The sequence below is a fragment of the Burkholderia sp. BCC0506 genome, assembly GCF_902833145.1.
Taxonomy (GTDB): domain Bacteria; phylum Pseudomonadota; class Gammaproteobacteria; order Burkholderiales; family Burkholderiaceae; genus Burkholderia.
In genome coordinates this window covers 1-451,533 of sequence record NZ_CADFEN010000006.1, presented here as the reverse complement: position 1 = coordinate 451,533, position 451,533 = coordinate 1, and the positions used below count along the sequence as shown (strand labels likewise).

Sequence of the window (451,533 nt, the reverse complement as noted above, 5' to 3'; positions counted from 1 at the left end):
CGCCGACGGCGGCTGTCGGCGGGATAACGAGCGATCGCAGTTGGCCCGCTCCCGGTATGATGACGTCCAACTGTTGCGCGGCGGTCGCGCAACGTTTTCTGGACATTCGAAGATGGACGAAAACGCAGTCCGCGAATTGCTGGATCGCCTGCTGGCCCCGTGGGTCCGCTCGCTGGGTCTGGTCCCCGTGTCGATCGGCGACGACAGCGTCACGCTGCGCCTGCCGTTTTCCGGCGAGTTCCGCCACTCGGGCGGCATCATCTGCGGCCAGGTGTTCACGGCGGCCGCCGATACCGCGATGGTGGTGGCGATCTCGGTTGCGCTCGGCGAATTCCGGCCGATGACGACGGTGTCGCTGAACACGAACTTCATGCGTCCCGTGCGCAAGGGCGACGTGCTCGTCACCGCGCGCGTGCTGCGGATGGGCCGCAATCTCGTGTTCGGCGAAGTCGAGCTGTTCGACGAGGACGGCAAGATGGCCGTTCACGCGACGTCGACCTACGCGCTCGTCAGCTGAGCGGCGCGATGTTCGACCAGATCGTCTTCGCGGGCGGCGGCAATCGCTGCTGGTGGCAGGCCGGTTTCTGGGACGTCGCGCAGCCGGCCCTCGACCTGCGCCCGCGCGTGATCACCGGCATCTCGGCCGGCGCGGCCACCGCATGCATGCTGTATACGCGCGACGCCGCCTGGGTGATGCGCTATTACGAAGAGGCGCTGCGCCACAACCGGAAGAATGCGTACTGGGGCAACCTGTTCGGGCGCGAGCCCGTGTTTCCGCACTACCGGATCTACCGCCAGGCGCTGCTCGACATCTACGGCGAGCCGTTCGCGAAGCTGGCCACGGCGCCGGAGATCCGCATCGGCGTGTCGCACGTGCCGCGCTGGCTCGGCGCGCGCAGCGCGGTCGCGGCCGGCCTCGTCGCATACAACATCGAGAAGTACGTGCGCAAGACGCTGCACCCGACGCTCGGGCGCACGCTCGGTTTTCGGCCCGAATTCGTGCGCGCGCAGGCCTGCACGCAAGTCGACGAACTCGCCGACCTGATCCTGCAGTCGTCGTGCACGCCGCCGTTCACGCCGGTGCTGCGGCGCGGCGGCCGGCCGGTGCTCGACGGCGGGATGGTCGACAACGTGCCGGTCGATGCGCTCGATCCGTCGCCGGGCGACGTGCTGGTGCTGGTCACGCGGCTGTATCCGCGTCCGCAGATGTTTACGGTCGCGCACGGCGACCAGCGGCGGCTGTACGTGCAGCCGTCGAGCAAGGTGCCGATTTCGAGCTGGGATTACACGAGCCCGTCGCAGATGCGGCATGCGTACGATCTCGGGCGGCGCGACGGCGAGCACTTCCTCACGCGCGTCGGCGCGATGACGGGCGGCCGCGTGGCCGCCTGACGAATGGGAACGAAACGACGGGCCCGCGCGACGCGCGGCCCGTGTGCGATCAGCGCTTGCGGATCGGCGTCAGCGCTTCCGGGTTGGCGACGCTCGACATGTCGCCGTCGTCGAACGCGAGAATGTTGCGGAATGCGGCACTGAAATACAGCTCGTAGCTTTCGCGTTCGACGTAGCCGATGTGCGGCGTGCAGATCACGTTTTCCATCCGCAGCAGGCTGTAGCCCTGCAGGATCGGCTCGCTTTCGAACACATCGATCGCGACCATCCCCGGACGGTTGTGCGACAGCGCGTTGACGAGCGCGTTGTCCTCGAGCAGCTCGGCGCGGCTCGTATTGACGAGCAGCGACGTCGGCTTCATCCGCATCAGGTCTTCCTGCTTCACGATCCCGCGCGTGTCGTCGTGCAGGCGCAGGTGCAGCGACAGCACGTCGCTCTGCTCGAACAGCGCTTCGCGGCTCTCGGCGGCCGTGTAGCCGTCGGTGCGCGCGGCCTCGAGCGAATGCTCGCGGCCCCAGATCAGCACGTTCATTCCGAACGCCTTGCCGTAGCCGGCGACGAGCCGGCCGATCTTGCCGTAGCCCCAGATGCCGAGGGTCTGGCCGCGCAGCACCTGGCCGAGGCCGAAGTTCGGCGGCAGCGCGGACGTCTTCAGGCCCGACTGCTGCCAGGCGCCCTGCTTCAGGTTCGCGACGTACTGCGGAATGCGGCGCTGGGCGGCCATCACGAGCGCCCAGGTCAGCTCGGCCGGCGCGACCGGCGAACCGGTGCCTTCGAGCACCGCGATGCCGCGGTCGGTACACGCGTCGAGATCGATGTGGCTCGATACGCGGCCGGTCTGGCTGATCATGCGCAGGTTAGGCAGCTTGGACAGCAACTGGGAAGTAATCGGGGTTCGTTCACGAATCAGCACGAGCGCCTCGACTTCCGCCAGACGGCTGGCGAGCTGTCCCAGGCCGCGCACCGTATTGTTGAAGACCTTTACGTCGTGACCGGCGAGCATCTCGAAGCAGTTCAGCTTGCGGACGGCGTCCTGATAGTCGTCGAGGATGGCAATTTTCATGGTGAACGGGGTGTCGCGCGTTGAAAGCGGCTGGGGCGGCGGCGCACGGTGCGCACCCATCCCGCCCGGCCGGGGCCGACATGATGCAACGTCGGCTGCCTTCGTGGTGTCTTTTTAACAGGTTGTTACGCTCCGCCGCAATTGGCGGCAGCCGCACCCGGCGCCGCCTGCATGACACGCGCACGGGTGCGCTGTTGTGTCGCATCAAACACGTCCTTCCTGATTCGGCCGCTTACTCGACGAGGTTCACCCAATTGTTGCTTCAAGCAGAATAATTGGATCAACTATCCGCGGAAGGCGAGGATTTTTGACTATTTTTATCGTCAACCGGCCCCTTGTTGAGCAACTCTGCATCATTTCCGCTGTCGTAGGAGAATTACGCATTTGCTTCATCTTTTTGAAGTTGTAACAGCGGCAGGAGTCGTTTATGGATCACTTGCAGTCGATGCGCGTGTTCGTCAAGGTTGCAGATCTCGGCAGTTTCGCGCGGGCCGCGAGCGCAATGGATATTTCCAACGCGGTCGCGACGCGCCACGTCGCCGATCTGGAAGGCCGGCTCGGCACGCGTCTGCTTAACCGCACCACGCGCAGCCTCTCGCTGACGGAGTCCGGTCAGGTCTATCTGGAGCGTGCCCGCCAGATCCTCGACGAGCTCGAGGATGTCGAGCAGATGGTCGTCGCGCGCAATCACGAGCCGGTCGGCACGCTGCGCATCGTGGCGCCGGTCGTGTTCGGCCTGCACAACCTCGCGCCCGTGCTGCAGTCGTACACGGAGAATTTCCCGAAAGTGGTGCCGGATCTCACGCTGGTCGACCGGCAGGTCGATCTGGTCGAGGAAGGCTTCGACGTCGGCATCGTCGTCACGCGCCAGATGCGCAGCGCGAGCATCGTCACGCGGCGCCTGACCACCGGCTGCATGACCGTGTGCGCGACGCCGAGCTATCTGGAGAAGCACGGCGTGCCGACTCATCCGGAGCAGCTCGCCGAGCACCCGGCCCTGAGCTTGCCGACCGAATACTGGGGCGACGAGCGCGTGTTCACGGGGCCGGACGGCGAAGTGCGCGTGCGCCCGACCAACGTGATCGTCGCGAACAACACCGCGATGCTGCGCCAGTTCGCGTTGCTCGGGATGGGCGTCGCGATCCTGCCGAGCTACCTGATCGGCAGCGACATCGCGCGCGGCGCGCTCGTGCGGCTGCTGCCGGATTTCCGGCTGCCGCAGGTCGAGATCAACATCGCTTACCCGAGCCGGCGCCATCTGCCGGCGAAGGTGCGCACGTTCATCGACCATCTCGTCGAGCATTTCAGCCACTCGACCGACGTGATGATGGGCGAACAGTGGGCCGCACAGGGCGCGACGCTGCCGCCGATCGGCGTCGAGATGCGTGCCGAGCAGCCCGAATCGACCGATCCGAACCTGCAGCCGCGTGTCGCGCGCTCGCCGCGCACGCGCGTGGCGGCGCCGTCGCCGCTGTAACGGCTCGGCGGCCGGCCGCGCAACGGGCCGGCGCAAAGAAAAACGCGGATCGACCGATCCGCGTTTTTTTATGGCTGCGTGCGGAAGCCGGACGCGCCGCAAGCAGCGCCCGGCGTCCGGGCCGTCACGAACCCGTCTTGCGCGCGGTCGTCTTCCGAGCGGCGGTCTTGCGGGCCGGTGCCGGTTTCTCTTCGGCGCCTTCGGTCACGGTTTCGGCATCCTTCGTCGCCGATTTGGCCGTTTTCTTCGCGGCGGCGGCCTTCGGTTCCTTCTTCTCGAACTCGAAGCCGATCTTGCCGTCCGGCTGCTTCACGAGGAACGCCTTGAAGTTGCGGCCGGTACGCGACGACTTGAAGTTCGGCAGCAGATCCGTGCGGCCGTCGGCAAGCAGCTTGCCCATCTGCTCGCGCGTGATTTCCTGCTGCAGGATCACCTTGCCCGAGCGGAAGTCGCAGGTCTTCGGGTTCGCCACCGAGTGCTCGCACACGTAGCTCATCCCGTGCTCGAACACGCGGCCCTTGCACTTCGGGCACGCGCCGACCGGTTCCTGCGCGGAGAAGTCGGGCGCCTCGCCTTCCTCGCCGCCCTGGTCCTGGCCGAAATCGAACTCGAGCTTGTAGTTCTTCGTCTCGTCGTCGAACGACAGCTTGAGGATCGCCGAGAACGGGCGGCCCATCTTGCTGCGGAACCCGGACAGCGGCCCGATTTCCTTCTTCTGCAGCAGTTCCTCGACTTCCGGGATCTCGAACTGCCGGCTGCCCGGGATCTTCGAGATCGAGAAGTCGCACTTCGTGCACGCGAAGCGCCGGTAGTTTTCCTTCACCTGGCCGCCGCAGTTCGGGCACGGCGTCTCGAGCGTCGCGTAGTCGCCCGGGATCGTGTCGGAATCGTATTCCTTCGCGCGCTTGACGATCTGCTGCGTCATGCGGGCGATTTCCTGCATGAACGCGTCGCGCCCGAGGTTGCCGCGCTCCATCTGCGACAGCTTGTATTCCCACTCGCCGGTGAGCTCGGGGGCGGTCAGTTCCTTCACGCCGAGGCCGCGCAGCAGCGTCATCAGCTGGAACGCCTTCGCGGTCGGGATCAGTTCGCGGCCTTCGCGCAGCAGGTACTTCTCGCCGAGCAGGCCTTCGATGATCGCCGCGCGGGTCGCCGGCGTGCCGAGGCCCTTCGCGGCCATCGCCTCGCGCAGCTCGTCGTCCTCGACCAGCTTGCCCGCGCCTTCCATCGCGGACAGCAGCGTCGCTTCCGAGTAGCGTGCGGGCGGTTTGGTCACGAGCGCGACGGCGGCGATTTCGTCCGTCTTCACCTTCTCGTCCTTCTGCACCGGCACGAGGTTCGCATCCGCGCCTTCGGCGTCGCGGCCGTACACCTGCAGCCAGCCCGGCTCGACGAGCACCTTGCCTTCGGTCTTGAAGTGATGGCCGGCGACTTCGGTGATGCGCGTCGTCACGCGGAATTCGGCTGCCGGGAAGAACACCGCGAGGAAGCGCTTCACGACCATGTCGTACAGCTTCTGCTCCGGTTCGGACAGCGACTTCGGCGCCTGCAGCGTCGGGATGATGGCAAAGTGGTCGCTGATCTTCGAGTTGTCGAAGATCCGCTTGTTCGGCTTCACCCAGCCCTTGTCGAGCACCTGCTTCGCATGCGGCAGGTAGTTGTGGCTCTCCTTGAGCATCTCGAGCGTGGACTGGACCGTCGACAGGTAGTCTTCCGGCAGCGCGCGCGCATCGGTACGCGGGTAGGTCAGCACCTTGTGCTTTTCATACAGCGCCTGGGCGAGGCCAAGCGTGTTCTTCGCGGAGAAGCCGAAGCGGCTGTTCGCCTCGCGCTGCAGGCTCGTCAGGTCGAACAGCAGCGGCGACAGTTGCGTCGACGGCTTCGATTCCTCGGACACCGTGCCGACCTGGTCGCGGCAGGCCGCGACGATCGTTTCGGCAGCCGGCAGACTCCACAGACGGGAGTCGCGCTTTTCCGGATCGAATTCGTCGCGCTTGAATTTCGGGTCGAACCACTTGCCTTCGTAGAAGCCGGCCGCGCAGGCGAATTCCGCCTTGACTTCCCAATAGTCGCGCGGGACGAAGCGGCGGATTTTCTCTTCGCGTTCGACGACGATCGACAACGTCGGCGTCTGGACGCGGCCGACGGTGGTCAGGAAGAAGCCGCCGCCCTTGCTGTTGAACGCGGTCATCGCGCGGGTGCCGTTGATCCCGACGAGCCAGTCGGCTTCCGAGCGGCAGCGTGCGGCGTCGGCGAGCGGCTGCATGTCCGAGTCGCTGCGCAGGTTCGCGAAACCGTCGCGGATCGCCTGCGGCGTCATCGATTGCAGCCACAGACGCTGGACCGGCTGCTTCGCCTTCGCGTGCTGCGCGATCAGGCGGAAAATCAGCTCGCCTTCGCGCCCCGCGTCGCATGCGTTGATCAGGCGGTCGACGTCCTTGCGCTTCATCAGCTTCGTGAGCACCTTGAGGCGCGACTCGCTTTTTGCGATCGGATTCAGGTCGAAATGCGGGGGAATGACGGGCAGATGCGCGAAGCTCCATTTGCCGCGCTTGACCTCGTACTCCTCCGGGGCGGCGATTTCCAGCAGGTGGCCGACAGCGGACGAAAGGACGAAATCGTCGCTCTCGTAATACTCGTCATGCTTGGTAAAGCCGCCCAAAGCGCGTGCGATGTCGTTCGCGACAGAAGGCTTTTCCGCAATGATCAGTGCTTTGGACATGACAGGTGTGTGTTGGTAGACCGGGTTCGCCCGGTTGTGGGTCCCTTTTACGACCGCTTTATAGCACACGCCGCAGCGACGGCGGCTCAGCGTGTAAAAAGCGGCTCATCATAGAGGGGGGCCGCAATGGCGGCAAGCGCCCGGCGCGGCGGCGCGCGCAAACCGGCGCAAAACCGCCGCGCCGGCTCGCGAATTCAGGCTTCGACGTTCAGGACGTCGCGCAATTTCGGTGCGTGCGGCGTACCGGGTACCGCGCTCAGGTCGGACAGCATGCGCTCGACGATCGCCGCGTGCGGCAGCACCGTGCCGAAGAAGCGTGCGGTGTGGGCGTCCTCGATCAGGATGGTCGGGAAGTTCTCGACGTCGAGATCGTCGAGCCGGTCGGCATGGGTTTCGATGTCGATCCAGGCGAAGCAGGCGTCCGGATGCGCGTCGGCGAGCTGGTCGAAGGCGGCCCGGTAGTCGCGGCACGTGCCGCACCACTCGGCGCACAGGCAGGCGACCAGCAACGTGCCGGGATCGGCGAGGCGCTCGGCGATCCGATCCGCATCGGTGTCGAGATTCAGCGCGGGCATGGAATTCCTTGGGTAGCGTCGGCGGCCGGGCCGCCCTATGCCGGGGAATGTAGCACGCCCCGCGCAGAGGGGGTGGGCGCCGCGTCAAGCCGCGCGAACCGCCCGCCGGCGACGCTCGCGACGCGGCCGGCCAGTTCCAGCGCGAGCAGCGCGCCATGCAGCGCGTCGTCGGACAGGCCGCTGTGCTCGGCGAGCCATTCGTATGTCACGGGGCCGTATCCGAGGGCGGCGAGCACGGCCTGTTCCGCCGGGCTGCCCGGCGGCGGGGCTTCGATTCGGGGTGCCGCGACAGCCGCGACGGCGCGATCCGCTTGCGCCGCGCCGGCAGTGTCGGGCTCGCGCCTTTCGCCAGTGTCCGAGCCCCGGTTGCCGGCGCGCGGCGTGCCTCCTGTCGTGCACGCCGCCGGTTCGCCCAGCCCGTATTCCTCGAGCACGTCGAGCGGCGCCGCGGTGAGCTTCGCGCCGTCGCGGATCAGCGCGTGGCAGCCCTGCGCGAGCGGCGCGTGGATCGAACCGGGCATCGCGAACACATCGCGCCCCAATTCGTTCGCGAGCCGCGCGGTGATCAGCGAACCCGAGCGCGGGGCGGCCTCGACGACGAGCACGCCGATCGCGAGCGCGGCGATCAGCCGGTTGCGCTGTGGAAAATGCGCGGCGCGGGCCGGCGTGCCGAGCGGCCATTCCGAGACGATCGCGCCGTGCGCGGCGATCTCGTGGGCGAGCGCGCGGTGCCGCGCCGGATAGACGAGATCGGCGCCCGTCGCGATCACCGCGACGGTGCCGGACCGGCCGTCGAGCCCGCCACGGTGCGCGGCGCCATCGATCCCGAGCGCCAGGCCCGAGACGATCGTGAGGCCGGCGTCGGACAACGCGTGGGCGAAGTGCGTGGCGTCGGCGAGCCCCTGCGGCGTCGCATGGCGGCTGCCGACCACGGCGAGGCCTCGAGCGTGCAGCAGGTCGAGCCGCCCCTTTACATATAGCAGCGGCGGCGGATCGTGCAGGTCGCGCAGCCGCGGCGGGTAGGCCGGATCGCTCAGCGTGACGAGCATGTTGCCCGGCGCGTCGAGCCACGCGAGCACGGCGTCGGTGCGCGTCTCTAGATCGTCGCGCTCGCTCGCGCGCACGGCCTGCGCGGCGGCGGGGCTGGTCACGGCGGCGATCGTCTGGTCGGACGCGCGCAGCAACGCCGCCGGCGAGCCGAATGCCGCGAGCAGCACCTGCAGCACGGCGGGCGACAGACCGGGCGCATGCGCGAGCTGCAGCCATGCGCGCAGCACGGGAGGCGTCAGTGCTTGCGGCGACATGAGGCGGCCCTCGAATGCGGCGGCCAGCGGAGCGCGTGGCGCCATGATAAAATTTTCATCATCCGAAATACTCGACAAGGCCGTGCGCGCAGGCGCGCGGCCGATTGCAGGAGGCGCGATCCGCGGCATTGATATGCCACGCATCCGCCTCATCTTCATTGCATCCCGGCGGCGGCGCCAGCCGGCCGGATGGCCGATGCGGCACGCCGCTTCACCGAATACCGAACACCATGGCTTTGCTCAATATTCTTCACTACCCCGACAAGCGGCTGCACAAGGTCGCGAAGCCCGTCGACAAGGTCGACGACCGAATCCGCAAGCTCGTCGCCGACATGGCCGAGACCATGTACGCGGCGCCCGGCATCGGCCTGGCGGCCACGCAGGTCGACGTGCACGAGCGCGTGATCGTGATCGACGTCTCCGAGGAGAAGAACGAGCTGCGCGCGTTCATCAACCCGGAGATCGTGTGGTCGAGCGACGCGAAGCAGACCTACGAAGAAGGCTGCCTGTCGGTGCCCGGCATCTACGACGAAGTCGAACGCCCCGACCACGTGCGCGTGCGCGCGCTCAACGAGCAGGGCGAGACGTTCGAGCTCGACTGCGAAGGCCTGCTCGCCGTGTGCGTCCAGCACGAGATGGATCACCTGATGGGCCGCGTATTCGTCGAGTACCTGTCGCCGCTCAAGCAGACGCGCATCAAGACGAAGATGAAGAAACTCGAACGCGCGATGTGATGCGCGTGCGCCCAGCCCGACCCCGAACGCTGTCATGACCCATACGTTGCGCGTGATTTTTGCCGGCACGCCGGAATTCGCCGCGGCTGCCCTTGCCGCGATCCACGAGGCCGGTTTTCCGGTGCCGCTCGTGCTTACCCAGCCCGATCGCCCGGCCGGCCGCGGGATGAAACTCCAGGCAAGCGCCGTGAAGCGCTACGCGGTCGAGCACGGAATGACCGTCGCGCAGCCGCCGTCGCTGCGCCGCGCGGGCAAGTACCCGGCGGAGGCGGCCGACGCGATCGAGCTGCTGCGCACGACGCCGCACGACGTGATGGTGGTGGCCGCGTACGGGCTGCTGCTGCCGCAGGAAGTGCTCGACATTCCGCGCGCCGGCTGCATCAACATTCACGCGTCGCTGCTGCCGCGCTGGCGCGGCGCCGCACCGATCCATCGCGCGATCGAGGCCGGCGACGCCGAGACGGGCGTCACGCTGATGCAGATGGACGTCGGCCTCGACACCGGCGCGATGATCGAGGAGGCGCGCACCGCGATTGCGCCCGACGATACGACCGCGACGCTGCACGATCGCCTCGCCGCCGCCGGCGCGCGGCTGATCGTCGACGCGCTCGTGCGGCTCGAACGCGACGGCACGCTGCCGGCGACGCCGCAGCCGGCCGGCGGCGTGACCTACGCGGAAAAGATCGGCAAGCACGAAGCGGCGCTCGACTGGCGCAAGCCTGCCGACGTACTCGCGCGCCAGGTGCGTGCGTTCGATCCGTTCCCGGGCGGCGTCGCGACGCTCGACGGCGCGGCCATCAAGCTGTGGGCGGCCGAGCCCGTGGCGGCGCGCGGCGCGATTGCGACCGAGGCGCCCGGCACGATCGTCGAAGCCGCGCCGGAAGGCGTGGTGGTCGCATGCGGCAGCGGCGCGCTGCGGGTCACCCAGTTGCAGAAACCCGGCGGCAAGCGGCTGCCCGCGCGGGAATTCCTCGCCGGTTCGCCGCTCGCCGCGGGCCAGCGTTTCGCGCTGCCCGACGTCGGCTGACAGGACTTGAGCGCCATTCGACCCGGTCCGCCGGCCCGGCGCAACTGGCCGGACGGCCGAGTCGCGCGGGGCGGCACGCACGCGTAGAATTTCCCTGCGCTCTCCGGTTTCGAGGTTTCCATGTTCGGCATCACCCATTTCGGCTTCTTCGTGTTCGCGGTTTTTCTGCTGAACATCACGCCCGGCCCCGATACGGCGTACATCGTCGGCCGCAGCGTCGCGCAGGGGCGCGTCGCGGGGCTGATGTCGGCATTCGGCATTTCGGCCGGCTGCTGCGTCCACGCGCTCGCATGCGCATTCGGCCTCACCGCGCTGCTGGCGGCGTCGGCCACCGCATTCACGGTGATCAAGCTGGTCGGCGCGGCCTACCTGATCTACCTCGGCGTGCGGATGATCGTCGCGAAGCAGGTCGCCGCGCCGTCGGGCGCCGAAGCCGCGCGGGCCGCGGCCGCCCAGCCGCTGCGCCGGCTGTTCATGCAGGGTTTCTGGACCAACGTGCTGAATCCGAAGGTCGTGCTGTTCTTCGTGTCGTTCTTCCCGCAGTTCGTGTCGGCCGACAGTCCGCACAAGGCATGGGCGTTCCTCGCGCTCGGTGCGGTGTTCGTCGCGATGAGCACGGTCTGGACGAGCCTGGTCGCGTGGGTGGCGGGCAGCGTCACGCGGCGCTTTTCCGGCAAGCCGGGTGTCAAGAAGTGGCTCGACCGCACGGTCGGCAGCGCGTTCGTCGGTCTCGGCCTGCGTCTTGCAGCTTCGCAACGCTGAGATTGAATTTTTCCGGCAAGACCTTATCTAACAAATCGCTTACAATTTTCCGTCGCGCCCTGTGATGCGCGGCGGGTCCCCTGACGGATAAGGAGTGGGTATGTTCAATTGGGTCAAAACGGCGATGCTGATGGCCGCGATCACGGCCCTGTTCATCGTGATCGGCGGAATGATCGGCGGTTCGCGCGGCATGACGATCGCGCTGCTGTTCGCGCTCGGCATGAATTTCTTCTCGTACTGGTTCTCGGACAAGATGGTGCTGCGCATGTACAACGCGCAGGAAGTCGACGAGAGCACGGCGCCGCAGTTCTACCGGATGGTGCGCGAGCTGGCCACGCGCGCGAACCTGCCGATGCCGCGCGTCTACCTGATCAACGAGGATGCGCCGAATGCATTCGCGACGGGCCGCAACCCCGAGCACGCGGCGGTCGCCGCGACGACGGGCATCCTGCGCGTGCTGTCGGAGCGCGAGATGCGCGGCGTGATGGCGCACGAGCTCGCGCACGTGAAGCACCGCGACATCCTGATCTCGACGATCACCGCGACGATGGCGGGCGCGATCTCGGCACTCGCGAACTTTGCGATGTTCTTTGGCGGGCGCGACGAGAACGGCCGGCCGGCCAACCCGATCGCGGGCATCGCCGTCGCGCTGCTCGCCCCGATCGCAGGCGCCTTGATCCAGATGGCGATTTCGCGGGCCCGTGAGTTCGAAGCGGACCGCGGCGGCGCGCAGATCTCCGGCGATCCGCAGTCGCTCGCCACCGCGCTCGACAAGATCCATCGCTATGCGGCGGGCATCCCGTTCCAGGCGGCCGAGGCGCATCCGGCCACCGCGCAGATGATGATCATGAACCCGCTGCACGGCGGCGGCCTGCAGAACCTGTTTTCGACGCACCCGGCCACCGAGGAGCGCATCGCGCGCCTGATGGAGATGGCGCGCACCGGCCGCTTCGACTGAGCCCGGCGTACCGCGCGGCCGTTGCCGCGTGGTGTCGCCCCGCCACCCCGCATGCCCTGCGCTGCGGGGTGTTTCATTGGTGCGCCCCGTCGTGCGTGCGGTAAAGGGGCCAAAGGCGCAGCACGGCCGCACGCTACAATGCGCGGTTTGGGATCGCCGGGCCATCTGGCGGTGGCGATCCCGCCGTTTGCCGCATTCGTTTGCTGCCCCTGATTGCCGCGCCTGCTTGCCGATTCCGCACCGATGACACGACCCCGTTCTTCCGCTTCGACTTCTTCCGGCCGCCCGGCGCGCCTGGCGGCGCTGCATCTGGCGCCCGATTCGCTCGGCTTCGCGCTCGACGCGGCCGCGCAGGCGGTCGATGCGGTACGGCGCGGCACCGCGTTGCCGGCGGCGCTGTCGGCGGTGTTCGCGCAGATGTCGTCCGGTGCGCAGGCGCTCGCACGCGGTGCGACGCAGGACGTCGCCTACCGGACGATGCGGCGCTTGGGCAGCGCGGACTGGCTGATCGGCCGGTTCGTCAGCAAGGCGCCGCCCGCGCACGTGCACGCGGTGCTCGCCGGCGCGTTCGCGTTGCTGCTCGACCCGGCGGACGAGGCCGCGTACCCGGCGTTCACGGTGGTCGACCAGGCCGTCACCGTGATCGGTGCGCGGCGTGAGTTCGCGTTCGCGAAGGGGATGGTCAATGCGGTGCTGCGCCGCTTCCTGCGCGAGCGCGACGCGCTCGTCGCGGCGATGCGCGACGACCCGGTCGCGCACTGGAACTACCGCGCGTGGTGGGTCGATGCGGTGAAGCGGGCATGGCCCGACGCATGGCAGGCGATCCTCGCGGCCGGCGAGCGTCAGGGGCCGCTGACACTGCGCGTGAATGCGCGCCGCGCGAGCGTCGATGCGTATCTCGACACGTTGCGCGCGAGCGGAATCGAAGCGACCGCGATCGGCCGGCATGCGGTGCGGCTCGCGTCGGCGCTGCCGGTGGATCGCATTCCGGGCTTCGCTGACGGCGTGGTGTCGGTGCAGGACGCCGGCGCGCAGCTCGCGGCCGAATGGCTCGGCGCGCGCGACGGCATGCGCGTGCTCGACGCGTGCGCGGCGCCCGGCGGCAAGACGGGCCATATTCTCGAACTTGCCGAGGCGGACGTCGTCGCGCTCGAAAGCGACGCGACGCGCGCGGCGCGCATCGGCGAGAATCTCGAGCGCCTGTCGCTCGCCGCGAACGTGTGCGTCGGCGATGCAGGCGCGCCGGACGCGTGGTATGACGGGCGCCCGTTCGATCGCATCCTGGCCGACGTGCCGTGCTCGGCGTCCGGCATCGTGCGGCGGCATCCCGACATCCGCTGGCTGCGCCGCGAGGCCGACATCCCGGCGCTCGTCGCGGAGCAGCGTCGCATCCTGTCGGCGCTGTGGCCGCTCGTGAAGCCGGGCGGCGAACTGCTTTACGTGACCTGTTCGATCTTCCCCGAAGAAGGCGAATGGCAGGCCCGCTGGTTTGAAGCGGCCTGTGAAGATGCGGTACGATTGGACGCCCCCGGCCAACTGCTGCCGGGCGGCGTGCAGGGACGGGCGGCCGCCGGCGCACTCGACCAGAACACCGATCACGACGGATTTTTCTACGCGCGGTTTCAGAAACGGTGACGATCAAACACCTTTTTCCATTTCGGCTCGCGGCCGTCTTGCTGGTTGCGTTGACGCTGTGCGTGGCCATCGTCCGGCCGGCGCACGCCGAGTCGATCGCCGTGCAGCGCGCGTCGCTCCAGGCCGACGGAAGCGGCTGGAGCCTCGACGCGCGTTTCGACTTCGAACTGAATCCGAGCCTCGAGGATGCCGTGAACAAGGGCATCCCGCTTTACTTCACGACCGACTTCGAACTGAGCCGCGCACGCTGGTACTGGTTCGACGAGCAGCCGGTGGCGGTCACGCAGACGATCCGCCTGTCGTTCCAGCCGCTCACGCGCGAATACCGCGTGTCGACGGGCGGCCTGCAGCTCGGCTTCCCGTCGCTGAAGGATGCGCTCGCGGTGGTCCGCCACATCACGTCGTGGCACGTGATCGACCGCAACCAGGTGCGCGCGGGCGAAACCTACACGGCGTCGGTGCGGATGCAGCTCGACACGGCGCTGATGCCGAAGCCGTTCCAGGTCGATGCGGTGAACAACCGCGACTGGACGCTCGGGTCGGACTGGAAGCGCTTCAACTTCACGGTGACCGAACGTGCTAAATAAAGTGCGCCGCGCGGCCAGCGGGAAGAGCCTCCTCATCCGCGTGATCGTCTCGACCGTCGCGCTGACCGCCCTGCTGCTGCTCGTGCTGCTCGCGGCCGCGAGCGCGAACACCGAATTCTTCGACCGCTACTACTCGTGGCTGTACGCGACGAACATCGTCGTCGCGCTCGTGTTCCTGCTCGTGGTGCTCGGGCTGATCGGGATGATCGTCGTGCGCCTGAGGAAGGGCAAGTTCGGCACGCGGCTGCTCGCGAAGCTCGCGGTGTTCTTCGCGCTCGTCGGCGTGGTGCCGGGCGGGATCATCTACATCGTGTCGTACCAGTTCGTGTCGCGCAGCATCGAGTCGTGGTTCGACGTGAACGTCGAGACGGCGCTGACGGCCGGCCTGAACCTCGGCCGCGGGATGCTCGATGCGTCGCTGTCCGATCTGCAGACGAAGGCGCGGCTGATGTCCGACCAGCTCGCGAGCGTCGATGCGAACACGAACGGCACGACGCTCACGCTGCTGCGGCTGCGCGACCAGTTCGGCGTGCAGGACGCGACGATCGTCGAGCCGAGCCGCGGCGGCTCGGGCGCCGCACCCGACCTGCACATCGTCGCGCAGGCGTCGGGCAATTTCGCGGCGCTGATTCCGGACGACCTGCCGACGCCGCTGATGCTGAGCCAGGCGCGCGAACACGGCGCGTATGCGGCGATCGAGGGCGAAGTCGACGGCGACCCGCGCGCGCACGGCGCGAAGGGCGCGCTGCGGCTGCGCGTCGTGCGGCCGATTCCCGATGCGACGACGTCGCTGCTGCAGCCGGCGGAGCGGTTCCTGCAGCTCACGCAGCCGGTGCCGCCCACGCTCGCGCACAACGCGGATGCCGTGCAGCGCGCGTACCGCGAGTACCAGGAAAAGTCGCTCGGCCGCACGGGTCTGCGCAAGATGTACATCGGCACGCTGACGCTCGCGCTGTTCCTCGCGACCTTCATCGCGATGATGCTCGCGCTCGCGCTCGGCCAGCAGCTCGCGCGGCCGCTGTTCCTGCTCGCGCAGGGCACGAAGGAGATCACGGAAGGCGACTACACGCCCAAGCGCGAGATCAAGACGCGCGACGAGCTCGGCTTCCTCACGCAGTCGTTCAACGCGATGACGCGCCAGTTGTCCGAGGCGCGGCTCGCGGTCGAGAAGAACCGCATCGCGCTCGAGCATTCGAAGACGTATCTCGAGAGCATCCTCGCGAACCTGACGGCCGGCGTGTTCGTGCTCGACCGGCAGTTCCGGCTGACGACGGCCAATCGCGGCGCCGAGCGGATCTTCCGGCAGCCGTTCAACGCGCTGATCGGCACGACGCTCGACCGGATCGGCGTGGCCGCCGGGTTCGGCGCGATGGTGCGCAAGGCGTTCGCCGATCGCGAGGCGGCGTCCGACGGCGGCGGCGGCGATCGCGGCCACTGGCAGCAGCAGTTCGCGATCGAGGTGCCGGGCGAGACCGATCCGCTGACGCTGCTCGTGCGCGGCACGCGCCTCGTGTCGACGGTCGAGGGGCAGGCCGACGATCCGCAGACGTCCGGTTACGTCGTCGTGTTCGACGACATCTCCGACGTGATTTCCGCGCAGCGTTCGGTCGCGTGGGGCGAGGTCGCGCGGCGGCTCGCGCACGAGATCAAGAATCCGCTGACGCCGATCCAGCTGTCGGCCGAGCGGCTGCAGATGAAGCTGTCGGACAAGCTCGCGCCGCCCGACGCGGACGTGCTCAAGCGCGGCGCGACGATGATCGTGAACCAGGTGGCCGCGATGAAGCGGATGGTCGACGATTTCCGCGAATACGCGCGCACGCCGCCGGCGGTGCTCGCGAACCTGCAGTTGAACGATCTGGCGAGCGAGGTGCTCGGGCTGTACGGCGTCGGCGAAGGCAAGAGCCCGATCGTCGCCGAGCTCGCGCCGTCGCTGCCGGTGATTCGCGGCGACGCGACGCAATTGCGCCAGGTGATTCACAACCTGCTGCAGAATGCGCAGGATTCGGTCGCGGAGTCCGCGCATCCGCGTGTGTTGATCGAAACCAAGACAGTAGAATATGGCGACCCGGACGCGGAGGGCAAAACGCGCGTCGCGGTACGTCTTACCGTGTCCGACAACGGGCCCGGTTTTCCGGCACGCATCCTGACCCGCGCGTTCGAGCCTTACGTGACGACGAAGGCGAAGGGCACGGGGCTCGGGCTGGCCACGGTCAAGAAAATCGTTGACGAGCACGGCGCGCGGATCGATCTGCGCAATCGCATGCACGGCGAGACCGTCGAGGGTGCGCAGGTGTCGATCCTCTTCCTGCAGATGGCGAGCGATACGCCAGGCGCCGAACCGGGCGCACAGGACGGGGCGACGCCCGCCAAGACAAAAGCAAGTGAGCAGACAAAGGCAGCGTAAATGGCAACCATCCTGGTGGTAGATGATGAAATGGGCATCCGGGAATTGCTCTCGGAGATCCTCAGCGACGAAGGACATGTCGTCGAGGCGGCGGAGAACGCGCAGGCCGCGCGGGAATACCGGCTGAATCAGGCGCCCGATCTCGTGCTGCTCGATATCTGGATGCCCGATACCGACGGCGTCACGCTGCTCAAGGAATGGGCGGCGCAGGGGCTGCTGACGATGCCCGTGATCATGATGTCCGGGCACGCGACGATCGATACGGCCGTCGAGGCGACCAAGATCGGCGCGCTCGATTTCCTCGAGAAGCCGATCGCGCTGCAGAAGCTGCTGAAGGCGGTCGAGCACGGTCTCGCGCGCGGCGCGGCGCCGGTGTCCGCGAACGCGGCGGCGAAGGCGGGCGCCGGGCCGGCCGCGGGGCCGGCGGCGGTCGCATCCGCGGCGGCGCTGCCGACGCTCGGCGACGACATGGCGTCGGCGCTCGGCCTCGCGGGCCAGACGGCCGCGATCCCGTTCGACATCCCGCTGCGCGAAGCGCGCGATGCGTTCGAGCGCGCGTACTTCGAATATCACCTCGCGCGCGAGAACGGCAGCATGACGCGCGTCGCGGAGAAGACGGGCCTCGAGCGCACGCACCTGTATCGCAAGCTCAAGCAGCTCGGCGTCGAGCTCGGCAAGAAGCCGTCCGAAGGCGCGCTGTAAAATATTTTGCGAAAGCACTTGCTCAGGGACGAAGAGCTCGATATACTTTCATTCTTCGTTGGCCCGGTAGCTCAGTTGGTAGAGCAGCGGATTGAAAATCCGCGTGTCGATGGTTCGATTCCGTCCCAGGCCACCAGCATTTAAAACCCCAAGAATCGGAAGGTTCTTGGGGTTTTTCGTTTGTGGTGGGTATTGCGTGAGGTGGGCGGCGGGCCCGGCAGCATTCGCCGGGGCATGATAAAATCCGTGCCCGCTCAATGACTTAGCGCATCGCTTCATGCGCATGGCAGGCTGCCCGCGGCGCGCCTGCCGTGGCGCGCGGCAACGATGCCGCGCGATGAGCGGTATAAGCGCGCCGCCGCATTCGCGGCCGACCGCGCTGCCTATACTGGTCGAGCCGGCGCAGGCCGGCCGCGTCGGGCCGTCCGGCGGCCGCCGGCCTCGGGACGCAGCGCGACGCGAGCCTACACATTCACGGAGTATCACGGTGATTCGGACAGACGCTAAAGACGGCGCGCTCGTGTTGTTTTCCGGCGGGCAGGACTCGGCCACGTGCGTGGCGTGGGCCCTCGAACGCTACCAGACGGTCGAGACGCTCGGCTTCGATTACGGGCAGCGTCATCGCGTCGAACTCGAGTGTCGCGAAGGCGTGCGCGAAGCGCTGAAGCGCAAGTTTCCGGCGTGGTCGGACCGGCTCGGCGACGATCACATGATCGACCTGTCGGTGCTCGGCGCGATCAGCGATACCGCGATGACGCGCACGATCGAGATCGAGACGGCGGCGAACGGCCTGCCGAACACGTTCGTGCCGGGCCGCAACCTGATGTTCATGACGATCGCCGCGGCGATCGCCTATCGCCGCGGGCTGCGCGTGCTGGTCGGCGGGATGTGCGAGACCGATTTTTCCGGCTATCCCGACTGCCGCGACGACACGATGAAGGCGCTGCAGGTCGCGCTGAATCTCGGGATGGACACGCGCATGGTGCTCGAGACGCCGCTGATGTGGCTCGACAAGGCGCAGACCTGGCAGCTCGCCGAACAGCTCGGCGGCGAGGCGCTCGTCGAGCTGATCCGCGTCGAGACGCACACGTGCTACGTGGGCGAGCGCGCGGAATTGCACGACTGGGGCTTCGGCTGCGGCGAATGCCCGGCGTGCAAGCTGCGCAAGCGCGGCTACGAAGCCTACCTGAAGGGCGAGCGGGTGACCGAAGCGCCGCTGTGACGCGGCGGCGCGGGCAGCGCTTGATGGACAACGGATTCTGATCGACAACGAGCGGCGCGAGCCGGACGAAGCACGATGACTTACGCGGTCAAGGAAATTTTCTACACGTTGCAGGGCGAGGGCGCGAACGCGGGCCGGCCGGCCGTGTTCTGCCGGTTCGCCGGCTGCAACCTGTGGTCGGGCCGCGAGGAGGATCGTGCGGAGGCCGTGTGCCGCTTCTGCGATACGGACTTCGTCGGCACCGACGGCGAGAACGGCGGCAAGTTCAAGGACGCCGCGGCGCTCGTCGCGACGATCGCCGGCCTGTGGCCGGACGGCGAAGCGCACCGCTTCGTCGTCTGCACGGGCGGCGAGCCGATGCTGCAGCTCGACCAGCCGCTCGTCGACGCGCTGCATGCGGCGGGCTTCGAGATCGCGATCGAGACCAACGGTTCGCTGCCCGTGCTCGAATCGATCGACTGGATCTGCGTGAGCCCGAAGGCCGATGCGCCGCTCGTCGTCACGAAGGGCAACGAACTGAAGGTCGTCGTGCCGCAGGACAACCAGCGGCTCGCCGATTACGCGAAGCTCGACTTCGAATATTTCCTCGTCCAGCCGATGGACGGCCCGTCGCGCGACCTCAACACGAAGCTCGCGATCGACTGGTGCAAGCGTCATCCGCAGTGGCGGCTGTCGATGCAGACCCACAAATATCTGAACATTCCCTGAGCCACGGCTTTTGACATCGTGCTGATTACCCGAAAACTCGAATTCGACGCGGGCCACCGCATTCCCGATCACCGCAGCCAGTGCAGGAACCTGCACGGCCATCGCTACGTGCTCGAAATCACGCTGCGCGGCGATCTCGTCGATACCGAGGGGGCGCCCGACCGCGGCATGGTGATGGATTTCGCCGACGTGAAGGCGCTCGCGATGGAGCACCTCGTCAGCAAGTGGGACCACGCGTTCCTCGTCTACGCGCGCGACGAGGTCGTGCGCTCGTTCCTCGAGCAGATGGCCGACCACAAGACCGTCGTGATCGACCGGATCCCGACCGTCGAAAACCTCGCGGCGATCGCGTTCGACCTGCTCGCGAACGTGTACGACGCGCACTACGGCGTGAACCTGCGCCTCGAGCGCGTGCGTCTGTACGAAACGCCGAACTGCTGGGCCGACGTCGAGCGCCAGCCCGGCCGCTGATCCTGCCTTCCCCGGCAGCCCATGCCGTGCGGCGCGGGCTGCCCGTCGCCGCGCCTTGCGGCGTCGCCTTCCCTTGCGCCCCGCCGCCGCGTCTGCCTGCGCGTCGGCACGGCTTCCCTCCGTCGGTTCCCGCATTCCGCATGCCGCCGCGCTATGATCGTCGTGCGGCGCCGAACAACGCTCGCATGACCCATTGCGCGGCCCGCGCTGTCAGATCGGCCGTGCCGGGCCGACTCACGTTCTCCGGCGCGTAATCTGCCACCGCCGTGCTGCGGTTGCCCGGCGGCGTGCGTTCCGCTTCGCCTGTTGCTGGTCCCGTTCGATTGCCGTTCCGGAGGCCGTATCGATGAGCACGCTCACCAATTCCCTCAAACAACGCCTGCGCGACGGTGACGAGCCGCTGTACGGCCTGTGGCTGTCGCTCGGCAGCGAATCGGCCGCGGAAGCGCTCGCGCATGCCGGTTACGACTGGCTCTGCATCGACATGGAGCATGCGCCGAACGACAGTCGCGACGTGGCGTCGCAACTGCGCGCGATTGCCGCGGCGCACCTGCCGAGCGAGCCCGTCGTGCGCGTGCCGGCGCGCGAGCCGTGGCTCGTGAAGCGCGCGCTCGACGCCGGCGCGCGCACGCTGATGTTCCCGTGCATCGAGACGCCCGACGACGCCGCGCACGCGGTGCGGCTCACGCGCTTCCCGTCGCCCGACACGCCCGACGGGCTGCGCGGCGTCGCGGGCATGGTACGCGCGGCGGCGTTCGGCATGCGCCGCGACTACCTGCAGACGGCGAATGCGCAAGTCGCGGTGGTCGTGCAGATCGAATCGGCGCGCGGCGTCGACGAAGTCGAGCGGATCGCGGCGACGCCCGGCGTCGATTGCCTGTTCGTCGGCCCGGCCGATCTCGCGGCGAGCCTCGGCCATCTCGGCGATATCCGTCACCCGGACGTCGAAACCGCGGTGGCGCGGGTGCTCGCGGCCGGCAAGCAGGCGGGCGTCGCGGTCGGCATCTTCGCGGGCGATACGGCGGCCGCGCGCCAGTATCGCGAGGCCGGCTACCGGATGATCGCGGTGTCGGCCGACGTGAGCTGGCTGTTGCGCGCGACGCGGCAGGCGCTGCAGGAGGTACGGTCATGAACGGCGCAGACGGTGCGTGCCTCAGGCGCGCGCGAATCGGGGCGATGGTCGGCCTGTGGGCCGTATGGGCGGCGGCCGCCGCGCAGGGCGCGCCGCAAGCGAAGCCCGATCCGTCGCGCGAGACGCAATCGGCGGTCGCCGACTACAACGCCGGCGACTATCGCGCGGCGCTCGTGCAGTTCCACGATGCGGCCGAGCGCGGCGATCGCCTCGCGCAGTTCAATTACGCGATGATGCTGCTGACGGGCGAAGGCGTGACGGCGAACGTCGACGAAGGGCTGCGCTGGCTCAAGCGCGCGGCGGAAGCGAACATGTCGCATGCGCAGTACGTGTACGGCCGGATGTTCGACGATGGCGAGTTCGTCGCGCGCAATCCGGCTGAAGCGCATCGCTGGTTCCTGCGGGCCGCGAAGCAGGGGCACGTGCAGGCCGAACTGTCGCTCGCGAACCAGTTCCTCGACGGGCGCGGCACGCCGCGCGACAACCGGCAGGCGTTCGCGTGGTACAAGCAGGCCGCCGACGCGGGCGAGCCGACCGCACAGTACGTGACCGCGTCGTTCTACGAGCGCGGCGGCGACGGCGTCGCGCAGAACCTGAACATCGCGCGGGCGTATTACGCGGCGGCGGCCGCGCAGGGCGACGAGACCGCCGGGATGAAATTCAAGGAGCTGAGCGCGCGGCTGAAGGCGCCGGCATCGGGCGCCGGCGCGGAGCCGGGCAAGCCGCATGCGCCGCCGCAGTGAGCGGCCCCGCCCAATGAAAAACGGCGCCTCGGCGCCGTGTTCGTGTGTGGCGGTGCAGGCCGCGGTCAGCTCTTCATCAGCCGCCGCTGCCGGCCGACGCTCATGATCATCCCGATCGCGATGCCGAGCGTCGTGAGCGCGGTGCCGCCGTAGCTCATGAACGGCAGCGGCACGCCGACGACCGGCAGCACGCCGCTCACCATCCCGATGTTGACGAACGCGTAGACGAAGAACGCGAGCGTGAGCGAACCCGCGAGCAGCCGGCCGAACAGCGTCGCGCCCTGCGCGGCGATGTAGAGCCCGCGCGCGATCAGCGACATGTACAGCGTGAGCAGCACGAGCCCGCCGGCGAGCCCCCATTCCTCCGAGAACACCGCGAAGATGAAGTCGGTGTGCTTTTCCGGAATGAATTCGAGGTGCGCCTGCGTGCCTTTCAGGTAGCCCTTGCCGAGCACGCCGCCCGAGCCGATCGCGATCACGGCCTGGATCGTGTGGAAGCCCTTGCCGAGCGGGTCGGACGTCGGGTCGAGCAGCGTGCACACCCGGTGTTTCTGGTAGTCGTGCATCAGCGGCCACTGTACTTCGGGCTGGCAGATGCGTTCCTCGAACACGGCGATCGAGCCGACCGCGATCACGCCCGCGACGAGCACGGGCACGATCAGCTTGAACGACAGGCCGGCGAGGTAGATCACGAAGAAGCCGGCCGCGAACACGAGCAGGCCGGTGCCGAGGTCGGGCTGCTTCGCGATCAGCCCGACCGGCACCAGCAGGATCCCGAACGCGGCGACGAAGTCGTACCAGCGCAGCCCGCCCTCGCGGCGCTGGTAGTACCACGCGAGCATCAGCGGCGTCGCGATCTTGAGGATTTCCGACGGCTGGATCACGACGCCGACGTTCAGCCAGCGCTTCGCGCCCTTCTTGGTCATCCCGAACAGCGCGACGGCAATCAGCAGCGTGACCCCGAACGTGTAGAGCGGGACCGCGAAGCGCATCAGCGTGGTCGGCGGGATGTTGGCGATCACCCACATCAGCACGAACGTCAGCAGGATGTTGCGCAACTGGTCCTCGACGCGGCCCGGCATGTCGATCGACGCGCTGTACAGCGTGACGATGCCGACGCACAGCAGCAGGAACACGATGAGGGCGAGCGGGCGGTCGAAGCCCGCGAACATCTGCTTGATCTTGTCGAGCCAGGCGCGCTTGTCGAATTGCATGCCTTTCTCCGTTAATGAGCGGTGCCGGCGTCCACCGCTTTCGCGGGGGCCGTCGCACGATGGTTGTCGTCCCGCGGCGCGGCGGCGAGCGGCTGCGCGTCGCTGGCGGGCCGGCGCGGCCGGTGCGGGCGCCGGATCGGCGGCAGGCTCGCGGGCATCGGCGCCGCGGCGCTCGCGTCGGCCGGCGCCGTGGCGCTGGCGCCCGCCGCGCCCGAGGCACCCGACGCGGCCTCGGCCGCGCTGGCGGCCGACGGCACGACCGGCTGCGGCAGCGCGGTGAAGCCGGCCGCGATCGTGGCCGGCTTCGACGTGTCACCGACCACCGGCGCGCTCACCGGCTCGGTCGCCGACGCCGCGGCGGCCACGGCCGCGGCTTCGTTCTTCGGGTTCTGGCGCTCGACCAGGTAGTAGTCGAGCACGCGTCGCGCGATCGGGCCGGCGGCCTGGGCACCCCAGCCGCCGTTCTCGACGACCAGCGCGAGCGCGATCTGCGGGTGGTCGACCGGCGCATACGCGATGAACAGCGCGTGGTCGCGCAGGTGCTCGGCGAGCAGGTGGCCCTTGTAGTTCGAGCCTTGCAGCGAGAACACCTGCGCGGTACCGGTCTTGCCGGCGGCGAGGTACGGCGCGCCGCGGAACACCTTGTACGCGGTGCCGGACGGGTTCTCGATCACGTTCTCCATCCCGCGCTTCACGACGTCGATGTCGGCCGCCTTCAGCGGGATCACCTCGCTTTCCTTCGGCACGGTCAGATGGCGCGCGCGCGAGATCGGATCCTCGACTTCCTTCACGAGGTGAGGCTTCATCACGACGCCGTTGTTCGCGAGCGTTGCCGTGGCATGCGCGAGCTGCAGGATCGTGAACGAGTTGTAGCCCTGGCCGATCCCGAGGCTGATCGTCTCGCCGTCGAACCACTTCTGCTGCGCGGCCTTCTTGAACGCCTTCTTCTTCCAGTCGGTCGACGGCAGGATCCCGCGCGCCTCGCCCTGGATGTCGATGCCGGTGATCTGGCCGAAGCCGAACGGCTTCATGAAGTTCGCGATCGCGTTCACGCCGAGGTCGCGCGCGAGCATGTAGAAGTAGGTGTCGTTCGACACCATGATCGCCTTGTTCATGTCGACCCAGCCCTGGCCCGAGCGCACGTCGTTGCGGAACGTGTGGCCGCCGAACGTGAAGTAGCCCGGGTCCTGGAAGCCCCAGCCCGGCGTGCGCTTGCCGAGCGTCAGGCCCGCGAGCGCCATGAACGGCTTGTACGTCGAGCCGGGCGGGTAGGTGCCGTGCAGCGGGCGGTTCAGCAGCGGCTTGTCGGGCGAGTTGTTCAGCTCGTCCCAGGTCTGCTGGTCGATGCCGTCGACGAACGAGTTCGGGTCGAAGCTCGGCGACGACACGAACGCGAGCACGTCGCCCGTCTTCGGCTCGATCGCGACGAGCGCGCCGCGCTTGCCGGCGAACGCCTGCTCGGCGACCTGCTGCAGGCCGATGTCGAGCGACAGCACGAGGTTGTTGCCGGGCGTCGCCTGCGTGCGCGACAGCGTGCGCACCGGCCGGCCGCCGGCCGTCACCTCGACTTCCTCGAAGCCCGTCAGCCCGTGCAGTTCGGTCTCGTAGCTCTGCTCGACGCCGATCTTGCCGATGTAGTCGGTGCCCTTGTAGTTGTTCGCGTCGCGGCGCGGATCGTAGTGCTCCTGGTCGCTGTCGTTGTCGTCGCTCATCGCGTCGATGCGATCCTGGTCGCGCTTCGAGATCCGGCCGATATAGCCGATCACGTGCGCGGCCGTCATGCCGAGCGGGTACTGGCGGAACAGCCGCGCGCGCACGTCGACGCCGGGGAAGCGGAAACGCTGCGCGGTGAAGCGCGCGACTTCGGCGTCGGTGAGCCGCGTGCGGATCGGCAGGCTCTCGAAGTTCTTCGAGTCTTCCTGCAGCTTCTTGAAGCGGCGGCGGTCGCGTGCGTCGATCGGGACGATCTCGGACAGCTTGTCGATCGTGTTGTCGAGCGTGTCGTCGAGCTTCGACGGCGTGATCTCGAGCGTGTACGCCGAGTAGTTCTTCGCGAGGATCACGCCGTTGCGGTCGGTGATGATGCCGCGGTTCGGCACGATCGGTGCGACCGAGATGCGGTTTTCCTCGGCCTGCAGCGCGTATTTGCCGTGCTGCATCAGCTGCAGGTAGAAGAAGCGGCTCGCGAGCAGCCCGAAGCAGACGAACACGAACACGCCCGCCGCCGCGACGCGCAGGCGGAACTTCGAGAGCTGCTGTTGGGTGTCGTTGAATTCGGTCATTTAAGCGCAATCTGGCCCGCGCGCGGGCACGGGCGAGGGGCCGCCCCGGAGCGCGGCGCGCGGCGGGCGTGGGGGCGGCGGGTATTCAAGATCGGTCCGGCTCAGATCGGGCGCGTATCGTCCGGGTCGACCGGGCGGCGTTGCGGCATCAGCAGCAGGTGGCTCGCGATCGGCCACAGCGCGGCTTCGACGAAACCGTCGACGAGGTAGCGCCAGCCGGGGAACGCGGCGCCCATCAGCAGGCGGATCACGAACGGCACGAGCTGCGCGGCGACGAGCAGCGGCGTGACGTACAGCACCTGCACGCCGATCGGCATCCACAGCACGCGGCGGTGGATCGTGATCGCGCCGTACGACAGCAGCGTATAGGCGAGCGCGTGCTCGCCGAGCAGCCCCGCGTCGTGCACGTCCATCAGGATGCCGAGCGCGAACGCGACGCCCATCCCGACCTTGCGCGGCTGGTGGATGTTCCAGAACAGCAGCACGAGCGCGACGAAGTCGGGCACGCCGGGCAGGCGGCCCCACGGCATCAGGTTCAGCAGGAACGCGGCGGCGAGGCTGAAGACGATGAAGTACGGATTGACCGGCTGCAGGATGTATTGCGGGCGGTTCATCGCTGGGCTCCTGATTGCCCGGCGGCGGGCTTCGCGGGCGCGGCGGCCGGCTTGGCCGGTGCGGCAGCGGCCGGTGCCGGGTTCGCGCCGGCGGGCTGGGTCGCGGCGGCCGGTTTCGCGTTCGCGTCGGCCTTGTCGGTTTTCTCTGCCTTCTCGCCCTTCGCGGCGGCTTTCGCGCCCTTCTTGCCCTTCGCGTTCTTCTCGGCGGCGGGATCGGGCTCCGCCGGGCGCGGCGGGATGTCGTTGCGGTAATGCAGCACGAGCATCTGGCGCGCGCCGCGCACGGCCGCGACCGGCGCGCAGGTCACACGGGCGAACGCGGTATCGGCGAGCTTGTCGACGCGCACGACCTTCGCGACCGGCAGGCCCGGCGGATAGACGCCGTCGAGGCCGCTCGTGACGAGCTCGTCGCCGGCGACGAGATCCGCGCTCGTCGGCACGAAGCGCAGGTCGAGCGAATCGCCCTTCGGCGTGCCGTAGATCACGCTGCGCAGGCCGGTGCGCAGCACCTGCACGGGAATCGCGAGATCGCGGTCGGTGACCAGCGTGACTTCGGATTGCAGCGGGAACACGCGCGTGACCTGGCCGATCACGCCGTCTTCGCTGACCACGGGCGAACCGTCCTGGATGCCTTGCTGCGAGCCTTGCCCGATCACGATCTTCTGCGTGAACGGATCGCTCGTGTCGTACTGGATCTCGACCGGCGTCGATTGCGTCGCGATGTGCTGGCGCAGTTCGAGCACCGCGCGCAGGTGCGCGTTTTCCTGCGTGAGTACGGCGGCCTGGTTGGCCTGTGTGGACAGTTGCAGGTTGCGCTTGCGGAGAGCGTCGTTCTCGTGGCGCAGCGTCGCACCGGTGACGGCGAGGTCGGCCGCGCCCATGAACAGGTCGCGCGGCACGAGCGCCGCGCGTTGCAGCGGGTACAGCACGGTGCCGAGCACGCCGCGCACGATTTCGAGCGTGCTGAAGCGCGCGTCCGACACGAGGAGCGCGATGGCGAGGGCGACGAAGAAGATGAGCCGCGCGAGCGCGGGCGGACCTTGCTTGAAGAGGGGCGGCGGACTGTATTCCATGGTCGGCGCCGGGCGCGTGTGATCGGTTAAATAATGCTCAGACGCGCAAACGGCGCGGCGGTTCGTTCTGAACGAGCGATCCGGCCACGCCGCGGGTGCGTCATATCAAACGGGACTGCCTAGGCGATCACTCGGCGATCACTCGTACGAGAAGATGCTGCCCAGCTTGTCCATGCGCTCGAGCGCCATGCCCGAGCCGCGCACGACGCAGGTGAGCGGATCTTCGGCGACGAGCACCGGCAGGCCGGTTTCTTCCGCGAGCAGGCGATCGAGGTCGCGCAGCAGCGCGCCGCCGCCCGTCAGCATCATCCCGCGTTCGGCGATGTCGGCGCCGAGTTCCGGCGGCGTCTGTTCGAGCGCGATCTTCACCGACGACACGATCTGGTTCAGCGGATCGGTCAGCGCCTCGAGGATTTCGTTGCTGGAGATCGTGAAGCTGCGCGGAATGCCTTCCGACAGGTTGCGGCCCTTCACTTCCATTTCCTTGACTTCCGAGCCCGGGAACGCGGAGCCGATTTCCTTCTTGATCGCCTCGGCGGTCTGCTCGCCGATCAGCATCCCGTAGTTGCGGCGGATGTAGTTGACGATCGCCTCGTCGAACTTGTCGCCGCCGACGCGCACCGAGCCCTTGTACACGATGCCGCCGAGCGAGATCACGCCGACTTCGGTCGTGCCGCCGCCGATGTCGACGACCATCGAGCCGGTCGCTTCCGATACCGGCAGGCCCGCGCCGATCGCGGCCGCCATCGGCTCCTCGATCAGGTAGACCTGCGACGCGCCGGCGCCGTGCGCCGCTTCCTTGATCGCGCGGCGCTCGACCTGGGTCGACCCGCACGGCACGCAGATGATGATGCGCGGCGACGGCGAGAACATGCGCGACTCGTGGGCCGTCTTGATGAACTGCTTGATCATCTGCTCGGTGACGGTGAAGTCGGCGATCACGCCGTCCTTCATCGGGCGGATCGCCTCGATGTTGCCCGGCACCTTGCCGAGCATCTGCTTGGCTTCCTTGCCGACCGCCTGGATCGTCTTCTTGCCGTTGGGGCCGCCTTCCTGGCGGATCGACACGACGGACGGCTCATCGAGCACGATGCCCTTGCCGCGCATGTAGATCAGGGTGTTTGCGGTGCCGAGGTCGATCGCGAGATCGTTGGAGAAGTAGCTGCGCAAAAAACCGAACATTCAGAATCCTGTTTCGCTCTGGGCCGGCCCTGCATAGCGAGCGCTGAGGGCGGCAGCGGAAAAAATAACAGCCTCGGGAAGCGTGGCGGAAGCGGCCGCCGCGGCGCACGAAGCTGCGAGTGATGTCTACCGGGGATCGCACGAAGCACGCACGGCTTGCCGAAACAGGGCGAAACGGTGCGGGAAAAGGCTGCCGGGTTTGGGTCGAACGCGTAATGATACCTTATAATTTCACGGTATTTGAATCGAAACGGGCGGTATTTTTGCCGCTTCGGCCCCGATTTTTGAGGGTGGGATCGCACCCTCCAACCCCCCGCCGCAGCGCTGCTTTCGATGCGCTGCGCAGCCTTGTTTTTCCGGTGATCGCATGGCCCTGACCCTGACCGATGTGAAACGCATCGCGCACCTGGCGCGACTCGAAATGGCCGACGCCGACGCCGAGCACACGCTCGGCCAGCTCAACGAATTCTTCGGCCTCGTCGAGCAGATGCAGGCGGTCGACACCGCCGGCATCGCGCCGCTCGCCCACCCGATCGAACAGATCCAGGAAGTCGCGCAGCGCCTGCGCGACGACGCCGTGACGGAAGTCGTCGATCGCGACGACAACCAGCGTCCGGCGCCGGCCGTCCAGGACGGCCTCTATCTCGTGCCGAAGGTGATCGAGTAAGCATTCGATGACAAGCGCGCCGGCCGTCCAGCGCCGCGCGCCACCCAGAATTCCCAGGAAAACCACTCAATGCACGCAAAAAGCCTGACCGAACTGCGCGCCGCGCTCGCCGCCAAGGAATGCTCGGCCGTCGAGCTCGCGCAGCACTATCTGAAACGGATCGACGCCGCGCGCGACCTCAACGCGTTCGTCCACGTCGACGCCGACCTTACCCTCGCGCAGGCGAAAGCCGCCGATGCCGAGCTCGCCCGCGGCGCGGGCGGCGCGCTGACCGGCCTGCCGATCGCGCACAAGGACGTGTTCGTCACGCGCGGCTGGCGCTCGACCGCCGGCTCGAAGATGCTCGCGAATTACGAGAGCCCGTTCGACGCGACCGTCGTCGCCCGCCTGCAAGCGGCCGGCATGGTCACGCTCGGCAAGACCAACATGGACGAGTTCGCGATGGGCTCGTCGAACGAGAATTCCGCATTCGGCGCGGTGAAGAACCCGTGGGACACGAACGCGGTGCCGGGCGGCAGCTCGGGCGGCAGCTCGGCGGCCGTCGCCGCGCGCCTCGCGCCGGCCGCGACCGGCACCGACACCGGCGGCTCGATCCGCCAGCCCGCGTCGTTCGCGGGCGTGACGGGTATCAAGCCGACCTACGGGCGCGTGTCGCGCTACGGGATGATCGCGTTCGCGTCGTCGCTCGACCAGGGCGGCCCGATGGCGCAGAGCGCATCCGACTGCGCGCTGCTGCTGAACGCGATGGCGGGCTTCGACGAGCGCGACTCGACGAGCCTCGAGCGCGACGACGAAGACTTCACGCGCCACCTCGGCCAGCCGTGGGCGGCCGGCAACGATGCCGGCAAGCCGCTCGCGGGGGTGCGCATCGGTCTGCCGAACGAGTATTTCGGCGACGGCCTCGCCGACGACGTGCGTGCGGCGATCGACGCGGCGCTCAAGCAATACGAAGCGCTCGGCGCGACGCTCGTGCCGGTGTCGCTGCCGAAGACGGAACTGTCGATCCCCGTGTATTACGTGATCGCGCCGGCGGAAGCGTCGTCGAACCTGTCGCGTTTCGACGGCGTGCGCTTCGGCCACCGCGCCGCGCAGTACGGCGACCTGCTCGACATGTACAAGAAGTCGCGCGCCGAAGGCTTCGGGCCTGAAGTGAAGCGCCGGATCCTGGTCGGTACCTACGTGCTGTCGCACGGCTACTACGACGCGTACTACCTGCAGGCGCAGAAGATCCGCCGCATCATCGCGAACGATTTCCAGGAAGCGTTCAAGTCCTGCGACGTGATCATGGGCCCGGCGTCGCCGACGGTCGCATGGGATCTCGGCGCGAAGGGCGACGATCCGGTGCAGATGTATCTCGCGGATATCTACACGCTGTCGGTGAGCCTCGCGGGCCTGCCCGGCATGAGCGTGCCGTGCGGCTTCGGCGCGGGCGCGAACGCGAAGCGCCCGGTCGGCCTGCAGATCATCGGCAACTATTTCAACGAAGCCCGGATGCTGCAGGTCGCCGACGCGTTCCAGCGCGCGACCGACTGGCACAAGCAAGTTCCGGCAGGGGTGTAAGCACATGGCTACTCAGTGGGAAGTCGTTATCGGTCTCGAGACGCACGCGCAACTGTCGACCGTCTCGAAGATCTTCTCGGGCGCATCGACGCAGTTCGGCGCCGAGCCGAACACGCAGGCGTGCCCGGTCGACCTGGCGTTGCCGGGCGTGCTGCCGGTGCTGAACCGCGGCGCGGTCGAGCGGGCGATCCGCTTCGGCCTCGCGATCGGCTCGACCATCGCGCCGCGCAGCATCTTCGCGCGCAAGAATTATTTCTACCCCGATCTGCCGAAGGGCTATCAGATCAGCCAGTACGAGATTCCGGTCGTGCAGGGCGGCCGGATCACGATCCAGGTGCCGGCCAACGAGAAGGCCGGCAAGCCCGCGTACGAGAAGACCGTCAACCTGACCCGTGCGCACCTCGAGGAAGACGCGGGCAAGTCGCTGCATGAAGACTTCGCCGGAATGACCGGGATCGACCTGAACCGTGCGGGCACGCCGCTGCTCGAGATCGTCACCGAGCCGGAAATGCGCAGCGCGGCCGAGGCCGTCGCGTACGCGAAGGCGCTGCACGCGCTCGTCGTGTGGCTCGGCATCTGCGACGGCAACATGCAGGAAGGCTCGTTCCGCTGCGACGCGAACGTGTCGGTGCGCCCGGTCGGCCAGGAGAAGTTCGGCACGCGCGCGGAAATCAAGAACCTGAACTCGTTCCGGTTCCTCGAGGAAGCGATCAACTACGAAGTGCGTCGCCAGATCGAGCTGATCGAGGACGGCGGCGAAGTCGTGCAGGAAACGCGCCTCTACGATCCGGACAAGCGCGAGACGCGTTCGATGCGCAGCAAGGAAGACGCGCACGACTACCGCTACTTCCCCGATCCCGACCTGATGCCGCTCGTGATCGGCCAGGACTGGATCGAGCGCGTGCAGTCCGGCATGCCCGAGCTGCCGGCCGCGATGCAGCAGCGCTTCGTCGACGAGTACGGCGTGTCCGCGTACGACGCGGGCGTGCTGACGTCGAGCAAGGCGATGGCCGCGTACTTCGAGTCGGTGGTCGCGAAGGCCGGCGCGGCGAACGCGAAGATCGCCGCGAACTGGCTGATGGGCGACGTGTCGTCGCAGCTGAACCGCGACGGCATCGAGATCGACGCGATTCCGGTGTCGGCCGCGCAGCTCGCGCTGCTGCTGCAGCGCATCGCCGACGGCACGATCTCGAACAAGATCGCGAAGGAAATCTTCGCGACGATCTGGGACGAGAAGGCGACCGACGACGGCGCGGCCGACCGCATCATCGACGCGAAGGGCCTCAAGCAGATCTCCGACACCGGCGCGCTGGAAGCGATCATCGACGAAGTGCTCGCGGCGAACGCGAAATCGGTCGAGGAATTCCGCGCGGGCAAGGAAAAGGCGTTCAACGCGCTGATCGGCCAGGCGATGAAGGCGACCAAGGGCAAGGCCAATCCGCAGCAGGTCAACGAACTGCTGAAGAAGAAGCTCGGCTGAGCATGCGCGCGCGCCTGAACCGCGCCTGACGACGGGCCGCTCCGAATCAGTTCGGGGCGGCCCGTTGCGTTTGGTGGATGCGTTATCGTATGCATCGCACCGTCCAACGGAGGAACGAATGGCCAAACAACCGTCGCTCGACGATTTCCGCGTGCCTTACAGCACGCGCGAGAAGGAAGCCGCCGCATTCAGGCTCGACGCGTTCGACCCGGCCGCGAAGCCGTTTTCGTCCGGTTCGAAGGAGGCCGACCGCGAACGGCTGTCGGTCGTGTCGACCGAGCTCGACGTGCAGCAGGAGCGCCTGCACACGCAGCAGAAGAAGCGCGTGCTGCTCGTGCTGCAGGGGATGGATACCAGCGGCAAGGACGGCACCGTGCGCGCGGTGTTTCGCGAGGTCGACCCGCTCGGCCTGCGCATCGTGCCGTTCAAGGCGCCGACGCCGATCGAGGCCGCGCACGACTTCCTGTGGCGCGTGCACGCGCAGGTGCCGGCGGCCGGCGAACTGGCGATCTTCAACCGCAGCCACTACGAGGACGTCCTGGTGCCGCGCGTGCTCGGCGCGATCGGCGACAAGGAGTGCGAGCGCCGCTACCGGCAGATCCGCGATTTCGAGACGATGCTGTTCGAGAACGGCACGACCATCGTCAAGTGCTTCCTGCACATCTCGAAGGACGAGCAGCGCGCGCGGCTGCAGGCGCGTATCGACGATCCGACCAAGCACTGGAAGTTCGACATCTCCGATCTCGACGCGCGCAAGCACTGGGATGCCTATCAGTCCGCGTACCGCGACGCGCTCGCCGCGACGTCGGCCGAGCATGCGCCGTGGTACGTGATCCCGGCGAACTCGAAGACGCACCGCAACGTGATGATCGCCGAGCTGCTGCTGCGCACGATGACCGACATGAAGCTGGAATTCCCGCCGCCGAAGCCCGAGCTCGAAGGCGTGAAGATCCGTTAAGCTGCCACCCTGTAAAAACATCGAACTGAACGGAACCGACATGATGCGAGTGATCACCGCCAACCTGAACGGCATCCGCTCCGCCGCGAAGAAGGGCTTCTTCGACTGGCTCGGCGAACAGAACGCCGATTGCGTGTGCGTGCAGGAAATCAAGGTATCGGCCGACGACCTGCCGGCCGAATTCGTCGAGCCGCACGGCTTCAAGAGCTATTTCCACCACGCCGAGAAGAAAGGCTACAGCGGCGCGGGCGTCTACAGCCGCCGCGAGCCCGACGACGTGATCATCGGCTTCGGCAGCAGCGAGTTCGATCCCGAAGGGCGCTACGTCGAGGCGCGCTACGGCAAGCTGTCGGTCGTGTCGGTGTATGTGCCGTCCGGCTCGAGCGGCGAAGAGCGCCAGCAGGCGAAGTTCCGTTTCATGGCCGAATTCATGCCGCACCTCGCCGCGCTGAAGAAGAAGCGCGAGGTGATCCTGTGCGGCGACGTGAACATCGTCCACAAGGAAATCGACATCAAGAACTGGAAGAGCAACCAGAAGAACTCGGGCTGCCTGCCGGAAGAGCGCGAGTGGCTCACGAAGCTGTTCGACGACGTCGGCTACGTCGACGTGTTCCGCACGCTCGACCCGCGCCCCGAGCAGTACACGTGGTGGAGCAACCGCGGCCAGGCGTACGCGAAGAACGTCGGGTGGCGGATCGATTACCAGATCGCGACGCCGGGCGTGGCCGGTACCGCAAAAAGCACGTCGATCTTCAAGGACATCAAGTTCAGCGACCATGCGCCGCTGACGGTCGACTACGACTACACGAAGTGATGGCCGGCGCTGCACCGCGTGCGTAGCCGCCGGATGCGAAACGGGCCGCCTCTCGACAGGCGGCCCGTTTCGTTTGGGGCGGCGCTTACTGCTTGAGCGACGCCATGTCGATCACGAACCGGTACTTCACGTCGCTCTTCAGCATCCGCTCGTAAGCGGCGTTGATCTGCTGCATCGGAATCGTCTCGATATCGGACGTGATCCCGTGCTCCGCGCAGAAATCGAGCATTTCCTGCGTTTCCGCGATTCCGCCGATCAGCGAGCCCGCGAGGCGGCGGCGCTTGAAGATCAGGTTGAACACCTGCGGCGACGGATGGTCGTGCTCCGGCGCGCCGACGAGCGTCATCGTGCCGTCGCGCTTGAGCAGGTTGAGGAACGGGTTCAGGTCGTGCTGCGCGGCGACCGTGTTCAGGATGAAGTCGAAGCTGTTCAGGTGCGCGTTCATCTGCGCTTCATCCTTCGAGATCACGACTTCATGCGCGCCGAGCCGCTTGCCGTCCTCGATCTTCGACGGCGACGTCGTAAACAGCACGACGTGCGCGCCCATCGCGCGCGCCAGCTTCACGCCCATGTGGCCGAGGCCGCCGAGACCGACGATGCCGACCTTCTTGCCGGGGCCGACGTTCCACTGCCGCAGCGGCGAATAGGTCGTGATCCCCGCGCACAGGAGCGGCGCGGCGCCGGCCGGGTCGAGTGTGTCCGGCACGCGCAGCACGAACGCCTCGTCGACGACCAGCTGCGTCGAATAGCCGCCGTACGTGATGTCGCCCGTCACGCGATCCTGGCCGTTGTAGGTGCCGACGAAGCCGTTCTCGCAATACTGCTCGAGGCCCTCTTCACAGCTCGCGCAGGTGCGGCACGAATCGACGAGGCAGCCGACGCCGACCAGCTCGCCGACCTTGAAGCGCGAGACCTGCGGGCCGGTCGCGCTCACGCGGCCGACGATTTCGTGGCCCGGTACGACCGGGTAGATCGTGTTGCGCCATTCGTTGCGCGCCTGGTGCAGGTCGGAGTGGCAGACGCCGCAGTAGAGGACGTCGATCTGGACGTCGAGGTCGCGCAGCGCGCGACGCTGGAATTCGAACGGGGCGAGCGGCGATTGCGAATCGGTCGCCGCGTAGGCATAGGTCGTGCTCATGCAATGGCTCCTTGTCCGGAAAACATCCGGTGAAACAGACTGCCGCCGCACCATGTGGCGATGCGGCGAGACAGGACGTCATCGTAAGGAGCGCGGCGCCGCGGCGAAATACACGAAGGTCTCGAAGCTTTGCCTATTCCTCTCGAATTTGCCGCGAACGGCCGTCAAAACACGTTCAAGGTGCTACATTGCCAGCCAGATTCTCTTGCCGGACAGGACCACGCCAATGAGCTTCCAGCCCCTTTTGGCCGACGCGGGCGAGCGCCTGCAGCGCCGCATGATCGAGCTCCACACCCGGCTCGCGCCGAACGAGGGCGACACGCTCGCGGCGCTCGACGGCGTGCGCTTCATTCGTGTCACGCATTCCGTACCGCGCATGCCGGTGCTGTACGAGCCGAGCATCGTCGTCGTGTGCCAGGGGCGCAAGCTCGGCTATCTCGGCGACCGTTCGTTCGTATACGACGCGCAGCAATACCTGGTGCTGTCGGTGCCGCTGCCGTTTGAATGCGAGACGTTCGCGAGCAAGGACGAGCCATTTCTCGCGATCTCGATCCGCGTCGATCTCGCGGTGATCGCCGAGCTCGCGATCCTGCTCGACGAGACGCTCGGCGCGGCGCTCAGCGAGCCGCTCGGCGTCTATTCGACGCCGCTCGACGCGCCGCTGGCCGATGCGGTCGTGTGGCTGCTCGAAGCGCTCGCGTCGCCGCACGACACGCGCGTGCTGGGTCCGGCGATCATGCGCGAGATCGCGTATCGCGTGCTGACCGGCGAGCAGGGCGACGCGATGCGCGCGGCGCTCGTGCAGCAGCATCATTTCGGCCGCATCGCGAAGGCGTTGCGGCGCATCCATGCGGAACTCACGGCCGATCTCGACGTCGAGACGCTCGCCCGCGAAGCCGGGATGAGCCTCGCGGTGTTCCACGCGCAGTTCAAGCACGTGACGGCGACGTCGCCGATGCAGTACGTGAAGACCGCGCGGCTGCACCAGGCGCGGCTGATGATGGTGCGCGACGGGCTGGGCGCCGGCGCGGCGGCCGCGCGGGTCGGCTATGCGAGCGCGTCGCAGTTCAGTCGCGAGTTCAAGCGGTTGTTCGGCCGCAGCCCCGGCGATGACGTGCGCTGGATGCGTGACAGCGGGGTGCGCCCGGCCATGGCGGACGCGGATGCATAGCGTCCGGCGTCGCCGGCCGGCTCAGCGACGCACGATCTTGCGCCGCTGCGCGCTGATGCCCGCGTAGTCGGGCAGCGATTCGACGCGTTTGCCTGTCGCCTTCGCATACAGCGGCATCAGGTCCGGCAGCCGGTTCAGCAGATCCTGGCGGCGCGCGTTGCTGTACGGGTGCGTGTAGATGAAGCCGGACGCCTTGTTCGCGCGGGTGGCGGCCGCGAGCTTGTCCCACAGCGTGATCGCCGCGCGCGGATCGAAGCCCGCGCGTGCGGCGATGTCGCCGCCGATCACGTCGGCCTCGGTTTCGTCGGTCGGATCGTAGTGGAGCGACTGCAGGCGCTCGCCGAGGTTCAGCGCCTGCGGCAGCGGCTCGCCGACGCCGAACAGCGGCGGCAGCGCGGCCGCGCGCAACGATGTCTGCGAGGTCGCGCTGAAGTTGCTGCGCGCGTGTTCGCGCAGCGCATGCGCGATGCCGTGCGCGAGCAGTACGCCGAACTCGTCGTCGTTCAGGCGCACGCGCTCGAGCATGCCGCCGTACACGAGCACCTTGCCGCCCGGCAGGCAGCTCAGGCGGATGTCGCGCGAGCGGATCACGTTGACGTCCCACGCCCAGCTTTTCACGCGGTCGTTCCACTTCACCGAATACGGCGCGAGCTTCGCGACGATCGCGCGCAGCCGCTTCACGCGCGGCTGGTTCGCGCTCAGCAGGCGGTTGCTGTCGGCGGCCGCCTGGACGATCTGCGCGTATTCGCTCGCGGTGAGCTGTTCGAGCAGCGGCGACGGGATCAGCGTGCGGAACGCGATCGCGTTGCCGTAGCGGACCTGCTGCGGCGTCGGCGTATAGGCCTTCGCCGGCACCGCCGCGCCGGTCGGCTGCGCGCCTTCGGCGGCCGACGGCGGAACGGGTGCGGCAGACGTGGCCGGGGCGGGCGGCGTGGGCTGCGCCGCGGCCGGCGCGGAGCCCGCCGCGGCCGCGCCGGTGTCGGTCGCATGCGCGCCCGTCGCGGCCAGTGCCGCCGCGCCGACGCTCAACGCGGCCGCCGCGTGCGCGAGGCGCTGCCGGCGGTTACCGCGCACGGCTCGCCTCGCCGTTGCGTGCGGCACCGTTCCACGGCGCGATCCTGAACAGCAGCAGCATGCCGGGAATCGCGAGCGCGGTACACACGATGAAATAGTCGTACCAGCCGATCTTCGCGACGACGAAGCCGCTCGCGGCCGACGCGAGCGTGCGCGGCACCGACGCGAGGCTCGTGAACAGCGCGAACTGCGTGGCCGTATAGCGCGGGTCGGTCGTGCTCGCGATATACGCGACGAACGCGGCCATCGTCAGGCCGGTCGTGAAGGTTTCGAACCCGTAGACGATCGCGAGGGCGACCGTCATCGGGCTCAGCGTTGGCGTGATCTCGATACCGAACACCGACATGAACGACGCGAGCGCGTGGCTGGCGGCGACCGTGAAGTCGTAGAGCACCGCGAGCACCGGCGAGCCGGGGCCGAGCTGCGCGAGCCACGCGAAGCCGAGCGTCGATACCATCTGCAGCGCGCCGAAGATCCACAGCCCGCGGCCGATGCCGATCTTCACGAGCCAGACGCCGCCGATGATGCCGCCGGCGACGCTCGCGACGAGCGCGGTGGTCTTCGCGACGATGCCGATTTCGGTGCGGCTGAAGCCGATGTCGAGGAAGAACGACGTCGACAGCGTGGTGGCCATCGTGTCGCCGATCTTGAACAGGAAGATGAACGCGATGACGAGCAGCGCGCCGGCCCAGCCGTCGCGCTGGATGAATTCGCGAAACGGCAGCACGATCGCGTCGCGCAGGTTGCGCGGCGGCGCGCCGACCACTTCCGGCTCGCGCACGACGAGCGTCATCAGGATGCCCGGCAGCATGAACGCGCCGGTGATCGCGAACACGGCGTCCCACGGCAGGTGGTCGGACAGGATCAGCGCGAGCGAGCCGGGGATCAGCGCGGCGAGCTTGTACGCGTTCACGTGTACCGCGTTGCCGAGGCCCTGCTCGGTGTCGCGCAGCAGCTCGCGGCGGTACGCGTCGATCACGATGTCGGCACTCGCGCCGAAGAACGCGACGAGCGTCGTGAGCGCGGCGACCGTCCAGATCGAATCGCGCGGCGACACGAAGCCGAGCGCGGCGATCGCACCGGCGAGCAGCACCTGCGTGAGCAGCAGCCAGCCGCGCCGGCGGCCCGGCCGCCAGCCGGGCAGGCGCGGGATGTAGCGGTCCATCAGCGGCGCCCACAGGAATTTCCACGTATACGGGAACTGGATCAGCGCGAACAGGCCGATTTCCTTCAGGTTCACGCCCTCTGAGCGCAGCCATGCCTGCACGAGGTAGACGAGCGTGAAGAGGGGCAGGCCCGACGTGAAGCCCAGGAACACGCAGATCAGCATGTGCGTGTTCAGATAGGCGCGCCAGCCGGGGTGATCCTCGTGAGCGGTGAGTGCGGGCGCCTCGTGTGGCGTTTTCGACATGGACTGGAACTGGGTAGCGTTGACTGAAGGCGGCGGCAGCGCAGGCGGCGCGAGCGGCGCAGTGGGGGCGGCCGCTCGCGCGTGCGGACCGGATCTTCCGTCAACGGCCCCCGGTTCAGCTGCGCTTGACGCGGTAGACAGCAAGACTACCACGCCAGTTCGCTCCCCATCGAATCGGCTGGCCTTCGTGCAGCACGATGCGGTCCAGGATCGTGACGCCGACTTCCGGCGCGAGCGCCTCGAAATCCTTGATCGTCAGCACCCGCACGTTCGGCGTGTTGTGCCACTGGTAAGGCAGCGACTTCGACACCGGCATGCGGCCGCGCAGCACCGACAGCCGGTGCGCCCAGTAGCCGAAGTTCGGGAACGACACGATGCATTCGCGCCCGACCCGCGCGGTTTCGCGCAGGATTGCCGCGGTCTGGTGAATCGTCTGGAGCGTTTGCGACAGGATCGCGAAATCGAAGCTGTGATCCTCGAACAGGCGCAGGCCGTCCTCGAGGTTCTGCTGGATCACGTTGATGCCGTTCTTCGTGCTCGCGAGCACGCCGGCGTCGTTCAGCTCGATCCCGTAGCCGGTGACGTCGAGCTCTTCCATCAGCAGCGACAGCAGCGAGCCGTCGCCGCAGCCGAGGTCGAGCACGGTCGCGCGCGGCTCGACCCAGCGCGCGATCGCGCGGAAGTCCGCGCGCGCGGACAGGGAATTCAGTGCTTGCTGGTTCATGCGCCCACCTCGATGGCGATTCGTTCGTAATACGCGCGCAGCAGGTTGTGATAGCGCGCGTCGTCGAGCAGGAATGCATCGTGGCCGTGCGGCGCATCGATTTCCGCGTAGCTGACCGTGCGCTTGTTGTCGAGCAGCGCCTTCACGATCTCGCGCGAGCGCGCGGGCGCGAAGCGCCAGTCGGTCGAGAAGCTCGCGATCAGGTATTTCGCCTGCGTGTGCGCGAGCGCGGCCGTCAGGTTGCCGTCGAACGCCTTCGCCGGATCGAAGTAGTCGAGCGCGCGCGTGATCAGCAGGTACGTGTTCGCGTCGAAGTAGTCGGCGAACTTGTCGCCCTGATAGCGCAGGTACGACTCGACCTCGAACTCGACGTCGAAGCTGAAGTTGTACGCGTCGAGCGCGCCGTCCGCGCGGCGCAGCGCGCGGCCGAATTTCTCGGCCATGTCGTCGTCGGACAGGTACGTGATGTGGCCGATCATCCGCGCGACGCGCAGGCCGCGCTTCGGCTTCACGCCGTGCGCGTAGTAGTCGCCGCCGTGGAAATCGGGATCGGACAGGATCGCCGAGCGCGCGACCTCGTTGAACGCGATGTTCTGCGCGGACAGCTTCGGCGTCGATGCGATGTCGATGCAGTGCGCGACGCGCTCCGGATACATCAGGCTCCACGCGAGCGCCTGCATGCCGCCGAGGCTGCCGCCCATCACCGCGGCGAAGCGCTCGATGCCGAATGCGTCGGCGACGCGCGCCTGCGCATGCACCCAGTCCTCGACGGTCACCACCGGAAACTTCGCGCCGTACGGCTTGCCGGTCGACGGGTCGATGCTCATCGGGCCGGTCGAGCCGAAGCACGAGCCGAGGTTGTTCACGCCGATCACGAAGAAGCGGTTGGTGTCGAGCGGCTTGCCCGGGCCGACCATGTTGTCCCACCAGCCGGTGCTGCGCGGATCGTCCGCGTAGACGCCGGCGACGTGGTGCGACGCGTTGAGTGCGTGGCACACGAGCACCGCGTTCGAGCGCGCGGCGTTGAGCTCGCCGTAGGTCTCGACGACGAGCTGATAGTTGCCGATCACGCTGCCGCTTTGCAAGCGCAGCGGTTCGGCGAAGTGCATGGTCTGTGGAGCGACGATGCCGATCGATTCCATTCGTTCCGCCTTATGACTGGGCGGCTAAACGGTGTCGGCGGTGCGCGGAGGCGAAGGTGCGCGGCTGACGACCTCTTTAGCCGCATTTGTAGTGAACCGCCGGGACGAACGCACATTCACGCCCCGGCCGGTTCGCGCGCCCGCAATCGAGTCAGCAAATCGGCGCGCTTCCGACCTGCCGCCGAGGGGGCGGCAAGTCGGAGGAGTATAGCGGAAATTGCGGATAGCGCGGATGCGGTCGCCGGAGGCGGAGCCGGCTTCGGCCTGTCAGGTGGATGGCGCGGCCGCACCGGTCGGCTCGACCGACGCGTGCCGCGCAGGCAGTACGGGCCGCCGGCACGCGGCGGCCAACACGCTTCACCAGCGGTATTTGGCCGCCAACTCACCTTTGACGACGACATAGTTGGACAGGTTGGCTTCCACCCCGAGCCGGGCCGATACGGCGAAGCGCTTCGACAGCTGGCCCGTCGCGCCGAGACGGAACGCGGCGCGATCGCGCGGCACGCCGAACGAGAACGTATTGCCGTCGAGCGTCAGCGACCGCGATCCGGGGCCATGCCACCAGTTCGCCTCGATGAACGGCCGCAATTCCCCGCCGGACGGCATCGCGGTCACGCCGTGCACGCGCACGCCGAGGCGGGTCAGCACGTCGGTCGAGCCCTGGCCGTCGAGGTGGCCGGCGGGCGAGTCATGGGCGTTCGCGCGATAGTCGGACACGACAAGCTGTGCTTCCGGTTCGACATAGAAACGCGTGTCGCCGCGCTCGTAGAAGCGGAACGAATAGCCGGTCTCGATCGAGCCTGTCACCGTGCGCGACCGGTACGAGTCGGCCGCGAGGCTGCCGCCGACGCTGTTCGCATAAGCGCCATACATGAACCAGGCATCGACATAGGGGCCGGACAGGATGTCGCGGTTGCCGTACCAGGTGCCGTACAGGCCGACGTTGTAGCCGCCCACGCTGCCGCGCGCGGTGGCATCCATGACGCGTTGCTCGATCGCGTTCCACAGCGGGCGCGTCGACCAGCTCGTCTGGCTGCCGTACATGCCCATCGCGCCGGCCCGGACGCTGCCGCCGCGGCCGTCGTCGAAACGGAGCAGATCGGCGCCGGCGTGAATCAGGCGGCCGTTGCCCGACACGCTGCGGTTGCCGCCCGACATCGACGTGAACTGCCCCTCGGCGCGCAGCCAGACGGCGCCGTCGAGCGAGCCGGACGCTGGTTGGTCGGCGCGCAGCGATCGATCGTCCCGTTGATGCAGCGTATGGATCGCCATCATCGCGGCCGCATCGGCGTTGGCCAGGTACGCATCGGGTTCGGGGGCGGCGGCGCGCGGCGGGACAACTTCCGGCTCGATCGGCGGGTCGGGATCGACCGGGCCGGGCGAGGGCGGCACGGGTCTCGCGGCCGAGGTGAGGTACCAGCTTTCCTCGTGGCCGCCGTCGCCGCCGCGTTTGAGCATGTAGTCGTAGCCGCCGGCGGACAACGTGCCGAAGCCGTTCCGGTAGCCATCCGACGCCGCGTCGAGCGCGAACGCCGTTGCGTTGGTCGTGCCGCCGTTGCGGGTCTCGACGATCGGGATGCCGACCCGCGTTTGCGCACCGTCGCCGCCGGCGCGCTTCACGACGATCCCGGTGTTGCCGGACGCGTGCCCGCCGTCGATCACGAGCCTGTCGGTCGGCGACGTGTCGTCGCGCAGTACCGTATTGACGACCAGTCGACCGTCCCGCGCCGCATAGTCGCCCTCGACGACGAGCGTGCGGGGCGGGCGCGCGTCACCCGGCGCGAACGCGATGGTCGAGTCGTTCAGTGCGATGGAGCCGACCGTCGAATCGCCGGTGACGGCCCATCGGCTGCCGGTGTCGAGCGACAGTGCGCGCACCGCGTGCGTCGCGCCCGCCCACATCGCCGCGCCGGACAGCGCGACGTCGGTTACGGCGGGCGCTGGCGGGCTGCCTTTGTCGGCCGGCCGATTGACGATGTCGCCCGCCGCCTGCGCGCCGGTGCCGAGGGTCAGCCGGACGGGCGCGCCCGTCCGCGCATCGACGGACAGCAGCGTGCCGGTGCCGCTTGCAATGCGTGCGCTACCGTTCAGCGAGACGGCGCCGCCGGACGCATCGAGCGCGGCGTGCCGTTCGCTGAAGAGCGTGCCGCCGTCAATCGCCAGCGTGCCGCCGTCGACGCCCGCAGCCGCCGCACCGTCGCCGGCGGCGCGCACGTCCGTGCGCCGCGTCTCGATCGTGCCGCTTTGGCCGACGTACAGCGCGGTTGCGTCCTTGCCGGTCGTCGCGATGACGCCGTCGTCGATCGACGCGATCGAATCCGCGCCGCTCGACAGTATGCCGTAGGCTCGCTGGCCGCTGGTCGCGATGCTGCCGCCCTTCATCGCGATCCGGCCGCCGAGCCGCGCAACCGCGCCGATCGAACGCTCGCCGGTCGTGACCACGTCGGTATCGGTTGTCCGCACGATCGGCGTCGGGTCGTACTCCTTCGATGCGTACAACCCGTGCGCGCTCTGGCCGTGCGTGAAGACGCGCGTGCGGGCAAGTTCGACCCGACCCTGGCGTGTGTCCACGCCGAGCGCGGCGTAACCGTCGGTTTGCAGGCGTGCGTCGCCGAGCGTCGCCACCGACGCGCCGGGGATGAAAAGCGCCGACGCGTAGTCGCCGGTGGTCCCGACGTCGGTGCGCGCCAGCGTCGCACGGATGTCGTCGTAGCTGAGGAACATGCCGTACGCGGCCGTGCCGCTGGTGCGGACCAGTGTGTCGGCGACGTTGATGATCGCGCCGGGCGCGGAGTTCACCGCGATGCCGTGGGCTTCCCGACCGCGCGTCACGACCGCGCTGTCGACAATATCCACGCGGGTGCCGTTGACGTCGACATAGACGCCGTGCGCGTTCTTGCCGTCGGTATCGATGGAGATGTCTTCGGCATGTACGCTGCCGCCGAGACGGGCGTCGATGCCGGTCGCAAGAAAGCCGCGGGTGCGGATTTCGGTGTTGCGCAGCGCGATGCGCGAGCCGGCGCCGCTGACGGCGGCACCGGCCGAATTGGCGCCGGACGAGAGCACGCGGGTCTTGCCGGTGGTGGTCAGCACGCCGCCATTGACGGCGGAGAACACCGGTTCGCCGTAGCCGGCCGTCGAATATTGACCCGGCGCGACGTCGAGCACGACGCCGTTCGCGCGCTGTGCGCCGCCGTCGGTGATCTCGGCTGCCGAAGCACACGGCATTATCGTGCCCGCGAGCAGCGCGGCGCGTGCGAGTTGCGCGGCGCGCGGCGCGAATGATGGTGGGCCGTACGGCTCGTCAACGGCACGCCGCGCGTCGGCGGAGGCTCGAAAATGCAGGGATGCGCAATTCACTCGTTCACCTGTTTTTACCTGGACAGGTGGAAATTAACCCGGCCGAGTGGTGGGTGGAATTGGACGAGTTCGAATTTCGACGCCTGCAGAGACGGCGTTGCGACGGGCTGGCGCGACAGCGTGTGTGCGCGTCAGGCGCGCGTCAATGCAGGATCAGCTGCAGATGCGCATCGGCCTGCTCGCCCGGCGGCTTCTGGAATCCGCCCTTCGCGAACCGATGCCACCGGCCGATCACGTAGCTGACGAGCAGGCTCGCCCGCGCGCCGGGATCGTAGTCGGCCGGCAACACGAACGGCGTCGCGCCGTCCAGCGGCGCATTCGCCTCGGTGCGCGCGACCCGCAGGCATTGCTTGACGGTCGCCTCGATGCGGTCGAGCAACTGGTTCACGCGCTCGGTCAGCCGTTCGTCCTCGCCGACCAGCGCCTCGCCGGTCAGCACGCGCGTCATCCCCGGGTTCTTCGCGGCGAAATTGAGCATCGTCAGCGCGATCGTGCGCGCCTGCAGCACGCCGTTCGGCTCCTTCGCGACGATCTGGTTGACGAGCCCGAACAGCGCCTGCTCGATGAACTCGATCAACCCTTCGTACATCTTCGCCTTGCTGGTGAAATGCCGGTACAGCGCGGCTTCCGACACGTCGAGCCGGGCCGCGAGCGCGGCCGTCGTGATTTTCTCGGGTTTCGGGGCCTCGAGCATCGCCGCGAGCGTCTGCAGGATCATGACGCGGCGCTCGCCCGGCTTCGGGCGCGGGCGGGAGGGTGTGGCCTGGCTTTCCGTTACGGCGTGGTCCTGCGGGTAAGTCGGCTGCATTTCTGTCGCCCCGATCGTGTGCCCAGTCGCAGCGATTTTAACGAACGAATGCGCTGGTCGACATAATGAGGGCGTCCGGTCGCCGGCAGATGGCCGGGCAGGTGGCCGGTGATCCATATCGTGCCGATGCCCAGACGCTTGTAGCGCTTCAGGTGGCCGCGCGTATCCTCGACGAGGATCGCATCGGCGAGCCGTGCATGCGCGGCGCGCAGCGTCCGTCGCAGCATCGCATGGTCGGGCTTCGCGCGCCACGTGCGGCGGTCGCGCATGTGCTCGATCGCGATCACGCGCTCGAACAGCCGCTCGATGCCCAGCTCGCGCAGCACCGCGCGCGCATAGTTTTCCGGCGCGTTGGTCAGGATCAGCTTGCGGCCCGGCAGCGCGGCGACGATGCGCGCGAGGCCGCGCTCGGCGCGCACCATCGCGGGCAGGTCGGAAAACGTGTGGACCACGCGCAGGAAGTCGTGCGGGTCGATCGGATGATGGCGCGCGAGGCCGAGCAGCGCGGCGCCGTAGCGCTCGGTGTAGTCGTTGCGCAGGCGGTCGGCTTCGGCGCGCTCGACCTGCAGCGCGTCGACGATGTATTGCGTCATCGCACGGTTGATCTCGGGAAAGATCGCGTGCGACGCGTGGTGCAGCGTGTTGTCGAGATCGAACAGCCACACGGGCGCGCCGGCGCGCGGCCGGCTGCGCGAGATGCGCCGGCGCCGCAGCGGGGCCGGCAGGTCGGGGTTGGCGGGCGGGCGGCGCGCGCTCAATGCGAGCGGATCATCGTGCCGAACGGCTGCTCGGTCAGGATTTCCAGCAGCACCGAGTGCTCGATCCGGCCGTCGACGATGTGCACCGACTTCACGCCGCTCTTCGCCGCATCGAGCGCCGACGAGATCTTCGGCAGCATGCCGCCGGAGATCGTGCCGTCCTCGAACAGCGCGTCGATCTCGCGCGCGGACAGGTCGGTCAGCAGGTTGCCGTCCTTGTCCATCACGCCCGGGATGTTGGTCATCATCAGCAGCTTCTCGGCGTTCAGCACCGTGGCGAGCTTGCCCGCGACCAGATCCGCGTTGATGTTGTACGACAGGCCGTCCTCGCCGAAGCCGATCGGCGAGATCACCGGGATGAACGCGTCGTCCTGCAGCGCCTTCACGACCGCCGGGTTGATCGCCTCGACTTCGCCGACCTGGCCGATGTCGATGTACTGGCCCGGGTTGTCGCGGTCCGGCATCAGCAGCTTGCGCGCGTGGATCAGGCCGCCGTCCTTGCCCGTCAGGCCCACCGCGTGGCCGCCGAAGTGGTTGATCAGCATCACGATGTCCTGCTGCACTTCGCCGCCCAGCACCCATTCGACGACTTCCATCGTCTCTTCGTCGGTGACGCGCATGCCCTGGATGAAGGTGCCGGCCTTGCCGATCTTCTTCAGCGCGTGATCGATCTGCGGGCCGCCGCCGTGGACGATCACCGGGTTGATGCCGACCAGTTTCAGCAGGATCACGTCGCGCGCGAAGCCCTGCTTGAGCCGCTCTTCCGTCATCGCGTTGCCGCCGTATTTGATGACCACGGTCTTGCCGTGGTAACGACGGATGTACGGCAGCGCCTCCGCGAGGATTTCTGCTTTCAGCGTGGGGGCGATCTGCGAGAGGTCGATGGGCTCGGACATGGCGGCGGCTCTGGCTGGGAACGGTTGAAACAGGCCGAATTGTACAGGAGTGGCGCAGCGCAGCATCGGGTTTTTGGGCCGGCCGGACGGCGGATCGCGCCACGCGGGCGTCGCGCGCGGCGGCCCGCCTGTCAAGGCGCCGAACCCCGCGGCGGCGATCCGGGCGGGGGCCGCGCCCGGTGGGTCCGATAGCGTCGGCCGCACGCATCGGCCGGACGGCCGACGTGCAAAATCCGACGGCCGCGCTATGCTAGTCGCGTAGGGTGACGTTCGTGCCCGCTTCCGCGCTTTCACCATGACCGATTCCGCCGCCGACGCCCGTTCGACCCCGCGCCGCGCGCGTTGTCCGCATTGCGGCCGCGGTTTCGACTGCGGCGCGCACACGCAGCCGTTCGATTGCTGGTGCGCCGCGATGCCGTCGGCGCCGGGCGCCGCGCCGGCGCCCGGCGCGCGCTGCCGCTGCCCGGAATGCCTCGCCGACGAGATCGCGCAACGCATCGCGGGAGCGACCGGCTGACAGCGCGAGCGCGCATACCCGGACATGCCGCGTCGTCCGACCGCCCACGCGTCCTTCCCGATCCGGCCCCGCTGGAGGCGCCGCCCGCGAAACGGGTAAACTGCCCGGATGCAACGAATCACCACCACCGGGCGCGTCAACCTCAGTCACCTGTTCTGGCTCCGCAATCTCGCGATCATCGGCCAGCTCGTGACGATCGGCGTCGTGCAGACCTATTTCGGCGTGCATCTGCCGCTGCCGGCGATGCTGATGGTCATCGCGCTCGAAATCGTTTTCAACGCGCTGACGTGGGTGCGCGTGCTGCGCGCGCGGCCCGAGACCAATTTCGAGTTGCTCGGCCAGCTGTGGGTCGACCTCGGCGCGCTGTCCGCGCTGCTGTTCCTGTCGGGCGGCACGACCAACCCGTTCGTGTCGCTGTACCTGCCGTCGCTCGCGATCGCGGCGGCCGTGCTGCCGTGGCACCTGATGATCTGGCTCGCGGCGTTCGCGGTCGCCTGCTACGCGGCGCTCGGTTTCGATTCGGTGCCGCTCAACATGGACAACCCGGCGAACCTGTTCGATTACTACCGTACCGGCATGTGGGCGAACTTCATGGTGAGCGTCGGGCTGATCGCGTGGTTCGTCGCGCGCATGTCGAACGCGCTGCGCCAGCGCGACGCGGCGCTCGGCGAGGCGCAGCAGCACCTGCTGCGCGACGAGCGGGCCGTCGCGCTCGGCGTGCAGGCCGCCACCGTCGCGCATGAAATGGGCACGCCGCTGTCGACGATCGCGATGCTCGCCGAGGAGCTGCGCGACGCGGCGCGCGCCGATCCGGGGCTCGCGCGCTACGAGGCCGACCTGAAGGTGCTCGAGGAACAGATGACGCTCTGCACGTCGGCGCTCGCGCGCCTGCGCAGCCGCGCGAGCGCGCCGGCGAGCCGCCAGCCGGTGGACGACTGGCTCGACACGTTCGTCGAGCACTGGCGGCTGCGGCATCCGCACGTGCAATTCGAGCTGCTCGGCGCGCGCCCGGCCGGCGTCGCGCTCGACGACACGGTCGCGGCCGGCCAGATCCTGACGATCCTGCTCGACAACGCCGCGCGCGCGAGCCCGCAGCGCGTGACGCTCGCCGCGAAGGTCGCGCACGACCGCGCGGCCGACGAAATCGCATTCGAGGTATGCGACGACGGGCCCGGCATTCCGGCCGCGCTGCGCGAATCGCTCGGCGCGATGCCGGTCGACAGCACGCAGGGCGGGCACGGCGTCGGCCTGTATCTCGCGTTCAGTGCAGCCGCGCGGCTCGGCGGCGAGATCGAATTGTCCGATGTCACGCCGCGCGCGGCGGGCGGCAACGGGCGGGCCGGCGGTGCGGCAAATGGCCACGCGGCGGCCGGAGCGGAACAGCGCGCGGGACCGCATGCGCGTGCAGCCGACCGGCCAGCCGGCACGCCGGACAGCCGCCCGGCCGGCACGGCGGCCGGGCGCGGCACGCGCGCCGTGCTGCGCCTGCCGGTCGTGCGCGTCGCGATGCCCGCGGCCTCAACCAACACGTAGACGGAGAAACCCCATGAGCGAGAACAATTTCCTGGTGATCGACGACAACGAGGTGTTCGCGGGCACGCTCGCGCGCGGCCTCGAGCGCCGCGGTTACGCGGTCCAGCAGGCGCACGACAAGGAGGCGGCGCTGCGGCTCGCCGCGGGCGGCAAGTTCCAGTTCATCACCGTCGACCTGCATCTCGGCGAGGATTCGGGGCTGAGCCTGATCGCGCCGCTGTGCGACCTGCAGCCCGATGCGCGGATCCTGGTGCTGACCGGCTACGCGAGCATCGCGACCGCCGTGCAGGCCGTGAAGGAAGGCGCCGACAACTACCTCGCGAAGCCGGCGAACGTCGAGTCGATCCTGGCCGCGCTGCAGACCAACGCGACCGAGGTGCAGGCAGAAGAGGCGCTCGAGAATCCGGTCGTGCTGTCGGTGGACCGGCTCGAATGGGAGCACATCCAGCGCGTGCTGGCCGAGAACAACAACAACATCTCGGCCACCGCGCGTGCGCTGAACATGCACCGCCGCACGCTGCAGCGCAAGCTCGCGAAGAAGCCGGTGCGGCAGTAAGCGGCGCGCCAACGAAAACGGGCGGCCCCCGCAGGGGCCGCCCGTTTCTCGTCGAGCACCGCGCGCGTTACAGCACGTAGCGCGACAGATCCTCGTCCTGCGACACTTCGCCGAGTGCGCGGTCGACATACTGCGCGTCGATCGTCACGCGCTCGCCGGCGTGGTTGCCGGCCGAGAACGATACTTCCTCGAGCAGTTTCTCGATCACCGTGTACAGCCGGCGCGCGCCGATGTTCTCGGTTTTCTCGTTGACCGCGAACGCGATCTCGGCGAGGCGCCGGATGCCGTCCGCGGCGAATTCGAGCTGCACGTCTTCGGTCGCGAGCAGCGCCTGGTACTGCTTGACGAGGCTCGCGTCGGTCGCATCGAGGATCGCCTCGAAGTCTTCGACCGACAGCGAATCGAGCTCGACGCGGATCGGGAAGCGCCCCTGCAGCTCGGGAATCAGGTCGCTCGGCTTCGCGAGGTGGAACGCACCGCTCGCGATGAACAGGATGTGATCGGTCTTCACCATCCCGTATTTCGTGTTGACCGTCGTGCCTTCGACGAGCGGCAGCAGGTCGCGCTGCACGCCCTGGCGCGACACTTCGCCGCCGCTGCCTTCGTTGTTGCGCGACGTGATCTTGTCGATCTCGTCGAGGAACACGATGCCGTTCTGCTCGACGTTCTGCACGGCCTTCGTCTTCACTTCCTCTTCGTTGAGCATCTTCGCCGCTTCCTCGTCGGTCAGGAGCTTCAGCGCTTCCTTGATCTTGACCTTGCGGCGCTGCTTCTTGCCGCCGCCGAGGTTCGAGAACATCGAGCGGATCTGCTCGGTCATCTCTTCCATTCCGGGCGGCGCCATGATGTCCATGCCGACCGACGGCTGCTCGAGGTCGAGCTCGACTTCCTTGTCGTCGAGCTGGCCTTCGCGCAGGCGCTTGCGGAAGGTCTGGCGCGTCGCGTTGTTGTCGTCGTTCGCGTGCTCGGCATTGCCGCCGAAGCCGACCGCGCGCGGTTGCGGCAGCAGGATGTCGAGGATGCGGTCTTCCGCCTGGTCGGTCGCCTTGCTGCGCACCTTGCGCATTTCGGCTTCGCGCGTCTGCTTGACCGAGATCTCGATCAGGTCGCGCACGATGCTGTCGACGTCGCGGCCGACGTAGCCGACTTCGGTGAACTTGGTCGCTTCGATCTTGATGAACGGCGCATCGGCGAGCTTCGCGAGGCGGCGCGCGATTTCGGTCTTGCCGACGCCCGTCGGCCCGATCATCAGGATGTTCTTCGGCGTGATTTCCTGGCGCAGCGGCTCGGCGACCTGCTGACGGCGCCAGCGGTTGCGCAGCGCGACGGCGACGGCCTTCTTCGCCTTCGCCTGGCCGATGATGTGCTTGTCGAGTTCCGAGACGATCTCGGCAGGGGTCATGGTGCTCATGGTGCGGTCCTTACTCGATCGTTTCGATGATGCGGTTGTGGTTCGTGTAGATGCACATGTCGCCGGCGATCTCGAGCGATTTTTCGACGATCTCGCGCGGGGACAGCGCGGTGTTCTCCGCGAGCGCGCGGGCGGCTGCCTGCGCGTAGGCACCGCCCGAGCCGATCGCGCAGATGCCGCCTTCCGGGTCGAGCACGTCGCCGTTGCCGGTGATGACGAGCGTGGTGGTCGCATCGGCCGTGATCAGCATCGCTTCGAGGCGGCGCAGCATCCGGTCGGTGCGCCAGTCCTTCGCGAGCTCGACGGCCGCGCGGGTCAGGTTGCCCTGGTGCTTCTCGAGCTTCGCCTCGAAGCGGTCGAGCAGCGAGAACGCATCGGCGGTGCCGCCCGCGAATCCGACCAGAACCTGGTTGTTGTAGATCCGCCGCACTTTCCGCGCGCCACCCTTCATGACGATGTTGCCGAGGGTTACCTGGCCGTCGCCGCCGAGTGCGACCTTGTCGCCGCGCCGGACCGAAACGATGGTCGTGCCGTGAAATTGCTCCATCTGCGTTCCTTGAGAAAAACGGGGAAGAGTCGGGCGACGCGACGCGCCGCCGCGTGAATCCGCAGTGCGCCGGGGAGCGGCCCGGCGCGCGTCCGTTTCATTTTAGGGCGGGCGCCGGGATATCAAGAGGGGGCGGCAAATCGGCCGGCGGCCGGAAACCGGTGCCGGAAAAACAAAAAGCGCGCGGCAGGCCGCGCGCTTTCGGGAAGCAGCGTGTATTCGAGCGGAATGCCGCTCGATCAGTCGCCGAACAGCTTCTGGCGCAGCTCGCGGCGCTCCTGCGCCTCGAGCGACAGCGTGGCGGTCGGACGCGCGAGCAGGCGCGGAATGCCGATCGGCTCGCCGGTTTCCTCACACCAGCCGTAATCGCCGGAATCGATGCGGGCGAGCGACTGCTGAACCTTCTTGAGGAGCTTGCGTTCGCGATCGCGCGTACGCAGCTCGAGCGCGTGCTCTTCCTCGATCGTCGCGCGGTCGGCGGGATCGGGGACGATCACCGTCTCGCGCAGGTTCTCGGTCGTCTGGCCTGCATTCTTGAGGATGTCCGCCTGCAACTGTTCGAGCCGATTTTTGAAGAAGGCGAGCTGATCCTCATTCATGTAATCCTTGTCGCTCATCTTCAGGATTTCGGCTTCGGTCAAGAGTTTCTTCGTCATCTGCTTGCTTCTTCAATGTGCGGCAAATCAACAGATATTGCCTGCACTTTGGGATTACCCGCAACCGCGCTTGCAATCATTTGCGATTTGCCGCCGCGGGGCCGAAAGCCTCTGGAAAACCGGTTCTCAAATACCAGGATAGGCCTGGCGCGGATCTGCGCGCGCTGCGAACCGGTGTGCTGCGCGGCACATCGCATCGGCCGCGGCCGGGAGGCGGATTGGCGATCCGGCGCGGTTGCGATGCCCGGAAAACTGGTTCAGCAAGAACCGGGCCTGTTTGTTGCCGTACTCCAGCGGGCACGTATTGTAACTGAATCGCAAGCGGGCGCCGTATCGGGTCGATCCCCGCCGGCTGCGCCAATATCTAGAAAATATAACGCGCAAATCGCGAAAAAGCGATGACGGCGAAACCCTGCCCGGAAAAGGCGCCGCGCGGCCGCCGCAGCCGCCCGCGCAGGCGGCCGGGCAGCAAGGGCGGCCAGCCGCCCCGCGTGCGTCAGGCGAGGCAGGCGTCGAGGCCGTCGGTGATCAGGTCCTGCGGCAGGTCGACGCCGATGAACACCATCTTGTTGGTCTTCTTCTCGACCGGCAGCCACTTCGCCGCGAGGTCGCTGCCCATCATCTGGTGCACGCCCTGGAACACGACCTTGCGGTCGACGCCCTTCATGTACAGCACGCCCTTGTAGCGCAGCATCCGCTCGCCGTAGATCTGCAGGATGCCGCCGAGGAAGTCTTCCAGCTTGTTCGGGTCGAACGGGCGGTCGTTGCGGTACACGAACGACTTGATCTTGTCGTCGTGGTGCGCGTGGTGGTGATGGTGGTGGCCGTGGTCGTGATCGTGCGCGCATTGGCCGTGATCGTGGTCGCAATTCGCGTGATCGTGATCATGGTCGTGATCGTGGTGGTGATGCGCGTGATCGTCCTCGGCGAGGAAATCGGGGTCGATCTCGAGCTTCGCATTCAGGTTGAAGCCGCGCAGGTCGAAGATTTCCTTGATGTCCGCTTCGCCGAAATTCACGACCTTGATCGCGGCCTTCGGGTTCATGTGCATCAGGCGGTGCTTGAGGCCGGCGACGGTCTGGTCGTCGACGAGGTCCGACTTCGTGATGAACAGGCGGTCGGCGAAACCGACCTGGCGCTGCACCACTTCGTGTTCGTCGAGCTGCGCGTTCGCGTGCTTCGCGTCGACCAGCGTGATGACCGCGTCGAGCAGGAAATCGTCGGCGATCTCGCTGTCGATGAAGAACGTTTGTGCGACGGGGCCCGGGTTCGCGAGGCCGGTCGTCTCGATCACGATGCGGTCGAAATCGAGCTTGCCTTCGCGCTTCTTCGCGGCCAGATCGCCGAGCGCGCGGGCGAGGTCGCCGCGGATCGTGCAGCAGATGCAGCCGTTGCTCATCTGGATGATCTGCTCGTTCGTGTCCTGCACGAGGATCTCGTTGTCGATGTTCTCTTCGCCGAACTCGTTCTCGATCACGGCGATCTTCATGCCGTGCTGTTCGTTCAGGATGCGCTTGAGCAGCGTCGTCTTGCCGCTGCCGAGGAAGCCGGTGAGGATGGTGACGGGAGTGGCCATGTCGGTCGCCTGTGGTTCGTGAATCGGGGTCAAAACCAGGATGTGCGTCGCGCCCTCGCGCTGCGAGCCGGGGCGCACAACCATCCATTGAAACATACCTGTCAAGCCCCCGCCCGTCGTCCGGACGACAGGCGAAAGCGCGGGCCCGACAGGCGGGGCCGGCGGACAGGGGTGTCCGCCAAGATCGGGGCGATCAGACGATTTGCAACAGCAGGCCCTTCAGATATTCGCCTTCCGGGAACGCGGCGAGCAGCGGATGATCGACGCCCGCGCCGAGCCGCTTCAGGATGCGCGCGTCGACCTTCGCGTCGGCGGCCGCGCCCGCGACGATCTTCTGGAACAGGTCCATGTCGATCGCGCCCGAGCACGAGTACGTGAACAGCAGGCCGCCCGGACGCAGCAGCCTGAAGCCGCTCAGGTTGATGTCCTTGTACGCGCGCGCCGCGCGATCGACGCTGTCGCGGGTCGGCGCGAACTTCGGCGGATCGAGCACGATCAGGTCGAAACGCTCGCCGTCGTCGACGAGGCGGCGCAGCGTCTTGAACGCATCGGCGTCGAGCCAGGTCGCGCGCGCCGCGTCGAAGCCGTTGGCGACGACGTTCTGCTGCGCGAGCGCGAGCGCGTCGCCCGACGAGTCGATCGACACGACGCGTTTCGCGCCGCCCTTGAGCGCCGCGAGCGAGAAGCCGCCCGTATAGCAGAAGCAGTTCAGCACGTCGCGCTCGGCCGCGTACTGCGCGACGAGCGCGCGGTTGTCGCGCTGGTCGACGTAGAAGCCCGTCTTGTGGCCGTTCGGCACGTCGACGTGATAGCGCACGCCGTTTTCGTTCGCGATCAGCGTCGCGGGCGGCGCGTCGCCGGCCAGCACGCCGGTCGTCTGTTCGAGCCCTTCCTTGTCGCGGATCGACACGTCCGAGCGCTCGTACACGTTCGGGCAGCCGGTCGCGCCGGTGAGCGCCGCGACGATCGCGTCCTTCCACGCTTCGACGCCCGCGGCCATGAACTGGCAGACGAGCTGGCCGCGCGGCGCGGCGCCCGGTTCGGCCGTGTCGGCAATGTAGTAGTCGACGATCAGCCCCGGCAGCCCGTCGGCTTCGCCGAACACGAGCCGCACCGCGCCCGTGCCGGACACCATCGTCGTGCGGTGCGCGACCGCGCGCTGCACGCGGCGCTTGAAGAACGCGTGATCGATCGGCTCGTGCTCGTCGAAGCTCCATACCCGCACGCGGATCTGGGACTGCGGGCTGTACGCGCCGCGCGCGAGGAAACGGCCGTCGTGCGCGCGCACGATCACCGTCGCGCCGGGCGCGGGCTTGCCGTCGACGCGGTCGATCGCATTGGCGTAGATCCACGGATGGCGGCGCAGCAGCGATTTTTCCTTGGACGGCTTGAGGGTGACGGTTTGCATGATGAGATCGAAAGGGGCCGGGCGCGACGCCGGCCGGGGCCGGCCGCCGCGCGTGGCGGGTAACACGGGATGCGCGTCAGTCGCGCTTCTTCGCGCGCGGATGCGCGCTGTCGTAAATCTTCGCGAGATGCTGGAAGTCGAGCGACGTATAGACCTGCGTCGCGGCGACGCTCGCGTGGCCGAGCAGTTCCTGCACCGCGCGCAGGTCGCCGCTCGACTGCAGCACGTGCGTCGCGAACGAGTGGCGCAGCACGTGCGGGTGGACGTTGGCGGGGATGCCGGCGGCGAGCGCCGCGCGCTTCACGCGCTCGCGCACGACGCCCGGCGACATCCGGTTGCCGCGCACCGACACGAACAGCGGATGCGGATCGTGCTTCACGAATTCGGCGCGCACCGCGAGCCACGCGTTCAGCGCGTCGATCGCCTTGCGGCCGACCGGCACCTTGCGCTCCTTGTTGCCCTTGCCGCGCACGGTGACTTCGGCTTCGGCGAGATCGAGCCAGCCGGCCGAGCGGTAGCCGTCGGCCTGCGTGTACCGGACGTCGAGCCCGATCAGCTCCGCGAGGCGCAGCCCCGACGAATAGAACAGCTCGAGGATCGCGTGATCGCGGATGCCTTCGGTCGTGCCGGCGAGCGGCGCGTCCATCAATGCGGACGCGTCGTCGACCGACAGCGCCTTCGGCAGGGTTTTCGGGCGCTTCGGCGCGCGCACCGCGGCGACCGGGTTCGCGGGCATCTCGACGCGTTGCGCGAGCCAGCGGTAGAACGCGCGCCACGCGGAGAGCCGATGCGAGATCGAGCGCGCGGACAGTCCGCCCGCATGCGCGCGCGCGACCGCGCCGCGCATGTCGGCGGCGCTCAGCGTTTCGAGCGGGCGGCCGGCCGCGAGCTTCTTCAGTTCGTCGAGTTCGTGCGTGTACGCGCGCAGCGTGTGTTCCGACAACTGCCTGACGTGTTTCAGGTTCGACAGGTAGGCGGCGATCGGATCGTCGGTCATCGCGTGCGGCGGATCAGTGCGGCAACAGGCGCGTGAGCGCGGCGCTCGCGAGCGTCGCGATCTGCGCGAGGAAGTCGGTGGCCATCCCGTCGTGGAAGCGGCGCGGATCGGGCGAACCGAGCACCAGCAGGCCGAACGCGGGCGCATCGTTGCCGGCGAGCGGCGCGCGCAGCGCGAGCAGCGCGACCGATGCGGCCGCGCCGTCGCCGGCCGGCGCGGCCTCGGCGCCTTCCGCCGCGCTCGCGGCCGGGGCGGCGAGCGCGGGCGCGAGCCACTGGGCGGCCTCGAAGCCGGTGTTCGCGCCGCAGTACGGCGTCGACAGCCCGTTCGTGAACAGGCGCACTTCCTCGCCGACCTGGCGCGCGAAGTCGGCCTGCGCGTAGGTGTCGGCGACGTCCCACACGCGCAGCGCCGTCTGCGGCACGTCGAACACGTCGGCGATGCCGTCGGCGATCGTGCGCGGCAGCGCGTACGGATCGCGTTCCGCGATCACGCGTGCGGTCCAGCGGCTGAACTTCGCGGACAGGCTGTCGTTCTCGTGGCCGTAGCGCACGAGCTCCGCGAGCCGGCGTTCGAGATGCTTGTTCTTGTCGCGCAGCATCTCCATCTGCCGCTCCTGCAGCGAGATCGCGGCCTTGCCGTGCGGGTTCGCGAGACGGATCGTCGCGAGCAGCTCGGCGTGCTGCGCGAAGAATTCGGGATTGGCGAGCAGGTAGTCGGCGACTTCGCGATCGTTCATGTGGCTGGTGCGTTCAGTTATCGGGGACGTGGCAGGATCAGGCGTTCAGGTCGATCTCGCCTTCGAACACGGTCGCGGCGGGGCCGGCCATCATCAGCGCGGCGGCTTCGTCGCGCGCGCCGTCCCAGCCGATCGTCAGCGTGCCGCCGTGCGTGTGCACGGTCACGGGCGAATCGAGCAGGCCGCGCCGGATGCCGGCCGCGACCGCCGCGCACGCGCCGGTGCCGCACGCGAGCGTCTCGCCCGCGCCGCGTTCGTACACGCGCAGCTTCACTTCGCGGCGCGACACGATCTGCATGAAGCCGGCGTTCACGCGCTGCGGGAAGCGTGCATGGCGCTCGATCAGCGGGCCTTCTTCCAGCACCGGATACGCGTCGACGTCGTCGACGACCTGCACCGCGTGCGGATTGCCCATCGACACCGTCGAGATCCAGCGCGTCGCGCCGCCGACGTCGAGCGGCCACAGCGTGTCGTGGCCTTCGGTGCGGCCGTCGAGGCCCGCAGCATCGAACGGCACCTGCGCCGGCGCGAACACGGGCGCGCCCATGTCGACGACGACTTCGCCGTTGTCCTGCATCGTCAGCGTGATCAGGCCCTTCATCACCTGCACGCGCACGCTGCGCTTGTCGGTCAGGCCACGGTCGTTGACGAACTTCACGAAGCAGCGTGCGCCGTTGCCGCAGTGTTCGACCTCGCCGCCGTCGCAATTGAAGATCCGGTACTTGAAATCGGCGCCGTCGACGGTCGGTTTCTCGACCAGCAGCAGCTGGTCGGCGCCGATGCCGAAGTGGCGGTTGGCGAGCGCGCGCACCTGCGCTTCGGTGAGCGGCGGCAGCGCGCGCGAGTAGCCGTCGAGCACGACGAAGTCGTTGCCCGCGCCGTGCATCTTGGTGAACGAGAGTTTCACTGGGTCCGGAATTCCATGGCGAACAAGGCGGTCGGCACGATACGGACGGCCGGCGGCCATGCCGGGCGGTGTCGTTCGTCGTGCTGATCTCAACCGCAAATGATACATGCAGCCGACAGGGGCGTCCTGCGCGGGTGCGGAGTGGCGAGAGCGCAGGCGCGCACCTGACGGCGCGCCCGCGAACGTCGCGCGGCCGGGTCAGTACAGGCTCGGCTCGCCGGGCGGGCGCGTCTTGAAGCGCTTGTGCACCCAGTAGTACTGCTCGGGCATCAGCGGAATCTGCTCCTCGAGGAATTCGTTCATCCGCCGTGCGTCGAGATCGTCGTCGCCGGTCGGGTAGTGATCCCACGGCTTGAATACCTTCAGACGGTAGCCCTTGTAATTCGGCAGCACCTCGCCGATGAACGGCACGACCTGCGCGCGGCCCGTCTTCGCGAGCCGGCCGACGGCCGTCAGCGTGCAGGCCGGCACGCCGAAGAACGGCACGAACGTCGAGTTGCGCAGCCCGTAGTCCATGTCGGCGCCGAGCATCACCGGCTTGCGGTCGCGCAGCCAGCGCAGCACGACGCGCGCGCTGTCCGCGCGGCCGACCATCTCGGCGTCGAAGCGCCCGCGCGCCTTCTTCGCCTCTTCCTCGAGCACCGCGTTCGAGAACGGCTGGTAAAGCGAGCCGCAGCGGCGGTGCAGCGAACGGTTCAGCCAGATCGAACCGGCCTCGATGCCGACGAAGTGCAGGCCGAGGAACAGCGTCGGCGGCAGGTCCGGATCGTCGAGGTCGACCGCACTGTCGACCTGGATCAGCTTCGCGAGCTTTTTCTCCGAGCCGAACCACTGCACGCTGCGCTCGACGTAGCTGCGGATCGCATGACGGAAATGCCGGCCCGCCACTTCCTCGCGCCGCGCGTCGCTCCAGTCGGGGAAGCAGAGTTTCAGATTCGTATGTACGATGCGCTTTCGCCGGCTGGGGATCTGATACAGCAGCCAGCCGAGGCCATCGCCGAACCGTGCGGTCAGACCGTACGGCAGCAGGGCGAGCAGCTTCAGCAAGCCGATGGCGAGGTGCGTGCCGAGGCGGCCTAGCATGCGGAATCTCCGTGGGGCCGGCTGGCCGGCACGTTGCGAACAGGAAGGTGAGACAGCGGAAGATGCAGCACGGGCGGCGCTCTGTGACAATTCAGGAAAGCCGCTATAATACGGGCTTCGCCGAGTTAACTGACAACTTGCGGGGCGAAGCCGGTTGGCGCGACACGCGCTGCCCGGTCCTGGTAATCCGCTAAAGCGTCGCCGCTTCAGGCCCAACGAAGCTGGCTACGTGAAACCAACCGTAACCACACAGGAGCCTGAAAAAGTGGCAAACGATTATCTCTTCACGTCCGAATCCGTCTCCGAAGGCCATCCGGACAAGGTCGCGGACCAAATCTCGGACGCGATTCTCGACGCCATCCTCGAGCAGGACAAATACTCCCGCGTTGCGGCGGAAACGCTGTGCAACACGGGTCTCGTCGTGCTGGCCGGTGAAATCACCACGACGGCCAACATCGATTACATCCAGATCGCGCGCGACACGATCAAGCGCATCGGCTACGACAACACCGACTACGGCATCGACTACAAGGGTTGCGCGGTGCTCGTCGCGTACGACAAGCAGTCGCCGGACATCGCGCAGGGCGTCGATCGTGCACACGACGACAACCTCGATCAGGGCGCGGGCGACCAGGGCCTGATGTTCGGCTATGCGTGCGACGAAACGCCGGAACTGATGCCGCTGCCGATCTACCTGTCGCACCGCCTCGTCGAGCGCCAGGCCAGCCTGCGCCGCGACGGCCGCCTGCAATGGCTGCGTCCGGACGCGAAGTCGCAGGTCACCGTCCGCTACGTCGACGGCAAGCCCGACTCGATCGACACCGTCGTGCTGTCGACGCAGCACGCACCGGACATCGAGCTGCCCGCGCTGCGCGAAGCGGTGATCGAGGAAATCATCAAGCCGACGCTGCCGGCCGAGCTGATCAAGGGCGACATCAAGTTCCTCGTGAACCCGACCGGCCGGTTCGTGATCGGCGGCCCGCAGGGCGATTGCGGCCTGACCGGCCGCAAGATCATCGTCGATACGTACGGCGGCGCCGCACCGCACGGCGGCGGCGCGTTCTCGGGCAAGGATCCGTCGAAGGTCGACCGTTCGGCAGCGTATGCCGGCCGCTACGTCGCGAAGAACATCGTCGCCGCCGGCCTCGCGTCGCGCGCGCTGATCCAGGTGTCGTACGCGATCGGCGTGGCCGAGCCGACCTCGGTGATGGTCAACACGTTCGGTACGGGCCGCGTGTCGGATGCGGTGATCACGAAGCTCGTGCGCGAGCATTTCGACCTGCGTCCGAAGGGCATCATCAAGATGCTCGACCTGCTGCGCCCGATCTACGAGAAGACCGCGGCTTACGGCCACTTCGGCCGCGAAGAGCCGGAATTCTCGTGGGAAGCGACCGACAAGGCGCTCGCGCTGGCCGAAGCGGCCGGCGTGGAGCCGACGGCACGCGTCGCGTAAGCGTCGTTCGCCTGAAACGAAAAACCCCGGCCTGGCCGGGGTTTTTTATTGGATGTCGATCGCCGGCGCAACGACGGCGATCGGTGCGGGCCGTGCCCGCCGGGTAGCCGCTCAGCGTGCGCCGAACCCGAACCAGCCGTTGCTCGCCGCGAGGCGGCGCGGGCGGTTGACGCGGCGCTGCGGGCCGAGCGTGCGGCGCAGCGCGAGCGCGCGCAGCGACGACGGCTTCTGCAGCAGCGAGCGCAGGCCGGCGCGGCGGGTGAACGCCTGCGCGCTCATCATCGAGAAAAACGCGTGGAACCACGCACGGATGCCGTCCAGCCGGCTGTGCGCGGGCGTACGCTCGGCCAGCGCCTGCGTGCGGGCGCGGTGATGGCGCAGCGAGCGGGCAGGAGCGGACGGCATGACGCGCTTCGCAGCGCGGTTGAAACGGGAAGTCAGACGGAATGGCATGTGAACGATGCTTCGCTTGTATGAGTGGCGCCCTGAAGAGCGCACTGGTATGAACGGCCTCGGATGGCACAACGGATCTTACCGAAACCCGTTGCGCGCCGCGCCCGCCAGAATTGACAGGCCGCGTCAGGCTACAGGGGATTCATGACGGGCAAAAGTCGCGATAAACCCTTGTGCCGCAAGGCGCGTGCCGCATACCGCCTGTCGCTGAGGCAGGTGCCGCGCCGCACAGTTCCCTTGAGCTGGGTCAAATTCGCGATTGGCATGCCCCTGCGCGCGACAATGGCGCTGTTCGCGCTATCCGGCGCCGATTTACAATCGTCACATTCACACAATAAACGTCTGGCATCCCATGTCGTCTCCATTGCAGTCGGAATCGATCCGCGCGCAAGTCGCGGAATTGCGCGAGCGCGGCTTCGTCGTCGCGCGCGGCCTCGTCGACGAAGCGCAGTGCGCGGCGCTCAGGCAGATCGCGCAGCGCCAGCTGCAGGAGGCCGCCGAGCCGATCGAGTTCGAGGCCGACCTGCGTTACCCGGGCGCGCCCGAATCCAAGCATGCGCCGGGCGGGCATACGGTGCGGCGGCTGCTCGATGCGTATTCGCGCGATCCGGCGTTTGCCGAGCGTGCGATCGCGCCCGAGATCGGCGCGTGGATGCGCGCGTATTTCGGCGAGGAGCCCGTGCTGTCGCGTGCGCATCACAACTGCATGATGACGAAGCACCCGGCGTACGGCAGCCTGACCGGCTGGCATCGCGATTTCCGCTACTGGGCGTTCGAGCGTTCGGACATGGTGTCGGTGTGGCTCGCGCTCGGGCCGGAAACCGACGAGAACGGCGCGCTGTGGCTGGTACCGGGTTCGCATACGGCCGAATTCGGGCCGGAGGCGTTCGACGACGCGAAGTTCTTCCGCAGCGATCTGCCGGAAAACCGCAGGATGATCGATGCGGCGACCTGTCCGCCGCTGCAGACGGGCGACGTCGTGTTCTTCCACTGCAACACGTTGCATTCGGCCGGGCAGAACCGTTCCGACCAAGTGAAGTTCTCGCTCGTGTATACGTACCACGGCGCGAGCAACCGGCCGGTGCCCGGCACGCGTTCGGCGTCGAAGCCGGAAGTGCAGTTCTAGGCGCCGGTCGCGCGGCCGGCGAAGCCGCCGCGATCACGCGATGCCGCGCATCGCGAGCCGATGAAGCAACGGGCGGCCTGGCCGCCCGTTTCGTTTGGCATGGCCCGCGCGCGCGATGCGAGCCGCGCGATGCGGCGCGATCAGCGCTTGCTGCCCGGCATCGCGAGGCCGATCAGGCCGATGAACGACGCGACGGCGCCGCCGGCGATCAGCAGGATCGTCTTGGTCGCGGGCGAGCCGGTGAAGAAGCGCGACACGTTGTCGTTGATCGAATGGAACGACTGGCCGCCGAAATACAGCAGCACGACGCCGCCGACGAGCAGTGCAACCGAGATGACCCGGGACATACCAACCTCGCTGAAACGGTGATTCGAGACGCCGCAGTGTAGGCGAGCGCCGCGGTCGCGTCCATCGCCGCGCCGTCGTGCGCGATCCGGCCGCTTTCGCTACCATAGTCGTCGTATGACTCCTTCGCCGCCGTCGCGCCATCGGCGCGGCCGGCGCGCGTCCCTTCCCACGATGTCCTGACGGAACAGACTCATGGCCTACGAAGCAGCTTCCGAACGTTATGCCGGCATGCAATACCGCACCTGCGGCAAATCCGGGCTCAAACTGCCCGCCCTGTCGCTCGGCCTGTGGCACAACTTCGGCGATTCGACGCCGATCTCGACGCAGCGCGAGATCCTGCGCACCGCGTTCGACCTCGGCATCAACCACTTCGATCTCGCGAACAACTACGGGCCGCCGTACGGCAGCGCCGAAACCAACTTCGGCCGGCTGCTGAAGGAGGATTTCCGGCCGTATCGCGACGAGCTGCTGATCTCGACGAAGGCCGGCTGGGACATGTGGCCGGGCCCGTACGGCAGCGGCGGCGGCTCGCGCAAGTACGTGCTCGCGAGCCTCGACCAGAGCCTGCAGCGCATGGGGCTCGATTACGTCGACATCTTCTATTCGCACCGTTTCGATGCGCATACGCCGCTCGAGGAAACCGCCGGCGCGCTCGCATCGGCCGTGCAGCAGGGCAAGGCGCTGTACATCGGCATCTCGTCGTACTCGGCCGCGAAGACGCACGAGATGGCCGAACTGCTCGCGCAGTACAAGGTCCCGCTGCTGATTCATCAGCCGTCATACAACATGCTGAACCGCTGGATCGAAAATGAGCTGCTCGGCACGCTCGACGACGTCGGCGCGGGCAGCATCGCGTTCACGCCGCTCGCGCAGGGCTTGCTCACGTCGAAGTACCTGAACGGCGTGCCGGCCGACGCGCGCGTGAACAAGCCGGGCGGCGGCTCGCTGAAGCAGGAGCACCTGAGCGCGGACAACCTCGAGCATGTGCGCAAGCTCAACGCGATCGCCGAGCGGCGCGGGCAGAGCCTCGCGCAGATGGCGCTCGCGTGGGTGCTGCGCAACGGCCGCGTGACGTCCGCGCTGATCGGCGCGAGCCGCGCGGAGCAGGTGCGCGAGAACGTCGGCGCGCTGAAGAACCTCGAATTCTCGGCGGAGGAACTCGCGGAGATCGATCGTTACGCAACCGAAGGCGGCATCAACCTGTGGGAAAAGCCGTCCACCGATCAGGCGATCTGACCGGAAGTCGATATGGGATGCGAAACATCGCATCCCGTACCGCCGTGCGCAGGCAGTTCGTTGCATCGCTGCGGTGCAGCGATGCGCGTCACGCGCCGGTGGTGTGGCGCTAGATCAGCGCCGGCAGGCCTTCGACGAGCAATACCGCGACGCCGACGCCGAGAATGACGCCGAGGACGCGCAGCAGGTTGTGACGGAACTGGGTGGCGCACGGCACCGCGCCGAGAAATAGCGCTCCGGCCAGCGCCATCGGAATCAACAGGATGAAGTCGCCGATCGTGAAATAGGTCGTCATGCGTGTCTCCAGTGTCGGCCGAAGCGGGCGCTTCAACGCTTGCCTGGGGGCTCCGTCCCTGCGGGAGGTCGGCCGAAATCGGCACGCGTGCGCTCACCCCGGCCCCATGCCGGGTGTTTCTAGTTGGTCCGGCCCGATACGGGCAGGCCGGTCAATTCGAGTATAGGCAACCGGCGGCGTTTTTCGCTATCCGAACCATTAAAAATCAGCGGAAAGCCGCGGGAATCGCGCGTTTTTCGTGCAACCAAGACGAACGCCTTGCACGTATCTTTCCCGTTCCTTTCGATTGTCGCGGAATCGCCGTACGTGTCCGATGCAGGCCGCCGCACGAGTGGGCGCGGCGGCCTGCGCGCTCACGCGCGGTCGGGTTGCGGGCGTGCGGCCGGGGCACGGAACACGAGCGCGAGTCCGGCGACGATGGCGCCCATGCCGGCGAGCGCGAGCGGCTCGGGCCGGTTGCCGAGCCACACGGCATCCATCAGCGTGGTGACGACGGGCACGAGATAGAACAGGCTCGTCACGTTGACGAGATCGCCGCGCTGCATCAACCGGTAGAACAGCAATTGCGCGATCACCGAAATCACGATGCCGAGCCAGAGCAGCGGCACGACGAACGCCCAGCTCATGTCGAACGACACCGGCCGGAACGGCACGATCGCGATGCACAGCGCGAGGCCGATCGCATTCTGCAGCGGCAGCACGTCGCCGGGCGCCGCGCGTACGCGCTTTTGCAGCAGCGAGCCGACGGTCAGCGCGACGAGCGCCGTGAGCGCGCATGCGATGCCGGCGGCCGACAGGCCGCTCGTCCCACCGCTCACGCCGCGGCCCACGACGAGCGCGAGGCCGGTGAGCGACAGCGCGAGCCCCGCGATGCGCACCGGTTGCCAGCGACGCTCGACGATCGCGAGCGTGAGGATCGGCTGCACGCCGAGGATGGTCGCGAGCACGCCGGGCGCGATGCCGCGCTCGAGCGCGAGCAGGTAGAAGATCGAATAGCCGCCCATCATCAGCAATCCGGTCAGCGCGGCCATGCGCCGCTCGCCGCGCGGCGGCAGCCAGCGTTTGCGCATGAAGGCCAGCGCGAGCAGCACGAGCGATGCGAGCGCGAAACGGGCAGAGAGGAAAGCGAACGCGGAGGCGTGACGCAGACCGAGTTCAGCGAAGATCGCGCCGCTGCTCCACAGCAGCACGAAGAGCGACGTCGCGCCATGCGCGGCAAGCGCGCGTTTGAACGAAACCATGTGAATCCACCTGTCGAACGGATCGAAACGTTCCATCCGCGCGCGCGGCAACGCGCCGTGCGTCATGACGTGCGCACGTGCAGCCGGCGGGGCGAATGGAAGACGAAAACGGAAGCCGGCGAGTCAGCCGGCGCGTGCCGCCGGAGGGGGCGGCGCAGCGCGGCCGAGCGGCGGTGCGACAGGAGGAGGCAGGACCGACGGATGCGCGCACGCCTGCGGCCGCGAGTCGAACTGCGGCCGGGATGGGGCAAGGGCGAACGTGAGCGGGTGCATCGTGTCGGAATGCGGTTGAACGCGAATGAAAGCCTAAGGTACCGCAAGGCAGCCATCGAACGCAACCACCGTCGGCGGCTGCGCATCGCGGGCGATATGTTACGGCGACGCAGCGCGACGCCGCTGCGCGCGCAAGCATTCGACGAACGGCGAAAAGCGGTCGGCATGCGGCGCGTGCGATGTGACGCGAGCCTGCCGTCCGTGCGACGCCTTTCGATGATCCCCTGCTGACGAAGCGAAGCGCTACGCGCATTGCGTCGATCGCGCATGCGCGGCGGCGCCGGACGGTTTCGGTGGGCAGTCACATTCGACAGGGTATGATGGGGGTAACCGGGCGGGCAAGTGCGTGCCCGGCGCAGTGGTTGATTGGAGACATTCGACGAATTCGCGGCACTTCGCCCGCTTCTTCTTCTTTTCGCGCTTCGATAAACCGTGAACAATGGGGTCACGCGCAACGCTCCGCCGAGAGCGGCGCGGATCGTGCATTTGCCGGCTCGCCAGCGGGCCGGGTTTCAGGATTCAAGAGTGGGGAACCATCATGCATATCGGGTCGATCGTCTGCACTACCCATATCGCGGTGCCGAAGGGCGCGCGCGGCATCGTCCAGCGCATCCTGGGCGACATGGCCATGGTGACCTGGTACGCGGGCGTGCCGGGTGAGTCGAAAGAACTCAACACCGAGCCGTTCTTTCTCGAGGACCTGATCGACACCGGCGAATCGGTCCTGCCGGCCGGCGCGGCGCTTCATTAAGCGCGTCGCACCGGACGCTCGTCTTTCGGTCCGGCTGGCGGCACAATGCGGGGCATGACAGACGCCACTTCCGCTCCCGCTTCTCCCGCCAGCCCGCCGTTCGCCGGCCTCACGCCCGAGTGCGTGCTCGACGCGCTCGACAGCGTGCTGATGCCGGCCGGCCTGCGCACCGACGGGCGCCTGCTCGCCCTCAACAGCTACGAAAACCGCGTCTACCAGGTCGGCATCGAAGACGGCCCGCCGGTCGTCGCGAAGTTCTATCGCCCGGCGCGCTGGTCGGACGACGCGATTCTCGAAGAGCATGCGTTCGTCGCCGAACTCGCCGCGCGCGAGATTCCGGCGGTGCCCGCGCGCGCCTTCGACGGCCGCACGCTGCACGCGTTCGACGGCTTCCGCTTCTCGATCTTCGAGCGGCGCGGCGGCCGCGCACCCGATCTCGACCGCAGCGACACGCTCGAATGGCTCGGCCGCTTCATCGGCCGCATTCATGCGGTCGGCGCGACGCAGCCGTATGTCGCGCGTCCCGCGCTCGACATCACCACGTTCGGCTACGAGCCGCGCGATTACCTGCTCGCGCACGATTTCATTCCGGATGACGTAAGGCCGGCATACGAGACGGCAGTCGCGCTCGCGCTCGAAGGCGTCGAGGCCGCATTCGAGCGCGCCGGTGAGATTCGCCTGCTGCGCACGCACGGCGACTGTCATCCGAGCAACGTGCTGTGGACCGATGCCGGCCCGCATTTCGTCGACTTCGACGACAGCCGGATGGCGCCGGCCGTGCAGGATCTGTGGCTGCTGCTGCCGGGCGATCGCGAAGGCGCATCGCGCGCGCTGGCGGACCTGCTCGCCGGTTACGAGGATTTCTGCGAATTCGAACCGCGCGAGCTGCACCTGGTCGAAGCGCTGCGCACGCTGCGGCTGATCCACTACGCGGCGTGGCTCGCGCGGCGCTGGGACGACCCCGCGTTTCCGGCCGCCTTCCCGTGGTTCAACACGCATCGTTACTGGGAAGCGCGCGTGCTCGAATTGCGCGAGCAGATCGGCGCGATGCAGGAAGGGCCGCTCTGGCCCGTGTGACGATCGCGTGCGCGGGCTTCGTGCCGCGCGGCAAGTTGGCCGGGGCCGCGGCGCGGTGCGCGCGGCCCGTGCGGCTCAGAACTTCAGCATCAGCTTGATCAGCGCGGCGAAGCGCTTGCCGTACGGCGGCGCGAGCAGGTTGCGCCCGTTCAGCCGCGTCTGCGTGACGACCGGCTTCATCTTCGAGAACGTCACGAAGCCGTCGTAGCCGTGATACGCACCCATGCCGCTCGCGCCGACCCCGCCGAACGGCAAACTGCCGCAGGCGATATGCATCAGCGTTTCGTTGATCGTGACGCCGCCGGAGATCGTTTCGCGCATCACGCGGTCGATCGTGCCGCCATCCTCGTCGAACAGGTACAGCGCGAGCGGACGCGGGCGCGCATTGACGTAGGCGATCGCTTCGTCGAGCCGCTCGTACGGCACGAGCGGCAGCAGCGGCCCGAAGATTTCTTCCTGCATCAGTTGCGACGCGCCCGGCACCTGCGTGAGCGCGCACGGCACGAAGCGGCGCGACGCGGGATCGGATTGCGCGTCGGACAGCGGATGCAGCTGCGCGCCGGCCGCCTGCGCGTCGCTCGCGAGTTGCTGCAGGCGCGCGTAGTGACGCGGCGACACGATCGTCGTGTAGTCGCCGTTGGCCGACAGGTCGGGATACAGCTTCGCGAAGCGGGCTCGCGCGCGCTCGATGAACGCGCCTTCCATCCCGCGCGGCAGCAGCACGTAGTCGGGTGCGATGCAGGTCTGGCCGGCGTTCAGCGTCTTGCCGGCGACGATCGCGTCGACGGCCGCATCGAAGCGCGCATTCGGACCGATGATCGCCGGCGATTTGCCGCCGAGCTCGAGCGTGACGGGCGTGAGGTGGTCGGCGGCCGCGCGCATCACGTGGCGGCCGACCTGCGTGGAGCCGGTAAACAGCAGATGATCGAACGGCAGCGCGCTGAACGCGGCGCCGACCTCCGCATCGCCGTTCACGACCGCGACGTGGTCGCGCGCGAAGGTCTTGCCGACGAGCTGCTCGAACAGCGCCGACGTGCGCGGCGTCAGTTCGGACATCTTGACGATCGCGCGGTTGCCGGCGGCGAGCGCGCAGATCAGCGGGCCCGCCGCGAGCAGCACCGGGTAGTTCCACGGCACGACGATGCCGACCACGCCGAGCGGCTGCGGCATCACCTTCGCGCGCGCCGGGCGCAGCCACTTGTTCATCGGCTTGCGGATCGGCTTCATCCAGCGCTTGCCGTGCTTCAGCGCGTCGTCGATCTCTTCCTTCGCCATCCAGATTTCCGACAGCAGCACTTCCTGCTTCGCGCGATGGCCGAAATCGGCGCTGATCGCGTCGGCGAGCGCATCCGCGTGGTCGATCAGCATCGTGCGCAGCGCGCGCAGGTGCTGCGCACGCGTGTCCCATGCCGGGTACGGTGCACGCAGGTACGCCGCGCGCTGGTCGTGCAGCAGCGACGTCAGCGCATCGACCGACGGCCGTGCTTGCGGGGCCAGTTCGGGCAGGTCGTTCTTCATGTCGTCTCCTCCAGTTGGGCCAAGCCGATCGGCCGGCCGTCACGCCGCACGCGCGCGCTCGGCGAGCGCGGCGACGCGGATCGGGTGATGCGTGTCGCGCGGCGTGGGGCCGGATGCGACGGATGCTCGAAAACCGGTTGCGGCGCGCGGCAGGCGTCGTATCCGCGCGACGGTGTCCGCGTCCGAAAAACGTGCCGCACGGCCGGCGCGCACGACGCGATACGGTCACGCGCGGGCACGCGAGGCCGTCTTGCGCGCGCGCGCCGATGCACCGAAGCAGGGCTGCGCGACGCGTCCGCGACGGCGTGTCGCCGCGCATCGTGCGGCGGTGGCGACACACCGTCCAAACGGTCGGCGACGACACGTGCCGTTCGATTTCGACCGATTGCACGCATGGCGCCGTGCATCGTCGCGCGGGCCGCCGTTTGAAATGAAATGCGGGCCGCGCGCGCGACCTGCGGATCACCCGGTCGACACGCGGCCTGCAGAATCTGGCGCTGCATCGTCATTCCTCCCGTTTCGCGACGAAGCGGCTTCTCGTGGCCGGTGCATCGCGCGAAGCGACTCGATACATCTTAAATTTAGTTCACGCGGGCGTTTAGAGGAATCGCTCTTGAATCCGCGCGCCGCGCACGGGACGGCCATTCCTACAATGCCCGAACACAAGAGGAGACGCGGTCGCGCGGCGGTGCCGGGCGCCTTCCATGACACGACGGAGACGTGACATGCAATACGACTACATCATCGTCGGCGGCGGTTCGGGCGGCTCGAGCCTGGCCGGCCGTCTCGCCGATGCCTGCCCCGATGCGACGATCGCGCTGATCGAGGCCGGCTCGCATACGGCGCGCAACCTGCTCGTCAACATGCCGGTCGGCATCGCGGCGCTGGTGCCGTTCAAGCTCGGTACCAACTACGGCTACGAGACGGTGCCGCAGCCGGGGCTCGGCGGGCGGCGCGGTTACCAGCCGCGCGGGCGCGGGATGGGCGGCTCGAGCGCGATCAACGCGATGATCTACACGCGCGGCCATCCGGGCGACTACGACGAGTGGGCGCAGCTCGGCGCGACGGGCTGGGGCTGGCAGGACGTGCTGCCGTATTTCCGCCGCGCGGAAGGCAACGAGCGCGGCGCGAACGCGTGGCACGGCGCGGACGGCCCGTTGACCGTTTCGGATCTGCGCTTTCGCAATCCGTTCTCCGAACGATTCATCCAGGCCGCGCACGCGGCCGGCTATCCGCTGAACGACGACTTCAACGGCGCGACGCAGGAAGGCGTCGGCTTCTATCAGGTCACGCATCGCGACGGCTCGCGCTGCAGCGTGGCGCGCGCATACATCTATGGACGCGACCGGCCGAACCTGCATGTGATCCCCGATGCGACGGTGCTGCGTGTCGCGTTCGACGGCAAACGCGCGGTCGGCGTCGCGGTGTCGCGCAACGGCCGGGTCGAGACGCTCGACGCGCGCGCGGAAGTGATCCTGTCGGCGGGCGCGTTCAATTCGCCGCAACTGCTGATGTGTTCGGGGATCGGCCCGGCGGAACAACTGCGCCGCCACGGGATCGCGGTCGTGCACGATGCGCCGGACGTCGGCACGAACCTGATCGACCACATCGACTTCATCATCAACACGCGCGTGAATTCGTCGGAGCTGGTCGGCGTATGCCTGCGCGGCATCGCGAAGATGACGCCAGCGCTCGCGCGCTACTTCTCGAGCCGCACGGGGATGATGACGAGCAACGTCGCCGAGGCCGGCGGCTTCATCAAGAGCGATCCGTCGCTCGAGCGTCCGGACCTGCAACTGCACTTCTGCACGGCGCTCGTCGACGATCACAACCGCAAGATGCACTGGGGGTTCGGCTATTCGCTGCACGTGTGCGCATTGCGGCCGTTCAGCCGCGGCACGGTCGCGCTCGCGAGCGGCGATGCACGCGACGCGCCGCTGATCGATCCGCGTTTCTTCAGCGATTCGCGCGATCTCGACCTGCTGGTGCGCGGCGCGCAGGCGATGCGCCGGATCCTGTCGCAGGCGCCGCTCGCGTCGCAGGGCGGGCGCGAGCTGTACACGCGGCCGGACCAGAGCGAAGCGGAGCTGCGCGCGACGATCGTCGCGCATGCCGACACGATCTATCACCCGGTCGGCACCTGCCGGATGGGCTCGGATGCGCGCGCGGTCGTCGATCCGCAGTTGCGCGTGCGCGGCGTCGAAGGATTGCGCGTGGTCGATGCGTCGGTGATGCCGACGCTGGTGGGCGGCAACACGAATGCGCCGTCGGTGATGATCGGCGAACGCGCGGCGGATTTCATCGTCGCCGCGCGCAGGGGCGGCGTGCCGCGCGGCGAAGCGGCTGCCGCGGTGCACGGCCGCTGAACGCGGCGCGCACGGCGGCGCCCATGCTCAGGCAAACGTATCGACGAGGCCGGCGCGGCTCGCGGGCGCGGCGACCGGTGCGGATTGCGCGGCGTCGACGGGTGCATCGACGGCTGACGGTCCGCCGTTCCCGCGCCGCGGCGACTGGCCGTGGGCGAAGCTCTGCTGCGGGTTGGGCTGCTGTTGCTGCGAAGCGAGGCCGCCGTCGCTGACGGTCGCGCTGCCGAGCCCGAGCCCGCCGGCTTCCATCGCCTCGCGCAGCTTCGGCAGCGCGGCTTCGACCGCGTCGCGCACCTGCGCGTGCTGCGACACGAACAGCGCGTGCGCATGGTTGTCCGCGACGCGCAGCACGACCTGCAGCGGCCCGAGATCGGGCGGGTTGAGCGTCAGCTCGGCGCTCTGCTGGTGCGCATTCGACAGGAACACCACCTTCTGGCTCAGCGCATCCGTCCAGTCGGCCGTGCCGACGTGCGGTGCGAGCACGTGCGCGTTGGCGGCGGCGATCGCGCCGGCGGCCGGCGACAGCTGCAGGTTCGCCTGCGCGGCGGCCGCCGCCGTCGCGCCTGCCGCGAGCGTCGCGCTGGCGGCCGGGTCCGTCGCGTTGCCGGCCGCCGCGAGCGCGTGCTGGGCGCCGGATTGCGCGTTCGCGTCGGCCTGCAGCGTTTGCGGCGTGACCTGAGTCGGCGTCGGTTGCGTGGCGAGCGCGCCTTTCGCGTCGGCGAGCGTGCGGTCGAACGTCGGCGCTTTCGGCGTCAGCGGCGCGGCGGCGTTCGACGCGGTCGCTGCCGCGGGCGCCGTCGGCGTGGCGGCGGCGGTCGTGCCGCTCGCCGGCATCGCTATCGCGCCCGCGCCGCCCGTCAGCTTGGCGAGCGCCGCTTGCAGCGCGTCGCGGCTCGATGCCGGGGCGGTCGGTTGGGCGGCCGCGTCCTGCGGCGCAGGGTTGGTGAGCGCCGCCGTGGCGTCCGGCTGGCCGGACACGGCCGTCTTTTGCGTCGTGGCCGCAGCGACAGCCGCGGCGGCGCTCGCCGCGTCGGCCGGCGTCGCAGTGTCCGGGCGCGCCTGCAGTTGCGCCTGCACGGCCGCGGCGGCCGCGAGGGCGGCGGCATCGGGGTTGGTGGCGGCGTTCGCGGTCGTGTCGTCGGTCGCCTTGTCGTCGTCCGTGCCGGACGTTTTCGCACCGGCGGCCGGTATCGACGCAGCCTGTTTGGTCGACACGTCCGGCGTGCCGGCGTTGGCCGTATCGCCACGCGAGGCGACGCTTTGCTTGAGCGTCTGCGCGAACGGCACGGCGTTCGTGGCGGCCGACGCATCGTTGGCGGCGGTGGACGCACCCGAACCGCGGGCGGCCTTGAGTGCGGCACCGGCGGTGTCGAGCAGCGCGCCGAGCAGGGGCAGGGGAGGCATGACGGTTCTCTCGTTCGAATGCGGTGGTCGGTTACGACGAACGGGCCGCGTCGGCCCGCATGCGCAGGATCTTCGCGGCATGTTCGTCGGCGTCGCGCTGTTCGCGCTTCGCGGCGCGCTGCGCTTCCTGCGCGACGCCGCGCGCCTGCAGGATTTCATACGAGCCGACGGTACGTTTCTTCTGCTGCCAGTGCGGGCGCGCTTCGTCGATGCGCACTTCGGCCGCGGCGAGCACGGTGCGCTGCTGCGCGATCGCGGCATCGAGCGTGTCGATGAACGCCTGGAAATTGCGCCAGTTGCCGGCCGGCATCCCGTTCTGCGCGGATTGCGCGAAGCGCGCGTGATATTCGTCGCGATAGCGCAGCAGCGCGTCGAGCTGTTCGGCCGCCGCGGTGCGGTCGCGCTGCGCGGCGCCGAGCTGCTTCGCGGCCGAATCGAGATCTTCCTGCGCGCGGTCGAGCAGCAGCTGAAGGGGAAAGCCGTGGCCCATCGGGATCAGCCTCCGTAAGCGTCGAACAGCGCATCGAGCGCGGCGAGGCTCGATGCGAACGGCGCGCATTCGCGAAAGCCCTGCTGCAGGAACGCCTCGATGCGCGGGTAGAGCGCGATCGCGCGGTCGAGCTGCGCGTCGCGGCCCGGTGCGTAGGCGCCCACCGCGATCAGGTCGCGATTGCGCTGATAGCGCGACAGCATCTGCTTGAACTGCCGCACGTGGTCGAGATGCGTTTCGTCGATCAGTGCCGTCATCGCGCGGCTGATCGACGCCTCGATGTCGATCGCGGGATAGTGGCCGGCCTCGGCGAGCGCACGCGACAGCACGATGTGGCCGTCGAGGATCGCGCGCGCCGAATCGGCGATCGGGTCCTGCTGGTCGTCGCCTTCGGTCAGCACCGTGTAGAACGCGGTGATCGAGCCGCCGCCTTCGGGCCCGTTGCCGGTGCGCTCGACGAGCGCGGGCAGCTTCGCGAACACCGACGGCGGATAGCCTTTCGTCGCCGGCGGCTCGCCGATCGCCAGCGCGATCTCGCGCTGCGCCATCGCGTAGCGCGTGAGCGAATCCATCAGCAGCAGCACGTGCTTGCCCTGGTCGCGGAAATACTCGGCGAGCGACGTCGCGTACGCGGCGCCCTGCATCCGCAGCAGCGGCGACACGTCGGCCGGCGCCGCGACGACGACCGAGCGCGCGAGCCCGTCCTCGCCGAGGATCTGTTCGATGAATTCCTTCACTTCGCGGCCGCGCTCGCCGATCAGGCCGATCACGATCACTTCCGCGCTCGTGTAGCGCGCCATCGTGCCGAGCAGCACGGACTTGCCGACGCCGGAGCCGGCGAACAGGCCCATCCGCTGGCCGCGGCCGACGGTGAGCAGCGCGTTGATCGCGCGCACGCCGACGTCGAGCACGTGGTGGATCGGCTCGCGATCGAGCGGGTTGATCGACGGCGCCGACAGCGGCGCATCGACTTTCGACGCGAGCGGGCCGAGGCCGTCGAGCGGGCGGCCCGACGCGTCGACGACGCGCCCGAGCATCTCCCAGCCGACCGGCAGCCGCTTCGCGCCGGCGAGCGGATCGGCGACGGGCGCGCTTTCGCGCGGCCACACGCGTGCACCGGGCAGCACGCCCGCGACGTCGGTGGTCGGCATCAGGAACAGCCGGTCGCCGGCGAAGCCGACGACTTCGGCTTCCGCATGCGGCAGCGTGCTGCCGGGCGGCAGTTCGATCGTGCATTCGGCGCCGACCGACAGGCGCAGCCCGATCGCCTCGAGCACGAGGCCGGCCGCGCGCGTGAGGCGGCCGCACGGCCGCAGCGGCAGCGCGCGGTGGCTGCGTGCGGCGAGCCCGTTCAGGTGCGTGCGCCAGTGTGCGAGATGCGGATTGGGCGCCGCGCGCGGGGCGAGGCCGGTAGCGGAGGCCGCCGCATGCGGCGCGGCGTCGTCGGCGGGGTCGTGCGCGGCCGCCGGCCCGAATGACGCGAGCGCGAGCTCGCGTTCGAGCGGCGTCATGCCGTCGTGCGCGAGCGCGTCGGGCGAGCGCGTCACCACGTGCTCACCTTGCCGATCGCGGCGGCGACGCGCTGCCAGCGCGTGGGCAGCGTCGCGTCGACCTCGCCGGTCGCGGCGTGCGCGCGGCAGCCGCCGCGTTCGATCGACGCGTCGGTGCGCACGGTCCAGCCGAGCGTGTCGAGGTCGTCCTGCAGATACGCTTCGACGACGGGCAGGTCGGCCGGATTCACCGCGAGATGCGGCGCGCCGGACAGCGCGGGTTCGGCCGCGAGCACGTCGCGCACGGCGGCGACCAGCGCGGCCGGATCGTGCTTCACGTGCTGGCGCACGACCTGCTGCGCGATGTCGAGCGCGAGCTGCGCGAGCTCGGACGCGAGATCGTGCTCGACGCTCGAGACGGCTTCGCGAAACGACGCGGCGAGCGCCGCCAGTTGCGCGGCCTGTTCGCGCGCTTCGGCCTGGCCGGCCTCGAAACCCTGTTCGCGGCCCTGCTCGAAACCGGCCTGGTAGCCGCGCGCCTGGCCTTCGACGTGGCCGGCCGCATGGCCTTCGGCGTGCGCGGCGTCGCGCACGCGCTGCAGTTCCTCGGCGAGCGCGGCGGCGGCCGCCGCCGCGTCGTCGGCCGGCGGCGGCGGGGGCGGCGGGTCGAACGACGCCATTTCCCACCGCTGGTACGCGGTGAGGGTGCCCACGCGATCGCTCGCCGAATCAGACATACGCGTCTTCCGCCTTGCCGCCGATCGCGATCTGGCCGCTCTCGGCGAGGTTGCGCACGATCTGCAGGATGCGGCGCTGCTGCGTCTCGACTTCGGACACGCGCACCGGGCCGCGCGCGTCGAGATCCTCGGCGAGCAGTTCGGCCGCGCGCTGCGACATGTTCGCGAGGAACTTCTGGCGCAGCGCGGGCGGCGCGCCCTTCAACGCGACGATCAGCGTTTCCGACTCGACTTCCTTCAACACCATCTGGATCGCGCGATCCTCGAGGTCGAGCAGGTTCTCGAACACGAACATCTGGTCGACGATCTTCTGCGCGAGATCGGCGTCGTACTGGCGCACGCTTTCGAGCACGCCTTCCTCGTGCACGCTCGTCATGAAGTTCAGGATCTCGGCCGCGGTGCGGATGCCGCCCATCGGGCTGCGCTTCAGGTTGTCGCTGCCGGACAGCAGGCCCGTCAGCACGTCGTCGAGCTCGCGCAGCGCGGCCGGCTGGATGCCGTCGAGCGTCGCGATCCGCAGCATCACGTCGTTACGCAGCCGCTCGGTGAAGCACGACGCGATCTCCGACGCCTGGTCGCGGTCGAGGTGCACGAGGATCGTCGCGATGATCTGCGGATGCTCGTTCTTGATCAGTTCGGCCACCGCGCCCGAGTCCATCCATTTCAGGCCCTCGATGCCGCTCGTGTCGCTGCCCTGCAGGATGCGGTCGATCAGCACGCCGGCCTTGTCCTCGCCGAGCGCCTTGGTCAGCACCGAGCGGATGTACTCGCTCGAATCGAGCGACAGCGCGGTGTGCTGCTCGGCTTCCTTCGCGAACTCCTGCAGCACCTCCTCGACCTGCTCGCGCGTGACGTTCTTCAGCGCGGCCATCGCGGCGCCGATCTTCTGGACCTCGCGCGGCGCGAGGAACTTGAATACCTGCGCGGCCTCTTCCTCGCCGATCGACATCAGCAGCAGCGCGCTCTTGGTCAAGCCTTCAGCGTTCATCGGACACCCAGTTCTTCACGACGGTGGCGACGATCTTCGGATCCTGGCGGGCGATCGTGCGCGCGTAGTCGAGGTTGCGTTCGTAGCGGTTCTTCTCGTTCTCGAAGCCGAGCAGCAGCGTGTCGGGTTCCTCCGCCGCCTTGTCCGGCGCGGGCAGGCCGTCGAGCGCGACCGTGTCTTCCGGTGCCGCGAGCGCCGCGAGCGCCGGCGCGGCCGGCTCGGGCGGCGGGAACGCGCGGCGCATCGCCGGGCGCACGAACATGAAGTAGAGCGCCGCCGCGGCCGCCGCGATGCCGAGCCACTTCGCGGCTTCCTTCGCCATCGCGATCATGTCGGGCTGGCGCCACCACGGCAGGTCGGCGTACGGGTCGCTCGCGGTCGAGAACGCGCTGTTCACGACGTTGACCGAGTCGCCGCGCTTCGCGTCGTAGCCCATCGCGTCCTTCACGAGCTGCTCGACCTGCGCGAGCTTCGCGGGCGGCAGCGGCTGCATCGTCACGTGGCCCTTCGCGTCGGCGACCGGCTGGTAGTTGACGACGACCGCGACCGACAGCCGCTTCACGCTGCCCATCGGCTGTTCGGTATGACGGATCGTCTTGTCGAGCTCGTAGTTGGTCGTCTGGTCCTTGCGGTCGCTGACCGGCGTCGTCTGCGGCGCGTTCTGGCCGTTGCCGGCGACGATCGGCGCGGAGGCCGGCTGCGGCGGCGTGTTCGACAGCGCGCCCGGCACGCCCGACGCGCCGCCCTGCGCGAGTTCGGTCGCGCTGCTGGTTTGCTGGCTGCGGATCGCGGCCTGCTGCGGCGTGCCGTTCGGGCCGTAGCTTTCCGAGGTCTGCTCGATCTTCGAGAAATCGAGATCCGCGCTGACCTGCGAGCGTGCGTTGCCGGCGCCGAAGATCGGCGCGAGGATCGCGTCGATGCGCTTCTGCGTGTTGTGCTCGACCTGCTGCACGTACTTGAGCTGGCTCGCATCGAGGCCGGACGCGGACGCGGTCTGGGTCAGCAGGTTGCCGTCCTGGTCGACGATCGTCACGTTCCTGGCCGGCATGTCGGGCACGCCGGACGACACCATCCGCGTGATCGCCTGCACCTGGCCCTCGTCGAGCACGCGGCCGGGGTAGAGGTCGACGAACACCGATGCGCTCGGCGATTCCTTGTCGCGCACGAATACCGACGGCTTCGGGATCGCGAGATGCACGCGCGCGCCGCGCACGGCGTTGATCGATTCGATCGTGCGCTGCAGCTCGCCTTCGAGCGCGCGCTGGTAGTTGATCTGTTCGGCGAACTGGCTGATGCCGAATTTCTGGTTGTCCATCAGCTCGAAGCCGACCGAGCCGCCCTTTGGCAGCCCCATCGCGGCGAGCTTCAGGCGTGTTTCATGCACCTGGCTCGACGGCACGAGGATCGCGCCGCCGGCGTCGGCGAACTTGTAGGGAACGTTTGCCTGCTGGAGCGCGGCGATGATCGCGCCGCCGTCGCGGTCCGACAGGTTGCTGTACAGCACGCGGTAGTCGGGCGCCCGGCTCCACAGCACGAGCGCGGTGATCGCGGCGATCGCGAACGCGACGGCGATCACGAACGGCAGCTTCGGGTTGCCCTTCATCCGCGAGATGCCGGGAATGCGTTCCGCGAAGCCGCCCAGCCCGAAGTCGGCGCCTGCGCCGCCCGCGCCCGGCAACGCGGCGGCCGCGGCGGCGCCGGGCGCCGGGCTGAGGCCCGCGCGGGCGTCTGGGTTGATCAGCGAGTTGGCCTGCGAATCCATGCGTCGAGTTTCTCCGGAGCGGGACGACTGAGCTCGCTCGGACGAGCGGGCGGACAATGACACGATGCGATTATCGTGATCCGGGGCGCACTCCGATCGACCGAAAAGAGCGGGGTTTCCCCCGTACTTTCGCGGCTTTGACGCGCGCCGCGCTGCTATCCTTTTTCGCGATCCGGCATGGTGCGCGTGGTGCGGCGCCGGCGGGTCGCCCGGTGCGTCCGGGTCTCTTCTCTATGTCTGGGGACAGCATGACTGCGAACGTCAGCGGAATCGGTTCGGTGTTGCAACAGATGCAGTCGATGGCCGCGCAGGCCGCCGGCGGCGTCGCGAGCCCGACGGCGGCGCTGGCCGGCTCGGGCGCGGCGACGGCCGGCACGTTCGCGAGCGCGATGAAGGCATCGCTCGACAAGATCAGCGGCGACCAGCAGCGCGCGCTCGGCGAGGCGAAGGCGTTCGAGGTCGGCGCGCCGAACATCTCGCTGAACGACGTGATGGTCGACATGCAGAAAGCCAATATCGGCTTCCAGTTCGGGCTCCAGGTCCGCAACAAGTTGGTGAGCGCTTACAACGACATCATGCAGATGTCGGTGTGATGGCTGACCGGCGTCCGGCATCCGGGGGCGACCGTCCGGCGCCGGCGCGGGGCTTGCGCGATGAGGCCGGCGGGCCGGCATCGCGTGCCCGCCGGCAGCCGGCGCGCACCTAAAGCTTTACCGATCCCTTCCGATAACTCCGGTGAAGGCCGCGTCGTGGACCGCACGGCGGCGGCTCCCGTATAGCCAACGCAAATAACGAGGAGAAGCGCATGTTTTCCCCAGGACACGCTGGAGCCAGTGCGTACGCGCGTGTCGGCGTCGAGACCGGGGTGATGGGCGCCTCCCCGCACCGGCTGATCGCGATGCTGTACCAGGGCGCGCGGCAGGCGATCGCGCTGGCGCGCATGCATTTGCAGCAGGACAACGTGTCCGGCCGCGGCGAAGCGATCGGCAAGGCGATCCGGATCGTCGAGAGCGGCCTGCAGGCGTCGCTGAACCGCGACGCGGGCGGCGAGATCGCCGACCGGCTCGATGCGCTGTATGCGTATATCGGCCGGCGCCTGCTGGAAGCGAACGCGCAGGCGAGCGACGCGATGCTGGTCGAGGTCGACGGCCTGCTCGCGACGCTCGAGGAAGCATGGACGGGCATCGCCCCGGAAGTCGCGCGGATGGCCGCGCAACAGGTAGCGGAAGCATCACGATGAATCACAAGGCCGAATACTTCGCGCGTTACGAGGCGCTCGCCGCCGTGTCGGGCCGGATGCTGTGCGCCGCCCGCGACGCCGACTGGAGCGCGTTGCCGGGGTTGCAGGCCGAATTCATGCAGCTCGTCGACGCGTTGAAGGAGGCCGATCCGGGCGTCGCGCTCGACGAATCGGATCTCGGCCGCAAGCTCGACCTGATCCGCCGCATCCTGGCCGATGACGCCGCGATCCGCGATCTCGCGAGCCCGGACGTCGCGCGGCTGTCCGCGCTGTTCGAGGCGCGGCGCTCGACCCAGGTATTGACCGATCTCTATCGCGCGCGCGGCTAGGGCCGTGTTCCGGGTGACGGGCGCGAGGCGCCCGGGCCCGGCGCCGCCCGCGGCGCGCGCTCGGCCCGCGGGCGGCACGGCGTGCCGCGCCCCGGATTCGCAACGATGTGGCTGAGATAAGCAGGCTCCGATCATGACCGGTATCGACTCCGTTGCGGCCGCGCTGCTGGCGAGCCGCCTCGACAGCCTGCTGACCGGCACCGTATCGGCGCCCGCCGGCGGCGGCGCGACCTCGCAGGTCGGCACGCCGGGCGCCGGCGCGTCGTCCGCGCCGCCGGCCGGCAGCCCGCCCGCCGCACCGCCGGCTTCCACGCAGACCGCGCTGTCCGAGGTCGGGCGCGTGCTCGACGCGATCTCGCGCTCGGGCGGCGAGGCGACGCCCGCGATCGTCGGCCGGCTGCCGTTGCTGGCCGATCCCGCCGTGCTGCTCACCGATGCGCCGGTGCCCGCGCGGGCGCCGGCCGCGTCCGGTCCTGCCGCGTCTTCCGCGCCGGCGTCCGCTGAAACGTCGTCCGTCGCGGCGGCGCGCGACGCGGCCGCGCCGCCGCCGGTCGCGGCGCTGCGAGCGGCGCTCGCGCAGGCCGTGAGCGAGAGCGGCCTCTTCTACGAATCCCATCTCGCGCAGTGGCTGGCCGGCCAGCGTCCGCTCGCGGCGCTGATGCGCGAGCCGCAGGCGCGCCTCGCGACCGCGCTCGCGCCGGCCGACCCGGACGCCGTCCCGCACGAGTCGACCGACGTGCTCGACGAACTGCTCGCGCCGCGCCCGCCGCTGCCGGCCGACGCGCGGGCAAGCGCGCAGCCGCCGGCCCAGGGCGGCGCACCGGCACCGGCGCGCGACCCCGCGCAGGCCGCACCGGCAGCGGCCCGGCCGGGTGCGTCGTTTTCGCCCGACGCCGCCGATCCGCTGGCGGTGCACGCCGATCCGCGCTGGACGCCCGCGCGTGCCGAACTGGCCGCCGCATCGTCCGATCCGCAGTCGCAGCAGCCGCTCGCGACCGTGCACCCGGCCGCCGTGCCGCTCGTTCGGCAGCAGCTCGATGCGCTCGCGACCGACCAGTTTCGCTGGACCGGCGAAGCGTGGCCCGGCGCGCGGCTCGACTGGACGATCGAACCCGACGAGCCGGGCCACCGTGCGCCGCGCGGCGGCGGTGACGGCGACGCGGGCGACGGCATCGCATGGCGCACGCGCCTGACGCTGACGCTGCCGTCGCTCGGTACGGTCGATGCCGAGCTGGTGCTGAACGGCGCGCAGCTCGTCGCGCGGTTGCGCGCGAACCAGACGGGCGCCGACCGTCTCGCGCGCCACGAAGCCGCGCTGCGGCAGCGGCTCGAAGGCTCGGGGCTCAAGGTCGGCGGGCTGTCGATCCGCGCGATCGACGACGGGCCGGACGGCTTCGACCTGTTCGCCGCCCGGGCCGCCGCGGCCGCGTATGCGCGCGGCGCGGTCGGCGGCGCCGATGCGCGGGTGCCGGGCGACGAGGACGAGGCGCTGCGATGAGCATGACGTCCCGCAAGCGCGCGGCCGCGCTCGTCTACGATCCGAAAGGCGGCGATGCGGCGCCGCGCGTGGTCGCGAAGGGTTACGGCGTGCTCGCGGAGATGATCGTCGCACGCGCGCACGATGCGGGGCTGTACGTGCACACGGCGCCGGAGATGGTGTCGCTGCTGATGCAGGTCGATCTCGACGACCGGATTCCGCCGCAGCTCTATCAGGCGGTCGCGGACCTGCTCGCGTGGCTGTACGCGCTCGATCGCACCGAGCCCGCGCCGGACGCCGCCGCGCCGCGTTTTCCGCTGCCGCCGCTGCGCTGACGGGCCTGCCGCCACGCGGCTTCTTACGAACGGCTGTCTGCCGCTTGCGGGATCGTTCTGCCGGGATTTCCGGCCTATCGGTTGGTATCGCGCCGCAACCTGTGCCTTTCTTCCGCGTTCATGCGCACGCCCACCCTGCCGCGCCGTACGCGTACGGATTGAGCCGGGATTTGATTTATGTAATGATATCCATTCTCATTTTCATACTGCCCGGGCGGTGCGCATTTCTGCGCGCCGCCCGTTGTTTTGAACGAATGGATACTTTCGCGTGAACGCGCCCGAAACGATCGACCCGCCCAAGACGGGCATGCCGCGCGCCGGCGTCACCGTGCTGCACCCGGCGGGGCGCCCGCTGAACGACGACGAACGGGCCGCCCGCCGCCAGCGCTCGCGTCGCGCGACCTTCATCAAGTGGCTGCGCAAGGTGCACGGCTGGGTCGGGCTGTGGGGCGCGGTGCTCGGGCTGCTGTTCGGCGTGACGGGCGTGCTGCTGAACCACCGCGCACCGCCGCTGAAGATTTCGACCGGCGAGCCGCAGGTCGAGGAGATGCAGGTCGCGCTGCCGGATCCGGTACCGAAGACGCCCGCCGCGATGACGAAGTGGCTGCAGCAGGAGCTGCATTTCGACGGCAAGCCGGGCCGCATGCGCAAGGAGCCCGCGCAGGCCGTCGCATGGGGCGACAAACGCGTGATGCAGCCCGAACACTGGCAGTTCGGCGTGTTCGGGCCGCACCAGAACCTGCAGGCCGAGTACTGGGTCGGCAACGGCTACGTGTCGGTGAAGCGCACGGGTAACACGTTCCTGACGACGCTGAACAACCTGCATCGCGGCGTCGGGATGAACCTCGGCTGGGTGCTGCTGATGGACACCATCGCGGGATCGCTGATCCTGCTGTCGCTGACGGGCGTGCTGCTGTGGACCGAGCTGAACAAGCGGCGCACGGTCGGCGTCGTGCTGGTGGTCGGTTCGGTTGCCGCGGCGCTGGCGGCCGGCCTGGCCTGATCGGCGGTCGCGCCGGCCGGTGCCGGCGCCCGGTGCGAGCGGGGCTGCCCGCCGCCGTGGCTCAGAGGCCGCAGGCCGCGCCGCGGTTCGCCGCGATTTCGCGCGCGGCCTTCGCGCCTTCGACCTGCAGGATCGTCGGCAGCGACACGTTGTTCTTCGCGGCGGTGATCTCCGCGAGGATCGAGATCGCGATTTCCGGCGGCGTCCGGCTGCCGATGTAAATTCCGGCCGGCCCGTGCAGCCGGGCCAGTTCCGCTTCGCTCAGATCGAACTCGCGCAGCCGCTCGCGCCGCGCCGCGTTGTTGCGCCGCGAACCGAGCGCGCCCACGTAGAACGCGGGCGTCTTCAGCGCCTCCATCAGCGCGAGATCGTCGAGTTTCGGGTCGTGGGTGAGCGCGATCACGGCCGAACGCGCATCGAGCTTCATGTCGAGCACCGTATCGTCGGGCATCGTGTGGACGACGCGCGTGCCCGGCACGTCCCACGCATCGGTGTATTCCTCGCGCGGATCGCAGACCGTCACCTGATAGTCGAGCCCGACCGCGATCTGGCACAGATAGCGCGACAACTGGCCGGCGCCGATCACGAGCATCCGGTAGCGCGGCCCGTGGATCGTCACGAGCCGTTCGCCGTCGAACGCGAGCCCGTCGGTCGCTTGCGCCGGCGACAGCGACGCGCGGCCGGTCGCGAGCGTCATCGTGCGCGTGACGAGGCGGCCGGCCTCGACTTCCGCGCACAGCGCGGCGATCCCGCTGTCGCGCGTGAGCGGTTCGAGCACCAGCTGAATCGTGCCGCCGCAGGGCAGCCCGAAGCGGTGCGCTTCCTCGGCCGTCACGCCGTACTTGAGCGCTTCCGGGCGCGCATCGGCCGCGATGCCGCTTGCATGCACGCGGGCGATCAGGTCGTCCTCGATGCATCCGCCGGACACGGAGCCGACCACCAGGCCGTCCTCGCGCACGGCGAGCATCGCGCCTTCGGGGCGCGGCGACGAGCCCCACGTCTTCACGACCGTCACGAGCAGCACGCGACGCCCTTCTTCGAGCCAGCGCGCGCTGGATTTCAGTACATCGAGATCGACGCTTTCCATCGTTTCTTCCTGTTGCGGGACGGCCCGCCGCGCGGCGCCGTCGTTCGATGGCGGGATTATGAACCGCTCCGCGCGTGCGTGCAGGCGGCGCGCGGCGCGCGCGGGGCACATCCGGAGGATCGGGCAAGACATCGCGACGATCGGACAGTGATCGTGCGGTTTGCGGAGGATTGCCGGCAGAGGTGGGCGCGTGCGGAGCCGGTGCCGGCCCCGCATCGGATGCGTCATGGCGCGCCGCGCAGGCGCGCGATGACGGCGCTCAGTGCGCGTCGGGGTGGCCGTGCGCGAGCTTCGAGTGGTGGCGCGAATACAGGAAGTAGATCGCGAGGCCGATCACGAGCCAGATGCCGAACGCGGCCCACGTGACGGGCTGCAGGTTCAGCATCAGGAACAGGCACGACGCGACCGCGAGGATCGGCACCACCGGCACGCCCGGGCAGCGGAACGCGCGCGGCAGCTCGGGGTGCGTGCGGCGCAGCACGAGCACGGCGATCGACACCATCGAGAACGCCGCGAGCGTGCCGATGTTGATCAGCTCGGCGAGCACGTTGAGCGGCACGAGCGCGGCGATCAGCCCGAAGAACAGGCCGACCAGCCAGGTCGTCAGGAACGGCGTCGCATAACGCGGATGCACGCGCGACAGCGCGGCGGGCAGCAGCCCGTCGCGCGACATCGCGAAGATCACGCGCGTCTGGCCGTAGCTCATCACGAGGATCACGGTCAGCATGCCGAGCACCGCGCCGAGATCGATGAAGCCCGCGACCCACTTCTCGCCGGCGACCTGCAGCGCGTACGAGATCGGGTGCGAGATGTTCGCGTACCGGGCCGACGGCACGATGCCGGTCGCGACCGCGGCGACCGTCACGTACAGCACCGCGCACACCGCGAGCGACGCGATGATGCCGATCGGCAGGTCGCGCTTCGGGTTCTTCACTTCCTCGGCCGCCGACGACACCGCGTCGAAGCCGATGAACGCGAAGAACATCACGGCCGCCGCGCCGAACACGCCGTTCCAGCCGTGCGGCATGAACGGCTGCCAGTTCGCGGGCGTCACGTGGAACAGGCCGACCGCGATCACGAGCAGCACGACCGACACCTTGATGAACACCATGATGTTGTTGATGCGCGTCGATTCGCGGATACCGATCGACAGCAGCGTCGTGATCACGATCATCACGAGGAACGCGGGCAGGTTGAACCACGTGGTGACGCCCGGCACCGCGCCGGGCGCGGCCGTCAGCACGGTCGGCAGCGTGAGCCCGAAGCCCTGCAGCAGCGACTGCAGGTAGCCGGACCAGCCGACCGACACGGCCGACGACGCGAGGCCGTACTCGAGCATCAGGTCCCAGCCGATGATCCAGGCGACCAGCTCGCCGAGCGTCGCGTACGAATACGTGTAGATCGAGCCGGCGACGGGGATCGTCGACGCGAACTCGGCGTACGACAGCGCGGCCAAGCCGCACGCGATCGCGGCGATCACGAACGACAGCATCAGCGCGGGGCCGGCCTGGACGGCGCCGGTGCCGGTCAGCACGAAGATGCCGGTGCCGATGATCGCGCCGATGCCGAGGAAGGTGAGGTCGATCGCGCCGAGCGCTTTCTTGAGCCCGGCAGCTTGCGCGCCGGCGATCATGCGATCGACGTTTTTCTTGCGGAAGAGTGACATTGCGGATGAATCGCCAGCGCGCGCAGGCACGGCGCGTTGACTGAGTGAAAACCCGCAATTTTAGCCGATTTGGCGTGCAAGCCCCGCTGCGGTGCAGCGGAATCGTCCGGTAAAACAAGCGCTTGCACGCGAAATGGACGCGAAACCGGCGCGAAATAGGCGCGAAATAGGCGCGGTCGAGCACGGCGCGCCGCGCGCCGGATCGGGCGATTTCGCGCTGGCCGGGGGATCAGGCGCCGGCCGTGGGCGCCATGTCGACGAGCCGGTTGCTCATCACGTAGAACGTGAGTTCCGCGTTGTTCGACAGCCGCATCTTCTCGAGCAGCCGCGACCGGTACACGCTCACCGTCTTCACCGACAGCGACAGCGTGTTCGCGATATCGGTGAGCCGCTTGCCCGACGCGAGCATGCAGAGCGTCTGGTATTCGCGGTCGGACAGCTTCTCGTGCGGCAGCGGTTCGTTCTCGAACGACACGTATTCGGCGAGCGCCTCGGCCATCGCGGGGCTCACGTACTTGCGGCCGGCCGCGACCTGCTGGATCGCGCCGATCATCTGCGCGGCGTTCACCGTCTTCGACAGGTAGCCGGCCGCGCCGGCCTTCAGCGCGCGCACCGCGTACTGATCCTCGCGGTACATCGAGAACATCAGCACCGGCGTGCGCGGCAGCTTGCGCTTGAGGCGCTTGAGCACTTCGATGCCGTTCGTGTCGGGCAGCGAGATGTCGAGCAGGATCACGTCGAATTCCTGCTTGTCGACGGCCGCCATCGCGTCGCCGCCGTTCTCGGCCTCGGTCACGTCGCGCGCGACGCCGCGGTCGATCAGCAACTGGCGGATCCCTTGCCGGACGATCGCGTGATCGTCCACGAGCAGGATGTTCAGGCTCATCGCGACCTCACGAAAGCGACGTGCGGCGTGCCGCGACGGGCACCGCGAGCAGCGAATCCCACGCGAAGCGCGCGGTGACGCGCGTGCCGCGGCCGGTGGCCGGCGTGACCGTCTCGAAGCTGCCGCCGAACGCTTCGCAGCGCGCGCGCATGCCGGCGAGGCCGTAGCCGCCGCGGCGGCGCCGCGCGAAACCGGTCCCATCGTCGGTGACGTTCAGCGACAGGTACGAGCCGTCGGTGACGATCCGCACGTCGACCGACGTCGCGCGGGCGTGTTTCGCGACGTTCGACAGCGCTTCCTGCGCGACGCGGAACACCGCGAGCGCGCCCGCGCCGGCGATCCGCGTCAGGCGCGCGTCGGCCGCGCACACGAAGCTCGTGCGCAGGCCGGTGCGGGCCGCATGGGTGTCGATCCACGACGACAGCGCGCCGACCACGCCGGCGTCGAGCGCCGGCGTGCCGCGCGCGTCGATGAGCCGGCGATTCGCGTCGGTCGCGGCGTCGAGCGCCTGCTGCGCCAGCGCGAGCGCGCGCAGGCAGCCTTCCGGCGCGTCGGCCGGCAGCCAGGTTTGAACGTTTGCCAGTGCGAAGCGGGCGGCGGTCAGTTCGGCGCCGAGCCCGTCGTGCAGCTCGCCGGCCAGGTGGCGGCGGGCCGCTTCGTCGGCGGCGAGTAGCTGGGCGGACAGTGCCGCGATCCGGGCGGCGGCCGCGTCGCGTTTCGACGCGGCGTCGGCCATGGGCGGGGTCGCGGCGCAGCCAGGCATCTGCTGGCGCGACGGGAACGGGGCGTGGGCGCCTGCGGGCGCGTTAAGCGACGTATCCATGACTCTCCCTGCTGTCAGAAAGCGGTTCAGACACCGGCTGGCTGCGTGGGCTGGCTGCCGTTTCGATGACGGTCGCCGCCAGAGAATCGCTCCATGCCGAGGTAACAAAAGTTACATCTTGTAACGCTTGCATCCGACCCTTCCACGCTCATCCGAACGGCAACCACGCGCGCCGAATAATATCTCAAAAATTCTGAAAAGGTCATGTCCGGCGGACATTTAAGGGTAAATGTGAATAATCGGAATGAACCTGTTGTAGGAAAAACACTGACGCCCGAACACCGGACGATGACGTATCCAAATGTAACTATTTGAGATGGAATGGTCCCAGTTTGTTACGAATTCGCCAAGTCCGGACGAAAAAAAACCGGAGCTTTCGCTCCGGTTCTTGATGGCGCGCAAATAAGGGGATCGATCAGTCCACGAATGCGCGTTCGATCACGTAGTGGCCCGGCGCGCTGTTCTTGCCTTCGACGAGGCCGGCCTGCTTCAGCAGGTCGGTCGTGTCCTTCAGCATCGCGGTGCTGCCGCACAGCATCACGCGGTCGTTTTCCGGCGAGAACGCCGGCACGCCGAGATCCGTGAACAGCTTGCCCGTCGCGATCAGGTCGGTGATCCGGCCCTCGTTGTCGAACGCCTCGCGCGTGACCGTCGGGTAGTAGACGAGCTTTTCCTTGATGATGTCGCCCAGGTACTCGTGGCCCGGCAGGTCGTGCTTGATGTAGTCCATGTACGCGAGCTCGCCCTTCAGGCGGCACGTATGGGTCAGGATCACCTTGTCGAAGCGGTCGTAGATGTCCGGATCGCGGATGATCGACATGAACGGCGCGAGGCCCGTGCCCGTCGACAGCATCCACAGCGTCTTGCCCGGCAGCAGGTTGTCGGCCACCAGCGTGCCCGTCGGCTTCTTGCCGATCAGCACCGTGTCGCCCACCTTCAGGTGTTGCAGGCGCGACGTCAGCGGGCCGTTCTGCACCTTGATGCTGAAGAATTCAAGATGCTCTTCGTAGTTCGGGCTGACGATCGAGTAGGCGCGCGCGAGCGGCTTGCCGTCGACTTCGAGGCCGACCATCGTGAATTCGCCGTTGTTGAAGCGCAGGCTCGGCTCGCGGGTGCAGGTGAAGCTGAAAAGCGTGTCGGTCCAGTGATGGACGGATTGGACGGTGGCGGTGTCGTATTTGCTCATGGCTTTGAAAACGGACGCGCGTAGCGGACGCGTGTAACGGGCCCAAAAACGGGCAAAAAACCGAGTGCGTCGGCCCGATCGCGGATCGGCCGGCCGGCGCGTCGGACACGCGCCCTCTCGATGACAGACGTTTGAGTAACTCGTTATTTTACCCTGCTTGGGGCAGATGCGGGCTTGACCCGCGCGGCTGCGCGGATTTGGCGCAACGCATCCTTGCAACGGGCTTTCAGCGCTCGGCCGCGCGTTTCGCGCGCAGGCGATGCGTGTCGGCGGCGCCGTGGCCGGCGGCCCGACCGGCCGAAGGCGTTACCGCGGATCGAGGCGCAGGCGCGCGATGTACGGCAGGTGGTCCGACAGCCACGCAGCTTCGCCGGACGGCGCGCGCCATTCGAGCGGCGTCAGGCCGCGCACGAACATCTTGTCGAGCGCGAGCGCCGGCGAGAACGCGGGGAACGTGCGGCCCGATTCGCCGAGCAGCGTCGCGACCTCGGACAGCCCGATCTCGCCGAACAGCGCGACCGAGTCGTTGCGCCAGTCGTTGAAGTCGCCGGCGAGCACGAGCGGATCGTCGCCCGCATTGCGCACGATCCAGTGCGCGATCCAGTGCATCTGGCGCAGCCGCGCGGCGCGCGTGAGCGCGAGGTGCGCGCACAGCAGCGTGACCGGGCGTGCGCCGGCGAGCGTTGCGCGCGCGACCAGCAGCCCGCGCCGCTCGAAGCGGTGCGCGGAGATGTCCCAGCGGCCGCCGAGGTCGAGCGGATGCGGCGACAGGATCGCGTTGCCGTGCCGCCATGACGGCTTGAACACGTTCGGCCCGAGCGCGATCTGCCAGTCGAGCGCCTGCGCGATCTCGGTGGCCTGGCAATGCCACACGTCGTCGACCGCGTCGTCCATCGGCGCGCCGAAGCCCGGTGCGAGCATCGGGCGCGGCATGCGGCGCGCCATCGCTTCCTGCAGGAAATACACGTCGGCGTGCGTCGACTGCATCCAGTCGCGCATCGCGTTCCACGCGGTGAAGCCGAGCGGCGAGCGGCCCTTGTGCAGATTCCAGCTGACGGCGGTGATTTCGTCGGGCGCGGCGTGCGGTTCCGCGAACGGCAGGGAGAGGGCGTCGGCGGACATGGCGCTCAGTCCTTCGCGACGTGCGCGCGCACGCGGTACACGAGATGCGGATGCTGCTCGACGAGCGTCCAGTCGGTCCACGCGTCGCCGCCGACCGACAGGCCGGGATGGCTCGCGACGATTTGCCGTGGCGACGCGGGCACGCACGGATCGCTGCGCGTCGCGTTTTCGTCGTCGAGCGTTTCCTGCACGTCGAGCCCGAGCGACACGGTGTTCGCGGCGGCGTCGACGGCGAGCGGGGCGACCGTCACCGCGCGCGAGCGCTCGGTCGGCACGACGCGCGCGGCATTGCCGCAACCGACCGGCACGGCCGACGGATAGCGATGGGTATCGGTGCGGGACTGGCCCACGGTGGTGTTTTGCTGGAACGTGTCGATCGTCTGACCGTCGCGCACCACCTGGATTTCCCATGCGACGACGGCCGGCGCGGGGCTCTGCGCATGGGCGGCGAGCGCGACGCTCGCAAGCAGGACGGCCAGGCCGTGTTTCAGCATGAAACGTCTCCGGAAACGCGGGATAGCGGGGAACGGACGCACATCTTACGCCCGATCGATTTCGGTCGCGATGCGACCGGATGCACCGCGACAGGTTCGCAGCACGGTGCGGTCCTGCTCCACAGGTCGGGCCGCGTCATGCGTTTTCAAGCGAAAAAGCGCGCGAACTCGGCGACGCTCGCGCGCTCGGTGACGAGGCGGTTCTCGATCGCGTCCGGGTCCGCATGGCCGAGCGACATCCCGCAGACGAGCTGCTCGTTGGCGGGAATGTCGAGGTGTTCGGCGACGATCCGGTGAAACGGCACGAACGCGGCCTGCGGGCAGGTATCGAGGCCGCGGGCGCGCGCGGCCGTCATCACCCCCTGCAGGAACATCCCGCAGTCGAGCCACGCTCCGTGCGTCATGATGCGATCGAGCGTGAAGAACAGCGCGACCGGCGCATCGAAGAAACGGAAATTGCGCGCGTGCTGCGCGTGCATGCGCGCCTTCTCGTCGCGGCGGATGTTCAACAGGCCATACAGGTCCCAGCCGACCTTGCGGCGCCGGTCGAGATACGGCGACACCCATTCGCGCGGGTAGTAGTCGTATTCGGCGACGTATTTCTCGTCGCGCGCGGGATCGTCGTAGGCCGCGGTGAGCGCGGCGGCGAGCGCGTCGCGCGTCGCGCCGGTGGCGACGTACACGCGCCACGGCTGGATGTTGGTGCCCGACGGCGCGCGGCTCGCGGCCTCGAGGATCGCCTCGAGCGTGTCGCGCGGCACGGGTGTCGGCAGGAATGCGCGGATCGCGCGGCGCGACTTGAGCGCGGCGTCGACGGCACGGATCGCGTCGGGGTCGACGCGCGGGGAAGCAGCGGGGACGGACATCGGCAACCCTTCGGGCGAGGCGGTCAGGCGAGGCGCGCAGCAGCGCGTGCGCGACGTGCGGACATCTTCGGCGAGGCCGGCGCGAACGTCGCGAACTTTCGATGATACGCCGGGGCGCGCGGCCGTGCAGCGAGCGCGCGCTGTTAGCAGCAGGCTCGCGCGGCTGCTTGCTTGCGCTGCGATGCGGGATCGCTACACTGAAAATCGTAAGGGTCTGATGAGTGTGTGACCGCAAGTGCAGCGAGGGTGGTATGACGACGGCAATGGTGAAGCAGGAACTGGCGGTGGCGTCCTTCAGCACGGTGTACGACCTCGAGCAGGTCGAGACGGCGCTGGGCGACCTGAACGAGAGCGCAAGCGACGCGCTGCGCTCGACCTACGAGAAGATGCTCAAGACGGGGAATCTGCGCTTCTGCGTGAAGCCGAACCGGATGCCGTCGTTCGATGCGCTCGGCGAAGCGTTGCCGAATTTCGGCGAGCCGCTCGACGACGTGCGCAAGCAGGTCGCGCTGTGTCTCGAAACGGACGACCGGCTCGAACTGATGCCGATCCTGCTGCTCGGGCCGCCCGGGATCGGCAAGACGCATTTCGCGAAGGCGCTCGCGCAACTGCTCGGCACCGCGTACCACTACGTGCCGATGAGTTCGCTGACGGCCGGCTGGATCCTGTCGGGCGCGTCGTCGCAATGGAAGAACGCGAAGCCGGGCAAGGTGTTCGATGCGCTCGTGAACGGCAGCTACGCGAACCCGGTGATCGCGGTCGACGAGATCGACAAGGCCGGCAGCGATGCGCAATACGATCCGCTCGGCGCACTGTATGCGTTGCTCGAGCACGACACGGCCCGCGCGTTCGTCGACGAATTCGCGGAAGTGCCGATCAACGCGGGCAACGTGATCTGGATTGCGACCGCGAACGACGCGCACGCGATTCCGGAGCCGCTGCTCAACCGGATGAACGTGTACGAGATCGCGCCGCCCGATGCGGCCGGCGCCCGCCGGATCGCGCAGACGATCTACGACGAGATCCGCACGTCGCATGGGTGGGGGCGGCGCTTTCCCGAGACGCTCGGCGACGATGCGCTCGACGTGCTGGCCGCGACGCCGCCGCGCACGATGCGCCGCGCACTGCTGCACGCGTTCGGCGCCGCGCGGCTCGACGGCCGCGACGCGATCGGGCCGGCCGACATCCGGGCCGACGAAGGCGCGGCGAAACGGCGGCCGATCGGCTTCTGACGCCGCCGCGCGCACACGGCCGCGGCGTGCGCGCGTGGCGTTCCCGGCCGCGTCGTGGCCGCGCGATGCGGCGGGGTTCGGCAAGCGGGCGAACCGGGACGTACAATTGCCCTCTCTCCCTTCGACGCGCGAGCAGCGCGAAAAGTCATGGAGCAGACGGATTGTGTCGTGATCGGCGCGGGTGTCGTCGGTCTGGCGATCGCGCGCGAGCTGGCGGCGCGCGGGCGTGAAACCATCGTGCTCGAGGCGGCCGACGCGATCGGCACGGGCACGAGTTCGCGCAACAGCGAGGTGATTCACGCGGGGCTCTATTATCCGCGCGGGTCGCTGAAGGCGACGTCGTGCGTGCACGGGCGCGACCTGCTGTACGAATTCTGCGAGACGCATCACGTACCGCACCGGCGTACCGGCAAGCTGCTCGTCGCGACGAGCGCCGCGCAGGTGAAGCAGTTGAAGGCGATCGGCGCGCGCGCGGCCGAAAACGGCGTGCTCGACCTGCTGCCGCTCACGCGCGCCGAAGCGCAGACGCTCGAGCCCGCGCTCGAATGCGTGGAGGCGCTGTTCTCGCCGTCGACGGGCATCGTCGACAGCCACCAGCTGATGCTCGCGCTGCTCGGCGACGCGCAACGCGACGGCGCCGTGTGCGCGCTGCACGCTCCGGTCGAGTCGATCGACGTGCTGCGCGGCGGGCGCTTCGTCGTGCGCACCGGCGGCGCCGCGCCGACCGAACTCGACGCCACCTGCGTGATCAACAGCGCGGGGCTCGGCGCGCAGGCGCTCGCGCGCCGCACGCGCGGCCTCGATCCGCGCTGGGTGCCGCCGCTCTATCTCGCGCGCGGCAATTATTTCAGCCTGTCGGGCCGCGCGCCGTTCTCGCACCTGATCTACCCGATGCCCGACCGCGCCGGGCTCGGCGTGCACCTGACGTTCGATCTCGGCGGGCAGGCGCGCTTCGGCCCGGACGTCGAGTGGTGCGATTCGCTGCGCTACGAAGTCGATCCGGCGCGCGCGGGCGGGTTCTACACGTCGATCCGCGCGTTCTGGCCGGGCCTGCCCGACGAGGCGCTGCAGCCGGCGTATGCGGGCATCCGGCCGAAGCTCGCGGGGCCCGGCGAGCCGCCGGCCGACTTCATCGTGCAGGGCGCCGCACAACACGGCGTGCGCGGGCTCGTGAACCTGTTCGGCATCGAGTCGCCGGGGCTCACCGCGTCGCTCGCGCTCGCGCAGCGCGTCGGCGACATGGTGTCGCGGGCATGACGCACGGCCGGCCGCCGCGCGGGAGCGGCGGCGTGAAGCCCGTGTGAAATCCCTTATCTCGGGCATTTCGGCGCGCACATTTATTCGTTCGGGGGTTATTCTGTCGACCGGCCGTCGCCAGAACGGCTTTCAAACCGATAACGTTGGAGCGAGTCCCCCATGAAAACATCCCGTCGGAGTTTCCTGATTACGAGCATTGGTGCCGTGTCCGCGCTGGCGCTGTCGCGCGAAGCGCTGGCCGATGCGCCGATGCTGTCGGAAACCGATCCGACCGCGGTGGCGCTCGGCTACAAGGCCGATGCCACGAAGGTCGACAAGACGAAGTACCCGAAATACGCAGCGGGCCAGGATTGTGCGGCCTGCATGCTGTACCAGGGCAAGAAGGGCTCGGCGTCGGGCCCGTGCGGCGCGTTCCCCGGCAAGCAGGTGTCGGCGAAGGGCTGGTGCAGCGCATTCTCGAAGATGGGTTGAGGCCCGAGCGGCATCGTGCGATGCCGCATTGTGGCGAAAACCGCAACACGCTCGCCGTCGTTCGATGGCGAGCGTTTTTTATTGCTTGAAAACGGTTCCGTCGCTTTCTACACTCGCTGCACCCCCGCGCGCCGCGGCACCCCCGCGCGCCGAACCGCCCGACACGGCCAATTCACGAGGACGAGGCACGCATGGCGACGATTGCGAATTCAACGAAAGCGGCCCGGCCCGAGCGTGCGCTGAACCGGCGTGCAGTCGTGGCCGCCGTGATCGGCAATGCGCTCGAGTGGTACGACTTCACGGTGTTCGGCTTCATGACGGTCGTGATCGCCGAGCTGTTCTTCCCCACCTCCAGCGAATACTCGTCGCTGCTGCTCACCACCGCGACGTTCGGCGTCGCGTTCTTCATGCGCCCGATCGGCGGCATCGTGTTCGGGCTGTACGCGGACCGCGCAGGCCGCAAGGCCGCGCTGTCGCTCGTGATCCTGCTGATGACGGCCGGCATCTTCCTGCTCGCGATCGCGCCGCCCTATGCGGCGATCGGCATCGGCGGCCCGCTGCTGATCGTGCTCGGCCGCCTGCTGCAGGGCTTCTCCGCGGGCGGCGAATTCGGCAGCGCGACCGCGCTGCTGATCGAGGCCGCGCCGTTCTCGAAACGCGGGTTCTACGGCAGCTGGCAGATGGCGAGCCAGGCGGGCGCGCTGCTAATCGGCGCGCTGGTGGGCGCGGCCGTCACGCGTGGGCTGTCGCACGACGCGCTGCGCAGCTGGGGCTGGCGCGTGCCGTTCATCCTCGGGCTCGTGATCGGCCCGATCGGCTTCTATATCCGCCGCCATCTCGCGGATTCCGAAGCATTCCTGCATGCGCAGCAGAGCGCGCGCCGCGCGACGCTCGGCGAAGTATTCACGCGCCACCCGCGCGAGGTGCTGTGCGGGCTCGGCTCGGTGATCGCGCTCACCGTGACGATCTACGTGCTGATCAGTTATCTGCCGACCTTCGCGGTGAAGCAGCTGAAGCTGCCGTATGCGGAATCGTTCTACGCGGTGATCGTCGGCAACCTGCTGCTGATGGTGCTGTCGCCGGTCGCGGGCGCGTGGTCGGATCGTATCGGCCGTAAAGGGCTGTCGCTGTGGTCGCTCGTGCTGACGCTCGCGCTGATGTATCCGCTGTTCGCTTGGCTCGACGCCGCGCCGAGCATCGGGCGGCTGATCGCGGTGCAGGCGATCCTGTCGGTCACGCTCGCGGGCTACTACGGGCCGTTCGGCGCGATGATCGCCGAGCTGTTCCCGGCCAACGTGCGCTCGACCGGACTGTCGATCGCGTACAACGTCGCGGTGATGCTGTTCGGCGGCTTCGGCCAGTTCATCGTCACGTGGCTGATCAAGGTGACCGGCACGCCGCTCGCGCCGACCTACTACGTGATGGCGGGCATCGCGCTGTCGATCGTCGCGGTCGCGTTCGTGCCCGCGCGCAGCGCCGACCTCGACGCGCCGGCGTGACGACATGACGATTTGACGACGGTCGTCGAATCGTTTCGCAAAACGCAATGATGTGCTGCGCAACGCGGGGAAACGGTGCGTCGCCCCTTCGTGTTCGCGCCCGAATTGTTTAGTCGTCGAACGAAACATGCCGCGAAATGAGCGGAATTGTCGCTCGCGCGCGTTGTCGCATTTTTTACCCACACTAAAAATCGGCAAAAACCCGACGGGCATCTAGAAGAGTTTTTTCTCCAGCTTGTTGCCGCATCGTTAGCTCAAGTAATATCCGCGTACGCCGGACCCTGGCGGGACCGGTTCCGATCTGGAGACCTGGAGGAAACATGGAATACAACCGTCTGTTGCACACCCTGCGTGTTACCGCCATGGCAGGCGTGGCAGCGGCATCGCTCGGCGTCGCGGGCTCTGCATTCGCACAGATCCCGAACAAAACGCTCGTCTACTGCTCAGAAGGCAGCCCGGCGGGTTTCGATTCCGCGCAATTCACGACCGGCGTCGATTTCACCGCCGCCACATTCACCGTCTACAACCGTCTCGTCGAATTCGAGCGCGGCGGCACGAAGGTCGAGCCCGGCCTCGCCGAGAAGTGGGACGTGTCGTCCGACGGCAAGGTGTACACGTTCCACCTGCGCCATGGCGTGAAGTTCCACACGACCGACTTCTTCAAGCCGACGCGTGAATTCAACGCGGACGACGTCGTGTTCTCGTTCGAGCGCATGCTCGATCCGAACAATGCGTTCCGCAAGGCGTACCCGGTGTCGTTCCCTTACTTCACCGACATGGGCCTCGACAAGCTGATCACGAAGATCGAGAAGGTCGATCCGTACACCGTGAAGTTCACGCTGGCCGAGCCGAACGCGCCGTTCATCCAGAACATGGCGATGGAATTCGCGTCGATCCTGTCGGCGGAATACGGCGACCAGCTGATGAAGGCCGGCCGTGCCGCCGACATCAACCAGAAGCCGGTCGGCACGGGCCCGTTCATCTTCCGCAGCTACACGAAGGACGCGACGATCCGCTTCGATGGCAATCCTGATTACTGGAAGAAGGGCGAAGTGAAGCTGTCGAAGCTGATCTTCTCGATCACGCCGGATCCGGGCGTGCGCGTGCAGAAGATCAAGCGCAACGAATGCCAGGTGATGAGCTATCCGCGCCCGGCCGACATCGCGACGCTGAAGGCCGATTCGAACGTCGACATGCCGTCGCAGGCGGGCTTCAACCTCGGCTACCTCGCGTACAACGTCGAGCACAAGCCGGTCGACAAGCTCGAGGTGCGTCAGGCGCTCGACATGGCGATCAACAAGAAGGCGATCCTCGAGTCCGTCTACCAGGGCGCCGGCCAGGCCGCGAACGCGCCGATGCCGCCGACCCAATGGTCGTACGACAAGAACCTGAAGCTGCCGGCCTACGACACCGCGAAGGCGAAGGCGCTGCTCGCGAAGGCCGGCTTTCCGAACGGTTTCGAGATCACGCTGTGGGCGATGCCCGTGCAGCGTGCATACAACCCGAACGCCCGCCTGATGGCCGAGATGATCCAGGCCGACTGGGCGAAGATCGGCGTGAAGGCGAAGATCGTCACGTACGAGTGGGGCGAGTACATCAAGCGCGCGCACGGCGGCGAGCAGGACACGATGCTGATCGGCTGGACGGGCGACAACGGCGACCCCGACAACTGGCTCGGCACGCTGCTCGGCTGCGAGGCGATCAAGGGCAACAACTTCTCGCACTGGTGCTACAAGCCGTTCGACGAACTGGTGCAGAAGGGCCGCACGACGACGGGCCAGGACGCGCGCACGAAGCTCTACACGCAGGCGCAGCAGATCTTCGCGCAACAGCTGCCGTTCTCGCCGATCGCGAACTCGACGGTCTACCAGCCGGTGCGCAAGAACGTGGTCGACATGCGTATCGAGCCGCTCGGCTATGCGCGTTTCGACGGTGTCAGCGTGAAGTAACCGGGCTGGCGTAAGCTGTCGTCATTGAGAAAACCGGCTTGAAATCATCCGGCGGCGCGGGGCCAGAAGCCCCGCGTCGCCGGTCGCACATTTCCCACAAGAAAATACGAGACGCATCATGCTCAGATTCGTGTTGCGCCGCGTGGGGATGGTGATCCCGACTTTCATCGGCATCACCATCCTGGCGTTTGCGCTGATTCACCTGATACCGGGCGACCCCATCGAAGTGATGATGGGCGAGCGCGGTGTCGATCCCGCGATGCATGCGGAGGCGATGAAACGCCTCGGGCTCGACCAGCCGCTGCCGCTGCAGTACCTCCACTACATCGGCCGTGCGCTGCACGGCGACCTCGGCACGTCGATCATCACCAACACGAGCGTCGCGGGCGAATTCTTCGCGCGCTTCCCGGCGACCGTCGAGCTGTCGCTGTGCGCGCTCGTGTTCGCGCTCGCGGTCGGGCTGCCGGCCGGCGTGATCGCCGCGCTGCGGCGCGGCTCGGTGATCGACCACGGCGTGATGGGCACCGCGCTCACCGGCTACTCGATGCCGATCTTCTGGTGGGGGCTGATCCTCATCATGGTGTTTTCGTCCTACCTCGGCTGGACGCCGGTGTCGGGCCGCATCGCGGTCGAATACGATTTCCCGCACCCGACCGGCTTCATGCTGATCGACGCGCTGCTCGCGCCGGACGAAGGCTCGTTCAAGTCGGCGGTGAGCCATCTGATCCTGCCCGCGATCGTGCTCGGCACGATTCCGCTCGCGGTGATCGCGCGGATGACGCGCTCGTCGATGCTCGAAGTGCTGCGCGAGGACTACATCCGCACCGCGCGCGCGAAGGGGCTGTCGCCGGCGCGCGTGGTCGTCGTGCATGCGCTGCGCAACGCGCTGATCCCGGTCGTCACCGTGATCGGCCTGCAGATCGGCACGCTGCTGGCCGGCGCCGTGCTGACCGAGACGCTCTTTTCGTGGCCCGGCGTCGGCAAGTGGCTGATCGATGCGATCGGCCGTCGCGACTATCCGGTCGTCCAGGGCGGCATCCTGCTGATCGCGACGCTCGTGATCGTCGTGAACCTGGTCGTCGACCTGCTGTACGGCGTGCTGAATCCGCGCATCCGCCACACGAGGTAATTCCATGAGCAATCTGCAAAATACCCTGCCGACCGAATCTGCGCCGGCCGGCGGCCGTGCGCTCGCGCTGCGCGAGTTCTGGGCCAACTTTTCGCGCAACCGCGGCGCCGTCGGCGCGGGCATCGTCGTGATCGTGCTGATCGCAGTCGCATTGCTCGCGCCGCTGATCGCGCCGCACAGCCCGGTCGAACAGTACCGCGACTACGTGAAGATTCCGCCCGCGTGGCTCGCCGGCGGCAACTGGCAATTCATCCTCGGCACCGACGAAGCGGGCCGCGACATCCTTTCGCGGCTGATGTTCGGCGCGCGGATGTCGTTCTGGATCGGCTTCGTGTCGGTCGTGCTCGCACTGATCCCCGGCATCGTGCTCGGGCTGGTCGCCGCGTTCTTCCAGAAGTGGGCCGACACGCCGGTGATGCGCATCATGGACGTGCTGCTCGCGCTGCCGTCGCTGCTGCTCGCGGTCGCGGTCGTCGCGATCATCGGCCCGGGCCTGACCAACACGATGTTCGCGATCGCGATCGTCGCGCTGCCGGCCTACGTGCGCCTCACGCGTGCGTCGGCGCTCGGCGAGCTGCAGAAGGAGTACGTGACCGCGTCGCGCGTGGCCGGCGCCGGCACGCTGCGCCTGATGTTCTCGCAGGTGCTGCCGAACTGCACGGCGCCGCTGATCGTGCAGGCGACGCTCGGCTTCTCGTCGGCGATCCTCGATGCGGCCGCGCTCGGCTTCCTCGGCCTCGGCGTGCAGCCGCCGACCGCCGAGTGGGGCGCGATGCTCGCGTCCGCGCGCGACTACATCGACAACGCGTGGTGGATCGTGACGATGCCCGGCCTGTCGATCCTGATTTCGGTGCTCGCGATCAACCTGCTCGGCGACGGGCTGCGCGACGCGCTGGATCCCAAGCTGAAACGGATGGCATGACCATGACCCAGAACCTACTGACCATCCGCAATCTCGCGGTGAACTTCAACGGCCTGCCCGCGGTCGACCGGATCAACCTGTCGGTCGCGCCGGGCGAGGTGGTGGGCGTCGTCGGCGAATCGGGCTCGGGCAAGAGCGTGACGATGATGGCGCTGATGGGCCTGATCGACGCGCCGGGCAAGGTGACGGCCGACGAGGTCACGTTCGACGGCGTCGACCTGCTGAAGGCGTCGCCGAAGGCGCGCCGCAGGATCGTCGGCAAGGACATCGCGATGGTGTTCCAGGATGCGCTGACGAGCCTGAACCCGAGCTACACGGTCGGCTACCAGATCAAGGAAGTGCTGAAGCTGCACGAAGGGCTGCGCGGCGACGCGCTGCACCGGCGCGCGCTCGAACTGCTCGACCAGGTCGGTATTCCCGACGCGAAGAACCGCATCGCGTCGTTCCCGCACCAGATGTCGGGCGGGATGAACCAGCGCGTGATGATCGCGATGGCCGTCGCGTGCAACCCGAAGCTCCTGATCGCCGACGAGCCGACCACCGCGCTCGACGTGACGATCCAGGCGCAGATCATGGATCTGCTCGTGAAGCTGCAGAAGGAACGCGGGATGGCGCTCGTGCTGATTTCGCACGACCTGGCCGTGGTGTCGGAGGTCGCGCATCGCGTCGCGGTGATGTACGCGGGCGAGATCATCGAGACCAACCGCGTGCCCGACATCTTCCGTGCGCCGCATCATCCGTACACCGAAGCGCTGCTCGCGGCGATTCCCGAGCACAATAAGGGGGCGCGTCGCCTTGCCGCATTGCCGGGCATGGTGCCGGGCCGCGATGATCGCCCGTCCGGCTGCCTGTTCGCGCCGCGCTGCAAGTACGTCGTCGACGATTGCCGCAAGGCGCGGCCGGCGCTCGACACGCTGGTGCCGGCCAACGATGCGATGCGCGCGCGCTGCATCAAGCCGCTCAATCTTTCCAACCTCGACCTGACGGGAGGCGCACGATGAATGCAGTCAATGAAACGCCTCGCGCTTCGCACGACGAGGACGCGGTACTGGTGGCCGACGGCCTCGCGAAGCACTACACGGTGAAGCGCGGGATGTTCGGGCAGGGCACGGTGAAGGCGCTGAACGGCGTGTCGTTTTCGCTCAAGCGCGGCAAGACGCTCGCCGTCGTCGGCGAGTCGGGCTGCGGGAAATCGACGCTCGCGCGCCAGCTCACGATGATCGAGACGCCCACCGCGGGCAGCCTCGTGATCGACGGCAAGAACGTGGCCGGCGCGAGCCGCGACACGGTCGCCGACCTGCGCCGCCGCGTGCAGATGGTGTTCCAGAACCCGTTCGCGTCGCTCAACCCGCGCAAGACCGTCGAGCAGACACTGTCCGAGCCGCTCGAGATCAACGCGAACCTGACGCCCGCCGAGCGCGCGGCGCGCATCGCGCAGATCATGCGCACGGTCGGCCTGCGGCCCGAGCACGCGAAGCGCTATCCGCACATGTTCTCCGGCGGCCAGCGCCAGCGTGTCGCGATCGCGCGCGCGATGATCCTCGATCCGCGCATCGTCGTCGCCGACGAGCCGGTGTCCGCGCTCGACGTGTCGATCCAGGCGCAGATCCTGAATCTCTTCATGGATCTGCAGGAGCAGTTCAAGACGAGCTACGTGTTCATCTCGCACAACCTGTCGGTGGTCGAGCACGTCGCGGACGACGTGATGGTGATGTACTTCGGCAGCGTCGCCGAGCTCGGCGACAAGGCGACGATCTATGCGCGGCCGCGCCATCCGTACACGCGGGCGCTGATGTCGGCGACGCCGGCGATCTTCGAGGAAGACCGCCGCGTGCAGATCAAGCTGCAGGGCGAACTGCCGTCGCCGCTCAATCCGCCGTCGGGCTGCGCGTTCCACCAGCGCTGCCCGTACGCGGTCGAGCGCTGCCGCGTCGAGGAGCCGCAACTGCGCGACGTGGACGGCCGGCGCGTGGCCTGCCATCGCGCCGAGGAGGTAGGGGAGGCGAATGCCTGAAGCGTTGGCGGCGCGCGTGTCCGGCGTGCGCCGTGCGGGGGCAGGCAGCGCGCGCGTGATGCGCGCGTACCGCCACGCGCGGCGCTGGAGCGTGCGTACCGTCACGGGCGCCGCGCTGGCCGGCGCGTGCGTGGCGGCCAGCGTCGTGGTCCCCGTCGAACCGGCGCGCGCCGAAGGGCGTGCGCCGGCGACTTCGCCGATTCATCCGTCGCAGGTTCCGCCGCCCGGCATGAGCCTGCCGGGCTTTCACGCGCCGTCCGTATCGGACGGCACGGTGTCGCGCGGCACCGTGCGCCTGCAGCCGGCGCGCATGCCGTTCTACGTCGCGACCAAGGGCAAGGTCACGCTCTACGTGCTCGGCACGCTGCACACGGGCGATCCGTCCGATTACCCGAGCGCGCAGCCGTTCCGGCCGAGCATCCTCGCGGCGCTCGCCGCGTCGCCGACGCTCGCGCTCGAGCTGTCGCCCGACGATCTGCTCGAATCGCAGGACGACGTGTCGAAGTACGGCGTGTGCCGCTACCCGTGCCTGCAGCGCCTGCTGCCCGAGCCGCTGTGGCAGCGGCTCGCGGCGCGCCTGCGCGGCAACCCGGCCGCGCTCGCCGAGATCCGCAAGATGCGGCCGTGGCTCGCGGCGCTCGTGGTCGAGACCTACGATTCGCTGTCGGCCGGCCTGCAGACCGAATACGGCACCGAGGCGCAACTGCAGAACGTGTTCCTGAAGAGGAAGGGCGGGCGCGTGATCGGGCTGGAGACGCTCGCCGAACAGATGCGCGCGTTCACCGGGCTGACGCTCGCGGAACAGCGCGAGATGCTCGCGCAGGACATGGTGCAGACCCCTGCGCAGAACGCCGACGACATCAAGGCGCTGCACCGGCTGTGGCGAATTGGCGACGCCGATGCGATCTCCGCGTGGGCCGTCGCGAAGAGCGAACGGCTCGCCCGTTCGAAGGCATTGTCGGCGTCGCTCGACAACAAGATCGTGTACGAGCGCAACCGGCGCTTCGTTGCACGGATGACGGCAATCGCCGCGCCGAACCGGCCGCTGTTCGTCGCGATCGGCGCGCTGCATCTGGGTGGTCCGCGCGGCGTGCTCGAATTGTTGCGCCAGCAAGGATACCGGGTCGACGCGAACTGATCGCGCCCGGCAGCCCGCCCTGATCTTCCCCTGTTTGATCGACGTCGCGCTTACCGCACGAAGCGCCTGCGCGGTAGGGCCGGTCGATAAGGAAAACCCTTGAATGATCGGAAAATAGCGTTTAAAACGATTGACATCCCGTTCGGCCAATATCTATTCTTCACCCCACAAGTTGAAAAAATGAAAAGAATAGATAAGTTCTACGGGGTAGCAAAAATAAAGCGCGGGGTGAGCGTCGCCGGCACGTGAAGCACGTGCCGGCCGCGGAGAGGCGGCATGCACGGCGGGGCCAATCGTCGTCGCACAACACATGCATGCAAGCCGACTTGCACATAAGCGACGTTCCGTCGTCTGACCGGGGAAGGCAGTGATCGGGCGGCGGCGGACGTTTTTTAATCCGGAATATTTTTCCGGTCACCGTCGCAAGACGGTTTCGGGGGGTGAATCGACAGACGGCGAAGCCGCGGCGATTGCACCAACGGAGAAGCGCCGCGAGGGCGCTTTTTTCTTTTGGGCGACGAAAACGTGCGGCGCGCGGGCAATGCGCCGAACGTGGCGTCACGCGCCTTCGTCGGCCTGCAGCGCGCCGGGCGCCACGACGTCGACGCCGGCCGCCTCGAGCGCCGCGCGGATCCGCTTCGCGAACGCCAGCGCATGCGGCCCGTCGCCGTGCAGGCAGACGGTCTGCGCATTGAGCGGCACCCATTCGCCGCTCAGCGCGCGCACCTGCCGGTTGCGCACCATGTCGAGCGTGCGCGCGAGCACCGCGTCTTCATCGTCGATCAACGCGCCGGGCTGGCTGCGCGGCACCAGCGAGCCGTCGGCGCGGTAGCCGCGATCGGCGAACACTTCCTCCACCGCCGCGAGCCCCGCATGCCGCGCGGCCGCGATGAACACGCTGTTCGCCAGGCCGAACACCGCGAGCGACGGATCGAAGTCGTGGATCGCGGACACCACCGCGTCGGCGATCATCGGGTCGCGCGCGGCCTGGTTGTACAGCGCGCCGTGCGGTTTCACGTGCGCGATGCGCCCGCCCTCGGCCTGCGCGATCGCCGACAGCGCGCCGAGCTGGTACAGCACGCCCGCATAGATGTCGCCGGCCGGCAGCTGCATTTCCTTGCGGCCGAAGTTCTCCGGATCGTGAAAGCTCGGATGCGCGCCGATCGACACGCCTTTCCGCACGGCCCAGCGCACGCAGTCGCGCATCGCGTTCGCGCCGCCCGCATGCCATCCGCATGCGATGTTCGCCGACGTGACGAGGTCGAGCAGCGCCTCGTCCGATCCGCATCCTTCGCCGAGATCGGCATTCAGATCGATTTCCATGATGTCCTGGTCCACTGGTTGCGTGGCGCGTCCTTCGTTGCTGCTTCCGCCATTGTCACGCCGCGCGCGATGGGGCGCGGCGGCGCGCTTCCTCGCGCATCTCGATCGCGACGTCGATCTGCCGCAGGTACGCCCGTTCCGCGACGAGGGCGGCGCGCGCGGCGTCGGGCGTCGTGCGCACGAAGCGGATCGGCAGGTTGAGCCGCGCCTGCGCGAGCTTCCACAGATCGGCGCGGATCACCGTGCCGATCTTCGGGTAGCCGCCGGTCGTCTGCGCGTCGTGCATCAGCACGATCGGCTGGCCGTTCGGCGGCACCTGGATCGTGCCGGGCAGCACCGCGTGCGACAGCAGCTCGACCGGCCGCTCGCGCACGAGCTCGGCGCCGGCGAGCCGATAGCCCATCCGGTTGCTGTTCGCGGTGACGAGCCATTCCTCATCCCAGAACGCCTGCTGCGAATCGGCCGCGAACGACGCGTAGTCGGGGCCCGGCAGCACGCGCACGGGCATCGCCCACGGCGCATGCGCGGGGCGGTGACGGCGCGGCGGCTCGTCGACGCGCACGAACGCGCACCACGCCGGCGCCTTCACGCCGAACTCGGGCGCATCGGCCGCGAGGCAGCCCGCGCCGGCCGGCGGCACGCCGACCGGGAGCCGGTCGCCGTCGCGCAGCGCGCGGCCGCCGAGGCCGCCGAAGCGCGACGCGAGATCGGTGCTGCGCGAGCCGAGCATCGGCAGCACGTCGATGCCGCCCGCGATGCACAGGTAGCCGCGCATCCCGCGTTTCGCGGCCGGCAGCACGAGCGTCTGCCCGGCGTCGACCGGCAGGCTCCACCACGAATACACGGGCCTGCCGTCGAGCGTCGCGCCGAACTCGGTGCCGGTGATCGCGACGCGCGTGGCGCGCGGGAAGCGGAACGTGGCGGGGCCGATGGTGATCTCGACGGCCGCCGCGTCGGGGCGGTTGCCGACGAGCCGGTTGCCGACCTCGAGCGCGAGGCCGTCGAGCGCGCCGCCCTGCGCGACGCCGAGATGGCGCGTGCCGCGGCGGCCAAGATCCTGCACGGTCGACAGCGGGCCGGCCCGCACGACCTCGATGGTGCCCGGTGCGTGGTTCTGGGTCATCGCGCGTCGACTCCCGCAATGGTGAAGCGCACGCGGTCGCCGGGCAGCAGCAGTGTCGGCTGCGCCCGCGCCGGATCGAACAGCACCTGCGACGTGCGGCCGATCAGTTGCCAGCCGCCGGGCGACGTGGCCGGGTAGATGCCCGTCTGCGCGCCGCCGATGCCGACCGAGCCGGCCGGCACCTCGAGGCGCGGCGCCGCCCGGCGCGGCGTGTGCAGCGACGCATCGAGGCCGCCGAGATACGCGAAGCCCGGCTGGAAGCCGACGAAGAACACGACGTAGGCGCCCGCCGCATGGCGCGCGACGACCTCGTCGGCCGACAGGCCCGTGTGCGCGGCGACGGCCGCCAAGTCGGGGCCGGCGGCGCCGCCGTACTCGACCGGGATCTCGACCTCGCGGCCGTCCGCGTGCTCGACGTCGGCCGTCTCCCACGCATCGCGCAGCGCGGGCGTGAGCGAGTCGGCCGTCGCGGCGAGCGCGTCGAACACGATGGTGAGGTTGTTCATGCCGGGAACGACGTCGATCACGTCGGGCCACGCGCGCGCGGCCTCGGCCACGGCCCAGACGCGGCGCTGGCAATCGAGCGTGGCGGGCGGCGGCACCTCGCAGACGAGGGCGGCATCGCCGAGCGGATAAATGCGGGGTTGCGTCATCGGACTGGCACGGTTCGGACGGCAATGTTAGCGCACATTGTCAATAAAATATCGACAACTTCTCAATAAGCGTTTTCGCCTAGCTCGTCGGCCGGGGCTTCTGGCGTACACTCGGGCACATCCTGTCATCCGGCTTGCGCCGCCTTTCCATGAAGCGTCCTGCGACCAAGATCGTGTCATCCGAACACCTCGTTTCCGATTCGAGCGCGGAGCTGTCGGAGCTCGAATACGGGCTCATCATGGCCGGCAACGCGTTCAACCGCTGGATGGTGCGCTGCATGTCGGCGGCCGGCGCGAAGGACATGACGGCGGTCGAGGTGTCGCTGCTGCATCACGTCAGCCATCGCGAACGCAAGAAGAAGCTCGCCGACATCTGCTTCGTGCTCAATATCGAGGATACGCACGTCGCGACCTATGCGCTGAAAAAACTGATCGCGCGCGGTTACGTGAAGAGCGAGAAGACCGGCAAGGAAGTGTTCTTCTTCGCGACCGACGCGGGCCGCGACCTGTGCCTGAAGTACCGCGAGGTGCGCGAGCACTGCCTGATCGAGACGCTGAAGGACAGCGGCCTCACCAACGAGCAGATCGGCGACGCGGCGCAGTTGCTGCGCCACGCATCGGGCCTCTACGACACGGCCGCGCGCGCGGCGGCGTCGCTGTAAACGTTGACGGAAGCGGTCCGGCGCGGCGATGCGCTCGCGGGCACGCGGCGACGATCGCGGCGCCGCGCGCGGCATTATCCGGCGGCCGGGTAGAGCGCGGCGTCCGTGACGATCCAGCGCAGTGCGAGATCGTGCGCCTCGGCCGGCAGCGCATCGACGCGGCACGCCTCGTACGCGATGCCGACCGTCACGGGCAGCGCGTCGCCCGGCCACGCGGCGAGCGTGCGGTCGTAGTAGCCGCCGCCGTAGCCGAGCCGGTAGCGCTGCGGATCGAATCCCACACAGGGAATCAGCAATAGATCGGGCACGACGACGATGCCCGACGCCGGTTCCGGAATCCGGTGATGGCCTTCGCGCATCGGCGTGTGCGCGTCCCACGCGTGAAAGGCGAGCGGCGTGTGACGCTCGCCGATCACCGGCAGCGCGGCGCACCGGCCGGCACCGGCCGCGCACCATGCGAGCACCGCGTCGCGCGCATCGAATTCACCCGGCAGCGGCCAGTAGAACCCGACCGTGCGCGGCGCCAGACGGTCGAGCAGCGTGCGCAGCCGCGCGTCGAGCGCGGCGTTCGCGGCGGGTTGCGACGCGGCGTCGCGACGCGCGCCGGACAGCGTTTTGCGCAGCGCAACCTTCGGGTTCGGCACAGGGTTGCGTGCTATGCTTTCGCTCACTTCGTGCTCCATTCAAAACGATGTCGAACAGCCTTTTCCGAGTATATCGCGCGGTCGCACTGGCGCTTTCGGCCGCCGCGCTCGTCGCCGGCACGGCCGCGTGCGCCGCACCGAACGACGACACGCTCGCCGGGGATGACCAGATCTTCGTGCAGCTTCGCGAAGCCGCACGCCGCAACGACGCCGCGAAGGCCGCGCAGCTCGCGTCGATGATCCCGAACTATCCGGTTCCGTCCTACGTCGAGTATTTCCAGATCAAGCCGCAGCTGTTCGATTCGACCGGCCGCGCGCGCGTCGATGCGCCGGATGCGCCCGTGCAGTCGTTCCTGCAGCGCTACGACGGGCAGGCGATCGCCGACCGCCTGCGCAACGACTACCTGCTCGTGCTCGGCGCGCGTCACGACTGGCGCAACTTCGACGACCAGTACAAGCGCTTCGTGCTCGACGACGACACGCAGGTCAAGTGCTATGCGCTCGAGTCGCGCGCGGCGCGCAACGAGAACGTCGCCGACGCGGCGCGCGCGCTGCTCGTGGAGCCGAAGAACTATGGCGACGCGTGCGTCGACCTGATCACCGCGCTCGCGGTCAACCAGCAGTTCACGAGCGACGACGTGTGGCAGCAGGCGCGCCTCGCGTACGAGCAGAACTACACGACGCTCGGCGGCAAGATCGTCGACGCGCTCGGCCCGCGCCCAGCCGGTTTCGACCAGGCGACGAGCGCGCCGCCGCTGTACCTCGCGCGCGGCGTCGGGCCTGACGCCGCATCGCATCAGCTCGCGCTGATCGCGCTCGGCCGCATGGCGCGCAACGATCCGGATGCCGCCGCCGGGATGCTGACGACGATCGCGCCTTCGCTCACCAAGCAGGAACAGGCGATCGCGTGGGGCGCGATCGGCTACCAGGGCGCGATCAAGCGCTCGCCGATGGCATCGGTCTGGTATGCGAAATCGGCGAACGCGCCGCTGTCGAACCCGGGCTACGAATGGCGCACGCGCGCCGCGCTGCTCGCCGGCAACTGGCCGATGGTGCGCTGGTCGATCGAGCAGATGCCGCCGTCGCTGCGCAACGATCCGGCGTGGATCTACTGGCATGCGCGTGCGCTCAAGCAGAGCGGCGACACGCTGCAGGCGAACCAGGAATTCGAGCAGGTCGCCGGCCAGTTCAACTTCTACGGGCAACTGGCCGGCGAAGAGCTCGGCCAGCGCACGACGATCCCGCCGCGCACGAAGGTGAGCGACGCCGAGATCGACGCGATGGGCAAGATCCCGGGCTTCGCGCTCGCGCAGCGTTTTTACGCGCTGAACCTGCGCCTCGAAGGCAATCGCGAATGGAACTGGCCGCTGCGCGGGATGACCGATCGCCAGCTGCTCGCGGCCGCCGAATACGGCAAGCGCGTCGAGCTGCTCGACCGCACGGTCAACACGGCCGACCGCACGAAGGCCGAGCACGACTTCACGCTGCGCTATCCGTCGCCGTACCGCACGACCGTCGAGCGCTATGCGCAGTCGACGGGCCTCGACATCGAGTGGGCGTACGGGCTGATCCGCCAGGAATCGCGCTTCATCATCAGCGCGCGTTCGTCGGTCGGCGCGGGCGGCCTGATGCAGCTGATGCCGGCGACGGCTCAGATGGTCGCGAAGAAGCTCGGCATGGGCGCGATCTCGCGTGCGCAGATGCACGACATCGACACCAATATCCAGCTCGGCACCTGGTATCTCGCGGACATCTACAACAACTTCGACAGCTCGCCGGTGCTTGCCACCGCCGGCTACAACGCGGGCCCGGGCCGGCCGCGCCAGTGGCGCCAGGTGTTGACGCAGCCGGTCGAAGGCGCGATCTTCGCGGAGACGATTCCGTTCAACGAGACGCGCGACTACGTGAAGAACGTGTTGTCGAACACCGTCTACTACGCGGCGCTCTTCGAGGGCAAACCGCAGTCGCTGAAGAAACGTCTAGGCATGATCTCGCCCTGATACGCAATCAGCACACTGCCGCGCGAGACGCGGCAGTGTGCTTTTGAGGACCCGAACATGGACCGCCAGACCGTCGCGCTGCTGGGCGGCACCGGCTTCATCGGCAGCCGGCTCGTCAATGCGCTGATCGACGCCGGCAAGCACGTGCGGATCGGCACGCGGCGGCGCGACCACGCGCGCCATCTGCAGATGCTGCCGGTCGACATCGTCGAGCTCGACGCGCTCGATACGCGCACGCTCGCGCGCTTCGTCGCCGGCGCGCAGGCGGCGATCAACCTGATCGGCGTGCTGCACGGCGGGCGTGGCACGCCGTACGGGCCGGGCTTCGAGCGCGCGCACGTCGCGCTGCCGGCCGCGCTCGCGGCGGCGTGCACCGAGGTCGGCGTGCGGCGCCTGCTGCACATGAGCGCGCTCGGCGCCGATCCGCACGGCGCGAGCATGTACCAGCGCTCGAAGGGCGACGGCGAAGCCGCGCTGCATGCGGTCGCGGCGACCGATTCGCTCGCGCTGACGATCTTCCGTCCGTCGGTCGTGTTCGGCCCCGGCGACGCCTTCCTCAACACGTTCGCGAAGCTGCAGCGCACCGTGCCCGTGCTGCCGCTCGCGATGCCCGACGCGCGCTTCCAGCCGGTGTTCGTCGGCGACGTCGTACGCGCGTTCGTCAACACGCTCGATCTCGCGGCCGCGCACGGCAAGACCTACGAACTCGGCGGCCCGACCGTCTACACGCTCGAGCAACTGGTGCGCTACTGCGGCACGCTGGTCGGCCGGCAGGCACGCATCGTGCGGCTGCCCGACGCGCTTGCGCGGCTGCAGGCGAGCGTGTTCGAATGTCTGCCCGGCGAGCCGGTACTCACGCGCGACAATCTTGCGACGATGTCGGTGCCGAACGTGCTGTCGGGGCCGCTCGCGCCGGAACTCGGGATCTCGCCCGCGAGTCTCGAAAGCATCGCGCCCGTGTATCTCGGCGAAGCGACGCAGCGCTCGCGGTTCGACTGGTTCCGCTCGCGCCGGTAGCGCGGCGCGCCGCCGGTCGGGCGCCTTTCCTTTTCTTTTTCGCGTTTTCCGGAACCCTGTCATGAAGCTCGTCATTGGAGACAAGAACTACTCGTCGTGGTCGATGCGTCCGTGGCTGCTGCTCACGCATTTCGGCATCCCGTTCGACGAGATCGTGGTCGAGCTGCGCCGCGACGACACGGCCGCGCGCATCCGCGAATACTCGCCGACCGGCAAGGTGCCGTGCCTCGTCGACGATCACGGCCTGGCGATCTGGGATTCGCTCGCGATCGCCGAGACGCTCGCCGAGCGCTATCCGCAATTCCCGATGTGGCCGGCCGACCCGCTCGAACGGGCGCATGCGCGCTGCGTGTCCGCCGAGATGCACTCGGGCTTCGCGGCGCTGCGCACGCAGATGGGCATGAGCATCCGCGCGTCGATGCCGGGGCGCGGCGCGACGCCCGAGGCGCTCGCCGACGTCGCGCGCATCGACGCACTGTGGAGCGAATGCATCGCGGCATCGGGCGGGCCGTTCCTGTTCGGCGAATTCGGGATCGCCGATGCGATGTACGCGCCCGTCGTGATGCGCTTCAACACGTATGCGCCGGCGCTGTCGCCGGAGGCGGCCGGCTATGCGGCGCGCGTGACGGCGCTGCCGGCGGTGCAGCAGTGGATCGATGGCGCGCGCCGCGAAACCAACGTGATCGCCGAGTACGAGCCGCAACCATGAACATCTACGCAGTAGGCGGAGCGATCCGCGACGAATTGCTCGGCGTGCCGGTGCAGGACCGCGACTACGTGGTGGTCGGCGCGACGCCCGAGCAGATGACCGCGCAGGGCTTCCGGCCGGTCGGCAAGGATTTCCCCGTGTTCCTGCATCCGCAGACGCAGGAGGAATACGCGCTGGCGCGCACCGAGCGCAAGACGGCGGCCGGCTATCACGGCTTCCAGTTCCATTACGCGCCGGACGTGACGCTCGACGAGGATCTCGCGCGGCGCGACCTGACGATCAACGCGATGGCGCGCGAGGTGAGCCCGGAAGGCACGCTGGTCGGCCCCGTGATCGATCCGTACGGCGGGCAGGCCGACCTGCGCGCGCGCGTGTTCCGGCACGTGAGCGATGCATTCGTCGAGGATCCGGTGCGGATCCTGCGGATCGCGCGCTTCGCCGCGCGCTTCGCGGATTTCACGGTCGCGGACGACACGCAGGCATTGATGCGGCGGATGGTCGACGCGGGCGAGGTCGATGCGCTCGTGCCCGAACGCGTGTGGCAGGAAATCGCGCGCGGGCTGATGGAGGCGAAGCCGTCGCGGATGTTCGCGGTGCTGCGCGACTGCGGCGCGCTCGCGCGCATCCTGCCCGAGGTAGACGCGCTGTGGGGCGTGCCGCAGCGCGCCGATTACCACCCGGAAGTCGATACCGGCGTGCACGTGATGATGGTGGTCGACTACGCGGCGAAGCAGGGCTATTCGTTGGCCGTGCGCTTCGCGGCGCTCACGCACGATCTCGGCAAGGGCACGACGCCGGCCGACGTGCTGCCGCGCCACGTCGGCCACGAAAGCCGCAGCGTCGAGCTGCTCAAGCCGTTGTGCGAGCGGCTGCGCGTGCCGAACGAATGCCGCGATCTCGCGCTGGTGGTGGCGCGCGAGCACGGCAACCTGCATCGCGTGATGGAGATGGGCGCGGCCGCGCTGGTGCGGCTCTTCGAGCGCAGCGACGCGCTGCGCAAGCCGGCGCGCTTCGCCGAGCTGCTGCAGGCGTGCGAATCGGATGCGCGCGGCCGGCTCGGGCTCGACGCGCAGCCGTATCCGCAGGCCGAGCGGCTGCGCGTCGCGCTCGCGGCGGCGCGCGGCGTCGATGCCGGCGCGATCGCGCGCGGCATCGGCAGCGACACGGAGAAGATCAAGGAAGCCGTGCATCGCGCGCGGATCCAGGCCGTCGCGCAGGCGCTCGCGATCGGCGACTAGGCGCGCAACGGGGCGCGCGGCGTGCGTGCCCGTCGGTCGTTACGGCTTTTTCCTGCGTGCCGGGGTCGCGGCCGCCGGGCGTTTGCCGGTGGCCGCGCGCGGCTTCGCCGGCCCCTTCCTTTCGGCGGCGCCGGCCTTGGACGGCCGGGCGACGGCGGCGCGGTCAGGCTGTCCGGGCGCCCGCGCGCGGCGGCTCACGCGCGGCTCGCGAGAGGCGGGCCGCCCGATATCCGTCGGCGCGGACACGGTGTCCGCACGGCTGTCGTCGAACAGCGGCAGCGTGCTGACGGTGATCAGCTCGGCCGGCCCGTCGCCGATATTGGCCACGCGATGCCGCTTGCGCGCATCGAAGTGCAGCGAGTCGCCGGGCGTCAGCGGGTAATGCTTCTTGCCGACCGTGTAGCAGACGCGGCCGGCCAGCACGTACACGAATTCGTCGCCGCCGTGCGCGACCCATTCCGAACGGTAGCCCTCCATCATCTGCACCTTCAGCGCGTTGATCTGGCTGCCGTCGAACGTGGTGGACAGCCGCTCGTACCACTGCGACGCGGCGTCGAGCGCGTACGGCTTGCGGCTGCCCTCGTGCGAATCGGGCTGCGCCTGGCGCGGCTGCTCGATCAGCGTGCCGAGCGGCACGCCCAGCGCCTTCGCGACGTTCACGAGCGACGACAGCGAGATACCCGTCAGATGGCGCTCGACCTGCGACAGGAACCCGACCGACAGATTCGCTTCGGTCGCCACTTCCAGCAGCGTCTTCTTCGCTTCCCGGCGCAGGCGGCGAATGCGCTGGCCGATACGCATGAGGTCTGAATCCATGAATCTCTTTCGTGGCAACGAGTCGGGGCGCGTGCGAACGGCCGGTGCGGCCGCCGGGGAGGCGAGGCCGGCGCATTGTACCGCGCGGCGTCGCCGGGGCGAATTGGCGTTGTGCCGGAATCCGCGGGCCGCACGCCGATTTTAGTCCTACGAAAATCTTGGCTTGACCTCGATTTCGACCTGCTCTAGATTCTGTCGCGCATCAAACAAAGTTAAGTGAGACAAAAATTTTACCGAAGGCCTGCCGCCCGACCGGCGGCGCGGGTCGCGCGACGTGCCGTGCGCGACCCGCGCCGCGTCGACGTGTCGTGTCGGGCGCGCGCGATGCCGCGACACGCCGCCGGCCGCCGACAACAACGAATGACGGGCATCCGATGATCGATCGACTGAAATACAGCTTCTCCGGCCTTCCCCCGTACGACGCGTGCGTCGCCGATACGCAGGCCGGCCTGTCGCGCCTGCTCGATGCCGCGCGTCTCGACGCGGTGGTCGTCACGTCGCAGGACGAATACGTGACCGAATACCTGCCGCGCAGCAACAACCCGCGCTACGCGGTGTCCGGTTTCGACGGGTCGGCCGGCTGCGGGATCTTCCTGAGCGCGGCGACCGCGCAGGCGCTCGATCTGCCGCCGTTCGTGCTGTTCGTCGACGGCCGCTATCACTTCCAGGCCGACGAGCAGTGCGATCCGGCGCGCGTGCGCGTCGAGAAGCTCGGCATCGACGTGACGATCTGGCAGGCGATGGCCGACTGGCTGGTCGCGCACGCGAGCCGGCTCGCGCGGGTCGGCTACGACGCGCGGCGGATCAGCGTCGCGCAGCGCAACCGGCTGTTCGAGCACACGCAGGCCGCGTCGCTCGACTGGGTGGGCCTCGCCGATCGCGAGATCGACCGCGCGATCGCGCTGCCGGGCTGGAACGTCGAGCGGCCGATCGTCGAGATCCCGGCCGGGACGACCGGCCTGAGCGTCGCGCAGAACCTCGACGCGCTGAGCCGCCGGCTCGCCGCGCATACCGGCGCGGCCGACGGCAGGACGGCGTTCTTCACGTGCGCGTCGGACGATCTCGCGTATCTGCTGAACAGCCGCGGCTATCACATCCCGAACGTGTCGTCGCACCTCGGCTTCCTGTTCGCGATCGGCGCGCAGGTGGTGCTGTTCTTGCCGGAAGGCTGCGACCGCTGCGAGGTCGCGCTCGATTCGTATCCGGCGCTGCACGTGATCCGGCGCGACGTCGCGGCGCTCGAGCGCTTCCTCGCACGGTTCGCGGTCGAGCACGTGTGCTACGGCTTCGAATCGGTGAACTGCGCGCTCGTCGAATCGGTGAACCGCGTGTGGCCGCATGCGCGGCATGCCGATTTCAACCCGGTCGAGGCGATGCGGGCGAGCAAGACGCCGGCGGTGCTCGAGCGTTTTCGCGACGCGTTCGCGCGCAGCAGCGCGGCGATCGCCGAGACGATGCGCTGGGCGAAGACCGGCGAGCCGGGCGTGCGCCACACCGAGTACGACCTCGCGCGCAGGATCAACGACGCGTACGGCGCGCGCTCGGCGCTCGCGCTGACGTTTCCGTCGATCGCGGCGAACGGCGCGAACAGCGCGTTCGCGCATTACACGGCGGCGAGCGCCGACGTCGAGTTGACCGAAGGCGAGCTCGTGCTGCTCGACAGCGGCGCGTACTACGAAGCCGGCTTCGCGACGGACTGCACGCGCGTCGTGCTGCGCCGCACGCGGCCGGACACGGTCGCGCAGCCGTGGCAGCGCGAGATCTACACGGTCGCGCTGAAGGCCTGCATCAAGGGGCTCGTCGCGCGTTTTCCGGCCACCGCGACGGGCGGCGACGTCGATGCGCTGGTGCGGCAGGTGTGCCGCGACCATGGCTACGATTTCGGTCACGGCACCGGGCACGGCGTCGGGATTCACGTGCACGAGGGCGGCGTGCGGTTCGCGCCGGGCGCGACGTACGGGCTGGTGCCGAATGCGGTGATTTCGGTCGAGCCGGGCATCTACCTGCCGGGCAAGGGCGGCGTGCGGATCGAGAACATCGTGATCGTGCGGCCGGACGACGCGCAGCCGGGCACGGTGACGTTCGAGAACATCGTGACGGTCGGCTACGACTGGGACCTGATCGACCTCGATCTGCTGGACGACGCCGAGCGCGCGTACCTGCGCGACTACGAGCGGCTGTGCGTGGAACGCGGCACGCAGGTCACCGCGTGTCCGCTGTTGTAACGACGGGGAGGGTGGGGCGCGGCCGCCGGGCGGCCGCGCGGCGCCGGCAGGTCAGCGCGTGAGCGCCGACACGCGTCCGTCGGGGCCGTACACGCCGGCCGGCGCGGGCGCCGAGCGCAGCACCGCGAGCGCACGCTCGTTGTAGTCCATCCGGATCCGGATCAGCATCCCGTTGTTCGCGTTGGCCTGGCGCGCGCGTTCGGCGGCCTGTTGCAGCAGTTGCCAGCGGCTTGCGAGGCGCGCGTCGCGCTCGGCCGCCTGATCCATGCCTTTCTTGCCGGCGGGAAAGCCGAGCGCGCAAAGCTGCGTGTCGCGCGTGCGTTCGAGCTGCGCGAGCCGATCGATCAGCTCGCTTTTCTTCTCGACGATCCCGGGCAGCATCTCGAGCGGCTCGGCCGTCGTCAGCGCCTTTTCCTCGTAGACGAGCAGGGACGCGAACGCTTCGACCGTCGCGTGTTCGTCGTTGACCGTGGCCAGCAGCTCTTCTCTCATCGCATCATGCTCGTCGCGCCGGTGCGTGCGGGGCCGCGCGCGCCGGCAAACCGGGTGAACCGGCCACGAGGCCGGGATTAGCTGCCCTGCGGGCGCTGCTGTTGCAGCAGTTCGCGGGCGGTATTCAATACGCCGTCGGCAATCTTGTTCGCATCGATCGTCAGCGTGCCGTTGTTCAGCGCGTCCTTGATCGACTGGACCAGGCCCGTGTCGATATCGGCGTCGCCCGACGCGGATACCGAACGCAGCTGGCCGGACAGACCCGACAGGTTCACGGTCGTGTCGCCGCCGCTCGATCCTGCGTCGGCTGCCTGCGCGGACGACTGGGCCGTGCCGGACGGCGCACGGGCCGCGCCGTTGCCGGTCGGCGCGAGGGGGCTCGGTTTCGGAGTGGAATCGATCTTCACGATGGGTTTCCTGTACGGTTTGACCCAGATAACGGCCGGGTCGGCCCGAACTTTAGCACCGCGAGCCCGAAATGCTCCGAATAAACAATTCTTTACATTCTTGCGGCAGATCCGTCCCTACAGCGGAATTTCGACGGTGCCGGCGTCCTTGACGATCGCCGTGACGATCTGCCCGGCCGCCATCCGCACCCGCACCGACTGGCCGGGCGCCGCGTTCGCGAGCGCGCTGCCTTCGGCCGAGATCGTGAAACCGGGGCCGGCCGCGACGACCCGTACCGTCTGGCCGGCCGACACCGACGCCGCGCTCTTCAGCATGTCCTGCCGCAGCGGCAGCCCGGCCGAGATGCGCGCGAGCGCGGTCGCGCCGATCGCCTGCGCCGGATCGGTGATCACCGCGAGCGGCAGCACCGTCAGGTCGCCGTCGCGCGCGACCAGGTCGGCCGCGGAGAGCGGCTCGCCGGGCGCGATCTGGCGCGCGGCGACGTAATAGGTGGCCTGCACGGCGACCTTCGCCTGCAGGTAGACGGTCCACGGCCGCTCGCCCGCGCAGCGCACGCCGACGGTCGTGCGGCCCCACAGGCGCGCACCCGTCGGCAAAAACGGCTCGAGCGTCGTGCACGCGGCGAGCCCGCGCGGAAAGGCGGTCGCCACCGTCGCGGTGGTCTTGCCGGGCAAGCCGGCGATCTGCTGCTGCAGGAACGCCAGGGCCGCGCGCCGGATCGTTTCGGGGTCTTGCTGGCCGGGCGGCGTCGCGGGCTGGGCCGCGGCGGCGGCCGCAGCCGGGCTGGCGGAAGCCGTCGCCGTGCGCGGCGCCGCTGCGGCGCGGGCCGCGGCCAGACGGGCGGCGGCTGCCGGTTGCGGTGTCGGCCGCACGGGATTCGATACAGGCTCGGCCGTGCCGGCGGTCACCGTCGCGATGGCGGTGCGGTCCGACGCGCGCGGCGGCGCGCCGTAACCGGCGTTCGCGCGGGCGGCTGCGTAGACGGGAGCCGGTGCGGGAGCCGGTGCGGGAGCCGGCGGCGGGACGCTCGTCACGACCATCGGGGCGGCGGGTTGCGCCGCGTAGCCGGCGCCGGCCGCGCGCTCCGTCCTGAAAGCGTCGCCCGCATTGCCGCCGAACTGCGCGCCGCTCGCCGCATTGGCGTGCGCGAGCGCGGTTTCGGCCGTCTCGCCGCGCCCGGGAATCACGATCATCCCGTCGTCGGCATGCACGGCGGGCGCGGCGATCCACAGCGCCGCGGCGAGCGCGAACGCGCGCCGGACGTGCGTGAGCCGCCCGTTCCTGTCGCGAAGTGCGCCGCCCGTCATCGCCGTGTCCTCGATCCGTTGATCCGCTTCGCATTCTAGGGAGCGCGGGCGTCGCGCAAACGATGAATAGAGGGGGCCTTTGCCGCGTTATTCGTCCGATTGCCGGTTGCGGCCCACGCCTACCATCGCTGTCATGGAAAAAAGCCTCTCGGGTCGTCATCCGGCGCGAGGGGCGTGCAGCGCTTCATACGGAGAGACGCACACATGCTGGACAAACTCGATGCGGAATTCGCGTTCGGCCGACAGGCGCTCGACGTGCGCGCCTACCGGCAGGAACTGCTGTCGTCGAACATCGCGAACGCCGACACGCCCGGCTACCAGGCCCGCGACGTCGATTTCGCGTCGACGCTCGCGCGTTCGCTGAAGCAGGCGAGCGGCGGCCTCGCGCCGAGCAACGCCGCGCAATTGCCGATGGCGCAGCCGGCCGGCGTGACGAGCGGCATGTCGATGGTGTCGACGGCGCCGGGCCACATGGCCGGCACCGCGAAGCTGATCCCGACCGGCGGCCCGTCGGACGACTACGGCCGCGCGCAATACCGGATGCCGCTGCAGCCGTCGCTCGACGGCAACACGGTCGATCTCGACGTCGAGCGCGTGCAGTTCGCGAACAACGCGCTGCACTACGAAACCGGGATGACCGTGATGACCCAGCAGATCAAGGCGATGATCGCCGCGATCACGACGAACTCGTAAGCGGCGCTTCCGATCCCGCCCAGCACAAGGAGCCTCCATGCCTTCGTTGATGAACATCTTCGGCGTCGCCGGTTCGGCGCTGTCCGCGCAATCGCAGCGCCTGAACGTCACCGCGTCGAACCTCGCGAACGCCGACAGCGCGACCGGCCCCGACGGCAAGCCGTACAAGGCCAAGCAGGTCGTGTTCGCGACCGACCCGCTCGGCGGCGCGCGCACCGCGTCCGGCCAGGGCGTGGGCGGCGTGCGCGTGACCAAGGTGATGGACGACCCGTCGCCGATGAAATCGACCTACGACCCGGCGAACCCGGCCGCCGACGCGAACGGCTACGTGCAGATGCCGAACGTCGACCCGGTGCAGGAGATGGTGAACATGATCTCGGCGTCGCGCTCGTACCAGGCCAACGTCGAGACGCTGAACACCGCGAAGACGCTGATGCTCAAGACGCTGACGATCGGCTCGTAAGCCGCGCGCCGCCGACCCGACCCGATACCGACAGTTCCGACAGAAGGCCACCAGGATGACTTCCTCCAGCACGACGATCGGCAGCAACGGCACGAACGTGTCGACGTTGCCGACCGACACGATGAACACCAACAACGTGTCGTCGACCAACGGCACGTCGGCGAGCGACCTGCAGGCGACGTTCCTGAAGCTGCTCGTCACGCAGTTGCAGAACCAGGATCCGACGAGCCCCGTCGACAGCTCGCAGATGACGTCGCAGCTCGCGCAGATCAACACGGTGAGCGGCATCGCGCAACTGAACACCTCGCTCACGTCGCTGTCGACGCAGCTCGCGGCCGGCCAGCAGACGCAGGCCGCGCTGCTGATCGGCACCAACGTGCTCGCGCCGGGCAACAGCGTCGCGGTGAAGAGCGGCGCGGCGTCGTCGTTCGGCGTGTCGCTCGCGAGTTCGGTGTCGAACCTGACGATCACCGTGAAGAACGCGGCGGGCGCCGTCGTGAACACGATCAACGCGGGCGCGCAGTCGGCCGGCACCGTGCCGTTCAACTGGACGCCGACGGACGCGGCCGGCAACGCGCTGCCGGACGGCACGTATACGGTCAGCGCGTCGTACACCAACAGCGCCGGCACGCCGCAGGCGGCCACGACGCTCGCGGCCGCGCAGGTGCAGAGCGTGATCAAGCAGGCGGACGGCACCGCGGGGCTCGTGCTGTCGAACGGCACGACGGTGGGGCTCACCCAGGTTGCGTCGATCTTCCCGAACACGAAGTCGTCCTCGTCCGGCGACACCACCACCAACTGATCGAGCTGTCTCGTCACGGAGAACGAAATGGGTTATCAACAGGGTCTGAGCGGCCTCGCCGGCGCATCGAACGCGCTCGACGTGATCGGCAACAACATCGCGAACGCGAATACGGTCGGCTTCAAGTCGAGCACCGCGCAGTTCGCCGACATGTACGCGAACTCGGTCGCGACGTCGGTCAACACGCAGATCGGCATCGGCACGACGCTGAACGCGGTGCAGCAGAATTTCGGGCAGGGCACGATCAACACGACGAACTCGTCGCTCGACGTCGCGATCAACGGCAACGGCTTCTTCCAGATGTCGAACAACGGCGTGACGACGTACTCGCGCGACGGCACGTTCCAGCGCGACAAGAACGGCTACATCGTCGACGCGCAGGGCCGTAACCTGATGGGCTACGCGGCCAACGCGGGCGGCGTGATCAACACCGCGCAGACCGTGCCGCTGCAGGCGCCGACCACCAACATCGCGCCGACCGCGACGACCAAGATCGTCGGCCAGTTCAACCTGAACTCGCAGGACACGGTGCCGACCAAGACGCCGTTCGACCCGACCGACACCACGACGTACAACTATTCGACGTCGATCCAGGTGTACGACTCGCTCGGCGGCTCGCAGGCGGTCAACATGTACTTCGTGAAATCGGCGGCCGGCACGTGGGAAGCCTACGCGGGCCCGCAGGGCGGCACGACGACCGATCTCGGCAAGATCACGTTCAATTCGTCGGGCGCCATCCAGAGCACGACGTCGGCTTCGACCGGCCTGCCGACGACGAGCCTCGGCCAGTTCGCGTTCTCGATCCCGAACACGACGGGCGGCGCGAATCCGCAGAATCTCACGCTCGACCTGACCGGCACGACGCAGTACGGCGGCAAGGACGGCGTGAACAACCTCGCGCAGGACGGCTACGCGAGCGGCACGCTGACGACCTACACGATCGGCACCGACGGCAAGCTCACCGGCAACTACTCGAACGGCCAGACCGCCGTGCTCGGCCAGATCGCGCTCGCGAACTTCAACAACCCGAACGGGCTCGTGAACCTCGGCGGCAACCAGTATGCGGAATCCTCGGCGTCGGGCGTGCCGCAGATCTCCGCGCCGGGCAGCACGAACCACGGCACGCTGCAGGGCAGCGCGCTCGAGAACTCGAACGTCGACCTCACGTCGCAGCTCGTCAACCTGATCACCGCGCAGCGCAACTACCAGGCGAACGCGCAGACGATCAAGACGCAGCAGACCGTCGACCAGACGCTCATCAACCTGTAAGCGCGGATAACCGGCAGCCATGGACCGACTGATCTATACGGCGATGACGGGCGCGTCGCAGTCGCTCGACCAGCAGGCGGTGGTCGCGAACAACCTCGCGAACGCATCGACGACCGGCTTTCGCGCGCAACTCGCGACGTATCGCGCGGTGCCGATGAATTTCGGCGACGGCAGCAAGATCGACCCGACGACGACGCGTACCTACGTGCTCGCGTCGACGCCCGGCGCCGATTACGCGCCGGGTCCGATCACGCGGACCGGCAATCCGCTCGACGTCGCCGTGCAGGGGCCCGGCTGGCTGTCGGTGCAGACGGCCGACGGCGGCGAGGCGTACACGCGCGCCGGCAACCTGCACGTCGACGAGAACGGCCAGCTCGTCAACGCGAGCAACCTGCCGGTGATCGGCAACGGCGGCCCGATCTCGGTGCCGCCGAACGCGGAAGTGACGATCGGCAAGGACGGCACGGTGTCCGCATTGATGCCGGGCGACCCGCCCACCGCGGTCGCGATCGTCGACCAGATCAAGCTCGTCAATCCCGACCCGAGCACGCTCACGCGCGGCAATGACGGGTTGTTCCGCACCGCCGACGGCAACCCGGCCGACGCCGACCCGAACGTGGTCGTCACGCCGAATTCGCTCGAAGGCAGCAACGTGAACCCGGTGACCGCGATGGTCGCGATGATCGACAACGCACGGGCGTTCCAGCTGCAGTCGAAGCTGATCCAGACGGCCGACCAGAACGAGCAGACGGCGAACCAGCTGCTCAACTTCAGCTGAGCGCCCGCGCCAGCCCAAGCAGGAGAATCGACAAGTGAATCGTTCGCTCTACATCGCCGCGACCGGCATGAATGCGCAGCAGGCGCAGATGGACGTGATTTCGAACAACCTCGCGAACACCAGCACGAACGGCTTCAAGGCGTCACGCGCGGTGTTCGAGGATCTGCTGTACCAGACCATCCGCCAGCCCGGCGCGAACTCGACGCAGCAGACGGAACTGCCGTCGGGCCTGCAGCTCGGCACCGGCGTGCAGCAGGTCGCGACCGAGCGCCTGTACACGCAGGGCGGCCTCACGCAGACCGGCAATTCGAAGGACGTCGCGATCAACGGCGCGGGCTTCTTCCAGGTGCTGATGCCGGACGGCACCAACGCATACACGCGCGACGGCTCGTTCCAGACCAACGCGCAGGGCCAGCTCGTCACGTCGAGCGGCTACCAGGTGCTGCCGGCGATCACCGTGCCGCAGAACGCGCAGTCGCTGACGATCGGCAAGGACGGCGTCGTGTCGGTCACGCAGCCGGGCTCGAGCAACGCGGTGCAGATCGGCTCGCTGCAGATCGCGACCTTCATCAACCCGGCCGGCCTCGAGGCGAAGGGCGAGAACCTGTTCGCGGAAACGACGTCGTCGGGCGCGCCGAACGTGTCGCAGCCGGGGCTGAACGGCGCGGGCGTGCTCAACCAGGGCTACGTCGAGGCGTCCAACGTGAACGTCGTGCAGGAACTCGTCAACATGATCCAGACGCAGCGTGCCTACGAGATCAACAGCAAGGCCGTGACGACGTCCGACCAGATGCTGCAGACCGTCACGCAGATGAAGAGCTAACCGGAAGTCCCGTCGTCGCCATGAAGCAGGTTCGCCTCCCCCCGTCAGCCACCGTCCGCGCCGCGTGCGCGGTCGCGGTGGCGGCGCTCGCCGGTTGCGCGCAGATCCCGCGCGATCCGATCATCCAGCAGCCGATGACGGCGCAGCCGCCGGTGCCGATGTCGATGCAGGCGCCCGGCTCGATCTACAACCCCGGCTTCGCGGGGCGGCCGCTGTTCGAGGATCAGCGCCCGCGCAACGTCGGCGACATCCTGACGATCATGATCGCGGAGAACATCAACGCGACCAAGTCGTCGGGCGCGAACACGAACCGGCAGGGCAACACCGACTTCAACGTGCCGACGGCCGGCTTCCTCGGCGGGCTGTTCGCGAAGGCGAACCTGTCGGCGACCGGCGCGAACAAGTTCGCGGCCACCGGCGGCGCGAGCGCGGCGAACACGTTCAACGGCACGATCACGGTGACCGTCACCAGCGTGCTGCCGAACGGCAACCTCGTGGTCAGCGGCGAGAAGCAGATGCTGATCAACCAGGGCAACGAATTCGTGCGCTTCTCGGGGGTCGTCAACCCGAACACGATCTCGGGCGCGAACTCCGTCTATTCGACGCAGGTCGCCGACGCGAAGATCGAATACTCGTCGAAGGGCTACATCAACGAAGCCGAGACGATGGGCTGGCTGCAGCGCTTCTTCCTCAACATCGCGCCGTGGTGACGACGATGCAGACGACCCTGTCCAGCCGCCTGTCGGCCCGTGCGCGGGCCGCCGCGCGGCTCGTCGTCGCATTCGCGGCGGTGGCCGCCGCGTGCATGACGGGCGCCGCGCCCGCGCACGCCGAACGCCTGAAGGATCTCGCGCAGATCCAGGGCGTGCGCGACAACCCGCTGATCGGCTATGGCCTCGTCGTCGGCCTCGACGGCACGGGCGACCAGACGATGCAGACGCCGTTTACGACGCAGACGCTCGCGAACATGCTCGCGAACCTCGGCATCTCGATCAACAACGGGTCGGCCAACGGCGGCCCGTCGTCGCTGAACAACATGCAGTTGAAGAACGTCGCGGCCGTGATGGTGACGGCCACGCTGCCGCCGTTCGCGCGGCCCGGCGAGGCGCTCGACGTGACGGTATCGTCGCTCGGCAACGCGAAGAGCCTGCGCGGCGGCACGCTGCTGCTCACGCCGCTGAAGGGCGCGGACGGGCAGGTGTACGCGCTCGCGCAGGGCAACATGGCGGTCGGCGGCGCGGGCGCGAGCGCGAACGGCAGCCGCGTGCAGGTGAACCAGCTCGCGGCCGGGCGGATCGCCGGCGGCGCGATCGTCGAGCGTTCGGTGCCGAACGCGATCGCGCAGATGAACGGCGTGCTGCAACTGCAACTGAACGACATGGACTACGGCACCGCGCAGCGCATCGTGTCGGCGGTCAACTCGAGCTTCGGGCCGGGCACCGCGACGGCGCTCGACGGCCGCACGATCCAGCTCGCGGCGCCGGCCGATTCGGCGCAGCAGGTCGCGTTCATGGCGCGGCTGCAGAACCTCGACGTGAGCCCGGACAAGGCCGCGGCGAAGGTGATCCTGAACGCGCGCACCGGCTCGATCGTGATGAACCAGATGGTCACGCTGCAGAGCTGCGCGGTCGCGCACGGCAACCTGTCGGTGGTCGTCAACACGCAGCCGGTGGTGTCGCAGCCGGGGCCGTTCTCGAACGGGCAGACGGTGGTCGCGCAGCAGTCGCAGATCCAGCTGAAGCAGGACAACGGCGCGCTGAAGATGGTGACGGCCGGCGCGAACCTCGCCGACGTCGTGAAGGCGCTGAACACGCTCGGCGCGACGCCGGCGGACCTGATGTCGATCCTGCAGGCGATGAAGGCGGCCGGCGCGCTGCGCGCCGATCTGGAGATCATCTAAATGGCGGCGAACCTTCCCAACGCAAACGACCTCACGCAGCGCTTCGCGCTCGACGTGCAGGGTTTCGATGCGCTGCGCGCGCAGGCGAAGCAGTCGCCGCAGGCCGGCGCGAAGGCGGTCGCCGGCCAGTTCGACGCGATGTTCACGCAGATGATGCTCAAGAGCATGCGCGACGCGTCGCCCGACGGCGGGCTGTTCGATTCGCATACGTCGAAGATGTACACGTCGATGCTCGACCAGCAGCTCGCGCAGCAGATGTCGACGCGCGGGATCGGCGTCGCCGACGCGCTGATGAAGCAATTGCTGCGCAATGCGGGCGGCGACACGGCGGCCGACGTCGGGGCCGGTGGCATGGGCGGCATGGGCGCCGGCGGCCTCGGCACGGCCGGCAACGAAGGCAGCCTCGCCGCGATGAACGCGATGGCGAAGGCCTACGCGAACGCGGCGAACAACGGCGGGCTCGCCGGCGCGCGCGGCTATTCGGCCGGCAGCGCGCTGACGCCGCCGGTCAAGGGCGCGAGCGGCGTGCAGGACGCGGACGCGTTCGTCGACCGGCTCGCGGGGCCCGCGCAGGCGGCCAGCGCGACGACCGGCATCCCGGCGCGTTTCATCGTCGGCCAGGCCGCGCTCGAATCGGGCTGGGGCAAGCGCGAGATCCGCGCGGCGGACGGCTCGACCAGCTACAACGTGTTCGGCATCAAGGCGAACAAGGGCTGGACCGGCCGCACCGTGTCCGCGCTGACCACCGAATACGTGAACGGCACGCCGCGCCGCGTGGTCGCGAAGTTCCGTGCGTACGACTCGTACGAGCACGCGATGACCGATTACGCGAACCTGCTGAAGAACAACCCGCGCTATGCGGGCGTGCTGAGCGCGAGCCGCAGCGTCGAAGGCTTCGCGCACGGGATGCAGAAGGCCGGCTACGCCACCGACCCGAATTACGCGAAGAAGCTGATTTCGATCATGCAGCAGATCGGCTGACCGGCCCGCCCGTCATCGGTCCGCCCCCTTTTCTGGACCGCGCCCGGCGTCCCGCCGCGCGCGGTTTCAACGTTTGCGCGAAATAAATCGCCGTTTCGATCTAAACTTTCGGTCAGCACTGCCGCTAAGTGTGAGAGACCTGCGACCGGGCCCCCGTTCTGGCCCGGTTTTATCGCGCACCGGTTGCCCCGGGCGCCCATGACAAGAAAGACCGGCTAGCCATGAATATCGAAACGTCGACGGACCCCAGCCTGGATGCAGGCCACTCCGGGCCCGACTATGCCCGCCGCAATCCGCTGGAAATCGGCGTGCAGCTGCGCAACCTGGTGAATCGCGGCGATTTCCTGACCGTCCAGTACCCGGGCGGCCAGCTCGTCACGCGTCTGCTCGAGGTCGACGTCGGCGCGCGCACGTTCACGTTCGACTGGGGCGCGCTGTCCGAGCAGAACGCGGGCATCCTCGGCGCGTCGCACTGCACGTTCGCGGCCTCGCCGGAGGGCGTGCGCGTCGAATTCGCCACGGGTACGCCGCGCGAGACGCGCTACGAGGGGCTGCCCGCGTTCGTCGCCGATTTTCCCGACGTGCTCGTGTGCATCCAGCGCCGCGAATATTTCCGCGTCGATGCGCCGATCGTCGATCCGTTCCTGTGCCGCGGCAAGCTGCCGGACGGCGAAGGCTTCCTGTTCGAGGTGCACAACCTGTCGCTCGGTGGCGTGGGGCTGCGCACGGACGACGAGCGCGTCGAGGCGCTCGAGGTCGGCACGCTGCTGCCGGACGTCGAGCTCGAGCTGACGGGCCACGGCAAGCTGTCGCTCGACCTGCAGCTCGTGTCGCAGCGTTCGACGCAGATGCCGAACGGGTCGCGGCGCTACCAGCTCGGCTTTCGCTTCATGTCGCTGCCGGGCAGCGCGGAGAACACGCTGCAGCGGCTGATCACGCAGCTCGAAATGAAGCGCCGCTCGCTCGCGCGGGCCTGACGCGCCCCAGGGTGGCCGGCCCTCGCGGGGCCACCCCGCGCAGCGGCGCCGGCGCGCCCGCCGCCCGCTTCGGCCGGCGACGCACGCCCGTGCGCCGCGCGTGCATTTTTTCCTCAATTTTTTCGATCCGCGGCCGTTATACCGGGAGTCACGCAACCCGGCGGCCGCAGCGCGGCCGGCTCATCAGGATCGCGCATGTCCAACACACTCATGAACCTCGGCGTCAGCGGCCTGAATGCCGCGCTCTGGGGCCTCACGACGACCGGCCAGAACATCAGCAACGCCGCGACACCGGGCTATTCGGTCGAACGCCCCGTCTATGCCGAGGCAAGCGGGCAGTACACCAGCAGCGGCTACATGCCCCAGGGCGTGAACACCGTCACCGTGCAGCGGCAGTACAGCCAGTACCTGAGCGACCAGCTGAACGGCGCGCAGACGCAGGGCGGCGCGCTGTCGACGTGGTACTCGCTCGTCACGCAGCTGAACAACTACATCGGCAGCCCGACGGCCGGCATCTCGACCGCGATCACGAATTTCTTCACCGGCATGCAGAACGTCGCGAACAGCGCATCCGACTCGTCGGTGCGGCAGACCGCGATGAGCAACGCGCAGACGCTCGCGAACCAGATCACGGCGGCCGGCCAGCAGTACGACGCGCTGCGCCAGAGCGTGAACACGCAGCTCACGAGCACGGTCACGCAGATCAACGCGTACACCGCGCAGATCGCGCAGCTGAACCAGCAGATCGCGGCGGCGAGCAGCCAGGGCCAGCCGCCGAACCAGCTGATGGACCAGCGCGACCTCGCGGTGTCGAACCTGTCGAATCTCGCGGGCGTGCAGGTCGTGCGCAACAGCGACGGCTACAGCGTGTTCATGTCGGGCGGCACGCCGCTCGTCGTCGCGGACAAGAGCTACCAGCTCGCGACCGTCACGTCGCCGTCCGACCCGAGCGAGCTGACCGTCGTGTCGCAGGGCATCGCCGGCGCGAATCCGCAGGGGCCGAACCAGTTCCTGTCCGACGCGTCGCTGTCGGGCGGCACGCTCGGCGGCCTGCTCGCGTTCCGCAGCCAGACGCTCGACCCGGCCGAAGCGCAGCTCGGCGCGATCGCGACCAGCTTCGCCGCGCAGGTCAACGCGCAGAACGCGCTCGGCATCGACCTGTCGGGCAAGGTCGGCGGCAACCTGTTTTCGACCGGCGCGCCGATCACCTACGCGAACCAGGGCAATACCGGCAACGCGGTGCTGTCCGTGTCGTTCGCGAACGCGTCGCAGCCGACCACGAGTGACTACACGCTCGCGTACGACGGCACGAACTACACGCTGACCGATCGCGCGACCGGCACGGTGGTCGGCACGTCGACGTCGATGCCGGCATCGATCGGCGGGCTGAACTTCTCGTTCTCGTCCGGCACGATCAACCCCGGCGACCAGTTCACCGTGCAGCCGACGCGCGGCGCGCTGAACGGCTTCGGCCTCGCGACGTCGAACGGCGCCGCGATCGCGGCGGCCGCGCCGTACGTGCCGTCGGCCACGACGACGAATACGGGCAGCGGCACGATCGGCGGGCTGTCGGTCACGAGCGCGACGGCCGCGGCCAACCCGCACGACTACACGATCACGATGGGCGGCACCTCGGCCGCGCCGACCTACACGGTCACCGACAACACGGCCGTGCCGCCGACGACCAGCGCCGCGCAGCCGTACCAGTCCGGCTCGCCGATCACGCTGACGGCCGGCGTCACGGTCACGGTGTCGGGCACGCCGGCGGTGGGCGACACGTTCAAGGTCGCGCCGAACACGGGCGGCACCAACGACGGCAGCAACGCGCTCGCGCTGGCGAAGCTCGTCAACTCGAAGGCGTTCGGCAACGGCTCGACCACGCTGACGGGCGCGTACGCGAACTACGTGAACGGCATCGGCAACACGGCGAGCCAGCTGAAGTCGTCGAGCGCCGCGCAGACCGCGCTGGTCGGCCAGATCACGCAGGCGCAGCAGTCGGTGTCGGGCGTGAACCAGAACGAGGAAGCGGCCAACCTGATGCAGTACCAGCAGCTCTACCAGGCGAACGCGAAGGTGATCCAGACGGCGTCGACGCTGTTCCAGACCGTGCTCGGCCTGTTCAATTGATTTCGGGGATCGAAGCGATGCGGATTTCCACTGCGCAGTTCTACCAGATGAACGTCGCCCAGATGAGCGACCAGCAGGCGCAGCTCTCGCAGCTGTACCAGCAGATCTCGAGCGGCGTGAGCCTCGCGACGCCGGCCGACAACCCGCTCGGCGCGGCGCAGGCCGTGCAGCTGTCGATGACGTCGGCGACGCTGTCGCAGTACGCGTCGAACCAGAACGCCGCGCTGTCGTCGCTGCAGAAGGAGGACCAGACGCTCATCAGCGTCAACAACCTGCTCAACAGCATTCACACGGTCGTGATCCAGGCCGGCGACGGCTCGCTGTCGGACAGCGACCGCTCCGCGCTGTCGACGCAACTGCAGGGCTATCGCGACCAGTTGCTGACCCTCGCGAATTCGACCGACGGCTCGGGCAATTACCTGTTCGCGGGCTTTCAGTCGGCCACCGCGCCGTTCTCGAACGCGCCGGGCGGCGGTGTGACCTACAGCGGCGACACCGGATCGCGCCAGGTGCAGATCGCCGACACGCGCGCGATCGCGCAGGGCGACGACGGCGCGAGCGTGTTCCTGTCGGTGCCGATGCTCGGCAGCCAGCCGGTGCCGCTCGCGGGCGCCGGCAACACGGGCACGGGCACGATCGGCGCGGTGACGATCACGAGCCCGTCGGCCGCGACCAACGCGCACCAGTTCACGATCGCGTTCGGCGGCACGGCCGCCGCGCCGACCTACACGGTGACCGACAACACCGTCGTGCCGCCGACCACGACCGCCGCGCAGCCGTATTCGGCCGGCGCCGGGATCGCGCTCGGCAGCGGCCTGTCGGTGCCCGTGTCGGGCAAGCCGGCGCCGGGCGACACGTTCACGGTCACGCCCGCGCCGCAGGCCGGCACCGACGTGTTCGCCGCGCTCGACACGATGATCGCCGCGCTGAAGGTGCCGATCAGCAGCAACACGTCGGCCGCGACCGCGCTCGCGAACGCGATGACCACCGGCACGACGAAGCTGAACAACATGATGACGAACGTGCTCACCGTGCAGGCGTCGGTCGGCGGCCGCGAGCAGGAAATCAAGGCGATGCAGGCCGTGAACCAGACCAACACGCTGCAGGTCAGCAGCAACCTGGCCGACCTGACGAGCACCAACATGGTCGCGACGATCAGCCAGTTCCTGCAGATGCAGAACGCGCTGACCGGCTCGCAGAAGGCTTACGCGCAGTTGCAGAACCTGTCGCTGTTCCAGTACATCAATCCGTGATGCATGACGCGCCGGCCGCGATGTGAGCGCACGCTTGCTTCGCGCCCGGCACCGGGCGCCGCGCGTGCGTCATGCGCGGGCGACCCTTTCACCGGGCCGCGCGGTCGCGCACCGGTTTCCGCACGCGGCCGGCCACGCCCGCACCCCGGCTGTTCCGCCCTGGCGACGCCGCGTACCGCTTCGCTTGCCAGCCCCCATTCCGCTCCGTAAACTCGCGCCAGATTCCAGACCGGCGCATCCTTGGCAGCCGGCGACCGACGACCGACAGGAGCGCTTTCCCCATGTCCGATTCCTACTTCCCGCGCTGGCGGGTCCAGCCGACCGGCGCGAGCTCGCGCGTGGTCGGCCCCGACGAGCGCCTCGCGTGGCCGCAGATGGTCGCGATGGGCGTGCAGCACGTCGTCGCGATGTTCGGTTCGACCGTGCTCGCGCCGCTGCTGATGGGATTCGACCCGAACCTGTGCATCTTCATGTCGGGCATCGGCACGCTGCTGTTCTTCGTGCTGGTGGGCGGCCGCGTGCCGAGCTATCTCGGCTCGAGCTTCGCATTCATCGGCCTCGTGATCGCGGTGACGGGCTACGGCGGCAGCGGTCCGAACCCGAACATTCCGGTCGCGCTCGGCGGGATCGTCGCGTGCGGCGTCGTGTACGTCGCGCTCGGCGCGCTGGTGCAGGCGATCGGCACGCGCTGGATCGAAACGCTGATGCCGCCCGTCGTGACCGGCGCGGTGGTCGCGGTGATCGGGCTGAACCTCGCGCCGATCGCGGTCAAGGGCGTATCGGGCTCGACCTTCGACTCGGTGATGGCGCTCGTCACGGTGCTGTGCGTCGGCGGCGTCGCGGTGTTCGCGCGCGGGATGATGCAGCGCCTGCTGATCCTCGTCGGGCTCGTGATCGCGTACGCGATCTACGCGATCGCGACCAACGGGATGGGCCTCGGCAAGCCGATCGATTTCTCGATCGTCGCGCATGCCGCGTGGTTCGGCGTGCCGGGCTTCCGCGCGCCGGTGTTCGATCCGCACGCGATGCTGATGCTCGCGCCGATCGCGGTGATCCTGGTCGCGGAGAACCTCGGCCACATCAAGGCCGTCAGCGCGATGACGGGCACCAACCTCGACCGCTACGTCGGCCGGGCGTTCATCGGCGACGGGCTCGCGACGATCGTGTCGGGCAGCGTCGGCGGCACGGGCGTGACCACCTACGCGGAGAACATCGGCGTGATGGCCGTCACGCGGATCTATTCGACGCTGGTGTTCGCGATCGCCGCGCTGATCGCGATCGGCCTGGGCTTCTCGCCGAAGTTCGGCGCGGTGATCCAGACGATTCCGGGCCCCGTGCTCGGCGGCGTGTCGATCGTCGTGTTCGGGCTGATCGCGGTGACGGGCGCGCGGATCTGGGTCGTCAACAAGGTCGACTTCTCCGACAACCGCAACCTGATCGTCGCGGCCGTCACGCTCGTGCTCGGCGCCGGCGACTTCTCGCTGAAGATCGGCGGCTTCGGGCTCGGCGGGATCGGCACCGCGACGTTCGGCGCGATCATCCTGTACGCGATCCTGCGCAAGGAGAAGGAACCGGGGCCGGTGGTCTGATTCGAGCGCGGGCGGTGCCATGCCGCCCGTCGGCGCGCCTTCATGCCCCGGTATTCGACTGCCCCTGCAGCCACGCACAGAACTGCGCGACGAGCGGATCGTCGGCCGGCGCGCCCGGCGCGATCCACCAGTAGCTGCGCGTCGCGATGCGCGGGCCGGGCAGCGGCATCACGAGACGGCCGCTCGCCAGCTCGTCGTCGATCAGCGGCAGCGGGCCGAGCGCGACGCCGAGCCCGTCGACGGCCGCCTGCAGCGCCAGGTAGAAATGGTCGAACGACTGCCGCTTGCGCCCCTTCATCGTCACGCCGGCCGCCGCGAACCAGTCGCGCCAGCCTTCCGGCCGCGTATCCGAATGCAGCAGCACGTGCCGCGCGAGATCGTCCGCGCGCGCGATCGGCGCACGCTTGAGCAGCGCCGGGCTGCACACCGGGATCACGCTTTCGTCGAGGAAGTGGCCGCTCGTGCAGTTCGGCCAGTGGCCGGGGCCGCGGCGGATCGCGACGTCGAAGCCGTTCAGCGTGTCGAGCGGCGCGTTCGACGTCGACAGTTTCAGCTCGACGTTCGGCACGTCGCGCTGGAACCGCGACAGGCGCGGCAGCAGCCATTTCATCGCGAAGGTCGGCAGCGCGTTGATGCGCAGCACGCGCGCCGCGCCGGTATTGCGCAACTGCTCGGTCGCGTGCGCGATGCTGTCGAATGCCGCGCGCACGGTGTCCAGGTAGCGGCGGCCTTCGTCGGTGAGCTTCACGCGCTTGCCGTAGCGGTGGAACACCGGCTTGCCGAGCCAGGCCTCGAACCCGGCAATCTGCCGGCTGATGGCACCGTGAGTCACATGCAGTTCGTCGCCGGCGGCGCTGAAGCTTTCATGTCGTGCCGCGGCCTCAAAGGCCCGAAGCGCGGAAAAGGGTGGGAGATCGCGTGCCATGCTTGTGATTTTAGATCACAAGGGCGCGCCGATAAAATCGTTTTGCCGGCCGTTTGAACGGCGGTAACCTCGGGGGCATCGTTTGATGAGGAGCCCCATGCAATCCGTTTCTCCGCCGCCTGCCGCATCCCCGCGCCGGATCGGCCTCGCCGAGCTGTTCACCGGCTTCCTGTCGCTTGGCCTGATGTCGTTCGGCGGCGCATTGCCGTTCGCGCGGCGCACGATCGTCGACGAGCGCAAGTGGCTCTCCGCCGACGAATTCACCGATCTGCTCGGCCTCTGCCAGTTCCTGCCGGGCGGCAACGTGATCAACCTGTCGGTCGCCGTCGGCATGCGCTTTCGCGGCGTCGCGGGCGCGTTCGCCGGCATTCTCGGGCTGATCGCCGGCCCGACGCTCGTCGTCGTCGCGCTCGGCGTGCTGTACGCGAAGACGCAGAACGATCCGCGCGTGCAGCACCTGTTCGCGGGGCTCGCCGCGGCGGCGGCCGGCCTGCTCGTCGCGATGGCCGTGAAGGTCGCGAAGCCGCTGCTTCGGGCGCCGCGCACGGCCGCCGCGATCGCGGCGCTCGCGTTCGTCGCGATCGCGGTGGTGCGCATGCCGCTGCTGACCACGATGCTCGTGCTGACGCCCGTCAGCGTGTGGCTCGCGTCGCGCCGCCGCGACGCGGGCACGCCGCAGCCGGCGCCGGCGGCCGCGCGCAGTCCGCACGATTCGCACGGCTCGCGGCAGGAGCGCCGGCCATGAGCGACACGCTGATCGCCATCGCGACGATCTTCAGCCAGTTGTCGCTGCTCGCGTTCGGCGGCGGCAACACGATCCTGCCGGAGATGCAGCGGCAGGTCGTCGGCGTGCATCACTGGATGAGCGCGCACGAGTTCACCGCGCTGTTCGCGCTGGCCCAGGCGGCGCCGGGGCCGAACATGATGATCGTGTCGCTGGTGGGCTGGCACGTGGCCGGCTGGGCCGGGCTGCTGGTCGCGTCGCTCGCGAAGTTCGGGCCGTCGTCGATCGTCACCGTGCTCGCGCTGCATGCGTGGGAGCGCTTTCGCGACCGGCCGTGGCGCCGCTACGTGCAGCAGGGGATGATGCCGGTGACGGCCGGGCTCGTCGCGGCGAGCGCGGTGCTGATCGCCGAGGCGTCGAACCGCACCGCGATCCAGTGGGGCATCACGGCCGCATGCGCGGTGCTCGCGTGGCGCACGCGCATCCATCCGCTGTGGCTGCTCGCGGGCGGCGCGCTGATCGGGCTCACGGGCATCGGGCAGTGAGCGGCGGGTCGTGCCGCCCGCGGCTGGCCGCGGCGGCCGCGGGCTACGGCGATGCCGGCGGCTCGCCGTTCACGAAGCCGAGCAGCCGGCCGCGCTCGCTGCCGACGTCGTCCGCCGCGGCCGGCCAGTCGACCGCGAACCCCGCGTCGAGTGCGTCGCGCATGATCGTGCCGCCATCGGTCGTCGCGAGCCTGCCGCCGCGCAACGCGTCGGTCACCTCGCGCTTCAGCTTCGGCGTGAACGACGGATACGCGGCCACCAGCACCGCGGACTGGCGCGCATCGATCTCGCCCGATTCGCGGTCGAACGCCCGGACGGCCACCGGCACGATCGCGGCGGACGGGATGACCGTGTCGCGCAGGAAGCGCATCGCGAGTGTCATGCGACGGCCCGGTGAAGGCGAACGGGGCCGCGGCCGGCGTCGGTCGGCCCGGTATACTCGGCCGGTCTCGCGGCGGTGAAAATCGCGCGACCGCCACGTCCAGCCCGGCTGCGATGCGCGGCGCCCGCCCGTACCCCGACGGCGAACGTCATATTGACGCGCGGCAGGCGGCGAAGCCGGCCGCGCCGTGCCGGCGGCGCGCCACGCCTGCCTGCACGACCGACATTCGCACCGCCCGCCGCATGCGCCCGGGCGGCGCGCACCACGGAGGATCGATGGATCTCGACGGCGCCAGCCGCAATCTCACCGTCGCCGCATTGCTGACGCTGTCCGGCGGCTATCTCGACGCGTACACGTACGTCGGACACGGCCACGTGTTCGCGAACACGATGACCGGCAACGTCGCGCTGCTCGGCATCAACCTGTCGGCCGGCGAATGGGCCGCCGCGCTGCATCACGTGCCGCCGCTCGGCGGCTTCGTGCTCGCCGTGTTCGTCGCGCACCTGCTCGGCCTGGCCGCGCAGCGCGGCTGGATGCGGCATACGGCGTTCGTGAGCCTGATCGTCGAGATCGCGTTTCTCGGCGTCGCCGCGAGCGGCCTCGTCGGCGCGTCGAGTGCCTGGCTGATTCCGGGCATCTCGTTCGTCGCGACGCTGCAGACGCTGTCGTTCACCCATCTCGAGGAACTGTCGTACACGTCGGTGATGACGACCGGCAACCTGCGGCGCGCCGCGCAGAAGCTGTTCGTCGGGCTGATTCCGCGCTACGACGCGGGGGCGCTGCACGACTCGGCGCTGCTCGCGACGATCAGTTTCTGTTTCCTGGCGGGCGCGGTGGTCGGCGGCCTCGTGACGCGGCTCGTGCCGGACATCGCGCTGTGGGGTGCCGTGCTGCTGCTCGCCGGCGCGTTCGCGGAGATCGTGCGGCGGGCCTGGCGGCGCGCGGGAGACGGCGGTGCGGGCAACGCGGACGGTCACGGCGACGCGGGCAACGGAAGCGACGGGGCGACGCAATCGGCCTGACGACAACCGGCGACCGGCGACCGGCAATCCGCAACGCGCACCGATCACAGCGACCACGTCGCGACGCTCCGCGTGACCGCACCGCACCATCGCCGAACCTTACTGCGCCGCGCGTGTCCGCCGGCGCCGTCGCGCACCGTCCCGCCGCCGCGCGACGCCGGCCCGGCGCGGGAAACGTTGTTCGCGGACGACAATCGCGCGATTGCCGCACATTTCAATTTCTTTCAGCGTTCGTACTCATCTTATGATTCAGCCCACATCGCGCGCGCCATGAACGTGTGCGATCGCCACCCGGCTGCGCACGCGGCCGGCCATGAATGGAGACACCTACAAAAGGGAAAGCTCATGAAGCAGACCACCCGGCTCGCAGCCATCGCAGGGGGCGCCGCGCTGGCCTTCGCCAGCCAGTACGCCGCAGCACAAAGCTCGGTCACGCTGTGGGGCGTCGCCGACGCCAGCATTCGTTACCTGACCAACGCCAACGCGAAGAACGACGGCCTGCTGTCGATGACCAACGGCGCGATCACGAACAGCCGCTTCGGCATCTACGGCACGGAAGATCTCGGCGGCGGCCTGAAGGCGGTCTTCAACCTCGAAAGCGGCGTGAACCTGCAGAACGGCGCATTCGCCGACAGCGGCCGCCTGTTCAACCGCGCGGCGTACGTCGGCCTGCAGAGCCCGTACGGCACGGTGACCCTCGGCCGCCAGAAGACGCCGCTGTTCGACCTGCTGGCGGACACCTACGATCCCCTGACGGTCGGTAACTACCTCGAAAACGCATGGCTGCCGGTCGCACTCGGCGGCGGCCTGTATGCGGACAACCAGATCAAGTACACGGGCAAGTTCGAGGGGCTGACCGCGAAGGCGATGTACTCGACCGGCACCAACTACGAATCGACCGGCGCCGGCGGCTTCTCGGGCCAGATTCCGGGCTCGCTCGGCAAGGGCAATGCGTGGGGCGTGTCGCTGTCGTACGTGATGGGCCCGCTCAGCATCGCGGCCGGCGCGCAGCAGAACAGCGACAACTCGGCGCGCAAGCAGACGATCTACCACGCGAACGTCGTGTACGCGTTCAGCAAGGCGAAGATCTACGCGGGCTACCTGCGCTCGAAGGACGACACGGGCTTCGTCGACAGCCTGCTCGCGCAGCAGTCGATTCCGGTCGCGAAGGGCACGGGCCGCATCGACGACGGCCCGTTCGCGGGCGTGAGCTGGCAGGTCAGCGCGCCGCTGACGCTGACGGGCGCGTTCTACTACGACCACATGCGCAATGCGATGACCACGAACGGCACGCTCGCGAGCGGCAACCGCTACGCGATCGTCGGCATCGCCGAGTACGCGCTGAGCAAGCGCACCGAAATCTACGGCACCGTCGACTTCAACAAGACGAACGGCGCGGCGAACGTCGAGCTGCCCGGCCGCAGCAACCAGACGGGCATCGCGATCGGCCTGCGCAATATCTTCTGACGAACGTCGGAACGCCCGCGCCGGCTTCGTCCGGTGCGCATCGAAGAGGCTCCGCGAGGCGCCTCTTTTTTTCGTCGCGCGACCTTCATACGCGCGCACGACTATTCGGCAGGCGCTTCATTGCGAAAGTCCCGCGCCGTAAGCGATCCGTCGGCAATCCACAACATACTTTTACAGTCCGCGCCCGGGCTTTCCGCTACGCTGCGTGCATCGCGCGTTGCATGCCGTCCGGCGTGCGCGTGCGTCGTTCCGGTAGCGCTCGGCGCGCGCGGCCGGCCTGGTGCGTAACTTGTGTATCCGGCGATGACAAACGCGGTCCGCCGGTTTCTTTCGTGGGACGATGCGCTCACGATTTTCTTGAAAGGGGATGACGATGGGTATCCTGAACGTCGTGGGTGAAATCGCCGGCGCGGTCGCTGCCGTCGAAGGTGCGGAAAAGCTGGATCCGGATGCGGGCCTGCTGACCAAGGCGGCCGCGGCCGTCGCCGGTTTCAAGGGCGCCGAGGCGATCGAAGGCATGCTCGAGAAGAAGGACGAGCAACCGCAGCAGGCGGACGATACGCAGGCGACGGACGGCAGCGACACGTCGCAGGCATGAGCATGGCGGCCGGTCCGGCCGCGGGCGCGCCCTTCGCGCGCCCGGGTCGACCGGCGCCGCGCAGTCGGCAGGTCGGGCATGCGGTCGATCGGTGACGCATGACACAACCGCCAGCCGGTTTGACCGGCGAGAGGCCTCGTCTCTCGCCGTTTTTTGTTGGGCGCGCGGCACGCGCGATGTGCCGCACGAATGCCCGAATCTTGCTATCGTGCCCCCATCCGAACTGCGATGAGGGAATGCGATGGATTTCGACTACGACCTGTTCGTCATCGGCGCCGGCTCGGGCGGCGTGAGGCTCGCGCGCATGTCCGCGTCATACGGCGCGCGCGTCGGCATCGCGGAAGAAGAGCAGATCGGCGGCACCTGCGTGCTGCGCGGCTGCATCCCGAAGAAACTGCTCGTCTATGCATCGCACTATCCGCACGAAATCGAGGACGCGAAGGGCTTCGGCTGGACCTTCGGCGCCGGCACGCTCGACTGGCCCGCGCTGATCGCCGCGAAGGATCGCGAGATCAACCGGCTGAGCGACATCTACATCAACCTGCTGCGGCAATCGGGCGTCGACATGCACGCCGGCCGCGCGACGCTCGTCGATGCGCATACGGTCGCGATCGGCGCGCGCACGATCCGCGCACGCCACATCGCGATCGCGACCGGCTCGCGTCCGGTGCTGCCGCCGCGGCCCGGCATCGAGCACGCGATCACGTCGCGCGAGGCGCTGTCGCTCGCGGCGCTGCCCAGGCGCATCGCGGTGGTCGGCGGCGGCTATATCGCGGTCGAGTTCGCGGGCATCTTCAATGGCTTCGGCAGTCACGTCGACGTGTTCTATCGCGGCGAGAAAATCCTCCGTGGCTTCGACGACGACGTGCGCCAGTTCCTGACCGACGAGATGACGAAGCAGGGCGTCACGATTCATCCGCGCGCGGTGATCGAGTCGATCGAGCGCGCGAGCGACGGCACGCTGTCCGTGCGCGTCGGCGACGTGCGGCACGGGCCGTACGATCAGGTGCTCTATGCGACGGGCCGCGTGCCGAACGTCGACGGGATCGGGCTCGAGCAGGCGGGCATCCTGCTCGATGCGCGCGGCGCGATTGCCGTCGATGCGTATTCGGCGACGTCGGTGCCGTCGATCCACGCGATCGGCGACGTCACGTCGCGGCCGCAGCTCACGCCGGTCGCGACGCGCGACGCCGGCTTGCTCGCGCGCACGCTGTTCGGCGGGTCGCGCGTGGCGGTCGATCACGCGTACGTGCCGTCGGCCGTATTCAGCCAGCCCGAGGTCGCGACGGTCGGCCTGAGCGAAGCCGATGCGCGTCACGCGCACGGCGACGTCGATATCTACCGCACGTCGTTCAAGGCGCTGCGCCACACGCTGTCGGGCCGCGACGAGCGCACGCTGATGAAGCTCGTCGTCGCGCGCGACAGCCAGCGCGTGGTCGGCGCGCACATGGTCGGCCGCGACGCGGGCGAGATCATCCAGGGCATCGCGATCGCGATTCGCGCGGGCGCGACGAAGGCGCAGTTCGACGACACGATCGGCATTCACCCGACCGCGGCCGAGGAGTTCGTGACGATGCGGCAGAAGGTGGCCGACTAGGGCCTGTTCACGCTAATAACGGGCTTGCGAACGTGCCTTTCCGCCCGCAGGGCAAGGAGAGAGGAGGCGCAATAGCCGTAGCTATTGCAACGACGAACGACGCCGCCATGCGGGCGGAAAGGCACGTTCCCCTGTTTGGAGAAAATCGTTCGTGGGGCTGGCCGCCAGAAGGGCCGATCGCCGCGTCATGCTCCTCGCGAATACGTCGAGTATTCGCTTCGTCGCAATCCTTGCGCTCGGCCCTTCTGGCGGCCAGCGCAAGCCCGTTATTAGCGTGAACAGGCCCTAGCGGCAATCGCACGCGCGTTTGCACCGATGCACGCGCGCGTGCGGCTCGAATGCCGGGATGCGCGTCCGTCGATCGATGTCGCATTCACGGCAATGCCGACTTCCCGTATGCGGCTGCGCGCCGGCGCCAATCGCGTGTTTCGTACCTGTCGGAAATTCGTCAATTCTTTTCAAGAATCCCCGTCTCGATAAGCGGACTTGGTATGATCGCGAAAAATCACATACGGGGCCGTATCATGCGCGATCAACAGCGCAGCAATCAGAACAACGGGGTAACCGGCGCACGCGAGCCTGTCGCGTATTGCATTGCCCATCCGTTTCGTGTCGCAACGCGTACGTTGCGCGCACCCATCCTTCACATACCGCTATCGCCGGCCCGGCGATGAACGCGTGCGCGCGCATCGCACCGATGCGCGCGTGTCCGTTCGCGCCGCAGCCGTTTGACCGCCGGGTCGTTCGCGAGCCGGCGCGCCCGCTCGGGCATTCTTTTCACCAAGGAGACCAGCAGTGAACATTCAGACACGACGCACCGTCCTCGTGGCGGCAGCGGTCATCGCAGCGCTGTCCGGCTGCGCGACCGAATCGTCGCGCACGCTCGACGTGCCGGCCGTCAGCAGCGCGCAAAAGCCGTACGCGGGCAAGCCCGTCGCGATCGCCGTCGGCAAGTTCGACAACCGCTCCAGCTACATGCGCGGCATCTTCTCCGACGGCATCGACCGCCTCGGCGGACAGGCGAAGACGATCCTCGTCACGCGCCTGCAGCAGAGCCGCCGCTTCAACGTGCTCGATCGCGAGAACCTCGACGAGATCAAGCAGGAAGCGGGCTTCATGAAGAAGGCGCAGGCCGTGAAGGGCGCGAACTACGTGGTGACGGGCGACGTGACCGAGTTCGGCCGCAAGGACGTCGGCGATCATCAGCTGTTCGGCATTCTCGGCCGCGGCAAGACGCAGGTCGCGTACGCGAAGGTCAACCTGAACATCGTCGACACGACGACGTCGGAAGTCGTCGCATCGAGCCAGGGCGCGGGCGAGTTCAGCCTGTCGAACCGCGAGGTGATCGGCTTCGGCGGCACGGCCGGCTACGACTCGACGCTCAACGGCAAGGTGCTCGATCTCGCGATCCAGGAAGCCGTGAACCATCTCGCGGAGCAGGTCGACGCCGGCGCATTGAAGGTCGCGCAGTAAGCGTCGCGCAACCCGCCGCAGCGCGCGCCGGGGCCGGCGCCGCGCTCGAGCGATTCATCACGACATCACAAGAGAAAAGACCATGAAACGGGGTAACTGGCTGCCGGCGACGGCTGCCGCCTTGCTGCTCGCCGGCTGCGCGAGCTCCACGCCGCCGCTCTATCAGTGGACCGGCTATCAGCCGCAGGTGTACGAATACTTCAAGGGGCAGAAGTCGCCGCAGGAGCAGATCGACGCGCTCGAAAAAGCGCTGCAGGACATTCGCGGCAAGGGGCATACGCCGCCGCCGGGCTTCCATGCGCATCTCGGCATGCTGTACGCGAGCATCGGCAGCGAGCAGCAGGCCGAACAGGAACTGCAGGCCGAGAAACAGCTGTTTCCGGAATCCGCGACCTATATGGATTTCCTGCTGAAGAAGAAAACCGGCGCGCCGAAGGCGGCCGACCCGAAGGCAGCCGGCGGGAAGGCGGCTGACCAGACGGTCGCCGGCCAGAAGCACGCCGATCCGACCACCGCCAAACCGTGAGCGACACGCCAGCCATGTTCAAGACCCTCTCATTCAAGCTGCTGTCCGTGCTGTCGCTCGTCGCGTTGCTGAGCGCCTGCGCGCAGCCGGTGAAGCGGCCCGATTACGCGGCGTTCAAGAAGAGCCAGCCGCGCTCGATCCTCGTGCTGCCGCCCGTCAACGAAACCTCCGACGTCGGCGCGACCTACGGGATGCTGTCGCAGATGACGCTGCCGCTCGCCGAGTCGGGCTATTACGTCGTGCCGGTCGCGGTGATGGACGAGACGTTCAAGCAGAACGGTCTGACCAACGCGGCCGAGATCCAGGAGACGCCGCCCGCGAAACTGCGCGAGATCTTCGGTGCGGACGCCGCGCTGTATTCGAAGGTGTCGCAGTACGGCACCGTCTACCGGATTCTCGCGAGCGCGACGGTCGTGTCGGCCTCGGCGAAGCTCGTCGATCTGCGTACCGGCGACGTGCTGTGGCAGGGCCACGCGAGCGCGAGCAGCGACGAAGGCGGCAACAACGGCGGCGGCGGCCTGATCGGCATGCTCGTGGTGGCCGCGGTCAAGCAGATCGCGAATACGTTGATGGACCAGAGCCACGACGTCGCCGCGTTCACCAGCACACGCCTGCTGTCGGCCGGGCCGCCGGCCGGCTTGCTGTACGGCCCGCATTCGCCGAAGTACGGCACGGACTGACCGGCGCAGGCGAGGCGCGGCACGCGGGCATCGGCAGGTGTCCGCTGCGCCGGCGTGCCACGATCCGATCGAACGGCTGCGCGCGAGCGCGGCCGTTTTTCATGTGCACCGGCATCGCGGCGCGCGACGCGCTCAATGCACGCCGAATGCGTCCAGCAGCCGGTACCAGCTCATCGCGAGCACCAGCGCCGGCGTGCGCAGCGCCGCGCCGCCGGGGAAGTCGCGATGCCGGATCTTGTCGAACAGGTCGAAGCGGCTCGCCTGTCCGTCGATCGCCTCGGCGATCAGCTTGCCGGCGAGCGCGGTCGTGTTCACGCCGTGCCCCGAGAACCCCTGCGCGAAATACGTCGTCGGCGCGAGGCGGCCGAAATGCGGCGCGCGGTTCATCGTGATGTCGACGAAGCCGCCCCACGCATAGTCGATCTTCACGTCCGCGAGCTGCGGGAACGTCTTCAGCATGTCGGCGCGCATCGCCGCGGCGAGATCGCGCGGCTCGCGCGTCGAATAGCTGACCTTGCCGCCCCATACGAGCCGCGTGTCGGGCGCCGGGCGGAAATAGTCGAGCACGAAGCGGCTGTCGCAGATCGCCGCGCGCGCGGGCATCAGCGCGGCGGCGCGCGCGTCGCCGAGCGGCTCGGTCGCGATCACGTAGGTGCCGACCGGCATGATCTTCCTCGACAGCGCGGGCGCGAGCGTGCCGACGTAGGTGTTGCACGCGAGCACGACGAAGCGCGCCCGCACGTCGCCGCCGCTCGTCTCGACGACGTGGCCGCCGGACACGTCGCGCACGCGCGTCACGCAGCTGTCCTCGTGGATGCGCACCCCCGCTTCGATCGCCGCCCGCGCGAGGCCGAGCGTGTAGTTGAGCGGATGCAGGTGACCGCTGTCGGGGTCGTACAGGCCACCGCAATAGCGGGCCGACTGCACGTAGTCGCCGAGTTCGTCGGCTTCGACGAAGTGGAAGCGGTCGTAGCCGAAGCGCCGCGCGGCTTCGTCGCGCCAGCGTTTCAGCGCATCGGCGTCGCGTTCGGTGTTGGCCGCGGTCAGGTAGCCGGGCACCAGCGCGCAGTCGATGCCGTGCCGCGCGATGCGCGACTTCACGAGCGACAGCGTTTCGAGCCCCATGTCCCAGATGCGCTTCACGTCGCCTTCCGGCATGAACCGTGCGAACGTGTCGATGTCGCACGCGAAGCCGCCGATCAGCTGGCCGCCGTTGCGGCCGCTCGCCGCCCATCCGACCCGCGACGCTTCGAGCACGGTCACCGAGTGGCCGCGCTCGGCGAGATTGAGCGCGGCCGACAGGCCCGTGAGGCCCGCGCCGATCACGCACACGTCGGCGTCGGTCGTGCCGGCGAGCGGCGCGTGGCGGGTCGTGTCGTTGGCGGTCGCCGCGTAGTACGACGCGACGTGCGGTTGGTTGGCGAATGTCTGCATGATGAGGAAAGCGGAGTGAAAGGGCTCAGAACAGCTCGCGTACGCGGTGATACAGCATCCCGAGCTCGAGCGCGGGTTGCCGCCAGGCGTCGCCGCCGGGAAAGCGCCGGTGACGCACGCGTGCGAACAGGTCGAACGCGCGCGGGTCGCCCGCGATCGCGCCGGCGACCGCGCGCCCGGCGATGCCGGTGAGCGCGACGCCGTGCCCGCTGAAACCCTGGACGTAGAAGAAGTTCGGATCGAGCGCGCCGAAGTCCGGCGCGCGGTTGCGCGTGACGTCGACGAAGCCGCCCCACGCGTGGTCGACGCGCACGTCGCCGAGCTGAGGAAACACGCCGACCATGCGCTGCCGGATCGCTTCGGCAAGCGCGGCGGGCGACGCGCCGGCCGAATTCGCGCGGCCGCCGAACAGCATCCGGTGGTCGGCCGACAGCCGGAAGTAGTCGAGGAAGAAATTGTTGTCGCACACGGCTTCGCGCCGCGCGATCAGCGCGTCGGCGCGCGCGCGGCCGAGCGGTTCGGTCGCGATGATGTAGGACGCGACCGGCGCGATGCGTGCGGCGGTCGCGGCCGGCAGCACGCCGCCGGGGCCCGCGTTGCAGCACGACACGACGAAGCGGCAGCGCACTTCGCCCGACGGCGTGCGCACGACGGGCCGCGCACCGCGCACGACGTCGAGCGCGGGCGAGTGGGCGTACAGCGCGACGCCCTCGCGGCGCGCGGCATCGGCGAGGCCGAGGCAGTACTTGAGCGGATGCAGATGGCCCGACAGCGGATCGTGCACGCCGGCCAGATAGCGCGTCGATGCGATGCGCGCCTGGATCTCGCCGGTATCGAGCCACGCGAGCGACGGATGGCCCCAGCGCGACGTCGCGGCATTCATCCATGCGCGCAGGTCGTCGATGCGGCGCGGCTTCGTCGCGACCGTCAGGTAGCCGCGCGTGAAGTCGCAGTCGAGCCCGTAGCGCGCGATGCGCTCGGCGATCAGCGCGACGCCGTCGAGCGACAGCGACCACGCGGCGCGCGCGCCGTCGGCGCCGAGCTGCTTCTCGATCACCTCGTCCTTCGCGAAGCCCGTGATCGCCTGGCCGCCGTTGCGGCCCGATGCGCCCCAGCCGGGCCGGTGCGCATCGATCACCGCGACGGACAGCCCGCGCGCGCGGCAGTCGAGCGCCGTCGACAGGCCCGCGAAGCCGGCGCCGATCACGCACACATCGACGTCGATCGCGTCATCGAGCACGGGATCGTCGGCCAACGGTCGCGTGACGGTTGCTTCGTAGTACGAGTCGCGCGCGAGCGCGTCGGCGCGGCGAGTGAAAGACTGCGTCATGAAACCGGCTCCCTCGACAAGGCCGCACCGTGCGCGCAGCCACTCCAAAAACGACGCGGGACGCCGTGCGTGCGGCACGGCGCCCCGCGCATCCGGCATCAGAACGAATAGATGAACTGCGTCGCGAGCAGGTCGTTGGACTTGCCGTACGACCCGTCGTTGCGCAGGAACACCTTGTTGTTCGCCCAGTCGTGCCGGTATTCGACCTTCACGGTGATCTGCTGGGTCGGATAGAACAGCAGGTCGAGCGCGACGTCCTGTCGCACCGCGCCCTTGCACTCGAAGCCCAGGCCGCCGCCGGCCTTCGACTGCGCGAGGCAGTCCGCATCGACGCCGAAGCCGTTGCTCGGGTCCATCCCGTTGCCGTTCAGTGCGATGCCGCCGCCGCCGCCGCCGTTCTTCGAGTTCGCGAGCAGGTCGTAGCGCAGCGTCACGCCCATGCGGCCGACCACCGGCGCGTTGAACTTGCGGTGCGCGAGCAGCGACAGCCCGTACCACTGCGCGAGCCCGCCGTTGAACGCCGCATGCTGCTGCCGGCCGTAGTCGACTTCGGCGTTGTACTGAATGTCGGCGAGCGTGTAGGTCGCGTCGAGTTCGCCGAAGAAGAACGAGCCGTACGCGCTTGGCGCCGCGCCCCCCGGGCCGTAGCTGACGGCGCCAGTGGTTGGGTCGATCGCGCTCGCCAGCGTCTGCCGCCCGATGTTGAACGATCCACCGATATCCAGCGCGCTCGACCACGTGTAGTCCGCGCGTGCGGTGAAGGTCGGCACCTTGTTGCTGGTGGTGATCGGGTCGCCGAGCGCGTTGGTGCCCGTCTGCGTGACCGAACCGTACGTGCGGTACTGCTCGTTGCCGAGGAAGAACTTCCACGCCCAGGCGCCCTTCGTGTAGTTCGCGCCGATGCCGACGTAGCTGCCCGGATCGGAGAAATCGTACAGCAGGTTGTGCGTGAGCGTGAGCATCTGGTTCGACTGCTGCACCTCGTAGCCGCCGAAGCTCGGGATCAGGCCGGCCACCAGCGTCGTTTCCGCGGTGATCGGCACGTTGATGACCGCGGTGTTCAGCAGGTTGTCGGTGATCGAGCCGCGCGAGTTCTGCAGCAGCGTGATGCCGTTGCCGCGGTTCGGCATCAGCGTGATTTCGGCCGACGGCGCCATCGGGCCGACGCCGAACGTCTTCTTGATGTCGAGGTAGAGATCGCCGAACGTGCTGTTGAAGTAGTTGTACGCGTTCTCGTGGTTCGCGAACAGGAACGACGACGTGCCGGCCGCGCGATTGTAGATGTAGGTCGGATCGATGTAGCCGGTGACCGACAGGCCGGCGAGCGGGCCCGTGTTGGCCGCGTCGGTCAGCGAGTCGACCTTCAGCTGCTGGTTCGCGATCTGCTGCTTCATTTCGCTGACCTCGTCGTTGGTCAGCGTCGCCTGCGCCTTGCCGTAGTCCGGCGAGCCCGGATCGGCGGCCACCGCGACGACCTTGCCGCCGCCCGCTGCCCCGGCGCTCGCGCCGGACGTCGCGACCGCCGTGCCGCCCGGCTTCGCGGCGAGCTGCGCCTGCATCGCCTTCATCTGTTTCTGCAGCGCCGCGACCTGCGCCTGCAGCGCCTTGATCTCGGCGGAGGTGGAACCGGCCAGCGCGATGCCCGGCAACGCGCCGGCCACCAGCAGGCAGATCAGTTTCTTCTTCATTGCGGATTCTCCTAGTCGTGCGCCTGTCAAATCGGGATCGAATCGCGCGCCCCCCCTGGGGCAGCGCGTCATGCTTGTCTGCAGTACGGCTGATCTTTGAAGCGGGAGGCGGGCGTCACGCCGCGGCGAACGCCGCCTTCAGGTCGGCCATCCGGCGCCGCTCGCGCGCGATCATCATCCGGTTCACGACGATCACGCCGATCGTCACGGCCGTGATGAACAGCGTCGCCAGCGCATTCATCTCCGGGTTCAGCCCCAGCCGTACGCGCGAGAACACCACGAGCGGCAGCGTCGTCGAGCCGGGCCCGGACAGGAACGCCGACAGCACCAGGTCGTCGATCGACAGCGTGAACGACAGCAGCCAGCCCGACAGCAGCGCCTGCGAGATCAGCGGCAACGTCACCACGAAGAACACCTTCAGCGGCGTCGCACCGAGGTCGAGCGCGGCCTCCTCGAGCGACTTGTTCATCTCCTTCACGCGCGACTGCACGATGATCGCCACGTACGACACGCACAACATCACGTGACCGATCCAGATCGTCACCATCCCGCGCCCCTTCGGCCAGCCGAACATCTGCTCCAGCGCGACGAACAGCAGCAGCAGCGAGATCCCCTGGATCACTTCCGGAATCACCAGCGGCGCGTTGATCATCCCCGTGTACAGCGTGAAGCCCTTGAAGCGGCCGAAGCGGGCGAGCACGAAGCCCGCCCACGTGCCGATCACGACCGACGCGGTGGCCGTCAGCAGGCCGATCTTCAGCGACAGCCAGGCGGCGCCCAGCAGCTCGTCGTCGTCCAGCAGCGCCGCGTACCACTTCAGCGAGAAGCCCGACCACACCGTCACCAGCTTCGATTCGTTGAACGAGTACACGACGAGACTGATGATCGGGATGTACAGGAACAGGAAGCCGAAGGCGAGAACGCCCGTCGACAGCGGTTTGCTCGGCTTGATCATTTCGCGTCCTCCAGTTCCTTGACCTGGTAGTACTGGAACAACGCCATCGGCACCAGCAACAGCAGCACCATCGCGACCGTCACCGCGGACGCCATCGGCCAGTCCATGTTGTTGAAGAATTCATCCCACATCACGCGGCCGATCATCAGCGTGTCGGCGCCGCCGAGCAGCTCCGGGATCACGTACTCGCCCACCGCCGGGATGAACACCAGCAGGCTGCCGGCGATGATCCCGTTCTTCGACAGCGGCAGCGTGATGCGCGTGAACGCGACCCACGGCTTGGCTCCGAGGTCGTACGCGGCTTCGAGCAGCGTCAGGTCCATCTTCACGAGGTGCGCGTACAGCGGCATCACCATGAACGGCAGGTACGAATAGACCATGCCGATATAGACGCCCGCGTCGCTGTGATAGAGCCGCAGCGGCGTGTGAATGATGCCGAGCGCGATCAGCGTGTGGTTCAGCAGGCCGTCGTCCTTCAGGATGCCGATCCAGGCGTACACGCGGATCAGGAACGACGTCCAGAACGGCAGCATCACGGCCATCATCAGCACGTTGCGGCGGTTCGGCTCCGAGCGCGCGATGTAGTACGCCATCGGATAGCCGATCAGCAGGCACAGCACCGTCGACACGGCGGCCATCTTCAGCGAGCTGAGATAGGTCGCGATGTACAGGTCGTCCTGCAGCAGGAACGCGTAGTGCGACAGCTGCAGCGCGAAGTGCACGACGCCGTCCTTGATCTCGACGAGCGACGTGTACGGCGGAATGCCCATCACCTGGTCGGCGAAGCTGATCTTCAGCACCAGCACGAACGGCAGCGCGAAGAACACGGCGAGCCACAGGAACGGCACGCCGATCGCGACGCTGCGGCCCGACGGCAGGAAGCGCGACAGCGCGGCGAAGCGGCCCGGACGGGCGCGGCCCGCGCCGGTGCGCGCGGCGCCGGCCGGCACCGGCGCGGAAGGCGTGGAAGCGGAGGTTCTCATCGTGGCGTCCTCACTGCGTCAGCACGACGCCGCTCGCCGGCGACCACGACACGAACACGTCGTCGTTCCACGACGGTGCGCCGTCGCTCATCAGGTGCGAGCTCGACAGGTTCGACACCACCGTCTTGCCGCTCGGCAGGCGCACGTGGTACAGCGAGTAGCTGCCCATGTACGCGATGTCGGTGACGACGCCGCGCGCCCAGTTGTGCTTCGAGCCCGGCTTCTCGCGCGACACGTGGATGCGCTCCGGGCGCACCGAGATGCCGACCGGCATGCCGAGCGGGCCGGTCACGCCGTGGCTCACGTACATGCGGGCTTCGAGGTCGTCGCTCTCGACGAAGATGTGATCGGGCTCGTCCTCGACCACGCGGCCCTCGAACAGGTTGGTCGAGCCGATGAATTCGGCCGAGAAACGGCTGTTCGGGTATTCGTAGACTTCGCCGGGCGAGCCGATCTGCACGATCTTGCCTTCGCTCATCACCGCGAGGCGGCTCGCCATCGTCATCGCCTCTTCCTGGTCGTGCGTGACCATCACGCAGGTCACGTCGACCTTCTCGATGATGTTCACGAGTTCGAGCTGGGTCTTCTGCCGGATCTTCTTGTCGAGCGCGGACATCGGCTCGTCGAGCAGCAGCAGCTTCGGGCGCTTCACCAGCGAGCGGGCCAGCGCGACGCGCTGCTGCTGGCCGCCCGACAGCTGATGCGGCTTGCGCTTCGCGTACTTGCCCATCTGCACGAGCGCGAGCGCGTCGGCCACGCGTTCCCTGATCTCGTGCTTCGGCGTGCCTTCCTGCTTCAGGCCGAACGCGACGTTCGACTCGACCGTCATGTGCGGAAACAGCGCGTACGACTGGAACATCATGTTGACCGGGCGGCGGTACGGCGGCAGCGACGCGAGGTCCTCGCCGTCGACGAAGATCTTGCCGGAGGTGGCCGTCTCCAGCCCGGCGAGCATGCGCAGCAGCGTCGACTTGCCGCAGCCCGAGCTGCCGAGCAGCGCGAACAGCTCGTTCTTCGCGATCGTCAGGTTCACGTTGTCGACGGCCGTGCTGTCGCCGAATTTCTTCACGACGTTTTCGATGCGCACGAATGCGTCGTTCTGCGTACGGGGCGCCGTGGCCGGTTGGGTCTGTCGTGCAGCAGCGGAAGAGGGTATCGATTGCATGGGAGTCACCATTCGTTCTTCACGGATTGCAGGCGTGAGCGTCCCCGCGCGAGGCGTGCAACGCGACTCGCGGAAGGCGGCTCGTGCCGGATGGAACAGGCGCGCGGTGCGCGCGGGCGGACGGAGGTCCGCGAATCTCGGGCGGCGAGGCTTGCAGCGATGCCTGCGCCGCCGTGATGCATGATCGTCAGTGGCCCGTCTTCAACTGCGCCCACAGACGGTTCTCGAGGCGCAGGATGTCGGCCGGCATCGGCTTCATCAGCACCATCTTCTTCAGCACGTCTTCAGGCGGGTAGACGGTCGGGTCCTGCGCGACGGCCGGCGTGACGAACTGATGCGCGGCCTTGTTCGCGGTCGGGTAGAACACCGTGTTGGTGATCGCGGCGTTGACCTTCGGGTCCGACACGTAGTTGATCCACTTCAGCGCGGCCTCGGGGTGCGGCGCGTCTTTCGGGATCACCATCACGTCGAACCACAGCAGGCCGCCTTCCTTCGGGTTCGCGAACTTGATGTCGTACGAACGCTTCGCTTCCGACGAGCGGCGATGCGCGATGCCGACGTCGCCCGACCAGCCGAGCGCGACGCACACGTCGTTGTTCGCGAGATCGTTGATGTAGCCGGACGAATTGAACTGGGTGATGTACGGGCGGACTTTCTTCAGCACTTCGAACGCCGCCTGGTAATCGCCGGGGTTCTTGCTGTTCGGATCCTTGCCCATGTACTGCAGCGTGGCGGCGAACACGTCGACGGCCTGGTCGAGGAACGACACGCCGCAGCTCTTCAGCTTCTCCATGTTGGCCGGGTCGAACACCAGCGCCCAGCTGTCGACCGGCGCCTTGTCGCCGAGCGCCTTCTTCACCGCCTGCGCGTTGTAGCCGATGCCGTCCGTGCCGTACGCCCAGGGCACGCCGTACTGGTTGCCCGGATCGGCGTCGGCGATCATTTTCATCAAGAGCGGGTCGAGGTTCGCGAGGTTCGGAATCTTCGACTTGTCGAGCTTCTGGTATACGCCGGCCTGGATCTGCTTGGCCATGTAGTTCGACGTCGGCACGACGATGTCGTAGCCCGAACTGCCGGCCAGCAGCTTCGCCTGCAGCGTGTCGTCGCTGTCGTAGTTGTCGTACTTGACGTGAATACCCGTCTGCTTCTGGAAGTTCGGGATCGTGTCCGGCGCGATGTAGTCGGACCAGTTGTAGACGTTCAGGTCCTCGGCATGCGCCGACGGGCTGGCGACCGACGTGAACGCGGCCGCGGCGGCAAGGGCGGCAATGGAACAGGCTTGGCGAAGTAAGCAGGCACGCATGGTGGAATTCCCCTGGGTTATGGCGGCGTGCGGCGCCCGCCGCACGCCTGTAGGCAAACCGTTACGAAACGCCCAGTTGCTGGGCGGTAGCGTCGACGGCCTTCTTCGCCTTCGACACGAGTTCATCGATTTCCTGGCGCGAGATCACGAGCGGCGGCGACAGCAGCATCCGGTCGCCGGTCGCGCGCATGATCAGGTTGCCGTTGAAGCAGAAGTCGCGGCAGATCGTGCCGACGTCGCCGCCGTTCGCGAAGCGGCGGCGTTCGGCCGGCGCTTCGGCCAGCTGCAGGCTCGCGACCATCCCGTGGCCGTGCACTTCGCCGACGATCGGATGGCGCGCGAAGGTCTCGCGCATCAGCGCCTGGAAGTACGGGCCCGTATCGTGCTTCACGCGCTCGACGATCCCTTCGTCGCGCAGCAGCTTCAGGTTCGCGACCGCGACGGCCGCCGCCACCGGATGGCCCGAATACGTGAGGCCGTGATTGAATTCGCCGTTGTCGATGATCGGCCGCGCGACGCGCTCGTGAATGCCGACCGCGCCCATCGGCACGTAGCCCGACGTGAGGCCCTTGGCCATCGTGATCAGGTCGGGCTCGAAGCCGAAGTGCTGGTGCGCGAACCATTCGCCGGTGCGCCCGAACCCGCCGATCACCTCGTCGGCGACCAGCAGGATGTCGTACTTGCGGCAGATCCGCTGGATCTCCGGCCAGTACGTCGACGGCGGGAAGATCACGCCGCCCGCGCCCTGGAACGGCTCGCCGATGAACGCGGCGACGTTCTCCGCGCCGAGCTCGAGAATCTTCGCTTCGAGCTGCTGCGCACGCGCGAGGCCGAAAGCCTCCGGCGTCTCGCCCGGCTGCGCTTCACCGAAGAAATACGGCTGGTCGATGTGCACGATGTGCTCGACCTTCGACGGCATCTGCTCGTGCATGTAGCCCATCCCGCCGAGCGTGCCGCCCGCGATCGTGGAGCCGTGATAGCCGTTCTTGCGCGAGATCACATACTTCTTCTGCGGTTTGCCCTGCACGCGCCAATACTGATGCACGAGCCGCAGCACGGTGTCGTTGCCTTCCGAGCCGCTGTTGCAGTAGAAGAAATGGTTGAAGCCGGCGGGCGTCACTTCCGCGAGCATCGCGGACAGCTCGATCACCGGCGGGTGCGTGGTCTTGAAGAACGTGTTGTAGAACGGCAGTTCCTGGATCTGGCGATAGGCGGCGTCGGCGAGCTCCTTGCGGCCGTAGCCGACGTTCACGCACCAGAGGCCGGCCATCCCGTCGATCACCTTGTTGCCGTCGGAGTCCCACAGGTAGACGCCGTCGGCCTTCACGATCACGCGGCTGCCGGCGCGGTTGAGCGCGCCCATGTCCGAGAACGGGTGAATGTGGTGCGCGGCGTCGAGCGCGCGGTATTCGGCGGTCGAGCGTGCCTGCGTCGCGCGCGGCGCGGCGGCCGCGGCGCTCGGCGCGGCCGGCTGGACCCAGGCAGATTCGTTGCGGTAAGTCATGTTTCCTCCGTGATTCCGTATGCGGTTGGCACGCTTACACGTGCAGCAGCAGATGGCGGCGTTCCCACGAGCTGATCACGCGGAAGAACGCTTCGTATTCGGTTTCCTTCAGCGCGAAGTACGCTTTCAGGAACTTGGGCCCGAGGATCTCGCCGAGCGGCTCGCACGCGGCCATCAGCGTGAGCCCTTCCTCGAGGTTGCGCGGCAGCTGGTACGGCAGGCTGTAGCCGTCGCTGACGAGCGGCTCGGTCGGCTCCAGGCGCTGCGTCATGCCGAGATAGCCGGCCGCGAGCGTCGCGGCGAGCGCGAGGTACGGGTTGCAGTCGACGCCCGGAATGCGGTTCTCGATGCGGCGTGCCGCCGGGCCCGAATGCGGGATGCGGAAGCCCACCGTGCGGTTGTCGTAGCCCCACTGCACGTTGATCGGCGCGGCCATGAAGCGCGACAGGCGGCGGTACGAGTTGATGTACGGCGCGAAGATCGGCATCAGCGCGGGCGTGTACTTCTGCAGCCCGGCGAGATAGTTGTAGAACATCGACGTCGCGCCGCCGGTTTCGGGCGACGTGAACAGGTTCTGGCCCGTTTCCTCGTCGACGATGCTCTGGTGCACGTGCATCGCCGAACCCGGTTCGTCCTCCATCGGCTTGGCCATGAACGTCGCGTACATGTTGTGACGCAGCGCGGCCTCGCGCACCGTACGCTTGAACAGGAACACCTGGTCGGCCAGCGACAGCGCGTCGCCGTGCATGAAGTTGATCTCCATCTGCGCGGCGCCGACTTCGTGGATCAGCGTATCGATGTCGAGGTTCTGTGCTTCGCAGTATTCGTAGATGTCCTCGAACAGCGGGTCGAACTCGTTGACGGCCTCGATCGAATACGACTGGCGGCCGGTTTCGGGGCGGCCCGTGCGGCCGACCGGCGGGCGCAGCGGCAGGTCGGGGTCCTTGTTCATGTCGACCAGGTAGAACTCGAGTTCGGGCGCCACGACCGGCTTCCAGCCCTTCGCCTTGTACAGGTCGAGCACGCGGCGCAGCACGTAGCGCGGCGAGATTTCCACCGGCGAGCCGTCGAAATGCACGCAGTCGTGGATCACCTGCGCGGTCGGATCGACGGCCCACGGGATCAGGCGGATCGTCGACGTGTCGGGCACGCACACCATGTCGGGGTCGGTCACGCCGGTCAGCGAGCCGTCTTCCGGATAGTCGCCGGTGACGGTCTGCACCATCACGGCCTGCGGCAGGCGCATCGATTCGCCGGACGTGAACTTGTTGCGCGGCGTGATCTTGCCGCGCGCGATGCCGGCCATGTCGGGAATGATCGCTTCGATCTCGGTGATCCGGTGCTGCTTCAGAAAGTCTTCGATGTCTTGCATGTCTGTTCTCGTTGTCTGGTGGGGCGCGCTCAGGCGAGCGCGGCGGCGGCCATGGCGCGCGTGCGCGCAGCGCGGCGGGCGCGGCAGGCGTCGCCGAACGCGCGGAAGATCGCGCTCGACAGCGGGTCCTGCGCATGCCGCCATTCCGGATGCCACTGCACGGCCAGCGCGAAAGCCGGCGCGTCGACGACGCTCACGGCCTCGATCAGGCCATCCGGCGCGACGGCCTCGACCGCGAGGCCCGAGCCGAGCTGCGCGATACCCTGCTTGTGCAGCGAGTTCACGTGCACTTCGTCGCGGCCGCCGGCGAGCGCCTGCAGCTTGCCGCCGGGCGTCAGGTGCACGACGTGCGCGGGGCCGTATTGCGTGTCCATCGGCGCGTCGTCGTCCTCGCGGTGATCGGCGAGGCCGGGCACTTCGTGCACGCGCTGGTGCAGCGTGCCGCCGCAGACGACGTTCAGCTCCTGGAAGCCGCGGCACAGGGCCAGCACGGGCACGCCGGCGACGATTGCCGCGCGCAGCAGCGGCAGCGTCGTCGCGTCGCGTGCGGGGTCGTGCTTCGTGCCCGGTGCGCTCGGTTCGCCGCCGTAACGGTGCGGCTCGACGTTCGAGTAGCTGCCGGTAAACAGCAGCCCGTCGACCGCGTCGAGCACGTCGTCAGTCGACTGGCGCTCGCCGAGGGCCGGCAGCACCATCGCGAGCGCATGTGCGCCGTCGACGATCGCGGCGACGTACTTGTCGCCGACCGTATGCGACGGGTGGGCGCCGATCTGGGTGAGGTCGGCGGTGATGCCGACGAGAGGTTTCCTTTCCATGACGTCAATCAGTAATCCGTAGGGACGTGACGCACGCCGAGCCGGATGCGGCAAAACGCGGGCGCGACACGACCCCGCAGCCGGGCGCCGGGCGCACGGCCGCTGGTGAATGGGCGCAGCGGGATGGCGTGGCGATCCGCGCTGCGCGTGACGGTCAGGCCGTCGTTCGATTCATCGCGACACGCGACGCGGCAGCGAATGCGCGAACGCGTTCCGTCACCGCACGGACGATGCGGTTGGCGAATCGGCGGATGAAACGAACGACGTAAAGAAAGGAGAGGCGCTACGGCAGCAGCGACGCCACTTCGTCGGTATCGACGGCGACGAATGCGCGTGCGGAAACGGCGTTGTGGCGCCGAACGGAACGACGGGACAGGATGGTGTAGATCGACAGGTGAAGCAGGCGAGGACTATGCCAGCCGCAACTGCCGTCGGAAGCGGGAACGGCGCTGCGCAAACTTCGCACATCGCCTCGATCCCACCTCACCAGAGGGCCACGGACTCTCACGATTACACTCGACTGGTTTGTTGAAAGTATTGAACACCTGATCGTTTCGACGCGCGGGGCGTTTAAAATAATCGAGGCGCCGGTCCGGCGTCATTTACATTGACGGGCATCGATTGTTGCATTGCGATCACGCTTTTCGATGCCTGTGAAATGCTGATGACACTGACCTGAGAGCCAGCATATACGAGCCAATAACGGCGTCAAATGTTTTTTAATGGTCCTGCATCAGGGCTTTCCCGAGCAGTGCGAACAAAAGATTCGTAAAAGGAATGAACGGCGCGCCGTTCATTATTTCGAACGCCTTTCAGGGTTTTCCCCGCTGATGTGCGGCATAAAGTGATTAGAATATTCAACGGCTGTCCCATGCGTCGTTTCACTTTGTCATCGCACTTATCGTGTCCGAAACCGAATCGATGTCCACCGAAGTCGCCGAGCGCCTGCGTTTCGTGCGCAACAAGCATGGCCTGTCGCAGCGCGAACTCGCGAAACGCGCCGGCGTCACCAACGGCACGATCTCGCTGATCGAACAGGGTCGCGTGAGCCCGTCGGTCGGCTCGCTGAAGAAACTGCTCGAATGCATCCCGATGAGTCTCGCGGAGTTCTTCACGTTCGAGCTCGTCGAATCGCGCGCGGTCGTGTCGCGCCGCGACGAGATGCCGAACCTCGGCAACGCGTCGCTCGCGTTTCAGCTCGTCGGCGCGAACGTGAAGGATCGCAACATGTGCATCCTGCGCGAGACGTACCAGCCGCTGGCCGACACGGGGCCCGAGATGCTGGTGCACGCGGGGCACGAGGGCGGCGTCGTCGTGTCGGGCCGGCTCGAGCTGACCGTCGACGGTGCGACGTGGCTGCTCGACCCCGGAGACGGCTACTACTTCGAAAGCCGTTTGCCGCATCGTTTTCGCAATCCCAGCGCGGAACTGATCTGCGAGGTCGTGTCGGCCAATTCGCCGGCGACCTTCTGACCGCGCGTCACCGCATTCGCTGCAGGCCGGCTGCGTACCTCGCGCACGGCGTGCCGCCACGCGAATGCCACTACATTGAGGCATCCTGATGAACAAGTTGACTTTGGCTGACTGGCAACACAAGGCGGCGTCGCTCGAGATCGAAGGACGCGCATTCATCGACGGCGCGTCGCGCGACGCACACGGCGGCAGGACGTTCGACTGCGTGAGCCCGATCGACGGCCGCGTGCTGGCGAAGGTCGCCGACTGCGGCGAAGCGGACGTGAACGCGGCCGTCGCGGCGGCACGGCGCGCATTCGACGCCGGGGTATGGGCCGGCCTGAACCCGCGCGCGCGCAAGGCCGTGCTGCTGCGCTGGGCCGCGCTGATGCGCGAGCATCTCGACGAACTGTCGCTGCTCGAGACGCTCGACGCGGGCAAGCCGATCGGCGACACGACGACGGTCGACGTGCCGGGCGCCGCGTACTGCGTCGAATGGTTCGCCGAGGCGATCGACAAGGTCGGCGGCGAGGTCGCGCCGGCCGATCACCATCTCGTCGGCCTCGTCACGCGCGAGCCGGTCGGCGTGGTGGCCGCCGTCGTGCCGTGGAACTTCCCGATCCTGATGGCCGCATGGAAATTCGGCCCCGCGCTCGCGGCCGGCAACAGCGTCGTGCTCAAGCCGTCGGAGAAATCGCCGCTGACCGCGATTCGCGTCGCGCAGCTCGCGTTCGAAGCCGGCATCCCGGCCGGCGTATTCAACGTCGTGCCGGGCGCGGGCGAACCGGGCAAGCTGCTCGCGCTGCATCGCGACGTCGACTGCATCGCGTTCACGGGCTCGACGGCGGTCGGCAAGCTGATCATGCAGTACGCGGCGCAGTCGAACCTGAAGCGTGCGTGGCTCGAGCTCGGCGGCAAGTCGCCGAACATCGTACTGCCCGATTGCCCCGATCTCGACCGCGCGGCGCGGACGGCGGCAGGCGCGATCTTCTACAACATGGGCGAGATGTGCACGGCCGGCTCGCGGCTGCTCGTGCATCGCGACATCAAGGATGCGTTCATCGAGAAGCTCGTCGCGGCCGCCCGCGCGTACGTGCCGGGCAATCCGCTCGATCCGTCGGTATCGATGGGCGCGATCGTCGACGGCATCCAGCTCGAACGCGTGCTGGGTTACATCGAAGCGGGGCGCGGCGAAGGCCGGCTCGTCACGGGCGGTGCGCGCGTGAACGCGGAAACGGGCGGCTTCTATGTCGAGCCGACGGTGTTCGAGGTGAAGCCCGATGCGAAGATCGCGCGCGAGGAGATCTTCGGGCCCGTGCTGTCGGTGATCGTGTTCGACGACGTCGACGAGGCCGTGCGGATCGCGAACGACACCGAATACGGGCTCGCCGCGGCCGTGTGGACGTCGAACCTGACGACCGCGCACGACGTGTCGCGCCGGCTGCGTGCGGGCACCGTGTGGGTGAACTGCTATGACGAGGGCGGCGACATGAACTTCCCGTTCGGCGGCTACAAGCAGTCGGGCAACGGCCGCGACAAGTCGCTGCACGCGCTCGAGAAGTACACCGAACTGAAGTCGACGCTGATCCGGCTGCGCTGACGCGCCGCCGCGCGCGGGCGCGTCGCCGTCCGGCGCGGCGCCCGCCGCCTCCGGCGTGCGTTACGCGGTGCGCAGCGCGGGATGGAAGCCGGCGGCTTCGATGATCGCCTGCACGCGCTCGACGCCTTGCGCCGAGTCGACCTTGACGATCTTCGCCGCGACGTCGATGTCGAGCTTCGCGGCCGGGTCGGCGGCCGTCACCGCGCGCGTGATCGCGTTGGCGCAGCCGCCGCAGGTCATGTCCTGGACTTCGAATTCCATCGTGTTCTCCGGGGTGGATGGTTGACGAGTATGCTCAGCATGAAGCTTGCCATGGTGGGAAGGTCAAGCGCCGCATGCGGCGACGCGCATCGCATCAGCCATTTGTAATGCTGAGGTCTGACGAATGGACATTCGCGTGCGCGCGTCAGTCCGAATTTTTCCCGATTGACGGCCGCCCATTATCGGCGAAATCCGGCGCAGCCTTGCGGGGCAACGCGCGCACGCGATCGATGGTGCGCGATGTCCATGATCGAAGTAAGGATACTTTGCGATGAAAATGCGAATCGATCTTAGTATCGATTCCCTTCCCTATTTCAAACCATTACGCACATGACCCGTTTCGCTATCGGTTTCGCACTGGCCCTGCTGGGCGCCTCGGCAACGTCCGCCTTCGCGGCCGACGACGTCGTCAACCTGACGCTGAAGGACCACAAGTTTTCGCCCGATGGCGTGACGATCCCTGCCGGCAAGAAGGTGAAATTCGTCGTGAAGAACCTCGATGCGACGCCCGCCGAATTCGAGAGCGACGATTTCAAGGCGGAGAAGGTCGTGCCGGCCGGCAAGTCGGTCGAGATCCTGGTCGGGCCGCTGAAGGCCGGGACCTACGAGTTCCACGACGAGTATCACGAAGCGCAGTCGAAGACGCACCTGACCGTCAAGTAAGCCGATACCGACATGCTGTCTACTGCCCTGATCGTCTTTCGTGAAGTGCTCGAGGCCGCGCTGGTGGTCTCGATCGTGATGGCCGCCACGAAGGGCGTGCCGCGGCGCGGCTGGTGGGTGAGCGGCGGGCTGGTGGGCGGCGTGGTCGGCGCCGGCCTGATCGCGGCGTTCGCCGACGTGATCTCGCAATGGGCGTCCGGCATGGGGCAGGAAGTCTTCAACGCGGGCGTGATGTTCGTCGCGACGCTGATGCTCGCGTGGCACTGCATCTGGATGAGCCGGCACGGCCGCGAAATGGCGCTGCACATGGGCGAAGTCGGCCGGGCGGTCGCGGCCGGCAGCCGGCCGCTGACGGGGCTCGCGATCGTGGTCGGCGTCGCGGTGCTGCGCGAGGGTTCCGAGGCCGTGCTGTTCCTGTACGGGATCGCGGCGGGCGATCCGGGACAGACGCCGCAGATGATCGCCGGCGGGCTGCTCGGCGTGCTCGGCGGTGCGGGTCTCGGCTACGCGATGTATGCGGGCTTGCTGCAGATTCCGTTGAAGCGCCTGTTCTCCGTCACCAACGGGCTGATCGTGCTGCTCGCCGCGGGCATGGCGAGCCAGTGCGTCGGCTTCCTGCTGGCGGCCGGCCTCGTGCCGTCGTGGGGCGATGCGGTGTGGGATACGTCGTGGCTGCTCAAGGAAACGAGCATCGTCGGCAAGGCGCTGCATACGCTGATCGGCTATACCGCGCGTCCGGCGGGGATCCAGATCGCCGCGTACGTCGCGACGCTGGCGGCGATCCTCGTGCTGGCCCGCCTCGTCGGCCGGCCGCGGGAGACGGTGAGGCCGCCGCATGCCGCTGCGTGAGTGCGCGGGGTTCGAACGAAAGAAGGGGCGTCATGGACGCCCCTTCTTTCATTGGTGATGCATGCTGCCGGCTTCGATCAGCTGTGGTTGTCGATCCACGCACGCGCCCATTCGAGTCCGGCGTCGCGCGCTTCGTCTTCGGTATCGAACACGCCGAGCACGCCCGACGCCTCGACGAGCCGGTTGTTCTGCGTGATCGTGCCGCTCGCCGCGAAGCGCTCGGGCTGCATGATCTCGTCCTGCTGCAGGATCGCGTGGCCCCAGATCTGGTAGCCGTGGTAGGTCTGCGCTTCCATTATCGAGTCACCTCCGCGGCGCGGCCGTGCGTGCCGACCTGCAGCACGTTGCCGTCCGGCGTGTATTGACGCGGGATGTCGGAGAAGGAGAGCGCGTGCGTCGCGTCCGGTGCGGCGGGCTGCATCACCGTGAGACGCCCCGGCGTGGGCTGCGCAACGGGGCGCGGGGCAGCCGGGGTGGCGGTCGCGGCGGCGGCCGGGCGGTGCGAGTCGGCTTTCACGGCCTGCGCGACGCGGCGCTTGTGCGGTTTCGCGGCGGCTTTCGGTGTGGCGCTCGCGTGCTTCTCCGCGTTCTTGCCGGTGCGCGCGTCGGCGCCCGAGTGGGTGGTCGGCGTACGGGCATCCGGCGTACGCGTACCCGGCGTACGGGCCGCAGGTTGCCGCGCCTCGGGCGGGTTCCAGACCTCGACATAGTGCTCGGCGGCCCAGCCCGTCGACGCGAACGTCAGCGCCAGCAATCCGCATCCAAACAGTCTTACCATTGTCTCTCCGTCATATTCATTGCGGCGCGCGTCCGGCCGGGGCCGTGCATGTGCATTCGGGGATACCGGCTCAGGAGAACACCTCGAGCCCGTGTTTCTCGACGATCTGGAGCATGCGCGCCGCGATGCCGCTGGGCCGCTTGTCGCCCTGTTCCCATTGGCGGATCGTCGACGTCGTCGTGTTCAGGTAGAGCGCGAACACGCTCTGGCTGACGTTGACGGACTTGCGGATGCGGGCGATCGCTTCCGGATCGAATTGCGGGGCGGCCTCGATGCAGAGCTCGTCGTATTCCCGCATCGTCTTCTTGTCGATCAGGCTGGCGCGATAAAGCCCCGACGCGGCGCTGTGGATCGCCTCCGTTGCGTCGCTCTTGAACCGACCCTTAGCCATTGCAAATCTCCACAAGCTCTTTCAGTGCGACCAGCGTCGCGATGTCGCTGTCGGTGTGTCGGCCCACATCCGCGGCGAGCTTTCTGAAGGCGCGCAATTCGCGTGCGTCGATGTTGTCGCGGTCGCATTGCGCGAACAGGAACACGAACACCCACGTGTGCCCGACCTTGCCCAGTACGATCCCGCGCTGCCGATTCCCGTCCAGACGCTTCTTCCAGACATTGCCGCCGAGATCGACGCCCTGGCCGCGGGCCAGTTCCCGCACCGCGCGGCAGAGTTCGCCATCGGTGATCCCCGCTTTTCCGGCTGCCTTGTGAAACCACTTCGTCTTGAAGACGCGTCGTACGGAAGCGGACATGTCGAGCCGGTCGAGTTAGCACAGGATTATATACCACTACGTGGTACATATTTCGACCTGGCCGAATGGCCTGTCTCGCGTCCGTACGCGGTTGGGACGGTCCCCGCGGGGGCCGATCCCGTCGCCCGGTATTACTCCACCGTCACCGATTTCGCGAGGTTGCGCGGCTTGTCGACGTCGGTGCCGCGCGCGCATGCGGTGTGATACGCGAGCAGTTGCAGCGGCACGACGTGCAGGATCGGCGACAACTGGCCGTAGTGTTCCGGCATCCGGATCACGTGCAGGCCGTCGTCGTTGACGATCTGCGTGTCGGCATCGGCGAACACGTACAGTTCGCCGCCGCGCGCGCGCACTTCCTGCATGTTCGACTTCAGCTTCTCGAGCAGCGTGTCGTTCGGCGCGACCGTGACGACCGGCATCGCTTCCGTGACGAGCGCGAGCGGCCCGTGCTTCAGTTCGCCGGCCGGATAGGCCTCGGCGTGGATGTACGAGATTTCCTTCAGCTTCAGCGCGCCCTCGAGCGCGATCGGGTAGTGCAGCCCGCGGCCGAGGAACAGCGCGTTTTCCTTGCGCGCGAATTCCTCCGACCACGCGATGATCTGCGGCTCGAGCGCGAGCACGCTGTTCAGCGCGGCCGGCAGGTGGCGCAGCTCCTTCAGGAATTGTGCTTCCTGCGCGGCATCGACGTGCCCGCGCAGCTTGCCGAGCGTCGCGGCCAGCACGAACAGCGCGACGAGCTGCGTCGTGAACGCCTTCGTCGACGCGACGCCGATCTCGGTGCCCGCGTGCGTGAGGAACTGCATTTCGGTCAGGCGCACCATCGCGCTCGTCGCGACGTTGCACACCGCGAGCGTATGCGTGTGGCCGAGCGACTGCGCGTGCTTGAGCGCCGCGAGCGTGTCGGCCGTCTCGCCCGACTGCGAGATCACGAGCACGAGCTGGCGCGGGTTCGGCACCGACTCGCGGTAGCGGTATTCGCTCGCGATCTCGACCTGGGTCGGGATCTTCGCGATCGATTCGAGCCAGTATTTCGCGGTGAGGCCCGAGTAGTAGCTCGTGCCGCACGCGAGGATCAGCAGGCTGTCGATCTCCGCGAACGCAGCGGGCGCCGCGTCGCCGAACAGCGTCGCGTCGAAGGCTTCCGTCTGCGGCACGGTGTCGCCGATCGCGCGCGGCTGCTCGAAGATTTCCTTCTGCATGAAGTGGCGATAGGGCCCGAGCTCGACCGCGCCGCCGTATGCGCTGACCACGCGGATTTCACGCTGCACGGCGGCGCCGTGACGGTCGACGATCGTCACGCCGTCGAGCGACAGCTCGCACACGTCGCCTTCCTCGAGGAACGTGAAGCGGTCGGTGCTGCCGGCCAGCGCGAGCGCGTCGGACGCGAGGAAGTTCTCGCCGTCGCCGTGGCCGACGACGAGCGGCGAACCCTGGCGCGCGCCGACGACGGTGTGCGGCTGGTCCTTGTGGATCACGGCGATCGCGTATGCGCCGTGCAACTGGTGCACGGCTTCGCGCACCGCGTCGAACAGGTTGCCGCGGTACAGGCTGTGCACGAGGTGCGCGATCACTTCGGTGTCGGTCTGCGACACGAATTCGTAGCCCTTCGCGCGCAGCGCGTCGCGCAGCGGCTCGAAGTTCTCGATGATGCCGTTGTGCACGAGCGCGAGCGCGTCCGACGAGAAGATCGGGTGCGCGTTGTGCGTGACGGGCGCGCCGTGCGTGGCCCAGCGCGTGTGCGCGACGCCGGTCGTGCCTTCGAGGTGCGTCTCGCGCACCTGCGCATCGAGATCGGCGACGCGCGCGACGCTGCGCGCGCGCTTCGGCGCGCCGGGCTCGAGCACGGCGACGCCGCACGAGTCGTAGCCGCGGTATTCGAGGCGCCGCAATCCTTCGATCAGCACCGGGACGATATTACGTTGCGCAACTGCGCCGACAATGCCGCACATGAATGGTCAATCCTGTCAGTCGAAGCGGACGCCGCGCGGGCGCCCGCAAAAGGTTCAGCTCTTCTTCTTGACCGGGCGGACGTAGCCGCTCTTCGCGGTCTGCGTCTTCTCGTTCAACGCGAGGACGCCTTCGGCGACGTCCTTCCAGATCGTCGTGCCGGCGGCGATCGTCACGCCGCGGCCGACGCGCACGGGCGCGACGAGCTGCGTGTCGGAACCGACGAACACGTCGTCCTCGATCACGGTGCGGAACTTGTTCGCGCCGTCGTAGTTGCAGGTGATCGTGCCCGCGCCGATGTTCACGCGCGCGCCGATGTCGGCGTCGCCGATGTACGTGAGGTGGTTCGCCTTCGAGCCGTGGCCGATCACCGCGTTCTTTACCTCGACGAAGTTGCCGACGTGTGCTTCGTCCGCGAGCTGCGCGCCGGGGCGCAGCCGCGCGTACGGGCCGATCACGGTGTGCGCGCCGAGTTCGGCGCCGTCGATGTGCGTGAACGCGTCGATGCGCGTGCCGGCGCCGACCGACGCGTTGCGGATCACGCAGTTCGCGCCGATCGTCACGTCGTCGGCGAGCGTCACGTTGCCTTCGAACACGCAGTTCACGTCGATCGACACGTCGCGGCCGCAGCGCAGCGCGCCGCGCACGTCGAGGCGCGCCGGATCGGCGAGCGTGACGCCGTCGGCGAGCAGCGCGTCCGCCACGTTGCGCTGATGAATGCGTTCGAGCTCCGCGAGCTGCGCCTTGCTGTTCACGCCGAGCGTTTCCCATTCCTCGTCGGGCTGCGACGTGACGACCTCGAAGCCGGCCTCGATCGCGAGCTCGACGACGTCGGTCAGGTAGTACTCGCCCTGCGCGTTCTCGTTCTTCAGCGCGCCGAGCCACATCGACAGCTGGGCCGTGGGCGTGACGATGATGCCGGTGTTGATCTCGGCGATCTTCAGTTCCTCCGGCGACGCATCCTTCTGCTCGACGATGCGCGTGACGAAGCCGGCCGCGTCGCGCACGATGCGGCCGTAGCCGGTCGGGTCGTCGAGCGTGACGGTCAGGATCCCGTAGCGGCCCTCGCGCGCGGCATCGACGAGACGCCGCAGCGTCGACGCGCGCGTGAGCGGCACGTCGCCGTACAGCACGAGCGTCGGTTGCGCGGGATCGAGGAGCGGCAGCGCCTGGCGGACCGCATGGCCGGTGCCGAGCTGCTCGGCCTGCACCGCGAACTGGACATCGGGCGCGGCGACGGCGGCCTGGACCTGCTCGGCGCCGTGGCCGACGACGACCACGAGCCGGGACGGCTGCAGCGTGCGCGCGGTGTCGATGACGTGGGAGAGGAGCGGCCTGCCGGCCAGGGGGTGAAGCACTTTCGGCAGCGCGGAACGCATGCGCTTGCCGGTGCCTGCCGCCAAAATCACGATATTCATGGCGCGCGCTTGGTCAGGGAGTTCGAAGCCGTCCATTTTAGCATGCGGCCCCTGGCGTTCCTGGCCTGTCGCGGCGGGGCGACAGCGCGGGAACAGGGCCCGCGGGCCCCGTTCCGGCGGCGCTCGGGCCCTGCTTACAGGTCGTCGAACTGGACGATCGAGATCGGCTGGGCGGCGCCCGGCACGGCCGGGTCGTCGCCCGACGCGCACGGCTCCTCGTCGAACGCGATGTCGCCTTGCGGATCGGCCTCGCCCGTCGCGCGCAGCGACTGGAACGGGTACAGCGTCGTGTCCATCAGGTGCGACGGCACGACCTTCGCGAGCGCGTTGAACATGTTATCGACGCGGCCCGGGAAGCGCTTGTCCCATTCGCGGATCAGCGCCTTCATTTCCGCGCGCTTCAGGTTCGGCTGGCTGCCGCACAGGTTGCACGGGATGATCGGGAATTCGCGCAGCTCCGCGTATTTCTCGAGATCGGTTTCCTTCACGTACGCGAGCGGGCGGATCACGATGTTCTTGCCGTCGTCCGACTGCAGCTTCGGCGGCATTCCCTTCAGCTTGCCGCCGTAGAACATGTTCAGCAGCAGCGTCTGCACGATGTCGTCGCGGTGATGGCCGAGCGCGATCTTGGTCGCGCCGAGCTCGCCGGCCACGCGGTACAGGATCCCGCGGCGCAGCCGCGAGCACAGCGAGCAGGTCGTCTTGCCTTCCGGCACGAGCCGCTTGACGATGCTGTAGGTGTCCTGGTTCTCGATGTGGAACGGCACGCCGACCTGCTTCAGGTATTCGGGCAGCACGTGCTCGGGGAAGCCCGGCTGCTTCTGGTCGAGGTTCACCGCGACGATGTCGAAATCGATCGGCGCACGCTCGCGCAGGCGCAGCAGCACGTCGAGCATCGCGTAGCTATCCTTGCCGCCCGACAGGCACACCATCACCTTGTCGCCGTCCTCGATCATGTTGTAGTCGCCGATCGCCTGGCCGACCTGGCGCACGATCCGCTTGAACAGCTTGTTGTTCTCGTACGCTTCCTTCTGCTCGCGGCGCGTGAGCGCGGGGCGGCCGCCCGGGGCGGCGGTTTCATCCAGCGTGGCGGCGTCGGCCGCCGTGTCGTTCATGTGGGGGGCGTTCATGCGCGCTCCTCGTCCTTGATGCGAAAGACCTCGACGCCGACGGCGTCGCAGTCCGGATAGGCGTCCGGTTTCTCGGTACGGACACGTACCGCGCGCACGGCGTCGTGCGCCAGCAGGTGCGCGGCGATCGAATCGCACAGCGTTTCCTGCAGGTGGATGTGGCCGCGCGCCAGGCTCTGCGCGACGCTCTGCTTCATCAGATCGTAGTCGACGACTTCATGCAGCCGGTCGTCGACGGGAGTGGACTGCGCGAGCGGCACGAACAGGTCGACGTTGATGACGACGCGCTGCTCGCCGCGCTTCTCGTGTTCGAAGGCCCCGATGTTGATGTGCACCTCGTAGTCGCGCAGGTAGAGCCTGCGGCAATCCGCGAGGCGGGGGTGCAGGAGAGCGGAAAACATGGTCGTCCCAGTCAAATTGGCGTGCGCGCACGCAAAGCGGCGCGGGCGGCGGCGCTCAGGCCGCGCCCGCGCGGTTCATTCATTCGGGCCGGCGGCGGGCGGCACCAGGTGCTCGCCGCCGTCGACGGTCAGCGTCGCGCCCGTCACGCCGGGCGCGCTCGCGAGATAGCAGGCGGCCGCCGCGATGTCGTCCGCGTGCGGCGCGTGGCCGCGCACGAGCGCCGCGACCCGCACCTTCGGTGCGAGCGCCAGCGCGAGCGCCGACGTCGCGCGGTTCAGCGCGGCCTGCATCAGCGCGTGCGACAGCTGCGCCGGCGCCGGATGAAACAGGGCCTGATCCAGCACGTGGATCGCGCACGCGCGCAGCGCTTCGTTATCGCGCGCGGCGACGAGCGCAGCCGCATCGGCTTCGAGGGCCGGATCGGCGTCGAGCACGGCCGCGCGGCGGCCCAGCGCCGCGACTTCGGCGACGAGTGCATCGGCGGCCGCGCGCGGCGCGCCGTGACTGCGCTGCAGCGCGACGTCCCAGCCGCGGCGTGCGAAGCCCGTCGCGAGCGCGCGGCCGATCGACGCGGCGTCGGCCGCGCTGCCCAGGGCGCCCGTGACGAGCACCACGCGTGGGGTCGACGTATCGGCTGAAACGGTCATTTACAATGCCGGGATGAACCCGAAAGCTCACGAACCCGCTAGTTTACCTGCTCCCGGCCCTGACGCGCTCGCGCAGTCCGAAACCCTTGCCGCGCAACTGCGCGACGAGATCGCGGCGGCCGGCGGCTGGCTGCCGTTCGACCGCTTCATGGAGCGCGCGCTGTATGCGCCGGGGCTCGGCTATTACAGCGGCGGCGCGCGCAAGTTCGGGCGCCGGGCCGACGACGGCAGCGACTTCGTCACCGCGCCGGAGCTGTCGCCGCTGTTTGCGCAGACGCTCGCCCAACCGGTGGCCGACGCGCTCGCGGCGAGCGGCACGCGCCGCGTGATGGAATTCGGCGCCGGCACGGGCAAGCTCGCGGCCGGGCTGCTCGCGGCGCTCGATGCGCCGGGTGTCGAACTCGACGAATACCTGATCGTCGACCTGTCCGGCGAGCTGCGCGAACGGCAACGCGGCACGATCGAAGCCGCGGTGCCGGCGCTGGCCGCGAAGGTGCGCTGGCTCGACGCGTTGCCGGAGCGGTTCGAGGGTGTCGTGGTCGGCAACGAGGTGCTCGACGCGATGCCGGTGCGCCTCTTCGCGAAGACGGACGGCGCGTGGCGCGAGCGCGGCGTCGCGCTCGACGCGCGGCAGGCGTTCGTGTTCGACGACCGGCCGGTCGGCGCCGCCGGCCTGCCGACAGGGCTCGCGGGGCTCGACGTCGGCGACGGCTACGTGACCGAAACGCACGAGGCCGCGCTCGCGTTCACGCGCACCGTGTGCACGATGCTCGCGCGCGGCGCGGTGCTGCTGGTCGACTACGGTTTTCCCGCGCACGAGTACTACCACCCGCAGCGCGATCGCGGCACGCTGATGTGCCACTACCGCCACCACGCGCACGACGATCCGTTCGTGTACCCGGGCCTGCAGGACATCACCTCGCACGTCGAATTCACCGGCATCTACGAGGCCGCGATCGCCACCGGCGTCGACCTGCTCGGCTACACGTCGCAGGCGCGCTTCCTGTTGAACGCGGGCATCACCGACGCGCTCGCCGCGATCGATCCGTCCGACATCCATCAGTTCCTGCCGGCCGCGAACGCGGTGCAGAAGCTGATCTCGGAAGCCGAGATGGGCGAGCTGTTCAAGGTGATCGCGTTTTCGCGCGGCATCGACGGCACGCTCGACGCGTTCGCGCGCGGCGACCGCTCGCACGCGCTCTGACGGGAGCCGGGGATGCTGCGCTGGCTGATGGCGTCGTTCGTCGCGGTGATGATCCTGACGCGCTGCTGGCCGTGGCTCGGCAAGCTCGGCATCGGGCGGATGCCGGGCGACGTCACGCTGACGCTCGGCGGGCGACGCTACCCGTTCCCGTTCATGTCGACGCTGGTGCTGACGATGCTGGTATCGATGGTGGCGCGGCTGCTTTGAGCCGCGCCGAAAAAGGGGCGCGCATCACAGCTCGATTTCGCCGAGGATCCGGTGCGCAAGCGCCTTCGCTTCCTCGAACGCTTCTTCCTCGCTCGAACTCGTCGTGTGGACGTCGTAGCGCATGTTCTCCGTCTCGTCGCCGTCGTCCCGCGCGAGGATCACGTAGCCCTGAAACTCGCCGTTGTCCGCGCGGTGCGTATGCGCCTTGGCCGTGTAGATGCCTTTGGTGAACGTGTTCGTGTCCATCGTGCCTCTCCCGCAATAGGACACTTCATCGTAGCACTGCGGCGCAGCATGGTGAGTGCGGTTTATCGGTGACCGATCGGCGACCGGTCATCGTATCGGTCATCGTATCGGTCATCGTACCGGTCACCGCGCCCACGTCGTTCCTTCAACGTCCCTTCACCCCTCCAGCAGCGCGACGACCTCGTCGAGCGTCGGCGCGTGCGCGCCCGTGTGCCGGCACGCGGCGGCGCCGGCCGCGAGCGCGAACGCGAGATGGTCGCGCCACGAGCGCTGTGGCGCGGCCATCAGGCTGAACAGCAGGCCGCCGATCGACGCGTCGCCCGCGCCGACGGTGTCGACCACCTCGACGCGCGGCGGGCTGGCTTCGTGCACGTCGCCGTCCGCGTGGAGCGTCGCCGCCTGCGCGCCGCGCGTGACGAGCACGGCCGCGCGCGGGTTCAGCGCGCGCACCGCCGCGATCGCGTCGGGGCCGTCGCCGCCGAACAGGTGGCGCAAGTCCTCGTCGGACACCTTGATCAGGTCGGCGAGGGCGGCCATCTTCTCGAGCGTCGGCCGGTACGCGGCCGTCATCAGGTTCCGGCAGTTCGGGTCGAAGCTGATCTTCACGCCGCGCGCATGCAGATCGGCCGCGAGCGCGACGAGCGTGCCCGCGAGCGGTTCGCGCACGAGGCTGATGCAGCCGAAATGCGCCCACTTCACGTGATCGGTCCAGCCGGCCGGCAGCCGCGCGGGATCGAACGCGAGATCGGCGCTCGCCTCGCCGATGAAGAAGTACGCGGGCGGGCGCGTCTCGTGGACGATCGCGAGCAGCGGCGGCCGCGCGACGCGCTGCAGGAAGCGCAGGTCGAGCCCGGCCGCTTCGCTCGCGTGCCACAGCACGTCGGAAAAGCAGTCTTCGCCGATCGAACCGGCGAGCGCGCTCGGCACGCCGAGCCGCGCGACCGCGCGCGCGACGTTCCAGCCGGCGCCGCCCGGCACCGACGTCCACTGCGCGTCGCCCGCGCGCACCATGTCGGTCAGGATGTCGCCCGCCGACACGAAAGCCGGAAACGTGCGGCCGCTCATTGCGTCGGCTCGCTGCGTTGCATCCGCGCGAGGGTCGCGAGCACGTCGTAGCAGGCGCCCATCGTGTGATAGTCGGTCTTGCCGGCCGGGCTCTTCTCGTCGCTGTACTTGCGGTTGTCGCAGGTGAGGATCCGGTACCACGCGCCGTAGCGGTGATCGACGAAATGCGCCCAGCTGTAGCGCCAGATCTCGTCGTACCAGTCCCAGAAGCGCTCGCTGCCCGTGCGCGCGCCGAGCATCGCGGCCGCCGCGAAGGTTTCCGCCTGCACCCAGAAATACTTGTTGTGGTCGCAGATCGTGAAGTCGGGGCCGAAGCCGTAGCAGAGGCCGCCGTGATCGGCGTCCCACGCATGCGTGAGCGCCGCGTCGAACAGCTCGGCCGCGCGCGGCGCGAGCCAGTCGAGCGGGCGGTGCCGCTCGAGGATCAGCAGCAGCTTCGCCCATTCGGTCTGGTGCCCGGGCTGGAAGCCCCACGGACGGAAGATGTTCGAGCTGTCTTCCTTGTTGTAGTCCCAGTCGACCGACCAGTCCGCATGGTAGTGCTCCCACACGAGCCCGCCCGACAGCGCGGCCTGGCGCTGCGTGATGTGGGTCGCGAGCTTTTCCGCGCGATCGAGGTAGGTGAGGTGGCCGGTCGCCTCGTACGCGGCGAGCAGCGCCTCCGTCATGTGCATGTTCGCGTTCTGGCCGCGATACGTCGACACGTTCCAGTTCGGTGTCGCGTCGTCCGCATAGAGGCCTGCGGCCGCATCCCAGAAGCGGTGCTCGGCGAGCTCGTAGGTCGCGGCGATCAGCGGGCGCGCTTCGTCGATGCCGGCCATCGTCGCGTGCGCGGCCGCGAGCAGCACGAATGCGAGCCCGTAGCAGTGGCGCGTGCCGTCGAGCGTCGCGCGCTTCGCGCCGTCGCGCCAGTCGAGCTCCCAGTCGTAGCCCTGCAGCGCGTCGTCCCAGTGCGCGTCGCGCAGGAAGCGCAGCCCGTGGCGCGCGTATTCCAGGTGGCGCGGATCGCCGAAATGCCGGTACGCCATCGCGTAGTTGAAGACGAACCGGCAACTGCTGACGAGGTGGCGCGACGTGCGGTTGTAGATGCTGCCGTCGTCGCGGAAGTAGTGGTAGAAGCCGCCCGTCGGGTCGAATGCGTGGGTCGCGTAGAAGCGCAGCGTGTCTTCGATGTGCGACAGCAGGAATGACGGATCGCGGAAGCTCGCGACGAACGGCGCGGCGGGCGCATGGCCGGCCGGTGCGGCGGCGCGGGGGTGGACCGGGGGCATGTTCATGATTCGTGGACCGTGGCGGTATCGAGTGCCGGGGAGCCGGCGGGCTGGCTGCTGGCCCGCACGATCAGCTCGACGGGCAGGGAAATCTCGGTGCGCTCCGGCGCTTCGGCGAGCAGCAGCTCGACGCCGCGGCGGCCGAGCGCTTCCTTGTCGACCGCGAGCGTCGTGAGCGGCGGGCTCGCGTGCGCGGCGGCCGGGATGTCGTCGAAGCCGACGATCGCGATGTCGTCCGGAATCCGCACGCCGCGCGCGATGCACACGCGCTGCGCGGCCAGCGCGGCCGCGTCGTTGTACGCGAACACCGCGTCCGGGCGCGGGCCCGGCGCGTCGAGCAGTTGCGCCATCGCACGCGCGGCGCCGGTATCGGGGTCGAGCCCTGCGTCGATCGTCACTTCGTACGCGGGGTCGAACAGCCGCCCGGCTTCGAAGAACGCGCGCCGGTAGCCGATCGCGCGCTGCGCGATGCTGTAGTGCGCGGCCGAGCCGCCGATGAACGCGATCCGCGAGCGACCGGCGGCGAGCAGGTGGCGCATCGCGAGCGCCGCGCCCGTCGCGTTGTCGATGTTGACCGAGCGCAACCCGGGCGCCCACAGGTCGATCAGCACGAGCGGCCGGCCGGTGGCGGCGAGCGCCTCGATCGTCTCCGGCTCGATGAAGCCGGCCACGGCGATCGCGTCGGGCGCGTGCGGGCGCATCTGGCGCAGCACGTCGTCGTTCGGGCCGACCGTGAGCAGCGTCGGCACGATGCCGCGCTCGCGGCAGGCGTCCTCGACGCCGTGCAGCACGTGCGAGAAGAACGGGCTCGCGGGAAAGCGGTTGTGCTGGCGATGCAGCAGGAAGGTGAGCCGGCGGATGCGCGGCCGCAGCTGCGCGGGATCGTAGCCGAGCTGCTGCGCGATCCCGACGATGCGTGCACGCGTGGCTTCGGACAGGCCGGGCTGGTTTTTCAGCGCGCGCGAGACGGTGCCGATCGAAACCGCTGCCGCCCGCGCCACATCGCGAATGGTCGTACCCATCGTTCGGGGTCCGGTTTGTTTAGGGTGGAGGCGATTGTATAGTAAAACGTATCGCGGAATTCGGGCCGGATAACCGGGGAATACCCGCGAATAGCGGGTTTTTGAGCGCTAATCTGCGAAAACGCCGTTACTAAAAATACTAAACAAAACGCGAAAAAGGCAAGGTGAGGATGTGTCCGGTGGCGCGGACGGCGCGCAGGAAAGCGGCGGCAGCCGGCGCACGGCCGCGGGGCGGTGCGAGGGGCGGTGCCCCGTGGTGGCCGCGCGCGGCGACGGCGCGCCGCTCAGCCCACCGCCGCCGCGGTCGGCGGTTCGCCGCGATCGCGCAGCGCGGCGCGGCCGGCATCGAGATCGACGACCGCGAGCCCGTCGGGCTGCTGCTTCGCCCGCCGCTTCGCGAGCGCCGCGACCGACGCGATCTCGTCGCTGCCGTAGCGTTTCGCGCCGTGTGCGCCGGCCGGCACGCCGACCGCGCCGATCGCCATCGTCACGAAGCCGAAGAACGCCGGGTTGCCGTGGCGGTCCTCGCCGCGCAGGCCGCCCGCCTGCCGGTCGGCCTGCGTGTAGAAGAGTTGCGCGCCGTCGTTGAAGCGCGCGATCGCGTCGGCGGCGCGCTCGCGCCAGTCGTCGCGCTGGAACAGCACCAGGAAATCGTCGCCGCCGACGTGGCCGAGAAAGTCGCGCTGCGGGTCGCACACGCCGGCCAGCACCGTCGCCGCGAACTTCAGCACTTCGTCGCCCTGCCAGTAGCCGTACTGGTCGTTGAACGGCTTGAACTGGTTCAGGTCGACGTAGCACGCGTGAAAGCCGGCGTCGCGCTGGAGCAGGCGGTCGATGTGCGCGCTGATCGGGATGTTGCCGGGCAGGAAGGTGAGCGGATTCGCGTAGCGCGCGGCCTCGATGCGCATCTCGGTCACCGTGCGTACCAGGCTCTCGCCGGTGCCGAGCCCGACATAGCGGCCGTGCTCGGTGATCACGAAGCCGTCCGCGAGATAGCGCTGGTCGTGGCTCGCGAGCAGCATCGCGAGCTGCTCGAAGGTGGTCGCGTTGTCGATCATCAGCGGCGCATCGTTCGCGAACTGCAGGCACGGCTTCTTCCCGAACACCTCGCGGTGATACGGCAGCGCGAAACGGTCGATGAAGCCGCGGCGATTCACGAGCGCGACGGGCCGCCCGCGCTCGACGAGCGCGACCGCGTGCAGGTCGGGCATCCGGTTGAACAGCTCGAGCACGTCGTTGCTGGTCGCGTCGCGCGGCAGCGCCGGGGCGGGCACGAGCATCTTGGCGGCGATCGTGCCGGCCGGCCGCACCGTGCGCGTCACGCCGGGAAACACCGCGATATGCGGCGCGCGAATCGCGTCGCGCGCGGCCGGCGCGACCACGCGCGACGGCTGCGCGTTCGGCCGGCCGAGCAGGAAGCCCTGCACGCAGCAGATGCCCATGTCGCGCACGACGATCAGGTCGGATTCGTTCTCGATCCCTTCCGCGATCAGCTTCGCGCCGCTCGCCTGCGCGAAGTGCTGCATTGCCTTCACGGCCTCGAACTTGAGCGGGTCGCGCGCGATGTCGTGGATGAAGAAGCGGTCGATCTTCACGACGTCCGGGTGCAGGCGCAGCCACAGGTTCATGCTCGCGTTCGCGGTGCCGTAGTCGTCGAGCGCGAACTGGATGCCGGCGTCGCGCAGCGACGCGACCGCCGGCCCGATGTCCGCGATATCGGGAATCGCGTTCTGCTCGGTGAGCTCGATCACGATGCGCTCGGCGCCGACCCGCGCGCGGCCGAGGAACTGGCGTGCGCGCTCGCGTTCGGTCGCGAGCGTGAGGATGGTGCCCGCGCTGAAATTGAGGAACAGCTTGCCGTCGCAGCCGAGCGCCGCGAACGCGTCCAGGCAGGTGAGCGCGGCGGCCTGTTCGAGCGCGATGGTTTCGCCTTCGCGCGCGGCCTGCGCGAACAGCGCGGCGGGCGGCTCGAGGTCGGTGCCGCGCGGGCCGCGGATCAGCCCCTCGTAACCGACGACCGTTCCCGACCCGAGGTCGACGATCGGCTGGAAAACGGCGGCGAGCGCGCGCTCCGCGATCAGGCGCGTGGTGCGGGCGACAGCGGAATCGGTGTGGGGCGCGGGCATGGGCGAGGGCAGCCGAATCGACGGGACGTCCGGCTTAACGGCACCGCTCGCGGAGAATTGAATGAAGATTTCGTGACACGACGGGCGTGGCCGGCGCATCGCACCGCACGTGTCTCCGGGCGTGGCCGGAAGAGGCGGTGAACGAAAGGCTGAAAGCCGCCGGCGGCGGCCGTCGCCGGCCTGCGCGTCAGCGCTTGCCCGGGCTCAGCGCGCCGGATGCGGCTGCCGCGTCGCCCTCGTCGCGCTCGCCGCGGGTGTCGCGTGCGCCCCAGCGCTGCGCGAGCGCCGCGCACGCCATCAGCTGGATCTGGTGGAACAGCATCAGCGGCAGCACGATCGCGCCGACCGCGTTCGCCGAGAAAATCACCTTCGCCATCGGCACGCCGGCCGCGAGGCTCTTCTTCGACCCGCAGAAGATGATCGTGATCTGGTCGGCGCGATTGAAGCCGAGCCGCTTGCTGACGAACGCGGTCAGCAGCAGCGCGATCGCGAGCAGCACGAGGTTGACGACGAGCAGGCCGCCGAGCGCGCGCGGCGGGATCTGGTGCCACAGCCCCTCGTTGACGGCTTCGCTGAACGCGACGTAGACGACCAGCAGGATCGAGCCCTGGTCGACGAAGCGCAGCACGCCGCGATGGCGGTCGATCCACCCGCCGATCACGGGCCGCAGCAACTGGCCGGCGATGAACGGCACGAGCAGCTGCATCACGATGCTGCCGACGGTGCTCCACGGCGACGCGGCGGCGGCCGACTGCGACGTGATCATCAGCCCGACGAGCGCCGGCGTAACGAAGATGCCGAGCAGGCTCGACGCGGATGCCGCGCACACGGCGGCCGGCACGTTGCCCTTCGCGATCGACGTGAACGCGATCGACGACTGGACCGTCGACGGCAGCGTGCACAGGAACAGCACGCCCGCATACAGCGCCGGCGTGACGAGCGGCTGCAGCACGGGTTTCAGCGCGAGGCCGAGCAGCGGGAACAGCGCGAACGTGCTGAGCAGCACGACCGCGTGCAGCCGCCAGTGCGTCGCGCCCGCGACGACGGCTTCGCGCGACAGTTTGGCGCCGTGCAGGAAAAACAGCAGGCCGACCGCGATGTTGGTCGCCCAGTTGAACGCATGGGCGGCCGGGCCGCGGCAGGGTAGCAGGCTCGCGAGCACGACGGTGCCGACGAGCGCGAGCGTGAAGTTGTCGGGAAGAAAACGGGGACGGGCCATCGGGAACTCGGTTCGGAAACGGCAAAGGCGCGCGTCGCGCGCGCGGATGCCGTTATTGTCCCGGTTGGCGATTCACTACACAAATTCATTGTGTGAATCGATTGATGAATCGATTGCATGCGAAAGCGGCTGCCGCGCGCATCGCGACCGGGGGGCAAGACAGCAGAAGAATGTGCTGTCGCGATCGCGTCCCAAAGCGAAAAAACCTAGCAGTAACATGGTGTTACACCGATGCCGGCGACATAACACTTTTTGGCTCGACACACTTTCCGCCCGCTCATAAATTACTGCTGAAAGCCTTGGGTCGGCCGAAAGGAGCCGACGGCGGGCGTCGATGGGCACGGAACGATGACGGAACGGGTGAAACGGAAGATCGGACGATGGGTGGCAGGCGTGCTCGGCACGCTGCTGATGCCGCTCGCGCTCGCCCAGCCGCCCCATGGCGGTCACGGGTTCGGCGGCCACGGTTTCGGCGGCGGCGACATGCGCGCGTACGGTCAGCCGGCGGCCGGTGGCTCCGTCTGGCGCCGCGGCTCGCCGGCCGCCGGCGTGCGTCCCGGCGGCGTGAGCGGCGCCGCCCGCTGGGGGCTGCGCCCGACCCCGTCGTACGGTCATTACGCCGCGCAAAGCCCGTATCGGCCGATCAGCGCCGAAGTCCGCCAGATGCCGCGCCCGCCGGGCGGCGGCAACGTCCCGCTGCGCGCCGGCTCGATCCGCGCCGACGTCGCCCGCTACAACGAGGAGCGCGGTGGCCGGCCGATGCCGCCGCCACGCTCGCAGGAAGAGCCTGCGCACTCGCCGTTTTTCTCCCCGTTCTACCGAAACTGAGCGCCCCGGCGCCCGTCCCCCCGCCGGCTGATGCGAATTCGCCACAGTCGCGCGCAGATTTCCGCTGATTTTCCCGCCGCATTGCGCTATCTTTCGCGCCCGGCACGCGCATGCCGCGCCGCCGCCCGCCGTGCGACCGCGTTCGCGCCGGGCCGCCGCCGTGCATCCGGCCATGGATAGCCGCCGCGAAGTTAATGCTGGCGCTATACCCGCAATAAGTGTGCGCAATTTTGAACGGACGAATGATCCGTAAAGATGGCTGCGCCCCATACGACGCAAGCACTCGGCTCCATACAACAACGCTCGCGCCGCTTATCGACTTCGACAAACCCTGGAGATCCCATGAAAGCATTCGCCCGCCGTGCGTCGCGCACGTCCGTCAAGCTGATCGCCGCAGCCGCCTGCGTGGCGGCTGCCGCACCCGTCCACGCGCAGTCGAGCGTCTCGCTCTACGGGCAGGTTGACGAATGGGTCGGCGCCACCAAGTTCCCGGGCAGCGATCGTGCATGGAACGTGTCGGGCGGCGGCATGTCGACGTCCTACTGGGGCCTGCACGGCGCCGAGGATCTCGGCAGCGGCTACAAGGCGATCTTCACGTTGGAGAGCTTCTTCCGCGCGCAGAACGGCCAGTACGGCCGCTTCCAGGGCGACACGTTCTTCGCGCGCAACGCGTACGTCGGCATCAGCTCGCCGTACGGCACGGTGACGGCAGGCCGCCTGACGACGCACCTGTTCCTGTCGACGATCCTGTTCAACCCGTTCTACGACTCGTACACCTTCTCGCCGATGGTGTATCACGTGTTCCTCGGCCTCGGCACGTTCCCGACCTATCCGAGCGACCAGGGCGCGGTCGGCGATTCGGGCTGGAACAACGCGCTGTCGTACACGTCGCCTTCGTTCGGTGGCCTGAACTTCGGCGCGATGTACGCACTCGGCAACCAGGCCGGCGACAACCGTTCGAAGAAGTGGAGCGCGCAGTTCAACTATGCGAACGGCCCGTTCGCGGCGACCGCGATGTATCAGTACGTGAACTTCAACAACGGCCCGCAGGACCTGAGCGCGCTCGTGACCGGCATGAAGAGCCAGGGCATCGCGCTGGTCGGCGCCACCTACGACCTGAAGCTCGTCAAGCTGTTCGGCCAGTACATGTATACGAAGAACGACCAGGTCGCGGGCAGCTGGCACGTGAACACCGCGCAGGGCGGCGTGTCGGTGCCGATCGGCGTGGGCAACGCGATGGCGTCGTATGCGTATTCGCGCGACGCGGGCGGCCTCGACCAGACGCGCCAGACCTGGGCCGTCGGCTACGACTATCCGCTGTCCAAGCGCACCGACGTCTACGCGGCCTACATGAACGACCACATCAGCGGCCTGTCGAACGGCAACACGTTCGGCGCAGGCATCCGCGCGAAGTTCTGACGCGCACGCGCGATCGATGCGCCGGCCGCGCGCGTCAATCGCGCGTGCCGGCTGCATGTTTTCCCGTCCTAAACGGCGCCGCCACCCGCGGCGCCGTTTTGCCTTTCTTGACCTTTCTGTTTCCTCGCCTTTGTTACCCTATCCCGTAATTGGTCGATTCCCCGGGATTGCGAGCTAGTTCGATGGATACCCTCGTCAGCATGAATGTGTTTCGCTACGTCGTCGAAGTGGGTAGCTTCGTCGGCGCGGCGGAGCGCATGCAGATGTCGGCGGCGATGGCGAGCAAGCACGTGATGCACCTCGAGCAGCAGCTCGGCGCGCGGCTGCTGCATCGCACGACACGACGCGTCGCGCCGACCGAGGCGGGACGCGAATACTACGAGCGCCTCGTGCAGGCGCTGTCCGAACTCGACGAAGCCGGGCAGGCCGTCGGCGCCGCGAGCGTGGTGCCGCAGGGCCGGCTGCGCGTGACGTCGCTGTCCGCGTTCGGGCTGCGGCACGTGATGCAGGCCGTCACCGATTACGCGGGCCGGTTCCCGGACGTGACCGTCGACATGACGCTGTCCGATCGCGTGGTCGACCTGATCGAGGAAGGCTACGACGTCGCGGTGCGCGCGGCGCCGAACGGCTTGAAATCGTCGTCGCTGGTCGCGCGCCAGATCGCGACCGCGCACATCCTGCTGGTTGCGTCGCCCGCTTATCTCGAAAAGCACGGCACGCCGCAGACGATCGCCGATCTCGCGAACCACAACTACCTGCGGCGCGATTCGAATTCGACGATGCTCGATGCGCTGGTGATCGACGCGGCCGCCGCGTCGCGCGTGAACCTGAACGGCAACCTGATCGTGAACCATCTCGAAGGGCTGCGCGCGGCCGTGCTCGCCGGCGCGGGCATCGCGCTGCTCGGTACCGAAGTGGTCGGCGACGACATCGAATCGGGCCGGCTCGTGCCGGTGCTGCTCGATGCCGTGCCCCCGCACGAGGCGCCGATCTATGCGGTGTACGCGAGCCGTCGCCACGTCTCCGCGAAGGTGCGCTCGTTCGTCGACTTCCTGGCCGCGCGTTTCGACGGGCAGTCGCTGTGCCCGTCGATCGAATCGCGGCTGCGCGTGCTGCCGATTACGCGAATGAAGCGCGCGGTCTGAGCCGCATCGTCGGCCCGCCCGCGGCGGCGGGGCAATAAAAAAGCGCGAACCGCTGCGGTTCGCGCTTTTCGTTTGGTGTGACGAACTTGTCGCGACGGCGGCCGCGACGGCCGCCGCATCGCTCAGCGCGGGATGCCGAGCCGCGCCTTCGCGTCGTCGTACTCGCGCTTCAGTCGCTCGACGAGCGCACCGACGCTCGGCAGGTCGTCCATCAGGCCGACGCCCTGGCCGGCACCCCAGATGTCCTTCCACGCCTTCGTCTTGTCGCTGCCGAAATTCATCTTGGTCTTGTCGGATTCCGGCAGCGCGTCCGGATCGAGGCCGGCCTTCTCGATGCTCTCGCGGATGTAGTTGCCGTGCACGCCCGTGAAGAGGTTCGTGTAGACGATGTCCGACGATTTCGCGTTCAGGATCGCGCGCTTGTAGTCGTCGACCGCGTGCGCTTCCTGCGTCGCGATGAAGCGCGTGCCCATGTACGCGAAGTCGGCGCCCATCGCCTGCGCGGCGAGGATCGAGCCGCCGTTCGCGATCGAGCCGGACAGCACGATCGGGCCGTCGAAGATCTTGCGGACTTCGCCGACCAGCGCGAACGGCGACGTCGTGCCCGCGTGGCCGCCGGCGCCGGCCGCGACGAGGATCAGCCCGTCGACGCCGGCCTCGAGCGCCTTCTGCGCGTGGCGCAGGTTGATCACGTCGTGCAGCACGATGCCGCCGTAGCCGTGCACCGCATCGACGATCTCGCGCGCCGGCGCCCGCAGGCTCGTGATGAAGATCGGCACCTTGTGCTCGACGCACACGCGCACGTCGTGCTCGAGCCGCGCATTCGACTGGTGGACGATCTGGTTGACCGCGATCGGGCCGATCACCGCGTCGGGATTTTTTGCCTGGTGGCTGGCGAGTTCCGACTGGATCTGCGTGAGCCATTCGTCGAGCAGTTCGGCCGGGCGCGCGTTGAGCGCGGGGAACGAACCGACGATGCCCGCCTTGCATTGCGCGAGCACGAGTTCGGGGTAGCTGACGATGAACATCGGCGACGCGATGACGGGCAGCGTCAGGTTCTGCAGGACGGTGGGCAATGCCATGTGATGTCTCCAGTCTCCGGGGGCGTGGCGGTCGAACGTGATTCGAGTGTAGCGGCGCGATGCGCTCATTCATATTAATACGAACGATCGTGCGGTTCTATGCGAGCTTAACAAACCGTGCGGTGTGCCGGCAATCGAGTGAGTGTTCTCTTTCTACGGTTTCGGGTGACGACCCCGCTGTGAAGACACACGGACGCTCCTAAAATAGCCGCCATAACAAACCAACGAGAAACAAACCATGTCGTTTGAGGCGTTTGCACCGTTTCGCGTGACGGTGCAGGACACCGACATTTTCGGTGTCAAAGGAGGCGCGGGGCCGCCGCTGCTGTTGCTGCACGGCCATCCGCAGACCCACATGATCTGGCATCGCGTTGCCGCGACGCTCGCGAATCACTTCACCGTGATCGCCACCGACCTGCGCGGCTACGGCGCCTCGGGCCGGCCGCCGAGCGACGCACGGCACATGCCGTATTCGAAACGGGCGATGGCGGCGGACCAGGTCGCCGTGATGCGGCATTTCGGCTTCGGGCAATTCCATGTGTGCGCGCACGATCGCGGCGCGCGGGTCGCGCACCGGCTCGCGCTCGATCACGCGGATGCCGTCGAGCGGATGATGCTGCTCGACATTGCCCCCACGCTCGCGATGTACGAGAAAACCGATCGCGCGTTCGCGACCGCGTATTTCCACTGGTTCTTCCTGATCCAGCCCGAGCCGCTGCCCGAGACGCTGGTCGGCGCGCACACCGATGCATATATCGAGCGCGTGATGGGCAACCGCTCGGCCGGGCTGGCGCCGTTCGCGCCGGAGGCGCTCGACGCGTACCGGGCGGCGCTCGCGCAGCCGGGCGCCGTGCATGCGATGTGCGAGGACTACCGCGCATCGGCGACGATCGATCTCGAGCACGACCGTGCGGATCTCGAGCGCGGCAACAAGGTCGCGTGCCCGCTGCGCGTGCTGTGGGGCGAGCACGGGATCGTCGGCCGCTGCTTCGATCCGCTCGACGAATGGCGGCGCGTCGCGCGCGACGTCAGCGGCCGCGCGCTCGACTGCGGGCACTACATTCCGGAAGAGGCGCCGGCCGCGTTGATCGACGAACTGCTCGCGTTCTTCGAGGCACGCGACACGGCCGCGTGACGGGGCGTGCGGCGCGTGCCGCCCGCGGCTCTGCGGTATGCGCGGCCCGCCGCGGCTCAGCGATGCGCGTGGTCGTCCTCGACGAGCGGCGGCAGCCGGCGCGGCACGGGCGTCGATTTCACGATCGCGGTGCTCGTCTCCGCGCGCTCCGTCACCTTCGACAGGATGTCGTCGAGGTGCTCGATCGTGCGCAGGTAGAGCCGGCAGATGAAGCAGTCGTCGCCGGTGACCTTGTCGCACTCGACGAATTCGGGAATCCGCCGCAGCAACTCCTCGACCAGATGCAACTGGCCCGGCAACGGCTTCACGCGGACGATCGCCTGCAGCGTGTAGCCGAGCGCGCGCGGGTCGAGCTCGACGGTGAACGCGGCGATCACGCCTTGCGCCTCGAGCCGCCGCACGCGATCGGCGGTGGCGGGCGCCGACAGCCCGATCTGCCGGGCGAGTTCGCTGGTCGCGATGCGTGCATCGTCGGCCAGCGCGGCGACGATCGCGCGGTCGGTCGCGTCGAGCGACGCGACGGCGGGCGGGGAAAGGCGTTTCGGCATGATCGCTTTGCTTTCGAAGGTAAATCGGCGGATTCGCTTCAGTTTAGCCGTGGCTGACGCGAAAGCAAGTTTCTAGAATCGAAGTCGTCTTCTCTCTTCAACGGAATTCATGATGGCCACGAATGAAATTCGCCGCGGCGCCGCCGAGATGATCGTCGCGATGCTGATGTCCGGCACGATCGGCTGGCTCGTGATGTCGTCGCACCAGCCGCTGACCAACGTCGTGTTCTTTCGCTGCGTGTTCGGCACGGCGACGCTCGCGATCGTCTGCGCGGTGCTCGGCTTCCTGCGCCGCTCGCTGTTCTCGCCGCGGATGCTCGTGCTCGTGACGCTCGGCAGCCTCGCGATCGTCGCGAACTGGCTGCTGCTCTTCGCCGCTTATTCGCGCGCGTCGATCTCGATGGCGACCGCCGTCTACAACACGCAGCCGTTCATGCTCGTCGCGCTCGGCGCGATCGTGTTCCGCGAGCGGATCACCGCGTCGACGCTCGCGTGGCTCGTGCTCGCGTTCGCGGGGCTCGTGTTCGTGGTGCGCGTGGAGCCGGCCGTGCTCGCGGTGCCCGGCGAATATCTGGAAGGCGTCGCGCTGTCGCTCGGCGCGGCGTTCCTGTATGCGATCTCGTCGATCATCACGAAGCACCTGAAGGGCACGCCGCCGCATCTGCTCGCGCTGCTGCAGGTCGGCCTCGGCGTCCTGCTGCTCGCACCGTTCGCGCACTTCGACACCTTGCCGGCGACGGCCGGGCAATGGGCCGATCTGATCGTGCTGGGCATCGTCAACACGGGGCTGATGTACGTGCTGCTGTACGGCGCGGTCCAGAAGCTGCCGACCGCGATGACGGGCGCGCTGTCGTTCGTCTATCCGGTCGTCGCGATCGTCGTCGATCGCGTCGCGTTCGGGCAGACGCTCGCGTGGACGCAGGTGGTCGGCGCGCTGTTGATCCTGCTCGCGGCGGCCGGCGTGAACCTCGGCTGGCGCATCGTGCCGGCGCGTCGCACGGCGGTCGGCAACTGATACGGTCAGACGATTCGGCGTCGCGGCACGGTCGCGCCGCGGCCCGTCGAATGCGCGTGTCGGGAACGGAGGTTGCGTGCGGAACGACGTCGCGCGCGGCCGTGAAAAGCGCTGTAAGAAGTTGTAGGGAAACACCCGATGCGATGCGGCCGCGTCGCTCGTATGATGCGGGCTGTGACGTTGATCACGTTCACAGGATTCCGATCTCGATGCCGTTCGCCCGTGAGGCTGAACGGCTTTTTTTTATGTCTCGCTGCCCGCGATCAGGCGCCGCCGCGCGTCGAGCCGCGCGAGCAGCGCGCGCCTCGCGTCGTCGTCCGACTCACGCCATCCCTTGATCTCGCCGCGCGTGCGCAGGCAGCCCGCGCACCAGCCGGTGCGCGGGTCGATCCGGCAGACGTCGGTGCACGGCGACGCGACCGTGGCGACCGGCATCGTCACGTCGCTCATGCGGACTCCCGCAACGCGACGTCCGCGACCGGCGCGCCGGTCAGCGACACCAATTCGTGCGGCGACAGGTTGAACACCGCGTGCGGATGGCCGGCGGCGGCCCACAGGCTGTCGAGCGCGAGCAGGTCGGCGTCGATCAGCGTGACCGGTTCGACCAGATGGCCGATCGGGCAGACGCCGCCGATCGCATAGCCGGTGTTGTCGCGCACGAACTTCGCGTCCGCACGGCCGACCGGGCCGACTTGCGCGGCGACCTTCTGCTCGTCGACGCGGTTCACGCCGCTCGCGATCACCAGCACGGGCGCGCCGTCGGCCTGCCGGCGAAACAGGATCGATTTCGCGATCTGCGCGACCGAGCAGCCGAGCCCGGCCGCGGCCTCGGCCGAGGTCTTGCCGGTTTCGGCGAGCATCACGATGCCTTTCGCATGGCCGCGCTCGCGCAGCAGCAGCGCGACGCGTCGCGCGGAATCGGGGAGGGAGTCGAATGAAGCGGGTGTCGTCATGTCGAGAAATCCGTGGAACGAGGTGATCAGACGCAGTTCGCGGCGTCGGCCGCGCTCTGCGCCTTGGCGAGCAGTGCACGACCGGCGCGCGACACGTTCGCGCGGCCGATCGCGTTCGAGATGAAATCGCCGGCGGCGACGACCTGCGCGAGATCGATGCCGGTGTCGATGCCGAGGCCCTGCATCAGGTACAGCACGTCTTCGGTCGCGACGTTGCCGGTCGCGCCCTTCGCGTACGGGCAGCCGCCGAGGCCCGCGACCGACGCGTGAAAGATCTCGATCCCTTCGAACAGCGCCGCGTAGATGTTCGCGAGCGCCTGGCCGTAGGTATCGTGGAAGTGGCCCGACAGGCGTTCGCGCGGGAACACGCGCGTGACGGCCGCGAGGACTTCGCGCGTGCGCTTCGGCGTGCCGACGCCGATCGTGTCGGCGATGTCGATCTCGTCGCAACCGAGCGCGGCGAACCGTTCGACGACGTCGACGACCGACGCGACCGGCACCTCGCCCTGGTACGGGCAGCCGAGCGCGCACGACACGCTGCCGCGCAGCCGCAGGCCCGCATCCTTCGCGGCCTTCGCGACGGGCTCGAAGCGCGCGATGCTCTCGGCGATGCTGCAGTTGATGTTCCGCTGCGAGAACGCTTCGCTCGCCGCGCCGAAGATCACGACTTCGTCCGCGCGGGCGGCGAGCGCATTTTCGAAGCCCTTCAGGTTCGGCGTGAGCACCGAATACACGGTGCCCGCGCGGCGCGCGATGCCGGCCATCACGTCGGCGCCGTCGGCCATCTGCGGCACCCACTTCGGCGACACGAACGATGCGGCCTCGACATTGCGGAAGCCGGCGCGCGACAGACGATCGACGAGCGCGATCTTCACGTCGGTCGGTACGAAGGTCTTCTCGTTCTGCAGCCCGTCGCGCGGGCCGACTTCGACGATCTTGACGGCGGTGGGGAACGTCATGGTTGTCTCCTGGTTTCTCTTCGTAGCGGAATTCAGTAGCCGCGCGCGTAGTCGACGATGCCGGTGACGGGCGCGCCGCGCTCGAACGCGCGGATCTTGCCGGCGATCTGCTCGACGGCCTCCGCGCGCAGCGTCTCGGCCGAGCTGTGCGGCGTGATCGTGATGCGCGGCGCGTGCCAGAACGGATGGTCGACCGGCAGCGGCTCGTGCTGGAACACGTCGAGCGTGGCCGCGGCGACCTGGCCGCTCGCGAGCGCATCGAGCAGGTCGGCCTCGACGAGATGCGCGCCGCGCGCGACGTTCACCACGTACGCGCCGGGCGCGAGCCGCGCGAATGCGCGCGACGACAGGATGCCGTCGGTGTCGCGCGTGCTCGGCAGCAGGTTGACGAGCACCTTCGCGCCGTCGAGGCACGCGTCGAACGCGCCGTCGCCGGCGAAGGTCGTGACGCCGTCGAGCTGCTTCGCGCTGCGGCTGTAGCCGCGCACCGGCAGGCCGAGCGCGGCAAGCGCGCGGGCGACCGCGGCGCCGAGCACGCCGAGCCCGAGCACCGCGACGGTGAAGCTTGCGCGCGCATGCGGTTCGAGCGGCTGCCAGCGGCGTTCGCGCTGTTGCAGATCGTATTCGTCGAAGCGGCGCAGGTAGCGCAGCACCGCGTGCGTCACGTATTCGACCATCTGCTGCGCCATGCCCGAATCTTCGAGCCGAACGAGCGGCACGTGCGCGGGCAGCGTGCCCGGATGCGCGCGATCGAGCGCGAGCAGCGCATCGACGCCCGCGCCCAGGTTGAAGATCGCGCGCAGGCCGTCGCGCGGCGCGAAGAACTCGCGCGGCGCGCGCCACACGAGCGCGTAGTCGGCGGCGGCCGTATCGCCCGGCTGCCACGCGCGCAGTTCGGCTTCCGGCAGCGCACGCGCGATCTCGTCGCGCCATGCGCCGGCTTCCTGATGCGGCGAATAGAACAGGATCTTCATTGCATGAGGGTGCGCGCGCCGGCGAGGCGCGTCGCGGGGATGGCGAGCGGAGCCGGGTGCGGCGCACCGGCGGGCGTAGCGGACATCGGGCGTCTCCTGACGACCGGCCGGCGCGTCGGCGCCAGACCGGTTCCGTGTGAAGCTGACGGGAAGCCCACATTCTACGGTTTCGCGGCGCATCGCGCCGCCGCGCGGGGCGGGCGGCCGGCGCGGGGCGCCGTCACGCGGCTGCGGCGTCGCGGTCGCGCAAAAGCAAAGCACAAAATATTGGTTCGGCCGCCGCGTACCCGACGCCACAATCGAACCTCGTCTTCAAGCAAGCGAGGGCAATCATGCGCGCATGCAGCAAATCGGCGTGGCCGCCGCGGCTCGTCACCGTTCCGGGCCTGCACGGCAGCGAAGGCGCTCACTGGCAAACGTGGCTCGAGCGACAGTTCCCGCGCTCGTTGCGCGTCGAGCAGCACGACTGGGACGCGCCCGATCTCGCGGGCTGGGCGCAGTCGGTGCGCGCGCTGCTGGAGCGCGAGCGCGGCCCGTTCGTGCTCGCCGCGCACAGCTTCGGCTGCCTCGCGGCCGCGCATGCGCTCGCGCAGTGGCCGCACGTGGGCGATGTGGCGGGCGTGCTGTTCGTCGCGCCGGCCAGCCCGAAGAAGTTCACGTTCGCCGGGCCGTTCGACGCGCGCCGGCTCGCGGTGCCGTCGATCGTGATCGGCAGCGAGACCGATCCGTGGATGCCGCTCGCCGATGCGCGCACGCTCGCGCAGCGCCTCGGCAGCGCGTTCGTGAACCTCGGCGACGCCGGGCACATCAACACGGCGGCCGGCTTCGGGCCGTGGCCGCGCGCGAAATACTTCATCGACACGCTGGTGCATTGCGCGGCGCCGCTGCGCTTTCGCGACACGGACGACGGCTTCGAGGCCGCGCTCGTCGATCGCGCGCTCGCGCACGCGGTCTGACGGGCGGGCGGCGCGGCGCAGGCTGCGCGGCGACTGTCGCGGCTGGGTGTGCGTCGTCGCGCTTGCGGCGCGCGCGGATGGGGCCTGACGGCGCCCGGGGGGCGAATCGCTCGGCCGGCCATGCGCGACGTGACGCGACACGACACCGCGCCGTTCGCGCGGTCGCCGACCGTGTCGTCATGCCAGTAGCGGCTCGACGCGAACGCCCGCCGCTGTTTCCTGGCGGATCCGACTCACATCAGGTGGCAGCGGGATCAGCCCGGCGACGACGCGGCAACGCTCGATGCGGCTGCATTCGCGGCGGGTTTCGCATCGTCGTCGTCATCGGGCGGGTAGTGCACGACGGGCGGCGCGAGCGGCGCGGCATCGGACGCGGCGGTGTTCGCGCTCGCGTCGCTGTTGAACGCGCTGGCCGCGCCGCTCGATGCGCCGGCCGGCGGCGCGGCGTCGGTCGCGTTGGCGTCGTGCGGTGCGTCGTCGCTGCAGGCGGCGACGAACACGGCGGCACACAGAACGACGGCGACGGAAACGCGACGCATGACTTCTCTCCTGGCAGGCTGGGCGGGAAACGTTTTCGAGTATGCCGTTCCGATGCGACGTTTCGGTGAATCGTTTGCGATCGGTGCGTGATCGCGACATCTGTTCGGCAGGCCGACCGAATCCCTTCGCGGCGATCCGCCGGCGCGCATGGCGGAATTTTCCAGCAGACGCGGATGCTGCGCGCATTTACACGACGCGCAGCACCGCGACCCCGCCACGGCGCGGGCGGGCGCCATCCACGCCATGGCAGGTGCGCGCGGGAACTTGCGACCGATATGCGGCCGGTCACGCCCAAAAACCGGGCGTTATTGCCGCTTCGTCAGCGAACGGCCAGCCGCGCGCCAGCGTGGCGTCATGGAGGGGCGCTCCCGTTGCGACCCGATCCGTCCGCCGCTCGGTGCGCGCCGCGCGCGAGTGGCCGGTCCCTCACATGAGCGCTGCCTCGCGGTTTCGCGGCACCGGAATTGCTCTTGGCCGATGCGCGTGCCGACCGCGCCGCCATCCGGGCACGGGCGGCACATCTGCGTCCATCAACCATGGAGCGAGCAGAAGTCATGTCCAGCGATCGATCCGATTCTCTCTCTGCCGAACCGGCGCGCGATGCCGCCCCGTCGCCGCTCGGGCCCGGCCATTCGGCGCCGCCGCCGTCGCCGCACGATACGCCGTCCAGCGCGGCGCGACGCCGCTTCCTGCAATCCGCGGCGGCTGCCGCGACCGTCGGCGCCACGTCGCACGCTCATCCGCAGCCGCCGCGCGCGGCATCCGCACCGGCCGCGCCGCGCCGCGAGACGGCACCGGCGCGGCCCGTGCACCTCGACATCAACGGGCGCGCATACACGCTGCAGCTCGAACCGCGCGTCACGCTGCTCGACGCACTGCGCGAATATGCGGGCCTCACGGGCACGAAGAAGGGCTGCGACCGCGGGCAGTGCGGCGCGTGCACGGTGCTCGTCGACGGACGGCGCATCAACGCGTGCCTGACGCTCGCGGTGATGCACGAAGGCGAGCGGATCACGACCGTCGAAGGGCTGGCGCGCGGCGGCGAGCTGAGCCCGGTGCAGCGCGCGTTCGTCGAATGCGATGCGTTCCAGTGCGGCTACTGCACGTCCGGCCAGCTGTGCTCGGCGACCGCGCTGCTCGACGAGTTTTCGGCGGGGGCCGGGAGCGCCGCCACCGCCGACGTGCGGCGGCGCCCCGCGCAACTGTCCGACGACGAGATCCGCGAGCGCATGAGCGGCAACCTGTGCCGCTGCGGCGCGTACCCGAACATCGTCGCCGCCGTGCGCGCCGCGCATGCGGCGCGCGGCTAGCCGACGGAGGGCACCGCAATGGAAGCGATCTCCTACGAACGCGCGACCGACGTCGCCGGCGCCGTGCGCGCGGCGCAGCGGCCCGGCGCCGCGTTCATCGGCGGCGGCACGAACCTGCTCGACCTGATGAAGGGCGGCGTCGCGCGGCCCGTCGCGCTCATCGACATCACGCGCATCGCGGGCCTCGAGACGGTCGACGCGCTGCCCGGCGGCGGCGTGCGCATCGGCGCGCTCGTGCGCAACAGCGATGCGGCCGACCATCCGCGCCTTCGCGCCGACTATCCGCTGCTGTCGCAGGCGCTGCTCGCGGGCGCGTCCGCGCAATTGCGCAACATGGCGACCGTCGGCGGCAACCTGATGCAGCGCACGCGCTGCCCGTACTTCTACGATCCCGCGTTCGCGCAATGCAACAAGCGCGAGCCGGGCAGCGGCTGCGCGGCAATCGGCGGCCACAACCGGATGCACGCGATCCTCGGCGCGAGCGCGCAGTGCGTGGCGGTGAATCCGTCGGACATGAGCGTCGCGCTCGCCGCGCTCGATGCGATCGTGCAGGTGAGCGGCCCGCGCGGCGCGCGACAGATTCCGTTCGCGTCGTTTCACCGGCTGCCGGGCGACCGGCCCGATCTCGACACGACGCTCGAGCCCGGTGAACTGATCACCGCGGTCGATCTGCCGCCGCCGCGCTTCGCGGACCATGCGCATTACCTGAAGGTGCGCGACCGTGCGAGCTACGCGTTCGCGCTGGTATCGGTGGCCGCCGCATTGCGGATGGACGGCGCGCGTGTCGCCGATGCGCGGATCGCGCTCGGCGGGGTCGCGCACAAGCCGCTGCGCGCGACGGACGCGGAGCGGCATCTTGCCGGCCGCGCGTTGAGCGATGCCGCGCTGAATGAAGCGGCCGCGCTCGCGCTGCGCGATGCACGGCCGCTCGACGGCAACGGCTTCAAGGTCGCGCTTGCGCAGCGGGCGATCGTCCGTGCGGTCGAAACGGCAGCCGCCGGGACGGGAGGTGTCGCATGAACACGTCGACCGGACAGCCGCTCGACCGTGTCGACGGCGTACTCAAGGTGACGGGCGGCGCGCATTACGCGGCCGAGTTTCCCGATGCGCGGCTCGCGCACGCGGTACTCGTGACGAGCACGATCGCATCGGGGCGCATCGAGTCGATCGATGCGGCGCGCGCCCGCGCGATGCCGGGCGTGCTGATCGTGATCACGCACGAGAACGCGATGCGGCTGCCCAACGGCGGCCGGCCGCCGCTGTCGCCGCCCGCCGGGCGCCGGCTCACGTTGCTGCAGGACGATACGGTGCGCTACAGCAACGAACCCGTCGCGATCGTCGTCGCCGAAACCCTCGAGCAGGCGACCGACGCCGCGCATGCGGTGCAGGTGCGCTATCGCGCGAGCGATCCCGTGGTGGATTTCGCGCAGGCGAAGCGCGGCGCGCGCGTGCCGCCGAAGCAGCAGGGGCGCGCGATGGACACGCAGCGCGGCGACGTCGAGGCCGGCCTGCGCGAAGGCGCGGTGCGCATCGACGCCACCTACACGACGCCGATGCAGCACCACAACCCGATCGAACCGCACGCGACGATGGCGCGCTGGGACGGCCCGACGCTCACGCTGCACGACGCGACGCAGGGTGTGTCGGGCACGAGCGCGGCCGTGGCCGCCGTGTTCGGCATCGCGCCGGAACACGTGCGCGTGATGTCGCCGTTCCTCGGCGGCGGCTTCGGCTGCAAGGGTTCATCGTGGTCGCACGTGTCGTTGTGCGCGATGGCCGCGAAGCAGGTGGGGCGCCCGGTTCGCCTTGCGCTGACGCGGCCGCAGATGTTCGGCCCGGTCGGCGGGCGGCCGTTCACCGAACAGCGCGTCGTGCTGGCCGCCCGCCAGGACGGCACGCTGACCGCGATGCGCCACGACACGATCGCCACCACGTCGACGTTCGAGGACTGGATGGAGATGTGCGGGATGCCGTCGCGCATCATGTATGCGGTGCCGAACCACGCGACCACGCACCGGATCGTGTCGCTGAACGTCGGCACGCCGACGTTCATGCGCGCGCCGGGCGAGGCGTCGGGCTCGTTCGCGCTGGAATCGGCGATGGACGAGCTCGCATGGCGGCTCGGCATGGACCCGGTCGCGCTGCGGCTCGCGAATTACGCCGAGGTCGATCCGCAGGACGGCAAGCCGTGGTCGAGCAACAAGCTGCGCGAGTGCTACGAGGCCGGCGCGCGGCGCTTCGGCTGGTCGCGCCGCACCGGCGCGCCGCGCACGATGCGCGAGGGCGACACGCTGATCGGCCTCGGGATGGCGGCCGCCACGTACCCGGCGAACCGCAGCGAAGCGTCGGCGCGGGCGCGCATCCTGCCGGACGGCACGGCGGAGGTCGCGTCGGGCACGCAGGACATCGGCACCGGCACCTACACGGTGATGACGCAGGTCGCGGCCGATGCGCTCGGTTTCGCGCCGCGCAACGTGCGCTTCGCGCTCGGCGATTCCAGCCTGCCGCGCGCGCCGGTGTCGGGCGGCTCGCAGTCGGCGGCGAGCGTGGCGCCGGCCGTGCGCGAGGCCGCGCTGCAGGCGCGCGCGAAGCTGATCGCGCTGGCGATCGCCGACTCCGGATCGCCGCTGCACGGCACCGCGGCCGACGACGTGACGGTCGACGACGGCTGGGTCGTGCATCGCGGCGACCCATCGCGGCGCGATCCGGCCGCGGCGGTGATCGCGCGTGCGGGCGGCCAGCCGATCGACGCGCAGGCGACGGCGAAGCCCGGCGACGAGAAGGCGCGCTATGCGTCCCATTCGTTCGGCGCGGTGTTTGCCGAAGTGCACGTGGACGCCGAGCTCGGCACGATTCGCGTGCCGCGCATCGTCGGCGTCTACAGCGTCGGCCGCCTGCTCAACGCGAAGACGGCACGCAGCCAGCTGATCGGCGGGATGGTGTGGGGGCTCGGCACCGCGCTCGAGGAAGGCTCGCATCTCGACGTGCGGCACGGCCGCTTCACGAACGCGAACCTTGCCGAATATCACGTGCCCGTGAACGCGGACATCGGCGAGCTCGACGTGAGTTTCGTCGACGAAAGCGACACGCATTTCAACCCGCTCGGCATCCGCGGCATCGGCGAGATCGGCATCACCGGCGTGCCGGCCGCGATCGCCAATGCGGTCTATCACGCGACCGGCGTGCGCGTGCGCGACCTGCCGATCACGCTCGACAAGGTGGCGATGCCGGTGCGCGCGTGAGCGTCGGCGTCAGCGGCGCGGCGTCTTGCGCCGCACTTCGCTGCGCAGCCAGTCGAGCCACGTGCGGATCGCCGCTTCGCGCGGATGGCCGGGGCGCCACACGACGTAGTGCGCATATACGTCGGCGATGCGCACGCTCGACACGCGCACGAGCGTGCCGTCCGCGAGCTCGGGCTCGATCAGCGAGCGGCGCGCGAGCGCGACGCCGCGGCCTTGCCGCGCCGCGTCGATCAGCGCGTTCACGTCGGTGAAGCGCGGCGCGCGCGCGGATTCGGTGAGGTCGAGCCGCGCGGCCTGGAACCACGGTTCCCACGGCTGCGCGGGATGGCGCAGCAGCGTCGCGCGCACGAGATCGGCCGGCGTGCGCGGCGCGACGCCGTCGCGATTGCGGTACGCGGGGCTCGCAACCGGAAAGATCGTCTCGTTCATCAGCTTCTCGGCGACGACACCGGGCCACGTGCCCGGCCCGTAGCGCAGCGCGACGTCGATGCGGTCGCGCTTGCGCAGCGGCGCGAGCGCCACGTCCGGATGCAGTGCGATCGCGATGTGCGGATGCGCGGCCGAGAAGCGCGGCAGGCGCGGCGCGAGCCAGCGCTCGGCGACGCTCGGCAGCACGCTCACGTTCAGCGTCGCGTCGCAGGTGCGTGGGCGGCGGCGCACCGGCAGCGCCGGCTCGAACGCGCGTTCGAGCACGCTGAGGCCCTGGCGCACCTGCAGCGCGAGCGCATGCGCGGCGTGCGTCGGCGTCGCGCCGTTGCGTTCGCGCGTGAACAGCGGATAGCCGAGCTGCGCCTCGAGCGCGCGGATGTGCTGGCTGACCGCGCCTTGCGTGAGCGCGAGTTCGTCGGCCGCGCGCGTGAAGCTCTGCAGCCGCACGGCGGCCTCGAACGCGCGCAGCGTCTGGAGCGGGGGGAGGTGGATGCGTCGCATGCGGGTATTAGTAACACTAATGTCCGAGCACGACAATTCATCGTTTGTCGCGCATCGGTGTGCGTTCCTACACTCGGTTCCGTTTTCCACTACCCGTCGGGCCACACCGCCATGAACGCCTATCGTCTCTATCTTTCGCCGGGCGCCTGCTCGCTCGCCGCCCACATCGCGCTGGAGGAAACCGGCGCGCCGTTCGACGTCGAGATCGTGTCCGTGCGCGAGCGGCAGAACCTCGAAGCGCGCTATCTCGCGATCAATCCGAAAGCGCGCGTACCCGTGCTCGCGATTCCGGGCGAGCCGCGCGTGCTGACCGAAACGCCGGCGATCCTCACGTACCTCGCGCGCCGTTATCCGGATGCGCAATTGCTGCCGCTCGGCGATCCGCTGCGCGAGGCGCGGTGTCACGAATGGCTCGCCTGGCTGGTCGGCTGGGTGCACGGCGTCGGCTACGGCGCGCTGTGGCGGCCGGGCCGCTTCATCGGCGATCCGGCCCTGCACGGCGCGGTCAGCGCGCACGGGCGCAGCACGATCGACGCGGCGAACGCGTCGATCGAAACCGCGCTCGCCGACGGCCGCACGTGGGCCGAGCCCGGCGCGCATTCGATCGTCGATCCGTTCCTGCTCGTGCTGTATCGCTGGGGCGTCGCGATCGGGTTCGACATGACGCGGCACCCCGCCTGGACGGCTCATGCGCAGCGCGAGGCCGAGCGACCGGCCGCACGACGCGCGCTGGCGCGCGAGGCGGCCTGACGAGCGCGCGGGTGTCGGGGCCGGTGCCGTGACGCCCGCGTGGAACGGCGGCGGCTATTTCGCCGCGAACAGCGGATAGGTCGCGCCCGCGACCAGCGCCGCCGCGAGCCACACGACGCTCCACGAACTTGCCGCGAGCAGCGGCGCGATCGCGAGCGGCGTCGCGAACAGCCCGAGGTAGACGATCGTGTTTGCCATCCCGAGCGCGGTGCCCGCGTGGTCCGCGCCCGCGAGCGTCGCGAGCTCGGTGTACGCGACGCCGTGCCATGCCGACACGCAGATGCCGGCGAACACGAGAATCGCGACGATCGCGGCGACCGGCACAGGCGGGCTGCCGGCCGTCGCCGCCGCGAGCAGCGCGAACGACCCGGCCGCGACGATCACGGAACCGCGCAGGTACGCGCGCCGGTTGCCGTGCCGGTCGGTGTGGCGGCCGCTCCAGACGCGCATCACCATCGCGCCGAGCTGCAGTGCGACCATCGCCGCGCTGATGCCGGCAAGGCCCAGCCGGCCGAAGTCGTGCAGGAATACCGTCGCGAACGTGAGTACCGCGAACTGCGGCGCGCACAACAGGCCGATGCCGAGCACGATGCGCCACACGGGGCCGCGCGCGAGCGGGTTGCGCGCCTGGCCGGCGGCCGGCGGACGTCGCGTGGCCGGAGATGCGACACGAGGCGTCGCGACGTGCGCCGCGGCCGGCCCGGCGGGCGGCTCGTGCAGCCAGCGCCAGGTGAGCGCGGCCGATCCCGCGCACAGCAGCATCAGCGCCCCGAACACCGCGGCGAAACCGGCATGCGAGGCAAGCGACGGCAGCAGCGCCGCGCCGAGGCCGCCGCCAAGCGGCACGGCCGTCTGGCGGATGCTCATCGCGAGCCCGCGCTCGCGCTCGCCGAACCAGCGCATCACCGCGCGCCCGCTCGAGCCGTTCACGCTGCCGCCGAGCAGGCCGACGCAGCACATCGCCGCGACGACGCGCATCAGCGGCGGCACCGCGTGCGCGCTCGGGACGGTCGTGTACATCATCAGCGCGAGCATCGCGGCCGTCGCGACGAGCCCGGTCAGCAGCACGCGGCGGTCGCCGAAGCGGTCGGCGGCGATGCCCCACGGCAGTTCGGACAGCGCGACGCCGAAGCCGAGCGCGCCCACCACGAGGCCGAGCGCGCCGTTGTCGAGCTGATAGGCGGTGCGCATCCACACGGCCGTGGTCGGGATGCCGGCCGCGGCGGCCGAAAAGCTCATGTTTGCGGCGACGCCGGCGGCCAGCACGCGCCAGCGGTGGGCGGGCCCGCGCACGCCGCGGGCAGGCGAAGAGGGGGAAGCGATGCAGGAGGTATCCATGACGGCAGGCCTGGTTCGACGTTGACGTCCATAGTCTGGCGGCCTACATTCATCCTGAAAATCGGAAAGTTTTTAATGAATCGTTCGATAAAACAGGATGATTGAGATGCCCCGACAAGACATTCCGCGCGACGGCGGCGCGCCGCTCGCAGGGGCCGATGCCGCGCTGGCGCGGCCCAACTTCGATGTCGCGGCGTTGCGCAGCCTCGTCGCGGGCGTGGATCTCGGCAGTTTCGCGAAGGCGGCCGACCGCGTCGCGCGCTCGTCGTCGGCGGTGAGCGCGCAGATCCGCAAGCTCGAGGAGCAGGCCGGCACGCCGCTGTTCGTGAAGGTCGGGCGCGGGCTCGCGCTGACCGACGCCGGCGACGCGATGCTGCGCTACGCGCGGCGGATGATCGAGCTGAACGACGAGGCGGCCGCGGCCGTGCGCGGCGTGAATCTCGACGGCTGGGTACGCGTCGGGCTGCAGGAGGATTTCGGCGAGGCGATCCTGCCCGACGTGCTCGGGCGGTTCGCGCGCGCGCATCCGAAGGTGAAGATCGAGGCGCGCGTGGCGCGCAATGCCGACCTGCTCGACCGGCTCGATGCGAACCAGCTCGATCTGGCGCTCGTGTGGGGCGATCCGGCGTCGGCGGCGCTCGTGTCGCGGGCGGGGATCGACAGCGAAGCGATCGCGCAGGTGCCGATGCAATGGATCGGCGCGGTGGCGGGCGAGGGGGCCGGCGTGCCGGATCGGGGCGGGAATGCGGCAGTGGAGGGCGGGGTCGGTGACACCGGCGGTCGTACCGCGCGGGCGACGGGCGAGCCGTTGCCGCTCGTCGTGTTCGACCGGCCGTGCCGGTTCTTCGGCGCGGCGACCGATGCGCTCGACCGTGCCGGCGTGCCGTGGCGCGTCGCGTTCACGACGCCGAGCCTGGCCGGGCTATGGGCGGCGGCGGCAGCCGGCCTCGGGCTCACGGTGCGCTCGCATTACGGGCTGCCCGCGTCGGTGCGCGTGCTCGATGCCGCGTCGTTCGGGCTGCCCGCGCTGCCGAGCCTGCCGCTGATCCTGCTGCGGCGCACGTCGTCGGCGACGCCGACGGTCGAGCGGCTTGCACGGATCGTGACGCAGGCGGTGCGGGATGCGACGCAGGGGGCACTTGCGGCGTGATTCCCGGGGGCGCGAGCCCGCCAGTGTCCGGGCGGCTGGACGTTTGGCCTATTGGAGCAATGACGCGAATGTCGTAACAATGGTGGGTCAACCAATGGAGCCCATCATGCAAGTTGCCACGGTGCCCGAAGCCGCGCTCGATCTGCAGCGGCTTCTCGATGCCGCAATTGCCGGCGAACGTGTCGTGATTACACAGGCCGGCAAGCAGTCGGTCCGGCTCGTGCCGCTCAGGCCGATTCACCCATTCGGTGCCCTTGAGGGACAAATGTGGATCGCCCACGATTTCGATGCACCGCTTTCCGTCGAAGAACTGGCCGCATTCATGGGGAAGTAATGCGGCTGCTGTTCGATACGCACATCTTTCTCTGGGCGGTGGCGAACGATCCGAAGCTGAGCGCTCGCGCGCGCAGTCTGATTACCGCTGCCGATGAAGTGTTCGTTAGCAGCGCGAGCATCTGGGAAGTGGCGATCAAGGCCGGGAAGGGAAAGCTGGATGTCGATGTGGATCGTTTGGTCGACAAGATCAACCCGAGCGAGTACCGCGAACTGCCGGTTCGAATGGCGCACGGCGCGGCCGTGCGCCATCTCCCCCACTACCATCTCGATCCGTTCGACCGGCTGCTCGTCGCACAGGCATGGTACGAACCGCTGTTGCTTGTTACCGCGGACGGCCTTCTTTCGCAGTATGGTGCTTCCCGGATTTTGACGGTCTGAAACCGTTTTGGTGTGGAACCCTATGCCGCTGCTGTCGTTCGCGCGGACGCTTCGAGCGCCGCGCAAATCGCAGCTAACCGCTCTCGCAACCCGTCGCTCGCCGGCACGAACGGCAGCCGCAACCCGTCCTCGCACCATCCTTGCGCGGCCAGCACGGCCTTCACCGGCGCCGGGTTCGGTTCCGCGAACAGCGCCGCGACGAGCGGCTGCAGCGCGACCGACAGGCGCCGCGCGTCGGCGAGCCGCCCGTCGCGCAGCCACGCATGAATCCGCACATGCCACTCGGGCAGCACGTGCGCGCTGCTCGCGATCGCGCCGTGCGCGCCCGCGCACATCGCCGCGAAGTTCTGGTTGTCGTCGCCGGACAGGATCGCGAGCGGCGTGTCGTGCACGAGCCGGCTCATCCGCTCGAGCGTGCCGCCGCATTCCTTGATGCCGGCGACGCGCGCATCGCGCGCAAGCGCCTGCAGCGTCTCCAGTTCGACGTTCACGCCGGTGCGGTACGGGATGTTGTAGACGAGCACCGGCAGGTCGGCCGCGTCGACGATCGCCTCGACATGGCGGCGGATGCCGTCCTGCGTCGGCCGCACGTAGACGGGCGGCGTGACGAGCAGCCCGTCCGGGCGCAGCGCCGCGAGTTCGCGTGCACGCGCGGCCGCGAAGTGCGTCGCGCTCGCGGTCAGCCCGACGACGATCGGCAGCGCGGGCGCCGCGTCGCGCAGCGTCGCGAACACCGCATCCTGTTCGCGCGCGTCGAGCAGCACGCCTTCACCGGTCGTCGCGCCCGCGACGAAGCCCGCGATGCTCGCGGCCGCATAGTGGCGCGCGAGTCGCGCGAGCGCCGCATGGTCGACCTCGCCGTGGTGGAACGGCGTGATGATCGGCAGCCAGATACCTTCGAAACGTGTGTTCATGCAAAGCCTCATGGTGGAAACGGAGTGGGAAGGAACCGTTCCGCCGGCGGGGTGCCGGAGCGAGGCGTGCGTGCAAGGAGAAAGAAACGACCTGCGGGCATCCCGTCCGGCATTCGCCTGACGGGACGCGACGTCCCCGTCAGTCGAGGAGTCGTTTTTTCAGTTTCAGCCCGGCCGCGCGCGCACCTGCCGCGACGGCGGCGAGGATCGAGGGCGAGCGCGGGAGAGCGGACATGGATGAACCGTGAGTGGGCTGAGCGGCGATCTTAACACCGGGGCGGCGGCGCGTGCGAGCCCCGGCCGCCGCTTAGCAGAATTCGAGATTTGCTTTCCACCACTGATTGGAAGGCACGGCGCACCCGGCCGCTAGAATGCCCGCTTACGTTTCGATGACAGCGCGTACGCGCACGGTCACGCACATTCACCACCACTGGAAACGGGGCATATCACGATGGCAAGCATCAAGGGGATCGGCCGCTGGCTGCACACGGGCGCGGCGGCGGCGCTGGTCGTGGCGGCGACGGCCGCGCACGCGGACACGTCGATCCTGAACGTGTCGTACGACGTGACGCGCGAACTGTACAAGGACATCAACGCGAGCTTTGCCGCCGCCTACAAGCAGCAGACCGGCGAGACGGTCACGATCAAGCAGTCGCACGGCGCGTCGAGCGCGCAGGCGCTGTCGGTGCTGCAGGGGCTGCAGGCCGACGTCGTGACGATGAACCAGCCGAACGACATCGACCTGCTCGCCGAGCGCGGCCAGTTGCTGCCGAAGGACTGGCGCGCGCGCTTCCCGGACAACAGCTCGCCGTACTCGACGACGATGGTGTTCCTCGTGCGCAAGGGCAACCCGAAGGCGATCAAGGACTGGAGCGATCTCGCGAAGCCGGGCGTCCAGGTGATCATCGCGAACCCGAAGACGTCGGGCAACGGCCGTTATGCGTATCTGGCCGCCTGGGGCTTCCAGAAGCAGAAGGGCGCGACCGACCAGCAGGCGCTCGACTTCGAGAAGGCGATCTTCCGCAACGTGCCGGTGCTCGATTCGGGCGGCCGCGGCGCGACGACCACGTTCACGCAGCGCGGCATCGGCGACGTGCTCGTCACGTTCGAGAACGAAGTCGCGCTGATGGACACGGGCGCATCGGGCGCGCAGTTCGACGCCGTGTATCCGTCGGCGAGCATCCTCGCGGAGCCGCCCGTCGCCGTCGTCGACAAGGTGGTCGACAAGAAAGGCACGCGCAAGGTCGCGCAGGCGTATCTCGACTACCTGTACACGCCGCCAGCGCAGGAAATCATCGCGCAGCACCATCTGCGCCCGCGCGACGCGGCCGTGCTGAAGAAGCATGCGGCCGAGTTCAAGGCGCTGAAGACATTCAGCGTCGAGCAGGTTTTCGGCAGCTGGGCGAATGCGCAGAAGACCCATTTCGCCGATGGCGGCACGTTCGACCAGGTGATCGTCGACCGCAAGTGATCGCGGCGCGCGCCCCGCGCGGGCGCGCATGACGACGCAGCCGGCCGCTCGTGCGGCCGGTTTTTTTACGGGCTACGCGGCGGCTTTCCGTTCGAACCGGCCCGCATTCCCGGCCGCCGCCGCGCGTGCTACGCTCATCGCCTCCCCGCAACCGGCGCCTCGCGATGAACGTCGATTCGTCCTCCCCAGCCTCCCGCGGCCGTGGCCGCAAGATCTGGTCGGGCACGCGCCCGGTGATCGCGTACGGGATGCCGCCGCTCGGCTGGCGCGACTTCTATCACCGCGCGCTGACGGTGAGCTGGCCCGTGTTCTTCCTGTCGCTCGCGGTGCTGTTCCTGCTGCTCAACGGCGGCTTCGCGATGCTCTACCTGCTCGGCCATGCGCCGATCGCGAACCAGTCGCCGGCCGGCTTCGGCGGCGCGTTCTTCTTCAGCGTCGAGACGCTCGCGACCGTCGGCTACGGCGACATGCATCCGCAGACGGTCTACGCGCACCTCGTCGCGACGTTCGAGATCTTCGTCGGGATGTCCGGCATCGCGCTGGCCACGGGGCTCGTGTTCGCGCGGTTTTCGCGGCCGCAGGCGAAGATCCTGTTCGCGCGCTACGCGATCGTGCGGCCGCTGAACGGCCGGATGACGCTGATGGTGCGCGCCGCGAATGCGCGCCAGAACGTGATTGCCGAGGCGCAGGCGAAACTGCGGCTGCTGCGCGTCGAAGGCACGCACGAGGGCTACTCGCTGCGCAAGATTCACGACCTGCCGCTCGTGCGCAACGAGCATCCGATCTTTCTGCTCGGCTGGAACCTGATGCACGTGATCGACGAATCGAGCGCACTGTTCGGCGAGACGCCCGAATCGCTCGCCGCGCGCGACGCGCAATTGCTGATCACGATCGAGGGCTCGGACGAGACCACCGCGCAGGTCATGCAGGCGCGTTATGCGTGGGCGCATGACGAGATCCGCTGGCGCCACCGCTATGTCGACCTGATGCACGACGAGGACGGCATCACGCACATCGATTACACGCATTTTCATGAAGTCGTGCCGATCGACGTCGATACCGACGAGCGCGGTTCGCCGGGCGTGGTGATCGACGCGGGCGCGTCGGCGCCGGGGCCGGCCGCGCAGGCGTGATCAACGTCGGCGCGCCGTTGCGTTGCGCGTCACGCGTGCAGCAGACGCGCCGCTTCGCGCTGCTCGATCGCGACCGCGCGGCGGAACGCGTCGCGGTCCTCGGCACGCGCGACGTAGTCGCCGAGCACGCCTTCGTGCGGCAGCAGATGCGCGTCGAACGCGATCTTCAGCGTGCTCGCGAGCAGCAGGTCGGCCGCGGTGAAGCGCTCGCCGACCAGCCAGCGGCTGTGGGCGAGCGCCTGCGCGAGCGCGCGCTGCACGCGCGCGATGTTGCCCCAGCCGAACGCGACGGGGTTGCCCGATGCGCCGGTGAATTTCTCGGCCATCGCCGGTTCGAGGCAGGTCGGCGTGAAGAACATCCACTGGAGGAAGCGGCCGCGCAGCGGATCGTCGGGCGCGATGCCGAGCCCCGCGCCCGGGCAACGGTCGGCGAGATAGAGCAGCACGGCGCCCGATTCCGCGAACGGCGCGCTGCCGTCGTCGAGCGCGGGCAGCTTGGCCATCGGGTTGACCTGCACGAACGCATCGCTGCCCTGTTCGTGCGAGCGCAGGTCGATCGGCACGAGTTCGTACACCACGCCGGTTTCCTCGAGCATCCACAGCGCCCGGAATGCCCGGGTCTTCGGCCAGTAGTAGAGCTTCATCGCGCCTCCGCGTTTGGGTGCTGCCGTCGATCCAGTGGATGCTCAAGCGTACCCGAGCGCAGGAGGATCGGACAGAGGGACGCAGCCAGGGGCGCCCGGTTCCGCTGCGAGTATTGGATTCGGCGCGCGCAACAGCGGTGAATCGCGCCAAATGCCCGCGAAGCCTTGTGCGACGGGAATTCAATAAATAACTAGTTATATTTTTACTAGTTATGAAAATTTGGACAATCCTTGGCGCAAACCGGCATTGCTACACTGCGCCCGGCTCATCGCCCAGTACCCCGCATACGGCACCGCATTCGCTCGGCCGCGGTCGGGACGCATCACGCACCGCGCACTCACCGGAGACCATTCACGCATGGCAAACGACGATCGCACCACGATCATTCCGCGCAGAACGCCCGAATCGGCGGCCATGGTGGCCGAAGTCAAACGGGCGATGGCGATCACCGCGCGCCTGAACCGCCTGACATTCGACGACGCGGCGGACGTCCGCGCATTGTTCGGTGAACTGATCGGCACGCAAGTGGACGACGGCTTCGTGCTGATCCCGCCGTTTCATGCGACGGGCGGCACCGGCATGAAGCTCGGGCGCAACGTGTTCGTCAACCAGAACTGCACGTTCTACGATCTGGGCGGGCTCGAGATCGGCGACGACGTGATGATCGGCCCGAACGTCAGCCTGATTACCTCCGGTCATCCGGTCGAGCCTTCGCGGCGGCGCGACTGCGTGGTCGCGGAGCCGATCGTGATCGAGCGGAACGTGTGGATCGGCGCGGGCGCGACGATCGTCGGCGGCGTGACGATCGGCGAGAACGCGGTCGTCGCGGCCGCGGCCGTCGTCACGCGGGACGTTCCGCCGAACACGCTGGTCGGCGGCAATCCGGCCAGGATCATCCGGTCGATCGCCGAATGACGTCGCCCAGGCGGTGCGTCGGCGCGATGAAGCCGCGCCGGAGGGATGTGGACAACCCGTCGCCGCGACCACTCGGAACGCTGTGCATTTGAATGGTGAGTGTGCCGCCGAGGCCGGCCGGACAAGCCTTTCCTGCTTCCCCGGCTGTCGCGTGCCGAGGTGTCCGTCGATTGGCAGATGAAAATCCGGTCGCGCGTCCGGTTGTGGATATCCGTGCCTCGGAACGACTCGGCACCCTGTGGTTTTCACAGGTGAGGGTGACCGGATGCCGCGCGATACATGAAGCGGGTGTGGACAACTCGCGGCAAGACGAAGCGAAATGCTGTGCAATTCAACGGTGAGTGTCGCGCCCGATCCGGCCGCGCGCCTGCGCTGGCGTGGGTTTCCGGCCGTTGCCGCGGCTCGGCGCGACGCGACGCGCATTCTAGCCGACTGGCGCTGGCGCGGCTGCGTGACGATGGCATGTGGGCCCCGCGACGCTCCGGCCCCAATCGAAGGGCTGTGCATTCTAACGGTGAGCGCCGACGCGTGGTTCGTGACATGCGGATTTCGACGCGCCCGTCGGGCTTCTCCTGCGACTCGGCGCGCTGTGCAATTCAATGGTGAGCGTGAGCCCGCGATCGGCGCATAGCCTGTCCGTTCGATCGCCGATGCTATGCGAAAGAGAACTCCTGTCACGCGCGGGCGCAAGGTGGCGAGCAACGGCAGCGCGCTCGCCGTGTGGATATCGGTCCGTCGAAACGACTCGCGGCACTGTGTATTTCGACGGTGAGCGTCGGTGCCCGATCGGGTAATGAGCCGCTTCCGGTATGGATTGCCGCCTCCGACGTTCCCCTTAGCAACGTAACGCTGCTATCGATCGCGAGCGCTTGCCAGTGTGGATATCCGTCCATCGAAATGACTCGCGGCACTGTGTATTTCGATGGTGAGCGTCAGTGCCGGGTTGGGCGTGAGCCGCTTCCGGTATGGATTGCCCGCTCGCCATTCTCCTTCGAAACGGACCTTTGCTATCGATCGAGAGCGCTCCCTTCGTGTGGATATCGGTCCGTCGAAACGACTCGCGGCACTGTGTATTTCGACGGTGAGCATCGGTGCCTGATCGGGGGTGAGCCGCTTCCGGTATGGATTGTCTCCTCGCCGTTCCCCTTCGAAACGGACCTCTGCTATCGATCGAGAGCGCCCCCTTCGTGTGGATATCGATTCGTCGAAACGACTCGTGACACTGTGTATTTCGATGGTGAGCGTCCGCGCTCGATCGAGTGACGAGCCGCTTCCGGCCTCGATCGCCCCTCGCCGTTGCCCTTCGAAACGTGCGTCAGCTATCGATTGGAGAACGCGCGTGCATGTGGATATCCGGCCCGCCCAATCACTCGAAGCACTGTGCTTTTGAATGGTGAGGGTGCGCGCACGGCGGGAAGAGAATGCGAGTCCGGACGTGGACAACTACCCCAAGCAGCCAGTCGAAGCCCTGTGTATCCGAACGGTGCGCGCGAAAGGCGACCCGACGAAACGCGCGATTTCCGATGTGGATATTCGCCGTCGAAACCCACTCGCCGCGCTGTGAATTTCACCGGTGAGGGTCGCGATCCGAGCGCCCCGCATGCCGATTCCGGATGTGGACATCCCGGCCCCGGCGCCACTCGAAACGCTGTGCAATCGAACGGTGAGCCTGCGAGCCCGATCGGCCGAAGGGGGCCGCATCGTGGACATCCGGCGCCGCCGACCAATCGGAACCCTGTGCATTTCGACGGTGAGGGTGACGCCCCGATGCCGCCGAAACCCTTCCCGCACGGGGTTCAGGTGCCATTCGCCGGGCAGATCGCGAGCCTGGCCGCGCACACCGGCTTTTCCACCACGACCAGCCGACCGTCCCAACGCCGCCACCCATCGCACTCCCGCCGCCCGCGCGAAAACTCTCTCAAATCCCGACCAAAAGCTGCGCAGTTTTTCTCGCCATAGGCCTGTCCCAGCAAGATGAGAAAAAACATTCTCGGCCCCGCGCGAAAAAATAGAGCCATTCGCTGCCGGCACCGCGCGTCATCCGACGCCCCGCCGCGCAGGGCCCAGAACAGCACAATCCGGAGACATCCCCTCATGACCGCCCGCCTGCCCGTCGACGGCACGCCCACCCTGTCCGACTACCGCCTGACCGACAACCTGACCGCGACGCGCGGCCGGATCTTCCTGACCGGCACGCAGGCGCTGATCCGCCTGCTGCTGATGCAGCGCATGGTCGATACCGAACAGGGGCTCGACACGGCCGGCTTCGTCAGCGGCTATCGCGGCTCGCCGCTCGGCATGGTCGACCAGCAGCTGTGGAAGGCGAAGAAACTGCTCGACGCGAGTGGCGTGCGCTTCCTGCCCGCGATCAACGAGGAACTGGGCGGCACGGCCGTGCTCGGCACGCAGCGCGTCGAAGCCGACCCCGAGCGCACGGTCGAGGGTGTGTATGCGATGTGGTACGGCAAGGGCCCGGGCGTCGATCGCGCGGGCGACGCGCTGAAGCACGGCAATGCATACGGCTCGTCGCCGCACGGCGGCGTGCTGGTGGTAGCCGGCGACGACCACGGCTGCGTGTCGTCGTCGATGCCGCACCAGAGCGACTTCGCGATGATCGCGTGGCACATGCCGGTCGTGAACCCGTCGAACATCGCCGACATGCTCGAATTCGGCCTGTACGGCTGGGCGCTGTCGCGCTACTCGGGCGCGTGGGTCGGCTTCAAGGCGATCTCGGAAACGGTCGAGTCGGGCTCGACCGTCGACCTCGACGCATTGCAGACGCGCTGGCCCGCGCCGGCAGGCTTCACGCCGCCGGCGGGCGGCCTGCACAACCGCTGGCCCGACCTGCCGAGCCTCACGATCGAGGCGCGCCTCGCGGCGAAACTCGACGCGGTGCGCCATTTCGCGCGCACCAACAGCATCGACAAGTGGATCGCGCCGAGCACGCACGCGAACGTCGGCATCGTGACCTGCGGCAAGGCGCACCTCGACCTGATGGAAGCGCTGCGCCGCCTCGACCTGACGGTCGCCGACCTCGACGCGGCCGGCGTGCGGATCTACAAGGTCGGCCTGTCGTATCCGCTCGAAATGACGCGCATCGAAACCTTCGTCGACGGGCTCGCCGAAGTGCTGGTGATCGAGGAGAAGGGCCCCGTCATCGAGCAGCAGATCAAGGACTACCTGTACAACCGCACCGAAGGCGCGCGCCCGCGCGTGCTCGGCAAGCACGACGCGGCCGGCGCGTGCCTGCTGTCGGAGCTCGGCGAATTGCGTCCGTCGCGCATCCTGCCGGTGTTCGCCGACTGGCTCGCGCGCCACAAGCCGGCGCTCGACCGGCGCGAGCGCGTCGTCGATCTCGTCGCGCCGCAGATCCTGTCGAACGAAGCGGACGGCGTGAAGCGCACGCCGTATTTCTGCTCGGGCTGCCCGCACAACACGTCGACGAAGGTGCCGGAAGGCTCGATCGCGCAGGCCGGCATCGGTTGCCACTTCATGGCGTCGTGGATGGAGCGCGACACCACCGGGCTGATCCAGATGGGCGGCGAGGGCGTCGACTGGGCCGCGCACGCGATGTTCACGAACACGAAGCACGTGTTCCAGAACCTCGGCGACGGCACCTACTTCCACTCGGGCATCCTCGCGATCCGCCAGGCGGTCGCCGCGAAAGCGAACATCACGTACAAGATCCTCTACAACGACGCGGTCGCGATGACGGGCGGCCAGCCGGTCGACGGCAGCATCTCGGTGCCGCAGATCGCGCGGCAGGTCGAGGCGGAGGGCGTGTCGCGCTTCGTCGTCGTGTCCGACGAGCCGGAGAAGTACGACGGTCACCACGGCCAGTTCCCGACCGGCACGACGTTCCATCACCGCAGCGAACTCGACACGGTGCAGCGCGAATTGCGCGAGACGCCGGGCGTCACCGTGCTGATCTACGACCAGACCTGCGCGGCCGAGAAGCGCCGCCGCCGCAAGAAAGGCGAATTCCCCGACCCGGACAAGCGCCTGTTCATCAACGACGCGGTGTGCGAAGGCTGCGGCGACTGCGGCGTGCAGTCGAACTGCCTGTCGGTCGAGCCGCTCGAGACGCCGCTCGGCCGCAAGCGCCGCATCGATCAGTCGTCGTGCAACAAGGATTATTCGTGCGTGAACGGCTTCTGCCCGAGCTTCGTGACGGTCGAAGGCGCGGCGCTGAAGAAGGCGGCCGGCGCGGCATTCGACGAAGCGGCGCTCGCCGCGCGCGTCGACGCGCTGCCGGTGCCGGCGACGCACCTGGACGCGGCGCCGTTCGACCTGCTCGTGACGGGCGTCGGCGGCACCGGCGTCGTGACGGTCGGCGCGCTGATCAGCATGGCCGCGCACCTCGAAGGCAAGAGCGCGTCGGTGCTCGACTTCATGGGCTTCGCGCAGAAGGGCGGCTCCGTGCTGTCGTTCGTGCGGATCGCGTCGAGCGACCGCTGGCTGAACCAGGTGCGCATCGACACGCAGCAGGCCGACGTGCTGCTCGCGTGCGACATGGTCGTCGGGGCGAGCGCCGAAGCGCTGCAGACGGTGCGTCACGCGCGCACGCGGATCGTCGTCAACACGCACCGGATCCCGAACGCGTCGTTCGTGCAGAACCCCGACGCGAACCTGCATGCGGACGCATTGCTCGAGAAGATGCATCACGCGGCCGGCGACGGCTACCTGTCGAGCTGCGACGCGCAGGCGCTCGCCGCGAAGTTCCTCGGCGATTCGATCGGCGCGAACATCCTGATGCTCGGCTACGCGTGGCAGCTCGGCCTCGTGCCGGTGTCGCTCGCCGCGATGATGCGCGCGATCGAACTGAACAACGTCGCGGTGCCGATGAACAAGCTCGCGTTCTCGATCGGCCGGATGGCGGCCGGCGACGCGGCGGGCCTCGACGCGTTGTGGAACGCGCGTCATGCGGTGGCCGCGCACGCCGCGCCGGAGACGCTCGCCGAGCTGATCGCCGATCGCGAAGCGCGTCTCGACGCATACGGCGGCGCGCGCTACGTCGAGCGCTACCGGGCGCTGGTGAGTGCGGCGCGCGCGAAGGGCGACGATACGCTGACGCGCGCGGTCGCGACGACGTTCTACCGGCTGCTCGCGGTGAAGGACGAATACGAAGTCGCGCGGCTGTACACGGACGACGCGTTCCGCACCGCGCTCGAAGCGCAGTTCGAAGGCGTGCCGGGGCAGGCGTACCGCGTGAAGTTCAACCTGGCGCCGCCGACGGTCGCGAAGGCCGGCCGCGACGGCGGCACGCCGAAGAAGCGCGTGTTCGGCCAGTGGATGTGGCCGGTGCTCGGCATGCTGGCGCGCGTGCGCAGCCTGCGCGGCACGTGGCTCGATCCGTTCGGCCGCACGGTCGAGCGCAAGATGGAGCGTGCGCTCGCCGACGACTACGAGACCACGCTCACGCGCGCGTTCGCCGCGATGACGCCCGGCAATGCGGCGCAGGTCGTGCAACTGGCCGACCTGCACGCCCGCGTGCGCGGCTTCGGTCACGTGAAGGTGCGCAACCTGGCCGGCGTGAAGCGCGCGGAGCGCGAGCTCGCGCTGCAGCTCGGCATCGACGCGGCGACGAGCGCGGCCGTGCAGCACGCGCTCGACGAGATGAAGGGCGCGGGGATGCTGAAGGGGATTCCGGTCGTCGTCGCGAAGTAACGCCGCGGCGGGCGGACTGAAAACGGCGACGCTCGTGCGTCGCCGTTTTTTATGCTGCTCGGCGGCTGCGCGCGAGCCGCGGCCGGCCGGTCAGAGAATGCCCTTCTTGCGCGTCGACAGCGCGGTTTCCGACAGGTCGATCTCGCGAAGCAGCTTCGTCAGCGTTTCGTCGGAAATCTTGCTGTCGGTGCGCAGCCGGTACAGCGCCGAGCGTTCCGCGCGCACGGCCGCGATCCGCATCTGCAACTCCATCGTTTCGGCCTGCTTCGCTTCCGCGCGCGGCGTGGGGCCGTCGTCGGCCAGCGCGGCCAGCCGGCGGCGATACTGGTCCATCACGCGCGCGGAGATGTCCGCGCAGCGCGCGGCGCCCGATTCGTCGAGATCGGCCGAAATCGCGTCGTGCGACGAATCGATCGCGCGGATCGCGGCCTGCGCGGCGGCCGAGCGTGCGATGCGCTCCTCGTCGCCGAGCGGGTTGCGCGTCGAGCGCACGCCGCGCAGCAGCAGCGGCAGGCCGATCACCGCGACGATCAGCGAGCCGAGGATCACGGCCGACGCGATGAAGATCGCGGTGTCGCGCCCCGGCAGCGGCGCGCCGTCGGACAGCGCGACCGGGATCGACAGCACGCCGGCGAGCGTGACCGCGCCGCGCACGCCGCCGACCGTCATCACCGCGATCGTGCGCACGCCGGCCATCGTGCCGGCGAGGCCGTGGCGCGCCGCGCGGCGGCTCGCGAACCAGCGCAGCAGCCACACCCACAGGAAGCGGATCGCATAGAGCGCGAGCATCATCGCGCATACGTTGAAGATCATGCGGCCGACCAGCGCGTCGCTCGTATGGTGCGCGTCGACGAGCGCGCGGCCGATGATGTGCGGCAACTGCAGCCCGAGCATGATGAACACCATGCCGTTGAACACGAACTCGATCATCGCCCACGTGCTTTCGGCGCGCACGCGCGACGCGACGGTGCTTTTGCGCGAGAAGCTCGTGTAATTCATCATCATCCCGGCCGACACGGCCGCGAGCACGCCCGACAGGTCGAGGTGCTCGGCGAACAGATAGGCCGCGAACGGCACCAGCAGCGTCATCACGATGCCGGGCGCCGGGTCGCCTTCCTGTTCGGCGTTCAGGAAGCGTGTCGACAGCGCGCTGAACAGCCAGGACACGATCGCGCCCGTCGCGAGCCCGCCGGCCGCGACGATCACGAACGTGACGGACGCGGCGCGCAGCGAGAACACGCCCGTCAGCGCGGCCGCGATCGCGAACTTCAGCGCGACGAGGCCCGACGCGTCGTTCATCAGCGCCTCGCCTTCGAGGATGTGCATCAGTTGCGGCGGGATGCGACCCTTGCCGGCGATGCCCGACAGCGCGACCGCATCGGTCGGCGACAGCACGGCCGCGAGCGCGAACGCGATCGGCAGCGGCAACTCGGGAATCAGCCAGTGGGCGAAGTAGCCCACTGCGAGTACCGTCATGAACACGAGCCCGAACGCGAGCATCAGGATCGCGCGGCGCTGCAGGTAGAGCTCGCGCTTCGGAATCCGCCAGCCGTCCGCGAACAGCAGCGGCGGAATGAACAGCAGCATGAAGATCTCGGGATCGAACGTGACGTGCAGGTTCAGCTTCGGCCACGCGAGCATCGCGCCGAACGCGATCTGCATCAGCGGCAGCGGCAGTTGCAACGGCAGGAGGCGCGTGACCGCGCCGGACAGCGCGACGGTCAGCAGCAGAATGAGGACTGTGAAAACGATTTCCATCGATACGGGGAATGAAACGATCGTACGGAGTGTAGCGTGACGACGCGACGGATGCGCTCGAGCGGCCGGTGCGTGCGCACGGATATGGTGCGCCGGCGGCGCGCCACGGTGGTGCGGCTGCCCGGCGCGCCGCATGGCGCATGGGTGTTGCGCACCTTGCACGGAGCTTGCTTGATGGAGAGCAGCCGCCCGGCTCCGCGCCGGGCAACCGAGGGTCCAACCATGACATTGCGCGCGCCGTCCCGTTCGTCGTCCGTTTCGCCGGACGTCGCGTTCGACTGCATCACCAGGAGGAAGGCATGACGATCGTGCAACAGGAGCGTCCGGCCGCCGCGTCGCCGTACCGGTTCGAGCGGGAGATGAGCTCCGGCTTCGAACGGCTGGCGACGCAGCACCGCGACCTGACGCTCACGACCGTGTTCCAGCCGATATTCAGCCTGTCGCACCAGCGTGCGGTGGGCTACGAGGCGCTGCTGCGCGCGCACGATGCGCTCGACCGCCCCGTGTCGCCGCTCGACGTGTTCGGCGAAGCCGCGCGCCGGGACGAACTGCTGCAGCTCGACCGGCTCGCGCAGGCGCTGCATCTGGAGAACTTCGCGCTGCTCGGCGCCGAGCGCGAGTGGCTGTTTCTCAACGTCCATCCGGGCGTGCTCACCGACCCGTTCCAGGCGGCCGCGCTGCTCGCGAACCTGAAGCGGCTCGGCATGCCGCCGCGGCGCATCGTGCTCGAAGTGCTCGAACAGCGCGCGGAAGACGTCGAACGGCTCGCGGAGGCCGTCCGCGAATTCCGCACGCACGGCTTCCTGATCGCGCTCGACGATTTCGGCGCGGGCCACTCGAACCTCGAACGGATCTGGCAGCTCAATCCGGACATCGTGAAGCTCGACCGGATCATGCTGTCGCACGCGGCGCACCGCACCGGGCTCACCGCGATCCTGCACGGGCTCGTGACGCTGCTGCACGAGGCCGGCAAGCTCGTGCTCGTCGAAGGAATCGAGACCGAGCACGAGGCGCAGATCGCGCTGTCGTGCGAGGCCGATTTCGTGCAGGGCTACTACTTCGGCCGCCCGGCGCCGGGGCTGCCCGACAGCGCGACGGCGACCGGCTGCATCGGCGAGCTGACCGAGCGCTTTCGTCAGCAGACCGAAGCGCGCGAGCGGCGCGACACGCAGCGGCTCGCACCGTACCTGCGCGCGTTCGAGCGGGCGGCCGAGCGCCTCGCGGCCGGCGAGCCGCTCGACGAGGTGTGCTGGAATTTCCTCGCGCTCGATGCGGCCGCGCGCTGCTTCCTGCTCGATGCGCAGGGCCGGCAGTCGGGCCGCAACGTCGTGCTGCGCGCCGATCGCGCGCTCGCCGAGGCGCGTTTTTCGCCGCTGGCGGACGCGCAGGGCGCGAACTGGCTGCGCCGGCCGTATTTCCGCTCGGCGATCGCCGAACCGGGGCGCGTGCAGGTCACGCGGCCGTACCTGTCGATCAACGAGGCGCAGCCGTGCGTGACGCTGTCGGTGGCCGTGCGGGTCGGCGATGCGCAGCGCGTGCTGTGCGGCGATATCGACTGGACCGACGAGGACGCGCAAGCGGCGTAGCGGCACACGGCCCGGATGCGGCGAGCGGCGGCGCGGAGGCAGCCTTTGCGTTCGCCGCGCGCTTCCCCGACAATGCGCGAGCGCGGCCGTCGTGACCGCGCTCGCGCCGTCCGGGGGGCCACCATGGCGGCGAATAAAAAAGGAAAACACCATGAAACGACCGGTTTCGCTGACCATCCTCGCGTGGATCATCATCGTGACCAACGCGATCACCTGCGTCTATACGCCGTTCTCGATCGGCATGCCGACCACCCAGGCGCTGTTGTCGCATTACCTGCTGCCCGTCTGGGCCACGCTCGGCATCAGCGTGATCGTCGAAGCCGCGAACGTCGTGATCGGCTTCGCGATCCTCAAGGGGCGCGAGTGGTCGCGCAACGCGTACATCGCGACGTCCGCGTTCGGCTTCGCATTTTCGTTCGTCAACATGCCGAAGTCGCTGTTCGTGGCGCTGATCCCCGGTTTCCTGCTGTTCGCGCTGTTCATCTACCTGCTGTTCCGACGCCCCGCGACTGCGTATTTCCGGCAGGCGCTCGCGTGAGCGTCGTGCGCAACGTGCTGGCGATCGTGCTGGTCTCGGTCGCCGGCTTCTGCGTGGTCGCCGCGCAGATGGCCGCGTTCATGAAAGTCGGCCAGGCGGGCGCGACGGCCGCGTTCGGGATGATCGGCTGGGCGATGCTCGTGCTCATGCCGGCGATCGTCGACGTGATGCAGCAGCAGGGCGCGTACTCCAACGCGCGGATGTTCCGCTTCGTGCCCGAAGCAGGCGTCTGGCTCATGCGGCGCGGCTGACGTACTGGGCTGAAATACGCGGCCGCCGGCACGCTGGCGTCCGTCACGCGGCTCGGCTAGGATGCGCGAATTGTCCAGACGATTCGCGGGCCGCCCATGAACCGACACGCCGCTTCTTCCGTTCTCCTCGAAGTGATCGCCACGACCGTCGGCGATGCGAAGGTTGCCGCCCGCGCGGGCGCCGACCGCCTCGAACTCGTGACCGCGATCACCGAAGGCGGGCTGACGCCGAGCGTCGGCCTGATCGAGGCCGTCGTGGCCGCGGTGCCGATTCCCGTCAACGTGATCGTGCGTCCGCACAGCCGCTCGTTCGTCTATGACGCCGACGACCTGCGCGTGATCGAGCGCGACGTGCGCGCGGCCGTCGCGGCCGGCGCGAACGGCGTCGTGTTTGGTGCGCTCGATGCGCACGGCGACGTCGATCTCGGCGCGCTGGCCCGCATTGCTGCCGCTGCGGACGGGCGCGCGCTCACGTTCCACCGCGCATTCGACGTCGCGCGCGACCTGAACGCCGCGTTCGACGCCTTGCTGCGCGTGCCGGCCGTCACGTCCGTGCTGACGTCGGGCGGCCATCCGTCGGTGCTCGATGCGGTCGCGACGATCACGCGGCTCGTGCGGCAGTCGGCGGGCACGACCTGCACGGTGCTGGCAGGCTCCGGGCTCACGATCGACGCGGTCGGCGATTTCGTGCGCGCCACCGGCGTGCGCGCGGTGCATTTCGGCTCGGGCGTGCGGCCGCGCGGCGAGGTGCTGGCGCCCGTCGACGCGCAGCGCGTCGAACGCGTGCGCGCGGCGCTCGACGGCGCGGCGTCGCACGTGTGACGTACGTTCCGACACCGCACGACACAAACACGACACGACATCATCGGGGAGAGCGGGCCACATGACGGACGCCACGCACGACGGCGCGGACGACGATGCCGCGCCCGGCTGGGACGCGATCGACGCCGCGCTCGCGCGCCTTTATCCGGGCCAGGAGCCGAAGCACTACGGCACGTTGGTCAAGTGGCGGCTCGGCGGCCCCGATCCGCTCGACGGGATCAGCGTGTGGCGGCGCGCGGCACCCGTGCCGCACTGGCATTTCGTCACGTACGGGCTGAGCGAGCTGTATGCGAAGGAGTCGGACGATCCGGCCGTCAGCGGCTTCGGCTTCGAGCTGACGATGCGCGTCGCGTGCGTGGCTGGCGACGACGAGCCGCCGCGCTGGGTCTTCAGCTTCCTGCAGAATCTCGCGCGCTACGTGTTCCAGAGCGGCAACGCGTTCGACGACGGCCACTGGATGACGGCCAACGGCCCGATCGCGCTCGATACCGATACGGCGCTCTGCTCGATGGGCTTCGCGTTCGATCCGGAGTTGCCGGCGATCGACACGCCGCACGGCCGTCTCGCGTTCCTGCAGGTCGTCGGGCTGACGCTCGACGAGGAACGCGCCGCGAAGCGCTGGCGCACGCGGGCGCTGCTCGACACGCTGCTGCCGCACATGCCGCTGTGGGTGACCGATCTCGGCCGCGCGTCGCTGCTCGAACGCGCGGACGTGCGCGAGCAGGTCGACGCGGGCACGCAGCGCGACGGCTCGGCGAGCGGTTACCTGTTCACCGACGTGCTCGGCTGGGGCACCCGCAAGCGGCTGCTGCGCGCGCCGGTGATCGAGATCACCGTCGGCGCGCGGCAGGTCGACGAACTCGTCACGCTACTGCCGCTGCGGCTGCCGTTCGACCGGCCGTTTCGCCTCGTCGGTCACGACGGCGCGGTGCGGTTCGTGCGCGGCGACGCGAACGGCGTGAGCGACGAAGACGGCACGCTGACGCTGCGGCTCTCCGACGCGACGGTGCAGGCGCTGGCGCGCACGCTGAAGCCGCGCGCCGGCGAGTATGCGATCGACGGGCTCGACGGCGTGCGCTGGCGGGTCGAGCCGACGGTGATCCGCGACGCGCAGGGCCATCCGGTGCAGACGATCGGCTAGGGCCGGCGCCCGAGCCGCGGCGCGTCACGTGTTGCGCACGAACCAGGTCCGCTTCGCGGTGCCGAGCAGCGCGCGATAGACGAGCCACGACACGACGAAGGTGGCCGGCGCCGACAGCGACGCGGCGAACCCGGTCGCCTGGTTCAGCGCGAGCCCCGCGAACGCGCCCGCGAACCACGCGGTCAGGCCGCCCGGATTGAACACCGGCACGTGCGCGTCGCGGCATTCGACGTCGTCGCCGACGAGCTGCCCGTAGCGCGCCGACAGGATGTGCGCGAGCGCGACGCCGACCCACGCGACGACGAAGATGCCCTGGTACGCGAGCGCTTGCAGAATCCGCGAGAAGATGTCGGCCATCATCAGCGCATAGACGACCGCGCCGACCACGACCGCCCACACGAATTTCGGCGCGCGCAGCCCCGCGACCTTCTGGAAGAACGCCTGCATGTTGACGGTCGCGAGGTAGTAGTTCGCGGTATTGATGCGCGACTGCGTGACCCACACGAACAGCAGCCCCCACACGCCCATCAGCTTCAGCAGCGCGAGCACGACCGACACTTCCGACAGCGTGCCGAGCCCGGGAATCGTGCTGACGAGATAGATGCCGGCCGCGCCGTTGACGAGGAACGTGACGAGGTAGAACGGCATCCCGAAGTTGAAGCGGCCGTGATAGCGGGCGTCGGCCTTGCGGCCGAAGCGCGCGTAGTCGAACGTGAACATCATCAGCACCCATACGCCCATGTAGTAGACGAAGCACTGCCACCAGCCGCCGGCCGGGGCGCCGCCCGCCGGCCCCAAATCGAGCCACTCGGCGTGATAGCCGTACTCGGCCGTCGCGAGCCCGACCGCCGCGAGCAACCCGAACAGGTAGAACGGCAGCAGCACGCCGTTGAACTTGTCGAGCCAGTGCTGCACGCTGCCGAACACGAGCGGCACGCTGTAGCAGACGACGATCAGCGCGGCCCACTTGTAGTCGAGCGCCGGAAACTGGTGATGCGCGGCGACCGCGATCACCGAGCCCTCGAACACCGCGTAGTAGATCGCCGTCGCGAAGAAGATCAGCGTCGCGAGCGCCGCGCCCGCGCTGCCGAACAGCACGCGCGAGAACAGCGCGACCGACAGGCCGGTACGGATCGCGTAGCGGCTGATGATCGAATTGACGATGCCGTACGAGACGACCGACAGTGCCATCCCGATCAGCGCGTTGCGCGCGCCGTAGGTGAGTGCGAGCGTCGCGCCGACGACGATATAGAACACCGCGCTGCAGACGGCCCACCACGCCATCGTCAGCGAAAAGGGCGGCATGCGTGCGTGATCGGGAATGGCGAGCGTCGACAGGTCGAGATCCTCGTCGGTGCGGGCCTGAGCCAGGTTGGCCATGAGCGTGCTCCTCGATGAGCAAAACAGCGGACGACGTCTGGGCCGCGGCACATGCGATCCGCGGGGTTGCCCCGACGTCGGGGCGGGCAACCGGTCCGGCGAAAACGGCGCGCAAGCGTCCCCGCCGTGCCGCGCGCGGCCGCACGGACGGGAAACGGAAGCGAAGGATGAAAGCGGAGGGCGGCGCACGGCGCCCGGCGCGGCGGCCGGGCGCGTGGCGCTCAGTCCTTCAGTACGGCGCGCAGCAGCGCGAGGCGCCGCTGATACTCGCGGCGCGCGGCGAGCGCGTCGGCCATCGTCACGCGCACGAAGCGCGCGCGATGGTTCGGCTGCATCTGGCCGATCAGGTCCATGTCGGCGCTGATGACCGTGCCGATCGTCGCGTAGCCGCCGCCCGACACCGCATCGCGATGCAGGATGATCGGCTCGACCCCGGCCGGCACCTGGATCGATCCGATCGGATAGCACGCGTCGACGATGTTCGACGGATCGGCCCCGGCGCCGAACGGCTGCTCGCGCGGCCGGAACTGCAGCGGCCGGCCGTTCTTGTAGCGGTAGCCGATGCGGTCCGCCTCGGGCGCGACCGTCCATTCGTCATCGAAGAACGTGTGCGCCGACGCGTCGGTGAGCCGGTAGTGGTACAGCCCCGGCAGCACGCGCAGTTCGACTTGGCTGTCCAGCGGCCGGCTGACCGACGCCGGCAGTTCGCGCCCTTCGCGAAGCGTGCCGCGCGCCGCGCCGATCGGCAAACGGTCGCCTTTCTGCAGGCGCCGGCCCGCGTGGCCGCCGATCGCGCCGAGCGTGTAGGTCGAGCGGCTGCCGAGCACGACCGGCACGTCGATGCCACCCGCGACGGCCAGGTACGCGCGGGCGCCGCCCTTCACGTAGGCGAACGACAGCACGCTGCCCGCGCGAATCCACAGCGCGACGTTGCAGCGCTGCCCGACGCCGTCGATCTTCGGGGTCATCTCGGCGCCCGTGACGGCGACCAGCGCGTCCGCATGGAACAGCAGTTCCGGGCCGAGCAGCGTGCATTCGAGCACGGCCGCCTGTTCCGGATTGCCGACCAGCAGGTTCGCCGCGCGCGACGCGTACTGGTCGAGCGAGCCCGACGGCGGGATGCCGACGTGGTAGTAGCCTTGCCGGCCCGTATCCTGGACCGACGTCGCGAGGCCGGGTTTCACGACCTCGATCAGGTTGTGCGCGTCAGCGGGCATGCAGCACCTCGACGAGAGAACGGTTGACCGCATCGGGATCGCGCCGGAACGCGTCGAGCGAGAATTTCACGGGGCGCACGCGCAGCGAGAAGGTACCCGCTTCGACGGCCGCCACCGCGGCGTCATAGGCGTCGCGATCGATCGGCTGGAACTTCACGATGTCGCCGGGCCGGAAGAACACCATGAAATCGCGCAGGTAGTCGAGCCGCTGCGCGGGATCGAAGATCGGCGCCGGCGTCACGCCGAACATCTGGTAGCCGCCCGCGCCGCGCACCGAGTAGATGCAACCGAAGCAGCCGCCGTGGCCGACCGTCAGCTTCGGCGTGTCGGTGCGCGGCCGCAGGTATTTCGGTACTTCGAGCTGCCGTTCGCGCTCGACCATCTGGTACATGAACGGCAGGCCGGCGACGAAGCCGACCATCGACACGAACCACGGCGAGCCCGAGTGCGCGGCGATGAAGTCGTCGACGTCGCGCTTGCCGTTGATCCGCGCCGCATATTCGAGGTCGGTCGACGACGGGTCCTGGTGACGCTCGCGAAACCGCATCAGCGTCTCGTGCGTCCACGGGTCGTTGTACAGCACCGGCACCTCGACGATGCGGGTATCGAGTTCGAGCGGCGCGTCGCCGACCTTGGCCTCGATTGCCTTGAGCAGCGTGACGAGCGTGTCGGGCTCGATCACGTCCGGGTCGTAGCGCACCTGGTAGGACGCGTTCGCCGGACAGATCTCGGTGATGCCCGGCACCGCGCGCCGCTGCAGTTCGCGCGTGATCGCCGTGCCCTTGAAGAAGGCGTCGAGCGACATCGCCTCGCTGATCTCGACGAACACGAACTCGTCGCCGCCGAACGTATAACGGGTCGTCACAGGGCCTCCCCGACGCGCGCGGCGTCCGCGGTTTCGTGCTGCCGGGCGGCGGCCGTCGCGGCCTCGCGCCATGACGGCATCCACGCTTCGAGAAAATTCGTGTGATAGCGGCCCGCGCGCACGTCGTCGTCCGCGAGCAGCGCGACGTGCAGCGGCGCGGTGGTCTTCAGGCCGCCGACCTGCAGCTCGCCGAGCGCGCGAGACAGACGCCGCAATGCGGCCGCGCGGCTCTCGTCGTGCACGATCAGTTTCGCGAGCAGCGAATCGTAGAACGGCGGCACGACGTAGCCCGGGTAGAGCAGCGAATCGACGCGCACGCCGGGGCCGGTCGGCCACACCAGTGTGTCGATCCGGCCCGGATTCGGGCGGAAATCCTGCAGCGGATCTTCCGCGTTGATCCGGCATTCGAGCGCGGCGCCGCGCATCGCGATGTCGGCCTGCGCGAATCGCAGCGGCTCGCCGTCGGCGATGCGCAGCGTTTCGCGCACGAGATCGATGCCGGTGATCGCCTCGGTCACCGGATGCTCGACCTGGATGCGCGTGTTCATCTCGATGAAGTAGAACTCGCCGCGCGCATCGTCGAACAGGTATTCGAGCGTGCCCGCGCTGCGGTAGCCGACCTCGCGCGCGAGCCGCGTGGCCGACGCGCACAGCGCGTCGCGCTGCGCCGGCGTGAGCGACGGCGACGGCGCTTCCTCGAGGATCTTCTGGCGGCGCCGCTGCAGCGAGCATTCGCGCTCGAACAGGTGGACGACGTCGCGGCCGTCGCCGAGCACCTGCACCTCGATGTGCCGCGCCCGCGCGATGAAGCGTTCGAGATAGACGCCGCCGTCGCCGAACGCGGCCTGCGCCTCGCGCTGCGCGAGCGGCAGTTCGGCGTCGAGCTGCGCGGCGTCGTGCGCGACGCGGATGCCGCGCCCGCCGCCGCCCGCGGCCGCCTTGATCATGATCGGATAGCCGATGCGCGCGGCGACTTCCCGCGCCTCGTCGAGCGACTGCACGACACCGTCGCTGCCGGGCACGGTCGGCACATTGGCACGCCGCGCGGTTTCGCGTGCGCGGGCCTTGTCGCCCATCGTCGCGATTATGTGCGCGTCCGGGCCGACGAAGATCAGCCCGGCCGCCTCGACCTGCGCGGCGAACGCCGCGTTCTCGGACAGGAAGCCGTAGCCCGGATGGATCGCGTCCGCGCCGCATTGCCGCGCGGCGTCGAGGATCGCGGCCGGATTCAGATAACTCTTCGCCGCATGCGACGACCCGATGTGGATCGCTTCGTCGGCCATGCGCGCGGCGAGGCTGTCGCGGTCCGCGTCGCTGACGACGGCGACCGCGCGCATGCCGAGCTCGCGTGCCGCGCGGATCACGCGCACCGCGATTTCGCCGCGGTTCGCGACCAGCACGGTCTTGATCCGCGACGGTCGATAGAAGGTGTCGGGGGCGTTTGCCGGCTTCATCGCATCACCCCTCGATCCGCATCAGCACCTGGCCGGCGTCGACCGGCTCGCCATCGTCGACGAGCAGCTCGACGACGCAGCCCGCCGCATCGGCTTCGATCTCGGTGAACTGCTTCATCACTTCGACGAGGCCGACCACCGCGCCGGCCGCGACCGTCGCATTCACCGCGACGTAGTAGTCCGCCTCGGGCGACGGGCGTCGGTAGAACGTGCCCGGCAGCGGGCTGACGATGTCGTGCAATGCCATCTTGCGTCTCCTTGAATCGGGTTCAGTGATGAGCGGCGAGCGGTTGCGGGCCGGCGGTCCGGATGCCTTCGCGGACCAGCGCGTCGCGCGTTTCGCGCACGAGTTCGAGCGCGCCGGGCGTGTCGCTGTGGATGCAGACCGAATCGAAATCGATGTCGATGTCGTCGCCGTCGATCGTGCGCACCTTGCCGTCGATGCACGCACGCAGCACCTTGTCGGCCACCTGCTGCGGGTCGAGGCGCCCGACGCGGCGCGTGAACACGATGGAGCCGCTGCGGTCGTAGTCGCGATCGGCGTAGAACTCGCGGATCACCGGCTGTTCGTACTCCCTCGCCACGCGATACGTGACCGACGCTTCCATGCAGTACAGCCACAGGCCGGGATCGACGCGCTGCAGCGTCTCGATCAGCAGCCGCGAGAACGCCTCGTTGGCCGCCGCGTGCATGTAGAGCGCGCCGTGCGGCTTGACGTGCTGCAGGCTCACGCCGTTGAGCCGCGCGAACTCGCGCAGCGCGCCGAGCTGATACAGGATGTCGTGGACGAGCGCCTGCGGCGTTTCGGTGATCGTGCGGCGACCGAAGCCTGCCAGATCGCGAAAGCCCGGATGCGCGCCGATCCCGACGCCGGCGTCGCGCGCGAGCTGCACCGTGCGCGCCATGATGTTCGGGTCGCCGGCATGAAAACCGGTGGCGATGTTCGCCGAGCTGATGAGCGGCATGATCTGCTCGTCGACGCCGTCGCCGATCGTCCACGGGCCGAAGCCTTCGCCCATGTCCGAATTCAGGTCGACACTGTGCTTCCTCATACGGTTCGTTCCTCCAGGTTCTCCGGTTTCGCGTGCGCCGCAGCGCGTGTCGACACCGTGCTGAACGCAGGTTAGCCGTGCGGGGTGCGTCAAAATAGTTCTATTTTTATATGCGAGCGTATCGATTTTTCAGATATCGCCGGAAGCGGCCGCCCGGCGCCGCGGCAGGCGGATGCGCGCGGGTCGGGCGGGCCCGGATTGCCGCGAAACGGACGGTTGATATGATGGTTGCCATGCCCCCATCAGTTTTCCACCGCGCATGGCCCTGACGCTCAGACAGCTCAAGTACTTCGTCGCGACCGCCGAGCTCGGACAGATCTCGCAGGCCGCGATCCAGCTCACCATCTCGCAGTCGGCCGTGACGAGCGCGATCAAGGAACTGGAGGACAGTCTCGGCACGCAGCTGTTCGTGCGCACGTCGGCGGGCGTGACGCTGACCGATACCGGGCGGCGTTTTCTCAATCACGCGTACACGATCCTGTCGTCGGTCGACGAGGCGATGCGGATCCCGAATCTCGAAAGCACGCTGACCGGCACGCTCGCGATCGCCGCGAGCTACACGGTGCTCGGCTACTTCCTGCCGCATCACGTGCTGCGGCTCAATACGCTCTATCCGCGCCTGACGATCCACCTGCACGAGCTGAACCGCGAGTCGATCGAGGAAGGGCTGATCGCGGGCCGCTACGACATGGCCGTGCTGCTCACGTCGAACGTGTCGAATCCGGAGCTCGTGCTGGAGCCGGTGATCCATTCGGTGCGCAGGCTGTGGGTCGGCGCGCATCATCCGCTGCTGCGGCGCGAGAGCGTCACGTTCGCGGAGGTCGCGCACGAGCCGTTCGTGATGCTGACGGTGGACGAGGCCGGGCAGACCGCGCTGCGTTACTGGAACGAGACGCCGTACCGGCCGAACGTGATCCTGCGCACCTCGTCGGTCGAGGCGGTGCGCAGCATGGTCGCGAACGGCAGCGGTGTCGCGATCCTGTCCGACATGGTGTATCGCCCGTGGTCGCTCGAAGGGCGGCGCATCGAGACGATCGTGCTGCGCGACCCGGTGCCGCCGATGAGCGTCGGCCTCGCGTGGCGCAAGAACATCGAGCTGAGTCCCGCGATGCACGCGGTGCGCGACTATTTCCGGCACACATTCATGGAGCCGCGCGCACTGGGCGGCGCGACCTGAGCCGTGCGCGCGGGCGTGAAAAAGCCGGGGCGCGCCCCGGCTTTTTCATTGGCGGGCGCGGCCCCCCGGGCCGTCACCGCTTACGCGTTTTCCGACAGCGCGTCGGCCTGGCTCGCGCGAATCCCGAGGCGCTCGAACAGCGCACGGTCGCGCTGCGTCTGCGGGTTGCTCGTCGTCAGCAGCTGGTCGCCGTAGAACATCGAGTTCGCACCGGCGAGGAAGCACATCGCCTGCATCGCGTCGTCGAGCTGCTCGCGGCCGGCCGACAGGCGCACGACGGCCTTCGGCATCGTGATGCGCGCGACCGCGATGGTGCGCACGAACTCGAACGGGTCCAGCGGCGCCGTGCCTTCGAGCGGCGTGCCTTCGATCGCGACCAGGTTGTTGATCGGCACCGATTCCGGATACGGGTTCAGGTTCGCGAGCTGCGAGATCAGGCCCGCGCGTTCGCGGCGCGATTCGCCCATCCCGATGATGCCGCCGCAGCACACGTTGATGCCCGCGTCGCGCACGCGGTCGAGCGTGTCGAGGCGGTCCTGGTACGTACGCGTCGAGATCACCTGGCCGTAGAACTCCGGCGACGTGTCGAGGTTGTGGTTGTAGTAGTCGAGGCCCGCGTCGGCGAGCTGCTGCGCCTGTTCGTCCTCGAGCATGCCGAGCGTCATGCAGGTCTCGAGGCCGAGCTCCTTCACGCCGCGCACCATTTCGGTCAGCGCCGGCATGTGGCGCTCCTTCGGGTTGCGCCACGCGGCGCCCATGCAGAAGCGGCTCGCGCCGTTCGCCTTGGCCGCGCGCGCGGCGTCGAGCACCGCGTCGACGTCCATCAGTTTCTCGGCCTTCAGGCCCGTGTCGTGGTGCGACGACTGCGAGCAGTAGCCGCAATCTTCCTCGCAGCCGCCCGTCTTGATCGACAGCAGCGTCGACAGCTGCACCGCGTTCGCGTCGAAGTGCTCGCGATGCACCTGCTGCGCGCGGAACATCAGGTCGTTGAACGGCAGCTCGAACAGCGCGACGACGTCGGCGACGCGCCAGCGCTGCGGCGTCGGCGCCGCTACGGGGATCGCGTCGGGTTGCACGGCGGCGGTCTGGGCTTGGGTCATTTCGTTTTCCTGTCCTGGGCGGGATTGGGGGGATCGGTGGGGTCAATGCCGCGCGGCGCGCAGCGACTCGACGAGCGCGGCGATGTCGAGCATCGCCGCGGCGGATTCGGGGGCGGCCGGCGTCATGTGCGCGATGCGGCCGAGCAATGGCGCGCGGTGCTCGCGCGCGAGCCAGTCGCCGATCGTCGCGACGTTCTCGTCGGCGAACGACATGGCCGGGTCGACGTGGTTCGCGACCCAGCCCGCGAGCGTGAGGCCGCGCTGGCGTATCGCGTCGGCCGTCAGCAGTGCGTGGCTGATGCAGCCGAGCCGCACGCCGACGACGAGCACGACGGGCAGGCCGAGCGCGACCGCGAGATCGGCGGTGTCCTGCGTGTCGTTCAGCGGCACGCGAAAGCCGCCGACGCCTTCGACGACGACGACGTCCGCGCGCGTCATCGCTTCGCGATGGCACGCGACGATCGTGTCGAGGTCGAGCGTCACGCCTTCCTGCGCGGCGACGATGTGCGGCGCGGCCGGCGCTTTCAGCAGGAACGGCGTGCGCAGCTCGGGCGGCAGCACGACGTTCGCGGCGGCATCGAGCTGGTCCGCATCCTCGTTGCGCCAGACGCCGTCGCGTTCGTACGCGCCGGCCGCGACCGGCTTCAGTGCGGCCGCGCGCAGGCCGTGCCGCGCGAAGCCGTGCAGCATCGCGGCCGACACGAAGGTCTTGCCGATTTCGGTGTCGGTGCCGGTGACGAAGACGGAGAGCGGGACGGTGGTCATGCCGCAGCCTCCTCGCTGGCCTCGATCAACGCGGCTTCGAGCCGCGCGAGATCGTCGAACGAATGCGCGGCCGACAGCGACACGCGCAGCCGCGACGTGCCGGCCGGCACCGTCGGCGGCCGGATCGCGGGCACCCACAGGCCGTGCGCGTCGAGCGCGCGCATCGCCGCGAGCGTCGCGTCGTTGCTGCCGATCACGAGCGGCTGCACGGCCGTGTGCGAATCGACCGGCTGCCAGCGCGTGTTGCGCAGCAGCGCGCGCGTGCGCTCGATCAGCGCGGCGAGGTGCGCGCGGCGCGCGTCGCCTTCGTCGCCCGCGATCACCTTCAGGCTCGCCGAGACCGCATGCGCGACGGCCGGCGGCGCGGCCGTCGTGAAGATGTAGCTGCGCGCGCGCTGGATCAGCCATTCGATCACGGTTTCATGCGCGATCACGAACGCGCCGGCGACGCCGGCCGCCTTGCCGAGCGTGCCGACGTACACCAGATGCGGCGAACGCAGCGCGGCGGCCGCGAGCGCGCCGCGGCCCTGTGGGCCGAGCACGCCGAAGCCGTGCGCATCGTCGACGACGAGCCACGCGCCGTGGCGCTCGGCCAGCGCGACGAGCTCGGCGAGCGGCGCGATGTCGCCGTCCATGCTGAACACGGTGTCGCTGACGATCAGCTTCGTTTCGGCGTCCGATGCGTCGAGCAGCGCGGCGAGCGCGGCCGTATCGGCGTGCGGATAGACCTGCACGTTCGCGCGCGACAGCCGCATGCCGTCGATCAGCGACGCGTGGTTCAGTGCGTCGGAGAAGATCGTCGCGCTCTTGCCGGCGAGCGCCGTCATCGCGGCGAGGTTCGCCATGTAGCCGGTGCTGAAGTACAGCGCGCGCGGCGCATCGGAGAAGCCGCCCGCGAAGCCCGCGAGTTCGTCTTCCAGTCTGGCGTGCGCACGCGAATGGCCGCCGAGCAGGTGCGAGCCGCCGCTGCCGGAGCCGTAGCGCTGCGCGCCTTCCGCGAACGCGGCGACGAGCGCCGGATGCGCGGCGAGGCCCAGGTAGTCGTTGCTCGCGAAGCCGACGATCTGGCGGCCGTTCACGGTCATGCGCGCGTCGCACGCGGTGTCGGCGATGCGGCGCACGCGGCGCAGCCCTTGTGCGTCGAGCTCGGCGAGGCCGCGTTGCAGGGTGTCGAGCAGGCTCATCGGCCGAGGTCCTCCAGCGTGGCGTCGAGCGTGTCGCGCGTGCGCTGCGCGAGCCATGCGATGTCGTCGTCGCTCATCACGTACGGCGGCATCAGGTACACGGTCGTGCCGATCGGGCGCAGCAGCAGTTCGCGCGTCAGCGCGTGTTCGAAGAAGCGCCGCGAGAAGCCGCGCGCCGCGTCGTCGCCGAGCGCGACGTCGAACGCGAACAGCGTGCCGCGCTCGCGCAGGTGGCGCACGTGCGGATGCGCGTCGAGCGGCGCGAGCGCCGCGCGCAGCGTCGCCGATTTGCGGGCGTTGCGCGCGAGCACGTCGTCGCGCGCGAACAGGTCGAGCGTCGCGACGGCCGCGCGGCACGCGAGCGGGTTGCCGGTGTACGAATGCGAGTGCAGGAAGCCGCGCGTCGTGTCGTCGTCGTAGAACGCCGCGAACACGTCGTCGCGCGTGAGCACCAGCGACAGCGGCAGGTAGCCGCCGCTGATCCCTTTCGACAGGCACATGAAATCGGGCCAGACGCCGGCCTGCTCGCACGCGAAGAAGGTGCCTGTGCGGCCGCAGCCGACCGCGATCTCGTCGGCGATCAGGTGCACGCCGAATTCGTCGCACAGCGCGCGCAGCCCGCGCACGTATGACGGATCGTGCATCGCCATGCCGGCCGCGCACTGCACGAGCGGCTCGACGATCAGCGCGGCGATCCGGTCGCCGCGTTCGACGAACAGGCGCCGCACGTCCGCGAGCGCGCGGCCCGCGACGTCGGCGGCCGTCTCGCCCGGCAGCGCGCCGCGCGCATCGGGCGACGCGACCACGTGCGCGTGGCGGATCAGCGGGTCGTACGCATCCTTGAACAGCGCGACGTCGGTCACGCCGAGCGCGCCGATCGTCTCGCCGTGATAGCTGTTCGCGACGCAGACGAATTCCTGTTTGTTCGCGCGGCCACGATTGCGCCACGCGTGGAAGCTCATCTTCAGCGCGATCTCGACGGCCGACGCGCCGTCCGACGCGAAGAACGCGTGGCCGAGCGTGCGCGCGGTGAGCGCGTGCAGCCGTTCGGCAAGCTCGATCGCGGGTTCATGCGTGCAGCCGGCGAGCATCGCGTGCTCGAGCGTGTCGAGCTGGTCCTTCAGCGCCGCGTTGATGTCCGGGTTCGCATGGCCGAACAGGTTGACCCACCACGAGCTGATCGCGTCGAAGTAGCGGCGGCCGTCGCGGTCGTACAACCATACGCCCGCGCCGCGCGCGACGGGGACGAGCGGCAGGCGCTCGTGATGCTTCATCTGGGTGCAGGGATGCCAGACCGCGCGCAGGCTGCGCGCGACCCAGTCGTCGGTGGCTGGCGTACTCAAGGCGACTCCGGGGGGTAAAACGGCCGCGCGGTATCGACGGGCGCCGCGCGGCGGGATACGAAACGCGCAGAGATTAGCGTGTTCCGCCGGACGTTGCACTAGCGGTTACAAACGCCGCACAGCCTTGCTGGGCGGGAGTTCGGCGCAGTTCGGGGGCGCTCGGAACGGAACGCGGCGGATCGGGTGAAATGCGTGCAGATGACGACGTTCGAGTGACACCCCCCGACAGAAAAAATCGTGGGGCGGCGCGCGGCGCGCGGGCGAAAAATCGGGGAACGAAGCGCATTACCGGCGGGCGGGGCGTCGTGCGCGACGGATGGTCGTGGAACGGCAGGGGGAATCGGCACGCAATCAGGCTGGCCGAACGGCATGCGACGAGCCGCACGACAAGCGTGCGATCGGGAGAACGGCAACGGAAGCGAAAAGGCGGAACAGCGCGTGCGGCGTACGACCTGCCGCGCGTCGGTCGTCAGCGCGAAGCCAGTGCGCGCGTATCGGTGTCGCGGGTGGCGTCGCCGTTGTCGGCCGTCTGCGTCGTGTTGTCGTTCCACACGACGCGATCGTTGACCGCATACAGCCGGCACGTGCCCGCGCCTTGCTTCGCGCAGTTGTCGAGCGCGAGCGCCATCGGATCGTCGCCGCCTTCGGCCCACGACCACGCGCCTTCCGACGACACCGCGAACGCGCGGCTCGGATGCTGGTTCAGGAAGCGGCGATAGCCTTCGCGGCCGGCTTCGTCGACGTACGGCACCGCGTTGACCGCGTCGATCGACGCATAGCCGCTGGCCTTCGGCTCGTGCGGGCTTACGACCGCATAGCGCACCGCGGTCGGCAGGTTCAGTTCGGCGAGGAACGCGTGCACGGCCGGCCACCACACGGGCACGCCGTCGCGGTCGACGATCAGCCGATGGGCGTCGTCCTTGTAGCGGCCGAAATCGATGAATTGCGCCTGCGTGCCGTGCGACACGTACGCATCGTGCATTTGCGCGACGAGCGCGGGCGTCCACACCGAATCGTTGTCGCCGTACAGCCACAGCGACCGCACGGCCGTGTGCGCGCCGTACTGGTCGAACGCGTCGACGAGGTTGCGCTGCCAGCCGTCGCAGAGGTCCTGGCGCAGTCCGCCGGAGAAGTTGATGATGCCGCGCACGCCCGCCGCGGCTTCGGTGCCGTAGGCGACCGACACGAGCCCGCCATGCGACGTGCCGGCGACGACGATGCGCGACGCATCGACGTACGGCTGGCGCGACATGTAGCGCACCGTCGCATCGACGTCGGCGGCCTGCGCGAGGCCGTTCTTGCCGACGTTGCAGCCTTCCTGCTGATACGTGCCGTCCGAACCGGCGAAGCCCTGGCGATTCGGCGCGATCACCGCATAGCCGCGGCGCACGAATTCGCGCGCGAACGCGAGCGGCCGGCTGCGCGGCTGCTGATGGAGATCGCCGGTATTTTTACCGTGGTTGAAGACGACGAGCGGGAACGGGCCGGGGCCGTTCGGCTTGAAGAGCGTGGCCTCGAGCGTGACGGCGCCCGACGCGTCGGCCGGAATGCGGAGAATCTGTTCGTTCAGGTCGGCGGCGACCTGCGGCAGGTTCGAGTCGGCGTAGTCGAAGTGCTCGGCGTGGGCGAGCGACCCGGCGGCGCCCGCACCCGTATTGGCGCTCGGCAGCGTACCGGCCTGAGCGGCCGACAGCGCACAGGCCGCCATCCATCCCACCAATACCTTGCTGAACGCCATTCGTAAGCCCTGCCATGCAACATGACCAATTCGAGGTCATCCTAGCCCGACAAAATCGGGTTGTGCAATGCGGGAATAACCCGGCGTCTGACACGGCAACTATTTGTCAGCGTTCACTTACTTCACCGTCGACATAGCGCCAGAATCCCTGCTCGTCGCGCTCGAAGCGGCTCGTCTCGTGCAGCCGGTACGCGCGTCCGCCGACCTTGTAGCGGGCCACGAATTCGACCTCCGCATGCCGGTCGTCGAGCGGCACGTGGCGTTTGACCGCGAGACCGAGCCAGCGCGGCGCGTCCGGCGCCGTGGGGTCGGTGTCGAGATCGGGCGGGCAGGTGCGCGCGGCCCACGTCGCGCGCAGGTAATCGGTCGCGCCGAGCACGTACGCGCTGTACCGCGAACGCATCAACTCGAGTGCGGTCGGGGCGGCTTGCCCGCCATCGATGAAGCGGCCGCAGCAGGCCGCATAGCGTGGCGCCGGCGTCCTGGCCGGCGCGGGGGACGCGCCGCCGCACGGGCACGCGTCGGGTCGGTTCAAAATCATGCGAAATGTGAATTAACAACGTCCGGTTACCGGCGCGCTCACCAGCTCAGCTCGACGCCGTCGTACTGGAAGAACCGACCATTCGCCTGCGACACGTCCGAGCCGGATTCGGCGATGACGCGACGCATGCCGGTCACGCTCGTTTCCGGATCGATCGCGGCCTGCGCGCCGCCCATGTCGGTGCGCACCCAGCCGGGATGCAGCGAAATGCACGCCGCATGGCGCGTCTGCAGCGAGGCGATACGCAACGCGTCGTTCAGCGCGGCCTTGCTCGCGCGGTACAGCCAGCCGGTCGTACCGGTCGCCTCGGCGATGCTGCCCATCCGGCTCGACACGACGGCCAGCACGCCGCGCGCGTCCTCGACGAGCGGCAGCAGGATCGGCAGCAACTGCATCGGCCCGCGCACGTTGGTATGCATCACCGCGTCGAAATCCTCGGCGGTGATCGTCTCGACGCCTTCGGTGCGCGGCCCGTACACGCCGGACACGAGCACGGCCGCATCGAGCCGCTCGCCGTCGAGCTTCCAGCCGAGCGCGGCGATCTGTTCGGGCTGCGCGATGTCGAGCGCATGCGCCTGCGCGCCGAGCGCGCGCAGCGCGTCGAGCGACGCCGCGTCGCGCGCGGTGGCGATCACGTTCCAGCCATCGCGCCGGTATTGCCGGACGAATTCGCGGCCGAGGCCGCGCGATGCGCCGACGATCAATACGGTTTTCATGCCCGTCGCTCCTTTGGTTGGCGCCGCCGAGGCAGTGCCGGTGTCAGATCCGTCCGATGCGTGCCGCGTCCGCATGGCAGCCGCCGCCAGGCGGCTGGCGCGTCACTGGCGCATTACTGCGCGTCGTCGCACGGCTTCAGCGTGGCGGCGACCGCCTGCGCGACGCCTTCGAGCCGCGCGGCGTCCGCCGCGACCATGTCGTTGTCGGGCGCGTGCTGGCCGCGTGCGGTCAGCGCCGCCACGCAGCGCTTGTAGGTTGCGTCGAGCGCGTCGAAGTTCGACACGGACATCCCGAGGTTGCGCATCCGCCCGTCGTGCACGCCGTACACGAGCCCGTGCACGGTGAGCGACTGGCCGCGTGCCCATGCGTCGTTGACGATCGTGGTGCGGCACACGTTGACGACCTGTTCGATCGCATTCAGCTCGATCAGGCGGCGGTACCGTGCTTCGCCGACGGGCCATTCGTCGAGCAGCGCCGCATGGCGCTCGCGCACGTCCTGCACGTGATGCAGCCAGTTGTCCGCGAGGCCGACACGGCGGTTGTGCAGCGCCGCGTTCACGCCCGAGCAGCCGTAGTGGCCGACGACCATGATGTGCTTCACGCGCAGGATGTCGACCGCGAACTGGATCACCGACAGGCAGTTCAGGTCGCTGTGCACGACGACGTTCGCGATGTTGCGATGCACGAACACTTCGCCCGGCGGCAGGCCGATGATCTGGTTCGCCGGCACGCGCGAATCCGAGCAGCCGATCCACAGATATTCCGGCGCCTGCTGGTCGGCGAGCCGCGCGAAGAAATCGGGATCGTCGGCGAGCTGGCGCTTGACCCAGGCATCGTTGTTGTCGAACAGATGTGAAAGCGGATTGTCTTGGGTAGTCATCGGTGTGGCTTCCGTTGGCGGAAATCGGTCGATATCGGTTTCGGTGTCGCCGGCGTCAGGCGGCGCGCTGCGCGTCGCCCGCGCCGTCGTCGCGGCCCGTCTCGCCGTAGCGCGCGGGGTAGCGCACGCAAAAGCGCAGGGCTGCGTCGTATGGATAGAAATCGGGCAGTTCGCCCTGCATCAGCTTGTCCTTGCTCGCCTGCCACAGCGCGGGATCGAAGAAGTCCGCATGATGCTTCATGAACACGTCGCGCACGCGCGGGTCGCCGAGCAGGAACGGCCCGTAGGTTTCCGGAAAGATGTCGTGCGGGCCGACGGTATACCACGGTTCGCCGGACAGCTCGTCTTCCTCGTTGCGCGGCGGCGGCACGCGCCGCACGTTGCAGTCGGTCAGGTATTCGATCTCGTCGTAGTCGTAGAACACGACGCGGCCGTGGCGCGTGACGCCGAAGTTCTTGTACAGCATGTCGCCGGGGAAGATGTTCGCCTTCATCAACTCCTTCACCGCGTTGCCGTATTCCTTCACGCCGTGCTCGACGTCCGCGTCGCTGCCGTTCTGCAGGTACAGGTTCAGCGGCGTCATCCGGCGCTCGATGTACAGGTGCTTGATCACGAGGTTGTCGTCCTCGTATTCGAGCAGCGACGGCACTTCCTTCTCGAGTTCGCGCACGAGCGCGTGATCGAGCCGCGCGAGCGGCAGCGCGACGCTCGAATACTCGAGCGTGTCGGCCATCCGCCCGAGGCGGTCGTGGCGCTTCACGAGCTGGTACTTCTCCATGATCTGCGCGCGCGTCGTTTCCTTCGGCGGGGGGAAGTGATCCTTGATGATCTTGAACACGTACGGGAACGACGGCAGCGTGAACACGAGCATCACGAGGCCCTTGATGCCGGGCGCGATGATGAAGCGGTCGCTCGAATGCGACAGGTGGTGCAGCAGGTCGCGGTAGAACAGGTTCTTGCCCTGCTTCTGCAGCCCCACCGACGTGTAGATCTCGGCCTTCGGCTTGCCCGGCATGATCGTGCACAGGAACTCGACGTACGCGGACGGCACGCCCATGTCGACGAGGAAGTACGAATGCGAGAAGCTGAAGATGATCTGCAGTTGCTCGCGGCGCAGCAGCACGGTGTCGAGCGCGAGCAGGCCCGGGCGCACGTGGCGGATCGGCACCGCGAACGGCAGCACGCGGTCGGCGTTGATGATGCGGCCGATGATGTACGCGCTTTTGTTGCGGAAGAACAGCGACGACAGCACGTGGATCTGGAAATTCGGCGCTGCGTCGAAGTGGCCGAATTCGTCGTCGATCGCCTGCATCACGCAGCCGATGTCGCGCGTGAGATCCTCGAACGCCGGCTCGAGCTGGAAGTTCGTGACGATGCGCTCGAGCGTGACCGCGAGCCCGTCGGTGCCCGGATAGTACGCGCGGTACGTCGGTTTCGCGGCCGGCTCGTCGTTCTCCAGATACTCGGTCGAGATCGCCGGGCGCACGAAGATGAAATCGTTGTTGAAATACGAGCGGTGCAGGATCTTGCAGCACACCGAATTGAAGAAGGTTTCCGCGCACTCGGGCTGGCGGTGCGACGTGAGCAGGCCGATGTAGTGCAGCTTGATCTGCTGCCACACTTCGTCGTCGATGTTCTCCGCGTCGTATTCGTCCTCCAGCACCTCGACGCATTCCTTCACGCGCTCGTCGTACGACGTGATCCGCTCGCGCGCGAGCCGCTGCAGCCCGTGCCAGTCGCCGCGCTCGTACAGCGTCTTCGCGTCGACCGCCGCTTCGCGGAAGATCCGGTAATGGCGATCGAAGTATTCGAGCATCGTCTGCGCGACGTCGAAACCGATCTGCGACGACAGCAGTTTGGGGAAGTGATTCATCGCGTGCAGGCTCGTTCGGGAGGGGCTGTAAGCACTCGCCATTTTAGCGCCCAAGTCGGCGTTTCAATGACTTCCGCGGCGAGGCGCGAGCGGTCTTCAATCGGCGTGTTGGTCGTCGTTGGGCGCCGTTCGGTGCATCTTCGCGTAAAGATACGGGTACGGGACCGATTCTGGCACGAACTTTTTTGGCGGGCGGCAGGGCGCCGGTCACGCGTTTCGCGCGACGGCGATAGAATCGACGCACCGCCCGCCGCGGCCTGCCGCCGGCGCGCATTCGCACGATAACGACGAGACGCCCCACCGATGAACGCCCTGGAACACCAACTCGACTACCCCTTCGCCGATACGCTGCCCGCCGTGGGCGACACGTTCGAGGTCGCGCCCGGCGTGCGCTGGCTGCGCATGCCGCTGCCGTTCTCGCTCGATCACATCAATCTCTGGCTGCTGCGCGACGAGATCGACGGGCAGGCCGGCTGGACGATCGTCGATTGCGGGATCGCGTCGGACGCGATCCGCACGCACTGGGAGCAGATCTTCGACACGCAGCTCGACGGCTTGCCCGTGCTGCGCGTGCTCGTCACGCACTGCCACCCCGATCACTTCGGCCTGGCGAACTGGCTGTGCGAGGGCGGCGACAAGGGCCGCTGGAACGTGCGGCTGTGGATGACGCTCGGCGAATACCTGTTCGGCTGCCTGATGGCGGCCGGCAACGGGTCGAACGCCGGCGGCGCGGCTGCCGCCGAGCACTTCGCGCGCCACGGGCTGACCGATCCGGCCGCGCTCGACAAGCTGCGCAACCGCCGCAGCTACTACTCGGATCTCGTGCCGGCCGTGCCGCCGCGCTACCGGCGCCTGCGCGACGGCGACGCGGTGACGATCGGCGCGCGCACGTGGCGCGTCGTCACCGGCTTCGGCCATTCGCCTGAACATTGCGCGCTCCACAGCGAAGCCGACGGCGTGCTGATTTCGGGCGACATGGTGCTGCCGCGCATTTCGACCAACGTGTCGGTGTTCGACCTCGAGCCGGAAGCGAACCCGCTTGCGCTGTACCTCGAATCGCTCGGCCGCTACGAGACGATGGCACCCGGCACGCTCGTGCTGCCGTCGCACGGCAAGCCGTTCCGCGGCGTGCGCACGCGTGTCGCGCAGCTGCGCGAACACCACGATGCGCGCCTGGCCGAAGTGCGCGTCGCCTGCGCGGAGCAGCCGATGAGTGCCGCCGACATCGTGCCGATCATGTTCCGCCGCCGCGAGCTCGACATCCACCAGATGACGTTCGCGCTCGGCGAGGCGCTCGCGCACCTGAACCTGCTGTGGCTCGCGGGCGAACTCGTGCGCGAGCAGGGCGACGACGGGATGATTCGCTTCGCGCGGGCCTGAGTTTGCCGGTTGCGGAGTGGGAACAGGTTGTTCATCATTTCCGATCCAGCCCCGATACGCTTCATCAGTCATGCCACGCAATGTCACTCTCTCCGACCTCATCACGCTGTCGGCCATCCGGACGCTGGCCGACCCGAAATCCTTCGAGCGCGGCCGGGCCTACCATCACGACGGTGCCGTTTCGGGGTTGACCGAACGCGACGGCGAACTGTCGGCGACCGTGCGCGGCACGTATCGCTATCGTGTCGTATTCGCGGTGGGCGGCGACGACACGCTGGACTATGCGTGCAATTGCCCGGTCGGTGACGACGGCGCATTCTGCAAGCACGCGGTAGCGGTCGCGTTGTCGTGGCTGGAGAACCGCGGTGAAACGGTCTTTCACGACGAAGCGCCCGAGCCGGCGCGGCCGCGGCGCAAGCGCAAGACGCACGCGGAGCTGATTCGCGATCATCTGGAGACGCTCGACGAGCACGCGTTGCGCCGCTTGCTGCTCGACGCGGCCGAGCGCGACCGATCGTTGCGCGACAGGCTGTTGTTCGACGCACGTGCCGCGAATGCCGACGACATCGCGAGCCTGCGCACCGCCGTCCGGCAAATGGCCCGCGTGTCGCGGCCGCTTGGCTGGGACGAAGCGCACGTTTTTGGAGAAGGGCTGCTTGAACTCGCGGACATGCTGCGCCGACAACTGGCGGGCGCCCATGCCGCGCAGGTCGTCGAGCTGGCAGAGCTGGCGATTGCCGACGCGGAAGCGAGCCTCGAACAGATCGACGACTCGGACGGCAGCGTCGCGCCCGGAATCGGCGAACTGGCCGCTCTGCATCTCGATGCGTGCATTCAGACACGGCCTGATCCGGTGAAGCTGGCCGACCGGCTGTTTCGTCTGCAGGCCGAAGGCCAATGGGATACGTTTCGCGATGTGCTGCCGGCGTACGCACCGGCGCTGGGCGATGCGGGATTGAGCCGTTATCGGGAACAGGTAGAGGCACATTGGGCCGCACTGCCGGCGTTGCCGCCGGGCCGGGACGACGACTACACGCACGACGCGATGCGCCTGAATCTGGAACATGCCATGGAGACGCTCGCGAAACACGACGGCGACGTCGACGCGCTGATACGTATCTGGTCGAAGGATCTGTCGGCGTCGTACCGGTATGCGCAGATCGCGGAATTGTGTGCGGCGCACCGGCGTTTCGACGAGGGGCTCGCATGGGCCGAACGCGGGATGCGCGAGCTGAAGGACCGGCACGACGACCGCCTGCTGGGCTTCTGCATCGAAGAGCATGTGCGCCGACGCGCGTTCGATCGGGCAGACGAGCTCGCATGGCAACGCTTCGCGCATCATCCGACGGCCGACGCATTTCGCGCATTGATGAAGGTCGCAAAGCGGACCGGACGAGACGCCGCCGTTAAAGCGCGTGCAATCTCGCATCTGCAGTCGCTGGCCCGCAAGCGGGAAACGGCGGGGCGGCCCGGCACCGGCGCACGCCGCTGGGAGCCGCCGCCGCGTACGGAGCTGGTGAAGCTTTTGCTCGCGGAGCGGGACGACGACGCAGCATGGGACGCATTTCAGGGTGGTCCGGTCGACACCCTCGTATGGCCGACGATGGCCGCTGCGCGAGCGAAGACGCATCCGGACGATGCGATCGCGTTGTATCACCGGTATCTGCCGTTCGCGCTCGACCATGGCGCGGGCAGTGCGCGATACGACGAGGCATTCGGTATCGTGCGCGATATTCGTGCGCTGCGGGTCGCGGATCGCCAGCAGGCGATATTCGACGTGGAACTCGAAGCCATTCGCCAGCGCTACCGTGCGAAGCGCAACTTCATCAAGCTGCTCGCGAAGCTCGACGCGTGATCCGGCCGGCGGGAAGGGAGGGTATATGGCGGCGAATATCGATCTGCGGGCCGTCGACGACGCCGTGCTCGCACTTCTTCATCTGACGTTGCACGACGGTAATCGCGCGTGGAAAAGCTTCGATTGGCATGCGTTGAATCGATTGCACGAGCGCGGGTTGATCTGCGATCCGGTCAACAAAGCGAAATCCGTCGTCCTGACCGATGAAGGCTTGCGCGAATCGGAGCGTCTCTTTGCCCGGTTGTTTGTCGTCGCATCGGACGATGCGCGGACGGACGAGCAATCGTAATCCTCACTCACGCGACGGGTTCGTAATGCCACCCGTCGCGCCGCCACTGCATCGTGTGCGTCGGTTCGAGCGCCGCGAGAAACGCGGTGTCGTGCGACGCGACCACGATCGCGCCGGGGAAGCCGGCCAGCGCCGCTTCGATCGCCCGCACGGATTCGAGATCGAGGTGATTGGTCGGCTCGTCGAGCAGCAGCAGTTGCGCCGGCGTGCCGCGCCACAATGCGCAGGCGAGCGCGGCCTTCAGCCGTTCGCCGCCGCTCAGTTGCCGTGCCGGCTGCGTCGCACGCGCCGCGTCGAGCTGCAGCAGCGCGAGCCGGCTGCGCAGATCGCCTTCGGCGAGCGGCGTATCGAGCAGGCCCAGCTGCTCGACGATGGAGCGCCCGGGGGCCAGCAGCGCGAGCCGCTGGTCGAGATACGCGGCGCTCACGTGCGTCGTGCAGGTACCTGAACGCGGCGCCAGCTCGCCCGCGAGCATCCTCAGCAACGTCGACTTGCCGCAGCCGTTCGGGCCTGTCAGCGCGATGCGCACGGGGCCGTTCGCCGACCACGTGATCGTGTCGGCGTCGCCCGCGACGCGCCACGGCAGTTGCGCGCGCTCGAGCGTGAACAGCTGGCGGCGCGCGCTGACCTCCGTGCCCGGCAGCGACACCAGCACGGGCGCGTCGGCTTCGACGCGCGCGGCCGCTTCCTGCACGCGCTCGTCGAGCGTCGCCTTGAAGTCGCTCTGATGACGCCGGACCGTTCCCATGATCGCGCGCGCCGCGCCCTTGCGGCTCTGACGCGCCATCGACGACAGGTTGGCCGTTTTCGCGTCGCGCAGCGACGCGGCCGCGTGACGCTGGATCGTGTTGTGTTCCTGCTCGAGCCTGCGTCGCACGCGGCCGCGCTCGGTGCGCGCATGGTCGAGCGCCGCGTGCGCGGCTTCCTGTTCCGCGTCGCGCTGCGCGCGGTAGAGCGCATAGTTGCCGCCGTACGAGCGCGCGCCGTGCGGCGTCAGCTCGACGATGCGTTGCACGCCGGCGAGCAGCGCACGGTCGTGGCTCACGATGACGACGCCGTCGCGCCAGCCGTCGAGCGCCGCGCGCAGCCATGCACGGCCCGGTGCGTCGAGATGGTTGGTTGGTTCGTCGAGCACGAGCAGGCCGGCGCCGGACAGCAGCGCGCCGATCAGCGCGACGCGCGCGAGCTGGCCGCCGCTCAGCGCGTGCGCGGGCGTGTCGGCGTGGACGTCGTGCAGGCCGGCCGCGTCGAGCGCCGTGCGCAGCCGCTCCGCGACATCCCAGCGGTCGCCGATCAGGTCGAAGTCGTGCGGCTCCGCGCGGCCATCCGCGAGACGCGCGAGCGCGCCGAGCGGCGCATCGAGCGCGGCGATCTGCGCGACGGTGCGCGGCGCGAAGGCCGCCTCGTCGAGGTCGTGCTGCTGCGCGACGTAGATGACGTGCGCATGCCGCTCGATCGTCCCCGCGCTCGGCGCGCGGCGGCCGGCGAGCAGTTGCGCGAGCAGACTCTTGCCGATGCCGTTGCGGCCGACGATGCCGGTCGGCGTGCGGTCGATGGACAGGTCGAGCGAATCGAACAGCGTGACGCCGTTGTCGAAGCGGAAGGAAACGTGATGAAGCGCGACGAGCGCGCCGGTGGGCGTGGCTGCAGCCATCAGCACCTCCAGAAATGCGTGAAGACCTTCGCGCGCGGCGTGCGTGGCACGGGCGGCGAAAACATTTCGGGAAGGCTTAGTTGTTCACTTTGGCTGGCGTCCGGTATGAGGAATAGGCGCGCAGTGTAGCAAGCGCGAGGCGCGGGCCGCAAGCGAGCGGCGCGCACGCTGTCGCTTGCGCGCCACGTCACGCGCCGCGCCCGGCGCGCATCGACAGTGCTTGCGCGAGCGTCCTGCCGTCAGGGCCGAGCGGCCGGTTGAGTGCCGCCTGCCGGATCGCGTCGGCTTTCCGTTCGTCTCCGGTCCGTGTCGCGATCATGCTGTCGACCAGGGCCGCGGACAGGCAGGAGGCGTCAAGCCGTCGCGCAATTTCCGCGTGGCGTTTCGCTTCGTCGATGCGGCCTTCGTGGACGCAGACCACCGCCAGGCCGCCGTGCGCGTCGGCGAAGCCGCGATCCAGCGCCGCCGCGCGTTCGAACCGGGTGCGCGCGGCATCCGGAGCGCCGTCGAACAGATGGCCCCACGCGGCGGCAACCCAGGCGCCCGGATGGACGTTCAGTGTGTTCGCCGCATGGTCGAGCAATTCGCGGGCGACTGGGAATTGCTGCGCGGACAGTTCGACGAGACCCAGGCCGAGCGTCGCGCGGGCGCTGTCGGGGGCAAGCGCGAGCGCGCGCCGGAACAGCTCGCGTGCCGGGTCGACCGACGCGTCGTCGAGCGCGAGCAGGCCGCGCACGGTGAGGCCGTCGACGGTGTCGCCGGCCAATTCCGCGCAACGGCGTGCGTCGTCCACGCTCGCCGCATCGAAGAGGGCGGTGGCGAGTGCGCCGTACAGTTCGGGACTGGCGTCGGGGCGGTCGATGTGGCGCCGGCCTAACGCGATCGCGTCGTCGAGCCGGCCCAGATGATGCAGCGCGCGCAGCTTCAGCGGAATCGCGCCGGGGACGCTGGCCAGCGTTGCGTCGTCGAGCAGGCTGACGGCCTCGTCGAAGCGGCCGAGCATCGCGGTTGCGTACGCGGCGTTGTAGCGGATCGCCGGATCGTCGTGTGTCGTGAGCAACGGCGCGAACGCGCGTAGCGCGGCGTCGAACCGATGCTGCGACAGGGCAGCCAGGCCGCGCTGGTGAGCGAGTGCGGGTGGCAGTGGCGCGCGGGCAGCGTGGCGATCGAGCAGTTCGTCGCACAGGGCGAAGTCGTTCGCGTCGAATGCGGCGCTTGCCGCATCGGCCAGCAGATTGAGATTGTCGGGGTCGGCATCCAGGAACGAAAGCAGTCGCTCGACGCGGGCCGTCGCCGCCGTTGCGGGAGATGGGGTGTTGGAAGAGGGGCGAGGCGGCATCGTCGTGGATTCCTGTCGATCGATGGGTTGCAGGAGGCGCTAGCGAAATCCGATGAACAGCGCGCTGAACGACGCGCGGATGCGGCGTCGGGGTCGAGCATAGCAGCGCACTCGGGTATTGACCACGCCGCTCCGGCGTTCGATCTTCATCTCAAAATTATTTCGCTTAACTAAAAGATATAGATTCGTATCATTCCGCACTCGCGTGCATCTCCGTTCGGTCTTGTCTGGTAACGATGGCGGTTTGGAGCGCCGCCATCGACGCACCGACCGCTAAACCGTCAACGAAATCCTTCGACAACCTGTTCGCAACGCACGCCGTGTTTTCCATGGTGCGCGATTTACATCACGAACAAGATCGAGGGGCGCCATGGTAGCGATCGTCACGGGCAACGGGTTGGGCTTGCAATCGTCATCGGCATTGGGTCTGGGAGCGCGCGGTCAGCTTGGCACGGCGTCGTTCGGCCAGGCTGGCGAGCAGGTCTACGTGAATGCGGCGAACGGCAACCTGATGGTTCAGGATCGCGACCTGATGCTGATCGGGCGAGGCGTGGACGGTGCGATCCATCGCGCGTACAACAGCCAGGGGCGCGTGGCCGCGGATGGCTGGCGTCCGGGTGGCGCGCGTGCCGTCGGCGAGTTGGCTGGCAAGCTGAACGAGGCCGGCAGCACGGTGACGCGCACCGATTGGGACGGCTCGGCGATTACCTACGGTTACGACGCGCAGCGGCGGCTCTATGTCGCGACGAGCGGTACCGGCGCGCGGGCGACGCTCGCGTACGATGCCGGCTTGCGGCAGTGGGCCTGGCAGGACGGCGGCAAGCGTCTGTCCGAGTGCTACGACGCAGTGCGTGGCGGGCGCCTGATCTCGGCAACCGACAGCGACGGCAACCGGGTCGATTATGCGTACGACGGCGCGGGTTTGCTGAGTCGTGTCAGGACTGCGAATGGCGAGCTGACCTATCTCGATTATGCGAGTGGACGGCTTGCGCGTCTGCGCGCCGTCTACACCGACAACAGCGGCAGCCAGCGCACGTCGACCGCGGTGCATTACGGATACGATGCGGCCGGCCGTCTGTCGGCGGTGACCGTCGATCTCTCGCCGGACGACAACAGCATCGCGGATGGCCGGGCCTTCACGACGACCTACCGCTACGACGGCAACAGCGACCGGGTTGCATCGATCACGCAATCGGACGGCGCCGAACTGGCCTTCACCTATGCGCTGCTGGGCGGCGAGTATCGCGTGGCGAGCGTCGCCCAGCGCGCCGATGGGGGCACCGCGCGTGTGACGCGCCTCGCGTACGATCTCGACGCCCGCAGGACCACGATCACCGATCCGTTCGGCGCGGCCACCGTGCTTGCATACGACGCTCAGGGCCGGCTCGTCGAGAGCGTGCCGCCCGCAGGCGGCGTGCAGCGGTTTCATTACGATGCGGCCGGCAGTGTCGTGAAGGTGGAGGAGGCAGGCGGCGGCATCGAATACCGCTACGATGCAAATGGCAATCGTGTCTGGCAGCGTGACGCGGCAGGCGGCGTCGTCGAGTGGCGCTATGGTGCGAACAACGAATTGCTCGAGGAGGTTGCCCATCTCGGAAAGGGCGCCGACGAACATGCGAACACGACCTACGTGTACGACGCGCGACGCCATCTCCGGTTTGTCGTCGATCCACAGCGACGGGTGACCGAATACCGTTACAACGCATTCGGTCAGCAGATTTCGGTTCTGACGTACGCGGGTGCCGGCTATGAGGGAGCGGCGTTCGGCGAGGCCGAGCTGACCCGCTGGGTCGCCGGCCTGGTCGACAAGAGCACCGGTACCCGCACCGACACGGCATACGATTTTCGCGGCAACGTCGCGAGCATCACACGCTACGGCCGCTTGCTGAAGGATGGCTCGGGCGACGCGCGGGCAGGGGCCGGGGAAGTGACGCAGACCCGTTACGTCTACGATCCGTTCGGCCGTTTGCTGCAACGGCATATCGGTGCGCCGGGCAAGCAGCAGGCTGAGCAGTTCGCCTATGACGGCCTCGGGCGAATGCTGTCGGCGCGCCGTTTCGACGGCACGTTGACGCTCTATCGTTATGACGACGCGCGTCACCAGACCATCGTCACGTTCTCCAGCGGCCTCACGCGGACGTCGACGTTCAACGCGGCAGGTGAGCTGGTGGCGCTCGTCGAATCCGCCGCGGACGTGCTTTTGTCGCAGGTCGGCTACCGCTATGACGCCGCCGGCAGGCTTCGCATGGAAACCGATGCGCTCGGGCAGCGCACGCACTATCTGCATGATGCAGCCGGCCGCAAGATCGCGCAGATCGACGCCGGGGGCGGCTTGACCGAATACGTCTATACGCCGGCGGGGCAGATCGCGCGCACGATTCGCTATGCGACGCCGCTTGCTGCCGCGCATCTCGACGAGTTGGCGAATGCCGACGGCTCTGCCGGTGCTGCGGTGCTCGCACGCGTGCGTCCCACGCTGCATGGTGCCGATCAGGTCGAATGGCGCGCGTACGACGGCGCGGGCCGACTGGCGCGCAGCGTGAACGGTGACGGCGCATTGACCGAGTATCGATACGATGATGCGGGCCGCCTGCTGCGGACCGTCCAATATGCGACGCGCGTCGGAACGAGCGGTGGCGATCCGACCGCGGGTGCCGCGCCGGCCGCGTCGTCGGCCGACCGCAATACGCGCTATTTTTACGACGCTGGCGGCCTGTTGAGCGGGCAGCTCGACGCCGAAGGCTATCTGACTGAATACCAGTACGACATGTCGAGCCGGCGTATCGCGACGATTCGCTACGCGACCGCCGTTGCTGACGCAAGGCGTGCGTCGACATCCGTACTCGATTTCCGTCCCCCCGAGAGCGCCAACGACATTCGAGAGCAGGCGAGCTACGATGCGCGCGGCTTGCTGCGCAGGGAAATCGACGGCGAAGGGCACTCGACCGAGTACGAGTACGACGAGTTCGGCAACGTGGCGCAGCGCGTTCGCAGCGAACGGGTGGACCCGGACGCATTGCGCACGGCGCAGACCGTGCGGCTGACGTTCGACGCGAAGCTGGAGCGGCCGAAGTTGACCGGCGCGGTGCTCACGATCCGTGTCGACGGCAGGGACGTCGGCAAGGTGGACGTGATGTCCACGACCGCGCAACGCTACGCGATCGACATCGCGGACCTCGTGCCGGACGAGGATCATCGTATCGAATTCATCTTCGGCTCGTTCATGGACGACGCGACGGTCCAGAACGCGATGTTCGGTCATCGATTGTTCGCGCAACCCGGCACGAAACCGAACGGGCGCCCGTCGGGCAGGTTGGAAAAGAGCCAGAACTACGTGCTCGACGCCGCCGGGACGGTGAAGTCCTGGCTGGCCGCATCGACGAAACAGGAACGGACCACGTACCGCTACGATGCGATGGGCCGCCTGCTCGAACGGACGACCGGCACGATGCTGGGGGCATCCGCGACACGCTACACGTACGACAGCGAAGGACGCGTGACGAGCGAGACGACCGGCGATCGGACGCGGCACTATCGCTACGATATACAGGGTCGGTTGAGCGCGCAGTTGTCGGGAGAGGGCGCCGCGGCACTCGCCACGCTGGGTGCCAAGCCGACTGCGGCGCAGGTCGATGCCGTGTGGCAAGCATGGGGCGAGCGCTACGCATACGATGCGGCCGGTCGCCGCACCGCGTCGACGGACGCGCAAGGGCGTCGCACGTTGTACTTCTACGATGCGGCCGGACGCGCAACCCATCGGATCAATGCCCTCGGCGAAGTCGCCGAGCAGCGCTACGACGCACTTGGCAATCTGACGCAGACGATCGCCTACGCGAAGCGTATGGAGCGCGATGCGCTCGACCGGCTGAGCGGCGGTGTCCTGACAGACGCTGTACGGCGGGCGGTTTTCGCGCTCGGCGACGATCGGGTGTCGCGCGCGACGTTCGGGTATGACCGGGCGGGCCGCGTGGCGTGGAGCACCGATGCCGAGGCGTTCGTCACGTGGCGGACCTACGACGTGCTCGGAAACGAGATCGCCACGCGCCAGGAACTGTCGGCGGGCCGGCGGTCGATCCGCGCGGTCGACTACGATCGGCTTGGACGGGCGGTGCGGACGACCGTCGATCCGGGCGGCCTGAATCTCGCCACACGCGCCGTGTATGACGCCTTCGGGCGCGAGATCGAAACCGTCGACGCGGACGGCGTCGTCCGGCGCCGCGAATACGACCGCAACGGCAACACGGTCGTGATGACGGATGGTCTCGGGAAACAGGGACGAATGACCTACGACGCGTTCGGCAACGTGCTGACGCGTACCGACCGCGCCGGCGCGACGACCCGCTACGCGTACGCACCCGACAAGCGTCAGCTTACGGTTTCGATGCCGGACGGGGTTGAGACTACGACCACCTACGACGAATTCGGCCAGACCATCGCGGTGACCGACGGGCGCGGCGCCGCGACGAAATGGACGTATGACCGAGACGGCCGTCAGATCGATGCGGCGACGCCAGCCGGCGTCACTCGGCAGCGTTACGATCGTGTCGGCCAGTTGATCGAGACAACGGATGGTCGCGGCGTGCGCACGACCTATCGGTACGATGCGGCGGGACGCGTACTGACGCGAACGCTCGATCCGGATGGCCTGAATCTCGTGACGCGCTACGCATACGACGCGAAGGGGAGCGTGGTCCGGACGACGGAGCCGTCCGGCACCGTGGTGGTGACCGAATACGACCTGAATGGGCGGAGGGCGGCTGTCGTCACCGATGCCGGCGAGGGGCGGCTCAACCTGCGCACCACGTTCGCATACGACGGCGCAGGCAAAGTGCTGACCGTGACGGACGGCGCGGGTACGGCGGGCGCGCGTATGACGCGTCACGAATACGATGCGGCGGGCCGCCTGGTCCGCACGATCGTCGATCCGAACGGGCTCGCGCTGGCGACCGCGTATCGCTACGACGGCAACGGCAACGTGATCCGGGTGATCGATGCGGCCGGTGGCGTCACGCGATACGGTTACGACGCGGAGAATCGCCGGATCTGCGAGATCGATCCGACGGGGGCGGTCGTATTGAGCCGTGTCGATGCGGAAGGGCGTGTGGTGGCGCGCACCCAGTACGCGACGCCGAATGCCGGATTGCTCGACGATGCTGGCGGCGTACTGTCGGTCGGCGATCTCGAATCGCGCATCGCGGCTTCACCCGGCCGGGACCGAACGACGCGTCACGTCTACGACATCAACGGGCGCGTGCGCTACACGTTCGATGCGCTCGGCGCGTTGACGGAATTCCGCTACGACGGGAACGGTAATACGGTATCGGTCGCCCGACATGGAAAGGTGTTCGATGCGGCGCAGCCCGCGACCGAAACCGCGATTACCGACCAGTTGCGGCGTCTCGGTGTCCATGATTCGCGGAGCGAGAGCCGAGTGACGCGCACGGTCTATGACGCCGCGAACCGGGCTGCATTCGTCATCGATCCGCTGGGTAATGTGACGCAAAATTGCTATGACGCCAACGGCAATCTCGTCGAGCGCGTCAATACGTGGCGTAGCGCGTGGTTGGTCATGGCCGGCTTCAGCGAGCCAACCGAGAAAGACCTGCTCGATTGGGTGCGGACGGAGAAGGGGTTTATCTCCACGCGCGTCGCGACCTGGCGCTACGACAGTGCCGACCGGGTGACGGAGAGCGTCGACGCGGAAGGCTACCTTACCCGCCACGAATACGACGGTACGTTGCTTCGGAAGATCGTTCGCTACGGCGACGCGGTGGACGCGAAGCGCGGCATGCCGGTCGGCCCGATCGAGAAACTTCTACCCGCCAAACCGGCGGTCGCTGCGACGGCGGTGACGGAATATCGTCACGACGGTGCGGGCCGGATAACGGCCGTCGTCGACGCGGCGGGCGTTGCAACGCATTACGTGCTGGACGCGTTCGGCCGTGCCGTAGAGACAATCGCTGCCGCTGGCACGGACCGGCAGCTGTCGACGCGCGCGACGTTCGACGCGGCGGGGCGTATGACCCGCGAAGTTCGCGCTTTCGGTTCGGCGGAAGCTGCGACGTTTGACTATCGATACGACGCGTTCGGCAATGTGATCGCTCGCATCGATCCGCGCGGCGTCGAGCTCGCGGAATCCGACAGCGACTGGGCGCTCTCACAGCGCAAGGCGCTCGGCTACGTGGATGAACAGAACCGCGCGCTCGTGGCCGCCGCTCTGACGGCTGCTCAGCGCAATGCGTTGATCGACCGGTACGCGACCCATTATCGCTACGATGCCGCCGGACGATTGACCGAGGAAACGAATCCGCTCGGCGATGCGGATCGAACGACCTATGACGCGTTCGGCGACGCGGTCGAGCGCGTGACCAAGGGCGTCGCCGCAAAGCTGTTTTACGATGGCCTCGGCCGTGTCGTTGCGCAGGTCAACCCGGATGGCGCGGTTGTCAGGACCGAATATAGTGCATCGGGGCAGCCGATTCGCGTCGCGCGCTTCGAGCGCGGGACACTCGATTGGTCGGCGCTTGCCGCAAACGGCGAGGCCTCCGCGGTGTTGTCCCGGTTGCAAGGTAGCGTGCCGGCCGCCGTGACGCTCCTCGAATACGACAAGCTCGACCGTCTGGTGAAATCGACCGATGCGGAAGGCGGCGTCGAGTCATACGGGTACAACGGATTCGGCGATCGCATCTTCTATCAGAACAAGGTCGGCGCAGTCTTCCAGTATGGGTACGACAACCGCGGCCTGCTGATATCCGAGACCCTGCCTGTCACGTCGAAAAACCGCACGGTGCAGAACTTTCACCTGTACGACGCAGCCGGCAACCGTACCGCGACGATCGAGGCAGGGGAATTACCCGAGCAGCGCACCACGCGCTTCGAATACGACACGCTCGGCCGCCTGATCCGCCAGTCGGGCGACGCGTTGACCATTCGCACGGCGTCCGGCGAGACGCGCACGACGGAGCCGCTCGAGACCCGCGCATACGATGCGCGCGGCAATCTGGTCCGGCAAGCCGATGCAAACGGCAACACGACTACCTGGTACTACGACGCGGCGAATCGAAGAATTGCCGAGGTGAGCGCGACCGGCACGCTGACGCTGTGGACCTATGACGCGGCGGGCAACCGGATTGCGACGCGGGTGTTCGGTGATCCCGTCGCGCCGACGAATGGCGCGGAGCCGCCGGCGCCGATCGATGCGAGCCGCGTTCGGGAGACCCGCTATTGCTACGACGAGAACAACCGGCTGGTCGAGTCGCGGGTGCTCGGCGTGGCGACCGGGTACTTCGATCCGTCGGCCGGCGAAACGCAGCGAGGCGAGTATTTCATTACGTCCGGCAGCGATCTCGTCACGCGCTATCGCTACGATGGTGCGGGCCGCCTGATCGAGCAGACCGATCCGGCCGGCAACCGCACGCTCAGTTTCTACGATCGAATGGGCAACAAGCTGCTCGAGGTCGATGGCGCCGGCTACGGGATTCGCTGGGAGCGGGACGCCGAGGGGCGGGTGCTGACGGAAACGCGTTTTGCGTCGCGTTATCCCGATCCGATCGCGCCCAATTCGGCGCTGGCCGAGACGCTCGCGGCGAACTGGCCGACGAGCGCCGACGATCGGATCACGCACTATACATGGGACGGCAATGGACGACTGACCAGCGAAACGCGGCAGGGCGTCCGTCACGCGGTGGTCGACGGGAACGGGTGGCTCGAGGAGCGGCTCGCCGATGCGACTTCGCGTTACGTCTACGACGGCGAAGGCCATCTGCTGCGCAAGACGGACGCGAACGGGAGCCAGTTCGATTTCACGTACGACGCCCTTGGCCGGCAGACCAGCCAGATGCTGCCGCAGTTCGTCGACCATCTGAACCGTCAGGTGCGCTCCCGCATCTCGTTCGAATACGACGGACTGAACCAGATCGTCAAGGAGACGAAGCACGGCGACGCGAATCAGGTGACGACCTATGTGTACGGTGCGGGTGGCCGACTCGCGTCGAAGACGAACGCGCTCGGTGTGGTGACGCAGTTCGGCTACGACGCGGTGGGCAATACGGTGCTGGTCAGCTATCTGCGCGCGGATGCGGACGGGCGGCAGCAACTCGACGAAACCGGGATTGCCTATGACGCCGCGCAGCGCGAAACGTCGCGGATCACGCGTTCGCGCAATCCGCAAGGCGGAGCGGTGCTGAAGAGCGGCGTGTTGCGGGAGCAGCACTACAACGCGTTCGGCGAGGTCGTCGCGCGAAGGACCGGTGGCGGCGGGCCGAACGGCGAATGGCAGGAGTATGCGGACTACAACAACGCCGGATGGGTCGTGCGCTCGAATTTTGGTGACGGGGTGTCGAGGCTGTTCCTGCACGATCGTAACGGCAATGCGACGCTGAAGGTCGAGTCGATGCAGACCGACCTGCGCGGGCTCACGATCGAGACGGGGGAAGATCTCGAGAAGCTGCTGCAGAAGGCCGACATGATGCAGACCTTTACGCGCTACGACGCGCGTAACCAGGTCATCCAGGTTCGCCAGCCGAAGACATCGGGAAGCGTGCCGCACATCAGTTTCAGTCCGGTCGACATTCCGATCGACGGCGGGGTGTTTGCGAATACGCAGTTGAGTATCAGCGGGTGGATCGAGAAGCAGAGTCGGCCGGTGGCGGGGCCGGTGCAGCCTAGCGAGTCCGGGACGATTGTCGGGAGCGGCACGGCTGGCCTTGGGCCAGTATCGCTCGCGCTGAATTGGCGGCCGCAGAACTTGTCGCCGCTGAGTATGCGCTTTTCCGTGGAGTCGATCGACCTGAGGCTCCAAGACCTCCCCGGCGAGTTCAATCTGGAAGCGCGCGTGTCATGGGAGATAGCGGACAGTAATGGTGGCTTTCCGCAGACAGGCAGCCTGACGTCGATGCTCCCGTCAAAAGGCGGGCTAACGCAGATTCCTCTAGGGCTTGACTTTGACCGTAGGCTTAGCGCCGCGAGTCAGTTCAAATACAAGCTGGAAATTTATGCCACCCCTAAAAACGGTGATGGCGGCGCGGATTTGGTCGGTTCAACGGACCAGCAAGTCAAGCTCACGTGGCCGAATTCTGGCCAGGAATTGACGTCGACGAGAACAGGAGAATCGCTCGTCTACCTGAGCGCTCCGACGAGCAGGTTGATGCTCCCTCCGGGCGCGATGGTCGGGCTCAACTGGGCTTCAACATCGTTGAGCTGGATAGCGATCGGATTTACGGTCAAGTCGCTCGATATGGCCTTGCCGGATCTCAAGGGGGCGTATGGTGCTTACGACCTTGAGGCCCGCGTTTCGTGGCAGGTTGGCAATTCCGACTATAAACCCGAAACCGGCAATTTCACGGCTGCATTGCCGTCTGACGGCGGTTCGGCGTCGATCGAGATCAATCGTGGCTTCGGGCGATTCAGAAATGACGCGTTCTTCAAATATACGCTGGAGCTCTATGCAAAGCCGAAGAGCGGAAACGGTGCGCCTGAACTGATTGGGTTGACTACTCAAACTGTGTCGATGTGGACCATCGTTAACGACCACATGGCCCTAACGCAGAGGAAAGACGGCGAAGCATTTTTCGGACTGAATACCCCGACCAATCAACTGACGGTTGCGCAGCATTCACTGCCGGACGGTGCTCGCGGTGCACTCTACTATCGACCGGCGGGTTCAAACTCGAGTTTCCAGCAATTGCCGAAGGCCGCTGGCAGTCAACCCAACTCGTTCAGCGTCGACTCTGGCAGTCTGCCCGCCGGCGACTACGACATGGTTTTCATGGCTGTTTCGGACGGCAGTGACGGGCGTGCGACCGGCACTTTGCTGCGCCGTGATGGTTATCGCGTTCACATCGAACCCGGTGGAAACGCTTCCGTGACGTCCGAACTGATCCCCGGCGATCGGGAAAGCAGCCGTCCAGGCTTCCTGGCGGACGCATCGGGCAGTTACATCTGGACGTCCCCACATACGCTGAACCTTTATTCACCGCGCGATTCCGCACTGCATCTGGCCGATCACGTCGTCGTGAAGGTTCGGCAGCAGGGAACCGTCGCCTGGAACGAAGCGCGCACGGTCGTGCGCGATCCTGTTACCGGAGCGTTTGCGATCGACCTGTCTGGATACGGCCCCGGCAACTGGGACGTGGAATTCGATCTGTACGACGCAGCCGGCCAGAAGCTCGATGCCGTGCTGGCCTCGGTCGGCTTGCCGGCCGATAGCGGCGCGCCGTCGCTTTCCACCAACTACCTTGCCGATCTGAAGTCGACGATCGTGTTCCATTCGCAACCCGCCGACACCGATTACCTGATGGTGTCGTGGGTGCAGGACGGCGTGACGCGCTACTCGCGCATCACGCGCCTCGGCAATGGCGATTTCGCGTGGGATGTGATGGCGAGCGGCCTGATACCGCGGCCCGGTTCGTATACCTACGCGATCAAATATACCGCCTACGATTCAGCCGGCGTGCCGTTGGCGATGGGGGCCGGCGACATCACCATCGGCACGCCGGGCATTTCACGGGTCACATTGACGGGCAGCCAGCGTCCGAGCCTCTTCGAGTTCAAGCCGACCGGAACGGATGGTTTGCCGCTGACGAACGTCAATACGATGACGCTGTACTACCGTCAATCCACGGTGAAGGATCAGGCCTACGATCGTCCGTTTGCCGAAGTGACGCTGACGCGGGATGCCAAGGGGCGCTTTCTGTTCGACGCGTCGGCGCTGCCGACGCACACGGAATTCGAGTACCGCTACCTGGCCAAGGACGCCGGCGGCAATGTCCTGGTCGAGCGTCAGAGCTACCTGCTGACCGGTACGCGCAACAATCCGATTACGAACGTCGACATCGTCGGCGTGATCGAGCAGACCGCGAAGGACATGACGATCGACCGGATGCAGTCGCACAACGCGTTCCAGGAGGTGTCTGCCGAACGGGATGGCCGAGGCAACTGGACCTATCTGTCCTACAACACGATGGGTGCCTTGACGCTCAAGCGCGAGCCGACCGTCAGGGTGACATTGGCAAATGGCGCGCAGATCGAGCTTGCACCGGAGACGAAGTTCTACTACGACCTGCTCGGTAATCTCGTCGGCACGCGGGATGCAAACGGCAACCTGTCGACCCGGCAATGGAACTATGGGCAGCAGCAGCCTGCGATCGCGAAATCATGGGACGCGCTGGGGTACAGCAAAGTGTTTCAGTACGACGGCCTCGGCAATTTGCGCACGTCGACGGACGAGTTGAATCGCAGAACCGAGTATGCGTACGACGCCGGGAATCGCCTCATCGAAATAGCGAGGCCGGTACTGGCGAATGGTCGACGCAGCATCGAGCGCTTCGAGTACGACTCGTCGGGTAACCGAATCGCCCGCATCGATGCGCTGGGCGGCCGCGAACGGACCTACTACGACGGCGAGGGCCGAATTATCCGAACCGTCAGTGCAGCAGGGCGAGACGTGCGCTACGACTATCGCTGGGCCAGTACCGTGCGGTCCGTGGGATCGTCGGCGACGGGCGGTTGGGTGAAGACCACCACGGACGCGAACGGCCGGACAATGGTTGACGAGAAAGATCTGTTCGGGCGCTTGACGAAGCACACGGATCTGGGCGGTCGCGTATTTCTGTATGCGTACAACTGGGCTGGCCTGCTGACGAAGCAAACCGGCTCGAGCGGGCAAGACGTGGACTACATGTATTACTCGCACGGGATGGTGCGCTCGATCGTCGACAACGCAACGAAGACACAGTCGCTTTACGAATACGACGGCGACGGTAATCGGACTGCAGAGTACTTCACGAACTTTGGGGACTCGTACATCTTTGCGCAATCGGTCGTCGAATACGATGCGCTGAACCGCGTGGTGTCGATCAAGGACAACGCGTATCAGGTCGCATATGAATACGATGCAGTCGGCAATCGTCGGCGGATGCTCGCGACCTATACCGACATGGTCGGATATCACGAGAAGAATCAGGACTACTGGTACGAATACGACGCGCTGAACCGCTTCACGGTAACGATGGGTAGCCTGTCCGGCGAGTGCCCGATCGATCCGAACGACGTCAGCGTGTCGATCGTGCCCGGCGCGGCCGACGGCGACGGCCTACGGCTCGGCTACAACGCGGCGGGCGAGCGGATACTGGCAGTTTATGCGAAGGACGGCCGCACCGAGCGGTACACGTACGATGCGAACGGCTACCTGGAGACGCAGTCCATCAACGGCGTGGTGGCGCAGGAGCGTACCAATGACCTGCTGGGGCGGGCAGTCCGGGTGCTGGAGCGACGCCCGGACAACGGGCAGGTCGTGTCGGAGGTCACGCGCTCATGGGATGCGGACAGCATCCTGTTGTCGGAGCGAGACCGGGTGGCGGGCAACGCGACGACCTATACGCGGATGGCGGACGGCACGGTCGCAAGGGTGGACGTGAAGCCGGACGACGCGAAGGGTACCCGCAGCTCGTTCGTGTACGAATACGAGTGGTGGGACGGTGCGAAGCAATCGAAGATCACCGCGCAAGGCACGAATCCGAATGCACCGGGATGGCGGCCGGCATCGTCGTGGTTCAACTACGACGTCAACGGCAACCTGAAATCGACGTACGACGACGGCGGAAACCAGCCGGGCAACGGACGAGCCTTTACGTACTGGACGGACCTGAGAGGGCAGGTGCAGCGGCGGGACGAACTGGTCAACGTACGGGTAGATGGCGACGGGAGGATCGTCGGGGCGGCGGGGGATCGCAAGCACAACTACTACTACCTGAACGGCAACCGGGTCGGGAATCAGGGCAATGATGGAATTGATCAGGTTGACTACGTGAAGGAGCTGGCCGGCAAGCTGCAGAAAGGGAACGATAGTCAGTACAAGGTGTTCACGCCGGTGGGGACGGCGGATTTCGACGAAAGCTTCATGACGATCAACGGGGTGTACCCGGGCACGAGTCCAGGAATGTGGACGGTGCGGGACGGCGATTCGTTGAAGTCGATTGCATCGGCGTTGTGGGGAGATGAGACGCTGTGGTACGTGCTGGCGGACGCGAACGGGCTGAAGAGCACGGACGAGCTGAAGGCGGGGCGGCTGCTGACGGTGCCGAACAAGGTAACGAACGTGCACAACACGGCGAGCACGTTCAAGCCGTACGATCCGGGCAAGGCGATCGGAAATACGCAGCCGACGTTGCCGGATCCGCCGCCGCCGAGTCGTGGTGGCGGGTGTGGTGGGTTCCTGCCGGTGATTGCGATCGTGGTGGCGGTGGTGGCGACGGTATTCACGGCGGGGGCGTTGACGGCGCCGGCGGGCGCGTCGTTCAGCGCGATGATGTCGGCCGGCGGCACGGCGCTGACTGGTGGGGCGGGTTTGGCGGGGGTGGGTGCTGCAGCAGTAGGCGGAGCGGTGGGGGCAGCATCGGCGCAAGGGGTGATGATCGCGGGCGGAGCGCAGAGCGGGTTGGATTGGAAGGGCATCGCGTTGGGTGCGGTAGGCGGCGCGGTGACGGCGGGAGCGGGTGGCGCGCTGGGTGTAGCGAACAACGTGCAGACGGCGGTGACGCTGGGCGCGGCACGATCGGTGGCGACGCAGGGCATTGGCGTGGCGACGGGGTTGCAGCATAGTTTCGACTGGAAGGGCGTGGCGGCCAGTGCGATTGCGTCGGGGGTGGGATATGCGGCGACTCAGGCCATCGGTCAACTGCAATACGGCGATGCATGGCGTGAGATGACGTCGTCGGCGCTGAGGGCGGATGAGTTCAATACGGCGGTACGGGGCTTCGGAGCAGGAATGGCCGCGGGTGCGGCGAGTACGGTGGTGCGGGGCGGAAGCCTGGGGCGCAATGTTGGGGCGATTACGATGGACGCGATAGCTTCGACCGTCGGAAACCTCGTTGTAGACAACGTGCAGACCGCCAGTCTCGGGAAAACGGATTTCGCTGCGTTGCGCATGCAGCAGGCAATTGCCGGAGTCAACGAGCAGATACTGCCGGTCGGGCTTGGTAGCGGGTTCGTGGCGCCGGAGACCCCGTACAGCGGCAATGCGGCGCTGTATGGGCCGTATGGTGGTCTCGTCGATAACAGCCATACGTCGTACAGCCTGTCGTCGACGCTGTACGGGTCGAGCATGGGGATTGCGACCGCGCATGAAAAAACGCCGCTGTCGGGCGAGCCGTTTCGCGCGCAGTTCAATGCGCAGCAGCCGGGCGTGTTGATAGCGGGTGGGATTGTGCCGGGCACGGTTGGCAGCCGCCAAGACGTCCTTGGTCTGGGCACGCCCGCTCAGACGCAAAACCCAGTGTTCTGGGATGCGCTGAAGGCTCCGAAGTTGTCACTACTAGATGGCACGCCGAAGCTGGTGCCACTGGATGGCCGCGCCGCACAACGGGCCGGCGATAATGCGGCGTTCCTGCGGTTCATGGAGACGCAGGGCACCCAGCCGCTGGGCGGGTTGATGGCGAATGCGGCGATGCAGGCCACGGGCAACGCTGGGTATGCTGTGACGGTGGCGGATACGGCGGGACCGCTTGATGCGTTGTGGGCGCCGGCTGGGGCTCGTACTGCTTCGGTGGCGAGTGTGCGGCGTGGTGGTGGAGTTCCATATGGCTTTGAAAATTTGGAATCCTTCTCTCAATTCGGTAGCGCCGTGCGCGTTGGTCTTGGTCGTGCCGGTTATGGTGATGTTGAGCCGATACTTCAAGGCAGTGCTATAACCGGCAAGAGCTTCAGAACGGGCCGACCCTTTGACGTTGGTCGTGTTAGCGATTTCGACGTTGGGCTTGCGAGTCAGTCGTTGCTAAAGCGGGCTGAAACGTTGGGCGTAGGTTTACGTTCAGGAGGAACTCGTACGGGGCCGCTTACGGCGAGAGACTTGCAGTTGTTAGGCTTGAGGGACTTGGCCAACCAGTTAAGTCAGCAGGCTGGGAGGGACGTCAATTTTATGATCTACAACTCACCAGCTACAGCTATTCAGCGAGCGCCGAGTGTTACATTGCCTAATTTGAGGGACTAAGCGTATGGCGACCTATGATCTTTACGGCTTCTCATCGGCCGATATGGATAAGGCCAAAAGTATTCTAGAGGCTGCACTCGATATTCAGTTTGAGGTTCATGGTAGCTCTTATCATGGAGACCGCTATTTCAAGTTTGGAGAAGTTGCGAGTGAGCATTTTGTTTTAAAGCGGAATGTGGATCCGTTTGATGACGAACCAGTGGAGATAGCGTATCCGGAGCATGCGGTCCTGTTCTATGTCAATGACACGTCGCGTTCAGCGGACTTGCAAGAGATAATTGCTCAAAAGGCAGATGGCTTTATCTTGCTGAGGCATGAGCAACTCTGATCGGGGGCGGCCAACGGGGCAAGGCACGCGCATTCAGCTACTGGACGGACTTGCTCGGTAAGCGTTGATGGTGCCGAATAAGGTGACGAACGTGCACAACACGGCGAGCACGTTCAAGCCGTATGACCCGGGACAAGCGATCGGGAAGACGTCCTTGGTCTGGGGGCGCTAGCTCAGACGCAGAACCAAGTGTTCTGGGATGCGCTGAAGGCTCAGGCGTTGTCACTACTCGATGGCACGCCGAAGCTGGTACCGCTGGATGGCCGCGCCGCACAGCGGGCCGGCAATAATGCGTCGTTCCTGTGGTTCATGGAAACGCAGGGCGCCCAGCCGCTGGGTGGGTTGATGACGAACGCAGCGATGCAGGCCACGGGCAACGCTGGGTATGCGGTGGCGGATACAGCGGGGCCGCTTGATGCGTTGTGGGCGCCGGGTAGGGCTCGTGCGGCATCGGTTGCCAACGTGCGGCGAAGCCAGTTAGGAAATGTTGGTCCTGTCACACGGGAAGCGATTGTCAGTAGCTTGGGGAAGTCGTGCAACCCTATTTGAAGACCTTCATGCAGCTTGATCTGGATGCGCTTGACCTCGTCGATAACAGCCATACGCCGTACAGCCTGTCGCCGACGCTGTATGGGCCGAGCATGGGGATTGTGACCACGCTTGAAAAAACGCCGCTGCCAGGCGAGCTGTTTCGCCCGCATTTATCCGGGGAAGTAAATGTACGAATATGTTGATCACATTTTGGCAGCTTACTTTGGATCCTCTGCGGAAACGTCTGAAGAAGATGCAATCTCTTTGTTGTTGGGAAACGTAAAAAATAATGATGTTTTCGCGTCTGGATTGCGTGCGGACGTAGGGATGGCTCTGCAGGACAGCGCTTACTCATGGAAAGATGTTCTTGAGCAATATGAAGTTGCGTTTTTCGATACAGAGGAAGATGCCAGGTTGTATGCAAAACGGATTCTGTGGGATTCGTTGTTTATCTGACCATGAGCGAGGGCGCAGGTTAGGGTGGCACTCGGTATTTCCGTCTCTATCCTGATAATTTCCGCGATTTGACCCAATGCAAGACGACGACCAGAACCCGCCGCCGCAACCCGTCCGACTGGCTATCGCGCCGGCCATGGCTTCAGTCGACATTCCCGGCGGCAAACGTATCGATTTTCCGAACGGCAGCTACGTTGTAGAGGGGCCCGCGGGTGATAAATACCTCGTTTCCGAGTCAGGCGCCATCAGTGCGACCATGCCAGAAATCCGGCAGGTGCAGATCGACGACATCGCTCAGGTTCTGCGGCACGAGATCACGCATGTCCATCGGACAACATCCCATACATTGCACTTTGTCGGGGGCGGGATTTTTTCCTACCTGCATCATCGCGACGGCTCCGGTATGTCGATCGAGGCAAATTGCATCGCGTTCCGGACGCTGCCAGGGGCGGTGATTGCTGTACGCGGCACTGCTTCAAACGCTGCAATACACGAAGAAACAAAGCCAAAGGGTTAACGGAAGGTGCGACGTGTATACCCGATTCACCGCTTTCCCGACCTATACCCGAGCCCACGCATCACGTCACTGAGCAGCGCCGACGTGTGCTCGTCACCCATCATCCCCTTCCATACCCACTCTGTCATCTCCTGAAACTCCGGCTCATTGCCGAGCGTCGCGCCGAATTCATGTCGCAGTACGGTGTCGATGGCCATACATGCCAGTTGAGCTTCATCGTCGACGCCGGCGATTCGCAGCGCGTCGATTCTTTCGCGCAGTAGCGTGCGCAAATCAGAATCGGCCGTGCGTGCGGTAGCCGGTGCGCTATCACGCGCGAGCGCTCTGGCCTCGCCGCCTACCTGACGTCGCGTCCGGTCGACGACTTGCTGCCGCAGCAGCGCCAGTACCTGATTGAGCGTTGAAACTGGATCCATGAGCGTTCCGATAGCCGTCAATGCCGCGTGCGCGACGTCAGATATCCAGCCAACAGAAGATGGCCGTCTTTTGCACTGCCGATGGTATCCGGCTTGAAAGCGTCGATCTGCTCGACAATGCTCTCCATGTAAGCGTTGATGCCTGGATAACGCTCGTTCACCGCGATTCCTTGTTTCAACCAGTCGAGCGCCACATCGAATCGGTCGTCGCACAGCGCGAGCAAGCCGGTTTTGAACAACTGCAACGCGTCGCGTCCGGAATGCGCGTCGTCGAGCGGCTCCCAGTGGGCTGTCGCATCCTGCACGTGCCCGTCCAGCAAGTCGACGAGACCCAACATGAAGTGCGCGATGGCGAAATCCGGGGCGAGCACGATCGCTCGAGCGAAATCGACGCGTGCTTCGGCGCGACGCTGATTCCCGGCGTAGATCGATCCGCGCAGGAACCAAAGCCGGTGATCGTCGGGCCAGTGCGTCAGCGAGGCACTGAGGACCTCAAGCGCTTCGCTGTCCGGGCCGTCGACGATGCGAACGATCTCGCTCATCGTATCGTCGTCGCACAACGCGGCGCGGTATTCATTGCGATTCATCGACATCTCCTATCCGATTAGATGCATGTGCTCTGCTTCGCCGAGCCGCTCGCGCAATTCCGTCAACGCGGCACGATGCAATTGCGAGATTCGGCCTTTGCTGACGCCGAGGATGTCGGCGATCTGCTCGAATGCCAGACCGTGGAAATAGTGATACTGAATGATCTTGCGCGTTCGTTCAGGCAGATGCAGGACCGCGGCAGCCAGTCGTGTTTTCGTCTGGCGCCAGGCAATGCCGTGATAGGCCGCGCCGGGTAGCGCCGGATCATCCGAGGGCACGCCGTCCGCCGGCGGTACGATGAGGCCGGTTCCATCCAGCATGAATCCGATTGCCAGCCCGGCTGCCAGCGTGCCGAGCGCCTGCAGCGCGTCGCGGCCCTGGCGTGCCGCTCGATCGCCGTCGGCTTGCAGTGACGCGACCCGCTCTCTGCGCACGCGCCGCGAAAACGAAATCTGTTCCTGCCCGTCGGTCAGCTTCTCGACGCCGGTCAGGATCTCGCCTCGCACGCGCGTCGTGCAGAACGTTTCGAACGTCACACCGCGAGCAGGATCGAAGCGGTCAATCGATTCGAGCAGGCCGATGCAGGCCAGTTGAACGAAGTCCCTGAACTCGACGTCGTCGCGATGCCGTCCCGCATACAACCGAGCGGCGATGGCGCGCGCATAAGGCAGGTAATGTGCAAATACGGCTTCTCGAGCGTTGGGGCTGCGCTCGGCGGCCCATTTCCGCCACAACTCCGTTTCGGGAGCGGCGATCGTGTCGTCCGCCGATCGCGTGCTCTGGCCCGACGCGCCCGCCTGCGTCATCTGAATCCTCCGAGCACGCCCCGCATCACGAGCCCCCAGCCGTCGATCAGCACGAACATCAGGATCTTGAGCGGTAGCGAGATGGTCGCGGGCGGCACCATCAGCATGCCGAGCGACAACAGCACGGTCGATACCACGAGATCGAGCAGCAGGAACGGCAGCAGCACGACGAAGCCGATCTGGAACGCGACGCGCAGCTCGTTCAGGATGAAGGCCGGCGTGAGCTGCAGCAGCCCGACTTCGTCGGCTGAAGCAGGCAGCGGCTTGCGCGACAGTTCGTACATCAGTCGCAGCTCGTCGTCGCGCACCTGCCGCAGCATGAAATCGCGCAACGGCGCGGCGCCGAGCTCGAGCGCGCGATCGACGGCGATGCGGCCGTCCATGAACGGTTGCAGTGCGTCGTGATGCACGGTTTCGAACGTGGGCATCATGACGAACGCGGTCAGGAACAGCGCGAGGCTGATCAGCACGGGTGTCGGCGGGGTTTCGGGCATGCCGAATGCATGTCGGATCATCGACAGCACGATGACGATCCGGATGAACGCGGTCATCGACACGACGAGCGCTGGCCCGATGCTGAGCAGTGTCAGCAGTACCGCGATGCGCACGGCCTCCGACGCGCCGCCGCGATCGAGCGCGAAAGGGGCGTCATATGTCGACGCGGCCGAAGCTGCGGTCGCGTGCAGGGCAAGGCCACAGAGCAATACAACGACCGTCAGCAAGCCCGGTGCACGTGACGGCATGGAGAGCCGACACCCGCCGGGCAGGAGGCGCACGGTCATGATGCGGTCTCCGAGGACGGACGCGTGTGCGCGTCGAGCAGCGAGACGCCGTTCGCATGGAGTACGACGAGCACGCGCCGATTGTCGTATTCGATCAGATGGAGGGTCGCGCGCGGCGCCAGACGTGCGGTTTCGACGATCGTCAATCGTTTCCTGGTTGACGGGCTGGCGCTTCCACCGAGCCGGGCGAACCCGTACCGGCGCAATGCCAGCATGACGACGGTGCCGAGCACGACGCAGAGAAGGAGCGCACCGCCGATCCGATACGGGTCGATGCCGTCGCGGAGCATCGACGAGACCGCGATCGGATCGATCGTTCCGGTACGGGTACGGGTGTCGGGCGCGGATGCAACCGATGCCGGAAGCAGTTTCAGCGATGAATCGAACGACGACATTCAGCGTTCCTCGACGATTTCGACGATTCGGATGCCGAACTGATCGCCAACGGCGACGATCTCGGCGCGAGCTACCGTCCGCTCGTTGAGTCGAACGTCGACGCTGTCGTCGATACGTCGATCGAGTGTGACGAGGGAGCCGGCCTGCAACGCCATCAGCTCCTTGATGGAGAGGTCGGCCGAACCGAGATGCACGTCGAGCGAAACGATGACGTCGTCGACGAGATCGAGGCGACGGACAGGGGCGAGCGGTGTTTCGGTGGTCTCGGCCGCTTCGCGCTCGGGAAGGTCGACACGCATGACGACGGCGCGTTCGGAAATGGCGTGACTGGTCATCGGTGATCCTTGGGCTCGACGAGTGATTGCAGTTGAATGGAAAGTCGTCTGTCGGTACGACCGAGGCGGCCGAGGCCGACCGTGGTCCGGCCAGCATGCCCAGTGACGACGGAAATGACCGGATCGAGCTGGTCGGCGATCACCAGGACGTCGCCAGGCATGAGATCGAGCAATTGGGCGACGGGTAGCGCCACGGTGCCAAGCCTGGCGTGGATGCGTGTGCTGGTCGACTCGAGCGCAGTCAAACGCGATGTCAGCGTGGCGGGAGGTGTCGCGGCGACGCGGCGGGGCACGTGTTGTGTCCACCAGAATGGCGCGGTGAAGACAATCGACAGGCACGCGTCGTTCGGCCCGAGCAAGAGGCGGACATGCACGCCTTCGTACCGCGAGACGCTCGGTTTCGCTGCGTCGGGTTGCGACAGGCGTTGCGCGTCCGGGGGCGAGGCGCCGCAGATGGCGCGCAACGCGTCGGCCATTTCGTCTGCCATCGATTTCCCGAAACTGCGCAATACGTCGGCGCAGTAACCGGGAGAGGGGACCGAAAAATCGTCGGGCAGGTCGAGCGCGTGCCGAACGAGCCGGTCGAGCGTTCGTGGCTCGATTGCCCATTGCAGATGCGGCCCGCACGACCAGACATGCGCGGCAGACGACCACGGCGGGGGCTCGGGCGGTGCAATCCGCACGACGTCGCCGACGCGCGGCGCGTCATCGCACCAGGCGTGCAGCCAGGGGGCAACCGCGCGTTCCGACAGCGTTCCGGCCTCCTCCAGATCGCGTTCGGCGAGCGGTCGCCAGCGGAACACCGCGTCGGTCATCCCTGCCCCCGCATCTGGAACAACTGCATGATCATCTCGTTCGACGTGCTGATGACCTGCGAGGCGGCCTGGAAGCCGCGCTGAATCAGGATGAGCTGCCCGAATTCGCCGGACAGATCGACGTTGGACGCCTCGATTGCACCGGAGCGCAACTGACCGACGAGCGGATCGCCGCTCTTCGCGTAACGTGGAGGGGCGAGCCGCGATGCGTCGAACTGGCCCTCGCCGAGCGGGACCAGCAAGCGCGGATCGGCGAAGCGGGCGAGTGCGATGGCGCCGGCTTTGCCGGTCTGGCCGTTCGAATACCGCAACGCGAGCTGTCCGTCACGGTCGATGCTCATCGACGCGAGCGTCCCGGCCGCATAACCGTCCTGTTGCGACATCCGCAGGGTCGACGTGGCGCCGGCGGAGAACGCGGTCACGCCGTCCGAAAAATCCAGCGTCACGGTGAGTCGCGACGATGGCAGTGTGACGTCGATCTTGTCCTGGCCGGGCTCGGGGATGCCGCCGTGAAACTGCAGCGCGCCGATCTGGAGCGGCGTGCCGTCGGGATCGGAGACGGTGACCTTCCAGCGTCCGGGCATCACGCCGGCCTCCAGTGCAAAGGACACTTTAAGCACGTGCGTTGCACCGTTCGCGTCGTAGACTTCGATGTTCGACACGGAAAAATCGGTCGAGCCGGGCGACAGGTTGTCGGTGAAACGGACTACGCGGGTCGGGCGCGGCGGATCGAGCTGCCGGTTCGCCAGCGAGATCGGCGTGGGAGGGCCGGCCGGGTCGAGTGCGGCGAGTCTCAGGCCGCTCGTCCGTTCGGTCACGAAGCCGTCGTCGGCAACGTGGAACTGGCCGGTGCGCGCATAGCGGATCGTTTCACCGTCACGCAGCGCGAGCAGGCCCTCGCCGTCGATCGCGAGATCGAGCTGTCCCGTGCTGCCGCGCAGTTCGCCCTGCCTGAAATTCAGCGCCGCATGTGCATAGGCGACGCCGCTGCCGGATCGCTGCGCGTCTCGCGCGGTGGGGCGGCCGTCATACAGATCCTGAAAGCGTGGCGCCGACGATTTGAAGCCAGGCGTGTTCAGGTTCGCGACATTGTTGCCGATGGTCTGCAAGCCCTTCGAGTAGGCAGTGAGACCGCTCATGCCGATATAGATACTGTCGAGCATGGGCGCCTCAGCGAACGGTCAGGATCTGCGACACGGTCGCATCGGCGAGGAACTTTCCGTTCTCGCTCTCGATCGTGAGCTTCGGCTCGCCATCCTTGAACGACAGGCCCTTGACGATGCCGGTAATCGTGCCCGAGTCACCGCGGATGTCGACCTTGCGTCCGAGTAGACCGAGCGTCTGGGTAGCCGATTGCACGGACAGCAGATCGTCGATCTTGGCGGCGATCTGGCGACTTTGCTCGAGCGACGTGAATTGTGCGAGCTGCGACACGAATTCGTAGTTGTCGACCGGCTTCAGCGGATCCTGATAGGTCAGCTGCGTCACGATGATCCGAAGCAGCGACTGCAGGTCGAGTCCGACCGGACTCGCTTGCCCGGCGTTGCCCGTTACGGGGCCGATGGAGTCAATCGCCATGTGTTTCTCCTGAGAGTCGATGCGTTTCGATGAAAAGCCTGCCGTTGATGAAGAGGCGTGGGGCCGACACGCCGAGGCGACGCAGTTCGGCAAAGGCGCGCTGGGCGAGGATCGAGTCTTCGATACCGGCGGCGCGTACGGCGATCGAGAGACCGGCCTCACCCGTCAGCACGCCGAGCCGGTAGTGCAGCCCGGACGCGGGACGAGGGGCGATATCGCCTGCGTGAATATGCGGCGGGCGCGATGTCGCTGGCGCTGACAGCGACGTGGCAATGGATGCGACGGAACGAGCGCCATGCGCGCTCGAAATGGGTAGCGGTGGCGCCAACGTGTTGGACGACGATGGCGCACGACCGCCGAGGCGCACTTGCCGATGCTGGCCCGATCCGGGCGCTACTGGGGCGGCCGTGGTTGCATCGTGCCGCGCGGACGCACGATGGTCGATGCTCGACTGCGAGGCCGTCGCACTGACGGGCGAGCGGCATCGCGCAGGATCGGGGGCGATGGCGGGAAGGATCGGCCGCGCGGCTAGCGGTGAGGCCGTTCGGTCCGGCGTCGATCGCGTGTGTCCGGCCGCCGCAGCCTGCCACATGTCCCGTTCGAGCCGACGCAGGGTCTGGGCGAATGCCGAGGGTGCGCCGTCTCGATGACGTGGCGGGATCGTCGCGTCGCCGGAGGGGCCGTTGAATGAACCGAGGGTGGTTGCCGGTGACGCGTTCATGCGATTCTCCGCCGAGTGGACAGCCACGCTTCGAGCTGCGCGTCGTTCGCCTTGGCGCGCGCGCGCCGTGCGGCGGCGCGTGCCGCCGAGACCAGCGCATCGGCTGCGTCGGCACACTGCTGCTGCCGCTCGAGCGCTGAACGGTGCGTGTCCACCTGTTCGGCGGCGGAGCACGCGTGTTCCGCCGCCGTCAGCCATGTCGCGCGCATCGCGTCGACGGCACCGGCGAGATTGAGCAGCAGGCCGCTCGACAGTGCGGCGCTCGTGGCGTCGGATCGGCCACTTTGTACGAGAGCCTCCAGCCGGCTCGCCGTGTCGCGTTCGAGCAGGCACGCGGCGTGTCGGGCGGCGGTCAGCTTTCGGGCCGCAACGCGCTCACGCGACAATTGCAGCGCGCGGAGTTCGGCGATCCGTGTCGCCAGGGACAGGCGATCGGAGGGCGTCATACGGCGTCCTCCAGTAGCGACACGAGCCTGGCGATCGCCTGTTCGCGCCCGGTCGGGCTGTCGGCGTCCTGACGCAGGAACGAGACAAGCGCGGGGCGCAGACGCAACGCGCGATCGAGCGCCGGATGGCTGCCGGCCGTGTAGAGTCCCGATTCGACGAGCGTCTTGGACGCGTCGTACAGCGCGAGTTGCGCAATCGCGTCGGCGGCCAGCGCGCGTTCCGCGTCGCTCGTGACATACCGGCTGACCCGGCTCACGCTTTTCGGTACCTCGATCGGCGGGAAATGCCCCTGTTCGGCGAGGGCCCGGCTCAGGACGATGTGGCCGTCCAGCAGCGAGCGCATCGTTTCCGCCATGGGGTCGTCGATCTCGTCGGTTTCCGTCAGCACGGTCATCAGCGCGGTGATCGCGCCACCGTTCTTCAACGCGCCGCAACGTTCGACGATCTTCGGCAGCGCCGCGAACACGCCGGGCGTATAGGCGCGCACGGTCGGCGGCTCGCCTGATGCCAGGCCGATTTCGCGCAGCGCAAGCGCGTAACGCGTCACGGAGTCGATCATCAGCAGGACGTGTGCACCTCGCGAGCGGAAATATTCGGCGATCGACAGCGCGGCCGGCACGCTGCGGGCGCGCAGCGCGGCGGACTGATCCGAGGTTGCGACGACGAGTGTCGTGCGCGCACGGCGCTCGGCGGATAGTGTCCGGTTCCAGCACTCCTCGACTTCGCGGCCGCGTTCGCCGACGAGACACAGGATGCGGACGTCGGCAGCGACGTCGCGGGCAAGCGCGCCGAGCAGCGTCGTCTTGCCGACGCCGCTGCCCGCGAACAGGCCGACACGTTGGCCGACGCCGAGCGTCAGGAGTACGTCGAGCGCACGCACGCCGGTTTCGAGCACGCGCTCGGGCGATTGCCGCGCGAGCGGCGGCGTGGCGATGCCGGCAAGCGGCCACGACGTCGCGCAATGGTCGAGCGCCCCGGCACCGTCGAGCGGACGGCCAAGCGGGTCGACGACACGGCCCAGGTACGCGTCGCCGACGGGGATCGTCGCCTCGGCCTGCAGCGCCGCGACTTCATCGCCGATCCGGACGGCGGAGGGGGATGTGTAGGGGGCGAGCGTGACACGCGTGCGTTCGACGTTGACGATCTCCGCGAGCGTCGGCTGGGGTCGTTCGCCGCCGATCGCGCACAGCGATCCGAGCGGGGCGCCCGGACCGTCCGCTTCGACGAACGTCGGCATCACGCGCGTCACGACGCCGGTGCGCCGCACCGGATCGGTCATGCGGATGGCCGTGATGTACGCGTGCTCAACAGGTGGCTGGATCGGCATCGTCGCGGAGTCGGTGGAGGAGGGTCATCAGGCGGTCGAGTTGCCCGGGAAGGTCGAGTTCAGCGCGACCGGGTGCGAGTCCGAATCGGCACGCGCCGGCAGGCAGGTGCGGATGCGCGTTGACGATCGATTCGGGCGCGGCAGCGGAAATCGGCCGTAACGATTCGTCGTCGGGAAAATCGGCGCGCGACACGTCGACGGTCAGTACGACGCCCGTTTTCATTTGTGCGACGTGATGCCGGATCGTTTGCGCGACGAGCGCGGGATAGTGCTCGGTCGCGCCGAGAATCCGCTCCAGCGCGACTTGGGCGACGTCGAGCGCAAGGCTTTCGAGCGACGCGAACTGCGTCTGCAACGACGCTCGCGCATCGTGCACGCCGCGCGACAACGCGTCGATGCGCGCGTCGTCGTCGCGCTTCGCGCTTGCGTCGGCCTCGCGACGGCCTTCGTCGACACCTCGGCGGTAAGCTTTCTCGCGTTCGTCGTCGAGGGCGGCGCATCTCGCCTCGAATTCCGCGAGTCGTGCATTCAACGCCACGATTTCGGCTGCGCACCCGTCGGGTGGAGCGGCCGACGGAGGGGCGTCCGGGCCAGACTTGCTTGCTACCGCCACGGCTAGCCGCTTGCGGCCGTCTTCGAGTCGTACGCGATGCGCTTTCAGGATGACGTTCATCGCCGCCCCCCCACCAGGTTGCGAAGTCGGGTGCGCAAGGTGCGCGGCGTCGAGGCGGGCGAAGGCGGCTCGGCATCCGTCGTTGCATCGATCGCCAGTACGGCGACGCGCAGCGCGCCGACTGCTCGCGGCGAGATACGGAATCCGGCCGGGTGCACTTCGACGCGGTTGGCGAGTGCGCGTCGGCGCTCGTCAGGCAGATAGGTAAGCATGCGCCTGCGCTCGGCGTCATCGAGTTCGGCCGCGAGACGTACCGCCAGCTCGATGGGCAGCACCGCGCATGCGTGGGCGAGGCGACTCGCCCATCGGTCGGCATCGGTGTCGGGGGCGACTGCGGGCGACATGGCGGGCCCGGCAACGGCTTGCGACGCGTCGGCGAGCAGCGGCCGCAGCCGCTCGCGCTCGACGTCGGACAACATGGCCCAGATCGACTCGACGTCCTCGATCCTGCAACGGGCGAGTTCTGCTATCGCGCGGCGCAGACGACGTTCCCGATTAGCGTGCGTCATGCCGATCCTCCGGTGACTTGCCGGGCTCGGCGAGCAGCCGCCGCAAGCGTGCGGCGTATTCGGCGCGCTGGATATCGCTCAGGCGCCGCGGGGGCGCAAGTCGCCCGGCGATTCTGCGGCGCGTGGCCCACGCCACGACGATGCAGAGCGCCACTCCCGCAGCGATCGGCACGTATGGCTGCGCGTTGTCGAGACCGACGAAGCGCAGCCGGTGCCGTTGCGCGGATTGCGGCGCGGAAGCGGGAGACATGCCAGGGCCGTTCTCGCCGTGCGCGACCGTGCCCGAAGCCGGTGCAGAGGGAGGCACGGCCGGTCCGTGCGTTGGCTCGGCTACCGCGTCGGAAACATAGACCGCGAGCGTGTCGCCACGCGAGGGATCGAGGCCGATCGACGCGGACACGATGTCGCGCAGCCGCGCGGTGCGCTCGGGCGCCATGTCACCGCCGAGCACGATACCGACCGACAGCTTGCGAATTGCCCCAGGGCTCCTGACGATCTGTTCGACATTGCGCTCCGAGCGAGCGGCTTCCGGTGCGGCCGGTGCCGTCTGTGCGCCAGGCAGCGGAGGCAGGCCTGCGCTCGGCCACCCGGCGGCGGCGCGCTGTATCGACTCTCCCGGCGTGCTGCCGACAGCGGCCGTCGACTGCGTGAGGCCGGACTCGCGGGTCGTACGGATCTGGTCGAAATCGAGCGACGCATCGACACTGACCGTCGCGCGGCCCGTACCGGCGATGGTGGCGATTTGCGCGAGGATCTTGCGTTCGTAACGTTGTTCGACGGCACTCTTCAACGCGAACTTCGGATCGTCGAAGTCGATGCCGCGCGCATCGGCAGACGCGCCGCGCTGATCGAGCACCGAGACGTCGGCGGCCGACATCTCGGGCACGGACGCGGCCACGAGCCGCTGGATTCCCTTGACGACGTCGGGCTCGAGCGCATGGCCGTCACGTACGAAGAGTGCGACGGAGGCTTTCGGCCGGTTGCGGTCGCGGCGAAACAGCGATGTCTCGGGCAGACTCAGATGGACGCGCGCAAGCTCGATGGCATCGAGCGTCGCGATCGTGCGCGCGAGTTCGCCTTGCAATGCGCGCTGGTAGTTCACCTTCTGGGCAAATTCCGTCAGGCCGAAATCGCTCTGATTGAACAGTTCGAATCCGACCACGCCCTGCAGGCGCAGATCGGCGCTCGTCAGCTTGACGCGCGCGGCACGCGCATCGTCCGCCGGCACGAGGATCGAGGCGGTTCGCTCGTCATAGCGAAACGGAACCTTTTCCTTGTCGAGCTGGGCGGCGACGGCGGCGGCATCCTGCGGCTTCAGGTCGCGGACCAGGACCTGATACGACGGACGCAAGGTCAGCCAGCCGGCGAGCCCGGCACAGCCGACCACGGTGGTGAGCGCACCGGCGAGCGCATATTGACGCGTGCGGGAGCCGGCCCGGAAATAGGCGCCGACGCGAGAAATCGATCGCTTCATCTTACAGTTGCATCCGCATCAGTTCCTGATAACCCTCGACGAGCCGCGTGCGTACGTTCAGCGCGAACTGGAGCTTGAAACGTGCGTCCTCGAGCGCCAGTACGACCTGGTGCGGCGGCTGTTCGTCGCCGAGTGCGAACGCAGTGCTGGCTGCCTCGGCAGCACGCAGCGCTCGGTCGACGTGCTGCATGCCGGACATCAGCTGCGTCACGAAGCTGTCCGTTGCGAGCGGGGAGGAGACTGCCGGCGAACGGGCGTCCATAGGCCAGGCGATGGCGTCGATCGGTGTCACGACTGGCCTCCGATGTCGAGCGCGCGCAGATACATCGAACGCGCAGCGTTGAACATCACGACGTTGGCTTCATAGGTGCGCAGTGTCTGCACGAGCAGCGCCATTTCGGCAGCATGGTCGAGGCCGGGGTAGCGGACCATCCCCTGTGCGTCTGCATGCGGATGGGCGGCATCGCGCACGAGACGTGGCGGTATGTCGAGCGAGTCGATGGCGATCGTGCGGGTGCCGGCAGGCCGACCGGGCAAGGCAGCGCCAGGCGCGTGTCGCAGTGTTTCCGGGAACGCCGGTTCGATTCGCGGGCCGGATACGAGTCGTAACGGCCGATACGGTGCGGCGCCGGGCGCGGCAGAGACGCCAATATTGGCGAAGTTCCGCGCGATGAGCTCGAGACGCTGGCGCTCGACGTCGAGCCCGGAGCGCGCGATGGCGAAAATCGTGTCGGACATGTTCAGCTTCCCCGCACCGAGAGCAGTCGAAGCTGCAACGAGCGGGCGAGGACGCCCGCGAGCACCGAGTAGCGCGCCGACGTTTGCGACGCGTCGGCGATTTCGCGATCGAGCCGGAGCGCGTCCGCGGTCGCGACGGTGTGCGGCCGGACGGCTTCGATGCGCTCGAGCCGTGCCGCGGCCGTCTCGCCGGGCCGCACGGCCGCGGCGGAGGCCAACGCGTCCTCGAACGTCACGCGCAGCGGCGAGAAGCTTGTCGCATTGGCGTTCGCGACGTTGTGCGCGAGCGCGGTAGAGCGTGCATACAGGCCGTCCATCGCCTTGCCGGCGATCGCGGCGACGAGATCCATCGACATCGCTTGCTCCTCCTTCATTGAATGACCAGTTCCGCATACAGTGCGCCCGCGGCCTTGATGGCCTGCAGGATCGCGATGACATCGCGGGTGCCGACGCGCGCCTTCGCGAGGGCTTGCACGAGGTCGCCGACCGTGCCGCGTGGAAACGACACGGCGACGGCCTGGCCTGCTTCGTCGACCGACAGCTCGCTGTTGGCGATCACGAGACTGCGCACGTCGCGTCCGCCGAGCGTGACGAAGTTCGGCTGCGACGCCGAGTACTCGGTCGTGACCGACACCCGGATATCGCCGTGCGAAATCGTGACAGGCGAGATTCGCGTATCGCCGCCGGCGACCACCGTGCCGGTGCGTTCGTTGACGACGACTCGCGAACGTTGATCCGGCTCGACGGTCAGCGCCTCGACGCGAGCGATGAACGGCATGAGCGCCAACGTGTCGGCCGGCGCGTCTATCTCGACGGTATCCGGGCCGACTGCGCGCGCGGCCGGGCTCCCGAGGGTGCCGTTGATGCGCTGCGCGATGCGCTGGGCGGTGATCGAATCGGACTCGCGAAGCACGAAGCGAAGCTTGCCGTCCTGCGCGATCAGCTCGGCGCGTACGGCTACCTCGACGGTGCCGCCACGCGGTACGATGCCGACCGTCGGATGATTCTTCAGCTTCAGGTTGCCGTTTGCGTCGTACCGGTAGCCGCCGACCGACACCGGGCCTTGCGCGAGCGCATAGATGCGGCGATCCGGCCCGCGTAGCGGGGCCATGATCAGTGTGCCGCCCGCGAGGCTGCGCGCGTCGCCAGTCGACGTGACGTTGATGTCGAGCGCGTCGCCGGGATTGGCGACCGGCGGTAGCACGGCCGTCACCATCACCATCGCGACGTTGCGACTCTGGATCTGCTCGTGTCCGACGACGACGTCGAACTGCGACAGCAGATTCGCAAGCGCCTGGCGGGTTGCCTGGTTGCGCGGCGAGTCGCCGGAGCCGGCGAGGCCCGTCACGATGCCGTATCCGACCAGTTGGTTGTCGCGCCAGCCGAGGAAGCGGCCGAGATCCTTGAGCCGCACCTCGGCATTCGCACCCGCGACCGCCGACGGCGCGCTCGCCACGACCAGCGCAAGCGCGAGCGGTAGCGACAGGCGGCGCAGCCATGTCTCGAGGCAGTTCACCATAGGCCGAGCCACGCGAAAAAGCGGGGAATGAGTCCGGGTTTCGTGCGGTCGGTGACGAAGCCGTCGCCCGTGTAGTCGATCCGGGCGTCGGCAAGCCGCGTCGACAGAACCGTATTGCCGGAGCCGATGTCGATCGCGCGTACCCGCCCGTTCAGACGGATGCCGGTCTTCTCGCCGTTGACGTCGATGCGCTGCTCGCCTGCAACGACGAGGTCGCCGTTCGGCAGCACGTCGACGACGGACGCGCTCAGTTGTGCGAGCAGGCGGCCGCTGCGCTGGACCTGTCCGCGGCCGCCATAGTCGTCCCCCGCACCGACCTGCGCGCGATTGTTTCCGGCGTACAACGTCGAGACACTGCCGTTGACCGAGAAACCGGCGCGCGTCGACGTGTCGGCCGTCTGGCTCGCGCTCGATTGTTCGTAGACGAGAATCGTGACGATGTCGCCGATCGTGGTCGCGCGACGGTCGGCGATCAGCGGTTGGAACGCGTCGGGGCGGTAGAGCGTGTCGGCGCGGCTGGAGAGCGCCGTCATCAGCACGCCGCAGGTGATCGCCGCGGCCGGCCCGAGGCGGCGTGAATATTTCGTCGCGCCGTGCGGATGGTACTTGCGTGAGAGCCGACTCATCGCTTCAGGCCATTCGCGATCGCCATCAACTCGTCGCCCGCCTGGACGAGTTTCGCACTCGCGGCATAGGCGCGCTGGTAGAGCATCAAACCGGCGAGCTCGTCCGCGAGCGCGACGTTCGACGCTTCGCCGAAGCCCTGCGCGAGCGTGCCTGCGTTGTCCTCGCCGGGGCGCGAGCGGATCACGGCGACGCCGTCGTCGGCGATCCGGTAGGTTCCGTCGCCGAGCGCCTGCAGCGCGCGAGGGTCGGTCGCCTGTGCGATCTCGATCCGGCCGATCTCCAGCGGCGCGACCTGATTCGGGATGACGGCAAGCACCTGGCCGTCCGGCGCGATCTCGAGCCGCTCGGCGTCGCGCGGCACCGAGATCGCCGCTTTCAGCGGGATTCCGTTCGACGCGCGCAGATAGCCGTCGTCGCCGACGCGCAGACGCCCGCCGCGCCACAGCGTCACGTTGCCGTCGGCCGCATCGAGTTCGACGAAGCCTTCGCCGCGGATCGCGAGATCCCACGTATCGTCGGTCTGCCGCAGCGTGCCGGGCGAGAACACAGGCCGGGCCGATGCGGTCACCCCTGCGCCGGTCGCGATGCCACCCGCCGCGACGGCTTCCTGCCGAGGCGCGGGCAGGAAGCCCGAGGTCAGCAGCGTCGAAAACGTGACGGCGCTGCGCTTGAAGGACGGGGTGTTCAGGTTGGCGATGTTGTGCGCGGTCGTATCGACGGCGGTCTGTTGTGCGGCGAGACCGGTTGCGCCGATGTAGAACAGGTTGTTCATGTCACATGCCTCCGAGGCGTTGCAGGACGGTGCCCATCAAGTCGTCGTACGCATGGACGAGCTTTTGTCCGGTTTCGACGCGACGCATTGCCTCGATGAGCCGCACCATGTCGTCGGCCGCGCTGACGTTGGACGTCTCGGCGAAACCTTGGGCGAGCCGGGGCGGGACGTCCCGCATACCGGTCGTGTCGCGCGGCACGTACAGTCCGTTCGCGACGGGCTGCAGGCGCGACGGAGTGTCGAACGTCGCGACGCGGATGACGGACGTCGGTATCCCGTGATCGAGCACGGTGCCGTCCGGTTCGATCCGCCAGCCGTCCAGGCTGACGACGATGTCGCCGTGCGCGCCCTGCAGCGGCCAGCCGCCTGCGCGGGTGACGAGGCGCCCGTCGGCCGCGCGCCGGAACGAGCTGGTACGCGTGTATGCGGGGCCGGCATCGGTCAGTACTCTGAAGAAACCGTCGCCGGCGATGGCCAGGTCGAACGGATCGCCGGTCCGGACGAGCCGGCCGGCCGAGAAATCGGTTAGCCGGCGGATCGACGGCTCGCCGCCTGCTTGTGTTGCATCGCTTGTCAGCATGTCCTGGAAGGCGATCTCGCGCTGATAGCCAGGGGTCGCGACGTTCGAAAGATTGCGTGCGGCCGTTTCCGCGCGCTGCGTTTCGAGCGAGATCAGGCGTAGCGACAACGTCATCAGGTCATCCATCGGGGCCTCAGGCGTGGTGTGGTGGTTATGCAGCGAGCGGCGCAGTGGGCGCGGAGGAGGAAGCGGGCGACGCGGCGGGCTGCGGATCGATGCTGACGGTCGCGAACGCACGTAGCGGGATCACATCCGGCACTTCATTGATCGACAGCACGACGAGCCGTGGTGCGACGCGGCGGGAGAAGGTCTTGAGCGCGCGTCTGACATCGGGCCGGCACAGCAGCGCGGGTGTGTGTCCTTGGCGCATCATCGCTTCGGTGTGCGCGAGCAGCCGGGCCAGGAAGGGTTCGGCGAGCCGCGGATCGAGCACATGCGTGCCGTGGCCGTCGGCGCCGGCGAGATTGCGCGCGATTTCGGCTTCCAGTGCCGGGTCGAGCGTCATGACTGCAAGCGTGTCTCGCTCGCCTTGCACACGCTGGCAGATCGCATGGCCGAGGCGCTGGCGCACAACCTCGACAAGCCGCGCGCTATCTTTCTCGTGGCGCCCGGCGTCGGCGAGCGTCTGCACGATCAGATCGATATCGCGGATCGGAACCTGCTCGGCGAGCAGTCCCTGCAATACCTGCTGGACGTCGCCGATGGCAAGCAGGTTCGGCACGACTTCGTCGACGAGACCGGGCTGACGCGCGCGCACGCCGTCGAGCAGCGCGATCGTTTCGGCGCGGCCGAACAGGCGCGCAGCGTGGGTCTTGATCAGCTCCGCGACGTGGGTGAGAAGCGCGGTGACAGGATCGACGCACGTGTGACCGAGCGCTTTCGCGCGATCCCGCTGGTCATCGTCGATCCAGACGGCGGGCAGGCCAAACGCCGGATCCCGTGTCGCGTCGCCGGGCAGGGTACCCGTCACGCCCGCAGGGTGTATCGCGAGCGTGCGGCCGGGATACATCACGGCCTGCCCGAAGCGGGTACCGAACAGCCGTATCTGGTACTCGTCCGGTGGGAGTTGCGCCGAATCCCGAAACACGACGGCGGGTGCAATAAAGCCGCTTTCGTCGGCATACTGGTCGCGAAAGGCCGCGATGCGCTCGGCGAAGACGGCTTGCATCGGCTGCCAGGCGGCCGTCAGCGCCGCGCCGAACGCGACCTCGACGGCCGGCAGGGCGGCCGGGCCCGCAGCGCTGGACGCCTGCGCCGCCGGCATGGTGTCGTCGCTCGCCGGCGTGGGGCGGACCCGCGTGCCGGCCCAGACACCGAACGCTGCGAGCGCGAGGAGGGCGGCGGGCCACTTCGGCATGCCGGGCAATGCGACGAGGCCCGTCAGCGCCGCCGCGACAAGCAGCTGAATCTTCGGAAAGCGCGCGAGCTGGCGCAGCGCTTCATGGCTCAGCGCGTTGTCCGCCGACGAACGAGTGACGATGATCCCGGTCGCGACCGAGATCACGAGGGCGGGCACTTGCGTGACGATGCCGTCACCGATGGTGAGCAGCGTGAACGTGCGCACCGCGTCGCCGAACGACATGCCCATCTGCGCGACACCGACCGCCCAGCCGCCGAGAATGTCGATGAGCAGAATAATGATGCCGGCGACCGCGTCGCCCTTGACGAACTTGCTGGCACCGTCCATCGAGCCATAAAAGCCCGCTTCGCGTTCGAGCGTTTTGCGACGGCGTTTTGCCTCGTCCTGATCGATGAGCCCCATGTTGAGGTCGGCATCGATGCTCATCTGCTGGCCAGGCATCGCATCGAGCACGAAGCGCGCGGCGACTTCGGATACGCGTTGCGCGCCGTTGGTGACCACCACGTACTGGACGACGACCAGAATGAAGAACACGATCAACCCGATCACGTAGTTGCCCTGCACCGCAAACTGTCCAATCGCGTCGATGACCTGCCCGGCATGGGCGCCGGACAGGATGAGACGCGTCGCCGCGACGTTGAGCGACAGCCGGAACAGCGTCGCGATCAGCAGCAGTGAAGGAAACGTCGAGAATTCGACCGGCCGGGTCACGTAGAACGTCAGCAGGAGAATCGTGAACGCAAACGCGAAGTTGACGATGATCAGGAGATCGAGCACCGCCGCAGGCACCGGCGCGAACAGGATCAACAGGATCGCGCTCGCCGCGAACACGAGCGCGAGATCGGACTGACCGCGCAGCCGGGTCTCGAGCCAGCTCATCGTGCGGGCTCCCGCGTACGTCGGACATGCAGGTAGACCGCGGCGGTTGCGGCGAACAACTGCGGCGGGATATCTCTTTCGAGCGAGCCGTGGCGGAATAACTGACGGGCGAGCTCCGGCGCCTCGACAATCTGCACGCGATGGATGAACGCGAGCTTCCTGAGGCGCAACGCAAACTCGCCGGCGCCCTTCGACACGACGGTCGGCGCGGCCATCTCGACGGGGACGTAGCGCAGGCCCACCGCGTAGTGCGTCGGGTTGGTCACGAGCACGTCCGCTCCGCGGATCCCCCGCAGGCTGCGCGAACGCTGCAGCAGCTCGCGCTGCAGTTGTCGACGGCGTTGTTTGATGCGGGGATCGCCGTCATGCTGCTTGAATTCCTGCTTGATCTCATGTCGGCTCATTCGCATTTGCTTGGCAAACCGGCGCCGAACCAATGCGTAATCGAACACGGTGAAGAGTGCCGCTGCAATCAACAGTTGTGCCGCGAGCGCGATGCCGGCCGAGCCGAGCGTACGGGCCAAGCCGGCCGCGGTTAGTCCGGCATGCGATGCGGCGCGCACGGTGTCGGCGATGCATCGATAGGCGAGCGTGCAGTAGACGCCCAGCTTGATGCAGGCTCTGGCCGCGTCAAGCACGATCTGCATCGAGAACAGGCGCTTGATCCCGGTCGCCGGGTTCAGGCGCGAGAAATCGGCCTTCAGCGCGTCGGGCGCGAAGAGGAAGCCGGCCTGCGCGAGCGCGCCGACGAGTGCGCCTCCCGCCGCCGCAGTGACCGGGGGCGTGATGATGGCCAGCGCGTCGGGCAGCAGCGCGCCGAGCCAGTGCGCGATCGCGCGGCCGTCGGCCGGGAGGCCGGCTGCGTCGTCGAGCATGCGCGTGGCGAGCGCGGCCACCCGACCGGCCATCTGCTCGCCGGACAGCCACAGATAGCCGGTACTGGCCGCGATGGCGAGCACGATGCCGGGCTCCTGGCTGCGCGGCAAGTGCCCCCGCTTGCGTGCGCTGGCGAGCTTGTGGCGAGACGCCTGCTCGGATTTTTCCTGTTCCTGGTCGGCCATCAGAATGCTCCCGATGCGGGGGCGAATTCGAGTGCCTTGCGCAGCAACCGCAAGGCGATGGGCGCGAGGAGACCGATCGATAGCGCCGTGGCGACGATCGCGGCGATTGCCTTGACCTGCAGGCCCAGCATCAACGCGTTCAATTGAGGCAACGTGCGCGACAGGAACGCGATCGACAGATCGATCAGGAACAGTGCGAGCATCACGGCTGCGACCGCACCGATACCGATGCTCATGACCGTGCCGAAGTAGCCGATGAACGCCTGCGGCGATGCGACGACGCGTGCCGTGCCGGGTGGCATCCGCTCCACCGAGGCGACGACGAGCCGCAGCAGCTCGAGGTGTGCGCCACTCGCAAAGCAGACGGCACCGGCGCCGAGCGTAAGGAGCGTGCCGAACAGCGGGGCTTGCCCGCGCGAACCGGGATCGATGACTGTCGCAAGGCCGAAGCCGGCCTGTACATCGAGTGCGCGGCCGGCGAACGACAGCGCGGCGAACGCGGCCTGGAACGGAAAGGCGAGCGCGAGCCCCAGCGCGAGCTCGGAAAGCACACCGGTGAAGAGCGCCGAGGGGGTGTCTCGGAGCGGGACTGGCATGGGCGTGGCGAGTGCTCCGGCCAGTGCAAGCACGAGGCAGACGCGAATCCGCACCGGCACGCGGAGTTGCGAAAATGGCGGCGCGAACACGAACAGCGGACCGAGGCGCAGTGACAGCAGCAGCGCTGCCGTTGCCCAACCGGTGAAGGTTACGGTGAGCATGATTCAGCGGAGATCCGCAATGCCGGCGAATAACGTGGTGGTGAAGCCTGTCAGACGGCCGAGCATCCACGGGGCAAGCATCACGATGACGATGCCGGCGACGACGAGCTTGGGCACGTAGCTCAAGCTCATCTCCTGCAGTTGCGTGACAACCTGGAAAATGCTGACGAGCAGGCCGGCGATGAGTGTCGCGACAAGCACGGGGCCTGCGATCATGAAACTATTCCAGATGAGCTGTGCGAGCATCTGTAATGCTTGGCTTTCTGACATCGGACATCCCTGTCTCGGAGTGGATATTCGTTGAATAGTTGGTGTTGCGATGTTTCAGAGTGGAAAAAAGTGTATAGGCCGATTTGCTGGTTTGATATGGGACGCGTATGAATTTGGTCGGCTGATTTGGTTGTTTTAAACAGCTGAATGGCACTACGCCCGCGTCGGCGTGGGGATGCCGTTTCGATTCGTTCAACTGAAACAAACCTATAAAAAAAGCCCGGCCGCAATGTGCGGCCGGGCTCTAAGTCTGTGACCGGTTTCGGTCGTGTCGGGTTATTGAACGCTTACCGTCGTGAAATTCTGTCGTCCGAACGGACTCACGTGATAACCACTCACGTTCGTGCGCGTCAACGCGGCTGCGGTCGGGTAGCCGAGCGGAATCCACAGCGCCTCGTCGTGGATGATCTTCTGCGCGCTTTCGTACAGCTTCGCGCGCTTGGCCTGGTCGGCGGTCGACTTGCCGTCGGCGATCAGCTTGTCGAGCTGCGCATCGCAGAAGCGCGCGAAGTTGATGCCCGATTTCACCGCGTTGCAGCTGAACAGCGGCGACAGGTAGTTGTCCGGATCGCCGTTGTCGCCGGCCCAGCCCATGAACAGCATGTCATGCTGGCCGAGCTTCGCCTGCTTGATCAGCTCGCCCCATTCGATCACCTTCACCTCGGCCTTCACGCCGATCTTCGCGAGGTCGGCCTGCAGCAGTTCCGCGCCGGCCTTCGGGTTCGGGTTCAGCACGCTGCCGGTCGGGCGCGTCCAGATCGTCGTCGAGAAGCCGTTCGGGAAACCGGCCTGCGCGAGCAGCTGCTTCGCCTTCGCGGGATCGTACGCATACGCCGCGATGTCCTTCGCATAGCTCCACGTGTTCGGCGGATACGGATTGTTCGCGGCCGTCGCCGTGTTGTCGAATACGACCTTCAGGTAGGTCGCGCGGTCGAACGCGAGGTTCAGCGCCTCGCGCACCTTGTCGTTGTCGAGCGGCTTCTTCTGCGTGTTCAGCGCGACGAAGGCGGTCATGAACGCGGGCGTCTGCACGACCTTCAGCGCGCCGTCGCCCTTTGCGGCGAGCACGTCCTGCGGCTTCGGCGACAGCGCGATCTGGCATTCGCCGGCCTTCACCTTCTGCAGGCGCACCGACGGGTCGGGCGTGATCGCATAGATCAGCCGGTCGACCTTCGGCTTCGTGCCCCAGTACGTCGGGTTCGCGTCGTAGCGGATCAGCGCGTCCTTCGTGTAGCTCTTCAGCACGAACGGGCCGGTGCCGACCGGCTTCGCGTTCAGGTCGGCCTGCTTGCCGGCCTTCAGCAACTGGTCCGCGTATTCGGCCGAGTAGATCGACGCGAAGCCCATCGTCAGGATCGACACGAAGGTCGCGTTCGGTTCGTTCAGCACGAACTTCACCGTGTTGTCGTCGACCTTCGTGACCGACTTCACGAGCTTCACGAGGCCCATCGACTGCGCGTGCGGGAAGCCGCTCGCACCGGCGACCTTGTGCCACGGGTTCGCATCGTCGAGCATTCGCGAGAACGTGAACACGACGTCGTCCGCGTTCAGCGGGCGGCCCGGCTTGAAATAGTCGGTGGTCTGGAACGCGACGTTCGGGCGCAGGTGGAACGTGTACGTGAGGCCGTCGGCGCTCGCTTCCCACTTGTCGGCGAGTGCGGGCACGACTTTCTTCGCGGCTTCGTCGTACGACACGAGCGTGTTGAAGATCGCGTCGGCCGATGCGTTGGTCGTGACGAGCGAGTTGTACTGCACGACGTCGAAGCCGTCCGGGCTCGATTCCGTGCAGACGGTGAGCGGCTTGGCGGCGGCGAGGCCGGGGGCGGCAAGGGCGGCGGCAACGGCGGCCGCGGCGAACAGCTTGACGTGCATAGGATCTCCCACGTGGCTTGTGTTTTTCGCTGGATGACGAAGGCAGGCGCGGCCCGTGACCAGGCAGGGCCGGCGCGGCTGGCGAATAGCATACCGTCAAAGCGCGCGACGCGTGAAAAAAGGCGCCGGAACGCGGCGAATTGAGCGAAAAACGGCTGCGTTCGCGACGGAACGGGCGTTGATGCGGCGATCCCCGCAGGGGCGCGCGCGAGGGAGGCGAGGGACGCGAGGGGGACGGGCAGGCGGCTGCGAATGCGGGGCGGAAATGCGCGGCGCGGCGCAAACGCCGGAACGGGCCGGATCGCGACAGTCGTGCGAGAGCGTGTGGGGCGATACGAGAGTGGAGACCCGCGCGGATTCGCGCGGTATGGCGATACGGATCAGGCCGCGGCCCGGCAGCGATCCGGCGAGACGCGCGCCGGAGCCACGACGCGCTCAGTGCGCGCCGGCCTTCGGCTTGCGCGGCGCCTTTTCGAACAGGCGGTCGTACAGCCAGCGCGGCAGCACGTGCAGCACCTTCGCGACGACGCCCATCTGCCACGGGATCACGCGGAACGCGTGCTGCCGGGCGATCGCCCGCGCCGCGCGTGCGGCGAAGCGGTCGGCATCCATCAGGAACGGCATCCGGTACGGATTGTGCGCGGTCATCGGCGTGCGAATGTAGCCGGGCGCGATCGTCACGACGCCGACGCCGGCCGGGCGCAGCTCGACGCGCAGCGCTTCGAGATACTTGATTGCCGCCGATTTCGACGCGCTGTACGCGCCGGAGCCGGGCAGGCCGCGCACGCCGGCGACGCTCGCGACGCCGACCAGCGTGCCGTGGCGCGCGGCCGTCATCGGGCCGACGAACGGCTCGAACGTCGCGACCATCCCGTAGTAGTTGATGTCCATCACGTCGCGGAACGCCGCGAGATCGCCCTGGCCCGTGACGGCGCCCTGGCTGATGCCCGCGTTCGCGATCACGACGTCGGGGCAGCCGTGCGCGGCGATGAACGATGCGGCGGCGGTCGCGAGCGCATCGGCGTCGCGCACGTCGGCGGAATAGACGGAGATGGACAGCTTCGGGAAACGCCGCGCGAACGCATCGAGCGCATCGGTGCGTCGCGCGACGAGGGCGAGCGTGGCGCCCTGGCGGGCGTATTCCTCGGCCATCGCGAGGCCGAGGCCGCTCGACGCACCGGTGATGAAGACCTTCAGCGGAGTAGTCATGCCGGCGCGCGGGCGGGGATCAGAGCTTCTTGTCCTGAACCTGCTTCACGAGGAAATCGAGCACCTGGGCGGTACCCGGGATGCTGTTCGTGTAAGCGGGGCCCGTCTTGTACTTGCCCTGGACCACGACCGTCGGCACGCCGTCGATCGCGTAGTCCTTCAGCAGCTTGGCCGACTGGTTCACCTCGCCCTGCACGCTGAACGAGTTGTACGCGTCCATGAACTTCTTCTTGTCGACACCCTGCGTGACCAGGAAGTCGGCCTGCGCCTGCGGCGTCAGCAGGTAGTTCTTCTGCTTGTGGATCGCGTTGAAGATCGCCGGCGTGACCTTCTCCGAGATGCCGAGCGCGGACACCGCATAGAACAGCTTCGAGTGCGGGAGGAAATCGTCACGGAATGCGACCGGCACGCGCTTGAAGTCGATGTTGTTGCCCTGCTTCTTCACCCAGGCCTCGATCGTCGGCTCGAACTCGTAGCAGTGCGGGCAGCCGTACCAGAAGAACTCGATCACCTCGACCTTGCCGGCCGGCGCGGACACCGGCTGCGGCGACTTCATCACCTCGAAGTCCTTGCCGGACACCGGGGCGGCGGGCGAAGCCTGGGCGAGGCCGGCAGCCAGGCCCAGGGACAGAAGAAGCGTGCTAAGCAGTTTTTTCATGTTGTGAACGTCGAATCGGTTGCTCGGGTTACGAAACGTAACGGGTTCTGCGTGGGCTCGGCCGGTTGGCTTACTGCTTCGTGAAGCGGATCACCGCCGTGTCGACACCTGCATCGGACAGGCGCTGACGGGCCGAGTTCATATCCTCGAATTTCGAGAACGGGCCGACGCGCACGCGGAAATAGGTCACGCCGCTGACGTCGCGCTTCGACACCTTCGATTCGAAGCCCTGGAAGCCGAGGCGCGCACGCTGCTGCTCGGCGTCGCCTTCCGTCTTGTACGCGCCGACCTGCAGGAAGTAGCCGGTGTTCGCGTCGTTCGCGGTCGGCGGCTTCGCCGCTGCCGCCGCCGCGGCCGACGACGTCGGCTTCGGCGTGTTCGCGGCCTGCTGCTGTTGCTGCTGCTTTTGCGCGGCAGCCTGCTGCGCCTGCTTCTGCGCGGCGAAGCGGGCGAGATCGTCCTCGCCGCCTTGCTGCTGTTGCTGCGCCTGTTGCGTTTTCTTCGGCGGCGGCGTGGTGTCGGCCGGCTTCGGCGCGACGGCGACGCCGTTGCCCGACGACGGCGTGTTCGACGCGGTGGCGTTGCTCGAGCCGCTGGACGAGCCGTTCGCGTTACCCGACGGCGGCACTTCGACGATCTGCGGCTCGGGCAGCAGGCCGCCCTGCGTCTGGTTCGCGGCCTGGCCGGGCGCGGTGTTGGGCGGCGCGGACTGCGCGGCCTGCGGCACCGGCTGGCCGGGCGTCTTGCCCTGCAGCGCGCGGTTCGGGTCGAACTGCTGCGGCTGGCTCGCGCCGTTGTCGGCCGGCGGCGGCGCGACCTTCGACACGAATGGCGACGGCGAGCGCGTGATGTAGAGCGCCACCACCACGGCGATCGCGAGGCCGACGATCAGGCCCAGCACGATTCCAAGAAATGTCCCTCCGGCTTGTTTCGATTGCTTCGAAGTTCGGCGTGGTTGTGCCATTGCTTGAGTCACCTGCAAAAAGAATCGTGAGAGGGCTGCGACGGGCACCCGGCGGCCGGCAATCCGACGACGGGCGCTGCCGCAGCCATTCGCAGCCCGGTTCGGGCCGCGCTGACATCGTTACATCTTGGCGGGTGCGGACACGCCGAGCACCGTCAGGCCGTTTTCGAGCACCTGCCGGGTCGCGGCGAGCAGCGCGGCGCGCGCATTGCGCGGCGCCTCGTCGTCGACCAGCACGCGCTCCGCATTGTAGAACGAGTGGAATTCGCCAGCGAGATCGCGCAGGTAGAACGCGACCGCGTGCGGCGCCAGCTCGTTCGCCGCGTGCGTGAGCATGTCCGGATACTCGGCCAGCTTCTGCATCAGCGATGCCGCCTGCGCGCTCGTCAGCTGCGACAGGTCGGCGCCCGGCAGTTGCGCGACGTCGACGTTGTAGCGCGACTTCAGCTCGTTGAGCACCGAGCAGATCCGCGCATGCGCGTACTGGACGTAGTAGACCGGGTTTTCGTCGTTCTGTTTCAGCGCGAGGTCGATGTCGAACACGAACTCGGTATCGGCCTTGCGCGAGATCAGGAAGAAACGCACCGCGTCGCGGCCGCGCGTGATGGTCGCCTCGTCGATCAGGTCGGGTGCCGCCTCCTGGCCCGCCGCCGCGCCGCCCGACCATTCGATCAGGTCGCGCACCGTCACGTAGCTGCCCGCGCGCTTCGAGATCTTCACTTCCTGGCCGTCGCGCATCACCGTGACCATCTTGTGCAGCACGTAGTCGGGATAGCCCTTCGGGATCCCGATGTGCAGCCCCTGCAGGCCGGCGCGCACGCGTGCGATCGTGCCGTGGTGGTCCGAACCCTGGATGTTGATCACCTTCGTGAAGCCGCGCTCCCACTTCGTCACGTGGTACGCGACGTCCGGCACGAAGTACGTGTACGTGCCGTCCGACTTGCGCATCACGCGATCCTTGTCGTCGCCTTCGTCGGTCGTGCGCAGCCACAGCGCGCCGTCCTGTTCGTAGGTCATGCCGGCCTTGATCAGCGCGTCGACCGTCTTCTCGACGCGGCCTTCGCTGTACAGCGACGATTCGAGGTAGTACTGGTCGAACTTCACGCCGAACGCCTGCAGGTCCATGTCCTGTTCGCGACGCAGGTACGTGACCGCGAACTTGCGGATCGCGTCGAGATCCTCGACGTCGCCCGCGCCCTTGACCGGCTCGCCGTCCGATGCGGCGACCGTCTCGCCGTTCAGGTAGTCGCGCGCGATGTCGGCGATGTACTCGCCGTTGTACGCGGCTTCCGGCCAGCCCGCGTCGCCCGGCTTCAGGCCGCGGGCGCGCGCCTGCGTCGAGATCGCGAGGTTGCCGATCTGCACGCCCGCGTCGTTGTAGTAGAACTCGCGGTGCACCGCGTAGCCCTGGCTCGCGATCACGTTCGCGAGCACGTCGCCGAGCGCGGCCTGGCGGCCGTGGCCGACGTGCAGCGGGCCGGTCGGGTTGGCCGACACGAACTCGATCAGCACGCGTTTGCCTTTCTCGCGATCCGACGTGCCGAACGCGCGGCCCTGGTCGAACACGGCGGCGATCACCGCCTGCTTCGCGGCGGCCGACAGGCGCAGGTTGATGAAGCCGGGGCCGGCGATCTCGGCGGCTTCGACGAGGCCTTGCGCGGCCGGCTGCGCGGTCAGTGCGGCGACGATCTGCTCGGCGAGCTGGCGCGGGTTCGTGCCGAGCGGCTTCGCGAGCTGCATCGCGACGTTGCACGCGACGTCGCCGTGCGCGGCGACCTTCGGGCGCTCCAGCGTGATGGCCGGGGCGACGAATGCCACGTCGGCGTTTGCCGCGTCGGCGCCTTTCAGCGCGTGTGCGACCTGCTTGACGCTATCCGCGAGCAGGGCTTCGAGGGTCTGTTTGTGTGCTGGCAGCATGCTGGTAGAAGGCTTCGTTGGTGGGGGCCGGAAACGCCGGCCCGCCGGCGTGCTTTTTAAGCGCGCGTTTCAGGGATCGCAGAATTTTAACAGGTGCTAATATGCCGCTCAGGCGGCCCGCGTCCGCGAGGCCGGACGCCGGTCTGCCGGCGTCCCCCAACCGCGTCGCGCAGGCACAACAAGATGAAAAGGGAATTGTCATGATTACGTTCAAGAGCAAGGCGGCACAGGATCTCGACGTGCTGAAGGATTTCGCCGTGTATGTGCTGGGTCTCGTCGGCAAGCAGCTGGGCGAGCGCGGTGTGATCACGCATGACGAACTCGACCACGCGATCGCCAAGCTGGAAGGCGCGGTCGCGCAGGCGAAGCAGGAGCGCGCCGAGCACGCCGGCCATTTCCACGAGGACGAAGCCGACCACGCGCACCACGAAGTGCCGCCGAGCCTGGCCCAGCGCGTCGCGCCGTTCCTCACGATGCTGCGCGAAGCGAAGGCCGGCGAGGCCGACGTGCACTGGGGCTTCTGAGCTTCCTGCTTCGTTGCCGGGCGGATCGAAGCGTTCGCCTGACAAAAAAGCCCGCTTTCGAGCGGGCTTTTCATTTTGTCTGACGAAAAGGCGGCCGGGCCGCCCGTGTGCGTCGATCAGAGCTGCGGCGCGAGCGCGCGGCGCGCGTCGTCGAGCGACAGCGCCATGCGCCGCGCGTAGTCCTCGAGCTGATCCTGCCCGATTTTGCCGACCGAGAAGTAGCGGCTGTCCGGATGCGCGAGGTAGAAGCCCGACACGCTCGCGGCCGGCAGCATCGCCAGCGAGTCGGTCACGCTCATGCCGATCTCGTCCGCGTGCAGCACGTCGAACATGTCGCGCTTCACGAGGTGGTCGGGGCAGGCCGGGTAACCGGGCGCCGGGCGGATGCCCGTGTACTTCTCGGCGATCAGCGCGTCGTTGTCGAGCGTCTCGCCGCTCGCATAGCCCCACAGCTCGCGCCGCACGCGGGCGTGCATCGCTTCCGCGAACGCTTCCGCGAAACGGTCGGCGAGCGCCTTCAGCATGATCGCGCTGTAGTCGTCGTGGTCGGCTTCGAACTGCTTTTCCTTCACGTCGACGCCGAGACCGGCCGTCACCGCGAACATCCCGATGTAGTCGGCCACACCCGATTCCTTCGGCGCGATGAAATCGGCGAGCGAGCGGTTCGGCCGCATCACGCCGTCGACCACCGGGCGCACGCTCTGCTGGCGCAGGTTGCGCCACGTGAGCAGCACTTCCGAGCGCGACTCGTCGCTGTAGATCTCGATGTCGTCGTCGTTGACGGTATTCGCCGGCAACAACGCGATCACGCCGTTCGCGGTCAGCCAGCGGCCCTGGATCAGGCGCGCGAGCATCGACTTGGCATCGGAGAACACGCGCCGCGCCGATTCGCCGACGATCTCGTCGTTCAGGATCGCCGGGTACGGGCCGGCGAGATCCCAGGTCTGGAAGAACGGGCCCCAGTCGATGTAGTTCGCGAGCTCGTTCAGGTCGTAGTTCCTGAACACGCGGCGGCCGATGAACTTCGGCTTCACCGGCGTGTAGCTCGCCCAGTCGACCTTGGTCTTGTTCGCGCGCGCGTCGGCAAGCGTGACCATCGGCTGCGCCTTGCGGTTCGCGTGCTGGTCGCGGATGCGCTCGTAGTCCGACTTCAGCTCGTCGAGATACTTCGCCGCGCCTTCGTCGGACAGCAGGTTCGACGCGACCGACACCGAGCGCGACGCGTCCGGCACGTAGACGACCGGGCCTTCGTAGTGCGGCGCGATCTTCACGGCCGTGTGCACGCGCGACGTCGTGGCGCCGCCGATCAGCAGCGGAATCTTCTTCACGCGGAAGTAGTCGTCGCGCTGCATTTCGGACGCGACGTACGCCATTTCCTCGAGGCTCGGCGTGATGAGGCCCGACAGCCCGATGATGTCCGCGCCTTCGACCTTCGCCTTCGCGAGGATCTCGTTGCACGGGACCATCACGCCCATGTTGACCACTTCGAAGTTGTTGCACTGGAGCACGACCGACACGATGTTCTTGCCGATGTCGTGCACGTCGCCCTTGACGGTCGCGATCACGATCTTGCCCTTCGCGCGCACGTCGCCGCCCGCTTCCGCGAGCAGGCGCTTTTCTTCCTCGATGAACGGGATCAGGTGCGCGACGGCCTGCTTCATCACGCGCGCCGACTTCACGACCTGCGGCAGGAACATCTTGCCCTGGCCGAACAGGTCGCCGACGACGTTCATCCCGTCCATCAGCGGCCCTTCGATCACGTTGATCGGGCGGCCGCCGGCCGCGGCGATCTTCGCGCGCGCTTCCTCGGTGTCCTCGACGATGAAGGTCGTGATGCCGTGCACGAGCGCGTGCGCGAGGCGCTTCTCGACCGGCTGGTTGCGCCACTCGAGGTTCTCTTCCTTCTTCGCGGCGCCGGTCTTGAACTTGTCGGCGATCTCGAGCAGGCGATCGGTGGAATCCGCGCGGCGGTTCAGGATCACGTCCTCGACGCGCTCGCGCAGTTCCGCGTCGAGATCGGCGTACACGCCGAGCTGGCCCGCGTTCACGATGCCCATGTCCATTCCGGCCTGGATCGCGTGATACAGGAACACGGTGTGGATCGCCTCGCGCACCGGGTCGTTGCCGCGGAACGAGAACGACACGTTCGACACGCCGCCGCTCACCTTCGCGTGCGGCAGGTTCTGCTTGATCCAGCGGGTCGCCTCGATGAAGTCGACCGCGTAGTTGTTGTGCTCCTCGATGCCGGTCGCGACCGCGAAGATGTTCGGGTCGAAGATGATGTCCTCCGGCGGGAAGCCGACTTCGTTCACGAGGAAGTCGTACGAGCGCTTGCAGATCTCGATCTTGCGCTGGTAGGTATCGGCCTGGCCGGTTTCGTCGAACGCCATCACGACCGCGGCCGCACCGTAGCGGCGGATCAGGTTCGCGTGGTGGCGGAACGCGTCCTCGCCTTCCTTCAGCGAGATCGAGTTCACGATCGCCTTGCCCTGCACGCACTTGAGGCCGCCTTCGATCACGTCCCACTTCGACGAGTCGATCATGATCGGCACGCGCGCGATGTCCGGCTCCGACGCGATCAGGTTCAGGAAGCGCACCATCGCCGCCTTCGAATCGAGCATCGCCTCGTCCATGTTGACGTCGATCACCTGCGCGCCGTTCTCGACCTGCTGGCGCGCGACGGCGAGCGCCTCGTCGAACTGGCCGTTGAGGATCATCCGTGCGAACGCCTTCGAGCCGGTGACGTTGGTGCGTTCGCCGACGTTGATGAAGAGCGTCCCGGGCGTGACGTTGAACGGCTCGAGGCCGGCAAGGCGCATCATGTGATCGGTCATGGCGGTGCGAATTCTTTTGATGAAGGACGTGGGGCGGTCGGGTCAGGCGTTCTCGCCGTACTGGCTCGGCCAGCGGCGCGGCTTCACGTCGGCGAGCGCCTTCGCGATCTCGGCGATGTGTTCGGGCGTCGTGCCGCAGCAGCCGCCCGCGAGGTTCACGAGCCCGGCCTGCGCGAATTCCTTCAGCAGGCCCGACGTGACGTCGGGGGTTTCGTCGAAACCGGTGTCGCTCATCGGGTTCGGCAGGCCCGCGTTCGGGTAGCACGACACGTAGGTGTCGCACAGCTTCGCGAGCTCGGCGATGTACGGGCGCATCAGCGCCGCGCCGAGCGCGCAGTTCAGGCCGAACGTGAGCGGCTTCGCGTGGCGCAGCGAATTCCAGAACGCCTCGACGGTCTGGCCCGAGAGAATCCGGCCCGACGCATCGGTGACGGTGCCCGAGATCATGATCGGCAGGCGCTCGCCGGTGTCCTCGAACAGCTCGTCGAGCGCAAAGAGCGCGGCCTTGGCGTTCAGCGTGTCGAAGATCGTCTCGACGAGGAACAGGTCGACGCCGCCGTCGAGCAGCGCCTTCGCCTGCTGGTAGTACGCGGTGCGCAGCTCGTCGAACGTGACGTTGCGTGCGCCCGGATCGTTGACGTCCGGCGAGATGCTGGCCGTCTTCGGCGTCGGCCCGATCGCGCCCGCGACGAAGCGCGGCTTGTCCGGCGTCGCGTATTTCGCGGCCGATTCGCGCGCGAGCTTCGCCGATTCGACGTTCATCTCGACGACGAGATCTTCCATCCCGTAGTCGGCCTGCGCGACGGTCGTCGCGCCGAACGTGTTGGTCTCGACGATGTCGGCGCCGGCCGCGAAGTACTGGTCGTGGATCTCGCGGATGATCTGCGGCTGCGTGAGCGACAGCAGCTCGTTGTTGCCCTTGATGTCGCGCGGGAAATCCTTGAAGCGTTCGCCGCGATACGCGGCTTCGTCGAGCTTGTAGCGCTGGATCATCGTGCCCATCGCGCCGTCGAGGATCAGGATGCGCGATTTCAGCAGCGCGGGCAGGGCGGCGCCGCGCGTGTAGGGCGCGTCGAGCGGGACGGAAGCGGCGAGAGGAGTCGCAGACATGGGCGGAAGACCGGCGAAGACGGAAAACCGTCATTGTAGCCGGTGCGTCAAGCGGTCGCCGGCCCTCGCCGCGCGGCCGGACGGCCCGCCAAAGGAAAGCCCCCGCCGGCGAACCGGACGGGGGCAGGATCGGAGTGCACGCGGCGCCGCGTCGATGCGCGGCGAATGGCCCGGCCGCGTGACGCGCCGGGCCGCGGTCGTCAGTGCAGCACGACGGGCATCATCATCAGGCTGTCGAATTGTCCGAGGAATTCGTCGACCTCGTCGAGCGACGGTTCATCCTCGATCAGCTGCTTCACGTGTGCGCGGAATCGTTCGGCAAGTTCGCCGTCGATGAAGATCTCGCGCTGCGCGTTCTTGTCGACGATTTCGTATCCGCCGGCATTCATCAGGTGATGGCCGGCCTGCGGCGCAAATTCGACGACGCAGTAGTTGGGGCTGTTGTAGATCATTTGCATGGCGGCACTCCTCTTCGCAGTGGCATCTGGCCTTGTTGTCCCCTAGGTGGGGCGAGCCTTGCCGGTTTCAAGGGGCTTGCGCTGCACACCCCGTTCCTCCCGTTCGCGTGGGGTGTATCGGTTAGAAGCCGATGTCTATCAAACGTTTCTCATTGTGAGCCGGTGGACTGAAATAGTTGTTAAAGAGTGTCATCGGCCATTTCCGGAAAATCTGTAATCGGTCGAAATTGCCGATTCATGCACATTCACTGTGCGACAGCCGGCGAGGCCGGCGGTTGCATCGTCGCGGGCGGTGCCGATTGCACCGGTTGTGCCGATTCCGCGGGCGGCGCGGCCGATGCATCGGATGCCGGTGCGGCGGCAGGCGCGTTCGTTGCGGCGCCGGCCGGCGCGGCGTCGGCGGGCACGCCCGGGGCGGCGAGGCGGCCGTGCCACAGCAGCTCGATCTGCGCACCGTTCGGCTCGCTTTGCACGAGCCGCGCGGGCAGCCAGCCGAGCGACGGCGCGAGCCACATGTCGATGCGGCGCGTGTCGCCCTCGCGGCGCGGCAGGCGCATGAAGTGCCGTGCCGCGATGATGCCGGCCTGCGTCTGCACCTGCTCGTCGCCGATCACGGTGATCGGCCAGGTCTCGCCGCTGTTGTTGTCGATCACGAAGAACTGCTGCGTGACGCCCGGCTTGTAGGCCGCGGGATTGCCGCGCACGAGCCCCGACAACTGCATCAGCATGCTGAAGCGGTCCTGTACACCGTCTGGCAGCGGCGCGTTGTTCGGCGTGCGCGTGAACACGACCTGCCGGATCTCGCGGTTGAAGATCGCGATGTCTTCCGGCCGCTTGCCGCGCTTTTCGACGTACCGGTCGGGCGCGACGCCGAACGCGTCGATGCGGCCTTCGCTGCGATAGGCGAACGGGCCGACGAACGGCACCGGCATCGATACCGACAAGTCGTACGTGTGCCCGTCGGTGCGCCAGTGGATCGTGCCGATCATGTTCTGCATGCCGTTGTAGAACGTGTCGTACTGCAGGTCGCCGGACGGCGGCGCGGCGAACTTCACGCCGCTCGTGGCGGGGCCCGGTGTCGCGGCGCTGGCGCCGGCGGCCGACGCGGCGTGCGCGCCCGAGGCGCCCGGTGTGCCGCTCGCCGCGGACGCGGCGGCCGCCGGCGGTTCGCCGTGCTCGGCCGTCTGCGTCGACGTGAGCACCGGCTCGTGCGACGGCGCGGGTTTCGGCGGGGCCGCCTGCGGCGCGGCGGGCGCGGCCGGACGTTCGGCCGGCTTCGGCGCCGGCGGGGCCGGCTGGCGCTCGATCGGCTGCGGTTTCAGCAGCTCGATCTGCACGGGGATGTCGGCGGCCGGCGGCGGCGTGAACGATTCGCGGTTGCGCATCAGCCAGAGCCCGGCAAGCGCATGCAGCACCAGCACGGCGACGAGCGCGACGCCCACGCGCAGCCAGCGGCGCGGCAGGGCATGAGTCGGGCGAAGGTCGGCAGGCTGCTTGGGCATCGGAACAGGGTCGGGCGCGTGGGTGACGTCGGACGCGCGGCGCGCGCCACAGGAATCGGACCGCCGGATGCGCTGCGCGTTCGCGCGGCGTGACGTGAGGCGGATGCGTCAGGCGTCGCGTGCGTCGGGACTATAGCCGAGTTCGTAAGACAGTTTCCGCGCGCAGGCGCGCAGCGCGGTGTCGATCTCGCCGCCCCACGCGATGTCGAACGAGCCTTCCTGGCCGAGCGCGACGATCGCGAGCGCGAGTTCGCCGACCGCGTCGAACACCGGCATGCAGAACGCATGGATCGTCGGCAGCAGCATCCCCTCGACGCGCGCGGCCTGGTGCGCACGCACGTCGGCGAGCACCGCGTCGACTTCGTCGAGCGTGCGCGGCCCGCCGTGGTGCGGCGAGCGGCGCGTATCGGCGAGTTCGCGCTCCAGCATCGCGGCGGTCTTGCTGCGCGGCAGGTACGCGGCGAACAGCAGGCCGGTCGCGGAGCCGAGCAGCGGCATCACGTCGCCGAGCTTCAGCGACGCCTTCGCCGGATGGCTCGATTCCATCCAGTGCACGATCGTCGGCCCCTGGTTGCCCCAGACCGCGATGCCGACCGTCTGGTCGAGACGGTCGCGGAATTCGGTCAGCGCGATCCGCGCGAGCTTCACGCCGTCGACACGCGCGAGCCGCGCGAGGCCCATCTGCAGCGCGAAGCCGCCCAGCTCGTAGCGGCCCGAGACGGGGTCCTGCGACACGACGCCGAGCCGCGAGAAGCTGACCAGGTAGCGGTGCGCCTTCGCCGGGCTCATGCCCGCGCGCTGCGCGAGATCGCGCAGCATCATCGCGCGCGGCTCGCTCGTGAGCACGTCGAGCAGGCGGAAGCCGACCTCGATCGACTGGATGCCGGAGCGGACCTTCTCGCCGTGTTCGCCGGCAGCGGCGTCGTCGGTATCTGAGTCGGCGAGATCGTCGTCGGGAAGCGGGCTGGCGGGCATGGGCAACGGGTGCGCGAAAAGGCGACGGGAAACGGGGCGAAAACGGCGTGCGCGATCGTGGCGCGCCGCATGGATTCACCATCGTAAAATAGATTCCCTCCATCGTCACTACAACGGCAGATCCTCCCTATGAAACTTGCTTCGCTGAAGGACGGCACGCGCGACGGCCAGCTGATCGTCGTGTCGCGCGACCTGCACACCGCGGCGATTGCCGATGCGATCGCGCCGACGCTGCAGCGCGTCCTCGACGACTGGGCGTTCTACGCGCCGCAACTGCGCGACCTGTACGACGCGCTGAACCACGGCCGCGCGCGCAACGCGTTCGCGTTCGATCCGGCCAACTGCATGGCGCCGCTGCCGCGCGCGTTCCAGTGGGCCGACGGTTCCGCGTACGTGAACCACGTCGAGCTCGTGCGCCGCGCGCGCGGCGCCGAGATGCCGCCCGAGTTCTGGACCGATCCGCTGATGTACCAGGGCGGCAGCGACGATTTCCTGGGGCCGCGCGACGACGTCGTGTGCCCGTCCGAGGAATGGGGCATCGATTTCGAGGCGGAAGTCGCGGTGATCACCGGCGACGTGCCGATGAGCGCGTCGCCCGACGATGCGCTGAAGGCCGTGCGGCTCGTCACGCTCGCGAACGACGTGTCGCTGCGCAACCTGATTCCGGCCGAGCTCGCGAAGGGCTTCGGCTTCTTCCAGAGCAAGCCGGCCACCGCGTTCGCGCCGGTCGCCGTCACGCCCGACGAGCTCGGCGACGCGTGGCGCGAAGGCCGCGTGCACCGCCCGATGATCGTCCACTGGAACGGCAAGAAGGTCGGCCAGCCCGATGCGGGCACCGACATGGTGTTCCACTTCGGCCAATTGATCGCGCACGCGGCGAAGACGCGCAACCTGCGTGCCGGCTCGATCGTCGGCTCCGGCACGGTATCGAACAAGGACGCGAAGCGCGGCTACTGCTGCATTGCCGAGAAGCGCTGCCTCGAGACGATCGAGCACGGCGCGCCGCAGACCGAATTCATGCGCTACGGCGATACCGTGCGCATCGAGATGTTCGATGAGGCCGGCAAGTCGATCTTCGGCGCGATCGAGCAGTCGGTTTCCCCGCCCGACGGCGCGGCGTAAGCCACGCGACGGCGAAACCCGGCTTCGGCCCGCGCGCCGGGTTTCGCCCGATGTTTGACCGCGCGGGCTTGGCTACACTCGATTCAAGCGTTCGAGCGCCTCGAACAGGGAGCAGCAGATGGCCGATCTTGCCGCGTACGGCGGTTACGAAGCACTGAAGGTGACGCGCCGCGACCATGGCGTGCTCGACATCGTGATGAGCGGCGAGGGCGCGAACCGCAGCGGCCTCGCGACCGCGAACGCGCGCATGCATCGCGAGCTCGCCGACATCTGGCGCGACGTCGATCGCGATCCCGACACGCGCGTCGCGGTGATCCGCGGCGAAGGCAAGGGCTTTTCGGCGGGCGGCGATCTCGCGCTCGTCGAGGACATGGCGAACGATTTCGACGTGCGCGCCCGCGTGTGGCGCGAGGCGCGCGACCTCGTCTACAACGTGATCAACTGCGGCAAGCCGATCGTGTCGGCGATGCACGGCCCGGCCGTCGGCGCGGGGCTCGTCGCCGGGCTGCTCGCCGACATCTCGATCGCCGCGAAGGATGCGCGCATCATCGACGGCCATACGCGGCTCGGCGTCGCGGCCGGCGACCACGCGGCGATCGTGTGGCCGCTCTTGTGCGGGATGGCGAAGGCGAAGTACTACCTGATGCTGTGCGAGCCCGTGAGCGGCGAGGAGGCCGAGCGGATCGGGCTGGTCTCGCTCGCGGTCGAGCCGGCCGACCTGCTGCCGAAGGCGTACGAGGTGGCCGAGCGGCTCGCGCACGGTTCGCAGTCGGCGATCCGCTGGACCAAGTACGCGCTGAACAACTGGCTGCGCACGGCCGGGCCGACCTTCGATACGTCGCTCGCGCTCGAATTCATGGGTTTTTCCGGGCCCGACGTGCAGGAAGGCATCCGTTCGCTGCGCGAGCGGCGCCCGCCCGCGTTCCCCGGCGACGCGCCGTTCTGATGCGCGCGCTATGATCGAACCACGCGCGGCTGCGCGACGCACGGCGGCCGCCTCGCTCCCCCAGTCAACCAGGATGCCCGTATGACGACCGATGCCTCCGGCGCCAACCCTTTCGCCGGCTTTGCCGGGTTCCAGCCCGCCGACATGATGGACCGGATGTGGGAGATGATCCGGATGTCGCCGTTCGGCGGGATGGCGCCGTTTCCGGGCGCCACGCACGGGCTGCCGCCGTCGCTGTCGAGCATGTCCGACATGATGGCGCCGCTCACGAACGTCGAGGAGCTCGACAAGCGGATCACCGATCTGCGCGCGGTCGAGCAGTGGCTGAAGCTCAATCTCGGGATGCTGCAGTCCGCGATCCAGGCGCTCGAGGTGCAGCGCGCGACGCTCGCGACGCTGCGCGCGTTCGGCGCGTTCGCGCAAAGCTCGATGGCGGCGGCCGAGGACGCGGCCGTGGCCGCCGCGCAGGCCGCGAAGCCCGCGTCGGCGTCGGCGGGCGAGGCCGCGCCTGCGCCCGATGCCGCGGCGTCCGCCACGGATGCGCCGGCGGGCGACCCCGCGCAGCAGCCGTTCGACCCGGCCGGCTGGTGGAACCTGCTGCAGACGCAATTCAACCAGCTCGCGAGTCTCGCGATGGCGCAGCCGGGCATGCAGCCCGCGGCGCCGGGTGCCGCGCCGCCGGAGGCCGCCGCCGCGCCCGAACCCGCCGCGAAGCCCGCCGCGGCCGCGCCGCGCCGGCCCGCCGCGAAGCGCGCGAAGCCGTCCGGTTCGGCCGCGGCGCGCGCGGCGGCCGCTTCGTCGCCCGAAACGCGGCCGCCGAAGCGCTCGACGTGAGGCGACGCAGGTAGCAGGCCGATCATGCGACTCGCGCTCGTTCTGATGGGAGGCGGCGCGCGCGCCGCATACCAGGTCGGCGTGCTGAAGGCGCTGGCCGAGATCGCGCGCGAGGCCGATCCGCAACGCCACACGCTGCCGTTCGCGGTCGTGTGCGGCTCGTCGGCCGGCGCGATCAACGCGACGTCGATCGCGAGCCACGCGGACGACTTCTCGCACGGCGTGCGGCGCCTGCTCGAATTCTGGGAGCCGCTGCGCGCCGATTACGTCTATCGCACGGACTGGCTCGGCATCGCGGCGGCCGGCGCGCGCTGGCTCGCGACGATGACGTTCGGCTGGGCGGCCCGCCGCTCGCCCCGCGGGCTGCTCGACAACACGCCGCTCGCGCACCTGCTGCAGCGCGAGCTGAGCTTCCACCGGATCGAGCAGATGCTCGAGGCGCGCCTGCTGCACGCGCTCGCGGTCACCGCGCTCAGCTATTCGAGCGGCCGGCACCTCACGTTCTATCAGGCCGCCGAGCCGATCCAGGCGTGGCGGCGCGCGCAGCGCACCGCGCGGCTCGTCGACCTGTCGGCGTCGCACCTGCTCGCGTCGTCGGCCATTCCGTTCGTGTTCCCCGCCGTGCCGCTCGTGCTCGACGGGCAGGTCGAGTACTTCGGCGACGGCTCGATCCGGCAGATCGCGCCGCTGTCGCCGGCGATCCACTTCGGCGCGGACCGGATCGTCGTCGTCGGTGCAGCCGATCCGCGGCCCGAGATTCCGGCCGCGAACGGCGCGGGACGCGCACGCGGCTACCCGACGCTCGCGCAGATCGGCCAGCAGGTGCTCGCGAGCGTCTTCCTCGACTCGATCGGTTCGGACATCGAACGGATCGAGCACATCAACCGGATGATCGAGCACCTGCCGCATCAGGTCGAGGTCGACAGCGGCTGGCGGCACGTCGACGTGCTCGCGATCGCGCCGTCCGAGCGCATCGAACTGATCGCCGCGAAACACCTGAAGCAGATGCCCGCGACGATGCGCGGGCTGCTCGGCGCGGTCGGCGGCAGCCAGCCGGCCGGCGCGTCGTTCGCGAGCTACCTGCTGTTCGAGGAGGCTTTCACGCGCGAGCTGATCGAGCTCGGCTACCGCGACGGCCGCGCGCAGCGCGAGACGCTCGCCGGCTGGATCGCGCAGGCGGACGGCAGCAGCGCGCCGGTGGCCGGCACGCCGCCGGAAGGCGGCCTCGCGGCGGGAGAAATACGGGTCTGACACATGCAGGCGCAATGTAAGGTTGCGTTTTCGCGACGGTCGGCCGCGACCGATCGCCGCACCCCCGATTGGCGGTGCACGACCGGGCAAGCGTCTCGGAACCGTCATGCACGCGTGCTATCATGGCCGCCGCCGTATACACCATATCGAGCAGCCCGCCGATCCGGCATCCGCACGGGACCTTTCGGGGAACCCGCCTGGGGCAGGGGACGGGCGCGCCACCGAGCCGGCCAGCGCCGGCCCCCACTCAGGCAAGCGCGGCCGGCTCCGTCCGAACGGAGCGGGTTGCGGCATGCCCAACGGCGGCAACGCGGCCGCCCGGCAGCCGGACGAGGAATCAGCGTCCGGCGGGCCGGTTTCCCGCGTAAAATTACAGTCTTGGCTGCAAAAAGCGCGCGTGGCGCGCTTGCGCGGCAACAGTCACGTTTAGAGAAGTCGCATTGCGCAGAACAGGGGTGGGACCATCATGAACACCATGCTTTATCCGGAACTTTACAGGTCGCTCGAAGCCGTCCGCTGGGACATGGAGAAGGACATTCCGTGGGACAAGTTCGACGCTTCGCTGCTCACCGACGAGCAGGCGAAGACGATCAAGATGAACGCGATCACCGAATGGTCGGCGCTGCCCGCGACGGAAATGTTCCTGCGCGACAACCAGCACGACAGCGACTTTTCCGCGTTCATGAGCGTGTGGTTCTTCGAGGAGCAGAAGCATTCGCTCGTGCTGATGGAATACCTGCGCCGTTTCAAGCCGGAGATGGTGCCGACCGAGGAGGAACTGCACGCGGTGCGCTTCCAGTTCGATCCGGCGCCGCCGCTCGAGACGCTGATGCTGCACTTCTGCGGCGAGATCCGCCTGAACCACTGGTACCGCTGCGCGGCCGACTGGCATACCGAGCCCGTCATCAAGCAGATCTACGAAACGATTTCGCGCGACGAAGCGCGTCATGGCGGCGCGTACCTGCGCTACATGAAGAAGGCGCTGAACAACTGCGGCGACGTCGCGCGTGCCGCGTTCGCGAAGATCGGCGTGCTGATGGCGTCGGCGCGCCGTACCGAGAAGCCGCTGCACCCGACCAACCTGCACGTGAACCAGGCGCTGTTCCCGCGCGACACCGTGCAATCGCGTCTGCCGGATCCGGAATGGCTCGAGCGCTGGCTCGACGAGCAGATCCGTTTCGACGGCGAGTGGGAGAAGAAGGTGGTCGAGCGGATCCTGCACAACCTGTCGATCCTGTTCGAGCGCACGTTCGCGACCGCGCAGGAGTTGAACCGCTATCGCAAGGAAGTCACCAGCCGTCTGCAGGCCGAAAGCGGCCCGTCGTCGGCCGCGCAACCGGCCTGAGGCCGGCGGCGCGGGGCGCGCGGCCCCGCGTCGCGTTCGTCGCATGAAGCCCGCCGGCCGGTCCGGCGGGCTTTTTATCGGGTGCCGCCGTCGCGCGCGCCGTCGTTCATTCCGTCCGATCTCCATCATGTCCGCCACCTTCGAACGCAAGCTGATCACCCGCGATGCCCTCGTCGCGCTGCGCGCATCGCTGCCGTCGCCCGTCGTGTTCACCAACGGCGTATTCGATATCCTGCATCGCGGTCACGTCACGTACCTCGCCGATGCGAAAGCGCTCGGCGCCTGCCTGATCGTCGGCGTGAACAGCGATGCGTCGGTGCGCATGCTCGGCAAGGGCGACGACCGGCCGATCAACCGCGAAGAGGATCGCGCGGCATTGCTGGCCGCGCTGGAAAGCGTCGACTGGGTCGTGACGTTCGAAGAAAAGACGCCCGTGTCGCTGATCGAGGCCGTCCGGCCGGACATCCTCGTGAAGGGCGGCGATTACGACATGGATGCGTTGCCGGAATCGGCGCTCGTGCGCGGCTGGGGCGGCCGGGCGCTGGCGATTCCGTTCGAGCACGACCGCTCGACCACGGCGCTGCTGAAGAAGGTGCGCGCGCAACAGCCGTGAGCGCGGCGCGGCGCCGTCACGGGGCGGATGCCGCGAGCGGTGCGGTCGTGACGGCCGGCGCCGCGATCGGGCCGCCGACGACGGGCTGGTCGGTCGCCCGCACGAGCGGGGTCACGCGCAGCGCGTCGGGCTGTACCTGCCGCGACAGCACGCCGGGTTCGCGAGGGCCGGCCGCCGGCAGCGGCCCGAACACGCCGCGCGCCACCACGAACGCGAGCATGTTGGCGAGAAAGAGAACAGCGATCAGCCAGCGCAGCATCGTCGAAACTCCTTGTCGTCATTGACGTGATTCACGTCGTTCAGTCGAGCCGGCCGCAGGGCCGGCTTTTTTCATGGCTTGCGTCGACCGCTCGGGCGGGCCGTGGGCGCCGCTCCGCGCGTATTGCATCGTCCGCGTGATACGGGCCCGCTTTGGCCTGTGTCGCCACGTGCCGGCGCGATGCCGACGCCGTTGCGTCAATCCGTCGCCGTCGCCGGATCGCCCGCATCGGCTGCGATCAGCGCGAGCCCGGACAGGATCAATGCATCATGCCGCGTGTGCGCGACCGTCAGCGCGCGCGCGACGTCGTCCGCCGCACCGCCTGCCAGCACGAGCCGCACGGGCGCCTGCCACGCAGCGACGAGATCGCGCCACGCGCGTTCGATCAGGCCGGCCTGCGCGTACAGGCAGCCGGCCGACAGCGAGCGCGGCGTATCGATCTGGAACGGTTCGGCCTGCGCGCCCGCGAGCAGGCCGCTCGCGATCTCGGTGGTCAGCGTCGGCAACTGCGCGGTGTGCGTGCCGAGCGCGCGCATCATCAACGCCCAGCCGGGCGCGATCAGCCCGCCCGTGAAGCGGCCGTCGGCGCGCAGGGCCTCGAGCGTCGTCGCGGTGCCGAACGTCGCGATCAGCAGATGCTCGCCCGGAAACGCCGCACGCGCGCCGATCAGGCCGGCCCACCGGTCGCTGCCGAGCTGCTCGGGTGTCGTATAGCCGTTCGTCACGCCGCATTGCGCGGGCCGCGCGCGGATCGTCGTGCGCGGCAGGCCCGGCCAGCGTGCGTCGAGCAGCGCGTCGATCCGTGCGGCCACGTCGGCGCCCGCGACGTTCGAGATCCACGCGCCGCGCGGACGCGACAGCTGCGACCAGTCGGGATCGGTGCCGCCGTCGCGCGTGTGGCCGAACGCGCCCGTGTCGACGAGCGTGCGCCGCGCGTCGGCGAGCGCCCACTTGATCCGGCTGTTGCCGGCGTCGATCAGCAGGTACGGTTCGCTCATTGCACTTCGCGCAGCGACACGTCGCCGGCCGCGACCGTTTGCACGCCGTTCGGCGTGTCGAGCAGCAACTGGCCGGTCGCGTCGATGCCCGTCGCGATGCCGCGCGCGCGTTCGACGCCCTGTTCGAGCAGCACGACTTCGCGGCCCGCGTATGCGTGCAGCGCGTGCCAGCGCGGCAGGAACGGCGCGAGGCCGTCGGCGCCGAACTGCGCGAGCGCGGGCGTGAGCGCGTTCAGCGACGCGGCGAGCGTATCGGTGAGGTTCGCCGACGCGCACGCGATCGACAGCGCGGCGGGCGGCAGCCCGCTCGCGAGCGTCGCTTCGCGCGCACGCAGCGCGTCGACCTGCGCGGCCACGGCTTCCGCGCCGCGCACGTTGATGCCGAAGCCGATCACGACGGCGGTCGCGTCGGCGGTGGTCCAGACGGTTTCGATCAGGATCCCGGCGAGCTTGCCGACGATGCGCGGCGTGCCGTCGTCGTCGCTCGTCAGCAGCAGGTCGTTCGGCCATTTGAGCGCGACGCGCAGGCGGGCGTCGAGCGGCAGCGTGGCCAGCCCTTCGGCGAGCGCGACGCCGATCGCGATGCTGAGGCCGCCGAGCGCATCGACGGCGCGCGGCACGATGCAGCCGACCGAGCACAGCAGCGCATTGCCGGGCTGCGCGAACCACGGGCGGCCCTGCCGGCCGCGGCCGGCCGTCTGCTCGAACGCGACGCGCACGAGCGGCGCGGGCAATGCGTTCGCGCTGCGCGGCAGCGCCTTGAGGCGCGTGGCGACGTCGGCGTTGGTCGAGCCGGTGGCGGCGACGATGTCGAGCGGCCACGCGCGCGGCGCGGCGTCCAGGTGCGCCTCGAGCCGGTTGCGCGCGATGTGCGCGTCGCCGGATTCGGGCGTGTCGGAGGAGGTGGGGGCGTTCATGGCGCCTATTGTAGCGACAGGGGGCGTCGGCGGGCGTCGGCGGGCGTCGCACGGCGTACGCGACCGGCAGGACGATACGGCGCGGCTTGGCGCTGCATCGCTATCCGCTCCAGCGCCTCGATGTCCGCTTCCGACGCCATCTCGCGCGCGCGCAGCGTCTTGCCCTTCGGCGCGGGCCTCGGCGGGCCGACACGAGGATCAGCGCGCCGCCGGAGCCGCGCACCGTCAATCGGCGCGAGTAGCCGACGGACGACGCGCGGAGCAGGTGGCCCTTCTCGCGTGTGAGCCGATAGTGCTCGGCGAGCCGGTCGGCGAGTTCGCCGTCGATCAGCACGCCGATCCCGGCGCTGACGGACACCGCCTGCTGCGTCGTGAAGCCGTCGCGGAGGATCGGCTCCGGCAGACGATAGACCGCGGCACCCGGCATCGACTTGCCCGGCTTCGGGTCGGACGCCGTCGCGGTGTCGTAGGTGGCGTCCACCAGGCCGGGTCACGCGCGCGTGCGACCCGGCCAAACGACCGTCACGGCGCGACGACCGGGTGCTTCAGCGCGTGCGCGGTCTCGATCCATTGCGCGTGGAACGCGTCCGCGTCGGGCCGAAGCCCGAGTTCGCCGTTGCGATAGGCCATCGCGAGCGTCTGCACGGCTTCCGGCAGCTCGTGCTCGGCGGCCCGGCGATACAGCGCGAGCGCGCGCGCGTCGTCGCGCGGCACGCCGCTGCCGTCGCGGTACGCGTTCGCGAGCATGAAGTCGGCGGCCGGGATGTCCGCGAGCGACGCGACCTCGAACCAGTGTGCGGCCTGCACCGGATCGGCCGCGATGCCGTAACCGCTGCGATAGATCAGCCCGAGGTAGTACGCGGCGGCCGGGTCGCCGCTCGAAGCCGCTGCGCCGAGCAGCGCGCGGGCGCGCGCATAGTCCTTCGGCATGTCGCCGCTGCCGAGCAGCAACGCCTTGCCGAGCGCGAGCTGCGCGCGTCGTGCCGCCGGCGCGTCGGCGTTGCCGTCGGCCGCCGCGGCCGTTTCCAGCCAGCCGCGCCCCTCGTCGCGCAGCCCCGGTTCATGCGCGTCGACGAGCGCGATGCCGAGCGCCGCCTGCGCGGCGCCCGAGCCGCGGCGCGCGAGCGTGCGCAACTGGTCCAGTGCATGCGGCTCGGTCGCCTGCGTGACCATCGCCTGCCATTCGTCGAGCTGCGCGGCGCTCGGCGCGGGGCCGGCCGCACGCCAGCCGGTCGCCGCGACGACGGCCGCGACGGTCACGGCTGCCGCCGCGAGCAGCGCGGCGGGCGGAAGTTTCGCGCGCAGCACGCGCCGCGCGGCGGCGGCGAGGCCGGTTTCGGCGGGCCGCATCGTCCGGATCGGTTGCATCGCGTGTCTCATTGCGTCAGGTCGATCTCGTAGGTCGCGAGGTTCTTGCCCGAGCCGTCGTCGGCCGCGACCTGCGTGATCCCGGTCAGGCCGGCCGCCGCCGCGTCGGCGAGGCGGTTCGGCGCGGATGCGAACTGCACGTGCGCGACCGAGCTCGCGAGTTTCGTGAAGCGCCAGCTGCGCTGCGCGCCGTCGGCCGCGCGCGTGATCGCGCCGCGCTTCTTGATGAACGCGATCAGCACGTCGCGGTTCGCGTCGGGCGACGCGAAGATCGTCTTGCTGCCGTCGAGGCCCGGGAAGTTGCCGCCGCCGCTCGCGCGGTAGTTGTTGGTCGCGACGATGAACTGCGCGTTCGGGTCGATCGGCGCGCCCTTGTACGTCAGGTTCCTGATCCGGCTGCCGACCGGCTGCGTGACGTCGATTTCGTACGCGAGATCGGCCGACGTGAACATGTCGAAGTTGTAGCCGGGGAAGGTGCCGACGAGCGGCTGCACGGTCGCCTGGGTCGGGTCGATCCGGTTGAAGCGCTTCGCGGCCGTCTCGAGCCAGTTCTTCACGTCGGCGCCGCTCACCTTCACCGCGTACACGGTGTTCGGATACAGGTACAGGTCGGCCGCGTTGTTGATCGCGAGCGCGCCCGGCGCGACGTCGGTGTAGTCGGTGCCGCCGCCGAAGCCGCTCTTGAACGGTGCGCTGACCGACAGCACCGGCAGCGACGCGTACTGCGGCAGGTTCGCCTGCACGTAGGTCTTCACGTAGTCGGCCTGCGCCTCGTTGACGATCTGGATCGCGCCCGGATCGCCGACGTCCGCGAAGTACGAGTTCATCCGGTAGTCGGTCGAGCCGATCGGCGTCTTCACGTAGTCGATCGTCGCCTGGTGCTCGGCGGCGATCGCGGCGGAGACCGACGGGTCGGCCGCGACGTAGCTCTTGTCGGCGTTCTGGATCGGCCGCGCCTCGACGGTCGTCTGCGACTTGTCGACGCTCCACGTCTTGCCGTCGAACTTCAGGCCGAGCTTGATCACGCCGAGATGCTTGCCCCAGTAGTTGGCCATCACGGTCGGCACGCCGTTGACGGTGCCCTTGACCTTGTCGACGCCCGGCAGGTTGAACTGCGATACGGTGCTGTTCGCGTCCGGGAACACCTGATGCGAGTGGCCGATCAGCATCGCGTCGATGCCCGGCACCTTCGACAGCCACCAGCTGCCGTTTTCCATCGTCGGCGAGTACGCGGAATTGTCGAGGCCGCCGTGCGAGATCGCGACGACGAGATCGGCGCCCTTCGCGCGCATTTCCGGAATGTACTTCTCGGCCGCTTCCTTCAGCCCGGTCGTATAGACCTTGCCGTCGAGCCAGCGCTTGTCCCAGTTCATGATCGCGGGCGGCGTGAAGCCGATGATGCCGATCTTCACGGGGGCGCTGACCGTCTTGCCGTCCGGCGTCGTGGCCGTCACCGTGCGCGTCAGGATCGTGTACGGCGTGAACAGCGGCGCGTTGGTCTTCGCGCTGATCACGTTCGCGAGCACCTGCGGAAAGTTCGGGCCCGCGCACTTCTTCTGCTGGGCCGGCGCCGGCAGGCCGTCGATCTCGAACGTGTTGCCGGTCACCTGCGACAGGTACGGCAGCCCGTAGTTGAACTCGTGGTTGCCGATTCCGCCGCCGTCGAATTTCGCGGCGTTCATCACCTTGTAGATCGCGAGCGTCTGGTCGCAGCCGACCGGCTTCACGAGCGCCTGGTAATCGGACAGCGCGGTGCCCTGGATCGTGTCGCCGTTGTCGAGCAGCAGCGTGTTCGGGTATTGCTTGCGCGCCTGCGCGATCAGCGTCGACACGCGCTCGAAGCCGAGCGAATTGTCGGCGGCGAGCTTGAAATAGTCGTACGACAGCACGTTGGTGTGCAGGTCGGTCGTCTCGAGCAGCGCGAGCGTGGCCGTCGTGCCGACGGGCGCCCGGGCGTCCTGCGACGGCGGCGTGGCGGTGACGTCGTCGCCGCCGCAGCCGGCAAGGACGAAGGCGAGGCTGGCGAGCGCGGCGGCGGCCGGCACGTGGCGGCGGGAAAGCGGGGGGAGACGCATCGGTTGTCCTGTTCGGTGTTCTGTTTTATGAAACGCGAGGTACGCACGAATGGCGGCGCGGCGCGCCGACGGCCTGACGTGCGGCGCGTGAGAGTATCGAAAGGAAACGTGACGGAACAATGAAAGGTGGCGATGCCGGCAGCGTGCGGTGGCCGCCGGCGGCGTCGGCGCGGACCGGGGCCGGTGCCGCCGCGGGCGCCGGCCCGCCGCCCGCCGCTGCGCGTCCCGGGCCGGGCGCTCCCAGGAAATCCTCCCGTCGCGGCGTCGGGCGGTTCGCTACAATGGCCGCTGTCATCCTTTTGCAAACAACCTGCCCTTGGACTTCGAGACTCCTCCCGGCCTGTCGGTCGACGCCGGCGGCCAGGGCCAGACGGTGCGCCTCACCGGCCAGTGGACCGCGCTCGCGCTCGCGCGCAACCGGGGCGCCGTCGCGCGCCGCGTCGCGAGCATCGCCGCCGGGCGCGTGAGCGAATGGGATCTGTCCGGCATCGAGCGGCTCGACCACGTCGGCGGCCAGGCGCTGTGGCGCGTGTGGGGCCGCAAGCTGCCGCCCGGCGTCGCGCTGAGCGCCACGCAGCGCACGATCTTCGAGCGCATCGAGCGGCTCGACAGCGAACGCGAGGCGCCCGAGCGCGTGGTGCGCGTCGATCCCGTCACGCGGCTCGGCCTGGCGATCTTCGCGTTCGGCGAACACCTGCAGGGCGGCATCGCGATGTTCGGCCGCGTGATCCTCGATGCGTTGTCGGTGCTGCGCCGTCCGAAGACGATGCCGTGGAAGGAAACCTCGGCGAACATCTACAGCGCCGGCGCGCAGGCGCTGCCGATCACCGCGCTCGTCGCGTTCCTGATCGGCATCGTGCTCAGCTATCTGTCCGCGCAGCAGCTGCAGATGTTCGGCGCGAACCGCTACATCGTGAACATCCTCGGGCTGTCGGTGATCCGCGAGCTCGGCCCCGTGCTGTCGGCGATCCTCGTCGCGGGCCGCTCGGGCTCGGCGATCACCGCGCAGATCGGCGTGATGCGCGTGACCGAGGAACTCGACGCGATGCGCGTGATGGGCATCCCGCACGGGCTGCGGCTGATCCTGCCGCGCGTGCTCGCGCTCGGCGTCGCGATGCCGCTGCTCGTGATGTGGACCAACATCATCGCGCTGACGGGCGGCGCGCTCGCCGCGAAGCTGGTGCTCGGCATCGACATCAACTATTTCGTGCGCTCGCTGCCGGGCGTCGTGCCGATCGCGAACCTGTACATCGGCGTCGGCAAGGGCGTCGTGTTCGGCATGCTGATCGCGCTGGTCGCGTGCCATTTCGGCTTCCGGATCAAGGCGAATTCGCAGAGCCTCGGCGAAGGCACGACGACGTCGGTGGTGTCGTCGATCACGGTCGTGATCCTCGCCGACGCGGTGTTCGCGATCCTGTTCCAGAACGTGGGGCTCGGATGAACGCATCGAACGAAACGACCGCGCATGCCGCGGCCATCGGCGCCGGGTCGGTCGGCCCCCGGCCGGCGGCGGCCGCCGATACCGGCGACCTCGTGATCGAGGTGCGCAACCTGACCAAGCGCTACGGGCGCAACATCGTTCACCAGAAGCTCGATTTCGACGTGCGGCGCGGCGAGATCGTGTCGATCGTCGGCGGGTCGGGCTCCGGCAAGACGACGCTCGTGCGCCAGATTCTCGGCCTCGAGCGGCCGACGTCGGGCACGATCAAGGTGTTCGGCGAGGATACGTCGACGATCGACGACGCGAGCGCGCGGATGATGCGCACGCGCTCCGGGATGCTGTTCCAGCAGGGCGCGCTGTTCTCGTCGATGACGGTGTTCGACAACGTCGCGCAGCCGCTGCGCGAGCTCGGCCGCGTGCCGCCGGACCTGCTGCACGACATCGTGATGCTGAAGCTCGAGATGGTCGGGCTGCCGTGCAAGCACGCGTCCAAGATGCCGGCCGCGCTGTCGGGCGGGATGGTGAAGCGGGTCGGCATCGCGCGCGCGATCGCGCTCGAGCCCGAGCTGCTGTTCCTCGACGAGCCGACGGCCGGCCTCGATCCGCAGGCGTCCGACGAATTCGTCGAGCTGATCGCGACGCTGCACCGCACGCTCGGGCTGACCGTCGTGATGGTGACGCACGACCTCGACACGATGGTCGCGCTGTCGACGCGCGTCGCGGTGCTGGCCGACCGCAAGGTGCTGGTCGCGGCCCCCGTCGAGGAGGCCGCGAACGTCGACCATCCGTTCATCCACGAATATTTCCTGGGGCTGCGCGGGCGCCGCGCGTTGCAGGCGCTGCCGCCCGAGCGGCGCGCGAAGCTGCCGAAGGCGGCTCTCGAACCGGCGCTGTCGAGCGTCGAGCTGTAGAAGCAAGGAACCCGCGAATGGAAAACAAATCACATGCGTTCTGGGCCGGCCTGTTCACGATCGCGCTGACGCTCGCGATCGCGGGCACCGTGTTCTGGTTCAACGTCGACCGCACCGTGCGCGTGCCGTACGACCTGCTCGCGCGGACCAACGTGACGGGGCTGTTCCCGGACGCCGCCGTGCGCTTTCGCGGCCTCGACGTCGGCAAGGTGCAGTCGATCGGCTTCGATCGCGCGCATCCGGGCCAGATCCGGATCCGCATCCTCGTCGATCACGATGCGCCGATCACGCAGTCGACCTACGGCAGCCTCGGCTTCCAGGGCGTGACCGGCATCGCGTTCGTGCAGTTGGAGGATACGGGGCGCGATCTGTCGCCGCTGCCGTCGTCGCCGAAGGCGATCGCGCAGATCCCGATGCGGCCGAGCCTGTTCGACCAGATCCAGGAGCGCGGCGACGTGCTGCTGCGGCAGCTCGAGCTGGCCGCGAAGAGCGCGAACGCGCTGATGTCGCCCGAGATGCGCGAGCAGTTGCGCGCGACGGCCGAGAGCCTGCAGCACGCGGCCGACGGCGCCGCGACGCTGACGAAGCAGCTCGGCCCGGCCGTCACCGCGCTGCCGGAGACGATGCACGAGGTGAACCGCGCGATGGCGTCGGCGAACACGCTGCTGCAGCCGAACGGGCCGCTCGTGTCGAACCTGAACAAGGCCGGCACGGCCGCCGAGCAGGTCGGCGTCGCGCTGAACGACCTCAACGCGCGCGTGCAGTACGACACGCTGCCGCGCTTCAATGCGCTGGCGGGCAGCGTCGGCGACGCGTCGCGGCAATTGAAGGACGTCGCCGGCGAGCTCGGCCGCAACCCGCGCAGCCTGCTGTTCGGGTCGCCCGGCGCGGCGCCGGGGCCCGGCGAAGCGGGCTTCGTGTGGCCGGGCGCGACGGCCGGGAAGTGACGCACGGGACGCACGGCAGCAGTTGATCGATCGTCCGGCCGGGAGCGGCCGGACAAGACGCCCATCGAAACCGGAAACATCATGCAGGAATACGCCATGCCACGAATCCTTGACCGCGCGCTGCGCCCGGCCGCGGCCGCGCTGGCCGTGCTGACGCTCGCGCTGGCGGCCGGCTGCGCCGGCAACAGCGCGGTGCTGTCGAACATCCGCTACGACCTCGGGCCTGCGTCGTCGGTGACGAGCACCGGGTCGGGCCCCGCGCTGAAGGTGCTCGACGTCGTCGCGCCCGACGCGCTCGATTCGGACAAGTTCGCGTACCGCCTCGCGTACGCGGATGCGCAGCACGTGGCCGTCTATCGCGACAGCCGCTGGACCGCGCCGCCCGCGCAACTGCTCACGCAGCGGCTGCGCGGCGCGCTGTCGTCGCGCGGCGCGGTGCTCGAAGGCTCCGACGGCGTGCGGGCGCCGACCCTGAAGGTCGACCTGAACGAATTCGAACAGGTCTTCGACGGGCAGTCGCAAAGCCCGGTGACCGCACGCGCGACGCTGACGCTCGACGGCAAGGTGCTCGGCCAGCGCACGTTCGTCGCACGCGCGCCGTCGAGCACGCCGGACGCGGCGGGCGGCGCGCGTGCGCTCGCGGCGGCCAGCGACGAACTCGTGTCGCAGATCGCCGCGTGGGTCGGCGTGCAGGCGTACGCGGGCACGCCGTGACGCCCGACGCCCAGCCGCGATTGCATCCGCGATTGCATCCGCGATGAACGTGCCCGGCACGCATCGCGCGTCGCCGCTCGCGCGACAGGCGTTTGCCGCTTATGCGGCGCTGATCGTCTATGCGTCGCTGTATCCGTTCGAAGGCTGGGTGTCGCTCGGCATCGGTCCGCTCGATTACCTGTTCGCGCCGATGCAGCGGTACGTGACGGCGTTCGACGTGGTCACGAACGTGCTCGGTTATCTGCCGTTCGGCGCGCTCGGCGTGCTCGCGCTGCACCCGCGCTGGCGCGGCGTGGCCGCGACGCTGATCGCGGCCGGGCTCGGCGTGCTGCTGTCGGGCACGATGGAAGCGCTGCAGACGTACCTGCCGACGCGCGTCGCGTCGAATCTCGATCTCGGCGCCAACGCGCTCGGCGCACTGCTCGGCGCGGCGCTCGCCGCGCCGGCCACCGGCGCGCTGCTCGACCGCGGCGTGCTGCGCCGGCTGCGCTTCGCGTGGCTGGAGGCCGACGGGTCGACGCCGCTGCTGCTCGCCGCGCTGTGGCCGTTCGCGATCGTGTTTCCGTCACCGTTCCTGTTCGGCATCGGCGACTGGCCGGCCGCGCTGTGGGAGCGCGCCGACGCGTCGATGCAGGACGCGCTGCTCGCGTGGCTACCCGCTGCGTGGCACGTCAGCGGATGGCCCGAGCGGGTTGACGGCTGGCTGTCCGATTCCGCGTGGGAGGCCGTGCTCGGCGGGACGATGCTGTTCGCCGCACTGGCGATCGCGTCGCTCGCGATGCGCCCGCGCGCGCCGCGCATCCGGCTGCTCATCGCGCTGGTGGTCGCCACGCTCGCGCTGAAGGCCGCCGCGACGTTCATGCAGTCGACCACCGGCCTCGCCGTCGTGTGGGCGACGCCGGGCGCGCGGCTCGGCATCGAGCTCGGTTTCGCGGCGGCGCTCGTCGCGTTGCGCGTGCCGGCCACATGGCGCGCGCTGCTCGCGGCGCTCGCGCTGGTGGCCGGCGTCGCGCTCGTGAACCTGCTGCCGGTCAACCCGTTCTTCGATTTCACGCTGTCGGGCTGGCGCCAGGGCCGCTACGTGCACTTCAACAGCATCGCGCGCTGGCTCGCATGGGTCTGGCCCTACGCGGCGCTGATCTGGCTCGGCCAGCGCGTCGAACACGCGTGGCTGCCGGCCGCGCTGCGCCGCTGACGCGGCGGCCGAGGCCGTGCCGCGGCGGCCGTGCCGCGGGCAGCCGCGTGCGCCGGTCGCTATAATCGTCCGCATCCTCCGTTGCCGCCTCGCGCAACGGCAAACCATCGCCCCTCTTTTCCGCACGGCGTTGCGCCGGGCCGCTCGTCACCATCATGGATTCCTACTACCAGCACCACGTCTTCTTCTGCCTGAACCAGCGCGAACCGGGCGCCGAACGCCCGAGCTGCGCGCAATGCGATGCGCAGACCATGCAGGAATACGCGAAAAAGCGCGTGAAGGAACTCGGCCTCGCGGGGCCCGGCAAGGTCCGCATCAACAAGGCCGGCTGCCTCGACCGCTGCGAGGAAGGGCCGGTGATGGTCGTGTATCCGGAAGGCACGTGGTACACGTACGTCGATCGGGCCGACATCGACGAGATCGTCGAGTCGCACCTGCGCGACGGCAAGGTCGTCGATCGCCTGAAGATCTGAGCGGGCCGGCCGATGAACGTTCATACGCAGAAATCGCTGATCGCGGGCCCGGTCGGCCGGATCGAAATCGCGGTCGACCTGCCCGACGCCGTGCGCGAAGGCGGCGCCGCGCCGCGCGGCATCGCGCTCGTCGCGCATCCGCATCCGCTGTTCGGCGGCACGATGGACAACAAGGTCGCGCAGACGCTCGCGCGCACGCTCGTGCAGCTGAACTACGTCGTCTACCGGTCGAACTTCCGCGGCGTCGGCGCGACCGAAGGCGTGCACGACAACGGCACGGGCGAGGCCGACGACCTGCTCGCGGTGCTCGCGCACATGCGCGCGCAGCCCGCGTATGCGGACCTGCCGCTCGTGCTCGCAGGCTTTTCATTCGGCACCTTCGTGCTGTCGCACGTCGCGAAGCGGCTGCGCGACGCGGGCGAGACGATCGAGCGGATGGTGTTCGTCGGCACGGCCGCGAGCCGCTGGCAGGTGGCCGACGTGCCCGAGAACACGCTCGTGATCCACGGCGAAACCGACGACACGGTGCCGATCGCATCGGTGTACGACTGGGCGCGGCCGCAGGAGCTGCCGGTCGTCGTGATCCCCGGCGCCGAGCATTTCCTCCATCGCAAGCTGCACGTGCTGAAGCGCATCATCGTCGACGCTTGGCGCTAGCAGGCGGCCGCCGGCGCGAGCGCCGGCGGCCGTGCCGCGTACCGGCGCCCGGCCGGGTGATGCGCGATCTTTCCCGACACTTCACGCGACATCGCACCGCATCGTGCGGTGCGGCGCCTGCCGCACGGCGGCGCAACGCCGCTTGCACACCACTTGCGCGCCGCTTGCGCACGCCGTCGCGCGGCGTCGAGCACGCGTGCCTGCCGCCTCCCCGCGCCATGCTCGCGCGGCCGCCGGGCGGGCGTGTGCCGCCAGCTTCGCGAAAACGCCGTTCGCGGCCACGTATAATGGCCGCATTCCGCGTTGCCCGCGGCCCGGCTGGGCCCATGCGGCGCTCGTTTCGCCGCCTGTCCGCCCGCTCGCGACGGCCGCGAACCGAACGCGCCCGCACGAGTCCAACCGGCGCGTTTCGCGTCGCCCGACGGTGTCGGGCGAGCGCCCGAAACGCCCGCCGCCTTGCCGTTCAACCCTGCGCGTTTCGCACCGCACTTTCTGCCATCAGCCTGAATCGATCATGCGTCTGTCTTCCCAAGGCCTCAAGTCCCTCGCTTCCTCCATCGCCTTCGGCACCGCCGCGCGCAACGTCGCGCTCGGCGTGATGCTGCCCGTCGCACTCGCGTCGACGATCGTCGTCGCCGAGGCGAAGCCGGCCGCCAAGGCCAAGGCCGCGCATGCGGCGCCGGCCGCCGAGCAGTTCACCGGCGCGCCCGCGACCTACATGCCGGGCGCGGTGCCGCCGCCGGGCGTGAACGCGCGCTCGTGGGTGCTCGTCGACGCGACCAGCAACACGGTGCTCGCATCGGGTAATGCGGACGAACGCGTCGAGCCGGCGTCGCTGACGAAGCTGATGACCGCGTACCTCGTGTTCGAGGCGCTCGACAAGAAGAAGATCTCGATGGAGCAGATCGTCACGCCGAGCGAGGCCGTGCGCCGCGTCGGCCGCGACGAGTCGCGCATGTTCATCGAGGCGAACAAGCCGGTGTCCGTGCACGACCTCGTGTACGGGATGATCATCCAGTCGGGCAACGATGCCGCGATCGCGCTGGCCGAGCTCGTCGGCGGCAGCGAAGGGCAGTTCGTCACGATGATGAACGACGAGGCGGCGCGCCTCGGCATGAAGGGCACGCACTTCGCCGACGTGAACGGCATGCCCGATCCGAACCACTACACGACGGCCGGCGACCTCGCGAAGCTGTCCGCGCACCTGATCCGCGATTTTCCGCAGTACTACGGCATCTTCTCGGAGAAGGAATTCAAGTACAACAACATCCGCCAGGGCAACCGCAACCGTCTGCTGTGGCTCGACCCGACGGTCGACGGCCTGAAGACCGGCCATACGCAGGCGGCCGGTTACTGCCTGATCGCATCGGCCAAGCGCGCGATTCCGGGCGTCGACGGCCAGCGGCGTCTCGTGTCGGTGATGATGGGCGAGCAGAAGGAAAACGACCGCACGCAGGACAGCATGAAGATGCTGAACTACGGCTACAGCGCGTTCGATTCGGTGCGCCTGTTCAAGGGCGGCCAGGCGATCTCGACGCCGCGCGTCTACAAGGGCAAGGACAACACCGTGCAGGTCGGCGTGAAGGGCGACCAGTGGGCGACCGTGCCGCGCGGCCTCGGCGACAAGGTCAAGACCGAAGTCGACGTCAACGCGCCGCTGATCGCGCCGCTCGCGGAAGGCCAGCAGGTCGGCACCGTGAAGATCGTCGCCGACGGCAAGACGCTGTCCGAATTCCCGGTCGTCGCGCTGCAGGCCGTACCGGAAGCGGGTATCTTCGGACGTATCTGGGACTCGATCCTGCTGATGTTCAGCAAGAAGAAGTAAGCACGACGGGCCTTTGTTTTCACGACTTCATCCCCATCTTTCATAGCCATGAGCCAAGCCGAATTCGAACCGATCGTCTACCTCAGCGTGTCGTCGCAGGAGGAACTGGTGCCGCTGTCCGAAGCCCGCGTGCCGGTGCTCGACCGCGGGTTCATCTTCGGCGACGGCGTGTATGAAGTCGTCCCCGTTTATGCGCACGACGGCGCGCACGTGCCGTTCCGGATCGAGCAGCACCTGGAGCGGCTCGCGCGCAGCCTGAAGAAGATCGGCATCGACAACCCGCACGATGCGGCGGGCTGGCGCGCGCTGATCGAGCGGCTGGTCGCGGCGAATGCCGAAGGCCTCGGCGACGGCAATGCGCTCGTGTACCTGCAGGTGACGCGCGGCGTCGCGAAGCGCGGCCACGCGTTCCCGGCGAACGCGGTGCCGACGGTGTTCGCGATGACGAGCCCGCTGCGCCTGCCGTCGGCAGAGGAGCGCGCGAAGGGCGTGCGCTGCGTGACGGCCGAGGATCGCCGCTGGCTGCATTGCGACATCAAGTCGATCTCGCTGCTCGGCAACGTCCTGATGGCGCAGCATGCGGCCGAACGCGACGCGTTCGAGACGATCCAGCTGCGCGACGACAACGTGACCGAAGGCTCGTCGTCGAACGTGTGGATCGTGAAGAACGGCGAACTGATCGCGCCGCCGCGCAGCAACAAGATCCTCGAAGGGATCCGCTATGCGCTGGTCGAGCAACTGGCCGAGGAATGCGGGATCCGGTTCGTCGCGCGCGAGATCAGCGAGGCCGAGCTGCGCGCCGCGGACGAAATCATGATCACGTCGGCCACGAAGGAAATCCTGCCTGTTACGTCGCTCGACGATCTGCCCGTGCAGGGCGGCCAGCCGGGCCCCGTGTTCGCGGCGTTGTACGACGCGTACCAGCGTGCGAAGGCACGCGAGTTTGAACAGTTTGACCTAACCCGGAGAAAGTGATGAGCGAACCGACCAAAACCATCGAGGTCACCGGCGCGATCGATGCCCGGAAGGAGTCGCTGCTGGAATTCCCGTGCGACTTCCCGATCAAGATCATGGGCAAGGCGCATCCCGAATTCAAGGACACGATCTTCAAGGTCGTCGCGGTTCACGACAACGAGATCGACGTCGAGAAGATCGAGGAGCGCGCATCGAGCGGCGGCAATTACACGGGCCTCACGATCACCGTGCGCGCGACGAGCCAGGAACAGCTCGACAACATCTACCGCGCGCTGACCGGCCATCCGATGGTCAAGGTCGTGCTCTAAGGGCCCGTTCCCGCGGTCCGGGGATCAGCGCAAACGGCCGCTGATCCCTTTCCATCCTCCCTCCAGCGCGCACTCGGCCGGGCATTTGCCCGCCGCGCGCCGCGCATCCAGCTCGTCGCACAGCCGCTTGTATTCGGCCACTTCCTCGAACAGCCAGGTCCGGAACGCCTGTACGCGCGGCGTGTTCAGCAGCGGCGGCGGGCACACGAAAAAATAGTGCCACGGGCTCGGCCCGTCGATGTCGAACAGGCGCACGATGCGCCCGTCGAGCAGGTCGTGCACCGCGAGCGAGCGGCGCACCAGCGCGATGCCCTGGCCCTCGATCGCGGCCAGCAGCAGGTTCGACGAATCCTGGTAAAGGATCCCCCGTTTCGGCTCGGTCAGCGTATCGAGCCCGGCCGCGTCGAACCACGGCCGCCACAGCTCGTCGTCCGAGCGCAGCAGCGGGTAGTGCGCGAGATCGGCGGGCGTTTGCGGCAGCTTGCCGCCGTTCAGCGTCGGCGCGCACGCCGGAAAGAACACTTCCTCGATCAGCGGCTCCACGTGGAGCCCCGGATAGTTGCCGAAGCCGAAGCGGATCGCGAGATCGACGTCGTCGCGTGCGAAATCGGTGAGCGAGTTGGTCGACTGCAGCTCGACGTCGATTTCCGGATGCCGTTCGATGAACGTGCCGATGCGCGGCGTGATGAAGCGCGCGGCGAACGACGACAGCATCGACACCACCAGCCGCCGGTCGCGGTCGCTCGCGCGCACGTCGCGCGTCGCGTCGGCGATCACCATCAGCGCGGTGCGGATCTGCTGCGCGTAGCGCATGCCGGCGTCGGTCAGGCACAGCCGCTTGCCGTTGCGCGTGAACAGCTGCACGCCGAGCTCTTCCTCGAGCGCGCGCACCTGGTGGCTGACCGCGCCGTGGGTGACGAACAGCTCGTCGGCGGCACGCGAGAAGTTCTCGTGGCGGGCGGCGGCTTCGAACGCGCGAATCGCGTTCAGCGCCGGGAGCTGGCGGAGGTCCATTTGCTAATTTTCCTCACATCGACGTGAAAATTGGTCGTTTGGTCGGACGCCTTTGAATGACTACGATTGTAGCCATCGAAGCACTTTTTTGGCGGAGTCGATCATGCAAGAAATTTCTTCAAGCATCACGTTTGAAATTCCCGCGGGCGAGACCGTGCCGATGAAGGTGCAACGCAGCACGCGGCTGACCGTCCAGTGCGGGCCGGTCTGGGCGACGCGCAGCAACGACGTCGACGACTACTTCCTGGTCGACGGCGAGACGCTCAAGCTGCGTCGCGGCGAGCGGCTGTGGCTGAGCGCGGAAAGCCGCGAGGGCGCGTGCGTCGCGTTCTCGGTGTCGCGGCCGCCGAAGGAGGTGGCGCTCGGCGGGCTGACCCGGCTGCGCGAACGCGTGAGCGCGCTGTTCCACGACGGCTGGCGTACCGTCTGACCCTCGTTTCATCCGACGGATACCGGCGATCCGTCCCTCTGCCCAGGCCGGCGAGACCCACGGGTTTTCGGTAAACTACCGCCCATGTCCGTTTCGCCGGTTTCCATCGTGTCCACGCCTGTCGCCGTTTCCGCATCGCCCGCCGGAGCCCCGGATCAGCCGGTCACCGTGCGGTGGCGGGGCCGCGAGGCGTACGAGGCGAGCTTCGACGCGATGCGCGCGTTCACCGACACGCGTACGGCCGACACCGGCGACGAGATCTGGGTGGTCGAGCATCCGCCCGTCTACACGCTCGGCCAGGCCGGCGACCCGGCGCACCTGCTGGTGGCCGACAGCGGCGTGCCGCTCGTGAAGGTCGACCGCGGCGGGCAAATCACCTACCACGGCCCCGGCCAGATCGTCGTCTACCTGCTGCTGGACCTGCGCCGGCGCAAGCTGATGGTGCGCACGCTCGTGACGAAGATCGAGGAGGCCGTGATCGAGACCCTCGCGGCGTATAATCTCGCTTCGGTCCGCAAGGCGGGCGCGCCGGGGATCTACGTGGCATCCGGCCTGCACGAGGGCGCGAAAATCGCGGCCCTCGGCCTGAAGATCCGTAACGGCTGCAGCTATCACGGGCTGAGCCTGAACGTGAAGATGGATCTGCGCCCCTTTCTTGCGATCAACCCGTGCGGCTATGCCGGACTGGAAACCGTCGACATGGCGAGCCTCGAGGTTGCCGCCGACTGGAACGACGTCGCCCACACGCTGGTGCGCCGTCTGATCGCCAACCTCGACGGCGCACCCGCGGCCGCCGACACGCCGCACGCACTGGAACAATCGAATGACTGACGTTACCGCTTCTCCCGCACCGGCCGATACGGCCGCGACCCCTGCCTACGATCCGACCGCCAAGCAGAAGGCGCAGGCGAAGACGGCACGCATTCCGATCAAGGTCATTCCGATCGAAAAGCTGAAGAAGCCCGAGTGGATTCGCGTGAAGGCGGCCACCGGCAGCTCGCGTTTCAACGAGATCAAGACGATCCTGCGCGAGCACAACCTGCACACGGTGTGCGAGGAAGCGAGCTGCCCGAACATCGGCGAATGCTTCGGCAAGGGCACCGCGACGTTCATGATCATGGGCGACAAGTGCACGCGCCGCTGCCCGTTCTGCGACGTCGGCCACGGCCGTCCCGATCCGCTCGACGCGGATGAACCGAAGAACCTCGCGCGCACGATCGCCGCGCTCAAGCTCAAGTACGTGGTGATCACGAGCGTCGACCGCGACGACCTGCGCGACGGCGGTGCCGCCCACTTCGTCGAGTGCATCCGCGAAGTGCGCGAGCAGTCGCCGGACACGCGCATCGAGATTCTGACGCCGGACTTCCGCGGCCGTCTCGACCGCGCGATCTCGATCCTGAACGCGGCACCGCCCGACGTGATGAACCACAACCTCGAAACGGTGCCGCGCCTGTACAAGGAAGCGCGCCCGGGTTCGGATTACGCGCACTCGCTGAAGCTCTTGAAGGACTTCAAGGCGCTGCATCCGGACGTCGCGACGAAGTCGGGCCTGATGGTCGGCCTGGGCGAAACCGAAGAGGAAATCCTGCAGGTGATGCGCGACCTGCGCGCGCACGACGTCGACATGCTGACGATCGGCCAGTACCTGCAGCCGTCCGAGCACCACCTGCCGGTGCGCGCGTACGTGCATCCGGATACCTTCAAGATGTACGAGGAAGAGGCGTACAAGATGGGCTTCACGCACGCGGCCGTCGGTGCGATGGTGCGTTCGAGCTATCACGCCGATCTGCAGGCGCATGGGGCCGGGGTGGTCTGAGCGCTCGCTGACGCTCAATGAATAAAAAACCCGCGACGCGGGTTTTTTATTCGGTTTTTGTTTCAATGTCCCGAGAACAGCTATTTCTGGCGGTCCAGGCATTAAATAATCAGGTGCGAGAAATTGGGATGCTTTTCACGAACGCGCCAGAAATGCTTTGACCCGGTTCATTGCCTCGGAGCAGTCCTTTTCTCTAAACAGGCGCGACGCCATCTGGGCAGGGTCACCGAAGAAGAAGCGCTCATATAGGATTTGGCGCCCGCCAAATGCCGAGATCGCTGTGTCCCACGCTAACCGGTATAGTGCGATCCGATCGTAGGCATCCATGCGGGCTGCCTCGTAATAGCGTCTGATGTCCGCGGCAAGCGGTCCATTGAGAGATATCGTGGACGGCATCGACACGAGACCGCTGGCTCCCAGTTGCTGAATGATCTCGACCATTCTGGGATAGAGGCGAGGATACAGATTTCTAGCAGCGTCAAGCGGATCCCAAGCCGGAACGAGCATCCCGAAAGCGTTATTATGGGCACCGGCTTCGGCCGCATACCTGAAGGCCTTCAAAGTTTCAAGGTTGACCCAGACTTCGGCCATTTTTTCATGAACGTGCTGAAATCTTTCAAATCCCGATCCTTCGATCATCAGGGAGACAAGACCGAGGAGAAACTCGGTCTTGACGATATTCTTGCAAACTACTTGATAAGCCATGTGCGCGGTCGCACCGGTGGCCATGTAGGCCATATTGCAAATGTCGATATCTCGATAGCAAAAGACGCGTTCCCACGGAACAAACACATTGTCGAAGATCGCGACCGCGTCCATTTCCTCGAATCGGGCGCTAAGCGGGTGATCCGCAGCGCCGAATCCGTAATCGACCGAGTCGCGGCAGACGAAGCGCAGGCCGGGCGTCGCAGTCGGGAGTGCGCAGCCAAATGCATATGACTTTGACTGGTCAGAATGATCCATCAAGCGCGCGGGAAAGAGCGCGATCTCGTCGGCGAATGGCAGAGTCGCCAGCAGACGTGCGCCGCGTATCACGATGCCGTCATCTCGTTCCTCGCACACGTGAGTGGCAACCGCCGCATCAACCTGGAATGCTGGACCGACCAGGCGGTCCGGGCGTGGATTGAGCACCGTGTGGGTCAGCGACAGGTCGTTTTCGCGAATGAAATCATGGTACCGGATCGCATTTACGCCATATGCTCGATCGGAGGCACCGAACAATGCCGCGCTTCCTGAGAAAGAGGATATCGCGCGATTCAGATACGCGGGTTCGCGCCCGAGCATCCCCATGCTGTATTGGGCGCTATGCTGAAGAGCGTTGCCGAGCGAAACAAGGTCTGACGCGGCGCGGGGAATGCCGAACGAGCGATTGACCGTCGTACCTCTGGGGCCCGTCTCAAGCAGGATTTCCTCAGCGTCCCATTGGTAATCGTAGAGCCCGGCCAAGGTTGCCACCCCGTTTTTGAATGCCGGATCGATGATAACGTCGGTGACCCGCACACCGCGATGCCAGATTTCGGCAGGATGTTTGCGCAAGCGCTGAATAACATCGGCGCTGCGTCGAGCACCAGAAAATTGGGGCGAGCTCATCAATGAATCATTCATGTTTATCAGGGGCATAGGTAGACGATTGCAGGAAGCGTCGACGCATTGCTATGCGCGATTCGGTTGATCTGTTGTTGTTCGGCCTTCTCGATCCTTTTCGTCATAGCAAAGCGCTGCTATTTGCCACCGATCGTCGAAGATTAACCATAGCTCCAGAAAATCAAACGCAGTAAGTATTCTTCCGTCACGTCGCATCGAGCCCGTGCCGGAAAACGACGCCCATTGTTGTTTTTGCGTGATTTCTGTAATTTCGTCGTGAACACGCAGGCCGAAATTTCGCCAAGTTTTCTCGGAAAGATGTCGTTGTATATAGGATATTTGCTGGGATTTCGTCAGTATCCTATTTCCTCGTTTTATGAAGAAATGACTGCTTTCCACAAAATTAAGCTGGTCGATGTCGCCGTTCATGTAGGCGTCGATCCAAACGTCCCTCATTTGCGATAAACTGTATTTGAGTTTCATGAAATTTTTTTTGGGCTGAAGGTCTCGTTTGGCGGAGTTATTGATCTTTGGTGCTTATTTGATAATTCGGGAGATTGAACGTGATGCTATCGTTTCGGTATTTGGCGAGTTCCGTTGGGAAGCGAAAAGGTAGGTCATCTGTATTGGAAGATGGGCTGGGTGAGTGCATCGGAATTGCGTTTTCCATGATTCCTCGCAATGTTGCGCTGTGCGCAACTTTGTGTGTGATTTTTGTCGGATCGAGTGTCAAACGATTATTCGTTTGATATGGAAAACTAACGTTTACTTCGTTGAATTGATATGGGATTTGTACGAAATATTACCTGGCAAGATGGCGGTACGCGTCAGGTGATATTTGAACTGGATTGGCGATCTAATCGAGACATTCGATCTGGAAGCTAGGAATTTTCCAGAAAATCTTAAATCGAGCTCGAGTTTTATGTTAAAGGTCCCAGAATTTACGTTCTGGTCTGGCCTGTCTCGCGAGTCATCGCGTTCTTCCTCGTTGCCCTCGTATGAGAGGGGGCGTCAACCGCGGTTAGTTGACGTGATAGATGAAGATGCACGGCCTCGGTATCCACACGTGTCCAACAGCACCGCTGAGGCTCCGGCGATTGTTTCTATCGTCGATTCGGAGGAGAGCTTGCAGTCCATATCTCCACATATTAATCGACGCTCAATCGACCATCGCATTCAATAAAGCATGGAAAGCAAAGCTGAAACGGCATCGATAGCTTCGCAGGATAAGTTCGCTCCCGCCGCGCGCAAAGCTCGTAAAGTCGGCTCTCCCGCAGCAATGCCCGCATTCCGAAGGAGAGCCGCATGCCCCGTTTCAGCTTCATCCGCCGCGCCGTCGTCGCGCTGACCGCCTTTGCCGCGCTCGGCGCGGCGCACGCCGAATCGCGCGAGGTCGTGATCGCGTACCAGGACATGGTCGTGCCGTGGCGCTACGCGCAGGCGAGCGGGGAAGTCGAAAAGGCGACCGGCTACAAGGTCACGTTCCGCAAGCTCGACAGCGGCGCCGACGTGATCCGCGCGCTCGCGTCGGGCTCCGTGCAGCTCGGCGAAGCCGGGTCGAGCCCGATCGCGGCCGGCCTGTCGCAGGGGCTCGACATTTCGCTCTTCTGGGTGCTCGACAACATCAACGACGCCGAGGCGCTCGTCGCGCGCAACGGCTCGGGCGTGACCAGCATCGCCGCGCTGAAGGGCAAGAAGATCGGCGTGCCGTTCGTGTCGACGTCGCACTTCCATACGCTCGTCGCGCTGCAGGCCGCGGGCGTCAATCCGAACGACGTGAAGATCGTCAACCTGCGCCCACCCGAAGTCGCGGCCGCCTGGACGCGCGGCGACATCGACGCGACCTATATCTGGGATCCGGTGCTCGCGAAGGTCAAGCAGTCGGGCACCGTGCTGACGACGTCCGGCCAGGTTGCGAAAGAAAGTGGCAAGGCGACCTTCGACGGCTTCGTCGTGAGCCGCAAGTTCGCGCGCGAGAACCCCGAGTTCGTCACGCGCTTCGTGAAGGTGCTCGCGGCGGCAGACGCCGACTACCGCGCGCATGCGGCGGCGTGGAAGGTCGGCTCGCCGCAGGTCGCGGCGGTCGCGAAGGTGTCGGGCGCGAACGCGCAGGACGTGCCGGCCAGCCTCGCGCTCTACGCGTTCCCGACGGCGGCCGAGCAGGCATCGCCGACGTGGCTCGGCGGCGGCGCGCAATCGGGCGCCGCGAAGTCGCTCGCGGCCACCGCCGCGTTCCTGAAAACGCAAGGCACGATCCAGACGGTGCTCGCCGACTATTCGGCCGGCGTCGATCCGCAGTTCGTGCAGAAGGCCGCGCGCTGAGCGTGGCCACTCAGCCCACTCGTCGCGGAGCCCTTCGGTCATGAGCACGCTGGAAGTCCGTCAGGTATCGGTCGCCTATCCGGGCGAGCGCGGCAGGCCGACGACGCAGGCGCTCGCGCGCGTCGACCTGCGCATCGAGTCCGGTGAATTCGTCGTCGCGCTCGGTGCGTCCGGGTGCGGCAAGACGACACTGCTGAACTGCATGGCCGGCTTCGTCGCGCCGACGACGGGCGACGTGCGCGTCGACGGCGTGCCGGTCGCGGGCCCTGGCGCCGATCGCGGCGTCGTGTTCCAGAAATATGCGCTGCTGCCGTGGCTCGACGTGCTCGACAACGTCGCGCTCGGGCTGCGCTTCGCGCGCGTGTCGAAAGCCGAGCGCGAAGCACGGGCGCGCGAGATGCTCGCGCTCGTCGGTCTCGAGCGCCATGCGCATGCGCGCGTGTATGAACTCTCCGGCGGGATGCAGCAGCGCGTCGGCATCGCGCGTGCGCTCGCGAGCGACCCGCGCGTGCTGCTGATGGACGAGCCGATGGGCGCGCTCGACGCGATGACGCGCGGCACGATGCAGGCGCTCGTGCTCGACGTGTGGGCGCGCACCGGCAAGACGGTGTTCTTCATCACGCACGATGTCGAGGAGGCGTTGTTCCTCGCGACGCGTCTCGTCGTGATGACGCCGGGCCCCGGTCGCATCGCGGACACCTTCGAGCTGCCGTTCGCGCGCCGCTACGTCGAATCGCGCGATGCGCGGGCAGTGAAGTCGTCGCCGGATTTCATCGCGTGGCGCGAGCGGCTGATCGCGTACCTGCATCGCGACGAAGCGGTCGCGGAGCCCGCGTGACGAGCGAACTCGCGCGGCACGGCGTGGCCGTCGGGCGCGGCCGGAACAGCACTTTGCACAGGCAGGACAGCATGAGTACACAGGATTCGTGGACGGCCGATCGCGCGGCCGCCGGTTTCGAACAGGACGATCGCACGCCGCCTGGGGCGGCGGCGCGCCGTTACCGGTTGCCGGGGCAGGGAAAGACGGCCGGGCTGAGCGTCGCGACGATCGCGTCGCTTGCCGTGCTGTGGTGGGTCGCGACGCATTTTCAGTGGCTGCCGCCGCTGTTCCTGCCCGCGCCCGAAGCGGTGTGGACGGCCTTCGTCGACGCATGGCACGGCCGTATCCAGGGCGGCCTGCCGCTGTCCGAGCATCTGTTGTGGAGCGCCGCGCGCGTGTTCGGCGCGTTTGCGTTCGCCACCGCGATCGGCGTGCCGGCCGGCATCCTGATGGGCGTGAGCCGCATCGCACGCGGCGTGCTCGATCCGCTGCTGGAGTTCTATCGACCGCTGCCGCCGCTCGCGTACCTGCCGCTCGTCGTGATCTGGTTCGGCATCGACGAGACGGCGAAGCTCGTCGTGATCTTCCTCGCGTGCTTCGCACCAATCGCGATGGCCGCGCGCGCCGGCGTGCGTGCGGCAACCGTCGAGCAGATCAACGCCGCGTATTCGCTCGGTGGCAGCTTCGCGCAGATCGTGCGGCATGTCGTGCTGCCGGCCGCGCTGCCGGAGATCCTCACCGGGCTGCGGATCGCGATCGGGTTCGGCTGGACGACGCTCGTCGCGGCCGAGATGGTCGCCGCGACGGCCGGGCTCGGGCAGATGGTGCTCAATGCATCGAGCTTCCTGCGCACCGACATCGTCGTGATGGGCATCCTGATCATCGGCGCGATCGCGTGGCTGTTCGATCTCGCGATGCGCTGGATCGAGCGGCGGGTGGTGCCGTGGAAGGGGCGGGGGTGACGTGACGCCGGCGTCACGGGCCACGCGTACGCGCTACCCGTGCCCGCCGGCCGCGCTCAATCCCCCATCGCCACGCCTTCGCGGCGCGGATCCGCGCCGCCGAACCACACCGTCTGCCCCTGCACGTTCAGCCGCTGGATCCCTTGCAACCCGGAGTTCATCTCGACGACCTGCAGGTCGTGCCCGCGCCCCTTCAACCCGTCGACGAGCGCGTCCGACACGCGGCCGCGTTCCAACTGCGTCGGCCCGTTCATCGACCCGAAGTTCGGCAGCGCGATCGCCTGCTGCATCGTCATGCCCCAGTCGAGCACGCCCACCAGCGTCTTCGCGACGTGATTGATGATCGCGGGGCCGCCGGCCGAGCCGACGATCATCGTGACCTGCTTCGTCTTCTTGTCGAACACGAGTTCCGGCGACATCGCCGAGCGCGGGCGCTTGCCCGGCTGCACGCGGTTCGCGACCGGGCGGCCGTTGTCGTTCGATACGAACGAGAAATCGGTGAGCTGGTTGTTCAGCATGAAGCCGCGCACCATCAGCCGCGAACCGAACGCATCCTCGATGCTGGTCGTCATCGACAGCGCCTGGCCATAGCGGTCGACGATCGCGATGTCGGAGGTCGACGGCAGTTCGGGGCTGCGGTCGTCGGCCATCGCGAGCGTCGCGCCCTGCGGCGTGCCGGCCTGGGCGACGCCCATGCTGGTGTCGCCGATCAGCCGCGCGCGCTGCGCGAGATAGGTCTTGTCGGTGAGGCTCGCCCAGTTGCCGCCGGGCAGCGGCACGAAATCGGGATCGGCCGCGTAGCGGGCGCGGTCCGCATACGCGAGGCGCCCGGCTTCGCTGAACAGGTGCGCGGCGAACGGCGTCGGCTCGTAGCCGACCTCGTTGCGCACCGGCTTCTGCGCGCCGATCTGCTGCCAGTCGGGCATCGCTTCGAGAATGCCGAGCATCTGCGCGATCGCGAGGCCGCCCGACGACGGCGGCGGCATCCCGCACACGATCGAGCGCCGGTAGTCGGCGCACAGCGGCGCGCGCACCTTCGCCTTGTAGCGGGCGAGATCCTGCAGCGACAGCAGCCCCGGGTTGGTCGGGTGCCTGCGCACCTTCGTGACGATGTCGCGCGCGATCGCGCCGGTGTAGAACGCATTCGCGCCGCGCTCGGCGACCTGGCGCAGCACGGTCGCGAGCGCCGGGTTCTTCAGCACCGTGCCGGCGGCCTTCGGCGTGCCGTCCGCGTTGTAGAAGTACGCGCGGGCGGCCGGGTCGTTCTTCAGGTACTTGTCGTTCGCGATCAGCATCGCCAGGCGCGGGCTGATCGTGAAGCCGCGCTCGGCGAGCCGGATGGCCGGCTGGAACAACCGGCGCCACGGCAGCCGGCCGTGCGCGCGATGCGCGGCGTCGAGCATGCGCAGCACGCCCGGCGTGCCGACCGAGCGCCCGCCGACGACGCCCTCGTAGAAGCTCATCGGCTGGCCGGTCGGCCCGTAGAACAGCCGGTCGGTCGCGGCGGCCGGCGCCGTTTCGCGGCCGTCGTATGCCTGCGTCGCGTTGCCGTCGAAGTACAGCATGAACGCGCCGCCGCCGATGCCCGACGACTGCGGCTCGACGAGCGCGAGCACCATCTGCGTCGCGATCGCCGCGTCGATCGCGGTGCCGCCGGCCTTCAGCATCTCGTACCCGGCCTGCGCGGCAAGCGGGTTCGCGGCCGCGATCATGAAGTGCTGCGAGGTCCAGCCCGGCTTGTCCGTCCAGCCGGACGACAGCTCGGGCGCGTGAACGCCCGGCAGCGGGACGGCCGCGCCCGATGCGGCGGCGACCGCGACGACGGCGCCCGACGGCGCGGACGGGGACGTGCAGCCGGCGTTGAACGCGATGAGCGCGACGGCGGCGAGCAGCGTCCAGGGACGCGAATGCGGACGAATCCGGTCGAACATTGAACCCTCGGCAGCAGTGAATTCGCGGGAGACGGCGGCGTTGATATCGACGTTGAGGTCGGCGCGGGCGCAGCGGCGCTGCCCGCTCCGGCGCGCTATTGTCGCCGCGCGCCCGGCGGCTTGTCATCCGACAGGAAACCCTGACGTATCCCGCCCGGCCCGCCCCGGCCGGTCTTTCCGGCCTGTTCGAGGATGAACTCTATGAACGTCGACGTCGCGCGCGTGTGGTGGCGGTTCGGCATGTACAGCATGTACATGTGCGTGCCGAAGATGCTGAGCCGGTACGCGTCGAGCGACGTGACGACGGCGCCGCGCCGCAGGTCGTCCTGCATCACGTAGTCGGGCACGATGCCGACGCCGATCCCCGCGAGGATCGCCTGGCGCAGGAACAGGAAGTTCTCCGAAATCAGCGTCGGTTCGAGCAGCACCTCGTGGCGTTCGTCGCCGAGATACGCGGCGATGCGAAGCTGCCGGCCCAGCACCGTCGCGGTGACGACCGGCGCGGCGGCCAGCGCGCCGAGGCTCGCCGGCATCCCGTGCGCGGCCGCGAACGCTGGCGACGCGCACGCGACGTAGCGCACCGCGCCCATGTCGCGCGCGACGAGGTTCTGCGGCGGCTCGGACATCACGCGAATCGCGATGTCGACTTCGTCGCGCATCAGGTCCTCCACGCGATTCTCGAACACGACGTCGAGCACGATGCCCGGATGCAGCCGCTTGAACGCGAGCAGCCATTCGGACATCACCATCTGCCCGTAGCCGCTCGGCACCGACAGCCGCACGCGTCCCTGCAGGTCCTGGCCGAGCGTCGTCACCGATTCCTGCGCGGCGAGCAGTTCGTTGCGGATGCGCCGGCCGTGCTCGTACAGCTTCAGCCCGATCTCGGTCGGCTCGATGCGGCGCGTCGTACGCCGCACGAGCTGCTGGCCGATCGAGCGCTCAAGCTGGTTCAGCCGGTAGCTGACGTTCGCCCGGCTCATCTTGAGCCGCTGCGCAGCCTTGCTGAGATTGCCGGCGTCGAGGATCTCGACGAGCAGCGTCAGCGCGTTCAGGTCCATCCGGGGTGTCTCCTGATCCGTCCCGCTTAACGGTCCGAAACGGTCCGAAAGCATTCAATGTCAAGTCAGACTTGACAGCTTGTAAAAGCCCTCGGGAATTGTCAATGAATCTCGATCAATCGAGAATCCAGTCATGCCCGGCGACCACGCCGGATCGTTTCCCGCCGCGCGGGACCACGCTCGCGAACCGGCGCCGCCCGCCGGGCGAGCGGTCCCGTCCGCCCGGCGCACCGCACCTGGAGACACGATGAATTCAACCGCTTTCCCCGCAACATCGGCCGCCGGCCCCGTCACGCGCGAACGGCGCGACAAGGTGCTCGTCGTCACGGTCGACCATCCGCCCGTCAACGCGCTGTCCGCCGACGTGCGGCGCGGCCTCGCCGATGCGATCGATGCCGCGCAGGCCGACGACGCGATCCGCGCGGTGCTGATCGTCGGCGCCGGCCGCAACTTCATCGCGGGCGCCGACATCCGCGAATTCGGCAAGCCGCCGGTGCCGCCGTCGCTGCCCGACGTGTGCGAGCGGATCGAGTCGAGCGCGAAGCCGGTCGTGGTCGCGCTGCACGGCGCGACGCTCGGCGGCGGCCTCGAGGTCGCGCTGGCCGCGCATTACCGGCTCGCGGTGCCCGGCGCGAAGCTCGGGCTGCCGGAGGTGACGCTCGGCCTGCTGCCCGGCGCGGGCGGCACGCAGCGCGCGCCGCGCCTGATCGGCGCGAAGGCCGCGCTCGACCTGATGCTGACGGGCCGCCATGCGAGCGCCGAGGAAGCGCTCGCGCTCGGCCTCGTCGATCGCGTCGCGCACAGCGACGACACGCTCGCCGAAGGGCTCGCGTACGCGCAGGAACTCGTGTCGCTCGGCGCGCCCGTGCGCCGTACGCGCGACGCGCAGGGCCTGGCCGACCGCGCGGCCGCGCAGGCCGCGATCGACGCGGCGCGCGCGGAATTGCCGAAAAAGTCGCGCGGCCTGTTCTCGCCGGCGAAGATCGTCGACGCGGTCGAGGCCGCGCTCACGCAGCCGTTCGACGCGGGGATGAAGCTCGAACGCAGCCTGTTCCTGCAGTGCGTCGACAGCCCGCAGCGCGCGGGCCTCGTGCACGCGTTCTTCGCGGAACGCGAAGCGGCGAAGGCGCCCGAGGCGCGGCGCGCGAGCGCGCGGCCGGTCGAGCGGATCGGCGTGGTCGGCGGCGGCACGATGGGCGCGGGCATCGCGGTCGCGGCGCTCGACGCCGGGCTGCCGGTGACGATGATCGAGCGCGACGACGCGTCGCTCGCGCGCGGCCGCGCGCACGTCGAGAAGGTGTACGACGGCCTCGTCGCGAAGGGCCGGATGACGCCGGCCGCGCACGCGGCGCGCCTGGCTCGCTTCAAGGGCAGCACGTCGTACGACGCACTCGCGCAGGCCGACGTCGTGATCGAGGCCGTATTCGAGGACATGGCCGTCAAGCAGGCCGTATTCGCCGAACTCGCCCGCGTGTGCAAGCCGGGCGCGGTGCTCGCGACCAACACGTCGTATCTCGACATCGACGAAATCGCCGCGAGCATCGACCGGCCGGCCGACGTGATCGGCCTGCATTTCTTCTCGCCGGCCAACGTGATGAAGCTGCTGGAGATCGTCGTGCCGAAGCGCGTGAGCGCGGACGTCGTCGCGACCGCGTTCGCGCTCGCGAAGCAACTGAAGAAGACGCCGGTGCGCGCGGGCGTGTGCGACGGCTTCATCGGCAACCGGATCCTCGCCGTCTATCGCACTGCGGCCGACTACCTGATGGAAGACGGCGCGTCGCCGTACCAGATCGATCGCGCGGTGCGCGAGTTCGGTTTCCCGATGGGCCCGTTCCAGGTGGTCGACCTCGCGGGCGGCGACATCGGCTGGGCGACCCGCAAGCGCCGCGCGGCCACGCGCGATCCGAACGCGCGCTACGTCGAGATTTCGGACCGGCTGTGCGAGCGCGGCTGGTTCGGCCAGAAGACCGGCCGCGGCTACTACCTGTATCCGGACGGCGCGCGCATCGGCACGCCCGACCCGGAAGTCGACGCGATCGTCGCGGCGGAACGCGCGAAGAAGGGCGTCGCGCCGCGCACATTCACCGACGACGAGATCCTGCGCCGCTACCTCGCCGCGATGATCAACGAAGGCGCGAACGTCGTGCACGAGCAGATCGCGCTGCGCCCGCTCGACGTCGATGCGGTGTTCCTGCACGGCTACGGCTTCCCGCGCTATCGCGGCGGCCCGATGCACTACGCGGACACGGTCGGCCTCGCGAACGTGCTCGCCGACATCCGCGCATTCGCGAAGGAAGACCCGCTGTTCTGGAAGCCGTCGCCGCTGCTCGTCGATCTCGTCGCGCGCGGCGCGGATTTCGCGAGCCTGAACCGCGTCGACTGAACGCCCACCGCATTTGCCACGGACCGAAGATGGACCTGAATTTCACTCCCGAAGAGGAAGCCTTTCGCGCTGAAGTGCAGCGCTTCCTCGCCGCCGAACTGCCGGCGCGCACCGCGCGCAAGGTGAAGGGCGGCCTGCATCTCACGCGCGACGACATGCGCGAATGGCACGCGATCCTCAACGCACGCGGCTGGCTCGCGAGCCACTGGCCGCGCGAATACGGCGGCCCCGGCTGGAGCGTCGCGCAGAAGTTCCTGTTCGACAACGAATGCGCGCTCGCCGGCGCGCCGCGCATCGTGCCGTTCGGGGTGAACATGCTCGGCCCCGTGCTGATCAAGTACGGCAGCGACGCGCAGAAGCGCCACTGGCTGCCGCGCATTCTCGACGGCACCGACTGGTGGTGCCAGGGGTACTCGGAGCCGGGCGCCGGCTCCGATCTCGCGTCGGTGAAGACGAGCGCGGTGCGCCACGGCGATCACTACGTCGTGAACGGCCAGAAGACGTGGACCACGCTCGGCCACTACGCGAACATGATCTTCTGCCTCGTGCGCACCGCGACGGACGTGCGCAAGCAGGAGGGCATCAGCTTCCTGCTGATCGACATGAATACGCCGGGCGTCGACGTGCGCCCGATCATCACGCTCGACGGCGAGCACGAGGTGAACGAGGTGTTCTTCACCGACGTGCGCGTGCCGGTCGAGAACCTCGTCGGGGAAGAGAACCGCGGCTGGACCTACGCGAAATACCTGCTCACGTACGAGCGCACCAACATCGCGGGGATCGGCTTCTCGACCGCCGCGCTCGACCGGCTGCGCGCGGTGGCCGCGAAGGTCGCGAAGAACGGCCGGCCGCTGGCCGACGATCCGTTCTTCGCGGCGCGGCTTGCCCGCGTCGAGATCGAACTGGAAAACATGCGCACGACCAACCTGCGCGTGCTGGCCGCGGTCGCGGGCGGCGGCGTGCCGGGCGCGGAAAGCTCGATGCTGAAGATTCGCGGCACGCAGATCCGCCAGGAAATCACCGCGCTGATGCGGCGCGCGATGGGGCCGTACGCGCAGCCGTTCGTCGACGATGCGCTCGACGCCGACTACGACGGCGAACCGGTCGGCCCCGACGAAGCCGCGAGCGCCGCGCAGCAGTACTTCAACAACCGCAAGCTGTCGATCTTCGGCGGCTCGAACGAGATCCAGAAGAACATCATCGCGAAGATGATGCTCGGGCTGTAACGAGGGACGCGACGATGGATTTCCAGCACACAGAAGACCGCCGGATGCTGGCGGACACGTTGAACCGCTTCATCGCCGAACAGTACGCGTTCCCGGTGCGCGATCGCATCGCGCAGTCGGCCGACGGCTTCGACCGCGCGATGTGGCAGCGTTTCGCCGAACTCGGCACGGTCGGCGCGCTGTTCGCCGAAGCGGACGGCGGCTTCGGCGGCGCGGGCTTCGACATCGCCGTGGTGTTCGAATGCCTCGGGCGCGGGCTCGTCGTCGAGCCGTTCCTCGGCGCGCTGCTCGCGGGCCGCGCGCTCGCGCTCGCCGGCGGCGATGCGCATCGCGACCGGCTCGCCGCGCTGATCGACGGCAGCGCGAGCGCCGCGTTCGCGCACGACGAGCCGGGTTCGCACTATGAGCTGACGACCGTGCGCACGCGCGCCGAACGCGCCGGCGACGGCTGGGTGCTGACGGGCGCGAAGGGCGTCGTCGACCAGGCCGCGCAGGCGGCGTTCTTCGTCGTCAGCGCGCGCGTGTCGGGTCGCGACGACGACGCGGCCGGCATCGGCCTGTTCGTCGTGCCGGCCGATGCGCCGGGCGTGTCGCTGCGCGACTACCGGAAGATCGACGGCGGCCGCGCGGCCGAAGTGCGCTTCGAGCATGTCGCGTTGCCGGCCGATGCGGTGCTCCGCGTGCCGGGCAGCGACGGTGACGACGAAGCGGGCGCCGCACTGCTCGAACGCGTGCTCGGCTACGGGCTGCTCGCGCTGTCGGCGGAAGCGCTCGGCGCGATGGACGTCGCGAAGGAACACACGCTCGACTACCTGCGCACGCGCAAGCAGTTCGGGTTGCCGATCGGCAGCTTCCAGGCGTTGCAGCACCGGATGGCCGACCTGCTGCTGGAAGTCGAGCAGGCGCGCTCGGCCGTGATCAACGCGGCCGCGCAGCTCGACGCGCCGCGCGCGGTGCGCGAGCGCGCGCTCGCGGCGGCGAAGTACAGCATCGGCCGGATCGGCACGCTCGTCGCCGAGGAAAGCATCCAGCTGCACGGCGGGATCGGGATGACGTGGGAGCTGCCGCTGTCGCACTACGCGAAGCGGCTCGTGATGATCGATCACCAGCTCGGCGACGAGGATCACCATCTCGCGCGCTACATCGCGCTGTCGAAACAGTAAGGGCGCAAACGCGAATGGAGGAGACAGGAATGACGAACGATGCGCGCGCGTTGCCGCTGGCCGGCGTGAAGGTGCTCGATTTCTCGCGCGTGCTCGCGGGCCCGTGGTGCGGGATGGTGCTCGCCGATTTCGGCGCGGAAGTGATCAAGGTCGAGCATCCCGCGCGCGGCGACGATACGCGCGACTGGGGGCTGCGCATCGGCGACACCGAGACCACCTATTTCAACAGCGTGAACCGCAGCAAGCGGTCGATCTGCGTCGACCTGCAGACGGAAGCCGGGCAGCGCATTGCGCGCGAACTCGCCACGCAGGCCGACGTGCTGATCCACAACTTCAAGTGCGGCGGCGCGGAAAAGCTCGGTCTCGGCTACGACGCGCTGGCCGAACTGAACCCGCGCCTCGTGCACTGCGCGATCTCGGGCTACGACCGTTCGGGCCCGGAGGCCGCGCGGCCCGGCTACGACCTCGTCGTGCAGGGCGAGGCCGGGCTGATGGCGCTGAACGGCGAGGCCGGCCAGCCGCCGCTGAAGTTCGGCGTCGCGGCGGTCGACCTGTTCACCGGCATGTATTCGGCGCAGGCGATCCTCGCCGCGCTGTACGAGCGCCATGCGACGGGCCGCGGGCGGCGCATCGAGATGGCGCTGTTCGACTGCGGGCTGATGATCACCGCGTACTACGGGCTCGACGCGCTGCTGATGGGTGAGGACCCGCCGCGCTACGGCAACGCGCATCCGTCGATCGTGCCGTACGGCGTGTTCGACGCGGCCGACGGCCCGCTCGTGATCACGGTCGGCAACAACACGCAGTTCGCGCGCTTTTGCGACGCGATCGAGCGGCCCGATCTCGCGGCGGACGAACGCTACAGGACCAACCTCGGCCGCTCGGAGCATCGCGCCGACCTGCTGCCCGAGATTCGCCGGGAACTCGCGCGCCGCTCGCGTGCGACGCTGCTGGCCGCGCTCGCCGAGGCGGGCATTCCGTGCGGCGAAGTGCTCGGACTGCACGAAGCGCTGACGTCCGAGCGCGCGACCCGTGCCGGGCTCGTCACGCGGCAGCCGCATCCGGTCGCGGGCGGCGTCGACGTGCTCGCGCCACCGTACCGCTTCGACGGCGCGCGGCTGCCGGTGCGCGGCGCGCCGCCGGTGCTCGGTGCCGATACCGATGCGGTGCTCGGCGGCTGGCTCGGGCTGTCGGCGCAGGACGTCGCGCGGCTGCGGGCGGTTCGCATCGTGTAACGCGTTTCATGACGTGCCGCCGCGGCGCGGGCGGAGCAGTGGACGCGCGCCGACCATCCACAAGACATCCCTCGCCATGACGAGGAGGAAATGGAGACACCATGGAGCTTTCCGTCATCGAATCGGTCACGGCGCGCCGCGACTACCAGCAGCTCGTGCGGGCGCGGCGCCGCTTCAGCTTCACGCTCACCGCGCTGATGATCGCCACGTACTACGGCTTCATCCTGCTCGTCGCGCTCGCGCCGCACGTGCTCGCCGCGCCGCTGTACCGCGGCGCGACGACGACGGTCGGGATCGCCGCGGGCGTCGCGATCATCCTGATCGCGATCGGGCTGACCGCGTGCTACGTGCTGCGCGCGAATCGTGTGTTCGACCGTCGCGTCGACACGATCCTGCAACGTTCGTGACGGAGGCCCGCATGCGACGCATTTCGCCCGCGCTCGGCGCGCTGGCCGTTCTCGTTTCCTCCGCCGCCCATGCGACCGGCGTGGCCGGCCCGATGCCCGACAAGGTCGAGCTGAACCCGGTGGCGATCGCGATGTTCTTCGCGTTCGTGTTCGCGACGCTCGCGCTCACGCGCTGGGCCGCGCGCCGCACGCGCTCGACGCGCGACTTCTACACGGCCGGCGGCGGCATCACCGGGCTGCAGAACGGCCTCGCGATCGCGGGCGACTACATGTCGGCCGCGTCGTTCCTCGGGCTGTCCGGCATGGTGTTCATGTTCGGCTTCGACGGGCTGATCTACTCGATCGGCTTCCTGGTCGGCTGGCCGTTCGTGATGTTCCTGATCGCCGAACCGCTGCGCAACCTCGGCAAGTTCACGTTCGTCGACGTCGTCGCGTACCGCTTCGCGCAGCGGCCGATCCGGCTGCTGACCTCGGCGAACGCGCTGACGATCGTCGTGCTGTACCTCGTCGTGCAGATGGTCGGCGCGGGCAAGCTGATCCAGCTGCTGTTCGGGCTGTCGTACGGCACGGCCGAGCTGATCGTCGGCGTGCTGATGGTCGTCTACGTGTTCTTCGGCGGGATGACCGCGACCACCTGGGTGCAGGTGATCAAGGCCGTGCTGCTGCTCGCCGGCGCGACGCTGCTCGCGTTGCTCGCGCTCGGCGAGTTCGGCTTCAGCGTCGACGCGATGTTCCGCCGCGCGGTGGCCGTGCATCCGGGCGCGCTGTCGATCATGGGGCCCGGCAAGCTGATCCGCGACCCGGCCAACGCGCTGTCGCTCGGTATCGCGCTGATGTTCGGCACGGCCGGCTTCCCGCACATCCTGATGCGCTTCTTCACGGTGCCGAACGCGAAGGAGGCGCGCAAGTCGGTGCTCTACGCGACCGGCTTCATCGGCTACTTCTACCTGCTGACGTTCGTGATCGGCTTCTCGGCGATCGTGCTGCTCGCGCAGCATCCGGAATTCTTCCGGCTCGGCGCGAACGGCACGTTCAACCTCACGCACGACCTGCTCGGCGGCTCGAACATGGTCGCGGTGAAGCTCGCGCAGGCGGTCGGCGGCAACGGGTTCTACGGGTTCATCGCGGCCGTCACGTTCGCGACGATCCTCGCGGTGGTCGCGGGGCTGACGCTTGCCGGCGCGACGACGATCTCGCACGACCTGTACGCGCAGATGTGGGCGCGCGGCAAGCCGGACGAACGGCTCGAAATGCGCATTTCGCGCGCGGCGACGATCGGGCTGTCGGCCATCGCGATCGCGCTGTCGATCCTGTTCGAGCACGTGAACGTCGCGTTCATGGTCGGGCTCGTCGCGGCGGTGGCCGCGAGCGCGAATTTCCCGGTGCTCGCGATGTCGATCTTCTGGCGCGGGATGACCACGCGCGGCGCGGTGCTCGGCGGCGGCCTCGGCCTCATGTCGGCGGTCGCGCTCACGGTGCTGTCGAAGTCGGTGTGGGTCGACGTGCTGCACCACGCGCATGCGCCGGTGTTCCTCGACAACCCGGCGCTCGTGTCGGTGCCGCTCGCGTTCGTCGGGATCGTCGTCGGTTCGCTCGCGGATCGCGGCGAGCGCGCGCGCCGCGAGCGCGATGCGTTCGCGCGGCAGGAGTTCTATGCGCAGACGGGCCTGCTGGCCGGCGAGGCCGTGCGGCACTGATTCGTCTGATCAAAGCATCCATCCGTCCGGATCGCCGGACGGATGGTTTCCGGAAATCCGGAATCCCGGATTTCCTTGCCTGCCGCATTATGGGAAATACAATGAAAACAACGGCTTGAGGGGTTACGGAAACCTGGCATCGACCTTGCGATATAAAACGCACGGCCATCCCCCGGCCGAACTACTACAGCAAGCAAGGAGACAATCGATGACCAGCGCCTTCTCCCCCTGTCGAATGTTCTGAGGCATCGCTTGTTGCGGCACGGCAGCCGCGCGGGCGAATGTCTGCTCCCCTGAGGCATTCTCCTGCGCGCGTGACGCCGTTTCCACGGCTCATCCACTTCAGCAGGAACCATCGTGAAGAAGAAACCCTTCTACAAAGTGCTCTATGTGCAGGTGATCTTCGCCATCATCGTCGGCGTGATCCTCGGCCACTTCTACCCGTCGATCGCCACCGACATGAAACCGCTCGGCGACGGCTTCATCAAGCTGATCAAGATGGTGATCGGCCCGATCATCTTCTGTACGGTCGTCACCGGCATCGCCGGCATGGAGGACATGAAGAAGGTCGGCCGCGTCGGCGGCAAGGCGCTGCTGTACTTCGAGATCGTGTCGACCTTCGCGCTGCTGCTCGGCCTCGCGGCCACGCACCTGCTGCGTCCGGGCGTCGGCTTCAACATCGATCCGGCGACGCTCGACGGCAAGGCCGTCGCGTCGTACGCGGCGAAGGCGCACGGGCAGTCGACGGTCGACTTCCTGATGCACATCATCCCGAACACGATGGTCGATGCGTTCGCGCAGGGCGAAATCCTGCAGATCCTGCTGATCGCGCTGCTGTTCGGCAGCGTGCTCGCGCACCTCGGCGAGCGCGGCAAGGTCGTGACCGACTTCATCGACGGCCTGACGCGCGTGCTGTTCGGCATCGTGCACATCGTCACGAAGCTGGCGCCGATCGGCGCGTTCGGCGCGATGGCGTTCACGATCGGCAAGTACGGCGTCGGCTCGCTGGTGCCGCTGCTCAAGCTGATCGGCACGTTCTACCTGACGTCGGTCGTGTTCGTGCTGGTCGTGCTCGGCGCGATCGCGCGCTTCACCGGCTTCTCGATCATCCGCTTCGTGTCGTACATCAAGGAAGAGCTGCTGATCGTGCTCGGCACGAGCTCGTCGGAAGCCGCGCTGCCGCAGCTGATGGAAAAGCTCGAGAAGGCCGGCTGCTCGCGTTCGGTCGTCGGCCTCGTCGTGCCGACCGGCTACTCGTTCAACCTCGACGGCACCAACATCTACATGACGATGGCCGTGCTGTTCATCGCGCAGGCGACCAACATCGAGCTCACGTGGATGCAGCAGCTCACGCTGCTGGCCGTCGCGATGCTGACGTCGAAGGGCGCGAGCGGCGTGACCGGCGCGGGCTTCATCACGCTCGCCGCGACGCTGGCGGTGGTGCCGACGATCCCGCTGTCGGGCATGGTGCTGATCCTCGGCATCGACCGCTTCATGAGCGAATGCCGCGCGCTGACCAACATCGTCGGCAACGGCGTGGCGACCGTCGTCGTGTCGGCGTGGGAGAAGGAGCTCGACCGCAACAAGCTGCGCCAGGCAATGAAGGGCGGCAGCGAAGTCGCGCCGACCGAGACGGCCGGCGTCTGACGCGATGAACGAGCAGGCGGCGGCGCCGTCCGCCGGCCGTGCGGCCCGCGGCGGCCGGGGCATCGAGACGGAGGCCTATGACACAATAGGCGATCCGCATCGCCAGGAAGCCTCGACCGTGACGCGCCGCCTGCTCATCCTCGTCGTGCTTGCCGCCGCGCTCGTCGCGGCGTGCGCGCTCACGTGGACGATCACCTGGCAGCGCGGCGTCGCCGAGCTGCAGCGCAATGCCGCGGTGCGCGTCGAGCGCACCACCAACGCGCTCAAGAGCACGCTCGACCGCTACGAATCGCTGCCCTACCTGCTCGGCAGCCATCCGTACGTGCAGGAGCTGCTCGCCGAGCCGAAGCGGGGCGACTACACCGCCCGCGTCAACCGCTATCTCGAGGATCTCAACGAACACGCGCACGCGACCGTCACCTATGTGATCGGCGCGGACGGCCTGTGCGTCGCCGCCAGCAACTGGCGTGCGCCCGACAGCTTCGTCGGGATCGAATACCGTTTCCGCCCGTATTTCGTCGATGCGATGAACGGCCAGGTCGGCCGCTTCTTCGGGATCGGCACGATCTCGCGCGACCCCGGCTACTACATCTCGCAACCGGTGTGGCGCGACGGCAAGATCGCGGGCGTCGTCGTCGTGAAGCTCAACCTCGAATGGTTCCAGGGCGCCGACGCGTCCGAGCCGCTCGTCGTCGTGGACGATCACGGCGTCGTGTTCCTGTCGTCGGTGCCCGCATGGAAGTACCACACGCTGCGCCCGCTCACGGGGCCTGTGGCCGCATCGATCTACGAGACGCGCCAGTACGCGCAGCAACCGGTCACGCCGCTGCCGCTGCGCGTCGAGCAGACGCTCGGCGCCGATGCGGAGATCGTGCGCCTCGGCGCCGGCCGGCGCGCGCCGCGCTTTCTCGCCAGCAAGCGCCGCATCGGCGAGCCCGACTGGCTGCTCGTCACGCTCGCGCCGATCGCGCCGATCGATGCCGATGCGCGCAACGCGACGATCGTCACCGGCTTCGGCTTCGTGTCGGTCGCGCTGCTCGCGTTCTACTGGCGGATGCGCCGCGCCCGCGTGCGGGAAATGATCCGCGGCCGCGCGCTGCTGCAGCAAGCGTACGCGGAGCTGAACCGGCGCGTCGAGGAGCGTACGGCCGACCTGTCGGAGGCGAACGCGCAATTGCAGAAGGAAGTCGGCGACCGGATCCGCGCGGAGCAGGAGCTGCGCGCCGCGCACGACGAACTGATCCAGGCGAGCAAGCTCGCCGCGCTCGGCCAGATGGCGGCCGGCATCACGCATGAACTGAACCAGCCGCTCGCGGCGCTGCGCAGCTTCTCGGACAACACGCGCGTGCTGCTCGATCGCGGCGAGCAGGCTGCCGCGCGCGAGAATCTCGAGGCGATCGCCGCGCTCACCGAGCGGATGGGCAAGATCACCAACCAGTTGAAGCTGTTCGTCGGCCGCGCGAAGCCGCGCAACGAGCAGGCACTCGTCGTGCGCGCGCTGCGCAGCGTGCTGGCGCTGCTCGGCGAGCGCCTGCGCGGCGTCGCGCTGACGCTGACGTTGCAGGACGCGACCGTGTCGCCCGCGCACGACGCGCCGCTCGACCTGGCGCGCGACTATCCGGAACTCGTCGCGCGCTGCGAGGACCTGCGCCTCGAACAGGTGCTGATCAACCTGCTCGGCAACGCGCTCGACGCGGTGGCCGGCGTCGCGGCGCCGGCCATCGAGGTGACGATCGCGGTGTCGGCCGCGACGCTCGCGGTCGAGGTGCGCGACAACGGCCCCGGCATCGCGCCCGATCTGCTGCCGCGCCTGTTCGAGCCGTTCTTCACGACCAAGGAAATGGGGCGCGGGCTCGGGCTCGGCCTCGCGATCTCGTCGTCGATCGCGAGCGACGCGGGCGGCGCGCTGACCGCACGCAACGCGCCGTCGGGCGGCGCGCTGTTCGTCTTGACGCTGCGGCGCGCCCGCACGCATCATCCGGACTCCGTGTCCGAGCCGGCGGGCTCGCACTAGCGTATACAGGCCCGTCTGGGCCGCAGGCCCGGCCGGCGAACGGCCGGGATCAACGAGAGCCGCGCGCACCAGCGCCGCGCGGCCTGTCAGGAGCAAGTGACCAAGATGGCCAACCGGCTGCAAGTGATCTATATCGAAGACGATGCGCTCGTGCGCCGGGCGAGCGTGCAGAGCCTTCAGCTCGCGGGCTTCGACGTCGCGGGCTTCGAGTCGGCCGAGGCGGCCGAGAAGGCGATCGTCGCGGATACCGCCGGCGCGATCGTCAGCGACATCCGGCTGCCCGGCGCGAGCGGGCTCGACGTGCTCGCGCAGTGCCGCGAGCGCGTGCCCGACGTGCCGGTGATCCTCGTCACCGGGCACGGCGACATCTCGATGGCCGTGCAGGCGATGCGCGACGGCGCGTACGACTTCATCGAAAAGCCATTCGCGGCCGAGCGCCTGATCGAGACGGTGCGCCGCGCGCTCGAGCGCCGCGAGCTCGTGCTCGAGAACCACGCGCTGCGGCGCGAGCTGGCCGGGCAGAACGTGGTCGCGCCGCGCATCATCGGCCGCAGCCCGGCGATCGAGCAGGTGCGCAAGCTGATCGCGAACGTCGCGCCGACCGACGCGTCGGTGCTGATCAACGGCGACACGGGCGCCGGCAAGGAGCTGATCGCGCGCAGCCTGCACGAGCTGTCGCCGCGCCGCGACAAGCCGTTCATCGCGGTCAATTGCGGCGCGCTGCCCGAGCCGATGTTCGAGTCGGAGATGTTCGGCTACGAGCCCGGTGCGTTCACCGGCGCGGCGAAGCGGCGCGTCGGCAAGCTCGAATACGCGTCCGGCGGCACGCTGTTCCTCGACGAAATCGAAAGCATGCCGCTCGCGCTGCAGGTGAAGCTCTTGCGCGTGCTGCAGGACGGCGTGCTGGAGCGGCTCGGCTCGAACCAGCCGATCCGCGTGAACTGCCGCGTGGTCGCGGCCGCGAAGGGCGACATGAGCGAGCTCGTCGCGGCCGGCACGTTCCGGCGCGACCTGCTGTACCGGCTCAACGTCGTGACGATCGCGCTGCCGCCGCTCGCCGAGCGCCGCGAGGACATCGTGCCGCTGTTCGAGCACTTCGTGCTCGACGCGGCCGTGCGCTACGGGCGGCCCGCGCCGGTGCTGACCGACCGGCAGCGCGCGAGCCTGATGCAGCGCGACTGGCCGGGCAACGTGCGCGAGCTGCGCAACGCGGCCGACCGCTTCGTGCTCGGCGTGGCCGACATGCCGCAGGAAACGGGCGCGGGCGCCGACGCGGACAACGACCAGACGCTGAAGGAGCGCATCGAGCAGTTCGAGCGCGCGGTGATCGCCGAGGCGCTGAACCAGACGGGCGGCGCGGTCGCCGCGACGGCCGACCGGCTGCATGTCGGCAAGGCGACGCTGTACGAGAAGATGAAGCGCTACGGGCTGTCGGCGAAAGGCGACACCGAGCGCTGAAAAGCAAACGGACCGCGGAACCGGGTTGCCCGGTCATGCGGTCCGTTTTTTGCCGGCAGCGCGCGATGCGCGCCCGTCGAGCCGGATCTGGCGATGCCTGGCGGCGCTCAGGCCGCGTTGCCGTCGAGCGCTTTCTTGAGCAGCGCGTCGAGTTCCGCGAACTGCGGCGCGCCGACGTAGCGCTTCAGGATCTTGCCGTCCTTGTCGACGACGAAGGTCGTCGGCGTGAGCTGCACGTTGCCGAACTGCTTCGCGACGCTGCCGTCGTCGAGCGCCACCTTGAACGGCAACTGGCGCGTCTGCGCGTAGTTCGCGACGTACATCGGCGGGTCGTAGTTCATCGCGACCGCGACGAATTCCAGCCCCTGGCCCTTGAAGCGATTGTAGGTATCGACCATCTGCGGCATTTCCTGCATGCAGGTCGCGCAGCTCGTCGCCCAGAAGTTCACGAGATAGACCTTGCCCTTCAGGTCGCCGGCGGTCGAGACCTTCTGGCCCGACAGCAGCGTGAAGGTCGCGTCCGGCACGCTGGACTTGCCGTTGAACGCGAAAAAGCCGGCGACGGCGATCGCCGCGACGACGGCGGCCGCGGCGAGATAGCGGACGGGGCCGGTACTGCGGCGGGCGGGAGGCGTGGTGTTCATCTGGTGCTCTCGGAGTCGATGACGCGGATCGACGCAAAGGACGTCGAAATTCGGCGCTCATTTTAGCGCGAATGCGGCGCGCGCACCGGCGGCGGCCGCGCATCCCGGGTTTCCGGTTCGGCGGATAATGGTCGCTTTGCCTGCCGCGATCCCGCCATGCCGAAGGAAGTCATCGATTCGTTGCGCCCCCTTTTTCGCCCGCTGCGACACTTCGCCGCGCTGGCCTGCCTGAGCGCCGCGCTGGCCGCGTGCTCGCCGTCGTACGACTGGCGCACGCTGCACAACGACGCCGGCTACACGATCGACCTGCCGGCGAAGCCGACCGTCGAGGAGCAGCCGGTGGTGCTCGGCGCGACGTCGATGCCGATGCGGATGCAGGCCGCGCACGTCGACGGCGCGGTATTCGCGGTCGGCACGCTGACGCTGCCGGACGAGCGCGACGATACGCGCCGCGCGGCGCTCGAATTCCTGCGCGCGGGGCTGTCGCGCAACCTCGAAGGCGCGCCGCGGACGGCGTCGGTGCCCGTGCCGCTCGCCGCCGGCGGCGCGGTGAACGGGCTCGAACTGCGCATCGCGGGCGCCGCCGCCGGCGGCGACCGGGCGCGCAAGACGATCGTCGCACGGCTCGCCGCGCGCGGCCGGCACGCGTACCAGGCCGTCGTGATCGCCGACGGGCCGCTCGCGCAGGAGCAGCTCGACCAGTTTTTCGGCTCGTTCAAACTCGATTGACGGCGGCCGGCGAGGGCGCTCGGACACGCCGCGACAACTGAAAGTTCATTCGCAGCTTTCGATGCTAATCGCCGGATTTTGCGGAGGTTTTTCGGCTATCCACAGCGCATGTGGATAACTTTGTTGAAAAGTAGCCGGGATTTCCCGCAAAGCCGCGCCGGACGGCCTTCCGGGCCGTTTGGCCGCCCGTTCGCCGTTTGAGAAAAATCAATTAAAACAACGGGATACGAATTCCGTCCGGCAAAGGCCGCGGCGAGCCGCGATCCGGGGCCGGATTCGCGGAATTGTGTATAAGTCAAGTCTTGACAGCCTGATTTTGTCCCTCCAAGGGGCGCTCACAGCGCCGTGAGCGCGCGCCGGTAGCGAATCGCCTCGGCGATCTGCGCGGCCGTCGGCAGCGGGTCGCCGGCCAGGTCGGCGATCGTTCGCGCCACTTTCAGCACGCGGAAATACGCGCGCGCCGACCAGCCGAAGCGCTCGCCGGCCTCGCGCAGCAACCGTTCGCCTTCGTCGGTCGGCCGGCACAGGTCGTCGGTTTCGCGGCCGCTCAGCATGTGATTCGTCTTGCCCTGCCGATCGAGCTGCAGCGCCCGCGCTTGCGCGACCCGGGCGGCGACCGCCGCGCTCGGCTCGCCGGGCGCCGTCGCGCGGGTCGCGAGTTCGGCCGGCGACAGCGCGGGCAGGTCGATCTGGATGTCGATGCGGTCGAGCAGCGGCCCCGACAGCTTGCGCAGATAGCGCGCGGCCACGTCCGGCGAGCAGCGGCAGCGCCCGGACGGATCGCCGTGCCAGCCGCACGGGCACGGGTTCATCGCGGCGATCAGCTGGCACGCGGCGGGGAAGTCGGCCTGCTGGGCCGCGCGCGAGATCGTGATGCGGCCGGCTTCGAGCGGCTCGCGCAGCATCTCCAGCACGTGCCGGTCGAATTCCGGCAGTTCGTCGAGAAACAGCACGCCGAGGTGCGCGAGCGTGATCTCGCCCGGCTGCGGCGGATTGCGGCCGCCGACCAGCGCGGCCGCGCTCGACGAGTGATGCGGCGCGCGGAACGGCCGGCGGCGCCACTGCGCGGGCGAGAAGCCGAGCCGGCTCGCGGACAGCAGCGCGGCCGAGGTCAGCGCCTCGTCGTCGGTCAGCGGCGGCAGGAGCCCGGCGAGGCGCGCCGCCAGCATCGACTTGCCGGCCCCGGGCGGCCCGACCATCAGCATGTGATGGCCGCCCGCGGCCGCGACTTCCAGCGCGCGTCGGGCGCCGCGCTGGCCGACGACGTCCGCGAGGTCGGGCGCGGCCGGCGCCGGCAGGCCGTCGAGGCAGGGCGCCGCGACCGGCGTGAGCCGGCCGTCCGGTGCATCGGTCAGGTGCGCGCAGAGCGCCGGCAGGTCGCGTGCACCGAATACGGTCACGCCCGGCACGAGCGCGGCCTCGGCGGCGCTGTCGAGCGGCAGGTACAGCTCGGGCGGACGCGATGTCGCGGTGCAATCGCGCAGGGCGCCGGCATCCAGGCCCGGGCCGCCGGCGAGGCCCGCGCCGGATTCCTCCGCACGCCGGTCCCGCGCGGCGCCGCACGCCATCGCGAACGCGCCGCGCATCGGCCGCAGCGCGCCCGTCAGCGACAACTCGCCCGCGAATTCGCGGCCGGCCAGCGCGTCGGCCGGAATCTGGCCGTTCGCGGCGAGGATGCCGAGCGCGATCGGCAGGTCGAAGCGGCCCGATTCCTTCGGCAGGTCGGCTGGCGCGAGGTTGACGGTGATGCGGCGCACCGGAAATTCGAAGCCGCAGTTCTGCAGCGCGGCGCGCACGCGCTCGCGGCTTTCGCGGACTTCGAGATCGGGCAGCCCGACGATCGAGAACGACGGCAACCCGTTGGCGAGATGGACTTCGACGGTGACGTCCGGCGCGCGGCCGGAGGCGGGCGCGCGACTGCGCACCACGGCGAGCGACATGGCGAGGCTCCTGTAAGCAGGCGGACGACGGCCGTTCGGGGCCGCATGCCGCGGGAATCGGAGGAATCGGGTGCGCGCTTGCCGGCGTGGCGCGGGGAAAGAACGAGGTGCTGCGGAACGACGAACTGCGAAGAGCGATGGACTGCGAAGAGCGACGAACTGCGAAGAGCGACGAACTGCGAAGAGCGACGAACTGCGAAGAGCGGAGGGTGCTGCGAAGAACGATGTACGACGGACGACGAAGCGTGACGCAACGGTACCGGGGGGGCGGGCGCGGACCGCGCGAGGCGGCCCGCGCCCGGACCTTGCGGCCGGATGCGGCGTCAGGCCTGCGGGGCGGCGAGCTTCTGCTCGAGTTCCGCGACGCGCTTTTCGAGTTCCTCAAGGCGCACACGGGTGCGGGCGAGCACCTGGGCCTGGGTGTCGAATTCCTCGCGGGTGACGAGATCGAGCTTCGAGAAGCCCTGCGACAGCATGGCCTTCACGTTGCGCTCGACGTCCTTGGCCGGCGAGTTTTTCAGCAAATCGCTGACACGCGACTGCAGATCGTTGAAAACGTCGCTGGGTTGCTTCATGTGATTCCCCTTCCTTGCACAAAAAATGTGCATCTTCAGTTGCGTACGTGCCCATGATGCACGCATGACCGGAAATGGTGCGCGCGGGGCGCGAATTCCGGGCACGGCGCCCGCATGGGTGAATGGCCCGGCGATCCGGGACGTGCGTGCACTCTAGCAACGATCCTTTCGCCGCGCCAGCAAACCGGCCCATGTTGGCCATTCGGCCGGGCTTTTGCGCCTTACACGGCGGGATACGACCCCGTTCCGGAGCCCTTCGAGACGGTGTTCGGGCCAACATGGCATGCGAGTTGCTGAGAAGAGTCCGTTACAACATTCCAACTCATCCGACGGGACAACCCAGCGAGAGGACTTCATGAAACTCATTACCGCAATCATCAAGCCGTTCAAGCTCGATGAGACGCGCGAGGCGCTGTCGGCGCTTGGCGTCTCGGGCATCACGGTGACGGAGGTGAAAGGGTTCGGGCGCCAGAAGGGGCACACCGAGCTGTACCGCGGCGCCGAATACGTGGTCGATTTCCTGCCGAAGATGAAGATCGAGGCGGCCGTGTCCGACGATCTCGTCGACCAGGCGGTGGAAGCGATCGAGCGGGCCGCGCGCACGGGCAAGATCGGCGACGGCAAGATCTTCGTCACGCCGATCGAACAGGTGATCCGGATTCGCACCGGGGAGACGGGCGCGGACGCGCTCTAACAGAACAGACAAGACAAGCGACAAGAGGAAACCCAAGATGCGCAAACTTCTGATGTCCCTGCTGATGGCCGGCTCGCTGATCGCGGCCGGCGTCGGCTCCGCGCTCGCCGACGACGCGGCGTCCGCCACCGCGGCTGCTTCCGCGCCCGCCGCCACGGCGTCCGACGCATCGGCCGCCGCCGCTCCGGCCGCCTCGGCGCCCGCTGCGGACGCATCCGCCGCCGCACCGGCTTCGGGCGCGGCCGACGCATCGGCTGCCGCCGCCGCGTCCGCGCCGGCCGCACCGGCCGCGCCGACGGCCCCGTTCTCGGTCGATTCGTCGAAGATCAGCGCGGGCGACACCGCGTGGATGCTGACGTCGACCGCGCTCGTGCTGTTCATGACGATCCCCGGCCTCGCGCTGTTCTACGCGGGCATGGTCCGCAAGAAGAACGTGCTCGCCACCGTGATGCAGAGCTTCGCGATCACCGCGGTGATCACGGTGCTGTGGACGGTGGTCGGCTACAGCCTCGCGTTCACGCCGGGCAACGGCTTCATCGGCGGCCTGTCGCGCGTGTTCCTGCACGGCATGAACTACATCAAGGGCGACAAGGCGACCACGCTGACCGTCAGCCACCTCGCGACGACGATTCCCGAGTCGGTCTACTTCGTCTACCAGATGACGTTCGCGATCATCACGCCGGCGCTGATCTGCGGCGCGTTCGCCGACCGGATGAAATTCTCGGCGATGCTCGTGTTCATGACGCTCTGGTCGCTGATCGTCTACGTGCCGATCGCGCACATGGTGTGGGAGCCGACCGGCTGGCTGTCGGCGGACGGCGTGCTCGACTTCGCGGGCGGCACGGTGGTGCACATCAACGCCGGTATCGCGGGCCTCGTGTCGTGCCTCGTGCTCGGCAAGCGCGTCGGCTACGGCCGTGAATCGATGGCGCCGCACAACCTGGTGCTGACGATGATCGGCGGCTCGATGCTGTGGGTCGGCTGGTTCGGTTTCAACGCGGGTTCCGCGGTCGCGGCCGACGGCCGTGCCGGCTTCGCGATGCTGACGACGCAAGTCGCGACGGCGTGCGCGGCGCTCGGCTGGATGTTCGCCGAGTGGATCGCGAAGGGCAAGCCGTCGGTGCTCGGTATCGTGTCGGGCGCGGTCGCGGGTCTCGTGGCGATCACGCCGGCAGCCGGCTTCGTCGGCGTGGCGGGCGCACTGGTGATCGGCATCGCGGCAGGCGTGATCTGCTTCTGGTCGGCGACGTGGCTCAAGTCGAAGCTCGGCTACGACGATTCGCTGGATGCGTTCGGCGTGCACGGCGTGGGCGGGATTCTCGGCGCGCTGCTGACCGGCGTGTTCGCGGTCAAGGACATCGGCGGCGCCGACGGCAGCCTGCTGCTGCAGGCCAAGGGCGTGCTGATCACGCTGGTCTACAGCGGCGTGCTGAGCTTCGTGCTGCTGAAGCTGATCGACCTGACGATCGGCCTGCGCGTGACCGAAGAGGAAGAGCGCGAAGGTCTCGACGTGATCCTGCACGGCGAGCACGTGGAATAAGTCACACGAATCAACGGCGGGCCGCCGCGACGACGGCGCCCGCCCCGAATGAGCGCAGCGACTTCGGCCCGCCTACCCGGCGGGCTTTTTTTCTCCAGCCGCGTGCTGCCGGAGCGGATAACCCTTCACGCTATCAGGTCAATAGCCGAAAACTTCCTCCATATCCTTGTGAAGCCGGGAACAATCCCCAAATGGGCAAGGCAATTGCTCTACAATCTTCATTCTCCCGCTCGCGAGTGATTCATGGTTCCCCACCTCGTTACCGCGTTGAACGGTCCGCTGCTCGAACTCGAGCAGAAGATCCTCGACGCGACGCCTGCGATCGAACGCTGGTTCAGGCTCGAATGGCAGGAACACACCCCGCCGTTCTATTGTTCGGTGGACCTGCGCAATGCCGGCTTCAAGCTCGCGCCCGTCGATGCGAACCTGTTTCCCGGCGCATTCAACAATCTGCCGTCCGAAGTGCTGCCGCTCGCCGTGCAGGCCGCGATGGCCGCGATCGAGAAGATCTGCCCGGACGCGAAGAATCTGCTCGTGATTCCCGAGCTGCCGACCCGCAACGCGTTCTACCTGGAAAACGTCGCGCGCCTCGCGACGATCATGCGCCAGGCCGGCCTGAACGTGCGCTTCGGCTCGCTCGACCCGAGCATCACCGACATGACGCCGATCACGCTGGCCGACGGCCAGAAGATCGTGCTCGAACCGCTCGAGCGTTCGCAGCGCCGCCTCGGCCTGAAGAATTTCGATCCGTGCTCGATCCTGCTGAACAACGATCTGTCGGCCGGCATCCCGGCCGTGCTGGAAAACCTGCACGAGCAATACCTGCTGCCGCCGCTGCACGCGGGCTGGGCCGTGCGCCGCAAGTCGACGCACTTTTCCTGCTACGACGACGTCGCGAAGAAGTTCGCGAAGATGGTCGGCGTCGATCCGTGGATGGTGAATCCGTATTTCGCGCATGTGGAAGGGGTCGACTGGCAGGCGCATGAAGGCGAGCAGGCGCTCGCCGACGCGATCGACGGCGTGCTGAAGAAGATCGCGCGCAAGTATCGCGAATACGGGATCAGCGAGAAGCCGTACGTCGTCGTGAAGGCCGACGCGGGCACCGCGGGCCGTGGCGTGATGACCGTGCACGACGCGGCCGAGATCGGCCGCATGACGAAGGCCGAGCGCGTGCAGATGGCCGAATCGAAGGCCGGCCTCGCGGTGCGCGACGTGATCGTGCAGGAAGGCGTCTACACGTTCGAGCGCGTCGGCGACGAAGTGGCCGAGCCGGTCGTGTACATGATCGACCGCTACGTGGTCGGCGGCTTCTACCGCACGCACGGCGGCCGCGAGCGCGACCAGAACCTGAACGCGCCCGGCATGCACTACGTGCCGCTCGGCTTCGAGCACACCGCGCTGCCGGACGCCGGCGCGAAGCCGGGCGCCGCGCCGCCGAACCGTTTCTACATGTACGGCGTCGTCGCGCGGCTGTCGCTGATCGCGTCGTCGATCGAACTGGAAAAGACCGATCCCGAAGCCATCCAGGTGTAACGGACCTTCGCTACGTACAGGACCCGCATGGACATTCTTTTTATCGCCGACCCGCTCGAGCATTTCAAGATCTACAAGGATTCGACCTACGCGATGATGGCGGAGGCCGCCCGGCGCGGGCATGCGGTGTACGCGTGCGAGCCGCGCCACCTCGCGTGGACGGGCTCGGCCGTCGAGGCCGACGTGCGGCGCATCGCGTTCGTCGGCGAACTGGACGACCTGCATCGCGACACCTGGTTCGACGCGGGCCCGGTCGACGCGCGCCGTCTCGAATCGTTCGGCGCGGTGCTGATGCGCAAGGATCCGCCGTTCGACATGGAATACGTGACGTCGACGTGGCTGCTCGAGCTCGCCGAGCGCGCGGGGGCGCGCGTGTTCAACAAGGCGCAGGCGATCCGCGATCATTCGGAGAAGCTCGCGATCGGCGAGTTTCCGCAATTCGTTGCGCCGACGCTCGTCACGCGCGACGCGAAACGGTTGCGCGCGTTCCACGCCGAGCACGGCGACGTGATCCTGAAGCCGCTCGACGGCATGGGCGGGATGGGTGTGTTCCGCGTGAAGCCGGACGGCATGAACCTCGGTTCGATCGTCGAGATGCTGAGCCACGACGGCACGCGCTCGGTGATGGCGCAGAAGTTCATCCCCGAGATCAAGGCCGGCGACAAGCGCATCCTGCTGATCGGCGGCCAGCCGGTGCCGTATTCGCTCGCGCGGATTCCGCAGGGCAGCGAGGTGCGCGGCAATCTCGCCGCGGGCGGGCTCGGCGTCGCGCAGCCGCTCACGCCGCGCGATCGCGAGATCGCCGACACGCTCGGGCCCGTGCTGGCGTCGCGCGGGCTGCTGCTGGTCGGCCTCGACGCGATCGGCGACTGGCTGACCGAGGTGAACGTCACGAGCCCGACGTGCTTTCGCGAGATCATGGAGCAGACGGGCTTCGACGTCGCCGCGATGTTCATCGACGCGCTCGAGCGGGCGGCCGCGTAGGCCGCCGCTCGCGCAACCCCGGCGGCGGCCGCGCAGGTCCCCCGTCGCCGGAGCAGCTTGACCGGCCTGCTACAATGCCCGCTTGCCCGGTGCCGCGATCGGCGCACCGAAGGCCCGGCGGTCGGGCCGACACTGTTGCAAGGCTGAACATGAAACGTTCCCCACACTCGCTACGCTCATTGCCCCGCCGCGGGGTATCGGTCCGCCAGGGGCGGCCGGGAGCGAACTGACATGGCCGGAATCCTGATCATCGCGCACGCTCCGCTCGCCACCGCGCTGCGGGACTGCATCGCGCACATCTACGGCGGTGTGCCCGCCCGCATCGGCTGTATCGACGTGATGGCGGACAGCGATCCCGCCCAGGTGATGGCGTTTGCGCACTCGGAACTCGCGCGGCTCCGGGAAGACAACGGCGTGGTCGTGCTGACCGACATGTACGGCGCGACGCCCGCGAACATCGCGGGCCAGCTCGCGAAGCTCGACAACGTGCGCGTGCTGGCGGGCGTGAACCTGCCGATGCTCGTGCGGGCCGTTTGCTACCGCACCGTGCCGCTCGACAAGCTGGTCGACAAGGCGCTGTCCGGCGGCGCGAAGGGCGTTCACGAGGTATCGGCCGGCACGCCGCCGCCGCCGTCGGAAACCGGCTGCGGCCAGTGCGCGCCGATTCCGCCCGAACCGCAACCGCGCACCGAATCGCACTGAGCTGCCGTTTTCCGTTTTAGACCGACCCGCCGACGCGCGCCGCCGGCGGTCCCGACCGACCCGACCGAGAATCATGCTTCAACAAGAAACCACCATCGTCAATAAATTGGGGCTCCATGCGCGCGCATCGGCCAAGCTTACGCAACTGGCCGGCAACTTCCAGTCGGAAGTCTGGATGACACGCAACGGGCGCAAGATCAACGCGAAGAGCATCATGGGCGTGATGATGCTGGCGGCCGGCATCGGCAGCACCGTGACGATCGAGACCGAAGGGCCCGACGAGCGCGAAGCGATGGACGCGCTGCTGAAGCTGATCGCCGACAAGTTCGGCGAAGGCCAGTGATCGCCGCGCGGAATCGTTGCCGTTTCCAGTCAGAATGCCGCGGATGTCGCGGCATTTTTTTCGTCGGAAGCATTGATGCGAAATGCGCAATGCTGCGCTGCATGCAGTCAGCAGGGAGTCGCGGAATTTATAATCGCTAACCGGGGTCATAAGCGCATCGCAGCAGTGTGCCGCGGCTTTACTTGTACAGAGGAGGTGCGCGTGTCCTTCACGCTGCATGGCATTCCCGTCTCACGAGGTATCGCGATCGGGCGAGCGTATCTGATCGCGCCGGCGGCGCTCGACGTCGCCCATTACCTGATCGAGGCCCACCAGATCGATGCCGAAGTGGAGCGATTCCACACGGCGCTCGACGTCGTGCGTCGCGAGCTCGAAGCGCTGCGCGCCGACCTGACCGACGATACCCCGAGCGAAGTCGGCGCATTCATCGACGTCCACACGATGATCCTGAGCGACGAGATGCTCGTGCAGGAAACCATCGACCTGATCCGCACGCGCCGCTACAACGTCGAATGGGCGCTGACCGAGCAACTCGAACTGCTGACGCGCCATTTCGACGACATCGAGGACGAATACCTGCGCGAGCGCAAGGCCGACATCGAGCAGGTGGTCGAGCGCGTGCTGAAGGCGCTCGCCGGGGCGCCGTCCGCGTCGCAGGCGCTCGATGGCGCGGCCAGGAATGGCACGAACGAGATGATTGTCGTCGCGCACGACATCGCGCCGGCCGACATGATGCAGTTCAAGACGCAGTCGTTCCAGGCGTTCGTCACCGATCTCGGCGGGCGCACGTCGCACACGGCGATCGTCGCGCGCAGCCTCGGCATTCCGGCCGCGGTCGGCGTCCAGCATGCGAGTTCGCTGATCCGCCAGGACGACCTGATCATCGTCGACGGCGACCAGGGCATCGTGATCGTCGATCCGGCGCCGATCGTCCTCGAGGAATATTCGTACCGCCAGTCCGAGAAACTGCTGGAGCAACGCAAGCTGCAGCGCTTGAAGTTCTCGCCGACGCAAACGTTGTGCGGCACGAAGATCGACCTGTACGCGAACATCGAGCTGCCCGACGACGCGAAGGCGGCCGTCGAAGCCGGCGCGGTCGGCGTCGGCCTGTTCCGTTCCGAGTTCCTGTTCATGCATCAGAAGGAGATGCCGGAAGAGGAGGAGCAGTTCGCCGCGTACAAGCGGGCCGTCGAGTGGATGAAGGGCATGCCGGTGACGATCCGCACGATCGACGTCGGCGCCGACAAGCCGCTCGAGGCGCTCGACGAAGGCTACGAAACGGCGCCGAACCCGGCGCTCGGGCTGCGCGCGATCCGCTGGAGCCTGTCCGAGCCGCAGATGTTCCTCACGCAGTTGCGCGCGATCCTGCGCGCATCCGCGTTCGGCCAGGTGAAGATCCTGATCCCGATGCTCGCGCACGCGCAGGAGATCGACCAGACGCTCGACCTGATCCGCGAGGCGAAGCGCCAGCTCGACGACGCGGGGCTCGCGTACGATCCGAACGTGCGGCTCGGCGCGATGATCGAGATTCCGGCCGCGGCGATCGCGCTGCCGCTGTTCCTGAAGCGCTTCGATTTCCTGTCGATCGGCACGAACGACCTGATCCAGTACACGCTCGCGATCGATCGCGCCGACAACGCGGTCGCGCACCTGTACGACCCGCTGCATCCGGCCGTGTTGCACCTGATCGCGTACACGCTGCGCGAAGCGAAGCGCGCGGGCGTATCGGTGTCGGTATGCGGGGAGATGGCGGGCGACCCGGCGCTCACGCGCCTGTTGCTCGGGATGGGGCTCACCGAGTTCTCGATGCACCCGAGCCAGTTGCTCGTCGTGAAGCAGGAGATCCTGCGCGCGCACCTGAAGGCGCTCGAAAAGCCGACGGCCGACGTGCTGGCCGCGTTCGAGCCCGAAGAAGTGCAGGCGGCGCTGCAGCGGCTGGCGGTTGCCGAGCCGCGGGCGGACGCGGCCGCTTAAGCGTTTTCGCCGCCGCTCACTCTATGTAGCGAAGTGTCACGCATGCGCGACGCGCATGCCCGTCGCGCGTCAGTGCCGGCCCCCGCACACGGGGCAATCGGCCTGGCGCGCGATTTTCATCGTCGTCCATTCCATCCGCAGCGAATCGAGCATCATCAGCCGCCCGTTCAGCGTCTTGCCGATACCGCCGATCACGCGCAGCGCCTCGGCCGCCTGCATCGCGCCGATGATCCCGACGGTCGGCGCGAACACGCCCATCGTCGCGCACGCGACTTCTTCGAACGGTTGGTCTTCCGGGAACACGCATGCATAGCAGGGCGCGGCGGCGTCGCGGAAGTCGAACGTGCTGATCTGGCCGTCGAAACGCAGCGCGGCGCCCGACACGAGCGGCACGCCGTGCGCGACGCACGCGCGGTTGATCGCGTGCCGCGTCGCGAAGTTGTCGGTGCAGTCGAGCACGACGCTCGCGTGCGGCACGTGTGCGTCGAGCCACGCATCGTCGACGCGCGCCGCGACCGCGTTCACCTTCACCTCGGGATTCAGTTGCGCGAGCGTGTCGCGCCCCGATTCGACCTTGCTGCGGCCGACCGATGCCGTCACGTGCAGGATCTGCCGCTGCAGGTTCGTGAGGTCGACCGTATCGGCATCGACGAGGGTGAGCGTGCCGACGCCCGAGGCCGCGAGATACATCGCGGCCGGCGAGCCGAGGCCGCCCGCGCCGACGACGATCGCATGCGCGTCGAGAAAGCGCTGCTGCGCCTCGATGCCGATCTCGTCGACGAGGATGTGGCGGGAATAGCGAAGGAGTTGATCGTCGTTCATGGGGCGTCGTGAGCGAGGCGGGCGGACGTTCGTTATTTTAGGCGCGCATGAAAAACGGGCCATCGCGGTCTTCCCGCGATGGCCCGTCGGATGCCGGCCGGCGCTTACTGCGGTGCCGACGCGGGCTTCGGTGCGGAAGCCGGCTTCGCGGCGCTTGCGCCCTTCGCGGCCTTGGCGGCCGGGCTCTTCGTCGTGCTCTCGGCGAGCAGCGACTTCGATTCCTGGACCGGCTTGCCTTCGAGCTTGTTGAGCGCCTGCTGCATCATGAAGTCGTCGGCGCTGCCGAACTCGATCGGCTTGCGATCGCGATCCTTCTGGCGCTGCTCCGGCGTCTTCTTGTCGTTCTGCTCTTCGAGAACGCGCAGTTGATCCATCCGGCGCTGCTCGCGCTCTTCCTGTTCCTTCTTCTCGTTCGGATCCTGCGTGTTCGCGAGGTGGTTCGTGTAGTCGACCTCGCGCGTCACGAGCACGTCGTCCGGATCGCCGTCCGCGTACTGATCGACCGGCACGTCCGGCGTGATGCCCTTGTTCTGGATCGACCGGCCGCTCGGCGTGTAGTAGTACGCGGTGGTCAGGCGCAGTGCGGTGTCGGCCGTCATCGGGCGGACCGTCTGCACCGACCCCTTGCCGAACGTCGTCTTGCCCATGATCTGCGCGCGCTTCGAATCCTGCAGCGCACCGGCGACGATTTCCGACGCGGACGCCGAATACGCGTTCGTCAGCACGATCATCGGCACGGTCTTGAAGATCGGCGGCAGGTTCTTCAGCGGATCGCCGTCGAAGGACGGCAGGCGATAGTTGTCGTACGTATCGCGGTAGACCTGCTTCGAATCGGGGATCTGGCCGTTGGTCGACACGACGACCGAGTCGGGCGGCAGGAACGCGCCGGCCACGCCGACCGCGCTCTGCAGCAGGCCGCCGCCGTTGTTGCGCAGGTCCAGGATCAGGCCCTTCAGGTTCGGCTGCTGGCGCGCGATGTCCTGCAGCTTCTGCGCGAGATCGGGCGTCGTGCGCTCCTGGAAGCTCGTGATCCGGACATACGCGTAGCCCGGGTCGAGCATCTTCATCTTCACGCTCTGGACCTTGATGATCGCGCGCGTGACCGTGACGGGGAACGTGCGGTCGTCGCTCTTGCGGAAGATCGTCAGCGTGACCTTGGTGCCCGGCTCGCCGCGCATCTGCTTGACGGCCTTGTCGAGCGTCATGCCGCGCACCGGCTTGTCGTTGATGCGCGTGATCAGGTCGCCCGGACGGATGCCGGCGCGGAACGCGGGAGTGTCCTCGATCGGCGAGATCACCTTGACGAGGCCGTCTTCCTGCGAGATCTCGATGCCGAGGCCCGCGAAGCGGCCCTTCGTCTGCTCCTGCAGCTCGTCATAGTCGGTCTTGTCGAGGAACGACGAGTGCGGATCGAGGCTCGACACCATGCCCTTGATCGCGGCCGTCAGCAGCTTCTTGTCGTCGACCGGTTCGACGTACTCGCGCTTGATCTGCCCGAATACTTCCGCGAACAGGCGGAGCTGGTCGAGGGGAAGCGGCGCCGTGGCGGTCTGCTCGGCCGATGCGGAAACCTGCAGCGTGGCGAACACGCCCGTGGCGAGGCCCGCGGCAATCAGGCCGATGTTCTTCAAATTCATTCGCATAGAGAGTCTGGTGCGGTCGGGAAGCGCGTGGCGGTAGCGGGGATGTAGCGGACAAGTATAACTGTTCGTCCGATAACTCAGTGGAACGGCGCGAAAAGCGTCGAAACGGCCGGAGAAGGCCCGGCCGGGCACCGCCGCGCGCGCCGCGGGTTCGAAAGCGGATTCGACCGCGGCGGGGCCGGGAAGGTTCGCGCGGCGTGCGGGCCGGGGCCCGGCACGCCGCGACGGGCGTCAGCCCGCCTTGCCTTGCTTCGCGACGGCGGCCTGCGCCTGCGCGATCGCTTCCTGGTCGCCGAGGTAATAGTGCTTGATCGGCTTCAGGTTCTCGTCCAGTTCATACACGAGCGGCACGCCGTTCGGGATGTTCAGGCCGACGATGTCGCTGTCCGAGATGCCGTCGAGGTACTTGATCAGCGCGCGCAGCGAGTTGCCGTGCGCGGCGATCAGCACTTGCTTGCCGGCGCGCACGGCCGGCGCGATCGACTCGTTCCACAGCGGCAGCACGCGCGCGACGGTGTCCTTCAGGCACTCGGTGAGCGGCAGCTGCTCGCGCGGTACCTTCGCGTAGCGCGGATCGTCGTACGGTGCGCGCTCGTCGGTCGGCTCGAGCGCGGGCGGCGGCGTGTCGTAGCTGCGGCGCCACACGAGCACCTGCTCGTCGCCGAACTTCGCGGCCGTTTCCGCCTTGTTCAGGCCCGACAGCGCGCCGTAGTGGCGCTCGTTCAGGCGCCACGAATGGACGACCGGCAGATACATCAGGTCCATCTTGTCCTGCACGTGCCACAGCGTGCGGATCGCGCGCTTGAGCACCGACGTGTACGCGATGTCGAACGTGTAGCCGGCCTCCTTGAGCAATTCGCCGGCCTGGTAGGCCTCGTTGCGACCCTGTTCGGTCAGGTCGACGTCGACCCAGCCGGTGAAGCGGTTTTCCTTGTTCCACGTCGATTCGCCGTGGCGGATGAGAACGAGTTTGTACATGGATCGTGCGGTCGGTAGTGAGAGGGAAGCGGGGCGCGTCGCACGGGACCCGACCGGGGCCCGCCATCGCGCAAGACGGTTATTTTATAATGGCGGGATTGTCCTCATCCGATTTCTCTTTTTCCGGCGGCATTCCGTGACGTTCTTTACCAATTACACGAACCTGGCCCTTATCGCGATCCTGCTGGTTTCCGGCGGCCTGCTGGCGTGGCCGGCCCTGCGCCGCGGCCGCGGCGGCCTGTCGGCCGCGGAGGCGACGCAGCTCATCAATCGCCGCAACGCGGTCGTGATCGACCTGCGCGCACCGTCCGACTTCGCCGCCGGCCACCTGCCGTCGGCGCGCCAGATCGCCGCGGCCGAGATCGGCGCGAAAATTGCGCAGGTCGCGAAGAACAAGAGCACCCCGGTGCTGCTCGTCTGCCAGAATGGCCAGCAGTCGCAGAAGGCGGCGCGCGAGGTCGAGGCGGCGGGTTACGCCGAGGTGCACGTGCTCGAAGGCGGCGTGGCCGCCTGGCAGCAGGCCGGGATGCCGGTCGTCAAACAAGGAGTGGCGAAGTGAACAAGGTTTTGATGTACAGCACGCAGGTGTGTCCGTATTGCATGCAGGCCGAGCGCCTGCTGAAGCTGCGCGGCGTCGAGCAGATCGAAAAGGTGCTGATCGATCGCGATCCGGCCCGCCGCGAGGAAATGATGACGCGCACGGGGCGCCGCACGGTGCCGCAGATCTATATCGGCGACACGCACGTCGGCGGCTACGACGATCTGTCGAAGCTCGACCGCGAAGGCGGCCTCGTACCGCTTCTGCAAGCGGCCTGATTAGGGCAGAATGGCCGCCGGCCGCGCCGCGGGTCGGGCGCGCAGGATTCATCCGTGGCGGCCGGCGTGGAGCCGAGCCGCCCCGTCACCACTTTTAGGGAAACACCATGTCCGACGTCGAAAACCAACCGTTCTTCAACATCCAGCGCGTCTACCTGAAGGATATGTCGCTCGAGCAGCCGAATTCGCCGGCGATCTTCCTCGAGCAGGACATGCCGTCGGTTGAAGTCGAAGTCGACGTCAAGGCCGATCGCCTCGCGGAAAGCGTGTTCGAAGTCGTCGTGTCGGGTACCGTCACCGCGAAGGTGAAGGACAAGGTCGCGTTCCTGATCGAAGCGAAGCAGGCCGGCATTTTCGACATTCGCAACATTCCGGACGAACAGCTCGACCCGCTCGTCGGCATCGCATGCCCGACGATCCTGTTCCCGTACCTGCGCTCGAACATCGCCGACGCGATCACGCGTGCCGGCTTCCCGCCGATCCACCTGGCCGAAATCAACTTCCAGGCGCTGTACGAGCAGCGTCTCGCGCAGCTTCAGCAGCAGGCTGGTGCGGCAGGCGCACCGAATGGCGCGCCGAACGGCACGACGCTGAACTGACGTTTCGCTCGGACCGGTGCTGGGTATGAAAGTAGCCGTTCTCGGCGCCGGTGCCTGGGGCACCGCGCTCGCAGGCCATCTGGCCGCGCGGCACGATACGCTTCTGTGGGCGCGCGACGCCGCGCTCATCGCCGGGCTGCAGGCCCGGCACGAAAATTCCCGCTATCTGGACGGCATCGCGTTGCCTGACGCGCTGCGCTACGACGCCGGGCTCGGCGCCGCGCTCGCGCATGGCGCCGCGGACGACGCACTGTGCGTGATCGCCGCGCCGGTGGCCGGCCTGCGCACGCTGTGTCGCGCGATGCGCGACGCAGGCTGCGTGCCCGCGCACATCGTCTGGGTCTGCAAGGGCTTCGAGGCCGACACGCACCTGCTGCCGCATCAGGTGATCGCGGCCGAGCTGCCCGAACAGCAGAGCAACGGCGTGCTGTCGGGCCCGAGCTTCGCGCGCGAGGTCGGACAGTCGCTGCCCGTCGCATTGACGGTGGCGAGCGCGTCGGCCGAATGCCGCGAGCGCACGCTCGCCGCGTTCCATCACGGCGCGATGCGGATCTATACGGGCGACGACGTGGTCGGCGTCGAGGTCGGCGGCGCGGTGAAGAACGTGCTGGCGATCGCGACGGGCATTTCCGACGGCCTCGGCCTCGGGCTGAACGCGCGCGCCGCGCTGATCACGCGCGGTCTCGCCGAAATGTCGCGGCTCGGCGTGGCGCTCGGCGGCCGCGCGGAAACCTTCACGGGCCTCACGGGCCTCGGCGACCTGATCCTCACCGCGACGGGCGACCTGTCGCGCAACCGCACGGTCGGCCTGCAACTGGCGGCCGGCCGCACGCTGAACGACATCCTCGGCGCGCTCGGCCACGTGGCCGAAGGCGTGCGCTGCGCGCAGGCCGTGCTGGCGCTCGCGCGCGCGCAGTCGATCGAAATGCCGATCACGGAAGCCGTGTGCGGCGTGCTGTTCGACGGCATCGCGCCGCGCGACGCCGTCAGCGGCCTGCTGCGCCGCGACGCGCGCGCCGAGTAGCGCGGGCCGCGATCGCCCGGCACGGTTGCGCCGGGCGCGCGGCGCCAAAGCGGGCTACGCTTGAACAATCTCCGGCGTTCCGCGAGGTTGTCATGCTGCAGATCCATTCCACCACGCTCGATGCGCAGGTCGTCGACATCACGACGCTCGATGTCGATGCGATCGTCAACGCCGCGAACGGCTCGCTGCTCGGCGGGGGCGGCGTCGACGGCGCGATTCACCGCGCGGCCGGCCCCGGCCTGCTAGCCGAGTGCCGCACGCTCGGCGGCTGCGACACCGGCGACGCGAAGCTCACGCGCGGCCACCGGTTGCCGGCGCGCTACGTGATCCACGCGGTCGGGCCGGTCTGGTACGGCGGCGCGCGCGGCGAGGCCGAGCTGCTTGCGTCGTGCTACCGGCGCGCGATCGAGCTGGCCGAGGAAGTGGCCGCGACGTCGATCGCGTTTCCGGCGATCAGCTGCGGCGTCTATCGGTATCCGGCCGAAGCCGCCGTCGACATCGCGGTCGGCACCGTCGCCGAGATGCTGCCGCAGGCGCCGAATCTCACGCGCGTGGTGTTCGCGTGTTTTTCCCCCGACATCCACGACCTGTACCGCGCACGGCTCGCGCGAATCTGACGCGCGCCGCGGCCGCGCCCGGCGCGCGTCAGGCGCCGCCTTCGAAGCCGGCCTGGCGCCACGCCTCGAACACGACCACCGCGACCGTGTTCGACAGGTTCAGGCTGCGGTTGTCCGGCCGCATCGGCAGGCGCACGCGCTGTTCGTTCGGGAAGCGTTCGAGGAGCTCGGCGGGCAGGCCGCGCGTTTCCGAGCCGAACACGAACCAGTCGCCGGGCAGGAACGCACGATCGTGGAAGCGGCCCGAGCCGCGTGTCGTGAACGCGAACATCCGCGCGGGATCGGGCGTTTCGGCGGCGACGAACGCGTCCCAGTCGCGGTGCACGCGCATCTGCGCATATTCGTGATAGTCGAGGCCGGCGCGGCGCATCCGCGCGTCGTCGAGCGGAAAGCCGAGCGGCTCGATCAGGTGCAGGTGCGCGCCGGTGTTCGCGCACAGGCGGATCACGTTGCCGGTGTTCGGCGGAATTTCGGGAGCGACGAGGACGACGTTGAACATGTTTCGGTTTGGCTGGGCCGGCCGGGCCGCGCAATGCGCGGGTGCCCCCGGCCGACCGGTTCGTGACGGCCGCATTTGAACGGCCGGCCTCTCTATCTAATTAATCCCTGGCGGTGCGCAGCGCAACCAGATTCGTCACGCGCACGGCGCCCGCCGCCTTCAGCGCGTGCGCGGCGGCCGCAAGGGTCGCGCCGGACGTCATCACGTCGTCGACGAGCGCGATGTGGCGGCCGGCGACGTCGCCGGCCACCGCGAATGCGGCCATGACGTTGTCGCGCCGCGCGTGCCGGTCGAGCCGCGACTGCGGCGCGGTGTCGGCGACGCGTGCGAGCAACGCCGCGTCCGCTGGCACGCCGAGCCGGCGCGCGAGCGGACGCGCGATCGCCCACGCCTGGTTGTAGCCGCGCGCGACGAGCCGCCGGCGCGACAGCGGCACCGGCGCGACGAGGTCGAAGCCGCTCGCGCCGCGCGTATCGTCGACCAGCCGTGCGAGCCGCGCCGCGAATTCGCCGCCGAGCGCGAGCCGCGCGTGAAACTTCAGGCCGCGCGCGAGCCCGTCGAGCGGTGCGCGGTAATCGGCGAGCGCGAGCGTCGCGTCGAACGGCGGCGGCGCGGTGCGGCACGCGTCGCACCGGTACGCGGCCGCGCGGCTGCCGCGGCTGCCGCGGGGGAATCGTCCCTGCCCGACGCCGAGCGGCAGCGCGCAGACGTCGCAGCGCAGCCGTGCTTCATTCCAGTACACGGCATCGCAGGCGCCGCACATCACGGCGTGTGACAAATTGCCGCACAACGCGCAGCGATTCGGCAGCGTGACCGCGGCAACGCGCACGGCCAGCGTTCGAACCTGCGACAAAACGACGCGCATCGTGCGCTCGGCGGAACCGCGGACCATCGCAACACTCCTGGCACGCCGCCTCAATGAAGCTTGCGAGGCGAGCGAGTATACTTCGGGCTCTTCGCCAGTGTGCCCGACATGTCCCCAGCTTCGACTCCAACCGGCCGTCCGGCCAATGACGCCAGGCGCCTGCGGCGGATCTTCGACCGCCGTGCCGCCACGTTCGATGCGGTTGCGTTCCTGCCGCGCGAGATCGCGCAGCGGATGAACGAGCGCCTCGAATACATCAAGGTGAGCCCCGCGGCCGTGCTCGATGCGGGCTGCGGCCCGGGCGACGACCTGCCGGCGCTGCGCGCGCGCTTTCCGGAGGCGCCGGTGTTCGGCGTGGACCTGTCCGGCGCGATGCTCGCGCGGGCCGGCCGGCGCGAGGTCGAGCAGACCAACTGGCGCCGCTGGCTGCCGGCGTCGCTCGGCCGGGCGCTGGGCCAGCGCGGCCCGCGCGTCGCGCAGGCCGATTTCGCCGCGCTGCCGTTCCCGGGCGGCGCGTTCGACCTGATCTGGTCGAATCTCGCGCTCCACTGGCATTCGCGTCCCGACACGGTGCTGCCCGAATGGCAGCGCGTGCTGCGCGTGAACGGCCTGCTGATGTTCAGCACGCTCGGCCCCGACACGCTGCGCGAGCTGCGCGCGGCCTGCGCGGACGCCGAAGCGGCGCTCGGCATCGCACCGCCCGCCGCGCGCGTGATCGATTTCGTCGACATGCACGACCTCGGCGACATGCTCGTCGAGAGCGGCTTCGAGATTCCCGTGATGGACCAGGAAGTGCTGACCGTCACCTACAGATCCCCCGATTCCCTGCTGGCCGACGTGCGCCGCTGGGGCGCCTATCCGTTCGGGCGCCCGGCGCCGCAGCACGCGGCGCGGCGCTTTCGCGCGGCGCTCGGCGACGCGCTGGACGCGCGCCGGCGCGACGACGGCACGATCCCGCTCACCTTCGAGGTGATCTACGGCCACGCATGGAAGGCCGTGCCGCGCACGACCGCGGAAGGGCACGGGATCGTGCGCATCGAGGACATCGGCAAGGGGCGCCCGAAGAATCGGTAAAGCGGTAAAGAGGGGTTTTGTTATGTCTGAAATTAGCGGTGCAAAGCGGGGTCGAATTGGCGGCAAAAACGGCCGGAAAGCTTGTCGCGCTTGGCTTGGCGGGCGATAGGCGCTTGCTTGTGGATGCCATTGAACCCGCCTATAATGCGTCAGCTTGTCGTCCCGGGGTCCCCGCAATACGGGGCGACGAGTCCGATGCAGGCATGCATCGCATGCCATTCGCGTGAGGCGGCGATGGAAGCAGCGAGGGTTTTGGCGGAGACGGCGGACAGCGAACCGGTCCTCGAAGACTGGCTGATGAAACGCAACTGTTCGGTGTCGCCACGCCAGTTCGTGCTGTTCTACGCGTCGCTCGCGGGCTTCTCGCTGGTGATCGCGGCGTTGCTGATGTGGAGAGGGGCCTGGCTCGTCATGCCCTTCACCGGAATCGAGTTGCTGGCGGTGGGTGTCGCATTCGCGATCCATGCTCGCCATGCGGTCGACTACGAGCGCATCAGGCTGTTTCCGCACCGGCTCGTGATCGAGCGAATGGATGCGGAGCGGCTCACGCAGATCGAATTCAACCCGCGCTGGGTGCGGGTCGAGCCGGGTGCGACGCCACGCGATCCGATTCGGCTGGTATCGCGCGGGCAGACCGTCGTGATCGGGCAGCATCTCGCGCAGTACAAGCGTGCGCAGTTCGCCGACGAACTGCGCGTGTCGCTCAGGCGCTGCGGCTGACGAGGCGCAGTCATCGGCCGGAACGCGCCGGTGGCTTGCGACGGGGGAGGGTTTGAATGGAAATTTTGGGTAAGGATGCTATGAAAACAATCAAGCGAGCCCTCACGGGCGTGCTGGCATGCAGCGGATTGCTCTTTGCCGGTGCGGCCCTGGCGGTCGGTGATAGCCCGGGCGGCCCCCGTGTCAACGAGATCAACTTTCAGCCGCCTGTCACGAAGATCGCCGAGGAGCTCTACGATCTCCACACGATGATGCTGATCCTGTGTACGGTGATCTTCGTCGGCGTGTTCGGCGTGATGTTCTATTCGATCTTCGCGCACCGCAAATCCAAGGGCCACAAGGCCGCCAATTTCCATGAAAGCACGACCGTCGAGATCATCTGGACGATCGTGCCGTTCGTCATCGTCGTGCTGATGGCGCTGCCGGCGACGAAGGCCGTCGTCGCGATGAAGGACACGACGAACGCCGATCTCACGATCAAGGTCACCGGCTACCAGTGGAAGTGGGGCTACGACTACGTGAAGGGCCCGGGCGAGGGCATCGGCTTCCTGTCGACGCTGACCACCCCGCGCGACGAAGTGATGGGCAAGAAGCCGATCACCGACACCTATCTGCAGGAAGTCGACAACCCGCTCGTCGTGCCGGTCAACAAGAAGATCCGCATCATCACGACCGCGAACGACGTCGTCCACTCGTGGTACGTGCCCGCGTTCGGCGTGAAGCAGGACGCGATTCCCGGCTTCGTGCGCGACACGTGGTTCAAGGCCGACAAGGTCGGCACGTTCCGCGGCTTCTGTACCGAACTGTGCGGCAAGGAGCACGCGTACATGCCGGTCGTGGTCGAAGTGCTGTCGGAAGACGACTACGCGAAGTGGGTCACCGCGCAGAAGGCCAAGCTGGCCAGCGCGTCGGTCGATCCGAACAAGGTCTACACGATGGCCGAACTCGTCGCGCACGGCGAGGAAGTCTACAAGGCGAACTGCGCGGCCTGCCACCAGGTGAACGGCAAGGGCCTCGGCGCGTTCCCGGCGATGGACGGCAGCCCGATCGTGAACGGCCCGATCGCCGCGCACGTCGAGCGCGTGCTGCACGGCAAGGGCGCGATGCCGTCGTGGGCGTCGCTGTCGGACCTCGACATCGCTTCGGTCGTCACGTACGAACGCAATTCGTGGGGCAACCACAAGAACGACCTGCTGCAGCCGAAGCAAGTGGCCGACGCGCGCAACGGCAAGATGCCGGAAGACGCGGCGGGCGCGGCAGCGGCCCCGGCGGAAGCGGCTTCGGCGCCGGCGCAAGCCGCGTCGGGCGCCGAGCAGCCGGCGGCAGCGGCATCGGCCGCGTTGTCGACGATCTACTTCGAGACGGGCAAGAGCGTGCTGCCGGCCGACGCGAAGGCGGCGATTGCCGCCGCGGTCGACTATGCGAAGGCGCATCCGGACGCGAAGCTCGCGCTGTCGGGCTTCACCGACAAGACGGGCTCGGCCGACGCGAACGCCGAACTGGCGAAACATCGGGCGCAGGCCGTGCGCGATGCGCTGAAGGCAGCAGGCGTGGCGGAAGACCACATTATTCTCAAAAAGCCGGAAACGATCACGGGCGGGGCTGACGCGAAGGAAGCCCGGCGTGTCGAGATCGGCCCGGCGGCTTGACGTGTCGCTGAGTTAGTCGACGTATTCGCATTAGGAGATTCTCATGTCTAGCATCGGGCACGACGTAGCCGCGGACCACGCGCACGACGACCACGCGCACGAAGCCCCGCACGGCTGGCGTCGCTGGCTGTTCGCCACCAACCACAAGGACATCGGTACGCTGTACCTGCTGTTCTCGTTCATCATGTTCCTGTCGGGCGGCGTGATGGCGCTCGGCATCCGCGCCGAGCTGTTCGAGCCGGGCCTGCAGATCATGCGTCCGGAGTTCTTCAACGAACTCACGACGATGCACGGCCTGATCATGGTGTTCGGCGCGATCATGCCGGCGTTCGTCGGCTTCGCGAACTGGATGATTCCGCTGCAGATCGGCGCATCCGACATGGCGTTCGCGCGGATGAACAACTTCAGCTTCTGGCTGCTGCCGGTCGCGGCCGTGCTGCTGGTCGGTTCGTTCTTCGCGCCGGGCGGCGCGACGGCTGCCGGCTGGACGCTGTACGCACCGCTGTCGACGCAGATGGGCCCGGGCATGGACTTCGCGATCTTCGCGGTCCACATCATGGGCGCATCGTCGATCATGGGCGGCATCAACATCGTCGTGACGATCCTGAACATGCGCGCACCGGGCATGACGCTGATGAAGATGCCGATGTTCGCGTGGACGTGGCTGATCACCGCGTACCTGCTGATCGCCGTGATGCCGGTCCTGGCAGGCGCGATCACGATGGTGCTGTTCGACCGCCACTTCGGCACGTCGTTCTTCAACGCGGCCGGCGGCGGCGACCCGGTGATGTACCAGCACATCTTCTGGTTCTTCGGCCACCCCGAGGTGTACATCATGATTCTGCCGGCGTTCGGGATCGTGTCGCAGGTGATCCCGGCGTTCGCGCGCAAGACGCTGTTCGGCTATAGCTCGATGGTGTACGCGACGGCATCGATCGCGATCCTGTCGTTCATGGTCTGGGCGCACCACATGTTCGCGACGGGCATGCCGGTCACCGGCCAGCTGTTCTTCATGTACGCGACGATGCTGATCGCGGTGCCGACAGGCGTGAAGGTGTTCAACTGGCTCGCGACGATGTGGCGCGGCTCGATGACGTTCGAAACCCCGATGCTGTTCGCGATCGGCTTCCTGTTCGTGTTCACGTTCGGCGGCCTGACGGGCCTGATGCTCGCGATGGCGCCGCTCGACATCCAGTATCACGGCACCTACTTCGTGGTCGCGCACTTCCACTACGTGCTGGTGGCCGGTTCGCTGTTCGCGCTGTTCTCGGGCTGGTACTACTGGGCGCCGAAGTGGACGGGCTGGATGTACAACGAGACGCGCGGCAAGATCCACTTCTGGGCGTCGATGATCTTCTTCAACCTGACGTTCTTCCCGATGCACTTCGTCGGTCTCGCGGGCATGCCGCGCCGCTATGCGGACTACCCGGCGCAGTTCACGGACTTCAACCAGGTGGCGACGATCGGCGCATTCGGCTTCGGCCTCGCGCAGGTGTACTTCCTGTTCGCGGTCGCGCTGCCGGCCTACCGTGGCGGCGGCGAGCTGGAAAAGGCGTCGGACAAGCCGTGGGATGGCGCGACGGGCCTCGAGTGGACGGTGCCGAGCCCGGCTCCTTTCCATACGTTCGAGCAACCGCCGCACGTCGAATAAGTTTCATCGAGCGCTCCGCCGCTGCCTGCCGCGCAGGCAGGCGCGGCGGGCGCCGAATCGATGGATCAGTGAAGTTTCAACGAAGTTTCAGATGACCCGGAATCCACAAGAAAGACGAACGCCCGAGCAGATCCGCGCGGGCAACAAGCGGCTCGGCCTCACCCTGCTCGTCATCGCCGCCGTTTTTTTTGTGGGTGTCGTGATCAAGCAGTGGTGGCTGTCCACCCACTGATGCAGTAACTGACGCAGTAGCGAGGGAAGTCGTCGTATGTCGAAGCCGGAAGAGGGCGCCGTGGATCGCGCGTTCAATCGTTCGATGCTGGTGAAGCTCTTCGTCGTGGCCGGGCTGATGTTCGGTTTCGGCTTCGCGCTGATCCCGATGTATCGGGCGATCTGCCAGATCACCGGCATCAACAACCTGGTGCAGCGCGATGTCAGCGCGCGCGAGGTGAAGAACTCGCAGGTCGACTATAGCCGCACGGTGTCGGTCGAGTTCGACGCGAACGCACGCGGGCCGCTCGGGTTCAAGCCGGAGCACAACAGCCTCGACGTGCACCCGGGCGAACTGACGACGATCGTGTACGACGTGACGAACGGGCAGGGCCGGCCGGTCGTCGCGCAGGCGATTCCGAGCTACGCGCCGAAGCAGGCGACGGAGTTCTTCAAGAAGATCGAGTGCTTTTGCTTCACGCAGCAGACGCTGACCGCGAACGAGTCGCGCAAGATGCCGGTGGTGTTCGTGATCGACCCGAAATTGCCGAAGGACGTGAAGACGATCACGCTGTCGTACACGTTCTTCGAGCTGAATACCCCGGCCACGCCGGCACCGGCGCAGCGCAGTACGGCGGCGGCGCAGGGTGCGGCGAAGCCGGACGCATGACGACGGAGGCGGGGCGATGACGGAGGTCAAGCGTAGCGGAACGTTCGGCCAGGCGCTGAAAGCGGTGCTGTGGTCGTTTTTCGGGGTGCGCAAGCGGCGCGACCTGGAGGCCGACGCGACGCAGCTCAATCCGCTGCACGTGCTGATCGTCGCGTTGATCGCGGCCGGCGTGTTCATCGGCGTGCTGATCCTGATCGTGCGTGCCGTCGTGGGTTGAGCGCGTGCGGCGCGCGGCCAGCGGCCCGCGGCCACGAAAGAATGCAGTGCGCGGCGCCACGGCGCGGCGTGCAGGAAAGAGCGGTGGCGGTCTCGCCGCGCAAGAAATAAAGCCGGAGCGGTTTCCGGTACACAAATTGGACTGAAGTGGAGAATCAAGCATGAGCGGTCAAAACCAGACCCCGTACTATTTCGTGCCGCATCCGTCGCAGCATCCGATCAGCGCGGCCGTCGGCCTGCTGGTCATGCTCGGCTCGGTAGCGCTGTGGATCAACGGTCACGACTGGGCGCCGTTTACGGCGCTGCTCGGCCTGCTGTGGTTGCTCTTCACGCTGTATCACTGGTTCGGCGACGCGATCGCCGAATCGGAGGGCGGTCACTACGGCAAGAACGTCGACAAGTCGTACCGCTGGAGCATGAGCTGGTTCATCTTCTCGGAAGTCATGTTCTTCGGCGCGTTCTTCGGCGCGCTGTTCTATGCGCGTGAAATCGCGCTGCACCAGCTCGGCAGCCTCGACTACAAGCTGATCTGGCCGGATTTCTCCGCCGTGTGGCCGAACGAAGGCCCCGCCGCGCTCGCCGGTCACTTCAAGACGATGGGCCCGTGGCCGATCCCGACGCTGAACACCGCGCTCCTGCTGTCGTCGGGCGTGACGCTGACGATCTCGCACCACGCGCTGCGCGACGATCATCGCAAGAAGGCGATCGCATGGCTGGCCGCGACGCTCGTGTTCGGTATCTGCTTCCTGTTCCTGCAGGGCTTCGAGTACTACCACGCGTACAACGAACTGAACCTGACGCTGAACTCGGGCGTGTACGGTTCGACGTTCTTCCTGCTGACCGGCTTCCACGGCTTCCACGTGTTCCTCGGCGGCACGATGCTCGCGGTGGTGCTGGTGCGGATGATCCGCGGCCACTTCAAGCCCGATCACCACTTCGCATTCGAAGGCGCGGCGTGGTACTGGCACTTCGTCGACGTCGTCTGGCTCGGCCTGTACGTCGTCGTCTACTGGCTGTAAATGGAAAAACGGCCCGCGCAGCGATGCGCGGGCCGTTTTCATTGGTGTCGCGGGCGCGGCGGCGAAGCCCCGCGAGCGACACCGCCCCGGCGCCGCCGCGACTCAGTCAGGCGGCGCTTTTGCTTGGTGGCGCGGCCATGCGGCGAAATGTCACAGCGGCCGGCGCGATATCGACATCAACGCCCGATCGGCAGGCCGGTCGAATGGATCCAGCCCATCCAGTTCGCGAACAGGATGATCAGGAACAGCGACACCGACAGCCCGACGCGGGTGGCGAGCGACCAGACCATGCGCTTCGTATGGCCGCGGTCGTGCATCATGAAGTAGAGCGCCGAGCCCATGCTGGCAATGATGAGGACGAAGGCGATGGGAACGAGTATGTGCATGACACGAACCGGACGACGGCAATTCGAAAGGAAGAGGATAATTATCGCACTTCGCTTTCGCGCATGTGCCGGGCGGGCCGCACGATGAAGATTCGCTGGCTGCCTGCGCTGCTGATCCTCGTCGTCGTCGCCGTCACGGTTCGCCTCGGTTTCTGGCAGCGCGACCGCGCGCACCAGAAGGAAGCGCTGCAGGCGAGCATCGAGCGCTACGAGCAGGCGGCGCCCGTCGACATCGGCGCGCAGCCGGTTCCGCTCGCGTCGATCGAGTTTCATCGCGTACGGGCAAAGGGCCGTTTCATGCCCGAGCAGGCGGTGTTCCTCGACAATCGGCCGTATAACGACCAGCCGGGTTTTTACGTCGTGATGCCGTTTAAACTCACGGGCGGCGGCGTCGTGCTCGTGAACCGCGGCTGGCTGCCGCGCAACATCGCCGATCGCACGGCGATCGAGCCGTTCGCGACGCCGGCGGGCGAGGTCGAGATCGTCGGCATCGCGCGCGCCGACGCGTCGCGCGCGTTCGAGCTCGGCGAAGGCGGGTCGGCCGCGCACCAGAAGATCCGCCAGAACCTCGACGTCGCCGCGTATGCGAAGGAAACCGGGCTGCCGCTGCAGCCGTTCGTGATCCAGCAGACGAGCGACGACGGCGACAAGCTCGTGCGCGACTGGCCGGCGGCGACGCTCGGCGTCGAGCGCAATTACGGTTACATGTTTCAGTGGTGGGCGATGGCGGCGGCCGCGCTCGGCTTCGGCCTGTACGCCGCGCGGCGTGCGGCGAAGAAGTCGGGCGGCGCGTGAGCGTCGTGCCAGGACGCGGCGAGCGCGCCGCGGGTTCGTTTCGAGAGGTCTGATTTGTCCATGCAATCTTCCCGTCAGGGTCCGGCCGCTGCGCCGATGTCGCCCGCGGCCCGCAAGCGCGGCCGCTGGATGCTCGTGCTGCTGGGTCTCGTGTGCGCCGCACCGATGATCGCGTCGTACTTCACCTATTACGTGATCAAGCCGAAGGGCGGCTCGACGAACTACGGCACGCTGATCGAGCCGCAGCGCCCGATCCCGGCGGATCTGCAGGTCACCGACGAAACCGGCAAGACGGTGCCGCTGTCGTCGCTGCGCGGGGTCTGGCTGTTCGTGATGACCGACCGCAGCGCGTGCGACGACGCCTGCGCGCAGAAGCTCTATTTCATGCGCCAGATCCGCGTCACGCAGGCGGGCGAACGGCACCGGATCACGATGGTGTGGCTGCGCAGCGATGCGGGCGCGGTGCCGCAGAAGGTGCTGGACGCGTACCCGGACACGCGCCGGCTCGTCGCCGATCCGGCCGCGGTGGCCGCGTGGCTGCCGGCCGACGCCGGCACGAAGGACAGCGACCACATCTACATGGTCGACCCGAACGGCAACCTGATGATGCGTTTCCCGAAAGACCCGAATCCCAGCAAGATCAAGTCGGACGTGACGAAGCTGCTGAAGTGGTCGAGCATCGGTTAAGGCGAGAGAACGAGGCACCATTCCGATGTCGTATCTACTGCAACTCGGCCTGATCGGCTTGTGCATCGCGCTGCTGCCGCTGTCGTACGTGTGGGTGAAGGCCGACGACGACAAGTTCCGCAAGCTCGTGTGGATCACCACGTTCCTGACCCTCGACCTCGTGATGTTCGGCGGCTTCACGCGGCTGACCGATTCGGGCCTCGGCTGCCCCGACTGGCCGGGCTGCTACGGTACGTCGTCGCCATTCATCGCGCATGCCGCGATCACAGCCGCGCACCAGGCGATGCCGACCGGGCCGGTCAGCATGACGAAGGCGTGGATCGAGATGATCCACCGCTATTTCGCGATGGCGATCGGCGTGCTGATCATCGCGCAGGTCGTGATCGCGTGGGCCGCGCGGCTGCGCCGCCGCCCGCTGCACGTATCGCCGTGGTGGCCGACGAGCCTGCTGCTGCTGATTCTCGTGCAGGGCGCGTTCGGCGCATGGACGGTCACGATGAAGCTGCAGCCGGTGATCGTCACGATTCACCTGCTGCTCGGCCTCACGCTGCTCGGCACGCTCGGCTGGCTTGCGGCGCGGCAAACGCCGCTGCCGTCGCATGACCCGGAAGCCGGGCGCTACCGCGCGGCCGCGCTCGCGGCGCTCGTGCTGCTGGTCGTGCAGATCGCGCTCGGCGGCTGGGTGAGCACCAACTACGCGGTGCTCGCGTGCACCGACTTCCCGACCTGCAACGGCCAGTGGATTCCGCCGATGGACTTCCAGCACGGCTTCCACCTGTGGCGCGCGCTCGGGATGACGAAGGACGGCGACGCGATCACGCAGGACGCGCTGGTCGCGATCCACTGGACGCACCGCACGTTCGCGTTCGTCGTGGTCGCTTACCTGGTCGCGTTCGCACTGAAGATGCGCCGCTTCGAATCGCTGCGGCGTCCGGCGAACGGCGTGCTGCTGGTCGTGCTGCTGCAGTTCCTGACGGGGCTGACCAACATCGTGCTGCAGTGGCCGCTGCCCGTCGCCGTCGCGCACAACGGCGGGGCCGCGATCCTGCTGCTGCTCGTCGTCATGTTAAACTTTCGCATCCTTTCAAGCCGCCCCGGCCGTGTCGCGCAGCCTGCGCGCGACGCCGCCCCGGCGTGACCGTCCCCATGCAAAGCACCCTCTCCCAATCGCCCGGTAGCCGCTTTTCCCAGTACATGGCGCTGACGAAGCCGCGTGTCACGCAGCTCGCGGTGTTCTGCGCGGTGATCGGCATGTTCCTCGCGACGCCGGGCATGGTGCCGTGGCATGTGCTGATCGGCGGCACCGTCGGCATCTGGCTGCTGGCCGGCGCCGCGTTCGCGATCAACTGCCTCGTCGAACAGAAGATCGACGCGATGATGCGCCGCACCGCGTGGCGCCCGTCCGCGCGCGGCGAGATCACGACGCCGCAGATCCTGCTGTTCTCGGCCGTGCTCGGCAGCGTCGGCGCATGGACGCTCTATACGTTCACGAACCCGCTGACGATGTGGCTGACGATCGCGACGTTCGTCGGCTACGCGGTGATCTACACGCTGCTGCTCAAGCCGATGACACCGCAGAACATCGTGATCGGCGGCGCGTCGGGCGCGATGCCGCCGGCGCTCGGCTGGGCGGCCGTCACCGGCGCGGTGCCGGGCGACGCGTGGATCCTCGTGCTGATCATCTTCGTGTGGACGCCGCCGCATTTCTGGGTGCTCGCGCTCTATCGCCGCAAGGACTACGAGAACGCCGGGCTGCCGATGCTGCCCGTCACGCACGGCGAGAAGTTCACGCGGCTGCACATCCTGCTGTACACGGTGATCCTGTTCGCGGTCACGCTGATGCCGTTCATTTCCGGGATGAGCGGGGCCGTCTACCTGACGAGCGCGGTGCTGCTCGGCGCGGTGTTCCTCGCGTATGCGTGGAAGATTCACCGCGACTATTCGGACGAACTCGCCCGCAAGGCCTTCCGCTACTCGATCGTCTATCTGTCGCTGCTGTTCGCCGCGCTGCTCGTCGATCACTATGCACGCCCGCTGCTCGGCGTGTAACCGCACGGTTTGAACGCAATGCTCCCATCACGGTTCGGGCGCCGCGCGCGCCAAGGCTGGATGCTCGCGTGCGCATTCGCGGCAGCGCTGCTGCTCGCCGGATGCGACAACGCGCCGAAATTCCAGAATCTCGACATCACCGGCAACACGCAGTTCGGCAGCGATTTCTCGCTGCCCGATACGACCGGCAAGGTCCGCACGCTCGCCGACTTCAAGGGCAAGGCAGTCGTGATGTTCTTCGGCTATACGCACTGCCCGGACGTGTGCCCGACCACGATGGCCGAATTGTCCGAGGCGCTGAAGCAGCTCGGGCCGGATGCCGCGAAGCGCGTGCAGGTGCTGTTCGTCACCGTCGATCCGGAACGCGACACGCCCGAGCTGCTCGGCCAGTACGTGCCCGCGTTCGATCCGTCGTTCATCGGCCTGCGGCCGGCCGACGAAGCGCAGCTCAAGAAGGTCACGAAGGATTTCCGCGTGTACTACGCGAAGGTGCCCGGCAAGACGCCCGGCAGCTACACGATGGATCACACGGCCGCGAGCTACGTGTTCGACCGCGACGGCAAGCTGCGCCTGTTCGTGCGCGACGGTCAGGGCCCGGCCCCGTGGGTCCACGACCTGAAGCTGCTGGTCGACTGACCGGCAGCCGCCGGGCGCCCGCCCGGCGTTTCGCGTGACGGCCGTTTTCGCGCCGTCACGTTTCCCCTCTCTCATCGTTGCACGCATGCGCTGCCCGCCGGGCGGCGCGTCGGCATGCGCGCGTATCGCGCCGAAGCCGCGTTACGGCAGCGCGGGCACGTTGAAGCCGGACGCGGCGCGCGTGATCCGGAATTCCGTCACGCGATACGTGGCGAGCCCCTCGGTGACGAACGGATCGGTCTCGAGGATCGCATCGAGCGCGTCGCGATCGATGCGGGCCGCGAGGATCACGCCGCCTTCGCGCGGCACCTTCGGCCCCGCCGCGATGAAGATGCCCTTGTCGAACTGCGGCTGCAGGTACGCGCGGTGGCGTTCGAGCGCGTCGTCGATGCGCTCGAGCGACGCGGTGTAGTGGATGTCGATGACGTACATGGATGGCCCTGGAGTGATGCCGGCGCGTCGCGCGCCGGCCAGCCGGTCTTTTTAGCACAGCCGATGCGGGCTGTCGCGCCGACGAATCGCGCGGCGGGCGGCGCGGCGGTCGATCGCCGGTTCGCCGCGGCGACGCGTATTCAAGATGTAAGCCTCGTTGCCGTAAATGCAAGAGCAACCGTTTGCGTGCGGCAGGCCGTTCGCGCGCCGGATGCATCGACATCGACAGAGGCACGCAGATGAGCAGAATGAGTTTGAACCGCAAGCTGTGGCTCGCGCTTGCGCTGGTATGGATCGGTCTTCTGGGCGTCGGCGCATGGAGCGCCTACGAGACGCGCGCGACGATGCTCGCCGAACGCAAGGCCGGCATCGCGAATCTCGTCGACGCGGCGACGGGCATCGTGAAGGCCTATCACGCGCTCGCGCAGAACGGCACGCTGCCCGAGGCCGACGCGAAGCGCGACGCGCTCGCGAGCCTCGCCGCGATGCGCTACGGCGATTCGGGCTATGTATTCGTGATGGATTCGAAGCCGGTCGTGCTGATGCACCCGACGCTGCCGAAGCTCGTCGACACGCAGGTCGGCGACTATCTCGATCCGGACGGCAAGCCGCTGTTCGTGACGATCCTGAACGCGGCGAAGGCGACCGGCAGCGGGTTCGCCGAATATCGCGGGCGGCTGCCGCACAGCGAGACGGCCGTGCCGAAGATCAGCTACGTCACGCGGTTCGCGCCGTGGGACTGGAACATCTCGAGCGGCGTGTTCCTGAAGGACATCGACACCGTCTACTACCGGACGCTGCTCGGCCACCTGGCCGTGGTGCTCGTGATCGGCTTCGTGATCAGCGCGGCGATGCTGGTGATCATCCGCAACGTGCGCGGCAGCCTCGGCGGCGAGCCGGACGAAGCGGCCGCGCTCGCGGCGCGCATCGCGCAGGGCGACCTCACGCAGCCGGTGCCGGTGCGCGCGGGCGACCGCACGAGCATGATGGCCGCGATGCACGACATGCAGGCGCGGCTGCAGGCGACGCTCGGCGGGATTCGCCGGTCGGCCGAAGCGATCGCGTCGGCGAGCCGCCAGATCGCGGCCGGCAACGACGACCTGTCGCAGCGCACCGAGGAACAGGCTGCGTCGCTCGAGGAAACGGCCGCGAGCATGGAGCAACTGACCGCGACGGTGAAGCAGAACGCGGACAACGCTCGGCAGGCGAGCGGGCTTGCGAACAACGCGTCGGACATCGCGCGCACGGGCAGCGACGTCGTGAACCGTGTGATCGGCACGATGGGCGAGATCGACGACAGCTCGCGCAAGATCGCCGACATCATCGGCGTGATCGAGGGTATCGCGTTCCAGACCAACATCCTCGCGCTGAACGCGGCGGTCGAGGCCGCGCGTGCGGGCGAGCAGGGCCGCGGCTTCGCGGTGGTCGCGGGCGAAGTGCGCTCGCTCGCGCAGCGCAGCGCGACGGCCGCGAAGGAGATCCGCGCGCTGATCGTCGATTCGGTCGAGCGCGTGCGCAACGGGTCGGCGCTGGTCGGCCAGGCCGGCACGACGATGGGCGAGATCCTGCAGGCCGTCGCGCGCGTGACCGACATCATGGGCGAGATCGCGGCCGCGTCCGAGGAGCAGGCGAGCGGCATCACGCAGGTCGGGCGCGCGGTCACGCAGATGGACCAGGTCACGCAGCAGAACGCGGCGCTGGTCGAGGAAGCGGCTGCGGCGGCTGCGTCGCTGCAGGAACAGGCCGCGCGGCTGCGCGAAGCGGTCGGCGCGTTCCGGGTCGGCGATACCGGCGGCCTGTTGTCGCAGGCAGCCGGCGGCAGGGCGGCCAAGCAGGCATTCGGCGGCGCGAAGGCGGCCGATGAACCGGTGGCGGCGTAGCGCGTGTCGGTCGATGGCCGCCGCATCGATAGAGAAATGCAACTAACGGCCCATTCGCGCAACGCGCACCGGCACTGCGCTGGTGCATACCCATATGAGCGGGATGTATTTCACTTCACGCCGATCCTGTGACACCATTTGGCCCTTCCTGCGAGTCCGGGCATACCCGTATCGCGCCCCATTTTTCAGTTTGCAAGAAAGCGAGAAACAGATGAAGCGTCGCAGTCTCCTGAAGGTATTTTCCGTGCTGGCCACCGGTGCCGCGCTGACGCTGTCGGCAGGCGCGCGCGCCGAGGACAAGGCGATCAAGGTCGGCACGGTCGCCGGCCCGGATGCGGAAGTGTGGCAAGTCGTGCAGAAGGTCGCGAAAGAGAAGGAAGGCCTGAACGTGAAGGTCATCGAGTTCAACGACTACGTGCAGCCGAACGCGGCGCTCGACGCGGGCGACCTCGACGCGAACAGCTTCCAGCACCAGCCCTACCTCGACAGCCAGGTGAAGCAGCGCGGCTACAAGATCGTCAGCGCGGGCCTGACCTACATCTCGCCGATCGGCGTGTATTCGAAGAAGTTCAAGTCGCTGAAGGATCTGCCGCAGGGCGCGAAGCTCGCGGTGCCGAACGATCCGTCGAACGAAAACCGCGCGCTGCTGCTGCTGCAGACGCAAGGCGTGATCAAGCTGAAGGCCGGCGCCGGCACGGGCGGCAACAACGCGACGGTGCTCGACATCGCCGAGAACCCGAAGAAGCTGAAGATCTCCGAACTCGACGCCGCGCAACTGCCGCGCGTGCTGTCGGACGTCGACGCAGCCGTGATCAACACGAACTACGCGCTGGCCGCGAACCTGCAGCCGACCAAGGACGCGATCGCGCTCGAATCGCTGACGAGCCCGTACGCGAACCTGATCGCCGTGCGCGCGAAGGACAAGGATCAGCCGTGGGTGAAGAAGCTGGTCAAGGCGTACCAGTCGCCGGAAGTGAAGGAGTTCATCAAGAAGCAGTTCAAGGGCTCGATGGTCGCGTCGTTCTGAACGCCGCTCACCGGTCGGACCGCTGAAACGAAAGGGCCTGCATCGCGCAGGCCTTTTTTCGTTGGCGCGGCAGTCGCGCCTACATCTCCCCGCGCCGTGAGCAGATCGACATGATCTGCTGGATCGCGTAGTTGTCGCGCACGCCCGGCAGCGACTGCACCACGCACTCGTGAAAGCGCCGCTCGCGCGGCAGCAGCATCGCGTTGTTGCGGTACAGCGCGTCGCACGAGCGCTGGATCAACTGCGCCGCGGCGCCGTTGCGGCTTTCGCGCAGCGCGTTGAGCATGCAGTCGTCGTATTGCGCGTTGCCGTCGGTCAGCGCGAATGCCGCAACCGGCAGCGCCAGCGCGATGGCCGCGCATGCGATCGCACGAATCGCTCTTTGCATGTCCCCTCCGATGGGGTGGATCGGGTCGGCGGACAGCATAACGTAAAGCTGTCAACGCGGCTGGCGCGTTGCGCCGGGACCGGCGCCGAGCGCCGCCGGCCGGGCTGTCCAGGCATGTCGTGACGGCGCGGCGGCGCCGCGCATCGGCCGGTTTCGCGAAAGCAGGCAGTCAGGCGGTGGTCTGCGGAAATGGTATCCTCGTGCGTTCGCCGCTGCACGCTTTCCCGGAGCGTGCGCGGGCCGATCGCCCGCGTCTCGTACGCACGGGCGGCGCCCGCCCGACGGCGGCGGGAATCCATCATCCAGAACCGACACAATACGGGGGAGACTCACCCATGAAGCGATTCAAGACTTTCGCGATCCGTTCGATCACGGCCGGCGTCGCCGCACTCGCGCTGGCCGGCGCGGCGCACGCCCAGACCGTCAAGGTGCTGTCGATCGTCGACCATCCGGCGCTCGATGCGATCCGCGACGGCGTGCGCGCCGAGCTGAAGGCGGAAGGTTACGGCGACGACAAGCTCAAGTGGGAATACCAGAGCGCGCAGGGCAACACGGGCACGGCCGCGCAGATCGCGCGCAAGTTCGTCGGCGACAAGCCCGACGTGATCGTCGCGATCGCGACGCCGGCCGCGCAGTCGGTCGTCGCGGCGACGAAGAGCGTGCCGATCGTCTATTCGGGCGTGACCGACCCGGTCGCCGCGCAGCTCGTGAAGGGCTGGGGGCCGTCGGGCACCAACGTCACGGGCGTGTCCGACATGTTGCCGCTCGATCGCCAGGTCGCGCTGATCAAGCGCGTCGTGCCGAATGCGAAGACGGTCGGCATGGTCTACAACCCGGGCGAGGCGAATTCGGTCGTCGTCGTGAAGGCGCTCAAGGAGATCCTCGCGAAGCAGGGGATGACGCTGAAGGAAGCGGCCGCCCCGCGCACCGTCGACATCGGCCCGGCCGCGAAGAGCCTGATCGGCAAGGTCGACGTGATCTACACGAACACCGACAACAACGTCGTGTCCGCGTACGAAGCGCTCGTGAAGGTCGCGAACGAAGCGAAGATCCCGCTCGTCGCCGGCGACACCGACAGCGTGAAGCGGGGCGGCATCGCGGCGCTCGGCATCAACTACGGCGACCTCGGCCGCCAGACGGGCAAGGTCGTCGCGCGCATCCTGAAGGGCGAGAAGCCGGGCGCGATCGCATCGGAGACGAGCAGCAACCTCGAACTGTTCGTCAATACGGGCGCGGCCGCGAAACAGGGCGTCACGCTGTCGCCGGATCTCGTGAAGGAAGCGAAGACGGTCATCAAGTAAGCCGCGGCCCGAGCGCCGCGCTGGCAGGCCCGATCCGGGCCTCGACGACATCGCCGGACGGGCGGCTCCTACCCGAAGCCGCCCGTTCGCTTCGCCCGGCCGTACACGTGAGGCCGGGAAGCAACAGGATTTCCCCATCATGTCTCTGTTCTCGTTTCTGGGCGCACTGGAGATCGGCCTGATCTTCAGCCTCGTCGCCCTCGGGGTGCTGATCTCGTTTCGCATCCTCAACTTCCCAGACCTCACCGTCGACGGCAGCTTTCCGCTCGGCGGCGCCGTCGCCGCGACGCTGATCTCGGCCGGCCACGACCCGTTCTCCGCGACGCTGCTCGCGATCGTCGCGGGCGCGCTGGCCGGCTTCGTCACCGGCTGGCTGAACGTGCGCCTGAAGATCATGGATCTGCTCGCCAGTATCCTGATGATGATCGCGCTCTACTCGGTAAACCTGCGGATCATGGGCCGGCCGAACGTGCCGCTGATCACCGAGCCGACGCTCTTCACCGTGCTGCAGCCCGACTGGATGCCCGATTACGTGCTGCGTCCGGCGCTGCTCGCGATCGTCGTCGTGGTCGCGAAGCTCGGGCTCGACTGGTTCTTCTCGTCGCAGCTCGGCCTCGCGATGCGCGCGACCGGCGCGAACCCGCGGATGGCGCGGGCGCAAGGCATCGCGACCGGCCGCGCGACGCTCGCCGGGATGGCGCTGTCGAACGCGCTCGTCGCGCTCGCGGGCGCGCTGTTCGCGCAGACGCAGGGCGGCTCGGACATCTCGATGGGGATCGGCACGATCGTGATCGGGCTGGCCGCGGTGATCATCGGCGAGACGCTGCTGCCCGCGCGCCGGCTGGTGCTGACGACGCTCGCCGTCGTGCTCGGCGCGATCGTCTATCGCTTCTTCATCGCGCTCGCGCTGAACAGCGAATTCATCGGCCTGAAGGCGCAGGACCTGAACCTCGTGACGGCCGCGCTCGTCACGATCGCGCTGGTGCTGCCGGCGACGCGCAAGAAGCTGTTCGCGCGCAAGAACGGAGGGGCATGACATGCTGTCGGCACACGATCTCAAACTCACGTTCAACCCCGGCACGCCGATCGAGACGCGCGCGCTGCGCGGGCTGTCGCTCGAGATTCCCGACGGCCAGTTCGTCGCGGTGATCGGCTCGAACGGCGCCGGCAAGTCGACTTTCCTCAATGCGGTCAGCGGCGATCAGCGCGTCGATTCGGGGCGTATCGCGATCGACGGCACGGACGTCACGCGCAAGGCCGCGTGGGACCGCGCGCACCTCGTCGCGCGCGTGTTCCAGGATCCGATGGCCGGCACCTGCGAGGCGCTGACGATCGAGGAGAACATGGCGCTCGCGATGGCGCGCGGCGTGCGGCGCGGTTTCCGGGCCGCGCTCGACCGGCCGTCGCGCGAGCTGTTTCGCGACAAGCTGCGGCTCTTGAACCTCGGGCTGGAAAACCGGCTGACCGACCGGATCGGGCTGCTGTCGGGCGGCCAGCGTCAGGCCGTGAGCCTGTTGATGGCGTCGCTCAGGCCATCGCGGATCCTGCTGCTCGACGAGCACACGGCCGCGCTCGACCCGAAGACGGCCGCGTTCGTGCTGGAGCTGACCGCGCGCATCGTCGCCGAGAGCAAGCTGACGACGATGATGGTCACGCACAGCATGCGGCAGGCGCTCGACTATGGCGAGCGCACGGTGATGCTGCACCAGGGGCAGGTCGTGCTCGACGTGTCGGGCGACGCGCGCAAGGGGCTCGACGTGCCGGATCTGCTGCAGATGTTCGAGAAGGTGCGGCACGAGCAACTCGACGACGACGCGCTGCTGCTCGGCTGACGGGCGAGGGGCGGACCGGCGCGATAGGCATCGTGGCGGTCCGCTTGCCGAGCGGCCGCGCGATCCGGTTCGCGTGCGTCGTTGCATCGGGACCCGATGCGCGGGCTTGCCCCGCATTTCATCCGACTAAATACCGGTTTCGTACCCGTACTGTGCGACGCGGACGCATTGCCATATACTGTATATCCATACAGTTGTGGGTGGCGTCATGCTCGCATCCTCCATTGCTCCCGAATCCCTTCATCCGTCCCTCTGGCGCGGCTCGCAACTCGCGCGCGGCGGCCCGCGCACGATCGACACGGGCTTCGCGTCGCTGTCGGCCGAGCTGCCGGGCGGCGGCTGGCCGGTCGGCGGCCTCGTCGAACTGCTGGCCGCGCACGCGGGCTGCGGCGAGATGCGGCTGCTCGCGCCCGCGCTCGCCCGCAGCGTCAGCGTCCGGCGGCCGCTCGCGCTCGTCGCGCCGCCGCAGTCGCCGCATGCCACCGCGCTCGCCAGTCTCGGCGTGCCGGCCGATACGCTGCTGTGGCTGCGCGCCGGTAGCCGCACCGATGCGCTGTGGGCCGCCGAGCAGGCGCTCAAGACCGGCTGTTGCGGCGCGCTGCTGCTCTGGCAGGACGCGCGGCCCGATGCGCTGCGGCGCCTGCATCTCGCGGCCGCGCGCACGGGCGACACGCTGTTCGTGATGCTGCGCCCGCTGTCGGCCGCGCGGCAGCCGTCGCCGGCCGTGCTGCGCGTCGCGCTGTATCCGGTGCCGGGCGGCGTGTCGCTCGACATCGTCAAGCGTCGCGGGCCCGCGCGCAGCGAGCCGCTCGTGCTCGAATTGCCGTCGCCCATCGTGGAGAGCCGCTATGCGCGTCTTGCTCGGCATCCATCTGCCGCGCCTGCCGCTCGACGTGTGCGCCCCGCCGCCGTCTGACGCAGCGGCCGGGTGTGCGGTGCTCGAGCAGGGTGTCGTGCTGATCGCCGATGCGGCCGCGCGCCGGCAGGGCGTGCGCGCCGGCATGAAGCGCGGCGGCGTGCTCACGCTCGCACCGGGCACGCAGCTCGTCGAACGCGATCCCGCCCGCGAAGCCGATGCGCTGCGCGCGGTCGCGCTCGCGTTGCTGCGCTTCTCGCCGTGCGTCGCGCTCGACGACGAAGCCACGCTGATCGTCGACGTCGGCCCGAGCCTGCGCCTGTTCGGCGGCTTGCCGTCGCTATGCCGCCAGGTGCGCGCGACGCTCGCGGCGCTCGGCTATGCGGCGCGCCTGTCCGCCGCGCCGACCGGGCGCGGCGCGTGGCTGCTCGCGCGCACGTCGGCGCGATCGCGCCGGCGGCGCCGCGTCGCGCGCCAGCGCTCGCTCGTCCGCGCGCTCGACCGGCTGCCCTGCGTGCTGTTGCCCGATGCGCGTCCGTATGCAGGCTGGTTCGACGGCCTCGGCTGCCACACGCTCGCCGATCTGCGCCGCCTGCCGCGCGCGGGGTTGCAGCGGCGCTGCGGCCCCGCGTTGCTGGCCGCGCTCGATCGTGCGTACGGCGAAGCGATCGAGCCGCTCGCGTGGATGGCGGTGCCGCCCGTGTTCGACGTGCGGCTCGAATTGCCGGAGCGCGTCGAATACGCGCAAGCCGTGCTGTTCGCGGCGCGGCGGCTCGTCGTGCAGCTGTGCGGCTGGCTGGCCGCGCGGCACCTGTCGCTGGCCGCGATGACGTTCGATCTCGAGCACGAGCGCGGCCGTCAGGCCGTGCCGCCGACCCCGCTCGAGCTCGCGTTCGCCGCGCCCGTGCGCGACGAGGGGCATTTCATGCGGCTGCTCGGCGAACGGCTTGCGCGCGTCGAGCTGCCGGCCGCGGTGATCGCGGTGCGGCTGAAGGCCACGCGCGTCGAATCGGTCGCGCCGCCGGCCGACGATCTTTTTCCCGAGCCGGGCGGTACGCGGGAAACCCGCGAGCGGCTGTTCGAGCTGCTGGTCGCGCGGCTGGGCGCGGACAACGTGCTGCGCGCGGCGCCGGTCGCCGATTACCGGCCCGAGGCTGCGAACCGCTGGTTGCCGCTCGATGCGCAAGCGGGCAAGCCGGCCGCCGTTTCACCCGCCGCGCCGCCGCGCCCCGCGTGGCTGCTCGCCGAGCCGCTGCCGTTGCTGATGCGCGAGAACCGGCCGGTATTTCATACGCCGCTCCGGATGATGTCGTCGGCCGAGCGGATCGAAGCCGGGTGGTTCGACGGGCAGCTCGCCGTACGCGATTACCACGTCGCGCAGGACGAAGAGGGCGCGTGCTATTGGGTGTTCAGGGAGCGGTCGGGGAGCGAGACCGAGCCGCACTGGTTCCTGCACGGCCTGTTCGGGTGAACGAAGATGGTCGCGGAAGTCAGTTTGCTGCCCGATTACGCGGAGTTGTTCTGCCGCTCGAATTTCTCATTCCTGCATGGCGCGTCGCATGCGGAGGAACTGGTCGAGCGCGCGGCGGAGCTCGGCTATCGCGGGATCGCGATCACCGACGAATGCTCGCTCGCCGGCGCGCCGCGCATGCATGTCGCCGCGCAAGAGAAAGGGCTGCCGCTCGTCATCGGTTCGTATTTCGACGTCACGCCGGATGACGTCGCGCCCGGCCACGACCCGGGCCCCGGTGCGTTCGGGCTCGTGTTGCTCGCGCAGAACCGCGAAGGGTACGGCAATCTTTCCGAGCTGATTTCGTGGCGGCGGATGGAGGCGCCGAAGGGCACGTACCGGCTGACGTCGCGAATGTTGTCGAGGCCGCCTGAGAAATTCGCTCATCTGCGCGGGATGCCCGACTGCTTCGCGATCCTCGTGCCCGCGTACCCGGTGCGGGCAGATGTGCTCGACGCACAGGTCGCGTGGTTTCGCGCGACGTTCGGCGAGCGCGCGCGGCTCGGGCTCGTGCAGTTGCAGCGCGCGCTCGACGGCGTGCAGCGCGACGAGATTCGTGCGGCCGGCAAACGGCGCGGCGTGCGCATCGTCGCGCTCGGCGACGTGACGATGCATAAGCGCTCATGCAAACCGTTGCAGGACGTGATGACGGCGATTCGCGTCGGGATGCCGGTCGCCGAGTGCGGCTATGCGCTCGCGCCGAATGCGGAGCAGCATCTGCGTGCGCGCGGGCGGATCGCGAAGTTGTTTTCGCCGGGCGAGATCGCGGAGACCTGCGCGATTCTCGATGCGTGCGATTTCGATCTCGGCAAGCTGCGCTACGAGTATCCCGACGAGATCGTGCCGAAGGGGCTCACGCCGGCGCGCTATCTGGAACGGGAAACCTTCGCCGGCGCGGCCGACCGTTATCCGAACGGCATCCCGGAAAAGGTAGACAAGCAGATCCGCCATGAACTCGACCTGATCGCCCGGCTGAGCTACGAGCCGTTCTTCCTGACCGTCTACGACATCGTCAAATACGCGCGCAGCCAGAACATCCTGTGCCAGGGCCGCGGCTCGGCCGCAAATTCGGTCGTCTGCTATTGCCTCGGCATCACCGAGGTCGATCCCGACCAAAGCACGATGCTGTTCGAGCGTTTCATCAGCGAGGAACGCGGCGAGCCGCCCGATATCGACGTCGACTTCGAGCATCAGCGCCGCGAAGAAGTGATCCAGCATATCTACGAAAAATACGGCGAGGACCGCGCCGCGCTCGCGGCCGCCGTCTCGACGTATCGCCCGCGCGGCGTGCTGCGCGAGACCGGCAAGGCGCTCGGCGTCGATCCGATGCTGGTCGATCGCGTCGCGAAGGGGCACCGCTGGTTCGACGGCAGCCGCGATCTGCTGCGGCAATTCGCGTCGACCGGGCTCGATCCCGAAACGCCGCTGATTCGCACATGGGCCGAACTGGCGGGGCGCTTGCTCAATTTTCCGCGCCACCTGTCGCAGCATTCGGGCGGCTTCGTGATCAGCCGCGGCAAGCTCACACGGCTCGTGCCGGTCGAAAATGCGGCGATGGACGGGCGGCGCGTGATCCAGTGGGACAAGGACGATCTCGAGGCGCTCGGGCTGATGAAGGTCGACGTGCTCGCGCTCGGCATGCTGTCGGCGCTGCATCGCGCGTTCGACCTGCGCACCGCGTGGCGCGGGCCCGAGAAGGACGGCGAACCGTTCACGCTGAAACACATTCCGCAGGATGACAAAGCCACTTACGACATGATCTGCCGGGCCGATACGGTCGGCGTGTTCCAGATCGAATCGCGGGCGCAGATGTCGATGCTGCCGCGGCTGAAGCCGCGCAACTACTACGATCTCGTCGTCCAGGTATCGATCGTGCGACCCGGGCCGATTCAGGGCGGCGCGGTGCATCCGTATCTGCAGCGGCGCAGGATCGTGGCCGGCGAAGAGGAGGGCGAGGTCACGTATCCGAGCGACGCGCTCAAGGCTGTGCTCGAACGCACGCTCGGCGTGCCGATCTTCCAGGAACAGGTGATGCAGATCGCGATCGTCGCGGCGGGCTTCACGCCTGGCGAGGCCGACGCGTTGCGGCGGGCAATGGCCGCGTGGAAACGCAAGGGCAACCTCGAGAAGTATTACGGCAAGATCGTCGACGGCATGCTCGAGCGCAACTACACACGCGAATTCGCCGAGCAGATCTTCGAGCAGATCAAGGGCTTCGGCGAATACGGTTTTCCCGAAAGCCACGCGGCCAGCTTCGCGAAACTCGCCTATGCGAGCAGCTGGCTCAAATGCCACGAACCGGCGATCTTTCTCGCCGCGCTGTTGAACAGCCAGCCGATGGGGTTCTATCCGCCGTCGCAGCTCGTGCAGGATGCGAAGCGCCACGGCGTGCAGGTCCTGCCGATCGACGTGACGCAAAGCACCTGGGAAGCCGCGCTCGAAGCGCTGCCCGGCCAGCCGCCCCCACACGGTCAGCCGGCCGTGCGGCTCGGCCTGTCGCTCGTGCGCGGCCTGGGCGAAGCCGCCGCGCGCCGCATCGAAGCCGCGCGCACCGCCGGCCCGTTCGACAACGTCGACAGCCTCGCGCGCCGCGCGCAGCTCGAACGCCGCGATCTCGAAGCGCTCGCCGCCGCGAACGCGCTCGCGACGCTCGCCGGCCATCGCCGCGATGCGCTGTGGCAGGCCGTCGCCGCGGCGCCCGAACGCGACCTGCTCGCCGCCGCGCCGATCGACGAAGCGGAGTCGCCCGCGCTCGGCGCGCCGTCGGAAGCCGACGACATCCGCGCCGACTATCACACCACCGGCCTCACGCTGAACCGCCACCCGGTCGCGCTGCTGCGGCCCGCGTTGCGCGCGCAGCAGCTGTCGTCCGCGGCCGAGCTGCGCGACCGTCCCGACGGCAGGCTCGCGCGCGCATGCGGGCTCGTGATCGCGCGACAGATGCCGGGCACCGCGAAAGGCGTGATGTTCATGACGCTCGAAGACGAAACGGGCTGCGTGAACGTGATCGTGCGGCCCGAGCTGCTCGCGCGGCAACGCCGCGAAACGCTCGATTCGCGGCTGCTCGCGGCGTCTGGCGTGTGGCAGGTCGTGAGCGACGTGCGGCACCTCGTCGCGCAGCATTTCGAGGATCTGACGCCGCTGCTCGGCGGTCTGCACACGTCGAGCCGCGAATTCCACTGATCCGCGCGTCGCACCGGCGCTCTGTCGTCAATGCATACCAGTCAGCCAAATTGGTTCTATTCTGGTCTCATATTCGTGCCGGAAACCCGGCCGGTCCACGCACTGGAACTGTCCCCCTGCATACCACCTCGGGTAAATCCCTATCCCGAACTGCGTTGTAAACAAAGGCTTTGCCGATACTAAAACGCTTGCCGCACAAGGCTTCCGGCGATTTGCGTCGCGCTAATACCAGTTCGTTGACTGGTATTATGGTGGTTATATAATGCGTTCAACTTCGGCGGCCTCGAGCCGTCGTCCGACACCCGGAGGCACATGGAAACCGGCTGGTCCGAACTGGCGCCCGATCCCCTCGACGACACGCCGCTCTATCTGCAGCTCGCCCGCAATCTGGCGAGCGCGATCCACGCCGGCGCGTGGCGGGCCGGCGAGGCGCTGCCGTCGGAGCGGTTGCTGTCGGGGTCGGTCGGCGTGTCGCGGATCACCGCGCGTCGCGCGCTCGCGCTGCTGGTCGAGCAGGGCCTGATCAAGCGGGCGCGCGGGGCCGGCAGCTTCATCACGCCGCGCGTCGCCGATCCGCTGTCGCGGCTCGTCGGCTTCACCGCGAAGATGCGGCAGCGCGGCTTCGTGCCCGATTCGGTGTGGCTGTCGCGCACGCTGCGCGCCGCGACCCGCGACGAGCTCACGCGTCTCGGCCTCGCGCCCGGCGCGACGGTGGCGCGGCTCGAACGGCTGCGCCGCGCGGACGGCATCGTGATGGCGGTCGAGCATTCGACGCTGCCGGCCGCGGTGGTGCCCGATCCGCAGGCGCTCGGCGCGTCGCTGTACGAATACCTCGAGACGCGCGGCATGACCGTCGTGCGCGCGCTGCAGCACTTTCGCGCGGCGAACGCGACGCATGCGATCGCGAAATGGATGGCGGTGAAGCCGGGCTCGGCGCTCCTCGTGATCACGCGCATCGGCTACGGCGCCGACCAGCGCGCGATCGAGGTGACCGAAACGTATTGCCGCGACGACTATTACGACTTCGTCGCCGAACTGAAACGCTGACGCGCGAGACTGCCCGCGCATCGCGCGCGATCGCGACGGAACGCAATCGCGTGCAATGAATCGCAACGGATTGGCACATCACGACGCGGATGCCCGCGTCACCCGATCATCAAGAGAACGTCATGCTGACTGGCAACATCCTCACCCCCGACGGCTGGATTCTCGGTTCGCTCGATAGCGAGAACGGCCGCATCACCACGCTCGACGGCACGCCCGTCGATCCCGCGCAGAACGACGCGCCGTACATCCTGCCCGGCTTCATCGACCTGCACGTGCATGGCGGCGGCGGCGCCGACGTGATGGAAGGCGGCGACGCGATCGAAACGATCGTCCGCACGCACGCGCAATTCGGTACGACGAGCCTGCTCGCGACGACGATGACCGCGCCGCGCGACGAGCTGATGGACGTCGTCGCGCACCTCGGCACCGTCGCGCGCACCCGCACGCCGGGCGGCGCGCGCGTGCTCGGCGTGCATCTGGAAGGACCGTACATCAACCCCGGCAAGCTCGGCGCGCAGCCCGACGCGGCCGTGTCGGCCGTGCTCGACGAGGTGCTGAAGTACCTGTCGATCGCGCCGATCCGCGTCGTCACGCTCGCGCCGGAAATCGCGGGCCACATCGAGATCATCGGCGAGATGGCCGCGCGCGGCGTGCGCGTGCAGCTCGGCCATTCGCTCGCGACCTACGACGACGCGGTCGCCGCGCTCAAGCATGGCGCGTGCGGTTTCACGCACCTGTTCAACGCGATGTCGCCGCTGCATCACCGCAACCCGGGCCTCGTCGGTGCGGCGCTCGCGCACGCCGAATACGCGGAAATCATCCCCGATCTGCTGCACGTCCACCCGGGCGCGATCCGTGCGGCGCTGCGCGCGATTCCGCGCCTGTACGTCGTGACCGACAGCACGTCGGCCACCGGCATGCCCGACGGCGAATACCGGCTCGGCAGCCAGCACGTCACCAAGTGCCTCGGCGGCGTGCGGCTCGCCGACGGCACGCTCGCCGGCAGCACGCTGACGATGGACCAGGCGTTGCGCAACCTCGTGTCGCTCGGCCTGCCGATCGCCGACGTGTCGAACCGGATGTCGCGCTATGCGGCCGACTACCTCGGCATCGCCGATCGCGGCCGCCTCGAGCGCGGCGCATGGGCCGACCTCGCGGTGTTCGATCGCGACCTGAACCTCACCGCGACCTACGTCGAAGGAGAATCGATTGTCGAATATGCTTAAGGAAGCGCGCGAGTCCGCCCAGGTCGTCGCCGCGCAGATCGCCGACACCACGCGCGTCGAAGCGCTCGCCGGCCAATTGCTCGATCACCCGCCGGCCGTCGCGCTGACGGTCGCGCGCGGCAGCTCGGATCACGCCGCCAGCTATTTCGCGAGCCTGACGATGAGCCGCCTCGGCGTGCCGGTCGCGTCGCTGCCGATGTCGGTCGCGACGCTGCAGCAGGCGCCGCTGAAGGTGCAGGACCAGCTCGCGCTCGCGTTCTCCCAGTCGGGCAAGAGCCCCGATCTCGTCAACACGATGGCCGCGCTGCGCGAAGCCGGCGCGCGCACCGTCGCCGCCGTGAACGTGCTGCCGTCGCCGCTCGCCGACGCGTGCGAACACCAGTTGCCGCTTTTGGCCGGCCCCGAACTGTCGGTCGCCGCGACCAAGAGCTACATCGCGATGCTGTCGCTGTCCGCGCAGATCGTCGCGTACTGGCAGCGCGACGCCGCGCTGGTGACCGCGCTGCGCGGGCTGCCCGACGTGCTCGCGCAGGCCGGCCGGCTCGACTGGTCGCCGGCCGTCGCGGCGCTCGCGGGCGTCGAGCGGATGATCGTGATCGGCCGCGGCCTGGGCCTCGCGATCGCGCAGGAAGCCGCGCTGAAGCTGAAGGAAACGTCCGGTATCCAGGCCGAGGCGTTCTCGAGCGCGGAAGTCCGCCACGGCCCGATGGAGCTGATCGACCGCGACTATCCGCTGCTCGTGTTCGCGCCGCCGGGGCCGGAACAGGCCGGGCTGTTGCAGCTCGCGCACGACATGCGCGCACGCGGCGCCGCCGTGCTGCTCGCGGCGCCCGCCGGCACGCCCGGCGTATCGACGCCCGGCGTATCGGGCACCGTGCTGCCGCTCGCGCAGTCCGCCCATTCGGCGCTCGACCCGATCGCCGCCATTCTTTCGTTCTACGTGATGGCGGCGGATCTCGCCGTCGCGCGCGGCCGCAATCCCGACACGCCGCGCCACCTGAACAAAGTCACCGAAACGCACTGATAGCCGAGACAGCCGATGAGACGCGCCGAGGAATCCCAGTTGAAGAGCCCCAACCACGATCAGATCGTCCTGCTTAGCCCGTTGACGGGGCCGATCGTCGCACTGGCCGACGTGCCCGATCCGGTGTTCTCCGGCGGGATGTTCGGCGACGGCATCGGCATCGACCCGCTCGCGGGCCGGCTCGTCGCGCCGTGCGCGGGCGTCGTGTCGCATCTCGCGCGCACCGGCCATGCGGTGACGATCACGACGCCGCAAGGCGCGGAAGTGCTGCTGCACATCGGCATCGACACCGTCGAGCTGAACGGGCAGGGCTTCATCGCGCACGTCGAAGCCGGCGCGCGGGTCGAAGCGGGCGCGCTGCTGATCGAGTTCGACCAGGACGCGGTGGCGCGCCACGCGCATTCGCTCGTGTCGGTGATCGCGATCGCGAATTCCGACGCGTTCGAGGTGGTCGATCGCGCGAGCGGTTTCGCGACCGCCGGCGAGACGCCGTTGCTCGCGCTGCGCGGCAAGGGCGCAGCCGCCGCGCAGGCGGCGCAGGCCGGCGCGGCCGCGCAGAACGAAGTGCGTCGCGAGATCGTGCTTGCGCAGCCGGGCGGGCTGCATGCGCGGCCGGCCGCGCGGGCGCGCGAATCGGTGCGCGGGTTCGACGCGACCGTCGACGTGCTGTTCGACGGTCGCAAGGCGTCGATCGCGAGCGTCGTCGGCCTGCTCGGCCTCGGCGCCGGCGAAGGCGCGACGGTCGAACTGGTCGGCCGCGGCGCGCACGCGCAGCAGGCCGTCGATGCGGTCGAGCGCGAACTGCTGCGCGAAGCGCACGGCGAAGTGGAGGAAAAGCCGGCGCGACTGAAATCGCCCGCGCCGCAGACCATCGCGCACGCCACCGGCGCGGCGCTCGATCCGAACACGCTCGCCGGCGTGTGCGCCGCGCCCGGCATCGCGGTCGGCACGCTGGTGCGTCTCGACGATGCGGACATCGTGCCGCCCGAACAGGCGGCCGGTACGCCCGCCGCCGAAAGCCGCCGCCTCGATCACGCGCTGAAGGCGGTCGACGCCGAGCTCGCCGAAACGGTGCGCAACGCGTCGGCGCGCGGCGCGGTCGGCGAGGCGGGCATCTTCGCGGTGCATCGCGTGCTGCTGGAAGACCCGACGCTGATCGACGCCGCGCGCGACCTGATCAGCCTCGGCAAGGGCGCGGGCTTCGCGTGGCGCGCGACGATCCGCACGCAGATCGACACGCTGTCGAAGCTCGACGACGCGTTGCTCGCCGAGCGCGCGGCCGACCTGCGCGACATCGAGAAGCGCGTGCTGCGCGCGCTCGGCCACACGAGCGGCGCCGCGCGCGCGCTGCCCGATGAAGCCGTGCTCGCGGCCGAGGAGTTCACGCCGTCGGACCTGTCGTCGCTCGATCGCGAGCGCGTGACCGCGCTCGTGATGGCGCGCGGCGGCGCGACGTCGCACGCGGCGATCATCGCGCGCCAGCTCGGCATCCCGGCGCTGGTGGCGGTCGGCGACGCGCTGTACGCGATTCCGGACGGCACGCAGGTCGTCGTCGACGCGAGCGCGGGCCGGCTCGAACACGCGCCGACCGCGCTCGACGTCGAACGCGCGCGGCACGAGCGCCAGCGTCTGGACGGCGTGCGCGAGGCGAACCGGCAACAGGCAGGCGAGGCGGCCGCGACGGTCGACGGCCGTGCGATCGAGGTCGCCGCGAACATCGCGACGCTCGACGACGCGCACACCGCCGTCGACAACGGCGCGGACGCGGTCGGCCTGCTGCGCACCGAACTGATGTTCATCCATCGCCAGGCTGCGCCGACGGTGGTCGAACACCAGCAGAGCTATCAGTCGATCGTCGACGCGCTGCAGGGCCGCACGGCGATCATCCGCACGCTCGACGTCGGCGCGGACAAGGAAGTCGACTACCTGACGCTGCCGCCCGAACCGAACCCGGCGCTCGGCCTGCGCGGCATCCGTCTCGCGCAGGTGCGCCCCGATCTTCTCGACGATCAACTGCAGGGCCTGCTCGCGGTGAAGCCGTTCGGCGCGGTGCGCATCCTGCTGCCGATGGTGACCGACGCGGGCGAGCTCGTGCGGCTGCGCAAGCGCATCGACGAGTTCGCGCGCGCGCAGGGCCGCACCGAGCCGATCGAGGTCGGCGTGATGATCGAGGTGCCGTCGGCCGCGCTGCTGGCCGACCAGCTCGCGCAGCACGCGGATTTCCTGTCGATCGGCACCAACGACCTCACGCAGTACACGCTCGCGATGGACCGCTGCCAGGCCGATCTCGCCGCGCAGGCCGACGGCCTGCATCCGGCCGTGCTGCGCCTGATCGACATCGCGGTGCGCGGCGCCGCGAAGCACGGCAAGTGGGTCGGCGTGTGCGGCGCGCTGGGCGGCGATCCGCTCGCGGTGCCGGTGCTCGTGGGCCTCGGCGTGACCGAGCTGTCGGTCGACCCGGTGTCGGTGCCGGGCATCAAGGCGCGTGTGCGCCGCCTCGATTACCCGTTGTGCCGCCAGCGTGCGCAGGATCTGCTCGCACTCGACTCGGCACAGGCGGTAAGGGCAGCAAGCCGCGAGGTCTGGCCGCTCGACTGAACGTCGGCGGCGGGCACGCGGCCCGTTTCACTACGAAAGCAATTAGGTCAACGACGCTTAACGACGAGACATGGATTGGAGGATTGAATGGACGGGAATCCGTTTCTGAAAATACAGGGCCTGGGCCGGGCGCTGATGCTGCCGATCGCGGTACTGCCGGTCGCCGGCATCCTGCTGCGACTCGGCCAGCCGGACGTGTTCAACATCAAGATGATCGCCGACGCCGGCGGCGCGATCTTCGACAACCTGCCGCTCTTGTTCGCGATCGGCGTGGCGGTCGGTTTCGCGAAGGATAACAACGGCGTGGCGGCGCTCGCGGGCGCGATCGGCTACCTGATCGAAACCGCGATCATGAAGGACATCGATCCCAAGCTGAACATGGGCGTGCTGTCCGGGATCATCGCGGGTGTCGTCGCGGGCCTGCTGTACAACCGCTACAAGGACATCAAGCTGCCGGACTACCTCGCGTTCTTCGGCGGCAAGCGGTTCGTGCCGATCATCACGGGGCTCGTGTGCGTGATACTGGGCATCGCGTTCGGGTACGTGTGGCAGCCGATCCAGCATGCGATCGACGCGGCCGGCCAGTGGCTGACGACGGCGGGCGCGATCGGTGCGTTCGTGTTCGGCTTCCTGAACCGCCTGCTGCTCGTCACCGGCCTGCACCACATCATCAACTCGCTCGCGTGGTTCGTGTTCGGCAACTTCACGCCGCCCGCCGGCGGCGAGATCGTGCACGGCGACCTGCATCGCTTCTTCGCGGGCGACCCGAGCGCGGGCACCTTCATGGCCGGCTTCTTCCCGATCATGATGTTCGGCCTGCCGGCCGCGTGTCTCGCGATGCTGCACGAAGCGCCGAAGGAGCGCCGCGCGATGGTCGGCGGCCTGCTGTTCTCGATGGCGCTCACGTCGTTCCTGACCGGCGTGACCGAGCCGATCGAGTTCAGCTTCATGTTCCTCGCGCCGGTGCTGTACGTGATCCACGCGGTGCTGACGGGGCTGTCGCTCGCGATCTGCCAGATCCTCGGGGTGAAGCTTGGCTTCACGTTCTCGGCGGGCGCGATCGACTACGTGCTGAACTACGGGCTGTCGACGAAGGGCTGGATCGCGATTCCGCTCGGCATCGCGTACGGCGTCGCGTACTACGGGCTGTTCCGTTTCTTCATCCGCAAGTTCAACATGGCGACGCCGGGCCGCGAGCCGGCATCGACCGATGCGGCCGCGGAGTCGTACGCATCGGGCGGTTTCGTCGCACCGGCCGCGGGCGCGGCTGCCACGGCTGCCGCACCGCGTGCGCAACGCTACATCGCCGCACTCGGCGGGGCCGGCAACCTGTCGGTCGTCGACGCGTGCACGACGCGCCTGCGCCTGACCGTCGTCGATCCGGAGAAGGTATCGGAGCCGGAACTGAAGTCGATCGGCGCACGCGGCGTGCTCAAGCGCGGCGGCAACAGCGTGCAGGTGATCATCGGGCCGGAGGCCGACATCATCGCCGACGAGATGCGTGCCGCGATCGGCGCCGGTGCGACCGGTGCGGCCGCGCCGGCGACGGCCGCCGCCGCGCAGCCCGTCACGGGCGCGGCCGCCGGCCCGCTCGATCCGGAGCCGACCCGCTGGCTGGCGGTGTTCGGCGGCGCGACCAACGTCGTGTCGCTCGAGGTGGTGGCCACCACGCGCCTGCGCGTGGTCGTGCGCGATCCGTCGGCGGTCGATCGCGAGCGTCTCGGCACGCTTGACGTCGCGTGGGTGTCGCTCGACACGTTCCACATCGTCTGCGGCAACGCGGCGGCACGCTATGCCGAACAGCTCGGCGCGCGCCTGCCGCCGTCGGGCGGCGGGGCGGCGGCACAGCCGGCGTGATGCGGTGAAGCCGGCCCGCTCGGTCCGCGCGGCGGATCCGGGCCGGCGGTCAAAAGTAAAACGGCTTGCGACGCGTCTGTCGCAAGCCGTTTTACTTTTGGGGCGGGCGATGGGCGATGCGTTGGTCCGCGTCGCCCATCGCCCGATACCTTCACCCGTTCACGGATTCGTCAGCGTGAAGGTCGGCTTCCGGTAGCCGACGCCGGCGCGCTCCAGCTTCGGCAATTCGCGTTGCGCGAGCAGCGTCGCGAAGCCGGCCCAGTCGCGCTGCAGCGCGGCGATGTCGACGTGGTGCGTGTCGCCGCGCCTGAAGCGCACGCCGGCCGCATACGGCAGCTCCCAGTCGGCCCGGTGCCACGCGCGCTCGGCGAGCGCGAGCAGCCGCGGGTACGCCATGTATTCGAGGAACGTGTCGTTGCGCATCACCTCGCCCCACGCCTGGCCCTGGATGCCTTCGATGCGCGGCGCGGGGCCCGTGCCCGTCACCTCGAACGGGTTGCCGTCGCGGTCGCCCATCACTTCGGCGTTCTGCGGCAGGTTCTCCGGCGCGAACGAGAACACCTTGTACTCGTCGGTCGCGTGCGAGCCCCAGTAGTAGCCGCGCTCGCGCGGGTTGAGCGTGTACGGGAAGTCGAAATACAGGTAGTCGGGCAGCGCGAGCACCGTCAGATAGCCCTTGCCGCTCAGGTCGCGCGCGCTGTCCGACGCGCCCCAGAAGATCGTGTCCCACAGCGACACCATCACGTGGCGCGTGCTGAAATCCTGCGGCCCGTTCGCATGCTTGATGCCGTCCTGCCATGCGGCCATCGTGTCGATCCCGTTCGCGTTGACGGCCGCGCTCACCTGTTTCGCGAAACGCGTCGGCAGCTCGTCGATCGACTTGATCTCGCCGCGCTGGAGCAGCGCCGTGCACGCGGGCGACCGCGCCCACGGCTTGTCCTGCGCGGCCAGATCGATGCGCCCCTTGTTCGGGTCGGTGCCGTTCAGCGGCTGGAAGCCGCCGCCGAGGAAGATGTTCTTCGCTTCGTCGCCGCCGTAGTGCCAGGTCTGCAGCGGCGCCTGCGCGTCCGCGTGCATCGCCGCGATCTCGCGGATCACCTTCGACGCGAAGTTGAGCGCGCCCGGCACGCACGGGTTCAGGTCGCTGCGCCGGTCGTAGAACTGCACCGTCGTCAGGTTCGTCGTGTCCTGCGGGTCGAGCAGCCGGTACGCGTTCGCCTCCTGCTCGCGGCCCGCCGCATGCAGCCGCCGGTAACGCGCCTCCATCGTCACGACGGCCGCGCGCGCATGCGCCGGCATGTCGATCTCGGGGATGACCTGCACGAAGCGCGCGGCCGCGTAGCGCACGAGCGCCACGTAGTCGTCGCGTGTCAGGTAGCCGCCGCCCGAGCGGTTGTCGGGGCCGGAGCCGAGCTGCGGCAGCAGGCAGCGCGTCTCGCTCGGGTCGTGGCAGCGGCGTCCCCCGATCTCGGTCAGCTCGGGCAGGCCGGGAATCTCGATGCGCCAGCCTTCGTCGTCGGACAGATGCAGGTGCAGGCGGTTGAGCTTGTACGCGCTCATCTGGTCGATCAGGCGGCGCAGCGTCGCGGGCTGCTTGAAGTTGCGCGCGAGGTCGACGTGCATGCCGCGATGCGTGAAGCGCGGCGCGTCCTCGACGAGCATCGCCGGGATCGGGCCGCCGCCGGCCGGCGCGAGCGAGTAGAGGGTCTGCACGCCGTAGTAGAGGCCCGCGCGGTCGTAGCCTTCGATCAGCACGCCGCGCGGTCCGATCGCGAGCCGGTAGCCGCCGGGGGTCGCGATGTCGCCCGGCAGCCGGCGCGGCGCGACGAAGCCGCGCACCGGCACGCGAGCGCCGTCGAGGCCGAGGGTCGTCGCGCGCTCGCGCAGCGCCGCGACCTGCGCATCCGGCAGGTCCGGCAGCGCGAGTTCGACGCCGCGCAGCTCGAGCGTGCCGGGCAGCGGCTGCTCGCGCTTCACGCTCGGCAGCGCGCGGCCCGGATCGGGCCGTGCGGCCACGGGCGGCGCGTTGCCGGTCGAGTTGTTCTGCGCGTCGGCCGGCAGCGATTCGACGTAGCGCAGCTCGTTGTCGGTGTCGTTGTAGCGCAGCACGGCCGGCGGTGCGCCGTCGACGACGACATACGGGCGCGGAATCACGTCGCTGTAACGCAGCAGCCAGTATTCGGCGACGAACGGCAGCTCGATGCGCTCGCCGGGTGCGAGCCGCACCGAGCCCGGTTGCGGCGTCAGCTCGTACAGGTCGCCGGTGAGCCGCCGCAGCGCGAAGCCCGGGCGGTCGATCCGCAGCAGGCGGCGGATGCTGTGCAGGTAGAGCTTCCAGCCGCCGTCGGCGATCGCCTGGTGGCCGCGGTTCTGCAGGATCAGGCGGCCGGTCGCGCAGGCGGCGCCGTCGGCGCCGAGATCGGCGCACGGCACGCCGGCCGCGGCCGCGTGGTTGTTGTCGACGGCCACGCGCAACGCGAGGCCGTTCGACAGCAGCGTCGCGAGGCCGGCCGCCTGGGCGGCGGCCGATGGCGCGGTGCCGGCGTTCGCGGCGGAGGCGGCCGGCGCCGGCAGCGCCGAGATCGCAGCCGGCGACAACACCGCGATCAGCAGGCCGGCAATGAGGGATGGCAAGGTACGCTTCATTCGACCTCCTGAGAAAAAGAGGGCGTAGCGGCGTCGTGGCGACGTCGCTGCGAACGGGTCTTTCAGTGGAGCGGCGGGAGATACCGGCACGCGGGGCGATGCGGCAGCACCGCGCGCATTCGGCACGCGCGAGCGTGCGTTACGGAACGGGAGGCGGGCATGCGTGCCGATCGGATCGGCGCGGCGGCGTGCGCGGATTCATCGGCGGCACGCGGCAACCGCCGCGACGGCGAGGCGGCCGCGACCGACGGCATTCGTCCGGCCGCGCACGCGCGCGACGACGGCGCGCGCCGCGGCACACGGACGTCGACCTGGCGCGCAGGCGCACGCCACACACGGGATTCGCATGTCTCCCCCACCCAGAAGGAATCGGCCTGTCAGCGGCCGTGTCCAACGATCTTATGAAACCTTTTATTGGTATTCAAGTGGTATCAATCTGGCGCTAAATTGGCATCGCTCTGACATGCGTATCCGCGCGACCGGGACGAAAAAAACCTCGCGCGAAGCGAGGTTCTTTCCTTCCGGACGGCGACGGCGCACGATCAATCGGCCGTGCGCGTCACGCGTCGGTGCATCAGTCGCGACGCGCACGCGCCGGCGCGTCCTGCGTCTTCTGCCGCGCTTCCAGCCACATCGCGTTGACGATGCCGAACGACAACGCGACGCCGATACCGAGAATCCAGCTGAAATACCACATGATCCGACTCCTTGCGAAACGGTGGGCGAGGGCGGTTGCACGCCCCCGGCCCGGTTCTGTGCATCAATACATCGAGTGCTTGTTCTCTTCGAGCGTCCGGTGCGTGACCTTGCCGCGCATCACGCGATATACCCAGCTCGTGTAGAGCAGGATGATCGGCAGGAACACGATCACCGCGAACAGCATCACCTGCAGCGTCATGTGGCTCGACGTCGAGTCCCACACGGTCAGGCTGCTGCGCGGGTCGAGCGACGACGGCATGATGAACGGGAACATCGAAAACCCTGCGGTGAGGATCACGCCGACGATCATCAGGCCGGTGCAGAAGAACGCCGTCTTTTCCCGCTTCGAGCCGGCGAGCAGCAGCGCGAGCACGCCGCCCGCGATCCCGACGACGGGCGCCGCGATCATCCACGGATAGTCGTGGTAGTTCGCGAGCCAGAGGCCCGAACCGGCGGCGACGTCCTTGAGCAGCGGGTTCGCGACGGTGTCGGTCGGCGCGGCGTGCGTGATGTGGAAGCCGTCGATATAAGCGGCCACCAGCACGCCGGCCAGCACGAACAGCACGACCGCGAGGAACGACGCGGCGCGCAGCGCGATCGACGCACGGCGCGCGATCGCGCCGTCGGTCTTCATCTTGATGAACGCCGCGCCGTGCGCGACGAGCATCGTGAGGCTGACGAGCCCGCACAGCAGCGCGAACGGGTTCAGCAGCGCCCAGAAGCCGCCGTAGTAGGTCACGCGCAGGTCGCCGTCGAACTTGAACGGCACGCCCTGCAGCAGGTTGCCGAACGCGACGCCGAACACGAGTGCCGGCACGAAGCCGCCGACGAACAGCGCCCAGTCCCAGCCCGCGCGCCAGCGCGGGTCCGGCCGCTTGCTGCGGTAGTCGAAGCCCACCGGCCGGAAGAACAGCGCGAACAGCACGAGCAGCATCGCGAAGTAGAAGCCGGAGAACGACGCCGCGTAGACGAGCGGCCACGCGGCGAACATCGCGCCGCCGGCCGTGATCAGCCACACCTGGTTGCCTTCCCACGTCGCGCCGACGGTGTTGACGATGATGCGGCGCTCCTCGTCGGTCTTGCCGAGGAACGGCAGCAGCGCGGTCGCGCCCATGTCGAAGCCGTCGGTGACGGCGAAGCCGATCAGCAGCACGCCGACGAGCAGCCACCAGATCAGCTTGAGAGTTGCATAGTCCATAGCGATTCCTTGTTCGGTTGCGAGGGCGTGCTCAGACTGCGGCCCGCTCGCCGGCAGCGGCGAGTTCGTGGTGATAGCGGCCGGTATGCAGCGACGACGGGCCGAGGCGCGCGTACTTGAACATCAGCTTGATCTCGATGACGAACAGCACCGTGTAGAACGCGATGAAGCCGGCGAGGCTCAGGTACAGGTCCGTCGACGTCAGGCTGGATGCGGACAGATGCGTCGGCAGGATGCCCGCGATCGTCCACGGCTGGCGGCCGAGCTCGGCGACGACCCAGCCGAATTCCGCGGCGAGCCACGGCAGCGGGATCGCCCACACCGCGTAGCGCAGGAACCAGCGGCGGTTGTCCTGCAGCAGTTGCCGGCGCGCGCAGAACCAGAACGCGGCGACGAAGGTCGCGAGGAACAGGAAGCCGAGGAACACCATGATCCGGAACGAGAAGAACACGGGCGCGACCGGCGGGATCGTCTTCTTCGCGGCGGCCTTGATCTGCTCCGGTGTCGCATCGATCACGTTCGGCGTGAACTGCTTGAGCATCAGCCCGTAGCCGAGATACTGCTTGTGCTGGTCGAACAGCGCACGGGTCGCGTCGCTCGTGTCGCCTTGCTTGATCTTCTGCAGGGCGCCGTACGCGATCATCCCGCTCTGGATGTGTTCCTCGCTGTGCTTCGCGAGCTCGCGCAGGCCGATCACGGGCTCGTCGATCGAGCGCGTCGCGATCAGGCCGAGCGCGTACGGGATCTTGATCGCGTAGTCGGTGCGCTCTTCCTTCTGGTTCGGGATGCCGATCAGCGTGAACGACGCCGGCGCCGGCTGCGTTTCCCATTCCGATTCGATCGCGGCGAGCTTCATCTTCTGCACTTCGCCGGTCGTGTAGCCCGATTCGTCGCCGAGCACGATCACGCACAACGTGGCCGCGAGACCGAAGCCGGCCGCGACCGCGAACGAGCGCAGCGCGAAGTCGACGTCGCGCTTCTTCAGCAGGTACCACGACGAGATGCCGAGCACGAACATCGCGGCCGTCACGTAGCCGGCCGACACGGTGTGCACGAACTTCACCTGCGCGACCGGGTTGAACAGCACGTCGAACAGGTTCGTCAGCTCCATGCGCATCGTCTGGTAGTTGAACTCGGCGCCGACCGGGTTGTTCATCCAGCCGTTCGCGACGAGGATCCACAGCGCGGACAGGTTCGAGCCCAGCGCGACGAGGAACGTGACGATCAGGTGCTTGACCTTCGACAGGCGGTTCCAGCCGAAGAAGAACAGCCCGACGAACGTCGATTCCAGGAAGAACGCCATCAGGCCTTCGACCGCGAGCGGCACGCCGAAGATGTCGCCGACGTAGTGCGAGTAGTACGACCAGTTCGTGCCGAACTGGAATTCGAGCGTGATGCCGGTCGTCACGCCCATCGCGAAATTGATCCCGAACAGCTTGCCCCAGAACTGGGTCATGTCCTTGTAGACCTGTTTGCCGGTCATCACGTACACGGCTTCCATGATGACGAGCAGCCAGGACAGGCCGAGCGTCAGCGGCACGAACAGGAAGTGGTAGAGCGCCGTGATGCCGAACTGCAGACGCGACAGATCGACGACTTCGCTACTTATCATGGTGGTCTCCCTCGGAGGATGCAGGCGCCGGCACCGAGAGCAGCTTCTCGGCCACGGCGGCAGGCGGCAACGACATGTGCTCGGCCTGCGGATGATTGAAGAATGCGTATTTGAGCGACATCAGGAGGATCAGCTTGACGATCAGCACCAGGGCGATGTCGCGGGCGAGGGTCGGTCCGCGTGCCCAGGCGGCGATGCGTGCACGCCAGCCGATCGTGCCGGCCGGCCGCGAGGGCGGCGCAGGCTCTTTATTGATCGAGATCAAGGCGATTATCCTGAATCGATTTATGACGGATTTGGGGGCGACTTTACGTCGGATTCGTGACGGCCGTGAAGCTGTTTTAATCCTTTTGCGCCTGACATGCCAATTTTAAAAGGACGGCTTTCCGATGCCGAGTGCTGCGCTGCGGCAGACCGTCGCGAAGCGCGGGGGAAAAGTTGAGGTAGATCAAGCTTATGCGGACGGGCACCGCAAATGGCGTAATACCCGATGAATCGGGTCAATTAATCGACGCGTAACCGGAGCGTGAAACACGCTGAAAAGCGGAAGAAAAGCAGTGGAGAAACGGACGAAAAAAAACCGCTGCCGGTCGGGCAGCGGTTTTCGATGAGGCGCTCTGAATCGCCGGGATTTATGCGTATTCGGCGAGGGCAGTCCGCATCTTTTTCATCGCGCTTGCTTCGATCTGGCGGATGCGTTCCGCCGACACGCCGAATTCGGCGGCGAGATCGTGCAGCGTCGAGCCGCCCGAGCCATCGTCGTCGACGTGCAGCCAGCGCGCCTCGATGATGCGGCGGCTGCGCGCGTCGAGTGCGTCGAGCGCCTGCGCGATGCCGTCCGTCTGCAGCATGTCGCGCTGACGCGCGGCGAGCACGGCGGTCGGCTCGTTGTGCGAGTCGGCCAGGTAGGCGATCGGCGCGTACGATTCCTCGCCGTCTTCCACTTGGCCCTCGAGCGCGATGTCGCCGCCCGACAGGCGCGTTTCCATCTCGGTGACTTCTTCGCGCTTGACGTTGAGCTCCTGCGCGAGGCCGTCGATTTCCTCGGGCGTCATCGCCTGCATGCTCTTCTTGTGGCTGCGCAGGTTGAAGAACAGCTTGCGCTGCGCCTTCGTCGTCGCGACCTTCACCATGCGCCAGTTGCGCAGGATGTACTCGTGGATCTCGGCCTTGATCCAGTGAATCGCATACGACACCAGGCGCACGTTTTGCGCCGGGTCGAAACGCTTCACGGCCTTCATCAGGCCGATGTTGCCTTCCTGGATCAGGTCGCCGTGCGGCAGGCCGTAGCCGAGATAGTTGCGCGCGATCGACACGACGAGGCGCAGGTGCGACAGCACGAGGCGGCGCGCCGCGTCGAGGTTGTTGTTTTCGCGGAATTCGGTTGCGTACTGGCGTTCCTCTTCGGCGGTCAGCAGCGGAATGCGGTTGACGGCCTGGATGTACGCGTCGATGTTGCCGAGCTGGCCGGGCAACATCGATTGGGCTGCGAGCGCCAGCGAGCCTGCCGATTCGGCCTTGGCCGGCGTCGGGCTCAGCGTGTTCGGGAGGGTCAGGGCGTTGCTCACTAAAAACTCCTTTGGAATCAGGGACAAACCCCCGGTCTCGAATGAGATTCCGTGGGCCATCTTAGCACTCCCGCAAGACGAGTGCTAATTCCTTAGAGTGGGCGGGGGCATCCGAGTTCCCGATTTTCTATCGAACCGACTGAATCGATAGTCTAATCTGCGGCAGGGCGCATCCCATGAAGTTCCGTAAGCCGTTGTTTCTGATGGGAATCAGTAGACGATTTCGATTTTTGTCGTTTTGGAAGCAAACAATTTCGCTTCGTGATGCCGATCCGAAAAGTCCTTTACCATACCATTCAGTTCGCTCGGGCCCGGCCGTTGCGGCAGGCTCCATTCAACCCACAAAGTTGGAGTGTCAGATGAACAATAAGAAGAATCGCCGGCCCTGCAGCCGGCTGGTGTTGCATGCGATGCTGGCGGCATCTCTTCTGGGCGGATCGGGTGCGGCCTTCGCGGATCGATGGGGGATCCAGGCGGGCGGCGGGTTTTCCGATCGTCGCGGGATCGACAAGGCCGATCTCGGCGTGGTGTGGGATCCGGGCTGGAACTGGTGGGAAATCGGCGGCTGGCACTTCGCGTTCGTCGTCGAAGGGCACGCCGCCTACTGGCACACGGGCGGCAATGTCCACGGCAGCATCGGCGAGTTCGGCGTGACGCCGATGTTCCGCTTCATCAAGAATAGCGGAGAGATTCGCCCGTTCATCGAGGCGGGCGGCGGCGTCCGGCTGCTGACGCACCCGACGATCTCGAACAATTTCTCGCTGTCGACCGCGTTCCAGTTCGCGCCGACGGGCGGCGTGGGCGTGCAGTTCGGCCAACGGCAACAGTATCAGGTCGGCTACCGTTTCGAACATGTGTCTAACGCGGGTATCAAAGAGCCGAATCCTAGTATAAATTTCCACCAGTTCTACCTGCAGTACAACTTCTGATCCGCACGCCCGTGCAAGGCGGGCGCGTTGCCGAGGAGTCAGGCGATGGCGAAGGTGGTCGATGCGATCCGCGCGCTCGAGCGCGACCGGTTCCGGGCGATGGTGGACGGCGACGGCGAGGCGCTCGACGCGCTGCTGTCGGACAAGGTGTTTTTCGTCCATACCAACGGCAAGCGCGAAACCAAGCAGCAGTTCATCGACGCCATCGTCGCCGGCCGCCGCCGCTATCGCCAGATCGAAATCCAGTCGCAGGACGTGCTGCCGGTCGGCGACGCCACCTGCGTCGTCACCGGCCGCGCGTTGATCGAGATGGAAACGAACAACGGCGGGCTCGTCTTTCCGATCGCCTATACGTCCGTGCACACGCACGACCAGGGCCGCTGGTGCCTGTTCGCGTGGCAGGCGACGCGGTGCGCGACCGAGGCGTGAGCGCGGGTAGCGCGCCTTTTCATGCCCCGACCGAAGCGGCCTTGTGAGCCGCTTTTTGCTGCCTCGTGCGGCGCGGATCGCGCGGCGCACGGGCGGTCACGCACCGCTCGCTCGCGTTTCAACCCTGCATCGAAGCGCGGCGCTCAGGCCGCCGCGCGGCGATCCGCGCAGTGCCATGCCGAGCGGTTGATCGCGCTGACGACCGCATCGAGCGCCGCGCTCGCTGCATCGGCGTGCACGCCGACACCGTGCCGCAGCGGCGCGTCGCCGACCCGGCAGCCCACCGATACCGCGATTCGTCCGTCCGCCGTGCGCGCGTGTTCGCACGACGCGACGTCGATCGAGGCGCCGGCGGCCGTCGCAAATGCCGCGGCAAAACGTCGCACCGCGTCGTCGGCCGTCGCGTCGGCGGCGGGCGCCACCACGATCTCGCGGCTTTGCCAGCGCGCGCCGCTGCCTTGGCGTGCGGCCGGCCCGTCGGTCTCGAGGAATTCGCGCGCGAACAGCGCGCAGATCGCGTCGCCCGTCACTTCCTCGCCCGATGCGTCGGCGAGCGTCTGCACCGCGTGGCTGAATTCGATCTGGACGCGGCGCGGCGGCGTGAAGCCCATTCCGCGCTCGAGCAGGAACGTCGCGCCGCCTTTGCCGGACTGGCTGTTCACCCGGATCACCGCGTCGTAGCTGCGGCCGAGGTCGGCCGGGTCGATCGGCAGGTACGGCACCTCCCAGATCGCGTCGGGGCGCTGCTGCGCGAAGCCCTTGCGGATCGCGTCCTGGTGCGAGCCCGAGAACGCGGTGAACACGAGGTCGCCCGCGTACGGGTGGCGCGGATGCACGGGAATCTGGTTGCAGCGCTCGACGACGCGGCGCACGGCGTCGATGTCGGAGAAATCGAGGCCCGGGTCGATGCCTTGCGTGTAGAGGTTCAACGCGAGCGTGACGAGATCGACGTTGCCGGTGCGCTCGCCGTTGCCGAACAGGCAGCCCTCGATGCGGTCGGCGCCCGCGAGCAGCGCGAGTTCGGCCGCCGCGACCGCGGTGCCGCGATCGTTGTGCGGATGCACGGACAGCACGATGCTGTCGCGATACGCGAGGTTGCGGTCCATCCATTCGATCTGGTCGGCGAACACGTTCGGGGTCGCGGCCTCGACGGTGGCCGGCAGGTTCACGATCATCTTGTGGTCGCGGGTCGGGCGCCACGTCTGCGCGACCGCGTCGCAGATCTCGCGCGCGAACGTCAGCTCGGTCATGCTGAAGGTTTCCGGCGAGTACTGGAAGGTCCAGCGCGTATCGGGGCGCGCGGCCGCGTGCGCCTTGATGATGCGCGTGCCGTCGATCGCGAGCGCCTTCACGTCGTCCTTCGACATGCCGAACACGATGCGGCGGAACGACGGACAGACCGCGTTGTACAGGTGCACGATCGCGCGCGGCACGCCTTCGAGCGCGTCGAACGTACGGGCGATCAGGTCCTCGCGCGACTGCACGAGCACCTCGATCGTCACGTCGTCGGGAATCCGCTTGTCGTCGATCAGCTTGCGCACGAAATCGAAGTCGGTTTGCGACGCCGACGGAAAACCGACTTCGATCTCCTTGAATCCGATCGCGACCAGCATCTCGAAGAACGCGAGCTTCTGTTCGATGCTCATCGGCTCGATCAGCGACTGGTTGCCGTCGCGCAGGTCGGTGCTCATCCACACGGGCGCACGCTCGATGGTGCGGGCCGGCCAGCGGCGGCCATTGAGGCGAACGGGCTCGAACGGACGGTACTTGTCTTGCGGATTGCGCATCATCTTCTGGACCTCGGGTCTCAAGTCGCGAGCGAAGACGGGCGGCATGGGCGACGGTTGGCGCTGCCTCGCATCCCGGCGCGCGATGGCGCCGCGGATGCGGATGATCTTCGCGAATCGGCCGACGGATAGACGGACGAAGGCTGACGACTTCGGGTTGTAAAAACTGCGAGAGGGGTACTGCGAGGAACTGCCGGGAGGACCGTGCGGACAGCACACGGCGCTACGTCAGCCTTAGGCTAGTCGTAGCGATAGCGGCCGCGCTAGGCGGCCGGAGGTAATTCGGAGGGTGTTCGGAAAGGAACGCATGACGGCCACTCTATGCCAGGATGCGGCCGCGTGTCAAATGTCGGGAAAAAGGGGCGGGTCGCCGTCAGCGCGCGACGCGGGCGATCTGCACGATCGTCGCGACCTGGCGCGACACGGTGTCGGGCACCGGCACCTCGCCGCGCAACACGGCGTCCGTCCACGCGGCCGTGGTTGCCGCATCGCGCGACTCGGGCAGCGCGACGGGCGGTGCATCGGTCGACGAGCGCTCGGCCTCGATCAGCGTGTCGCATACGCCGTCGTGCAGCCAGTCGACCTGCACCTGGCGCCGCGTGTCGGCCACCGCTTCGCCTTCGGTGCCGCGCGCGAGCAGCGCGCCGCCGAGCGCGGCGTCCGGATGATCGCGGAACAACTGCGCGAGGCTGTCGCGGTACGGCGGATGCGTGTAGTTGACGAGCCGCAGCCCGGCCGGCGCGAACGGTTGCAGGATCTTCACGAGCGTATGCGTCGAGTTGCGTACGCCGAGCACGCCGCGCATCGACAGCAGGTGCGCGATGCGCGGCGCCAGCACGTCGATCGGCGCGAACGCGACGCGGCGTTCGGCGAGCGTATCCTCGATCGCGTCGTGCGACGTCGACGGCGCGAGCGACAGCGCCGAGAAGATTTCGGCGCTCGTCACGCGGCCCGCATCGCGCTCGACCCCGTGCACGAGCACCGGCACGCCTTCGCGCGCGAGCAGCAGCGCGAGCAGCGGCACGAGGTTCGGCTGCTTGCGCGCGCCGTTGTAGCTCGGAATCGACACCGGGCGGAACGCGGCATCCTGCACGTGCACGGGCTCGAACGACGCCTGCGCGGCGGCGAGCATCGCGGCCAGTTCGTCGGCGGATTCGCCCTTGAGCCGATAGGCGATCAGGATCGCGCCGAGTTCGACGTCCGACACGCGCGCCTCGAGCATCGCGCGATAAAGCTCGAACGTGTCCTCGGCGGACAGGGCGCGCGCGCCGTTCGGGCCGCGGCCGATTTCCTTGATGAAACGGGCGCAAGGGAACGGAGCGGCGGCGGGATCGTGGGAAGCGGTCATCGGAACGTGGGGCGGGCGGCCGGCATCGGGCCGCGCGGCGAGCGGTGAGGAATGGAATGCCCCCAAGTATCGCACGGGCGCGGCCGCGCATCGTGCCGCGCTACACTCTGGTTCCCGGCGGTGCGCGCACCGGCTGCGTCGCGCCCGTGCCGCCGCCGGTCGAATACGATCAAAAGCGAGACATCCCATGAAGCTCTACAGCTACTTCCGCAGTTCCGCATCGTACCGTGTGCGGATCGCCCTGAATCTCAAGCGGCTGCCGTTCGACTATGCGCCCGTGCACATGCTGCGCGACGGCGGCGAGCAACTGAAGGACGCGTACCGCGCGCTGAATCCGGATGCGGTGGTGCCGACGCTGGTCGATGGCGACGCGACGCTGCAGCAGTCGCTCGCGATCATCGAATATCTCGACGAAACGCATCCCGAGCCCGCGCTGCTGCCGAAGCAGCCGGTCGATCGCGCGTACGTGCGCGCGGTCGCGTTGCAGATCGCGTGCGAAATCCACCCGCTCAACAACCTGCGCGTGCTCAAGTACCTGAAGCACACGCTGAAGGTGCCAGAGGAAGCGAAGAACGCGTGGTACCGGCACTGGATCGAGGCCGGCTTCGAGACGCTCGAGACGCGCCTCGCGAACGATCCGCGCACCGGCAAGCTGTGCTTCGGCGACACGCCGACGCTCGCCGACGTGTGCCTCGTGCCGCAAGTGTTCAACGCGAACCGCTTCTCGATCGATACGACGCGTTTCCCGACGATCCAGCGGATCGTCGACCATGCGGCGACGATCGACGCGTTCAAGGCCGCCGAGCCGGGGGTGCAGCCCGACGCGGAATGAGCGCGGCGAGCATGATCGGGCGCGCATGAAAAAGGGCGCCTGAAGGCGCCCCGTGCGAGACGAGCCGGCGGCGCTCAGCCGAGCAGCGCGTCCGCGAATTCCACCGCGCTGAACGGCTGCAGGTCCTCGACCTTCTCGCCGACGCCGATGAAGTAGACGGGCACGGGCCGTTGCCGCGCGATCGCGGCGAGAATCCCGCCCTTCGCGGTGCCGTCGAGCTTCGTGACGATCAGGCCGGTCAGGCCCAGTGCGTCATCGAATGCCTTCACCTGCGTGAGCGCGTTCTGGCCGGTGTTCGCGTCGATCACCAGCAGCACTTCGTGCGGCGCGCCGTCGTGCGCCTTCGCGATCACGCGCTTCACCTTCTTCAGCTCTTCCATCAGATGGAGCTGCGTCGGCAGGCGGCCGGCCGTGTCGGCCATCATCACGTCGATCTTGCGTGCGCGCGCGGCGCTGACCGCGTCGAAGATCACCGCGGCCGGATCGCCGCTTTCCTGCTGCACGACCGTCACGTTGTTGCGCTCGCCCCAGACCGCCAGCTGTTCGCGCGCGGCCGCGCGGAACGTGTCGCCGGCGGCCAGCAGCACCGACTGGTCGAAGCTCTGCAGATGCTTCGCGAGCTTGCCGATGCTGGTCGTCTTGCCCGCGCCGTTCACGCCGGTGATCATCATCACGAGCGGCTGCGCGCGGCCGAGCATCAGCGATTTCTCGAGCGGCGTCAGCAGCTCGACGAGCAGGTCGTGCAGCGCAGCCTTCACCTGCTGCGGATCGGTGAGCCGGCCCGCGCGCACCTTTTCGCGCAGCGCGCCGAGCAGGTACTCGGTCGCGTCGACGCCCGCGTCGGACATCAGCAGCGCGGTTTCGAGCTCCTCGTACAGGTCCTCGTCGATCTTGGTGTTGACGAACACGCCGGTGATGCTCAAGCCCGTCTTCGCGAGCCCCGTTTTCAGGCGCGCGAGCCACGATTTCTTCGCGGACGCGTCCTGCAGCGGCGGCGGGACGATCTCGACCGTCTCGACCACTTCATCGCGGCCGTCGTTGGTCGGCGTGACCGTCATCACGACGGCCGGCGCGGCCGGTTGCGCGCTCGCCTGCGGCGCGTCGGCGTCGGACGCTTCGTCCGCTTGCTGCGCGTCGGCCGATTGCGATTCCGCCGGATCGGGCTCCTGCGTTTTCTTGAATCGTTTGAAGAAACTGAACATGGTCTGACGTCGGGAAGAGGGCGGGCCGCCGCCGGAAGCGGGGCGCCGGACGGGCCGTTCTGCGTTCGCGCGGGCGCGGCGCACGGCGGCCGAAACCGTGCATTTTATCAGTGCGGCGTGGCGCTCGCGCCAGTGCGCGTCGCCGCTGTGGTAACGTGCGCCTGTTTGGCGGCGCGCCCCTCGCGCGCGCCCGGTCCCTCCGTTGTCGATATCCCGTATGTCCCGTTCCTCTTCCGGCCGCCCCGCGGCCCCTTCCGGCCGCGGCAAGCCGCACACGATCCGCATCATCGGCGGCGACTGGAAACGCACGCCGCTCGCGGTGCTCGATCTCGACGGCCTGCGCCCGACCCCCGATCGCGTGCGCGAGACGCTGTTCAACTGGCTCGGCCAGGATCTCGAAGGGCGGCGCTGCCTCGACCTGTTCGCGGGCACCGGCGCGCTCGGCTTCGAGGCCGCGTCGCGCGGCGCGGCGAGCGTCGTGATGGTCGAGCGCCATCCGCGCGCCGCGCAGCAACTGCGTGCGATCAAGGACAAGCTCGGCGCCCGTTCGGTCGAGATCGCCGAAGCCGATGCGCTGCGGCTCGCGGCCGGGCTCACGCCGGGCGCGTTCGACGTCGTGTTCCTCGATCCGCCGTTCGACGACCTGGCCGCGCTCGAGCGCGCGATCGCGCTCGCGGCGCCGCTCGTCGCGGCGGGCGGTGCGCTCTACGTCGAAACGGGGGCGGAACTCGATCCGGCCGCACACGACGCGCTCGCGGGCTGGCAGGTGGCGAAGCACGGCAAGGCCGGTGCGGTTCACTATCATTTGCTGCGGCGCGAAAATGATGAATAATGCGCGTTCCATACGAGGCGGCGCGCCGCAAAGGCGACGCATGCCCATCTCGGCAGCGGCGCGTGCATCGCACGGCTGCCATCCCGTTTGCGTGATGACAGGAGGAGCGACATGGTAGTCGCCGTGTATCCCGGTACGTTCGATCCGCTGACGCGCGGGCACGAAGACCTCGTGCGGCGTGCGTCGAGCATTTTTGATACGCTGGTGGTGGGCGTTGCCGACAGCCGCGCGAAAAAGCCGTTTTTCTCGCTCGAAGAACGTCTGACGATTGCGAACGAGGTGCTCGGCCACTATCCGAACGTGAAGGTGATGAGTTTCACCGGCCTCCTGAAGGATTTCGTCCGCGTCAACAATGCGCGTGTGATCGTGCGCGGGCTGCGCGCCGTGTCCGATTTCGAATACGAGTTCCAGATGGCGGGGATGAACCGCTATCTGCTGCCCGACGTCGAGACGATGTTCATGACGCCGTCCGATCAGTACCAGTTCATCTCGGGGACGATCGTGCGCGAAATCGCGCAGTTGGGCGGCGATGTCAGCAAATTCGTGTTTCCGTCCGTCGAGAAGTGGCTGACCGAGAAAGTCGCCGCGATGGGAGGCCCCGCCGCGTGATGCGGCGCCGGCCGGTTTCGTCGCGAAGCCGGCCGCCGGCCTGAAGAAGTGAGATCAGTATGGCTTTGATGATTACCGACGAGTGCATCAATTGCGACGTGTGCGAGCCCGAGTGCCCGAACGGCGCGATTTCGATGGGCCCGGACATCTACGTGATCGACCCGAACAAGTGCACCGAGTGCGTCGGCCATTTCGACGAGCCGCAGTGCCAGCAGGTGTGTCCGGTCGAATGCATTCCGCGCGATCCGCAGCATGACGAATCGCACGCGCAATTGATGGAGAAGTATCACGCGTTGATCGCCGTGAAGGGCGACGGCGCGTCGTGACCCCGCGCTGACGCGCGCATGCCGATTGGCAGGCACGCGTCGCGCTTTCTTTCAGATCGGCGCCGTCCGGCGCCGGTTCTTCCGGGTCAGGCCAGCAGCTCGCGCAACGCCGCGACGAGCGCATCGCATTCGGCATCGGTGCCGACGGTGATGCGCAGATGCTGGTCGATTCGCGGCAGCCGGAAGTGCCGCACGAAAATTTCCCGTTCCTTCAGTTTCGCCGCGATCGTGCCCGCGTCGTGCGCGGGATGGCGCGCGAACACGAAATTCGCGGCCGACGGCACGATCTCGAAGCCGAGTGCGTCGAGCGCCTGCGTGAGCCGCGCGCGGCTGTCGATCACACGCCGGCACGTGGCGTTGAAATAGTCGGTGTCTTCGTATGCGGCCTGCGCGGCGACCTGCGCGAGCCGGTCGAGCGGGTACGAGTTGAAGCTGTCCTTCACGCGGTTCAGCGCGTCGATCAGCGCCGCGTCGCCGAACGCGAAGCCGACGCGCATGCCCGCGAGCGAGCGCGCCTTCGACGTCGTATGCACGACGAGCAGGTTCGGATGACGGTCGATCAGCGTAATGGCCGACTGCGCGCCGAAATCGACGTACGCTTCGTCGATCACGACGACCGACGACGGATTCGCACCCGCGATCCGCTCGACGTCCGCGAGCGGCAGCGCGCGCCCGGTCGGCGCATTCGGGTTCGGAAACAGCACGGCGCCGGCGTCGTCGAGATAGTCGTCGACGCGGATCGAGAAATCGTCCGCGAGCGGCACGACCGCGGTCTCGACGCCGTACAGCCGCGCGTAGGTCGGATAGAAGCTGTACGTGATGTCGGGAAAGCGCAGCGGCCGGTCGTGCTTGAGCAGCGCCTGGAACGTGTGCGCGAGCACCTCGTCGGAGCCGTTGCCGACGAACACCTGTTCGGGCTTGATGCGGTGATGGGCCGCGACCGTCTCGCGCAGTGCGCGCGCGACCGGGTCCGGATAACGGCGCAGCGTGTCGCCGGTGTCGCCGAGTTCGCGTGCGATCGCCGCGACGACGCGCGGCGACGGCGGATAGGGATTCTCGTTGGTGTTCAGCTTGACGGGGTGCGCGAGCGCGGGCTGTTCGCCCGGCACGTAAGGCACGAGTTGCTGAACGACGTCGCTCCAGTAACGGCTCACCGCTTGGCTCCTGTCGGGCAAAGCGTCCAGATTACCGCATGTGCGCGTCGCGGTGGGGCGGGCGGGGCCGCCCGGTTGCGCCGCCCGGCCGATGCACCGGGCCGGTGCGGGGTGCGGTCAGTTGCGATGCAGCTGCATCGTCGCGCGGTCGAGTTCGCCCTTGACGATCATCGGCATCACGGCGAGCGCGCGTTCGATCGATGCGTCGATCACGTCCTGTTCCTCGCGGCGCGGCGGTTTCAGCACGAAGTTCGCGACATCGGGCTTCGCGCCGGCGCGCGCACTTTCCGGAATCAGGTCGCGCGGATGGCCGATGCCGATGCGCAGCCGCCAGTATTGCTGCGACGACAGATGCGCGGAGATGTCCTTGAGGCCGTTGTGGCCGCCGCTGCCGCCGCCGAGTTTCAGCTTCACGGTACCGGGCGGCAGGTCGAGCTCGTCGTGCGCGACGAGGATCTGGTCGGGCAGGATCTTGAAGAATTGCGCGAGCGCGACGACCGACTGGCCGGAGCGGTTCATGTAGGTCTGCGGCTCGAGCAGATGGACTTCCTCGCCGTGCAGGCGCGCTTTCGCATAAAAGCCGTGGAAGCGGCGTTCGTCGCGCAGCGTCGTGCCGGCTTCGCGGGCGAGCTGGTCGATCAGCCAGAAACCGGCGTTGTGGCGCGTCGCGGTGTATTCCGCCCCGGGATTGCCGAGGCCGACGATCAGTTTGATCATGACGTTTCGAAAGCGGCGGCTGCCGCCTGGGCGCAGAAAAAGAAAAACCCGCCGGGCAAGCCGCGGCGGGTTGCGTCGACCGTTCCGTGAAACGGATCGATGGGGCGCGTAGGCGGCCGCTTAGGCAGCCGGCGTTTCGCCTTCGCCTGCTGCGTCCGACACGGCACCAGCCGGGACCGTCGCCGATGCGACGACCGGGTTTTCCGCTTCGACGTGTGCGACCAGCGCCACGCCCTTCGGCAGTGCGATGTCCTTCGCGTGCAGCGACTGACCGGCTTCGATCTTCGACAGGTCGACTTCGAGGAATTCCGGCAGGGCAGCCGGCAGGCACTCGACTTCGATTTCCGTCGCGACGTGCGAAACGACCGCGCTCGACAGCTTCACGGCCGGGCTGACTTCAGCGTTCAGGAAGTGCAGCGGCACCTTCGTGTGCAGCTTCTTCTTCGCGTCGACGCGCTGGAAGTCCACGTGCAGCACCAGTTGCTTGAACGGGTGGTATTGCACGTCGCGCAGCAGAACCTGTTGCGACTGGCCAGCGATTTCCAGGTCGAGGATCGACGAGTGGAAGGCTTCCTTCTTCAGGGCGTGCCACAGGGCGTTGTGATCGAGTTCGATCTTTTGCGGAGCGGCTTCGCCACCGTAAACGATACCCGTGGTCTTACCGGCGTTGCGCAGGCGGCGGCTCGCACCCGTACCTTGCTGTTGGCGCTCGAAAGCGACGACTTTCATGTGATTCTCCAATGGCTGCCCGCGACCAGGCAGTAAAACGGGGCCATCAAATGGCGGCCCCCGATGAAACGGCCGGGGTTTCGTCTATCCCGTCCGATTGTGCAAAAAGCGAAGCGTTGCCGCTTCGCTTTCCGCGCATGCTTTGTTCAGTCGATTCGCGATCAGGATTCCGCGAACAGCGACATCACCGAATCGCCGCGGCGAATCCGCGAGAACGTTTCGGCCAGCAGGCTCGCGCTCGTCAGCGAGCGGATCTTCGAGCACGCCAGCGATTCGGCCGACAGCGGGATCGTATCGGTGACGACCAGCTCGTCGAGCGCCGACGCGGCGATGCGATCCGCAGCACCGCCCGACAGCACCGGGTGCGTCGCGTAGGCGAACACCTGCTTCGCGCCGCGGTCCTTCAGCACTTGCGCGGCCTTGCACAGCGTGCCGGCCGTATCGACCATGTCGTCCATGATCACGCAGGTGCGGCCTTCGACTTCACCGATGATGTTCATCACTTCGGCGACGTTCGCCTTCGGGCGACGCTTGTCGATGATCGCGAGATCGCAGTTGAGCTGCTTCGCGAGCGCCCGGGCGCGCACCACGCCGCCGACGTCCGGCGACACGACGAGCAGATCCGAATAGTTCTGCTTGCGCAGGTCGCCCAGCAGGATCGGCGTCGCGTAGATGTTGTCGACCGGGATGTCGAAGAAGCCCTGAATCTGGTCGGCGTGCAGATCCATCGTGATGATCCGCTCGACGCCGGCGATTTCCAGCATGTTCGCGATGACCTTCGCCGAGATCGCGACGCGCGCCGAACGCGGGCGGCGATCCTGACGGGCATAGCCGAAGTAGGGGATGGCGGCGGTGATCCGGCCGGCGGATGCGCGCTTGAGCGCATCGACCATGATCATCAGTTCCATCAGGTTGTCGTTCGTCGGTGCGCACGTGGATTGCAGGACGAAGACGTCCTTGCCGCGCACGTTTTCCTGGATCTCGACCTGGATCTCGCCGTCGGAGAAACGGCTGACCATCGCTTTGCCGAGGGGGATACCAAGGATATTGACGACTTCCTGGGCGAGCGCGGGATTCGCGTTGCCAGTAAAGACCATCAGGCCATCATGGCTGTGGCTGCTCATCGTGCACCTGCTTCAGGCTTGGGCGGGAAATGCGGGAAAATTTTTGGCAGGGGAGGAAGGACTCGAACCCTCGCATGCCGGAATCAAAATCCGGTGCCTTGACCAACTTGGCGACTCCCCTACACTTAACTGATAACTTCACCGAACTCGTGTAGGCCGTTCGGCAAAGTAAAACTTCATGACGCGAAAGCGAAGAGCGGATGCTCGTTCAGGCTCTCGGCAACTGCGCCATTCCAACTGGCGGGCAGTTTGGCTTTCGCCGCTTCTGCCTCGTGCTTGCTGTGAAACGCTGCAAACACGCTTGCTCCGGAGCCGGTCATCCTCGCGGGGGTCACATCATACAACCATTTGACCACCTGCGCAACTTCCGCGTACTTCCTTGTTACAACTTCCTGCATATCGTTCCGACCGAAACTATCTGGCCATCCCGCATCGCTGGTTTGCTGTGCAAGAAAGTCAGCAATTGTGACGGGCTTCGTATCTCTTGTCAACAACTCATCTGAAAATATTTCAGCGGTCGGGACATGAACGCGTGGCGTCACAACCAGGAACCAGCGAGTCGGCAATTGTACCTCAGCTAATTCTTCTCCGATACCCTCTGCGAACGCATTTTTTCCAAAAATGAAAAACGGGACGTCGGCGCCGAGTTTGACCGCGAGCGACTGGAGTGCCGCGCGCGGCAAATCAAGTTGCCACAGACGGTTCAGCGCGAGCAGCGTCGTCGCCGCGTCGGAGCTGCCGCCGCCGAGGCCGGCGCCCATCGGCAGGATCTTGTCGATCTCGATGTCGACGCCGTGCGCGGTGCCCGTATGCGCTTTCAGCAGGTTCGCCGCGCGCACGACGAGATCGCTTTCCTCGGGCACGCCGGGCACGTCGGTGACGCGTGCGACGCGGCCGTCGTCGCGCAGCGTGAAGTGCAGCGTGTCACCCCAGTTCAGCAGCTGGAATACGCTCTGCAGATCGTGATAGCCGTTCGGACGGCGGCCGGTGATGTGCAGGAACAGGTTGAGTTTCGCGGGCGCCAGGCAGTTGCGCAGCGAGCGGGTCGAATCGGTCATGCGGGTATCGGGGCTAGGCGCGCGTGCTCACTGATCGAGCACGAGCTTGATGTCGAGCGGCGGCGTCGCGCGCACGAGGTTGACGCGTTTGACGCCCGTGGCCGGGGCGTCCGCGTAGGCAAGGTAGTCGATCGTCCAGCCGTCCTGACGGATCTGCTTGACGCGCGTGCCGTCGGCCGGGTCGCGCACGGTTTCCGCGGGCGTCGCGGGGGCGGCCGTCGGCAGCAGCCAGTAGCGCAGGCCCGCGAGCGGCAGCTCGAAGCCGAGCGTTTTCTGCATCAGGTCGCCGACGTCGGGCGCATATTGGGTCGGGCGGTTCGGCAATTCGAGCGACGCCGCGCGCGGCGTCGATTTCACGACCGCGAGCGTCTGGCCGAGCGGGCTGCGCAACTCGAGCGACACGTCGTCGCCGTGCTCCTGCCAGTCGAAGTTGCCGTACACGTTCTGCGGGTTGCCGAGACGATCGTCGTAGCGCACCGCGAAGCGGCCATGGTAGGCGCGGGTCGCCGCCGTCTGCAGCGCGGCGCCCGTCGGCGCATTGGCCGACGGCGGCGCGCTCGCGCAGCCGGCGAGCGCGAGCGCCGCGCCGGCCGCGGCCAGCGTGCGCCGCGCGCGGGAAGACAGGGAAAACATCGGGAACATCCGCATCAGAGGCCGTTGATCTGCAGGCGTTTGAGCGTCTGCACGAGCGTTTCGTTGTCGGGCTCGAGCTTCTGCGCGGCACGCCACGCGTTGCGCGCGTCGTCCTGCGCGCCGCTCTTCCACAGCACTTCGCCGAGATGCGCGCCGATTTCGGCGTTCGGCTGCAGTTCGTACGCGCGTTGCAGCACTTTCGTCGCGCCGGCCGTGTCGCCCATCCGGTACTTCACCCAGCCGAGGCTGTCCATGATGTACGCGTCGTTCGGCGCGAGCGACATCGCCTTGTCGATCAGCTTGCTGGCCTCGGGCAGGCGCTGGTTGCGGTCGGCGAGCGAGTAGCCGAGCGCGTTGTAGGCCTGCGGGTTGTCGGGCTGCGTGCGGATCAGCTCGCGCAACTGCTTTTCCATCGTCGCGTAGTGGCCGGTCTTTTCGGCCGCCATCGCATAGTCGTAGCGCAGGTCGGGATCGTCCGGGAAGTCCTGGACGGCTTGCCCGAGCCGCGCTTCCGCTTCCGGATAGCGCTTCGCGGTGAACAGGATCGACGCATCGGTGCGCGCCACCACGGCCGCGTCGCGCGGATCCGTGATCGGCAGGTCGTCGAGCACCTTGCGCGCCTCGTCGGTCTTGCCCTGTTTCTGCAGCAACTGCGCGCGCGTGATCTGCGCGGGCAGGTAGTGCTGGCTCGTCTGGTCGACCTTGTCGAGCCATTGCGACGCCTGCGCGTCGTTGTTCTGGTCGATCGCGATCTGCGCGAGATAGATGTAGCCCTGGCCGACGTCGAGGTTCGGCTGCTTGTCGCCGAGCTGCACGTACTGCTTCAGGTAGCCGGACGCCTCGTCGAGCTTCTTCTGCTGGATCTTGATCAGCGCGAGCGCCATCAGGGGCGTCGGATCCTTCGCGTCGAGCTTGCGCATCGTCTCGAACTGCTTCTGCGCGTCGTCGAGGCGGTCGTCGGCGAGATAGAGCTGCGACAGCGCGAGCCGCGCGTCGCGCGACTTCGGATTCTGCTGAACATACTTTTCGAACGACACGATGCCCGCCGCGCGTTCCGCCGGCCCCATCTGCGACAGCATCAGCGCCGCCGGCAGATAGTCGGGGCGGATCTGCAGCGCCTGCTTCAGCGACTGCGCCGCGCCGTCCTTGTCGTCGACCGCGAGCTGCTGCCGCGCGATCGCGAGCTGCGCCTCGGGGCGATTCATGTCGTTCTTCAGCATGTCCTTCAGCACCGCGAGGCCGCCGACGCGGTCGGGGCCGCGCACGAGCAGCGCCTGCAGCGCGAGGATCGCCGGGCCGCGCGTGTCGCCGCTCGCGCGGGCCAGTTCGCGCGCGAGCATCGGCTGCGCGTCGGCCGGCTTGCCGGCGAGCACCAGCAGCGCGGCGTCGACCTGCGAGGCCCGGTTCGAATCCGGTGCGTACTGGCGCCACAGGTTCGCGGCGGACAGCGCGTCGGCCGGGCTCTGCGCGCCGAGCGCGATTTCGGTCGCGCGCTGCGCCATGCGCGGATCGCGCGTGTCGCGGGCCAGCGCGAGGTAGGTCTGGTAGGCCGGTGCCGGCTGGTTGCGCTGGAGCGCGACCTCGGCGGCGAGCACCTGGTAGACGATCTGGCTCGTAAGCGGCACGCCGGGGAGATTCTTCTGCTCGTCCGGCATCACATGCTCGAACGCACCCTGCGGCGCCGCGTCGTCCGATGCCGGATCCTGCGCGTGGGCCGGAAAGGCGGTGAGGGTCCAGGCGGCAAACAGCGCGGCACCGAGTGCACGGCGGACCGGGAAGGCGCGCGCGCCGCGCACGGCGGCGGGGCGCTTCTGAAGCAGCTTCGAGGGCAGGGTCATGGAAATCCGTTCGATGTTTCAACCGATTGTAACGCGCTCGCTACAATACACGCACGATCGTGATAGGGTCCGTTTACCTGTGGAACCCCGGTGCGAATGCCCGAAATCGCCCGCCTCGCGTGCTGTCAGGCGGGCGGTTTCGGGCATTCCCGTGTTTAATGCGGGGTCGCCGCGAGAACGGCCGTTCTCGTGGCGCCGCATGCGCGTTCCCATGTAAGCAGACCGTAGCCTCAGACCCGCCAAACATGCCAGAGTTGCCAGAAGTCGAAGTCACGCGCCGGGGCATCGAGCCCTTTGTCGCGGGCCGCCGCGTCGAGCGTGTCGACGTCCGTACCGCGATGCTGCGCTGGCCCGTGCCGGCGGGGCTCGCCGAGCAGTTGCGCGCGCGCGAGGTGCTCGCCGTCGAGCGCCGCGGCAAATACCTGCTGTTCGAAGTCGATGCCGGCTGGTTCATCGTCCATCTCGGGATGACGGGCACGCTGCGCGTGCTGCCCGCAGCCGGCGTGCCCGTTGCCGCGAAGCACGATCACATCGACTGGATCTTCGACGAATTCGTGCTGCGCTTCCGCGATCCGCGCCGCTTCGGCGCCGTGCTGTGGCACCCGCGCGAAGCGGGTGACGTGCATGCGCATCCGCTCCTCGCGAGCCTCGGCGTCGAGCCGTTTTCGCCGGCATTCACCGGCGCGTTGCTGCATGCGCGCACGCGCGGCCGCACGGTGTCGGTGAAGCAGGCGCTGCTCGCGGGCGACATGGTCGTCGGCGTCGGCAACATCTATGCGTCGGAAAGTCTCTTTCGCGCCGGCATCCGGCCGACGACGGCCGCCGGCAAGGTTTCGCTGCCGCGTTACGAGCGGCTGGCCGATGCGGTGCGCGCGACGCTCGCCGACGCGATCGAGCGCGGCGGCAGCACGTTGCGCGATTTCGTCGGCAGCAACGGCGAAAGCGGCTATTTCCAGCTCGACTGCTTCGTCTACGATCGCGCGGGCCAGCCGTGCCGCGTATGCGGCACGCCGATCCGACAGATCGTGCAGGGCCAGCGGTCGACCTATTTCTGCCCGACGTGCCAGCGTTGAAACCCATTTCCACGATTCGATAACTTGAAGCCGCCCCGCATCGCCCCCGCTCCGTTCCCCGTCACGCCGCTGCACCGCACGTTCGCCACGCGTCTCGTCGCGTGGCAGCGCGAGCATGGCCGCCATGACCTGCCGTGGCAGAACACCCGCGATCCGTACCGGATCTGGCTGTCGGAAATCATGCTGCAGCAGACGCAGGTCTCGACCGTCATTCCGTATTACACGCGCTTTCTCGAGCGCTATCCCGACGTCGCCGCGCTCGCGGCCGCGCCCAGCGACGACGTGATGGCGTTGTGGGCGGGGCTCGGCTACTACTCGCGCGCACGCAACCTGCACCGCTGCGCGCAGGTGGTCGTCGCCGAGCATGGCGGCGCGTTTCCGGCGACGCCCGACGCGCTGGCCGAACTGCCCGGCATCGGCCGCTCGACGGCCGCCGCGATCGCGTCGTTTGCGTACGGTGCGCGCGCGACGATCCTCGACGGCAACGTGAAGCGCGTGCTCGCGCGGGTATTCGGCGTCGAAGGGTTTCCGGGCGAAAAGCGTGTGGAGAACGACATGTGGGCGCTCGCCGAATCGCTGTTGCCCGACGCCGCGAACGCGGCCGACGTGAGCGCGTATACGCAGGGGCTGATGGATCTGGGCGCGACGCTGTGCGTGCGCGGCAAGCCCGACTGCGCGCGTTGCCCGTTCGCGGGCGACTGCGTCGCGCAATCGACCGGCCGCCAGCGTGAACTGCCGGCCGCGCGGCCGAAGAAGGCCGTGCCGACGCGCAAGACCTGGATGCTCGTGCTGCGCGACGGCGACGCCGTGCTGCTCGAGCGACGGCCGCCGACCGGCATCTGGGGCGGACTCTGGAGCCTGCCGCAAGCGGACGGCGATGCCGCGCTCGCGGCGCTCGCACGCGGCTTCGGCGGCGGCGGCACGGTGCCGCTCGCGCCGCTCACGCATACGTTCACGCATTTCCGGCTCGAGATCGAACCGCGGCTGAGCGATCTGGCGGACGGCGGCGGCCTGCCGTCGCAGGCGCGGGACGCGGATACCGCATGGGTGCCGCTGAGCCGGCTCGACGCGTACGGCGTGCCGGCGCCCGTGCGCAAGCTGCTCGATGCGCTGAGCGGGCCGCTGCTGTAACGAACGGAGAAGGGCGCGGCGGCGGGCCGCGTTCGGGAAGATGCCGGCACCGCGCGCAGGAAAGGCCTTCGGGCGGGCGCGACGCGTGATGCGCGGCGGATCGGGCGCGGGCGTTACAACCAGCCGTGCCGGTCGAGCACGTGGTGTACGGCGTCGATGCGCGCGCCGACGTCCGGAAACTCCATCAGCTTCTGCCGCGCGCGCAGGTCGAGCGGCAGCAGTTCCGCGAGACGATTCGATACCCAGCTCGGATCGTCGAGGCGGAACGGTTCGCCGAACGGCATTTTCTCCGGATCGGACTTCTTCAGCGCGTCGATGATGCGCTCGAGCACCTCGGCGCACGAGCCGAACTGCGCGAGCGCCTGTTCGCCTTCGAGCGGGATGTCGTCGGGCAGCGGCTCCGCGATGCCGACCAGCAATCCGTTGCTTTCGACGCGATACGACAGCAGTTCGAAGCGCTGCGTGCCGACCGCCTGCAGATACAGCATCCCGAATTCGCCGGTATCGCACTCGGTGATGCGCGCCATGCAGCCGATGGTTTCGGGCACCGATACCGCGCCGTCCTGCGCGACTTCGGGCCCGCTCTTGAGCAGGCACACGCCGAACGGTGCGTCGTCGCGCAGGCAGGCACGCGACATGTCGAGATAGCGCGCCTCGAACACCTTGAGCGGGAGCAGGCCTCCTGGAAACAGCACCGTGTGCAGCGGAAACAGCGGCAGGTCGATCAGGGTGGTCGATAGGGAGGACATGGCGCGCGGGCGTGGGGGGCGGTGTCGCTAGGGTCGGTCGACCTCGGAGACGAGCCGCGACGACGCGTCGACATCCACTGGCGCGTCACGATGCCGCACGATCACGTTCGCCTCGCGCGCCAGGCGCGCGGCGAGCGTTTCCGCGATGAACACCGAGCGATGCTGGCCGCCCGTGCAGCCGATGGCGACGGTCAGGTAGCTGCGGTTGTCGTCGCGGAAGTGCGGCAGCCATTTCATCAGGAACGCATGGATGTCGTCGATCATCTGATGGACGATCGGCAGTGCGTCGAGAAAGGCGATGACCGGCTGGTCGAGCCCGGTGAGCGGGCGCAACACGTGGTCGTAGTACGGATTCGGCAGCGCGCGCACGTCGAACATCAGATCGGCGTCGAGCGGCACGCCGCGCTTGAAGCCGAACGATTCGAACATCACCATCAGGTCGTTGCTCTTCTGCTCGATGAAGCGCTTGACCCACGTGCGCAGCGCATTCGCGCGCAGCGTGCTGGTGTCGATCTGGTGGCCGAATTCCGCGAGCGGCGCGACGAGCTCGCGCTCGCGCTCGATCGCTTCCTCGAGCGACGACAGCAGGCCGACGTCGGCATCGTGCGACATCGAGCCGGACAGCGGATGGCGGCGGCGCGTTTCGGAGAAGCGCTGGATCAGCGCCTGGGTGCTTGCATTCAGGAACAGCACGCGCACGTCGTGCTCGCGGGACAGCTCGCGGATCAGGCCGGGCATTTCATCGAGCGACGCGCTCGAGCGCGCGTCGATCGCGACCGCGAGCCGGCGCTGGCCGTCCTGCGCGAGGTAGCGGGCGAGTTCGGGAAGCACGTGCGGCGGCAGGTTGTCGACGCAGTAATAGCCTGCGTCTTCGAGCGCGTTCAGCGCGACGGACTTGCCTGAGCCGGAGATGCCGGTGATGAGGACGATGCGCATGGGAACAGAGAATCCTGACGTTTCATCATAGCACCGGCTCGACGCGTCGGCGTTGCGTGGCCGGCGCGTGCGGGTTACACCAGTTTGCCGGGGAACTGACTGTCGGGATCTTGCATCGCGAGTCGTTGCCGATCCATGAAATCGCGCAACGTGTCGATTCCGCGCAACTGCAGGATCGTGTTCCGGACGGCCGCCTCGACGAGCACCGCGAGGTTGCGGCCGGCCGCGACCTGGATCGTGACCTTGCTGATCGGCAAGCCGAGCACGTCGACGGTCTGGCTTTCGAGCGGCAGGCGCTGGAATTCGCCGTCGGGGCGCCGCACGAGCTGGACGATCAGCTTCAGCTTCATCTTCCGGCGCACGGCGGTTTCACCGAAGATCGTCTTGATGTCGAGCAGGCCGAGGCCGCGCACTTCGAGCAGGTTCTGCAGCAGCGGCGGGCAGCGGCCTTCGACGAAATCGGGGCCAAGACGGACGAAATCGACCGCGTCGTCGGCGACGAGGCCGTGGCCGCGGCTGATCAGCTCGAGGCCGAGTTCGCTCTTGCCGAGGCCCGAATCGCCGGTCAGCAGCACGCCCATCCCGAGGATGTCGAGGAACACGCCGTGCAGCGTCGCGCGCGGCGCGAGGATGCGCGACATGTAGAGCCGCAGGCTGTCGATCACCGCGGCGGCCGACATCGGCGTCGTGAACAGCGGGGTGGACGAGCGCGTGCAGCGCAGGACGAGTTCGGGCGGCGCCGCGGCGCCGCCGGCGACGACGAGGAACGGCGGCTCGAGCGCGATCAGCTCGGCCATGTGGCGCGAGCGGTCTTCGTCGGTCTGGCGCTGGTAGTAGTCGATTTCGGCTTCGCCGAGCACCTGGATCCGGTTCGGGTGGATCAGGTTCAGGTGGCCGACGAGGTCGGCGCTCGACGTTGCGTTGCCGACCGTGTCGGCCGAAAAGCCGCGTTCCCAGCCTTCATGCCCCGTCAGCCAGCTCAGTTTCAGCGTGGCTGCGTTGTCGTCGAAGATGCTCTGGGCGTTGATGCTGGACGTATCCATGACTCTCGTCACTCCAATGGGCCGGTGCGGGCGCGCGGCGACGGACGTCGCCATGCCGGGCCGGCGCCGGGCGGCCCTGGACGGCGGCATGGGCCGCCTCGTACGGGGAAATATTCCGCCCGGAACAACTCAAGGTTGCCACTGAGTGAGCAGGCGATGCAACTCGGCGATATCCGTTTCGTTGTGCAGACGCTCGCGTGCGTCGCGATCGGACAGCAGTTGCGCGATTTCCGACAGGATCTCGAGGTGCTGCTGGGTGGCTTGCTCGGGCACGAGCAGGAAGATCAGGAGGCTGACCGGCTGGCCGTCGGGCGCTTCGAACGGGATCGCGTCGGCGAGGCGGACGAACGCGGCGAGCGGGTGCTTGAGGCCCTTGATGCGGCCGTGCGGAATCGCGACCCCTTCGCCGAGCCCGGTCGAACCGAGGCGCTCGCGCGCGAACAGGTTGTCCGTGACGGTGCTGCGGCCGATGCCGTTCTGATTCTCGAACATCAGCCCGGCTTGTTCGAAGACGCGTTTCTTGCTGGTGACCGAGAGGTCGATGACGACGTTCTCTATGGGCAGGATTTTGGCTAGGCGATTCATGTTGGCAGGCGATTGGGCGGCCTGGGGTCTCCTTGCGGCGGCGGACTGATTTTCCATGTTCGGCGATATCAAGGCATGTGGCATCGGCAACCTGCAACGCAGCTACCGCATCCAGCGCCCCCCCGGCGATAACCGGAACATTATAGAGCACAGCCGCGTGCGTGGCGCAGCACGGACGGGCCGGTTGCACCTGCGCTCGGAGTGGCAAAAAAAACGCCCGGCGAACCGGGCGGCGTGCGTGTTGCGGTGACGGTTATTGCGGCGGCAGCTCGATCTGGTCGATCGACGGCTGAAGCTTGATCGGGTCGTGCGCGTGCGTTTGCAGGCGCTCCATGTGCTTGACGACCTGGCGATCCAGCTTGTCGATCAGCAGATCGATCGCGGCATACAGGTTGCCGTTCGCGCTTTCGACGAAGATGTCCTTGCCCTTCAGGTGCAGATTGATTTCCGCGCGCTGCTGCTTGTCCTTTTCCTTGTGGTTGTCGACCGAGAGGATCACAGTGCCATCGATCACCTGATCGCTATGCCGTAGCACCCGGTCCAGCTTGGTGATCACGTATTCGCGAATCGCAGGCGTGACTTCGAGATGATGTCCACTGATCTTCAGGTTCATAGTGCTTCTCCAAGCGAGTGACCACCCGGCCGCATCGAGGCGGCGCTCCGGTCGGCTTGCCCGTGCCGCACGAGGCGGCGTATCGCGGACAGGTCGCCCGGCCTGTTCCCCGTGTGCGCGGTGGTCGGGACACGCCTGCCGCCGGGCAGGCAGCAGGCTTAAAGAGACTTGCGCAGATTCACTGCCGGGATCTTGAGGGCTTCGCGATATTTCGCAACCGTGCGGCGCGCGACCACGAAACCCTGTTCTGCCAGCAGCTCGGCAATGCGGCTGTCCGAAAGTGGCGATTTTGGGTCTTCAGCTCCTATCAGTTGCTTGATGAGGGCTCGGATGGCGGTCGACGAGGCGGCGCCACCGGTGTCGGTCGAGACGTGAGATCCGAAGAAGTACTTAAATTCAAGGGTCCCGAACGGGGTCAGCATGTACTTCCCGGTTGTCACACGGCTGACAGTCGACTCGTGTAGGCCCAGCGTATCAGCTATTTCCCGCAAAACCAAGGGGCGCATGGCAATTTCACCGTGCGCGAAGAAATTCTTCTGACGCTCGACAATAGCCTGCGCGACACGCAGGATCGTGTCGAAACGCTGCTGGATGTTCTTGATCAGCCAGCGCGCTTCCTGGAGCTGCTGTTTCAGCGATCCGGCCGACGGATCGCCGCGGCTGTTGCGCAGGATGTTCGCGTACAGGTTGTTGATCCGCAGGCGCGGCACGACCTCCGGATTGAGCTCCGCGAGCCAGCCCTGGCCGACCTTCTTCACGATGATGTCGGGCACGACGTAGTCGGCCTCGGCCTTGCCGTATGCGGCGCCGGGGAACGGCTCCAGCGAGCGGATCAGCGCGTGCGCGTCGCGCAGGGCGTCGTCGGTCGCCTTCAGGTGCTTGCGCAACCGAGTGAAGTCGCGTGCGGCGAGCAGTTCGAGATGCTGCGACACGATCTCGAGCGCGAGCGTGCGTGTCGGGGACGGATCGAGGCGCAGCAACTGCAGCTTCAGGCATTCGGACGCCGAGCGCGCGCCGACGCCGGGCGGGTCGAAGCTGTGCAGCAGCGCGAGCGCCGCGTTCAGTTCGTCGCAGTCGATTTCCAGCTCGGGCGGCAGGTCGGCGAGCACTTCGTCGAGCGTGGCGGTCAGGTAGCCGTCGTCGTCGAGCGATTCGATCAGGAACATCACGAGCGCGCGATCGCGCGGGCCGGCCTGCGTGACGCGCAACTGCGCGGACAGGTGGTCGCGCAGCGACGTCGCGGCTTCCTGCACCTGCAGCGGCGGCAGGTCGTCGTCGTCGGACGCGCCGCTCGAGCGGCCGTATTCGTCGAGGTTCCACTGCGGGCCGTCGTTGCCGTCGCCGGACCCGTAACCGTCGTATTCGTCGGCGCCGGCCGGCTCGTCGCGCTCCGCGCGATCGCCGGACGTGCTGGCGCCGTTGGTCACGGCGGGTTCGGTGTTCGAGGCGGGCGGCGTCTGCGCGATCAGCGATCCGTCCGCCGCGACACGCAGCGGGCTCGCGATCCATTCGTCGTCGTTCTCGAGCAGCGGGTTTTGCGCGACGGCCATCGCGACTTCCTGCTGCAGTTCGAGCGTCGACAACTGCAGGAGCCGGATCGACTGCTGCAGCTGCGGCGTCAGCGCCAGATGTTGCGACAGGCGGAGTTGAAGGCTGGCTTTCATGGCAAGGAGGGAGTCATACCGGCAGTTTGCCACGACCCAGGCGCGTTGAGCCATCCGCGATTACGCGCGGCGCGCCGCCCGGCCGCGGGCATCGCCGCGGGCGTGGATGCAAAGCGGGCGCAGCCCCGCGCGGCGGTGCCGGGCGGGGTGCAGCCAGCCACGAGAAGGACGTTACATGCGGAAGTGTTCGCCGAGGTACACGCGGCGCACGCTTTCGTTTTCGATGATTTCGCTCGGCGCGCCGGCGGCCAGTACCGAACCGTCGCTGATGATGTACGCGTGGTCGCAGATGCCGAGCGTTTCGCGGACGTTGTGGTCCGTGATCAGCACGCCGATGTTGCGCTGTTTCAGGAACTTGACGATCTTCTGGATCTCGAGCACCGCGATCGGATCGACGCCGGCGAACGGCTCGTCGAGCAGGATGAAGCTCGGGTTGGTCGCGAGCGCGCGCGCGATTTCGACGCGGCGCCGTTCGCCGCCCGACAGCGACAGCGCGGGGTTCTCGCGCAGGTGGCCGATCTGCAGCTCGTCGAGCAGCGCTTCGGTGCGCGACGAGATCGCGTCCTTCGACAGCCGCTTGCCGTCTTCGCCGTGTTGCAGCTCGAGCACCGCGCGGATGTTCTCCTCGACGGTCAGCTTGCGGAACACGGATGCTTCCTGCGGCAGGTACGACAGGCCGAGCGACGCGCGCTTGTGGATCGGCAGCAGGCTGATCGAGCTGCCGTTCAGCGAGATTTCGCCCGCGTCCGTCGGCACGAGCCCGACGATCATGTAGAACGACGTGGTTTTGCCGGCGCCGTTCGGGCCGAGCAGGCCGACGACTTCGCCGCTCTTCACGTCGAGCGACACGTCCTTGACGACCGTGCGCGAGCCGTAGCGCTTCTTCAGGTTGCGCACGACGAGCGAGCTCGTCGTGCCGGCCGGCTGGCGGTTCGGGAGCGCGTTCATTGGCCCGGCGCCCCCTGGATCGTGGTCGACGGCGACAGCTTGGCCGGCGCCCCGTTCAGCGGCGCGGGGCCGCCGTTCTTCGGCGACAGCATCGCGCGCACGCGGCCGTTCGGGTTGCCCGGCGCCGCGACGTCCTTGCCGCCCTTCGCGGTGTAGAAGTCGCGCTGGCCGTCGTACGTGATCACGCTGCCGTGCACGGTATCGGCGACCGTCGACGTGCCCTGCAGGCGGCGCACGGTCGCGGCGGTGGTCAGCGTGGTCAGGTCCTGCTTGCCGTCGTAGTCGATGCGCTCGGCGTCGCCGTCGATGTATTCGTCGAGGCCTTCGCGCTTCTGGCGGAACGTCGCGTGCTTCTTGCCGCTGCCGAACGACGTCGCGTACTGGTAGCCTTCCGGGTCCTGGCGCACTTCGACGCGATCGCCCTTGATGATGATCGTGCCCTTCGTGATCACGACGTTGCCGGTCGCGACCGTGACCTGCTTCAGGTCGTCATAGGTCAGGTTGTCGGCCTCGACGTTGATCGGCTTGTTCTGGTCGGCCTTCTCGGCATGGGCGAGCGGCGCCAGCCCGATGAGCGGGAGCGCCACGAGCGTCGCGGCGAGCGCGGCGCGGACGGCGCGCGCAGCGCCGCCGGAAATCTGTCGAGGGAACGGTTCGTTCATGCAGTCACGTGAGGGATGCGTCACTTGGGTTGACCTTTCGAGCCGCCGGACGTGTCCGCCGCGGCGATCGTGCCGCGCACGTTGCCGTAAAGCTCGATGACCCGGGTGACGTTGTTGTACTTCATGCCGTCGGTCGCGTTGACGAGCGACAGGCCGCGCTGAAGTTTAACCGGCTTTTCGGTCTGGATCACATCGTCATTGACGAAGATCCGGAAATGCTGGGAATCGGCCTGCATCTGCGGGTCGCCGCCGCCGGCGGCGCGCAGGATGCGCGCATCGTCGTACAAATCGACGATCGACACGTCGCCGTTGACGGTGCCGCGCTTCGCGGTGGTCGTCACGACCGGCTTGCCGGGCTGGAACGCGCGCATGGCCGGATCGGTCAGGTCGCTGCTTTCGGTGTCTTCGTAATGGACCAGCTTCGCGGCCGTCAGCCGGTACTGGGTCGTGCCCGTCTGGTCGAGCTCGGTGACCGAGAAGTTGTCCGCGAAATAGTCGGGCGTGTGGCGCTTCGGCTGCGCGGCGCCCTCGCCGGTCGGCGGCAGCGTGGCCTGCAGCAGCCACCAGGTGACGCCCGCGAGCGCGGCGACCGCGACGAGCGGCAGCAACTGGGTCCAGCGGAAATGCGGGCTCATCGGTCAGGCTCCGCAGGCGGCGGCGAGCAGCGCGTCGTAGCGGCGCTGCGCGCGCAGGATCGCGTCGCACACTTCGCGCACGGCGCCGTGGCCGCCGCGGGCCTCGGCCACCCAGTGCGCGCGGGCGATCACCTCGGGGTGCGCATTGGCCGGCGCGGTCGCGAAACCGCAGCGCAGCATCACCGGCAGGTCGGGCCAGTCGTCGCCCATGTAGCCGCAGGCGTCGGCCGTCAGGCCGAGCGACGCGATCAGGTCGGCGAACACGGTGAGCTTGTTCTCGACGCCCTGGAACAGGTGCGCGATCTTCATTTCCTTCGCGCGCGCCGCGACGATGTCCGAGCGGCGGCCCGTGATGATCGCGGTCGCGATGCCGGCTTCACCGAGCAGCTTCACGCCGTGGCCGTCGAGCGAATTGAACGACTTCATCGCGTCGCCGGCCGCGGTAAACAACAGGCCGCCGTCGGTCAGCACGCCGTCGACGTCGAAAATCATCAGCTTCACGCGGCTCGCGCGTTCGGCTGCTGTCAGCGCTGCGCTCATCAGATCACCTTCTTCGAGAACAGGTCGTGCATGTTCAGCGCGCCGATCAGCGCACCTTCGGCATCGACGACCAGCATCTGGTTGATCCGGTGGCGCTCCATCAGTTCCACGGCCTCGACCGCCAGATGATCCGGCGCGATCGTGCGCGGGTTGCGCGTCATCACTTCGGTGATCGGCAGCGTGCGGAAGTCGCCGTCGCGGGCGAGCACGCGGCGCAGGTCGCCGTCCGTGAAGATGCCGGCGACCTTGCCTTCCGCGTCGACCACGGCCGTCATGCCGAGGCGTTTCGCGGTGATCTGGAACAGGGCGTCCGACAGCGTCGCGTTCAGCCCGACGGACGGGACGTCGTCGCCCGAGCGCATCACGTCGCGCACGTAGGTGAGCAGGCGCCGGCCGAGCGCGCCGCCCGGATGCGAGCGTGCGAAATCCTCCGAGCCGAAGCCGCGCGCGTCGAGCACGGCGACGGCGAGCGCGTCGCCGAGCGCGAGCGCGGCGGTCGTGCTCGCGGTGGGCGCGAGGTTCAGCGGGCACGCTTCCTTCGAGACCGCGGCGTTCAGGTTCACGTCGGCGAGCGTGCCGAGGCTCGACCCCGCACGGCCCGTGATCGCGATCAGCTTCGCGCCGATCCGCTTCACGAGCGGCAGGATCGCGACGAGCTCTTCCGATTCGCCGGAATAGGAGATGCCGATGAAGACGTCGTCGGAGGTGACCATCCCGAGGTCGCCGTGGCTCGCCTCGGCCGGGTGGACGAAGAAGGCCGGCGTACCGGTGCTGGCCAGCGTGGCCGCGATCTTGCGGGCGATATGCCCCGATTTGCCGATCCCGGATACCACGACGCGGCCGCGGCAGCCGAGCAGCAGCGCCACGGCCTGGACGAAGCCGCCGTCGAGCTGGTCGCGCAGCGCGCGCACGGCGTCCGCCTCGATGTCGAGCACGTCGCGGGCGAGCGCGAGCGCCCGATCATCATTGATTTTCGCTATCATGCGCGGAGTATAGCAAAGGCGTTTGTTCGCCGCGCCGGGCCTTCGGACTCGTCCGAGGTAGCCTGTCCACCGCCACCACCCGCGCCCGCATTGCCGTGGCCCCGACGAACGAGGACGCTTCGCCCGTGATTTCCCCGCTCGAAATGACCCTGCTGCTGCTGCTGGCCTCGGTGGTGGGCGTCGTCGTATTCCGCTCGTTGAACCTGCCGCCGATGCTCGGCTATCTGACCGTCGGCATCCTGGTCGGCCCGCACGCATTCGGCGTCGCGGCGGATCTCGAGCGGGCCGAGCACCTCGCGGAGTTCGGCGTGGTGTTCCTGATGTTTTCGATCGGTCTGGAATTCTCGCTCGCGAAGCTGAGGGCGATGCAGCGGCTCGTGTTCGGGCTCGGCCTGCTGCAGGTCGTCGCGACCCTCGTGCTCGCGCTCGTGCTCGGCGCGCTGTTCGAGCACTGGGTGCACATCACGTGGCAGGGCAGCATCGCGCTCGGCGGCGCGCTCGCGATGTCGTCGACGGCGATCGTGTCGAAGATGCTCGCCGAGCGGCTCGAGATCGAGACCGAGCACGGCCGCAACATCTTCGGCGTGCTGCTGTTCCAGGATCTCGCGGTCGTGCCGCTCCTGATCGTGATCGCCGCGTTCGGCGCCGAATCGTCGAAGGATCTCGCGCTCACGCTCGGCTTCGCGGCGCTCAAGATCGTGATCGCGCTCGCGCTGCTGCTCGTGATCGGCCAGCGCTTCATGACGCGCTGGCTCAACGTGGTCGCGCGGCGCCGCTCGCAGGAGCTGTTCGTGCTGAACCTGCTGCTCGTCACGCTCGGCGCCGCGTTCATCACCGACCGCTTCGGCCTGTCGCTCGCGCTCGGCGCGTTCATCGCGGGGATGCTCATTTCCGAGACGCCGTTCCGCCATCAGGTGGAGGAGGACATCAAGCCGTTTCGCGACGTGCTGCTCGGCCTGTTCTTCGTGACGACGGGGATGCTGCTCGATCCGCGCGTGATCTGGGAGCATCCGCTGATCGTGCTCGGCTTCTTCGTCGGCCAGATCCTGTTCAAGGCGACGATGATCGCCGGGCTCGCGCGGCTGTTCGGCGCGACGCCGGGTGTCGCGATGCGCACCGGCATCGGCCTCGCGCAGGCCGGCGAATTCGGCTTCGTGCTGCTGAACCTGATCCTCGACCGGCATCTGGTGGATTCGACGCTGCTGCAGGCGATTCTCGCGTCGATGCTGCTGTCGATGCTCGCCGCGCCGTTCCTGATCCAGAACGCCGACCGCATCGTGATGCGGCTGTCGTCGACCGAATGGATGCAGCAGTCGCTGCAGATGACGCGCATCGCGACGCAAAGCCTCAAGCAGCGCGGCCACGTGATCATCTGCGGCTACGGCCGCGCGGGCCAGAACCTCGCGCGCATGCTCGAGCAGGAAGGCATTTCGTACGTCGCGCTCGACCTCGACCCCGATCGCGTGAGCGCGGCGGCGACAGCCGGCGAATCGGTCGTGTTCGGCGACGCGGCGCGCCGCGAGTCGCTGCTCGCGGCCGGTATCCACCGCGCGGCGGCCGTCGCGATCACCTACGCGAACACGCCGTCCGCGCTGCGCGTACTGCATCACGTGCACGAGCTCGAACCGACGCTGCCCGCGATCGTGCGCACCGTCGACGATGCCGATCTCGAGAAGCTGCTCGCGGCCGGCGCGACCGAGGTGATTCCGGAGATCGTCGAAGGCAGCCTGATGCTCGCGTCGCACACGCTGGTGCTGGTCGGCGTGCCGATGCGCAAGGTCGTGCGGCGCGTCGAGGAGATGCGCGACGAGCGCTACAGCCTGCTGCGCGGCTATTTCCGCGGCGCGGACGACGCGGACGACGACGATCACGAGCAGGTGCGGCTACAATCGGTGCCGGTCGATGCGCGCGCGGACGCGGTCGGGCGGTCGCTGGAAGAGCTCGGGCTGTACGCGCTCGGGCTGGAAGTCACGGCGATCCGCCGGCACGGCATCCGCGGCGTCGAGCCCGATCCGCAGACCAAGCTGCGCGCGAGCGACATCGTGGTGCTGCGCGGGCTGCCCGAGGCGCTCGCGCTCGCGGAGGAGCGGTTGTCGCGCCATCGGCGCGATCCGCCGGCCGCGGCTGCGTAAGCCGCGATTCACGACCTGACCCGTATTGATCAGAAACGGTGCCCGATCTTCGCGCACCGTTTTTTTCGGAGAGTTTCATGCCGCATTCGTCGCCGGGCGCACCGCTCGATCCGGTCGCCTTCATCCACAGCCAGATCCGCACGGTGCCCGACTGGCCGCAGCCGGGCGTGCAGTTCCGCGACATCACGACGCTGCTGCAGAGCCCGAAGGCGCTGCGCATCCTCGTCGACCTGTTCGTCGAACGCTATGTCGACGCGAAGCTCGACTACGTCGCGGGCCTCGACGCGCGCGGCTTCATCATCGCGCCGATCGTCGCGTACGAGCTGAGCGTCGGCTTCGTGCCGATCCGCAAGGTCGGCAAGCTGCCGTACAAGACGCGTTCGGAATCGTACGAACTCGAATACGGCAGCGCGACGGTCGAGATCCACGAAGATGCGTGCAAGCCCGGCGATCGCGTGATCATCATGGACGACCTGATCGCGACCGGCGGCACGATGATGGCGGGGCGCAACCTGCTGCAGCGGCTCGGCGCGGAGGTCGTCGAAGGCGCGGCGATCATCGACCTGCCCGATCTCGGCGGCTCGACGCTGTTGCGCGACGCCGGACTGCCGGTCTATACCGTTACCGAATTCTCCGGCCACTGAATGCCGGTCCGGCGAAGTTCGCCGCTCCGGCTTGCCGTGGTTCACCCGAGGTCACCTTCCGCAGCGAGGTCACGATGCCCAACTTCATGCTGTTTCTCGCCACGTCGATCGCGATCACGTTCGCGCCGGGGCCCGACAACCTGCAGGTGCTCGCACGCGGGATCTCGCAGGGCCGCGCGGCCGGCTTCGTCGCCGCGCTCGGCTTCACGGCGGGGATCCTGTTCCACACGACGCTCGCGGCGCTCGGCGTCGCGGCCGTGCTGCGTTCGTCGCCGCTCGCGTTCCAGATCCTGAAGCTCGCGGGCGCCGCGTACCTCGTGTGGATCGGCATCAAGGCGCTGCGCAGCCAGGGCCTCGCGAATGCGCATGCGCGCCCGCCGCAGCCGCTCGGCACGATTTTCCGGCAGAGCGTGATCGGCAACCTGATGAACCCGAAGGTCACGCTGTTCTTCGTCGTGTTCCTGCCGCAGTTCGTCGATCCGCACGGCGCGCAGGGCGTGACGCTGCAGATGTTCGAGCTCGGCGCGCTGTTCATGCTGCAGACGGCTGCGGTCTTCTCGCTGTTCGGCATCGGCGCGGGCATGATCGGCGCGTGGCTGAAGCGCCGCCCGAAGGCCGGCGTGTGGCTCGACCGGATCGCCGGCGCGACGTTCATCGCGATCGGCATCCGCGTCGCGCTGAAGGACTGAGCGCGATGACGTTTCCCTGCATCGCGGCCGCGCGCCGCTTCGATCCGGCCGCGCACCTGCGCTTCGAGATCGCCGGCCAGTCGGTCGGCTGGGTGCGCCGCCAGGACGTCGCGAAGCTCGCGCGCTGGCCCGACGTGTTCGAGCTGACCGGCGAGCGCGTCGTGCTGTCGGCGCGCTACGATTCGGTCGATGCGCGCAGCATGGCGCTCGCCAGCGCGATCGGCGCGCTCGCGGCCGAAGGCGCGATTCCGGGGTGGCGCGACGAGATCTACGCGATCCGCAACCGCTTCGACGATCCGCCGCTCGCGTACATCGAGCGCGCCGCGTCGCGCTTCTTCGGCACGCAGACCTATGCGGTGCACGTGAACGGCATCGTAGAATATGCGGCTACGCCGGGCGAGCCGGGCGCCGCGGCCGCGCCGAAGATGTGGCTCGGCCGCCGCAGCGCGACCAAGGCCACCGACCCCGGCATGCTCGACAACGTCGTCGCGGGCGGTATCGGCTGGGGGCTGGGCGTTCACGAGACGCTCGCGAAGGAATGCTGGGAAGAAGCCGGCATTCCGGCCGACCTGGCGGCGCGCGCGATCGCGGGCCGGGCGGTGCAGGTGCTGAATTCGCTGCCGGAAGGCACGCAGTCCGAACTGATCTTCGTGTACGACCTGCCGCTGCCGCACGACTTCGCGCCGCGCAACCAGGACGGCGAAGTGGCCGAGCACCTGCTGGCCGGCGTGCCCGAGGTGATCGGCTGGCTGCGCGAGGGCCGCGCGACGATGGATGCGAGCCTCGCGACGCTCGACACGCTGCTGCGCCACCGCTGGATTCCGGCGGCCGACGCGGCCGGCATCGACGCGCTGTTCGTGCCGGCCGCATGACGCGCGCCGCGCGGCGCGAACGCGCAATTTGACGAATACGGAAACAATGGGAGTAGCGGTCATGCCGACCGATCACAGCTTTATCTTGAAACTGTCGTGCCCCGACCGGCACGGCATCGTCCACGCGGTCTCGGGCTTCCTGTTCGAGCGCAGCAACAACATCCTCGATTCCGCGCAGTTCGGCGACAGCCGCACCGGCGAGTTCTTCATGCGCGTGCACTTCGAGCAGGACGGCGGCGGCGTGGATGCCGCCTCGGCGCTCGACACGCTTCGCAAGGAATTCGCGCCGCTCGCCGAACAGTTCTCGATGCGCTGGGAGCTGCACGATGCGGCCGTGAAGCCGCGCGTCGTGATCATGGTGTCGAAGATCGGCCACTGCCTGAACGACCTACTGTTCCGCTATCGCACCGGCCAGCTGCCGATCGAGATTCCGGCGATCGTGTCGAACCACAAGGAGTTCTACCAGCTCGCCGCGAGCTACAACATTCCGTTCCATCACTTCCCGCTCGTCGGCGGCTCGTCCGATGCCGCGAAGGCCGCGCAGGAAGCGCGCGTGCTGGAAGTGATCGACGAGCACCAGGCCGATCTGGTCGTGCTCGCGCGCTACATGCAGATTCTGTCGCCGAACATGTGCGAGCAGCTCGCCGGGCGCGCGATCAACATCCACCATTCGTTCCTGCCGAGCTTCAAGGGCGCGAAGCCTTACTACCAGGCGTTCGACCGCGGCGTGAAGCTGATCGGCGCGACCGCGCACTACGTGACGACCGATCTCGACGAAGGCCCGATCATCGAGCAGGAAGTCGAGCGCGTCGACCACAGCATGACGCCCGACCAGCTGACCGCGATCGGCCGCGACGTCGAGTGCGTGACGCTCGCGCGCGCGGTGAAGTGGCACGTCGAGCACCGGATCGTGCTGAACGGGACGAAGACGGTCGTGTTCCGCTGATCCGCGGGCCCTCGCAGCCGGCTCTGCAAACGAAAAACGCCGCGCCCTTCACGGGACGCGGCGTTTTTCGTTGCCGTTGGCGAGCGGGCGGCTTCAGATCAGCCGCAGCAGGTACAGCTCGCGTTTCAGGTACGCATAGAAGATCGGTGCGGCGATCACGCCGGGCAGCCCGAACGCGGCTTCCATGATCAGCATCGCGAGCAGCAGCTCCCACGCGCGCGACTCGATCTGGCCGCCGATGATCTTCGCGTTCAGGAAGTATTCGAGCTTGTGGATGACGATGAGGAACGCGAGCGACGCGATCGCGGTGCCCATGCTGACCGACAGCGACACCGCGACGATCAGCGTGTTGGAGATCAGGTTGCCGATCACGGGCAGCAGGCCGACGATGAACGTGACGAGCACGAGCGTTTTCGACAGCGGCAGCCGCTGGTGGAAGATCGGCAGCGCGACGAGCAGGTAGATGCCGGTGAATGCCGCATTGATCGCCGAGATCTTGATCTGCGCGAACACGATGCGGCGGAACGCGTCGGCGAAGCGCGACACGCGCGTGACGAGCGCGGTCGACAGCGGCCGGCGCACCTTGCCCTGCTCGACGCCGATCGCGATCATCGCGCCGATGATCATCCCGAACAGCACGTGGCCGAAGCCGCGCGCGACGCTCTTGCCGCTTTGCTGGAGCTGGTCCATGTGCGCGTGCATCAGCACGGCCGCCTTCGTCTTCATCTGTTCGACGTCGACGGGCAGCAGGTTGGCGATCCAGGCGGGCGTACGGGCGCGGGTCTGCTCGACGATCTGCATCAGCTGGCCGAGCAGGGTCTGCAGGTTCGGCACCGTGTGCTCGAAATGCTCGATGATGCCGATCGTCAGGCCGGTGAGCCCGCCGACGATCGCGATCGACAACAGCACGACGGCGACCCAGCGCGCGCGCATGCTGGTGGTATGGCGCTCGATCACGGGCGCGATCGTATGGATCAGCTGGTAGACGAGCAGGCCGGCCAGCATCCCGCCGAGCAGCCGCAACTCGAGGACGAGCCACATCATGACGAGCGCGAAGAGATAGCTGCCGATCTCGAGCGCCGACAGCTTCGGCAGGCTCAAGTCGCTCGTCAGCCGCACGCTGCGCAGGTGCGGCTCGCGATTCTGCGTGTCGCGCGACTCCTGTTGCTTCTCCATCGTGGATTCCTGTTGTCCCTGTGTCGTGCCGCGCAGCGCGCGGCAGCGTGCCGGTCGCCCGGCGCCGCACCGGATTGGTGCGGATCGCGAACCTTACGGCCGTAAAGTATAGCTGCCATTATGGTCCGCAAACGCGCCGTTTGGCGCGTGGTGTAAACGCAGAAGGGAAAACGAGGGGGCGCGCGGCCGGGCGGCCGCGCGCGGGCAGGGCGGCACGGGCGGCACGGGCGTCAGCCGGCCGCGACCTTGCGGGTGGGGCGCTTGAGCAGCGGCGCGAGGTACTTGCCGGTGAAACTCGCCTTCGTCTTGGCGACCTGCTCGGGCGTGCCCTGCGCGATGATCTGGCCGCCGCCGGCGCCGCCTTCGGGGCCGAGGTCGATCACCCAGTCGGCCGTCTTGATCACGTCGAGGTTGTGCTCGATGATCACGACCGTGTTGCCCTGGTCGCGCAGCCGGTGGATCACTTCCAGCAGCAGCGCGATGTCATGGAAGTGCAGGCCGGTGGTCGGCTCGTCGAGGATGTACAGCGTGCGCCCGGTGTCGCGCTTCGACAGCTCCAGCGACAGCTTCACGCGCTGCGCCTCGCCGCCCGACAGCGTCGTGGCCGACTGGCCGAGGCGGATGTAGCCGAGGCCGACGTCGAGCAGCGTCTTCAGCTTGCGCGCGATGACCGGCACCGCGCTGAAGAACTCGTACGCGTGCTCGACCGTCATGTCGAGCACTTCGCTGATGTTCTTGCCCTTGTACTGCACTTCGAGCGTTTCGCGGTTGTAGCGCTTGCCGTGGCACACGTCGCACGGCACGTAGACGTCCGGCAAAAAGTGCATCTCGACCTTCAGCACGCCGTCGCCCTGGCACGATTCGCAGCGGCCGCCCTTCACGTTGAACGAGAAGCGGCCCGGATCGTAGCCGCGCTCCTTCGCGGTCGGTACGCCCGAGAACAGCTCGCGGATCGGCGTGAACAGGCCCGTGTACGTGGCCGGGTTCGAGCGCGGCGTGCGGCCGATCGGCGACTGGTCGACGTTGATCACCTTGTCGAAGTGCTCGAGGCCCTCGATCGCCTCGTGCGGCGCCGGTTCGGCCGCCGAGCCGTACAGATGGCGCGCGACCGCGTGATACAGCGTGTCGTTGATCAGCGTCGACTTGCCGGAGCCCGACACGCCGGTGATGCAGGTCAGGAGGCCGACCGGCAGATCGAGATCGACGTGCTTCAGGTTGTTGCCGTGCGCGTCGACGATGCGCAGCATCCGCTCCGGATCGGGCGCGAGCCGCTCGTCCGGATACTCGATCACGCGCTTGCCGACGAGGTACTGGCCCGTCAGCGACTGCGGGTTCGACTGCACCTGCTTCGGCGTGCCTTCGGCGACCACGACGCCGCCGTGCTCGCCCGCGCCGGGGCCCATGTCGACGACGTAGTCGGCCGTGCGGATCATGTCCTCGTCGTGCTCGACGACGATCACCGAGTTGCCGAGGTCGCGCAGATGCTTGAGCGTCGCGATCAGGCGGTCGTTGTCGCGCTGGTGCAGGCCGATCGACGGCTCGTCGAGCACGTACATCACGCCCGTGAGCCCCGAGCCGATCTGCGACGCGAGCCGGATGCGCTGCGCCTCGCCGCCCGACAGGGTCTCGGCGCTGCGCTCGAGCGACAGGTAGTCGAGGCCGACGTTGTTCAGGAACGTCAGCCGCGCGACGATTTCCTTGATCACCTTGTCGGCGATCTCGCGCTTCGCGCCGTCGAGCGTGAGCCCGTCGAAATAGCCGAGCGCGTCGCGCAGCGGCCAGCCGCTGATTTCATAGATGCCGCGCGCGTGGTCGCCGGTGCCGATCCTCACGTGGCGCGCCTCGCGGCGCAGGCGCGTGCCGTCGCACGACGGGCACGGCTGGTTGTTCTGGTACTTCGACAGCTCTTCGCGCACCGCGACCGAATCGGTCTCGCGGTAGCGGCGTTCGAGGTTCGGGATGATCCCTTCGAACACGTGCTCGCGGATCGTCGTGCGGCCGCGCTCGTTGATGTACGAGAACGGGATCGTCTGCTTGCCCGAGCCGAACAGCAGCACCTTGCGGATCTTTTCCGGCAGATCCTCGAACGCGGCGTCGATGTCGAATTCGTAGAACGCCGCGAGGCTCTGCAGCATCTGGAAGTAGAACTGGTTGCGGCGGTCCCAGCCCTTCACCGCGCCCGCGGCGAGCGACAGCGACGGGTGCGCGACGACCCGCTTCGGGTCGAAGAACGTGATCTGGCCGAGGCCGTCGCATTCCGGGCACGCGCCCATCGGGTTGTTGAACGAGAACAGGCGCGGCTCGAGTTCCTGCAGCGAGTACGAGCAGATCGGGCACGCGAATTTCGAGCTGAACAGGTGCTCGCGGTCGGTATCCATCTCGAGCGCGATCGCGCGGCCGTCGGCGAGGCGCAGCGCCGTCTCGAACGATTCGGCGAGCCGCTGCTTCATGTCCGGGCGCACCTTCAGGCGATCGACGACGACGTCGATCGTGTGCTTGTCGTTCTTCTTGAGCTTCGGCAGCGACTCGACCTCGTAGATCTTCGCGACACCTTCGTTGGCGGCGCCGCCGCCCGAGCGTACGCGAAAACGCACGAAGCCCTGCGCCTGCATGTCCTCGAACAGCTCGGCATGCTCGCCCTTGCGGTTCGCGACGACGGGCGCGAGGATCATCAGCTTGGTTTCCTCGGGCAGCGCGAGCGCCGCGTCGACCATCTGCGACACGCTCTGCGCCTCGAGCGGGATGTCGTGGTCGGGGCAGTACGGCGTGCCGACACGTGCGTACAAAAGTCGCAGGTAGTCGTGGATTTCCGTGACCGTGCCGACAGTCGAACGCGGGTTGTGGGACGTGGCCTTCTGCTCGATCGAGATCGCCGGCGACAGCCCCTCGATCAGGTCGACGTCGGGCTTCTCCATCAGCTGCAGGAACTGGCGGGCGTACGCGGACAGGCTTTCCACGTAGCGGCGCTGGCCTTCGGCATAAAGGGTGTCGAACGCGAGCGACGACTTGCCCGACCCCGACAACCCGGTAATCACGACCAGCTTGTGGCGCGGCAGGTCGAGATTGACGTTTTTCAGGTTGTGGGTGCGCGCCCCACGGATACGGATCTGTTCCATGAACCTGGCGAAAATGGGGGAAACCAAACCTGCTACTATAACGGCTTTTCGAGACCGTCGTTTACGGCCCCCAGCCTTTACAGCAGGTGGCAGCAAGGCGACATCCGCGCCGGGAAAAGCGGTCGCGCCGCACGGTTCCGGGCGGCCCGCAGGCCGTCTGCATCCGGCCCCGACGTGTCGCCCGAAAGGCCGCCAGGCCGCCGGTCCTGATCTTCCGCCGCCCGCCGCCGGGCGGACATTCCGATCATTCGAAATTCATTCCCGATGTCCAATCCGTCTGCCACGTCTTCCCGCATGACTGCGCCCGAACTGCGCGCGACCACGTCGCTCGCGGCGATCTTCGCGCTGCGCATGCTCGGCCTGTTCATGATCATGCCGGTGTTCTCGGTCTACGCGAAAACCATTCCCGGCGGCGACAACGTGCTGCTGGTCGGGATCGCGCTCGGGGCCTACGGCGTCACGCAGTCGCTGTTCTATATCTTCTACGGCTGGGCGTCCGACAAGTTCGGCCGCAAGCCGGTGATCGCCGCGGGCCTCGTGATCTTCGCGCTCGGCAGCTTCGTCGCCGCGTTCGCGCACGACATCACGTGGATCATCGTCGGTCGAGTGATCCAGGGGATGGGGGCGGTGTCGTCGGCGGTGCTCGCGTTCATCGCCGACCTGACCTCGGAGCAGAACCGCACGAAGGCGATGGCGATGGTCGGCGGCTCGATCGGCGTGTCGTTCGCGGTCGCGATCGTCGGCGCGCCGATCGTGTTCCACTGGGTCGGGATGAGCGGGCTGTTCGCGATCGTCGGCGTGCTGTCGATCCTCGCGATCGGCGTCGTGCTGTGGATCGTGCCCGATGCGGCGAAGCCCGTGCACGTGCCGGCGCCGTTCGCCGAGGTGCTGCACAACGTCGAGCTGCTGCGCCTGAACTTCGGCGTGCTGGTGCTGCACGCGACGCAGACGGCGCTGTTCCTCGTCGTGCCGCGCCTGCTGGTCGACGGCGGGCTGCCGGTCGCCGCGCACTGGAAGGTCTACCTGCCGGTGATGGGGCTCGCGTTCGTGATGATGGTGCCGGCGATCATCGTCGCGGAAAAACGGGGCAAGATGAAGCCGGTGCTGCTCGGCGGCATTCTGGCTATCCTGATCGGCCAATTGTTGCTCGGCAGCGCACCGCATACCATCCTGATTGTGGCGGCGATCCTGTTCGTGTACTTCCTCGGGTTCAACATCCTGGAAGCGTCGCAGCCGTCGCTCGTGTCGAAGCTCGCGCCCGGTTCGCGCAAGGGCGCGGCCACGGGCGTCTACAACACCACGCAGTCGATCGGGCTCGCGCTCGGCGGCATCGTGGGCGGCTGGCTGCTCAAGCACGGCGGCGCGAACACGGTCTTTTATACGTGTTCGGGGCTCGTTGCCGCGTGGCTTATAATCGCGGCCAGCATGAAAGCGCCGCCGCGCAAGGCCGGAACCTGATTGTCGGGTAGGCGCCGGCGGCGTTCGCCGGCTCGCCCGGCGGGCCGCTCCAACGACTGTCGCGGGCGGCCCCGCATCGAATTTACTGGAGAAACACATGGCATCCGTCAACAAGGTCATCCTCGTCGGCAACCTCGGCGCCGATCCTGAAGTCCGTTACCTGCCGAGCGGCGACGCGGTTGCGAACATCCGTCTCGCGACGACCGATCGCTACAAGGACAAGGCGAGCGGCGAGTTCAAGGAAATGACCGAGTGGCATCGCGTCGCGTTCTTCGGCCGTCTCGCGGAAATCGTCAGCGAGTACCTGAAGAAGGGTTCGTCGGTCTATATCGAAGGCCGCATCCGCACGCGCAAGTGGCAGGGGCAGGACGGCCAGGACCGTTACTCGACCGAAATCGTCGCCGAGCAGATGCAGATGCTCGGCGGCCGCGGCGGTTCGGGCGGCGGCGGTGGCGGCGGTGACGAAGGCGGTTATGGCGGCGGCTACGGTGGCGGTGGCGGTGGCGGCCGCGGCGAGCAGATGGAGCGCGGCGGTGGCGGCGGCGGCCGTGCCGGCGGCGCGGCGCGTGGCGGTGCAAGCGGCGGCGGCCAGAGCCGTCCGAGCGCACCGGCGGGCGGCGGCTTCGACGAGATGGACGACGATATCCCGTTCTGATCGCCAGTCGGCATCCCGCATCCGATGGGCCCGAATGTCCGAGTCAAGCCAGTCGCTTGGCCGGGTTTTCGGGCCTTGCTTCGTTTACGTCGTTCCTGCCGGTCGCACGCCGGATGAAACGTGGCTGACGCACTCCCCGACCTCATCGCGCCCCATCTCGACGTCCTGTTCTGCGGGATCAATCCCGGCCTGATCGCCGCCGCGACCGGCCATCACTTCGCGGGCAGAAACAACCGCTTCTGGCGCGTGATCCATCTCGCGGGCTTCACGCCGGCGGAACTTTCGCCGCAAGACGATCGCGCGATTCTTCGGTACGGGTGCGGGCTGACGACCGTGGTGCAGCGGCCGACCGCGCGTGCCGATCAACTGTCGCGCGCGGAATTCGCAGCCGCGGCCGCCGGGTTCGAGCAGAAGGTCGCGCGGCATGCGCCGCGTTTCGTCGCATTTCTCGGCAAGGCGGCGTATTCGGCGCTGTCGGCGCAGCGCGAAGTCACGTGGGGGCTGCAGCCGTCACGCATCCGGCATGCGCGTGTGTGGGTGCTGCCGAACCCCAGCGGCAGGAACCTCGCATTCGGGCTCGATGATCTCGTCGATGCGTATCGCGCGCTTCATCTCGCGGCGACGACGGAGAGGCACGATGCGACGCAGTAGGACGGCGGCTCCATGGCCGGGCGCCATCGTGCCGCGCGCCTTCTTCAACCGCATGGCCACCGAAGTCGCGCCGCAACTGCTCAACAAGATCCTCGCGGCAGCGGACGGCCGGGCCGGCCGCATCGTCGAAGTGGAAGCGTATGCGGGCGCGCTCGATCCGGCGGCGCATACTTATCGCGGCAAGACGCCGCGCAACGCGACGATGTTCGGGCCGCCGGGGCACCTCTATGTTTATTTCACATACGGCATGCACTGGTGCTGCAACTGCGTGTGCGGCCCGGACGGTGCGGGAACGGGCGTGCTGATCCGCGCGCTGGAGCCGCTGCACGGGCTCGAACGGATGCGTGCGGCGCGGCCGCCGCGCACGCGCGATCGCGACCTGTGCCGCGGCCCGGCGCGGCTGACGCAGGCGATGGGGATCGGCGGCGCACAGGATGGCGTCGATCTGGTCGGTGCGCGCGAAGGGTTCGCGATCGTCGACGACGGGATGGCGCCGCCCATCGATCTGGCGGGCGGGCCGCGCATCGGCATTCGCGTCGGCCAGGATCTGCCGTGGCGGTGGAGCGTGCCCGGCAACCGCTATGTATCGGGCGCGGCGCCGCGCATCTGACGCGTGGCGCGCACAAGTCGCGCCCGATTCGGCCTGCGTCACGCGACCGCCATGATTGACCGGCTAAGCTGGCCGTTTCGACGTTTCGACCGAGGGGATACCATGCGGCGGGTCGTATTCAACCAGAAGGGCGGCGTGGGCAAGTCGACGATCGTCTGCAACCTGGCGGCGATCAGCGCGAGCGAGGGATTGCGCACGCTCGTCGTCGATCTCGATGCGCAGGCGAACTCGACGCGCTACCTGCTCGGCGACGCCGCGCCCGATGCGCAACCGGGTGCTGCCGGTTTCTTCGAAACCGCGCTGACCTTCAACTTTCGTCCGGTGGACGTCGCGTCATTCATCCACGCGACGCCGTTCGACGGGCTCGACGTGATGCCCGCGCATCCGGATCTCGACATGCTGCACGGCAAGCTCGAGTCGCGCTACAAGATCTACAAGCTGCGTGACGCGCTGAACGAGCTCGACATGTACGACGCCGTGTACATCGACACGCCGCCCGCGCTGAATTTCTATACGCGTTCGGCGCTGATCGCGGTCGAGCGCTGCCTGATCCCGTTCGACTGCGACGATTTCTCGCGCCGCGCGCTGTACACGCTGCTCGAGAACGTGAAGGAAATCCAGCAGGACCACAACGCGGCGCTCGAGGTGGAAGGGATCGTCATCAACCAGTTCCAGCCGCGCGCGAGCCTGCCGCAACGGCTGGTCGACGAGCTCGTCGACGAAGGGCTGCCGGTGCTCGCGTCGCGGTTGTCCGCGTCGGTGAAGATCCGCGAATCGCATCAGCAGGCGATGCCGGTGATCCATCTCGAGCCGACGCACAAGCTCGCGCAGGAATTCCGCGCGCTGCACCGCGAACTGGCCGGCTGACCCGTTACCCGAGCGCATCGATCGAGGCCGCTTCGTGCGGCCTTGTCTTTATCGCGGGCCGCCATTCATCCGATCATTGAATTCGTCATTTATAATCCGGAAAACGATTTCATAATAAATCCAGAAAAAACGATTACATGGGCGGTCGCTCCGTTTTCAATGATTGCCGTTTTCTAATAAACAGAATAATGGGTGGGTAAATATTGCGAGATGTCACGATGCGCTATGCTGTAAAAAGGTAAAAAAGCATTGCGGGTCGGAGCCGCTTGGCATTCGCAGTCCGCGAAACGGCCGTGCCGCGGGCTTCGGCGGCCGAGGAAAAGGGTAATAAGGGTTTATACCTATCATTAATGCCACTTAATTGACAATTAATCGATCTAGAATGACTTCCCTCAACTGCCCGTGCTCGATCAGGTGACGGGTTGTCAATAAGGAAGCGGCTGTCGATCGGCTTCCATTTTTTCTTTACGTCCTCTCTCGCATTGCCAACAGGAGCGTGCCCGATGTCCGTATTTGCCCCCGAAAAACTCGCCGCCGATTATCAATCCGGTATCGCCGCCTGGTTCGCGATCGCCCGTCCGGCGATCCACGGTTTCGAGGCCGTCGTCGAACTCAACCTGCAAGCGGCCCGGACGGCGCTCGAGGAATACGAGGACAAGCTGAAGAACGCGTTCAACAGCAACAACCCGGCCGCAGGTTTCGCGCAGCAGGTCGTGGTGCCGCAGGAAGCGGCCGGCAAGGCCGTGTCGTACGGCCGCCATCTGTTCGACATCGCTGTGTCGACGCAGTCCGAATGGGCGAAGGTTGCGCAGGCGCAGTACGAACAGAACGACAAGCGCCTGAAGGACGTGCTCGGCGAACTGTCGAAGCACGCGCCGGCCGGCTCGGCGCCGGTGGTGGCCGCGCTGAATTCGGCGCTCTCCGCGGCGACTGCCGCAGCCGACTCCGTGCGGGCGGCGACGGGGCGGGCGATCGAAGCGGCGCAGAGCGGCTTCGATGCGGTCAGCGAGACGACCGCGCGCGGTGCCAAGCAGACGGCAGCCGCCGCCCGCAAGGACGCAGCGGCCGCGCGCGAATCGGCCGCGTAACCGCATGAGTGCGTGTCGCGCGCAGGCGCGACACGATTGTTGATCGGCGCCGGACGGCGTCGGCGCCCGCGTGTGCCACGCGGGGTCGGCCAGCGTCCGGTTCGCCGCGAGACGACCGTGCACGGTTGCCCGTGCAGCGGCGTGCCATGCCGCCCGTGCGAACCGGTGCTGACCGCCGGGACGGCAGCATGCGATCGCGATCGCGCCGGGGGGCCCGGCACGCGCCGTCGCACGTGCAGCCATGCCGGCGTCAGAACGATGAACTGATTTCGATGCAGGAATTGAACATGACGGATGTAGTGATCGTATCGGCCGCGCGCACCGCGGTCGGCAAATTCGGCGGCTCGCTGGCGAAGATTGCGGCGCCCGAACTGGGCGCGACGGTGATCCGCGCAGTGCTGGAGCGAGCGGGCGTGAAGCCCGAGCAGGTCAGCGAAGTGATCATGGGCCAGGTGCTGACGGCCGGCTCCGGGCAGAACCCGGCGCGGCAGTCGCTGATCAAGGCGGGGCTGCCGAACGCCGTGCCGGGCATGACGATCAACAAGGTGTGCGGCTCGGGCCTGAAGGCCGTGATGCTGGCGGCGAACGCGATCGTCGCGGGCGACGCGGAGATCGTGATCGCCGGCGGCCAGGAGAACATGAGCGCGGCGCCGCACGTGCTGCCGGGCTCGCGCGACGGCTTCCGGATGGGCGACGCGAAGCTGGTCGACACGATGATCGTCGACGGGCTGTGGGACGTGTACAACCAGTACCACATGGGCATCACCGCGGAGAACGTCGCGAAGGAATACGGGATCACGCGCGAAGCGCAGGACGCGTTCGCGGCGCTGTCGCAGAACAAGGCGGAAGCCGCGCAGAAGGCGGGCCGTTTCGACGACGAGATCGTGCCGGTGTCGATTCCGCAGCGCAAGGGCGAGCCGCTGCAGTTCGCGACCGACGAGTTCGTGCGCCACGGCGTGACGGCGGAATCGCTCGCGGGGCTGAAGCCGGCGTTCGCGAAGGACGGCTCGGTGACGGCGGCGAACGCGTCGGGGCTGAACGACGGCGCGGCGGCGGTGCTGGTGATGTCGGCGCAGAAGGCGGCGGCGCTGGGCCTGACGCCGCTGGCGCGGATCAAGGCGTACGCGAACGCGGGCGTGGATCCGAGCGTGATGGGCATGGGTCCGGTGCCGGCGTCGCGCCGCGCGCTGGAGCGTGCGGGCTGGACGCCGGGCGACCTGGACCTGATGGAGATCAACGAAGCGTTCGCGGCGCAGGCGCTGGCGGTGCACAAGCAGATGGGCTGGGACACGTCGAAGGTGAACGTGAACGGCGGGGCGATCGCGATCGGCCACCCGATCGGTGCGTCGGGCTGCCGGATCCTGGTGACGCTGCTGCACGAGATGGTCAAGCGCGATGCGAAGCGCGGGCTGGCATCGCTGTGCATCGGCGGCGGGATGGGCGTCGCGCTCGCGGTCGAGCGCGTCTGAGCCGCGGCTGACGATACGGTTCGCTTGCGGCGCGGGCCGGCGCCGCGGGCGAGCCAGGCGGTTCTCGCGCCACACAGGCAGTCAACGACAAGCGCGAGGTACCGGTGCGTGCCGCGCCCGCGACGCGGGCGGCCGCGCATCGAAGCGGTGGGGCGGCAGCGCCGATGCCGTCGCCCCGCCATTCATCGATTACTTTTTTGTCGGTAATTAATAGGATGACTAAGCGAATTGCAGTTGTGACAGGTGGGATGGGCGGCCTCGGCGAAGCGGTCAGCATCAGGTTGAACGACGCGGGTCACCGGGTGGTCGTCACGTATTCGCCGAACAATGCCGGCGCGGACCGCTGGCTGACCGAGATGCATGCGGCCGGCCGCACGTTCGATGCGTACCCGGTGGACGTGGCCGATTACGACTCGTGCCGGCAATGCATCGAGAAGATCGTGCGGGACGTCGGCCCGGTCGACATTCTCGTGAACAATGCGGGCATCACGCGCGACATGACGCTGCGCAAGCTCGACAAGGTCAACTGGGACGCGGTGATCCGCACGAACCTCGATTCCGTGTTCAACATGACGAAGCCGGTCTGCGACGGCATGGTCGAGCGCGGCTGGGGCCGCATCGTCAACATCTCGTCGGTGAACGGCTCGAAGGGGTCGGTCGGCCAGACCAACTACGCGGCCGCGAAAGCCGGCATGCACGGCTTCACGAAATCGCTCGCGCTCGAGGTCGCGCGCAAGGGCGTGACGGTGAACACCGTGTCGCCGGGCTATCTCGCGACGAAGATGGTCACCGCGATCCCGCAGGACATCCTCGACACGAAGATTCTCCCGCAGATTCCGGCGGGCCGGCTCGGCAAGCCCGAGGAAGTCGCGGCGCTGGTGGCCTACCTGTGCTCGGAGGAGGCCGGCTTCGTGACGGGCTCCAACATCGCGATCAACGGCGGTCAGCACATGCACTGACGCGCGGCGGCTCGCACGGCGTTCGCCCGTGCGGGCCGCGTTCCGCACCATCCCGTGCCGGAGCGGCGGCAGGCGCGCCGCTTCGGCCTCGCATTCCGGAGAACGCATGGGCGACACCTGGATGGGACTCGTGATCGGCGGCTCGGCACTGGCCGTCGCGCTGACGATGGCGATCTCGCTCTACCTGCTCGAACGGCGCCGCGCGCGGCTGCTGCGGAATTTCGATCATCGCGACTGCTGGCTCGTCGCGTACGGCAGGTGCTTCGCGCGTCGGCCGGCAAGGTCGCTGCGCCGCATGCGCGGTGCGCGTTGAGGGCCACGCCGCGACCGGTGAACGATCGATGAGCGATCACGCCGCGCGCATGCCGTCGGCAACGCGCGCGGGGCGCACGATCAGTCGTTCCTTTCGCGCTTCCCGGTCGACTTGGCCGAGTCGTGCTTGTGGAAGATCCGCTGCGTCGTGCGCCGGGTGGCTTCCCAGCCTTCGCGCGATGCATGGGCGACACCGTGCCCGACCGCCTTCGCGGCGCTCGCGCTCGCGTGGCCGAAGCGGCGTGCCGCGTCGCCGGTCTCGTGCGCGGCATTCTTCGAATCGCGCTTGATGTCCTGCTTCATTTCCGACATGTCCGCGTGGGCGAGCGGGCCGAGCAGCGTCAGAACGAGCGCGGCGCCGATGAACTGACGAACGTTCACGACCGGGTTCCTGGAGGTAAGCCTGTGCATCGAGGATGCGTGCGTCGGCGGGCGCCGATATGAAACGCGCCGGCAGCCGATGCGTCAAGCCTCGCCACGGCGCGGCCGGACAGCGGCACGCGATCCGCTGCATCGTCCGCGACGGTTCCGGATGGCTGCGTTCGTGTTTGACGCCCGCCGGCGGGCGATTGACGCGCTTTTCGTCGTCAATGCGGTGCCGGATCATCGCGTTCACGTCAATCCGCTGAGTAATGAATGTGTCATCCGATGTAAACATCTGGTAATTTTCTGCCGGATTATGCAAAATCGCCGCTCCCAAATACAACTATCGAGGGATTCCGGGATGCAACTGAAGAAAGCGGTGGCGGCGTGTGGCGTGGCGTTCCTGTTGAGCGCGTGCGGCGGGGTACAGAGCCTCGACGCGAACAGCCTGGCTTCGGCGGGGACCAACCTGTACAAGGCGGCGACGCTGTCGGACAGCGACATCGCCGCGCTGTCGAACGAATCGTGCAAGTCGAGCGACGCCGAATCGAAGATCGCGCCGGCGAACAGCGCCTACGCGAAGCGCCTGACGAAGGTGATGAAGGGCTTCGGCGACATGACGCTGAACGGCCAGAAGATCAACTACAAGGTCTACATGACCAAGGACGTCAACGCGTGGGCGATGGGCAACGGCTGCGTGCGCGTGTACAGCGGCCTGATGGACATGATGAACGACGACGAGTTGCGCGGCGTGATCGGCCATGAAATGGGCCACGTCGCACTCGGCCACTCGAAGAAGGCGATGCAGACGGCCTATGCGGTGAGCGCGGCCCGTACCGCGGCCGGCGCGGCTTCGCCGGGCGTGGCGGCGCTGACGAGCTCGCAACTCGGCGACATCACCGAGAAGTTCATCAACGCGCAGTTCTCGCAGTCGCAGGAAAGCGCGGCCGACGACTACTCGTTCGACCTGATGAAGCAGAAGGGGATGAGCCAGAAGGGCCTCGTCACCGGCTTCCAGAAGCTCGCGAAGCTCGACGGCGGCCAGAGCTCGATGATGAGCTCGCACCCCTCTTCGGCGAGCCGTGCGCAGCACATCGAGGATCGCATCGCGAAGGGCAGCTGATCGCGCGACGAATCGCCGGCCGTCAGCGCCGGCGATCGGCAAGCGACATGAAAACCCCACGCTCGTTCGGGCGTGGGGTTTTGTTTTTTTCGGCGTGCCTGCCGCCGCGTGCGCGCTCGAAACCGCGCACGCGAACGACGATGCGGCCGTCGAAGCCGCGACGCTGCACGACGCGATCGCGCTCGCGCACACCGTGAGATGGGTGGGGGCACCGGCGCGGCATGCGCGGCCCGCCCAATTGACCGGTTCGTCGGGCGCCCACTAGAATCGACCGCAACCGCCTGTCAGCCGCGCGCCGCGGCGATGACGTGCCCATTGATCCGACTGTCGAGGAAGCTTCCGTGCTCACGTCCCAGATCCGGCGCGCGCCGGCCGCGCCTGCGTGGCGCGCCGCATGCCGCCAGGCCCGCGCGCTCGTCGTCTGCGTGCTGCTGCCACTCGCCGCGTGCGCAACGCATCCGCCCGCCACCTCGCTCGATCGTCCCGTCTCCCACGCGTTGCCGCCCGATACCGCGACACCGCTGCGCGATGCGCTGGCCGCGCCGGAAGCCGCGCATCCGGGGCAGTCGGGCTTCCGGCTGCTGGCCGACGGCGCCACCGCGTTGCAGATGCGCATCGCGCTCGCGCGAGCGGCGACGAAGACGCTCGACATGCAGTACTACATCGCGACCGAGGACACGACCGGCAAGCTGCTGCTCGCCGCGGCGCTGTACGCGGCCGATCGCGGCGTACGCGTGCGGATGCTGGTCGACGACCTCAACTTCCGCGATATCGACCGCGTGATGGCCGCGCTCAACACGCACGCGAACATCGAGATCCGCGTGTTCAACCCGTTCGGCGCAGCGCAGCGCGGCATGATGGAGCGTACGGCCAACTTCTTCACGCGGATCGACAGCTTCACGCGCCGGATGCACAACAAGGCGATGATCGCGGACAACCAGCTCGCGATCGTCGGCGGCCGCAATCTCGGCGACGAATACTTCAGCGCGAGCCCGACGCTGCAGTTCCGCGATCTCGACGTGCTGGCGGCCGGCCCCGTGACGAACGACATCTCGAAGAGCTTCGACGATTACTGGGCGAGCGCGAGCAGCTATCCGCTGCGCGTGCTCAATCATCAGACGTTCGATCCGAAGGATCTCGACGCGATGCGCGACGAACTGCGCGAGCACTGGCGCAAGAACGCCGATCCGTACAACGCGAAGCCGCTGAACGCGACGCCGCTCGCCCGGCAGATCGCGCGCGACGAACTCGAACTCGTGTGGGCGCCGGCCGAATTCAAGGTCGATGCGCCGGACAAGGTCGCGCGGCCGACCGACACGTACGTGAGCCCGCCGATGCGGCGCCTGGCCGAGCTGACGCGCGGCGCGCAGAAGGAATTCCTCGCGTTTTCGCCGTACTTCGTGCCGCACGACGCCGGCGTGAAGATCCTCGGCGACACGACCGCGCGCGGCGTACGCGTCGCGATCCTGACGAATTCGCTCGCAGCCACCGACGCGGTCGCGGTGCAGGCCGGCTATGCGCCGTACCGCGTGCCGTTGCTGCAGCGCGGCGTCGAGCTGTACGAATTCAAGTCGCAGCCGGACCAGCAGCCCGCGCGGCTGTTCGGTTCGCGCTCGCGCGCGAGCCTGCATGCGAAGGCGTACGTGATCGACCGGCAAATCCTCGTGATCGGGTCGCTGAATCTCGACCCGCGTTCCGCGCACCTGAATACCGAGCTCGCGCTCGTGATCCACAGCCCGGTGCTCGCGCAGCAGGCCGCGGCGATCTTCGCGCGCGTGACGCAGCCGGACGAAAGCTACCGCGTCACGCTCGCGAAGCGGGCCGACGGCAGCCCGCCCGCGCTCGAATGGACGGGTACCGACGGCGGCCAGCCCGCCACCTATCACGTCGACCCGCATGCGGGGCTGATGCGCAACGTGATGACCGGCATCTTCATGCTGCTGCCGGTCGACGACCAGTTGTAAGGGCAGGATCGGCTCCGGCAAAACCCGCGATACCGGTGCGCGGGGAAAGGTGATATGGTTGTGTGCGCAACGATATGCGTATCGTGAAGGGCGCAGGCGGGCCGCTCGCACAACGCGGGCCGGAACGGCGCGCGAACGACTCGCCGCCGCGGAGGTGCGACAAGCATCGCAGGCGGCGCCGGCAGACGATGGACGATGCGCACCGTCACTCGCCCCGGGGCCGCGCCCCCGCAACCGGAGTTCCCCATGCAACGTGTACCGAACCAGCCGTTCACGCGTCCCGCGCGCTTCTCCGAAGCCGAATGGCAGGCGCGCGTGCAGCTCGCGGCCGCGTACCGCATCTTCGACACCCTCGGCTGGACCGAGCTGATCTACAACCATATCTCGCTGCGCGTGCCGGGCGAGGACGGACATTTCCTGATCAACCCGTTCGGGCTCCATTACCGCGAGGTATGCGCGTCGAACCTCGTGAAGATCGACATCGACGGCAACGTGATCGGCCATTCCGACTGGCCGATCAATCCGGCCGGCTTCACGTTCCACAGCGCGATCCATGCGGCGCTGCCCGACGCGCACTGCGTGATGCACGTGCACACGACGCCGACGATGGCCGTATGCTGTTCGCGCGACGGGCTGTCGTTCTCGAATTTCTATTCGGCGCAGTTGTACGGGAAAGTCGCGTATCACGACTTCGAAGGCATCACCGTGCATCTCGAGGAAGGCCGGCGCATCGTCGAGAGCGCGGGCGGGCGGCCCGTGCTGCTGCTGCGCAACCACGGGCCCGTGACGATCGGCGCGACGCTCGCGCAGACGTTCTCGCTGATGTGGCTGCTCAACCGCGCGTGCGAGGTGCAGGTCGCGACGCATGCGATCGGCGCTGCGCTGCCGATCGCGCCGTCCGTGCTCGAAGGGTGCGTGCGCGATTCGCTGAACTTCGATCCGAAGCATGGCGCGGGACAGGATGCGTTCGACGCGCTGCAGCGCATCGTCGACCGGATCGATCCGGGCTATCGCGCGTGACGCGGGCGGTGCGCCCGATCAGTGCGTCCGGTCAGAACCGGTAGCCGAGGCCCGCCTGGATCACGTCGGTGTCGCGATCGTAGCGCGTGACCACGCGGTTCCACGTGATGCGCGTGAGCCAGCGCTCGGAGATCCGGTAGCTGGCCGAGATCGACACGATGCCGGAGACCCGGCCGTCGCCCGGGCCCGGCTGGCCTTCGCGGTTGCGCTGGTTCACGGTGAAATACGCACCGGCACCGGCCGACAGCGTGACCTTGTCGTCCAGGAACGCGCGCGTGAGCCACAGCTCGGAGGCGATCCCGTTGCGGCGGACCGCCTGCTTCGCCCCTTCGTACATCCACGTCGCGGTCCAGTCGATCGAACGCGTGAGGCCGCGCCGGTATTCGACGCTGCCGCCGAGCGTCGATGGCGACGAGCGGCTGTTGAGAATCGTCTCGCCGAGCATCGCGGTGACTTCGTTGTGCGTGACCCGGCGCGTGCGCGGCAGCGCGGTGTCGCGCGGGCCCGGCGTGTCGGGCGCATCGAGCTGGTAGCCGACGCCGAACATCACCGACGTCGTGTCGGGCCCGCTGAACACTTGCGCGCGGTTGACCTGAAGCTGCGCGATCCAGCGGTGCGACGTGTAATACGCGGCCCGCACGCTCATCAGCACGCCCCAGCCGTGCGTATTCGAGTAACCGCGGCCTTCGGCGGCCGGCACCGTGTCGAAGTAGCGATACGGGCCCGCGCCGGCCGACAGCACCAGGCGGCGGTTCTCGAGCGGCACGCGGCCCCAGAACTGCACGGCCTGGCCATCGCGATGGTGATTCGGCATGTGCCCTTCGTTGTACCACGTGAAGCCGAGCGCGGTATGCGCGCTCAAGCCTTCCTGGTAATCGAACGCCCACGAATACGTGCGTTGGCCGCCGCCCCACAGCGGGCCGGCGAACAGCGAGAACTCCTGCGCGTCGGCGGGCGCGCCGTAGAGGGCGGCGACGGAGCAAAGACCCGCCAGCAGCGGGCGGACACGGACGGGGTGGGTCGGGCAGGGCATCGGGGGACGGGCCGGCACGGTTCACTTTCCAGTCACGACAACACGCGATCATTTTCCTGCGCGGGAAAACACGTGTCGACCGGGGTTCGCGCAATAACGTATTCCACGTATCGGGACAGCAGGCACGGGATGCGGTTGGGTCCCGGCCGCCGCCGGCACGCGCGTCGATCGCGACTCGAGCGGATAAAAACGCTTCGTCCTGCTTGGCAACGGGCAGGGCGGAAAGGCGAAATGCACGTGCGGCATGCCGCCTGCCGTTCGAGACACGCAAAAAAAACGCGGCCGGGTGGCCGCGTGAATACTCGCAGACTCCTTCGGACGAAGGAAACAAGCAACTGTGAAACGAAGTGTAGCGAAAGGCCTCGCACGGATTCAGGGGCGGTGTTGCAAAGGTCTCTTCCAGGTTTCGGCAGTCTGCCGGACCGGCCGGCAATCGACTACCATCCTGTGTGACGCCGCCGCCCTGGGCGGCGTACCACGTCGTGCAAGGAGAATCCATGCTGAAGCTGCGTTTGCTCCAGGTCGCATTGTTCGCGGGCGTGTTGGCCGCCGGCAGCGCCGCTGCGGAAACGGTGCGCCTGTCCGCCAATCTGCAGCCGTCGAGCGAAGTGCCGCCGACGGCGACCAAGGGCTCGGGCGCCGTTACTGCGACCTACGACACGGCCACCCGCACGCTGCAGTGGACGGTCACTTACGAACACCTCACGGGGCCGGCCACCGCCGCGCATTTCCACGGGCCCGCGCCGGTCGGCCAGAACGCCGGCGTGCAGGTGCCGATTCCGAAGGACGAGCTGGCGAGCCCGATCAAGGGTTCGAAGGCGCTCACCGACGAGCAGGTCACCGAGCTGATGGGCGGCAAGTGGTACTTCAACATCCATACGAAGGAACACCCGTCCGGCGAGATCCGCGGCCAGGTGATGCCGGCGAACTGAGCGCCGGCGTTTGATGTAGAGGCACCTGTCGAGCGACGCGCGAGCGTTCGCACGTACCATCGTCACACTGCGATGACGGAGTGCGTCCGATGAGTTGGCAAAGCAAGTTCGCCTGCTGGCTGCTGCGCTGGCAGTTTCGTCCCGAAACCACGCGCGAGGTGCTCGACCCCGCGCGGGCCCGGCGCTTTACCGACCTGCGGATGATCGTGCCGCGCCGTCCGCCGTCGGGCTACCGGCTGCGGCAGTGCTACGGCGCCGGCGACGCGCCGCTGCGCGGCGAATGGCTCGAACGTACCGACGCGGGCGCGGGGCGCGCGCCCGGCCGCACGCTGCTGTATTTCCACGGCGGCGGATACTACTTCTGCTCGACGAGGACGCACCGGCCGCTGGTGTTCGGGCTGACGAAGCGCGCGGGCGTCCGCGCGTTCTCGCTCGACTACCGGCTCGCGCCCGAAAGCCGCTTTCCGGCCGCGCTCGACGATGCGCTCGCCGCCTATCGGCAACTGCTGGCGCTCGGCACGCCGCCCGAGTCGATCGTGTTCGGCGGCGATTCCGCGGGCGGCGGCCTCGCGCTCGCGACGCTCGTCGCGCTGCGCGATCGCGGCGAGCCGCTGCCGGCCGGCGCGATCCTGTTCTCGCCGTGGACGGACCTGGCCGGCACCGGCGGCACGATGCGCAGCAACGACGGCCTCGACCCGATGTTCGCGGCCGCGGCGTTGCCGAAGGCGGCGAAGCTGTATCTCGGCGACACGCCGGCGACGCATCCGTACGCATCGCCGTTCTACGCGGATTTCACGGGCCTGCCGCCGCTGCACATCCAGGTCGGCGGCACCGAGGTATTGCTCGACGATTCGCGCCGCGTCGCGGACAAGGCGAAGGCGGCCGGTGTTCAGGTGGAGCTCGAGGTGTGGCCCGACATGCCGCACGTGTGGCAGCTGTACGCGCCGATGGTGCCGGAAGCGCGCGACGCGCTCGACCGCGCGGCCGCGTTCCTGCGCCGCGTCGCGGTCGAGCGTGCGGTTCAGCGCGCGGGCGAGGCGTCGATCGCCTGATACGCCGCCTTGACGGCCACCGAGCCGTACTTGCGTTCGAGCCGGCGCACGGTGAAGTGACCGTGCGCCATCTGCTGGAAGTGATCGATGAACAGCGTGTTGACGGTCGCGCCGAGCACGGCGCCGATCGCCGGGATCGACTTCGCGGCCATCTGCTCGGTCACCTGCACCGAGAAGCGTGAGGCCACCGTCTGCACGAGCTTGAACACGGCCGCCGAGCTGTGCGCGGCGATGCCCTTGGCCGTGATGTCCGACGACGCCTTCGAGATCGCCTGCGCGAGCGCGCCGCGCAGCACGAAATAGCCGAGATCGGCGTCCTCTTCCCGCTTGTCCGGGTTGCCGCCCATGCCGAGCACGGCCAGGCACTGCAACTGCGTATCGACCGACGTCAGGTCCTCGCCCTCGCTGCGCGCGATGTCGCACACCGAGCGGAAGATCAGCGTGGTCGTCACCGGCAGCTCGACCGGCAGCGCAAGAAAACCGAACGCGCCGCCCGCCGCGCCGGTCGTCGCGACCGCGAGCTTGTGCAGCAGGTTGCTCGGCTTCTCCGGTTCGGCGTCCGGCGCCGGCGGCTTGCCGAGCGTGCGCAGCGCGATGTTCAGGCACTTGCGCAGCGCGAGCTGCGTCGCATCGTTGATCTTGCCGGTCGCGAAGTCCGGCAGGCGAGCGATCATTTTCTCGACCGGCGCGCCGAGCACGCCCGTCAGCTTCATCGTCAGCGACGGGCTTTCGAGCACCTGCTTCGCGCGCCGCAGCGCGTCCCGATCCTCGGGCGACAGTGTCGTCGCGGGGGTGATTGAAATCGGTTCCATCTTTCTCCTTGGCGTGCACGGGCCCTGAACCCGTCGCCAGCCTAGATTACTCCGGCATGCTAGAATTTTGAGATCATTTGACTCGGCAAACGTTGCATCGACAAAAAATGGCCGTCCATACTGCCGCCCACCATTCGAGCGGGCAAGTCCTGCCGTTCCGCGAATCGCTGCTCGCGATGATCGGGATCTCGTTCGTCACCATGCTGGTCGCGCTGGACCAGACGGTCGTCGGCACCGCGCTGCCGACCATCGTCGCCGAACTCCGCGGCTTCGACCTGTACGCATGGGTCGCGACCTCGTACCTGCTCAGTTCCGTGATCACGGTGCCGATCTTCGGCCGGCTCGGCGACTATTACGGCCGCAAGCCGTTCGTGATCGCGTCGATCGTCGTGTTCACCGGCGCGTCGGTGCTGTGCGGGATGGCCAACGACATGCTGACCCTCGTGCTCGCGCGCGGGCTGCAGGGGATCGGCGGCGGGATGCTGGTCGGCACCGCGTTCGCGTGCATTCCCGATCTGTTCCCGGATTCCGTCGTGCGGCTGCGCTGGCAGGTGCTGATGAGCTCCGCGTTCGGCATCGCGAACGCGGTCGGGCCGTCGCTCGGCGGGTTCCTGACCCAGTCGTTCGGCTGGCGCTCGGTGTTCTACGTGAACCTGCCGATCGGCATCCTGTCGCTGATCTTCGTGTGGCGCTATCTGCCGCACCTGCGGCATGTCGAGCACGACCGCAAGATGCGGCTCGACTGGCCGGGCGCGCTGCTGATCGCGCTGTCGCTCGGCGCGCTGCAACTGTTCGTCGAATGGCTGCCGAAGTACGGCGTCGCGAGCTGGGCGTCGCTGCTGCTCGTCGTCGCGGTCGCGGCGGGCGTCGGCCTGTGGCACTGGGAGAAGCGCTGCGCGCAGCCGATTCTGCCGTTCGACATGTTCGGCAACCGCGCGCTGTCCGCGCTCTTCGTGCTCGCGATCCTCGCCGGCTTCTCGATGTTCTCGCTGCTGTTCTACGCGCCGCTGCTGTTCCAGGGCGGCTTCGGGATGTCGCCGAAGGAGGCCGGGCTCGTGATCACGCCGCTCGTCGTGTTCATCACGATCGGCAGCATCATGAACGGCCGCGTCGTCACGCGCATTCGCAATCCGAACGCGATGCTGCACGTCGGCTTCGTGCTGTTCGCGCTCGCGTGCGCGGGCATCGTCGTGGCGACCCACACGACGCCGGCCTGGATGCTGATGACGCTGATGGTCGCGGGCGGCATCGGGCTCGGCTTCGTGCTGCCGAATCTCACCGTGTTCGCGCAGCAGACGGCCGGCCGCGAGCACCTCGGCATCGCGACCGCGCTGCTGCAGTCGCTGCGGATGGTCGGCGGGATGATCGGCACCGCGCTCACGGGCACGCTCGTCAACCAGATGTATGCGAGCGGCGTGCGCAACGCGCTGTCGGCCGACCAGGCGCTGCAGTGGCACGCGCGGCTCGCCGATCCGCAGATCCTGATCGATCGCGCGGCGCAGGCCGGTCTCGTCGCGGAGTTGACGCGTGCCGGGCATAATGGCGCGCTGCTGCTGGAGGCGGCCCGCGAATCGCTCGTCGGCGCGATTCACCTGGGCGTCGCGATGGCGGCCGTGGTCGCCGTGGTGTCGGTGTGGCAGTGCCGTCGCGTGCCGCCGATCGCGCTGCGGCACAAGATCGAACCGCACGTCGCGGCCGACTGACCGGTCAGGCGATCGAGCGGTTCAGGACTCAACGATTCACCGGAACGAAATCAGCGCATGGAAGAACAGGACCGCGTCGCGATCTTGCAGCAATTCGGACGCACGTATCGCGCATTCATGACCGCGTTCGAGGCGCACGTCGGGCAGCCGATGCCGCGCTGGCGCATCCTGGTCGCGCTCCACACGATGGACGGGCATGCGTCGCAGAAGAAGCTCGTCGAAGTGCTGCGCATCGATCCGGGCGCGCTCACGCGCCAGTTGAAGTCGCTCGACGCGCTCGGCTGGATCGAGCGCGAATCGGACGCGCGCGACAACCGCGTGACCAACGTCACGCTGACGGACGCAGGCCGCGCGGCGTTCGACGCGTGCCTGCCGCGCCGCAAGGCTTTTCTCGAACAGACGATGGCGCAGTTGCCGGACGACGTGCTGAATGCACTGTCGGGTGCGCTCGCGATGCTGGAATCGCGGATCGCGGACGTCGGGTCGACGCCGGTCGCGCGCTGACATGCGGGGCCGGGCGGCACGGCACCGCCGCCGGCCGCCGCTTCATTTCATTCCGATCCAGGACGCATTTACAGCTCGATGCGCGTGCCGAGCAGCGCGAGGAACTGCGCGAGCCAGGCCGGATGCGCGGGCCACGCGGGCGCGGTGACGAACGGCGCGTCGGTCACGGCCGCGTCGACCGGGATGTCCGCGTATTCGCCACCGGCGAGCTTCACTTCGGGCGCGCAGGCCGGGTACGCCGAAATGCGCTTGCCGCGGATCACGTCGGCGGCCGCGAGCAGTTGCGCCGCGTGGCAGATCGCCGCGATCGGCTTGCCGGCTTCGGCGAACTCGCGCACGAGCGAGATCACCTTCGGATCGAGTCGCAGGTATTCGGGCGCACGGCCGCCCGCGATCGCGAGCGCGTCGTAGCGCGCCGCATCGACGTCGTCGAATGCCGCATTCAGCGTGAACTGGTGGCCGGGCTTCTCGGTGTAGGTCTGGTCGCCCTCGAAATCGTGGATCGCCGTCTTGATCTTGTCGCCCGCGCGCTTGCCCGGGCAGACCGCGTCGACGTGGTGGCCGACGGCCTGCAGCGCCTGGAACGGCACCATCGTTTCGTAGTCTTCGGCGAAATCGCCGGTCAGGAACAGGATCTTCTTCGCGGCCATGGCTTTCTCCAGTGAAGCAGCGTTGAAGGCCCGGTCGCGCCGCGCATGACGGCCGACACGAGCCCCGAGGACGAAAGCGCAGTGTACTCCGGCAGATTGAAGCGCGCGTGACGCCCCGCCCCGCGCGAGCGGCAGGGCGGCATCGCGCGCGGCATGCGTCAGAAGAAAGTTTCGACGACTTCCGTTACGCGGAACTGCGGATCGAGCACGAGCACCTGGCGCCATTTGTCGAACGTCAGGCACGGGTGCGAGATGTCGAACGCGACCATGTCGCCGACCTTCACGTCCGCGCCCGGCGGGATCTGCAGGTACGCGTGCTGGTCCATCATCCCGGTGACGGCCCAGCCTTCGGCGGCGGCGACGTCGCGCGGCGCGGTGTCGCGGCCCGGGCGGAAGTGGCGCGCCGGCTCGGGCAGGCCCGCGTCGAACGCCGCATCGCGCTTGCCGAGCGCGACGATCGCGCGATCGGCCTCCGGCACCGACTGCACGTACGCCCACAGCTGCAGCGCCGGCAGCAGCCCTTCGCCCATCGAGCGGGCGATCGGGTTGCGCGCGAACACGTCGGTCTGCGCCTTCTTGTAGATGCCGACATCGTGCGTCAGGTAGCAGCCCGGGCGCAGCACGACTTCCGCGAAGCCCGCGTCGGACGCCTTCTTGAATTCTTCCGCGACCACGTCGTACCACGCCGAACCGGCGCCGGACAGGATCGCCGGCGTGCGCGCGAAGCGGCCGGCTTCGGCCAGCTCGCGCGTGAGCGCGACGGCCTGCTGCAGGAACGCGCGGATTTCGCCTTCCTCTTTCAGCACGCCCTCATAGAGTTCGATGCCGGCGAGCTTCAGCGTGTCCGGATAGCGCGCGATCGCGGCCAGCACGGCCTCGCGCTGCGCGGCATCGCGCACGCCCGCGCGGCCGCCCGGCACGCCGAGTTCGATCAGCACGTTCAGCGATCGCTTCGCGTCGCCGAAGAAGCGACCGAGCTGGTCGACGCTGTCCGCGGAATCGACGAGACAGAAGAATTCGAAATCGGGATCGGACAGCAGCCCCGCGACGATCGTCATGTTCTGGCGGCCGACCAGCTGGTTCGCGAGCAGCACGCGCCGCACGCCGCCGTGATACGCGGCCTGCGTCTGGTGCGCGGTCGCGAGCGTGATGCCCCACGCGCCGGCGTCGAGCTGGCGGCGGAACAGTTGCGGCGCCATCGTCGTCTTGCCGTGCGGTGCGAACTTGACGCCGTATTGCTGCACGAACGCCTGCATCCAGTTCAGGTTGTGCTCGACGCGATCCGCGTAAAGCACGGCGGCCGGCAGGCTGACGTCTTCCGCGAGCAGGTTCCATTCGAGCCGGCCCGCGTCGCCGAGCGGCACGCTCGCGCTCGGCAGATTGCCCAGGCCCTTGCCGAACGGATCGATCGTCGCTTCCTGATAGTTTGTAACTTTCATGTCATCCCGCTCCATCATCACTATGCATTGCACTGAAGTTGACATGCAGATGGTACAGAAAGTAGCATCGGCGCGGTGATGTTATTTAATAACATCGCGCTTCGCACCCTTTTCCGCAGATGAATACGCCCGCTTCCCCGCCCAGTCCGTCCGCCGCCGAGCCTCATCCGGCTCAGGCCGCCCCGCCGGTCCTCGACATCGTCGCGCGGATCGCCGAATGCGCGCCCGAGCTGCGCGAGGCCGAGCGCAAGGTCGCCGCGTTCATCCTCGCCGATCTGGCGCGCGCCGCGCATGCGAGCATCGGCGCGCTTGCGCGCGACGCGGAGGTCAGCGTCGCGACGGTCACGCGTTTCGCGAAGGCCGTCGGCTGCCGCGACGTGCGCGAACTGAAGGTGCTCGTCGCACAGGCGGCGGCTGTCGGCCAGCGCTTTCTGGTGCCGTCCGACGACGCGCCGGCCGACGACACGAGCCCCGCGTCGATGGTCTACGACGAGATCCGCGTGGCGCTTGCGCACAACCACCAGCTGTTGCGCAACACGTCGTTCGACGCGGCGGCCGACCTGCTCGCCGGCGCGAAGATGACCTACGTGTACGGGCAGGGCGGCGGCTCGACCGCGCTTGCCGACGAGCTGCGCTTCCGGCTCGTGCGGTTCGGCCGGCCGGTCGCGAGCTACCAGGACAGCTTGCTGCAGCGGATGGTGGCGGCGACGCTGTCGGGCGACACCGTCGTCGTCGCGTTGTCGGTGAGCGGGCGCGTGCCCGAGCTGCTGGAGAACTGCCGGCTCGCGAAGCGCTACGGCGCGAAGCTGATCGCGATCACCGCGCCGGCGTCGCCGCTCGCGACGCTCGCCGACCATCTGATTCCCGTCGTCGCGTTCGAAACCGATTTCATCTACAAGCCTTCGACATCGCGCTACGCGATGATGATGGCGATCGACGTGCTCGTCACCGGCGTCGCGTTGCGGCTCGGCGATGCGGGCCGGGAATCGCTGCGCCGCATCAAACACGCGCTCGATGCGCACCGCGGCGGCGGAGACCGTCAACCGGTAGGAGACTGACCATGCATTCGCATCCCGAAGCGGCCGATACGTTGATCGTCGGCGCGCAGTTGTACGACGGCACCGGCGCACCGCCCGTCACGCGCGACGTCGCGATCCGCAACGGCCTGATCGCGGCGATCGGCAACCTGTCGAACTGGCTCGCCGAGAACGTCGTCGACGCGAATGGCCGTGCGCTCGCGCCGGGTTTCGTCGACGTGCACACCCACGACGACACGCACGTGATCCGTGCGCCGGAGATGATCCCGAAGATCTCGCAGGGCGTGACGACCGTGATCGTCGGCAACTGCGGGATCAGCGCGTCGCCGGTGACGCTCGCGGGCGACCCGCCCGACCCGATGAACCTGCTCGGCGAGCGCGGCGCGTTCCGGTACCCGACCTTCGCCGCTTACGTCGCGGCCGTCAACGATGCGCGCCCGGCCGTGAACGTCGCGGCGCTCGTCGGCCATACGGCGCTGCGCAACAACCAGATGGACCGGCTCGACCGCGCGGCGACCGACGGCGAGATCGCCGGCATGCGCGCGCAGCTCGAGGAGGCGCTCGCGAACGGCGCGCTCGGTCTGTCGTCGGGCCTCGCGTACGGCTCCGCGTTCGCGGCGCCGACCGAGGAGGTGATGGCGCTCGCCGAGCCGCTCGCCAAAGCCGGCGCGCTGTATACGACGCACATGCGCACCGAGTTCGACGCGATCCTCGACGCGATGGACGAGGCCTATCGCGTCGGCCGCCACGCGCAGGTGCCGGTCGTGATCTCGCACCTGAAGTGCGCGGGTCCGTCGAACTGGGGGCGCAGCACCGAGGTGCTCGCGTCGCTCGAAGGCGCGCGCCGCTACCAGCCGGTCGGCTGCGACTGCTATCCGTACAGCCGCAGCTCGTCGACGCTCGACCTGAAGCAGGTGACGGGCGACATCGACATCACGATCACGTGGTCGGAGCCGCATCCGGAAGTCGCGGGCAAGCTGCTGAAGACGATCGCGGCCGACTGGGGCGTGACCGAGCAGGAGGCCGCGCAGCGCATCCGGCCGGCGGGCGCGGTGTACCACAACATGTCCGAGGACGACGTGCGCCGGATCCTGTCGCATCCGGCGACGATGGTCGGCTCCGACGGCCTGCCGAACGATCCGCTGCCGCATCCGCGGCTGTGGGGCGCGTTCCCGCGCGTGCTCGGGCATTACGTGCGCGACACCAACCTGCTGCCGCTCGAGGAGGCGATCCGCAAGATGACGTCGCTGTCCGCGCGCCGCTACGGGATCGCGAAGCGCGGCGAAGTGCATGTCGGCTACCACGCGGATCTCGTGCTGTTCGATCCGGCGCGGGTGATCGATGCCGCGACGTTCGAGAAGCCGCAACAGCCCGCGCACGGGATCGACGCCGTGTGGGTGAACGGCGTGCTGACTTACGAAAACGGCCAGCCGACCGGCGAGCGCGCCGGCGGTTTCGTTGCGCGCGGCGAGCGTGTGCCGGCCAGTGCCGACGCGGCGTTCTGAACGCGCGCGTTCCGATCTTCCGCGCGCGCCGCAGTCGGCACGCGCATCCGTAACCGAAATGTGAGGAGTGAAACGATGAAGCGATATGGCGTAGGCGAAGCGAAGGGGACTGGCGGCCAGGTGATGCCGTTTGCACGTGCGGTCGAGGCCGACGGCTGGCTGTACGTGTCGGGCCAGACGCCGATGGCGAACGGCGAGGTCGTCGAAGGCGGGATCGTCACGCAGTCGAAGCAGGCGATCGAGAACGTGATCGCGATCCTGAAGGAAGCCGGCTACGGTCTCGAACACGTCGTGCGATGCGGCGTGTGGCTCGACGACGCACGCGATTTCGCGTCGTTCAACAAGGTGTTCGTGTCGTACTTCGGCGAGAACCCGCCGGCCCGCGCGTGCGTGCAGTCGAGCATGGTCATCGACTGCAAGGTCGAGGTCGATTGCATCGCTTACAAGCCGCCGGTGAAGTAACGCGGCGAGGGCGAGCCGCTACGCAACGGGCCCGGCGCATCCACGTGCGCCGGGCCCGTTTTGTCACGTACTGGGCACCGGTCGGCCGCTGGGTGGCGTGCCCGAGGTGGTAACCGTCGCAACGCCACCTGCCTGTTCATGTAATGTGCCGCATGATCTTACGCAGGGAACTTCATGGAATGGGCCGCACTGGTGCCGGAGCTGATCTGCTCGGATCTTGCCGGAAGCGTTCGCTTTTATCGTGACGTGCTGGGATTCCGGATTCGCTTCGAGCGTCCGGAAGACGGGTTCGTCTATCTTGAATTCGGGCGGGCCCAGTTGATGCTCGAGCAGTACAGCCCGGAGGGCTGGCTGACCGGCCCGCTGGAGCCGCCGTTCGGGCGCGGGATCAATCTTCAGGTCGAGGTCGATGCGCTCGCCCCCATCCTCGACAGGATCTGGGCCGCGGACGTGATGCTGTTCGTCGAGCCGTGCACATCCTGGTATCGGCAGGACGAGATCGAGCATGGCCAGATCGAGATGCTGGTGCAGGATCCCGACGGTTACCTGTTGCGCCTGGTGGAGATCCTGCCGGAGCGGCCGGTGAGCGGGTGACCGCCGGCCGCCCGCGTTTCCCCGAGCAATAAAAAACAGCCCGGCCGGTTGAATCCGGTCGGGCTGTGTGGTCTCGGGTGGCGGCCGCGTGTCGCCAACTGCGAAGCGCGGCCGCCACCCGCTGCTGTTACTGCCGCGCCGTCCGCGCGTTATCCGGCATCGGCTGGTTGTAGTTCGTGCGGAACGGGTTGATGTCGAGCCCGCCGCGGCGCGTGTAGCGCGCATACACCGCGAGCTTCACAGGCTTGCAGCGATGCAGGATGTCCAGAAAGATCCGCTCGACGCACTGCTCGTGAAAACCCGTGTGATTGCGGAACGAGATGATGTAGCGCAGCAGGCCCGCATGATCGATCTGCGGCCCGACGTAGTGGATCTGCACGCTACCCCAGTCGGGCTGGCCGGTGACCGGGCAGTTCGAGCGCAGCAGGTCGGACACGAGCGTCTCCTCGACCGGCGCTTCGTTCTCGCCGTCGGCCGCCGACAGCAGCGACGGATCGGGTTCGTACACGTCGGCGTCGAGGTCGAGGCGATCGAGCGACAGCCCGTCGAGCTCGTCCATCTCGAGCTTGGCGAAATCGTGCGGCGACACCAGTTGAACCGACACGCTCGCGCCGCACGCGGCCGACACGTCGCGCTTGAGCACGTCGCGCACCGCGTCGACCGAGTCGAACTTCGATTGCGCGAACGAGCCGAGATACAGCTTGAACGATTTCGATTCGACGATGTTCGGCGATTCGGCCGGCACGTAGAACGTCGCGATCGCGACCTGCGGCTTGCCGCGCGCGTTGAGCCACGACAGCTCGTACGCGTTCCAGATGTCGGTGCCGAAGAACGGCAGCGCCGACGTGATGCCGAGCTGCTCGCGCGCGCCGGCGCGTGGAATCGGGAACAGCAGCGACGCGTCGTACTGCGTCGCGTAGACGGTGGCCTTGCCGAGCGGGGAATGTTCGGGATTCATCGTGTATCGCCTTTACTTTACGACAGGAAGAGGCGGTAAGCCGGGTTGGCGCTCTCTTCGACATACGGATAGCCGAGCGCCGCGAGGAAGCGTTCGAATTCGGCGCGATCGGCCTGCGGCACCTGCAGCCCGACGAGGATCGAGCTGTAGTCCGCGCCCTGGTTGCGGTAGTGGAACAGGCTGATGTTCCAGTC

At 68.1% G+C, this 451,533-nt stretch carries 427 protein-coding genes, 2 tRNA genes and 1 pseudogene; 221 read left to right on the top strand and 209 right to left on the bottom strand.

The window, feature by feature from the left end; translation table 11 throughout:
- Positions 1-112 precede the first annotated feature (112 nt).
- Both HWX62_RS17155 and HWX62_RS17150 read left to right on the top strand, forming a co-directional pair.
- A complete protein-coding gene (locus tag HWX62_RS17155; protein ID WP_059232891.1) occupies positions 113-517 on the top strand; it encodes a PaaI family thioesterase in 405 nt (134 codons plus the stop codon).
- A gap of 8 nt (positions 518-525) precedes the next feature.
- Positions 526-1,392: a patatin-like phospholipase family protein gene (locus HWX62_RS17150; protein WP_175928154.1), complete on the top strand. Its 867-nt coding sequence runs from the start codon at positions 526-528 to the stop codon at positions 1,390-1,392.
- Between the two features lie 49 nt (positions 1,393-1,441).
- Here the strand turns inward: HWX62_RS17150 and HWX62_RS17145 are convergent, their stop codons facing one another.
- Positions 1,442-2,455, bottom strand: a complete 1,014-nt coding sequence (locus tag HWX62_RS17145; protein WP_175928153.1) for a D-2-hydroxyacid dehydrogenase family protein — start codon at positions 2,453-2,455, stop codon at positions 1,442-1,444.
- Positions 2,456-2,882: 427 nt separating this feature from the next.
- Here HWX62_RS17145 and HWX62_RS17140 point away from each other — a divergent pair, with 427 nt between their 5' ends.
- A complete protein-coding gene (locus tag HWX62_RS17140) occupies positions 2,883-3,932 on the top strand; it encodes a LysR family transcriptional regulator (RefSeq protein ID WP_175928152.1) in 1,050 nt (349 codons plus the stop codon).
- A 124-nt stretch (positions 3,933-4,056) separates the two neighbouring features.
- Here HWX62_RS17140 and HWX62_RS17135 read toward each other — a convergent pair whose 3' ends face one another.
- From HWX62_RS17135 to dprA, 3 genes are all read right to left on the bottom strand, one after another.
- The gene (locus HWX62_RS17135; RefSeq protein ID WP_175928151.1) at positions 4,057-6,654 is read right to left on the bottom strand and encodes a DNA topoisomerase III; all 2,598 of its coding nucleotides are present in this window, start codon (positions 6,652-6,654) and stop codon (positions 4,057-4,059) included.
- Between the two features lie 194 nt (positions 6,655-6,848).
- Positions 6,849-7,229 (bottom strand): thioredoxin family protein, encoded by a 381-nt coding sequence (locus HWX62_RS17130; RefSeq protein WP_175928150.1) that lies wholly within the window; start codon positions 7,227-7,229, stop codon positions 6,849-6,851.
- Positions 7,230-7,264: 35 nt separating this feature from the next.
- A complete protein-coding gene (gene dprA, locus HWX62_RS17125) occupies positions 7,265-8,578 on the bottom strand; it encodes a DNA-processing protein DprA (protein WP_175928149.1) in 1,314 nt (437 codons plus the stop codon).
- Positions 8,579-8,763: 185 nt separating this feature from the next.
- On the opposite strand from dprA, the gene def reads away from it, so the two are divergent.
- The 14 genes from def to HWX62_RS17055 all read left to right on the top strand — a co-directional run bounded on the left by def (position 8,764) and on the right by HWX62_RS17055 (position 21,618).
- Positions 8,764-9,267, top strand: a complete 504-nt coding sequence (gene def / locus HWX62_RS17120; protein ID WP_006485794.1) for a peptide deformylase — start codon at positions 8,764-8,766, stop codon at positions 9,265-9,267.
- A 34-nt stretch (positions 9,268-9,301) separates the two neighbouring features.
- Positions 9,302-10,294, top strand: a complete 993-nt coding sequence (gene fmt, locus HWX62_RS17115; RefSeq protein ID WP_175928148.1) for a methionyl-tRNA formyltransferase — start codon at positions 9,302-9,304, stop codon at positions 10,292-10,294.
- Between the two features lie 120 nt (positions 10,295-10,414).
- On the top strand, positions 10,415-11,056 hold the full coding sequence (locus HWX62_RS17110) for a LysE family translocator (protein ID WP_175928147.1): 642 nt from the start codon (positions 10,415-10,417) through the stop codon (positions 11,054-11,056).
- Positions 11,057-11,156: 100 nt separating this feature from the next.
- Positions 11,157-12,014 (top strand): zinc metalloprotease HtpX, encoded by an 858-nt coding sequence (gene htpX / locus HWX62_RS17105; RefSeq protein ID WP_034208696.1) that lies wholly within the window; start codon positions 11,157-11,159, stop codon positions 12,012-12,014.
- A gap of 243 nt (positions 12,015-12,257) precedes the next feature.
- On the top strand, positions 12,258-13,649 hold the full coding sequence (rsmB, locus tag HWX62_RS17100) for a 16S rRNA (cytosine(967)-C(5))-methyltransferase RsmB (protein WP_175928146.1): 1,392 nt from the start codon (positions 12,258-12,260) through the stop codon (positions 13,647-13,649).
- Positions 13,646-14,236, top strand: coding sequence for a DUF4390 domain-containing protein (locus tag HWX62_RS17095; protein WP_175928145.1), 591 nt, complete (start codon positions 13,646-13,648; stop codon positions 14,234-14,236). The genes rsmB and HWX62_RS17095 overlap by 4 nt, the downstream gene beginning before the upstream one ends.
- On the top strand, positions 14,226-16,640 hold the full coding sequence (gene esaS, locus HWX62_RS17090; RefSeq protein WP_175928144.1) for a sensor histidine kinase EsaS: 2,415 nt from the start codon (positions 14,226-14,228) through the stop codon (positions 16,638-16,640). The genes HWX62_RS17095 and esaS overlap by 11 nt, the downstream gene beginning before the upstream one ends.
- Positions 16,641-17,342 carry a response regulator transcription factor EsaR gene (esaR, locus tag HWX62_RS17085; protein WP_175928143.1) on the top strand — a complete coding sequence of 234 codons (702 nt, stop codon included), beginning with the start codon at positions 16,641-16,643 and terminating at the stop codon, positions 17,340-17,342.
- A gap of 60 nt (positions 17,343-17,402) precedes the next feature.
- Positions 17,403-17,478: transfer RNA gene (locus HWX62_RS17080), tRNA-Phe, on the top strand.
- Positions 17,479-17,829: 351 nt separating this feature from the next.
- Complete coding sequence (gene queC / locus HWX62_RS17075; RefSeq protein ID WP_059501429.1) at positions 17,830-18,564, top strand: 7-cyano-7-deazaguanine synthase QueC; 735 nt, start codon at positions 17,830-17,832, stop codon at positions 18,562-18,564.
- Positions 18,565-18,639: 75 nt separating this feature from the next.
- On the top strand, positions 18,640-19,272 hold the full coding sequence (gene queE / locus HWX62_RS17070) for a 7-carboxy-7-deazaguanine synthase (protein WP_175928142.1): 633 nt from the start codon (positions 18,640-18,642) through the stop codon (positions 19,270-19,272).
- Positions 19,273-19,290: 18 nt separating this feature from the next.
- Positions 19,291-19,743 (top strand): 6-carboxytetrahydropterin synthase QueD, encoded by a 453-nt coding sequence (gene queD / locus HWX62_RS17065; RefSeq protein ID WP_006482561.1) that lies wholly within the window; start codon positions 19,291-19,293, stop codon positions 19,741-19,743.
- Positions 19,744-20,089: 346 nt separating this feature from the next.
- A complete protein-coding gene (locus HWX62_RS17060) occupies positions 20,090-20,875 on the top strand; it encodes an HpcH/HpaI aldolase/citrate lyase family protein (RefSeq protein WP_175928141.1) in 786 nt (261 codons plus the stop codon).
- Positions 20,872-21,618, top strand: coding sequence for a tetratricopeptide repeat protein (locus HWX62_RS17055; RefSeq protein ID WP_175928140.1), 747 nt, complete (start codon positions 20,872-20,874; stop codon positions 21,616-21,618). The genes HWX62_RS17060 and HWX62_RS17055 overlap by 4 nt, the downstream gene beginning before the upstream one ends.
- Before the next feature lie 65 nt (positions 21,619-21,683).
- On the opposite strand, the gene rodA is transcribed toward HWX62_RS17055, so the two are convergent.
- The 5 genes from rodA to HWX62_RS17030 form a co-directional block, all read right to left on the bottom strand.
- A complete protein-coding gene (gene rodA, locus HWX62_RS17050; RefSeq protein ID WP_175928139.1) occupies positions 21,684-22,832 on the bottom strand; it encodes a rod shape-determining protein RodA in 1,149 nt (382 codons plus the stop codon).
- 11 nt (positions 22,833-22,843) lie between these two features.
- Complete coding sequence (gene mrdA / locus HWX62_RS17045; RefSeq protein ID WP_175928138.1) at positions 22,844-25,114, bottom strand: penicillin-binding protein 2; 2,271 nt, start codon at positions 25,112-25,114, stop codon at positions 22,844-22,846.
- Positions 25,115-25,215: 101 nt separating this feature from the next.
- Positions 25,216-25,728 carry a rod shape-determining protein MreD gene (mreD, locus tag HWX62_RS17040; RefSeq protein ID WP_006477476.1) on the bottom strand — a complete coding sequence of 171 codons (513 nt, stop codon included), beginning with the start codon at positions 25,726-25,728 and terminating at the stop codon, positions 25,216-25,218.
- Positions 25,725-26,801 carry a rod shape-determining protein MreC gene (gene mreC, locus HWX62_RS17035; protein ID WP_175928137.1) on the bottom strand — a complete coding sequence of 359 codons (1,077 nt, stop codon included), beginning with the start codon at positions 26,799-26,801 and terminating at the stop codon, positions 25,725-25,727. The genes mreD and mreC overlap by 4 nt, the downstream gene beginning before the upstream one ends.
- A gap of 138 nt (positions 26,802-26,939) precedes the next feature.
- Positions 26,940-27,983: a rod shape-determining protein gene (locus HWX62_RS17030; RefSeq protein WP_004189550.1), complete on the bottom strand. Its 1,044-nt coding sequence runs from the start codon at positions 27,981-27,983 to the stop codon at positions 26,940-26,942.
- A 367-nt stretch (positions 27,984-28,350) separates the two neighbouring features.
- On the opposite strand from HWX62_RS17030, the gene gatC reads away from it, so the two are divergent.
- The 5 genes from gatC (at position 28,351) to HWX62_RS17005 (ending at position 33,462) form a co-directional block, all read left to right on the top strand.
- Positions 28,351-28,650: an Asp-tRNA(Asn)/Glu-tRNA(Gln) amidotransferase subunit GatC gene (gene gatC / locus HWX62_RS17025; RefSeq protein WP_124500610.1), complete on the top strand. Its 300-nt coding sequence runs from the start codon at positions 28,351-28,353 to the stop codon at positions 28,648-28,650.
- 69 nt (positions 28,651-28,719) lie between these two features.
- On the top strand, positions 28,720-30,210 hold the full coding sequence (gene gatA, locus HWX62_RS17020; protein ID WP_175928136.1) for an Asp-tRNA(Asn)/Glu-tRNA(Gln) amidotransferase subunit GatA: 1,491 nt from the start codon (positions 28,720-28,722) through the stop codon (positions 30,208-30,210).
- Positions 30,211-30,214: 4 nt separating this feature from the next.
- Positions 30,215-31,690 carry an Asp-tRNA(Asn)/Glu-tRNA(Gln) amidotransferase subunit GatB gene (gene gatB, locus HWX62_RS17015; RefSeq protein WP_175928135.1) on the top strand — a complete coding sequence of 492 codons (1,476 nt, stop codon included), beginning with the start codon at positions 30,215-30,217 and terminating at the stop codon, positions 31,688-31,690.
- A 118-nt stretch (positions 31,691-31,808) separates the two neighbouring features.
- Positions 31,809-32,648 (top strand): polyphosphate kinase 2 family protein, encoded by an 840-nt coding sequence (locus HWX62_RS17010; protein WP_175928134.1) that lies wholly within the window; start codon positions 31,809-31,811, stop codon positions 32,646-32,648.
- A gap of 40 nt (positions 32,649-32,688) precedes the next feature.
- Complete coding sequence (locus HWX62_RS17005; protein WP_175928133.1) at positions 32,689-33,462, top strand: exodeoxyribonuclease III; 774 nt, start codon at positions 32,689-32,691, stop codon at positions 33,460-33,462.
- Between the two features lie 85 nt (positions 33,463-33,547).
- On the opposite strand, the gene HWX62_RS17000 is transcribed toward HWX62_RS17005, so the two are convergent.
- Positions 33,548-34,600 (bottom strand): NAD(P)-dependent alcohol dehydrogenase, encoded by a 1,053-nt coding sequence (locus HWX62_RS17000; protein WP_175928132.1) that lies wholly within the window; start codon positions 34,598-34,600, stop codon positions 33,548-33,550.
- A 226-nt stretch (positions 34,601-34,826) separates the two neighbouring features.
- Between HWX62_RS17000 and HWX62_RS16995 the strand changes: the two genes are divergently transcribed.
- On the top strand, positions 34,827-35,771 hold the full coding sequence (locus HWX62_RS16995; protein WP_175928131.1) for an AraC family transcriptional regulator: 945 nt from the start codon (positions 34,827-34,829) through the stop codon (positions 35,769-35,771).
- Between the two features lie 21 nt (positions 35,772-35,792).
- On the opposite strand, the gene HWX62_RS16990 is transcribed toward HWX62_RS16995, so the two are convergent.
- From HWX62_RS16990 to argB, 8 genes are all read right to left on the bottom strand, one after another.
- Positions 35,793-36,845 (bottom strand): M48 family metallopeptidase, encoded by a 1,053-nt coding sequence (locus HWX62_RS16990; protein WP_175928130.1) that lies wholly within the window; start codon positions 36,843-36,845, stop codon positions 35,793-35,795.
- Complete coding sequence (locus HWX62_RS16985) at positions 36,835-38,256, bottom strand: AmpG family muropeptide MFS transporter (RefSeq protein WP_175928129.1); 1,422 nt, start codon at positions 38,254-38,256, stop codon at positions 36,835-36,837. The genes HWX62_RS16990 and HWX62_RS16985 overlap by 11 nt, the downstream gene beginning before the upstream one ends.
- Before the next feature lie 115 nt (positions 38,257-38,371).
- The gene (metW, locus tag HWX62_RS16980) at positions 38,372-38,980 is read right to left on the bottom strand and encodes a methionine biosynthesis protein MetW (protein WP_175928128.1); all 609 of its coding nucleotides are present in this window, start codon (positions 38,978-38,980) and stop codon (positions 38,372-38,374) included.
- On the bottom strand, positions 38,977-40,122 hold the full coding sequence (locus HWX62_RS16975) for a homoserine O-acetyltransferase (RefSeq protein WP_175928127.1): 1,146 nt from the start codon (positions 40,120-40,122) through the stop codon (positions 38,977-38,979). The genes metW and HWX62_RS16975 overlap by 4 nt, the downstream gene beginning before the upstream one ends.
- Before the next feature lie 357 nt (positions 40,123-40,479).
- Complete coding sequence (locus HWX62_RS16970) at positions 40,480-43,350, bottom strand: autotransporter outer membrane beta-barrel domain-containing protein (protein ID WP_175928171.1); 2,871 nt, start codon at positions 43,348-43,350, stop codon at positions 40,480-40,482.
- Positions 43,351-43,624: 274 nt separating this feature from the next.
- Positions 43,625-44,290 (bottom strand): nucleoid occlusion factor SlmA, encoded by a 666-nt coding sequence (slmA, locus tag HWX62_RS16965; protein WP_175928126.1) that lies wholly within the window; start codon positions 44,288-44,290, stop codon positions 43,625-43,627.
- The gene (locus tag HWX62_RS16960) at positions 44,257-45,048 is read right to left on the bottom strand and encodes a pyrimidine 5'-nucleotidase (RefSeq protein WP_175928125.1); all 792 of its coding nucleotides are present in this window, start codon (positions 45,046-45,048) and stop codon (positions 44,257-44,259) included. Before HWX62_RS16960 ends, slmA begins: the two co-directional genes overlap by 34 nt.
- Entirely contained in the window at positions 45,045-45,944 is a 900-nt protein-coding gene (gene argB / locus HWX62_RS16955; protein WP_006490510.1) for an acetylglutamate kinase, read from the bottom strand. The genes HWX62_RS16960 and argB overlap by 4 nt, the downstream gene beginning before the upstream one ends.
- A 295-nt stretch (positions 45,945-46,239) precedes the next feature.
- Here argB and HWX62_RS16950 point away from each other — a divergent pair, with 295 nt between their 5' ends.
- From HWX62_RS16950 to HWX62_RS16940, 3 genes are all read left to right on the top strand, one after another.
- Positions 46,240-46,461 (top strand): cysteine-rich CWC family protein, encoded by a 222-nt coding sequence (locus HWX62_RS16950; protein WP_175928124.1) that lies wholly within the window; start codon positions 46,240-46,242, stop codon positions 46,459-46,461.
- A gap of 108 nt (positions 46,462-46,569) precedes the next feature.
- Complete coding sequence (locus HWX62_RS16945; RefSeq protein WP_175928123.1) at positions 46,570-47,994, top strand: ATP-binding protein; 1,425 nt, start codon at positions 46,570-46,572, stop codon at positions 47,992-47,994.
- A 13-nt stretch (positions 47,995-48,007) separates the two neighbouring features.
- Entirely contained in the window at positions 48,008-48,550 is a 543-nt protein-coding gene (locus HWX62_RS16940) for a response regulator transcription factor (protein ID WP_006483687.1), read from the top strand.
- A 67-nt stretch (positions 48,551-48,617) separates the two neighbouring features.
- On the opposite strand, the gene hslU is transcribed toward HWX62_RS16940, so the two are convergent.
- From hslU to lpxL, 9 genes are all read right to left on the bottom strand, one after another.
- Positions 48,618-49,961: an ATP-dependent protease ATPase subunit HslU gene (gene hslU, locus HWX62_RS16935; protein ID WP_175928122.1), complete on the bottom strand. Its 1,344-nt coding sequence runs from the start codon at positions 49,959-49,961 to the stop codon at positions 48,618-48,620.
- 10 nt (positions 49,962-49,971) lie between these two features.
- Positions 49,972-50,508, bottom strand: coding sequence for an ATP-dependent protease subunit HslV (gene hslV / locus HWX62_RS16930; protein WP_124499911.1), 537 nt, complete (start codon positions 50,506-50,508; stop codon positions 49,972-49,974).
- A 239-nt stretch (positions 50,509-50,747) separates the two neighbouring features.
- Entirely contained in the window at positions 50,748-51,164 is a 417-nt protein-coding gene (gene dksA / locus HWX62_RS16925; RefSeq protein WP_006477498.1) for an RNA polymerase-binding protein DksA, read from the bottom strand.
- A 496-nt stretch (positions 51,165-51,660) separates the two neighbouring features.
- The gene (locus tag HWX62_RS16920; RefSeq protein WP_175928121.1) at positions 51,661-52,836 is read right to left on the bottom strand and encodes a GTP-binding protein; all 1,176 of its coding nucleotides are present in this window, start codon (positions 52,834-52,836) and stop codon (positions 51,661-51,663) included.
- Positions 52,837-52,933: 97 nt separating this feature from the next.
- On the bottom strand, positions 52,934-54,148 hold the full coding sequence (locus HWX62_RS16915; RefSeq protein ID WP_175928120.1) for a class I SAM-dependent rRNA methyltransferase: 1,215 nt from the start codon (positions 54,146-54,148) through the stop codon (positions 52,934-52,936).
- Positions 54,149-54,224: 76 nt separating this feature from the next.
- Complete coding sequence (gene xerC / locus HWX62_RS16910) at positions 54,225-55,145, bottom strand: tyrosine recombinase XerC (protein ID WP_175928119.1); 921 nt, start codon at positions 55,143-55,145, stop codon at positions 54,225-54,227.
- A 13-nt stretch (positions 55,146-55,158) separates the two neighbouring features.
- Entirely contained in the window at positions 55,159-55,884 is a 726-nt protein-coding gene (locus tag HWX62_RS16905; RefSeq protein ID WP_124593521.1) for a DUF484 family protein, read from the bottom strand.
- Positions 55,885-55,921: 37 nt separating this feature from the next.
- Positions 55,922-56,791, bottom strand: coding sequence for a diaminopimelate epimerase (gene dapF / locus HWX62_RS16900; protein ID WP_175928118.1), 870 nt, complete (start codon positions 56,789-56,791; stop codon positions 55,922-55,924).
- Positions 56,792-56,989: 198 nt separating this feature from the next.
- The gene (lpxL, locus tag HWX62_RS16895) at positions 56,990-57,874 is read right to left on the bottom strand and encodes a lauroyl acyltransferase LpxL (protein WP_175928117.1); all 885 of its coding nucleotides are present in this window, start codon (positions 57,872-57,874) and stop codon (positions 56,990-56,992) included.
- A gap of 265 nt (positions 57,875-58,139) precedes the next feature.
- On the opposite strand from lpxL, the gene metK reads away from it, so the two are divergent.
- The gene (gene metK, locus HWX62_RS16890) at positions 58,140-59,327 is read left to right on the top strand and encodes a methionine adenosyltransferase (protein ID WP_011546455.1); all 1,188 of its coding nucleotides are present in this window, start codon (positions 58,140-58,142) and stop codon (positions 59,325-59,327) included.
- A 111-nt stretch (positions 59,328-59,438) separates the two neighbouring features.
- Here the strand turns inward: metK and HWX62_RS16885 are convergent, their stop codons facing one another.
- Positions 59,439-59,780, bottom strand: coding sequence for a hypothetical protein (locus HWX62_RS16885; RefSeq protein ID WP_175928116.1), 342 nt, complete (start codon positions 59,778-59,780; stop codon positions 59,439-59,441).
- A 352-nt stretch (positions 59,781-60,132) separates the two neighbouring features.
- Here HWX62_RS16885 and HWX62_RS16880 point away from each other — a divergent pair, with 352 nt between their 5' ends.
- Positions 60,133-60,906, top strand: coding sequence for a phytanoyl-CoA dioxygenase family protein (locus tag HWX62_RS16880; protein ID WP_175985183.1), 774 nt, complete (start codon positions 60,133-60,135; stop codon positions 60,904-60,906).
- A gap of 140 nt (positions 60,907-61,046) precedes the next feature.
- On the opposite strand, the gene HWX62_RS16875 is transcribed toward HWX62_RS16880, so the two are convergent.
- Positions 61,047-61,253 carry a DUF3185 family protein gene (locus tag HWX62_RS16875; protein WP_175928114.1) on the bottom strand — a complete coding sequence of 69 codons (207 nt, stop codon included), beginning with the start codon at positions 61,251-61,253 and terminating at the stop codon, positions 61,047-61,049.
- 193 nt (positions 61,254-61,446) lie between these two features.
- Here HWX62_RS16875 and mgrA point away from each other — a divergent pair, with 193 nt between their 5' ends.
- Entirely contained in the window at positions 61,447-62,490 is a 1,044-nt protein-coding gene (mgrA, locus tag HWX62_RS16870; protein WP_175928113.1) for an L-glyceraldehyde 3-phosphate reductase, read from the top strand.
- Between the two features lie 109 nt (positions 62,491-62,599).
- Here the strand turns inward: mgrA and HWX62_RS16865 are convergent, their stop codons facing one another.
- On the bottom strand, positions 62,600-62,785 hold the full coding sequence (locus HWX62_RS16865; RefSeq protein WP_006482800.1) for a hypothetical protein: 186 nt from the start codon (positions 62,783-62,785) through the stop codon (positions 62,600-62,602).
- A gap of 353 nt (positions 62,786-63,138) precedes the next feature.
- On the bottom strand, positions 63,139-64,026 hold the full coding sequence (locus tag HWX62_RS16860) for a DMT family transporter (RefSeq protein ID WP_175928112.1): 888 nt from the start codon (positions 64,024-64,026) through the stop codon (positions 63,139-63,141).
- A gap of 201 nt (positions 64,027-64,227) precedes the next feature.
- On the opposite strand from HWX62_RS16860, the gene HWX62_RS16855 reads away from it, so the two are divergent.
- From HWX62_RS16855 to HWX62_RS16845, 3 genes are all read left to right on the top strand, one after another.
- Entirely contained in the window at positions 64,228-64,530 is a 303-nt protein-coding gene (locus HWX62_RS16855; protein ID WP_175928111.1) for a hypothetical protein, read from the top strand.
- A gap of 307 nt (positions 64,531-64,837) precedes the next feature.
- A complete protein-coding gene (locus HWX62_RS16850) occupies positions 64,838-65,050 on the top strand; it encodes a hypothetical protein (RefSeq protein ID WP_006477514.1) in 213 nt (70 codons plus the stop codon).
- Positions 65,051-65,104: 54 nt separating this feature from the next.
- Entirely contained in the window at positions 65,105-66,127 is a 1,023-nt protein-coding gene (locus HWX62_RS16845; protein WP_175928110.1) for a serine/threonine protein kinase, read from the top strand.
- A 75-nt stretch (positions 66,128-66,202) separates the two neighbouring features.
- On the opposite strand, the gene HWX62_RS16840 is transcribed toward HWX62_RS16845, so the two are convergent.
- Both HWX62_RS16840 and HWX62_RS16835 read right to left on the bottom strand, forming a co-directional pair.
- Positions 66,203-67,645: a coniferyl aldehyde dehydrogenase gene (locus HWX62_RS16840; protein WP_175928109.1), complete on the bottom strand. Its 1,443-nt coding sequence runs from the start codon at positions 67,643-67,645 to the stop codon at positions 66,203-66,205.
- On the bottom strand, positions 67,642-68,148 hold the full coding sequence (locus tag HWX62_RS16835) for a hypothetical protein (RefSeq protein WP_175928108.1): 507 nt from the start codon (positions 68,146-68,148) through the stop codon (positions 67,642-67,644). Before HWX62_RS16835 ends, HWX62_RS16840 begins: the two co-directional genes overlap by 4 nt.
- A gap of 222 nt (positions 68,149-68,370) precedes the next feature.
- On the opposite strand from HWX62_RS16835, the gene HWX62_RS16830 reads away from it, so the two are divergent.
- Positions 68,371-70,011 (top strand): GMC family oxidoreductase N-terminal domain-containing protein, encoded by a 1,641-nt coding sequence (locus HWX62_RS16830; RefSeq protein WP_175928107.1) that lies wholly within the window; start codon positions 68,371-68,373, stop codon positions 70,009-70,011.
- A 27-nt stretch (positions 70,012-70,038) separates the two neighbouring features.
- Here HWX62_RS16830 and HWX62_RS16825 read toward each other — a convergent pair whose 3' ends face one another.
- From HWX62_RS16825 to fliF (HWX62_RS16800), 6 genes are read right to left on the bottom strand one after another with little or no spacing between them, the layout of a single operon-like run.
- On the bottom strand, positions 70,039-71,415 hold the full coding sequence (locus HWX62_RS16825) for a flagellar hook-length control protein FliK (RefSeq protein WP_175928106.1): 1,377 nt from the start codon (positions 71,413-71,415) through the stop codon (positions 70,039-70,041).
- Positions 71,416-71,446: 31 nt separating this feature from the next.
- Positions 71,447-71,905, bottom strand: coding sequence for a flagellar export protein FliJ (gene fliJ, locus HWX62_RS16820; RefSeq protein WP_175928105.1), 459 nt, complete (start codon positions 71,903-71,905; stop codon positions 71,447-71,449).
- 5 nt (positions 71,906-71,910) lie between these two features.
- Entirely contained in the window at positions 71,911-73,455 is a 1,545-nt protein-coding gene (fliI, locus tag HWX62_RS16815) for a flagellar protein export ATPase FliI (protein WP_175928104.1), read from the bottom strand.
- Positions 73,449-74,132: a flagellar assembly protein FliH gene (gene fliH, locus HWX62_RS16810; protein WP_175928103.1), complete on the bottom strand. Its 684-nt coding sequence runs from the start codon at positions 74,130-74,132 to the stop codon at positions 73,449-73,451. Before fliH ends, fliI begins: the two co-directional genes overlap by 7 nt.
- Entirely contained in the window at positions 74,125-75,120 is a 996-nt protein-coding gene (fliG, locus tag HWX62_RS16805; protein ID WP_175928102.1) for a flagellar motor switch protein FliG, read from the bottom strand. Before fliG ends, fliH begins: the two co-directional genes overlap by 8 nt.
- Positions 75,110-76,882 carry a flagellar basal-body MS-ring/collar protein FliF gene (fliF, locus tag HWX62_RS16800; protein ID WP_175928101.1) on the bottom strand — a complete coding sequence of 591 codons (1,773 nt, stop codon included), beginning with the start codon at positions 76,880-76,882 and terminating at the stop codon, positions 75,110-75,112. Before fliF (HWX62_RS16800) ends, fliG begins: the two co-directional genes overlap by 11 nt.
- A 248-nt stretch (positions 76,883-77,130) precedes the next feature.
- On the opposite strand from fliF (HWX62_RS16800), the gene fliE reads away from it, so the two are divergent.
- The 6 genes from fliE to HWX62_RS16770 all read left to right on the top strand — a co-directional run bounded on the left by fliE (position 77,131) and on the right by HWX62_RS16770 (position 81,266).
- Positions 77,131-77,475, top strand: coding sequence for a flagellar hook-basal body complex protein FliE (gene fliE, locus HWX62_RS16795; protein ID WP_175928100.1), 345 nt, complete (start codon positions 77,131-77,133; stop codon positions 77,473-77,475).
- 212 nt (positions 77,476-77,687) lie between these two features.
- Complete coding sequence (gene fliS, locus HWX62_RS16790; protein ID WP_175928099.1) at positions 77,688-78,122, top strand: flagellar export chaperone FliS; 435 nt, start codon at positions 77,688-77,690, stop codon at positions 78,120-78,122.
- Complete coding sequence (locus HWX62_RS16785; RefSeq protein ID WP_175928098.1) at positions 78,119-78,451, top strand: flagellar protein FliT; 333 nt, start codon at positions 78,119-78,121, stop codon at positions 78,449-78,451. The genes fliS and HWX62_RS16785 overlap by 4 nt, the downstream gene beginning before the upstream one ends.
- 133 nt (positions 78,452-78,584) lie before the next feature.
- Entirely contained in the window at positions 78,585-79,949 is a 1,365-nt protein-coding gene (locus HWX62_RS16780) for a flagellar hook-length control protein FliK (RefSeq protein ID WP_175928097.1), read from the top strand.
- The gene (locus HWX62_RS16775) at positions 79,946-80,263 is read left to right on the top strand and encodes an EscU/YscU/HrcU family type III secretion system export apparatus switch protein (protein WP_059583955.1); all 318 of its coding nucleotides are present in this window, start codon (positions 79,946-79,948) and stop codon (positions 80,261-80,263) included. The genes HWX62_RS16780 and HWX62_RS16775 overlap by 4 nt, the downstream gene beginning before the upstream one ends.
- 268 nt (positions 80,264-80,531) lie before the next feature.
- Entirely contained in the window at positions 80,532-81,266 is a 735-nt protein-coding gene (locus HWX62_RS16770) for a PepSY-associated TM helix domain-containing protein (RefSeq protein ID WP_126363801.1), read from the top strand.
- 61 nt (positions 81,267-81,327) lie between these two features.
- Here HWX62_RS16770 and HWX62_RS16765 read toward each other — a convergent pair whose 3' ends face one another.
- From HWX62_RS16765 to HWX62_RS16730, 8 genes are all read right to left on the bottom strand, one after another.
- Complete coding sequence (locus HWX62_RS16765) at positions 81,328-82,353, bottom strand: XdhC family protein (protein WP_175928096.1); 1,026 nt, start codon at positions 82,351-82,353, stop codon at positions 81,328-81,330.
- Positions 82,354-82,612: 259 nt separating this feature from the next.
- Entirely contained in the window at positions 82,613-84,019 is a 1,407-nt protein-coding gene (locus HWX62_RS16760; RefSeq protein ID WP_175928095.1) for an amino acid permease, read from the bottom strand.
- A gap of 229 nt (positions 84,020-84,248) precedes the next feature.
- Positions 84,249-84,905 (bottom strand): response regulator transcription factor RqpR, encoded by a 657-nt coding sequence (rqpR, locus tag HWX62_RS16755; protein ID WP_107312671.1) that lies wholly within the window; start codon positions 84,903-84,905, stop codon positions 84,249-84,251.
- A gap of 7 nt (positions 84,906-84,912) precedes the next feature.
- A complete protein-coding gene (rqpS, locus tag HWX62_RS16750) occupies positions 84,913-85,728 on the bottom strand; it encodes a quorum system sensor histidine kinase RqpS (protein WP_175928094.1) in 816 nt (271 codons plus the stop codon).
- Between the two features lie 415 nt (positions 85,729-86,143).
- A complete protein-coding gene (locus HWX62_RS16745) occupies positions 86,144-86,914 on the bottom strand; it encodes a ferredoxin--NADP reductase (protein WP_175928093.1) in 771 nt (256 codons plus the stop codon).
- A 306-nt stretch (positions 86,915-87,220) separates the two neighbouring features.
- Complete coding sequence (locus tag HWX62_RS16740) at positions 87,221-88,036, bottom strand: endonuclease/exonuclease/phosphatase family protein (RefSeq protein ID WP_175928092.1); 816 nt, start codon at positions 88,034-88,036, stop codon at positions 87,221-87,223.
- A gap of 5 nt (positions 88,037-88,041) precedes the next feature.
- A complete protein-coding gene (locus HWX62_RS16735; protein WP_175928091.1) occupies positions 88,042-88,530 on the bottom strand; it encodes a hypothetical protein in 489 nt (162 codons plus the stop codon).
- Positions 88,531-88,676: 146 nt separating this feature from the next.
- Complete coding sequence (locus HWX62_RS16730; protein WP_175928090.1) at positions 88,677-89,396, bottom strand: nitroreductase; 720 nt, start codon at positions 89,394-89,396, stop codon at positions 88,677-88,679.
- Positions 89,397-89,647: 251 nt separating this feature from the next.
- On the opposite strand from HWX62_RS16730, the gene HWX62_RS16725 reads away from it, so the two are divergent.
- The 10 genes from HWX62_RS16725 (at position 89,648) to HWX62_RS16680 (ending at position 101,007) form a co-directional block, all read left to right on the top strand.
- Positions 89,648-90,628, top strand: a complete 981-nt coding sequence (locus HWX62_RS16725) for an AAA family ATPase (RefSeq protein WP_175928089.1) — start codon at positions 89,648-89,650, stop codon at positions 90,626-90,628.
- A 147-nt stretch (positions 90,629-90,775) separates the two neighbouring features.
- Complete coding sequence (locus HWX62_RS16720) at positions 90,776-91,885, top strand: NAD(P)/FAD-dependent oxidoreductase (RefSeq protein ID WP_175928088.1); 1,110 nt, start codon at positions 90,776-90,778, stop codon at positions 91,883-91,885.
- A gap of 159 nt (positions 91,886-92,044) precedes the next feature.
- Complete coding sequence (locus HWX62_RS16715) at positions 92,045-92,356, top strand: high-potential iron-sulfur protein (RefSeq protein ID WP_021163765.1); 312 nt, start codon at positions 92,045-92,047, stop codon at positions 92,354-92,356.
- 191 nt (positions 92,357-92,547) lie between these two features.
- Positions 92,548-93,855, top strand: coding sequence for an MFS transporter (locus HWX62_RS16710; RefSeq protein ID WP_175928087.1), 1,308 nt, complete (start codon positions 92,548-92,550; stop codon positions 93,853-93,855).
- 320 nt (positions 93,856-94,175) lie between these two features.
- Entirely contained in the window at positions 94,176-95,804 is a 1,629-nt protein-coding gene (locus HWX62_RS16705) for an ABC transporter substrate-binding protein (protein ID WP_175928086.1), read from the top strand.
- Between the two features lie 118 nt (positions 95,805-95,922).
- On the top strand, positions 95,923-96,933 hold the full coding sequence (locus HWX62_RS16700) for an ABC transporter permease subunit (RefSeq protein WP_175928085.1): 1,011 nt from the start codon (positions 95,923-95,925) through the stop codon (positions 96,931-96,933).
- A gap of 4 nt (positions 96,934-96,937) precedes the next feature.
- On the top strand, positions 96,938-97,855 hold the full coding sequence (locus HWX62_RS16695; RefSeq protein ID WP_006489141.1) for an ABC transporter permease subunit: 918 nt from the start codon (positions 96,938-96,940) through the stop codon (positions 97,853-97,855).
- A 2-nt stretch (positions 97,856-97,857) separates the two neighbouring features.
- The gene (locus HWX62_RS16690; RefSeq protein WP_175928084.1) at positions 97,858-98,856 is read left to right on the top strand and encodes an ABC transporter ATP-binding protein; all 999 of its coding nucleotides are present in this window, start codon (positions 97,858-97,860) and stop codon (positions 98,854-98,856) included.
- Entirely contained in the window at positions 98,853-99,869 is a 1,017-nt protein-coding gene (locus HWX62_RS16685; RefSeq protein WP_175928083.1) for a peptide ABC transporter ATP-binding protein, read from the top strand. The genes HWX62_RS16690 and HWX62_RS16685 overlap by 4 nt, the downstream gene beginning before the upstream one ends.
- A complete protein-coding gene (locus HWX62_RS16680) occupies positions 99,862-101,007 on the top strand; it encodes a TraB/GumN family protein (RefSeq protein WP_175928082.1) in 1,146 nt (381 codons plus the stop codon). The genes HWX62_RS16685 and HWX62_RS16680 overlap by 8 nt, the downstream gene beginning before the upstream one ends.
- Positions 101,008-101,565: 558 nt before the next feature.
- Here the strand turns inward: HWX62_RS16680 and pxpA are convergent.
- From pxpA to pxpB, 3 genes are read right to left on the bottom strand one after another with little or no spacing between them, the layout of a single operon-like run.
- Positions 101,566-102,330, bottom strand: coding sequence for a 5-oxoprolinase subunit PxpA (gene pxpA / locus HWX62_RS16675; protein ID WP_175928081.1), 765 nt, complete (start codon positions 102,328-102,330; stop codon positions 101,566-101,568).
- A 55-nt stretch (positions 102,331-102,385) separates the two neighbouring features.
- Positions 102,386-103,453 (bottom strand): biotin-dependent carboxyltransferase family protein, encoded by a 1,068-nt coding sequence (locus HWX62_RS16670; protein WP_175928080.1) that lies wholly within the window; start codon positions 103,451-103,453, stop codon positions 102,386-102,388.
- Complete coding sequence (gene pxpB, locus HWX62_RS16665) at positions 103,450-104,106, bottom strand: 5-oxoprolinase subunit PxpB (protein WP_175928079.1); 657 nt, start codon at positions 104,104-104,106, stop codon at positions 103,450-103,452. The genes HWX62_RS16670 and pxpB overlap by 4 nt, the downstream gene beginning before the upstream one ends.
- A gap of 149 nt (positions 104,107-104,255) precedes the next feature.
- Between pxpB and HWX62_RS16660 the strand changes: the two genes are divergently transcribed.
- Entirely contained in the window at positions 104,256-104,768 is a 513-nt protein-coding gene (locus tag HWX62_RS16660; protein ID WP_208456108.1) for a winged helix DNA-binding protein, read from the top strand.
- A 74-nt stretch (positions 104,769-104,842) separates the two neighbouring features.
- Here the strand turns inward: HWX62_RS16660 and HWX62_RS16655 are convergent, their stop codons facing one another.
- Entirely contained in the window at positions 104,843-105,451 is a 609-nt protein-coding gene (locus HWX62_RS16655; protein WP_175928077.1) for a 5-formyltetrahydrofolate cyclo-ligase, read from the bottom strand.
- Between the two features lie 8 nt (positions 105,452-105,459).
- Here HWX62_RS16655 and HWX62_RS16650 point away from each other — a divergent pair, with 8 nt between their 5' ends.
- The 4 genes from HWX62_RS16650 (at position 105,460) to HWX62_RS16635 (ending at position 110,376) form a co-directional block, all read left to right on the top strand.
- The gene (locus HWX62_RS16650; RefSeq protein ID WP_175928076.1) at positions 105,460-107,412 is read left to right on the top strand and encodes a lytic transglycosylase domain-containing protein; all 1,953 of its coding nucleotides are present in this window, start codon (positions 105,460-105,462) and stop codon (positions 107,410-107,412) included.
- Between the two features lie 57 nt (positions 107,413-107,469).
- On the top strand, positions 107,470-108,429 hold the full coding sequence (locus HWX62_RS16645; protein WP_175928075.1) for a complex I NDUFA9 subunit family protein: 960 nt from the start codon (positions 107,470-107,472) through the stop codon (positions 108,427-108,429).
- Between the two features lie 61 nt (positions 108,430-108,490).
- Positions 108,491-109,138, top strand: a complete 648-nt coding sequence (locus tag HWX62_RS16640) for a glutathione S-transferase family protein (RefSeq protein ID WP_175928074.1) — start codon at positions 108,491-108,493, stop codon at positions 109,136-109,138.
- The gene (locus HWX62_RS16635) at positions 109,135-110,376 is read left to right on the top strand and encodes a multifunctional CCA addition/repair protein (RefSeq protein WP_175928073.1); all 1,242 of its coding nucleotides are present in this window, start codon (positions 109,135-109,137) and stop codon (positions 110,374-110,376) included. The genes HWX62_RS16640 and HWX62_RS16635 overlap by 4 nt, the downstream gene beginning before the upstream one ends.
- Positions 110,377-110,415: 39 nt before the next feature.
- Here the strand turns inward: HWX62_RS16635 and HWX62_RS16630 are convergent, their stop codons facing one another.
- Positions 110,416-111,192: an XRE family transcriptional regulator gene (locus HWX62_RS16630; RefSeq protein ID WP_175928072.1), complete on the bottom strand. Its 777-nt coding sequence runs from the start codon at positions 111,190-111,192 to the stop codon at positions 110,416-110,418.
- A gap of 374 nt (positions 111,193-111,566) precedes the next feature.
- Here HWX62_RS16630 and HWX62_RS16625 point away from each other — a divergent pair, with 374 nt between their 5' ends.
- On the top strand, positions 111,567-113,417 hold the full coding sequence (locus HWX62_RS16625; protein ID WP_175928071.1) for a M24 family metallopeptidase: 1,851 nt from the start codon (positions 111,567-111,569) through the stop codon (positions 113,415-113,417).
- 51 nt (positions 113,418-113,468) lie between these two features.
- Here HWX62_RS16625 and HWX62_RS16620 read toward each other — a convergent pair whose 3' ends face one another.
- From HWX62_RS16620 to flgA, 3 genes are all read right to left on the bottom strand, one after another.
- A complete protein-coding gene (locus HWX62_RS16620) occupies positions 113,469-113,909 on the bottom strand; it encodes a flagellar protein FlgN (protein WP_006483184.1) in 441 nt (146 codons plus the stop codon).
- Between the two features lie 77 nt (positions 113,910-113,986).
- Positions 113,987-114,316, bottom strand: coding sequence for a flagellar biosynthesis anti-sigma factor FlgM (gene flgM, locus HWX62_RS16615; RefSeq protein ID WP_011546419.1), 330 nt, complete (start codon positions 114,314-114,316; stop codon positions 113,987-113,989).
- A 117-nt stretch (positions 114,317-114,433) separates the two neighbouring features.
- Positions 114,434-115,624, bottom strand: a complete 1,191-nt coding sequence (gene flgA, locus HWX62_RS16610; protein ID WP_175928070.1) for a flagellar basal body P-ring formation chaperone FlgA — start codon at positions 115,622-115,624, stop codon at positions 114,434-114,436.
- 204 nt (positions 115,625-115,828) lie between these two features.
- On the opposite strand from flgA, the gene flgB reads away from it, so the two are divergent.
- The 13 genes from flgB to HWX62_RS16545 all read left to right on the top strand — a co-directional run bounded on the left by flgB (position 115,829) and on the right by HWX62_RS16545 (position 129,279).
- A complete protein-coding gene (gene flgB / locus HWX62_RS16605) occupies positions 115,829-116,317 on the top strand; it encodes a flagellar basal body rod protein FlgB (protein ID WP_034208605.1) in 489 nt (162 codons plus the stop codon).
- 37 nt (positions 116,318-116,354) lie between these two features.
- Positions 116,355-116,780 (top strand): flagellar basal body rod protein FlgC, encoded by a 426-nt coding sequence (gene flgC, locus HWX62_RS16600; RefSeq protein ID WP_006477560.1) that lies wholly within the window; start codon positions 116,355-116,357, stop codon positions 116,778-116,780.
- Positions 116,781-116,835: 55 nt separating this feature from the next.
- Entirely contained in the window at positions 116,836-117,582 is a 747-nt protein-coding gene (locus HWX62_RS16595; RefSeq protein WP_175928069.1) for a flagellar hook assembly protein FlgD, read from the top strand.
- A gap of 27 nt (positions 117,583-117,609) precedes the next feature.
- The gene (flgE, locus tag HWX62_RS16590; RefSeq protein ID WP_175928068.1) at positions 117,610-118,851 is read left to right on the top strand and encodes a flagellar hook protein FlgE; all 1,242 of its coding nucleotides are present in this window, start codon (positions 117,610-117,612) and stop codon (positions 118,849-118,851) included.
- Between the two features lie 19 nt (positions 118,852-118,870).
- Positions 118,871-119,629 (top strand): flagellar basal-body rod protein FlgF, encoded by a 759-nt coding sequence (gene flgF, locus HWX62_RS16585; protein WP_175928067.1) that lies wholly within the window; start codon positions 118,871-118,873, stop codon positions 119,627-119,629.
- A 34-nt stretch (positions 119,630-119,663) separates the two neighbouring features.
- Positions 119,664-120,452: a flagellar basal-body rod protein FlgG gene (flgG, locus tag HWX62_RS16580; RefSeq protein ID WP_006485706.1), complete on the top strand. Its 789-nt coding sequence runs from the start codon at positions 119,664-119,666 to the stop codon at positions 120,450-120,452.
- A 20-nt stretch (positions 120,453-120,472) separates the two neighbouring features.
- Positions 120,473-121,162, top strand: coding sequence for a flagellar basal body L-ring protein FlgH (gene flgH / locus HWX62_RS16575; protein WP_175928066.1), 690 nt, complete (start codon positions 120,473-120,475; stop codon positions 121,160-121,162).
- Positions 121,163-121,167: 5 nt separating this feature from the next.
- The gene (locus HWX62_RS16570) at positions 121,168-122,352 is read left to right on the top strand and encodes a flagellar basal body P-ring protein FlgI (RefSeq protein WP_175928065.1); all 1,185 of its coding nucleotides are present in this window, start codon (positions 121,168-121,170) and stop codon (positions 122,350-122,352) included.
- Complete coding sequence (flgJ, locus tag HWX62_RS16565; protein WP_175928064.1) at positions 122,353-123,333, top strand: flagellar assembly peptidoglycan hydrolase FlgJ; 981 nt, start codon at positions 122,353-122,355, stop codon at positions 123,331-123,333.
- 221 nt (positions 123,334-123,554) lie between these two features.
- Positions 123,555-124,310: a flagellar brake protein gene (locus HWX62_RS16560; protein ID WP_175985181.1), complete on the top strand. Its 756-nt coding sequence runs from the start codon at positions 123,555-123,557 to the stop codon at positions 124,308-124,310.
- Between the two features lie 195 nt (positions 124,311-124,505).
- Entirely contained in the window at positions 124,506-126,437 is a 1,932-nt protein-coding gene (flgK, locus tag HWX62_RS16555; protein WP_175928062.1) for a flagellar hook-associated protein FlgK, read from the top strand.
- A 17-nt stretch (positions 126,438-126,454) separates the two neighbouring features.
- Positions 126,455-127,690, top strand: coding sequence for a flagellar hook-associated protein FlgL (gene flgL / locus HWX62_RS16550; RefSeq protein ID WP_175928061.1), 1,236 nt, complete (start codon positions 126,455-126,457; stop codon positions 127,688-127,690).
- 281 nt (positions 127,691-127,971) lie between these two features.
- Positions 127,972-129,279 (top strand): solute carrier family 23 protein, encoded by a 1,308-nt coding sequence (locus tag HWX62_RS16545; RefSeq protein WP_175928060.1) that lies wholly within the window; start codon positions 127,972-127,974, stop codon positions 129,277-129,279.
- Positions 129,280-129,319: 40 nt separating this feature from the next.
- On the opposite strand, the gene HWX62_RS16540 is transcribed toward HWX62_RS16545, so the two are convergent.
- Complete coding sequence (locus tag HWX62_RS16540) at positions 129,320-130,204, bottom strand: transcriptional regulator GcvA (RefSeq protein ID WP_175928059.1); 885 nt, start codon at positions 130,202-130,204, stop codon at positions 129,320-129,322.
- Between the two features lie 97 nt (positions 130,205-130,301).
- On the opposite strand from HWX62_RS16540, the gene HWX62_RS16535 reads away from it, so the two are divergent.
- Together HWX62_RS16535 and HWX62_RS16530 are read left to right on the top strand one after the other, a co-directional pair.
- Positions 130,302-130,949: a chromate transporter gene (locus HWX62_RS16535; RefSeq protein WP_175928058.1), complete on the top strand. Its 648-nt coding sequence runs from the start codon at positions 130,302-130,304 to the stop codon at positions 130,947-130,949.
- Positions 130,946-131,473, top strand: coding sequence for a chromate transporter (locus tag HWX62_RS16530; RefSeq protein WP_175928057.1), 528 nt, complete (start codon positions 130,946-130,948; stop codon positions 131,471-131,473). Before HWX62_RS16535 ends, HWX62_RS16530 begins: the two co-directional genes overlap by 4 nt.
- Positions 131,474-131,516: 43 nt before the next feature.
- Here HWX62_RS16530 and HWX62_RS16525 read toward each other — a convergent pair whose 3' ends face one another.
- Positions 131,517-131,855: a hypothetical protein gene (locus HWX62_RS16525; RefSeq protein WP_175928056.1), complete on the bottom strand. Its 339-nt coding sequence runs from the start codon at positions 131,853-131,855 to the stop codon at positions 131,517-131,519.
- Between the two features lie 275 nt (positions 131,856-132,130).
- Here HWX62_RS16525 and HWX62_RS16520 point away from each other — a divergent pair, with 275 nt between their 5' ends.
- From HWX62_RS16520 to HWX62_RS16490, 7 genes are all read left to right on the top strand, one after another.
- Positions 132,131-132,877 carry a YoaK family protein gene (locus HWX62_RS16520; protein WP_175928055.1) on the top strand — a complete coding sequence of 249 codons (747 nt, stop codon included), beginning with the start codon at positions 132,131-132,133 and terminating at the stop codon, positions 132,875-132,877.
- Positions 132,878-133,222: 345 nt separating this feature from the next.
- Positions 133,223-134,344, top strand: a complete 1,122-nt coding sequence (locus HWX62_RS16515; protein WP_175928054.1) for a porin — start codon at positions 133,223-133,225, stop codon at positions 134,342-134,344.
- A gap of 373 nt (positions 134,345-134,717) precedes the next feature.
- Positions 134,718-134,942, top strand: a complete 225-nt coding sequence (locus HWX62_RS16510; RefSeq protein ID WP_011546403.1) for a hypothetical protein — start codon at positions 134,718-134,720, stop codon at positions 134,940-134,942.
- 241 nt (positions 134,943-135,183) lie between these two features.
- The gene (gor, locus tag HWX62_RS16505; protein WP_175928053.1) at positions 135,184-136,539 is read left to right on the top strand and encodes a glutathione-disulfide reductase; all 1,356 of its coding nucleotides are present in this window, start codon (positions 135,184-135,186) and stop codon (positions 136,537-136,539) included.
- Positions 136,540-137,340: 801 nt separating this feature from the next.
- The gene (locus HWX62_RS16500) at positions 137,341-138,012 is read left to right on the top strand and encodes a CsgG/HfaB family protein (protein ID WP_208456109.1); all 672 of its coding nucleotides are present in this window, start codon (positions 137,341-137,343) and stop codon (positions 138,010-138,012) included.
- A gap of 82 nt (positions 138,013-138,094) precedes the next feature.
- On the top strand, positions 138,095-138,538 hold the full coding sequence (locus tag HWX62_RS16495) for a DUF4810 domain-containing protein (RefSeq protein WP_175928051.1): 444 nt from the start codon (positions 138,095-138,097) through the stop codon (positions 138,536-138,538).
- Positions 138,539-138,552: 14 nt separating this feature from the next.
- Positions 138,553-139,218, top strand: coding sequence for a DUF799 domain-containing protein (locus HWX62_RS16490; protein ID WP_175928050.1), 666 nt, complete (start codon positions 138,553-138,555; stop codon positions 139,216-139,218).
- 132 nt (positions 139,219-139,350) lie between these two features.
- Here the strand turns inward: HWX62_RS16490 and HWX62_RS16485 are convergent, their stop codons facing one another.
- The 11 genes from HWX62_RS16485 to HWX62_RS33090 all read right to left on the bottom strand — a co-directional run bounded on the left by HWX62_RS16485 (position 139,351) and on the right by HWX62_RS33090 (position 152,233).
- The gene (locus HWX62_RS16485; RefSeq protein WP_175928049.1) at positions 139,351-140,652 is read right to left on the bottom strand and encodes an FAD-binding oxidoreductase; all 1,302 of its coding nucleotides are present in this window, start codon (positions 140,650-140,652) and stop codon (positions 139,351-139,353) included.
- 25 nt (positions 140,653-140,677) lie between these two features.
- The gene (locus tag HWX62_RS16480; RefSeq protein ID WP_175928048.1) at positions 140,678-141,982 is read right to left on the bottom strand and encodes an FAD-binding oxidoreductase; all 1,305 of its coding nucleotides are present in this window, start codon (positions 141,980-141,982) and stop codon (positions 140,678-140,680) included.
- Between the two features lie 98 nt (positions 141,983-142,080).
- Positions 142,081-143,670 carry a DUF3138 family protein gene (locus tag HWX62_RS16475; protein WP_175928047.1) on the bottom strand — a complete coding sequence of 530 codons (1,590 nt, stop codon included), beginning with the start codon at positions 143,668-143,670 and terminating at the stop codon, positions 142,081-142,083.
- A 115-nt stretch (positions 143,671-143,785) separates the two neighbouring features.
- Entirely contained in the window at positions 143,786-144,625 is an 840-nt protein-coding gene (locus tag HWX62_RS16470; RefSeq protein WP_175928046.1) for an ABC transporter permease subunit, read from the bottom strand.
- Positions 144,622-145,608 carry an ABC transporter permease subunit gene (locus HWX62_RS16465; RefSeq protein ID WP_175928045.1) on the bottom strand — a complete coding sequence of 329 codons (987 nt, stop codon included), beginning with the start codon at positions 145,606-145,608 and terminating at the stop codon, positions 144,622-144,624. The genes HWX62_RS16470 and HWX62_RS16465 overlap by 4 nt, the downstream gene beginning before the upstream one ends.
- A 10-nt stretch (positions 145,609-145,618) precedes the next feature.
- Entirely contained in the window at positions 145,619-146,773 is a 1,155-nt protein-coding gene (gene potA / locus HWX62_RS16460) for a polyamine ABC transporter ATP-binding protein (RefSeq protein WP_175928044.1), read from the bottom strand.
- A 187-nt stretch (positions 146,774-146,960) separates the two neighbouring features.
- Positions 146,961-148,076 (bottom strand): polyamine ABC transporter substrate-binding protein, encoded by a 1,116-nt coding sequence (locus tag HWX62_RS16455; protein WP_175928043.1) that lies wholly within the window; start codon positions 148,074-148,076, stop codon positions 146,961-146,963.
- A 61-nt stretch (positions 148,077-148,137) separates the two neighbouring features.
- On the bottom strand, positions 148,138-149,580 hold the full coding sequence (locus HWX62_RS16450; protein ID WP_175928042.1) for an aspartate aminotransferase family protein: 1,443 nt from the start codon (positions 149,578-149,580) through the stop codon (positions 148,138-148,140).
- 34 nt (positions 149,581-149,614) lie between these two features.
- Positions 149,615-150,952 carry a glutamine synthetase family protein gene (locus HWX62_RS16445; protein WP_012329373.1) on the bottom strand — a complete coding sequence of 446 codons (1,338 nt, stop codon included), beginning with the start codon at positions 150,950-150,952 and terminating at the stop codon, positions 149,615-149,617.
- Between the two features lie 29 nt (positions 150,953-150,981).
- Positions 150,982-151,767 carry a gamma-glutamyl-gamma-aminobutyrate hydrolase family protein gene (locus HWX62_RS16440; RefSeq protein ID WP_175928041.1) on the bottom strand — a complete coding sequence of 262 codons (786 nt, stop codon included), beginning with the start codon at positions 151,765-151,767 and terminating at the stop codon, positions 150,982-150,984.
- 283 nt (positions 151,768-152,050) lie between these two features.
- Positions 152,051-152,233 (bottom strand): hypothetical protein, encoded by a 183-nt coding sequence (locus HWX62_RS33090; RefSeq protein ID WP_006488040.1) that lies wholly within the window; start codon positions 152,231-152,233, stop codon positions 152,051-152,053.
- Between the two features lie 455 nt (positions 152,234-152,688).
- On the opposite strand from HWX62_RS33090, the gene HWX62_RS16435 reads away from it, so the two are divergent.
- Together HWX62_RS16435 and HWX62_RS16430 are read left to right on the top strand one after the other, a co-directional pair.
- On the top strand, positions 152,689-153,240 hold the full coding sequence (locus HWX62_RS16435; protein ID WP_175928040.1) for a cupin domain-containing protein: 552 nt from the start codon (positions 152,689-152,691) through the stop codon (positions 153,238-153,240).
- Positions 153,241-153,328: 88 nt separating this feature from the next.
- Positions 153,329-154,819 carry an aldehyde dehydrogenase gene (locus tag HWX62_RS16430; protein WP_175928039.1) on the top strand — a complete coding sequence of 497 codons (1,491 nt, stop codon included), beginning with the start codon at positions 153,329-153,331 and terminating at the stop codon, positions 154,817-154,819.
- 60 nt (positions 154,820-154,879) lie between these two features.
- Here HWX62_RS16430 and HWX62_RS16425 read toward each other — a convergent pair whose 3' ends face one another.
- Positions 154,880-155,080, bottom strand: a complete 201-nt coding sequence (locus tag HWX62_RS16425) for a heavy-metal-associated domain-containing protein (RefSeq protein ID WP_175928038.1) — start codon at positions 155,078-155,080, stop codon at positions 154,880-154,882.
- Between the two features lie 330 nt (positions 155,081-155,410).
- On the opposite strand from HWX62_RS16425, the gene HWX62_RS16420 reads away from it, so the two are divergent.
- Both HWX62_RS16420 and HWX62_RS16415 read left to right on the top strand, forming a co-directional pair.
- Positions 155,411-155,743 (top strand): cupredoxin domain-containing protein, encoded by a 333-nt coding sequence (locus HWX62_RS16420; RefSeq protein WP_006488047.1) that lies wholly within the window; start codon positions 155,411-155,413, stop codon positions 155,741-155,743.
- A 12-nt stretch (positions 155,744-155,755) separates the two neighbouring features.
- Positions 155,756-156,592, top strand: coding sequence for an FTR1 family protein (locus HWX62_RS16415; protein WP_175928037.1), 837 nt, complete (start codon positions 155,756-155,758; stop codon positions 156,590-156,592).
- A gap of 77 nt (positions 156,593-156,669) precedes the next feature.
- Here the strand turns inward: HWX62_RS16415 and HWX62_RS16410 are convergent, their stop codons facing one another.
- From HWX62_RS16410 to HWX62_RS16370, 9 genes are all read right to left on the bottom strand, one after another.
- Positions 156,670-156,888 carry a hypothetical protein gene (locus tag HWX62_RS16410; RefSeq protein ID WP_175928036.1) on the bottom strand — a complete coding sequence of 73 codons (219 nt, stop codon included), beginning with the start codon at positions 156,886-156,888 and terminating at the stop codon, positions 156,670-156,672.
- On the bottom strand, positions 156,888-157,370 hold the full coding sequence (locus tag HWX62_RS16405; protein WP_175928035.1) for a hypothetical protein: 483 nt from the start codon (positions 157,368-157,370) through the stop codon (positions 156,888-156,890). Before HWX62_RS16405 ends, HWX62_RS16410 begins: the two co-directional genes overlap by 1 nt.
- Before the next feature lie 70 nt (positions 157,371-157,440).
- Positions 157,441-157,761, bottom strand: coding sequence for a DNA-binding transcriptional regulator (locus HWX62_RS16400; protein ID WP_175928034.1), 321 nt, complete (start codon positions 157,759-157,761; stop codon positions 157,441-157,443).
- On the bottom strand, positions 157,754-158,119 hold the full coding sequence (locus HWX62_RS16395; RefSeq protein WP_175928033.1) for a type II toxin-antitoxin system RelE/ParE family toxin: 366 nt from the start codon (positions 158,117-158,119) through the stop codon (positions 157,754-157,756). The genes HWX62_RS16400 and HWX62_RS16395 overlap by 8 nt, the downstream gene beginning before the upstream one ends.
- Before the next feature lie 131 nt (positions 158,120-158,250).
- Positions 158,251-160,068: a glutamine--fructose-6-phosphate transaminase (isomerizing) gene (gene glmS, locus HWX62_RS16390; RefSeq protein WP_175928032.1), complete on the bottom strand. Its 1,818-nt coding sequence runs from the start codon at positions 160,066-160,068 to the stop codon at positions 158,251-158,253.
- A 54-nt stretch (positions 160,069-160,122) separates the two neighbouring features.
- Complete coding sequence (gene glmU, locus HWX62_RS16385) at positions 160,123-161,484, bottom strand: bifunctional UDP-N-acetylglucosamine diphosphorylase/glucosamine-1-phosphate N-acetyltransferase GlmU (protein ID WP_175928031.1); 1,362 nt, start codon at positions 161,482-161,484, stop codon at positions 160,123-160,125.
- Between the two features lie 134 nt (positions 161,485-161,618).
- A complete protein-coding gene (gene ttcA, locus HWX62_RS16380; protein WP_175928030.1) occupies positions 161,619-162,614 on the bottom strand; it encodes a tRNA 2-thiocytidine(32) synthetase TtcA in 996 nt (331 codons plus the stop codon).
- Positions 162,611-163,015, bottom strand: a complete 405-nt coding sequence (locus HWX62_RS16375; protein WP_124593486.1) for a dihydroneopterin aldolase — start codon at positions 163,013-163,015, stop codon at positions 162,611-162,613. Before HWX62_RS16375 ends, ttcA begins: the two co-directional genes overlap by 4 nt.
- 75 nt (positions 163,016-163,090) lie before the next feature.
- The gene (locus HWX62_RS16370; RefSeq protein ID WP_175985179.1) at positions 163,091-163,663 is read right to left on the bottom strand and encodes a Rossmann fold domain-containing protein; all 573 of its coding nucleotides are present in this window, start codon (positions 163,661-163,663) and stop codon (positions 163,091-163,093) included.
- Between the two features lie 13 nt (positions 163,664-163,676).
- Between HWX62_RS16370 and HWX62_RS16365 the strand changes: the two genes are divergently transcribed.
- Both HWX62_RS16365 and HWX62_RS16360 read left to right on the top strand, forming a co-directional pair.
- Positions 163,677-164,867, top strand: a complete 1,191-nt coding sequence (locus tag HWX62_RS16365) for an SAM-dependent methyltransferase (protein ID WP_175928028.1) — start codon at positions 163,677-163,679, stop codon at positions 164,865-164,867.
- Between the two features lie 12 nt (positions 164,868-164,879).
- Complete coding sequence (locus HWX62_RS16360; protein WP_006484654.1) at positions 164,880-165,074, top strand: DUF2905 domain-containing protein; 195 nt, start codon at positions 164,880-164,882, stop codon at positions 165,072-165,074.
- A 24-nt stretch (positions 165,075-165,098) separates the two neighbouring features.
- Here HWX62_RS16360 and HWX62_RS16355 read toward each other — a convergent pair whose 3' ends face one another.
- The 6 genes from HWX62_RS16355 to HWX62_RS16330 form a co-directional block, all read right to left on the bottom strand.
- Positions 165,099-165,320, bottom strand: coding sequence for a hypothetical protein (locus HWX62_RS16355; RefSeq protein ID WP_006484657.1), 222 nt, complete (start codon positions 165,318-165,320; stop codon positions 165,099-165,101).
- A gap of 156 nt (positions 165,321-165,476) precedes the next feature.
- Entirely contained in the window at positions 165,477-166,385 is a 909-nt protein-coding gene (locus tag HWX62_RS16350; RefSeq protein ID WP_175928027.1) for a carbohydrate kinase, read from the bottom strand.
- Positions 166,382-167,662 carry an AGE family epimerase/isomerase gene (locus HWX62_RS16345; protein WP_175928026.1) on the bottom strand — a complete coding sequence of 427 codons (1,281 nt, stop codon included), beginning with the start codon at positions 167,660-167,662 and terminating at the stop codon, positions 166,382-166,384. Before HWX62_RS16345 ends, HWX62_RS16350 begins: the two co-directional genes overlap by 4 nt.
- Entirely contained in the window at positions 167,659-168,678 is a 1,020-nt protein-coding gene (locus HWX62_RS16340) for a LacI family DNA-binding transcriptional regulator (protein WP_175928025.1), read from the bottom strand. The genes HWX62_RS16345 and HWX62_RS16340 overlap by 4 nt, the downstream gene beginning before the upstream one ends.
- Before the next feature lie 284 nt (positions 168,679-168,962).
- Positions 168,963-170,804, bottom strand: a complete 1,842-nt coding sequence (locus HWX62_RS16335) for a phosphodiesterase (RefSeq protein WP_175928024.1) — start codon at positions 170,802-170,804, stop codon at positions 168,963-168,965.
- 187 nt (positions 170,805-170,991) lie between these two features.
- Complete coding sequence (locus tag HWX62_RS16330; protein ID WP_175928023.1) at positions 170,992-172,023, bottom strand: bile acid:sodium symporter family protein; 1,032 nt, start codon at positions 172,021-172,023, stop codon at positions 170,992-170,994.
- Positions 172,024-172,371: 348 nt separating this feature from the next.
- On the opposite strand from HWX62_RS16330, the gene HWX62_RS16325 reads away from it, so the two are divergent.
- From HWX62_RS16325 to HWX62_RS16315, 3 genes are all read left to right on the top strand, one after another.
- Positions 172,372-172,851: a peptide-binding protein gene (locus tag HWX62_RS16325; RefSeq protein WP_175928022.1), complete on the top strand. Its 480-nt coding sequence runs from the start codon at positions 172,372-172,374 to the stop codon at positions 172,849-172,851.
- Between the two features lie 342 nt (positions 172,852-173,193).
- The gene (locus tag HWX62_RS16320) at positions 173,194-174,270 is read left to right on the top strand and encodes a porin (RefSeq protein ID WP_175928021.1); all 1,077 of its coding nucleotides are present in this window, start codon (positions 173,194-173,196) and stop codon (positions 174,268-174,270) included.
- Positions 174,271-174,452: 182 nt separating this feature from the next.
- Positions 174,453-175,415 (top strand): LysR family transcriptional regulator, encoded by a 963-nt coding sequence (locus HWX62_RS16315; RefSeq protein ID WP_175928020.1) that lies wholly within the window; start codon positions 174,453-174,455, stop codon positions 175,413-175,415.
- Positions 175,416-175,537: 122 nt separating this feature from the next.
- Here HWX62_RS16315 and HWX62_RS16310 read toward each other — a convergent pair whose 3' ends face one another.
- A complete protein-coding gene (locus HWX62_RS16310) occupies positions 175,538-176,497 on the bottom strand; it encodes a nitronate monooxygenase family protein (RefSeq protein ID WP_175928019.1) in 960 nt (319 codons plus the stop codon).
- Between the two features lie 238 nt (positions 176,498-176,735).
- Between HWX62_RS16310 and HWX62_RS16305 the strand changes: the two genes are divergently transcribed.
- Entirely contained in the window at positions 176,736-177,632 is an 897-nt protein-coding gene (locus HWX62_RS16305; protein WP_175928018.1) for an alpha/beta hydrolase, read from the top strand.
- 56 nt (positions 177,633-177,688) lie between these two features.
- Here HWX62_RS16305 and HWX62_RS16300 read toward each other — a convergent pair whose 3' ends face one another.
- Positions 177,689-178,180, bottom strand: coding sequence for an Lrp/AsnC family transcriptional regulator (locus tag HWX62_RS16300; protein WP_050014344.1), 492 nt, complete (start codon positions 178,178-178,180; stop codon positions 177,689-177,691).
- A gap of 112 nt (positions 178,181-178,292) precedes the next feature.
- On the opposite strand from HWX62_RS16300, the gene HWX62_RS16295 reads away from it, so the two are divergent.
- The gene (locus tag HWX62_RS16295; protein ID WP_175928017.1) at positions 178,293-179,195 is read left to right on the top strand and encodes a DMT family transporter; all 903 of its coding nucleotides are present in this window, start codon (positions 178,293-178,295) and stop codon (positions 179,193-179,195) included.
- A gap of 243 nt (positions 179,196-179,438) precedes the next feature.
- On the opposite strand, the gene HWX62_RS16290 is transcribed toward HWX62_RS16295, so the two are convergent.
- Genes HWX62_RS16290 through HWX62_RS16275 form a run of 4 tightly spaced genes read right to left on the bottom strand, consistent with a single transcriptional unit; the run spans position 179,439 to position 182,081 of the window.
- The gene (locus HWX62_RS16290) at positions 179,439-179,645 is read right to left on the bottom strand and encodes a DUF1289 domain-containing protein (RefSeq protein ID WP_175877645.1); all 207 of its coding nucleotides are present in this window, start codon (positions 179,643-179,645) and stop codon (positions 179,439-179,441) included.
- Positions 179,642-180,148, bottom strand: a complete 507-nt coding sequence (locus tag HWX62_RS16285; protein ID WP_175928016.1) for a YbaK/EbsC family protein — start codon at positions 180,146-180,148, stop codon at positions 179,642-179,644. Before HWX62_RS16285 ends, HWX62_RS16290 begins: the two co-directional genes overlap by 4 nt.
- 26 nt (positions 180,149-180,174) lie before the next feature.
- Complete coding sequence (locus tag HWX62_RS16280; RefSeq protein ID WP_175928015.1) at positions 180,175-181,107, bottom strand: hydroxymethylglutaryl-CoA lyase; 933 nt, start codon at positions 181,105-181,107, stop codon at positions 180,175-180,177.
- Positions 181,108-181,139: 32 nt separating this feature from the next.
- Positions 181,140-182,081 carry a glyoxylate/hydroxypyruvate reductase A gene (locus tag HWX62_RS16275; protein WP_175928014.1) on the bottom strand — a complete coding sequence of 314 codons (942 nt, stop codon included), beginning with the start codon at positions 182,079-182,081 and terminating at the stop codon, positions 181,140-181,142.
- 332 nt (positions 182,082-182,413) lie between these two features.
- Between HWX62_RS16275 and HWX62_RS16270 the strand changes: the two genes are divergently transcribed.
- Positions 182,414-183,037, top strand: a complete 624-nt coding sequence (locus HWX62_RS16270; protein WP_175928013.1) for an alpha/beta hydrolase — start codon at positions 182,414-182,416, stop codon at positions 183,035-183,037.
- A 254-nt stretch (positions 183,038-183,291) separates the two neighbouring features.
- On the opposite strand, the gene HWX62_RS16265 is transcribed toward HWX62_RS16270, so the two are convergent.
- A complete protein-coding gene (locus tag HWX62_RS16265; protein ID WP_175928012.1) occupies positions 183,292-183,576 on the bottom strand; it encodes a hypothetical protein in 285 nt (94 codons plus the stop codon).
- Between the two features lie 555 nt (positions 183,577-184,131).
- Here HWX62_RS16265 and HWX62_RS16260 point away from each other — a divergent pair.
- The 3 genes from HWX62_RS16260 to HWX62_RS16250 are packed head-to-tail and all read left to right on the top strand — an operon-like array spanning position 184,132 to position 188,129.
- On the top strand, positions 184,132-184,887 hold the full coding sequence (locus HWX62_RS16260; protein WP_175928011.1) for a 2Fe-2S iron-sulfur cluster-binding protein: 756 nt from the start codon (positions 184,132-184,134) through the stop codon (positions 184,885-184,887).
- Positions 184,888-184,905: 18 nt separating this feature from the next.
- Positions 184,906-185,907, top strand: a complete 1,002-nt coding sequence (locus HWX62_RS16255; protein ID WP_175928010.1) for a xanthine dehydrogenase family protein subunit M — start codon at positions 184,906-184,908, stop codon at positions 185,905-185,907.
- Positions 185,904-188,129: a xanthine dehydrogenase family protein molybdopterin-binding subunit gene (locus tag HWX62_RS16250; RefSeq protein ID WP_175928009.1), complete on the top strand. Its 2,226-nt coding sequence runs from the start codon at positions 185,904-185,906 to the stop codon at positions 188,127-188,129. The genes HWX62_RS16255 and HWX62_RS16250 overlap by 4 nt, the downstream gene beginning before the upstream one ends.
- A gap of 9 nt (positions 188,130-188,138) precedes the next feature.
- Here HWX62_RS16250 and HWX62_RS16245 read toward each other — a convergent pair whose 3' ends face one another.
- The gene (locus tag HWX62_RS16245; RefSeq protein WP_175928008.1) at positions 188,139-189,059 is read right to left on the bottom strand and encodes a LysR substrate-binding domain-containing protein; all 921 of its coding nucleotides are present in this window, start codon (positions 189,057-189,059) and stop codon (positions 188,139-188,141) included.
- Positions 189,060-189,170: 111 nt separating this feature from the next.
- Here HWX62_RS16245 and HWX62_RS16240 point away from each other — a divergent pair, with 111 nt between their 5' ends.
- Positions 189,171-189,809: a glutathione S-transferase gene (locus HWX62_RS16240; protein ID WP_175928007.1), complete on the top strand. Its 639-nt coding sequence runs from the start codon at positions 189,171-189,173 to the stop codon at positions 189,807-189,809.
- Between the two features lie 54 nt (positions 189,810-189,863).
- On the opposite strand, the gene HWX62_RS16235 is transcribed toward HWX62_RS16240, so the two are convergent.
- Entirely contained in the window at positions 189,864-191,147 is a 1,284-nt protein-coding gene (locus HWX62_RS16235; protein WP_175928006.1) for an MFS transporter, read from the bottom strand.
- A gap of 106 nt (positions 191,148-191,253) precedes the next feature.
- Here HWX62_RS16235 and HWX62_RS16230 point away from each other — a divergent pair, with 106 nt between their 5' ends.
- The 3 genes from HWX62_RS16230 to HWX62_RS16220 all read left to right on the top strand — a co-directional run bounded on the left by HWX62_RS16230 (position 191,254) and on the right by HWX62_RS16220 (position 193,011).
- On the top strand, positions 191,254-192,297 hold the full coding sequence (locus HWX62_RS16230; protein ID WP_175928005.1) for a LysR substrate-binding domain-containing protein: 1,044 nt from the start codon (positions 191,254-191,256) through the stop codon (positions 192,295-192,297).
- Between the two features lie 94 nt (positions 192,298-192,391).
- The gene (locus HWX62_RS16225) at positions 192,392-192,631 is read left to right on the top strand and encodes a prevent-host-death protein (protein ID WP_175928004.1); all 240 of its coding nucleotides are present in this window, start codon (positions 192,392-192,394) and stop codon (positions 192,629-192,631) included.
- Complete coding sequence (locus HWX62_RS16220; RefSeq protein WP_175928003.1) at positions 192,631-193,011, top strand: type II toxin-antitoxin system VapC family toxin; 381 nt, start codon at positions 192,631-192,633, stop codon at positions 193,009-193,011. The genes HWX62_RS16225 and HWX62_RS16220 overlap by 1 nt, the downstream gene beginning before the upstream one ends.
- A 20-nt stretch (positions 193,012-193,031) precedes the next feature.
- On the opposite strand, the gene dapA is transcribed toward HWX62_RS16220, so the two are convergent.
- Positions 193,032-193,925, bottom strand: coding sequence for a 4-hydroxy-tetrahydrodipicolinate synthase (gene dapA / locus HWX62_RS16215; protein ID WP_175928002.1), 894 nt, complete (start codon positions 193,923-193,925; stop codon positions 193,032-193,034).
- A 451-nt stretch (positions 193,926-194,376) separates the two neighbouring features.
- Here dapA and HWX62_RS16210 point away from each other — a divergent pair, with 451 nt between their 5' ends.
- Together HWX62_RS16210 and HWX62_RS16205 are read left to right on the top strand one after the other, a co-directional pair.
- On the top strand, positions 194,377-195,396 hold the full coding sequence (locus HWX62_RS16210; RefSeq protein ID WP_175928001.1) for a sulfate ABC transporter substrate-binding protein: 1,020 nt from the start codon (positions 194,377-194,379) through the stop codon (positions 195,394-195,396).
- A gap of 164 nt (positions 195,397-195,560) precedes the next feature.
- Complete coding sequence (locus HWX62_RS16205; RefSeq protein ID WP_175928000.1) at positions 195,561-196,529, top strand: ion channel; 969 nt, start codon at positions 195,561-195,563, stop codon at positions 196,527-196,529.
- A 29-nt stretch (positions 196,530-196,558) separates the two neighbouring features.
- Here the strand turns inward: HWX62_RS16205 and HWX62_RS16200 are convergent, their stop codons facing one another.
- Positions 196,559-197,173 (bottom strand): glutathione S-transferase, encoded by a 615-nt coding sequence (locus HWX62_RS16200; RefSeq protein ID WP_175927999.1) that lies wholly within the window; start codon positions 197,171-197,173, stop codon positions 196,559-196,561.
- Between the two features lie 358 nt (positions 197,174-197,531).
- Here HWX62_RS16200 and HWX62_RS16195 point away from each other — a divergent pair, with 358 nt between their 5' ends.
- Together HWX62_RS16195 and HWX62_RS33210 are read left to right on the top strand one after the other, a co-directional pair.
- Positions 197,532-198,089, top strand: coding sequence for a DapH/DapD/GlmU-related protein (locus HWX62_RS16195; RefSeq protein ID WP_175927998.1), 558 nt, complete (start codon positions 197,532-197,534; stop codon positions 198,087-198,089).
- A gap of 1,435 nt (positions 198,090-199,524) precedes the next feature.
- On the top strand, positions 199,525-199,653 hold the full coding sequence (locus HWX62_RS33210) for a hypothetical protein (RefSeq protein ID WP_279610465.1): 129 nt from the start codon (positions 199,525-199,527) through the stop codon (positions 199,651-199,653).
- 232 nt (positions 199,654-199,885) lie between these two features.
- Here the strand turns inward: HWX62_RS33210 and HWX62_RS16190 are convergent, their stop codons facing one another.
- Positions 199,886-200,077, bottom strand: a complete 192-nt coding sequence (locus HWX62_RS16190) for a hypothetical protein (RefSeq protein WP_175927997.1) — start codon at positions 200,075-200,077, stop codon at positions 199,886-199,888.
- Positions 200,078-200,183: 106 nt separating this feature from the next.
- On the opposite strand from HWX62_RS16190, the gene HWX62_RS16185 reads away from it, so the two are divergent.
- The gene (locus HWX62_RS16185) at positions 200,184-203,756 is read left to right on the top strand and encodes an indolepyruvate ferredoxin oxidoreductase family protein (RefSeq protein ID WP_175927996.1); all 3,573 of its coding nucleotides are present in this window, start codon (positions 200,184-200,186) and stop codon (positions 203,754-203,756) included.
- 90 nt (positions 203,757-203,846) lie between these two features.
- Here the strand turns inward: HWX62_RS16185 and HWX62_RS16180 are convergent, their stop codons facing one another.
- Positions 203,847-205,514 (bottom strand): Na+/H+ antiporter, encoded by a 1,668-nt coding sequence (locus tag HWX62_RS16180; protein WP_175927995.1) that lies wholly within the window; start codon positions 205,512-205,514, stop codon positions 203,847-203,849.
- A gap of 299 nt (positions 205,515-205,813) precedes the next feature.
- Between HWX62_RS16180 and HWX62_RS16175 the strand changes: the two genes are divergently transcribed.
- The 5 genes from HWX62_RS16175 (at position 205,814) to HWX62_RS16155 (ending at position 209,852) form a co-directional block, all read left to right on the top strand.
- Entirely contained in the window at positions 205,814-207,100 is a 1,287-nt protein-coding gene (locus tag HWX62_RS16175) for an EAL domain-containing protein (protein ID WP_175927994.1), read from the top strand.
- 151 nt (positions 207,101-207,251) lie between these two features.
- The gene (locus HWX62_RS16170; protein ID WP_175927993.1) at positions 207,252-207,638 is read left to right on the top strand and encodes a hypothetical protein; all 387 of its coding nucleotides are present in this window, start codon (positions 207,252-207,254) and stop codon (positions 207,636-207,638) included.
- On the top strand, positions 207,635-207,889 hold the full coding sequence (locus tag HWX62_RS16165) for a hypothetical protein (protein ID WP_175927992.1): 255 nt from the start codon (positions 207,635-207,637) through the stop codon (positions 207,887-207,889). The genes HWX62_RS16170 and HWX62_RS16165 overlap by 4 nt, the downstream gene beginning before the upstream one ends.
- Positions 207,890-207,985: 96 nt before the next feature.
- Positions 207,986-208,711 carry a copper homeostasis protein CutC gene (locus HWX62_RS16160; RefSeq protein ID WP_175927991.1) on the top strand — a complete coding sequence of 242 codons (726 nt, stop codon included), beginning with the start codon at positions 207,986-207,988 and terminating at the stop codon, positions 208,709-208,711.
- Between the two features lie 61 nt (positions 208,712-208,772).
- Positions 208,773-209,852, top strand: a complete 1,080-nt coding sequence (locus tag HWX62_RS16155; protein ID WP_175927990.1) for a suppressor of fused domain protein — start codon at positions 208,773-208,775, stop codon at positions 209,850-209,852.
- 24 nt (positions 209,853-209,876) lie between these two features.
- Here HWX62_RS16155 and HWX62_RS16150 read toward each other — a convergent pair whose 3' ends face one another.
- The 6 genes from HWX62_RS16150 to HWX62_RS16125 all read right to left on the bottom strand — a co-directional run bounded on the left by HWX62_RS16150 (position 209,877) and on the right by HWX62_RS16125 (position 215,820).
- Complete coding sequence (locus HWX62_RS16150) at positions 209,877-211,232, bottom strand: allantoin permease (RefSeq protein WP_175927989.1); 1,356 nt, start codon at positions 211,230-211,232, stop codon at positions 209,877-209,879.
- A gap of 221 nt (positions 211,233-211,453) precedes the next feature.
- Positions 211,454-212,449, bottom strand: coding sequence for a biotin-dependent carboxyltransferase family protein (locus HWX62_RS16145; protein WP_006483468.1), 996 nt, complete (start codon positions 212,447-212,449; stop codon positions 211,454-211,456).
- On the bottom strand, positions 212,439-213,314 hold the full coding sequence (locus HWX62_RS16140) for an allophanate hydrolase subunit 1 (RefSeq protein WP_175927988.1): 876 nt from the start codon (positions 213,312-213,314) through the stop codon (positions 212,439-212,441). Before HWX62_RS16140 ends, HWX62_RS16145 begins: the two co-directional genes overlap by 11 nt.
- On the bottom strand, positions 213,311-214,768 hold the full coding sequence (locus HWX62_RS16135) for an acetyl-CoA carboxylase biotin carboxylase subunit (RefSeq protein ID WP_175927987.1): 1,458 nt from the start codon (positions 214,766-214,768) through the stop codon (positions 213,311-213,313). Before HWX62_RS16135 ends, HWX62_RS16140 begins: the two co-directional genes overlap by 4 nt.
- Positions 214,769-214,772: 4 nt before the next feature.
- On the bottom strand, positions 214,773-215,015 hold the full coding sequence (locus tag HWX62_RS16130) for an acetyl-CoA carboxylase (RefSeq protein WP_175927986.1): 243 nt from the start codon (positions 215,013-215,015) through the stop codon (positions 214,773-214,775).
- A gap of 22 nt (positions 215,016-215,037) precedes the next feature.
- On the bottom strand, positions 215,038-215,820 hold the full coding sequence (locus tag HWX62_RS16125; protein WP_006483471.1) for a 5-oxoprolinase subunit PxpA: 783 nt from the start codon (positions 215,818-215,820) through the stop codon (positions 215,038-215,040).
- Positions 215,821-216,079: 259 nt separating this feature from the next.
- Here HWX62_RS16125 and HWX62_RS16120 point away from each other — a divergent pair, with 259 nt between their 5' ends.
- Positions 216,080-216,997, top strand: coding sequence for a LysR family transcriptional regulator (locus HWX62_RS16120; RefSeq protein ID WP_006483476.1), 918 nt, complete (start codon positions 216,080-216,082; stop codon positions 216,995-216,997).
- A gap of 80 nt (positions 216,998-217,077) precedes the next feature.
- Here HWX62_RS16120 and bioB read toward each other — a convergent pair whose 3' ends face one another.
- The 9 genes from bioB to aceK all read right to left on the bottom strand — a co-directional run bounded on the left by bioB (position 217,078) and on the right by aceK (position 227,138).
- Entirely contained in the window at positions 217,078-218,097 is a 1,020-nt protein-coding gene (bioB, locus tag HWX62_RS16115) for a biotin synthase BioB (RefSeq protein WP_175927985.1), read from the bottom strand.
- A gap of 42 nt (positions 218,098-218,139) precedes the next feature.
- Positions 218,140-218,862 carry a dethiobiotin synthase gene (bioD, locus tag HWX62_RS16110; protein ID WP_175927984.1) on the bottom strand — a complete coding sequence of 241 codons (723 nt, stop codon included), beginning with the start codon at positions 218,860-218,862 and terminating at the stop codon, positions 218,140-218,142.
- Complete coding sequence (gene bioF, locus HWX62_RS16105; protein WP_175927983.1) at positions 218,859-220,046, bottom strand: 8-amino-7-oxononanoate synthase; 1,188 nt, start codon at positions 220,044-220,046, stop codon at positions 218,859-218,861. Before bioF ends, bioD begins: the two co-directional genes overlap by 4 nt.
- The gene (bioA, locus tag HWX62_RS16100; protein ID WP_175927982.1) at positions 220,043-221,389 is read right to left on the bottom strand and encodes an adenosylmethionine--8-amino-7-oxononanoate transaminase; all 1,347 of its coding nucleotides are present in this window, start codon (positions 221,387-221,389) and stop codon (positions 220,043-220,045) included. Before bioA ends, bioF begins: the two co-directional genes overlap by 4 nt.
- A gap of 469 nt (positions 221,390-221,858) precedes the next feature.
- The gene (locus HWX62_RS16095; protein WP_175927981.1) at positions 221,859-223,127 is read right to left on the bottom strand and encodes a CocE/NonD family hydrolase; all 1,269 of its coding nucleotides are present in this window, start codon (positions 223,125-223,127) and stop codon (positions 221,859-221,861) included.
- Positions 223,128-223,233: 106 nt separating this feature from the next.
- Complete coding sequence (locus HWX62_RS16090; protein WP_175927980.1) at positions 223,234-223,668, bottom strand: YchJ family protein; 435 nt, start codon at positions 223,666-223,668, stop codon at positions 223,234-223,236.
- Positions 223,669-223,706: 38 nt separating this feature from the next.
- Positions 223,707-224,384 (bottom strand): SDR family oxidoreductase, encoded by a 678-nt coding sequence (locus tag HWX62_RS16085; protein ID WP_175927979.1) that lies wholly within the window; start codon positions 224,382-224,384, stop codon positions 223,707-223,709.
- 113 nt (positions 224,385-224,497) lie between these two features.
- Positions 224,498-225,265 carry a carbonate dehydratase gene (gene can / locus HWX62_RS16080; protein WP_175927978.1) on the bottom strand — a complete coding sequence of 256 codons (768 nt, stop codon included), beginning with the start codon at positions 225,263-225,265 and terminating at the stop codon, positions 224,498-224,500.
- 55 nt (positions 225,266-225,320) lie between these two features.
- Positions 225,321-227,138, bottom strand: a complete 1,818-nt coding sequence (gene aceK / locus HWX62_RS16075) for a bifunctional isocitrate dehydrogenase kinase/phosphatase (protein ID WP_175927977.1) — start codon at positions 227,136-227,138, stop codon at positions 225,321-225,323.
- A gap of 303 nt (positions 227,139-227,441) precedes the next feature.
- Here aceK and HWX62_RS16070 point away from each other — a divergent pair, with 303 nt between their 5' ends.
- The 3 genes from HWX62_RS16070 to HWX62_RS16060 all read left to right on the top strand — a co-directional run bounded on the left by HWX62_RS16070 (position 227,442) and on the right by HWX62_RS16060 (position 230,662).
- The gene (locus tag HWX62_RS16070; protein WP_175927976.1) at positions 227,442-228,518 is read left to right on the top strand and encodes an MBL fold metallo-hydrolase; all 1,077 of its coding nucleotides are present in this window, start codon (positions 227,442-227,444) and stop codon (positions 228,516-228,518) included.
- A 70-nt stretch (positions 228,519-228,588) separates the two neighbouring features.
- Positions 228,589-230,373, top strand: coding sequence for a DUF6880 family protein (locus HWX62_RS16065; protein WP_175927975.1), 1,785 nt, complete (start codon positions 228,589-228,591; stop codon positions 230,371-230,373).
- A 25-nt stretch (positions 230,374-230,398) separates the two neighbouring features.
- On the top strand, positions 230,399-230,662 hold the full coding sequence (locus tag HWX62_RS16060) for a DUF6429 family protein (RefSeq protein WP_175927974.1): 264 nt from the start codon (positions 230,399-230,401) through the stop codon (positions 230,660-230,662).
- Between the two features lie 7 nt (positions 230,663-230,669).
- On the opposite strand, the gene HWX62_RS16055 is transcribed toward HWX62_RS16060, so the two are convergent.
- Together HWX62_RS16055 and HWX62_RS16050 are read right to left on the bottom strand one after the other, a co-directional pair.
- Positions 230,670-232,316 (bottom strand): ABC-F family ATP-binding cassette domain-containing protein, encoded by a 1,647-nt coding sequence (locus HWX62_RS16055; RefSeq protein ID WP_175927973.1) that lies wholly within the window; start codon positions 232,314-232,316, stop codon positions 230,670-230,672.
- A 187-nt stretch (positions 232,317-232,503) separates the two neighbouring features.
- Positions 232,504-233,655: a tetratricopeptide repeat protein gene (locus tag HWX62_RS16050; RefSeq protein ID WP_175927972.1), complete on the bottom strand. Its 1,152-nt coding sequence runs from the start codon at positions 233,653-233,655 to the stop codon at positions 232,504-232,506.
- A 370-nt stretch (positions 233,656-234,025) separates the two neighbouring features.
- Here HWX62_RS16050 and HWX62_RS16045 point away from each other — a divergent pair, with 370 nt between their 5' ends.
- The 6 genes from HWX62_RS16045 (at position 234,026) to HWX62_RS16020 (ending at position 250,473) form a co-directional block, all read left to right on the top strand.
- Positions 234,026-248,641 carry a LysM peptidoglycan-binding domain-containing protein gene (locus HWX62_RS16045; RefSeq protein WP_175927971.1) on the top strand — a complete coding sequence of 4,872 codons (14,616 nt, stop codon included), beginning with the start codon at positions 234,026-234,028 and terminating at the stop codon, positions 248,639-248,641.
- Between the two features lie 4 nt (positions 248,642-248,645).
- Positions 248,646-248,969, top strand: coding sequence for a hypothetical protein (locus HWX62_RS16040; protein ID WP_175927970.1), 324 nt, complete (start codon positions 248,646-248,648; stop codon positions 248,967-248,969).
- A 189-nt stretch (positions 248,970-249,158) separates the two neighbouring features.
- Positions 249,159-249,518, top strand: a complete 360-nt coding sequence (locus HWX62_RS16035) for a hypothetical protein (RefSeq protein ID WP_175927969.1) — start codon at positions 249,159-249,161, stop codon at positions 249,516-249,518.
- Positions 249,519-249,526: 8 nt separating this feature from the next.
- Positions 249,527-249,703 (top strand): hypothetical protein, encoded by a 177-nt coding sequence (locus tag HWX62_RS16030; protein WP_175927968.1) that lies wholly within the window; start codon positions 249,527-249,529, stop codon positions 249,701-249,703.
- Positions 249,687-249,956 carry a hypothetical protein gene (locus tag HWX62_RS16025; RefSeq protein WP_175927967.1) on the top strand — a complete coding sequence of 90 codons (270 nt, stop codon included), beginning with the start codon at positions 249,687-249,689 and terminating at the stop codon, positions 249,954-249,956. Before HWX62_RS16030 ends, HWX62_RS16025 begins: the two co-directional genes overlap by 17 nt.
- 76 nt (positions 249,957-250,032) lie before the next feature.
- Complete coding sequence (locus HWX62_RS16020; protein ID WP_175927966.1) at positions 250,033-250,473, top strand: hypothetical protein; 441 nt, start codon at positions 250,033-250,035, stop codon at positions 250,471-250,473.
- A gap of 26 nt (positions 250,474-250,499) precedes the next feature.
- On the opposite strand, the gene HWX62_RS16015 is transcribed toward HWX62_RS16020, so the two are convergent.
- The 31 genes from HWX62_RS16015 to argS all read right to left on the bottom strand — a co-directional run bounded on the left by HWX62_RS16015 (position 250,500) and on the right by argS (position 276,524).
- A complete protein-coding gene (locus HWX62_RS16015) occupies positions 250,500-250,889 on the bottom strand; it encodes a hypothetical protein (RefSeq protein ID WP_175927965.1) in 390 nt (129 codons plus the stop codon).
- A gap of 17 nt (positions 250,890-250,906) precedes the next feature.
- Positions 250,907-251,476 (bottom strand): hypothetical protein, encoded by a 570-nt coding sequence (locus tag HWX62_RS16010; RefSeq protein WP_175927964.1) that lies wholly within the window; start codon positions 251,474-251,476, stop codon positions 250,907-250,909.
- A 9-nt stretch (positions 251,477-251,485) separates the two neighbouring features.
- Positions 251,486-252,283, bottom strand: a complete 798-nt coding sequence (locus HWX62_RS16005) for a sigma-70 family RNA polymerase sigma factor (RefSeq protein WP_175927963.1) — start codon at positions 252,281-252,283, stop codon at positions 251,486-251,488.
- Positions 252,280-252,891: a flagellar type III secretion system pore protein FliP gene (gene fliP / locus HWX62_RS16000; RefSeq protein WP_244136050.1), complete on the bottom strand. Its 612-nt coding sequence runs from the start codon at positions 252,889-252,891 to the stop codon at positions 252,280-252,282. Before fliP ends, HWX62_RS16005 begins: the two co-directional genes overlap by 4 nt.
- A 170-nt stretch (positions 252,892-253,061) precedes the next feature.
- Complete coding sequence (locus HWX62_RS15995) at positions 253,062-253,460, bottom strand: flagellar biosynthetic protein FliO (RefSeq protein WP_175927961.1); 399 nt, start codon at positions 253,458-253,460, stop codon at positions 253,062-253,064.
- Positions 253,461-253,796: a FliM/FliN family flagellar motor switch protein gene (locus tag HWX62_RS15990; RefSeq protein WP_175927960.1), complete on the bottom strand. Its 336-nt coding sequence runs from the start codon at positions 253,794-253,796 to the stop codon at positions 253,461-253,463.
- Positions 253,793-254,611 (bottom strand): FliM/FliN family flagellar motor C-terminal domain-containing protein, encoded by an 819-nt coding sequence (locus HWX62_RS15985; protein ID WP_175927959.1) that lies wholly within the window; start codon positions 254,609-254,611, stop codon positions 253,793-253,795. Before HWX62_RS15985 ends, HWX62_RS15990 begins: the two co-directional genes overlap by 4 nt.
- The gene (locus tag HWX62_RS15980; protein ID WP_175927958.1) at positions 254,608-255,774 is read right to left on the bottom strand and encodes a flagellar hook-basal body complex protein; all 1,167 of its coding nucleotides are present in this window, start codon (positions 255,772-255,774) and stop codon (positions 254,608-254,610) included. Before HWX62_RS15980 ends, HWX62_RS15985 begins: the two co-directional genes overlap by 4 nt.
- Before the next feature lie 7 nt (positions 255,775-255,781).
- Positions 255,782-256,189, bottom strand: a complete 408-nt coding sequence (locus HWX62_RS15975; RefSeq protein ID WP_175927957.1) for a flagellar hook capping FlgD N-terminal domain-containing protein — start codon at positions 256,187-256,189, stop codon at positions 255,782-255,784.
- A complete protein-coding gene (locus tag HWX62_RS15970) occupies positions 256,179-256,910 on the bottom strand; it encodes a hypothetical protein (protein WP_175927956.1) in 732 nt (243 codons plus the stop codon). Before HWX62_RS15970 ends, HWX62_RS15975 begins: the two co-directional genes overlap by 11 nt.
- Positions 256,907-257,356 (bottom strand): hypothetical protein, encoded by a 450-nt coding sequence (locus tag HWX62_RS15965; protein WP_175927955.1) that lies wholly within the window; start codon positions 257,354-257,356, stop codon positions 256,907-256,909. Before HWX62_RS15965 ends, HWX62_RS15970 begins: the two co-directional genes overlap by 4 nt.
- Positions 257,353-258,684, bottom strand: a complete 1,332-nt coding sequence (locus HWX62_RS15960) for a FliI/YscN family ATPase (RefSeq protein WP_175927954.1) — start codon at positions 258,682-258,684, stop codon at positions 257,353-257,355. Before HWX62_RS15960 ends, HWX62_RS15965 begins: the two co-directional genes overlap by 4 nt.
- The gene (locus tag HWX62_RS15955; protein WP_244136049.1) at positions 258,662-259,216 is read right to left on the bottom strand and encodes a hypothetical protein; all 555 of its coding nucleotides are present in this window, start codon (positions 259,214-259,216) and stop codon (positions 258,662-258,664) included. The genes HWX62_RS15960 and HWX62_RS15955 overlap by 23 nt, the downstream gene beginning before the upstream one ends.
- 137 nt (positions 259,217-259,353) lie before the next feature.
- Positions 259,354-259,866 (bottom strand): hypothetical protein, encoded by a 513-nt coding sequence (locus HWX62_RS15950; RefSeq protein ID WP_175927952.1) that lies wholly within the window; start codon positions 259,864-259,866, stop codon positions 259,354-259,356.
- Complete coding sequence (gene fliF / locus HWX62_RS15945; RefSeq protein WP_175927951.1) at positions 259,853-261,340, bottom strand: flagellar basal-body MS-ring/collar protein FliF; 1,488 nt, start codon at positions 261,338-261,340, stop codon at positions 259,853-259,855. The genes HWX62_RS15950 and fliF (HWX62_RS15945) overlap by 14 nt, the downstream gene beginning before the upstream one ends.
- 1 nt (position 261,341) lies before the next feature.
- Positions 261,342-261,632: a flagellar hook-basal body complex protein FliE gene (locus HWX62_RS15940; protein ID WP_175927950.1), complete on the bottom strand. Its 291-nt coding sequence runs from the start codon at positions 261,630-261,632 to the stop codon at positions 261,342-261,344.
- Positions 261,629-262,078: a flagellar basal body rod C-terminal domain-containing protein gene (locus tag HWX62_RS15935; protein WP_175927949.1), complete on the bottom strand. Its 450-nt coding sequence runs from the start codon at positions 262,076-262,078 to the stop codon at positions 261,629-261,631. The genes HWX62_RS15940 and HWX62_RS15935 overlap by 4 nt, the downstream gene beginning before the upstream one ends.
- Positions 262,079-262,080: 2 nt before the next feature.
- On the bottom strand, positions 262,081-262,434 hold the full coding sequence (locus tag HWX62_RS15930) for a hypothetical protein (protein ID WP_175927948.1): 354 nt from the start codon (positions 262,432-262,434) through the stop codon (positions 262,081-262,083).
- Between the two features lie 14 nt (positions 262,435-262,448).
- Entirely contained in the window at positions 262,449-263,597 is a 1,149-nt protein-coding gene (locus HWX62_RS15925; RefSeq protein WP_175927947.1) for a flagellar basal body P-ring protein FlgI, read from the bottom strand.
- Entirely contained in the window at positions 263,591-264,223 is a 633-nt protein-coding gene (locus HWX62_RS15920; protein WP_175927946.1) for a flagellar basal body L-ring protein FlgH, read from the bottom strand. The genes HWX62_RS15925 and HWX62_RS15920 overlap by 7 nt, the downstream gene beginning before the upstream one ends.
- Positions 264,220-264,996, bottom strand: a complete 777-nt coding sequence (locus tag HWX62_RS15915) for a flagellar hook-basal body protein (protein ID WP_175927945.1) — start codon at positions 264,994-264,996, stop codon at positions 264,220-264,222. Before HWX62_RS15915 ends, HWX62_RS15920 begins: the two co-directional genes overlap by 4 nt.
- A gap of 1 nt (position 264,997) precedes the next feature.
- Entirely contained in the window at positions 264,998-265,813 is an 816-nt protein-coding gene (locus HWX62_RS15910; protein WP_244136048.1) for a flagellar hook basal-body protein, read from the bottom strand.
- Positions 265,728-267,815, bottom strand: a complete 2,088-nt coding sequence (locus HWX62_RS15905; RefSeq protein WP_175927944.1) for a flagellar biosynthesis protein FlhA — start codon at positions 267,813-267,815, stop codon at positions 265,728-265,730. The genes HWX62_RS15910 and HWX62_RS15905 overlap by 86 nt, the downstream gene beginning before the upstream one ends.
- Entirely contained in the window at positions 267,812-268,876 is a 1,065-nt protein-coding gene (locus HWX62_RS15900) for an EscU/YscU/HrcU family type III secretion system export apparatus switch protein (RefSeq protein ID WP_175927943.1), read from the bottom strand. Before HWX62_RS15900 ends, HWX62_RS15905 begins: the two co-directional genes overlap by 4 nt.
- Complete coding sequence (locus HWX62_RS15895; protein WP_175927942.1) at positions 268,876-269,634, bottom strand: flagellar biosynthetic protein FliR; 759 nt, start codon at positions 269,632-269,634, stop codon at positions 268,876-268,878. The genes HWX62_RS15900 and HWX62_RS15895 overlap by 1 nt, the downstream gene beginning before the upstream one ends.
- Positions 269,635-269,637: 3 nt before the next feature.
- Entirely contained in the window at positions 269,638-269,880 is a 243-nt protein-coding gene (locus HWX62_RS15890) for a flagellar biosynthetic protein FliQ (RefSeq protein ID WP_244136047.1), read from the bottom strand.
- 300 nt (positions 269,881-270,180) lie between these two features.
- Positions 270,181-271,776, bottom strand: coding sequence for an ABC transporter substrate-binding protein (locus tag HWX62_RS15885; protein ID WP_175927940.1), 1,596 nt, complete (start codon positions 271,774-271,776; stop codon positions 270,181-270,183).
- A gap of 435 nt (positions 271,777-272,211) precedes the next feature.
- A complete protein-coding gene (locus HWX62_RS15880; RefSeq protein WP_011546330.1) occupies positions 272,212-272,985 on the bottom strand; it encodes an SDR family oxidoreductase in 774 nt (257 codons plus the stop codon).
- Positions 272,986-273,004: 19 nt separating this feature from the next.
- Positions 273,005-273,643: a thiol:disulfide interchange protein DsbA/DsbL gene (locus HWX62_RS15875; RefSeq protein ID WP_175927939.1), complete on the bottom strand. Its 639-nt coding sequence runs from the start codon at positions 273,641-273,643 to the stop codon at positions 273,005-273,007.
- A gap of 70 nt (positions 273,644-273,713) precedes the next feature.
- Positions 273,714-274,607 (bottom strand): SPOR domain-containing protein, encoded by an 894-nt coding sequence (locus tag HWX62_RS15870; protein WP_175927938.1) that lies wholly within the window; start codon positions 274,605-274,607, stop codon positions 273,714-273,716.
- Between the two features lie 120 nt (positions 274,608-274,727).
- Positions 274,728-276,524, bottom strand: a complete 1,797-nt coding sequence (gene argS / locus HWX62_RS15865) for an arginine--tRNA ligase (RefSeq protein ID WP_175927937.1) — start codon at positions 276,522-276,524, stop codon at positions 274,728-274,730.
- Positions 276,525-276,724: 200 nt separating this feature from the next.
- Between argS and HWX62_RS15860 the strand changes: the two genes are divergently transcribed.
- On the top strand, positions 276,725-277,048 hold the full coding sequence (locus HWX62_RS15860) for a DUF1840 domain-containing protein (protein WP_011353361.1): 324 nt from the start codon (positions 276,725-276,727) through the stop codon (positions 277,046-277,048).
- 116 nt (positions 277,049-277,164) lie between these two features.
- On the opposite strand, the gene metH is transcribed toward HWX62_RS15860, so the two are convergent.
- From metH to HWX62_RS15835, 5 genes are all read right to left on the bottom strand, one after another.
- A complete protein-coding gene (gene metH / locus HWX62_RS15855; RefSeq protein WP_175927936.1) occupies positions 277,165-279,882 on the bottom strand; it encodes a methionine synthase in 2,718 nt (905 codons plus the stop codon).
- A gap of 42 nt (positions 279,883-279,924) precedes the next feature.
- On the bottom strand, positions 279,925-280,992 hold the full coding sequence (locus HWX62_RS15850; RefSeq protein ID WP_175927935.1) for a homocysteine S-methyltransferase family protein: 1,068 nt from the start codon (positions 280,990-280,992) through the stop codon (positions 279,925-279,927).
- Positions 280,993-281,192: 200 nt separating this feature from the next.
- Positions 281,193-281,450 carry a DUF3567 domain-containing protein gene (locus HWX62_RS15845; protein ID WP_006477667.1) on the bottom strand — a complete coding sequence of 86 codons (258 nt, stop codon included), beginning with the start codon at positions 281,448-281,450 and terminating at the stop codon, positions 281,193-281,195.
- A 245-nt stretch (positions 281,451-281,695) separates the two neighbouring features.
- Complete coding sequence (locus HWX62_RS15840) at positions 281,696-282,952, bottom strand: DUF3108 domain-containing protein (RefSeq protein ID WP_175927934.1); 1,257 nt, start codon at positions 282,950-282,952, stop codon at positions 281,696-281,698.
- Positions 282,953-283,060: 108 nt separating this feature from the next.
- Complete coding sequence (locus HWX62_RS15835) at positions 283,061-283,927, bottom strand: IclR family transcriptional regulator (RefSeq protein ID WP_175927933.1); 867 nt, start codon at positions 283,925-283,927, stop codon at positions 283,061-283,063.
- A 129-nt stretch (positions 283,928-284,056) separates the two neighbouring features.
- On the opposite strand from HWX62_RS15835, the gene HWX62_RS15830 reads away from it, so the two are divergent.
- The 6 genes from HWX62_RS15830 (at position 284,057) to rfaE2 (ending at position 290,038) form a co-directional block, all read left to right on the top strand.
- Positions 284,057-285,049, top strand: coding sequence for a fumarylacetoacetate hydrolase family protein (locus HWX62_RS15830; RefSeq protein WP_175927932.1), 993 nt, complete (start codon positions 284,057-284,059; stop codon positions 285,047-285,049).
- 118 nt (positions 285,050-285,167) lie between these two features.
- The gene (locus HWX62_RS15825) at positions 285,168-285,995 is read left to right on the top strand and encodes an enoyl-CoA hydratase/isomerase family protein (protein ID WP_175927931.1); all 828 of its coding nucleotides are present in this window, start codon (positions 285,168-285,170) and stop codon (positions 285,993-285,995) included.
- An 81-nt stretch (positions 285,996-286,076) separates the two neighbouring features.
- Positions 286,077-286,829, top strand: a complete 753-nt coding sequence (locus HWX62_RS15820) for a PhaM family polyhydroxyalkanoate granule multifunctional regulatory protein (protein ID WP_175927930.1) — start codon at positions 286,077-286,079, stop codon at positions 286,827-286,829.
- 24 nt (positions 286,830-286,853) lie between these two features.
- A complete protein-coding gene (locus HWX62_RS15815; RefSeq protein ID WP_175927929.1) occupies positions 286,854-288,080 on the top strand; it encodes a patatin-like phospholipase family protein in 1,227 nt (408 codons plus the stop codon).
- A gap of 466 nt (positions 288,081-288,546) precedes the next feature.
- The gene (locus tag HWX62_RS15810; protein ID WP_034208501.1) at positions 288,547-289,425 is read left to right on the top strand and encodes a diiron oxygenase; all 879 of its coding nucleotides are present in this window, start codon (positions 288,547-288,549) and stop codon (positions 289,423-289,425) included.
- A gap of 127 nt (positions 289,426-289,552) precedes the next feature.
- Positions 289,553-290,038 (top strand): D-glycero-beta-D-manno-heptose 1-phosphate adenylyltransferase, encoded by a 486-nt coding sequence (gene rfaE2 / locus HWX62_RS15805; RefSeq protein WP_175927927.1) that lies wholly within the window; start codon positions 289,553-289,555, stop codon positions 290,036-290,038.
- A 16-nt stretch (positions 290,039-290,054) separates the two neighbouring features.
- Here the strand turns inward: rfaE2 and HWX62_RS15800 are convergent, their stop codons facing one another.
- The 6 genes from HWX62_RS15800 to HWX62_RS15775 all read right to left on the bottom strand — a co-directional run bounded on the left by HWX62_RS15800 (position 290,055) and on the right by HWX62_RS15775 (position 295,655).
- A complete protein-coding gene (locus tag HWX62_RS15800) occupies positions 290,055-290,297 on the bottom strand; it encodes a hypothetical protein (protein ID WP_126363560.1) in 243 nt (80 codons plus the stop codon).
- Between the two features lie 197 nt (positions 290,298-290,494).
- Positions 290,495-291,295, bottom strand: a complete 801-nt coding sequence (locus HWX62_RS15795; RefSeq protein WP_175927926.1) for a type III pantothenate kinase — start codon at positions 291,293-291,295, stop codon at positions 290,495-290,497.
- Positions 291,292-292,212 (bottom strand): biotin--[acetyl-CoA-carboxylase] ligase, encoded by a 921-nt coding sequence (locus HWX62_RS15790; protein ID WP_175927925.1) that lies wholly within the window; start codon positions 292,210-292,212, stop codon positions 291,292-291,294. Before HWX62_RS15790 ends, HWX62_RS15795 begins: the two co-directional genes overlap by 4 nt.
- A gap of 100 nt (positions 292,213-292,312) precedes the next feature.
- A complete protein-coding gene (locus tag HWX62_RS15785) occupies positions 292,313-292,693 on the bottom strand; it encodes a hypothetical protein (RefSeq protein WP_175927924.1) in 381 nt (126 codons plus the stop codon).
- A 41-nt stretch (positions 292,694-292,734) separates the two neighbouring features.
- The gene (locus tag HWX62_RS15780; protein WP_175927923.1) at positions 292,735-293,580 is read right to left on the bottom strand and encodes a tetratricopeptide repeat protein; all 846 of its coding nucleotides are present in this window, start codon (positions 293,578-293,580) and stop codon (positions 292,735-292,737) included.
- Between the two features lie 8 nt (positions 293,581-293,588).
- On the bottom strand, positions 293,589-295,655 hold the full coding sequence (locus HWX62_RS15775) for a bifunctional 2',3'-cyclic-nucleotide 2'-phosphodiesterase/3'-nucleotidase (protein ID WP_175927922.1): 2,067 nt from the start codon (positions 295,653-295,655) through the stop codon (positions 293,589-293,591).
- A 247-nt stretch (positions 295,656-295,902) separates the two neighbouring features.
- On the opposite strand from HWX62_RS15775, the gene HWX62_RS15770 reads away from it, so the two are divergent.
- The 10 genes from HWX62_RS15770 to HWX62_RS15725 all read left to right on the top strand — a co-directional run bounded on the left by HWX62_RS15770 (position 295,903) and on the right by HWX62_RS15725 (position 305,101).
- Positions 295,903-297,096, top strand: coding sequence for an ABC transporter permease (locus HWX62_RS15770; RefSeq protein WP_244136052.1), 1,194 nt, complete (start codon positions 295,903-295,905; stop codon positions 297,094-297,096).
- Positions 297,093-298,007, top strand: coding sequence for an ABC transporter ATP-binding protein (locus HWX62_RS15765; protein WP_175927921.1), 915 nt, complete (start codon positions 297,093-297,095; stop codon positions 298,005-298,007). Before HWX62_RS15770 ends, HWX62_RS15765 begins: the two co-directional genes overlap by 4 nt.
- Positions 298,008-298,024: 17 nt before the next feature.
- Entirely contained in the window at positions 298,025-298,954 is a 930-nt protein-coding gene (locus HWX62_RS15760; protein ID WP_175927920.1) for an MlaD family protein, read from the top strand.
- A gap of 96 nt (positions 298,955-299,050) precedes the next feature.
- Positions 299,051-299,668 carry an ABC-type transport auxiliary lipoprotein family protein gene (locus HWX62_RS15755; RefSeq protein WP_175985175.1) on the top strand — a complete coding sequence of 206 codons (618 nt, stop codon included), beginning with the start codon at positions 299,051-299,053 and terminating at the stop codon, positions 299,666-299,668.
- A 43-nt stretch (positions 299,669-299,711) separates the two neighbouring features.
- A complete protein-coding gene (locus tag HWX62_RS15750) occupies positions 299,712-300,863 on the top strand; it encodes a VanZ family protein (RefSeq protein WP_175927918.1) in 1,152 nt (383 codons plus the stop codon).
- A 155-nt stretch (positions 300,864-301,018) separates the two neighbouring features.
- Positions 301,019-301,336, top strand: coding sequence for a ferredoxin (locus HWX62_RS15745; RefSeq protein ID WP_045567109.1), 318 nt, complete (start codon positions 301,019-301,021; stop codon positions 301,334-301,336).
- A 12-nt stretch (positions 301,337-301,348) separates the two neighbouring features.
- Entirely contained in the window at positions 301,349-301,993 is a 645-nt protein-coding gene (locus tag HWX62_RS15740) for an alpha/beta hydrolase (protein ID WP_175927917.1), read from the top strand.
- 514 nt (positions 301,994-302,507) lie between these two features.
- A complete protein-coding gene (locus tag HWX62_RS15735; RefSeq protein ID WP_175927916.1) occupies positions 302,508-303,818 on the top strand; it encodes a D-alanyl-D-alanine carboxypeptidase family protein in 1,311 nt (436 codons plus the stop codon).
- A gap of 48 nt (positions 303,819-303,866) precedes the next feature.
- Positions 303,867-304,793, top strand: coding sequence for a D-amino acid aminotransferase (locus HWX62_RS15730; protein ID WP_175927915.1), 927 nt, complete (start codon positions 303,867-303,869; stop codon positions 304,791-304,793).
- Positions 304,793-305,101 carry a YbeD family protein gene (locus HWX62_RS15725; RefSeq protein WP_059451540.1) on the top strand — a complete coding sequence of 103 codons (309 nt, stop codon included), beginning with the start codon at positions 304,793-304,795 and terminating at the stop codon, positions 305,099-305,101. The genes HWX62_RS15730 and HWX62_RS15725 overlap by 1 nt, the downstream gene beginning before the upstream one ends.
- 24 nt (positions 305,102-305,125) lie before the next feature.
- Here HWX62_RS15725 and HWX62_RS15720 read toward each other — a convergent pair whose 3' ends face one another.
- Positions 305,126-306,115, bottom strand: coding sequence for a transcriptional regulator GcvA (locus tag HWX62_RS15720; protein WP_175927914.1), 990 nt, complete (start codon positions 306,113-306,115; stop codon positions 305,126-305,128).
- A gap of 103 nt (positions 306,116-306,218) precedes the next feature.
- Between HWX62_RS15720 and HWX62_RS15715 the strand changes: the two genes are divergently transcribed.
- From HWX62_RS15715 to lipA, 3 genes are all read left to right on the top strand, one after another.
- Positions 306,219-306,545, top strand: coding sequence for a DUF2917 domain-containing protein (locus tag HWX62_RS15715; protein WP_175927913.1), 327 nt, complete (start codon positions 306,219-306,221; stop codon positions 306,543-306,545).
- Positions 306,546-306,629: 84 nt separating this feature from the next.
- Positions 306,630-307,376, top strand: a complete 747-nt coding sequence (gene lipB, locus HWX62_RS15710) for a lipoyl(octanoyl) transferase LipB (protein ID WP_175927912.1) — start codon at positions 306,630-306,632, stop codon at positions 307,374-307,376.
- Positions 307,369-308,361, top strand: coding sequence for a lipoyl synthase (gene lipA, locus HWX62_RS15705; RefSeq protein WP_006499067.1), 993 nt, complete (start codon positions 307,369-307,371; stop codon positions 308,359-308,361). Before lipB ends, lipA begins: the two co-directional genes overlap by 8 nt.
- Before the next feature lie 135 nt (positions 308,362-308,496).
- Here lipA and hpaB read toward each other — a convergent pair whose 3' ends face one another.
- Both hpaB and HWX62_RS15695 read right to left on the bottom strand, forming a co-directional pair.
- Entirely contained in the window at positions 308,497-309,951 is a 1,455-nt protein-coding gene (hpaB, locus tag HWX62_RS15700) for a 4-hydroxyphenylacetate 3-monooxygenase, oxygenase component (protein ID WP_175927911.1), read from the bottom strand.
- A gap of 63 nt (positions 309,952-310,014) precedes the next feature.
- A complete protein-coding gene (locus tag HWX62_RS15695) occupies positions 310,015-310,428 on the bottom strand; it encodes a hypothetical protein (protein WP_175927910.1) in 414 nt (137 codons plus the stop codon).
- An 822-nt stretch (positions 310,429-311,250) separates the two neighbouring features.
- Here HWX62_RS15695 and tauA point away from each other — a divergent pair.
- The 3 genes from tauA to HWX62_RS15680 all read left to right on the top strand — a co-directional run bounded on the left by tauA (position 311,251) and on the right by HWX62_RS15680 (position 314,049).
- Positions 311,251-312,267 carry a taurine ABC transporter substrate-binding protein gene (gene tauA, locus HWX62_RS15690; protein WP_175927909.1) on the top strand — a complete coding sequence of 339 codons (1,017 nt, stop codon included), beginning with the start codon at positions 311,251-311,253 and terminating at the stop codon, positions 312,265-312,267.
- A 40-nt stretch (positions 312,268-312,307) separates the two neighbouring features.
- Positions 312,308-313,105: an ABC transporter ATP-binding protein gene (locus HWX62_RS15685; protein ID WP_175927908.1), complete on the top strand. Its 798-nt coding sequence runs from the start codon at positions 312,308-312,310 to the stop codon at positions 313,103-313,105.
- 71 nt (positions 313,106-313,176) lie between these two features.
- On the top strand, positions 313,177-314,049 hold the full coding sequence (locus tag HWX62_RS15680; protein WP_244136046.1) for an ABC transporter permease subunit: 873 nt from the start codon (positions 313,177-313,179) through the stop codon (positions 314,047-314,049).
- Positions 314,050-314,105: 56 nt separating this feature from the next.
- On the opposite strand, the gene ggt is transcribed toward HWX62_RS15680, so the two are convergent.
- Positions 314,106-315,980 (bottom strand): gamma-glutamyltransferase, encoded by a 1,875-nt coding sequence (gene ggt / locus HWX62_RS15675; protein WP_175927906.1) that lies wholly within the window; start codon positions 315,978-315,980, stop codon positions 314,106-314,108.
- Positions 315,981-316,075: 95 nt separating this feature from the next.
- On the bottom strand, positions 316,076-317,038 hold the full coding sequence (locus HWX62_RS15670; protein WP_175927905.1) for a LysR family transcriptional regulator: 963 nt from the start codon (positions 317,036-317,038) through the stop codon (positions 316,076-316,078).
- A gap of 247 nt (positions 317,039-317,285) precedes the next feature.
- Between HWX62_RS15670 and HWX62_RS15665 the strand changes: the two genes are divergently transcribed.
- From HWX62_RS15665 to HWX62_RS15625, 9 genes are all read left to right on the top strand, one after another.
- Positions 317,286-319,421, top strand: a complete 2,136-nt coding sequence (locus HWX62_RS15665) for a 3-hydroxyacyl-CoA dehydrogenase NAD-binding domain-containing protein (RefSeq protein WP_175927904.1) — start codon at positions 317,286-317,288, stop codon at positions 319,419-319,421.
- Between the two features lie 29 nt (positions 319,422-319,450).
- Positions 319,451-320,647, top strand: a complete 1,197-nt coding sequence (locus tag HWX62_RS15660) for an acyl-CoA dehydrogenase family protein (protein WP_175927903.1) — start codon at positions 319,451-319,453, stop codon at positions 320,645-320,647.
- Positions 320,648-320,661: 14 nt separating this feature from the next.
- The gene (locus HWX62_RS15655) at positions 320,662-321,810 is read left to right on the top strand and encodes an acyl-CoA dehydrogenase family protein (RefSeq protein ID WP_175927902.1); all 1,149 of its coding nucleotides are present in this window, start codon (positions 320,662-320,664) and stop codon (positions 321,808-321,810) included.
- Positions 321,811-321,839: 29 nt separating this feature from the next.
- Positions 321,840-323,045: a CaiB/BaiF CoA-transferase family protein gene (locus HWX62_RS15650; RefSeq protein WP_175927901.1), complete on the top strand. Its 1,206-nt coding sequence runs from the start codon at positions 321,840-321,842 to the stop codon at positions 323,043-323,045.
- 101 nt (positions 323,046-323,146) lie between these two features.
- The gene (locus HWX62_RS15645) at positions 323,147-323,452 is read left to right on the top strand and encodes a DUF485 domain-containing protein (RefSeq protein WP_175927900.1); all 306 of its coding nucleotides are present in this window, start codon (positions 323,147-323,149) and stop codon (positions 323,450-323,452) included.
- A gap of 11 nt (positions 323,453-323,463) precedes the next feature.
- Positions 323,464-325,149 (top strand): cation acetate symporter, encoded by a 1,686-nt coding sequence (locus tag HWX62_RS15640; protein WP_175927899.1) that lies wholly within the window; start codon positions 323,464-323,466, stop codon positions 325,147-325,149.
- Positions 325,150-325,506: 357 nt separating this feature from the next.
- A complete protein-coding gene (locus tag HWX62_RS15635; RefSeq protein ID WP_175927898.1) occupies positions 325,507-326,796 on the top strand; it encodes a dicarboxylate/amino acid:cation symporter in 1,290 nt (429 codons plus the stop codon).
- Positions 326,797-326,800: 4 nt separating this feature from the next.
- Positions 326,801-328,810: an ATP-binding protein gene (locus tag HWX62_RS15630; protein WP_175927897.1), complete on the top strand. Its 2,010-nt coding sequence runs from the start codon at positions 326,801-326,803 to the stop codon at positions 328,808-328,810.
- A gap of 105 nt (positions 328,811-328,915) precedes the next feature.
- Entirely contained in the window at positions 328,916-330,268 is a 1,353-nt protein-coding gene (locus HWX62_RS15625) for a sigma-54 dependent transcriptional regulator (RefSeq protein WP_175928169.1), read from the top strand.
- A 107-nt stretch (positions 330,269-330,375) separates the two neighbouring features.
- Here the strand turns inward: HWX62_RS15625 and HWX62_RS15620 are convergent, their stop codons facing one another.
- The gene (locus tag HWX62_RS15620; RefSeq protein ID WP_175927896.1) at positions 330,376-330,912 is read right to left on the bottom strand and encodes a TlpA disulfide reductase family protein; all 537 of its coding nucleotides are present in this window, start codon (positions 330,910-330,912) and stop codon (positions 330,376-330,378) included.
- 156 nt (positions 330,913-331,068) lie between these two features.
- Here HWX62_RS15620 and HWX62_RS15615 point away from each other — a divergent pair, with 156 nt between their 5' ends.
- The gene (locus HWX62_RS15615) at positions 331,069-331,641 is read left to right on the top strand and encodes a hypothetical protein (protein WP_175927895.1); all 573 of its coding nucleotides are present in this window, start codon (positions 331,069-331,071) and stop codon (positions 331,639-331,641) included.
- 335 nt (positions 331,642-331,976) lie between these two features.
- Here HWX62_RS15615 and HWX62_RS15610 read toward each other — a convergent pair whose 3' ends face one another.
- Together HWX62_RS15610 and HWX62_RS15605 are read right to left on the bottom strand one after the other, a co-directional pair.
- Positions 331,977-333,581: a YifB family Mg chelatase-like AAA ATPase gene (locus HWX62_RS15610; protein WP_175927894.1), complete on the bottom strand. Its 1,605-nt coding sequence runs from the start codon at positions 333,579-333,581 to the stop codon at positions 331,977-331,979.
- 323 nt (positions 333,582-333,904) lie between these two features.
- The gene (locus HWX62_RS15605; protein ID WP_006489451.1) at positions 333,905-334,156 is read right to left on the bottom strand and encodes an accessory factor UbiK family protein; all 252 of its coding nucleotides are present in this window, start codon (positions 334,154-334,156) and stop codon (positions 333,905-333,907) included.
- A 355-nt stretch (positions 334,157-334,511) separates the two neighbouring features.
- Here HWX62_RS15605 and HWX62_RS15600 point away from each other — a divergent pair, with 355 nt between their 5' ends.
- The 7 genes from HWX62_RS15600 to ptsP (HWX62_RS15570) all read left to right on the top strand — a co-directional run bounded on the left by HWX62_RS15600 (position 334,512) and on the right by ptsP (HWX62_RS15570) (position 341,926).
- The gene (locus tag HWX62_RS15600) at positions 334,512-334,850 is read left to right on the top strand and encodes a P-II family nitrogen regulator (RefSeq protein ID WP_006398175.1); all 339 of its coding nucleotides are present in this window, start codon (positions 334,512-334,514) and stop codon (positions 334,848-334,850) included.
- A gap of 37 nt (positions 334,851-334,887) precedes the next feature.
- On the top strand, positions 334,888-336,390 hold the full coding sequence (locus HWX62_RS15595; protein WP_175927893.1) for an ammonium transporter: 1,503 nt from the start codon (positions 334,888-334,890) through the stop codon (positions 336,388-336,390).
- A gap of 243 nt (positions 336,391-336,633) precedes the next feature.
- On the top strand, positions 336,634-337,923 hold the full coding sequence (gene gshA / locus HWX62_RS15590; protein ID WP_175927892.1) for a glutamate--cysteine ligase: 1,290 nt from the start codon (positions 336,634-336,636) through the stop codon (positions 337,921-337,923).
- A 27-nt stretch (positions 337,924-337,950) separates the two neighbouring features.
- Positions 337,951-338,907, top strand: a complete 957-nt coding sequence (gene gshB / locus HWX62_RS15585; RefSeq protein WP_175927891.1) for a glutathione synthase — start codon at positions 337,951-337,953, stop codon at positions 338,905-338,907.
- A 231-nt stretch (positions 338,908-339,138) separates the two neighbouring features.
- Positions 339,139-339,609 carry a PTS fructose transporter subunit IIA gene (locus tag HWX62_RS15580; RefSeq protein ID WP_175927890.1) on the top strand — a complete coding sequence of 157 codons (471 nt, stop codon included), beginning with the start codon at positions 339,139-339,141 and terminating at the stop codon, positions 339,607-339,609.
- Positions 339,610-339,682: 73 nt separating this feature from the next.
- The gene (locus tag HWX62_RS15575; protein WP_006477716.1) at positions 339,683-339,952 is read left to right on the top strand and encodes an HPr family phosphocarrier protein; all 270 of its coding nucleotides are present in this window, start codon (positions 339,683-339,685) and stop codon (positions 339,950-339,952) included.
- Between the two features lie 201 nt (positions 339,953-340,153).
- Positions 340,154-341,926 carry a phosphoenolpyruvate--protein phosphotransferase gene (gene ptsP / locus HWX62_RS15570; protein WP_175927889.1) on the top strand — a complete coding sequence of 591 codons (1,773 nt, stop codon included), beginning with the start codon at positions 340,154-340,156 and terminating at the stop codon, positions 341,924-341,926.
- Positions 341,927-341,995: 69 nt separating this feature from the next.
- Here ptsP (HWX62_RS15570) and moeB read toward each other — a convergent pair whose 3' ends face one another.
- The 3 genes from moeB to gpmA all read right to left on the bottom strand — a co-directional run bounded on the left by moeB (position 341,996) and on the right by gpmA (position 345,369).
- A complete protein-coding gene (gene moeB / locus HWX62_RS15565) occupies positions 341,996-342,748 on the bottom strand; it encodes a molybdopterin-synthase adenylyltransferase MoeB (protein WP_175927888.1) in 753 nt (250 codons plus the stop codon).
- Positions 342,749-342,852: 104 nt separating this feature from the next.
- Entirely contained in the window at positions 342,853-344,391 is a 1,539-nt protein-coding gene (locus HWX62_RS15560) for a S41 family peptidase (protein ID WP_175927887.1), read from the bottom strand.
- Between the two features lie 231 nt (positions 344,392-344,622).
- Positions 344,623-345,369 carry a 2,3-diphosphoglycerate-dependent phosphoglycerate mutase gene (gpmA, locus tag HWX62_RS15555; protein ID WP_175927886.1) on the bottom strand — a complete coding sequence of 249 codons (747 nt, stop codon included), beginning with the start codon at positions 345,367-345,369 and terminating at the stop codon, positions 344,623-344,625.
- 136 nt (positions 345,370-345,505) lie between these two features.
- Between gpmA and HWX62_RS15550 the strand changes: the two genes are divergently transcribed.
- From HWX62_RS15550 to HWX62_RS15530, 5 genes are all read left to right on the top strand, one after another.
- Positions 345,506-345,928 (top strand): rhodanese-like domain-containing protein, encoded by a 423-nt coding sequence (locus tag HWX62_RS15550; RefSeq protein WP_175927885.1) that lies wholly within the window; start codon positions 345,506-345,508, stop codon positions 345,926-345,928.
- Positions 345,925-346,185, top strand: a complete 261-nt coding sequence (grxC, locus tag HWX62_RS15545) for a glutaredoxin 3 (protein WP_006477722.1) — start codon at positions 345,925-345,927, stop codon at positions 346,183-346,185. Before HWX62_RS15550 ends, grxC begins: the two co-directional genes overlap by 4 nt.
- A gap of 107 nt (positions 346,186-346,292) precedes the next feature.
- On the top strand, positions 346,293-346,784 hold the full coding sequence (gene secB / locus HWX62_RS15540; RefSeq protein ID WP_006481561.1) for a protein-export chaperone SecB: 492 nt from the start codon (positions 346,293-346,295) through the stop codon (positions 346,782-346,784).
- 25 nt (positions 346,785-346,809) lie between these two features.
- On the top strand, positions 346,810-347,808 hold the full coding sequence (locus HWX62_RS15535) for an NAD(P)H-dependent glycerol-3-phosphate dehydrogenase (protein WP_175927884.1): 999 nt from the start codon (positions 346,810-346,812) through the stop codon (positions 347,806-347,808).
- A 92-nt stretch (positions 347,809-347,900) separates the two neighbouring features.
- Complete coding sequence (locus HWX62_RS15530; protein ID WP_175927883.1) at positions 347,901-348,425, top strand: O-acetyl-ADP-ribose deacetylase; 525 nt, start codon at positions 347,901-347,903, stop codon at positions 348,423-348,425.
- Positions 348,426-348,453: 28 nt separating this feature from the next.
- Here HWX62_RS15530 and trmL read toward each other — a convergent pair whose 3' ends face one another.
- Together trmL and HWX62_RS15520 are read right to left on the bottom strand one after the other, a co-directional pair.
- Complete coding sequence (gene trmL / locus HWX62_RS15525) at positions 348,454-348,924, bottom strand: tRNA (uridine(34)/cytosine(34)/5-carboxymethylaminomethyluridine(34)-2'-O)-methyltransferase TrmL (protein ID WP_175927882.1); 471 nt, start codon at positions 348,922-348,924, stop codon at positions 348,454-348,456.
- 100 nt (positions 348,925-349,024) lie between these two features.
- A complete protein-coding gene (locus tag HWX62_RS15520) occupies positions 349,025-349,816 on the bottom strand; it encodes a phosphoribosyltransferase family protein (RefSeq protein ID WP_175927881.1) in 792 nt (263 codons plus the stop codon).
- A gap of 81 nt (positions 349,817-349,897) precedes the next feature.
- Between HWX62_RS15520 and HWX62_RS15515 the strand changes: the two genes are divergently transcribed.
- The 8 genes from HWX62_RS15515 to HWX62_RS15480 all read left to right on the top strand — a co-directional run bounded on the left by HWX62_RS15515 (position 349,898) and on the right by HWX62_RS15480 (position 356,998).
- Positions 349,898-350,863, top strand: coding sequence for a methyltransferase domain-containing protein (locus HWX62_RS15515; protein ID WP_175927880.1), 966 nt, complete (start codon positions 349,898-349,900; stop codon positions 350,861-350,863).
- 195 nt (positions 350,864-351,058) lie between these two features.
- Positions 351,059-351,583 carry a DUF2244 domain-containing protein gene (locus tag HWX62_RS15510; RefSeq protein WP_175927879.1) on the top strand — a complete coding sequence of 175 codons (525 nt, stop codon included), beginning with the start codon at positions 351,059-351,061 and terminating at the stop codon, positions 351,581-351,583.
- A gap of 56 nt (positions 351,584-351,639) precedes the next feature.
- On the top strand, positions 351,640-353,232 hold the full coding sequence (gene coxB / locus HWX62_RS15505; protein WP_175927878.1) for a cytochrome c oxidase subunit II: 1,593 nt from the start codon (positions 351,640-351,642) through the stop codon (positions 353,230-353,232).
- Between the two features lie 43 nt (positions 353,233-353,275).
- Complete coding sequence (ctaD, locus tag HWX62_RS15500) at positions 353,276-354,883, top strand: cytochrome c oxidase subunit I (RefSeq protein ID WP_006477731.1); 1,608 nt, start codon at positions 353,276-353,278, stop codon at positions 354,881-354,883.
- A gap of 91 nt (positions 354,884-354,974) precedes the next feature.
- Complete coding sequence (locus HWX62_RS15495) at positions 354,975-355,115, top strand: cytochrome oxidase small assembly protein (protein WP_006486385.1); 141 nt, start codon at positions 354,975-354,977, stop codon at positions 355,113-355,115.
- Positions 355,116-355,151: 36 nt separating this feature from the next.
- Positions 355,152-355,763: a cytochrome c oxidase assembly protein gene (locus tag HWX62_RS15490; RefSeq protein ID WP_175927877.1), complete on the top strand. Its 612-nt coding sequence runs from the start codon at positions 355,152-355,154 to the stop codon at positions 355,761-355,763.
- 16 nt (positions 355,764-355,779) lie between these two features.
- The gene (locus HWX62_RS15485) at positions 355,780-355,980 is read left to right on the top strand and encodes a DUF2970 domain-containing protein (RefSeq protein ID WP_006486367.1); all 201 of its coding nucleotides are present in this window, start codon (positions 355,780-355,782) and stop codon (positions 355,978-355,980) included.
- Between the two features lie 160 nt (positions 355,981-356,140).
- A complete protein-coding gene (locus tag HWX62_RS15480; RefSeq protein WP_175927876.1) occupies positions 356,141-356,998 on the top strand; it encodes a cytochrome c oxidase subunit 3 in 858 nt (285 codons plus the stop codon).
- Between the two features lie 176 nt (positions 356,999-357,174).
- Here the strand turns inward: HWX62_RS15480 and HWX62_RS15475 are convergent, their stop codons facing one another.
- Positions 357,175-357,384, bottom strand: a complete 210-nt coding sequence (locus tag HWX62_RS15475) for a twin transmembrane helix small protein (protein WP_175927875.1) — start codon at positions 357,382-357,384, stop codon at positions 357,175-357,177.
- An 84-nt stretch (positions 357,385-357,468) separates the two neighbouring features.
- On the opposite strand from HWX62_RS15475, the gene HWX62_RS15470 reads away from it, so the two are divergent.
- From HWX62_RS15470 to HWX62_RS15450, 5 genes are read left to right on the top strand one after another with little or no spacing between them, the layout of a single operon-like run.
- Positions 357,469-358,179, top strand: a complete 711-nt coding sequence (locus tag HWX62_RS15470; protein ID WP_244136045.1) for an SURF1 family protein — start codon at positions 357,469-357,471, stop codon at positions 358,177-358,179.
- A gap of 60 nt (positions 358,180-358,239) precedes the next feature.
- The gene (locus HWX62_RS15465; RefSeq protein ID WP_069620249.1) at positions 358,240-358,866 is read left to right on the top strand and encodes a cytochrome C oxidase subunit I; all 627 of its coding nucleotides are present in this window, start codon (positions 358,240-358,242) and stop codon (positions 358,864-358,866) included.
- Between the two features lie 25 nt (positions 358,867-358,891).
- Positions 358,892-360,004 (top strand): COX15/CtaA family protein, encoded by a 1,113-nt coding sequence (locus HWX62_RS15460; protein WP_175927873.1) that lies wholly within the window; start codon positions 358,892-358,894, stop codon positions 360,002-360,004.
- A gap of 8 nt (positions 360,005-360,012) precedes the next feature.
- Entirely contained in the window at positions 360,013-360,915 is a 903-nt protein-coding gene (gene cyoE, locus HWX62_RS15455; protein WP_006477738.1) for a heme o synthase, read from the top strand.
- 18 nt (positions 360,916-360,933) lie between these two features.
- Complete coding sequence (locus HWX62_RS15450) at positions 360,934-361,551, top strand: SCO family protein (protein WP_175927872.1); 618 nt, start codon at positions 360,934-360,936, stop codon at positions 361,549-361,551.
- A 141-nt stretch (positions 361,552-361,692) separates the two neighbouring features.
- On the opposite strand, the gene HWX62_RS15445 is transcribed toward HWX62_RS15450, so the two are convergent.
- A complete protein-coding gene (locus tag HWX62_RS15445) occupies positions 361,693-361,983 on the bottom strand; it encodes a YciI family protein (RefSeq protein WP_012329263.1) in 291 nt (96 codons plus the stop codon).
- Positions 361,984-362,222: 239 nt separating this feature from the next.
- Here HWX62_RS15445 and HWX62_RS15440 point away from each other — a divergent pair, with 239 nt between their 5' ends.
- Positions 362,223-363,863 carry a methyl-accepting chemotaxis protein gene (locus HWX62_RS15440; RefSeq protein WP_175927871.1) on the top strand — a complete coding sequence of 547 codons (1,641 nt, stop codon included), beginning with the start codon at positions 362,223-362,225 and terminating at the stop codon, positions 363,861-363,863.
- 211 nt (positions 363,864-364,074) lie between these two features.
- The gene (locus HWX62_RS15435) at positions 364,075-364,890 is read left to right on the top strand and encodes a MetQ/NlpA family ABC transporter substrate-binding protein (RefSeq protein ID WP_175927870.1); all 816 of its coding nucleotides are present in this window, start codon (positions 364,075-364,077) and stop codon (positions 364,888-364,890) included.
- A 79-nt stretch (positions 364,891-364,969) separates the two neighbouring features.
- Here HWX62_RS15435 and HWX62_RS15430 read toward each other — a convergent pair whose 3' ends face one another.
- Positions 364,970-365,278 carry a VF_A0006 family four-cysteine protein gene (locus HWX62_RS15430; protein WP_175927869.1) on the bottom strand — a complete coding sequence of 103 codons (309 nt, stop codon included), beginning with the start codon at positions 365,276-365,278 and terminating at the stop codon, positions 364,970-364,972.
- A 335-nt stretch (positions 365,279-365,613) separates the two neighbouring features.
- Between HWX62_RS15430 and HWX62_RS15425 the strand changes: the two genes are divergently transcribed.
- From HWX62_RS15425 to nagE, 11 genes are all read left to right on the top strand, one after another.
- A complete protein-coding gene (locus HWX62_RS15425) occupies positions 365,614-366,579 on the top strand; it encodes an ABC transporter substrate-binding protein (protein WP_175927868.1) in 966 nt (321 codons plus the stop codon).
- 139 nt (positions 366,580-366,718) lie between these two features.
- On the top strand, positions 366,719-367,615 hold the full coding sequence (locus tag HWX62_RS15420) for an ABC transporter permease (RefSeq protein WP_175927867.1): 897 nt from the start codon (positions 366,719-366,721) through the stop codon (positions 367,613-367,615).
- Position 367,616: 1 nt separating this feature from the next.
- The gene (locus HWX62_RS15415; protein ID WP_175927866.1) at positions 367,617-368,411 is read left to right on the top strand and encodes an ABC transporter ATP-binding protein; all 795 of its coding nucleotides are present in this window, start codon (positions 367,617-367,619) and stop codon (positions 368,409-368,411) included.
- 208 nt (positions 368,412-368,619) lie between these two features.
- Positions 368,620-369,327, top strand: coding sequence for a translesion DNA synthesis-associated protein ImuA (gene imuA / locus HWX62_RS15410; protein WP_175985173.1), 708 nt, complete (start codon positions 368,620-368,622; stop codon positions 369,325-369,327).
- A complete protein-coding gene (locus tag HWX62_RS15405; RefSeq protein ID WP_175927864.1) occupies positions 369,260-370,738 on the top strand; it encodes a DNA polymerase Y family protein in 1,479 nt (492 codons plus the stop codon). The genes imuA and HWX62_RS15405 overlap by 68 nt, the downstream gene beginning before the upstream one ends.
- A 6-nt stretch (positions 370,739-370,744) precedes the next feature.
- Positions 370,745-373,960 (top strand): error-prone DNA polymerase, encoded by a 3,216-nt coding sequence (locus HWX62_RS15400; protein ID WP_175927863.1) that lies wholly within the window; start codon positions 370,745-370,747, stop codon positions 373,958-373,960.
- A gap of 312 nt (positions 373,961-374,272) precedes the next feature.
- Positions 374,273-375,007, top strand: a complete 735-nt coding sequence (locus HWX62_RS15395) for a GntR family transcriptional regulator (RefSeq protein ID WP_175927862.1) — start codon at positions 374,273-374,275, stop codon at positions 375,005-375,007.
- A 122-nt stretch (positions 375,008-375,129) separates the two neighbouring features.
- The gene (gene nagA / locus HWX62_RS15390; RefSeq protein ID WP_175927861.1) at positions 375,130-376,233 is read left to right on the top strand and encodes an N-acetylglucosamine-6-phosphate deacetylase; all 1,104 of its coding nucleotides are present in this window, start codon (positions 375,130-375,132) and stop codon (positions 376,231-376,233) included.
- Positions 376,226-377,257, top strand: coding sequence for an SIS domain-containing protein (locus tag HWX62_RS15385; RefSeq protein ID WP_175928168.1), 1,032 nt, complete (start codon positions 376,226-376,228; stop codon positions 377,255-377,257). The genes nagA and HWX62_RS15385 overlap by 8 nt, the downstream gene beginning before the upstream one ends.
- A gap of 15 nt (positions 377,258-377,272) precedes the next feature.
- The gene (gene ptsP / locus HWX62_RS15380; RefSeq protein ID WP_175927860.1) at positions 377,273-379,855 is read left to right on the top strand and encodes a phosphoenolpyruvate--protein phosphotransferase; all 2,583 of its coding nucleotides are present in this window, start codon (positions 377,273-377,275) and stop codon (positions 379,853-379,855) included.
- An 87-nt stretch (positions 379,856-379,942) separates the two neighbouring features.
- Positions 379,943-381,712 (top strand): N-acetylglucosamine-specific PTS transporter subunit IIBC, encoded by a 1,770-nt coding sequence (gene nagE / locus HWX62_RS15375; protein WP_175927859.1) that lies wholly within the window; start codon positions 379,943-379,945, stop codon positions 381,710-381,712.
- Between the two features lie 159 nt (positions 381,713-381,871).
- On the opposite strand, the gene HWX62_RS15370 is transcribed toward nagE, so the two are convergent.
- The 6 genes from HWX62_RS15370 to rpoH all read right to left on the bottom strand — a co-directional run bounded on the left by HWX62_RS15370 (position 381,872) and on the right by rpoH (position 389,435).
- Positions 381,872-384,358, bottom strand: a complete 2,487-nt coding sequence (locus HWX62_RS15370; protein WP_175927858.1) for a family 20 glycosylhydrolase — start codon at positions 384,356-384,358, stop codon at positions 381,872-381,874.
- Between the two features lie 574 nt (positions 384,359-384,932).
- Positions 384,933-385,055 (bottom strand): cytochrome bd-I oxidase subunit CydX, encoded by a 123-nt coding sequence (gene cydX, locus HWX62_RS15365; RefSeq protein WP_175927857.1) that lies wholly within the window; start codon positions 385,053-385,055, stop codon positions 384,933-384,935.
- Between the two features lie 63 nt (positions 385,056-385,118).
- Entirely contained in the window at positions 385,119-386,255 is a 1,137-nt protein-coding gene (cydB, locus tag HWX62_RS15360; protein ID WP_175927856.1) for a cytochrome d ubiquinol oxidase subunit II, read from the bottom strand.
- Positions 386,256-386,286: 31 nt separating this feature from the next.
- On the bottom strand, positions 386,287-387,867 hold the full coding sequence (locus HWX62_RS15355) for a cytochrome ubiquinol oxidase subunit I (RefSeq protein ID WP_175927855.1): 1,581 nt from the start codon (positions 387,865-387,867) through the stop codon (positions 386,287-386,289).
- Positions 387,857-388,138 carry a cytochrome oxidase putative small subunit CydP gene (cydP, locus tag HWX62_RS15350; RefSeq protein ID WP_175928167.1) on the bottom strand — a complete coding sequence of 94 codons (282 nt, stop codon included), beginning with the start codon at positions 388,136-388,138 and terminating at the stop codon, positions 387,857-387,859. Before cydP ends, HWX62_RS15355 begins: the two co-directional genes overlap by 11 nt.
- Before the next feature lie 361 nt (positions 388,139-388,499).
- Positions 388,500-389,435: an RNA polymerase sigma factor RpoH gene (gene rpoH, locus HWX62_RS15345; RefSeq protein WP_175927854.1), complete on the bottom strand. Its 936-nt coding sequence runs from the start codon at positions 389,433-389,435 to the stop codon at positions 388,500-388,502.
- A gap of 359 nt (positions 389,436-389,794) precedes the next feature.
- Here rpoH and pagL point away from each other — a divergent pair, with 359 nt between their 5' ends.
- Positions 389,795-390,364: a lipid A 3-O-deacylase PagL gene (pagL, locus tag HWX62_RS15340; protein WP_175927853.1), complete on the top strand. Its 570-nt coding sequence runs from the start codon at positions 389,795-389,797 to the stop codon at positions 390,362-390,364.
- 45 nt (positions 390,365-390,409) lie between these two features.
- The gene (locus tag HWX62_RS15335; RefSeq protein WP_175927852.1) at positions 390,410-390,793 is read left to right on the top strand and encodes a nuclear transport factor 2 family protein; all 384 of its coding nucleotides are present in this window, start codon (positions 390,410-390,412) and stop codon (positions 390,791-390,793) included.
- A gap of 143 nt (positions 390,794-390,936) precedes the next feature.
- On the opposite strand, the gene leuA is transcribed toward HWX62_RS15335, so the two are convergent.
- Positions 390,937-392,583: a 2-isopropylmalate synthase gene (leuA, locus tag HWX62_RS15330; protein ID WP_175927851.1), complete on the bottom strand. Its 1,647-nt coding sequence runs from the start codon at positions 392,581-392,583 to the stop codon at positions 390,937-390,939.
- A gap of 370 nt (positions 392,584-392,953) precedes the next feature.
- Positions 392,954-393,928: a DNA-binding protein YbiB gene (gene ybiB, locus HWX62_RS15325; RefSeq protein WP_175927850.1), complete on the bottom strand. Its 975-nt coding sequence runs from the start codon at positions 393,926-393,928 to the stop codon at positions 392,954-392,956.
- A gap of 187 nt (positions 393,929-394,115) precedes the next feature.
- On the opposite strand from ybiB, the gene maiA reads away from it, so the two are divergent.
- On the top strand, positions 394,116-394,760 hold the full coding sequence (gene maiA / locus HWX62_RS15320; protein WP_175927849.1) for a maleylacetoacetate isomerase: 645 nt from the start codon (positions 394,116-394,118) through the stop codon (positions 394,758-394,760).
- Between the two features lie 74 nt (positions 394,761-394,834).
- Here maiA and ftsY read toward each other — a convergent pair whose 3' ends face one another.
- Entirely contained in the window at positions 394,835-395,962 is a 1,128-nt protein-coding gene (ftsY, locus tag HWX62_RS15315; protein WP_175927848.1) for a signal recognition particle-docking protein FtsY, read from the bottom strand.
- 217 nt (positions 395,963-396,179) lie between these two features.
- Between ftsY and rsmD the strand changes: the two genes are divergently transcribed.
- The 3 genes from rsmD to HWX62_RS15300 all read left to right on the top strand — a co-directional run bounded on the left by rsmD (position 396,180) and on the right by HWX62_RS15300 (position 397,729).
- Positions 396,180-396,794, top strand: coding sequence for a 16S rRNA (guanine(966)-N(2))-methyltransferase RsmD (rsmD, locus tag HWX62_RS15310; RefSeq protein WP_175927847.1), 615 nt, complete (start codon positions 396,180-396,182; stop codon positions 396,792-396,794).
- A gap of 111 nt (positions 396,795-396,905) precedes the next feature.
- Positions 396,906-397,403: a pantetheine-phosphate adenylyltransferase gene (coaD, locus tag HWX62_RS15305; RefSeq protein WP_014895999.1), complete on the top strand. Its 498-nt coding sequence runs from the start codon at positions 396,906-396,908 to the stop codon at positions 397,401-397,403.
- A gap of 59 nt (positions 397,404-397,462) precedes the next feature.
- Positions 397,463-397,729 (top strand): YfhL family 4Fe-4S dicluster ferredoxin, encoded by a 267-nt coding sequence (locus HWX62_RS15300; protein WP_059651367.1) that lies wholly within the window; start codon positions 397,463-397,465, stop codon positions 397,727-397,729.
- Between the two features lie 86 nt (positions 397,730-397,815).
- On the opposite strand, the gene hisC is transcribed toward HWX62_RS15300, so the two are convergent.
- The 8 genes from hisC to HWX62_RS15260 all read right to left on the bottom strand — a co-directional run bounded on the left by hisC (position 397,816) and on the right by HWX62_RS15260 (position 404,982).
- On the bottom strand, positions 397,816-398,883 hold the full coding sequence (gene hisC, locus HWX62_RS15295) for a histidinol-phosphate transaminase (RefSeq protein ID WP_175927846.1): 1,068 nt from the start codon (positions 398,881-398,883) through the stop codon (positions 397,816-397,818).
- Positions 398,884-399,000: 117 nt separating this feature from the next.
- Positions 399,001-399,600 carry an aminoacyl-tRNA hydrolase gene (gene pth / locus HWX62_RS15290; RefSeq protein ID WP_027785469.1) on the bottom strand — a complete coding sequence of 200 codons (600 nt, stop codon included), beginning with the start codon at positions 399,598-399,600 and terminating at the stop codon, positions 399,001-399,003.
- Positions 399,601-399,720: 120 nt separating this feature from the next.
- A complete protein-coding gene (locus HWX62_RS15285; RefSeq protein WP_175927845.1) occupies positions 399,721-400,329 on the bottom strand; it encodes a 50S ribosomal protein L25/general stress protein Ctc in 609 nt (202 codons plus the stop codon).
- Between the two features lie 161 nt (positions 400,330-400,490).
- The gene (locus HWX62_RS15280; protein WP_006483739.1) at positions 400,491-401,453 is read right to left on the bottom strand and encodes a ribose-phosphate pyrophosphokinase; all 963 of its coding nucleotides are present in this window, start codon (positions 401,451-401,453) and stop codon (positions 400,491-400,493) included.
- A 44-nt stretch (positions 401,454-401,497) separates the two neighbouring features.
- A tRNA-Gln gene (locus HWX62_RS15275) sits at positions 401,498-401,574 on the bottom strand.
- Between the two features lie 55 nt (positions 401,575-401,629).
- Complete coding sequence (ispE, locus tag HWX62_RS15270) at positions 401,630-402,511, bottom strand: 4-(cytidine 5'-diphospho)-2-C-methyl-D-erythritol kinase (RefSeq protein ID WP_175927844.1); 882 nt, start codon at positions 402,509-402,511, stop codon at positions 401,630-401,632.
- A 27-nt stretch (positions 402,512-402,538) separates the two neighbouring features.
- Positions 402,539-403,159 carry a lipoprotein insertase outer membrane protein LolB gene (gene lolB, locus HWX62_RS15265; protein ID WP_175927843.1) on the bottom strand — a complete coding sequence of 207 codons (621 nt, stop codon included), beginning with the start codon at positions 403,157-403,159 and terminating at the stop codon, positions 402,539-402,541.
- Entirely contained in the window at positions 403,159-404,982 is a 1,824-nt protein-coding gene (locus tag HWX62_RS15260; RefSeq protein WP_175927842.1) for a tetratricopeptide repeat protein, read from the bottom strand. Before HWX62_RS15260 ends, lolB begins: the two co-directional genes overlap by 1 nt.
- A gap of 245 nt (positions 404,983-405,227) precedes the next feature.
- Between HWX62_RS15260 and mutM the strand changes: the two genes are divergently transcribed.
- Together mutM and mutY are read left to right on the top strand one after the other, a co-directional pair.
- On the top strand, positions 405,228-406,055 hold the full coding sequence (gene mutM, locus HWX62_RS15255; protein WP_048246970.1) for a bifunctional DNA-formamidopyrimidine glycosylase/DNA-(apurinic or apyrimidinic site) lyase: 828 nt from the start codon (positions 405,228-405,230) through the stop codon (positions 406,053-406,055).
- Between the two features lie 24 nt (positions 406,056-406,079).
- Positions 406,080-407,186 carry an A/G-specific adenine glycosylase gene (gene mutY / locus HWX62_RS15250; protein ID WP_175927841.1) on the top strand — a complete coding sequence of 369 codons (1,107 nt, stop codon included), beginning with the start codon at positions 406,080-406,082 and terminating at the stop codon, positions 407,184-407,186.
- A 113-nt stretch (positions 407,187-407,299) separates the two neighbouring features.
- Here the strand turns inward: mutY and HWX62_RS15245 are convergent, their stop codons facing one another.
- The 11 genes from HWX62_RS15245 to kdsD form a co-directional block, all read right to left on the bottom strand.
- On the bottom strand, positions 407,300-407,935 hold the full coding sequence (locus HWX62_RS15245; protein WP_034208417.1) for an LON peptidase substrate-binding domain-containing protein: 636 nt from the start codon (positions 407,933-407,935) through the stop codon (positions 407,300-407,302).
- A gap of 27 nt (positions 407,936-407,962) precedes the next feature.
- A complete protein-coding gene (rapZ, locus tag HWX62_RS15240; RefSeq protein WP_175927840.1) occupies positions 407,963-408,871 on the bottom strand; it encodes an RNase adapter RapZ in 909 nt (302 codons plus the stop codon).
- A 74-nt stretch (positions 408,872-408,945) separates the two neighbouring features.
- Positions 408,946-409,914, bottom strand: coding sequence for an HPr(Ser) kinase/phosphatase (gene hprK / locus HWX62_RS15235; protein ID WP_006483133.1), 969 nt, complete (start codon positions 409,912-409,914; stop codon positions 408,946-408,948).
- Positions 409,915-410,043: 129 nt separating this feature from the next.
- Entirely contained in the window at positions 410,044-410,583 is a 540-nt protein-coding gene (locus tag HWX62_RS15230; protein ID WP_059575687.1) for a PTS sugar transporter subunit IIA, read from the bottom strand.
- Positions 410,584-410,752: 169 nt separating this feature from the next.
- A complete protein-coding gene (gene raiA / locus HWX62_RS15225) occupies positions 410,753-411,112 on the bottom strand; it encodes a ribosome-associated translation inhibitor RaiA (protein ID WP_006477786.1) in 360 nt (119 codons plus the stop codon).
- Positions 411,113-411,270: 158 nt separating this feature from the next.
- Positions 411,271-412,776, bottom strand: a complete 1,506-nt coding sequence (locus tag HWX62_RS15220) for an RNA polymerase factor sigma-54 (protein WP_175927839.1) — start codon at positions 412,774-412,776, stop codon at positions 411,271-411,273.
- 171 nt (positions 412,777-412,947) lie between these two features.
- Entirely contained in the window at positions 412,948-413,724 is a 777-nt protein-coding gene (gene lptB / locus HWX62_RS15215) for an LPS export ABC transporter ATP-binding protein (RefSeq protein ID WP_006477788.1), read from the bottom strand.
- Entirely contained in the window at positions 413,721-414,386 is a 666-nt protein-coding gene (gene lptA / locus HWX62_RS15210) for a lipopolysaccharide transport periplasmic protein LptA (RefSeq protein WP_060353631.1), read from the bottom strand. The genes lptB and lptA overlap by 4 nt, the downstream gene beginning before the upstream one ends.
- Before the next feature lie 20 nt (positions 414,387-414,406).
- Complete coding sequence (gene lptC / locus HWX62_RS15205) at positions 414,407-415,021, bottom strand: LPS export ABC transporter periplasmic protein LptC (protein WP_175927838.1); 615 nt, start codon at positions 415,019-415,021, stop codon at positions 414,407-414,409.
- A gap of 3 nt (positions 415,022-415,024) precedes the next feature.
- Positions 415,025-415,561: an HAD family hydrolase gene (locus tag HWX62_RS15200; protein WP_006483148.1), complete on the bottom strand. Its 537-nt coding sequence runs from the start codon at positions 415,559-415,561 to the stop codon at positions 415,025-415,027.
- Positions 415,561-416,544 carry an arabinose 5-phosphate isomerase KdsD gene (kdsD, locus tag HWX62_RS15195; RefSeq protein WP_175927837.1) on the bottom strand — a complete coding sequence of 328 codons (984 nt, stop codon included), beginning with the start codon at positions 416,542-416,544 and terminating at the stop codon, positions 415,561-415,563. The genes HWX62_RS15200 and kdsD overlap by 1 nt, the downstream gene beginning before the upstream one ends.
- 125 nt (positions 416,545-416,669) lie before the next feature.
- Here kdsD and HWX62_RS15190 point away from each other — a divergent pair, with 125 nt between their 5' ends.
- The 5 genes from HWX62_RS15190 to purU all read left to right on the top strand — a co-directional run bounded on the left by HWX62_RS15190 (position 416,670) and on the right by purU (position 421,827).
- Entirely contained in the window at positions 416,670-418,676 is a 2,007-nt protein-coding gene (locus tag HWX62_RS15190) for a monovalent cation:proton antiporter family protein (RefSeq protein WP_175927836.1), read from the top strand.
- 77 nt (positions 418,677-418,753) lie between these two features.
- Positions 418,754-419,320: an adenine phosphoribosyltransferase gene (locus HWX62_RS15185; RefSeq protein ID WP_175927835.1), complete on the top strand. Its 567-nt coding sequence runs from the start codon at positions 418,754-418,756 to the stop codon at positions 419,318-419,320.
- A gap of 74 nt (positions 419,321-419,394) precedes the next feature.
- Complete coding sequence (locus HWX62_RS15180) at positions 419,395-420,009, top strand: LysE family translocator (RefSeq protein WP_175927834.1); 615 nt, start codon at positions 419,395-419,397, stop codon at positions 420,007-420,009.
- 5 nt (positions 420,010-420,014) lie between these two features.
- Complete coding sequence (locus HWX62_RS15175) at positions 420,015-420,881, top strand: DUF4743 domain-containing protein (RefSeq protein ID WP_175927833.1); 867 nt, start codon at positions 420,015-420,017, stop codon at positions 420,879-420,881.
- Positions 420,882-420,942: 61 nt separating this feature from the next.
- A complete protein-coding gene (gene purU / locus HWX62_RS15170) occupies positions 420,943-421,827 on the top strand; it encodes a formyltetrahydrofolate deformylase (RefSeq protein WP_059506669.1) in 885 nt (294 codons plus the stop codon).
- 93 nt (positions 421,828-421,920) lie between these two features.
- Here purU and HWX62_RS15165 read toward each other — a convergent pair whose 3' ends face one another.
- Positions 421,921-423,003, bottom strand: a complete 1,083-nt coding sequence (locus tag HWX62_RS15165) for a hypothetical protein (protein ID WP_175927832.1) — start codon at positions 423,001-423,003, stop codon at positions 421,921-421,923.
- A 230-nt stretch (positions 423,004-423,233) separates the two neighbouring features.
- Entirely contained in the window at positions 423,234-426,119 is a 2,886-nt protein-coding gene (uvrA, locus tag HWX62_RS15160; RefSeq protein ID WP_175927831.1) for an excinuclease ABC subunit UvrA, read from the bottom strand.
- A gap of 264 nt (positions 426,120-426,383) precedes the next feature.
- On the opposite strand from uvrA, the gene HWX62_RS15155 reads away from it, so the two are divergent.
- The 9 genes from HWX62_RS15155 (at position 426,384) to HWX62_RS15115 (ending at position 434,189) form a co-directional block, all read left to right on the top strand.
- Complete coding sequence (locus HWX62_RS15155) at positions 426,384-427,577, top strand: MFS transporter (protein ID WP_175927830.1); 1,194 nt, start codon at positions 426,384-426,386, stop codon at positions 427,575-427,577.
- A 97-nt stretch (positions 427,578-427,674) separates the two neighbouring features.
- Complete coding sequence (locus HWX62_RS15150; protein ID WP_175985171.1) at positions 427,675-428,232, top strand: single-stranded DNA-binding protein; 558 nt, start codon at positions 427,675-427,677, stop codon at positions 428,230-428,232.
- A gap of 120 nt (positions 428,233-428,352) precedes the next feature.
- Positions 428,353-428,883 carry a G/U mismatch-specific DNA glycosylase gene (gene mug / locus HWX62_RS15145; RefSeq protein ID WP_175927828.1) on the top strand — a complete coding sequence of 177 codons (531 nt, stop codon included), beginning with the start codon at positions 428,353-428,355 and terminating at the stop codon, positions 428,881-428,883.
- On the top strand, positions 428,870-429,493 hold the full coding sequence (locus HWX62_RS15140; RefSeq protein ID WP_175928166.1) for a DNA-3-methyladenine glycosylase: 624 nt from the start codon (positions 428,870-428,872) through the stop codon (positions 429,491-429,493). The genes mug and HWX62_RS15140 overlap by 14 nt, the downstream gene beginning before the upstream one ends.
- A 102-nt stretch (positions 429,494-429,595) precedes the next feature.
- Complete coding sequence (locus HWX62_RS15135) at positions 429,596-430,360, top strand: ParA family protein (protein ID WP_175927827.1); 765 nt, start codon at positions 429,596-429,598, stop codon at positions 430,358-430,360.
- Positions 430,361-430,863: 503 nt separating this feature from the next.
- Positions 430,864-431,448 (top strand): TIGR01841 family phasin, encoded by a 585-nt coding sequence (gene phaP, locus HWX62_RS15130; protein ID WP_175927826.1) that lies wholly within the window; start codon positions 430,864-430,866, stop codon positions 431,446-431,448.
- 287 nt (positions 431,449-431,735) lie between these two features.
- A complete protein-coding gene (locus HWX62_RS15125; protein ID WP_175927825.1) occupies positions 431,736-432,917 on the top strand; it encodes an acetyl-CoA C-acetyltransferase in 1,182 nt (393 codons plus the stop codon).
- Between the two features lie 215 nt (positions 432,918-433,132).
- Positions 433,133-433,876, top strand: a complete 744-nt coding sequence (gene phbB / locus HWX62_RS15120) for an acetoacetyl-CoA reductase (RefSeq protein WP_175927824.1) — start codon at positions 433,133-433,135, stop codon at positions 433,874-433,876.
- Between the two features lie 106 nt (positions 433,877-433,982).
- Positions 433,983-434,189: a hypothetical protein gene (locus HWX62_RS15115; protein WP_175927823.1), complete on the top strand. Its 207-nt coding sequence runs from the start codon at positions 433,983-433,985 to the stop codon at positions 434,187-434,189.
- 80 nt (positions 434,190-434,269) lie between these two features.
- On the opposite strand, the gene HWX62_RS15110 is transcribed toward HWX62_RS15115, so the two are convergent.
- Positions 434,270-434,599, bottom strand: a complete 330-nt coding sequence (locus HWX62_RS15110; protein WP_175927822.1) for a hypothetical protein — start codon at positions 434,597-434,599, stop codon at positions 434,270-434,272.
- A gap of 313 nt (positions 434,600-434,912) precedes the next feature.
- On the opposite strand from HWX62_RS15110, the gene HWX62_RS15105 reads away from it, so the two are divergent.
- From HWX62_RS15105 to HWX62_RS15090, 4 genes are all read left to right on the top strand, one after another.
- A complete protein-coding gene (locus HWX62_RS15105) occupies positions 434,913-435,674 on the top strand; it encodes a M48 family metalloprotease (protein WP_175927821.1) in 762 nt (253 codons plus the stop codon).
- A 94-nt stretch (positions 435,675-435,768) separates the two neighbouring features.
- The gene (locus HWX62_RS15100) at positions 435,769-435,939 is read left to right on the top strand and encodes a hypothetical protein (RefSeq protein WP_175927555.1); all 171 of its coding nucleotides are present in this window, start codon (positions 435,769-435,771) and stop codon (positions 435,937-435,939) included.
- Positions 435,940-436,015: 76 nt separating this feature from the next.
- Positions 436,016-437,638 carry a phospholipase D family protein gene (locus HWX62_RS15095; RefSeq protein ID WP_175927820.1) on the top strand — a complete coding sequence of 541 codons (1,623 nt, stop codon included), beginning with the start codon at positions 436,016-436,018 and terminating at the stop codon, positions 437,636-437,638.
- A gap of 246 nt (positions 437,639-437,884) precedes the next feature.
- Positions 437,885-438,658 (top strand): class II aldolase/adducin family protein, encoded by a 774-nt coding sequence (locus tag HWX62_RS15090; protein WP_175927819.1) that lies wholly within the window; start codon positions 437,885-437,887, stop codon positions 438,656-438,658.
- A 31-nt stretch (positions 438,659-438,689) separates the two neighbouring features.
- Here HWX62_RS15090 and HWX62_RS15085 read toward each other — a convergent pair whose 3' ends face one another.
- Positions 438,690-439,691 (bottom strand): hypothetical protein, encoded by a 1,002-nt coding sequence (locus HWX62_RS15085; RefSeq protein ID WP_175928165.1) that lies wholly within the window; start codon positions 439,689-439,691, stop codon positions 438,690-438,692.
- A 497-nt stretch (positions 439,692-440,188) separates the two neighbouring features.
- On the opposite strand from HWX62_RS15085, the gene HWX62_RS15080 reads away from it, so the two are divergent.
- Positions 440,189-440,623, top strand: a complete 435-nt coding sequence (locus tag HWX62_RS15080) for a CHRD domain-containing protein (RefSeq protein WP_175927818.1) — start codon at positions 440,189-440,191, stop codon at positions 440,621-440,623.
- An 89-nt stretch (positions 440,624-440,712) separates the two neighbouring features.
- Positions 440,713-441,675, top strand: coding sequence for an alpha/beta hydrolase (locus tag HWX62_RS15075; protein WP_175927817.1), 963 nt, complete (start codon positions 440,713-440,715; stop codon positions 441,673-441,675).
- Here HWX62_RS15075 and HWX62_RS15070 read toward each other — a convergent pair.
- On the bottom strand, positions 441,645-442,487 hold the full coding sequence (locus HWX62_RS15070) for an EcsC family protein (RefSeq protein WP_175927816.1): 843 nt from the start codon (positions 442,485-442,487) through the stop codon (positions 441,645-441,647). The two genes, HWX62_RS15075 and HWX62_RS15070, sit on opposite strands and share 31 nt — an antisense overlap.
- 107 nt (positions 442,488-442,594) lie before the next feature.
- Between HWX62_RS15070 and HWX62_RS15065 the strand changes: the two genes are divergently transcribed.
- Together HWX62_RS15065 and HWX62_RS15060 are read left to right on the top strand one after the other, a co-directional pair.
- Positions 442,595-444,190: an MDR family MFS transporter gene (locus HWX62_RS15065; RefSeq protein WP_175927815.1), complete on the top strand. Its 1,596-nt coding sequence runs from the start codon at positions 442,595-442,597 to the stop codon at positions 444,188-444,190.
- 57 nt (positions 444,191-444,247) lie between these two features.
- Positions 444,248-444,694: a MarR family transcriptional regulator gene (locus HWX62_RS15060; protein WP_175927814.1), complete on the top strand. Its 447-nt coding sequence runs from the start codon at positions 444,248-444,250 to the stop codon at positions 444,692-444,694.
- A gap of 68 nt (positions 444,695-444,762) precedes the next feature.
- Here HWX62_RS15060 and HWX62_RS15055 read toward each other — a convergent pair whose 3' ends face one another.
- Positions 444,763-445,344 (bottom strand): DJ-1/PfpI family protein, encoded by a 582-nt coding sequence (locus HWX62_RS15055; RefSeq protein WP_006487930.1) that lies wholly within the window; start codon positions 445,342-445,344, stop codon positions 444,763-444,765.
- Between the two features lie 158 nt (positions 445,345-445,502).
- Positions 445,503-446,783, bottom strand: a complete 1,281-nt coding sequence (locus tag HWX62_RS15050; RefSeq protein ID WP_175927813.1) for an amino acid deaminase — start codon at positions 446,781-446,783, stop codon at positions 445,503-445,505.
- Positions 446,784-446,902: 119 nt separating this feature from the next.
- Here HWX62_RS15050 and HWX62_RS15045 point away from each other — a divergent pair, with 119 nt between their 5' ends.
- The 4 genes from HWX62_RS15045 to HWX62_RS15030 all read left to right on the top strand — a co-directional run bounded on the left by HWX62_RS15045 (position 446,903) and on the right by HWX62_RS15030 (position 450,381).
- Positions 446,903-447,841, top strand: coding sequence for a MurR/RpiR family transcriptional regulator (locus tag HWX62_RS15045; protein WP_175927812.1), 939 nt, complete (start codon positions 446,903-446,905; stop codon positions 447,839-447,841).
- A 2-nt stretch (positions 447,842-447,843) separates the two neighbouring features.
- Complete coding sequence (locus HWX62_RS15040) at positions 447,844-449,325, top strand: D-aminoacylase (protein ID WP_175927811.1); 1,482 nt, start codon at positions 447,844-447,846, stop codon at positions 449,323-449,325.
- A gap of 75 nt (positions 449,326-449,400) precedes the next feature.
- Positions 449,401-449,787, top strand: a complete 387-nt coding sequence (locus tag HWX62_RS15035; protein WP_175927810.1) for a RidA family protein — start codon at positions 449,401-449,403, stop codon at positions 449,785-449,787.
- A 174-nt stretch (positions 449,788-449,961) separates the two neighbouring features.
- A complete protein-coding gene (locus HWX62_RS15030; RefSeq protein WP_175927809.1) occupies positions 449,962-450,381 on the top strand; it encodes a VOC family protein in 420 nt (139 codons plus the stop codon).
- Between the two features lie 127 nt (positions 450,382-450,508).
- On the opposite strand, the gene queF is transcribed toward HWX62_RS15030, so the two are convergent.
- Positions 450,509-451,339: an NADPH-dependent 7-cyano-7-deazaguanine reductase QueF gene (gene queF, locus HWX62_RS15025; RefSeq protein ID WP_175927808.1), complete on the bottom strand. Its 831-nt coding sequence runs from the start codon at positions 451,337-451,339 to the stop codon at positions 450,509-450,511.
- A 17-nt stretch (positions 451,340-451,356) separates the two neighbouring features.
- Positions 451,357-451,533: pseudogene (locus tag HWX62_RS15020) on the bottom strand (threonine ammonia-lyase, biosynthetic); the annotation flags it as partial.

Excerpts from the sequence above, each read along its gene's own strand:
- flgB (WP_034208605.1), top strand. The coding sequence starts at position 115,829 with ATGCTGGACAAACTCGATGCGGAATTCGCGTTCGGCCGACAGGCGCTC.
- flgH (WP_175928066.1), top strand. The coding sequence starts at position 120,473 with ATGAAGCAGGTTCGCCTCCCCCCGTCAGCCACCGTCCGCGCCGCGTGC.
- lptA (WP_060353631.1), bottom strand. The coding sequence starts at position 414,386 with ATGAACGAACCGTTCCCTCGACAGATTTCCGGCGGCGCTGCGCGCGCC.
- HWX62_RS16775 (WP_059583955.1), top strand. The coding sequence starts at position 79,946 with ATGAGCATGACGTCCCGCAAGCGCGCGGCCGCGCTCGTCTACGATCCG.
- HWX62_RS15625 (WP_175928169.1), top strand. The coding sequence starts at position 328,916 with ATGGCCAACCGGCTGCAAGTGATCTATATCGAAGACGATGCGCTCGTG.
- HWX62_RS16310 (WP_175928019.1), bottom strand. The coding sequence starts at position 176,497 with ATGGCATTGCCCACCGTCCTGCAGAACCTGACGCTGCCCGTCATCGCG.
- HWX62_RS15870 (WP_175927938.1), bottom strand. The coding sequence starts at position 274,607 with ATGGCACAACCACGCCGAACTTCGAAGCAATCGAAACAAGCCGGAGGG.
- HWX62_RS16085 (WP_175927979.1), bottom strand. The coding sequence starts at position 224,384 with ATGAAAACCGTATTGATCGTCGGCGCATCGCGCGGCCTCGGCCGCGAA.
- dapA (WP_175928002.1), bottom strand. The coding sequence starts at position 193,925 with ATGAACACACGTTTCGAAGGTATCTGGCTGCCGATCATCACGCCGTTC.
- HWX62_RS16195 (WP_175927998.1), top strand. The coding sequence starts at position 197,532 with ATGGCAAACGACGATCGCACCACGATCATTCCGCGCAGAACGCCCGAA.
- HWX62_RS15640 (WP_175927899.1), top strand. The coding sequence starts at position 323,464 with ATGCGACGCATTTCGCCCGCGCTCGGCGCGCTGGCCGTTCTCGTTTCC.
- HWX62_RS15995 (WP_175927961.1), bottom strand. The coding sequence starts at position 253,460 with ATGTCGTCGTTCGATTCATCGCTGAAACTGCTTCCGGCATCGGTTGCA.
- HWX62_RS16120 (WP_006483476.1), top strand. The coding sequence starts at position 216,080 with ATGGCCCTGACGCTCAGACAGCTCAAGTACTTCGTCGCGACCGCCGAG.
- HWX62_RS16780 (WP_175928097.1), top strand. The coding sequence starts at position 78,585 with ATGACCGGTATCGACTCCGTTGCGGCCGCGCTGCTGGCGAGCCGCCTC.
- pagL (WP_175927853.1), top strand. The coding sequence starts at position 389,795 with ATGAACAATAAGAAGAATCGCCGGCCCTGCAGCCGGCTGGTGTTGCAT.
- fliE (WP_175928100.1), top strand. The coding sequence starts at position 77,131 with ATGACTGCGAACGTCAGCGGAATCGGTTCGGTGTTGCAACAGATGCAG.
- HWX62_RS15055 (WP_006487930.1), bottom strand. The coding sequence starts at position 445,344 with ATGGCCGCGAAGAAGATCCTGTTCCTGACCGGCGATTTCGCCGAAGAC.
- HWX62_RS16435 (WP_175928040.1), top strand. The coding sequence starts at position 152,689 with ATGTCCACCGAAGTCGCCGAGCGCCTGCGTTTCGTGCGCAACAAGCAT.
- HWX62_RS16985 (WP_175928129.1), bottom strand. The coding sequence starts at position 38,256 with ATGTCGAAAACGCCACACGAGGCGCCCGCACTCACCGCTCACGAGGAT.
- HWX62_RS16510 (WP_011546403.1), top strand. The coding sequence starts at position 134,718 with ATGGGTATCCTGAACGTCGTGGGTGAAATCGCCGGCGCGGTCGCTGCC.
- HWX62_RS15405 (WP_175927864.1), top strand. The coding sequence starts at position 369,260 with ATGCGCGTCTTGCTCGGCATCCATCTGCCGCGCCTGCCGCTCGACGTG.
- HWX62_RS15495 (WP_006486385.1), top strand. The coding sequence starts at position 354,975 with ATGACCCGGAATCCACAAGAAAGACGAACGCCCGAGCAGATCCGCGCG.
- HWX62_RS16520 (WP_175928055.1), top strand. The coding sequence starts at position 132,131 with ATGGATCTCGACGGCGCCAGCCGCAATCTCACCGTCGCCGCATTGCTG.
- HWX62_RS16845 (WP_175928110.1), top strand. The coding sequence starts at position 65,105 with ATGACAGACGCCACTTCCGCTCCCGCTTCTCCCGCCAGCCCGCCGTTC.
- lipA (WP_006499067.1), top strand. The coding sequence starts at position 307,369 with ATGACTGACGTTACCGCTTCTCCCGCACCGGCCGATACGGCCGCGACC.
- HWX62_RS15630 (WP_175927897.1), top strand. The coding sequence starts at position 326,801 with ATGAACGAGCAGGCGGCGGCGCCGTCCGCCGGCCGTGCGGCCCGCGGC.
- HWX62_RS15980 (WP_175927958.1), bottom strand. The coding sequence starts at position 255,774 with ATGCTCGACAGTATCTATATCGGCATGAGCGGTCTCACTGCCTACTCG.
- HWX62_RS15155 (WP_175927830.1), top strand. The coding sequence starts at position 426,384 with ATGTCCAATCCGTCTGCCACGTCTTCCCGCATGACTGCGCCCGAACTG.
- HWX62_RS15965 (WP_175927955.1), bottom strand. The coding sequence starts at position 257,356 with ATGACGCCCTCCGATCGCCTGTCCCTGGCGACACGGATCGCCGAACTC.
- HWX62_RS16295 (WP_175928017.1), top strand. The coding sequence starts at position 178,293 with ATGGCCACGAATGAAATTCGCCGCGGCGCCGCCGAGATGATCGTCGCG.
- HWX62_RS15450 (WP_175927872.1), top strand. The coding sequence starts at position 360,934 with ATGCTCCCATCACGGTTCGGGCGCCGCGCGCGCCAAGGCTGGATGCTC.
- HWX62_RS16950 (WP_175928124.1), top strand. The coding sequence starts at position 46,240 with ATGACCGATTCCGCCGCCGACGCCCGTTCGACCCCGCGCCGCGCGCGT.
- HWX62_RS16470 (WP_175928046.1), bottom strand. The coding sequence starts at position 144,625 with ATGATCAAGCCGAGCAAACCGCTGTCGACGGGCGTTCTCGCCTTCGGC.
- HWX62_RS16070 (WP_175927976.1), top strand. The coding sequence starts at position 227,442 with ATGAACGCCCTGGAACACCAACTCGACTACCCCTTCGCCGATACGCTG.
- HWX62_RS15180 (WP_175927834.1), top strand. The coding sequence starts at position 419,395 with ATGCCCAACTTCATGCTGTTTCTCGCCACGTCGATCGCGATCACGTTC.
- HWX62_RS16740 (WP_175928092.1), bottom strand. The coding sequence starts at position 88,036 with ATGTCCGCCGACGCCCTCTCCCTGCCGTTCGCGGAACCGCACGCCGCG.
- HWX62_RS15445 (WP_012329263.1), bottom strand. The coding sequence starts at position 361,983 with ATGTACGTCATCGACATCCACTACACCGCGTCGCTCGAGCGCATCGAC.
- HWX62_RS15850 (WP_175927935.1), bottom strand. The coding sequence starts at position 280,992 with ATGTCTGCGACTCCTCTCGCCGCTTCCGTCCCGCTCGACGCGCCCTAC.
- rqpS (WP_175928094.1), bottom strand. The coding sequence starts at position 85,728 with ATGGATACGTCGCTTAACGCGCCCGCAGGCGCCCACGCCCCGTTCCCG.
- fliJ (WP_175928105.1), bottom strand. The coding sequence starts at position 71,905 with ATGGGCCACGGCTTTCCCCTTCAGCTGCTGCTCGACCGCGCGCAGGAA.
- HWX62_RS15960 (WP_175927954.1), bottom strand. The coding sequence starts at position 258,684 with ATGCCGATCCAGCCACCTGTTGAGCACGCGTACATCACGGCCATCCGC.
- HWX62_RS16420 (WP_006488047.1), top strand. The coding sequence starts at position 155,411 with ATGACCCGTTTCGCTATCGGTTTCGCACTGGCCCTGCTGGGCGCCTCG.
- HWX62_RS16405 (WP_175928035.1), bottom strand. The coding sequence starts at position 157,370 with ATGGTAAGACTGTTTGGATGCGGATTGCTGGCGCTGACGTTCGCGTCG.
- HWX62_RS16365 (WP_175928028.1), top strand. The coding sequence starts at position 163,677 with ATGAACCCGAAAGCTCACGAACCCGCTAGTTTACCTGCTCCCGGCCCT.
- HWX62_RS16325 (WP_175928022.1), top strand. The coding sequence starts at position 172,372 with ATGACGGAACGGGTGAAACGGAAGATCGGACGATGGGTGGCAGGCGTG.
- purU (WP_059506669.1), top strand. The coding sequence starts at position 420,943 with ATGCCGACCGATCACAGCTTTATCTTGAAACTGTCGTGCCCCGACCGG.
- HWX62_RS15915 (WP_175927945.1), bottom strand. The coding sequence starts at position 264,996 with ATGAACAACCTGTTCTACATCGGCGCAACCGGTCTCGCCGCACAACAG.
- HWX62_RS15520 (WP_175927881.1), bottom strand. The coding sequence starts at position 349,816 with ATGGTCCGCGGTTCCGCCGAGCGCACGATGCGCGTCGTTTTGTCGCAG.
- HWX62_RS16835 (WP_175928108.1), bottom strand. The coding sequence starts at position 68,148 with ATGCAGCGCCAGATTCTGCAGGCCGCGTGTCGACCGGGTGATCCGCAG.
- HWX62_RS15045 (WP_175927812.1), top strand. The coding sequence starts at position 446,903 with ATGAATACGCCCGCTTCCCCGCCCAGTCCGTCCGCCGCCGAGCCTCAT.
- HWX62_RS15535 (WP_175927884.1), top strand. The coding sequence starts at position 346,810 with ATGAAAGTAGCCGTTCTCGGCGCCGGTGCCTGGGGCACCGCGCTCGCA.
- HWX62_RS16130 (WP_175927986.1), bottom strand. The coding sequence starts at position 215,015 with ATGGCATTGCACGACATCGTCAGCCCGCTGCCGGGCACGTTCTACCGA.
- HWX62_RS15475 (WP_175927875.1), bottom strand. The coding sequence starts at position 357,384 with ATGCACATACTCGTTCCCATCGCCTTCGTCCTCATCATTGCCAGCATG.
- HWX62_RS16450 (WP_175928042.1), bottom strand. The coding sequence starts at position 149,580 with ATGACTTACCGCAACGAATCTGCCTGGGTCCAGCCGGCCGCGCCGAGC.
- can (WP_175927978.1), bottom strand. The coding sequence starts at position 225,265 with ATGACTACCCAAGACAATCCGCTTTCACATCTGTTCGACAACAACGAT.
- HWX62_RS15430 (WP_175927869.1), bottom strand. The coding sequence starts at position 365,278 with ATGCAAAGAGCGATTCGTGCGATCGCATGCGCGGCCATCGCGCTGGCG.
- HWX62_RS16545 (WP_175928060.1), top strand. The coding sequence starts at position 127,972 with ATGTCCGATTCCTACTTCCCGCGCTGGCGGGTCCAGCCGACCGGCGCG.
- HWX62_RS16065 (WP_175927975.1), top strand. The coding sequence starts at position 228,589 with ATGCCACGCAATGTCACTCTCTCCGACCTCATCACGCTGTCGGCCATC.
- HWX62_RS16760 (WP_175928095.1), bottom strand. The coding sequence starts at position 84,019 with ATGTCACTCTTCCGCAAGAAAAACGTCGATCGCATGATCGCCGGCGCG.
- bioB (WP_175927985.1), bottom strand. The coding sequence starts at position 218,097 with ATGACCCAAGCCCAGACCGCCGCCGTGCAACCCGACGCGATCCCCGTA.
- HWX62_RS16415 (WP_175928037.1), top strand. The coding sequence starts at position 155,756 with ATGCTGTCTACTGCCCTGATCGTCTTTCGTGAAGTGCTCGAGGCCGCG.
- HWX62_RS16635 (WP_175928073.1), top strand. The coding sequence starts at position 109,135 with ATGAACATCTACGCAGTAGGCGGAGCGATCCGCGACGAATTGCTCGGC.
- HWX62_RS16480 (WP_175928048.1), bottom strand. The coding sequence starts at position 141,982 with ATGACGCAGTCTTTCACTCGCCGCGCCGACGCGCTCGCGCGCGACTCG.
- HWX62_RS16265 (WP_175928012.1), bottom strand. The coding sequence starts at position 183,576 with ATGCGTCGCGTTTCCGTCGCCGTCGTTCTGTGTGCCGCCGTGTTCGTC.
- HWX62_RS15470 (WP_244136045.1), top strand. The coding sequence starts at position 357,469 with ATGAAGATTCGCTGGCTGCCTGCGCTGCTGATCCTCGTCGTCGTCGCC.
- uvrA (WP_175927831.1), bottom strand. The coding sequence starts at position 426,119 with ATGGAACAGATCCGTATCCGTGGGGCGCGCACCCACAACCTGAAAAAC.
- HWX62_RS16630 (WP_175928072.1), bottom strand. The coding sequence starts at position 111,192 with ATGGATTCAGACCTCATGCGTATCGGCCAGCGCATTCGCCGCCTGCGC.
- HWX62_RS15400 (WP_175927863.1), top strand. The coding sequence starts at position 370,745 with ATGGTCGCGGAAGTCAGTTTGCTGCCCGATTACGCGGAGTTGTTCTGC.
- HWX62_RS15150 (WP_175985171.1), top strand. The coding sequence starts at position 427,675 with ATGGCATCCGTCAACAAGGTCATCCTCGTCGGCAACCTCGGCGCCGAT.
- HWX62_RS15510 (WP_175927879.1), top strand. The coding sequence starts at position 351,059 with ATGCAGGCATGCATCGCATGCCATTCGCGTGAGGCGGCGATGGAAGCA.
- lptC (WP_175927838.1), bottom strand. The coding sequence starts at position 415,021 with ATGAGCCCGCATTTCCGCTGGACCCAGTTGCTGCCGCTCGTCGCGGTC.
- HWX62_RS16230 (WP_175928005.1), top strand. The coding sequence starts at position 191,254 with ATGCCCCGACAAGACATTCCGCGCGACGGCGGCGCGCCGCTCGCAGGG.
- HWX62_RS16235 (WP_175928006.1), bottom strand. The coding sequence starts at position 191,147 with ATGGATACCTCCTGCATCGCTTCCCCCTCTTCGCCTGCCCGCGGCGTG.
- HWX62_RS15875 (WP_175927939.1), bottom strand. The coding sequence starts at position 273,643 with ATGAAAAAACTGCTTAGCACGCTTCTTCTGTCCCTGGGCCTGGCTGCC.
- HWX62_RS16060 (WP_175927974.1), top strand. The coding sequence starts at position 230,399 with ATGGCGGCGAATATCGATCTGCGGGCCGTCGACGACGCCGTGCTCGCA.
- HWX62_RS16915 (WP_175928120.1), bottom strand. The coding sequence starts at position 54,148 with ATGCAAACCGTCACCCTCAAGCCGTCCAAGGAAAAATCGCTGCTGCGC.
- fliH (WP_175928103.1), bottom strand. The coding sequence starts at position 74,132 with ATGTCTGATTCGGCGAGCGATCGCGTGGGCACCCTCACCGCGTACCAG.
- glmU (WP_175928031.1), bottom strand. The coding sequence starts at position 161,484 with ATGAATATCGTGATTTTGGCGGCAGGCACCGGCAAGCGCATGCGTTCC.
- HWX62_RS16570 (WP_175928065.1), top strand. The coding sequence starts at position 121,168 with ATGCAGACGACCCTGTCCAGCCGCCTGTCGGCCCGTGCGCGGGCCGCC.
- HWX62_RS16865 (WP_006482800.1), bottom strand. The coding sequence starts at position 62,785 with ATGACGACCTATTTCACGATCGGCGACTTCATCCTGTTGATTCCGATG.
- HWX62_RS16425 (WP_175928038.1), bottom strand. The coding sequence starts at position 155,080 with ATGGAATTCGAAGTCCAGGACATGACCTGCGGCGGCTGCGCCAACGCG.
- HWX62_RS17130 (WP_175928150.1), bottom strand. The coding sequence starts at position 7,229 with ATGCCCGCGCTGAATCTCGACACCGATGCGGATCGGATCGCCGAGCGC.
- HWX62_RS15990 (WP_175927960.1), bottom strand. The coding sequence starts at position 253,796 with ATGACCAGTCACGCCATTTCCGAACGCGCCGTCGTCATGCGTGTCGAC.
- glmS (WP_175928032.1), bottom strand. The coding sequence starts at position 160,068 with ATGTGCGGCATTGTCGGCGCAGTTGCGCAACGTAATATCGTCCCGGTG.
- ybiB (WP_175927850.1), bottom strand. The coding sequence starts at position 393,928 with ATGACCGCTTCCCACGATCCCGCCGCCGCTCCGTTCCCTTGCGCCCGT.
- HWX62_RS16525 (WP_175928056.1), bottom strand. The coding sequence starts at position 131,855 with ATGACACTCGCGATGCGCTTCCTGCGCGACACGGTCATCCCGTCCGCC.
- HWX62_RS17005 (WP_175928133.1), top strand. The coding sequence starts at position 32,689 with ATGATGCGAGTGATCACCGCCAACCTGAACGGCATCCGCTCCGCCGCG.
- HWX62_RS16025 (WP_175927967.1), top strand. The coding sequence starts at position 249,687 with ATGTACGAATATGTTGATCACATTTTGGCAGCTTACTTTGGATCCTCT.
- coaD (WP_014895999.1), top strand. The coding sequence starts at position 396,906 with ATGGTAGTCGCCGTGTATCCCGGTACGTTCGATCCGCTGACGCGCGGG.
- HWX62_RS17060 (WP_175928141.1), top strand. The coding sequence starts at position 20,090 with ATGAGCACGCTCACCAATTCCCTCAAACAACGCCTGCGCGACGGTGAC.
- HWX62_RS15355 (WP_175927855.1), bottom strand. The coding sequence starts at position 387,867 with ATGATAAGTAGCGAAGTCGTCGATCTGTCGCGTCTGCAGTTCGGCATC.
- HWX62_RS15790 (WP_175927925.1), bottom strand. The coding sequence starts at position 292,212 with ATGAACGCCCCCACCTCCTCCGACACGCCCGAATCCGGCGACGCGCAC.
- maiA (WP_175927849.1), top strand. The coding sequence starts at position 394,116 with ATGAAGCTCTACAGCTACTTCCGCAGTTCCGCATCGTACCGTGTGCGG.
- HWX62_RS17155 (WP_059232891.1), top strand. The coding sequence starts at position 113 with ATGGACGAAAACGCAGTCCGCGAATTGCTGGATCGCCTGCTGGCCCCG.
- HWX62_RS16270 (WP_175928013.1), top strand. The coding sequence starts at position 182,414 with ATGCGCGCATGCAGCAAATCGGCGTGGCCGCCGCGGCTCGTCACCGTT.
- HWX62_RS15750 (WP_175927918.1), top strand. The coding sequence starts at position 299,712 with ATGAACGTGCCCGGCACGCATCGCGCGTCGCCGCTCGCGCGACAGGCG.
- HWX62_RS16240 (WP_175928007.1), top strand. The coding sequence starts at position 189,171 with ATGAACGCCTATCGTCTCTATCTTTCGCCGGGCGCCTGCTCGCTCGCC.
- HWX62_RS15835 (WP_175927933.1), bottom strand. The coding sequence starts at position 283,927 with ATGCCCGCCAGCCCGCTTCCCGACGACGATCTCGCCGACTCAGATACC.
- lpxL (WP_175928117.1), bottom strand. The coding sequence starts at position 57,874 with ATGCTAGGCCGCCTCGGCACGCACCTCGCCATCGGCTTGCTGAAGCTG.
- HWX62_RS16440 (WP_175928041.1), bottom strand. The coding sequence starts at position 151,767 with ATGGAAAGGAAACCTCTCGTCGGCATCACCGCCGACCTCACCCAGATC.
- HWX62_RS15925 (WP_175927947.1), bottom strand. The coding sequence starts at position 263,597 with ATGGTGAACTGCCTCGAGACATGGCTGCGCCGCCTGTCGCTACCGCTC.
- queE (WP_175928142.1), top strand. The coding sequence starts at position 18,640 with ATGACTTACGCGGTCAAGGAAATTTTCTACACGTTGCAGGGCGAGGGC.
- HWX62_RS16830 (WP_175928107.1), top strand. The coding sequence starts at position 68,371 with ATGCAATACGACTACATCATCGTCGGCGGCGGTTCGGGCGGCTCGAGC.
- flgL (WP_175928061.1), top strand. The coding sequence starts at position 126,455 with ATGCGGATTTCCACTGCGCAGTTCTACCAGATGAACGTCGCCCAGATG.
- HWX62_RS16560 (WP_175985181.1), top strand. The coding sequence starts at position 123,555 with ATGAATATCGAAACGTCGACGGACCCCAGCCTGGATGCAGGCCACTCC.
- lolB (WP_175927843.1), bottom strand. The coding sequence starts at position 403,159 with ATGCGGATGTTCCCGATGTTTTCCCTGTCTTCCCGCGCGCGGCGCACG.
- rqpR (WP_107312671.1), bottom strand. The coding sequence starts at position 84,905 with ATGAGCCTGAACATCCTGCTCGTGGACGATCACGCGATCGTCCGGCAA.
- HWX62_RS16970 (WP_175928171.1), bottom strand. The coding sequence starts at position 43,350 with ATGCCGTGTGCTTCGGCAGCCGAGATCACCGACGGCGGCGCACAGCGC.
- HWX62_RS15740 (WP_175927917.1), top strand. The coding sequence starts at position 301,349 with ATGAACGTTCATACGCAGAAATCGCTGATCGCGGGCCCGGTCGGCCGG.
- HWX62_RS16685 (WP_175928083.1), top strand. The coding sequence starts at position 98,853 with ATGAATGCAGTCAATGAAACGCCTCGCGCTTCGCACGACGAGGACGCG.
- rodA (WP_175928139.1), bottom strand. The coding sequence starts at position 22,832 with ATGCAATTCGACAAGCGCGCCTGGCTCGACAAGATCAAGCAGATGTTC.
- HWX62_RS15650 (WP_175927901.1), top strand. The coding sequence starts at position 321,840 with ATGACGAACGATGCGCGCGCGTTGCCGCTGGCCGGCGTGAAGGTGCTC.
- pxpB (WP_175928079.1), bottom strand. The coding sequence starts at position 104,106 with ATGACGCAACCCCGCATTTATCCGCTCGGCGATGCCGCCCTCGTCTGC.
- HWX62_RS15715 (WP_175927913.1), top strand. The coding sequence starts at position 306,219 with ATGCAAGAAATTTCTTCAAGCATCACGTTTGAAATTCCCGCGGGCGAG.
- HWX62_RS15615 (WP_175927895.1), top strand. The coding sequence starts at position 331,069 with ATGCCGAAGGAAGTCATCGATTCGTTGCGCCCCCTTTTTCGCCCGCTG.
- HWX62_RS16650 (WP_175928076.1), top strand. The coding sequence starts at position 105,460 with ATGTCGAACAGCCTTTTCCGAGTATATCGCGCGGTCGCACTGGCGCTT.
- HWX62_RS16360 (WP_006484654.1), top strand. The coding sequence starts at position 164,880 with ATGCTGCGCTGGCTGATGGCGTCGTTCGTCGCGGTGATGATCCTGACG.
- trmL (WP_175927882.1), bottom strand. The coding sequence starts at position 348,924 with ATGTTCAACGTCGTCCTCGTCGCTCCCGAAATTCCGCCGAACACCGGC.
- gshB (WP_175927891.1), top strand. The coding sequence starts at position 337,951 with ATGGACATTCTTTTTATCGCCGACCCGCTCGAGCATTTCAAGATCTAC.
- HWX62_RS16725 (WP_175928089.1), top strand. The coding sequence starts at position 89,648 with ATGACGACGGCAATGGTGAAGCAGGAACTGGCGGTGGCGTCCTTCAGC.
- HWX62_RS15745 (WP_045567109.1), top strand. The coding sequence starts at position 301,019 with ATGGATTCCTACTACCAGCACCACGTCTTCTTCTGCCTGAACCAGCGC.
- nagA (WP_175927861.1), top strand. The coding sequence starts at position 375,130 with ATGCTGACTGGCAACATCCTCACCCCCGACGGCTGGATTCTCGGTTCG.
- HWX62_RS16785 (WP_175928098.1), top strand. The coding sequence starts at position 78,119 with ATGAATCACAAGGCCGAATACTTCGCGCGTTACGAGGCGCTCGCCGCC.
- HWX62_RS15285 (WP_175927845.1), bottom strand. The coding sequence starts at position 400,329 with ATGAAAGTCGTCGCTTTCGAGCGCCAACAGCAAGGTACGGGTGCGAGC.
- HWX62_RS15300 (WP_059651367.1), top strand. The coding sequence starts at position 397,463 with ATGGCTTTGATGATTACCGACGAGTGCATCAATTGCGACGTGTGCGAG.
- HWX62_RS16260 (WP_175928011.1), top strand. The coding sequence starts at position 184,132 with ATGTCCAGCGATCGATCCGATTCTCTCTCTGCCGAACCGGCGCGCGAT.
- HWX62_RS16940 (WP_006483687.1), top strand. The coding sequence starts at position 48,008 with ATGAGCGAGAACAATTTCCTGGTGATCGACGACAACGAGGTGTTCGCG.
- flgK (WP_175928062.1), top strand. The coding sequence starts at position 124,506 with ATGTCCAACACACTCATGAACCTCGGCGTCAGCGGCCTGAATGCCGCG.
- HWX62_RS16515 (WP_175928054.1), top strand. The coding sequence starts at position 133,223 with ATGAAGCAGACCACCCGGCTCGCAGCCATCGCAGGGGGCGCCGCGCTG.
- HWX62_RS16700 (WP_175928085.1), top strand. The coding sequence starts at position 95,923 with ATGCTCAGATTCGTGTTGCGCCGCGTGGGGATGGTGATCCCGACTTTC.
- kdsD (WP_175927837.1), bottom strand. The coding sequence starts at position 416,544 with ATGATAGCGAAAATCAATGATGATCGGGCGCTCGCGCTCGCCCGCGAC.
- HWX62_RS16370 (WP_175985179.1), bottom strand. The coding sequence starts at position 163,663 with ATGACCGTTTCAGCCGATACGTCGACCCCACGCGTGGTGCTCGTCACG.
- bioF (WP_175927983.1), bottom strand. The coding sequence starts at position 220,046 with ATGAGCCTGCTCGACACCCTGCAACGCGGCCTCGCCGAGCTCGACGCA.
- HWX62_RS16880 (WP_175985183.1), top strand. The coding sequence starts at position 60,133 with ATGTCGTCTCCATTGCAGTCGGAATCGATCCGCGCGCAAGTCGCGGAA.
- HWX62_RS15185 (WP_175927835.1), top strand. The coding sequence starts at position 418,754 with ATGCCGCATTCGTCGCCGGGCGCACCGCTCGATCCGGTCGCCTTCATC.
- HWX62_RS16690 (WP_175928084.1), top strand. The coding sequence starts at position 97,858 with ATGACCCAGAACCTACTGACCATCCGCAATCTCGCGGTGAACTTCAAC.
- HWX62_RS16345 (WP_175928026.1), bottom strand. The coding sequence starts at position 167,662 with ATGAACATGCCCCCGGTCCACCCCCGCGCCGCCGCACCGGCCGGCCAT.
- HWX62_RS15140 (WP_175928166.1), top strand. The coding sequence starts at position 428,870 with ATGCGACGCAGTAGGACGGCGGCTCCATGGCCGGGCGCCATCGTGCCG.
- nagE (WP_175927859.1), top strand. The coding sequence starts at position 379,943 with ATGGACGGGAATCCGTTTCTGAAAATACAGGGCCTGGGCCGGGCGCTG.
- HWX62_RS15645 (WP_175927900.1), top strand. The coding sequence starts at position 323,147 with ATGGAGCTTTCCGTCATCGAATCGGTCACGGCGCGCCGCGACTACCAG.
- HWX62_RS16135 (WP_175927987.1), bottom strand. The coding sequence starts at position 214,768 with ATGAAGCCGGCAAACGCCCCCGACACCTTCTATCGACCGTCGCGGATC.
- argS (WP_175927937.1), bottom strand. The coding sequence starts at position 276,524 with ATGCTGCCAGCACACAAACAGACCCTCGAAGCCCTGCTCGCGGATAGC.
- raiA (WP_006477786.1), bottom strand. The coding sequence starts at position 411,112 with ATGAACCTGAAGATCAGTGGACATCATCTCGAAGTCACGCCTGCGATT.
- HWX62_RS16490 (WP_175928050.1), top strand. The coding sequence starts at position 138,553 with ATGTTCAAGACCCTCTCATTCAAGCTGCTGTCCGTGCTGTCGCTCGTC.
- HWX62_RS15050 (WP_175927813.1), bottom strand. The coding sequence starts at position 446,783 with ATGAAAGTTACAAACTATCAGGAAGCGACGATCGATCCGTTCGGCAAG.
- metH (WP_175927936.1), bottom strand. The coding sequence starts at position 279,882 with ATGACCGATCACATGATGCGCCTTGCCGGCCTCGAGCCGTTCAACGTC.
- HWX62_RS15395 (WP_175927862.1), top strand. The coding sequence starts at position 374,273 with ATGGAAACCGGCTGGTCCGAACTGGCGCCCGATCCCCTCGACGACACG.
- flgE (WP_175928068.1), top strand. The coding sequence starts at position 117,610 with ATGGGTTATCAACAGGGTCTGAGCGGCCTCGCCGGCGCATCGAACGCG.
- HWX62_RS16710 (WP_175928087.1), top strand. The coding sequence starts at position 92,548 with ATGGCGACGATTGCGAATTCAACGAAAGCGGCCCGGCCCGAGCGTGCG.
- HWX62_RS16920 (WP_175928121.1), bottom strand. The coding sequence starts at position 52,836 with ATGTTTCAATGGATGGTTGTGCGCCCCGGCTCGCAGCGCGAGGGCGCG.
- HWX62_RS15840 (WP_175927934.1), bottom strand. The coding sequence starts at position 282,952 with ATGCCCAAGCAGCCTGCCGACCTTCGCCCGACTCATGCCCTGCCGCGC.
- HWX62_RS15220 (WP_175927839.1), bottom strand. The coding sequence starts at position 412,776 with ATGAAAGCCAGCCTTCAACTCCGCCTGTCGCAACATCTGGCGCTGACG.
- HWX62_RS16705 (WP_175928086.1), top strand. The coding sequence starts at position 94,176 with ATGGAATACAACCGTCTGTTGCACACCCTGCGTGTTACCGCCATGGCA.
- HWX62_RS15895 (WP_175927942.1), bottom strand. The coding sequence starts at position 269,634 with ATGCTCACCGTAACCTTCACCGGTTGGGCAACGGCAGCGCTGCTGCTG.
- HWX62_RS15595 (WP_175927893.1), top strand. The coding sequence starts at position 334,888 with ATGCGCAAACTTCTGATGTCCCTGCTGATGGCCGGCTCGCTGATCGCG.
- hpaB (WP_175927911.1), bottom strand. The coding sequence starts at position 309,951 with ATGAGCTCGCCCCAATTTTCTGGTGCTCGACGCAGCGCCGATGTTATT.
- HWX62_RS16160 (WP_175927991.1), top strand. The coding sequence starts at position 207,986 with ATGAACCGACACGCCGCTTCTTCCGTTCTCCTCGAAGTGATCGCCACG.
- HWX62_RS16015 (WP_175927965.1), bottom strand. The coding sequence starts at position 250,889 with ATGGATCCAGTTTCAACGCTCAATCAGGTACTGGCGCTGCTGCGGCAG.
- HWX62_RS16225 (WP_175928004.1), top strand. The coding sequence starts at position 192,392 with ATGGAGCCCATCATGCAAGTTGCCACGGTGCCCGAAGCCGCGCTCGAT.
- cydB (WP_175927856.1), bottom strand. The coding sequence starts at position 386,255 with ATGGACTATGCAACTCTCAAGCTGATCTGGTGGCTGCTCGTCGGCGTG.
- htpX (WP_034208696.1), top strand. The coding sequence starts at position 11,157 with ATGTTCAATTGGGTCAAAACGGCGATGCTGATGGCCGCGATCACGGCC.
- HWX62_RS15920 (WP_175927946.1), bottom strand. The coding sequence starts at position 264,223 with ATGAGTCGGCTCTCACGCAAGTACCATCCGCACGGCGCGACGAAATAT.
- gpmA (WP_175927886.1), bottom strand. The coding sequence starts at position 345,369 with ATGTACAAACTCGTTCTCATCCGCCACGGCGAATCGACGTGGAACAAG.
- HWX62_RS15440 (WP_175927871.1), top strand. The coding sequence starts at position 362,223 with ATGAGCAGAATGAGTTTGAACCGCAAGCTGTGGCTCGCGCTTGCGCTG.
- HWX62_RS15080 (WP_175927818.1), top strand. The coding sequence starts at position 440,189 with ATGCTGAAGCTGCGTTTGCTCCAGGTCGCATTGTTCGCGGGCGTGTTG.
- ttcA (WP_175928030.1), bottom strand. The coding sequence starts at position 162,614 with ATGAACGCCCCCCACATGAACGACACGGCGGCCGACGCCGCCACGCTG.
- HWX62_RS16475 (WP_175928047.1), bottom strand. The coding sequence starts at position 143,670 with ATGAAGAAGAAACTGATCTGCCTGCTGGTGGCCGGCGCGTTGCCGGGC.
- HWX62_RS16975 (WP_175928127.1), bottom strand. The coding sequence starts at position 40,122 with ATGGAATCGATCGGCATCGTCGCTCCACAGACCATGCACTTCGCCGAA.
- HWX62_RS16995 (WP_175928131.1), top strand. The coding sequence starts at position 34,827 with ATGAGCTTCCAGCCCCTTTTGGCCGACGCGGGCGAGCGCCTGCAGCGC.
- HWX62_RS17135 (WP_175928151.1), bottom strand. The coding sequence starts at position 6,654 with ATGTCCAAAGCACTGATCATTGCGGAAAAGCCTTCTGTCGCGAACGAC.
- HWX62_RS15480 (WP_175927876.1), top strand. The coding sequence starts at position 356,141 with ATGAGCGGTCAAAACCAGACCCCGTACTATTTCGTGCCGCATCCGTCG.
- HWX62_RS16125 (WP_006483471.1), bottom strand. The coding sequence starts at position 215,820 with ATGAGGAAGCACAGTGTCGACCTGAATTCGGACATGGGCGAAGGCTTC.
- HWX62_RS15975 (WP_175927957.1), bottom strand. The coding sequence starts at position 256,189 with ATGGCGATTGACTCCATCGGCCCCGTAACGGGCAACGCCGGGCAAGCG.
- HWX62_RS15465 (WP_069620249.1), top strand. The coding sequence starts at position 358,240 with ATGCAATCTTCCCGTCAGGGTCCGGCCGCTGCGCCGATGTCGCCCGCG.
- ptsP (WP_175927860.1), top strand. The coding sequence starts at position 377,273 with ATGAGACGCGCCGAGGAATCCCAGTTGAAGAGCCCCAACCACGATCAG.
- HWX62_RS16735 (WP_175928091.1), bottom strand. The coding sequence starts at position 88,530 with ATGCTGAAACACGGCCTGGCCGTCCTGCTTGCGAGCGTCGCGCTCGCC.
- HWX62_RS16175 (WP_175927994.1), top strand. The coding sequence starts at position 205,814 with ATGACGATCGTGCAACAGGAGCGTCCGGCCGCCGCGTCGCCGTACCGG.
- HWX62_RS15415 (WP_175927866.1), top strand. The coding sequence starts at position 367,617 with ATGCTGTCGGCACACGATCTCAAACTCACGTTCAACCCCGGCACGCCG.
- HWX62_RS15040 (WP_175927811.1), top strand. The coding sequence starts at position 447,844 with ATGCATTCGCATCCCGAAGCGGCCGATACGTTGATCGTCGGCGCGCAG.
- HWX62_RS15110 (WP_175927822.1), bottom strand. The coding sequence starts at position 434,599 with ATGCACAGGCTTACCTCCAGGAACCCGGTCGTGAACGTTCGTCAGTTC.
- HWX62_RS15530 (WP_175927883.1), top strand. The coding sequence starts at position 347,901 with ATGCTGCAGATCCATTCCACCACGCTCGATGCGCAGGTCGTCGACATC.
- HWX62_RS15880 (WP_011546330.1), bottom strand. The coding sequence starts at position 272,985 with ATGACTACTCCGCTGAAGGTCTTCATCACCGGTGCGTCGAGCGGCCTC.
- HWX62_RS15775 (WP_175927922.1), bottom strand. The coding sequence starts at position 295,655 with ATGCGTCTCCCCCCGCTTTCCCGCCGCCACGTGCCGGCCGCCGCCGCG.
- HWX62_RS16285 (WP_175928016.1), bottom strand. The coding sequence starts at position 180,148 with ATGACGACACCCGCTTCATTCGACTCCCTCCCCGATTCCGCGCGACGC.
- mreC (WP_175928137.1), bottom strand. The coding sequence starts at position 26,801 with ATGGAATACAGTCCGCCGCCCCTCTTCAAGCAAGGTCCGCCCGCGCTC.
- HWX62_RS16170 (WP_175927993.1), top strand. The coding sequence starts at position 207,252 with ATGAAACGACCGGTTTCGCTGACCATCCTCGCGTGGATCATCATCGTG.
- rsmB (WP_175928146.1), top strand. The coding sequence starts at position 12,258 with ATGACACGACCCCGTTCTTCCGCTTCGACTTCTTCCGGCCGCCCGGCG.
- HWX62_RS15905 (WP_175927944.1), bottom strand. The coding sequence starts at position 267,815 with ATGAGCTGGCTCGAGACCCGGCTGCGCGGTCAGTCCGATCTCGCGCTC.
- lipB (WP_175927912.1), top strand. The coding sequence starts at position 306,630 with ATGTCCGTTTCGCCGGTTTCCATCGTGTCCACGCCTGTCGCCGTTTCC.
- HWX62_RS15765 (WP_175927921.1), top strand. The coding sequence starts at position 297,093 with ATGAACGCATCGAACGAAACGACCGCGCATGCCGCGGCCATCGGCGCC.
- HWX62_RS15725 (WP_059451540.1), top strand. The coding sequence starts at position 304,793 with ATGAGCGAACCGACCAAAACCATCGAGGTCACCGGCGCGATCGATGCC.
- HWX62_RS16055 (WP_175927973.1), bottom strand. The coding sequence starts at position 232,316 with ATGGCTGCAGCCACGCCCACCGGCGCGCTCGTCGCGCTTCATCACGTT.
- flgA (WP_175928070.1), bottom strand. The coding sequence starts at position 115,624 with ATGACGGGCGGCGCACTTCGCGACAGGAACGGGCGGCTCACGCACGTC.
- imuA (WP_175985173.1), top strand. The coding sequence starts at position 368,620 with ATGCTCGCATCCTCCATTGCTCCCGAATCCCTTCATCCGTCCCTCTGG.
- HWX62_RS17150 (WP_175928154.1), top strand. The coding sequence starts at position 526 with ATGTTCGACCAGATCGTCTTCGCGGGCGGCGGCAATCGCTGCTGGTGG.
- HWX62_RS16340 (WP_175928025.1), bottom strand. The coding sequence starts at position 168,678 with ATGGGTACGACCATTCGCGATGTGGCGCGGGCGGCAGCGGTTTCGATC.
- pth (WP_027785469.1), bottom strand. The coding sequence starts at position 399,600 with ATGATCAAACTGATCGTCGGCCTCGGCAATCCCGGGGCGGAATACACC.
- HWX62_RS16005 (WP_175927963.1), bottom strand. The coding sequence starts at position 252,283 with ATGACGCAGGCGGGCGCGTCGGGCCAGAGCACGCGATCGGCGGACGAC.
- gatB (WP_175928135.1), top strand. The coding sequence starts at position 30,215 with ATGGCTACTCAGTGGGAAGTCGTTATCGGTCTCGAGACGCACGCGCAA.
- HWX62_RS17030 (WP_004189550.1), bottom strand. The coding sequence starts at position 27,983 with ATGTTCGGTTTTTTGCGCAGCTACTTCTCCAACGATCTCGCGATCGAC.
- HWX62_RS15280 (WP_006483739.1), bottom strand. The coding sequence starts at position 401,453 with ATGAGCAGCCACAGCCATGATGGCCTGATGGTCTTTACTGGCAACGCG.
- cydX (WP_175927857.1), bottom strand. The coding sequence starts at position 385,055 with ATGTGGTATTTCAGCTGGATTCTCGGTATCGGCGTCGCGTTGTCGTTC.
- HWX62_RS16045 (WP_175927971.1), top strand. The coding sequence starts at position 234,026 with ATGGTAGCGATCGTCACGGGCAACGGGTTGGGCTTGCAATCGTCATCG.
- ftsY (WP_175927848.1), bottom strand. The coding sequence starts at position 395,962 with ATGTTCAGTTTCTTCAAACGATTCAAGAAAACGCAGGAGCCCGATCCG.
- HWX62_RS15085 (WP_175928165.1), bottom strand. The coding sequence starts at position 439,691 with ATGCCCTGCCCGACCCACCCCGTCCGTGTCCGCCCGCTGCTGGCGGGT.
- leuA (WP_175927851.1), bottom strand. The coding sequence starts at position 392,583 with ATGATGCGCAATCCGCAAGACAAGTACCGTCCGTTCGAGCCCGTTCGC.
- rapZ (WP_175927840.1), bottom strand. The coding sequence starts at position 408,871 with ATGCGCATCGTCCTCATCACCGGCATCTCCGGCTCAGGCAAGTCCGTC.
- HWX62_RS16535 (WP_175928058.1), top strand. The coding sequence starts at position 130,302 with ATGCAATCCGTTTCTCCGCCGCCTGCCGCATCCCCGCGCCGGATCGGC.
- HWX62_RS15090 (WP_175927819.1), top strand. The coding sequence starts at position 437,885 with ATGCAACGTGTACCGAACCAGCCGTTCACGCGTCCCGCGCGCTTCTCC.
- fliS (WP_175928099.1), top strand. The coding sequence starts at position 77,688 with ATGTTTTCCCCAGGACACGCTGGAGCCAGTGCGTACGCGCGTGTCGGC.
- pxpA (WP_175928081.1), bottom strand. The coding sequence starts at position 102,330 with ATGGAAATCGATCTGAATGCCGATCTCGGCGAAGGATGCGGATCGGAC.
- HWX62_RS16540 (WP_175928059.1), bottom strand. The coding sequence starts at position 130,204 with ATGGCACGCGATCTCCCACCCTTTTCCGCGCTTCGGGCCTTTGAGGCC.
- HWX62_RS15435 (WP_175927870.1), top strand. The coding sequence starts at position 364,075 with ATGAAGCGTCGCAGTCTCCTGAAGGTATTTTCCGTGCTGGCCACCGGT.
- HWX62_RS15030 (WP_175927809.1), top strand. The coding sequence starts at position 449,962 with ATGGAATGGGCCGCACTGGTGCCGGAGCTGATCTGCTCGGATCTTGCC.
- aceK (WP_175927977.1), bottom strand. The coding sequence starts at position 227,138 with ATGAATCACTTCCCCAAACTGCTGTCGTCGCAGATCGGTTTCGACGTC.
- HWX62_RS16010 (WP_175927964.1), bottom strand. The coding sequence starts at position 251,476 with ATGAATCGCAATGAATACCGCGCCGCGTTGTGCGACGACGATACGATG.
- HWX62_RS15670 (WP_175927905.1), bottom strand. The coding sequence starts at position 317,038 with ATGGACCTGAACGCGCTGACGCTGCTCGTCGAGATCCTCGACGCCGGC.
- HWX62_RS15720 (WP_175927914.1), bottom strand. The coding sequence starts at position 306,115 with ATGGACCTCCGCCAGCTCCCGGCGCTGAACGCGATTCGCGCGTTCGAA.
- HWX62_RS15860 (WP_011353361.1), top strand. The coding sequence starts at position 276,725 with ATGATTACGTTCAAGAGCAAGGCGGCACAGGATCTCGACGTGCTGAAG.
- HWX62_RS16670 (WP_175928080.1), bottom strand. The coding sequence starts at position 103,453 with ATGACCCAGAACCACGCACCGGGCACCATCGAGGTCGTGCGGGCCGGC.
- HWX62_RS15575 (WP_006477716.1), top strand. The coding sequence starts at position 339,683 with ATGCTTCAACAAGAAACCACCATCGTCAATAAATTGGGGCTCCATGCG.
- lptB (WP_006477788.1), bottom strand. The coding sequence starts at position 413,724 with ATGAACGCGCTCCCGAACCGCCAGCCGGCCGGCACGACGAGCTCGCTC.
- HWX62_RS15820 (WP_175927930.1), top strand. The coding sequence starts at position 286,077 with ATGACGACCGATGCCTCCGGCGCCAACCCTTTCGCCGGCTTTGCCGGG.
- HWX62_RS15035 (WP_175927810.1), top strand. The coding sequence starts at position 449,401 with ATGAAGCGATATGGCGTAGGCGAAGCGAAGGGGACTGGCGGCCAGGTG.
- hslU (WP_175928122.1), bottom strand. The coding sequence starts at position 49,961 with ATGAGCACCATGACCCCTGCCGAGATCGTCTCGGAACTCGACAAGCAC.
- HWX62_RS15685 (WP_175927908.1), top strand. The coding sequence starts at position 312,308 with ATGAGCACGCTGGAAGTCCGTCAGGTATCGGTCGCCTATCCGGGCGAG.
- HWX62_RS17000 (WP_175928132.1), bottom strand. The coding sequence starts at position 34,600 with ATGAGCACGACCTATGCCTACGCGGCGACCGATTCGCAATCGCCGCTC.
- HWX62_RS16210 (WP_175928001.1), top strand. The coding sequence starts at position 194,377 with ATGGCAAGCATCAAGGGGATCGGCCGCTGGCTGCACACGGGCGCGGCG.
- fliF (WP_175928101.1), bottom strand. The coding sequence starts at position 76,882 with ATGGATTCGCAGGCCAACTCGCTGATCAACCCAGACGCCCGCGCGGGC.
- HWX62_RS15985 (WP_175927959.1), bottom strand. The coding sequence starts at position 254,611 with ATGACCGACGCGGTGTTCCGCTGGCGACCGCTCGCCGAACGCGATCTG.
- HWX62_RS16335 (WP_175928024.1), bottom strand. The coding sequence starts at position 170,804 with ATGCCCGCGCCCCACACCGATTCCGCTGTCGCCCGCACCACGCGCCTG.
- HWX62_RS16765 (WP_175928096.1), bottom strand. The coding sequence starts at position 82,353 with ATGGAAAGCGTCGATCTCGATGTACTGAAATCCAGCGCGCGCTGGCTC.
- HWX62_RS16245 (WP_175928008.1), bottom strand. The coding sequence starts at position 189,059 with ATGCGACGCATCCACCTCCCCCCGCTCCAGACGCTGCGCGCGTTCGAG.
- mutM (WP_048246970.1), top strand. The coding sequence starts at position 405,228 with ATGCCAGAGTTGCCAGAAGTCGAAGTCACGCGCCGGGGCATCGAGCCC.
- HWX62_RS15970 (WP_175927956.1), bottom strand. The coding sequence starts at position 256,910 with ATGAACGCGTCACCGGCAACCACCCTCGGTTCATTCAACGGCCCCTCC.
- HWX62_RS15815 (WP_175927929.1), top strand. The coding sequence starts at position 286,854 with ATGCGACTCGCGCTCGTTCTGATGGGAGGCGGCGCGCGCGCCGCATAC.
- bioD (WP_175927984.1), bottom strand. The coding sequence starts at position 218,862 with ATGACCACCGTCCCGCTCTCCGTCTTCGTCACCGGCACCGACACCGAA.
- HWX62_RS16350 (WP_175928027.1), bottom strand. The coding sequence starts at position 166,385 with ATGAGCGGCCGCACGTTTCCGGCTTTCGTGTCGGCGGGCGACATCCTG.
- HWX62_RS16030 (WP_175927968.1), top strand. The coding sequence starts at position 249,527 with ATGCAGCTTGATCTGGATGCGCTTGACCTCGTCGATAACAGCCATACG.
- gatC (WP_124500610.1), top strand. The coding sequence starts at position 28,351 with ATGGCCCTGACCCTGACCGATGTGAAACGCATCGCGCACCTGGCGCGA.
- HWX62_RS16290 (WP_175877645.1), bottom strand. The coding sequence starts at position 179,645 with ATGAGCGACGTGACGATGCCGGTCGCCACGGTCGCGTCGCCGTGCACC.
- rfaE2 (WP_175927927.1), top strand. The coding sequence starts at position 289,553 with ATGTCCGCCACCTTCGAACGCAAGCTGATCACCCGCGATGCCCTCGTC.
- flgF (WP_175928067.1), top strand. The coding sequence starts at position 118,871 with ATGGACCGACTGATCTATACGGCGATGACGGGCGCGTCGCAGTCGCTC.
- HWX62_RS16905 (WP_124593521.1), bottom strand. The coding sequence starts at position 55,884 with ATGAACGATCGCGAAGTCGCCGACTACCTGCTCGCCAATCCCGAATTC.
- flgJ (WP_175928064.1), top strand. The coding sequence starts at position 122,353 with ATGGCGGCGAACCTTCCCAACGCAAACGACCTCACGCAGCGCTTCGCG.
- tauA (WP_175927909.1), top strand. The coding sequence starts at position 311,251 with ATGCCCCGTTTCAGCTTCATCCGCCGCGCCGTCGTCGCGCTGACCGCC.
- HWX62_RS16640 (WP_175928074.1), top strand. The coding sequence starts at position 108,491 with ATGAAGCTCGTCATTGGAGACAAGAACTACTCGTCGTGGTCGATGCGT.
- HWX62_RS15075 (WP_175927817.1), top strand. The coding sequence starts at position 440,713 with ATGAGTTGGCAAAGCAAGTTCGCCTGCTGGCTGCTGCGCTGGCAGTTT.
- HWX62_RS16200 (WP_175927999.1), bottom strand. The coding sequence starts at position 197,173 with ATGAAGCTCTACTACTGGCCGAAGACCCGGGCATTCCGGGCGCTGTGG.
- coxB (WP_175927878.1), top strand. The coding sequence starts at position 351,640 with ATGGAAATTTTGGGTAAGGATGCTATGAAAACAATCAAGCGAGCCCTC.
- HWX62_RS15735 (WP_175927916.1), top strand. The coding sequence starts at position 302,508 with ATGCGTCTGTCTTCCCAAGGCCTCAAGTCCCTCGCTTCCTCCATCGCC.
- def (WP_006485794.1), top strand. The coding sequence starts at position 8,764 with ATGGCTTTGCTCAATATTCTTCACTACCCCGACAAGCGGCTGCACAAG.
- HWX62_RS16255 (WP_175928010.1), top strand. The coding sequence starts at position 184,906 with ATGGAAGCGATCTCCTACGAACGCGCGACCGACGTCGCCGGCGCCGTG.
- gor (WP_175928053.1), top strand. The coding sequence starts at position 135,184 with ATGGATTTCGACTACGACCTGTTCGTCATCGGCGCCGGCTCGGGCGGC.
- HWX62_RS15070 (WP_175927816.1), bottom strand. The coding sequence starts at position 442,487 with ATGGAACCGATTTCAATCACCCCCGCGACGACACTGTCGCCCGAGGAT.
- phaP (WP_175927826.1), top strand. The coding sequence starts at position 430,864 with ATGTCCGTATTTGCCCCCGAAAAACTCGCCGCCGATTATCAATCCGGT.
- dprA (WP_175928149.1), bottom strand. The coding sequence starts at position 8,578 with ATGGCGCCACGCGCTCCGCTGGCCGCCGCATTCGAGGGCCGCCTCATG.
- HWX62_RS16145 (WP_006483468.1), bottom strand. The coding sequence starts at position 212,449 with ATGCCCGCTGACGCGCACAACCTGATCGAGGTCGTGAAACCCGGCCTC.
- HWX62_RS16445 (WP_012329373.1), bottom strand. The coding sequence starts at position 150,952 with ATGCAAGACATCGAAGACTTTCTGAAGCAGCACCGGATCACCGAGATC.
- HWX62_RS16315 (WP_175928020.1), top strand. The coding sequence starts at position 174,453 with ATGGATACCCTCGTCAGCATGAATGTGTTTCGCTACGTCGTCGAAGTG.
- HWX62_RS16185 (WP_175927996.1), top strand. The coding sequence starts at position 200,184 with ATGACCGCCCGCCTGCCCGTCGACGGCACGCCCACCCTGTCCGACTAC.
- HWX62_RS15845 (WP_006477667.1), bottom strand. The coding sequence starts at position 281,450 with ATGCAAATGATCTACAACAGCCCCAACTACTGCGTCGTCGAATTTGCG.
- HWX62_RS16730 (WP_175928090.1), bottom strand. The coding sequence starts at position 89,396 with ATGTCCGTCCCCGCTGCTTCCCCGCGCGTCGACCCCGACGCGATCCGT.
- dksA (WP_006477498.1), bottom strand. The coding sequence starts at position 51,164 with ATGACGAAGAAACTCTTGACCGAAGCCGAAATCCTGAAGATGAGCGAC.
- HWX62_RS16410 (WP_175928036.1), bottom strand. The coding sequence starts at position 156,888 with ATGGAAGCGCAGACCTACCACGGCTACCAGATCTGGGGCCACGCGATC.
- HWX62_RS15660 (WP_175927903.1), top strand. The coding sequence starts at position 319,451 with ATGGACCTGAATTTCACTCCCGAAGAGGAAGCCTTTCGCGCTGAAGTG.
- HWX62_RS16430 (WP_175928039.1), top strand. The coding sequence starts at position 153,329 with ATGAACAAGTTGACTTTGGCTGACTGGCAACACAAGGCGGCGTCGCTC.
- HWX62_RS15335 (WP_175927852.1), top strand. The coding sequence starts at position 390,410 with ATGGCGAAGGTGGTCGATGCGATCCGCGCGCTCGAGCGCGACCGGTTC.
- HWX62_RS16620 (WP_006483184.1), bottom strand. The coding sequence starts at position 113,909 with ATGAGAGAAGAGCTGCTGGCCACGGTCAACGACGAACACGCGACGGTC.
- HWX62_RS16595 (WP_175928069.1), top strand. The coding sequence starts at position 116,836 with ATGACTTCCTCCAGCACGACGATCGGCAGCAACGGCACGAACGTGTCG.
- HWX62_RS15885 (WP_175927940.1), bottom strand. The coding sequence starts at position 271,776 with ATGCACGTCAAGCTGTTCGCCGCGGCCGCCGTTGCCGCCGCCCTTGCC.
- mreD (WP_006477476.1), bottom strand. The coding sequence starts at position 25,728 with ATGAACCGCCCGCAATACATCCTGCAGCCGGTCAATCCGTACTTCATC.
- fmt (WP_175928148.1), top strand. The coding sequence starts at position 9,302 with ATGACCCATACGTTGCGCGTGATTTTTGCCGGCACGCCGGAATTCGCC.
- HWX62_RS15230 (WP_059575687.1), bottom strand. The coding sequence starts at position 410,583 with ATGCCACATGCCTTGATATCGCCGAACATGGAAAATCAGTCCGCCGCC.
- HWX62_RS16305 (WP_175928018.1), top strand. The coding sequence starts at position 176,736 with ATGTCGTTTGAGGCGTTTGCACCGTTTCGCGTGACGGTGCAGGACACC.
- HWX62_RS16720 (WP_175928088.1), top strand. The coding sequence starts at position 90,776 with ATGGAGCAGACGGATTGTGTCGTGATCGGCGCGGGTGTCGTCGGTCTG.
- HWX62_RS15245 (WP_034208417.1), bottom strand. The coding sequence starts at position 407,935 with ATGTCCTCCCTATCGACCACCCTGATCGACCTGCCGCTGTTTCCGCTG.
- HWX62_RS15930 (WP_175927948.1), bottom strand. The coding sequence starts at position 262,434 with ATGTCGATGGATCTCGTCGCCGCGATCGCCGGCAAGGCGATGGACGGC.
- HWX62_RS16375 (WP_124593486.1), bottom strand. The coding sequence starts at position 163,015 with ATGTTTTCCGCTCTCCTGCACCCCCGCCTCGCGGATTGCCGCAGGCTC.
- HWX62_RS16655 (WP_175928077.1), bottom strand. The coding sequence starts at position 105,451 with ATGGAGCACGAAGTGAGCGAAAGCATAGCACGCAACCCTGTGCCGAAC.
- HWX62_RS16715 (WP_021163765.1), top strand. The coding sequence starts at position 92,045 with ATGAAAACATCCCGTCGGAGTTTCCTGATTACGAGCATTGGTGCCGTG.
- ispE (WP_175927844.1), bottom strand. The coding sequence starts at position 402,511 with ATGACCGATTCGACCCGCTCGCTGCGCAACTGCCTGGCGCCCGCGAAA.
- secB (WP_006481561.1), top strand. The coding sequence starts at position 346,293 with ATGTCCGACGTCGAAAACCAACCGTTCTTCAACATCCAGCGCGTCTAC.
- HWX62_RS15830 (WP_175927932.1), top strand. The coding sequence starts at position 284,057 with ATGAAACTTGCTTCGCTGAAGGACGGCACGCGCGACGGCCAGCTGATC.
- phbB (WP_175927824.1), top strand. The coding sequence starts at position 433,133 with ATGACTAAGCGAATTGCAGTTGTGACAGGTGGGATGGGCGGCCTCGGC.
- mrdA (WP_175928138.1), bottom strand. The coding sequence starts at position 25,114 with ATGACCGAATTCAACGACACCCAACAGCAGCTCTCGAAGTTCCGCCTG.
- HWX62_RS15600 (WP_006398175.1), top strand. The coding sequence starts at position 334,512 with ATGAAACTCATTACCGCAATCATCAAGCCGTTCAAGCTCGATGAGACG.
- HWX62_RS15485 (WP_006486367.1), top strand. The coding sequence starts at position 355,780 with ATGACGGAGGTCAAGCGTAGCGGAACGTTCGGCCAGGCGCTGAAAGCG.
- cyoE (WP_006477738.1), top strand. The coding sequence starts at position 360,013 with ATGCAAAGCACCCTCTCCCAATCGCCCGGTAGCCGCTTTTCCCAGTAC.
- HWX62_RS16400 (WP_175928034.1), bottom strand. The coding sequence starts at position 157,761 with ATGGCTAAGGGTCGGTTCAAGAGCGACGCAACGGAGGCGATCCACAGC.
- HWX62_RS15580 (WP_175927890.1), top strand. The coding sequence starts at position 339,139 with ATGGCCGGAATCCTGATCATCGCGCACGCTCCGCTCGCCACCGCGCTG.
- HWX62_RS16885 (WP_175928116.1), bottom strand. The coding sequence starts at position 59,780 with ATGCCATTCCGTCTGACTTCCCGTTTCAACCGCGCTGCGAAGCGCGTC.
- HWX62_RS15115 (WP_175927823.1), top strand. The coding sequence starts at position 433,983 with ATGGGCGACACCTGGATGGGACTCGTGATCGGCGGCTCGGCACTGGCC.
- HWX62_RS15695 (WP_175927910.1), bottom strand. The coding sequence starts at position 310,428 with ATGAAACTCAAATACAGTTTATCGCAAATGAGGGACGTTTGGATCGAC.
- HWX62_RS16855 (WP_175928111.1), top strand. The coding sequence starts at position 64,228 with ATGCGCGCACGCCTGCGGCCGCGAGTCGAACTGCGGCCGGGATGGGGC.
- gshA (WP_175927892.1), top strand. The coding sequence starts at position 336,634 with ATGGTTCCCCACCTCGTTACCGCGTTGAACGGTCCGCTGCTCGAACTC.
- HWX62_RS16155 (WP_175927990.1), top strand. The coding sequence starts at position 208,773 with ATGACGGACGCCACGCACGACGGCGCGGACGACGATGCCGCGCCCGGC.
- HWX62_RS15370 (WP_175927858.1), bottom strand. The coding sequence starts at position 384,358 with ATGAAGCGTACCTTGCCATCCCTCATTGCCGGCCTGCTGATCGCGGTG.
- HWX62_RS15900 (WP_175927943.1), bottom strand. The coding sequence starts at position 268,876 with ATGGCCGACCAGGAACAGGAAAAATCCGAGCAGGCGTCTCGCCACAAG.
- HWX62_RS15260 (WP_175927842.1), bottom strand. The coding sequence starts at position 404,982 with ATGACCCTGCCCTCGAAGCTGCTTCAGAAGCGCCCCGCCGCCGTGCGC.
- HWX62_RS15810 (WP_034208501.1), top strand. The coding sequence starts at position 288,547 with ATGAACACCATGCTTTATCCGGAACTTTACAGGTCGCTCGAAGCCGTC.
- fliG (WP_175928102.1), bottom strand. The coding sequence starts at position 75,120 with ATGAACGCTGAAGGCTTGACCAAGAGCGCGCTGCTGCTGATGTCGATC.
- HWX62_RS16660 (WP_208456108.1), top strand. The coding sequence starts at position 104,256 with ATGAAGCGTCCTGCGACCAAGATCGTGTCATCCGAACACCTCGTTTCC.
- HWX62_RS16645 (WP_175928075.1), top strand. The coding sequence starts at position 107,470 with ATGGACCGCCAGACCGTCGCGCTGCTGGGCGGCACCGGCTTCATCGGC.
- HWX62_RS15060 (WP_175927814.1), top strand. The coding sequence starts at position 444,248 with ATGGAAGAACAGGACCGCGTCGCGATCTTGCAGCAATTCGGACGCACG.
- HWX62_RS15610 (WP_175927894.1), bottom strand. The coding sequence starts at position 333,581 with ATGTCGCTCGCCGTGGTGCGCAGTCGCGCGCCCGCCTCCGGCCGCGCG.
- HWX62_RS15950 (WP_175927952.1), bottom strand. The coding sequence starts at position 259,866 with ATGACGCACGCTAATCGGGAACGTCGTCTGCGCCGCGCGATAGCAGAA.
- HWX62_RS16680 (WP_175928082.1), top strand. The coding sequence starts at position 99,862 with ATGCCTGAAGCGTTGGCGGCGCGCGTGTCCGGCGTGCGCCGTGCGGGG.
- HWX62_RS16695 (WP_006489141.1), top strand. The coding sequence starts at position 96,938 with ATGAGCAATCTGCAAAATACCCTGCCGACCGAATCTGCGCCGGCCGGC.
- HWX62_RS15385 (WP_175928168.1), top strand. The coding sequence starts at position 376,226 with ATGCTTAAGGAAGCGCGCGAGTCCGCCCAGGTCGTCGCCGCGCAGATC.
- HWX62_RS16465 (WP_175928045.1), bottom strand. The coding sequence starts at position 145,608 with ATGAGAACCTCCGCTTCCACGCCTTCCGCGCCGGTGCCGGCCGGCGCC.
- queF (WP_175927808.1), bottom strand. The coding sequence starts at position 451,339 with ATGAATCCCGAACATTCCCCGCTCGGCAAGGCCACCGTCTACGCGACG.
- HWX62_RS15460 (WP_175927873.1), top strand. The coding sequence starts at position 358,892 with ATGTCGTATCTACTGCAACTCGGCCTGATCGGCTTGTGCATCGCGCTG.
- HWX62_RS16150 (WP_175927989.1), bottom strand. The coding sequence starts at position 211,232 with ATGGCCAACCTGGCTCAGGCCCGCACCGACGAGGATCTCGACCTGTCG.
- HWX62_RS16090 (WP_175927980.1), bottom strand. The coding sequence starts at position 223,668 with ATGATTTTGAACCGACCCGACGCGTGCCCGTGCGGCGGCGCGTCCCCC.
- HWX62_RS15780 (WP_175927923.1), bottom strand. The coding sequence starts at position 293,580 with ATGCAACCGATCCGGACGATGCGGCCCGCCGAAACCGGCCTCGCCGCC.
- HWX62_RS17145 (WP_175928153.1), bottom strand. The coding sequence starts at position 2,455 with ATGAAAATTGCCATCCTCGACGACTATCAGGACGCCGTCCGCAAGCTG.
- HWX62_RS16825 (WP_175928106.1), bottom strand. The coding sequence starts at position 71,415 with ATGCCTCCCCTGCCCCTGCTCGGCGCGCTGCTCGACACCGCCGGTGCC.
- argB (WP_006490510.1), bottom strand. The coding sequence starts at position 45,944 with ATGTCCGAGCCCATCGACCTCTCGCAGATCGCCCCCACGCTGAAAGCA.
- HWX62_RS16455 (WP_175928043.1), bottom strand. The coding sequence starts at position 148,076 with ATGCGTGCCTGCTTACTTCGCCAAGCCTGTTCCATTGCCGCCCTTGCC.
- HWX62_RS16020 (WP_175927966.1), top strand. The coding sequence starts at position 250,033 with ATGCAAGACGACGACCAGAACCCGCCGCCGCAACCCGTCCGACTGGCT.
- HWX62_RS16745 (WP_175928093.1), bottom strand. The coding sequence starts at position 86,914 with ATGAGCAAATACGACACCGCCACCGTCCAATCCGTCCATCACTGGACC.
- HWX62_RS15065 (WP_175927815.1), top strand. The coding sequence starts at position 442,595 with ATGGCCGTCCATACTGCCGCCCACCATTCGAGCGGGCAAGTCCTGCCG.
- HWX62_RS16050 (WP_175927972.1), bottom strand. The coding sequence starts at position 233,655 with ATGCCGCCTCGCCCCTCTTCCAACACCCCATCTCCCGCAACGGCGGCG.
- HWX62_RS15605 (WP_006489451.1), bottom strand. The coding sequence starts at position 334,156 with ATGAAGCAACCCAGCGACGTTTTCAACGATCTGCAGTCGCGTGTCAGC.
- HWX62_RS16840 (WP_175928109.1), bottom strand. The coding sequence starts at position 67,645 with ATGAAGAACGACCTGCCCGAACTGGCCCCGCAAGCACGGCCGTCGGTC.
- HWX62_RS16875 (WP_175928114.1), bottom strand. The coding sequence starts at position 61,253 with ATGTCCCGGGTCATCTCGGTTGCACTGCTCGTCGGCGGCGTCGTGCTG.
- HWX62_RS15135 (WP_175927827.1), top strand. The coding sequence starts at position 429,596 with ATGCGGCGGGTCGTATTCAACCAGAAGGGCGGCGTGGGCAAGTCGACG.
- HWX62_RS15200 (WP_006483148.1), bottom strand. The coding sequence starts at position 415,561 with ATGAGCGCAGCGCTGACAGCAGCCGAACGCGCGAGCCGCGTGAAGCTG.
- HWX62_RS16495 (WP_175928051.1), top strand. The coding sequence starts at position 138,095 with ATGAAACGGGGTAACTGGCTGCCGGCGACGGCTGCCGCCTTGCTGCTC.
- fliF (WP_175927951.1), bottom strand. The coding sequence starts at position 261,340 with ATGAAGCGATCGATTTCTCGCGTCGGCGCCTATTTCCGGGCCGGCTCC.
- HWX62_RS16355 (WP_006484657.1), bottom strand. The coding sequence starts at position 165,320 with ATGGACACGAACACGTTCACCAAAGGCATCTACACGGCCAAGGCGCAT.
- HWX62_RS15420 (WP_175927867.1), top strand. The coding sequence starts at position 366,719 with ATGTCTCTGTTCTCGTTTCTGGGCGCACTGGAGATCGGCCTGATCTTC.
- HWX62_RS15680 (WP_244136046.1), top strand. The coding sequence starts at position 313,177 with ATGAGTACACAGGATTCGTGGACGGCCGATCGCGCGGCCGCCGGTTTC.
- HWX62_RS15105 (WP_175927821.1), top strand. The coding sequence starts at position 434,913 with ATGCAACTGAAGAAAGCGGTGGCGGCGTGTGGCGTGGCGTTCCTGTTG.
- HWX62_RS15490 (WP_175927877.1), top strand. The coding sequence starts at position 355,152 with ATGTCGAAGCCGGAAGAGGGCGCCGTGGATCGCGCGTTCAATCGTTCG.
- HWX62_RS16330 (WP_175928023.1), bottom strand. The coding sequence starts at position 172,023 with ATGGCCCGTCCCCGTTTTCTTCCCGACAACTTCACGCTCGCGCTCGTC.
- HWX62_RS16395 (WP_175928033.1), bottom strand. The coding sequence starts at position 158,119 with ATGTCCGCTTCCGTACGACGCGTCTTCAAGACGAAGTGGTTTCACAAG.
- hslV (WP_124499911.1), bottom strand. The coding sequence starts at position 50,508 with ATGGAGCAATTTCACGGCACGACCATCGTTTCGGTCCGGCGCGGCGAC.
- slmA (WP_175928126.1), bottom strand. The coding sequence starts at position 44,290 with ATGCAGCCGACTTACCCGCAGGACCACGCCGTAACGGAAAGCCAGGCC.
- HWX62_RS16945 (WP_175928123.1), top strand. The coding sequence starts at position 46,570 with ATGCAACGAATCACCACCACCGGGCGCGTCAACCTCAGTCACCTGTTC.
- rsmD (WP_175927847.1), top strand. The coding sequence starts at position 396,180 with ATGTCCCGTTCCTCTTCCGGCCGCCCCGCGGCCCCTTCCGGCCGCGGC.
- HWX62_RS15665 (WP_175927904.1), top strand. The coding sequence starts at position 317,286 with ATGAATTCAACCGCTTTCCCCGCAACATCGGCCGCCGGCCCCGTCACG.
- HWX62_RS16300 (WP_050014344.1), bottom strand. The coding sequence starts at position 178,180 with ATGCCGAAACGCCTTTCCCCGCCCGCCGTCGCGTCGCTCGACGCGACC.
- HWX62_RS15825 (WP_175927931.1), top strand. The coding sequence starts at position 285,168 with ATGGCCGATCTTGCCGCGTACGGCGGTTACGAAGCACTGAAGGTGACG.
- HWX62_RS16625 (WP_175928071.1), top strand. The coding sequence starts at position 111,567 with ATGATCGATCGACTGAAATACAGCTTCTCCGGCCTTCCCCCGTACGAC.
- HWX62_RS16220 (WP_175928003.1), top strand. The coding sequence starts at position 192,631 with ATGCGGCTGCTGTTCGATACGCACATCTTTCTCTGGGCGGTGGCGAAC.
- HWX62_RS15800 (WP_126363560.1), bottom strand. The coding sequence starts at position 290,297 with ATGCTGCGCTGGCTGATCGCTGTTCTCTTTCTCGCCAACATGCTCGCG.
- HWX62_RS15935 (WP_175927949.1), bottom strand. The coding sequence starts at position 262,078 with ATGTCCGACACGATTTTCGCCATCGCGCGCTCCGGGCTCGACGTCGAG.
- HWX62_RS15620 (WP_175927896.1), bottom strand. The coding sequence starts at position 330,912 with ATGAACACCACGCCTCCCGCCCGCCGCAGTACCGGCCCCGTCCGCTAT.
- moeB (WP_175927888.1), bottom strand. The coding sequence starts at position 342,748 with ATGAACGACGATCAACTCCTTCGCTATTCCCGCCACATCCTCGTCGAC.
- gatA (WP_175928136.1), top strand. The coding sequence starts at position 28,720 with ATGCACGCAAAAAGCCTGACCGAACTGCGCGCCGCGCTCGCCGCCAAG.
- ggt (WP_175927906.1), bottom strand. The coding sequence starts at position 315,980 with ATGTTCGACCGGATTCGTCCGCATTCGCGTCCCTGGACGCTGCTCGCC.
- HWX62_RS15760 (WP_175927920.1), top strand. The coding sequence starts at position 298,025 with ATGGAAAACAAATCACATGCGTTCTGGGCCGGCCTGTTCACGATCGCG.
- HWX62_RS15175 (WP_175927833.1), top strand. The coding sequence starts at position 420,015 with ATGACGTTTCCCTGCATCGCGGCCGCGCGCCGCTTCGATCCGGCCGCG.
- HWX62_RS15655 (WP_175927902.1), top strand. The coding sequence starts at position 320,662 with ATGGATTTCCAGCACACAGAAGACCGCCGGATGCTGGCGGACACGTTG.
- HWX62_RS15125 (WP_175927825.1), top strand. The coding sequence starts at position 431,736 with ATGACGGATGTAGTGATCGTATCGGCCGCGCGCACCGCGGTCGGCAAA.
- flgC (WP_006477560.1), top strand. The coding sequence starts at position 116,355 with ATGCCTTCGTTGATGAACATCTTCGGCGTCGCCGGTTCGGCGCTGTCC.
- HWX62_RS15425 (WP_175927868.1), top strand. The coding sequence starts at position 365,614 with ATGAAGCGATTCAAGACTTTCGCGATCCGTTCGATCACGGCCGGCGTC.
- esaR (WP_175928143.1), top strand. The coding sequence starts at position 16,641 with ATGGCAACCATCCTGGTGGTAGATGATGAAATGGGCATCCGGGAATTG.
- HWX62_RS15730 (WP_175927915.1), top strand. The coding sequence starts at position 303,867 with ATGAGCCAAGCCGAATTCGAACCGATCGTCTACCTCAGCGTGTCGTCG.
- HWX62_RS16275 (WP_175928014.1), bottom strand. The coding sequence starts at position 182,081 with ATGAAGATCCTGTTCTATTCGCCGCATCAGGAAGCCGGCGCATGGCGC.
- HWX62_RS15515 (WP_175927880.1), top strand. The coding sequence starts at position 349,898 with ATGTCCCCAGCTTCGACTCCAACCGGCCGTCCGGCCAATGACGCCAGG.
- mgrA (WP_175928113.1), top strand. The coding sequence starts at position 61,447 with ATGGCCTACGAAGCAGCTTCCGAACGTTATGCCGGCATGCAATACCGC.
- HWX62_RS17140 (WP_175928152.1), top strand. The coding sequence starts at position 2,883 with ATGGATCACTTGCAGTCGATGCGCGTGTTCGTCAAGGTTGCAGATCTC.
- HWX62_RS15795 (WP_175927926.1), bottom strand. The coding sequence starts at position 291,295 with ATGAGCGAACCGTACCTGCTGATCGACGCCGGCAACAGCCGGATCAAG.
- metW (WP_175928128.1), bottom strand. The coding sequence starts at position 38,980 with ATGAACCAGCAAGCACTGAATTCCCTGTCCGCGCGCGCGGACTTCCGC.
- HWX62_RS16280 (WP_175928015.1), bottom strand. The coding sequence starts at position 181,107 with ATGACGTTCCCCACCGCCGTCAAGATCGTCGAAGTCGGCCCGCGCGAC.
- HWX62_RS16860 (WP_175928112.1), bottom strand. The coding sequence starts at position 64,026 with ATGGTTTCGTTCAAACGCGCGCTTGCCGCGCATGGCGCGACGTCGCTC.
- xerC (WP_175928119.1), bottom strand. The coding sequence starts at position 55,145 with ATGACCGACGATCCGATCGCCGCCTACCTGTCGAACCTGAAACACGTC.
- HWX62_RS17010 (WP_175928134.1), top strand. The coding sequence starts at position 31,809 with ATGGCCAAACAACCGTCGCTCGACGATTTCCGCGTGCCTTACAGCACG.
- HWX62_RS16040 (WP_175927970.1), top strand. The coding sequence starts at position 248,646 with ATGGCGACCTATGATCTTTACGGCTTCTCATCGGCCGATATGGATAAG.
- HWX62_RS16180 (WP_175927995.1), bottom strand. The coding sequence starts at position 205,514 with ATGGAAATCGTTTTCACAGTCCTCATTCTGCTGCTGACCGTCGCGCTG.
- ctaD (WP_006477731.1), top strand. The coding sequence starts at position 353,276 with ATGTCTAGCATCGGGCACGACGTAGCCGCGGACCACGCGCACGACGAC.
- HWX62_RS16095 (WP_175927981.1), bottom strand. The coding sequence starts at position 223,127 with ATGGCGTTCAGCAAGGTATTGGTGGGATGGATGGCGGCCTGTGCGCTG.
- HWX62_RS16850 (WP_006477514.1), top strand. The coding sequence starts at position 64,838 with ATGCATATCGGGTCGATCGTCTGCACTACCCATATCGCGGTGCCGAAG.
- hprK (WP_006483133.1), bottom strand. The coding sequence starts at position 409,914 with ATGGATACGTCCAGCATCAACGCCCAGAGCATCTTCGACGACAACGCA.
- HWX62_RS15165 (WP_175927832.1), bottom strand. The coding sequence starts at position 423,003 with ATGGAGAAGCAACAGGAGTCGCGCGACACGCAGAATCGCGAGCCGCAC.
- potA (WP_175928044.1), bottom strand. The coding sequence starts at position 146,773 with ATGCAATCGATACCCTCTTCCGCTGCTGCACGACAGACCCAACCGGCC.
- HWX62_RS17055 (WP_175928140.1), top strand. The coding sequence starts at position 20,872 with ATGAACGGCGCAGACGGTGCGTGCCTCAGGCGCGCGCGAATCGGGGCG.
- HWX62_RS16250 (WP_175928009.1), top strand. The coding sequence starts at position 185,904 with ATGAACACGTCGACCGGACAGCCGCTCGACCGTGTCGACGGCGTACTC.
- HWX62_RS15560 (WP_175927887.1), bottom strand. The coding sequence starts at position 344,391 with ATGCGAATGAATTTGAAGAACATCGGCCTGATTGCCGCGGGCCTCGCC.
- HWX62_RS16190 (WP_175927997.1), bottom strand. The coding sequence starts at position 200,077 with ATGTTTTTTCTCATCTTGCTGGGACAGGCCTATGGCGAGAAAAACTGC.
- HWX62_RS17110 (WP_175928147.1), top strand. The coding sequence starts at position 10,415 with ATGTTCGGCATCACCCATTTCGGCTTCTTCGTGTTCGCGGTTTTTCTG.
- HWX62_RS16530 (WP_175928057.1), top strand. The coding sequence starts at position 130,946 with ATGAGCGACACGCTGATCGCCATCGCGACGATCTTCAGCCAGTTGTCG.
- HWX62_RS16485 (WP_175928049.1), bottom strand. The coding sequence starts at position 140,652 with ATGCAGACATTCGCCAACCAACCGCACGTCGCGTCGTACTACGCGGCG.
- HWX62_RS15890 (WP_244136047.1), bottom strand. The coding sequence starts at position 269,880 with ATGCTCGCACAGCTCATCTGGAATAGTTTCATGATCGCAGGCCCCGTG.
- HWX62_RS16320 (WP_175928021.1), top strand. The coding sequence starts at position 173,194 with ATGAAAGCATTCGCCCGCCGTGCGTCGCGCACGTCCGTCAAGCTGATC.
- HWX62_RS15755 (WP_175985175.1), top strand. The coding sequence starts at position 299,051 with ATGCCACGAATCCTTGACCGCGCGCTGCGCCCGGCCGCGGCCGCGCTG.
- HWX62_RS16205 (WP_175928000.1), top strand. The coding sequence starts at position 195,561 with ATGAACGTCGATTCGTCCTCCCCAGCCTCCCGCGGCCGTGGCCGCAAG.